This is a genomic window from Halomonas citrativorans (assembly GCF_900163645.1).
In the GTDB taxonomy this organism is placed as follows: domain Bacteria; phylum Pseudomonadota; class Gammaproteobacteria; order Pseudomonadales; family Halomonadaceae; genus Vreelandella; species Vreelandella citrativorans.
This window is the reverse complement of the sequence record NZ_FUKM01000057.1, coordinates 115344-576716: the sequence shown is the minus strand read 5'-3', so window position 1 is coordinate 576716 and position 461373 is coordinate 115344. Positions and strand designations below refer to the sequence as shown.

426 protein-coding genes, 1 tRNA gene, 7 pseudogenes and 2 riboswitches (2 of these 436 running past the window's edge) are annotated in these 461373 nt (G+C 54.7%); of the genes and pseudogenes, 224 read left to right on the top strand and 210 right to left on the bottom strand.

Features of this window, described 5'->3' with window-relative positions:
• The 6 genes and pseudogenes from CZ787_RS16550 to CZ787_RS16530 all read right to left on the bottom strand — a co-directional run.
• A protein-coding gene (locus CZ787_RS16550; RefSeq protein ID WP_087111219.1) for an amino acid ABC transporter substrate-binding protein crosses the window boundary here: on the bottom strand, positions 1-762 show its 5' portion. 15 nt of this gene lie to the left of the window's left edge; the window shows 762 of its 777 coding nt (coding positions 1-762); it begins with the start codon at positions 760-762; its stop codon lies off the left edge, out of view.
• Between the two features lie 247 nt (positions 763-1009).
• Positions 1010-1699: a hypothetical protein gene (locus CZ787_RS16545; protein WP_087111217.1), complete on the bottom strand. Its 690-nt coding sequence runs from the start codon at positions 1697-1699 to the stop codon at positions 1010-1012.
• Between the two features lie 405 nt (positions 1700-2104).
• On the bottom strand, positions 2105-2266 hold the full coding sequence (locus CZ787_RS18905) for a hypothetical protein (RefSeq protein WP_176372239.1): 162 nt from the start codon (positions 2264-2266) through the stop codon (positions 2105-2107).
• 84 nt (positions 2267-2350) lie between these two features.
• A pseudogene (locus CZ787_RS16540) lies at positions 2351-3419 on the bottom strand (IS3 family transposase).
• Between the two features lie 215 nt (positions 3420-3634).
• Complete coding sequence (locus tag CZ787_RS16535; protein WP_176372238.1) at positions 3635-8188, bottom strand: FkbM family methyltransferase; 4554 nt, start codon at positions 8186-8188, stop codon at positions 3635-3637.
• A 116-nt stretch (positions 8189-8304) separates the two neighbouring features.
• A complete protein-coding gene (locus CZ787_RS16530; RefSeq protein WP_087111212.1) occupies positions 8305-9192 on the bottom strand; it encodes a flagellin in 888 nt (295 codons plus the stop codon).
• Between the two features lie 224 nt (positions 9193-9416).
• Here CZ787_RS16530 and CZ787_RS16525 point away from each other — a divergent pair, with 224 nt between their 5' ends.
• Positions 9417-10208 (top strand): hypothetical protein, encoded by a 792-nt coding sequence (locus tag CZ787_RS16525; protein WP_087111210.1) that lies wholly within the window; start codon positions 9417-9419, stop codon positions 10206-10208.
• 219 nt (positions 10209-10427) lie between these two features.
• Here the strand turns inward: CZ787_RS16525 and fliD are convergent, their stop codons facing one another.
• The 4 genes from fliD to CZ787_RS16505 all read right to left on the bottom strand — a co-directional run bounded on the left by fliD (position 10428) and on the right by CZ787_RS16505 (position 14930).
• The gene (fliD, locus tag CZ787_RS16520; protein ID WP_087111208.1) at positions 10428-11819 is read right to left on the bottom strand and encodes a flagellar filament capping protein FliD; all 1392 of its coding nucleotides are present in this window, start codon (positions 11817-11819) and stop codon (positions 10428-10430) included.
• 151 nt (positions 11820-11970) lie between these two features.
• Complete coding sequence (locus CZ787_RS16515) at positions 11971-12264, bottom strand: hypothetical protein (protein ID WP_140399001.1); 294 nt, start codon at positions 12262-12264, stop codon at positions 11971-11973.
• Between the two features lie 1134 nt (positions 12265-13398).
• Complete coding sequence (locus CZ787_RS16510) at positions 13399-14637, bottom strand: type II toxin-antitoxin system HipA family toxin (RefSeq protein ID WP_087111204.1); 1239 nt, start codon at positions 14635-14637, stop codon at positions 13399-13401.
• Positions 14634-14930, bottom strand: coding sequence for a helix-turn-helix domain-containing protein (locus CZ787_RS16505; protein WP_087111202.1), 297 nt, complete (start codon positions 14928-14930; stop codon positions 14634-14636). Before CZ787_RS16505 ends, CZ787_RS16510 begins: the two co-directional genes overlap by 4 nt.
• A gap of 204 nt (positions 14931-15134) precedes the next feature.
• Between CZ787_RS16505 and CZ787_RS16500 the strand changes: the two genes are divergently transcribed.
• Positions 15135-16145 carry a serine hydrolase domain-containing protein gene (locus CZ787_RS16500; RefSeq protein ID WP_087111200.1) on the top strand — a complete coding sequence of 337 codons (1011 nt, stop codon included), beginning with the start codon at positions 15135-15137 and terminating at the stop codon, positions 16143-16145.
• A gap of 17 nt (positions 16146-16162) precedes the next feature.
• On the opposite strand, the gene CZ787_RS16495 is transcribed toward CZ787_RS16500, so the two are convergent.
• The 20 genes from CZ787_RS16495 to CZ787_RS16400 form a co-directional block, all read right to left on the bottom strand.
• The gene (locus CZ787_RS16495) at positions 16163-16666 is read right to left on the bottom strand and encodes a TerB family tellurite resistance protein (RefSeq protein ID WP_087111198.1); all 504 of its coding nucleotides are present in this window, start codon (positions 16664-16666) and stop codon (positions 16163-16165) included.
• Positions 16667-16702: 36 nt separating this feature from the next.
• On the bottom strand, positions 16703-17707 hold the full coding sequence (gene yejK / locus CZ787_RS16490) for a nucleoid-associated protein YejK (RefSeq protein ID WP_087111196.1): 1005 nt from the start codon (positions 17705-17707) through the stop codon (positions 16703-16705).
• Positions 17708-17767: 60 nt separating this feature from the next.
• Positions 17768-18529, bottom strand: a complete 762-nt coding sequence (locus tag CZ787_RS16485) for an ABC transporter permease (protein ID WP_087111194.1) — start codon at positions 18527-18529, stop codon at positions 17768-17770.
• The gene (locus tag CZ787_RS16480) at positions 18526-19461 is read right to left on the bottom strand and encodes an ABC transporter ATP-binding protein (RefSeq protein WP_087111192.1); all 936 of its coding nucleotides are present in this window, start codon (positions 19459-19461) and stop codon (positions 18526-18528) included. Before CZ787_RS16480 ends, CZ787_RS16485 begins: the two co-directional genes overlap by 4 nt.
• Before the next feature lie 183 nt (positions 19462-19644).
• Positions 19645-19923 (bottom strand): peptidylprolyl isomerase, encoded by a 279-nt coding sequence (locus tag CZ787_RS16475; protein ID WP_087111190.1) that lies wholly within the window; start codon positions 19921-19923, stop codon positions 19645-19647.
• Positions 19924-20009: 86 nt separating this feature from the next.
• A complete protein-coding gene (locus CZ787_RS16470; RefSeq protein ID WP_328514792.1) occupies positions 20010-21152 on the bottom strand; it encodes a serine hydrolase in 1143 nt (380 codons plus the stop codon).
• Positions 21153-21163: 11 nt separating this feature from the next.
• Positions 21164-22270, bottom strand: coding sequence for an acyltransferase family protein (locus tag CZ787_RS16465; protein ID WP_087111297.1), 1107 nt, complete (start codon positions 22268-22270; stop codon positions 21164-21166).
• 172 nt (positions 22271-22442) lie between these two features.
• A complete protein-coding gene (locus tag CZ787_RS16460; protein WP_087111185.1) occupies positions 22443-22736 on the bottom strand; it encodes a hypothetical protein in 294 nt (97 codons plus the stop codon).
• Between the two features lie 388 nt (positions 22737-23124).
• Entirely contained in the window at positions 23125-24282 is a 1158-nt protein-coding gene (locus CZ787_RS16455; protein ID WP_087111183.1) for a carbohydrate porin, read from the bottom strand.
• A gap of 330 nt (positions 24283-24612) precedes the next feature.
• Positions 24613-25650 (bottom strand): arabinan endo-1,5-alpha-L-arabinosidase, encoded by a 1038-nt coding sequence (locus tag CZ787_RS16450; protein WP_217883894.1) that lies wholly within the window; start codon positions 25648-25650, stop codon positions 24613-24615.
• A 47-nt stretch (positions 25651-25697) separates the two neighbouring features.
• Entirely contained in the window at positions 25698-26597 is a 900-nt protein-coding gene (locus tag CZ787_RS16445) for a carbohydrate ABC transporter permease (protein WP_217883893.1), read from the bottom strand.
• The gene (locus tag CZ787_RS16440) at positions 26594-27472 is read right to left on the bottom strand and encodes a carbohydrate ABC transporter permease (RefSeq protein ID WP_087111179.1); all 879 of its coding nucleotides are present in this window, start codon (positions 27470-27472) and stop codon (positions 26594-26596) included. The genes CZ787_RS16445 and CZ787_RS16440 overlap by 4 nt, the downstream gene beginning before the upstream one ends.
• A gap of 100 nt (positions 27473-27572) precedes the next feature.
• Positions 27573-28850: an extracellular solute-binding protein gene (locus CZ787_RS16435; RefSeq protein ID WP_087111177.1), complete on the bottom strand. Its 1278-nt coding sequence runs from the start codon at positions 28848-28850 to the stop codon at positions 27573-27575.
• Between the two features lie 116 nt (positions 28851-28966).
• Positions 28967-30046 carry an ABC transporter ATP-binding protein gene (locus tag CZ787_RS16430; RefSeq protein ID WP_087111175.1) on the bottom strand — a complete coding sequence of 360 codons (1080 nt, stop codon included), beginning with the start codon at positions 30044-30046 and terminating at the stop codon, positions 28967-28969.
• Positions 30043-31569, bottom strand: a complete 1527-nt coding sequence (locus tag CZ787_RS16425; protein WP_087111173.1) for an alpha-N-arabinofuranosidase — start codon at positions 31567-31569, stop codon at positions 30043-30045. Before CZ787_RS16425 ends, CZ787_RS16430 begins: the two co-directional genes overlap by 4 nt.
• Positions 31570-31635: 66 nt before the next feature.
• On the bottom strand, positions 31636-33381 hold the full coding sequence (locus tag CZ787_RS16420; RefSeq protein ID WP_087111171.1) for an IlvD/Edd family dehydratase: 1746 nt from the start codon (positions 33379-33381) through the stop codon (positions 31636-31638).
• Between the two features lie 56 nt (positions 33382-33437).
• Positions 33438-34448: an L-arabinose ABC transporter permease AraH gene (gene araH, locus CZ787_RS16415; RefSeq protein ID WP_087111170.1), complete on the bottom strand. Its 1011-nt coding sequence runs from the start codon at positions 34446-34448 to the stop codon at positions 33438-33440.
• Between the two features lie 37 nt (positions 34449-34485).
• Positions 34486-35979, bottom strand: a complete 1494-nt coding sequence (gene araG / locus CZ787_RS16410) for an L-arabinose ABC transporter ATP-binding protein AraG (protein WP_087111168.1) — start codon at positions 35977-35979, stop codon at positions 34486-34488.
• Between the two features lie 41 nt (positions 35980-36020).
• Positions 36021-37013, bottom strand: coding sequence for an arabinose ABC transporter substrate-binding protein (locus tag CZ787_RS16405; protein WP_087111166.1), 993 nt, complete (start codon positions 37011-37013; stop codon positions 36021-36023).
• Between the two features lie 75 nt (positions 37014-37088).
• Complete coding sequence (locus CZ787_RS16400) at positions 37089-38309, bottom strand: aldose epimerase family protein (protein WP_087111164.1); 1221 nt, start codon at positions 38307-38309, stop codon at positions 37089-37091.
• A 180-nt stretch (positions 38310-38489) separates the two neighbouring features.
• Between CZ787_RS16400 and CZ787_RS16395 the strand changes: the two genes are divergently transcribed.
• From CZ787_RS16395 to CZ787_RS16385, 3 genes are all read left to right on the top strand, one after another.
• A complete protein-coding gene (locus CZ787_RS16395) occupies positions 38490-39458 on the top strand; it encodes a LysR substrate-binding domain-containing protein (RefSeq protein WP_087111162.1) in 969 nt (322 codons plus the stop codon).
• 522 nt (positions 39459-39980) lie between these two features.
• Positions 39981-41381, top strand: coding sequence for an MFS transporter (locus tag CZ787_RS16390; RefSeq protein ID WP_087111160.1), 1401 nt, complete (start codon positions 39981-39983; stop codon positions 41379-41381).
• Between the two features lie 11 nt (positions 41382-41392).
• The gene (locus CZ787_RS16385) at positions 41393-42340 is read left to right on the top strand and encodes a family 43 glycosylhydrolase (protein WP_087111159.1); all 948 of its coding nucleotides are present in this window, start codon (positions 41393-41395) and stop codon (positions 42338-42340) included.
• 117 nt (positions 42341-42457) lie between these two features.
• Here the strand turns inward: CZ787_RS16385 and CZ787_RS16380 are convergent, their stop codons facing one another.
• Complete coding sequence (locus CZ787_RS16380; protein ID WP_087111156.1) at positions 42458-43384, bottom strand: Gfo/Idh/MocA family protein; 927 nt, start codon at positions 43382-43384, stop codon at positions 42458-42460.
• A 39-nt stretch (positions 43385-43423) separates the two neighbouring features.
• Positions 43424-44197, bottom strand: a complete 774-nt coding sequence (locus CZ787_RS16375; protein WP_087111154.1) for a FadR/GntR family transcriptional regulator — start codon at positions 44195-44197, stop codon at positions 43424-43426.
• Positions 44198-44624: 427 nt separating this feature from the next.
• Between CZ787_RS16375 and araD1 (CZ787_RS16370) the strand changes: the two genes are divergently transcribed.
• Positions 44625-45623 carry an AraD1 family protein gene (gene araD1, locus CZ787_RS16370; protein ID WP_087111152.1) on the top strand — a complete coding sequence of 333 codons (999 nt, stop codon included), beginning with the start codon at positions 44625-44627 and terminating at the stop codon, positions 45621-45623.
• Positions 45624-45634: 11 nt separating this feature from the next.
• The gene (locus tag CZ787_RS16365) at positions 45635-47212 is read left to right on the top strand and encodes an aldehyde dehydrogenase (NADP(+)) (RefSeq protein ID WP_087111150.1); all 1578 of its coding nucleotides are present in this window, start codon (positions 45635-45637) and stop codon (positions 47210-47212) included.
• 304 nt (positions 47213-47516) lie between these two features.
• Here the strand turns inward: CZ787_RS16365 and CZ787_RS16360 are convergent, their stop codons facing one another.
• Complete coding sequence (locus CZ787_RS16360; protein WP_087111148.1) at positions 47517-48266, bottom strand: FadR/GntR family transcriptional regulator; 750 nt, start codon at positions 48264-48266, stop codon at positions 47517-47519.
• A 206-nt stretch (positions 48267-48472) separates the two neighbouring features.
• On the opposite strand from CZ787_RS16360, the gene CZ787_RS16355 reads away from it, so the two are divergent.
• The 15 genes from CZ787_RS16355 (at position 48473) to CZ787_RS16285 (ending at position 64321) form a co-directional block, all read left to right on the top strand.
• A complete protein-coding gene (locus tag CZ787_RS16355) occupies positions 48473-49453 on the top strand; it encodes a TRAP transporter substrate-binding protein (RefSeq protein ID WP_087111146.1) in 981 nt (326 codons plus the stop codon).
• Between the two features lie 61 nt (positions 49454-49514).
• On the top strand, positions 49515-50069 hold the full coding sequence (locus tag CZ787_RS16350) for a TRAP transporter small permease (protein WP_087111144.1): 555 nt from the start codon (positions 49515-49517) through the stop codon (positions 50067-50069).
• Positions 50066-51346, top strand: a complete 1281-nt coding sequence (locus CZ787_RS16345) for a TRAP transporter large permease (RefSeq protein ID WP_087111141.1) — start codon at positions 50066-50068, stop codon at positions 51344-51346. Before CZ787_RS16350 ends, CZ787_RS16345 begins: the two co-directional genes overlap by 4 nt.
• Positions 51347-51368: 22 nt before the next feature.
• A complete protein-coding gene (locus CZ787_RS16340) occupies positions 51369-52394 on the top strand; it encodes a 4-hydroxythreonine-4-phosphate dehydrogenase PdxA (protein ID WP_087111138.1) in 1026 nt (341 codons plus the stop codon).
• 27 nt (positions 52395-52421) lie between these two features.
• The gene (locus CZ787_RS16335) at positions 52422-53594 is read left to right on the top strand and encodes an L-rhamnonate dehydratase (RefSeq protein ID WP_087111136.1); all 1173 of its coding nucleotides are present in this window, start codon (positions 52422-52424) and stop codon (positions 53592-53594) included.
• A gap of 11 nt (positions 53595-53605) precedes the next feature.
• The gene (araD1, locus tag CZ787_RS16330; RefSeq protein WP_087111134.1) at positions 53606-54604 is read left to right on the top strand and encodes an AraD1 family protein; all 999 of its coding nucleotides are present in this window, start codon (positions 53606-53608) and stop codon (positions 54602-54604) included.
• Positions 54605-54634: 30 nt separating this feature from the next.
• Complete coding sequence (locus CZ787_RS16325; protein WP_087111132.1) at positions 54635-55639, top strand: TRAP transporter substrate-binding protein; 1005 nt, start codon at positions 54635-54637, stop codon at positions 55637-55639.
• A gap of 45 nt (positions 55640-55684) precedes the next feature.
• Positions 55685-56695 (top strand): amidohydrolase family protein, encoded by a 1011-nt coding sequence (locus CZ787_RS16320; RefSeq protein ID WP_087111130.1) that lies wholly within the window; start codon positions 55685-55687, stop codon positions 56693-56695.
• Positions 56696-56705: 10 nt separating this feature from the next.
• On the top strand, positions 56706-57707 hold the full coding sequence (locus CZ787_RS16315; protein ID WP_087111128.1) for a TRAP transporter substrate-binding protein: 1002 nt from the start codon (positions 56706-56708) through the stop codon (positions 57705-57707).
• Between the two features lie 83 nt (positions 57708-57790).
• Positions 57791-58366: a TRAP transporter small permease gene (locus CZ787_RS16310; protein ID WP_217883892.1), complete on the top strand. Its 576-nt coding sequence runs from the start codon at positions 57791-57793 to the stop codon at positions 58364-58366.
• A 1-nt stretch (position 58367) separates the two neighbouring features.
• Positions 58368-59648, top strand: coding sequence for a TRAP transporter large permease subunit (locus tag CZ787_RS16305; RefSeq protein ID WP_087111125.1), 1281 nt, complete (start codon positions 58368-58370; stop codon positions 59646-59648).
• A gap of 104 nt (positions 59649-59752) precedes the next feature.
• The gene (locus CZ787_RS16300; protein ID WP_087111123.1) at positions 59753-60730 is read left to right on the top strand and encodes a DctP family TRAP transporter solute-binding subunit; all 978 of its coding nucleotides are present in this window, start codon (positions 59753-59755) and stop codon (positions 60728-60730) included.
• Positions 60731-60808: 78 nt separating this feature from the next.
• Entirely contained in the window at positions 60809-61741 is a 933-nt protein-coding gene (locus CZ787_RS16295; protein ID WP_087111121.1) for a YncE family protein, read from the top strand.
• A gap of 45 nt (positions 61742-61786) precedes the next feature.
• Positions 61787-62707 carry an amidohydrolase family protein gene (locus CZ787_RS16290; RefSeq protein WP_087111119.1) on the top strand — a complete coding sequence of 307 codons (921 nt, stop codon included), beginning with the start codon at positions 61787-61789 and terminating at the stop codon, positions 62705-62707.
• 36 nt (positions 62708-62743) lie between these two features.
• Positions 62744-64321 carry an aldehyde dehydrogenase (NADP(+)) gene (locus tag CZ787_RS16285; RefSeq protein WP_087111117.1) on the top strand — a complete coding sequence of 526 codons (1578 nt, stop codon included), beginning with the start codon at positions 62744-62746 and terminating at the stop codon, positions 64319-64321.
• A gap of 57 nt (positions 64322-64378) precedes the next feature.
• Here the strand turns inward: CZ787_RS16285 and CZ787_RS16280 are convergent, their stop codons facing one another.
• The 4 genes from CZ787_RS16280 to CZ787_RS16265 all read right to left on the bottom strand — a co-directional run bounded on the left by CZ787_RS16280 (position 64379) and on the right by CZ787_RS16265 (position 68457).
• Positions 64379-65674, bottom strand: a complete 1296-nt coding sequence (locus CZ787_RS16280) for a TRAP transporter large permease (protein ID WP_087111115.1) — start codon at positions 65672-65674, stop codon at positions 64379-64381.
• A complete protein-coding gene (locus tag CZ787_RS16275; protein WP_087111113.1) occupies positions 65671-66210 on the bottom strand; it encodes a TRAP transporter small permease in 540 nt (179 codons plus the stop codon). The genes CZ787_RS16280 and CZ787_RS16275 overlap by 4 nt, the downstream gene beginning before the upstream one ends.
• A 57-nt stretch (positions 66211-66267) precedes the next feature.
• Entirely contained in the window at positions 66268-67254 is a 987-nt protein-coding gene (locus CZ787_RS16270; RefSeq protein WP_087111111.1) for a TRAP transporter substrate-binding protein, read from the bottom strand.
• A gap of 300 nt (positions 67255-67554) precedes the next feature.
• The gene (locus CZ787_RS16265) at positions 67555-68457 is read right to left on the bottom strand and encodes a LysR family transcriptional regulator (protein ID WP_087111109.1); all 903 of its coding nucleotides are present in this window, start codon (positions 68455-68457) and stop codon (positions 67555-67557) included.
• A 150-nt stretch (positions 68458-68607) separates the two neighbouring features.
• On the opposite strand from CZ787_RS16265, the gene CZ787_RS16260 reads away from it, so the two are divergent.
• The 7 genes from CZ787_RS16260 to recQ all read left to right on the top strand — a co-directional run bounded on the left by CZ787_RS16260 (position 68608) and on the right by recQ (position 77061).
• Complete coding sequence (locus CZ787_RS16260; protein WP_087111107.1) at positions 68608-69813, top strand: CaiB/BaiF CoA transferase family protein; 1206 nt, start codon at positions 68608-68610, stop codon at positions 69811-69813.
• A 10-nt stretch (positions 69814-69823) separates the two neighbouring features.
• Positions 69824-70768, top strand: a complete 945-nt coding sequence (locus CZ787_RS16255; RefSeq protein ID WP_087111104.1) for a hydroxymethylglutaryl-CoA lyase — start codon at positions 69824-69826, stop codon at positions 70766-70768.
• Positions 70769-70933: 165 nt separating this feature from the next.
• Positions 70934-72061 (top strand): ABC transporter ATP-binding protein, encoded by a 1128-nt coding sequence (locus CZ787_RS16250; RefSeq protein ID WP_087111102.1) that lies wholly within the window; start codon positions 70934-70936, stop codon positions 72059-72061.
• A gap of 17 nt (positions 72062-72078) precedes the next feature.
• Positions 72079-73359 carry an ABC transporter substrate-binding protein gene (locus CZ787_RS16245; protein ID WP_087111100.1) on the top strand — a complete coding sequence of 427 codons (1281 nt, stop codon included), beginning with the start codon at positions 72079-72081 and terminating at the stop codon, positions 73357-73359.
• A gap of 60 nt (positions 73360-73419) precedes the next feature.
• A complete protein-coding gene (locus CZ787_RS16240; protein WP_087111098.1) occupies positions 73420-74304 on the top strand; it encodes a carbohydrate ABC transporter permease in 885 nt (294 codons plus the stop codon).
• On the top strand, positions 74301-75161 hold the full coding sequence (locus CZ787_RS16235) for a carbohydrate ABC transporter permease (protein WP_087111096.1): 861 nt from the start codon (positions 74301-74303) through the stop codon (positions 75159-75161). Before CZ787_RS16240 ends, CZ787_RS16235 begins: the two co-directional genes overlap by 4 nt.
• A 79-nt stretch (positions 75162-75240) precedes the next feature.
• Positions 75241-77061: a DNA helicase RecQ gene (gene recQ, locus CZ787_RS16230; RefSeq protein ID WP_087111094.1), complete on the top strand. Its 1821-nt coding sequence runs from the start codon at positions 75241-75243 to the stop codon at positions 77059-77061.
• A 12-nt stretch (positions 77062-77073) separates the two neighbouring features.
• Here the strand turns inward: recQ and mtnA are convergent, their stop codons facing one another.
• Positions 77074-78090: an S-methyl-5-thioribose-1-phosphate isomerase gene (gene mtnA, locus CZ787_RS16225; protein ID WP_087111091.1), complete on the bottom strand. Its 1017-nt coding sequence runs from the start codon at positions 78088-78090 to the stop codon at positions 77074-77076.
• Between the two features lie 126 nt (positions 78091-78216).
• On the opposite strand from mtnA, the gene mtnB reads away from it, so the two are divergent.
• The 6 genes from mtnB (at position 78217) to CZ787_RS16195 (ending at position 83973) form a co-directional block, all read left to right on the top strand.
• Positions 78217-78804, top strand: coding sequence for a methylthioribulose 1-phosphate dehydratase (mtnB, locus tag CZ787_RS16220; RefSeq protein WP_087111089.1), 588 nt, complete (start codon positions 78217-78219; stop codon positions 78802-78804).
• On the top strand, positions 78801-79520 hold the full coding sequence (gene mtnC, locus CZ787_RS16215; protein WP_087111087.1) for an acireductone synthase: 720 nt from the start codon (positions 78801-78803) through the stop codon (positions 79518-79520). Before mtnB ends, mtnC begins: the two co-directional genes overlap by 4 nt.
• Positions 79521-79568: 48 nt before the next feature.
• The gene (locus CZ787_RS16210; protein ID WP_087111085.1) at positions 79569-80117 is read left to right on the top strand and encodes a 1,2-dihydroxy-3-keto-5-methylthiopentene dioxygenase; all 549 of its coding nucleotides are present in this window, start codon (positions 79569-79571) and stop codon (positions 80115-80117) included.
• Positions 80118-80285: 168 nt separating this feature from the next.
• Entirely contained in the window at positions 80286-81779 is a 1494-nt protein-coding gene (locus CZ787_RS16205) for a sugar ABC transporter ATP-binding protein (protein ID WP_087111083.1), read from the top strand.
• Positions 81715-82803 (top strand): ABC transporter permease, encoded by a 1089-nt coding sequence (locus tag CZ787_RS16200; RefSeq protein WP_217883891.1) that lies wholly within the window; start codon positions 81715-81717, stop codon positions 82801-82803. Before CZ787_RS16205 ends, CZ787_RS16200 begins: the two co-directional genes overlap by 65 nt.
• 42 nt (positions 82804-82845) lie before the next feature.
• Positions 82846-83973 carry a substrate-binding domain-containing protein gene (locus CZ787_RS16195; protein WP_254908636.1) on the top strand — a complete coding sequence of 376 codons (1128 nt, stop codon included), beginning with the start codon at positions 82846-82848 and terminating at the stop codon, positions 83971-83973.
• A 122-nt stretch (positions 83974-84095) separates the two neighbouring features.
• Here the strand turns inward: CZ787_RS16195 and CZ787_RS16190 are convergent, their stop codons facing one another.
• The gene (locus CZ787_RS16190) at positions 84096-85259 is read right to left on the bottom strand and encodes an S-(hydroxymethyl)glutathione dehydrogenase/class III alcohol dehydrogenase (RefSeq protein WP_087111081.1); all 1164 of its coding nucleotides are present in this window, start codon (positions 85257-85259) and stop codon (positions 84096-84098) included.
• 122 nt (positions 85260-85381) lie between these two features.
• Between CZ787_RS16190 and CZ787_RS16185 the strand changes: the two genes are divergently transcribed.
• On the top strand, positions 85382-86422 hold the full coding sequence (locus CZ787_RS16185; protein WP_087111079.1) for a GlxA family transcriptional regulator: 1041 nt from the start codon (positions 85382-85384) through the stop codon (positions 86420-86422).
• Positions 86423-86436: 14 nt separating this feature from the next.
• Here CZ787_RS16185 and folE2 read toward each other — a convergent pair whose 3' ends face one another.
• The 6 genes from folE2 to CZ787_RS16155 all read right to left on the bottom strand — a co-directional run bounded on the left by folE2 (position 86437) and on the right by CZ787_RS16155 (position 92087).
• Entirely contained in the window at positions 86437-87327 is an 891-nt protein-coding gene (gene folE2, locus CZ787_RS16180; RefSeq protein WP_087111077.1) for a GTP cyclohydrolase FolE2, read from the bottom strand.
• Positions 87327-88412: a CobW family GTP-binding protein gene (locus CZ787_RS16175; RefSeq protein ID WP_087111075.1), complete on the bottom strand. Its 1086-nt coding sequence runs from the start codon at positions 88410-88412 to the stop codon at positions 87327-87329. Before CZ787_RS16175 ends, folE2 begins: the two co-directional genes overlap by 1 nt.
• A gap of 6 nt (positions 88413-88418) precedes the next feature.
• Positions 88419-88883, bottom strand: a complete 465-nt coding sequence (gene dksA / locus CZ787_RS16170) for an RNA polymerase-binding protein DksA (RefSeq protein ID WP_419866538.1) — start codon at positions 88881-88883, stop codon at positions 88419-88421.
• A 139-nt stretch (positions 88884-89022) separates the two neighbouring features.
• Positions 89023-89583, bottom strand: a complete 561-nt coding sequence (locus CZ787_RS16165; RefSeq protein WP_087111073.1) for a carbonate dehydratase — start codon at positions 89581-89583, stop codon at positions 89023-89025.
• Positions 89584-89926: 343 nt separating this feature from the next.
• Positions 89927-91204 carry an S-methyl-5-thioribose kinase gene (mtnK, locus tag CZ787_RS16160; RefSeq protein WP_176372237.1) on the bottom strand — a complete coding sequence of 426 codons (1278 nt, stop codon included), beginning with the start codon at positions 91202-91204 and terminating at the stop codon, positions 89927-89929.
• 127 nt (positions 91205-91331) lie between these two features.
• The gene (locus CZ787_RS16155) at positions 91332-92087 is read right to left on the bottom strand and encodes a DeoR/GlpR family DNA-binding transcription regulator (RefSeq protein WP_087111070.1); all 756 of its coding nucleotides are present in this window, start codon (positions 92085-92087) and stop codon (positions 91332-91334) included.
• A 145-nt stretch (positions 92088-92232) separates the two neighbouring features.
• Between CZ787_RS16155 and CZ787_RS16150 the strand changes: the two genes are divergently transcribed.
• The 8 genes from CZ787_RS16150 to CZ787_RS16115 all read left to right on the top strand — a co-directional run bounded on the left by CZ787_RS16150 (position 92233) and on the right by CZ787_RS16115 (position 100585).
• A complete protein-coding gene (locus CZ787_RS16150; RefSeq protein WP_087111067.1) occupies positions 92233-93225 on the top strand; it encodes an ABC transporter substrate-binding protein in 993 nt (330 codons plus the stop codon).
• Between the two features lie 2 nt (positions 93226-93227).
• The gene (locus CZ787_RS16145) at positions 93228-94928 is read left to right on the top strand and encodes an ABC transporter permease (protein WP_087111065.1); all 1701 of its coding nucleotides are present in this window, start codon (positions 93228-93230) and stop codon (positions 94926-94928) included.
• On the top strand, positions 94916-95962 hold the full coding sequence (locus tag CZ787_RS16140) for an ABC transporter ATP-binding protein (RefSeq protein WP_087111063.1): 1047 nt from the start codon (positions 94916-94918) through the stop codon (positions 95960-95962). The genes CZ787_RS16145 and CZ787_RS16140 overlap by 13 nt, the downstream gene beginning before the upstream one ends.
• The gene (locus CZ787_RS16135; RefSeq protein ID WP_087111061.1) at positions 95959-97032 is read left to right on the top strand and encodes an MBL fold metallo-hydrolase; all 1074 of its coding nucleotides are present in this window, start codon (positions 95959-95961) and stop codon (positions 97030-97032) included. The genes CZ787_RS16140 and CZ787_RS16135 overlap by 4 nt, the downstream gene beginning before the upstream one ends.
• Positions 97029-97478 carry a polynucleotide kinase gene (locus CZ787_RS16130; RefSeq protein ID WP_087111059.1) on the top strand — a complete coding sequence of 150 codons (450 nt, stop codon included), beginning with the start codon at positions 97029-97031 and terminating at the stop codon, positions 97476-97478. The genes CZ787_RS16135 and CZ787_RS16130 overlap by 4 nt, the downstream gene beginning before the upstream one ends.
• Before the next feature lie 253 nt (positions 97479-97731).
• Positions 97732-98760 (top strand): ABC transporter substrate-binding protein, encoded by a 1029-nt coding sequence (locus tag CZ787_RS16125; protein WP_087111056.1) that lies wholly within the window; start codon positions 97732-97734, stop codon positions 98758-98760.
• Positions 98757-99824 carry a FecCD family ABC transporter permease gene (locus CZ787_RS16120; protein ID WP_087111054.1) on the top strand — a complete coding sequence of 356 codons (1068 nt, stop codon included), beginning with the start codon at positions 98757-98759 and terminating at the stop codon, positions 99822-99824. Before CZ787_RS16125 ends, CZ787_RS16120 begins: the two co-directional genes overlap by 4 nt.
• Positions 99821-100585 (top strand): ABC transporter ATP-binding protein, encoded by a 765-nt coding sequence (locus tag CZ787_RS16115; RefSeq protein ID WP_087111052.1) that lies wholly within the window; start codon positions 99821-99823, stop codon positions 100583-100585. Before CZ787_RS16120 ends, CZ787_RS16115 begins: the two co-directional genes overlap by 4 nt.
• Before the next feature lie 6 nt (positions 100586-100591).
• On the opposite strand, the gene CZ787_RS16110 is transcribed toward CZ787_RS16115, so the two are convergent.
• The 5 genes from CZ787_RS16110 to CZ787_RS16090 all read right to left on the bottom strand — a co-directional run bounded on the left by CZ787_RS16110 (position 100592) and on the right by CZ787_RS16090 (position 104142).
• The gene (locus CZ787_RS16110; RefSeq protein ID WP_087111050.1) at positions 100592-100765 is read right to left on the bottom strand and encodes a DUF1289 domain-containing protein; all 174 of its coding nucleotides are present in this window, start codon (positions 100763-100765) and stop codon (positions 100592-100594) included.
• Entirely contained in the window at positions 100765-101130 is a 366-nt protein-coding gene (locus CZ787_RS16105) for a hypothetical protein (RefSeq protein ID WP_087111048.1), read from the bottom strand. The genes CZ787_RS16110 and CZ787_RS16105 overlap by 1 nt, the downstream gene beginning before the upstream one ends.
• 49 nt (positions 101131-101179) lie before the next feature.
• On the bottom strand, positions 101180-102346 hold the full coding sequence (locus CZ787_RS16100; RefSeq protein ID WP_087111046.1) for an MFS transporter: 1167 nt from the start codon (positions 102344-102346) through the stop codon (positions 101180-101182).
• Entirely contained in the window at positions 102337-103371 is a 1035-nt protein-coding gene (locus CZ787_RS16095) for a GlxA family transcriptional regulator (RefSeq protein ID WP_087111044.1), read from the bottom strand. Before CZ787_RS16095 ends, CZ787_RS16100 begins: the two co-directional genes overlap by 10 nt.
• Positions 103372-103458: 87 nt before the next feature.
• Positions 103459-104142 (bottom strand): GntR family transcriptional regulator, encoded by a 684-nt coding sequence (locus CZ787_RS16090; RefSeq protein WP_087111042.1) that lies wholly within the window; start codon positions 104140-104142, stop codon positions 103459-103461.
• A gap of 155 nt (positions 104143-104297) precedes the next feature.
• Here CZ787_RS16090 and dctP (CZ787_RS16085) point away from each other — a divergent pair, with 155 nt between their 5' ends.
• The 5 genes from dctP (CZ787_RS16085) to CZ787_RS16065 all read left to right on the top strand — a co-directional run bounded on the left by dctP (CZ787_RS16085) (position 104298) and on the right by CZ787_RS16065 (position 110125).
• A complete protein-coding gene (gene dctP / locus CZ787_RS16085; RefSeq protein ID WP_087111040.1) occupies positions 104298-105293 on the top strand; it encodes a TRAP transporter substrate-binding protein DctP in 996 nt (331 codons plus the stop codon).
• An 89-nt stretch (positions 105294-105382) separates the two neighbouring features.
• Positions 105383-105904, top strand: a complete 522-nt coding sequence (locus CZ787_RS16080) for a TRAP transporter small permease subunit (protein ID WP_087111039.1) — start codon at positions 105383-105385, stop codon at positions 105902-105904.
• A 2-nt stretch (positions 105905-105906) separates the two neighbouring features.
• Positions 105907-107241 (top strand): TRAP transporter large permease, encoded by a 1335-nt coding sequence (locus tag CZ787_RS16075; protein WP_087111037.1) that lies wholly within the window; start codon positions 105907-105909, stop codon positions 107239-107241.
• 11 nt (positions 107242-107252) lie between these two features.
• Entirely contained in the window at positions 107253-108605 is a 1353-nt protein-coding gene (locus tag CZ787_RS16070; RefSeq protein ID WP_087111035.1) for a malonyl-CoA decarboxylase, read from the top strand.
• Positions 108602-110125 (top strand): malonate--CoA ligase, encoded by a 1524-nt coding sequence (locus CZ787_RS16065; protein WP_087111033.1) that lies wholly within the window; start codon positions 108602-108604, stop codon positions 110123-110125. The genes CZ787_RS16070 and CZ787_RS16065 overlap by 4 nt, the downstream gene beginning before the upstream one ends.
• A 31-nt stretch (positions 110126-110156) precedes the next feature.
• Here CZ787_RS16065 and CZ787_RS16060 read toward each other — a convergent pair whose 3' ends face one another.
• The gene (locus CZ787_RS16060) at positions 110157-110384 is read right to left on the bottom strand and encodes a hypothetical protein (RefSeq protein ID WP_087111031.1); all 228 of its coding nucleotides are present in this window, start codon (positions 110382-110384) and stop codon (positions 110157-110159) included.
• Between the two features lie 214 nt (positions 110385-110598).
• Between CZ787_RS16060 and CZ787_RS16055 the strand changes: the two genes are divergently transcribed.
• From CZ787_RS16055 to CZ787_RS16030, 6 genes are all read left to right on the top strand, one after another.
• Positions 110599-111054, top strand: a complete 456-nt coding sequence (locus CZ787_RS16055; protein WP_087111029.1) for a DUF2170 family protein — start codon at positions 110599-110601, stop codon at positions 111052-111054.
• A gap of 22 nt (positions 111055-111076) precedes the next feature.
• Positions 111077-111772, top strand: a complete 696-nt coding sequence (locus tag CZ787_RS16050; protein WP_087111027.1) for a PspA/IM30 family protein — start codon at positions 111077-111079, stop codon at positions 111770-111772.
• Between the two features lie 105 nt (positions 111773-111877).
• Positions 111878-112603 carry a DUF2491 family protein gene (locus CZ787_RS16045; RefSeq protein ID WP_087111024.1) on the top strand — a complete coding sequence of 242 codons (726 nt, stop codon included), beginning with the start codon at positions 111878-111880 and terminating at the stop codon, positions 112601-112603.
• Between the two features lie 65 nt (positions 112604-112668).
• Positions 112669-113079 carry a DUF350 domain-containing protein gene (locus CZ787_RS16040; protein ID WP_087111022.1) on the top strand — a complete coding sequence of 137 codons (411 nt, stop codon included), beginning with the start codon at positions 112669-112671 and terminating at the stop codon, positions 113077-113079.
• Positions 113080-113090: 11 nt separating this feature from the next.
• Positions 113091-113702, top strand: coding sequence for a DUF1190 domain-containing protein (locus CZ787_RS16035; protein ID WP_087111020.1), 612 nt, complete (start codon positions 113091-113093; stop codon positions 113700-113702).
• 18 nt (positions 113703-113720) lie between these two features.
• Positions 113721-114887: a glutathionylspermidine synthase family protein gene (locus CZ787_RS16030; protein ID WP_087111018.1), complete on the top strand. Its 1167-nt coding sequence runs from the start codon at positions 113721-113723 to the stop codon at positions 114885-114887.
• Between the two features lie 21 nt (positions 114888-114908).
• Here CZ787_RS16030 and glp (CZ787_RS16025) read toward each other — a convergent pair whose 3' ends face one another.
• From glp (CZ787_RS16025) to CZ787_RS16015, 3 genes are read right to left on the bottom strand one after another with little or no spacing between them, the layout of a single operon-like run.
• Positions 114909-116114, bottom strand: coding sequence for a gephyrin-like molybdotransferase Glp (glp, locus tag CZ787_RS16025; protein WP_087111016.1), 1206 nt, complete (start codon positions 116112-116114; stop codon positions 114909-114911).
• Complete coding sequence (gene moaB, locus CZ787_RS16020) at positions 116107-116625, bottom strand: molybdenum cofactor biosynthesis protein B (RefSeq protein ID WP_087111014.1); 519 nt, start codon at positions 116623-116625, stop codon at positions 116107-116109. The genes glp (CZ787_RS16025) and moaB overlap by 8 nt, the downstream gene beginning before the upstream one ends.
• A gap of 4 nt (positions 116626-116629) precedes the next feature.
• Positions 116630-116956 (bottom strand): DUF1244 domain-containing protein, encoded by a 327-nt coding sequence (locus CZ787_RS16015; RefSeq protein WP_087111012.1) that lies wholly within the window; start codon positions 116954-116956, stop codon positions 116630-116632.
• A 268-nt stretch (positions 116957-117224) separates the two neighbouring features.
• Here CZ787_RS16015 and mobA point away from each other — a divergent pair, with 268 nt between their 5' ends.
• Genes mobA through CZ787_RS15995 form a run of 4 tightly spaced genes read left to right on the top strand, consistent with a single transcriptional unit; the run spans position 117225 to position 121095 of the window.
• A complete protein-coding gene (gene mobA / locus CZ787_RS16010) occupies positions 117225-117827 on the top strand; it encodes a molybdenum cofactor guanylyltransferase MobA (RefSeq protein ID WP_087111010.1) in 603 nt (200 codons plus the stop codon).
• Positions 117824-119071 carry a gephyrin-like molybdotransferase Glp gene (glp, locus tag CZ787_RS16005; protein WP_087111008.1) on the top strand — a complete coding sequence of 416 codons (1248 nt, stop codon included), beginning with the start codon at positions 117824-117826 and terminating at the stop codon, positions 119069-119071. Before mobA ends, glp (CZ787_RS16005) begins: the two co-directional genes overlap by 4 nt.
• The gene (moaA, locus tag CZ787_RS16000) at positions 119068-120060 is read left to right on the top strand and encodes a GTP 3',8-cyclase MoaA (RefSeq protein WP_087111006.1); all 993 of its coding nucleotides are present in this window, start codon (positions 119068-119070) and stop codon (positions 120058-120060) included. The genes glp (CZ787_RS16005) and moaA overlap by 4 nt, the downstream gene beginning before the upstream one ends.
• A 3-nt stretch (positions 120061-120063) precedes the next feature.
• Complete coding sequence (locus tag CZ787_RS15995; protein ID WP_087111004.1) at positions 120064-121095, top strand: CobW family GTP-binding protein; 1032 nt, start codon at positions 120064-120066, stop codon at positions 121093-121095.
• Positions 121096-121097: 2 nt separating this feature from the next.
• On the opposite strand, the gene CZ787_RS15990 is transcribed toward CZ787_RS15995, so the two are convergent.
• Positions 121098-124190, bottom strand: coding sequence for an EAL domain-containing protein (locus tag CZ787_RS15990; RefSeq protein WP_087111002.1), 3093 nt, complete (start codon positions 124188-124190; stop codon positions 121098-121100).
• Positions 124191-124641: 451 nt separating this feature from the next.
• On the opposite strand from CZ787_RS15990, the gene CZ787_RS15985 reads away from it, so the two are divergent.
• The 4 genes from CZ787_RS15985 to CZ787_RS15970 all read left to right on the top strand — a co-directional run bounded on the left by CZ787_RS15985 (position 124642) and on the right by CZ787_RS15970 (position 127031).
• The gene (locus CZ787_RS15985) at positions 124642-124830 is read left to right on the top strand and encodes a YqaE/Pmp3 family membrane protein (protein WP_087111000.1); all 189 of its coding nucleotides are present in this window, start codon (positions 124642-124644) and stop codon (positions 124828-124830) included.
• A 228-nt stretch (positions 124831-125058) separates the two neighbouring features.
• Positions 125059-125907, top strand: a complete 849-nt coding sequence (locus CZ787_RS15980; protein WP_087110997.1) for an ABC transporter substrate-binding protein — start codon at positions 125059-125061, stop codon at positions 125905-125907.
• Between the two features lie 115 nt (positions 125908-126022).
• Positions 126023-126178 (top strand): hypothetical protein, encoded by a 156-nt coding sequence (locus CZ787_RS15975; protein ID WP_254908635.1) that lies wholly within the window; start codon positions 126023-126025, stop codon positions 126176-126178.
• Positions 126179-126257: 79 nt separating this feature from the next.
• A riboswitch (FMN riboswitch) is annotated at positions 126258-126423 on the top strand.
• 110 nt (positions 126424-126533) lie between these two features.
• Positions 126534-127031 (top strand): 6,7-dimethyl-8-ribityllumazine synthase, encoded by a 498-nt coding sequence (locus CZ787_RS15970; RefSeq protein ID WP_087110995.1) that lies wholly within the window; start codon positions 126534-126536, stop codon positions 127029-127031.
• A gap of 75 nt (positions 127032-127106) precedes the next feature.
• On the opposite strand, the gene CZ787_RS15965 is transcribed toward CZ787_RS15970, so the two are convergent.
• Positions 127107-127565 carry a GNAT family N-acetyltransferase gene (locus tag CZ787_RS15965; RefSeq protein ID WP_087110993.1) on the bottom strand — a complete coding sequence of 153 codons (459 nt, stop codon included), beginning with the start codon at positions 127563-127565 and terminating at the stop codon, positions 127107-127109.
• A gap of 93 nt (positions 127566-127658) precedes the next feature.
• On the opposite strand from CZ787_RS15965, the gene CZ787_RS15960 reads away from it, so the two are divergent.
• The 5 genes from CZ787_RS15960 (at position 127659) to CZ787_RS15940 (ending at position 131857) form a co-directional block, all read left to right on the top strand.
• On the top strand, positions 127659-129137 hold the full coding sequence (locus CZ787_RS15960) for a PLP-dependent aminotransferase family protein (protein ID WP_087110991.1): 1479 nt from the start codon (positions 127659-127661) through the stop codon (positions 129135-129137).
• Between the two features lie 37 nt (positions 129138-129174).
• The gene (locus CZ787_RS15955; RefSeq protein ID WP_087110989.1) at positions 129175-129783 is read left to right on the top strand and encodes a DNA-3-methyladenine glycosylase I; all 609 of its coding nucleotides are present in this window, start codon (positions 129175-129177) and stop codon (positions 129781-129783) included.
• Positions 129784-129940: 157 nt separating this feature from the next.
• The gene (gene pcsA, locus CZ787_RS15950; protein ID WP_087110987.1) at positions 129941-130690 is read left to right on the top strand and encodes a phosphatidylcholine synthase; all 750 of its coding nucleotides are present in this window, start codon (positions 129941-129943) and stop codon (positions 130688-130690) included.
• A gap of 31 nt (positions 130691-130721) precedes the next feature.
• Complete coding sequence (locus tag CZ787_RS15945; RefSeq protein WP_087110985.1) at positions 130722-131414, top strand: uracil-DNA glycosylase family protein; 693 nt, start codon at positions 130722-130724, stop codon at positions 131412-131414.
• A 38-nt stretch (positions 131415-131452) separates the two neighbouring features.
• Complete coding sequence (locus CZ787_RS15940; protein ID WP_087110983.1) at positions 131453-131857, top strand: VOC family protein; 405 nt, start codon at positions 131453-131455, stop codon at positions 131855-131857.
• Positions 131858-131966: 109 nt separating this feature from the next.
• Here the strand turns inward: CZ787_RS15940 and CZ787_RS15935 are convergent, their stop codons facing one another.
• The 3 genes from CZ787_RS15935 to CZ787_RS15925 are packed head-to-tail and all read right to left on the bottom strand — an operon-like array spanning position 131967 to position 134051.
• The gene (locus CZ787_RS15935) at positions 131967-133154 is read right to left on the bottom strand and encodes an amidohydrolase (protein WP_087110981.1); all 1188 of its coding nucleotides are present in this window, start codon (positions 133152-133154) and stop codon (positions 131967-131969) included.
• A gap of 49 nt (positions 133155-133203) precedes the next feature.
• Complete coding sequence (locus CZ787_RS15930; RefSeq protein WP_087110979.1) at positions 133204-133422, bottom strand: hypothetical protein; 219 nt, start codon at positions 133420-133422, stop codon at positions 133204-133206.
• Complete coding sequence (locus CZ787_RS15925) at positions 133419-134051, bottom strand: ankyrin repeat domain-containing protein (protein ID WP_087111286.1); 633 nt, start codon at positions 134049-134051, stop codon at positions 133419-133421. Before CZ787_RS15925 ends, CZ787_RS15930 begins: the two co-directional genes overlap by 4 nt.
• Positions 134052-134186: 135 nt before the next feature.
• Between CZ787_RS15925 and CZ787_RS15920 the strand changes: the two genes are divergently transcribed.
• Positions 134187-135047, top strand: a complete 861-nt coding sequence (locus CZ787_RS15920; protein ID WP_087110977.1) for a LysR family transcriptional regulator — start codon at positions 134187-134189, stop codon at positions 135045-135047.
• Between the two features lie 89 nt (positions 135048-135136).
• Here the strand turns inward: CZ787_RS15920 and CZ787_RS15915 are convergent.
• Positions 135137-135379 (bottom strand): annotated as a pseudogene (locus CZ787_RS15915) (IS3 family transposase); the annotation flags it as partial.
• A 108-nt stretch (positions 135380-135487) separates the two neighbouring features.
• On the bottom strand, positions 135488-135712 hold the full coding sequence (locus tag CZ787_RS15910) for a DUF6290 family protein (RefSeq protein ID WP_087110975.1): 225 nt from the start codon (positions 135710-135712) through the stop codon (positions 135488-135490).
• An 882-nt stretch (positions 135713-136594) separates the two neighbouring features.
• On the opposite strand from CZ787_RS15910, the gene CZ787_RS19245 reads away from it, so the two are divergent.
• Positions 136595-136777, top strand: coding sequence for a DUF1127 domain-containing protein (locus tag CZ787_RS19245; RefSeq protein ID WP_087110970.1), 183 nt, complete (start codon positions 136595-136597; stop codon positions 136775-136777).
• Positions 136774-137631 (top strand): PhzF family phenazine biosynthesis protein, encoded by an 858-nt coding sequence (locus CZ787_RS15895; RefSeq protein ID WP_087110968.1) that lies wholly within the window; start codon positions 136774-136776, stop codon positions 137629-137631. Before CZ787_RS19245 ends, CZ787_RS15895 begins: the two co-directional genes overlap by 4 nt.
• 61 nt (positions 137632-137692) lie before the next feature.
• Here the strand turns inward: CZ787_RS15895 and CZ787_RS15890 are convergent, their stop codons facing one another.
• Positions 137693-138628, bottom strand: a complete 936-nt coding sequence (locus CZ787_RS15890; RefSeq protein ID WP_087110966.1) for a hypothetical protein — start codon at positions 138626-138628, stop codon at positions 137693-137695.
• Positions 138629-138754: 126 nt separating this feature from the next.
• On the opposite strand from CZ787_RS15890, the gene CZ787_RS15885 reads away from it, so the two are divergent.
• Entirely contained in the window at positions 138755-139174 is a 420-nt protein-coding gene (locus CZ787_RS15885) for an Lrp/AsnC family transcriptional regulator (protein WP_254908634.1), read from the top strand.
• Positions 139175-139194: 20 nt separating this feature from the next.
• Here CZ787_RS15885 and CZ787_RS15880 read toward each other — a convergent pair whose 3' ends face one another.
• The 8 genes from CZ787_RS15880 to frdA form a co-directional block, all read right to left on the bottom strand.
• The gene (locus tag CZ787_RS15880; protein WP_087110964.1) at positions 139195-140415 is read right to left on the bottom strand and encodes an MFS transporter; all 1221 of its coding nucleotides are present in this window, start codon (positions 140413-140415) and stop codon (positions 139195-139197) included.
• Positions 140416-140508: 93 nt separating this feature from the next.
• Positions 140509-141912 (bottom strand): AMP-binding protein, encoded by a 1404-nt coding sequence (locus CZ787_RS15875; protein WP_176372236.1) that lies wholly within the window; start codon positions 141910-141912, stop codon positions 140509-140511.
• Between the two features lie 18 nt (positions 141913-141930).
• On the bottom strand, positions 141931-142905 hold the full coding sequence (menC, locus tag CZ787_RS15870; protein ID WP_087110960.1) for an o-succinylbenzoate synthase: 975 nt from the start codon (positions 142903-142905) through the stop codon (positions 141931-141933).
• Positions 142905-143765, bottom strand: a complete 861-nt coding sequence (gene menB / locus CZ787_RS15865; protein WP_087110957.1) for a 1,4-dihydroxy-2-naphthoyl-CoA synthase — start codon at positions 143763-143765, stop codon at positions 142905-142907. Before menB ends, menC begins: the two co-directional genes overlap by 1 nt.
• A 41-nt stretch (positions 143766-143806) precedes the next feature.
• On the bottom strand, positions 143807-144226 hold the full coding sequence (gene frdD / locus CZ787_RS15860) for a fumarate reductase subunit FrdD (RefSeq protein ID WP_087110955.1): 420 nt from the start codon (positions 144224-144226) through the stop codon (positions 143807-143809).
• Complete coding sequence (locus tag CZ787_RS15855; protein ID WP_087110953.1) at positions 144223-144624, bottom strand: fumarate reductase subunit C; 402 nt, start codon at positions 144622-144624, stop codon at positions 144223-144225. The genes frdD and CZ787_RS15855 overlap by 4 nt, the downstream gene beginning before the upstream one ends.
• A gap of 10 nt (positions 144625-144634) precedes the next feature.
• Positions 144635-145387 carry a succinate dehydrogenase/fumarate reductase iron-sulfur subunit gene (locus CZ787_RS15850; protein ID WP_087110951.1) on the bottom strand — a complete coding sequence of 251 codons (753 nt, stop codon included), beginning with the start codon at positions 145385-145387 and terminating at the stop codon, positions 144635-144637.
• Positions 145384-147171: a fumarate reductase (quinol) flavoprotein subunit gene (gene frdA / locus CZ787_RS15845; RefSeq protein WP_087110949.1), complete on the bottom strand. Its 1788-nt coding sequence runs from the start codon at positions 147169-147171 to the stop codon at positions 145384-145386. Before frdA ends, CZ787_RS15850 begins: the two co-directional genes overlap by 4 nt.
• Before the next feature lie 272 nt (positions 147172-147443).
• Here frdA and CZ787_RS15840 point away from each other — a divergent pair, with 272 nt between their 5' ends.
• Entirely contained in the window at positions 147444-148985 is a 1542-nt protein-coding gene (locus tag CZ787_RS15840; RefSeq protein ID WP_303393868.1) for an anion permease, read from the top strand.
• A 19-nt stretch (positions 148986-149004) separates the two neighbouring features.
• On the opposite strand, the gene menH is transcribed toward CZ787_RS15840, so the two are convergent.
• From menH to CZ787_RS15820, 4 genes are read right to left on the bottom strand one after another with little or no spacing between them, the layout of a single operon-like run.
• Positions 149005-149772: a 2-succinyl-6-hydroxy-2,4-cyclohexadiene-1-carboxylate synthase gene (gene menH, locus CZ787_RS15835; RefSeq protein ID WP_087110946.1), complete on the bottom strand. Its 768-nt coding sequence runs from the start codon at positions 149770-149772 to the stop codon at positions 149005-149007.
• Positions 149762-151534: a 2-succinyl-5-enolpyruvyl-6-hydroxy-3-cyclohexene-1-carboxylic-acid synthase gene (menD, locus tag CZ787_RS15830; RefSeq protein WP_087110944.1), complete on the bottom strand. Its 1773-nt coding sequence runs from the start codon at positions 151532-151534 to the stop codon at positions 149762-149764. Before menD ends, menH begins: the two co-directional genes overlap by 11 nt.
• 5 nt (positions 151535-151539) lie before the next feature.
• Positions 151540-152934: an isochorismate synthase gene (locus tag CZ787_RS15825; RefSeq protein WP_254908633.1), complete on the bottom strand. Its 1395-nt coding sequence runs from the start codon at positions 152932-152934 to the stop codon at positions 151540-151542.
• Between the two features lie 16 nt (positions 152935-152950).
• On the bottom strand, positions 152951-153451 hold the full coding sequence (locus tag CZ787_RS15820) for a DoxX family protein (protein ID WP_087110942.1): 501 nt from the start codon (positions 153449-153451) through the stop codon (positions 152951-152953).
• A gap of 152 nt (positions 153452-153603) precedes the next feature.
• Here CZ787_RS15820 and CZ787_RS15815 point away from each other — a divergent pair, with 152 nt between their 5' ends.
• Entirely contained in the window at positions 153604-154530 is a 927-nt protein-coding gene (locus tag CZ787_RS15815; protein ID WP_087110940.1) for a 1,4-dihydroxy-2-naphthoate polyprenyltransferase, read from the top strand.
• 25 nt (positions 154531-154555) lie between these two features.
• Here the strand turns inward: CZ787_RS15815 and CZ787_RS15810 are convergent, their stop codons facing one another.
• The 4 genes from CZ787_RS15810 to CZ787_RS15795 all read right to left on the bottom strand — a co-directional run bounded on the left by CZ787_RS15810 (position 154556) and on the right by CZ787_RS15795 (position 159374).
• Entirely contained in the window at positions 154556-154858 is a 303-nt protein-coding gene (locus CZ787_RS15810; RefSeq protein WP_087110938.1) for an antibiotic biosynthesis monooxygenase family protein, read from the bottom strand.
• Between the two features lie 310 nt (positions 154859-155168).
• Positions 155169-156440 carry a 4-aminobutyrate--2-oxoglutarate transaminase gene (gabT, locus tag CZ787_RS15805; RefSeq protein WP_087110936.1) on the bottom strand — a complete coding sequence of 424 codons (1272 nt, stop codon included), beginning with the start codon at positions 156438-156440 and terminating at the stop codon, positions 155169-155171.
• 11 nt (positions 156441-156451) lie between these two features.
• The gene (locus CZ787_RS15800) at positions 156452-157903 is read right to left on the bottom strand and encodes an NAD-dependent succinate-semialdehyde dehydrogenase (RefSeq protein ID WP_087110934.1); all 1452 of its coding nucleotides are present in this window, start codon (positions 157901-157903) and stop codon (positions 156452-156454) included.
• Between the two features lie 55 nt (positions 157904-157958).
• Positions 157959-159374, bottom strand: coding sequence for an APC family permease (locus CZ787_RS15795; RefSeq protein ID WP_087110932.1), 1416 nt, complete (start codon positions 159372-159374; stop codon positions 157959-157961).
• 236 nt (positions 159375-159610) lie between these two features.
• On the opposite strand from CZ787_RS15795, the gene CZ787_RS15790 reads away from it, so the two are divergent.
• The 6 genes from CZ787_RS15790 to CZ787_RS15765 all read left to right on the top strand — a co-directional run bounded on the left by CZ787_RS15790 (position 159611) and on the right by CZ787_RS15765 (position 165166).
• Entirely contained in the window at positions 159611-161029 is a 1419-nt protein-coding gene (locus CZ787_RS15790; RefSeq protein ID WP_087110930.1) for a PLP-dependent aminotransferase family protein, read from the top strand.
• A gap of 72 nt (positions 161030-161101) precedes the next feature.
• On the top strand, positions 161102-161782 hold the full coding sequence (locus tag CZ787_RS15785) for a lysozyme-like domain containing protein (protein ID WP_176372235.1): 681 nt from the start codon (positions 161102-161104) through the stop codon (positions 161780-161782).
• Between the two features lie 11 nt (positions 161783-161793).
• A complete protein-coding gene (locus CZ787_RS15780) occupies positions 161794-162534 on the top strand; it encodes a TSUP family transporter (RefSeq protein WP_087110928.1) in 741 nt (246 codons plus the stop codon).
• 144 nt (positions 162535-162678) lie between these two features.
• Positions 162679-163050 carry a hypothetical protein gene (locus CZ787_RS15775; protein ID WP_087110926.1) on the top strand — a complete coding sequence of 124 codons (372 nt, stop codon included), beginning with the start codon at positions 162679-162681 and terminating at the stop codon, positions 163048-163050.
• Positions 163051-163279: 229 nt separating this feature from the next.
• On the top strand, positions 163280-164398 hold the full coding sequence (locus CZ787_RS15770) for an alkene reductase (protein WP_087110924.1): 1119 nt from the start codon (positions 163280-163282) through the stop codon (positions 164396-164398).
• 162 nt (positions 164399-164560) lie between these two features.
• On the top strand, positions 164561-165166 hold the full coding sequence (locus CZ787_RS15765) for a cell division protein ZipA C-terminal FtsZ-binding domain-containing protein (protein WP_087110922.1): 606 nt from the start codon (positions 164561-164563) through the stop codon (positions 165164-165166).
• 42 nt (positions 165167-165208) lie between these two features.
• Here CZ787_RS15765 and CZ787_RS15760 read toward each other — a convergent pair whose 3' ends face one another.
• Positions 165209-166798, bottom strand: coding sequence for an ABC-F family ATPase (locus tag CZ787_RS15760; protein ID WP_087110920.1), 1590 nt, complete (start codon positions 166796-166798; stop codon positions 165209-165211).
• Between the two features lie 83 nt (positions 166799-166881).
• Entirely contained in the window at positions 166882-167745 is an 864-nt protein-coding gene (locus tag CZ787_RS15755; RefSeq protein WP_087110918.1) for a sirohydrochlorin chelatase, read from the bottom strand.
• Between the two features lie 84 nt (positions 167746-167829).
• Here CZ787_RS15755 and CZ787_RS15750 point away from each other — a divergent pair, with 84 nt between their 5' ends.
• Entirely contained in the window at positions 167830-168423 is a 594-nt protein-coding gene (locus CZ787_RS15750) for a gamma-glutamylcyclotransferase (RefSeq protein ID WP_087111277.1), read from the top strand.
• A 23-nt stretch (positions 168424-168446) separates the two neighbouring features.
• On the opposite strand, the gene CZ787_RS15745 is transcribed toward CZ787_RS15750, so the two are convergent.
• Together CZ787_RS15745 and CZ787_RS15740 are read right to left on the bottom strand one after the other, a co-directional pair.
• Positions 168447-168974 carry an HPP family protein gene (locus tag CZ787_RS15745; protein WP_087110917.1) on the bottom strand — a complete coding sequence of 176 codons (528 nt, stop codon included), beginning with the start codon at positions 168972-168974 and terminating at the stop codon, positions 168447-168449.
• Between the two features lie 175 nt (positions 168975-169149).
• Positions 169150-169443, bottom strand: coding sequence for a hypothetical protein (locus tag CZ787_RS15740; protein ID WP_087110915.1), 294 nt, complete (start codon positions 169441-169443; stop codon positions 169150-169152).
• Positions 169444-169688: 245 nt separating this feature from the next.
• Here CZ787_RS15740 and CZ787_RS15735 point away from each other — a divergent pair, with 245 nt between their 5' ends.
• The 5 genes from CZ787_RS15735 to madM all read left to right on the top strand — a co-directional run bounded on the left by CZ787_RS15735 (position 169689) and on the right by madM (position 175012).
• Positions 169689-170450, top strand: coding sequence for an SDR family NAD(P)-dependent oxidoreductase (locus tag CZ787_RS15735; RefSeq protein WP_087110913.1), 762 nt, complete (start codon positions 169689-169691; stop codon positions 170448-170450).
• A gap of 316 nt (positions 170451-170766) precedes the next feature.
• A complete protein-coding gene (locus CZ787_RS15730) occupies positions 170767-172104 on the top strand; it encodes a malonyl-CoA decarboxylase (protein ID WP_087110910.1) in 1338 nt (445 codons plus the stop codon).
• 35 nt (positions 172105-172139) lie between these two features.
• On the top strand, positions 172140-173675 hold the full coding sequence (locus CZ787_RS15725; protein ID WP_087110908.1) for a malonate--CoA ligase: 1536 nt from the start codon (positions 172140-172142) through the stop codon (positions 173673-173675).
• 89 nt (positions 173676-173764) lie between these two features.
• A complete protein-coding gene (madL, locus tag CZ787_RS15720) occupies positions 173765-174235 on the top strand; it encodes a malonate transporter subunit MadL (RefSeq protein WP_087110906.1) in 471 nt (156 codons plus the stop codon).
• Positions 174236-174250: 15 nt separating this feature from the next.
• Complete coding sequence (gene madM, locus CZ787_RS15715; RefSeq protein ID WP_087110904.1) at positions 174251-175012, top strand: malonate transporter subunit MadM; 762 nt, start codon at positions 174251-174253, stop codon at positions 175010-175012.
• Between the two features lie 8 nt (positions 175013-175020).
• On the opposite strand, the gene CZ787_RS15710 is transcribed toward madM, so the two are convergent.
• The 4 genes from CZ787_RS15710 to CZ787_RS15695 all read right to left on the bottom strand — a co-directional run bounded on the left by CZ787_RS15710 (position 175021) and on the right by CZ787_RS15695 (position 179784).
• The gene (locus CZ787_RS15710; protein WP_087110902.1) at positions 175021-176718 is read right to left on the bottom strand and encodes an ABC transporter permease; all 1698 of its coding nucleotides are present in this window, start codon (positions 176716-176718) and stop codon (positions 175021-175023) included.
• On the bottom strand, positions 176718-177701 hold the full coding sequence (locus CZ787_RS15705; RefSeq protein ID WP_176372234.1) for an ABC transporter substrate-binding protein: 984 nt from the start codon (positions 177699-177701) through the stop codon (positions 176718-176720). Before CZ787_RS15705 ends, CZ787_RS15710 begins: the two co-directional genes overlap by 1 nt.
• A 29-nt stretch (positions 177702-177730) precedes the next feature.
• Positions 177731-178822, bottom strand: a complete 1092-nt coding sequence (locus CZ787_RS15700) for an ABC transporter ATP-binding protein (RefSeq protein WP_087110900.1) — start codon at positions 178820-178822, stop codon at positions 177731-177733.
• A 71-nt stretch (positions 178823-178893) separates the two neighbouring features.
• Positions 178894-179784 (bottom strand): LysR family transcriptional regulator ArgP, encoded by an 891-nt coding sequence (locus CZ787_RS15695; RefSeq protein WP_087110898.1) that lies wholly within the window; start codon positions 179782-179784, stop codon positions 178894-178896.
• Positions 179785-179902: 118 nt separating this feature from the next.
• Here CZ787_RS15695 and CZ787_RS15690 point away from each other — a divergent pair, with 118 nt between their 5' ends.
• Both CZ787_RS15690 and CZ787_RS15685 read left to right on the top strand, forming a co-directional pair.
• A complete protein-coding gene (locus CZ787_RS15690) occupies positions 179903-180505 on the top strand; it encodes a LysE/ArgO family amino acid transporter (RefSeq protein ID WP_087110896.1) in 603 nt (200 codons plus the stop codon).
• Positions 180506-180699: 194 nt separating this feature from the next.
• Positions 180700-181128: a YbaN family protein gene (locus CZ787_RS15685; RefSeq protein WP_087110894.1), complete on the top strand. Its 429-nt coding sequence runs from the start codon at positions 180700-180702 to the stop codon at positions 181126-181128.
• Between the two features lie 99 nt (positions 181129-181227).
• On the opposite strand, the gene CZ787_RS15680 is transcribed toward CZ787_RS15685, so the two are convergent.
• The 9 genes from CZ787_RS15680 to CZ787_RS15640 all read right to left on the bottom strand — a co-directional run bounded on the left by CZ787_RS15680 (position 181228) and on the right by CZ787_RS15640 (position 192675).
• The gene (locus CZ787_RS15680; protein ID WP_087110892.1) at positions 181228-182349 is read right to left on the bottom strand and encodes a Gfo/Idh/MocA family protein; all 1122 of its coding nucleotides are present in this window, start codon (positions 182347-182349) and stop codon (positions 181228-181230) included.
• A gap of 80 nt (positions 182350-182429) precedes the next feature.
• Positions 182430-183932, bottom strand: coding sequence for a CoA-acylating methylmalonate-semialdehyde dehydrogenase (locus tag CZ787_RS15675; RefSeq protein WP_087110890.1), 1503 nt, complete (start codon positions 183930-183932; stop codon positions 182430-182432).
• 35 nt (positions 183933-183967) lie between these two features.
• Entirely contained in the window at positions 183968-184879 is a 912-nt protein-coding gene (gene iolE, locus CZ787_RS15670) for a myo-inosose-2 dehydratase (protein WP_087110888.1), read from the bottom strand.
• Between the two features lie 38 nt (positions 184880-184917).
• Positions 184918-186765 (bottom strand): 3D-(3,5/4)-trihydroxycyclohexane-1,2-dione acylhydrolase (decyclizing), encoded by a 1848-nt coding sequence (iolD, locus tag CZ787_RS15665; protein WP_087110886.1) that lies wholly within the window; start codon positions 186763-186765, stop codon positions 184918-184920.
• Position 186766: 1 nt separating this feature from the next.
• Entirely contained in the window at positions 186767-188725 is a 1959-nt protein-coding gene (locus tag CZ787_RS15660; RefSeq protein ID WP_087110884.1) for a bifunctional 5-dehydro-2-deoxygluconokinase/5-dehydro-2-deoxyphosphogluconate aldolase, read from the bottom strand.
• 117 nt (positions 188726-188842) lie between these two features.
• Positions 188843-189640, bottom strand: coding sequence for a TIM barrel protein (locus CZ787_RS15655; RefSeq protein ID WP_087110882.1), 798 nt, complete (start codon positions 189638-189640; stop codon positions 188843-188845).
• 9 nt (positions 189641-189649) lie between these two features.
• The gene (locus CZ787_RS15650; RefSeq protein ID WP_254908632.1) at positions 189650-190546 is read right to left on the bottom strand and encodes an ATP-binding cassette domain-containing protein; all 897 of its coding nucleotides are present in this window, start codon (positions 190544-190546) and stop codon (positions 189650-189652) included.
• Between the two features lies 1 nt (position 190547).
• Positions 190548-191678, bottom strand: coding sequence for an ABC transporter permease (locus CZ787_RS15645; protein WP_087110880.1), 1131 nt, complete (start codon positions 191676-191678; stop codon positions 190548-190550).
• 52 nt (positions 191679-191730) lie between these two features.
• Positions 191731-192675 carry a sugar ABC transporter substrate-binding protein gene (locus tag CZ787_RS15640; RefSeq protein ID WP_087110878.1) on the bottom strand — a complete coding sequence of 315 codons (945 nt, stop codon included), beginning with the start codon at positions 192673-192675 and terminating at the stop codon, positions 191731-191733.
• A 214-nt stretch (positions 192676-192889) separates the two neighbouring features.
• Here CZ787_RS15640 and CZ787_RS15635 point away from each other — a divergent pair, with 214 nt between their 5' ends.
• The 4 genes from CZ787_RS15635 to CZ787_RS15620 all read left to right on the top strand — a co-directional run bounded on the left by CZ787_RS15635 (position 192890) and on the right by CZ787_RS15620 (position 196574).
• Positions 192890-193744 (top strand): MurR/RpiR family transcriptional regulator, encoded by an 855-nt coding sequence (locus CZ787_RS15635; RefSeq protein WP_087110876.1) that lies wholly within the window; start codon positions 192890-192892, stop codon positions 193742-193744.
• Positions 193745-193829: 85 nt separating this feature from the next.
• The gene (gene iolG / locus CZ787_RS15630) at positions 193830-194825 is read left to right on the top strand and encodes an inositol 2-dehydrogenase (protein ID WP_087110874.1); all 996 of its coding nucleotides are present in this window, start codon (positions 193830-193832) and stop codon (positions 194823-194825) included.
• Between the two features lie 88 nt (positions 194826-194913).
• The gene (iolB, locus tag CZ787_RS15625) at positions 194914-195717 is read left to right on the top strand and encodes a 5-deoxy-glucuronate isomerase (protein ID WP_087110872.1); all 804 of its coding nucleotides are present in this window, start codon (positions 194914-194916) and stop codon (positions 195715-195717) included.
• A gap of 110 nt (positions 195718-195827) precedes the next feature.
• Entirely contained in the window at positions 195828-196574 is a 747-nt protein-coding gene (locus CZ787_RS15620; RefSeq protein WP_087110870.1) for a sulfite exporter TauE/SafE family protein, read from the top strand.
• A gap of 65 nt (positions 196575-196639) precedes the next feature.
• Here CZ787_RS15620 and CZ787_RS15615 read toward each other — a convergent pair whose 3' ends face one another.
• A complete protein-coding gene (locus CZ787_RS15615; RefSeq protein ID WP_087110869.1) occupies positions 196640-197311 on the bottom strand; it encodes an HAD family hydrolase in 672 nt (223 codons plus the stop codon).
• A gap of 217 nt (positions 197312-197528) precedes the next feature.
• Here CZ787_RS15615 and CZ787_RS15610 point away from each other — a divergent pair, with 217 nt between their 5' ends.
• Positions 197529-198620, top strand: coding sequence for an HDOD domain-containing protein (locus CZ787_RS15610; RefSeq protein WP_087110868.1), 1092 nt, complete (start codon positions 197529-197531; stop codon positions 198618-198620).
• 52 nt (positions 198621-198672) lie between these two features.
• Here CZ787_RS15610 and CZ787_RS15605 read toward each other — a convergent pair whose 3' ends face one another.
• From CZ787_RS15605 to CZ787_RS15590, 4 genes are all read right to left on the bottom strand, one after another.
• Positions 198673-199977, bottom strand: a complete 1305-nt coding sequence (locus CZ787_RS15605; protein WP_087110866.1) for a TRAP transporter large permease — start codon at positions 199975-199977, stop codon at positions 198673-198675.
• Positions 199978-200022: 45 nt separating this feature from the next.
• Positions 200023-200586, bottom strand: coding sequence for a TRAP transporter small permease (locus tag CZ787_RS15600; protein ID WP_087110864.1), 564 nt, complete (start codon positions 200584-200586; stop codon positions 200023-200025).
• A 71-nt stretch (positions 200587-200657) separates the two neighbouring features.
• Positions 200658-201647, bottom strand: a complete 990-nt coding sequence (locus CZ787_RS15595; protein WP_087110862.1) for a TRAP transporter substrate-binding protein — start codon at positions 201645-201647, stop codon at positions 200658-200660.
• A gap of 17 nt (positions 201648-201664) precedes the next feature.
• Entirely contained in the window at positions 201665-202654 is a 990-nt protein-coding gene (locus CZ787_RS15590) for a LysR family transcriptional regulator (RefSeq protein ID WP_087110860.1), read from the bottom strand.
• 452 nt (positions 202655-203106) lie between these two features.
• Here CZ787_RS15590 and CZ787_RS15585 point away from each other — a divergent pair, with 452 nt between their 5' ends.
• Genes CZ787_RS15585 through CZ787_RS15575 form a run of 3 tightly spaced genes read left to right on the top strand, consistent with a single transcriptional unit; the run spans position 203107 to position 205486 of the window.
• A complete protein-coding gene (locus tag CZ787_RS15585) occupies positions 203107-203859 on the top strand; it encodes a 5-oxoprolinase subunit PxpA (RefSeq protein ID WP_087110858.1) in 753 nt (250 codons plus the stop codon).
• On the top strand, positions 203856-204560 hold the full coding sequence (gene pxpB / locus CZ787_RS15580) for a 5-oxoprolinase subunit PxpB (protein WP_087110856.1): 705 nt from the start codon (positions 203856-203858) through the stop codon (positions 204558-204560). The genes CZ787_RS15585 and pxpB overlap by 4 nt, the downstream gene beginning before the upstream one ends.
• Positions 204557-205486: a biotin-dependent carboxyltransferase family protein gene (locus CZ787_RS15575; protein WP_087110854.1), complete on the top strand. Its 930-nt coding sequence runs from the start codon at positions 204557-204559 to the stop codon at positions 205484-205486. Before pxpB ends, CZ787_RS15575 begins: the two co-directional genes overlap by 4 nt.
• 29 nt (positions 205487-205515) lie before the next feature.
• Here the strand turns inward: CZ787_RS15575 and CZ787_RS15570 are convergent, their stop codons facing one another.
• From CZ787_RS15570 to CZ787_RS15510, 13 genes are all read right to left on the bottom strand, one after another.
• The gene (locus CZ787_RS15570) at positions 205516-207012 is read right to left on the bottom strand and encodes a sodium:solute symporter family protein (protein WP_087110852.1); all 1497 of its coding nucleotides are present in this window, start codon (positions 207010-207012) and stop codon (positions 205516-205518) included.
• Complete coding sequence (locus CZ787_RS15565) at positions 207005-207193, bottom strand: hypothetical protein (RefSeq protein ID WP_087110851.1); 189 nt, start codon at positions 207191-207193, stop codon at positions 207005-207007. The genes CZ787_RS15570 and CZ787_RS15565 overlap by 8 nt, the downstream gene beginning before the upstream one ends.
• Positions 207194-207442: 249 nt before the next feature.
• Positions 207443-209593 carry a catalase/peroxidase HPI gene (katG, locus tag CZ787_RS15560; protein ID WP_087110849.1) on the bottom strand — a complete coding sequence of 717 codons (2151 nt, stop codon included), beginning with the start codon at positions 209591-209593 and terminating at the stop codon, positions 207443-207445.
• A 299-nt stretch (positions 209594-209892) separates the two neighbouring features.
• Positions 209893-211335, bottom strand: coding sequence for an NAD(P)(+) transhydrogenase (Re/Si-specific) subunit beta (locus CZ787_RS15555; protein ID WP_087110847.1), 1443 nt, complete (start codon positions 211333-211335; stop codon positions 209893-209895).
• A gap of 16 nt (positions 211336-211351) precedes the next feature.
• Positions 211352-212941, bottom strand: coding sequence for a Re/Si-specific NAD(P)(+) transhydrogenase subunit alpha (locus tag CZ787_RS15550; protein WP_087110845.1), 1590 nt, complete (start codon positions 212939-212941; stop codon positions 211352-211354).
• Positions 212942-213419: 478 nt separating this feature from the next.
• On the bottom strand, positions 213420-214463 hold the full coding sequence (locus CZ787_RS15545; protein ID WP_217883889.1) for a YeiH family protein: 1044 nt from the start codon (positions 214461-214463) through the stop codon (positions 213420-213422).
• A gap of 426 nt (positions 214464-214889) precedes the next feature.
• Complete coding sequence (locus tag CZ787_RS15540; protein WP_087110843.1) at positions 214890-215894, bottom strand: Ldh family oxidoreductase; 1005 nt, start codon at positions 215892-215894, stop codon at positions 214890-214892.
• On the bottom strand, positions 215891-216829 hold the full coding sequence (locus tag CZ787_RS15535; RefSeq protein WP_087110841.1) for a hydroxyacid dehydrogenase: 939 nt from the start codon (positions 216827-216829) through the stop codon (positions 215891-215893). Before CZ787_RS15535 ends, CZ787_RS15540 begins: the two co-directional genes overlap by 4 nt.
• Positions 216830-216898: 69 nt before the next feature.
• Positions 216899-217381, bottom strand: coding sequence for a tripartite tricarboxylate transporter TctB family protein (locus CZ787_RS15530; protein WP_087110839.1), 483 nt, complete (start codon positions 217379-217381; stop codon positions 216899-216901).
• Entirely contained in the window at positions 217378-218910 is a 1533-nt protein-coding gene (locus tag CZ787_RS15525) for a tripartite tricarboxylate transporter permease (protein WP_087110836.1), read from the bottom strand. Before CZ787_RS15525 ends, CZ787_RS15530 begins: the two co-directional genes overlap by 4 nt.
• A gap of 19 nt (positions 218911-218929) precedes the next feature.
• The gene (locus CZ787_RS15520) at positions 218930-219895 is read right to left on the bottom strand and encodes a tripartite tricarboxylate transporter substrate binding protein (RefSeq protein ID WP_087110834.1); all 966 of its coding nucleotides are present in this window, start codon (positions 219893-219895) and stop codon (positions 218930-218932) included.
• Between the two features lie 183 nt (positions 219896-220078).
• Positions 220079-221248 (bottom strand): UxaA family hydrolase, encoded by a 1170-nt coding sequence (locus CZ787_RS15515; RefSeq protein ID WP_087110832.1) that lies wholly within the window; start codon positions 221246-221248, stop codon positions 220079-220081.
• A 2-nt stretch (positions 221249-221250) separates the two neighbouring features.
• Complete coding sequence (locus CZ787_RS15510) at positions 221251-221535, bottom strand: UxaA family hydrolase (protein WP_087110830.1); 285 nt, start codon at positions 221533-221535, stop codon at positions 221251-221253.
• 278 nt (positions 221536-221813) lie between these two features.
• On the opposite strand from CZ787_RS15510, the gene CZ787_RS15505 reads away from it, so the two are divergent.
• Positions 221814-222539, top strand: a complete 726-nt coding sequence (locus CZ787_RS15505; RefSeq protein ID WP_087110828.1) for a GntR family transcriptional regulator — start codon at positions 221814-221816, stop codon at positions 222537-222539.
• Between the two features lie 236 nt (positions 222540-222775).
• Here the strand turns inward: CZ787_RS15505 and CZ787_RS15500 are convergent, their stop codons facing one another.
• Positions 222776-223048, bottom strand: coding sequence for a DUF2798 domain-containing protein (locus tag CZ787_RS15500; protein ID WP_087110826.1), 273 nt, complete (start codon positions 223046-223048; stop codon positions 222776-222778).
• Positions 223049-223219: 171 nt separating this feature from the next.
• Here CZ787_RS15500 and CZ787_RS15495 point away from each other — a divergent pair, with 171 nt between their 5' ends.
• On the top strand, positions 223220-223591 hold the full coding sequence (locus tag CZ787_RS15495; RefSeq protein WP_328514791.1) for a LysR substrate-binding domain-containing protein: 372 nt from the start codon (positions 223220-223222) through the stop codon (positions 223589-223591).
• Here the strand turns inward: CZ787_RS15495 and CZ787_RS15490 are convergent.
• On the bottom strand, positions 223588-224238 hold the full coding sequence (locus CZ787_RS15490; protein WP_087110824.1) for a TetR/AcrR family transcriptional regulator: 651 nt from the start codon (positions 224236-224238) through the stop codon (positions 223588-223590). The genes CZ787_RS15495 and CZ787_RS15490 overlap by 4 nt on opposite strands.
• A gap of 128 nt (positions 224239-224366) precedes the next feature.
• Between CZ787_RS15490 and fabF the strand changes: the two genes are divergently transcribed.
• Together fabF and mapR are read left to right on the top strand one after the other, a co-directional pair.
• Complete coding sequence (gene fabF, locus CZ787_RS15485; RefSeq protein ID WP_087110822.1) at positions 224367-225632, top strand: beta-ketoacyl-ACP synthase II; 1266 nt, start codon at positions 224367-224369, stop codon at positions 225630-225632.
• Positions 225633-225699: 67 nt separating this feature from the next.
• Positions 225700-227121 carry a GntR family transcriptional regulator MpaR gene (mapR, locus tag CZ787_RS15480; RefSeq protein ID WP_087110820.1) on the top strand — a complete coding sequence of 474 codons (1422 nt, stop codon included), beginning with the start codon at positions 225700-225702 and terminating at the stop codon, positions 227119-227121.
• A 45-nt stretch (positions 227122-227166) separates the two neighbouring features.
• On the opposite strand, the gene CZ787_RS15475 is transcribed toward mapR, so the two are convergent.
• Positions 227167-227817 carry a hypothetical protein gene (locus CZ787_RS15475; RefSeq protein WP_087110818.1) on the bottom strand — a complete coding sequence of 217 codons (651 nt, stop codon included), beginning with the start codon at positions 227815-227817 and terminating at the stop codon, positions 227167-227169.
• 356 nt (positions 227818-228173) lie between these two features.
• Between CZ787_RS15475 and CZ787_RS15470 the strand changes: the two genes are divergently transcribed.
• Positions 228174-229493: an NRAMP family divalent metal transporter gene (locus CZ787_RS15470; RefSeq protein ID WP_087110816.1), complete on the top strand. Its 1320-nt coding sequence runs from the start codon at positions 228174-228176 to the stop codon at positions 229491-229493.
• 87 nt (positions 229494-229580) lie between these two features.
• On the opposite strand, the gene CZ787_RS15465 is transcribed toward CZ787_RS15470, so the two are convergent.
• The gene (locus tag CZ787_RS15465) at positions 229581-230510 is read right to left on the bottom strand and encodes a LysR family transcriptional regulator (RefSeq protein ID WP_087110814.1); all 930 of its coding nucleotides are present in this window, start codon (positions 230508-230510) and stop codon (positions 229581-229583) included.
• 131 nt (positions 230511-230641) lie between these two features.
• Here CZ787_RS15465 and speB point away from each other — a divergent pair, with 131 nt between their 5' ends.
• From speB to CZ787_RS15440, 6 genes are all read left to right on the top strand, one after another.
• Positions 230642-231544, top strand: a complete 903-nt coding sequence (gene speB, locus CZ787_RS15460) for an agmatinase (protein WP_087110812.1) — start codon at positions 230642-230644, stop codon at positions 231542-231544.
• Positions 231545-231926: 382 nt separating this feature from the next.
• Positions 231927-232820, top strand: a complete 894-nt coding sequence (dapA, locus tag CZ787_RS15455) for a 4-hydroxy-tetrahydrodipicolinate synthase (protein ID WP_087110810.1) — start codon at positions 231927-231929, stop codon at positions 232818-232820.
• Entirely contained in the window at positions 232807-234048 is a 1242-nt protein-coding gene (locus CZ787_RS18995; RefSeq protein ID WP_217883888.1) for a four-carbon acid sugar kinase family protein, read from the top strand. The genes dapA and CZ787_RS18995 overlap by 14 nt, the downstream gene beginning before the upstream one ends.
• Positions 234049-234072: 24 nt before the next feature.
• Positions 234073-235080, top strand: a complete 1008-nt coding sequence (pdxA, locus tag CZ787_RS18990; RefSeq protein WP_217883887.1) for a 4-hydroxythreonine-4-phosphate dehydrogenase PdxA — start codon at positions 234073-234075, stop codon at positions 235078-235080.
• 106 nt (positions 235081-235186) lie between these two features.
• Positions 235187-236083, top strand: a complete 897-nt coding sequence (locus CZ787_RS15445) for an NAD(P)-dependent oxidoreductase (RefSeq protein WP_087110808.1) — start codon at positions 235187-235189, stop codon at positions 236081-236083.
• Between the two features lie 9 nt (positions 236084-236092).
• Complete coding sequence (locus CZ787_RS15440) at positions 236093-237091, top strand: phosphoglycerate dehydrogenase (RefSeq protein ID WP_087110806.1); 999 nt, start codon at positions 236093-236095, stop codon at positions 237089-237091.
• Positions 237092-237122: 31 nt separating this feature from the next.
• On the opposite strand, the pseudogene CZ787_RS19150 reads toward CZ787_RS15440, so the two are convergent.
• The 4 genes and pseudogenes from CZ787_RS19150 to CZ787_RS15410 form a co-directional block, all read right to left on the bottom strand.
• A pseudogene (locus tag CZ787_RS19150) lies at positions 237123-237810 on the bottom strand (IS3 family transposase); the annotation flags it as partial.
• A 174-nt stretch (positions 237811-237984) separates the two neighbouring features.
• Positions 237985-239472: a tripartite tricarboxylate transporter permease gene (locus CZ787_RS15420; protein ID WP_087110799.1), complete on the bottom strand. Its 1488-nt coding sequence runs from the start codon at positions 239470-239472 to the stop codon at positions 237985-237987.
• Positions 239473-239544: 72 nt separating this feature from the next.
• The gene (locus CZ787_RS15415) at positions 239545-240513 is read right to left on the bottom strand and encodes a Bug family tripartite tricarboxylate transporter substrate binding protein (protein WP_087110797.1); all 969 of its coding nucleotides are present in this window, start codon (positions 240511-240513) and stop codon (positions 239545-239547) included.
• Positions 240514-240586: 73 nt separating this feature from the next.
• Positions 240587-241045, bottom strand: coding sequence for a tripartite tricarboxylate transporter TctB family protein (locus CZ787_RS15410; RefSeq protein ID WP_087110794.1), 459 nt, complete (start codon positions 241043-241045; stop codon positions 240587-240589).
• A gap of 339 nt (positions 241046-241384) precedes the next feature.
• Here CZ787_RS15410 and CZ787_RS15405 point away from each other — a divergent pair, with 339 nt between their 5' ends.
• On the top strand, positions 241385-242140 hold the full coding sequence (locus CZ787_RS15405; RefSeq protein ID WP_087110792.1) for a DeoR/GlpR family DNA-binding transcription regulator: 756 nt from the start codon (positions 241385-241387) through the stop codon (positions 242138-242140).
• 129 nt (positions 242141-242269) lie between these two features.
• On the opposite strand, the gene CZ787_RS15400 is transcribed toward CZ787_RS15405, so the two are convergent.
• Complete coding sequence (locus CZ787_RS15400; protein ID WP_087110790.1) at positions 242270-243094, bottom strand: cytochrome c oxidase assembly protein; 825 nt, start codon at positions 243092-243094, stop codon at positions 242270-242272.
• Positions 243095-243096: 2 nt separating this feature from the next.
• Complete coding sequence (locus CZ787_RS15395; RefSeq protein ID WP_087110788.1) at positions 243097-243561, bottom strand: DUF2243 domain-containing protein; 465 nt, start codon at positions 243559-243561, stop codon at positions 243097-243099.
• A gap of 112 nt (positions 243562-243673) precedes the next feature.
• Positions 243674-243867: riboswitch (cobalamin riboswitch) on the top strand.
• A 72-nt stretch (positions 243868-243939) separates the two neighbouring features.
• On the opposite strand from CZ787_RS15395, the gene CZ787_RS15390 reads away from it, so the two are divergent.
• The 7 genes from CZ787_RS15390 to CZ787_RS15360 all read left to right on the top strand — a co-directional run bounded on the left by CZ787_RS15390 (position 243940) and on the right by CZ787_RS15360 (position 252540).
• Positions 243940-244953 carry an ABC transporter substrate-binding protein gene (locus CZ787_RS15390; protein ID WP_087110786.1) on the top strand — a complete coding sequence of 338 codons (1014 nt, stop codon included), beginning with the start codon at positions 243940-243942 and terminating at the stop codon, positions 244951-244953.
• 72 nt (positions 244954-245025) lie between these two features.
• On the top strand, positions 245026-245460 hold the full coding sequence (locus CZ787_RS15385) for a pseudoazurin (protein ID WP_087111266.1): 435 nt from the start codon (positions 245026-245028) through the stop codon (positions 245458-245460).
• A gap of 569 nt (positions 245461-246029) precedes the next feature.
• The gene (locus CZ787_RS15380) at positions 246030-247979 is read left to right on the top strand and encodes a methyl-accepting chemotaxis protein (protein WP_087110784.1); all 1950 of its coding nucleotides are present in this window, start codon (positions 246030-246032) and stop codon (positions 247977-247979) included.
• Between the two features lie 369 nt (positions 247980-248348).
• Positions 248349-248825 carry an NYN domain-containing protein gene (locus CZ787_RS15375; RefSeq protein ID WP_087110782.1) on the top strand — a complete coding sequence of 159 codons (477 nt, stop codon included), beginning with the start codon at positions 248349-248351 and terminating at the stop codon, positions 248823-248825.
• A 233-nt stretch (positions 248826-249058) separates the two neighbouring features.
• Entirely contained in the window at positions 249059-249583 is a 525-nt protein-coding gene (locus CZ787_RS15370; RefSeq protein ID WP_217883886.1) for a TonB-dependent receptor domain-containing protein, read from the top strand.
• A gap of 250 nt (positions 249584-249833) precedes the next feature.
• Positions 249834-250988: a M20 metallopeptidase family protein gene (locus CZ787_RS15365; protein WP_087110780.1), complete on the top strand. Its 1155-nt coding sequence runs from the start codon at positions 249834-249836 to the stop codon at positions 250986-250988.
• Between the two features lie 46 nt (positions 250989-251034).
• The gene (locus tag CZ787_RS15360; protein WP_087110778.1) at positions 251035-252540 is read left to right on the top strand and encodes an AbgT family transporter; all 1506 of its coding nucleotides are present in this window, start codon (positions 251035-251037) and stop codon (positions 252538-252540) included.
• Here CZ787_RS15360 and CZ787_RS15355 read toward each other — a convergent pair whose 3' ends face one another.
• Together CZ787_RS15355 and CZ787_RS15350 are read right to left on the bottom strand one after the other, a co-directional pair.
• A complete protein-coding gene (locus CZ787_RS15355) occupies positions 252541-253437 on the bottom strand; it encodes a LysR family transcriptional regulator (RefSeq protein WP_087110776.1) in 897 nt (298 codons plus the stop codon).
• A 68-nt stretch (positions 253438-253505) separates the two neighbouring features.
• The gene (locus CZ787_RS15350) at positions 253506-254450 is read right to left on the bottom strand and encodes an AraC family transcriptional regulator (RefSeq protein ID WP_087110774.1); all 945 of its coding nucleotides are present in this window, start codon (positions 254448-254450) and stop codon (positions 253506-253508) included.
• Positions 254451-254674: 224 nt separating this feature from the next.
• On the opposite strand from CZ787_RS15350, the gene CZ787_RS15345 reads away from it, so the two are divergent.
• Complete coding sequence (locus tag CZ787_RS15345) at positions 254675-255415, top strand: SDR family oxidoreductase (RefSeq protein WP_087110772.1); 741 nt, start codon at positions 254675-254677, stop codon at positions 255413-255415.
• A gap of 114 nt (positions 255416-255529) precedes the next feature.
• Here CZ787_RS15345 and CZ787_RS15340 read toward each other — a convergent pair whose 3' ends face one another.
• The 5 genes and pseudogenes from CZ787_RS15340 to CZ787_RS15320 all read right to left on the bottom strand — a co-directional run bounded on the left by CZ787_RS15340 (position 255530) and on the right by CZ787_RS15320 (position 260484).
• Entirely contained in the window at positions 255530-256651 is a 1122-nt protein-coding gene (locus CZ787_RS15340) for an endonuclease NucS domain-containing protein (protein ID WP_087110770.1), read from the bottom strand.
• A gap of 122 nt (positions 256652-256773) precedes the next feature.
• Positions 256774-257040, bottom strand: coding sequence for a hypothetical protein (locus tag CZ787_RS15335; RefSeq protein WP_176372233.1), 267 nt, complete (start codon positions 257038-257040; stop codon positions 256774-256776).
• 55 nt (positions 257041-257095) lie between these two features.
• Positions 257096-257523, bottom strand: a pseudogene (locus CZ787_RS15330) (alanine dehydrogenase); the annotation flags it as partial.
• A gap of 77 nt (positions 257524-257600) precedes the next feature.
• Positions 257601-259091: a CoA-acylating methylmalonate-semialdehyde dehydrogenase gene (locus CZ787_RS15325; RefSeq protein ID WP_087110768.1), complete on the bottom strand. Its 1491-nt coding sequence runs from the start codon at positions 259089-259091 to the stop codon at positions 257601-257603.
• Between the two features lie 49 nt (positions 259092-259140).
• On the bottom strand, positions 259141-260484 hold the full coding sequence (locus CZ787_RS15320; protein ID WP_087110766.1) for an aspartate aminotransferase family protein: 1344 nt from the start codon (positions 260482-260484) through the stop codon (positions 259141-259143).
• Between the two features lie 184 nt (positions 260485-260668).
• On the opposite strand from CZ787_RS15320, the gene CZ787_RS15315 reads away from it, so the two are divergent.
• The 4 genes from CZ787_RS15315 to CZ787_RS15300 all read left to right on the top strand — a co-directional run bounded on the left by CZ787_RS15315 (position 260669) and on the right by CZ787_RS15300 (position 264975).
• A complete protein-coding gene (locus tag CZ787_RS15315) occupies positions 260669-261607 on the top strand; it encodes a LysR family transcriptional regulator (RefSeq protein WP_087110764.1) in 939 nt (312 codons plus the stop codon).
• Positions 261608-261984: 377 nt separating this feature from the next.
• On the top strand, positions 261985-263007 hold the full coding sequence (gene dctP / locus CZ787_RS15310; RefSeq protein ID WP_087110762.1) for a TRAP transporter substrate-binding protein DctP: 1023 nt from the start codon (positions 261985-261987) through the stop codon (positions 263005-263007).
• Between the two features lie 46 nt (positions 263008-263053).
• Complete coding sequence (locus CZ787_RS15305) at positions 263054-263677, top strand: TRAP transporter small permease (protein ID WP_087110760.1); 624 nt, start codon at positions 263054-263056, stop codon at positions 263675-263677.
• Entirely contained in the window at positions 263671-264975 is a 1305-nt protein-coding gene (locus CZ787_RS15300; RefSeq protein ID WP_087110758.1) for a TRAP transporter large permease, read from the top strand. Before CZ787_RS15305 ends, CZ787_RS15300 begins: the two co-directional genes overlap by 7 nt.
• Positions 264976-265254: 279 nt before the next feature.
• Here CZ787_RS15300 and CZ787_RS15295 read toward each other — a convergent pair.
• Positions 265255-265331: transfer RNA gene (locus CZ787_RS15295), tRNA-Arg, on the bottom strand.
• Between the two features lie 141 nt (positions 265332-265472).
• On the opposite strand from CZ787_RS15295, the gene CZ787_RS15290 reads away from it, so the two are divergent.
• Positions 265473-266471: a TRAP transporter substrate-binding protein gene (locus CZ787_RS15290; protein WP_087110756.1), complete on the top strand. Its 999-nt coding sequence runs from the start codon at positions 265473-265475 to the stop codon at positions 266469-266471.
• Between the two features lie 87 nt (positions 266472-266558).
• Here the strand turns inward: CZ787_RS15290 and CZ787_RS15285 are convergent, their stop codons facing one another.
• The gene (locus CZ787_RS15285; RefSeq protein ID WP_087110754.1) at positions 266559-267944 is read right to left on the bottom strand and encodes an FAD-binding oxidoreductase; all 1386 of its coding nucleotides are present in this window, start codon (positions 267942-267944) and stop codon (positions 266559-266561) included.
• A 271-nt stretch (positions 267945-268215) separates the two neighbouring features.
• On the opposite strand from CZ787_RS15285, the gene CZ787_RS18900 reads away from it, so the two are divergent.
• Genes CZ787_RS18900 through CZ787_RS15275 form a run of 3 tightly spaced genes read left to right on the top strand, consistent with a single transcriptional unit; the run spans position 268216 to position 270177 of the window.
• Positions 268216-268389 carry a hypothetical protein gene (locus CZ787_RS18900; RefSeq protein WP_176372232.1) on the top strand — a complete coding sequence of 58 codons (174 nt, stop codon included), beginning with the start codon at positions 268216-268218 and terminating at the stop codon, positions 268387-268389.
• Between the two features lies 1 nt (position 268390).
• On the top strand, positions 268391-268918 hold the full coding sequence (locus CZ787_RS15280) for a TRAP transporter small permease (protein WP_087110751.1): 528 nt from the start codon (positions 268391-268393) through the stop codon (positions 268916-268918).
• Positions 268915-270177, top strand: coding sequence for a TRAP transporter large permease (locus CZ787_RS15275; protein ID WP_087110749.1), 1263 nt, complete (start codon positions 268915-268917; stop codon positions 270175-270177). The genes CZ787_RS15280 and CZ787_RS15275 overlap by 4 nt, the downstream gene beginning before the upstream one ends.
• Positions 270178-270263: 86 nt before the next feature.
• Here the strand turns inward: CZ787_RS15275 and CZ787_RS15270 are convergent, their stop codons facing one another.
• Positions 270264-271316, bottom strand: a complete 1053-nt coding sequence (locus tag CZ787_RS15270; RefSeq protein ID WP_087110747.1) for a GlxA family transcriptional regulator — start codon at positions 271314-271316, stop codon at positions 270264-270266.
• Positions 271317-271548: 232 nt separating this feature from the next.
• Here CZ787_RS15270 and CZ787_RS18755 point away from each other — a divergent pair.
• Positions 271549-271683 (top strand): annotated as a pseudogene (locus CZ787_RS18755) (TRAP transporter large permease subunit); the annotation flags it as partial.
• A gap of 150 nt (positions 271684-271833) precedes the next feature.
• Here the strand turns inward: CZ787_RS18755 and CZ787_RS15265 are convergent.
• Complete coding sequence (locus CZ787_RS15265; protein ID WP_087111264.1) at positions 271834-272901, bottom strand: substrate-binding domain-containing protein; 1068 nt, start codon at positions 272899-272901, stop codon at positions 271834-271836.
• A gap of 156 nt (positions 272902-273057) precedes the next feature.
• Between CZ787_RS15265 and CZ787_RS15260 the strand changes: the two genes are divergently transcribed.
• The 5 genes from CZ787_RS15260 to CZ787_RS15240 are packed head-to-tail and all read left to right on the top strand — an operon-like array spanning position 273058 to position 279097.
• The gene (locus CZ787_RS15260) at positions 273058-273552 is read left to right on the top strand and encodes a formate dehydrogenase subunit gamma (protein WP_087110744.1); all 495 of its coding nucleotides are present in this window, start codon (positions 273058-273060) and stop codon (positions 273550-273552) included.
• A complete protein-coding gene (locus CZ787_RS15255) occupies positions 273549-275105 on the top strand; it encodes a formate dehydrogenase beta subunit (protein WP_087110742.1) in 1557 nt (518 codons plus the stop codon). The genes CZ787_RS15260 and CZ787_RS15255 overlap by 4 nt, the downstream gene beginning before the upstream one ends.
• Entirely contained in the window at positions 275102-277984 is a 2883-nt protein-coding gene (gene fdhF, locus CZ787_RS15250) for a formate dehydrogenase subunit alpha (protein ID WP_087110740.1), read from the top strand. The genes CZ787_RS15255 and fdhF overlap by 4 nt, the downstream gene beginning before the upstream one ends.
• Positions 277981-278820, top strand: a complete 840-nt coding sequence (gene fdhD, locus CZ787_RS15245; protein ID WP_087110738.1) for a formate dehydrogenase accessory sulfurtransferase FdhD — start codon at positions 277981-277983, stop codon at positions 278818-278820. The genes fdhF and fdhD overlap by 4 nt, the downstream gene beginning before the upstream one ends.
• 28 nt (positions 278821-278848) lie before the next feature.
• A complete protein-coding gene (locus CZ787_RS15240) occupies positions 278849-279097 on the top strand; it encodes a formate dehydrogenase subunit delta (protein ID WP_087110736.1) in 249 nt (82 codons plus the stop codon).
• A gap of 416 nt (positions 279098-279513) precedes the next feature.
• On the opposite strand, the gene ureG is transcribed toward CZ787_RS15240, so the two are convergent.
• The 6 genes and pseudogenes from ureG to CZ787_RS15210 all read right to left on the bottom strand — a co-directional run.
• Positions 279514-280146, bottom strand: a complete 633-nt coding sequence (gene ureG / locus CZ787_RS15235; protein WP_087110734.1) for an urease accessory protein UreG — start codon at positions 280144-280146, stop codon at positions 279514-279516.
• A gap of 12 nt (positions 280147-280158) precedes the next feature.
• Positions 280159-280869 carry an urease accessory protein UreF gene (locus CZ787_RS15230; RefSeq protein WP_087110732.1) on the bottom strand — a complete coding sequence of 237 codons (711 nt, stop codon included), beginning with the start codon at positions 280867-280869 and terminating at the stop codon, positions 280159-280161.
• Positions 280859-281395 carry an urease accessory protein UreE gene (gene ureE, locus CZ787_RS15225; RefSeq protein WP_087110730.1) on the bottom strand — a complete coding sequence of 179 codons (537 nt, stop codon included), beginning with the start codon at positions 281393-281395 and terminating at the stop codon, positions 280859-280861. The genes CZ787_RS15230 and ureE overlap by 11 nt, the downstream gene beginning before the upstream one ends.
• Before the next feature lie 401 nt (positions 281396-281796).
• Positions 281797-283509 (bottom strand): urease subunit alpha, encoded by a 1713-nt coding sequence (ureC, locus tag CZ787_RS15220; RefSeq protein ID WP_087110729.1) that lies wholly within the window; start codon positions 283507-283509, stop codon positions 281797-281799.
• Entirely contained in the window at positions 283506-283826 is a 321-nt protein-coding gene (locus tag CZ787_RS15215) for an urease subunit beta (RefSeq protein WP_087110727.1), read from the bottom strand. The genes ureC and CZ787_RS15215 overlap by 4 nt, the downstream gene beginning before the upstream one ends.
• Before the next feature lie 80 nt (positions 283827-283906).
• Positions 283907-284125, bottom strand: a pseudogene (locus CZ787_RS15210) (urease subunit gamma); the annotation flags it as partial.
• 62 nt (positions 284126-284187) lie between these two features.
• On the opposite strand from CZ787_RS15210, the gene CZ787_RS15205 reads away from it, so the two are divergent.
• Positions 284188-285041 (top strand): IS5 family transposase gene (locus CZ787_RS15205; protein ID WP_087110723.1). Its coding sequence is split into 2 segments (ribosomal slippage): positions 284188-284541 and positions 284544-285041, totalling 852 coding nucleotides; the frame shifts between segments, so codons are not numbered across the junction.
• Here the strand turns inward: CZ787_RS15205 and CZ787_RS15200 are convergent.
• The 3 genes and pseudogenes from CZ787_RS15200 to CZ787_RS19145 form a co-directional block, all read right to left on the bottom strand.
• Positions 285040-285129 (bottom strand): annotated as a pseudogene (locus CZ787_RS15200) (urease subunit gamma); the annotation flags it as partial. The gene CZ787_RS15205 and the pseudogene CZ787_RS15200 sit on opposite strands and share 2 nt — an antisense overlap.
• A 22-nt stretch (positions 285130-285151) precedes the next feature.
• The gene (locus CZ787_RS15195; protein WP_087110721.1) at positions 285152-286036 is read right to left on the bottom strand and encodes an urease accessory protein UreD; all 885 of its coding nucleotides are present in this window, start codon (positions 286034-286036) and stop codon (positions 285152-285154) included.
• Positions 286037-286439: 403 nt separating this feature from the next.
• Positions 286440-286646: a hypothetical protein gene (locus tag CZ787_RS19145; protein WP_225733841.1), complete on the bottom strand. Its 207-nt coding sequence runs from the start codon at positions 286644-286646 to the stop codon at positions 286440-286442.
• Between the two features lie 213 nt (positions 286647-286859).
• Here CZ787_RS19145 and CZ787_RS15185 point away from each other — a divergent pair, with 213 nt between their 5' ends.
• The 6 genes from CZ787_RS15185 to CZ787_RS15160 all read left to right on the top strand — a co-directional run bounded on the left by CZ787_RS15185 (position 286860) and on the right by CZ787_RS15160 (position 294670).
• Positions 286860-289031 (top strand): TonB-dependent receptor domain-containing protein, encoded by a 2172-nt coding sequence (locus tag CZ787_RS15185; protein WP_087110717.1) that lies wholly within the window; start codon positions 286860-286862, stop codon positions 289029-289031.
• Positions 289032-289116: 85 nt separating this feature from the next.
• The gene (locus tag CZ787_RS15180) at positions 289117-290487 is read left to right on the top strand and encodes a PepSY-associated TM helix domain-containing protein (RefSeq protein ID WP_087110715.1); all 1371 of its coding nucleotides are present in this window, start codon (positions 289117-289119) and stop codon (positions 290485-290487) included.
• Positions 290488-290885: 398 nt separating this feature from the next.
• Complete coding sequence (locus CZ787_RS15175) at positions 290886-291860, top strand: metal ABC transporter solute-binding protein, Zn/Mn family (RefSeq protein WP_087110713.1); 975 nt, start codon at positions 290886-290888, stop codon at positions 291858-291860.
• 15 nt (positions 291861-291875) lie between these two features.
• Positions 291876-292658: a metal ABC transporter ATP-binding protein gene (locus CZ787_RS15170; RefSeq protein ID WP_087110711.1), complete on the top strand. Its 783-nt coding sequence runs from the start codon at positions 291876-291878 to the stop codon at positions 292656-292658.
• A 3-nt stretch (positions 292659-292661) separates the two neighbouring features.
• On the top strand, positions 292662-293753 hold the full coding sequence (locus CZ787_RS15165) for a metal ABC transporter permease (RefSeq protein ID WP_087110709.1): 1092 nt from the start codon (positions 292662-292664) through the stop codon (positions 293751-293753).
• Positions 293750-294670, top strand: a complete 921-nt coding sequence (locus CZ787_RS15160; RefSeq protein ID WP_087110707.1) for a metal ABC transporter permease — start codon at positions 293750-293752, stop codon at positions 294668-294670. Before CZ787_RS15165 ends, CZ787_RS15160 begins: the two co-directional genes overlap by 4 nt.
• A gap of 63 nt (positions 294671-294733) precedes the next feature.
• Here the strand turns inward: CZ787_RS15160 and CZ787_RS15155 are convergent, their stop codons facing one another.
• Positions 294734-295351, bottom strand: a complete 618-nt coding sequence (locus tag CZ787_RS15155) for a TetR/AcrR family transcriptional regulator (protein WP_087110705.1) — start codon at positions 295349-295351, stop codon at positions 294734-294736.
• 201 nt (positions 295352-295552) lie between these two features.
• Here CZ787_RS15155 and CZ787_RS15150 point away from each other — a divergent pair, with 201 nt between their 5' ends.
• The 7 genes from CZ787_RS15150 to CZ787_RS15120 all read left to right on the top strand — a co-directional run bounded on the left by CZ787_RS15150 (position 295553) and on the right by CZ787_RS15120 (position 305098).
• Positions 295553-297355, top strand: a complete 1803-nt coding sequence (locus CZ787_RS15150; RefSeq protein WP_087110703.1) for an ABC transporter ATP-binding protein — start codon at positions 295553-295555, stop codon at positions 297353-297355.
• 2 nt (positions 297356-297357) lie between these two features.
• Positions 297358-299118 carry an ABC transporter ATP-binding protein gene (locus tag CZ787_RS15145; RefSeq protein WP_225733845.1) on the top strand — a complete coding sequence of 587 codons (1761 nt, stop codon included), beginning with the start codon at positions 297358-297360 and terminating at the stop codon, positions 299116-299118.
• Entirely contained in the window at positions 299118-300059 is a 942-nt protein-coding gene (locus CZ787_RS15140; protein WP_087110699.1) for an ABC transporter permease, read from the top strand. The genes CZ787_RS15145 and CZ787_RS15140 overlap by 1 nt, the downstream gene beginning before the upstream one ends.
• Positions 300059-301006 (top strand): iron chelate uptake ABC transporter family permease subunit, encoded by a 948-nt coding sequence (locus tag CZ787_RS15135; RefSeq protein WP_087110697.1) that lies wholly within the window; start codon positions 300059-300061, stop codon positions 301004-301006. Before CZ787_RS15140 ends, CZ787_RS15135 begins: the two co-directional genes overlap by 1 nt.
• The gene (locus CZ787_RS15130; protein WP_087110694.1) at positions 301003-301779 is read left to right on the top strand and encodes an ABC transporter ATP-binding protein; all 777 of its coding nucleotides are present in this window, start codon (positions 301003-301005) and stop codon (positions 301777-301779) included. Before CZ787_RS15135 ends, CZ787_RS15130 begins: the two co-directional genes overlap by 4 nt.
• A complete protein-coding gene (locus CZ787_RS15125; protein ID WP_087110692.1) occupies positions 301776-302747 on the top strand; it encodes a siderophore ABC transporter substrate-binding protein in 972 nt (323 codons plus the stop codon). The genes CZ787_RS15130 and CZ787_RS15125 overlap by 4 nt, the downstream gene beginning before the upstream one ends.
• Positions 302748-302995: 248 nt before the next feature.
• On the top strand, positions 302996-305098 hold the full coding sequence (locus tag CZ787_RS15120) for a TonB-dependent receptor (RefSeq protein ID WP_303393867.1): 2103 nt from the start codon (positions 302996-302998) through the stop codon (positions 305096-305098).
• A 107-nt stretch (positions 305099-305205) separates the two neighbouring features.
• Here CZ787_RS15120 and urtE read toward each other — a convergent pair whose 3' ends face one another.
• From urtE to urtA, 5 genes are all read right to left on the bottom strand, one after another.
• Positions 305206-305913: an urea ABC transporter ATP-binding subunit UrtE gene (gene urtE, locus CZ787_RS15115; protein ID WP_087110689.1), complete on the bottom strand. Its 708-nt coding sequence runs from the start codon at positions 305911-305913 to the stop codon at positions 305206-305208.
• The gene (urtD, locus tag CZ787_RS15110; RefSeq protein ID WP_087110687.1) at positions 305913-306749 is read right to left on the bottom strand and encodes an urea ABC transporter ATP-binding protein UrtD; all 837 of its coding nucleotides are present in this window, start codon (positions 306747-306749) and stop codon (positions 305913-305915) included. Before urtD ends, urtE begins: the two co-directional genes overlap by 1 nt.
• Positions 306746-307894: an urea ABC transporter permease subunit UrtC gene (gene urtC / locus CZ787_RS15105; protein WP_087110685.1), complete on the bottom strand. Its 1149-nt coding sequence runs from the start codon at positions 307892-307894 to the stop codon at positions 306746-306748. Before urtC ends, urtD begins: the two co-directional genes overlap by 4 nt.
• A gap of 3 nt (positions 307895-307897) precedes the next feature.
• The gene (urtB, locus tag CZ787_RS15100; RefSeq protein WP_087110683.1) at positions 307898-309508 is read right to left on the bottom strand and encodes an urea ABC transporter permease subunit UrtB; all 1611 of its coding nucleotides are present in this window, start codon (positions 309506-309508) and stop codon (positions 307898-307900) included.
• 84 nt (positions 309509-309592) lie between these two features.
• Positions 309593-310912 (bottom strand): urea ABC transporter substrate-binding protein, encoded by a 1320-nt coding sequence (gene urtA / locus CZ787_RS15095; RefSeq protein WP_140398999.1) that lies wholly within the window; start codon positions 310910-310912, stop codon positions 309593-309595.
• Between the two features lie 371 nt (positions 310913-311283).
• Here urtA and atzF point away from each other — a divergent pair, with 371 nt between their 5' ends.
• From atzF to CZ787_RS15080, 3 genes are all read left to right on the top strand, one after another.
• On the top strand, positions 311284-313125 hold the full coding sequence (gene atzF, locus CZ787_RS15090) for an allophanate hydrolase (protein ID WP_087110679.1): 1842 nt from the start codon (positions 311284-311286) through the stop codon (positions 313123-313125).
• Between the two features lie 14 nt (positions 313126-313139).
• Positions 313140-316772, top strand: coding sequence for an urea carboxylase (gene uca, locus CZ787_RS15085; RefSeq protein ID WP_087110677.1), 3633 nt, complete (start codon positions 313140-313142; stop codon positions 316770-316772).
• 67 nt (positions 316773-316839) lie between these two features.
• Positions 316840-317535 (top strand): GntR family transcriptional regulator, encoded by a 696-nt coding sequence (locus CZ787_RS15080; protein ID WP_087110675.1) that lies wholly within the window; start codon positions 316840-316842, stop codon positions 317533-317535.
• A 65-nt stretch (positions 317536-317600) separates the two neighbouring features.
• On the opposite strand, the gene CZ787_RS15075 is transcribed toward CZ787_RS15080, so the two are convergent.
• The 5 genes from CZ787_RS15075 to CZ787_RS15055 form a co-directional block, all read right to left on the bottom strand.
• Positions 317601-319094 carry a tripartite tricarboxylate transporter permease gene (locus CZ787_RS15075; protein ID WP_087110673.1) on the bottom strand — a complete coding sequence of 498 codons (1494 nt, stop codon included), beginning with the start codon at positions 319092-319094 and terminating at the stop codon, positions 317601-317603.
• An 84-nt stretch (positions 319095-319178) separates the two neighbouring features.
• Positions 319179-319661 carry a tripartite tricarboxylate transporter TctB family protein gene (locus CZ787_RS15070; protein ID WP_087110671.1) on the bottom strand — a complete coding sequence of 161 codons (483 nt, stop codon included), beginning with the start codon at positions 319659-319661 and terminating at the stop codon, positions 319179-319181.
• Positions 319662-319761: 100 nt separating this feature from the next.
• On the bottom strand, positions 319762-320760 hold the full coding sequence (locus tag CZ787_RS15065) for a Bug family tripartite tricarboxylate transporter substrate binding protein (RefSeq protein WP_087110669.1): 999 nt from the start codon (positions 320758-320760) through the stop codon (positions 319762-319764).
• Positions 320761-320933: 173 nt separating this feature from the next.
• Complete coding sequence (locus tag CZ787_RS15060; protein WP_087110667.1) at positions 320934-321665, bottom strand: response regulator; 732 nt, start codon at positions 321663-321665, stop codon at positions 320934-320936.
• Between the two features lie 26 nt (positions 321666-321691).
• On the bottom strand, positions 321692-323383 hold the full coding sequence (locus tag CZ787_RS15055) for an ATP-binding protein (RefSeq protein WP_087110665.1): 1692 nt from the start codon (positions 323381-323383) through the stop codon (positions 321692-321694).
• Positions 323384-323516: 133 nt separating this feature from the next.
• On the opposite strand from CZ787_RS15055, the gene CZ787_RS15050 reads away from it, so the two are divergent.
• The 3 genes from CZ787_RS15050 to CZ787_RS15040 all read left to right on the top strand — a co-directional run bounded on the left by CZ787_RS15050 (position 323517) and on the right by CZ787_RS15040 (position 327073).
• Positions 323517-324251, top strand: coding sequence for a DUF481 domain-containing protein (locus tag CZ787_RS15050; RefSeq protein ID WP_087111262.1), 735 nt, complete (start codon positions 323517-323519; stop codon positions 324249-324251).
• A 259-nt stretch (positions 324252-324510) separates the two neighbouring features.
• The gene (locus tag CZ787_RS15045; RefSeq protein ID WP_087110663.1) at positions 324511-326064 is read left to right on the top strand and encodes a BCCT family transporter; all 1554 of its coding nucleotides are present in this window, start codon (positions 324511-324513) and stop codon (positions 326062-326064) included.
• Between the two features lie 91 nt (positions 326065-326155).
• Positions 326156-327073 (top strand): LysR substrate-binding domain-containing protein, encoded by a 918-nt coding sequence (locus tag CZ787_RS15040; RefSeq protein WP_087110661.1) that lies wholly within the window; start codon positions 326156-326158, stop codon positions 327071-327073.
• Positions 327074-327107: 34 nt separating this feature from the next.
• Here the strand turns inward: CZ787_RS15040 and CZ787_RS15035 are convergent, their stop codons facing one another.
• Positions 327108-327410: a 2-oxoadipate dioxygenase/decarboxylase family protein gene (locus tag CZ787_RS15035; RefSeq protein WP_328514790.1), complete on the bottom strand. Its 303-nt coding sequence runs from the start codon at positions 327408-327410 to the stop codon at positions 327108-327110.
• A gap of 269 nt (positions 327411-327679) precedes the next feature.
• Here CZ787_RS15035 and CZ787_RS15030 point away from each other — a divergent pair, with 269 nt between their 5' ends.
• From CZ787_RS15030 to CZ787_RS15000, 7 genes are all read left to right on the top strand, one after another.
• Positions 327680-328174, top strand: coding sequence for a TRAP transporter small permease (locus CZ787_RS15030; RefSeq protein ID WP_087110657.1), 495 nt, complete (start codon positions 327680-327682; stop codon positions 328172-328174).
• A complete protein-coding gene (locus CZ787_RS15025) occupies positions 328171-329484 on the top strand; it encodes a TRAP transporter large permease (RefSeq protein WP_254908631.1) in 1314 nt (437 codons plus the stop codon). The genes CZ787_RS15030 and CZ787_RS15025 overlap by 4 nt, the downstream gene beginning before the upstream one ends.
• 39 nt (positions 329485-329523) lie before the next feature.
• Positions 329524-330519, top strand: coding sequence for a DctP family TRAP transporter solute-binding subunit (locus tag CZ787_RS15020; protein ID WP_087110653.1), 996 nt, complete (start codon positions 329524-329526; stop codon positions 330517-330519).
• Entirely contained in the window at positions 330491-331387 is an 897-nt protein-coding gene (locus CZ787_RS15015; RefSeq protein WP_217883885.1) for a carbon-nitrogen hydrolase family protein, read from the top strand. Before CZ787_RS15020 ends, CZ787_RS15015 begins: the two co-directional genes overlap by 29 nt.
• A 2-nt stretch (positions 331388-331389) precedes the next feature.
• Positions 331390-332187, top strand: coding sequence for an HpcH/HpaI aldolase family protein (locus CZ787_RS15010; protein WP_087110649.1), 798 nt, complete (start codon positions 331390-331392; stop codon positions 332185-332187).
• Complete coding sequence (locus CZ787_RS15005) at positions 332180-332869, top strand: RraA family protein (protein WP_087110647.1); 690 nt, start codon at positions 332180-332182, stop codon at positions 332867-332869. Before CZ787_RS15010 ends, CZ787_RS15005 begins: the two co-directional genes overlap by 8 nt.
• Positions 332870-332957: 88 nt before the next feature.
• Positions 332958-333659, top strand: a complete 702-nt coding sequence (locus tag CZ787_RS15000) for a FadR/GntR family transcriptional regulator (RefSeq protein ID WP_087110645.1) — start codon at positions 332958-332960, stop codon at positions 333657-333659.
• A gap of 200 nt (positions 333660-333859) precedes the next feature.
• On the opposite strand, the gene CZ787_RS14995 is transcribed toward CZ787_RS15000, so the two are convergent.
• The 3 genes from CZ787_RS14995 to folK form a co-directional block, all read right to left on the bottom strand.
• Positions 333860-335224 (bottom strand): VOC family protein, encoded by a 1365-nt coding sequence (locus tag CZ787_RS14995; RefSeq protein WP_087110643.1) that lies wholly within the window; start codon positions 335222-335224, stop codon positions 333860-333862.
• Between the two features lie 259 nt (positions 335225-335483).
• Positions 335484-336302, bottom strand: coding sequence for a flagellin (locus tag CZ787_RS14990; protein ID WP_087110641.1), 819 nt, complete (start codon positions 336300-336302; stop codon positions 335484-335486).
• A gap of 104 nt (positions 336303-336406) precedes the next feature.
• Complete coding sequence (gene folK / locus CZ787_RS14985) at positions 336407-336853, bottom strand: 2-amino-4-hydroxy-6-hydroxymethyldihydropteridine diphosphokinase (protein WP_087110639.1); 447 nt, start codon at positions 336851-336853, stop codon at positions 336407-336409.
• Between the two features lie 160 nt (positions 336854-337013).
• On the opposite strand from folK, the gene CZ787_RS14980 reads away from it, so the two are divergent.
• Positions 337014-337760, top strand: a complete 747-nt coding sequence (locus CZ787_RS14980; protein WP_087110637.1) for an SDR family oxidoreductase — start codon at positions 337014-337016, stop codon at positions 337758-337760.
• Between the two features lie 107 nt (positions 337761-337867).
• Here CZ787_RS14980 and ybiO read toward each other — a convergent pair whose 3' ends face one another.
• The 4 genes from ybiO to CZ787_RS14960 all read right to left on the bottom strand — a co-directional run bounded on the left by ybiO (position 337868) and on the right by CZ787_RS14960 (position 342837).
• Positions 337868-340213, bottom strand: coding sequence for a mechanosensitive channel protein (gene ybiO, locus CZ787_RS14975; RefSeq protein WP_419866540.1), 2346 nt, complete (start codon positions 340211-340213; stop codon positions 337868-337870).
• Between the two features lie 216 nt (positions 340214-340429).
• Positions 340430-340864: a YqaA family protein gene (locus CZ787_RS14970; RefSeq protein WP_087110633.1), complete on the bottom strand. Its 435-nt coding sequence runs from the start codon at positions 340862-340864 to the stop codon at positions 340430-340432.
• An 18-nt stretch (positions 340865-340882) separates the two neighbouring features.
• Positions 340883-341704 carry an IclR family transcriptional regulator gene (locus CZ787_RS14965; protein ID WP_087110632.1) on the bottom strand — a complete coding sequence of 274 codons (822 nt, stop codon included), beginning with the start codon at positions 341702-341704 and terminating at the stop codon, positions 340883-340885.
• A gap of 173 nt (positions 341705-341877) precedes the next feature.
• Complete coding sequence (locus tag CZ787_RS14960) at positions 341878-342837, bottom strand: rhodanese-related sulfurtransferase (protein ID WP_087110631.1); 960 nt, start codon at positions 342835-342837, stop codon at positions 341878-341880.
• 240 nt (positions 342838-343077) lie between these two features.
• On the opposite strand from CZ787_RS14960, the gene CZ787_RS14955 reads away from it, so the two are divergent.
• The gene (locus CZ787_RS14955) at positions 343078-343767 is read left to right on the top strand and encodes a pirin family protein (protein ID WP_087110629.1); all 690 of its coding nucleotides are present in this window, start codon (positions 343078-343080) and stop codon (positions 343765-343767) included.
• Positions 343768-343897: 130 nt separating this feature from the next.
• Here CZ787_RS14955 and serA read toward each other — a convergent pair whose 3' ends face one another.
• Positions 343898-345142: a phosphoglycerate dehydrogenase gene (gene serA / locus CZ787_RS14950; RefSeq protein WP_087110627.1), complete on the bottom strand. Its 1245-nt coding sequence runs from the start codon at positions 345140-345142 to the stop codon at positions 343898-343900.
• A gap of 263 nt (positions 345143-345405) precedes the next feature.
• On the opposite strand from serA, the gene CZ787_RS14945 reads away from it, so the two are divergent.
• Genes CZ787_RS14945 through dxs form a run of 3 tightly spaced genes read left to right on the top strand, consistent with a single transcriptional unit; the run spans position 345406 to position 348500 of the window.
• Complete coding sequence (locus tag CZ787_RS14945; RefSeq protein WP_087110625.1) at positions 345406-345693, top strand: exodeoxyribonuclease VII small subunit; 288 nt, start codon at positions 345406-345408, stop codon at positions 345691-345693.
• On the top strand, positions 345687-346577 hold the full coding sequence (gene ispA / locus CZ787_RS14940; RefSeq protein ID WP_087110623.1) for a (2E,6E)-farnesyl diphosphate synthase: 891 nt from the start codon (positions 345687-345689) through the stop codon (positions 346575-346577). The genes CZ787_RS14945 and ispA overlap by 7 nt, the downstream gene beginning before the upstream one ends.
• Positions 346578-348500: a 1-deoxy-D-xylulose-5-phosphate synthase gene (gene dxs, locus CZ787_RS14935; RefSeq protein WP_087110621.1), complete on the top strand. Its 1923-nt coding sequence runs from the start codon at positions 346578-346580 to the stop codon at positions 348498-348500.
• A 125-nt stretch (positions 348501-348625) separates the two neighbouring features.
• Here dxs and cheZ read toward each other — a convergent pair whose 3' ends face one another.
• Complete coding sequence (gene cheZ / locus CZ787_RS14930) at positions 348626-349309, bottom strand: protein phosphatase CheZ (RefSeq protein WP_087110619.1); 684 nt, start codon at positions 349307-349309, stop codon at positions 348626-348628.
• Positions 349310-349941: 632 nt separating this feature from the next.
• Between cheZ and djlA the strand changes: the two genes are divergently transcribed.
• Both djlA and CZ787_RS14920 read left to right on the top strand, forming a co-directional pair.
• Positions 349942-350709, top strand: coding sequence for a co-chaperone DjlA (djlA, locus tag CZ787_RS14925; protein ID WP_087110617.1), 768 nt, complete (start codon positions 349942-349944; stop codon positions 350707-350709).
• A 150-nt stretch (positions 350710-350859) separates the two neighbouring features.
• Complete coding sequence (locus CZ787_RS14920) at positions 350860-351480, top strand: glutathione S-transferase family protein (protein WP_087110615.1); 621 nt, start codon at positions 350860-350862, stop codon at positions 351478-351480.
• A gap of 14 nt (positions 351481-351494) precedes the next feature.
• On the opposite strand, the gene trhA is transcribed toward CZ787_RS14920, so the two are convergent.
• The 3 genes from trhA to ribA all read right to left on the bottom strand — a co-directional run bounded on the left by trhA (position 351495) and on the right by ribA (position 353480).
• A complete protein-coding gene (trhA, locus tag CZ787_RS14915) occupies positions 351495-352166 on the bottom strand; it encodes a PAQR family membrane homeostasis protein TrhA (RefSeq protein WP_087110613.1) in 672 nt (223 codons plus the stop codon).
• Positions 352167-352356: 190 nt separating this feature from the next.
• Positions 352357-352620, bottom strand: coding sequence for a hypothetical protein (locus tag CZ787_RS19140; RefSeq protein ID WP_328514789.1), 264 nt, complete (start codon positions 352618-352620; stop codon positions 352357-352359).
• 224 nt (positions 352621-352844) lie between these two features.
• Positions 352845-353480: a GTP cyclohydrolase II gene (gene ribA, locus CZ787_RS14905; protein ID WP_087110611.1), complete on the bottom strand. Its 636-nt coding sequence runs from the start codon at positions 353478-353480 to the stop codon at positions 352845-352847.
• Positions 353481-353825: 345 nt separating this feature from the next.
• Between ribA and CZ787_RS14900 the strand changes: the two genes are divergently transcribed.
• The 19 genes from CZ787_RS14900 (at position 353826) to CZ787_RS14820 (ending at position 372267) form a co-directional block, all read left to right on the top strand.
• Positions 353826-356732, top strand: coding sequence for a monovalent cation/H+ antiporter subunit A (locus CZ787_RS14900; protein WP_087110609.1), 2907 nt, complete (start codon positions 353826-353828; stop codon positions 356730-356732).
• Positions 356732-357073: a Na+/H+ antiporter subunit C gene (locus CZ787_RS14895; protein WP_087110607.1), complete on the top strand. Its 342-nt coding sequence runs from the start codon at positions 356732-356734 to the stop codon at positions 357071-357073. Before CZ787_RS14900 ends, CZ787_RS14895 begins: the two co-directional genes overlap by 1 nt.
• Complete coding sequence (locus CZ787_RS14890; RefSeq protein WP_176372230.1) at positions 357073-358692, top strand: monovalent cation/H+ antiporter subunit D; 1620 nt, start codon at positions 357073-357075, stop codon at positions 358690-358692. Before CZ787_RS14895 ends, CZ787_RS14890 begins: the two co-directional genes overlap by 1 nt.
• On the top strand, positions 358689-359186 hold the full coding sequence (locus CZ787_RS14885) for a Na+/H+ antiporter subunit E (RefSeq protein ID WP_087110603.1): 498 nt from the start codon (positions 358689-358691) through the stop codon (positions 359184-359186). Before CZ787_RS14890 ends, CZ787_RS14885 begins: the two co-directional genes overlap by 4 nt.
• 12 nt (positions 359187-359198) lie before the next feature.
• Positions 359199-359477 (top strand): K+/H+ antiporter subunit F, encoded by a 279-nt coding sequence (locus CZ787_RS14880; protein WP_087110601.1) that lies wholly within the window; start codon positions 359199-359201, stop codon positions 359475-359477.
• The gene (gene mnhG / locus CZ787_RS14875) at positions 359474-359875 is read left to right on the top strand and encodes a monovalent cation/H(+) antiporter subunit G (RefSeq protein WP_087110599.1); all 402 of its coding nucleotides are present in this window, start codon (positions 359474-359476) and stop codon (positions 359873-359875) included. The genes CZ787_RS14880 and mnhG overlap by 4 nt, the downstream gene beginning before the upstream one ends.
• 219 nt (positions 359876-360094) lie before the next feature.
• Positions 360095-361207 carry a uroporphyrinogen decarboxylase gene (gene hemE, locus CZ787_RS14870; protein WP_087110597.1) on the top strand — a complete coding sequence of 371 codons (1113 nt, stop codon included), beginning with the start codon at positions 360095-360097 and terminating at the stop codon, positions 361205-361207.
• Positions 361207-362067: a polyamine aminopropyltransferase gene (speE, locus tag CZ787_RS14865; RefSeq protein ID WP_087110595.1), complete on the top strand. Its 861-nt coding sequence runs from the start codon at positions 361207-361209 to the stop codon at positions 362065-362067. Before hemE ends, speE begins: the two co-directional genes overlap by 1 nt.
• Before the next feature lie 83 nt (positions 362068-362150).
• Complete coding sequence (locus CZ787_RS14860) at positions 362151-363161, top strand: amino acid ABC transporter substrate-binding protein (RefSeq protein WP_087110593.1); 1011 nt, start codon at positions 362151-362153, stop codon at positions 363159-363161.
• Between the two features lie 263 nt (positions 363162-363424).
• Positions 363425-363832, top strand: coding sequence for a hypothetical protein (locus CZ787_RS18985; RefSeq protein WP_217883884.1), 408 nt, complete (start codon positions 363425-363427; stop codon positions 363830-363832).
• Entirely contained in the window at positions 363819-364193 is a 375-nt protein-coding gene (locus CZ787_RS18980) for a hypothetical protein (protein ID WP_217883883.1), read from the top strand. Before CZ787_RS18985 ends, CZ787_RS18980 begins: the two co-directional genes overlap by 14 nt.
• Positions 364194-364402: 209 nt before the next feature.
• Positions 364403-365116 carry a hypothetical protein gene (locus tag CZ787_RS14850; protein WP_087110591.1) on the top strand — a complete coding sequence of 238 codons (714 nt, stop codon included), beginning with the start codon at positions 364403-364405 and terminating at the stop codon, positions 365114-365116.
• Entirely contained in the window at positions 365109-365276 is a 168-nt protein-coding gene (locus tag CZ787_RS18895) for a hypothetical protein (RefSeq protein ID WP_176372229.1), read from the top strand. The genes CZ787_RS14850 and CZ787_RS18895 overlap by 8 nt, the downstream gene beginning before the upstream one ends.
• A gap of 56 nt (positions 365277-365332) precedes the next feature.
• Complete coding sequence (locus tag CZ787_RS14845; RefSeq protein ID WP_087110589.1) at positions 365333-366250, top strand: hypothetical protein; 918 nt, start codon at positions 365333-365335, stop codon at positions 366248-366250.
• Between the two features lie 534 nt (positions 366251-366784).
• Positions 366785-367783 (top strand): hypothetical protein, encoded by a 999-nt coding sequence (locus tag CZ787_RS14840; RefSeq protein WP_087110586.1) that lies wholly within the window; start codon positions 366785-366787, stop codon positions 367781-367783.
• 234 nt (positions 367784-368017) lie between these two features.
• A complete protein-coding gene (locus CZ787_RS14835; protein WP_087110584.1) occupies positions 368018-369043 on the top strand; it encodes an amino acid ABC transporter substrate-binding protein in 1026 nt (341 codons plus the stop codon).
• A gap of 88 nt (positions 369044-369131) precedes the next feature.
• Positions 369132-370322, top strand: coding sequence for an amino acid ABC transporter permease (locus tag CZ787_RS14830; RefSeq protein WP_087110582.1), 1191 nt, complete (start codon positions 369132-369134; stop codon positions 370320-370322).
• Positions 370323-370342: 20 nt separating this feature from the next.
• On the top strand, positions 370343-371443 hold the full coding sequence (locus CZ787_RS14825; RefSeq protein ID WP_087110580.1) for an amino acid ABC transporter permease: 1101 nt from the start codon (positions 370343-370345) through the stop codon (positions 371441-371443).
• Positions 371444-371538: 95 nt separating this feature from the next.
• Complete coding sequence (locus CZ787_RS14820; RefSeq protein WP_087111260.1) at positions 371539-372267, top strand: amino acid ABC transporter ATP-binding protein; 729 nt, start codon at positions 371539-371541, stop codon at positions 372265-372267.
• A 16-nt stretch (positions 372268-372283) separates the two neighbouring features.
• Here CZ787_RS14820 and CZ787_RS14815 read toward each other — a convergent pair whose 3' ends face one another.
• Positions 372284-372880, bottom strand: a complete 597-nt coding sequence (locus CZ787_RS14815; RefSeq protein WP_087110578.1) for a histidine phosphatase family protein — start codon at positions 372878-372880, stop codon at positions 372284-372286.
• Between the two features lie 182 nt (positions 372881-373062).
• Here CZ787_RS14815 and phnD point away from each other — a divergent pair, with 182 nt between their 5' ends.
• From phnD to CZ787_RS14775, 8 genes are all read left to right on the top strand, one after another.
• Positions 373063-374055 carry a phosphate/phosphite/phosphonate ABC transporter substrate-binding protein gene (gene phnD / locus CZ787_RS14810; RefSeq protein WP_087110576.1) on the top strand — a complete coding sequence of 331 codons (993 nt, stop codon included), beginning with the start codon at positions 373063-373065 and terminating at the stop codon, positions 374053-374055.
• A 53-nt stretch (positions 374056-374108) separates the two neighbouring features.
• Positions 374109-374906, top strand: a complete 798-nt coding sequence (gene phnC, locus CZ787_RS14805) for a phosphonate ABC transporter ATP-binding protein (RefSeq protein ID WP_087110574.1) — start codon at positions 374109-374111, stop codon at positions 374904-374906.
• Positions 374893-375705 (top strand): phosphonate ABC transporter, permease protein PhnE, encoded by an 813-nt coding sequence (gene phnE, locus CZ787_RS14800; RefSeq protein WP_087110573.1) that lies wholly within the window; start codon positions 374893-374895, stop codon positions 375703-375705. Before phnC ends, phnE (CZ787_RS14800) begins: the two co-directional genes overlap by 14 nt.
• A complete protein-coding gene (gene phnE, locus CZ787_RS14795; RefSeq protein WP_087110571.1) occupies positions 375699-376508 on the top strand; it encodes a phosphonate ABC transporter, permease protein PhnE in 810 nt (269 codons plus the stop codon). Before phnE (CZ787_RS14800) ends, phnE (CZ787_RS14795) begins: the two co-directional genes overlap by 7 nt.
• A 65-nt stretch (positions 376509-376573) precedes the next feature.
• Positions 376574-377005 (top strand): host attachment protein, encoded by a 432-nt coding sequence (locus CZ787_RS14790; protein WP_087110569.1) that lies wholly within the window; start codon positions 376574-376576, stop codon positions 377003-377005.
• 122 nt (positions 377006-377127) lie between these two features.
• Positions 377128-378999, top strand: coding sequence for a methyl-accepting chemotaxis protein (locus CZ787_RS14785; protein WP_087110567.1), 1872 nt, complete (start codon positions 377128-377130; stop codon positions 378997-378999).
• Positions 379000-379064: 65 nt separating this feature from the next.
• Positions 379065-381176 carry a methyl-accepting chemotaxis protein gene (locus CZ787_RS14780; protein WP_087110564.1) on the top strand — a complete coding sequence of 704 codons (2112 nt, stop codon included), beginning with the start codon at positions 379065-379067 and terminating at the stop codon, positions 381174-381176.
• Positions 381177-381328: 152 nt separating this feature from the next.
• Entirely contained in the window at positions 381329-383185 is a 1857-nt protein-coding gene (locus CZ787_RS14775) for a methyl-accepting chemotaxis protein (RefSeq protein WP_087110562.1), read from the top strand.
• Between the two features lie 4 nt (positions 383186-383189).
• Here CZ787_RS14775 and CZ787_RS14770 read toward each other — a convergent pair whose 3' ends face one another.
• Positions 383190-384116 carry a LysR family transcriptional regulator gene (locus CZ787_RS14770; protein ID WP_087110560.1) on the bottom strand — a complete coding sequence of 309 codons (927 nt, stop codon included), beginning with the start codon at positions 384114-384116 and terminating at the stop codon, positions 383190-383192.
• 165 nt (positions 384117-384281) lie between these two features.
• On the opposite strand from CZ787_RS14770, the gene CZ787_RS14765 reads away from it, so the two are divergent.
• Positions 384282-385058 (top strand): ferredoxin--NADP reductase, encoded by a 777-nt coding sequence (locus CZ787_RS14765; RefSeq protein WP_087110558.1) that lies wholly within the window; start codon positions 384282-384284, stop codon positions 385056-385058.
• Positions 385059-385221: 163 nt separating this feature from the next.
• Here the strand turns inward: CZ787_RS14765 and glnK are convergent, their stop codons facing one another.
• The 3 genes from glnK to CZ787_RS14750 all read right to left on the bottom strand — a co-directional run bounded on the left by glnK (position 385222) and on the right by CZ787_RS14750 (position 387356).
• Positions 385222-385560: a P-II family nitrogen regulator gene (gene glnK, locus CZ787_RS14760; protein WP_027337179.1), complete on the bottom strand. Its 339-nt coding sequence runs from the start codon at positions 385558-385560 to the stop codon at positions 385222-385224.
• Between the two features lie 163 nt (positions 385561-385723).
• Positions 385724-386971 carry an ammonium transporter gene (locus CZ787_RS14755; RefSeq protein ID WP_087110556.1) on the bottom strand — a complete coding sequence of 416 codons (1248 nt, stop codon included), beginning with the start codon at positions 386969-386971 and terminating at the stop codon, positions 385724-385726.
• 46 nt (positions 386972-387017) lie between these two features.
• Positions 387018-387356, bottom strand: coding sequence for a P-II family nitrogen regulator (locus CZ787_RS14750; protein ID WP_018916845.1), 339 nt, complete (start codon positions 387354-387356; stop codon positions 387018-387020).
• Between the two features lie 352 nt (positions 387357-387708).
• On the opposite strand from CZ787_RS14750, the gene CZ787_RS19135 reads away from it, so the two are divergent.
• The 7 genes from CZ787_RS19135 to CZ787_RS14715 all read left to right on the top strand — a co-directional run bounded on the left by CZ787_RS19135 (position 387709) and on the right by CZ787_RS14715 (position 395842).
• Positions 387709-388089, top strand: a complete 381-nt coding sequence (locus CZ787_RS19135) for an accessory factor UbiK family protein (protein WP_087110553.1) — start codon at positions 387709-387711, stop codon at positions 388087-388089.
• 199 nt (positions 388090-388288) lie between these two features.
• Positions 388289-389212, top strand: a complete 924-nt coding sequence (locus CZ787_RS14740) for a helix-turn-helix transcriptional regulator (RefSeq protein WP_087110549.1) — start codon at positions 388289-388291, stop codon at positions 389210-389212.
• A 111-nt stretch (positions 389213-389323) separates the two neighbouring features.
• On the top strand, positions 389324-391441 hold the full coding sequence (locus tag CZ787_RS14735; RefSeq protein ID WP_087110547.1) for a TonB-dependent siderophore receptor: 2118 nt from the start codon (positions 389324-389326) through the stop codon (positions 391439-391441).
• A gap of 116 nt (positions 391442-391557) precedes the next feature.
• Positions 391558-392085 carry a TetR/AcrR family transcriptional regulator gene (locus CZ787_RS14730; protein ID WP_087110545.1) on the top strand — a complete coding sequence of 176 codons (528 nt, stop codon included), beginning with the start codon at positions 391558-391560 and terminating at the stop codon, positions 392083-392085.
• Positions 392082-393245: an MFS transporter gene (locus CZ787_RS14725; RefSeq protein ID WP_087110543.1), complete on the top strand. Its 1164-nt coding sequence runs from the start codon at positions 392082-392084 to the stop codon at positions 393243-393245. The genes CZ787_RS14730 and CZ787_RS14725 overlap by 4 nt, the downstream gene beginning before the upstream one ends.
• A gap of 69 nt (positions 393246-393314) precedes the next feature.
• Entirely contained in the window at positions 393315-394196 is an 882-nt protein-coding gene (locus tag CZ787_RS14720) for an ABC transporter substrate-binding protein (protein ID WP_087110541.1), read from the top strand.
• A gap of 137 nt (positions 394197-394333) precedes the next feature.
• Positions 394334-395842, top strand: a complete 1509-nt coding sequence (locus CZ787_RS14715; RefSeq protein WP_087110539.1) for a YifB family Mg chelatase-like AAA ATPase — start codon at positions 394334-394336, stop codon at positions 395840-395842.
• Between the two features lie 24 nt (positions 395843-395866).
• On the opposite strand, the gene CZ787_RS14710 is transcribed toward CZ787_RS14715, so the two are convergent.
• From CZ787_RS14710 to CZ787_RS14700, 3 genes are all read right to left on the bottom strand, one after another.
• Complete coding sequence (locus CZ787_RS14710; RefSeq protein ID WP_087110538.1) at positions 395867-396697, bottom strand: sulfurtransferase; 831 nt, start codon at positions 396695-396697, stop codon at positions 395867-395869.
• 78 nt (positions 396698-396775) lie between these two features.
• Positions 396776-397354: an NADPH-dependent FMN reductase gene (locus CZ787_RS14705; protein WP_087110536.1), complete on the bottom strand. Its 579-nt coding sequence runs from the start codon at positions 397352-397354 to the stop codon at positions 396776-396778.
• 28 nt (positions 397355-397382) lie between these two features.
• The gene (locus CZ787_RS14700) at positions 397383-398378 is read right to left on the bottom strand and encodes an alpha/beta hydrolase (RefSeq protein WP_087110534.1); all 996 of its coding nucleotides are present in this window, start codon (positions 398376-398378) and stop codon (positions 397383-397385) included.
• A gap of 182 nt (positions 398379-398560) precedes the next feature.
• On the opposite strand from CZ787_RS14700, the gene CZ787_RS14695 reads away from it, so the two are divergent.
• Together CZ787_RS14695 and CZ787_RS14690 are read left to right on the top strand one after the other, a co-directional pair.
• Positions 398561-400735: a malate synthase G gene (locus CZ787_RS14695; RefSeq protein WP_087110532.1), complete on the top strand. Its 2175-nt coding sequence runs from the start codon at positions 398561-398563 to the stop codon at positions 400733-400735.
• 68 nt (positions 400736-400803) lie between these two features.
• Entirely contained in the window at positions 400804-401217 is a 414-nt protein-coding gene (locus CZ787_RS14690; protein ID WP_087110530.1) for a PaaI family thioesterase, read from the top strand.
• A 109-nt stretch (positions 401218-401326) separates the two neighbouring features.
• On the opposite strand, the gene CZ787_RS14685 is transcribed toward CZ787_RS14690, so the two are convergent.
• From CZ787_RS14685 to CZ787_RS14665, 5 genes are all read right to left on the bottom strand, one after another.
• Positions 401327-402295, bottom strand: a complete 969-nt coding sequence (locus tag CZ787_RS14685; RefSeq protein WP_087110528.1) for a substrate-binding domain-containing protein — start codon at positions 402293-402295, stop codon at positions 401327-401329.
• Positions 402296-402416: 121 nt separating this feature from the next.
• On the bottom strand, positions 402417-403409 hold the full coding sequence (locus CZ787_RS14680; protein ID WP_087110526.1) for an ABC transporter permease: 993 nt from the start codon (positions 403407-403409) through the stop codon (positions 402417-402419).
• Positions 403393-404934 (bottom strand): sugar ABC transporter ATP-binding protein, encoded by a 1542-nt coding sequence (locus CZ787_RS14675; protein WP_087110524.1) that lies wholly within the window; start codon positions 404932-404934, stop codon positions 403393-403395. Before CZ787_RS14675 ends, CZ787_RS14680 begins: the two co-directional genes overlap by 17 nt.
• Positions 404931-406109: a Gfo/Idh/MocA family protein gene (locus tag CZ787_RS14670; protein WP_087110522.1), complete on the bottom strand. Its 1179-nt coding sequence runs from the start codon at positions 406107-406109 to the stop codon at positions 404931-404933. Before CZ787_RS14670 ends, CZ787_RS14675 begins: the two co-directional genes overlap by 4 nt.
• A gap of 21 nt (positions 406110-406130) precedes the next feature.
• Positions 406131-407186 carry a sugar phosphate isomerase/epimerase family protein gene (locus CZ787_RS14665; protein WP_087110519.1) on the bottom strand — a complete coding sequence of 352 codons (1056 nt, stop codon included), beginning with the start codon at positions 407184-407186 and terminating at the stop codon, positions 406131-406133.
• A 325-nt stretch (positions 407187-407511) separates the two neighbouring features.
• Between CZ787_RS14665 and CZ787_RS14660 the strand changes: the two genes are divergently transcribed.
• Complete coding sequence (locus CZ787_RS14660; RefSeq protein ID WP_217883882.1) at positions 407512-408612, top strand: LacI family DNA-binding transcriptional regulator; 1101 nt, start codon at positions 407512-407514, stop codon at positions 408610-408612.
• 69 nt (positions 408613-408681) lie between these two features.
• Here CZ787_RS14660 and CZ787_RS14655 read toward each other — a convergent pair whose 3' ends face one another.
• The gene (locus CZ787_RS14655) at positions 408682-409059 is read right to left on the bottom strand and encodes a DUF423 domain-containing protein (protein WP_087110517.1); all 378 of its coding nucleotides are present in this window, start codon (positions 409057-409059) and stop codon (positions 408682-408684) included.
• A gap of 161 nt (positions 409060-409220) precedes the next feature.
• Between CZ787_RS14655 and thiS the strand changes: the two genes are divergently transcribed.
• From thiS to trmB, 3 genes are all read left to right on the top strand, one after another.
• Positions 409221-409421 carry a sulfur carrier protein ThiS gene (gene thiS, locus CZ787_RS14650; protein WP_087110515.1) on the top strand — a complete coding sequence of 67 codons (201 nt, stop codon included), beginning with the start codon at positions 409221-409223 and terminating at the stop codon, positions 409419-409421.
• 65 nt (positions 409422-409486) lie between these two features.
• Entirely contained in the window at positions 409487-410278 is a 792-nt protein-coding gene (locus CZ787_RS14645) for a thiazole synthase (protein ID WP_087110513.1), read from the top strand.
• Between the two features lie 8 nt (positions 410279-410286).
• A complete protein-coding gene (gene trmB / locus CZ787_RS14640; RefSeq protein ID WP_087110511.1) occupies positions 410287-411030 on the top strand; it encodes a tRNA (guanosine(46)-N7)-methyltransferase TrmB in 744 nt (247 codons plus the stop codon).
• Between the two features lie 132 nt (positions 411031-411162).
• Here the strand turns inward: trmB and CZ787_RS14635 are convergent, their stop codons facing one another.
• Positions 411163-412089, bottom strand: coding sequence for a LysR family transcriptional regulator (locus CZ787_RS14635; RefSeq protein ID WP_087110509.1), 927 nt, complete (start codon positions 412087-412089; stop codon positions 411163-411165).
• 224 nt (positions 412090-412313) lie between these two features.
• Here CZ787_RS14635 and CZ787_RS14630 point away from each other — a divergent pair, with 224 nt between their 5' ends.
• Genes CZ787_RS14630 through argE form a run of 4 tightly spaced genes read left to right on the top strand, consistent with a single transcriptional unit; the run spans position 412314 to position 416558 of the window.
• Positions 412314-413279 carry a Bug family tripartite tricarboxylate transporter substrate binding protein gene (locus CZ787_RS14630; RefSeq protein ID WP_087110507.1) on the top strand — a complete coding sequence of 322 codons (966 nt, stop codon included), beginning with the start codon at positions 412314-412316 and terminating at the stop codon, positions 413277-413279.
• A gap of 56 nt (positions 413280-413335) precedes the next feature.
• Positions 413336-413839, top strand: coding sequence for a tripartite tricarboxylate transporter TctB family protein (locus CZ787_RS14625; protein ID WP_087110505.1), 504 nt, complete (start codon positions 413336-413338; stop codon positions 413837-413839).
• Positions 413840-413863: 24 nt separating this feature from the next.
• Positions 413864-415336, top strand: a complete 1473-nt coding sequence (locus CZ787_RS14620) for a tripartite tricarboxylate transporter permease (RefSeq protein WP_087110503.1) — start codon at positions 413864-413866, stop codon at positions 415334-415336.
• Positions 415337-415370: 34 nt separating this feature from the next.
• On the top strand, positions 415371-416558 hold the full coding sequence (argE, locus tag CZ787_RS14615) for an acetylornithine deacetylase (protein ID WP_087110501.1): 1188 nt from the start codon (positions 415371-415373) through the stop codon (positions 416556-416558).
• 355 nt (positions 416559-416913) lie between these two features.
• Here argE and CZ787_RS14610 read toward each other — a convergent pair whose 3' ends face one another.
• Positions 416914-417828, bottom strand: a complete 915-nt coding sequence (locus CZ787_RS14610; RefSeq protein ID WP_087110498.1) for an AEC family transporter — start codon at positions 417826-417828, stop codon at positions 416914-416916.
• 105 nt (positions 417829-417933) lie between these two features.
• On the opposite strand from CZ787_RS14610, the gene CZ787_RS14605 reads away from it, so the two are divergent.
• Positions 417934-418440 carry a hypothetical protein gene (locus CZ787_RS14605; RefSeq protein ID WP_140398997.1) on the top strand — a complete coding sequence of 169 codons (507 nt, stop codon included), beginning with the start codon at positions 417934-417936 and terminating at the stop codon, positions 418438-418440.
• A gap of 10 nt (positions 418441-418450) precedes the next feature.
• On the opposite strand, the gene CZ787_RS14600 is transcribed toward CZ787_RS14605, so the two are convergent.
• The 7 genes from CZ787_RS14600 to CZ787_RS14570 form a co-directional block, all read right to left on the bottom strand.
• Positions 418451-419536, bottom strand: a complete 1086-nt coding sequence (locus tag CZ787_RS14600) for a PHB depolymerase family esterase (RefSeq protein WP_087110496.1) — start codon at positions 419534-419536, stop codon at positions 418451-418453.
• A 3-nt stretch (positions 419537-419539) separates the two neighbouring features.
• Positions 419540-420220: an FKBP-type peptidyl-prolyl cis-trans isomerase gene (locus tag CZ787_RS14595; protein ID WP_087110494.1), complete on the bottom strand. Its 681-nt coding sequence runs from the start codon at positions 420218-420220 to the stop codon at positions 419540-419542.
• Between the two features lie 209 nt (positions 420221-420429).
• Complete coding sequence (locus CZ787_RS14590; protein WP_087110492.1) at positions 420430-420873, bottom strand: universal stress protein; 444 nt, start codon at positions 420871-420873, stop codon at positions 420430-420432.
• A 21-nt stretch (positions 420874-420894) separates the two neighbouring features.
• Entirely contained in the window at positions 420895-422178 is a 1284-nt protein-coding gene (locus CZ787_RS14585; RefSeq protein WP_087110490.1) for a TRAP transporter large permease, read from the bottom strand.
• Between the two features lie 30 nt (positions 422179-422208).
• Positions 422209-422787: a TRAP transporter small permease gene (locus tag CZ787_RS14580; RefSeq protein WP_087110487.1), complete on the bottom strand. Its 579-nt coding sequence runs from the start codon at positions 422785-422787 to the stop codon at positions 422209-422211.
• A gap of 283 nt (positions 422788-423070) precedes the next feature.
• Positions 423071-424084 carry a TRAP transporter substrate-binding protein DctP gene (gene dctP / locus CZ787_RS14575; protein ID WP_087111257.1) on the bottom strand — a complete coding sequence of 338 codons (1014 nt, stop codon included), beginning with the start codon at positions 424082-424084 and terminating at the stop codon, positions 423071-423073.
• Between the two features lie 168 nt (positions 424085-424252).
• Positions 424253-424825: a TIGR02444 family protein gene (locus CZ787_RS14570; RefSeq protein ID WP_087110485.1), complete on the bottom strand. Its 573-nt coding sequence runs from the start codon at positions 424823-424825 to the stop codon at positions 424253-424255.
• A gap of 30 nt (positions 424826-424855) precedes the next feature.
• On the opposite strand from CZ787_RS14570, the gene CZ787_RS14565 reads away from it, so the two are divergent.
• A complete protein-coding gene (locus CZ787_RS14565; protein WP_087110483.1) occupies positions 424856-426814 on the top strand; it encodes an ATP-binding cassette domain-containing protein in 1959 nt (652 codons plus the stop codon).
• 34 nt (positions 426815-426848) lie between these two features.
• On the opposite strand, the gene dtd is transcribed toward CZ787_RS14565, so the two are convergent.
• The 8 genes from dtd to CZ787_RS14525 form a co-directional block, all read right to left on the bottom strand.
• Positions 426849-427286 (bottom strand): D-aminoacyl-tRNA deacylase, encoded by a 438-nt coding sequence (gene dtd / locus CZ787_RS14560; protein ID WP_087110481.1) that lies wholly within the window; start codon positions 427284-427286, stop codon positions 426849-426851.
• Positions 427287-427331: 45 nt separating this feature from the next.
• A complete protein-coding gene (locus CZ787_RS14555; RefSeq protein ID WP_087110478.1) occupies positions 427332-428177 on the bottom strand; it encodes a universal stress protein in 846 nt (281 codons plus the stop codon).
• A 111-nt stretch (positions 428178-428288) separates the two neighbouring features.
• On the bottom strand, positions 428289-429110 hold the full coding sequence (gene thiD / locus CZ787_RS14550) for a bifunctional hydroxymethylpyrimidine kinase/phosphomethylpyrimidine kinase (RefSeq protein WP_087110476.1): 822 nt from the start codon (positions 429108-429110) through the stop codon (positions 428289-428291).
• A gap of 8 nt (positions 429111-429118) precedes the next feature.
• On the bottom strand, positions 429119-430534 hold the full coding sequence (locus CZ787_RS14545; RefSeq protein WP_087110474.1) for a TRAP transporter large permease: 1416 nt from the start codon (positions 430532-430534) through the stop codon (positions 429119-429121).
• Positions 430534-431082 (bottom strand): TRAP transporter small permease subunit, encoded by a 549-nt coding sequence (locus CZ787_RS14540; RefSeq protein WP_087110472.1) that lies wholly within the window; start codon positions 431080-431082, stop codon positions 430534-430536. The genes CZ787_RS14545 and CZ787_RS14540 overlap by 1 nt, the downstream gene beginning before the upstream one ends.
• A 135-nt stretch (positions 431083-431217) precedes the next feature.
• The gene (locus CZ787_RS14535; RefSeq protein WP_087110470.1) at positions 431218-432042 is read right to left on the bottom strand and encodes an endonuclease/exonuclease/phosphatase family protein; all 825 of its coding nucleotides are present in this window, start codon (positions 432040-432042) and stop codon (positions 431218-431220) included.
• A gap of 27 nt (positions 432043-432069) precedes the next feature.
• Positions 432070-432702 (bottom strand): thiol:disulfide interchange protein DsbA/DsbL, encoded by a 633-nt coding sequence (locus CZ787_RS14530; RefSeq protein WP_087110468.1) that lies wholly within the window; start codon positions 432700-432702, stop codon positions 432070-432072.
• Positions 432703-432799: 97 nt separating this feature from the next.
• Positions 432800-433429, bottom strand: a complete 630-nt coding sequence (locus tag CZ787_RS14525) for a c-type cytochrome (protein WP_407647901.1) — start codon at positions 433427-433429, stop codon at positions 432800-432802.
• Positions 433430-433767: 338 nt separating this feature from the next.
• On the opposite strand from CZ787_RS14525, the gene yihA reads away from it, so the two are divergent.
• Positions 433768-434421, top strand: a complete 654-nt coding sequence (yihA, locus tag CZ787_RS14520) for a ribosome biogenesis GTP-binding protein YihA/YsxC (protein WP_087110463.1) — start codon at positions 433768-433770, stop codon at positions 434419-434421.
• On the opposite strand, the gene CZ787_RS14515 is transcribed toward yihA, so the two are convergent.
• From CZ787_RS14515 to argH, 7 genes are read right to left on the bottom strand one after another with little or no spacing between them, the layout of a single operon-like run.
• The gene (locus tag CZ787_RS14515) at positions 434410-435150 is read right to left on the bottom strand and encodes an HAD family hydrolase (protein ID WP_087110461.1); all 741 of its coding nucleotides are present in this window, start codon (positions 435148-435150) and stop codon (positions 434410-434412) included. The two genes, yihA and CZ787_RS14515, sit on opposite strands and share 12 nt — an antisense overlap.
• Positions 435147-436058, bottom strand: a complete 912-nt coding sequence (locus CZ787_RS14510) for a tyrosine recombinase XerC (RefSeq protein ID WP_087110458.1) — start codon at positions 436056-436058, stop codon at positions 435147-435149. Before CZ787_RS14510 ends, CZ787_RS14515 begins: the two co-directional genes overlap by 4 nt.
• A complete protein-coding gene (locus CZ787_RS14505) occupies positions 436051-436761 on the bottom strand; it encodes a DUF484 family protein (RefSeq protein WP_087110456.1) in 711 nt (236 codons plus the stop codon). The genes CZ787_RS14510 and CZ787_RS14505 overlap by 8 nt, the downstream gene beginning before the upstream one ends.
• A gap of 33 nt (positions 436762-436794) precedes the next feature.
• Positions 436795-437628 carry a diaminopimelate epimerase gene (gene dapF, locus CZ787_RS14500; protein ID WP_087110454.1) on the bottom strand — a complete coding sequence of 278 codons (834 nt, stop codon included), beginning with the start codon at positions 437626-437628 and terminating at the stop codon, positions 436795-436797.
• A complete protein-coding gene (gene lysA / locus CZ787_RS14495; RefSeq protein WP_087110452.1) occupies positions 437628-438899 on the bottom strand; it encodes a diaminopimelate decarboxylase in 1272 nt (423 codons plus the stop codon). Before lysA ends, dapF begins: the two co-directional genes overlap by 1 nt.
• A gap of 23 nt (positions 438900-438922) precedes the next feature.
• Positions 438923-439045, bottom strand: a complete 123-nt coding sequence (lptM, locus tag CZ787_RS14490; RefSeq protein WP_087110450.1) for an LPS translocon maturation chaperone LptM — start codon at positions 439043-439045, stop codon at positions 438923-438925.
• Entirely contained in the window at positions 439042-440445 is a 1404-nt protein-coding gene (gene argH / locus CZ787_RS14485; protein ID WP_087110448.1) for an argininosuccinate lyase, read from the bottom strand. Before argH ends, lptM begins: the two co-directional genes overlap by 4 nt.
• Positions 440446-440739: 294 nt before the next feature.
• Here argH and hemC point away from each other — a divergent pair, with 294 nt between their 5' ends.
• From hemC to CZ787_RS14465, 4 genes are read left to right on the top strand one after another with little or no spacing between them, the layout of a single operon-like run.
• The gene (gene hemC / locus CZ787_RS14480; RefSeq protein ID WP_087110446.1) at positions 440740-441684 is read left to right on the top strand and encodes a hydroxymethylbilane synthase; all 945 of its coding nucleotides are present in this window, start codon (positions 440740-440742) and stop codon (positions 441682-441684) included.
• Positions 441681-442502: a uroporphyrinogen-III synthase gene (locus CZ787_RS14475; RefSeq protein WP_087110444.1), complete on the top strand. Its 822-nt coding sequence runs from the start codon at positions 441681-441683 to the stop codon at positions 442500-442502. The genes hemC and CZ787_RS14475 overlap by 4 nt, the downstream gene beginning before the upstream one ends.
• Positions 442503-442519: 17 nt before the next feature.
• Complete coding sequence (locus CZ787_RS14470; RefSeq protein WP_087110442.1) at positions 442520-443974, top strand: uroporphyrinogen-III C-methyltransferase; 1455 nt, start codon at positions 442520-442522, stop codon at positions 443972-443974.
• On the top strand, positions 443971-445233 hold the full coding sequence (locus CZ787_RS14465; RefSeq protein WP_087110440.1) for a heme biosynthesis HemY N-terminal domain-containing protein: 1263 nt from the start codon (positions 443971-443973) through the stop codon (positions 445231-445233). Before CZ787_RS14470 ends, CZ787_RS14465 begins: the two co-directional genes overlap by 4 nt.
• Before the next feature lie 77 nt (positions 445234-445310).
• Here the strand turns inward: CZ787_RS14465 and mscL are convergent, their stop codons facing one another.
• Positions 445311-445826: a large-conductance mechanosensitive channel protein MscL gene (gene mscL / locus CZ787_RS14460; protein WP_087110438.1), complete on the bottom strand. Its 516-nt coding sequence runs from the start codon at positions 445824-445826 to the stop codon at positions 445311-445313.
• A 343-nt stretch (positions 445827-446169) separates the two neighbouring features.
• Between mscL and CZ787_RS14455 the strand changes: the two genes are divergently transcribed.
• The 7 genes from CZ787_RS14455 to CZ787_RS14425 all read left to right on the top strand — a co-directional run bounded on the left by CZ787_RS14455 (position 446170) and on the right by CZ787_RS14425 (position 455388).
• The gene (locus CZ787_RS14455) at positions 446170-447306 is read left to right on the top strand and encodes a GlxA family transcriptional regulator (RefSeq protein ID WP_217883881.1); all 1137 of its coding nucleotides are present in this window, start codon (positions 446170-446172) and stop codon (positions 447304-447306) included.
• Between the two features lie 196 nt (positions 447307-447502).
• Positions 447503-448480, top strand: a complete 978-nt coding sequence (locus tag CZ787_RS14450) for a dipeptidase (RefSeq protein ID WP_087110436.1) — start codon at positions 447503-447505, stop codon at positions 448478-448480.
• A gap of 96 nt (positions 448481-448576) precedes the next feature.
• Positions 448577-449110: a 4-vinyl reductase gene (locus tag CZ787_RS14445; protein WP_087110434.1), complete on the top strand. Its 534-nt coding sequence runs from the start codon at positions 448577-448579 to the stop codon at positions 449108-449110.
• Positions 449111-449121: 11 nt separating this feature from the next.
• Positions 449122-451194: a dimethylglycine demethylation protein DgcA gene (dgcA, locus tag CZ787_RS14440; protein WP_087110432.1), complete on the top strand. Its 2073-nt coding sequence runs from the start codon at positions 449122-449124 to the stop codon at positions 451192-451194.
• An 84-nt stretch (positions 451195-451278) separates the two neighbouring features.
• The gene (locus CZ787_RS14435) at positions 451279-453300 is read left to right on the top strand and encodes a (Fe-S)-binding protein (protein ID WP_087110430.1); all 2022 of its coding nucleotides are present in this window, start codon (positions 451279-451281) and stop codon (positions 453298-453300) included.
• Complete coding sequence (locus CZ787_RS14430; RefSeq protein WP_087110428.1) at positions 453297-454574, top strand: electron transfer flavoprotein subunit alpha/FixB family protein; 1278 nt, start codon at positions 453297-453299, stop codon at positions 454572-454574. The genes CZ787_RS14435 and CZ787_RS14430 overlap by 4 nt, the downstream gene beginning before the upstream one ends.
• Positions 454564-455388: an electron transfer flavoprotein subunit beta gene (locus CZ787_RS14425; RefSeq protein WP_087110425.1), complete on the top strand. Its 825-nt coding sequence runs from the start codon at positions 454564-454566 to the stop codon at positions 455386-455388. The genes CZ787_RS14430 and CZ787_RS14425 overlap by 11 nt, the downstream gene beginning before the upstream one ends.
• 81 nt (positions 455389-455469) lie before the next feature.
• Here the strand turns inward: CZ787_RS14425 and CZ787_RS14420 are convergent, their stop codons facing one another.
• The 3 genes from CZ787_RS14420 to CZ787_RS14410 form a co-directional block, all read right to left on the bottom strand.
• On the bottom strand, positions 455470-456357 hold the full coding sequence (locus CZ787_RS14420; protein ID WP_087110423.1) for a DMT family transporter: 888 nt from the start codon (positions 456355-456357) through the stop codon (positions 455470-455472).
• Positions 456358-456453: 96 nt separating this feature from the next.
• On the bottom strand, positions 456454-458205 hold the full coding sequence (locus CZ787_RS14415; RefSeq protein WP_087110421.1) for a sodium:solute symporter family protein: 1752 nt from the start codon (positions 458203-458205) through the stop codon (positions 456454-456456).
• 177 nt (positions 458206-458382) lie between these two features.
• Positions 458383-459960 (bottom strand): BCCT family transporter, encoded by a 1578-nt coding sequence (locus tag CZ787_RS14410; protein ID WP_087110419.1) that lies wholly within the window; start codon positions 459958-459960, stop codon positions 458383-458385.
• A gap of 200 nt (positions 459961-460160) precedes the next feature.
• Between CZ787_RS14410 and CZ787_RS14405 the strand changes: the two genes are divergently transcribed.
• Entirely contained in the window at positions 460161-460394 is a 234-nt protein-coding gene (locus CZ787_RS14405) for a hypothetical protein (protein WP_087110417.1), read from the top strand.
• Between the two features lie 98 nt (positions 460395-460492).
• On the opposite strand, the gene CZ787_RS14400 is transcribed toward CZ787_RS14405, so the two are convergent.
• A protein-coding gene (locus CZ787_RS14400; RefSeq protein ID WP_087110415.1) for an aromatic ring-hydroxylating oxygenase subunit alpha crosses the window boundary here: on the bottom strand, positions 460493-461373 show its 3' portion. It continues 406 nt past the right edge of the window; 881 of the gene's 1287 nt are visible here — the last part of the coding sequence; the start codon falls outside the window, past its right edge — the gene reads right to left on this strand; the stop codon is at positions 460493-460495.

Sequence of the window (461373 nt, the reverse complement as noted above, 5' to 3'; positions counted from 1 at the left end):
CGTGATATCGGTATCAAACCATTTTTCGGAAATTTCACGCAGCGTGCCGTTATCGCGAAGCTCAGTTAGCGCTTCATCCACACGGTCGCGCTGGGCATTGCCTGCCTCGTTGTCACGAAACGGCAGCGCATTCTCGATAACCGTGAAGGGTTGGCCTGCCAGTTCCAGCGGCAAACCGCGCTCCTTAATCACCTGAGTCGCACTAACGCGGTCCATAATAAAGGCATTGGTGCGCCCCAATGCTACGTCCTGCTCTACGTTGGATTCGTAGGTGCGGATATCAATTTCGTCGGCGTTCGGCAGCTCGCGCAACAACTGCTCGTAGTTGGAGCCCAGATTAACCGCAACCGATTTACCGGAAAGATCCTCAACACCGTTAATAGAATCATTACCCGCCCGGACAACGACCTGCGCACCGTCATACACATAGGGCGCCGTAAATACATACTTGGCTTCACGCTCCGGCGTAATCGTAATCTGGTTGGCAATAGTGTCGATACGCCCGGAATCCAGCATGCCCGCTAGCCCCGAAAAACTCGCCGTGACAAACTCGACATCATCACCGGTAATCTCCCCCACCGCGTTCATGACATCGACCTCAAAGCCCTTGAGTTCGTTACGCTCCACAAAGGTAAACGGGAAATAGCCGCCCGACATGCCCACTCGCAGAGTATCTGCTTGGGCCTGAACCGCAGCAAAACCACCTGCCACACTGAAGGTAAGCGCGGCGACTAACGTGTTTAAACGACGTGATCGAGTCATCAGAAGCATCCTCATCGGCAAAGATCGTTTGCCTTTTGCAGAGTATAGGCGTGGCAGGCGCAAAGACAGCGTAGCCGTTATACGCACATCATAAACACAAAAAAGAATATTAAAAATAGTTTTTATGCATTGAGGTTATTAGAGTTCGGCCAGCGAAACCGACCTACGCTATGTGTTTGATAGCGGGCGCTAACAGAAAGGTAGCTACAAATTACCACCACGCTTAATAGCGCAGCCATAACGGGCATTAACCGCCAGTAATATCCCTGAAGGTTTTACGCGAGGCTGGCTGGCGCTCTTCATCAAGCAAGGCCCCACCTAACGCGGCTAGTTCTTCACTCAATTCCACCATTTTGCCCAATTGTACCTTGTCAAAGCCACGTTTGCGCTTGGGCTTATTGAGGATAATGCTGACCCCGCCCAGCAGGTGGTCCTCTTGTTGGAACACCTCTTCTGTAGGCATCAAGCCAGGCGGATACGCATTGGCAATACGTAAGGGGTTTTGTGGGGTAACGCCCAATGCCACATAAATTTTCAACTCTGCATCGAAGTAAGCGTCCCATTTATCCAGGACTAATTGCACCTTCTGATTAAGCTCAATGCTCGGCTGTTGGAACATTACGTAAAATACATGCGTAGGTACCTCTTCAGGCTTGCCAATGGGCTCCTCCAGGAACTGCTCTTCTTGCTCAGGCAAGTCCATGGGCACACGTTCTTCTATAGGCTTTTGGCCAGACGGTGAGCGTGGGGGAATCGCAGAGGGAACCGCTGATGTTTTATCACGTTTACCCGCAACCGTTAGCCAAAAGCTATTCCGCTCTCCCAGCCCCAGCGCCTCCCTTTTACACACAAAGCAATAGCCTACGATCACCAACGTATTAAAGCTTAACCACCCAGCCCCAATGGCGCAGGTCAGCGCCAGCGTATGCGCATTCATTTCTAATATCCCACTTTTTTTTGTAAGAGGGTAAGTATCGACCAATAATAGGGAAAAGCAATTTTTGCGGGCTAGGCAATTAGTGGCATGATGGGGACAAGAGAAGGAGAGCAAGGCAAAACATCCGTTGCATGTGTGGAAAATTAACCGCTAGCTGCCATCTTTTAGCATCGCTAACGTGTGGTCGCACTGTTGTTTGATCGCTTTATTGAGGATATCGAGAAGGTGGGCATAATCATCGGGCATGGTTGTATCCAGCCCGTGGGTTTCGGCCTGGCGAATCGTGGCTTGGGTTTCACAGATGAGAGTTTCCAGCTCAAGTACAACGCGTTCATGTTAATCGGGGAGCATAACCACTCTCTTGGCTTGTACGCTGCAAGGCGCTTAATCCGCCTTCTGATGAACTTACACTCGCCGATAAAGCTGAGCAGCATTTTCAATCGCCACTGCCTCAAACGCGTCAAGCGTTAATAGCTGGTCACGACGTCTATCTTCTACCACGGCATTCAGCTCTTGCTGGTAGCGCTTTAACAAGTGCTCCAGGTTCATACGAAATAGTCTGCGCATTCGTTTTCACAAGCTCTCCTACAAAACTGGCCCCATTGACATTTCCCCTAGATTAGCACCACTGGCTCAGTGAGATTCTCCACATCATGCCGCCCTTTGAGCATATTCAGCGGGTGGCACATAATTGAGTGAGCTGTGAGGGCGAACGTAATTGCAATGGTCTCGCCACGCCTCTATTTCTGCTCTTGCCTCATCCAATGTTCTAAACCAGTAGCGATTTAGACTTTCGTTTCGGAACTTACCGTTTAAGCTCTCCACAAAGGCGTTCTGAGTAGGCTTACCAGGCTGCATAAAGCCCAGCGACACCGTATCCAGAAGAACATCGCCTTGCTTGTAAACTCGGTACCATTGTCGCAAATAATCTTGTGAGGCTTGCCTCTTGCTTCGCACAGCTGCTCTAAAAACCGAGCCACCTGACGTCCGCTAATCGATACGGAGACCATCTGACCCACCATTTCTCGTGAAAAGTCGTCCATCACATTCAGCACTCGGAAACGCCGACCATTCGTGAGCTGATCGGAGACGAAGTCCATCGACCAACGCTCATTGGCTCTTGTTGGCACGTTCAAAGGTTGTCGTGGCCGATGGAGTTTCTTGCGCCGCTTAGTGCGTATCTGCTGGCCTTCTTCGGTATAAATCCGATACGTTCACTTTCGGTTAATGACCAAGCCTTCCGCTTTTAACAACGCATGTAATAGCAGATAGCCATAGGCAGATTGCTGAGTGGCAAGTTCTTGAAGACGCGCTCTTAAGGCATCGTCTTGTTTATCCAGCGCTTGATACCGATACTCTGTTCGAGAAATGCCTACAAGTTGGCAGGCGGAACGCTCGCTGACCTGGTAGCAATCAACCAGATGCCGAGCAGCCGCTTTTCGGGTTGTAGGCGTTACCACTTTTTTGACAGAGCATCTTTCATGGCCTCGACTTCCAAGAGCTTGTCAGCCAAAAGCTTTTTCAGCTTATTGTTTTCCTTTTCAAGCTCTCGCAAGCGCTTCGCTTCATTTACTTCAAGCCCGGCGTACTTACTACGCCAGTTGTAGAAGGTGCCGCTGGAAATGCCCAACTTTCGGCACAGATCGTCCACCTTGGCACCTGCCTCATGTTCTTTGATAGCGCCAATGATTTGCTCTTCGGTATAGGGTGTCTTTTTCATAGTGAGATCTCCGTTAACCAAGATTAGCTGGAAATCTCATCGAGTTCATGGTTTTGGTTTTGGTTTTGGTTTTGGTTTTGGTTTTGGTTTTGGTTTTGGTTTTGGGGGAAAGGTCACTATGGAGAGGGGCACTTCAAGCTCAGTCACGTCAACATCTCACCATTAAGCCCCAGAGCTGCATATTAACTATGAAGCTCTAGGAACAAACCAGCAACTTATAAACCAAAACAATTTTCGTTCCTGTAAAAAACAGCCGTTGACCATGCGTAGAGGTTGACCGGGCCCATGCCGAAGAAATCCAGTCTTTTAAAACCATTCTTCAATAAATACTCGGCCCCTTCATCATAATATGACCTTTCAGCATTATCGAGAATCACCACGCCATCTTTTTTTAGCGCAGAAAGGCTGTTTTTTAAGCATCGGACACGATCCCGACCATCCACCAATACAATATCGAAGGAGTCCTGATATTTCTCACGAGCGATTTCTTGGCTATAACTTCCACCGTACTCCAGCTTTATGTAATGGTACTCAACATCTCGTGGCAATCGATCTTTCATTGCAGCATACCAAGTGGAGTCATGTTCTATGGACACCATGCGGCTCACGTGTTCGCTCAGCCATAGAGTTGAATTTCCACTTCCATACTCGAACACTTTGAAGTGTTTCTTCAGGCGCGGTTTTAAAAAATGCAAAAAGGGGTAGGTAATCCATGGCACGGGGGTTTTCCCGGCTACGCTTTTCTTGCTCAACGCGGAGCTGCTCCATCCCATATTTTGCAAATAGCTGTTTTTGTGCGTCAGTAAATACTTCGACAGTTGCTCTATAGCAGACAGTGGGCTTCCTACGCTGCGCTGTGTAAACAGATGCTCCACGCTCTTATTCTGCTCTAATGCAGTTTGGTATTGATCGGCATCTTTGCTCTTGTTGATTTCGTCTACCCTGAGCAACAACTTTAATACTAGATCATAAGATTGATAGGCGTGATGGAGTATTGATGCCAGCTTTTTGAGTGAACTGATGTCAAGCTGTTCCATTTTCTCAAAGTTTGGTATATATACAGCATCCGCAGTTGTCAGTTGATTAATTCCTTGATGAATACCGCCGTTAATTTTCATAGGCGCATAAAGGCGCCTTCTCTCTTCTAGAAGAGTGTGCAGCATGAAACCATGCGCACGCATCCATTGGTCAATTTCAGCGAACAGGGGTTGATTTTCATAAAGCTGTATGAAATTGACTTCAGTTTGAATAACCAATGCATTTTTTAGCTTATTTTCAGCATTTTTGAAAACATTTAATTCGCCGCCTTGAATATCAATCTTTAACCAATCGATATTTTGAATTTGAGCGACATCATCCAGCCGGACAGTATCGATTTCTTCGATCGATTTAACTTTCCCCCAAATCGGATAGCCCTGAAAGTGATCAAGCACCTGACTATTAGGTTTAAGTGTTGAAGTCATGCCTGAAGCTTGGCAGATATAAAGTTTAGTCCGCTCGCCGGTGCCAACCGCATGTGGTAGGTACGTTTCATTGGGGCCTTTCATCTCCAGCAGCTTTTGCAAGGCCTCTTTCTGTGGCTCAAAACCAACCAGTCTCACCAGACCACGCTTAAGCAGCCCGGCATAAGGCGGGGTTCCATCAATAGGGTTTGCGCCAACATCAACTACATGGATTGGCTCATTAAGCTCCCACAAGTTTGTAGATTTTTTATTTGCTTGCAGGCTATTGGACGTTGAGACAGGTTTAACATCATCGCCAACAGCCTTATGAACATTGTTTTGTGGCAACCCAATATAGCTATTTAAGGGTGTATCTATGTCTTGAGAAATATTATCAGCAATGAGCTTCTCTCGGCTTGCCGAGGAATCAACCATTTCAGGAGCAGTCTTGTCCAAGTTATTGCTATCAGGCTCATCAGCCTTGACCTCCAGCAAACTCTCTGCAAACAAATATTGTTCAGCCTTCTCCGCATCAGCTCTAAACAAGACTTGATACGCCATATCCTTGACGCCATATACGGTATGCAGCAAAAATGCGAGCTTGGTTTGCTGTTGGTCAGAGAGCGTACTCATCTTCTCAGAACTTGGTAAAAACAGTGCATTTGCGGATTGTAGCTCGGTTGCTTGGCGAAGAGCCGAAGGAACTGAGTCAGGTAGATAGTTCATATGGTGTGAGTTATTAAAGCAGTAGAAGCGAAAGTCATGCCGAGCCATCCAATGCTGTAACTCCGCTAAATTTGGCTGCCGCTCGTGCGTTGGCTGAAAGGCTACTTTCACCTGAATCAGAAGCGTATTTTTTAAAGTTTGCCCACCATTCTCTAGTATCTTCATTGCATCATGTAGATCATGAAGTACTAACATATCGACGCTTGATAGACCTTCTATACTATCCAAAGCAACTGTATTTATAGGTAACTCAGCAAGTACTTTAAATTTCTCACGCTGGTATTCAGGTAATTGACCTGCAGGTAATGGTTTTAGCGTGCTGCCTTTTTCAGCATCCAGCGTGGCGTAGAGCGTTGCAGGCTGTCCATCCCCCAAAAGCGCATGTGGATAGTGATGAAGCTCACCGAAATCTTTTAGTTCTTCTATCTTTTTATTGAGCAAGCTAGCTGGATCGAAGCTAATCACGGCCAAATGGCCACTTGCCATCCATTTAGGATAGTCAGGGTGTCGCGGTATTACGGCGGCGTTATCTACAATGATAATTGGCTCATCGAACGACCATTCAAACGTAGTATTTTCACTCTCTTCTTCGCTTACAACGTCGGGCAGTTCAACCAGCTTATCCTCACCGGCAAACCACATTTCGCCTTCTTTGTTGAAGGTTAACGCTTCTGGCGCTTTATCTTCACAGTAACGCACCCAAATGGCACGTAGTGCGTTATTGAAGTGATTAGCAAAACGCGGTGCATCGCATACTGGGGAGTAGTGCAAAATTGTACGCAGGCCTGCGCGAATAACAGCCAGGTTAGGCAGGTCATCAGCTAGTTCAATTACACGCTGGCGATATTCATCCCAGCTATTGGTGACTAGCTCTGGCAATCCAGCATTAATCAAGTGAGTGGCACTATGGCGGCCTGCGAACGTAGGGCCAGGTAAGGTGACTACCGGCACTCCCATTAGCATGGCCTCACAGGTGGTTAACCCGCCCGAGTAGGGCCATGTATCTAATGCAATGTCAATGCGCTGGTAGGTCTTCAAGAACTCTTGATGGTTGGCTGGGCCTTCGAGCAAAATACGCTCTTTCTCTATACCATGCTCAGCCATTTCATCCCATATACGTTGGCAAAAATCCTGACTTTCATACTGAGCGCCTCGCAGAAGTAAGCGGCTCTGCGGCAGTTGATGCATTAACACGGCCCACTCAGCCAAAAGCTGAGTGCTAATTTTTGCAGCGTTATTTAAGCAGCCCAGCGTGATGTAGTGATTTTTAATCGCAGGTAGTGAGGTTGTGCTTGGTGCATAGGAGCAGGGTACGTAGCAAATATAATCATCCGGCAAGCGAATCAACTTTTCGGTATATTGATCATCAACTCCTTCTGGCGTTTCAATGCTATCAGATAATAAATAGTCAATGGATTCAAGACCCATGGTATTAACCAGACCGCCTACCCACTTGACACATAAGGGTGCAGGTCGCATGGAAATCGCTTGTAAACAGCTACCATCGCCATGACCTGAAAGGTCAATCAAAATATCTATTTGATCATTTCGGATCAACTCAGCTGTTGCTTCTTGGCTTAAATGGCGTACTTGCTGCCACTGCTTACATGCATTACGGATTTTTTTTGTAATATGATCATCAACATCATTGGTCGAATAGGCGTAAAAGTGGATATCAGACCTACTATTTTCCAACGCAGTGGCTATCATTTGACCAACTGGGTGAACCCTAAACCCAGAGGATATCAAGCCCACACGCAACGGTTTTTCCCTAGTATTGTTGACAGATAGACTTGGTATTGCAGGCAATGCAAAGCGTTTTTCCCATCCTTTGGCAAAGTCAATAATTTCAGACTGGGTGGTTACAGGATTATAGTGCTTTGCAAAGAAAATATTCGAGTATGCCATAGCAAACTCTGGATTCTTTTTCAGAGCTTTTTGATAGTAAAACTCGGCCTTTTCATACTCACCAATATCTTTATATAGATTACCTAAATTATTTAATACTGTTGGGTTATTCGAAAACTTACTTTCCAAAAGATGGAAGTTTTTAAAAGCCCCGCTGAAGTATTTAGTCTGATACTGTAAGGCACCGACCATTAGTCGTGAGCTTAGCTCATCGTAGCCAAGCTCCAAGGCCTTTTTTGCATGTTCTAGTGCTTTAAAATGCTTACCGGCGCTTTGTAACATCTCGGCTAAACGATATTGTGCAGGCCCATAGTCAGGCTGAAGATCAACCGCTTGCGATTGGTAACCAATCGCCTTCAGCTCACTCCCTAGCCGGTAATACGCTGCGGCCAGGCTTGTGAGTGTTAACACATCTTGTTCATCCAATTTATATGATCTGAGCAGCGGTTCCAACGCTGCCGATACCTCGCCTGCTTCTAAAAAAGCTGTACCTAATGCTTTCCACGCAAAAGCACTCTCAGGGTAGCGATTTACTAGAAGCTGTGCCGCCTGCTGAGCTTGCGGTAGTTTCTTGACCTTATAAAGCGTCATAAAGGCGTCGACTGCTTCCTGGGGCACCCCTAAATCAGCGCCATGACGTGTATTATGTTGGGCAACCGTTGATTTCTGCTTGCGTACTTTTTTCTTAGCCATGGGTCTCTGCTTCATGCCGATCTATAAAGGGTATTCACTACTATATCGATTAAACGCATCATACAAACGACAAAAAACCCGGGCCTTGGCCCGGGTTCTTTAGGTTTAAAACAGGCTTACTGAAGCAGAGAAAGAACGCTCTGCGGAGTCTGGTTCGCCTGGGCCAGCATGGAGGTACCCGCCTGCTGGAGAATGTTGGCACGCGTCATATTTGATACTTCTACAGCGTAGTCGGCATCTTCGATACGTGAACGAGCTGATTGAAGGTTAGTAGAAGTTGTTGAAATATTATCAAGTGCCGTTTCAAAGCGATTCTGCATAGCACCAAGGTTACTACGTGATTTATCTACGTTACTCAATTGATTATCAAGGATTGAAAGAGCGTCATCTTGCAGAACGTCAAAGCCAGATGAGACTTCCTGACGATCAACACCACCAACAGAGTCAACACTCAGCGAACTACCAGTGTCAAGCATATTCCAGCCACCGCCAGTTGTTGCGCCATCACTATCAGATACACCAATTGAAATAGTGATATTCTGATTATCTTTGGCCCCTACTTGGATAGAGAAGCTAGATCCAGTATCACCACCAAAGATAGTACGACCGTTGAACTCGGCCTGAGTAGTAACACGGTTGATCTCTTCTAAGCGCTCGTTAACTTCTTCCTGGATGGAATCGATATCCTGAGCGGTATTGGTATCGTTCTGTGCTTGAACGGTCAGCTCACGAATACGCTGTAAGTTGTCATTGATTTGGTCCAGTGCACCTTCCGCAGTCTGGGCCAAGGAAATACCGTCGTTAGCGTTACGTGCCGCCTGGTTCAGGCCCGTTACGGTGCTGGTCATACGGTTGGCAATGGCTTGGCCAGCAGCGTCGTCTTTGGCGCTGTTGATACGCATACCAGAAGACAGACGCTCTTGTGCTTGTTGCAGCGAGCTTTGTGCGCCTTTCAGGTTGTTTTGGCCGATCAGCGCTGTGATGTTGCTATTGATAACAGACATGTAAATCTCCTACGTATAGTTACTGGCCAGATGGCCTGCCTTACGGCTCACTGCCGTTGTATTAATTAACGGCACGCCGATGATTTTCTTTAGGAGAATTCTTATTTTTTTTTGTAACTGAGCGTATCAACCGAAACCACAGCGCGCTTTTTGTTTTGTAAAACCATAGAATATTGCTTTTCCTCACTATAAATAGACAGTTTACCTTTGGGAAGGGCCTTTTTATGGCGGTCATCAACACCAACCTTATGGCGACAAAAATCCAAAATAATCGCCTAAAAACAACGATTAATACTGACACTCAGATAGAGCGTTTGTCCTCAGGATTGCGGGTGAACAGTGCAAAAGATGATGCTGCTGGACAAGCCATCGCCAACCGCATGGAAAGCAATCTACGCGCCAATCAAAAAACCATGCAGGGGCTCAGCAATGGCATTAGCCTGATGCAAACGGCAGAAGGCGGCCTTAACACCATTAATTCTCTGCTACACAGGGCTAATGAATTAGCCGTACAAGCTGCAAGTGAAACACTTTCAGAAAGTGACCGAGCCGCCGTGAACGGGGAATATTTGCAGCTACGCAGTGAGATCGACCGCATTGCATTAAGCACCGAAGCGTTCGGTAAAACACCGTTGGCCCCCGCCTCGCCTGCGCCCAGCCCGGCAACACTAGGTAATACAGAACACATTGCTATTAAGCTTGATAATGCCTCGCGCAGCTTTACCTCGGGAATCGTCCCTGTTGCTTATATTCCTACCGGGGCGACCAACGTGCGCATCGAAATGGACTCACTCAGCGCTGACGACGATATGCAGCTTTTCACTCTGGATGGAAAGCACTTGGTAGGTACTCCCGTCATCGACACCACTGACAGCCCCACCGATCATGTCTGGGCATCACGAGGCATTAGCGATGCTGCGACAGCCAATAATTTTCTAACCGAAGGGAACGGTTTTCAGCCGGGTGCTAGCTATGATGCTTCGGTCTTTATAGATGCCACGGAAAGTATGATGTAGCGGTGCCTCCGGTTGACTTTGGGTACGCGGGAATGCAGATCACCTACAGCGGTGATCGCGACCGCGCGTTTGATCCAAATATAGAAAACACTAGCTTTAACTATGGCAGCCTGGGTGGGGTTGGTTCTGCAGAGAGGGTATAAAGCAATGGTCAGCTAAACGTAACCTCAATCTAATCATACCTGCAGAAGAGGTTACGCTTACTTGACGTCATATTATTTATTTGGACATTTGTGAATTGATCATATCGAACTGTTGGGTTAGATAATCACTCATGCTGTTCATTTGTGACATCATCACGTCCAACTGCGAAAACTGCATTCGATAACGCTCAATAGTGCGATCAATAGAGGCTTCGGTTCGCTTAAAGCGAACGTCCAAGGCCTCAATACTGGCTTTCGCGCTACGATTGGCACTACCCAAGGCACCGTTATCACTTAGCAGTCTATCCAATACGTCGCCTACCTGCCCACCCATGCCTACTTCTTCGCTATCGCTTGCAAAAAATGCGGCCACCGCATCCTGGTTTTCCGCTACGGCTTTACTCATTTTGCTTGAGTCCAGCTCAAGCTTACCTTCTTTATTCAGCTCAATACCCATATCGGCAAGGCGAGTAATGTCACCGCCAGGCACGCTGCTTACCAATGCTGAGCGCAACTGGGATTCAATAGTGCGCACAGCGCGGTCACCAATCAAATCACCGGCTGCATCGCCACCACCATTAAACGCGGTTAGCTCACCAATTTTCGTTTTAAGGTCGTTGTAACCTTTTACGAAGCCTTCAATGGCTTCACGTACGGCCAACGTGTCACGCGCGACTACTACCGTGTTAGGGCTTCCTGCTTCAGTCACCTTTTCAAGCTGTAGGGTTACGCCAGCAATCGCACCTTCTACGCGATTGGAAGCGCTCGTAATGCCAATTCCATTCACGGTCAATTCAGCATCACGGCCCTCATGAGCTATTGCTACATCGGTATTTAGCACAGTATCAGCTGTAAGCCCGGAAAAGGACATTTCATTGATAGAGGCTTCTTTGCCGGTATCCGTAGAGTTGAGCGCTAGCCGATACCCCGAGCCATCATTCACGATAGAGGCACTTACTTTGGGCCCATCTCCAAAATCAAACTCATTAATTTGGTCGCGGATCTCTTCAAGGGTGCTGCCCGCAGCCAGAGTGATATTATGAGCAGCAGAACCATCACTGCCGAATGTCAGCGCAAGATTCGCCCCTTCTACCGTAAGCTCTTTGGTAAGCGCATCATCACCCGTGATGCTGGTGGTAGCCAGGCTGCCTGCACGGGCCAACTGGGTTATTTCAACATCATAGCGGCCTGCCGTCGCTTCCTCAGTCGCGGTAGCTTTAACTGCGCTGCCCCCGCGAATCTCAGTCGAAAGGCTTTGATAAAGCTTGGGATCATTAAGCTTATTGACCGATGTCTGAAATTGCTCCAATGCGTTCGTTAGTTGGCCATAACCTGAAATCTTGGCAGTCTGAGTGTCCTTTTGTTGCGCAATAGGCACTAGTTTCTGATTTTCAGCCTCACGCAAATCGGTTAACAATTGGTTTACATCAAGCCCTGACCCAATACCAGGAGAAGAAATAGCAGCCATTAGCGAAATCCTTAAAGAAGCTGTAAATAATCGTTACTAGTACTATCGGCCGAAAGTGGGCCAGCTTTAGCCCCTGTGCGCTCATATTTGATAAGTCATGGCCGAACTACTGAATAGCGCCTGTCCCCTCCCAAACCACACGCTTGTGCTCTCAAACCTCACGGCACATTATATATTGCTTATACAAGTATTGGCTGGCTGCCATCATTTGTATTTCTAGCCTTTCTAGTTGCGATAACTGGGAACTCGAGAGAGCTTGATGACACTGCCCTTCTGATACGTCCTTTACCTCTTCTGAAAAGGCTTTACTGGAAAAAACCATTCTTTCACCCTCTTTGTGCATGCGGAAAAGAGTATTCCTTGTGTTTGTTTCACTTTTTGTACTCGTTAGCGTTTTTTTAGATGCTTCAGGTTCGTTTGCAACGTTTAAAGACATTTTATTCATATCCAGTACGCCACCCCTCTTTATCGCTACACCATTCACTATTTTGCGGCTATCAACGGTACCGCACAGCTATTACTGCTTTTTTATCGGTTAAAATCAATCATCCCTCTGTGGCGGCAGCCTGCTACTAACCACCTTTAAAGCAAACGTTTGAACCATTAAAACGCTGCCACTTAAAACGATCCTCGATAAAAAACATGAGCTTAACCGATTAATATCAGACATTTTCCGCGTTAAATTTTTATTTAATAAAAATTAACGACATGCCTATTTGCGACAAAATATCTTATATAGCAGCGATATACTGCATTGCTTACTTATCGCCATGGCGCGTTATAAAAAACACTATCCATTTGATTTTTAATATAAAAACATAATACTGGATAATTATACAACGTCTTACCGTCAGCCAAAAAACATGTCTACACCATACTTTGGCTTTTAGTATGCCTGCTTAATCCGTCGCGTTTGTGAAGTTTTGTTTTTTTCTGCAACATTATTAATCGGCCTCTTCGGCCTCAGCCTTGGGCTAACGGTAGTTGCAATGCTCCAAAATGGGTATCTTCAGCGCTCAACCTGGCCTTTGCTACTGCTGCTCTAAGCAATAGAACTCGCCTTGCGATACCGGTGACGGCTTTGCGCACATTCCGCTGGCCCCGCACTTTTTTACTGAGCGATAACTGCTGTTCGAGGCAGACCCAGCTACGTTTAATATCTATAGCCACTGGGTTATGGCAGTGATGCAGCGATGGTCGCTACATGAAATGTTTGTTTGAAGAGTGAGGTTAATAACGCTTATGTCGTGCTTACCGCGTCACTTTTGTCACTAGATTGCTTAGGCGGGTGCGTAAAAAAGCCCGCAGGGGAAATCTGCGGGCGTGCTGGCAGTCGCTAATGTTAGCGCAGGCCGAGCAGTGAAAGGATAAACAGTACAACGACGATTAGGCCTACGATATAGATAATATTACGCATGTTGGCACTCCTTGCTGGTTTGCGTTTTGGGTGAAATCAAAGGGTTGCTTACGCCCAGTAACGATTAAAGCCTAGCAGGCTTTTCAACTTTTTGCGTAATGCCCTGCCTTTCCCTACCAGAAGGCAGAAGGTGGCTGGGTTTGCGTGGCCGCATGGCTAGCGTTATCCGAGACGCTGGCGGTTCTCGTCGAATGCTCGCTGAATCACTTTCTGCTGCTGGGTATCGATTTCTAATTCATAGCAAAGGGACGACCATTCGGATAGAGCATCAAGGGCTTGTTCAATATAGAGATCCGGGGTTAAGTACCTGAAGGGAGCACAAACCTGTTTGAGCTTTTTACGCGTAGCCAAACCTGCCCCACTGAAAGATGTTGTATGCTCGTCTGCATAGCTCCGAACAGGGGCGTAAGTCAGGTCGTATGCAGGGGCCAGTGTCCATCGCCCTTGATCATGCAAAAAAGCGAAGTTCTTGGCATGGTCATCGTGATTGTGGGTCAGAGCGTTGAACACCATCAACCTTGCCATGCGCTCAACGTCTTCTGCGTGGCGGGTAAACGTGCTGGTTGCTTTGAGCAGATCTAAATAGTCCAGCGATGGAGCACTGTGATCGGCATATAGAATGCCGCTAGCGGTCATCATGTGAATTTTGCGATTACCGTTGCGATCAAAGCGCTGAGTAGAAAAGAAACGCTCGGTTCCCGTTGAGGAGCTGACCTCAATTAGCTTGCTCGAGGCCATTTTCACACCCGCATGCTTAGCCAACACCGAATAGGCGTACTCAATGGCGCCCGTATCCCTATGCTCGGCAGGGGCACGGAATTTCACTAGCCAATGCTGATAGCCTGCAGGAAGCTCTTGGAAAGATGTACTGCACTGCTTACCATCAGAAGATAACGCAACGACCACCTTGGGCCGGGCACCTGCCGGGGAACCACCGGCTAGTCGCAAGGCATCCAGAGTAGTCGTGGTTTCACCTTCGTAGACAGCATTAGCTGCCTGATAGAGCTGGGCCAGGTCAATATCATTTTCATCCGCGGCATGCTCGATAACGGGACGGTACTCCAACGCCCCCATTCCCTTGTCGGCCATATAAGCCAGCCGATCAAGCGGGGAAATATCTCTCCGGTCTTTTCCATGTTCGGCGAGGAAATACCGATCCATGAGCAGCATTCCCCAACCATCTGGCAGTGAGTCAGCAAATGCGCCTGGTAGACCAGCAAAAAGGAGGGAATCGGGCGCCTTCTGTGGCTGGGCAGTAAAATCCATGTTCAGAGGCGATAAATTAAAGCCCTCCGCCACCCACTGAGGGTCATAAGCAAAGTAGGTGCCCTGTCGGCTAGCGACCAGCTCCCCCACACGGTTATCTGCTAACAGCACCTCTACGGTGTTGATACGCTTCATTTTCGCCCCCGAACACGCCCTGCCTGCTTGATCTCTTCAAGTGATATGGGATGCTCATATGTGAATAGCTCGGCAATTTGGCGTGTGGCGCCCAGCGCCGTGGCAATGAGCACCAAGATATCGAGGGTTATTTGCCCACTGGATTCGAACCGTTTAATGGTGGACTCGGAAACACCCGTCATCTGCGCCAAGGTTTTACGGGAAAGGTTCTTCGCCAATCGTGCTTCTCGTGCATTGGCACCGACCTGCTGAGACAGTTCGCCAGGAGCAAGCAAGGAGTGAGTAAGGGCCATAAAAGAACCTCCAAATAACGGGCTATTTATAACCCATTATAGACCAAAAATGACTTTAAAAGGTCAAATATAACCTTTAATAGTTATTCGACTAGCTTTATATCTAGAGAGTGCTATCGCACTTTAATTTTAGCGTCTGTGTATGGTGGAACCTCTCTCACTTCTAAACCTCGAACCTTTGCCACTTATACCGAAGGTGTTGTGATGCGCGCCACTGCTTTGCTTGTTTCATTAGCTGTTACTTCATTGTTACCCACCGCCTATGCAGCCGCTAATGAACCTTCTACGCATGCACTCCAGACGCTGGATCAGCAAACCCGCCAATTAAACCGCCTTCACAGCATTGTGGTCGCTTACGACGGCGAGATTATCCACGAACTTCACCAGTGTGGCCCCGGCGTTGCGCAGCCTGCCAATATCAAATCACTTTCCAAAACGGTGCTGGCGGCCATAACAGGCGCAGCCATTGAAGAGGGCATTATTGAATCCACCGAGCAGCGATTGGTGACGCTCCTGGGTGAGCCATTGCCCGCCGGGCTGGACCCGCGCGTGGAAGACATTACCGTAGGGCATTTGTTGGCTCAGCAGGCGGGGCTTGAGCGTACATCCGGCGCTAACTACAGTGCTTGGGTGGCAAGCTCAAACTGGGTTAACGATGCCCTTACTCGCCCATTTGTCGATGAACCCGGCGGGCGGATGCTGTACTCCACCGGCACTAGCCACCTGCTTTCCGCAGCGCTTACCCAGGCAAGCGGTGAAACCACGCATGTGCTAGCACAACGCCTGTTGGGGGAGCCGCTTACTATTTCGATTCCCGCATGGCCGCGTGACCCGCAAGGCATTTATTTTGGCGGCAACAATATGCAACTTTCGCCACGCGCGTTGATTGAGGTGGGCGAGCTTTATCGTAACGACGGCGTGATGGAGGGCGTGCGGCTATTGCCAGAGGGGTGGGTGGAGGCTTCATGGACACCCCGTGGTATCTCTGCCTGGACGGGTGATGGCTATGGGTATGGCTGGTTTATTACCGAACTCGCGGGGGAAGCGGTGTACTACGGGCGTGGCTATGGCGGGCAAGCGCTGTACGTGGTCCCTGAGCGCGATATGACCATCGTGATCACCGCCGACCCCACGCCGCCCTCCCCAGGCGGCCAGTTTCAGCAACAGCTGCATCACCTGGTCGAGGGCCTGCTCAGCGCACCTGAAGAACAGTAACGTAAGAAGCTAATACGTTAGTGAGATACGCCGCCTCGTTCAGGCCCACCTTGCGCTGTTCGGCGCTCTTCAACCTGTACTTCAACCTGTAGCTTGGTGCGAATAAAATCACTGTGACTAACATGAAGTAAATCGGCCAGCCGTCGAATGCGATGCTCTTCAAGCGGGTCTACGTGACCGTCTGCCCACGCCAGCTGCCACATCAGCGCCACCAGCTCACAGCGCTGATCGTAGTTATAGTGCTCTTTGATTAGGCTCACAAACTGGTAATGATCGACGGCCTCATCCACTTCTGCTTGTGCCAACGTCATCAGCTCTTCCACATCGCTTGTGCTGAGCTGGTAGCGCTCGGTAAGCATAAGGCGCAGCGCAGCAAGCTCTTCATCGGTGGTGTAGTAATCGGCGCGGACGATTTCACACAGCAGTGCTGCGGTGGCCAGTTCCAGGGTGAGCGTTTGATTTTCGCGCTGCTCGGGTTGCGCAAGCGTGCGCTGGAAGAAATCACTAATAGCGTTCAGCATAAGGGGCTCCTGGGTTGCTACAGCATCGTCCTTACCTCAATCTTTCTTGGTAAGCTGCTCTCTTAACTGCTTGGGCACTTGCTTGATAATCAGGCGATCTTGAGTGGCGTCGTACTCGATGCTTGAGCCCAGCAGATGGGAGTCAAAACTAATCGAGACACCGCCCGCTCGGCCGGTAAAGCGGCGGAACTGGCTTAAGGTACGCTTATCGGGGGGAATCTCCGGCGAAAGCCCGTAATCGGCGTTGCGAATATGGTCATAAAAGGCTTTCGGCTGCTGTTCGTCCACCAGCCCAGAAAGCTCTTCCAAGGTCATTGGCTCGCCACGGCGAAGCTGTTCATTGGCGTAGTCCACCAGCGTGTCGGTTTTTTCTCGACTCACCTCGTCGTCGAAATCCTCTTTTTCCACATAGTCGCTGAAGGCTTTGAGCAGCGTGCGGGTTTCAGCGGGCGCATCAATCCCTTCTTCCATGCCCAACAGGGCTACCATGCCTTCGGCAAGCTTTTTACCACCACGATCTTTCAAGAAAGAGACGTACTGCGCGCCAGGCGACTCGCTCTGCCACTGGGTTAAATTGACCCGTGCCGCCAAGGTAAGCTGGCTGGTATTCAGCTGCGCGGCAGGCACGGCCTGGTGAGCCTGGTTAATGCCAATACCTTCACGCTGATGTACCAACGCGATAAATAGCGTTTCGGTGTCCCCTTGGCGTATGTGCGCAAGCAGCAAATAGCCGCTGACGGATAGCTGCTCTTGTAGCTCACGCGCCAGGCGCTCAGCAATTGCGGTCGAAAGCTGGGTAAAGTCCTGGGCACCCGCCATATAATCGCGCAGCCAGGCAAGTAGTGGGCCAGCCTGCTCGCCCTCTTCAGCAAAGCGCCCCCAACCTTTAGCCTTGGTGTTATACGTGTCGTTAAGCGTATTCACCAGGCTTGTCATGGCCGGGTCATCACTTTGGGCAAGCGATGGCGCGGCGGTTAGCGTTAAGCGTTCACCGTCAAGCGAAGGGTCCAGGCGGTGAACAATGCTTTGCAGTAGTGGCATAAGGGGCCTTGGCTCCTGGCGTAGATAAAAAGAGGCGCTGTACCAAAGACATAGTGCGCGTTAGGGTTTCAGGCGATAGCCGGTACGAAATATCCACGCGATAGTGGCCAGGCTCGCTAGTAAAAACAGGCTGATCATGGCCACACTGGCCACCACACTGACATCGCTAATCCCGTAGAAGCTCCACCGAAAGCCGCTGACCAGATACACCACGGGGTTGGCAAGCGTGACGGTCTGCCAGAAAGGGGGCAACATATCTATCGAGTAGAAACTGCCGCCCAGAAAGGTCAGCGGCGTAATGATCAGCAAGGGCACAAGCTGCAGCTTGTCGAAGCCATCCGCCCAAATGCCGATAATGAACCCCAGCAAACTAAACGTGACGGCGGTTAGCACTAGAAACGTCAGCATCCAGAAGGGGTGTGCAATTTCCAGCGGCACAAAAAAACTCGATGTCCCAAGAATGATCAGCCCCAATAGAATCGACTTCGAGGCTGCCGCTCCTACGTAGCCAATCACTATTTCAAGATAGGAAATGGGCGCCGATAAAATTTCATAGATACTGCCCGAAAACTTGGGAAAGAAAATCCCGAAGGAGGCGTTGGACACGCTTTGGGTCAGCAGCATGAGCATAATCAGCCCAGGCACGATAAAGGCGCCGTAACTGACCCCATCAATCTCACTGATACGCGAACCGATGGCCGCGCCGAACACCACAAAGTAGAGCGAGGTTGAAATAACCGGCGACACAATGCTTTGCAATAACGTGCGCCGCGTACGCGCCATTTCTGCCATATAAATGGCGCGAACAGGATACAGGTTCATGCACGCTCCTTAACCAAGTCGACGAAAATATCCTCAAGCGAACTCTGCCGTGTATGCAGGTCCCTAAAGGCGATGCCTTCACGCTCAAGATTAGCTAACAGCGCTGATATTTTGTGGCCCTCTTGATCCTGACGGCCATCATAGGTGTACACCAACTCATGCCCATCGGCGGTCAGGCTTAACGCCGTTTGCTGTAAGGCGGCTGGTAGCGCCTTTAACGGCGTTTGCAGTTGAAGGATTAACTGCTTGCTACCCAACTTTTGCATCAAGGCCGCTTTCTCTTCCACCAGCACGATTTCACCTCGATTAATCACCCCGATGCGGTCGGCCATCTCTTCGGCTTCTTCAATATAGTGGGTGGTGAGAATAATCGTGACGCCACTTTCGCGCAGCCCGCGAACCACTTCCCACATATCCCGGCGCAGCTCAACATCGACACCCGCTGTTGGCTCATCCAAAAACAGAATGCGCGGCTCGTGAGAAAGCGCTTTAGCAATCAACACACGGCGCTTCATTCCGCCGGAAAGGGTCATTAAGCGGTTATGACGTTTATCCCATAACGCCAAGGACTTAAGCACTTTTTCAATATGGACAGGGGCAGGCGCTTTACCGAACAGGCCGCGGCTAAAACTAACCGTATTCCACACCGTTTCAAAGGCTTCGTTAGTCAATTCCTGAGGCACCAGGCCGATACGCTCACGCGCCTGGCGGTACTGGCTAACGCTATTAAAGCCGTCAATCACCACCTCACCCTGGGTCGGGTTTACCAGCCCACACACCACGCTGATCAGCGTGGTTTTGCCTGCCCCATTGGGGCCAAGCAGCGCAAAAATCTCACCACGCTGAATGGTGAGGTCCACCCGCGAGAGCGCTTGAAAGCCGCCTTCGTAGGTTTTATTCAGGCCGTTAATTGAAATAATAGGGTCGTTCATGGCTTTCTCCTCACACCGCAACGTAAACGCCACGACGCTGGAGGCGATTTAACGCGTGATTAAACATGCGATTCTGTCTGAAAAGTGACCGAGCATAAGCGCTTTTCAGGCAGGACCGAATGCCAAAGCGACAATAGCCGTGCAGACGTCTTATCGTATTGCACGGCTATAGAGACGCAACGTTTAGGTGCGGTCAGTGATTTCGAGCAGGTGATAACCAAACTGAGTTTTCACCGGGCCGTGTACCTGACCCAGCTCACCGCTGAACACCACCTTGTCGAACTCAGGCACCATTTGGCCGGGGCCGAAGCTACCCAAGTCGCCGCCCTGGCGGCCAGAAGGGCAGCTAGAGTGCTGCTTGGCGACATCGGCAAAATCACGGCCGTTTTCGATTTCCTGTTTAAGCGCTAAACACTGCTCTTCACTGCTAACCAAAATATGACGGGCGCTGGCGTTTGCCATAACAACCTCCTGCATGTATCAATGAAATGAAGCCGCTAGTTTATCACGCTCGCCTTGGCAGCGTGTGTACCTGCGACACAGCATACTCAAGGCTTCCCGAGCGCACCGCTATAGCGTAACGCATCGCCTACTCGCGCCAGCGCACGTTCATGGTCATTCACCGCTACCGGCCCCCGGCTGCAAGCAACGATCACCCAAGGGCCATTAGCTTCTTCATGCATAGCAATGCCCGCATCGCAACTGCGCCGATGCTGAGTACCGGTTTTATGCGCAAAACGGGTGGTGTCGCTCATCCCGGCCGTCAATCGATTGTCGCCCGATGTTGTTCGCTGCATTACCTCCAGAAGTGCCTGGCTCGCCTGGGCACCTAAACCACCGCTCGCTGCCTCTTTATACACACTTGCCAACAGGTCGCCGTAGGCACGCAGCGTGCCGACGTTTTCACCGGTCGCCTCATAGGCATCAAACGCGTGATCATAGTCAGGTTGCTTGAGCGTGGATGGGTCAATATCCAGCCGCCGAGCCAGCGCAGCCGCACGTTGGCCTAACCGGTGCTGGCGCAAGGCGATAAAATCCATGCCGCCCAGCGTTCGCGCGTCAGGGTGTAACTGCCCATAAACGCCCTGACGAACGCCGACCAGCTTGGTAATCGGACCGATATCGTCAGGGTTGCCTCCACTATCCGCAATCATTGTTCTCGCCCGAGCATTGACGTCAGCAAGGCCCACGCGGTCAATCAACATATCGGATGCCGTGTTATCACTGACGGTAATCATCTGTTCAAGCAAGTAGCGAATCGAGATCGGCGTCCCCGGGTCGTGCCAGATCACGGGGCCCGCGCCATCCACAAAGTCACTGCGAGAAAGCGTTAAGCGCTCATCCAGTGACAGCGTGCCTGCTTGACGTTCAGCAAGCACTTGGGCGGCAATAGGCACTTTTACCAACGAGGCCAAATACCAGGGCCTGTCCGCGTGCCACGAGTAGGCCTCTCCGGTGGCCAGGTTTTGTACATACACCCCTAACGTGCCTTCAAAGATGCCCTCAATAGCGGCGACTCGGGCATTCAAGTCAGCCTGCCATGTACTCTGTTTATCGACCTCGTAGTACCAGTTCGTCTCAAAAGCCTGTGTTTCAAGTTCCTGTGTTTGAGCACCGTCGGCATAGGCTGGCAGTGCCATTAAACACACTATGGCTAGCAGCCAGCGTTGCCATTGTTGCTGTCGTTGCAAACCATGTCCTCTTAGCGGTGAGCTGCGATCCAACGTGTCACCCAAATCCACACGGCGGCGCCCAGTATCAACACGCCGCTAATCGCCAGCGCCTGTGGGTAGGTATACATGCCCTCGCCTTGCAGCAAAAAGCGCAGCACGAGAAAGATCATCACAATATGAAAAATAAACGCTTTTAGCGCATCGCTGCCGACCACGGTGAGCGGCAAAAGTGCCTTGGCGGCAGCTGCTCCACCGGCCAGTGCCAATGCGAGCAAAATAAGCGCGCCACCTACACTAAACAGCATGAATTCCAGGCCAGGCGGATGTTTGCCTGCGTTATTGGCAACGGCCATCATGGCGGCATAAACACGGCCATCCGCCAACGCGAGACCATAAAATGCCATTACCATTAACGCGCCTACCGCCAGCAGTATTAACACCAAGCGGCGGCGCAAGTGAGCCGTAAAGTAACAGCGCAATAGCGCTTCGCCTACCAACAATCCCGCCAGGATAAGGGGCGCCCGGCTAATCTGCCCCCAGGCGTAGTGGTCGGGGTGGTCGACCAGTAAGGCTTTCAGGATATCGTTACCGCCAAAGCTCAGCCCTTGTAACCAGGCAGAAAGTGCGGTTAAGCCAACCAGTGTGGCAATCCGGCTCCAAAGAGGCGCCCGTGCCCATAGCGGTAGAATAAGCGGCACCCAAAGCAGGGCAATGGCATAAAAGCCTAAAATCTCGACCCAGATTCCAAAGCGCCCATAAAGCAGCGTATCGACAATATCGCCAGGGCTACTAAACGGCAGCATCTCGATAATAATGAGCGCCTTGTACCAGAACCACACTTCAATCGCGCGTAGCCATAGCTTAAGGCGTCGTTTAGGCCAATCATCGCTTTGGGTGTGAGAAAGAAAGGCCACTGCCAGGGCAATGCCGAATACCAAAATAAACAGTGATGAGGAAAATTTGGTCAATAGATGAATAGGCACCATGCCCCAGTCAGGCACATTACGTATGCCTATCAGCCCGCTAACCGTGTGGCTGACAATCATTAAGCCAATCGCAATGCCTCGCGCCAAATCGATAGCCGCGATTCGCCCTTCCGCTTTAGGAAGCTGCGGCGCCTCTTTCCAGTTCACCACGATACAGGCTTCCTTATAGTCATAACGGGCCAAGGGGTACGTAATGTTAACAATAGACGATAAGGCAACAACTTTTTCTTTGGGCTTTAAACGCAAAAATGCCCCGCAGGCGGCGGGGCATTTTGTGGCTCATCCGTAAGCCAGAGCAAGCGTTATTCCATTAGCGGGTTAATTACCACTGGGTGTCGTCATCGCCATCAGTGGTTTCGTACTCCTGCTCCTCTTCCTCTTCCTCTTCTTCATAGGTGAATTCTTGCTCTTCCTCTTCATACTCAGTGGTTACATCTTGATCTTGCTGTTCAGTGTCATACGAATTAAAGCTGCCTTGCTCGTCCTGCGTCGGCTCTTCTTGCGGCACTGGCTCTTGCTCAGCGCCACTTTCCATTTCAGCAAACGCAAGAGGGCTTGCGATCAGACCAAACGATACGCCTAAAATACCTAGTTTTTTCAGAGCTTCCATTTTCATGTCGTGCCTCCTAAGTAATCTGCTTTCTGTTGCTTCGTAAAAATAAATCAAACAAGGAACATCTAGCCAAGAACCAACCATCATCCTGATGCTGCGTTCTTGTCCTGGTTACTGCACGCGTCGTACCAGGTTTTTCTAAAAAACAAAAAACATATATAAAGTCAAAAACTTAAGCTCAACAATAGCATGCCAACCTATTGATTTTATGAAATATATTTAATAATTTACTGTTTAACTGTGGCACATGAGCCCGCTTTGGTCATGCCAGGTGCGGTTAATGCTACAACCGTTAGCTGCGCTGATAACTAAAAAAGCGCCCAGGATCACTAGGCGCAAAGGATCAAATCAGCAAAAGCAACCACCCCCTCCTTGGGGCAGGCTATCGTTATCAGAAGAAGTACTTGAGGCGTATCCGAGCACCATAGCGGTTGGTGTCGTCGCTATTAGCATCACTCTCATGATCAACGTAGCTATAGTAAGCCCCAATATAAGTATCAAAATCCTTCAATCCCAGCGTATCGGCAAAGCGATACGATGTGTAAACCGTGTTCGACTCATTACGCCCTTCAGGGGTCATAAAATCCATTTCAGCGGCTGGATTGATCTCGTCAATTTGGTTACGAGCATAAATATACCCCAGCCCGATATTATTCCAGATGGTGTTAACACCCGCTGAGCTATTAGTCTCTTTATGGGCGTCCAAATGGGCCAAACTGAAATTAAGAATCAGGTCGTTTCCGTTATAAGAGGCTGTAGCACCGTACCCCGTACGATCACCAATGTCTTCTCCCCGTATATCTACCACCGAGTCTTTTACGACATTGGTTTCCATGCCTAACGCAAATGACCAGTCGCCGGGTTGCCAAGCAATAACCGGGCGAACGATCGCAGCGCTTTTGGTATCGTCGGCAATACGATAGCCATGATAGGTATCACCATCAAAAAGGCCTGAGCGATTACCCAGCAGTGTGGCTACTTCAGCGTAGAAGCCATTATCAAAGCGGTGGCTCAGCGCAATTTGCCCTGAATCGCCACGCCCTCGACCTTCTCTGGTTTGATAAACATAGCTCTGACCATCGCTGTATAGTTCGTCCGAGGTTGTTCCACTATACTGAATAAAAATATCGTGTCCTAGCGGAAACAGGTCATAGGCTTCGAAGCGACCGACCTTGATTTCGGTTCCTTGCTCACTACCAATCGCCAACCAGGCATCGTCTAACCCCGCATTACCGCTGGTTCCCCAAAGCGGCTGTAACTTGAACCTGGCATAGTTATCGCCATGATGGCGTTCACCGCTAATATCCAACAGGATACGGCCATCTTGATTAAAGCGGTCATCGCGATTAAGTGGCTCATTGGTTTGGCCTCGGAATAGCGAAACACCACCTTCATGCTCGTTATAAGCATTGATATCTAACTCTACATCACCACCAAAACTTATTGATCCCCTCTCATCTTCATAAGTCACAGCAGCCATTGCTGATGTCGTGGTTCCCAAAGAGATAGCGACTACCAAAGGTAGTTTTTTATATCGAGAAAACAGCATATTTATTTATCCTTATTGATTGTTTTAGTTAGTTCAAACAGGAGCGAAGCGCCCTTACTCCCACACTCTTATTAGAAGTGTTTTATGGACAGGTTTAACCACCCACTCTTACCAGCAGTAATTATTTCATCAGTATCAGCCGCCCTAATCTTACAAATGGGCAAAACGTCCCCTGTAGAGTGCTATAAGCACTCCACACCCAAGCAAGTCAGATAACGTCTGATACTCTTTAAGCCATTAACAACATTATTTAAATGACTATTAATGGAAGGCTATAACGATAAGATTGTTACATAGGCTTCTCCTCTCTTGGACAGTTTACCCACGGTGCTATTCAACCGGCTGGAGCTGACTTTGATACTCCTCAAGCACGGCTGTTTTCACTTCTGGCCACCCATCAGGCCATTCAACCTGTGCAATCTTTAGTTTTTGCAGACCTTCATCGGCCGCTTCGTAGGCGTGGAAAATCAGATAATCCTGATCATCGAATGTGTAGATACTGTTATGGCCAACGCCATACCACTGATCGTTGCCTTCAAGGATGACGGAGCCCCCTCCAACTGCCATATCGATACCGTCTTTATCCAGGTACGGTCCTTGCACATCCGCCGAACGGCCAACAGCCAGATGGTAAGTGCTCTCTTCACCACGGCAACACTTACCATAGGAAACGAACAGGTAATAATAATCACCACGTTGGAAGATGAACGGTGCCTCAATTTCAGCGGGGCCTGCCTGGCTATCAAGTACAAAAGCCGGGCGTTCGAGCTTGGCCAAGGTGTACCATTCTTCAGGCTGCGCCACTTCTATCAGGTTGTCGGCAAGACGTACCAGCTTGATGCCTCCCCAGAAAGAACCAAAGCTCATCCAGGCATCGCCGTCTGCATCGATGACGATATTGGGATCAATGGCATTCCATAGGTCACGATTAGGCAACGACTGCACTACGACGCCCTGATCAACCCAATGATAATCAGGGCTATCAGGATCCAGCGTCTGGTTGATCGTCACGCCAATCGCCGACGTATTGAGACCAAAGGCAGACACCGAATAGAACAAGTAGTACTGTCCATCGCGCTCAATAATATCGGGCGCCCAGAGATGGCCTGCAAACTCCGGCACTACCTCACGCGCCCACGTGGGTTCGGGCTCAAAAACCGGTCCTTCATGCTTCCATGTCTGCATATCCTGAGAGCTATAGAAGGTAATTCCAGGCCCGGTAGAAAACAGATAATAAGTTCCATCTTCCCGAGCCATCACGGGGTCGTGAATACTCACTTGAGTATCCGCAGCTGCCACCATGCTGACCGGCACGGCGCCCAGCAGTGCGCACAAGGATACGTGTAACGCTTTTGTTAGCTTGGTCAAACGCCGCCTGCTTGGCATTGTTGGGCGTGCCTTATCGTGAGCAGCTATCATCCCTTAACCCCCGAGGAAATCATTACCGCTTCCGTTACTTTCTTCTGGAAGATTAGGTAGGCAATCGCTACGGGAGCTGCTCCTAATAGCGCCACCGCCATCACCCGTGCGTAATTAACGCCGAAAGTATCCCGCACTTGGGTGATCCCGACGGGGATCGTCATCATGTTTTCTGATGTAATGACCAGGAAAGGCCAGAAGAATTGGTTCCACGCCATAATGAAGGTAATAATCGCAAGCGCCGTGGTGATTCCCCAATTGAGCGGCAAGTACACTTTAAACAGCAGCGTATATTCTCCACCTCCATCCAGTAACACGGCCTCGCGCATCTCCTGAGGTACCGCATCAAAAAACTGCTTGTAGACAATAATCACTACAGGGACGATGAGTTGCGGCAGAATAATCCCCGCCCAGGTATTCACCAGTCCAAGGTCGCTCATCAGTACGAATTGAGTGACCACTAGCGCCTGAGTGGGAATCATAAAACTGGCCAGCACAACGGCATACAGCACTCTTCGGCCCGGAAAGCGCATTTGCGATAACGCATAAGCGCACATCATGCCGGTTATCAGCACCAGCACAGTGATAATGACCGAGGTTCCAATGGAGTTGACATACCACGTCAGCAAATTGGAGTTGAACAGTGCATCATGATAGGCGGCCATACTGAACATATCGGGCAGCAGCCCTGCCGCCTCGCTAACTACGTGACCCTCACTGCGGATTGAGGTAACAAAGGCCCAGTAAAGCGGAAATATCCAGATAGCGGCAGCCGTCAGGGTAATGACCAGCAGCACGGTATTCTCTACTTTTCGGGTGCCGATTTTCGTCCCTCGCGGTTTGGCAGCGTGTGAAGCGGCTTTCCAACGCGGATTGGAAACTCTTTGAACTCTCACTTGCGTCCTCCGATTCTCAGCAGTTGGAATTGCAGTACCGAGACGACCATGATCAGAACAAATAGCACCAGTGCTACTGCTGAGGCATAGCCGCCATGGTTAAGCTGGAAAGCCTCACGGTAAACCATCATCAACAGTACGTAAGAGGAGTTGAAAGGGCCGCCTCCGCTCAGTAGGTACACCTGGTCGAACAGTTTAAGTTGGAGAATAAGCTGCAGCGTCAACACAAGCGCAGTAACCGGCCATAACAATGGCCACGTAATCTTCATAAACAGCTGACGCCGAGAGGCACCGTCCAACGCTGCCGCTTCATACAAGTCAGTGGAAATATTGCGCAGCCCCGCAATAAACAGCAGAACATTGAACCCGTTCGTCCACCAGATGGTAATAGCGGCAACCGTCGGCATGACCCAATAAGGATTATTAAAGACGGCGACTGGCTTTCCGGTTACCCATTCAAGTAGCGGCTGGAGTATGCCGAACTGGAAATCGAGCATCCAGGCCCAAATCTGAGTGACCACCGAGACAGGCAGAATATAGGGCAGAAAAAAGATCGCCAGGACCAACGCCTGCATGCGTCCTGAAAGACGATTAACCGCCAGCGCAATGGCCAGAGCAATCACCGTGGTCGGCACAACCGTCAGCAGTACAAAATAGCCGTTATTTTTGAGCGAGGTATAAAACAGGTTATCGCTTAGCAGGCGTCGATAGTTATCCAGCCCTACCCACTCCCCCGAGCCAATGAGTGGCGCGTTGGTAAAGCTCATTCCTATCATTTGCACCGTCGGGTAGAGAAATACCAGTGCAAAGATAAACACGAAGGGCGCAATCAATGTCATCGCCACCACAACATGCTTACGCCGATTTGTGATCATAGCCAATGGCGGAACTCCCTTAAGTACTGCACTGCAGATGCGCCCATCTTTCGTGTATCAGCAGTGCGAGCAACCATAGTGTTTTTAGCCCTTTAGGCGCTTAATTAATGAGCGCCTGCAGCTCTTGACGCATTTGCTCCGCAGCCTGCTCTGGCTCCAGAAAACCATGGATGGCGGGTGCAATCACATTCAGCGCTGCATCGTAGACAGGAGAGGCGACACCCGCGATGGTTGAACGCGCGTCATATACGGCGTTATCGGCAAGCGATGCATAGGTCGCGTTGGGTTCCATTTGCGCGAACTCTTCGCTTTCGGCGGTAGGAAGATAGGCGGGAATATGACCGGCAGCTGCCCAGTCAATAGAGTGATTTTGCATCCAGCCAATAACGGTCATTACCGCTTCACGCTTTTCGTCCGACATTTCGTCATCTCCCTGGACCGGGATGGCGAACGCGTGGCTATCGGCCCAGATAGCGTCTTCTTCTAGCAAGGTCGGCACCTTGACCGCACCCCATTCAAAACCGAGTGTGCCCGCCTCTTGCATATCGACCAGCGTTGGAACCTCCCACACACCGTTGATGAAGAAAGCCGAACGACCCGAGGTGAACAGGGCAACCGATGCTTCGTATTCGGCATGCTCGGGTTGATAGTCGTTATCGCCCCACTCTTGCATGATCGAGATGGCCCGTACGGCCTTGTCGAAGTTGTCGCCAGGCAACACTTCGCCATCTTCGATCAGCGTTCCACCTTGCTGACTAAGCAACGTATGGAAGATGCGCCAGATACCACCGGGGCCGCCCGTTTGATAGGAGAGTGGTGTTTGGGAGCCATTTTCCTGAGCAAGCGCTAGCGCGGCATTAAGATCATCCAGACTCTCAATACCGACCAAATTGCCTTCTTCATCAAGATACTCGCTACCCTCTAAATAGCTTTTGTTGTAATAAAGAATGATCGAATGGATATCAAAGGGCACCGCATATAGCGTCCCTTCATCATCAGAAGCGGCTTCTATTGAGCGCTCGTAAAAGTCAGTACGAGCAAGACCTGCATTCTCCAAGTCACTTTCACTAATGGGCAGTAATATGCCTTCTGATAGCGCCAGCGGCACTCGGGACAGGTGGTAGCTAACCATATCGGGACCTTGGCCTACCGCAGCAGCCGTGCGCACCCGCGTGTAGAACGGCACACCCCACTCTGACGAAGTGGCATCGATATTAATATCCGGGTGTTCGTCGTTAAACTGGCTAATCAACGCCTTCATGCGCTGCCCATCACCGCCCACAAAGAAGTCCCACCAGACGACGTCGGTCTGGGCCATTGCTGAAGTTGCGGTGGCGCAGGTTGCGGTGGCCAGTACAATTGATTTTAGTAATTTCATTATTATTGTCTCCTAAAGACGAATGCTTATCTGGCGAGCCAGAATTTGCGCTAATGGCTCGCTCTTGTTTTAGCTTTCAGCGCTATTTTCAAACTCTGCATGCTAATGCCCCTGCGCTAGCGCAAACGCTGGCCATCCTGGTCAAAGACCAACACATGCTTGGCATCAGCCCAAGTGGAAATACGCTCGGACTGATATGACTGACGTTCGCCACGGCGCTCAATCACGACTTTTTGCCCATCTGCCAAGCGGGCGTGTAGGTAGGCAACGCCGCCAAGATTTTCGGTCATCTCAACCGTGGAGCTAAACCCTTCCTCGCGAATATGCAAATGCTCCGGACGTATGCCCAACACCACGGTTTGGCCTATTTCAAGAGCACTGTTTTGCAGTTGGGCTTCTATTGTCTGACCCTCACTGCCTTCGATGATGGCTGCCAAGCCGTCGGGAGTGACAGCGCTAACCGTTGCCGTCAGAAAGTTCATTGCAGGCGAACCAATAAATCCGGCGACAAACTGATTGGCGGGATTGTCATACAGTTCCAATGGCGTGCCGGATTGCTGAACGACGCCCCCGCGCAGGACAAATATCTTGTCGGCTAGCGTCATTGCCTCGACCTGATCGTGCGTCACATAAATCATGGTTGAGCCAAGCTGCCGGTGTAACTGAGAAAGCTCAAGGCGCATTTGGACGCGCAACTCGGCATCCAGGTTGGAAAGCGGCTCATCAAACAGGAACACCTTGGGCTGACGCACAATGGCCCGTCCAATCGCCACTCGCTGGCGCTGCCCGCCCGAAAGTTTGGAGGGTTTTTTGTCCAGTTGCTCCTCGATTTTGAGGATGCGCGCTGCCTCATTGACCTGGGCCGTAATCTGCTGCTTGGGGGTCTTGGCCAGCCGCAAACTGAACGCCATGTTGTCAAACACACTCAAGTGCGGATACAAGGCATAGGATTGGAAAACCATCGCTACTTCTCGCTGAGCAGGCTCAACCTGAGTAACATCTCGGCCTTCGATTTCGACAGTGCCTGCGCTGGTTTCCTCAAGCCCCGCTATCATACGTAGCAGCGTCGACTTACCGCAGCCCGAAGGGCCGACAAAAACCGCAAACTCGCCCTTGGCAATCTCCATCGACACATTGTCGATAATGTTGGTCGAGCCAAAGACTTTATCGACAGATGATAGCGTAACCCCTGTCATGCGCTGGCTCCCGTTGACACATCAAGGCGGATGACGTGATAAGAGAGCGCTGCCAATTTACCCTTAACACGGCTATTTTCGACACCTATTCCGGAGCCCTTACACGGTGCTACGGCATCCGGGTTATTCGCCCCATTGGTATCACGTAGGCCAAACCCTGCCATGACGTTGTGCTCAACCAAACGTGCATTAGCAAACCCGGTTAGCGTCATATCAAGGTCAACGTCTTCCTCAAGATGACGGTTAACCAGAAACAGCGTCACCATGCCGGCCTTTTCATCATGCACCGCTGCGGCATCCAGGTAGTTCACATCGCTGGCCACGTTGCAGTCGTAGGTAGGGCCATCGACCGCTACGTTAAGCGCCGTGCCACGGCCATAAAGTGATGCAAACTGGTAGGGGTAATAGATGGTTTGACGCCAGGCGGGGCCACCTTTTTCGGCCCGAATAGGAGCGATGACATTCACCAGTTGGGCAATACAGGCAATTCGCACGCGGTCACTGCGCCGGATAAATTCGTTGATCAACCCTGCAACGAACAGTGCATCCTCAAAGTTATAATCTTCCTCAAGTAGCTCGGGGGCTTCCGGCCAGTTCCATTCACGCCAACGCTTGGAATCCTCTTCACGGCGGTGATACCAGACATTCCACTCATCAAAGCAGATATAGACATCGTTTTTGGCGCGCTTCTTGGCTTTCACAAAATCGATCACGCCACCGATGGCCTGGATATACCGACCGGTTTCCTCAATTTTGGCAAAGTAATTCAGCGTATCGCGGCTCGAATTACCGAAGTATTTATGTAGCGAGATATAGTCGACATTCTCGTAACACTCTTCGAGAACTTCACGCTCCCAGTCAGGATAGGTTGGCATTTGATCATTGGAGGAGCCGCATACGATCGCCTCGATATTACCATCGAGTGCCTTGAGCGCTTTGGCCGTTTGATTCGCCAGTTGACCATACTCCTTGGCCTCCTTCTGGCCTATTTGCCAAGGGCCGTCCATCTCGTTACCCAGGCACCACATCTTGACGTTATAGGGTTCCTGAACACCATGGCTACGGCGAAGGTCTGACCAGTAGGTGCCCTCGGGATGAATCGCGTATTCGGCAAAATTGCGCGCATCTTCAAGGCTGCGTGAACCAAGATTGACGGCAAGCATCATTTCAATGCCGGCCATCTCGGCCCACTGGGCAAACTCATTAATGCCCACCTGATTGGTCTCTTTTGAGCGCCAGGCGAGATCCAGCCTTACAGGACGCTGTTCCTTGGGGCCAATGCCATCTTCCCAGTTATAGGCGGACACAAAGTTGCCGCCAGGGTAGCGAATAGCAGGAATGTTAAGGTCACGTACCAGTGCCAGTACATCCTTGCGGAAGCCATTAAGGTCCGCTTGCGGATGCCCTGGCTCATAGATCCCGGAGTAGATCGCTCGCCCCATATGCTCAATGAACGCCGAATAGAGACGATCATCAATCTGGCTAATGATGAAATCGCGGTGTAACGATGCACGTACGCGCATAAACACATTTCTCCTGTTGTTTTTTTTGATGGAGTTGATTATTTATTAATCAGCTCAGGGGCTGGGCTAGTGCGAATGACGCGGCACGTCAGAGCCTCGACAGCCGATCAGGAAGTCAAAGTCACAGCCTTCATCGGCTTGCAGCACTCGCTCAATATAGAGCTGGCGATAGCCGCCTTGGCTTGCGATGAGGGTCGAGGCCGCCGTGGCATCAAACGCGGCGAGGCGTGCCTGAATCTCCTCTTCACTGACGTCCAGGTGCAGCCGGCCGCTGGCGCAGTCCAATTCAATCCAGTCGCCGTTACGCACCGCGGCCAAGGGGCCACCCGCAGCAGCTTCGGGTGCCACGTGCAGCACCACGGTGCCGTAAGCGGTCCCGCTCATGCGCGCATCAGAGATACGCACCATATCGGTGACGCCCTGAGCAAGGACCTTGGGCGGCAGCCCCATATTGCCAACTTCCGCCATGCCGTGATAACCGCGAGGCCCGCAGTGTTTCATCACCAGGATATCGTTGGCTTCAACGTCCAGGTCCGGGTCATTGATGCGCGCTTTATAATCGTCGAAGTCTTCAAACACGACGGCACGACCACGGTGTTGCATCAGTTCGGCGGTCGCTGCCGAGGGTTTTAACACCGCGCCATTGGGTGCAAGATTGCCGCGCAGCACACAGATACCGCCATCCGCTGTCAGCGGGTTATCCAGCGGACGAATAACATCGTCGTTATACAGCGGGGCATCCTTGACGTTCTCCCACAGGGTTTTACCGTTAACGGTGAGTGCGTCTTTAAAGGGCAGGCGGTCGGCGTCCCCCAAGCGCTTTAGCACGGCGGGCAGGCCGCCAGCGTAGTAGAACTCTTCCATCAAATAACGCCCGGAGGGCTGTAAATCTACCACCGTGGGCGTACCGCGCCCCACCCGGCTCCAGTCGTCCAGCTTAAGGTCTACCCCCATGCGCCCGGCAATCGCTTTCAGGTGGATCACCGCGTTGGTGGAGCCGCCAATCGCTGCGTTGGTACGAATGGCATTCTCAAACGCTTCTTTCGTGAGAATTTTGGAGAGTTTGAGGTCTTCGTTAACCATCTCGACAATGCGATTACCGGAAAGGTGTGCGAGCACATAACGACGCGAATCCACCGCAGGAATTGCCGCATTGTGGGGTAACGAGGTGCCCAATGACTCCGCCATGCAGGCCATGGTGGACGCGGTGCCCATGGTGTTACAGGTGCCCGCTGAGCGCGACATGCCCGCTTCAGCGGCCATAAAGTCGTGCAGTGAAATCTCGCCCGCTTTGACCTGCTCAGAAAGCTGCCAGACCACGGTACCCGAACCGATGTCCTTGCCCTTGTGCTTGCCGTTAAGCATGGGCCCGCCGGTCACGACGATGGTGGGAATATCACAACTCGCCGCGCCCATTAACAGCGCCGGGGTCGTTTTATCGCAACCTACCAGCAGCACCACCGCATCAATCGGGTTGCCGCGAATCGCCTCTTCAACATCCATGCTGGCAAGGTTACGAGTAAACATTGCGGTCGGGCGGAGGTTGGATTCACCGCTGGAGAAGACCGGGAATTCCACCGGGTAGCCGCCCGCTTCCAGTATGCCTTGCTTTACGTGCTCCGCCAGCTTGCGAAAGTGAGCGTTGCAAGGCGTTAGTTCCGACCAGGTGTTACAGATCCCGATAATCGGCTTGCCCTGGAATTCATGGTCGGGAATGCCCTGATTTTTCATCCAGCTGCGGTACATAAAGCCGTTTTTATCGGCGGTTCCAAACCACTGGGCAGAGCGTAGGGGCGGCTTTCGTTCAGACATGGACGTCTCTCCGTACAATTCGGTAAAAGATAGAAACAAAACAGGAAAAAGTGTCGTTAGGCGCGCTGGCGTCGCGTCTGTTTCCAGCGGTCAAACATTACCGCCAGCAGCAGAATTGCCCCACGTACCAGGTACTGGTAGAACGTTGGTACGTTGAGTAGCCCCATGGCGTTCTGCACACAGCCCATGATCAGCACGCCGACAACTACGCCGGTAATAGTGGCAACGCCGCCCGATAGCGCCACCCCACCCAGTACACAGGCAGAAATCACCGCAAGCTCTAGCCCCATGGAGGTATTGGGGTCGCCCAAGCCCATCCGTGAGGCCAGTAACACGCCCACGACGCCCGCAACAACGCCTTGTAAACCAAAGACAATAATCTTGAGGCGGCGGACATTGACCCCCGCGAGCGACGCGGCCTCCGAGTTACCACCCGTGGCAAGGACATTGCGTCCGAAGGCGGTCATATTGAGCACCACACCGAAGATGACAAAGCAGGCCAACATGGTCCACACCGGCAGCGTCAGGCCTAGAAATGAAGCGCTACCCAGATCAAAGAAACCCGGCACGGTAATCATCACCGCGTCGCCACCCGACGTGATATAAGCCAGCCCGCGTACAAACTCCATCGCCGCCAGCGTGGCAATCAGCGAGTTAATACCAAACCTGGCAATCACAAACCCGTTAAAGGCCCCCACCGCGCCCCCGGCAACAATGCCACCTATAACGCCGATAAAAACGCTACCGGAGCTAGAGGTCACAACAGCTGCCACTACCCCCGCAAACGCCACGATTGAGGCCACCGAAAGATCCACCTCACCCAGCGCCAACACCAGCATCATCGTGGTCGCCAGACTGCCTATCAGGGTGATCGAAAGCAGCAGCCCCACCATGTTTCGCCCGGTAAGAAAGTCGGGGATAAACACCGCCAGGGCGATAAAGAGCAGCATAAAAACGGCGATCAGCCCAGAGGTGTCCAACAGCGTGCGCAGTGGTTTAATGAGCCCTTGGCGCCCCGCAGGGCGCGTTGGCTCAACACCTTCCTGGGTTAATTTGTTCGATGTCATCACAGGTGTCCTGAACGTGTTCGATAATGGGTACCGCTTAGGCGGGTAGTGCCAGGCCTAATAGTCGTTCGGGCGTGGCGGCGTCTCTTGGCACCACGTCGACCAGCTCACCGTCGCGCATCACTGCGATGCGGTCACAGATGGAGCTAACTTCGGCAAGGTCGCTGGAAATCACGACAATGCTTTTCCCCTGCTCGGCCAAGTCGTAAAGCAGGCTATAAATGTCTCTACGCGCGCCCACATCAATCCCGCGCGTGGGCTCGTCCATCACGAAAAGGTCGATCTCTTCCGCGAGCCAGCGGGCCAAAATTACCTTTTGCTGATTGCCCCCGGATAGCTTGCCTATCGGTGCCCGATAGCTAGGGGTTTTAACGCTAAGCTGCTGAATATAGGCTTCAGCATTGCGTCGTTCGCGGCCAGGGTGACGGAAAACGCCCCAGCGCTTAAAAAACCGCCGGCAGCTGATATTGAGATTGTCGGCAACGCTCGCTACTGGGAAAATCCCTTGAGATTTACGATCCTCTGGGCACATGGCGATACCGGCGCGAATCGCCTCTGCGGGGCTTTTAAAGCGTCGCGATTCGCCCTGGAACGTCACGCTACCCGCTTTAGGCGCTTCCACCCCGCATACCAGCCGCAATAGCTCACTGCGACCGGCGCCTACCAGGCCAAACAAGCCGAATACCTCGCCACGCTTCACGGAGAAGCTAACCGGCGCATTCAGGCCGCGCCCTTGAATCTCGTCAACAGACAGCACCACATCGCCGTGCTCGCGGGCGCGATAGCCGTATACGTCATCGATGTCCCGCCCTACCATCTCGCTAACCAATAGATCATGCGTCAGCTGCGACATATCTTCGTGGGTACGAATATGCTGGCCGTCGCGAAAGATAGTGACCGCATCGCACATCTCAAACACTTCTTCCATGCGATGGGTCACGTAGAGCACCACCCGCCCCTCGTCACGCAGGCGTTTGACGATGCGTTTAAGCTGACGGATTTCCTGAATGGAAAGGCTACTGGTAGGTTCATCGAAAGCGATAACGCGGGCATCACGCAGCAATGCACGGCCAATCTCAATCATCTGCTGCTGGCCGATAGAGAGATCACGCACCTTGGTCGAGGGATGAATGTCACCCTCGCCAAGGTCAGCCAGAATCGCCAGCGCCCTTTCCCGCATCTTTCGCCGGTTCACAAACCCCTGACGCGTAGGCAGCTGGCCCAGCAGCAGGTTTTCAGCGACCGACATATTGGGCGAGAGCGTTAGCTCCTGGTAGATAATGGCGATCCCTTCGCGCAATGCTTCACGGGCGTTGCTGAACACGTGGCGCTGCCCATCGATCCAGAGAGCCCCCTCTGCAGCGCGGTTCACCCCGCTAAGCACTTTCAGCAGCGTCGACTTACCCGCGCCGTTTTCGCCCATCAGCGCATGCACCTGACCGGTATGAGCAGAAAAACTCACCCCATCCAGCGCGCGCACCCCAGGGAATACAACACTGATATTGTCAAAGCGAAGATATGGATCAGACATACGTGAGCACTCCACCAAATAGCCCGTCACAAAAAAGTCAGTTACAGACCGAGCGCATCGCGCACTTCTTCCCAGTTATCACGCGTCATTAACGTACCAGACGTTTCTGTAATCGCCTGAGGCTCCTGGTCTTCGCTGATCCAGCGGTAAAGGTCTTCAGCCGTTTGTCGACCGTGCATGGTAGAACTCACCGCAACGGTGCCGTGGAAGCCAGTGGGATTGTCGCGGGAAAACTCAGCAAATGCCGCGCCTGAACCATTGATGCCCACTCCAATGACATCCTCAGCAGCCAAGCCGTACTGTTCGGTCGCCCTAACGCCACCCAGCACACTCTCTTCATTCAGCGCGTAGATTACCCAGTGCTCATAATCACCGCGCTGAGACAGCACCGGTGACGCAGCGGAAAATGCGCCGCTCGTATCCGTACTTTGTTGAGGCGCATCGAAGATGTTCTCTTCGGGGAAGCCAGAAGCAAGCAGCGCTTGGGTCGCTCCATCCGTACGCTCAACGGCAGTCGGTAGCTCGTTATTGGTAATACGCAACGCACCTACGTTCTCAACATCCCAGCCACGGGCTTCCATTTCGGCGGCAATTGCCTCACCGACCTGCTGACCAATTTTGGTGCCGGACATACCTAGATGCGGTACGCCTTCCATAGGCTCACCACTGGCGTTAACAAACTGGTCATCGACGGTAACCACTTTCATGCCGTACTGTTCGGCGCGATTCATGATCGCAGGCCCAAGACGTACATCTGGCGGGCAAATGACAAACCCTTGAGCGCCTTGTGAGTAAAGGTTATCAATCGCGCTAAGCACCTCTTGACCATCTTCACCGCCCAGACGAACAACCTGGAATCCGAGTTCCTCGCCCGCCTCTGTAGCGGCGCGCTGTTCGTTAATAAACCAGGCTTGTTCCGGCTTTTTGACGATAAAGCCAATCTTCACGTCGTCCTGTGCCTGCACAGAACCTAGCGAGGCCAGCATGACGGCGCTACCCAGCGCCAGGCGCGTAAACGTGGTTACGATGCTCATTGTTGTGCTCCTGATATTCCAATTATTATTGATGTTATTGCTGCAATCACCGTCTGCTGCTCGTCAGGCACATGGCTAGACGCCCATATCGTCCTGGGCAGAGAAGCGGAAGATGGTGCGTGAACGGTAGGTCTCTCCTGGCTGTAGAACCGTGCTGGGAAAGGCGTCCTGATTAGGCGAATCGGGAAAGTGCTGCGTTTCCAGTGCAAAGCCAGAGCGCTGTGGATAGGCATTGCCACTTTTGCCCGTTAAATCACCGGCCAAAAAATTCCCCGAATAAAATTGAATACCAGGCTCAGTGGTTTTAATTTCCAGCAGCCGTCCACTTTGTGGCTCCCACACCCTGGCGGCCATCACCAGATCGCCTTGCTCGGCGTTATCTCGGTTAAGCACAAAGTTATGGTCGTAGCCCTGCCCAAAGCGCAGTTGATCGTTGTCTTGCTCAATACGCTCGCCAATCGACGTGGCCTGGGTGAAATCGAACGGCGTGCCTTCAACAGGCTGCAGCTCACCCGTCGGAATCAATGATTCACTCACCGGGGTAAAAGCATCGGCATTGAGCATAAGCTGATGATCAAGGATGGAGTCGTTCCCCTCACCCTTAAGGTTGAAGTAACTGTGCTGGGTAAGATTGACGGGCGTTGCCTTGTCGGTCTCGGCCTGGTAATCGACAATCAGTTCATTTTGATCGGTAAGGGTGTACGTCACTTCAACCGTCAGTTCTCCAGGATAGCCCTCTTCGCCATCCTCACTGACATAGCTCAGCACCAGCCCCGTCCCTTTATCATTTTCAAAAGGCTCGGCCTGCCAGAGCACACGATCAAACCCTTGCTCGCCGCCGTGCAGGTGGTTATCACCATCATTGGTGGCTAACGAGTAGGTTTCACCCTCCAGCGCAAACTGACCTTCGGCGATACGGTTGCCGTAGCGGCCGATGAGTGCACCAAAGTAGGGATTAGCTTGCTGGTAAGTGTCAGACAGATAACCATCCAGCGATTCAAAACCCAGCGCAATATCGTCAATGTTTCCGTCTACGTCAGGTACTTTCAGGGATACGATTGTGCCCCCGTAATTAATGACCTGAAGCTCAACGCCATTGGCGTTCGTTAGCCGGTAGCTTTGCACCTCACGGCCGTCCGGCAACTGGCCGAACGTCGATTGTTCGACGGCGCTCTCTGATTTACTGTTCGCCATGGGTTCCTTATCACTTTGGGCCTGGGCTACATTTGTCATCAGCGCGATGACGCCTGCGCTCAGTAACAATCTTGAGCCAACGCTACCTGTATGAGAGGGCATGGTGTTCCTCCTGTTAACATCGTTATTGTTATTCGTGCGGTATGCGGTTCACTACCAGGTTCACTACTAGGTTCTCCACTACACGCCCTACACTAGACAGCTCTTAGATAACTAACCAATATAGGAACACGTTAATTCCGATACACTTATTGCTATCAAAAGCACTGAAAGGCTTATTCCATGAGCGTTCTTGACAGTAACTGGTTTCTCAACGCTCGACTAAAGTTGCGTCATTTTCAGCTATTTTTGGCGCTTGACGAACACCGCAACCTGCATCGTGCCGCTGCCCAACTCAACATGAGCCAGCCCGCAGCCTCAAAACTGCTCAGCGACCTGGAAGCCAACCTGGGTATACGTCTGTTTGATCGCCAGTCGCGTGGGCTAACCCCTAACTGGTATGGGGAGGTCATGATTCGTCATGCGCATAGTGTGCTGTCGACACTACGCCACACCGCTGAAGAGCTGACCGCGCTGCGCAACGGCAATGCGGGCACCGTGGCTATCGGCACCGTTATGGCACCCGCCGTTACGCTTCTAACCAGCGCTATTGAACGGGTCCACAGAGACCGCCCGGAGCTTAAAATCAGCGTGGATGTGGATGTCAGCAAAGCGCTGGTGCCACGTTTGCTGGAAGGTGAGCTGGATTTTGCGATTACACGCCTCCCGCCTGGAAGCGATCTTGAGCGCTTTGTCTTTGAAGAAATTGGCGAGGAGGAGTTGTGCTTTGTGTGTCGTGAAGGGCATCCGCTGGTAGGCAAAACTTCGTTAAAACTGGCGGACATGGCCGTCTATCCGTGGTCACTGCAGCCACCCGGCGCACTCATGCGACAGCTTGTTGACAGCCTGTTTCTGCATCATCAGGTCGCGCCACCTCGACAAGTCGTCGATACTGCTGACTTACTGGTGTCACTAGCGCTGGTCGATAAATCTGACACCATCACCGTGACCACGCGCGAAACTGCCGATCTACTCTGTACCCCCCAACGCTTCCACCAGTTGCCCTTCGTCGAAGCGCTTAGCGTGCAGCCCTACGGCCTGGTCAGCTTACGCCACCAACGACTTTCACCGGGGGCTGCGCTATTAATGAGCACCCTCCGCGAGATTATCGCTCAGAACGCGCAACGCGAAGATGGGCGCAGTGAAACGTAACGAGGCAGCCGCACAACAAGCATGGCCAGCCCGATAGCAGCAGGCCTTTCACTGCTGCTATCTCACAGAAACATCCTCACAGCAACCTCCTCACAGCACCCTTGCCAACATCAATACCACGCTCCTTGTCGAAAGATGCGTGGCGGCTGTCCTATGAACACAGCCGGCAGGTCAGACATTGCCAAGCGGTCGGCATCGTCGCTCGCCTTGGCTTGGTTTGACCTGCTCAGTGCTTGAGAAAAACTTCCCTCTAAAGCCTCTGAAATAAGCTACCAGACTAAAGTCCATGTTGAACATTTCCTCCATATGTTCAACATATAGAGGATCCTAATAAAGAATAATCGACTGGAGTCCCTATGACGAACATCGCCGTATTTCTACGTGTAACGCTACATCGCATGCCGTGTTTCAGGGCCTATCGAAAGTGAATTGCCATGTACGCCTGGTGATTTGCTCGTTTGGTTTCTATAGAGGCGGTCACTAATTTCTTAGTCGTCATGTCTATCATTTAAGGCCCTACCCATGAAAACTCCAAAGCTAACGTATCTGGAAAAGGTCGGATTCGGCAGCGGCGATATGGCGATTAATGTCGTTATATCTTCGATGTTTCTGATTATCTCTTACTTCTATACCGATATTTTTGGCCTAAAACCCAGCCATATGGGGATTCTATTTCTGGTAGCGCGGTTAATGGATGCCATCACTGATCCGCTTATGGGTATCATCACGGATAAATTCAATACCCGTTATGGCCGTTACCGCCCTTACTTCTTAATATTCTCAGTGCCTTTTGGAATCTCGGTACTGCTGCTTTTTACTACACCCGACTGGAGCTATAACGCAAAACTGGTGTGGGCATACTCAACTTATCTGTTTGTCACGCTCATGTTCACGGCGGTGACCATTCCCTATATTTCCTTGATCGGAGTATTATCACCAGACCCGAAAGACCGGCTATCCGCCAATGGGTACCGTTTGTTCTTTGCCAAGATTGCCGCCTTTCTGGTGACGATCATAGTGCCGATACTTGCCGAATTTGTGGGTGGAGATAACCTTGCCTTGGGATACCAGGTATCCATGGGCTTAATGGGAGGGCTCGCTACCTTATTGTTTCTGTTCTGTTATTTTACGACCACCGAGCGCGTCCAGCACACCATTGATACAAAACCGCTGAAAGAGCAGTTTCGCCTATTAATTAAAAACGATCAGTGGATAGTACTGTGTGCGGTCTGCTTTACAGGCACGCTGGGTTATGTGATTCGTAGCTCGGTGGCGGCCTATTATGCCAAATATTATCTCGGCGCTAACGCGACAATGCTGTCAGCATTCTTAACCGTGGGCGTTAGCGCAGCCATCTTGGCCATGGTGGCTTCAACCTGGATCACCAAACGCTACTGTAAACTCAACCTCTTCCGCTGGAGCCAACTCGCCGTCGGGGTGCTGAGCGTTATCATGTTCTTTGCCGTTTCTCCAGGCGATATCGTGTTGGCCTTTATTCTGTATTTCCTTATTTCCTTTGCCGTTGACCTGCATGCTCCGGTTTTCTGGTCGGCTATCGCCGAGTCAGTGGATTACGGAGAAGCCAAGACTGGGCGGCGTGTCTCAGGACTGGCGTTCGGTGGCATTTCATTTTTTCAAAAAGCAGGCATGGGGGCAGCCGGTTTCCTGGTAGGCATCTTGTTAACCTATTTTAACTATGAGCCTAATACTGAACAGAGTGCGTTTACGCTAACCGGTATCGCGTTGATGCTTTCTATCATTCCTGGCGTCTTTCATACGCTGATGGGGAGTTTAATGTTCAAGTATCATATTACCGATCGCTACTATGAAGAGATGAAAGAAAACCTTTCCAATGGCTTCCCGCTGCCAGAAACGCTAAAAAAGCAGCCACAGCCGCCCATCTATCGTGCAACAAACCTATAAGAAGTGAGGCCATGATGACGATAAAGCCCTTGATAGAGCAACGCGCAGACCCGTTTATTCATAAGCATACCGACGGCTTTTACTACTTCACTGCCTCCGTGCCTGAATATGACCGTTTAGAGTTACGCCGTGCGTCAAGTATCGAAACACTAGCCGATGCCAGTGCCGTCAGCGTATGGCACAAACCAGATACAGGCCCTTTGAGCGAACTGATTTGGGCACCGGAACTGCACTTTCATGCAGGGCGTTGGACTATCTATTTTGCGGCTGCTCCCAGCCGAGAGATTAAAGACGGTTTATTCCAGCACCGCATGTACGCGATTAGTACTGATGCGGCTAACCCCTTGATCGGCACATGGAGCGCGCCCGTTCAGATAGAGACAGGCATTGATAGCTTCTGCCTCGACGCTACGATGTTCTCTCATCATGAAAAGCTCTATTACCTATGGGCGCAGAAGTCGCCTGACATCCCCGGCAATTCCAATCTCTATATTGCGCCCATGGAGACGCCCGACACGCTATCAGGGCCGCCGGTTCGTTTGAGTATTCCTGAGTTCGAGTGGGAGACGCGTGGCTTCAGTGTCAATGAAGGGCCCGCGGTCCTGTGCCGACATGGCCGAGTGTTTCTAACCTACTCGGCAAGCGCTACCGATGAAAACTATTGCATGGGCTTGCTGTGGGCCAATACCGACGACGACTTGCTTGACCCTTCCAGCTGGACGAAGCTGCCAAACCCTGTCTTCCAGAGCGACTCGCCCAATAAGCTCTTCGGGCCAGGGCACAATAGCTTTACCGTTTCCGATGACGGCCAAACGGATCTACTGGTGTATCACGCGCGCACGTATACCGAGATTGAGGGTGACCCCCTTTGGGATCCGAACCGGCATACGTACGTCAAACGCATCCAATGGGACACAGAGGGATTCCCTCTTTTCGGAAAACCCTCATCACCTGATTAATGGTTTATTTTCATGCGAATGCTTTAACGTTCCGCGTTAACCCGCCACCAACGACTCCATATACCCTTTCGTTTAGCTTGAGTCGTTGATGGCATCCCTCTATAGCGTGAACGGCCATCACTCGATAAACGCATCCGTTACGTCACGATGACCGTACATGAAAGCGTCTGCCACCTGCCGCAGTGGCGCGACATCTACTTCGCTACGCCCCGCTGCGATAAGCTCGGCGAAGTAAGTATAAAGACCTTCATACTCCTTCTCTTCAGCGTCGACTACCTGCTGACCTTCAATCGTTAAGCGGCAGCCACCGTCGGTCAGGCTTATGCGTCCGCCATCAGTATCAATGTGAATATCCCAGGTTTGCGGGCCGGTCTGACGAAAATCAAACACCGCTTCAATAGCCGTATCCAAGTGATCAGTAAACGAGAGCTCAGCGGCAATCGGTGTCTGGCAATTCTCTGGCACCTGCAGCCGCGCCTGACGCAGGAAAAACGGTTGAGGCAGGATGGCCGTGACAATGGAAAGCGCGTTAATACCCGGGTCGAATACGCCCATTCCACCGGGTTGCCAGATCCACGCTTGGCCTGGATGCCATACCCTTACATCCTCCTTCCACTCAATACTAACTCGCTGAACACTGCGCTCTGCTAACCACCGTTTGGCATGGGCAACGCCCGGTGCAAAGCGTGAATGCCAGGCAGCAAACAGGCTAACGCCTTGCTGGTCAGCCACCGCGATTAAGTCCTCTACTTCACTTAACGTGGCTCCTGGCGGCTTTTCCAGAAGCACATGCTTGCCACGCATTAACGCAAGGCGCGCTTGAGAGTAGCGCAGGTGAGTAGGCGTGCAAATGGCCACGGCGGTTATCTCAGGGTGAGCATCCAACATAGCCTCTAGCGAGGCATAGCCAGGAGTGCCCGGCAGGGCTGCATTAGGATCAGCTGTGGCGACAAACTGGCAGTTAGTGACCGCTGCCATTGCAGGAATATGCTGATCGCGGGCAATTTTACCCACCCCGACCAGGCCAATCATTACGTGAGACATACGTTTGCCTTGTTAGCAAAAGTGGGATCAATGTAAGGCTCAGCGGCGCTCGATGTTAAGTCCCAAAGAGCTGGGCTCCAGGGTGCTGGCACTGTTCTCAAGCCCCAGCGCCTTTGCGGTACCCGCCAACACGGCCTGAGCCGCCAAAAACGCCTCCCGAGGGCGGCGCAGGCGAATACTTTCCATTAGCTGGCGATGCTGCTCCAAACTCTCATCAGGGTCCGGGGCGCTCTCATTGGACATTGACACCAACATGTAAATGGAAGGACGCAAGATATGGGAAAGCTGTGCCCAAACGATGTTGTGAGTCGCCTTGAAGATCGCTTCATGAAAAGCAACATCGCATTCACTATGCAGACGCCGCTCTTCAAGACAGGTGGCATTACGCAGGTTCTGGCCCAACCCTTCAAATGCTTCTTCGATAGCCACCAAATCGTGCGCCGTGGCACGCTTGGCAGCGGTCATCGCCACATAAGGTTCCACATCCAAACGAAAAGCCAGTATTTCACGCTGGATATCAGGGTTTGGCGCAGCATACCGCGTTAACCAATGGGTCACCTGGGGATCAAGGATATGCCACTCAGAATACTCACGAACCTTGGAGCCATGTCCTGAAATACGCTCAATAATACCCGCATCCACCAACTGGCGAAGGTCGCTACGTACCGCCGAGCGATTAATAGCAAAGCGTTCGCACAGATCCAGCTCCCGAGGCACAAAATCGCCGGGCTGATAACGCCCTGCGAAGATAGCTTCGGCGAGATGTTCGGCAATACTGGGCCGAGCAACAGGCTTACTGAGAGATGACGTCACTATGATTCAACCCTATTACAATTCTTCTCAATCATAACGTAATCAACCTCTCCAAGCATGGGCGTAATACAAGCGGATGGTACTGATGATTTCCCCTTGATTAATGCTCATGGCGACATCGTGATATTGGCAACTCCCTTTAAATCCAGGGAGTCGCTATGACGTTACGCTTTCTTTGTGATAACGTCGACACATACAAAAGTATATGTTGAACATACTGGCAATAAGCTCAACAGTTCGTCTACGATGAATAGCACTTTCCAAATAATGGCGTCAGCCACCTCTAACAAGCAGCGCTAGCATTCTCCCGGATAGCCCGCTTGGGGTGACATGACACCGCCTCATGCCATTCAAGACACCATTGGGTTGCCTGCTGTTTGCCATGCAAATGAGCAAGCGCTTGATGTATTAACAAGGACATGTCGCTATGCGGTTGATTCAGTACACCGAACAAGAAACACTAAAAGTCGCATTGGTAGAGAGCGCTGAGAAAGTTCGCCCCATCGCCATAGAGGGCGGCACTTACGCGCTAGCCAACGCCGCTATTGCCGCTGGGGAGTCGCTTGAACAAGCCATTAAATCACGGCTTGGCGACACGCAGGTTGATTACCAAACGTTAATCGACGAGCAGCGCCTGCTACCGCCGCTCACGCATCCCGACCCCGCCCACTGCCTGGTGACCGGCACCGGCCTCACCCACTTGGGCAGCGCCGATACCCGGTCCGCCATGCATGCCAAAACTCAAGTGGCCGAGGAGGAACTGACCGACTCCATGCGCATGTTCAAACTCGGCGTTGAAGGCGGAAAGCCTTCCGATAACGCCGAAGGGTCGCAGCCGGAATGGTTCTATAAAGGCGATGGCGACTGCATCGTCGCGCCGGAAGCAGACATGCCTTCTCCCGCGTTTGCCCAGGATGCTGGTGAAGAACCAGAGCTTGCGGGGCTCTATATTATTGCTGACGATGGCACTCCATGCCGGATTGGCTACGCTGTGGGTAACGAATTTTCCGACCATGTTACTGAGCGCTTTAACTACCTATGGCTGGCGCACTCTAAATTGCGCGCCTGTAGCGTTGGCCCAGAGCTGTTGATCGGAGAGTTACCTGCCCACCTTGAAGGCACCAGCCGCATTGTGCGCGATGGCCAAACGTTGTGGGAAAAGCCGTTTTTAACCGGTGAGTCCAATATGGCCCACAGCCTCGCCAATCTTGAGCACCACCACTTCAAATACGCAGGCTTTCGCCGCCCGGGCGATGTCCACGTCCACTTCTTCGGCACAGCTACTCTTAGCTTTGCTGACCAGATTCAAACCCGCGATGGTGATCGTTTCGAGATCACGCTTAACGATTTTGGCCGCTCACTACGCAACACGCTACGCATGCCAACGAATCACAAGCACGAAACAACCATCGTCAACGCGCTTTAACAGGAGGCTACATGACACTGCAAGGTACACTGCTTATCGGTCAACAGGCCGTCACCGGTACTCAAGCCGATATTGTTGCCGTTAACCCGGCCACCGGCGAAACTCTGGAGCCGCGCTATCCCGGTGGTAGCCGCGCCGAGGTTGAAAAAGCCTGCCAGCTTGCCGAAGCAGCGTTTGATCAATACCGCGAAACCTCACTTGAAACGCGCGCTCACTTCCTGGAAACCATTGCCGAAGAAATTGAGGCCATTGGTGCTGATTTGACTCAACGCGGCGTGGCCGAAACCGGCCTTCCTGAAGCGCGCCTTGAAGGCGAACGGGGCCGGACCTGCGGTCAGCTGCGGCTGTTCGCCTCGGTAGTACGTGCGGGCGAATGGCTGGATTTACGCCACGACCCGGCCCAGCCTGATCGCCAACCCATGCCGCGCGCCGACTTACGTCAGCGCCATATTCCGCTTGGCCCCGTGGCCGTGTTCGGTGCCAGCAACTTTCCGCTGGCCTTCAGCGTAGCAGGGGGCGATACCGCCTCGGCGCTGGCAGCAGGCTGCCCGGTGGTGGTCAAGGGCCACTCTGCCCACCCCGGCACTTCTGAGCTGGTAGGCCGCGCTATTCAACGCGCTGCGGCCAAGTGCAACATGCCGGAAGGGGTGTTTTCGCTGCTGTTCGGCTCAGGTCGCGATATTGGCCAAGCGCTGGTCTCAGACCCGCGTATTAAAGCGGTTGGTTTTACCGGCTCACGCAGCGGCGGCATGGCCTTGATGGCGACTGCCCAGGCGCGTCCCGAGCCGATTCCCGTTTATGCCGAGATGAGCAGCATCAACCCGGTATTTCTGTTCCCCGAGGCACTGCAAGCGCGCGGCAACAAGATTGCCGAAGGTTTTGTCGCTTCGCTGAACATGGGTGCGGGTCAGTTCTGCACCAACCCTGGTCTGGTCATTGGCCTTAAAGGCGCTGACCTGGATGCGTTTATCACTACCGCAGAGGAAGCCGTTAAAGCCAGCGGCGCCCAAACGATGCTGACGCCCGGCATCCATGAGGCGTATCAAAGCGGTGTCTCCGCCCTTTCGGGCCAATCCAGCGTCAAGGAAGTAGCGCGCGGCAAAGCCGGCGACGGACCGCATAGCTGCCAGACAGGGCTATTTGTAGCCAGCGCTCAGAATTTCCTTAACAATGACGCGCTTCAGGGCGAAATCTTCGGCGCTGCCTCGCTGGTCATTGAGTGCGCTGACGCGCAGGAGATGCAGCGTGTTGCCGACCAGCTCGAAGGTCAGCTGACGATTACTCTGCAAATGGACGATGGCGACCTGGAGGCCGCACAATCACTTCTGCCCACGCTTGAGCAGCGCGCCGGTCGACTCCTGGCCAATGGCTGGCCGACCGGGGTCGAAGTGGGCCACGCGATGGTGCATGGAGGACCGTTCCCGGCAACGTCCGACAGCCGCACTACGTCTGTCGGCAGCGCCGCGATTTATCGCTTCCTGCGCCCGGTTTGCTATCAGGACTTGCCTGCTGGTTTACTGCCAGAAGCATTGCGCGACGATAATCCTTTTAAGGTTTCGCGACTGGTGGATGGTAAGCGGGAATATTAAACAAGACGGTAAATAGCAACTCATCAGGACATATACTGCCTGAGACCTTTTATTAACATGCTAAAGACCTCGCCGCACCAAGCCCCCGACAGGGGGCTATATCCCATGTTAAACGTGGAATATTTTAGCGAAAAAACGAATTATTTTATGGAACGGAGCGCGGTACGACGGTCACCACTTAAACGTTAATTCATCCCAGGCATTAACCTCCTATAGCCTACTGAGGACAGCCCTGTCCAAGACGAATTTTGACTAGCGGCGCCTGTTATTCAACCGTAAACATCCTGCACATATGCCCGAAATGCTAATTTACGGATTTATCTATTTCACAGGCTGATTTCTCTTTCGTCGTGCGATAAACACTATCCAAGTGAGCAAGCATCGCTCGCTCGGCCGCATCGGGATCACCGCGTTTCAAAGCATCAACAATGCGAGCATGCTCCCCATAACTCCGCTCAATCGCACCGTCCTCAACCATTACTTGGCGGCGTATACTAAGCCCATACCCGTAGAGTTCTTGAGCATAACGCAACAACAAGGAATTATTAGCATACTCAGAGATAAGTTTATGAAAGCTCTGATCAGATAGCTGAAAATAGACAGGCGAATCGAATAGCTTGCTCTGTGCGTCAAGCAATCGCTCCAGCTTTTGAATGCCTTCCATATCTATTCTAATAGCAGCTCGCCTAGCAATAGCAGCTTCGACAATAATCCGGCTCTCGAAAACACAGTCCAAATCGAAGCTCTCCATCTCGCTTACCCGGCAAGCCTCTTGGGTATCTGTAAAACGTGATAGAGCATGCTCATCTGCACTTATACGTGTTTTACTGCCTTGAGAAACGCTTATCAAATCATAGGCAGCCATTTGAGCAAGAGCACCTCGTACTGTCTCTCTACTAACTTCAAAAAGCTGTGCCAACTCGCGCTCGCTAGGCAATAAATCTCCCTCTCTTAGCAGTCCTGTTTTAAGCATATCAATTAGTTTTTCAACCAGTACTTCCTTTTTAGTTTTATTTTTGAGAGCTTTTTCAAAAGCAAATGCTGAATTAGACATAAAATTTTCCCATCTCAACTGGTCTATATACTAGACCAAAAACGACCATGATTTCCACATATGATCACCCTTTAGACAAAGGTATATATTTACCGACCCCCTATTGACTAACAAGGCCATAGGAATCTAAATTGCCTACCGACTGGTCCGGTAATCCAACCAGCATACCAGACAAACACAATAAGCCTAAAAAGAAGGGGCTCGTCATGTTCAAACTCTCTCTCAGCGCTACGGCTTTAGCTTTGGTCTTGTGTTCTTCGCAAGCCCAAGCTAACCAAGAAAAAATTGTATTCGCTATTGGTGGATCATCCCAAAGCTTGCAAGGCCAAACCGCATTGGAGTTTAAACGCCAACTCCAAGAGAGATTAGGCGACGATATCCAAATTGAATATTACGATAGTGGCCAGTTGGGAGATGAGCGCCAACTTATCCAACGCCTACGCATGGGCACCGTCGACTTAGCTGCAATTTCATCGATCATGTCATCTGTAGCGCCAAATTTTGCTCTTTTCGATCTTCCTTACTTGGTCAGCGATCGTGACCATTTAAAGAAAATAGATGATGAAATTGTTATGCAGGATCTTGCTGAAGGAGCAGAGGAGCAAGGCTTAAAAATTATCTCTACATGGGAAAACGGTTTTCGTCAAATTACCAACAGTCGCCGAGCTATCACTACTCCCACTGATCTAGAAGGACTAAGAATTCGCACTCCTCAAAGTGACTGGCGAACCCGTATGTTCTCAACGTGGGGCGCCAACCCTACTCCCATGGCTTTTTCAGAAGTATTTGTTGGGCTCCAAACAGGTGTAATCGACGGACAAGAAAACCCTCTCAGTAATATTTACGGCGCTCGGCTTCACGAAGTTCAAGAATATTTATCGCTAACGAACCATGTTTATACACCTATATGGCTAACCGCCGGTTTAGGCAAGTGGGATCAATTCTCAGATGAGGTTCGTGATGCAATTAGCGAGGCGGCTGCTGAAACTCAATTATGGGCTTTTGCAAGAGGCGCTGAATTGGATCAAGAGCTGCTAGATACGATGCGAGATTCCGGCGTTGAAATTAACGAAGTGGACCGAGAAGCATTTATCAGTGCCAGTGTTCCTGTATATGAGGCGTTTGCTGAGCAAGTTGAAAATGGTCAAGCATTAATAGATCGCGCCATGAGCCTAGCCAACGATTAAAAAGTATTTACCTTTTGGGCGTCATTACAGACGCCCATGCGTCCAGCAACGGGTATAAAAAATGGCACTAATTGAAAAGCTGCGGTTTCTAATCGAAAAGTTATTAGAAATCTTTACCGTTACTTTGCTACTTGCTCTTACTTTCATAGTACTTGCAGCTGTGGCATTTAGAACCTTTGGAAGCTCTATTACCTGGTACGATGAGGTAGCATCTATAGGACTTGCCTGGTTAACTTTTTACGGTGCCAACCTGGCAGCCATTAAACGTGCGCATATGGGATTTCCAGGGCTTGTAAGCAATGCTCCCTCAGCTGTCAGAGCTAGCTTATTTGTTTTAAGCGAAGCTATTGTGATTGGTTTCTTCTTGATAATTGCTTATTACGGCTACCGAGTCTTGGACATACTGGCATGGGATCGCTTGGTTTCTCTTCCTAGTATTAGCCTTACGATTACCCAATCGGCAGTCCCTATTAGCGCGGCATTGTTTATTCTTTGTGAACTGTTATCTCTACCTGGCGCTTGGAAAAAGATGAAAAATGGCGTCGACAGCGAGCATGAAGCTATCGAAGAAGCAATTCGTTTAGCCGAGGAAGATTTAAGGGAGAGTCGGCCATGATTTTACTAGTAGTTATCGCAGCCTTATTTTCTTTGGTGCTTATCAATGTACCTATTGCAGTCGCAATTGGAGCTGTAGGTGTTATTGGTGTTTTTATAAACATGGGGCCTCAGCATCTTCTTAATGTTCCCTTAACACTTTTTAATGGTGCTACTAACTTTCCGTTAATTGCTATTCCGTTATTCATCTTTGCTGGCGCACTGATGAACACCTCTGGCATTTCTACCCGACTGATCAATTTAGTGACAGCTATGGTGGGATTTGTAAGAGGAGGCCTGGCGATGGTTAATGTTGGTGTATCAATGTTTTTTGCTGAAATTTCTGGCTCCGCTGTTGCAGACGTAGCAGCGACAGGCTCTATTTTAATTCCAGAAATGAAACGTAAAAACTACAACCCCGAGTTTTCTGCAGCTATCACGTCTTCGTCTGCATCCTTGGCTGTCATTATCCCTCCTTCTTTATCAATGATTCTTTACGGAGCGATCGCCGAGGTTTCTATTGTTCAGTTATTCGTAGCAGGCATTATCCCAGGGATTCTTGGCGGCATCGGCCTTGCATGTTTCTGTTACTACTATGCAGTTAAGTATAACTTGCCTCGCGAAGAAGCCTTTTCTCTTCGCCGCTTAGGTAAAGCTTTCAAGGAAGCTGCCTGGGCCTTATTACTACCAATTATAATTCTAGGTGGCATATTTGGTGGCTTGGTTACTGCAACTGAAGGAGCGGGCATAGCCGTACTGGCTGCCTTAATTATTGGCGGACTTATATATAGAGAACTTAACTTAAAAGTTCTTTATCGTGCGGTAACAGATGGCGTTATACAAACGGCCGTTGTTATGTTACTAGTCGCAACATCAGCAGTACTAGGGCTATTTCTTACAGAAATGCAACTCCCGCAACAACTGGCGCAACAAATCACTACTTTAACTGAGAATCCTATTGCGGTATTAGCACTACTCAATATTTTACTACTTTTATTAGGTATGTTCCTGCATGGGGCAGCAGCAATCATTCTAGTAGTGCCAATAGTAATGCCGCTAGTCACTCAAATCGGCATTGATCCAATTCACTTTGGCTTAATCCTGACGCTTAACTTAGCCATTGGCCAGCAAACGCCTCCTGTCGCGTCTGTACTTGCCACCGCCTGTTCAATTGCTAAAACCGATATGTGGAATACTACCCGGGTTAACCTCCCTATGATCGGTGTATTGTTTATCGTATTACTATTAGTAACCTATATTCCTGAAGTTTCTCTCTATTTAGTTGATCTGTTTTATTAAAATCGTTTAACAGGAGTTCTATATGAAAGATTCAAAACCTGTAATCGCGGTAATCCTAGGTGACCCTGCTGGTGTTGGCCCAGAGCTAATCGCTAAGCTATTCAATGAAGCCGACCTTTTTAAAGATGTACATACCGTATTGCTGGGTGATCGCTGGCTGTGGCAAGAAGGACAACGTGTTGCAGGCATTCACCATAATTTGGTTGAAATAAGCGAATTTAGCCAAGCACGTTTACACTCCACCCCAGTATTTTTACCAACAGAGAGTGTTGCTGAAAGTGACATTAGCTATGCACAAGAAACAGCTGCTGGCGGTGCTTCCGTACTCGCATTGTTAAAACGCTGTATGAGTGCAGCGCTAGACAATGAGGTAGATGCGATTTGCTTTGCGCCTTTAAATAAATACTCCATGAAAAAAGGCGGGCTTGAGTATGAAGACGAGTTACATTTCTTCGCTAACTATTTAAATGTTAAGAACTATTTTTGTGAGTTTAATACTTTGGGCAATCTGTGGACGGCCCGAATTTCCTCGCATATTCCACTTAAAGATGCGGCCGAATATATCACTGAAGAGCGTATTGTCGCGGCTAGCCGATTGATGTACGACGCACTGCAACTGGCAGGCAATCCAGAGCCACGCGTTGTAGTAGCAGCCTTTAATCCTCATGCAGGGGAAGGCGGCACTTGTGGACGCGAAGAAATCGAGATCATTACGCCTGCGGTTGAGGCGTGCAGAGCCCAAGGCTATCCAATTAGTGGCCCCCTCCCCGCCGACACCCTATTTATTAAGGCTCGTGATGGCGAGTTTGATGCAGTGGTCACCATGTACCACGACCAAGGCCAAATTGCGATCAAACTAATGGGCTTTATGGAGGGCGTAACTGTACAAGGAGGCCTTCCCATCCCCATTACTACTCCTGCCCATGGCACGGCATTTGATATCGCTGGCCAAGGAAAAGCTAATGTTAGTCCAACTCGTAACGCCTTCATCATCGCTTGTCGGATGGGCAAGAACCTTCGTCAACAGCGACTGAACACCAATATTTAACCAAATACTCACTTAAGGAAAACCTTAATGAAAATCACTAATGTCCGCACCCGCGTATTTGAATGGAAAGGCCATACTGTAACGCCGACCCCTCACTTTTGCTCCAACGCAATGGATGAGCTTTGGGATAAAGGAGATTCCATGGGCACCTTCCGCTTCCATGGATGGACGGTGGTTGAAATTGAAACCGACAACGGCATTGTAGGGCTTGGCAATGTGGCGTTAGCACCACGTATCGCTAAAGCAATTATCGATCAGTATCTTGCCCCGCTAGTAATTGGCCAAGATCCTTTTGACTACGAATATCTCTGGCAACGGATGTATCGCTCCACGCATGCATGGGGTCGTAAAGGCATCGGTATGGCGGCAATATCTGGAGTCGATATTGCTATTTGGGACATCATGGGTAAAGCCGTAAACAAGCCTGTTTTTAAATTATTAGGAGGTCGCACAAAAGAGAAAATTCCTTGCTACGCATCCAAACTTTATCGCACTGATCTAAAAGGCATGCAGGAAGAAGCACAGTCTTATCTTGATCAAGGTTTCCAAGCGATGAAGATGCGCTTTGGCTATGGTCCCAAAGACGGCCCTTCGGGCATGCGCGAAAACCTGAATAGCGTTGCGGCAGTGCGTGAAGTAATCGGCGATGATATCGACTTAATGCTTGAATGCTATATGGGCTGGAACCTCGAGTATGCCAAACGCATGTTACCTCGATTGGAACGCTTTCAGCCACGATGGCTTGAAGAGCCAGTGATTGCTGATGATATTGATGGCTACGCAGAGCTCAACCAACTTACCAGTATCCCTATTTCAGGCGGCGAGCACGAGTTCACTTCTTATGGCTTCCGCCAACTGCTTGAAAAACGTGCAGTTTCTGTTATCCAATACGATACTAATCGGGTTGGCGGCATTACCGCCGCGCATAAGATCAATGCTCTTGCTGAATCGTTTAGCGTACCTGTCATCCCTCATGCAGGTCAGATGCATAACTATCATTTAACAATGTCTACGCTTGCATCTCCTATGTCCGAATTCTTCCCAGTACACGATGTAGAGATTGGTAACGAGCTGTTTTATTACCTGTTTGAAGGTGATCCTGAGCCAGTCAATGGGTTTATCGATCTTGACGATAATACGCCCGGCCTCGGCTTAAAGCTCAACGAACGTTATTTTGATCAGTTCCATATCATCGAATAAGAGTCTTACTAATGCGAATCGTACAAGTGAAAACTTCTCGCGGCATTCGTGCCGCGGTGGTTGAAAGTTCAATTCAGCTTCGTGTGATTGATTACCCCGGAGGGACCTATGCGTTAGCAAAGGCCGCTCTCGACGAGGGCACCTCTCTTACTGCATTCATTGAATCTCATCGTAGCCATGATTTGTTGGATTACAATCAGGCAATAGATTTAGGTTTACTGCTGCCTCCGCTTACACATCCTGACCCAGCCCACTGCTTTGTTACCGGCACTGGTTTAACCCATCTGGGCAGCGCCGATACCCGCTCTGCAATGCATGCAAGTGTACAAGCTAACAATGAGGAACTTACTGATTCCATGCGTATGTTCAAGCTTGGAGTTGAGGGAGGTAAACCTCTTGCAGGCACAATGGGAGCTCAACCCGAATGGTTCTATAAAGGTGATGGCAGCATCGTCGTTCCCCCAGAAAGCCCATTTACGGTGCCATTTTTCGCCGAAGATGCGGGTGAAGAGCCTGAGTTAGTTGGCCTTTACATAAATGCTACTGACGGTACTCCATATAGGGTGGGCTATGCCGTTGGGAACGAATTCTCCGACCATATCACTGAGCGTGCTAATTACTTATGGTTGGCGCACTCTAAACTACGCGCTTGCAGCTTTGGCCCTGAATTATTCCTGGGTGAGCTCCCTGATTATTTAGAGGGCACTAGCCGAATTGTTCGCGAGGACAAAATTCTATGGGAAAAAACCTTTCTTACCGGAGAGGCAAATATGGCGCATAGCCTAGCCAATCTAGAATACCACCATTTCAAGTACGCCCAGTTTCGACGCCCAGGCGATGTACATGTGCATTACTTTGGCACTGCAACGCTCAGTTTTGCTGACAATATTTCTGTGCGTGACGGTGACCGTTTTGAGATTGACCTACCTCTTCTTGGCCGCAAGTTATGTAATCCAGTCAAATTCATGCCAGAAGAGAATCCTGCAATGAAAAAAGTGCAATCTATCTAGAATTACCGCGCTAACTTCGAGGCCACCATAATGATAACCAAGTTCTATTTATTAAAAAAAGTTATAGCTACAACGTTATCGGTGGCTCTCTTTGCTCCATTTGCCTACACCCAAGCGGCTACAACATTAACACTGGCCCATGCACACCCAGTAGATGACTCTCAACATTTGGCCGCGTTACGCTTCGCCGAGAGAGTAAAAGAACGTAGCGGCGACGAAATTAATATTCGTATTTTTCCAAATGGCCAACTCGGAAATGATCAAGCCATGATCACTGGTGTCCGTAGTGGAACAATTGATATCGAATTATCTGGCAATCCTTATTTTAGTGGATTAGCTAGCCAACTTAGCTTGCTTGATCTGCCATTTCTTTTTGATAACTACGATCAAGCATATCGAGTGCTAGATGGAGAGATCGGACTGAACTTACTTACAAGCATGCGAGAGAAAAACCTTGAAGGCCTCGCATTCTGGGAAATTGGATTTCGTAATTTAATCAACTCGCGCCGTGCAATCGAGTCAGCTAATGATATCAAAGGGCTGAAATTAAGAACGACACCTAATCCAGTGCATATCGCTGCATTTGAGGCATTGGGTGCCAATCCAGTCCCCATGCCTTTCGCAGAGCTTTTCACTGCATTAGAAACCAGAACAGTAGACGGTCAAGAAAATCCCGTTAGCTTAATTCGCTCGGCGAGCTTATATGATGTTCAAAAACATCTTTCACTAACGGCACATGCCTATACCGCAGCGCCATTGGTTATGAATAAAAATCGCTTTAGTGAGCTATCGGAAGAGCAACAGCTCATATTGCGTGATGAAGCACAAAGCGCTGCTCAATACCAGCGCCAAATTAATCAAGAGAGGATATCTAGCGACTTGGAATTTCTTAAGAACAAGGGGATGCAAGTCGCAGAACAGCCTGATCGTGCATCTATGCATGGCAGGGTAGCTGAATTAGTTCGTAACGAATTTACTGCTCAGCACGGTAGCGAATTACTTGATGCAGTTGAGCGTACGAAGTACACGAATTAATCCGTGAATCGTCACATTGCGGTTTATCGATGAGGCTATAAGAGCATGCAGATAAATGAACATCGACAACGTTACCTTGATAGTGGAGAAGATCAAGATCTTCCCATTATAGATGCACATCTTCATTTCTGGGATCCTCAATCTAATTACCATCCATGGCTGTGTGATGAGCCAATGATCCCTTTTCGATATGGAGACTATAGCAGTATTCGCATACCTTTTTTTCCACAGGACTATCAGCAGCAGTGTGGACATCACAACGTACTTGGATGCGTTTACATGGAAGCTGAATGGCAGCATGGGGATGCGCTAAAAGAGGCTCGCTGGATAGATGCCCTTAACGGTAGAACCTGCTGGCCAAATGCCATGATTGCTCAGGCTTGGTTAGATGCGGATAACATTGATGCTCAACTAGAAAAGCTATCGGCTTGGCCGCTAGTTCGCGGAGTCCGGCATAAACCAACCACCATGCCTCGCGATAAGTACAAAGCCAATCACAGCATGCCCGGCTCTCTCAAATGCCCTCGATTTCAACGCGGCTATGCGCTACTGGCTCAGTATAAATTCATCTTCGAGCTACAAGTTCCATGGTGGCATCTAAACGAATTAGTTTATTTATTAGAGCGTTACCCAGATGTACCAGTAGTCATAAATCATGCTGGCGTTCCCAATGATCGCACACATGAAACACTAGCAGGATGGAAAGAGGCATTAGAACAAGTTGCCGCTTATCCACACGTCATGCTTAAACTTTCTGGTATAGGCCTAAAAGATCAGCCTTGGCGGCTAAAGGACAATACTTGGCTAATTCATACTGCTTTAGAAACTTTTGGAGCAGAACGTTGTATGTTTGCCAGCAACTTTCCTGTTGACGGTTTAGTAACCGATCTTGAAGCATTATGGGGCCACTTCAAACAACTTAGCTCAAAACTTACTCGTAGTGAAAAATTATCCGTATTTTGTGACAACGCATTACGAAGTTATTTACTAGCACCGCCCGCCCAGGAACCCCTTGGCCATAACTCCACAAGAGCTATAAAACCATTAATAAACTAAGGACTTCATTATGACACGCCATAATCATATTTTCTCCATTGCCGTTTTGGTTGCAGGTCTTAGCTGTATTTCACCACAAATCTTTGCGGCAGATATTAGTGCCCGTCTCGGGACCAGCCTTCCGGATTCACATCCTCAAACCTTAGGAGCTCATCATTTTGCCGAGCTAGTCGAGCAGAAAACCAATGGCGATGTTGATGTACAAGTATTCAGTAACGGGATTCTTGGTAGTGATGTCAATATGACATCAATGGTTCAGGCTGGAACGCTGGATCTCACTGTTCCTTCAACAGCCACCCTGTCAAGCCTAAACCCAGACTTTAGTATTATCAGTTTACCATTCCAATTCGATGACGAAGCGCATGCAGATGCGGTATTGGATAGCCCTGTCGGGGCAGCTCTTCTTGCCAGCCTTAACGATAAAGGATTAGTAGGGCTTGGCTTTTGGGAGAACGGCTTTAGGCATATTACTAACTCAAAGCGCCCTATCGAGAACCTGGAAGATTTAAGCGGCCTAAAAATTCGCACAATGCAAAATGCTTTATATATAGACCTTTTTAATGGACTCGACGCTAATGCTGTCCCAATGCCGGTTAACGAACTATTTACCGCACTTGAAACTAATACCGTTGATGGTCAGGAAAACCCTTACACTGTCATAGATACCAAACGCTTTTATGAAGTTCAAGATTACTTATCTCAGACATCGCATGCGTATGATGCACTGGTTTTACTTACATCAGATCGGTTTATGAATAAACTAAGTGATACCCAGAGGGAAGCTATTAAAGAAGCTGCACGAGAAGCAACTCTTTACCAGCGCAGCATTAGTAGAGAATTAAATCAAGAATTATTGTCAGAATTGAGTAAAAAAATGCAAATTAATGAAGTACCTCTCGTCGAACGTCAACACATGCATCAGCAACTTAATAGCATGCTTGAACAACATCGTGAAGTACTAAGCCCAGAGTTCGTAGCTGATTTCGATAACGCAATTAGCAACAGTCGTTAGCATTATCGGATTTTCGAGAATGATTCTGATCATTACGATAGTAAAGAGGCATGTTTTTACATGTCTCTTGGGGGCAATCGCTCATGTATAAACACGATAGAACCACTGTTCCTTCCTCAGAGGGACCAGTACATAAAAAAGCACTTGGTATTGCTATACAAGTTGCATTTTTGGCTAAAGGAGTGGAGCGTTTGCTCAACTTTCTAATGGTCTTGGCACTGATCAGCATGATCACCCTTGTATTTACCAACGTGGTATTGCGCTATGGTTTTAATAGTGGCATTTCAGTCAGTGTTGAGTTGTCTCGATTTCTCTTTGTCTGGATAACTTTTCTGGGTGCCGTTACGGCTTTACTGCGTCACGAACATTTACGCGTTACAACGCTGTCAGAACGTTTTCCTGTGCTTGTGCAGGCTGTACTTAATCGACTGGTAACACTTGTCATGCTGGGATGCTGTTTGATGTTATTAAACGGAAGTTATTATCAGACACTGCTAAATTGGGACAACATTTCTCCAATTAGCGGCATTCCAGTGGGTGTTTTTTACTTGGCAGGCTTAATAGCTGGGCTACTAATGTCAATTATACTTTTTTATCGACTTATCATGCCATCAACCTTTCAGGGCACCCACAAGCTAGATAAAGAAAAGGATATTTAGCATGACAATTACGCTTTTTCTTGGCTCTTTACTTGCATCTATAGGCTTGAGCATCCCGATTGCTTTCGCATTGCTAGTAAGTGCTGTCGTATTAATGTTACACCTTGATCTTTTTAACTCTCAAATATTGGCTCAAAATTTGGTCAATGGAGCAGATAGTTACACGTTATTAGCAATCCCCTTCTTTCTGGTTGCCGGAGAGGTAATGTCACGAGGCGGCCTGTCAAAGCGCATAGTTGCGTTAGCGATGACATTAGTGGGCCATCGTAAAGGCGGCCTAGGCTTTGTAGCCATTTTTGCAGCTATTATCATGGCTAGCTTATCTGGTTCTGCGGTAGCAGATACTGCCGCATTGGCCAGTATGCTTCTACCGATGATGCGTCAAGCAGGTTATCCGCTTGGTCGTTCCTCCGGATTAATGGCAGCAGGTGGTATTATTGCTCCCATTATCCCTCCGTCTATTCCTCTTATTATTATTGGTGTGGCAGGCGGCATTTCCATTAGTAAACTTTTTTTGGCAGGTATCGTACCTGGACTCATTATGGGAGCCACATTAGTGCTAATGTGGCTATTTATGACTCGTAAAGAGGATTTGGTTGTTGCAAAAAAGGCAACCCGTGCAGAACGGTGGGAAGCTTTAAAAAAGAGCTTTTGGGCTATACTACTACCAGTCATTATTATCGGTGGTATTAAAACAGGGATTTTTACCCCAACGGAAGCTGGCGTAGTAGCTGCTGTATATGCAATCTTTGTTGCTACTGTTATTTATAGAGAATTAAATATAGCTGAACTTTACAGCGTTTTAACGCAAGCCGCACGTAGCACTGCTATTGTAATGTTTCTGGTAGCAGCTGCCATGGTAGCTTCATGGCTCATTAGTATTGCTCAATTACCGATGATGGTTGCTGATCTACTTTCCCCGTTAGTTGATAATCCGCGATTATTAATGCTAGCAATTATGGGGATAGTGCTAATCGTTGGTATGGTCATGGATCTGACGCCCACTATTCTGGTGCTCACGCCTATACTAATGCCAATCGTTAAGCTTGCAGGCATTGACCCAGTCTACTTTGGCATTATGTTTGTTCTTAACTGTGCTATTGGTTTAATCACTCCGCCGGTCGGCAATGTTCTTAATGTAATCACTAGTATTGGCAATCTAAAATTCGAAAAAGCAGTTTCAGGTGTTATGCCATTTGCCTTGGCATATATGGTTATTCTTTTGCTGTTCGTCGCCTTCCCACAAATCATTACCGTACCCCTTTATTGGCTAGCTGGATAATTCTTTAATCAATGTAAAACATGTCTGCTTTGCAGGCTTAAATCATGTTCACATACATAAAACCAATGTGAATGAGAATTAAAATCAATAACAAGCGAGACACTATGAAACCTCTAATTAAAGTATCGGCATCTGCTCTAATAATCGCTGGATCATTAACTCAGGTACAGGCGAGCACAGTCTTAAAGCTGGCACATGCGGCACCTGATAGCGACACCCAACAAGCCGCTGCGGAACGCTTTGCTGAGCTGGTTGATGAACGCACCAACGGCGACATTACCATTAATATTTTCGGTAATGGCTTGCTAGGAGGTGATCAGCAAATGATTGCGGCTGTACGCAACGGACTGATCGACATTGAACTATCGGGAAATCCAAATTTTACTGGCCTTGAACCGGCCCTTGGTGCTTTCGATTTGCCTTATATATTCGCTAATCGAGAAGAGGCTTATCAAGTGCTTGACGGTGATATTGGCCAGCGAGCACTGAATCTTTTGACAGATAAAAACCTGAAAGGACTAGCGTTTTGGGAAGTTGGCTTTCGTGCGATGACAAACTCCAAACGTCCCATTAAAACTCCCGAGGATGTTCGGGGGCTTGTCATGCGAACCAACTCTAATGAATCACTTATTGAGGCATTTTCATTACTTGGTGCGAATCCCGTTCCAATGCCAATAGGTGAACTTTATACAGCACTTGAGACCGGTACTGTTGACGCACAAGACCACCCAGTCGGGATTGTTTGGTCGGCTGGTTTTCATGAGGTTCAAGACTATCTTTCATTAACTAACCAGGCCTATACATCACTCATAATGGTAATGAATCAAGAAAAATTCGACAGCCTATCACCTGAACATCAGGAAATCCTGCTAACTTCCGCACGTGATGCAGGGAATTACCAGCGCGAATTAAACATTGAGAGCGAGCAAGAAATTCTCAATGAAATGCGTGCTAACGGCGTGCAAATTGAAGAGGAGGTCGACACTTCCGCCTTTCAAACCATTGTTCTCCCTACTTGGGATAGTTATATAAATAATAACGGTAGCGAGTGGACGGATGCTATTCAAGAGGTACTTCAGTAATCTTTAAATTTATAATTTAATTAATACCATAGGCATCCGACTTAACTGGATGCCTATTTAACATTTGGAGATGTATAGATGGCTAGTGAACACTTGCTTCTTAATCAAAAATGCGCCCACACTTTAAGCCTTTATGACGTTCAAAGCGGAAAAGAACTCAAAAGTATTCGGCTTCCTGACTATCCTCATGAGTTTGTTGTCGATTCTCAAGGCAAGCATGCCTATGTTGGTCATTATGGTATTTTAGGAGCTGACTGCATTGGTGACCAAGGAGGATGTTCTGTATTTGTAATTGACCTTAATACCTTTGAGCTCGTCAACACCCTCAGTACGTGGCCTTATTATCGTATTCATGGGCTAGGTATAGACGATCAAGATCGGCTTTACGCTATGAGTGAGGGGCACAATACTTTATTAATGTTCAATAATCCTCTCACTGCTACAGCTCCAAATCTTGCCGTATCTTCAGGTGGTTATAAGACCCACTTGTTTGCTCTTACCCGTAAAGGCGATTGGGCTTATGGAGTTAATCTTCTCAGCAACACTATCACCAAATTTAAGCCCCATGACGCTACATTCATGCCTATCGCAATGATTCCAGGGCGTAGGCCAGAAGGCAATGCTTTATCCGTTGATGAAGGCAAGCTTTTCATTAGCAACCGTGATGATGACACTATCGTTGCCATTAATACTGAGTCGATGACTATAGAAAACAGCGCAACGACAGGCCGCGATCCCAATCGCATCTACTCTGATCCATTTAACCGTTTAATTACTACAAATTATGGAGAGAGTTCACTGTCAGTTTTTGACCAGGAACTCAATTCTCTTGGGCTTATTGAGTTAGACAGCATCCCTATTGCCATGAGCTTTCATCCCGATGGACAGCATGCTTTTGTTTCCATGAAAGGCGACCGGGTTGATATTTTGAACTTGGAATCTGGGCATGTAGTAAATAGCTTCAATTGCCGCTCTGAACCTGATGTATCTCAACTTCTCGTGCGTAATTAAGGACTGGCCATTGTATACACAGACTTCTAGAGAGGAGATGCCGCAATGGATGCCAAACAGCTACTCATAGATGCTCATCATCATCTCTGGGCTCTTGATGGCAGTGTTAGTTATCCTTGGCTTGAAGAGAAACCAGTAAGAGGCTTCTTTCTAGGCGACTATACATCAATAAAGCGACCCTTCCTGGTTGAGGATTTGAAGCACCATATTCCTAAGGGCTATCACTTGGCAGGCAGCGTACATTGCGAAGCCGAAGCACATCGCTCTCAACCTCTAAAAGAAACGGAATGGATTAACTCAGTCTATACAGACCATAAGCTCCCCACAGCTCATGTTGGCTGGGCTGAATTCGGAACCCCAAAATGTTCTGAGCAACTTGATGCCCAGATGAATTCGCCACTTTTCCGGGGCGTAAGAGCCAAGCCTGTCACAGCCGTAACATCAGCACAAATCAATCAAGTTAAAGGCAATGCCGGGAGCCTACAAGATCGCCAGTGGTGTGACGGATTAATCATGCTAGAAGAGCGCAATCTTTCCTGGGATCTGCGTGTTCCCGCTTGGCACTTGAGTGACGCGGCAAAAACGCTGGAAGCGCGCCCTAAACTACGAGTTATCCTCAATCACACAGGGCTGCCTTGGGATCGAACTTCTCTTGGGATCGGCACTTGGCGTACGGGGATGCGCGCGCTAGCGGATAATCCCAATGTTGCAGTCAAGCTATCAGAGCTAGGTAGCCCTTGGCATGAATGGGACTATAAAGCCAACCTTGAGCTTCTCTGCGAAACCATCGATCTATTCGGGCCAAATCGCTGCCTCTTTGCTAGTAACTTTCCTGTTTCTAGCCTCGCAATAAGCTATGCAGACTGGCTAGGACTGGTCGAAGCTGCCATTTCCTTTTCCGCCCCCGATTATCGTCAAAACATACTTCACGATAACGCTTTGCATTGGTATCGGTTAACTAACTGAATACAGATGTATGAATATATCCACACAGGAGGTTTTATGACACTGCAAGGTACACTGCTTATCGGTCAACAGGCCGTCACCGGTACTCAAGCCGATATTGTTGCCGTTAACCCGGCCACCGGCGAGACACTGGAGCCGCGCTACCCCGGTGGTAGCCGCGCCGAGGTTGAAAAAGCCTGCCAGCTTGCCGAAGCGGCATTTGATCAATACCGCGAAACGTCACTTGAAGCGCGCGCTCACTTCCTGGAAACCATTGCCGAAGAAATTGAGGCCATTGGTGCTGACCTGACCCAGCGCGGCGTGGCCGAAACGGGCCTGCCTGAAGCGCGCCTTGAAGGCGAGCGAGGCCGGACCTGCGGCCAGCTGCGGCTGTTCGCCTCGGTAGTACGTGCGGGCGAATGGCTGGATTTACGCCACGACCCGGCCCAGCCTGATCGCCAACCCATGCCTCGCGCCGACTTACGTCAGCGCCATATTCCGCTTGGCCCCGTGGCCGTGTGCGGCGCCAGCATCTTTCCGCTGGCCTTCAGCGTAGCAGGGGGCGATACCGCCTCGGCGCTGGCAGCAGGCTGCCCGGTGGTGGTCAAGGGCCACTCTGCCCACCCCGGCACTTCTGAGCTGGTAGGCCGCGCTATTCAACGCGCTGCGGCCAAGTGCAACATGCCGGAAGGGGTGTTTTCGCTGCTGTTCGGCTCAGGTCGCGATATTGGCCAAGCGCTGGTCTCAGACCCGCGTATTAAAGCGGTTGGTTTTACCGGCTCACGCAGCGGCGGCATGGCCTTGATGGCGACTGCCCAGGCGCGTCCCGAGCCGATTCCCGTTTATGCCGAGATGAGCAGCATCAACCCGGTATTTCTGTTCCCCGAGGCACTGCAAGCGCGCGGCAACAAGATTGCCGAAGGTTTTGTCGCTTCGCTGAACATGGGTGCGGGTCAGTTCTGCACCAACCCTGGTCTGGTCATTGGCCTTAAAGGCGCTGACCTGGATGCGTTTATCACTACCGCAGAGGAAGCCGTTAAAGCCAGCGGCGCCCAAACGATGCTGACGCCCGGCATCCATGAGGCGTATCAAAGCGGTGTCTCCGCCCTTTCGGGCCAATCCAGCGTCAAGGAAGTAGCGCGCGGCAAAGCCGGCGACGGACCGCATAGCTGCCAGACAGGGCTATTTGTAGCCAGCGCTCAGAATTTCCTTAACAATGACGCGCTTCAGGGCGAAATCTTCGGCGCTGCCTCGCTGGTCATTGAGTGCGCTGACGCGCAGGAGATGCAGCGTGTTGCCGACCAGCTCGAAGGTCAGCTGACCATTACCCTGCAAATGGACGATGGCGACCTGGAGGCCGCAAAATCACTTCTACCCACGCTTGAGCAGCGCGCCGGTCGACTCCTGGCCAATGGCTGGCCGACCGGGGTCGAAGTGGGTCACGCGATGGTGCATGGCGGACCGTTCCCGGCAACGTCCGACAGCCGCACCACGTCTGTCGGCAGCGCTGCGATTTATCGCTTCCTGCGCCCGGTTTGCTATCAGGACTTGCCTGCTGGTTTACTGCCAGAAGTATTGCGCGACGATAATCCTTTTAAGGTTTCGCGACTGGTGGATGGTAAGCGCGAGGGCTAACAGCCTGCCTGTTCATACCATTGCCTCGCTGGTTAAACCAGCGAGGCAATTCTTATATCAATAGCCCATCACCCTAGGCAGCCAAGTGGCCAATCCTGGTACAGCAATCAACAACAGAATGGTCGCTATAATAGGCAGCAAAAACGGCAGTACCGCCTTGACCACCTGGCCGTAACGCAGTCGTGTAATGCCTACCATCATGAACAGCACCGTACCGAACGGCGGCGTAATCACCCCAACCGATAGGGTAATTACCATCACGATACCGAAATGCACCGGGTCCAAACCGGCACTCAACGCCGCCGGTACCACAATGGGTGTAAAGATCAGGATGCTTTCTATCACCGACATAAAGCAGCCGATCAGCAAGAAGAACAGCGCAAAGCAAATCAACAGCGCAATAGTGGGCATATCGACACTGGCCACTTGACCGGCCAGCGCCTGGGGAATACCCATACGCACCAGAATCCAGCCATAAAAGCTTGATACCGCAATGATCAGCAGGATGACCGCGCTGAACATCAGCGTGCGCCGAAACGCGTCGTACAGGCTCTTCAAACTCAAGTCACGATAGATCACCCCACCCAGTATCACCGCATACAGCGAGGCAATCGCGCCGGCTTCTGTCGGTGTGAAAAAGCCGCCCCAAATACCGCCAACGATGATCGCAGGCATCATCAAGGGTAAAATGGCCCGCTTGCCGGTTCGTACGACTTCGCCTGCATCAAAAGGCACGGGAGCGGGCATCACGACTTTTCCCGTAGCGCCGAGTAAAACGGTCATGCCCATCAGCAGCAGCGCCATTAAAATACCCGGCACAAGCCCCGCCATAAAGAGCCCACCGATGCTTACATTGGCGAGCCAGCCGTAAACCACCAGCGCGATACTAGGCGGTAAAATCGGGCCGACTACACTCGAAGCTGCGGTAATTCCAGTCGTATAGTCCAAGGCATAGCCGCGCTCTTTCATCGCCTTGATTTCGATACTGCCAAGCCCCGCGGCATCGGCCACCGCCGTGCCGGACATGGTGGCAAAGATAGAACTCGCCACTACGTTGGCGTGACCCAGCCCGCCTTTGGTAAAGCCCACCAAAGCCGTCGCAAAATCAAATATCCGGGTGGTGGTCGACCCCAAGTTCATGATGTTGGCCGCCAGGATAAACAGCGGAATCGCCATCAAGGTGAAATTATTAAGCGTTTGCACCATGCGCAGAGAAAGCAGCTCAACCGGCAAACCGCCGGCCCCGGTTACCGCCAGCGCAATAAACGAGGTAACCCCAATCGACACCACCACGGGCAGGCCAATCATCATTAACAGCAGCAACCCGCCGACGAATATCGCAAGTTCCATCATGGCGTTATCTCCTCGTGGGCAGGTTTATTCAACCACGTGACGGGGCCACGTAAGGTTTGCCAAGTGGCGATCAGCGCCATGGCCACAAAACTGAATAACAAGCCGTAATAGAGATAGGAGAAGCTGATACTCAACGAGACCGTTTTATTGTTAGCGCTCATATCGGACATGATCCAGGCGCCCCAGCTCGCCAGCACGAAAAAACCGACGGAGATAATGGCCGTCAGCCGATACTGCACCTGATGACCCAGCGCACTCAGCCGGTGACTAAACAGGTCCACGACCAGATGGTCGCTGCGCACCCAAGCGGAGATCGAGCCAAAACCAATGGCGTAAATAGCCAGCAGCGAGACGACTTCCTCGCTCCAGGGCATGCCCCAGTTGAGCAAATCGCGGGCAACCACGGCGGCCACGATCAAGCCTAAAATGCCGACTAATAGCGCTACACCCACGGCATCGCATAGGCGGGTGACATAGCGCAGGGTATAAAAAGCCAAACGATCGGCTCCGTTTGCGGGTGGCAGTGCTCCATCCACAAGATAACTCCTTACCTAAGACGGTGGCGGCATCATCATGCCGCCACCTGGTGATGATCAGTCGCTTGCTTGGCTCGCGCTGATAGCGTCGTCGCGTACACCGTCGGCCATTTCTGACAGCACACGATCAATGGCGGGCATGGCCGCTTCACGGAAGGCTTCAGTATCCGGCTGGACAACCGTCATACCCTCTTCCTGAAGGGCATCCAGATAAAAATCATCCAGTTCGAGCTCCTGCTCGGTGCCGTAGGCACGAGCGACATCAACCGCCTCAGAAATCAGCGCCTGATCCTCTTCCTCCAAGCCGTCCCACCAACGCGCGCTGGCAACCCAGCTCCAGGGGAACTGCACGTGGCTGGTGGTAATGAGATAGTCCTGCACTTCCCACAAGCGCCGCGTGTAGGGCGAAGAGAGGGAGTTTTCGTGGCCATCAACCTGGCGGGTCTGCATGGCGAGATAGATTTCCGGCGCGGGCACGTTCACTACCTGCGCGCCCAGTTCCTCCCAGACCTCTAGCCAGATCGGTAATGACGGCAGGCGTAGCCGGAAGCCTTGCAAATCTTCTGGCGTATGGATTTCTTTATTGGCGGTCATATGACGCGGGCCACGGTGCTGAACACCCAGAAACTTGAGACCGCCCTGCTGTTCTGCCTGTTCGATCAGCGTCTGGCCCGATGGGCTATCGATATAGCTGTCTACCTCATCCCAGGTCGTGAACAGGAAGGGCACGGTAATGGCGTCGTACTCCGGCGCATATTGCTGGCGCCAGTTGCCACCGGTGAGTGAAAGCTGGGTCTGGCCCAGGTTGAGCAGCTCCAGTACGGAATCTTCACCGCCCAAGGAGCCCGCGAGGAAAGGCCGTACGTTGAAGCGCCCCGGCGCCTGCTCTTCCAGATACTCCGCAAAGCGTTCAACCGCTGCACTTTCAGAGCCGCCTTCACTCATGGTGTTGTTAACTTGAATTTCAATCGGGTTGGCCAGCGCGAAGGGAGCAACCGCTAAAATGCCTAACGCGGTGAGCGTGGCAAACAGTGATTTTTGCATGAGATGTACTCTCTCAATTTGTCGTTATAGGCAGAATGGTGCGATGTTGTTCTATCGATCTTGAAACAAGCCGCCGGTACGCTCAAATCGACGTTCAAGAAGGCTGACTTCGCAAAATACGATGGCTGGAGACCCCATGGCAGCGGGCGTTTGAGGGCTCTCGTAAAACAGCATACGACTAAAGATGGAGAGGCGTTGGCAGTCGTTAGCCATGTTTATTCAGGGGCCAGCCTATAAGGGAGGGCTCAGAATGCTAATGAGCTTTCTCCAAACGCGAACCCGAAGGGGGATGCGTGGCATTTAAGAAGACGTCGTTTCAGCCTTAATCAGATGATCCACTAAATGACGGGCAGTGGCCGGCAGGGTGGCGTAACGGCGCATACCGATCACCAGTTCGCGCTGCGCCCAAGGGTCGCTAAGCGGAATGCTTTTCAACTCCAGATCCCCCAATTCACGATAGATGGTCTTTTCAGGCAGTATGCCCACGCCCATCCCATGATGAATCATGCGGCAAATGGCATCGAAGCTACGCACCTGAATGCGCATCCGTAACGCCTTGCCAGCAATATTGGCTTGTTCATGCAGTAGTGCTTGCAGCGAGGCATCCTGCTGGAGGCCGATAAAATCGAAGTCGAGCGCCTCATTGAAGGCAATACTTTCACGCGCCGCCAGCGGGTGATTGCCAGGCGTTACCAATACCAGCCGGTCATTCCGGTACGAAAGTTGTTGAAGGTCAGGTGCCGCGACATGCCCCGCGAAGATGCCGATATCGGTCAATCCATCGCGCACGGCGGCCACAATTTCACTACTCACCCGCTCCTGCAGGTCGATTTTAATATCGGGGTAGTGGTGAGAGAAAGTGCTGAGATCCTGGGGAAGAAACGCAATAATGGCCGAGGTGTTGGAGTGGATGCGCACATGGCCGCGCACCCCTTCGCCATATTCACTTAGCTCCGCTTCCAGGCGCTCGATATTATCCATAATGCGCCGGGCGTGGTGCAGAAACGCCTGGCCTGCGGGGGTTAGCTCAACGCCTCTAGGGCGGCGATACAGCAGCGTGGTCCCTACCAGCGCCTCAAGGTCGCTAATCCGCTTACTCACCGCAGCGAGCGCTAAATGCTCGCGTTCGGCCGCTGCCGTCAGGCGTCCTTCATCTGCCACAGAAATAAACAGTTTAAGGGTGACAAAGTCGAAGCGGCGCATGGTGATATCTCTTAACTAACAGTCTGCCCATGCTAGCGCATACCTTCGCCAGCCACGAACCCTTTGTTACCCATTGCCTAATTGTCGACCCTAAACGGCTGCCCCATGCTGGCGATCACCGCGAATAACGACAAGTAGAGGAGAGCCTTAATGAACGCTCCTGAAGCGCGCAAGCTTCCCTTACAGGACCTAAAAGTACTTGAGCTAGGCCAGCTGATTGCAGGCCCCTTCGCCACCAAACTGCTGGGTGAGTTTGGCGCTGACGTGATCAAGATTGAGCCGCCCGGCACCGGCGACCCGCTTCGCAAATGGCGAATGATTGAAGACGGCACCTCGCTTTGGTGGCACGTGCAGACCCGCAATAAGCGCTCAGTGGCGCTGGACTTACGCAGCGAAGAGGGCCAGGCCCTGGTGCGCCAGCTTGCCGCCGAGGCAGACGTGGTCGTGGAGAACTTTCGCCCCGGCACGCTTGAAAGTTGGGGGCTAGGTTGGGAAGCGTTATCAGCCCTCAACCCACGGCTGATCATGGTGCATATTTCGGGTTACGGGCAGACCGGCCCCTACCGCGACAAGCCCGGTTTTGGCGTAATTGGCGAAGCAATGGGTGGGCTGCGCTACCTTACCGGCCAGCCGGACGAACCCTCCGTGCGGGTGGGCGTGAGCATCGGCGACTCGCTTTCCGCCCTTTACGCGGTGATCGGCACCTTGTTGGCTCTTCAAGAGCGCGACCGCAGCGGCCTGGGCCAGGAAATTGATGTAGCGCTGTATGAATCAGTGTTTGCCATGATGGAAAGCCTGCTGCCGGAGTTTGATGCAAGCGGCCAGATCCGCGAGCCCAGCGGCAGCGCCCTTCCCGGCATTACGCCTTCAAACGCCTACCGCTGCCTGAACGGCGACTACGTGCTCATCGCCGGCAATGGCGACAGCATTTTTAAGCGCTTGATGGGCGTGATTGGCCGCGAGGATTTAGGAAGCGACCCAGCGCTTGCCCATAACGATGGGCGCAGCCGGCAAGCCACCATGATTGACGCAGCCATTGAAGCCTGGACGCTAGAACGCCCGCGCGATGTCATTCTACAAGCCCTGGACGATGCCCGGGTGCCCGCCGGCTACCCCTATACCGCTGAAGATATCGCCTTTGATCCCCATTACCTAGCGCGGGAGATGATTCAAACCTTTACCCGCCCCAATGGCCAACCACTCAAAGTGCCCGGCGTACTGCCCAAGCTAAGCGCCACGCCTGGGCGTTTGGGCAATGGCGGCCCGAGCCTCGGTCAGCATACCGACGCCGTACTGGACGAGCTTGGTATCGATCAGGAAACCCGCACCAAACTGCGCCAAGCAGGCATCATTTAAGGAGTTTGTTATGAGCCAGTTATCACCCTGCCCTTTGAGAATCGAAATCAATGAAGTCGCCCCCCGTGACGGCCTGCAAATTGAAGCGCGTTTTGTACCCACACAGGACAAAATTCGCTGGATTGACGCACTCTCCACGACAGGCCTCAAGCGCATCGAAGCGACGTCGTTTACTTCCCCCAAGGCGATTCCCAACCTGCGCGATGCCGCCGACGTTGTTACCGGCATTCAGCGCCGTGGAGCCGTGGACATCACCGCGCTGGTGCCCAACATAAAAGGTGCCGAACGCGCGCTTGCCTGCAACGTCGATGAGATCAACCTGGTGATGTCAGCAAGCGACAGCCACGGCCTGGCCAACCTGCGCATGACGCCCGAGCAATCCCTTGAACAATTTGCGGCTATTTTGGACGTGACTCAGGGCAGCGGCGTGTTTATCAACGCCTCGCTCTCCACCACGTTTGGCTGCCCCTTTGAAGGCGAAGTGCCCGAAGCGCGGGTACTGGAACTGGTTGAAAGGCTGATTGCGCTGGGTATTCAAGGAGTAACGCTGTGCGACACCACCGGCATGGCCAACCCGACCCAAGTCAAACGCCTGTGTGAAGCGGTGCTTGAACGCTGGCCCGAAACGCCGTTTACCCTACATGTTCACAACACCCGCGGCATGGGCCTGGCCAATGCCCTGGCAGCCTGGCAGGCAGGGATTACCCGCTTCGACTCAGCACTTGGCGGCCTGGGCGGCTGCCCCTTTGCCCCCGGCGCCACCGGCAACGTATGCACCGAGGATCTAGTGCATATGTTTGAAGCCATGGGTGTGGACACCGGCGTTGACCTGGACGCCCTGCTTAACGTCGCCGCTACTCTCCCAGAGCTTATCAGCCATGAGGTACCGGGGCAGGTGGTGAAAGCGGGTAAATCGACCCGGCGTTATCCGATGCCAGTATCAGCTATTCAATAATGAACGGTACTATTCTCGGGCTACATTGAGATCTTTAGCTAAAAGAGCTATATAACTATTACCTGACACAACTTCGCCATACAAACGTCACACAACAGCAACATTTTCACCGCAAGCTGGCCAACAATAATCAACCGCTGGTGGTGAAGACATGAGCCTGTGTGTATGAGCCAATCGCGTATCCGCCTGGAGCGCGTTACTAAACGCTGGGGCGCGACGGCCGCTGTCGATGAAATTTCTTTTGAGGTAACGCCCGGCCAGTTTGTCATTCTGCTGGGCCCCTCAGGTTGTGGAAAATCGACCACGCTGCGCATGATTGCGGGCCTGGAAGAGGCAAGTAGCGGGCAGATCCATATCGGTGAGCGCGATGTTACACGCTTGCCGCCGGGCGACCGTGGCTTAAGCATGGTGTTTCAATCCTATGCGCTATTCCCGCATTTAAGCGTTGCCGACAATATCGTATTTGGCCTGCGCAGCCGCAAGGTGCCCAAAGCTGAACAGCGCGAGCGGCTGGCCAAGGTGGCTGAGCTTGTCGACCTTACTGATTACCTGAACCGTAAACCTGCCCAGCTCTCTGGCGGCCAACGCCAGCGGGTGGCGCTTGCCCGCTCGATTATTTCTGAACACCCGATCTGTTTGATGGATGAGCCGCTCTCCAACCTAGATGCGCGGCTGCGCAGCGATATGCGCCGGGAAATCAAGGCGCTACAAAGCCGCCTGAACATGACGGTGATTTACGTGACCCACGATCAGGTCGAGGCCATGAGCATGGGGGACCGCGTGATTCTGATGCAGCATGGCCGCATCGTTCAGGACGGGTCGCCTGACGAGCTTTATAACCAGCCTGCCAGCGCCTTTGCCGCTAGCTTTATAGGGAGTCCTGCCATGAACTTGCTGCCACTTGTTAAAGGCGACCAGGGTGCTGTTATCGACGGCGAACCGACCACCACGGTAGCGCCGCTGGAAGCCGTTGGCGGTCAGCTAGGTATTCGTCCGGAGGATATTGAGCTGCGCCCGGCGTCGAAGCCAGGCGTGCTGGCCACCGTACTTAGCGAGGAGTATTTAGGCGCCGACACGATTGTCCATGTGGCGGTGGGTGCACACAGCCTGCGCGTACGCATCAACGGCAAACCCGCACTGACTGACGGCACTTGTCGGCTCTATTGGGCACCAGAAAACGCCCACTTGTTTGCGAATAACGGGTTACGTCTGGATAGCGTTTTGCCAAGTGCGTTACCAGGCTCGCCTCGCGTCGTTTCTCGTCCACCGGCGGTGGGCTCTTTCCAACACTGATGTTCGTGGAGTCTTTTATGCGTTTGCGTATCCCCTTCGCTACCACCGCGCTTGTAGCTGGCATGTTAAGCGCCACCCAGGCCAACGCTAATACCGTTGACCTGACCATGTACTACCCGGTTTCAGTGGGCGGCGCGCTGACTAATGTCATTGATGACTTAGTGGCCGAGTTTGAGAGTGAGCATCCCGATATCTCGGTGGAAGCCATCTACGCCGGCAACTACGACGATACCCGCGTGCGTACCATGTCGGCAATTGAGTCAGGCGATACACCGCAGCTATCGGTCATGTTCTCGATTGATCTTTACGAACTGGTTGAGCAGGACGCCATCGTGGCGTTCGATGATCTGGTCGAAACCGATGAAGAGCGCGAATGGCTCGACAGTTTCTACCCAGGATTGATGGAAAACGGCCAACTGGATGGCAACACCTACGGCATTCCTTTCCAGCGCTCCACCATTGTGCTGTTTTGGAACAAGGACGCTTTTGAAGCGGCCGGTTTAGACCCTGAAACCCCGCCAGAAAACTGGCAGGAAATGGCCGAGATGGCGGCAACGATTCGCGAAGCCTCCAACGGTGAGCAGTGGGGGGTGATGGTGCCTTCTACCGGGTACCCTTACTGGATGTTCCAGGCGTTCGCATTTCAGAACGGCCACCGCCTGATGAGCGAAGATGGCACCGAGGTCTATTTTAATGATCCCGCCGCCGTTGAAGCGCTTGAGTACTGGGTGTCGCTAACAACCGAACATGACGCCATGCCGGATGGCACCATCGAATGGGGCACGCTGCGCCAGAACTTCCTTGAACAATCTACCGCCATGATGTGGCACACCACCGGCAACCTGACCGCTGTGCTCAATGAAGCCGATTTTGATTTTGGCGTCGCCATGCTGCCCATGAACACCCAGCGCGGCAGCCCCACTGGCGGCGGCAACTTCTACGTCTTTAAAGATGCCTCTGAAGAAGAGCAGCGCGCTGCGATGACGTTTATCCGCTGGATGACCGCACCCGAGCGCGCCGCCGACTGGTCGATTGAGACAGGCTACATGGGCGTTAGCCCCGCCGCGTATGAAACCGATGCGCTGCGCGAGTACGTGGAGAGTTTCCCGCCCGCTGCCGTTGCCCGCGACCAGTTGGAATATGGTACTGCCGAGCTTTCCACCTACCAGGGCGGCCGCATTCGTCGCACGCTGGATAACGCCGTTCAGGCAGCGTTAACCGGCCAGATGGAACCGGAAGCCGCGCTTAACCAGGCCCAGCAGGAAGCGGACGCCATACTGCGGCGTTACGCACGTTAAGCCCTTTCTTACCCATTCGCCGGGGTTCGCCCCGGCGTTTCCTATAAGTGGCCGCTCCCCATGGCATTAACCGCCCACCACAAAATGCAGATGTATGGCGCGCTGCTGTTACTACCCGCCGCCGTGCTGTTAGCCACTTTTGCGTACCTACCCACGATTACGACCGTGATTCAAAGCCTGTTTCTGCCCGGCTTTCGCGGTGCCCCGCCGGAATTTGTCGGGCTTGAGAATTATCGTTTTTTGTTCGATGACGCCAAGTTCTGGAAGGTGGCGCGCAATAACTTGATCTACGCGTTGGGCACAATCCCCGCCTCCATCGCCCTGGCGCTCGGCATGGCACTATTCGTTAACGGCAAACTGCCGGGGCGTGGCCTTGTGCGTATGGCCTACTTCACACCGACTATTTTGCCCATGATTGCCGCGGCCAATATCTGGATGTTTTTCTATGCCCCGCAAATTGGCCTGTTTAACAAGCTGCTCGGGGCACTGGGGTTTTCCGGGGTGAATTGGCTGGGCGACCCAAGCGTCGCGCTCGGCTCGGTGATGGTGATGTCGGTTTGGAAAGAGGCCGGCTTTTTTATGATTTTCTATCTTGCGGCGCTTCAAGGCATTCCACCTGAGCTAAAAGAAGCCTCCGACCTTGAGGGTACCAGCCGCTGGAGCTTCTTCTGGCGAGTGACGTTTCCGCTATTGATGCCGACCACCCTGTTTGTGCTGATCAACGCATTAATCAATGCGGTACGCGTGGTTGATCACCTGTTTATTCTGACCAAGGGCGGCCCCAATAACGCGACCAACCTGTTGCTGTATTACGTCTACGAAAATGCCTTCTCGTTTTTTGATCGCACTACGGCGGCCACCATTACGGTGGTGATTCTGCTGGTACTCGCGGTCGTCGCTACGCTGAAGTTCACGGTTCTGGACCGCAGGACGCACTACCAATGAGTTCAACCACAACATACTCAAGCGCCAAAAAATCTGCGCCTCGATCTCGCCGACTATCCATCCCATCGCTTGAAACTCTGGCGGCGTGGCTATTGGCAGTGATTTGGATTTTTCCGCTGCTGTACGCTTTTTGGGCTGCCTTCCACCCCAGCGAATTTATGGTGCGCTTTGATCTGTTCGCCCCGCTGACGCTGGATAACTTCGTTAACGCCTGGTCCCAGGCGCCCTTCGCCCGCTATTACTTCAACACCTTTGCTCTGGTTACCGGCGTGGTATTGGGCCAATTTGTGGTGTGTACGCTGGCCGCTTTTGCCTTTGCACGATTTCCCATTCCGGGTAAAAACCTGCTGTTTATGCTGGTGCTGATTCAGCTGTTTGTCTTTCCCGAAGTGCTGATCGTGGAGAACTACCGTATCGCCAGCGAGCTGGGGTTAATCAATACCATCACCGGTATTGGCCTGCCTTATGTGGCCAGCGCCTTTGGGATTTTCCTGCTGCGCCAAACGTTCAAGACCATTCCGCGCGAGCTTGAAGATGCCGCACGCATAGAAGGTTGCAGTTGGCTGGAAATTCTCTGGAAGGTCTACGTACCGTTGGCCAAGCCTACCTACCTGGCCTATGGACTGGTTTCCATCAGCCACCACTGGAACAACTTTTTATGGCCGCTGGTGGTCACCAACTCGGTGGAAAGCCGCACATTAACCGTTGGTTTGGGCGTATTTTCCGCTCCGGAAACCGGCGTTAACTGGGCAACGGTCAGCGCGGCCACGTTAATCAGTATCGCGCCGCTGTTAGTCGCGTTTCTGCTTTTTCAGCGCCAGTTTGTGCAGTCATTTTTGCGCGCGGGGATTCGCTAGGCTTTTTACGAAAATCCTAAGCAAACGCGTAAGAGGCTTTTCGTGCGACAATCCCCGCTCGGCAAAAAGGAGAGCGAGGATGCACGGCGAACCCAACCCGGCGGCCCTCAAGGTGCTGCAGGAAGTCTTTGGCTACGACAGTTTTCGCGGCCCGCAGCAGGCAATTATTGATCATGTGGTTGCCGGTGGCGATGCGCTGGTACTGATGCCCACTGGCGGCGGTAAATCGCTGTGCTACCAGATCCCCGCGTTGTTACGCGAAGGCACCGCCATCGTGGTTTCCCCGCTGATCGCGCTGATGCAGGATCAGGTGGCGGCACTCGTTCAGAACGGCGTACGCGCCGCCTATCTCAACTCCAGCCTCGACTATCATGAGGCGGTCGAGGTGGAGAATCGCCTGCGCTCAGGCGAGCTGGATCTTTTATACGTTGCGCCCGAGCGGCTCGCCATGCCGCGTATGCAGGCGCTTCTTGAGCAGGCCCGGATTGCCCTGTTCGCCATTGACGAGGCCCACTGTGTTTCCCAGTGGGGCCATGACTTTCGCCCCGAGTACCGCCAGCTCTCCCAACTGCATCAGCGCTTTCCCCAGGTGCCGCGCATTGCGCTGACTGCCACCGCCGATGTGCCCACTCGGGGCGATATCGTTGAGCATCTGCAGCTTCAAGATGCGGCGCTTTATAACAGCGGCTTTGATCGTCCCAACATCCGCTACCATATCGCTGAAAATCAGGGCAACGCCCGTGATCAGCTGCTGCGCTTTATCCGCGACAACCACGACGGCGAAGCCGGGATCATTTACTGCCTATCCCGACGCAAGGTGGACGACACCGCCGCCTGGCTTGAGCGCCAGGGGCTGACAGCACTGCCCTATCATGCGGGGCTTCCCCCCGAGCAGCGCCAGCATCACCAGACGCGTTTTCTACGCGAAGATGGCGTGGTGGTAGTGGCCACCATCGCCTTTGGCATGGGCATCGACAAGCCGGACGTGCGCTTTGTCGCGCATCTCAATCTGCCCAAGAGCATTGAAGCCTACTATCAGGAAACCGGCCGCGCCGGGCGCGATGGCCTGCCTGCCGATGCGTGGATGTCCTACGGCTTGCAGGATGTCATCACGCTGCGCCAAATGCAGCAGGACTCCAGCGCTCATGATCACCAAAAGCGCATTGAGCAGCAAAAGCTTGATGCCATGCTGGGGCTTTGCGAGATCATCAGCTGCCGCCGTCAGGCGCTTTTGCACTACTTCGGCGACCACCTGGATGCGCCTTGCGGTAACTGCGACAACTGCCTGACCCCGCCCGAGACTTGGGACGCCATGGTGGCGGCGCAAAAGGCGCTGTCGTGTGTCTATCGCACCGAGCAGCGCTTCGGCGTCACCTATCTGGTGGACGTGCTGCTGGGAAAAAACAACGAGCGCATCACCCGCTTTGGTCACGACAAGATCAGCACCTTTGGCATCGGCAAGGACCTCTCGGCCAACGAATGGAAGGCGCTGTTTCGCCAATTGATCGCCAGCGGCTTTCTAAGCGTGGATATGGAAGGTCATGGCGGGATTCACTTAACAGCAAACGCCAAGCCGGTGCTGCGCGGCGAGCAGCCGCTAACCCTGCGCAAGCCCAGCAAAGCCAAGGCCGCCCGACGCGGAAACAAGGGCGCCTCGGCAGCGCCGGGCCACGGCGCGCTGTGGGAATCCCTACGCCAGCACCGAAAGGCGCTTGCCGAAGCCCAGGGCGTGCCTGCTTACGTCATCTTCCACGATGCCACGCTTGCCGAAATGGTCGAGCAGAAGCCGCAGAATTTGCAGGCGCTTGGCGATATCTCCGGCATTGGCGCACGCAAACTTGAGGATTACGGCGAAGGTTTTCTGGCGGTGATTCAAACCCACGGCGATGCCACGCTTTAAGTACAGAGGCCGTTACCGGCAGTGTTCACCACGGACGATAGCGGCTTGGTCAAACACGCCGGTATCCAGCACCCAGCCGGTGACTAGCGCGGCGGGCGTAACATCAAAAGACGGGTTCCACACCGGCGCATTTTCCGGCGCCCAAACGACATCCCCGAATGCCCCGGTGGCGCCGCGTATTTCTGCGGCGTCGCGCTGCTCAATCGGAATGTCATCGCCGGTGGCGCAGGCCTTGTCTACCGTGGTGTAGGGCGCCACTACGTAGAACGGCACCTTATGGTAGTTGGCGACCACTGCCAGCATGTAAGTGCCCACTTTATTGGCGAAGTCTCCGTTGGCGCAGATGCGGTCGGCACCGACCATCACTTTATCCACTTTGCCTGCGGCCATTAGGCTTGCGGCCATGCTGTCCGCAATTAGCTGATACGGAATATCCAGGTCGGCCATTTCCCAAGCGGTCAGCCGCCCACCCTGAAGCAGCGGGCGGGTTTCGTTGACGTAGACATGCAGCGCTACACCACGCTTTTTGGCCACCGCCAGCGCGCCAATCGCCGTGCCGACCCCGGCCGTGGCCAGGGCGCCGGTATTGCAGTGAGTAAGCACTCGCTCGCCGTCATTCAGTAAGTCCGCGCCGCGCTCGGCCATCTGCAAACACAGCTCGCGGTCCTCTTCAAACAGCGCGGCGGCGCGCTCAGAAAGCGCAGCCGGTCCTTGAGCAAAGCAGGCCTCCATGACGTCCAGGCAATACATCAAATTAACCGCCGTGGGGCGCGTGGCACGTAAGCGGTCACTTACCCACTGCCACTCGTTTTCTTGACCGGGATGTTGCGCCGCATACTGCGCCAGCACAAAGGCCGCACTCAGGCCAATCAGCGGCGCGCCGCGAATCGCCAGACTTTTCACCGCCACCTGCCAATCTTCCGGGCTTGCACAGCGCACCCACGTTTCGGCCTGCGGCAGGCGAGTCTGATCCAGATACTCAAGCGAGTCGGTATACACCCGTAAACTGCGTGACTGAAGATGAGGCATCAGGGGCTCCTTGAGTACTGCGATAAAGAACGTATGGAAAGAACGAATACGGCGCGTGGCTTATCAGCCGCGGAGCATATCATATAGAATGAAGGCCTTTGAAAGCGACGCGATACTGACCCTACGATGATATTACAAGACGAACTGCTAGCAGCGATCTCTTGGGCGGCCCAGCAAGGCTGGACGCCCGCCACGGGCGGTAATTTTTCTGCCCGTGTGCCGCAAGGTTATCTGGTCACCGCCTCGGGCCGTGATAAAACACGCATTCAAGCCGATGACTTATTGCTTTGCGACCTTGAAGGGCGCGTACTTGAAGGCAACGGCAAACCCAGTGCGGAAAGTGACCTTCACGCGGCACTTTATCGGATGGACGAACAGATTGGCTGCGTACTGCACACCCACACCGTGGCAAGCACCGTCCTTTCGCGTCGTTTTCCTGAAGGCATTGCGCTAAGCGGCTTTGAAATGCAAAAGGCGCTACAGGGTAATAGCACGCATGACGCCACCATTCACTTGCCGGTGGTACCCAACTCCCAGGATATGAGCGAGCTGGCCGACCACGTACGGGCAGGTTGGCCGATGCCTTGGGGCTTTCTAGTCGCGGGCCACGGTATTTATGCCGTGGGCAGCAGCATTGCCGAGTGTCGCCGCCATTTGGAAGCCATTGAGTTTTTACTTGCCTGTGTCCTTGAAGAGAGCCGGTGGTCCAAATGATCAATCATCCAGATGTTAATAAGCCAGATCTTGATAACACCAGCATTCGCGCCGTGGTCACCGATATCGAAGGCACCACCACCGATATCAGCTTTGTGCATAAGGTGCTGTTCCCCTACGCTCATGATCAGTTGCCCGAGTACGTGTACACCCACTCGGCCCAACCTGATGTGGAAGAGCAGATAGCCGCAGTGCGCGATGAGCTCAAGGAGCCGGACGCCTCGCTGGATAAAGTGATCGAAACGCTGCTCTACTGGATCGAAACTGACCAAAAAGTCACACCGCTCAAAGCGCTTCAGGGCATGATGTGGGCTGATGGCTACCAGCGTGGCGCCTTTAAAGGGCATCTGTATGGCGATGTTGCCCCGCGTCTTCGTCAGTGGGCAGAAGCCGGCAAGCAGCTTTACGTCTACTCGTCAGGCTCCGTGCAGGCGCAAAAGCTGCTGTTTGGCTACAGCACAGAGGGCGATTTAACGCCGCTGTTCAGCGGCTATTTCGATACGCATATCGGTCATAAGCGCGAAGCCTTGGCGTATCAGCACATCGTCAGCAAGCTACAGCTTCCCGCCGACGAAATCCTGTTCCTATCCGATGTGGTAGAAGAGCTTGATGCCGCCAAGCAGGCGGGAATGCAAACGCTACAACTGGTGCGTGAAGGTACTCAGGCTGGTACGCAGCACGCTTGCGTGACAAGCTTCGATGAGATCAATCTCTAACAACTTAGCCTTTAACAGTTCAAGTATTAGCTAGCGGAGAGCGCCTCAATGTCACAACTTAAAGTATTTGCCGATCAAGACCCGAACAACGCGCTGGTCGATATTACCGACGGAGAGCAGATCAAGGCCGAACTCAACCGTGTAGGCGTGCTATTTGAGCGCTGGGCAACGCCGGGCGAGATCGCCGACGACGCTACCCAGGACGATATTCTGGCGCTCTACCAGGACGACATCGAACGCTTGAAAACCCAAGGCGGCTACCAGACGGTGGATGTGCTGCACATGGTGCCTACGCATCCTGAAAAGGGTGCCATGCGCCAAAAGTTTTTAAACGAGCACCGCCACTTTGAGGACGAAGTGCGCTTTTTCGTGAAAGGCCAAGGGCTTTTCTGCCTGCATATCGACGACAAGGTGTACCAGGTGCTGTGCACCCGCAACGACCTGATCAGCGTACCCGCCAATACACCGCACTGGTTCGATATGGGCCCGGCACCTGAATTTACCGCGCTGCGTTTCTTCGACAACGTGGAAGGCTGGGTACCCCACTGGACCGAGAGCAATATCGCCGGCAAGTTTGACCGGATTGATCAGCTGTAAATATCGGCAGTAACAAAAAGGACGCGGGTTCAATTCCCGCGTCCTTTTTGGCGCTGGCCTCAGGCTTTTTGTGCTTACCACATCCCCTGCCACGGCGATTGACTTTCCAACCCCCTTTACCGATGATCTTGCGCCCTTCACAGCGTATGCCTACCAAGGAGAAACGTCTTGCAAGCGAGCGTGCTTGATATCCAGGGGATTCATAAATCCTTTGGCAACAATCAGGTCTTGCGTGGCATTGATATGCGTATCAGTGCTGGCGAAGTCGTCGTATTGATGGGCGCCAATGGGGCGGGCAAGTCAACTCTGGTCAAGGTGCTTAGCGGCTACCACGCGGCCGACCACGGCCAGATGCGGCTTGCCGATGCGCCCTACTGCCCACGCGATGCGCGTGAGGCGATCCACCAGGGCGTGGTGACCGTACATCAATCCATCGATGACGGCGTCATCCCCGACCTGGACGTAGCCAACAACCTGATGCTGGATAGACTAGCCTCCGGTGCGCACGGCTTATGGGTCAGCGCTAAAAAGCTCCGCCAGCAGGCAAGCGAAGTCGCCGATGCCATGGGTCTTGACATCGATCTGAACGCTCGCGTTGCCGACCTTTCGGTGGCCGACCGGCAGATGATCAGCATCGCCAGAGCCATGGCCCACGCCCCCAGACTTTTGATTCTGGATGAGCCGACCTCGTCACTCTCCGCTACCGAAGCCGAGCGCTTGTTTACGGTGATCGACCGTTTGCGCGCCCAGGGCGTGGCGATTGTGTATATATCGCACCGCATGTCCGATATCAGGCGCTTGGCGGATCGCATCATCTGCTTGCGCGATGGGCAGATATCCGGCGTATTTGATCAAGCGCCGCTGGATCTCACCGCCGCCGTGCATGCCATGCTGGGTCAGGCGATCAATAATGCCGATATTGAGCCGGCAACACCGGGCGCGCCTATCCTGACGCTACAAAATGTCGAACTGACTCAAGGCGCGGCGCCGGTCAGTTTGAACGTGGGTGATGGCGAAGTTGTCGCGTTTACCGGCCTGCTGGGCAGCGGGATGTCGGCGCTTGTCGAGACCCTGTTTGGGCTGAGCTCTTTAAGCAGCGGCACCATGCAGGTCGATGGTCAGCCCTATGCGCCCGCCAATGTACGCGAAGCACTTGCCCAGGGCGTGTTCATGTCGGTAAAAGACAGAGCGACCAACGGCGTGATTGGGGATTTCAATATCGCCGACAATATGACGCTGCCGTTTTTAAAAGCCTTTACCCGTGGGGCGTTTCTGAGTGCCCGCCAGCAGCGCGCCAGCACAGAGCAAATGATTGCCCAGTTGGGGATTGTCTGCCAATCCCACGCAGATGCGATTGGCACGCTTTCCGGAGGCAATCAGCAAAAGGTCATGATCGGGCGCTGGCTTCAATCTCCCAGCCGCGTGTTACTGCTGGATGAGCCCTTTCAAGGCGTGGATATCGGGGCACGGCAGGATATAGGCCGCCATATCCGGGCAACCGCCAAAGGTCGCGCAACGCTGGTGTTTGTTTCTGAACTAGACGAGGCGATTGAAATCGCTGACCGAATTATTGTGTTACATGAAGGAGCCATTGCTGGTGAGCAATCCAACCGAGATATCGACCTCAACGTCCTCGTCGCCCAGGCCTCCGGAAAAGCCTAATGCTAGCGCCGCGAAAGCTCGCTGCCTGGAGCTAGCCATTCGCTACGGTTTCTTGCTTCTGCTGGTAGCGCTGGTGGTTTACTTCAGCCTGGCGGCCTCTGGCTTTGCGAACCCGCGTTCGGCGGTATTTGTACTTCAGTCTGTGGCGATTACCGGTATTCTGGCGCTGGGCGTGACCACCACGCTAGTGGTGGGCGGGTTTGATCTATCCATTGGTGCCGTGGCCACCACGTCGTTGATGCTGGCCGCGTACTGTATGGTCGTCCTCGAACAGCCCGCCTATGTGGCCGTGGCTGTGTGTCTTTTGATGGGGGCTTTCATCGGGCTTATTAACGGTCTTCTGATCGTCAAGTTCCGCATCCCTGACCTGCTGGCCACCCTGGGCATGATGTTTTTGCTGATTGGCCTTCAGCGCATTCCTACCCAGGGCAACTCTATCGCCACCGGTATGTCGCTGGCCGATGGTTCCACCGCAGAAGGCACGTTCTCGGCGGCGTTTCTGTGGCTAGGCAGGCACCGGTTTGACCTTATTCTGGAGCGTTTGATTCCGGTGCCGGTGGTGGTGTTTGTTCTGATTGCGGTCGCTATTTGGCTGTTTCTGGGCTTTACCCGTCACGGCAGGCTGATGTATGCCATTGGCTCCAATGAGCGTGCGACCGCTCTGGTGGGCGCGCCGGTGGAGCGTTACAAGATCACGGCGTACATGATTTCTGGTGTTACCGCCTCGATTGGCGGTATTTTGCTGGCAGCCCGTTTAGGCCGGGGCGATATTGCCAGCGGCAATAACCTGCTGCTGGATAGCGTGGCCGCTGCGCTGATTGGCTTTGCCGTACTGGGTGCTGCACGCCCCAACGCGTTTGGCACCGCCATGGGCGCGCTTTTTGTGGGGATTCTTCTTCAAGGCATGACGATGATGAATGCGCCCTACTACACGCAGGATTTTGTTAAAGGCGCGGTACTGGTGGTGGCACTCATGTTCACCTTTTACCTCTCCTCACGGCGTGGCCAATCAGGCCGTCATTAATAACGCTTCAACGCTAAAAATGTTAACAACCGGGACACCGCTATGCTTAAGCACCTTGCACTTAAACACCTTGTACTTAAACACCTTGTACTTAAAAACCTTGCACTTAAAAACTTTGCACTTAAACACCGTATGCTCAAACGTTTTGCTGTCAGTTTTACCGCCGCCATGGCGCTACTGGGAACGAGCCTTGCAATGGCCGAAGAGCGCCCGGCACCCTTCGATGCGCCGGAAGATGTCACCATCGCGCTTATCCGCTATATCTCCACGGGCGACTTCTTCCAAGCCTATCTGTCGGGTGTAGAGGCGCAAGCCGCTGCGCTGGGCGTGAACCTGCGCGTGCTGGATAGCCGCCAAGATGCGGCCCTGCAGGCAGATATGGTGGACCAGGCTATCGCGCTCGGCGTAGATGGCATCATCATTCAGCACGGGCTGCCGGAGTCCATGAAAGATGCCGCTCAGCGCGCCGTAGAGGCGGGCATTGATGTCGTCGCATTCGATGTGGAAGTGGATAACCCCGCCATCCCGCAAGTCGAGCAGTCCGATTATCTACTGGGCGAGTTGGTGCTTAACCAAGCGCTACAGGATAACGGTGACAGCTTTACCGCAGGCTATGTTTACGTGCCTGGTATCGCGCCGCTTGATCGCCGCAACGCCGCTTGGGAAGATTTTAAAGAAGCTCACCCAGGTGTGACCGAAGCCGCCGTATTCGGCACGCTGGATAACCCCATCGCCAACTCGGTTGCCAATCAGGCCCGCGCGGTGATTCAGGCCAATCCGATGATTGATGTGTTCTTCGCGCCCTACAATGAGTTTGCAGCGGGCGTGAAAATAGCCGTGGATGAAATGGGCCTGGGTGAGGATATCGCTATTTATTCCGCCGATATCTCCACCTCCGACATTGCCGCCATGCGTGAACCCGGCTCGCCCTGGGCCGCAACGGTTGCCACCAACCCAACCGTGGTGGGCGAAGTCTCGGTACGTACGCTAGCGCTATTAATGGCCGGTGAAGAGCCCAGCCAGCAGGTTATCGTGCCGCCCACGCTGATTACCCAAGACTTCCTGAACGATAACGCCATCACCAACATGGAGACGCTGGGTGAAAATATGCCGCAGTTCTCCCATGCTGAGGTAGTACTGGCTGATTGGCTGACCCTGCCTGAGCGTTAATCCTGGACAGTGGCAAACCAGCCATTCAAAAGCTATGCAACGTTGGAACTGGTAGCGGGCTTTTTTATGGTTACACGGAGGCGGGTTCAATCAGAACCCGCCTACCTTCTAAGCGTACATGTTCAGCTTGAAACAATCTTGCCTGCCAGTCCTTCCGGTTGCATCGTCTCCTTGGGCTGGAAATGGATGACCGAACGGATCGATTTGCCCGCGTGCAGCAAGTCGAAGGCGGTGTTGATCTGATCGTGCGTCATATTGTGGGTAATGTAGGGGTCGACATCGAAGTCGCCGCGTAACCATTCATCTACCATCCCCGGCAGCTGACTGCGCCCTAGCACACCGCCAAATGCAGAGCCACGCCATACACGCCCGGTCACCAGTTGAAAGGGTCGCGTAGAAATTTCTTCTCCCGCGCCCGCCACGCCGATCACCGTACACTCACCCCATCCTTTGTGGCAGCACTCCAGTGCCGCACGCATTACGTTGACATTGCCAATGCATTCAAAGGAGTAATCTGCGCCGCCATTGGTCATTTCGACGATGACTTCCTGGATGGGCTGCCTGAAGTCGGCGGGATTAACGCACTCCGTTACGCCCATGTCCCGTGCCAGCGGGAACTTGTTGGGGTTGGTATCGATACCGATAATACGGCCAGCGCCGACCATTTTGGCGCCTTGAATTACCGCCATGCCCACCGCGCCTAAGCCAAAAACCACGACGGTCGCTCCAGGTGTGACCCTAGCAGTATTGCGCACCGCCCCCATCCCGGTCGGCACCGCGCAGCCCATAACACTTGCCTTGGCAAGTGGCGCCTCTTTAGCAATTTTTGCGACCGCAATTTCAGGCAGTACCGTGTATTCGCTGAAAGTGCTGGTCCCCATATAGTGATGGATCATCTTCCCTTTGTAAGAGAACCGCGAGGTGCCGTCAGGCATCACGCCGCGCCCTTGTGTCTCGCGAATCGTCTGGCAAAGATTGGTTTTACCCGACTTGATATAGGGGCAGTTGGGGTCTTCGGGCGTGTAGAGAGGAATCACATGATCCCCGGGCTTAACCGATGCAACGCCACGGCCCACTTCCTCGACGACCCCTACGCCTTCGTGACCGAGCACGGCAGGGAATAGCCCTTCGGGGTCGCGCCCTGAAAGCGTGAACATATCCGTATGGCAGAGGCTGGTGGTAACAATGCGGACCAGCACTTCACCGTCTTTGGGGCCTTCCAGGTCGATTTCTTCAATTTCCAGTGGGCGGTTCGGCTCCCATGCAATCGCGGCGCGCGTTTTCATTTTCTCTCCTTTTACTTGAGCTAAAATGATACGTTATAACGTTTTGTTAAATTACCCCAGCGAGTACTCCGGTCAAATCAAGACAGAGTTCACGGTAATCAGGCCTCGAAAGAGTAATACCCATGAAAAATGACAAAGCCAATAACATCCCAGGGATCACAGCAGCCGAAAACAGCGACCGTGTACATCTCATCATTTATCCAGGGTTTAAAATCATGGAGACCATCGGACCGCTCAGCGTATTCACCCACGCCAACAAACGCTTGGCCGAGCGAGGCGATCCGCGACGTTACAAGGTGACACTGGCCGCCCCACAGCCTGGAGTGATTGCGTCGGAGACGATGGTGCCACTTCAAGCACAGAGCGGGCTGCCTGAAAATGGCCCGCTTTCAACCGTAATGGTGGCAGGCGCTGCCGATATCGAAAAAGCACTCACCAGCCAACCCGCACTTATCGATTGGTGTCGCCGTCGGGCAGATGATGTTCAGCGCTTCGCCGCGCTATGCACCGGGTCATTTTTTCTCGCTGAAGCGGGGCTTCTTAACCGCCGTCGTGCGGCAACGCACTGGCACTATGCGGCCCTGCTACAGCAGCGTTTTCCCGCGTTGCAGGTAGATGCCGATGCGATTTTTGTGCAGGACGGTCGTTTCTGGACTTCCGCCGGGGTGACGGCCGCGATTGATCTGACACTGGCATTTGTCGAGCAGGATTTTGGACGCGATCTGGCGCTGGGCGTAGCGCGCGATCTGGTGGTTTATCTCAAACGCCCGGGTGGCCAGTCGCAATTTAGCGCCGCACTCACCAGCCAAATGACGGGTTCGCCCAGTATGCGCGAGTTACAGAGTTGGCTTATCACTCATCTTGATAAGCCTTTAAAACTGGCGGATATGGCCGCCAAGGCGGGTATAAGCCCCCGCCATTTCAGCCGCACGTTTCTTGACGAGTTTGGCATGACGCCATCGGCCTGGCTTGAAAACGCCCGTTGTGAACGCGCCAAGTCGCTGTTGCTCGACACGACGCTGCCCATGAAAAGCATTGCCTGGCGCGTAGGATTCAGCTCCGACGAACAGATGCGCAAGGTATTTTCTCGTCGTTACGCACTGACGCCTACCGCCTATCGGGCACGCTTTCAAACCGCCCGCACGCCCCTATCGCTTCATTGATTACGATCATCGCATCACCACTGCCATTCGCTGCGTGCGACGGCGTTGTGAGCATGCAGGCTCTCTGCATGCACGACCTTGAGTTGAAATCCCGCGACCCAAGGCATTTTGCGCAGCGTGCTATCCACACGCTTGGCGGCATCTTCACAAAACATCAGGTTTTGGCCATTGGCGAGGGCGAAGGCCTGTTCATCGATACGCTTCACCGCCGTCTGCAGCGCGGTGCCCAGGGCGTTCTCGACCCGGTCGATGGTAGCTTCCAGCGGCAGTGTGTCGCCACTTTCTGGTGACAGACGCAACGAGCAGGTGACGTCACTTCGCTGACTATGGGGAGTTGCCAGTATGCCCTCTTCACTACCGAGCCAAGCCAATACCGCTGACCTGGTCAGTGGTATTTCTTCGAAGTCTTCTTCAAAAGCTTGCTGAATGAGCTGTCGGGCTAACGCCGCCGAGCAGGGGCAAGTCGATGAGTAGCCTATTTTAATATCCAACTGCGCTTGGAAACCCGCGGGGGTCAACTGGCAATGTAACGAGAACGGGTAGTTTTTCCATCCTGCGAGCGGGCTAATTAACGCGCTGCGCTTAAGAGGCATATTGCCCTCAACACTGAGATACGCATGCTGGGACAGTCCGCCCTGGCCCTTTACAAATGCGTTCAATACCGTGTGAACGACAGGCAGTGTCAATGTCTCATTCTCTAGAGCATCCAGCGCTAGATATAAGCGCGACATATGGATCCCCCGGGCGCCCGGCTCATCAAGGCTGACGCCCGCATTTACCGTCACGTTAAGCGTCATATCGTTTAAGCGAATGGGCAGCGCGATACCCTCCATCCCTACCCATGATAAAGCGCCTGATAGCGTCGGCCTTTGGCGTGCAATATCGGGTAACGTCACAGCGGTCATTAGGCACTCTCTTTAGAGGTTTGAAAAAAGCGGTACATCTCAGCCACGCTCTCCGGCGACACATTCTGCGTGATGAAAACAAATCGGGAAACTCGGTCACTCACGCTGCCTGCGGGCAGCTCTGCAGGCGGGTGAAAAATATGTTGTACGCCGTGTAACGCCAGCGGTGTATCCCTGTCGGTAAGATGCACTACCGCTTTGATACGCAACATTTTATCGCCCATCAGCGACATCAAGATATCCAGCCAGCTCTCTAACGTGTCGGGGTGGATTGGCTCTTCAACGCTAAAGCAAAAGGCATTGATACTGTCGCCGTGCGATGTGCTGTCGGGCTGGGTCGCGTTCAACAATGAATGCTTACTCAGCGAAAAAGTAGCGCCGGCGTGTTGATCGGCGGGCTGGACCGTATAGCTGCCCGCCTTTAGCCACTGGTCAACCTGATAACCTGCATGTTCACTTCGATAAAGCCCTGCGCCGACCAGGAGGCTGGCGGAAAGCTCGCCGTTAATTACCTGCCACTGCTCGGCCGTAGGGTTAATTCTCGCGAGCTGGTTGGCCAGGGTAGATACCACGTTTTGCTCGGCCAAGTCAGTTTTGGTGAGTAACAGCTTATCGGCGATGGCTACTTGCTGCTGCGACTCGCTATGGGCTGTAAGCGTTGCTGCGCCATTGACTGCATCAACACAGCACACCACGCTATCAAGTTTAAAACGATGCGCTAGCCAGTGATCGGTCATCAGCAGCTGCAGTATGGAAGTGGGCGCTGCCAGGCCCGTGGTTTCGATCACCACGCGTGAGGGAAAAGGCTTATCTTGTGCCTGAATATCTTCCAACGCTTGCTGTAGCGTACGACTAAGATCGCCGCGCAGCGTACAGCATAGGCAGCCGCTGCTCATTTCGATAACGGCTTGCTCATCGCTATGGGTGATGAGCAGGTGGTCCAGCCCAATATCACCAAACTCATTGATAACCACCAATGTATTACGCATTGACAATTGGTGTACCCAACGATTGAGCAGCGTGGTTTTGCCGCTTCCGAAAAAACCGGTAAGCACGTTAATGGGAATGAGCGAGGGTGTCGTCATAACGGGTTACTCCCACCTTGCTTTGCGGTAATGATTTTCCTGGCTTTCCTGACGCTCTTTCGCCTCAATACATAGCCGCGCAGTGGGTCGGAACAGCAAGCGGGCAATACCAATAGGCTCGCCAGTCTCGTCACAATAGCCATAGTCGCCGTTATCGATCCGTCGTAAAGCCGCATCGATATTGTTCACCAGGCGGCTTTCCCGGTCGGCCTGACGTAGTGATAGACGTAGCTCCTCTTCAAACGAGGCCTGATCGGCTTCATCGCTGTCACGTTCGTGAGAAGCGATTGCCTCTTTCATTTCCTTTAAATGCGCTTGAATTTCTAAGCGCTCATCCAGCAACCGCTGGCGAAAAAAAGCCAGCTGCTCGTCATTCATATAGTCACAGGCTGGCATGTCCCGGACATTGGCCTCTCGCGCCTTATCCGGCAACTCGCGATGCGTTGATACCGTGGTAGTCGGCTTATTCATACATATACCTTGCGCCATAAATTACGTTATAACATAACAAATAAAGGCAAAAAATTTAACGTTAATAGCGACCTGACTCACCAGCTAAGCGTAACAGCGTGCCCTTAATCGTTTTATACGAGCGTAAAATCGCTACTGCCTAAAACTCATTATGGATAGCCTTATAACCCTGCACCAAATCATTGTTGGTACGAGCGACATCCTCGGAAAACGCACTGGCTTCGCTAGGCACCTGCTTTAAAAGCGCCACATCCGTATCGGGGCCAATTCGCTCAGTAGAAGGAACATAAAAGTTCGCGGGCAGTTGGCAACCATCGACCACCGCGTTGTAGCGCACTACGCAGCCATCGCCAATCTGGCAATTGAAAAGTACGCTGTTAAAACCGATAAATACGCCGCTACCCACTGTGCAAGGGCCATGCACAATAGCGCGATGGGCAATCGAGGTGCGCTCGCCTATCGTCACGCTGGCGCCCGACTTGGAATGGATCACGACGCCATCCTGAATATTGGAGTGTGCGCCGATTACAATCGGGTCGATATGACCGTGTACATCCATTTCATCGGCTCTGATCACGGCGTAGGGTCCGATGAATACATTCTCTTCCACGATGACCAATCCACAAATGATAGCCGTGGGATCAATAAAAGCACTGGGATGAATCGTTGGCAGGTCACCACGTGGATTTTTCCTAATCATTGGTCACTTATCCTTATTTATCATAAAGCAGGGGAAGTGTTGAGGCAGACCAGATGGGGCTTACGGACTACAGCAAGGGGACTCAAATATGCTGAAACCAATCTCAGCCAAAACGCTTATTGTTATAGTATAACATACCAGATAAATATAACGAATGCTCTCAATCGTAACGTTACCGGGACAGGGATATGTACTGGGCAGGCTGCGCAATCAGCAACTTGAACGTCTCGTCGTACGCCTTCCTTATAAAAACACCCCCTGTGTTAGAGGGTTGTCCAACGCTAGGGGGCAGCTCATCGGGCGATTGCGGCTTTTTTAAAGCATGTCTTTTATAGAATGCCGTTTATAGAACATCCTGACGGTTATAGGCCTGAGCCAGTTCAATAAGCGCAGGTACCTCACGAGCCGCGTCAGGGTTCATTATAAGCGCCTGGCCCATCAACACATTACGGGCTTCTAGCCGGGCGCGCAGGGCAGTATCTTCGATCTCTTCGAAGTCGGCGTTATGGGCCAGTGACAGCACCCGGCGGTGCATCTCGATACCGCAGTAGGCCAGCGCATCCAGGCGAATCTCATCCAACAGCGCATCGCAGGCGTCGTCCGCACTGTTGCCCTGCTCTTCAAACAGCGCCCTGGGGAACAGAATGCCGGTGCGCTCGGTTTGCCATAAGCGGCAGAACTCGGTATCAAAGCTTGTGAAGCATGCCTCGATGACGTCGAGAATCCACGCCTGATAAGCGTCCAGGTCGTCATCCTGGCGATGGGCGGGCTGACTAAAGTACGCCATCAGGAAGTTGGCCACGGCCATTCCCAGATCAAACGCCATCGGCCCGTATTGAGAAAACTCAGGGTCGATCACACGCACGTCGGTATCGGTCGCCATGATCGAGCCCGAGTGCAAATCACCGTGGAGCATGGTTTCAGTGTTGGCAGTGAACTTCATCAATAGCCGCTGAACCTTGGCTTTTAAGCGCACATTGCGGCGCAGCTCGTCCACCACTGGCGAAAGTTCCGGCGTGTGGTGGTTCATCTCGGCGCCGTAATAAGGGTCGGTGAACACCAATGATTCGGTAATCGCAGGAATCGCCACGTTACCCGAAAACAGCCCCACATCCTGCTTCTTCTCTGGGCTTGGCAGAGAAAGCTCCGAGCCACGAAACGCCGTGCGTGCGCAGAACTGGCCGATGGTTTCCCCCAAGCGAGCCACGCGTTCACCTTTAATCAGCTTACGGCGCAAGATCGTGTGCGGGTAAAGATACTCCATCACAAACAGGGCCTGGGGCTTATCGAAATAAAACACCTCCGGCGCAATGCTTGGGGCACGCTTGGCCTGGCGCACCAGGGCGTAATACTCAAAATGGGCGCGGTAAAGCGGCAGCGGCCAGCTTTCGCCCACCATACGAACGTAGGGCAGCGCCTGCTTGACCACCACGCTACCTGCTGTGCCCGTCACGATAAACACCAGGTTCAGGTTGCCATCGCCCACCTCACGAATTTCCCAGCTCTCGGGCTCGCCGCCTACCCGGCTGGCTACTTCGTGTACATCACCCAGCCGCGTTGCCAGCGTATCTACGGATAACGCTTCATAACGCAAGGCCGCTTCTGATTGACCGTTTTCCACAGCGTGCTCCTCAAGCAAATTTTTTGGGTATTTGTCATCACCTGAGAGCCAATGTCAAATAGATACCAGCGCCTATCGGCTGCGGCTACCTCGCCGACCACCTTAATACCTGCTCATATCAAACTGTTCATATCAAAAACCTAACGCCCTGTGCGGCAAGAGGGCTGCGCAATCGGTCGGGGAGCGCCACGTCGGTAATCACCGCGTCATAATCGGCTAGTTGCCCCGCCGCACAGCGCAGCGGTAAATCAAACTTGGTGCTATCCAGCACCAGAACGCGAAAGGCTGCATTAGCCAACAGCGCTTCACGGGCCATAACCTCATCGTCGTTGTAATCGAAAAGGTTGCCGTGAGCATCCATGCCGCCTACCGAGACAATGCCTACATCCGCCCGGTAGCGTTGAAAAAAGCGCCACGCGTCGCCACCAATTACGTCCTGGTCCCGGCGACGTACCCGGCCACCCGCCACTACCATCTCACACTCCATAGCGGATAGTTTGATAAGCGCATGAAGGTTATTGGTCATGATATGCAGGCCCTTTTTATCGTGCAGCGCGTCGGCGAGCTGCTCAACGGTGGTGCCGGTACCTAGAAAAAGCGACTGATGGTGCTGAATCAGCGAAGCGGCCTGGCGCGCAATATGGCGTTTTCCGGTTTCGTTAACGATCTGGCGCTGGTCGTAGCCGATATTTTCACGGTCGGGAAACGGCAGCACCTCGCCGTGGCGACGCAGCACCATCCCCTTCTCGGCAAGAAAGCGAATATCGCCGCGCAGCGTTTGTACTGACACCCCAAACTGACCGGCCAGCGCCTCCAGCGAATGGCGCCCCTCCTGGCGCACCCGATCAAGCAGCGCTTGGCGACGCTCGTTTAAGCCTTTCATTCCGCACTCATCTCCCTCTTTTTTATTAACGAAAGGCTTTCCGGTGTTTACGAAAGCTTTCCCCCTTCAAACGAAAGGGTACTGTCACGATGTTGTAAGGTGATGACAGTAGTGTGAGCAGGGTCAACTCACTGGAGACTTTCTGATGCTTAAGCGCTCACTCTGCACCGCCATTGCTCTTACCACCACGATGGCAAGTTTGGCTCTTTCGGCAAACGCCGTTGCCGACGACAAGCTCGTGCTCTACACCAGCCAGCCCAACAGCGATGCCCAGCAAACGGTCGATGCCTTCCAGGCAGCCTATCCGGATATCGAAGTGGAGTGGGTACGCGACGGCACCACGCGGTTGATGACCCGCCTGCGCTCCGAGCTTTCCGCCGGGGTCAGTAACCCGGATGTGCTGCTGATCGCCGACAGCATGACCATGGAGTCGTTAAAGCAGGAAGACCAGCTTCAGGCGTATTTGAGCCCTCATCGTGAAGCCTTTGATGCCGAGCTTTTTGACCCCGAAGGCTTCTACTACGGCACCAAGCTGATCACCACCGGTATCGTGTATAACACCGGCGCTGACGAGCAGCCGCAAAGCTGGCAAGACCTACTCAAGCCCGAATATGAAGGCTTAGTGACCATGCCAAGCCCGCTTTACTCGGGCGCGGCACTGATCCACATGGCGGCGATTAGTGAAAACCCTGACTTGGGTGAAAGCTATTACGATGCACTACATGACAACCGCACCGAGGCACAGGGTGGCAACGGCGGTGTGTTCAACGCAGTGGCGGCGGGCACTAAGCCTTACGGCATCGTGGTGGATTTCCTACCCATCCGCGAAGCGGCCAAAGGCTCGCCGGTCGAGTTTGTCTTCCCTGAAGAGGGTGTAAGCGCGGTCACCGAGCCCGTCGCTATTATGGCAGGCGCCAAGAACGTTGATGCGGCACAGAAGTTTGTCGACTTCGTACTCTCGGAAGAGGGCCAGCAGTTGGTCAGCGAGCAGGGGTATCTGCCTGCCCACCCCGGTGTTACGCCGCCAGAAGGCTTCCCCGCCCGCGACACCATCGAGCTGATGCCTGTTGATATCGCCCAAGCGCTTGAGCAGGAAGAAGCCCTGAAGCAGCGTTTTAGCGACCTGTTCGGCGGCTGATCATGTCACCGAGTCTTACCCAAGGCAGCCAGCACCGCTGGCTGCTTACCCTTTTGACGCTTACCGTCGTCCTGCTGAGTCTGGCGCCTAGCCTACGTCTTTTAGTAGAAGCGTTAAGCGATCTGACTCAAGGGGGCGATGCGCCACTATGGCGTGTGCTCCAATCAACGAGTACCTGGCGAGCGCTGTGGCACAGCCTGTATACCTCGGGGCTAGGCATGCTGATCGCCCTTGCACTAGGCAGCCTGTTTGCGTTCGTGATCACCCTCACCGACATTCGCGGCAAGGCGTGGCTGGTGTTCTGCTTTATGCTGCCGATGATGATTCCACCCCAAGTCACGGCACTTAGCTGGCTTCAGCTATTTGGCCCGGCAAGCCCGTTACTCAAAAGCATCGGCATGGCGCCGCCGTTGGGCAGCCCGCAGCCGCTCTACTCGGCGGAAGGCATCGCGCTGCTGTTAGGTATTCAAAGTGCCCCGCTGGTGTTTCTAGCGCTGCGCACCTCGCTACTTTCTCTGCCCCGCGAGCTGGTCGAAGCCGCCCGCATCAGTGGCGCCCGGCAAAACCAGGTATGGCGGCATATCGTGCTGCCCGTGACGAGAAGCGGCCTAGTCGCAGGTGCCGCCATGGCGTTTATCTCCAGCCTGGGTAACTTTGGCATCCCGGCCATGCTGGGCATTCCTGCGGGCTACTATGTACTGCCTACGCTGATCTATCAGCGCATGGCCAGTTTTGGCACCGGCGTACTGGCTGAGATGGCGGCCCTTTCGCTGCTGATTGGCGTGCTGGCGCTGGTGGGTGTGGCGCTTCAACAACATTGGATGGGCCGCAGCCGTTTCGGGCTGGTAGGGCATAGCGGGCGCGCCCATGATTTCTCACTCGGCCGCTTTCGTGCGCTGGTCACGGTGCTGCTGGTCATCGTGTTGCTGGTCATTCTTGTCGCTCCGCTGGTGGCGCTGGTAGTCAGCTCGCTGGTGCCAGCCATGGGCGTACCGCTTAATGCCGATACCGCCACTCTAAACGCCTACCATGAAGTGATTGGCCGCCAGGGCGCTACGTGGCGCGCCATGCGCAATAGCTTTTGGCTTGCCGGTGGCGCAGCCGTGGTGCTCATGCTGTGCAGCCTGCCGCTGGCCTACCGCCTCCAGCGGCTTCCAGCGCGCCTGCAAAACCTGACGCTGAGTATTATCGAACTGCCTTACGCCCTGCCCGGCGTGGTACTCGCAATTGCCTGCATTCTGCTGTTCGTGCGGCCATTGCCTATTATCAACGTCGCACTATACGGCACGCTGGGGCTGATCTTCGTGGCTTATCTGGCGCGTTTTCTGGTGGTGTGCCTAAAGCCGGTCAGCGCCAGCCTCGCCCAGCTTGACCCTTCGCTTGAAGAAGCCGCTCAGCTCGCCGGTGCCGGCCCTTGGCGCCGCCTTGCCACTATCGTAATGCCGCTGATTGCGCCCGCGCTGTTTGCCGGTGGACTGTTGGTATTTCTGCTGGCCGTCAACGAGCTGACCGTCTCGGCGCTTCTATGGAGTGCGGGCAACGAAACCCTGGGCGTGCTGATTTTCAACCTCGATGAAGGTGGCGAAAGCGTTCTGGCCTCGGCGGTGTCCGTGCTGGTCGTACTGATGGTCGCCTCACTCATGCTCTCGCTTAGCCTTCTGGCCCCGCGTTTACCCAAAGGAGTCGTGCCATGGCAGGGCTAACCCTCAAGCAAGTCACCAAGCAGTTTGGCGAACACAACGCCGTGGATGGGCTTTCATTAACGGTTGAGCCGGGTGAGTTCGTCGCCCTGCTCGGCCCCAGCGGCTGCGGAAAAACCACCATGCTGCGTATGCTGGCCGGGTTCGAGCAGGTCAGCGGCGGTGAAATCCATCTGGGCAACCAGCTTCTAGCGAGCGAGCAGCACCACGTGCTCCCCGAGCAGCGCAATATGGCCATGGTGTTCCAATCCTACGCGCTGTGGCCGCATATGAGCGTGGCCGATAACGTCGGCTACCCGCTCAAAGTGCGCGGCGTGCGCGGGGCGGATTATCAACGCCGCGTTGAGCAGGCGCTTGCCCTAGTGGCGCTTGAGCCCTACGCCCAGCGCACGCCGCAGGATTTAAGCGGCGGCCAGCGCCAGCGCGTGGCACTCGCCCGCTGCCTGGTCACCGACCCGTCAGTAGTGCTTTTGGATGAGCCCCTAGCGAACCTGGACCGTCACCTGCGCGCATCCATGGAGCATAGCTTTGCAGATTTTCACCGCCGCACCGAGGCCACCATGGTCTACGTCACGCATGATCAAAGCGAAGCCATGGCGCTGGCCGACCGTATCGCGGTGATGCAGGCGGGCAAGCTGGTGCAGTGGGCCACGCCCGAAACGCTCTACCGCGAGCCGCGTACGTCCTGGGTGGCAAGCTTTATCGGCCAGGGCAGCCAATTGATGATAAGCACCGGCGCACCGGGCAGGCGCCTTGGTGGCAATGAGCTGATGCAGGGGCTGGCGTCTCCCGCTGCCCAGCGCCATCAGGCGGTGCTGGTGCGCCCGGAACATATTCAGGTGCATACTGAGGCGCCCAGCCAGCAGGACTTAACCGCCCGCGTTGAGCGCCAGACCTTTCGTGGCGAACGCTATGAGATTCACCTGCGCATGAGGGATGGCGCAACGCTGCTCGCCTATCATCCTCACGCGCTGAAAGAGGGCCAGCAGGTGGCGCTAACGCTCCTGGAAGGCTGGTGTCTGGAGCCCGACCAATGAACGCCAGCATCAACATATTAAGCGGCCTGGGCGATAAAGGCCCTGCAGCCATTGTGGTGGAGGCCAACGGCAAGCGGCTTCTGCTGGATGCTGGCGGCGCGCTGCACCCAGGCGAGCCAATTACCTGGGCACGCGGGCTTGATGTCGATGCGGTGATTATCAGTCACGACCATATCGATCATATTGGCGGCGTCAGCGAGCTGCCCGCTACGCTGCCGCTTTACTGCACGCCGCTGGTTGCTCAGGCACTTCCCAACGGACGCGCCTGGCAGCCGTTGCCCGAGCGCGGCACCTGCCAAATTGCCGGTATTACGGTGACCACCGGGCAGGCGGGCCATTCGTTGGGCGGGGTATGGATTCATCTGGATGTCGAGGGCGGCATTTTCTACAGCGGCGACGCCTGCTTTGAGTCCCGGCTATTTCCGTTTGATACGCCGCCACCGGCGCGTATAGCACTGCTTGATGCGTCCTACGGCACCTACGATCAGCCCCAGCAGGCATGTGTGGACGCCATCAGCGAACACTTGTGCCGCCCGCTGGTTTTCCCGGTCCCTGAATCGGGCCGGGCGCTTGAGATGGCGCTCTGGCTAGCCGAAGAGGCGGATGCTCGCGGGCTTTCGCTCGCCATTGATCCGATTATTCGCACCAATCTGCAAACCCTGCTGGCACTCCCCGCGACGCTTCGCCGCTCAAACGCGGATAACAGGATTCAAACACTTCTGGCGCGCCCCGATGCTTCCCAGCCAAGCCTCAACCTGATCAGCGACCGGGGTGATACAGCGGCCATGTGGCCAGGTTTTCACCTGCTGCACACCGGTTATCTGACGCCTTCGCGCTGCGCCGAGCTTACCGCTGGCGACATCCTCTGGCAGCGCTGGAATGTGCACCTACGCGCCTCGCACCTGGTTGCGCTTGCCGATCAAGTAAACGCCGAACGTGTGGTGCCGCTGTTTACCCACTTATCCGAACCGACTCTTAGCGCCTGGCGCGCGTTACTCGGTGCGCGCCTCGCCACGCAAAAGATGCTGTTTTTAAATACTTACGTCTTGAATAACAGGAGCCTTGCATGACCCACGCCGTGATTGTCGATGTTGACGGTACGTTAGCTGAATTTCACCCCACGAAAGTACACGAATGGGTGTTAGGCCCTGCCAAGCAGTGGGACCCCTTCTTTGCGTTTATGGCCGAAGCGCCAGTGATCGAACCGGTCGCCCGGCTGGTGAAACTATTGAAAGCCCAGGGCCAGCAGATCATCATTTGCAGCGGCCGCCCGGACACTCACCGCGAACATACCCACGAATGGCTGACGCGCAACGCCATCCCGTTTGACGCCATGTACCTGCGCCCGGATGGCCATGACCACGTGGACGATGAAGCCGTCAAAGAAGCCCTGCTCAGCATCATGCGTGAAGACGGTTTCGATCCCTGGCTGGTGCTGGACGACCGCGATGCGGTAGTCGCCCAGTGGCGCGCTTTGGGGCTTACCTGCCTGCAATGCGCCCCGGGTGATTTTTAACCAGGCGCGCTAAGCCTGCAGCTACATTACTAAAACGCCTCTGCTGCTTTATCCTGATCGTTTAATATCCCAATCTGACTCCTTCTGCTTTCTCCGCTACCCAGCACTTGGCTCTGGGTAGCGGCACGGGCGTTGCTTTTCAAGCATCTAAATATGTTATAACATAACAATAAAGAAAAACGCCGTCTCTTTTCCCTCCCATTTGGCTAAAGGCGACGTTTACGTTGGTGGAACAACTTATTTGGGAATTTTCATGAACCTCATTCGCTCAATGCTGGTGGCGGTATCCGGCCTGTCAGCCGGCTATGCCATTGCTGACACGACAGCTGATACGACGGGCTATCCGCTAACGCTGGATAACTGCGGCAAGCAGATTAGCTTCTCAGCGGCGCCCAACGGTACGGTCACCATTGGTCAGGCGGCGGCCGAAATTCTGTATGCCATGGGGATGGGCGATCAAGTGTTGGCCACGTCCGTATGGTTTACGCCGGTGTTGCCTCCGTTTAGCGAGCTGAACGCCTCCGTTGAACGCATCGCCGATAACGACCCGAGTTTTGAGTCAGTGGTCAATAAGCGCCCCGAGCTTGTCGCTGTTCAGTACGAATGGCATGTCGGTGCCACGGGCAGCGTGGGAACACGTGAGCAGTTCGACGATCTGGGGATCGCCACATACATTATGCCCGCCGACTGCGATACCAAAGACAACACTACCGGAGGCGACGGCATGCGTACCGCGGCCTTTTCGCCTGATCACGTCTACAAGGGCATTGCCGAGCTTGCCGAAATCTTCGATGTGCAACCGGCTGGGGAAGCGCTGATTGAAAGCCTTGAAACCCGTGAAGCCGACGCGGTGGCCACCGCCGCCCAGCTTGATCTACCGGACGATCTTTCCGCCGTGTTCTGGTTCTCCTCGCCGGATACCGGCGTTGCTCCCTTTGTCGCAGGTCAGCTGGGCGCACCCGGCTATATGATGAAGACGCTGGGAATACGCAACGTCATCCAGTCGGATGAGGAGTGGCCCACCGTCGATTGGGAAACCATTGCCCGCGCCAACCCGGACGTGATCGTCATTGCGCACATGGACCGGCGCCGCTATCCCTCTGATGATGTCGTCGCCAAGCGTGCATTTCTTCGAAGCGACCCCGTGACGCGTGAAATGCAGGCGGTTCAAAACGGCCATATCATCGAGATGGATGCCCACGCCATGAGCGCAACGATGCGCACCATTTTCGGTCTCGAAACGTTAGCGGATGCCCTGTCGGGAATGTCCTTCGAACGATGAGTACGGCATCTGCGCTAACCATACGGCCACGCTTTCAGGTTCGTGGCCACTGGTTCTGGCTGGCACCACTGATTCTTTTCTCGGCGCTAATCGCCGGAACCGCGATTGGCGAGACGTCGATACCTGTGGAAACGGTGCTCAAGGTGCTCGCTAACCGGCTGTTGGGGGCAAGCTATCCTGTCGACCGAATCGATGCCGGAATTATCTGGAGCTACCGGCTTAGCCGCGCGGTCGTCGCCGCGTGCTGTGGTGCCGGGTTGGCGCTGTCCGGGGTCGTGCTTCAGGCGCTGCTGCGCAATCCGCTGGCCGACCCTTACCTGATGGGGATTTCCGCAGGTGCGTCGACCGGCGCTGTCTTGGTTGCCGTTGCCGGGTTTGGTTCTGGCGTCGTTACTCTCTCGGCAGGGGCCATGGTCGGGGCCATCGCGGCGTTTGGGATGGTGGTTATACTCGCCTACGCAGCGTCGGATAGCCGGGGCAGCGGAACACAGGCATCCAGCGCAATCATTCTGGCCGGTATTGCCGGGTCGAGCCTGTTTAATGCGTTGACGGCGTTTATCATCGCCAAATCAGCCAGCGCCGAGCAGGCACGTGGCATCATGTTCTGGCTGATGGGGAATCTTTCCGGCGTTCGCTGGGACAACGCCCTTCTTGCCGTACCCACCGCGCTTGTCGGCCTGCTGATCTGCCTCTGGTATCGACGAACCCTGGACGCCTTTACCTTCGGCACCGACAGCGCGGCGTCCATGGGCATTCCCGTGCGCCGTGTGCGGGGCATTCTGATCGCCACCGTCGCGCTGATGACCGCCGTGATGGTTTCCATGGTAGGTGCCATCGGCTTTGTGGGGCTGGTCATTCCTCATGCCATGCGTTTTCTAACGGGGAGCCGCCATACCCGCTTGGTGCCCGCATCTGCCTTGGCGGGCGCGGTATTTTTGATCGGCGCTGATGTGGTGTCCCGCGTGCTGGTTGCCGGGCAGGTACTGCCCATTGGGGTCGTCACGGCACTGGTCGGCGCACCGGTTTTCGCTTTGATACTAATTCGCGGGGCAAGATCACGATGAAACTCGCTGCCGAACATGTGAGCTGGAAAGTTCAGGGGCGTACGTTGCTGGAGGATGTCAGCTTTGAAATTGCCGCTGGTGAAACCTTTGGGCTAATCGGGCCGAACGGTTCAGGAAAAACGACGCTGTTACGCCTGTTTGCCGGTCTTCAAAAACCCAAAGCAGGACGTATCCGGGTCGGCGAGCAGGATATGGGCCGTATGCGCCAGCGCGACATCGCACGCTCGGTGGCCCTGGTCGAGCAACAGGCCAACACAGCCGAGCGCATCAGTGTTCATCAGGCCGTATCGCTCGGCCGGACGCCCTTTCTTTCGTCGTTTCATCCGTGGTCCGAGGAGGATGAGGCGATCGTCTCACACGCGCTGGCGGATGTGGGTATGCAGTCAATGGCTGAGCGTCTCTGGCATACGCTTTCCGGCGGTGAGCGCCAGCGCGCCCACATCGCCAGAGCCCTGGCCCAGCAGCCTAGCGTATTACTCCTGGATGAGCCCACCAACCATCTGGATATCCGTCACCAGCTCTCGATTCTTCAACTGGTCAGGCAGCTCCCCATCACGGTGGTGATTGCTCTGCACGACCTCAATCAAGCCATGGACTGCGACCGTATTGGAGTGATCGAAGGCGGGCGACTGGTCGATCTGGGGTCACCTCGGCAAGTGCTAACGTGTCGTCGGCTACGCCAAACCTTCGGCGTGCATGCCGACATTTTTGAAGACCCCATGGGGCAGGGGCAAATCATGCGCTTTCGCCAAGCCGTTTAAAGCACGCTATTTGCTGAGCTTCTTGCACCGCTGCTCGGCCCGTTTAATGGTGGCGATTTTTTCGGGCCGCTTCATGGATTTCCAGTGGCGGATCTCCTCTATGCTTCGCCCACAGCCGGTGCACATGCCGCCCTTCAACTGACAGGCGGATATGCAGGGGCTATCGATTTTCTTGGCCATCAGTGCCTCACACTTCGCGCGCGCAGACGGCGCTGCCAGTCACCACCATGGGCGCGCTGGCACGCCTGTTCACTATCGAAGTCGATGTGCGGCGTGATGCTATCCAGCACCACACCCGCCTCGGCCAAAGCGCTAGCCGTGAAATCATGCAGGCGCTGTTTGGCATCGCCCTTTAGCGCTGAGGCTAAATGGGCATCGGTATCAAATACCCAGATAACCACCAGGCTTTCGGGGAAGTGCTGGTAGTCCACGCAGTGAGTTAACCAGACGAACCCAACCACCTCGACCTTGGCCTGCTCACAGACTTCAGTCAGCGAAGCAACAAGCTGGCGCTCCAGCTTGCCGCGTTCCCGTTTAGCAATCATTCAACCACCTGACGTAACAAATAGAATAATATAACTATGTTATAACATTTTAAGAAAGAAGAGGCGCGTTTGGCCGCCGCTGCCATGCCAGCAGCACCATAGGCAGTAACGAAACAGGAATCAGCAGCGCATTGAGCGTTGCCCAGCCCAGGGTGTTAACCAACGGCCCCGCCAGTAGCGCCGTCAAGGCCGCCGTACCGAATACCAGAAACTCGTTGGCCGCCTGAGTGCGTGCCTTATCTGCCGGTTGATAGCTTTGCGTCAACAACCCGGTGGCGGGCAGGAAGGTGAAATTCCAGCCAAGCCCCAGCAGGATCAACGCAGCGTTAAAGCCCGCTAGCCCGGCATCAAACTGTGCGGCAATTGCGCTTGCCACCAGCAGTAAGCAGCCAGCGCTAATCATGCGTGGGGCACCAAAACGAGCCGTCAAATGGCCGGTAAAAAATGAGGGCAAGAACATGGCAACCACATGCCACTGAATAGTAGTGGCGACATGGTTAAAGTTGTGCCCGGCCCCTTCCATCGCCAGCGGTGTTGCGGTCATGGCCAGATTCATCACGCCGTAGCCAATGGCTGCCGCGCTAACGGCCAATAGAAAACCGGGCTGGCGCAGGATAGCCGACAAGGGCTTTTTCTCCCCCTCTACTGCCTGCACAAAAGCGACCGGCAACCGCGTACAAAGCAATATGCCAAGTGCCAACACGTAGAGCACGCCCAGCCCGACAAAGCTGCCCAAAAACGGCGTCTCGCTCAGCTCGCGGCTAAAGCGGGCAAGCCAAGGGCCTGCAAATGCCGCCAACACCCCACCGCCCATCACTAAACCAAGCGCTTTATCACGCAGTGCCGTGGGGGCTGCCTCAAGGGCCGCAAAGCGGTAGAGCTGCCCAAAGCCAATGCCGATGCCAATCAGCCACGTCGCCAGCAGGAACAGCCCAAAGCTTTGCTGGCGTAGCGCTGCAATGGCCACGGCTGTACCTATCAAGCCGATAAGATTGCCCAGCACAAACCCACGTTTACGCCCCAGCCGCCCCATGATCAGCGAGGCGGGAATGGTGGCGCACATCAGCCCCAGCCACTGGCTGGCCACCGGCACAGTGGCCCAGTTGGCGGTAGGTGCCAGCGAGGCGCCAATGAGGGGCGACACGGCGATCAGCAGGATATTACCGCTGACCAACAGCGCCTGACACAGCGATAACAACGTAACGGTTAATGGCATGGCGATGGCTCCAAAGGCGTAGGCACAAGAGTAGGCGTGAGGGTAGAGGTAGACTTAGCAGCCGCGCCGAAGCGCTGACGATACACAGAAGGGGAAACACCGTAGTACCGTTGAAACTGGCGGCGCAACTGCTCGGCGCCGCCCAAGCGCCAGCGCTCGGCTAATCGCTCAAGCGATACCGTTTGATGCTCATCCAGCAGCGCCAGACGCGCCTGCTCCAGGCGTAGCCGGGTCAAGTAAGTAACCGGCGTCGTGGTTAAGTGACGCTTGAATAGGCGAGTAAGATGACGTGGTGATACGGCCATTAAGGCCGCCATACTTTCCAGCGAATGTGCTCCGCCAGGGTCGGCATGCAGATGATCCAGCAAGCGACGCAACGGGCCAGCATCTTGCTGGCAGCGTAGAAGTTCGCTGAACTGCGACTGCCCGCCGGGGCGATGCAAAAACATCACCAGTTCTCGTGCTACCTGCCCGGCAAGGGCAGCGCCGTGGTCGGCTTCTACCAGCGAAAGCGCTAGATCGATACCGGCCGTTATCCCGGCGCTGGTGTAGCGATCACCGCTTTGGATATACAGCGCATCAGGCTCAACATTAAGCGCGGGGTACTCCTCGGCAAGCTGGTCGGCGTGGCGCCAATGGGTAGTGACGCGCTGGCCATCTAAAAGCCCGGCGGCAGCAAGCAAGAAAGCCCCTGAGCAGATAGAGCCTAACCGGCGCACTTGAGGCGCCATCTCACGTAAAAGAGCTAGCACGTGCGGGTCTTGGCGTAACGCCATCACACCGCTGCCGCCTGCAATGAGTAACGTATCCAAAGGCAGCCGTTGGGGAAGTTCGGCATAGGTGTGGCTGGCGTACACTGCCAGGCCGCCGTTGGTCATTACCGGCCCAGGTGCATCGGCGACCAAGGTTAAGCGGTACAAGGGTTCCGGGCTTAGCGCGTTGGCGCTGGCAAACACCTGCCAGGGGCCGCTGACATCCAGCAATTGGCAATCGGGGTAAGCCAATAAGGCAATATGGCGCGTCACGTTCTCTCTCCAGATCGTTAATAGGGAGAGTTTCCGCCGCGCGCGACGTGTCGGCAAGGACCATTACCCCACCGATACGGACATTACCTACCCCGGCTGGCTGACCGGCGCTTCCATACGGCGCACGCTGGCCACAAAGTCGCTGAATCGCTCGCCCTGAATCAGCACGTGGTCGCATAGCGCCTGCTCAGCCAGTACGGCATCGCCTTGGGTAATGGCATCGACAATGGTCTGGTGCTCGCTCAAGGAGTTATGCATGCGCTGGCGAACCTGCAATTGCAGGCGACGATAGGGCTTTAAGCGCTGTTTTAACTGACGAGCTTCGCTGGCTAGAAACGTATTGTGGCTCGCCGCATAGATGCAGTCATGAAACGCTTCGTTTTCGTAGTAGTACTCATCAGTATCGCCCGCGTGTGCCGCTGCTTCACAGCGTTTATGGGCCGCCTGAAGCTCTGCCAGCTCCGGGTCACTAATGCGTCGGGCCGCCAGGCGCCCGCACATGCCCTCAAGCTCGGCCATGACTTCAAACATCTCGATTAACTGGTCGATGCCGACCTTGGCCACAAACGTGCCTTTTTTCGGTGATACGGTGACCAAACCGCTAGCCACCAGTTGCTGGAAAGCTTCACGCACGGGCGTGCGAGAAACATTAAACGTTCGCCCTAGCTCGTCCGGGTCGAGCCGTTCACCTGGCACCCGCCGCCCATTAATAATGTCATCTTCCAACGAGTCCCTAAGCCGTTGAGCGTTGGAACGTTTGCTCTCAGCCATCTGTTCCCCCTTAAATAAGCAGCGTACTTACCGATTTTTATTGTGATGTTCAATTGACATTAGCACAATTAACGGTTATTGAAATATATATCAGATATTCTGATGAACACCTAACGATCTTCCAAACACACAACAACAAATGTTGGAGACGTAATATGAAACGCTATGTATTTTCTACCCTGACCGCATTGAGCCTCGCAATTCCCGCAAGCTATGCAAGCGCCGATACCGTGCTGCGTGCCTCTCACCAATTCCCGGGTGGGCAGGGCGATGTTCGCGATGAAATGGTGCAAATGATGGCTCGCCACGTGGCTGAGGCGGATGTCGGACTGACCATCGAAGTCTACCCCGGCCAGTCGCTTTTCAAAGCCCGTGAACAGTGGGGCGCGCTTACCCGTGGGCGCTTGGACATTACCTCGCTGCCGCTTGATTACGCGAGCGGCCGCCACCCTGAATTTTCCGCTACCCTGATGCCCGGCCTGGTGCGTACCCAGGCGCACGCCCAGCGGCTTAACGACTCGGAATACATGGAATTAATTGAAGCTGTCATTCTGGATGGGGGTGCCCGCGTTCTGTCCCATGCTTGGCTTTCGGGCGGTTTCGCGTCCAGCGAGCAGTGTATTACCTCCCCCGACAGCGTATCCGGCCAGAACATTCGCGCCGCGGGCCCGGCATTTGAAGAGATGCTGGAAGCCGCTGGCGCCTCCATTGCCTCCATGCCCTCCTCTGAAATTTACACCGCCATGCAGACCGGTGTACTCGACGCCGCCAATACCTCTTCCATGTCGTTTATCTCGTTTCGGCTTTACGAGCAGGTTGATTGCATAACCCAGCCAGGCGACTTCGCACTGTGGTTCATGTACGAGCCGATCCTGATTTCCGAGCAGGTGTGGCAAGGCCTGAATGAAGAGCAGCAAACAGCTCTGATGGAAGCGGGCAAAGCGGCCGAGCAGTTCTTTGCCGAAGAAGCGGCAGCCATTGATCAGGAGATGGTCAATGTTTACGAAGAGAACGGCGTAGAAGTGGTCAGTATGAGCGAGGAGGACTACAACGCGTGGCTCGCTATCGCCCGTGAAACCTCTTACAAGAATTTTGCCAATAACGTCCCTAATGGCCAGGCCATCATCGATGCGGCGCTAGCCGTCGAGTAAGCACTTACCTTCAGCAATCTGTGGCCATTTGCCTGTATTGGGCGAATGGTCCGGTTCGATTGACGCCTGCTTAGCTTGATGAGGGAACTATGGCAACTTCAACCACGCATCCCCCTGCCGCTCGCGGTGGGGCTCTCGGCAGCTACATACGGCTGATGGACAGGCTGTCACGCCTGTTTGCCTATCTGGCCTGCGCCCTGTTTGTTGCGGGCGTACTGGTGATTTGCCAGATGGTCTTTATTCGCTACGTACTGGGCATGAGCACCAGTTGGCAAACCGAGTTCACCGTATTCTCAGTGACCGGCGCCATGCTGATGGGCAGCCCCTACGTACTCATGACCGGCGGCCATGTCGCCATCACTATTGTCCCCGATGCGCTGGGCGGTATCGCCCAGAAAGCCATGCGCCTGGTGGCCTCGCTTTTTGGCCTGGCCTTTTGTGCAGCGCTTGCCTACGCCTCCTGGGTGTATGTACTGGAAGCCATACATGGCAACTGGACCACCGGCTCGGTCTGGAACCCGCCGCTCTGGCCGGCGCTTATGCCCATGGCATTAGGCGCTTCGCTATTGGTATTGCAATACGTGGCTGAAATTCTGCGCGGGGAGCACTGAGCATGGACCCAATTACCTTAGGCATTATTGTAGCCATCGCGCTGATTGCGCTCATGGCCATTGGCACCCCTATCGCCTTTGCACTGGGCGGTGTGTCGCTGCTGGCGCTGCTTTATGATCGCGGGCTTTCCGAAATCACCTACTTTGGCGAAACGTTTTTTGACCGTATTGCGGAGTTTGGCTTTGTGGCGATTCCGATGTTCATTTTGATGGGCGCGGCTGTCGCCTCATCACCGACCGGACGCGACCTTTATCGCTCGCTCGACTTATGGATGGGCCGCTTACCCGGTGGTCTGGCGGTCTCCAACATTGGTGCCTGTTCCATCTTTGCCGCCCTTTCGGGCTCGTCTCCGGCCACCTGTGCGGCAATTGGTAAAATGGGCATTCCTGAGATGCGCGTGCGCGGCTATCCGGATGGCGTAGCGGCAGGATGTATTGCCGCGGGCGGCACTCTGGGCATTCTGATTCCGCCATCGGTCACCATGATTATCTACGGTATCTCCACCGAGACCTCTATCGGTCGGCTGTTTATCGCTGGTGTAGTGCCAGGCTTTATGCTCGCGGGGCTGTTCATGATCTGGACAATAATCGCCTGCAAAATGGCCGGCGGCTATAGCAACCCATTGGCGGAGTCTGCCGAGCGCCTGAAGCAGACGGTTAAACACAACGTCGATAGCAACTTGAAGGCGTTAGTGCGTGTTCTGCCTTTTCTAGGCGTGGTGGCGGGTATTTTATTCGCGCTGTATGGCGGGGTAGCGACCCCCTCGGAAGCGGCGGGCGTAGGTGCCTTCTTATGCTTGGCGCTGGCCATTTTAATCTATCGCATGTGGCAGCTGGGCCCGATCAAACTGATCATGCGCGACTCGCTGCGCGAAAGCGTGATGATCATGCTGGTGATCGCCACCGCCGAAGTCTTCGCCTACGCACTTTCCTCAATGTTTATTACCCAAACCGTGGCCGCCGCCATTGCCGACATGGAAGTCAACCGATGGGTGTTGATGGGGATAATCAATCTGTTCCTGCTGGTGGCCGGTTTCTTCTTGCCGCCCGTAGCCGTGATCGTGATGACTGCGCCGATTCTGCTGCCGATTATCATTGCTGCCGATTTTGACCCCTACTGGTTCGCAGTAATCCTGACCATCAACCTGGAAATTGGCCTGATCACCCCACCCGTAGGGTTGAACCTGTTCATCATCAAAGGTATCGCGCCGGATATCTCGTTGCGTGACATTCTAATGGGCAGCCTGCCCTACGCGCTATGCATGGTGTTGGGCATCTTGCTGCTGTGTCTCTTCCCAGGCATCGCGCTGTGGTTACCTAACTTGATAATGGGTTAAGGAGTTGAACCATGAACATGATGTTTTTGCAGGAGCTTTTCAACAATATCACCCAGCGTGATGCGCTATTAAGGCGCCGTAACCCAGAAGCGCTTACCCCGGATCATGGTCATCTGGTGAGCGCCTGCCAGGCACTTTTAGCAAGCGACGGGGAGGCCTCCAGCATTGCCTTGGCAAGCCGGGCATTAGCTATCTACCAACGCTTATCATCCGCTGAAAAAGCCAGCTTTTTTGCGCGCCTGGCAAGCGACTTTGCCGCCGACGCCGCGCAAATCGACGAAGCCTACGCGGCCTATGCTGAAGCACGCGACAATGATACGTTACAGACTCTGTTTAACGCCTGCGAGCCACGCCGCCAAGAGCTTTTTCGGCGCTTAAACCTGGCCCGCGACGGCACCTATGAGCTGGTCAAGATGCGTGAAGACTTGCTGGAATTGCTGCGCGAGCAGCCCGAGCTGGGGCCTATCGACGACGACTTTGTGCACCTTTTTAGCTCCTGGTTTAACCGCGGTTTTCTGATGCTTAAGCGGATTGACTGGAATACCCCGGCCTCCGTGCTAGAGAAGATCATTCGCTATGAAGCGGTGCATGAGATACAGGACTGGAACGATCTACGCCGACGGCTGGATGCCCGCGACCGGCGCTGCTTTGCATTCTTTCACCCGGCGATTGGCGACGAGCCACTGATCTTTGTCGAAGTGGCCCTGCATAAAGGGCTGCCGAGCCGTATTCAGCCTATTTTGGTGGGCGAAGAAAGCGGCGATGACCCCGAAGACGACGATACAGCCGCTTTCTTTGGGATCAGCAACTGTCAAACCGGCCTGCGCGGCATTTCGTTTGGTAACTTTCTAATCAAGCAGGTGGTACAGGAGCTTTCGCAGGAACTCCCTCAGCTCAAATACTTCGTAACGCTGTCACCGGTCCCTGGGTTTGCCCAGTGGCTTACCGAACAGCGCAAGGATGAGCAGTGGCCGGAAACCCTGCGTAATACGCTCGGTGAACTTGAAACGCCCGACTGGCACCACGATGCGGTACGCGAAGAGCGCTTGAAGGCCGGTATTCGCCCCTTGGCCGCCCGTTATCTGGTCGAAGCCAAAAATGCTAAAGGCTTGCCTCTCAATCCCGTCGCCCGCTTTCACTTGGGTAACGGCGCTGAGCTGCATCGCATTAACTGGCTGGGTGATATCTCGTCCAAAGGCGTTAAGCAAGCGGCGGGGCTAATGGTCAACTATCTGTATGTGCTTGATGACATTGAACGCAATCACGAAAACTATACCGCCAAAGGCACCGTTGCCTGCTCAAATGAAGTGCGTGACCTTGCGCGTCGCGCTCGTAAGCTGGCCAAGGGAGAGACCGCCAAATGAACCACAACCTGTTTGAAACCTTTGCCACCAAGATGCGCGAGCGCGCCGACGCTGACTTTATTACCACTCGCGAAGGCCGCCACTATAGTTATACCGATGCGCTGAACATTAGCGCTCAGCTCGCCGGTGCCTTGATCGAGCTGGGCGTGATACAAGGCGACCGCGTTGCCGTCCAGGTAGATAAAAGCCCTGAGGCAATATTGCTGTACTTGGCCTGCCTGCGTATTGGCGGCGTATATCTGCCATTGAACACCGGCTATACCGGCGATGAAATTCGCTACTTTTTAAACGACGCCGAACCCGCGCTATTTGTTTGCCGCCCCAAGCTCGAAGATGAGGCGCGAGTGCTTGCCGCTGAAACCGGCTGCCCAGCCGTGGCAACGCTGGGCAGTGCCGCCGACGGCAGCCTGATGGAAACATCCCGTCGCGCGATGCCTTGTGAGGAGATCGTCACGTTGGGCGAAAACGATCTGGCGGCAATTTTATATACTTCCGGCACCACCGGGCGCTCTAAAGGCGCCATGCTGACCCACCGCAACCTCGCATCCAATGCTGAAACCCTGGTAAAAACCTGGCACTTCAGCGCCAATGATCGGCTGATTCATGCGCTGCCTATTTTTCATACGCACGGGCTGTTTGTGGCATGTAATGTCGTCTTGATGGCTGGCGCCAGCATGCTATTTCTGCCCAAGTTTGATGCCGACATTATCTTTGAAGAGTTACCCCACGGCAGCGTAATGATGGGCGTGCCCACGTTCTATACCCGGCTGGTTCAGGACGCACGCTTAACGCCAAAGGCGGCGGAAAACATGCGCCTATTTATTTCAGGCTCGGCACCGCTGACCTCTGAAACCCACGAAGCGTTTGAAGCCAAAACCGGCCATGCGATCCTTGAGCGCTACGGCATGACCGAGACCAACATGAATATCTCCAACCCCTATCAGGGGGAGCGCCGTGCGGGCACCGTGGGAGTACCACTGCCCGGTGTGGATATTCGCATTATTGATCGTGAGTCAGGCGCAGAAGTCGCCGAAGGCGACATCGGCATTCTTCAAGTTCGCGGGCCCAACGTGTTTATCGGCTACTGGCGCATGCCCGAGAAAACCCGTGAAGAATTACTCGATGACGGCTTTTTTATCACCGGCGATTTGGCCATGCGTGATGCCCAGGGCTATGTGCATATAGTGGGCCGTGATAAAGATCTGGTGATTTCCGGGGGCTACAATGTTTATCCCAAAGAGGTGGAGCAGCTTATCGATGAGCTGGAGCAGGTGGTTGAGTCGGCGGTGATTGGTTTGCCGCACCCAGACTTTGGTGAAGGGGTAACGGCGGTTGTGGTTTGCCAAGCGGGCGCCTCGCTCGATGAAACCACCATTTTTGACCACTTGGCAGGACGCTTGGCCAAATATAAGCAGCCCAAGCGGGTCTTTTTTGTCGAGGAGCTGCCGCGCAATACCATGGGTAAGGTGCAGAAAAACGAGCTGCGCAAGCGCTTTGCGGATGCATATCAAGCGCCTTAAGCATACTCTTTAACAAGCAGCGCGCGGGCATTTAAGCCGCGCCCTTCACCTTGTCAATTAACGCGGCCCGCGCTTCACTGGTCTGATGCTGCTGGCTTATATGCAGCCCTTTTAATATTAACGCCAGCCCTAGGCTCGCCACGACGGTGGCGGCGGCGCCACAACACCCTGGCATAGGGTTGTGAGCAAGCGCATCCCGAAAGTGGCTCAAGCGCTGCTGCCATATCGCGGTGTTGGGCGGTTGACTATCCTTATCCATGTTCTCAACTCTTTTTATCGTACGCTTAACGGAGAACTCCTCTCCTGCCTGTGGGTCTTAAATGGGTTCTCTCAAGAAGCGCTGTTGATAGTGAAACATCCAGGCGCGCAGCGTGTTAGCGTAGCCTTTTATTCAAACGCGATAGTGCGTTATTAGAAGATGATGAATTGTCAGTGCTAACATAACCTTCATTTTGCATAAGGAGCTTGCTGCTTTGATTACTCACAATGAAACGGGCGCTTTCTCGGCAGCCGAACTCTATCGCGTTATTAACGATGCCTCCGCTCAGGAAGAAGCCGCTGAACTGGAGTGGCCAGCCGCCAATGTTAGTTTAGATGAAGCCAACCAAACGTTGATTTGGGAGCTTCACGATTACGGCAATTTAACGTTAACGCTTTCGCGCAGTGACAATGAGTGGATTGCCATGACCGCCATTGCCCCACTGGACAGCGTTTCCAATCCGGCTGAACTTAACGACGTGTTACTGCGCCAAGGCCTTGCGCTTCCGCTTGCCTCTATCGGTATCGTTTCAATTGATGAGCGCGACTTTTACGTGGCTTACGGGCAGCTGTTTGGCGATTCAAAGCTGGTGTCTATTTGTGCTGAATTACATGCCACAGCCAGCGCTGCCATGGAAGTCGCCGATTTAATTCAAGATCACTTTTCTTAATACGCGTTTAGGAGCAACCCTTATGTTAAGCAAAATCATGACGGCGTTACGTGGCAAAGCGAATGAGACCGGCCAGACCGTCGTAGACTCTCAAGCGCTACGTATTTTGGACCAGGAAATTCGTGATTCTGAAAATCACCTGAAACAGTCCAAAACCGAACTTGCGCGCTTAATGGGTCAACGCCAGTTGAACAGTAACAAGGCAGATACCCTAGAAGGCAAAATTACCGAGCTTGAGCAAAGTGCTGAAGCCGCGCTGGACAAAGGCGAAGAAGCGTTGGCGGTCGAAGTTGCCGAGCGTATGGTCAGTATGCAAGATGACTTGGACGCCGAGCGCAGCATCGTTAGCGAGTACGACGCTAGCATTGAAAGCCTGCGTGGGGCCATTCGCAATACGGAAAACCAGCTGCGCCAGCTAAAACAGCAGGTGAGCGTGGTAAAAGCGACAGAATCTGCACAGAAGGCTCAGTCTGCAGTAGCAGCGCGCCATTCCGGCCAAAATAGCGCCATGGGCAGTGCAATGGAGTCTCTTGAGCGCATCCGTGAGCGCCAGCAGCTTAACTCTGCCCAGATGGAGGCAGCTGATCAAATGGCTGCCGAAGAGAGCGGTTCATCACTGGATGCTCGTTTGAAAGCGGCGGGTATTGGTGCCAATGAGCGCAAAGCCGAAGATGTACTGGCACGCCTAAAAGCCAAGAAAAACACCCCGCAAGCATAATGTGACACAGCGCCCGCCCACCGGCGGGCCTGCACGTCACTGGGCCACTATTTATTCAGCACCCATCTGTCCGCTCTACTTGCTTGCCCTTTGGAGACCTCTCGAATGTTTAAGACACTAAAGGCCCTGTTCGGCACTTCCAATGTGGCGGCGAACCCTTCGGCAGAAAGTCCATCTACCTTTACCGCGGGCCTGCCCACCGGCATGTCGCAAGAAGATTTCGCAGGGCTGCGCCTGGACGGACGCGTCAACATTCAGCTGGCTGAGCTCAGCGCCTATTCCGACGCACTCTTTGGGTGGGACAGCGCGCCCTATCATCATGTTGCGGCTGTCGGGCATGTCGACCTTGGCCAAGGCGCCCACCTGGTACGCTTTTATCTGGATAACGATACGTGGCTGCAAGCCAACGTCGAAAACCAGCGCGTGGTTGAGTACAAGCTGTTTGATTTTTACCGTGTGACGCATTTGTCGGATACCGAGTTCGATGCACTGATCAACGCAATCGATAAAAAGGCAGGCCAGCTGGGCGCACAAACGATGACTGTCGAGTCAACCGATGCTTCCGAGCGCACCTGCCTGTTTCAACGCGTGTGGGGCGATGAAGCGAGCCTTTGGTCACCGCCCGTCGTACTTGAAGAGCAGGTAATGACCACCGAAAGCGTCATGACGCGCAGCGTTACCCATCATGCCATGCTGTACGAGCGTCCTATCGAAGACTCCGAGCGTATGGAGTACGTATTGCTCAATGCGGAAGATGACGGCGAGGGTGGGTTTATGCTGGTACAAAATCTCGGTGTTGATGTTACATCGGTCGATATTGATGCTATTTAAACGCGGCTAGCCCCAACACTCTCCATCATCACAACGTTGACTCTCAACCAAGGAAAATCCTACACATGCAGTATTTACAAGGCTTACCCCACTTTTTGGGCTATCTGATCGGCGCACTCGTGCTTCTCGTTGCGTTTATGTACTGTTATAGCCGTATCACGCCCCACCACGAGTGGACGTTAATTCGTGAGGGTAATGCAGCGGCGGCCACGGCCTATGCGGGTTCTATCGTCGGCTTTACGCTGCCGCTCTACAGCGCTATGGCCAACTCCATCAGTTTCATCGATTTCATCTTATGGGGCATCATCGCGTTTGGTGTTCAGTTGGCGACTTTCTTTGGCCTGAAGATGGTGCTGAAAAATCAGGGAGAAAGCTTGTCACTGCATATCACTGAAGGTCATATGGCCTACGGTATTCTGGTGGGTAGTGTCTCCATTGCAGTCGGCCTGATTAATGCCGCCTCGATGACGTGGTAAGGAGTTTAACGATGGCACATAACGATCAGACCCCACACTTGCCGCGACGCAAACGCAGCGCCCGTCTCTCACTTGCGATGATGGGTGCCAGCGCATTCGGGCTTACGGCGTGTGGTCAGCCAGAGCAAACGACCGATGTAAGCTTTGATAGCCCACGCAGCTACCAGAGTGTTGATGAGTGCGTGGCCGCCGATGTGTATACCCGCAGCGCCTGTGAAGATGCCTACGAGGCGTCCGTTCAGGAAGTCCCCCGCTTCAATACGCTTGAAGAGTGTGAGGCTGAACACGGCGAAGGAGCCTGCACGGCCCCCACCGAACAGCAGTCGCAGGCGGCCACCGGCAGCAGCGGCGGTGGCTGGTTTATGCCAGCCATGATGGGTTACATGGTGGGCAACATGATGTCGCGCACCAGCCACGGTGCGACCAACCGGGGAGTGTATCAAGAACCGGTTTACCGCAATCGTCAGAACCAGGGCAACTGGAACACCGCCACCAACCAGGCAACCCAGCGTGTCAATCAGCGTCACCAGGCCCTGCGTACCACGGCGACCCAGAACCGCCAGGCCACGCAACGTCGCGGCTTCGGTTCTCGCTCATCCGCCCGCGGCGGCTGGGGCTCGTGATGTACCTCGGAAATCCCTATGCTTAGAGTTGATGTTGCAGAACGCGCCAACTGGAAAACCCTGGCCCACGAGCTGGGGTTTCATTTTCATACCATCGGCGGCGAACCCTACTGGAAAGAGAGCGCCTACTACCAGTTCTCGCTGGATCAAATAGAGCGGGATATTGAGACGCCTACCGAAGAGCTGCATGAAATGTGCATGGAGCTTGTTGACCGTGTCTGTCACTCCAATGCGCTGATGCAACGCCTGGCGCTGCCGGAGTTCATGTGGGACACCATTCACGACTCCTGGGTGTCTGGCCAGCCACACCTTTATGGGCGAATGGACTTTGCTTATTCAGGCCAAGGCCACGCCAAGCTGCTTGAGCTTAACTACGACACCCCCACCTCGCTTTATGAAGCGGGCTTCTTTCAGTGGGTATGGCTGGAGCAGGCCATCCAACAAGGCATCATTCCGCGCCACGCCGATCAATATAACTCCATTCAGGAGCGGCTGATCAACGCGATAGCGCATATTGGCGACCGGCTAGGCAGCGCTGAGATGTACTTTTCATGTATCAAGGATAATGACGAAGAGCGCGCGACCGTACACTACCTGCAGGATGTAGCCGTTCAGGCCGGTTTAAAGGCGCCCTTCATTTATACCGAAGATATAGGCTACCAGCGCGACGGCGACTACTTTGTTGACTTGGATAATCAGCCCATTCAGGCACTGTTTAAACTCTACCCTTGGGAAGAGTTGGCCGACGATGCGTTTGGCGAAAAGATTCCCCAGTTGCACACCCACTGGTTTGAACCACCGTGGAAGGCGATTCTTTCTAACAAGGGCATTCTGCCCCTGCTGTGGGAACACTTTAAGGGCCACCCTAATCTGCTACCTGCCTATTTTGAAGAGCGCTCGCCTTCACCGCTGCCGCCCGGCTGGGTACGCAAGCCCTTCTTTTCACGCGAAGGCAGCAATATTGAGCTGTTAACGCCAGAGGGTCAGCGTGAGGCAGTGGATGGCCCCTATACGGACAGCCCCTGGATTCGCCAGGCCTACCACCCCATGCCGCGCTTTGGCGAACATCACGCGTTAATCGGCAGCTGGGTGGTGGGTGATCGTGCTTGCGGGATCGGCGTGCGGGAAGACGTAGGGCGAATTACCAAGGACTCATCCTGCTTTGTGCCCCACGCCATTGTTTAACGGTCAGGAGAACGCGCCTGCTTACTCCACCAGCCATAAGCAGCTAACAGTATCGCCGGGCGTTACCTGATAATGGGGAGGAATAACCGCCAAGGCATCGGCCTCAATACACGACGACAATACGCCGGAATTCTGGTCAGCAAAGGCCTGGGCCGTTATACCGGAAGGTGAAAAATTAAGCGTTACGCGCATATAGTGCTGGCGCGGCCCGGTCGAGGTCCCAAAACTCGCCGTTGCTGTTAACGTTGGTAATGCTTTCAGTGCTGGGCAGGCCAACAACGCCCCCATGAGCGGGCGCAAAAATAGCCAGGCCCCCACAAACCCCGAAACCGGATTACCCGGCAGACCCACAAACCTTGCCTCACTGCCGTCAGCGCGAGGCAAGCGGCCTAGCGCCAAGGGCTTGCCTGGGCGTATGGCCAAGCGCCATAAATCCAGCTCGCCCAAAGCATCAAGCGCGGCCTTAACGTGGTCTTCTTCCCCAACACTGACACCGCCAGTGCTTACCACGACATCGGCGTCAGCGGCGGCCTGGGTTAATAGCGCCACCGTTTGAGCGTAGTCATCCGGCACACTAACGACCTGCACCACATCAGCGCCAAAGCGCTCAAGCAGGCGCTTTAACATGGGTCGGTTGGAATTATAAATTTGCCCCGGTGTCAGCGGCGTGCCGGGGTCGACGATTTCATCGCCGGTCGAGAGCAGGGCAACCTTAGGACGGCGGCGTACGCTCACCTGGGTAATGCCCTGCCCCGCTAAATGCCCCAGCGCGGCCGCTTCTAAGCGCAGCCCTTTGTTGAGCAAACAGTCGCCCAAACGCACATCCCGCCCTTGGCGGCGCACGTTGTCGTCAGGCGGAATATTGTCCGGTATCAAGGCCTTGCCTGCCTCAACGCTAACGCGCTCCTGCATGACGACGCAGTCCGCGCCTGCTGGCAACTCGCCACCGGTAAAGATGCGTGCACAGCTACCGGGTGCCAGCGGCGCTACCTGTGTTCCCGCCGCAATGCGCTGGCTGATGGGCAGCCACCGGCCCGCATCGCTTGTGCGCAACGCATAGCCATCCATCGCACTGTTATCAAAGGGCGGGACGTTCAGCGCTGCCATCACGTTGTCAGCCAGCACCCGCCCGCCAGCGGCGTCCAAGGCGGCTTCTTCCGCACTGACGGGACTCACGCCAGCCAGCAGCGCTTCAAGCGCGGCGCTTACTGGTTGCAAATCAGCCATGCTGACCTCGCCCGGGGATCACCAGGTTGGCAAAGTTGCACGGTTTGTGACGGCTATCGAGCTGCTCTTTCAAAATGCCTTCCCAGCCCGTACGGCAAGCGCCGGTTGAGCCTGGCAGGCAGAAGATGACCGTGGCATTCGCCAAGCCACCCAGGCAGCGGCTTTGAATGGTGGAACTGCCAATCTCCTCGCCACTTAGCTGACGAAAACGCTCGCCAAATCCTTCGATGTGCTTATCCAGCAGCACCGAAATGGCTTCCGGTGTGGAATCACGGCCGGTAAAGCCGGTGCCGCCGGTAGTAATAATCACCTGCACCCCGGCGTCGGCAATCCATTGGGCCACGATAGCGCGAATCTGGTAGATATCGTCAGCCACAATACGCTTATCGGCGAGCCGATGGCCGGCGGCGTTCAAACTCTCGACCAATTGCTGACCAGAGCGATCACTCTCTTCGGTACGCGTATCTGAAATCGTCAGTATGGCTATATTGAGGGCAACCATCGGCTCCATAATGCTACTCCTGATTGTTTTTCTTGGCTTGGCGAGCGTCCAACGCCGCCAACTGTTCAGGCGTTGCAGTGCCCTGATAGTGCGCTTTCCACTCGCTGTAGGGCATTTTGTAGACGTACTCGCGCGCGGCTTCGTAATCAAGCCGCTCACCTCGCTCTTCGGCTGCGCTCACCAGCCATTTGGAAAGGCAGTTACGGCAAAAGTCCGCCAGGATCATTAGGTCGATATTCTGTACGTCCTTGTTATCGTCCAGGTGGCTCAGCAAACGCCGAAAGGCAGCTGCCTCAAGCTCAGTGCGAGTAGCCTGATCAAACTCGTTAAAATCTGACATTAGCGTTTCCCTCATAAAAAGTGACTGTCGTGCAGCATACCAAAAGACACCGTCTATCGGTGCTGTTCACCCAGATAACGTAGGCAGGCGAACCCACTGATTGATATGGGTCATAGTGCTTATCATCAAGCACCTAACGTATAGACAAGCGCATAGACAAGCATGGCCCCTGGCCGCCATCATAGTGATAAGGGATCTACACTTGAAAATGGCAAGGCTGGTCGGCCAGGCTTGTTACTGCTCGCCCGTTGCTACAGGAGACATGCCTATGATCACGACCCAAGCATTAACCGGCATGGTGCTCGCTGGTGGTGAAGGCCGCCGCATGGGCGGGCGCGATAAGGGGCTGGAGCCCTTTGCTGGGCTACCTCTGTTTGCCCACACAGCGGCCAAGCTTGAAGGGCAGATTGCTGAACTGCTGATTAGCGCTAACCGTAACCTTGACGCCTACCGCCTGTTTGGGCGTGTGATCAGTGATGTGGAATCAGGCTTCCAAGGTCCTTTAATGGGCATTTATAGTGGGCTGCGCGCATCAAACACGCCGTGGCTATTGATAGCTCCTTGCGATACGCCGCATCTCCCGGATAACCTGGTCGCACAAATGCTGGCAGGCATACAAAGCGCCGATATCGCCGTGGCGTTTGATGGTCAGCATCTGCATCCTACGGTGGCCTTGATACGCACCGCACTGGCGGATGATCTTCAGGCGGCCTTGAAAAGCGGCGAGCGTAAAATTCAGCGCTGGTACGCACGTCATAATATGCGCCGTGTGGATATGTCCGACTGTCCCGACGCCTTCACCAATCTCAATACCGCCGAAGAGAAAAGCCGCTTGGAAGCGCAATGCCTATCCGCCAGGGAAGTACCATGACGCTCTCCTGCTTTGAGCTTGGCGACCAGATGCTGAGCGTGGAAGAAGCCCGCCAGGCGCTGACAACGCTTATTGAAAGACCGCTGGCCCATGAAGTAATCGATCTGCATCGCGCCCATGGCCGCCGCCTGGCGCACGATATTATGGCGCCGATCAACGTACCGCCCAGCACCAACGCCGCGATGGACGGAATTGCTCTCGCCTGGCCAGACACACAGTCATCCCAATGGCCGCTTATCGGTCATGCATTGGCAGGGCATGGTTTTCATGGCGCCGTGCCGCCAGACGCTTGCGTGCGGATTACCACGGGTGCCCCGCTACCGGAGGGCACCGATACGGTCATTATGCAGGAGCAGTTAACAACGCACGGCGAGCACCTCCACATCGCAAACCCTGAGCGCGTTAAGCGTGGCCAGAACGTACGCCTGGCCGGGGAAGATATTCTCAAGGGCAACCTGGCGCTTTCAAAAGGAACGCGTTTGGATGCCGCTAGTATGGGGCTACTTGCATCGCTCGGCGTGGCACAGGTTTGCGTGGCCCGGCCACCGACGGTTGCACTGTTTTCCACCGGCGATGAAGTGACAGCGCCTGGCGAGCCGCTGGAGAATGCCCGCATTTATGATGCCAACCGGTTTACCTTGATGGGTTTATTAACCGAACACGGCGCTGAGGTGATTGATCTGGGTATTCTTCCCGATGATCAGCAGGCGATACGTAAGGCGTTATCCCACGCTGCCCAAGTGAGCGACCTGGTGCTCACCAGCGGCGGTGTATCGGCGGGGCAAGCTGACTTTACACGGCCTGCCCTTGAACAACTGGGCCAACTAACGTTTTGGCGCGTTGCGTTACGCCCAGGGCGGCCACTGGCCTGCGGCTGGCTGGGAGAGTCGCGTACGCCCTTTGTGGGCTTGCCCGGCAACCCTGTCGCTGTCATGGTAACCTTTTCACAGTTTGTCGTGCCGTTGCTCCATCACTTGCAGGCATTCGCCATGACTCCGCCACCCAGGCTTTACGCTGTCGCGGATGAAGTGCTTAACAGCCGCTATCAGCGTACCGACTTTTTGCGCGGCATTTACCATAGCGATACGCAAGGTGTGCTCCACGTACGTACGACCGGTGCTCAAGGGTCTGGCATGTTAAGTTCGATGGTCGCGGCTAACTGTCTGATCGAGCTACCCGAAGACCAGGACGGTGCACAAGCTGGCGAGGTAGTCTGCATTCAACCACTTGTGAGATGGCCATGACTAAGCAACTAATAGATGACTTTGGTCGCCGAGTTAGCTATGTCCGCATCTCGGTGACCGACCGCTGTGACTTCCGCTGTGTGTACTGCATGAGCGAGGAAATGACGTTTCTTCCGCGTGCCCAAGTGCTGACCCTTGAAGAGATCAGCATGGTCGCCCAGGCCTTTACCGAACTGGGTGTTGAAAAAATTCGCCTGACCGGTGGTGAGCCCCTGGTGCGCCGGGACATAGAACAGCTGGTAGATGACATTGGCCAGTTGCCCGGGCTTAGCGATTTCACCATGACCACCAATGGCGCCAGCCTGCGTAAACATGCCCAAAGGCTTTATGCAGGTGGCCTGCGCCGTCTCAATATCAGCCTGGATTCACTGGACCCGGAGCGCTTTAAAAAGCTCACCCGCACCGGCGATTTAACACGCGTTATTGACGGCATCCATGCTGCAAAAGAGGCCGGATTTACCCGCATCAAGTTAAATGCGGTCATTTTAAAAGGTCGTAATGATGATGAGGTGCTGGACCTTGTCGACTTTGCGCGTGACGAAGGGCTGGATATCAGCTTTATTGAAGAGATGCCTCTGGGCGATGTGTCCGATCACTCACGCGCAGAAACCTTCTACTCAAGTGATGATGTACAGGCCCTGATTGAAAAGCGCTATACGCTAACCCCGACCACCGAAACCACGCCAGGCCCGTCGCGCTACTTTAGAATGGCCGACAGTGAAAGCCGGGTTGGCTTTATATCGCCGCACAGCCACAACTTCTGCGACACCTGTAATCGCGTGCGGGTCACGGTAGAAGGCCGTTTATTGCTCTGTTTGGGTAACGAACATTCGGTCGACTTGCGCGCCGTGCTGCGCCGCTATCCCGGTGATATGCCGCGCCTTAAAGAGGCGATTGTGAATGCACTACCGCTCAAACCAGAGCGGCACCATTTCACGACCGACGGCGACATTCAGGTTGTTCGCTTTATGAATATGACAGGGGGTTAACTCGTGGCAGCGTTGGCAAAAGTGCCGGTTCATATCATCACCGGCTTTTTGGGAAGTGGTAAAACCACCCTCATTCACCGTCTGATTGAACAAAAGCCTGCGCATGAAACGTGGGCCATTTTAGTGAATGAGTTCGGTCAAATTGGTATCGACCAGGCGATGTTTGAGCAACGTGACGATATCGTTATTAAAGGCTTGCCTGGCGGCTGTTTGTGCTGCCAGCTCGCCTTTGTGATGCAGGCAGCGCTTATTAACCTGCTGGCACGCAGTAAGCCAGACCGCGTGATTATTGAACCCTCTGGACTTGGCCACCCCGCCGGTTTACTGGACCTGCTGCGCGGCGAGGCCTTTCACGATGTCGTTGATGTACGCGATATTATTGCCACGCTGGACCCACGCCGTCTGGATGATCCGCGTGCGCTCAATCATGAAACGTTTCAGGATCAGTTGGCGATCGCCGATGCGGTAGCCATCACCTTATGGGACCAGGCCACCGATCAACAGCAGCAGGCAGCGCAGCAATTTGCCAATGCCTTATGGCCGCCGCGTAAATGGGTCGAGCCGGTTACCAATGGCGAACTGGCACTTGAACGATTAACGCACAGTGGCCAAAGCCCTGCCCACGACCTGGCCGTTCCGGAAGCACACCGCACATTAACCGCGCCCCCTGGTTTGGAGGGCGGATTTTTTGACTTTCCGCCAGCCAAAGGCGCACCACAGCAGGAAACCGGTGTGGCACTGGGCTACGTGAGCCTAGGATTACGCTGGCACCCTGACGAGCACTTTGACCTGGACAGCCTGGCGCAATGTTTAGGTGAATTACCCCGTGATGCCCGTATTAAAGGCGTGTTTCATACTACCAGCGGCTGGCAGCAGCTTAACCGCGCTGATGGTGCGCTAAACGTAGAAAGTAGCGCCTGGCGACAGGACTCACGGCTGGAAATCATTATCCCTGAAGCGCTGGCGAGTACGGTGCCGGATATAACGGCACTTGCGTCAATGCTCTCCCCCGCGCCATTTCATCAAAACGGCTGACCTCAAGAAACATCAAGCTCCGCTTCCAACGCGCCGATGGTGACCGGACGCCCAAACAGATAACCTTGATAGGCGTGGCAGCCATGGGCGAATAACCACGCCTGCTGCGCCTGCGTTTCGACTCCCTCGGCAATCACCTCCAGGTTCAGGCTTTTTGCCAGCGCAATGGTACTCTCGACAATCGCCGCATTCGCGCTACTGGTCAGCACCTGGCGCACAAAACTCTGGTCTATTTTCAGCTGGTCCAAGGGTAGCTGGGCCAGGTAGGCAAGGGATGAATAACCGGTACCAAAATCATCCAGTGAGAGGCGAACACCCAGCGCTTTTAGGAACAACATTTTATCGCGTGCGCTGTCGTGAGCATCCACAAACAGCGACTCTGTCACTTCAAGCTTTAAGCGGTCAAGCGGTGCTTGGGTACGTTCAAAGATAGCCGTGATACGCGGTATAAACTCAGCATCGTGAAACTGCAGGGGGCTAATATTTACCGACATCGTCAAGTGGCAGAACCGGTCATGCTGTGCCCAGCTCGCCAACTGGTAGCAGGCTTTCTCCAGCACCCATGCACCTACTTCAATAATCAGGCCGGTACTCTCTAACAGCGGTATAAAGTCCCCGGGAGATACAAGACCCCGCTCGGGATGCTGCCAGCGCAAAAGCGCCTCGACCCCGGTCGTCTTTCCATTTACTTCCACCTGGGGCTGGTAATAAAGCTGCCACTGGTCAAGCGCCTGTGCCTGCCGCAAATCACGTTCCAGATGCGTTGAGGCTAACAGCGTTGCCTGCATATCGGGGTCAAAAAAGCACAGCGTGTCACGGCCTCTCGCCTTGGCTTGAAATAGCGCCATATCCGCCTGCTGAAGATACTCATTTTGCTCGTCGGTCGAATAGTTCAGGAGGGTGATACCGATGCTGGCCGTCACGCTGACCGAGTGCTCAATGAGTGAACTGGTACGGCGTATGGCAACCATCAACTTATGGGCGATGAGTTCAGCCAACTGAGCCGCTTTAGTCGCATCGGTATCCAACGACTGAATGAGTATAGCGAACTCATCACCGCCTAAACGTGCCAAGGTATCGCTTTCCCGCAGCTGTTGATGAAGCAGACGCGCAACGCCCTGAAGCAAGCGGTCACCAATAGGGTGCCCAAACACATCGTTAACCTGTTTGAAATGATCGATATCGATCAGCAGAAGCGCACCATAAGAGCGATGTCGGCGCGCCTCTTTAAGCGCTGCGCCCAAGCGGTCCATAAAGAGACGGCGATTCGCCAGCCCCGTCACCGAATCATAAAACGCCAGTTGGTGGATTTCCTGTTCAGCGGCTTTGCGTTCGCTAATATCGACAACGGTGGCCACGTAATGGGTTAGCTGCTGGTCAGCATTACGGATTGAGCTAATAACGACCCACTCGGGAAAGATATCGCCGTTCTTGCGCTGGTTCCAAACTTCGCCTTCCCAGCGGCCCTGCTGTTTGACGCTGCGCCATAAACGGCGATAGAAACCAGGATCGTGGCGGTTCGAATTAAACATCTTTGCGTCACGGCCAATCACTTCGGCTTCGCTATAGCCGGTAATCTGAGTAAACATGGGATTGGCTTTCAGTATTTTCCCTTCGGCATCCGCGATGATGATGCCCAGGTGTGCCTGAAAAGCGGCGGCCGCGATATTAAGCTCCGCTTCACTCTGTTTGGCTTCGGTAATATCGCGCGCGACCAGTAACGTGCCGGAAAAGCGGCCATCAGGATGCACCAGGGGGCTTGCTACGGTCTGAAAAAAGTGTTCTCCCCTGGGCACCCTCAACTGATATTCAAGCGTAACTGCTTGGCGATGCTGCCTTACCTGCTCAAAGACAGTATCAAAGCGCTTGGATAAACCAGGGGGCATTACCTCGTTATAATGTTTACCTAACAGACTATCTTTGCCTTTCAGCAACATTCCTTCATCCAGGGCATGCATATAGGTCATTTGATTGTTTTGGTCGAAAACGATGATCAAATCCTGGATAGAGTTAATAAGCGTTCTGAGCTGGGCTTCTCCTGTCTGGGCCTGGGTACGCGCCTGATCAAGCTCTTTAAGGCGATGTTGTAATAACTGGGCTAACCTTATCCGCTTAAGGTAATGACGAACTCCCCATGCGCCCAACAAAACAATAGCGATAAAGATACCGATGGTAATCCCGGCGCGCTGACGCCACCCCGCTAACACCTCATCCAAATCCATACCGACAGCCACCCATATCGGATAGTTTTCGATGCGCTGTACCCAAAAAATTCGCTCACGTTGATCCAGAGAAGACCACATCACGTCCGACCACGGGGTCTGGCCGCTGTCCAGAACGCGTTGTACGGTCACTCCCTCCACTTGTCCCCCGGTTTGCGTGCGCTCGTCACCAGGATTGCGGGCGATTAATTTAAGCGTGGCGTCTACCAGGGCGATGCTTTCACCCTGGCGAATCTGCATTTGGTTAACCATGTCGGCAAATGCTTGTGATGCCACACGTGCTGATGCCATGCCCGCAAAGGCACCTGATGAATCTGTCAGACGTAACGCGTGTATCAGAGAGTAGGTTTGTTCCTCACTGGACCAGTAAAGCGGCGTAACGATGTCCTCCATGGGATAGTCAGGGTCGCTCAAGACTTTATAAAAATCCTGGTCACTAAAATCCGCTCCCTGATAGTGGTTATCTCCACTACTGGCAATCATGATTCCTTGGCTATCCAACAGAACCACTCGTTGAACCAAGGGGGCATAGCGATGACGATCGCTTAACATCCGAGACATTTGCGTGGCGCTGACCACATCAGGCATGTTCTGAAGGTCAGCGACACTGACCAGCACGTGGTACGTTTGAGAGAAGATGCTTTCTACCCACTCCCCAATCAGGCTGGCACGCGCATCGCTCTGCGCCTCAGCAGAGGCTATCTCCTGTTCACGCTGCTCCTTTAAAAACCAGCCGAACAGGCTGAACAGCAGCAGTAAAGCAATAACGTATAACGCGTAGACATTGCGACGTTGGTGGCGAAAGGCGTTATCGGCATGCTTTTCGCTCTCTTTGTTCTGATCCTTTCTCATCAATATATCTACAACAGGCATAGCGCATCGTCCTTGGCCAGAAAATAAAAGAGAACGCATAAATTGATGTGACGATGTACTACGTAAACGTCGTCAGCATTACTCTTTATCCTGCCAACAGTTAGATAGAATAACGGTAAACAATTTATTCATTCCATCAATTTAGAATGCCTTAGTAGCGCGATTTATCGTATTACAAACATAAACCGCTTTTCACTGGTGCATGGAGTCAGCAGATAAAAATATTACGCTCAATTTCACACAACTATTCTCACGATTACCTGGCTTTATTACCGCTGTGTGCCAAGGGAAAACGGCATTTCCAGGCTTTGTACGAAAACTGCTTCAATCAATCAGCGGCAGGTTAATGCTGGCAACGGTGATGTAATGAATATGCGTAGCGTCAGCCAATCTGCAATAATACGCCATCGGTTACCTAACCTTTCGCTGTTTGGATCAAGGAGAGAATGACATGCGTCTGTTACTCGCCCTACTACTGCCGTGGCTTCAGTTCTTTACGATCGGCCGTCCGTTTGCCGGGCTTATCTGCCTGATACTCCAGATTACTATCATTGGCTGGATACCCGCAGCGATCTGGTCTGTCTATGCTTTGAGCCAATATCAAACCGATAAGAAGATTCGTAACGCTTCCGGCAGATAGTCGTCCTGCCAAGCACCTTAACTACCCCGCCCAGAAGGCGGGGTAGTTCTTTATGGCACCCACACACGCGCTACCCTTTCTCTCCTGACAATTCCAAACCTCGAAAGTCCCCCTCAAAACGAAAAAATGCAACGTCCTGTTCCATAACGGGGTAACGACAGCGCATCATTTTTTTGCCAATATGAGAAGAAATCTCATATAAAACTTTTTCTCATAAAAGGAATACCCATGAAGCCCACGATTCTCGTCACGACACTGCTTGTCACAGCGGTTAGCTCCGTTGCTCATGCCCAGGAACGTATTGCCACCTTTGATTTAGGCAGCCTGGACACACTGGATGCGCTGGGTGTTAGTGACCAAATCGTGGGTATTCCCAAACAGATTCTGCCCGACTACCTGTCAACCTATAACGATGACGCTTATACCGACCTTGGCGGGTTACGCTCTCCTGACCTTGAAGCCATCGCCGAAAGCGAGCCCAGCCTTATCCTTTACACCGGCCGTCAAGGTGAGTGGGAATCTGAGTTCGAAGAGATCGCCCCGGTGCTCAATACCAGCCTACAAGGCGATGATTACCTGGTAGTCTTTGACGACAACGTGCGACAGCTAGCCAGTCATGTCGGTGTTGAAGAGCGTGCTGAAGAGGCACTAAAAGAGCTGCATGCCGATATTGAAAGCCACCGCCAAGCGCTGGATGAAGCGTTGCGCGTACTGGTAGTTACCTCCAACGACGGCAACCTGGGGTTGAACACCCATCCGGTCGTACACGACGTACTGGGTATCAAAACGTTAGAAATGCCGGATAGCGTTACCAGCATAACGCGCGGTAGCCGCACCTTTACGCCGCTGACGATGGACGCCATTGGTGAGATCCAACCCGACGTATTGCTGGTGGTTGACCGCAGCGCCGCCATTGGTAACGACGCCGCTGATACCAATGCGCTAGAGCGAGCGCTAGCAGACGCGGGCACGCCGGATACACGCCTGGTCGTACTTACCCCGGCCCTTTGGTACTTATCAGGCGGTGGCCTGCAGAGTCTGAAACTGCAAATTGATGAGGTAGTTGAAGCACTGTAAGCGTCTACCACGATGCTTGACCAAGCCCCCGTGTCGCTATCGACCGGGGGTTTTTCATTTGGTGTCAACGCCTAATGTATAAAATGGAGTTCACCAGTCACCCGATAGGCGGCGTATGTCCGTTGGTTTGGCGACCAACGTGCCCGTTTATTGTGATGAGTCGCTTTTGGCGTATAACGAAGTACTGCCCGCCGCAGGCTCCTCCAATAGTGCCGTGCGCCTTTGTCCCAAACGGCTCGCCGAACTGTTAAATGCTGACTGGGTCGATTAAGCAGCGCTCTCGATAAGGTTTTACTTGGCCTCTAGCTGCGCATTCACAATCGGCGTAAGATAGGTAGGCTGCTATGCAGCAATGTTCTCAGGGCGGGGTGAAAGTCCCCACCGGCGGTGATGGTACCTTTCCTAACGAAAGCGGCCTAAGCCCGCGAGCGCTCTCACTGGTCTGCCCGTGAGAGGTCAGCAGATTCGGTGAGAAACCGAAGCCGACGGTGATAGTCCGGATGAAAGAGAACGGTATCCACTCAACGGCGTTATTCCACGGTGAAAGCCCCTTGGAGGCGTACGTTATGCCTATTGGCGGATGCCGAATGCCCTGATTCTGGTAACACTTATCCAAGAGAATGACCATGAATCAGACCTTTCCTTTAACACTCTCCTCACATACCACGTCCCAGCGCATTGCGTTTATCCAGGGCCATTGGCACAACGATATCGTCGGCCAGGCCTACCAGGCATTTATTGAGGAAGTGGAGCGCAACGGTTTATCTGCAGACCAGGTGGATACATTTACCGTTTCAGGCGCCTATGAAATTCCGCTGCAAGCCAAGGTACTGGCCGAAAGCGGCCGCTATGGCGCGATTGTCGGTGCTGGCTTTGTGGTAGATGGCGGCATCTATCGCCACGACTTCGTCGCCCATGCGGTGATCGACGGCATGATGCGCGTTCAGCTTGATACCCAAGTGCCGGTGATTTCGGTGGTGCTCACGCCGCACCATTTCCACGAGCACAGCACTCATCACGACTTCTACTTCCAGCACTTCCTGGCCAAAGGTAAGGAAGCCGCCAGTGCGTGTCTGAACACCATGGAAAACCTGCACCGCGCACGCAAACTTAGCGACGCGTGATCGTTATCCTGGCCCGGCGAATGCCGGGCCAGGAGCCCCATCAGCGAACATGATTCTCTGCTTGATTCTCCTACTCTACTCACGCTGGTTCACATCCAGCAGATAGCTATAAAACGCCGTATTGCGCTGCCAGCCAAGTGCTTCATACAGACGCTGCGCGCGCTTGTTCTCCACCTGCGTCATCAATACCAGCCTTGTAACACCGTGGTCTTGGGCCAAATCGGCGGCAGCGCTCATTAGCGCCCGGCCTACGCCTTGGCTGCGATACTCAGGCAGCACGTAAAGATCGTTCAACGTCCACCGTGCACTCATGCCTACCGTAGATAAACCGGGAAAAAGCTGCACAAACCCGCTGATTTTTCCCTGCGCCTCTTCACTCACTAGAATGAACGAGTCGCCCAACCCAAAGCGTTGGCTTAAAAAGTAGCGAGCGCCCTTTAGGTCGCTTTGTTGCTGATAAAACTGGCGATAGTCATCCAGCAGTACGCTAAGCGCGTCCAAGTCATCAAGTACGGCAGCCCGAACGTTATTCACAGTGGCGCTCCTTAAAAAGAGGTGGGAATAGGCAAGTCTCTCGTTATAGTGGCTCTTGGTGAAGAACCAGTTTATTAAATAGCGAGGGAACCAGTGAAGCAGCGAACGCCGTCGAGTGAATGGCTTATTGATGCCTTGGCGCTACAGATGGGTACCCAAGGAACAACTACGCTGGTACATCAGCTTTACAGCGCGTTGCGCCGCTGGATTCAACACGGCGAACTGGCCGCCGGGAGTCATTTGCCCTCTTCACGGCACCTGGCTCACGGCTTGGGTATCAGCCGTAATACCGTGCTGGCGGCGATGGATCGGCTGTTAGCCGAGGGGTTGATCATCTCTCGGCGAGGCGCAGGGATGTACGTGGCCAACCTGCCTAATCTACCGGCTCCACCCAAGCCACTTTTGGAAGCGGCGTTTAGCTACTCAACACGCGGGCAGGCGCTGATTGGCCGCTGCGGTACGCTAAGCCAACACTATCAAGCGTTTGCGCCGGGCGTGCCGGGGCTGGATCTGTTCCCCCATGCTCAGTGGCAGCGCCTGTTAAGGCGCCACTATCGCCAGGCCGATACGGCATGGCTTTCCTATCAAACGCATGGCGGCTTGCCCGCGCTTAAAGAGGCATTGGGTGATTACCTGACGCTTTCCCGCGCAGTGCGTTGTCGCCCTGAGCAGATTGTGATCACGCAAGGCGCGCAGCAGGCGTTCGAACTGGTGGCCCAGTTGCTGACCGATAGCGGCGACTCAGTGTGGATGGAAGAGCCCGGCTACGGCGGCGCACAAACCTGCTTTTTGGCAGCGGGACTGAACATTATCCCTGTGCCGGTCGATGAGGACGGGCTGAACCCGGTGTGTTGTCCGGCTAATACGCCTTCGCCGCGCTTGATCTACGTGACGCCCTCCCATCAATACCCGAGTGGCGTTACCATGCCGGTTCCACGACGTTTGGCCTTACTGGAATACGCAGCCAGGCACGGCGCCTGGGTCATTGAGGATGACTACGACAGCGAGTTTCGCTACGACACACCGCCCACGCCGTCGCTTCAAGGTTTATCGGAACAGGCATCCGTCATCTATATCGGCACGTTCAGCAAGGTGCTCTACCCGGGCCTTAGGCTGGGTTATATCGTGCTGCCCGAGGCGTTGACCGATACGTTCCGGTTGGCTCACGCCCGCCTGCACCGCGAAGGCAACTATCCCATTCAGTCGGCGCTTGCTGAGTTCATTGCCAAAGGTGACTTTTCACGCCATATCGCCCGAATGCGCATTGGCTATCGTCAGCGTCAAGCCTGCCTGCGCCGTGCGCTGGCTCCTGCTACCGAAGCTGGTTTAAAGCTCTCCTCCGGCCATGCAGGGATGCATCTGGTCGCCGAGTTGGATACTTTAAATCAGGAAGCGCGCTTGGTTGAACTGGCCCAACAGGCACACATTACGCTCTCCCCGCTATCTCGGTACTATCTGGGGCAGCCCCAGCGCGCAGGCCTTGTGCTGGGCTATGCGGGTGCGACGGAGGATGAGCTACTACGTGCGGGCCGCTGGCTCAGCCACGCATGGCTAAATCTAACATCGTTATAAATCCTGACATTTTTATAACTAAAACAGGGGAATCACTATGGCGAACGAATTTATCGCCCCCGATGGCCAATCGCGCTGCTACTGGTGCGGCGGTGCACCGGAGTTTCTGCCCTACCACGATAATGAGTGGGGCTTTCCCGTTGATAACGATCAGCGCCTGTTTGAAAAGCTCTGCCTGGAAAGCTTTCAGTCGGGCTTAAGCTGGCGGACGATTCTCAACAAGCGCGAGAACTTTCGCGCGGCCTTTCACCACTTCGATTTTCATCAGGTCGCGTGTTTTGATGAGCGTGATGTGCAGCGCTTACTGCAAGACGCGGGCATTATTCGCCATCGCGGCAAAATTGAGGCGGCGGTCAACAACGCGCAACGGGCACAGGAATTAGTTGTACAGGAAGGTTCGCTGGCAGCGTTTTTCTGGCGCTTCGAGCCTACGCATGATGCGTTAAAAGCGCCGCAAACCCAGACCGTGTCGCCTGAATCCATCGCTCTCTCCAAAGCATTAAAGAAGCGCGGCTGGACGTTTATTGGCCCCACAACGGCCTTTGCGTTGATGCAGGCGATGGGGCTAATCAATGATCACTCGCTGACCTGCGTAACACGTGAGCGCGCAGAGCAGGCGCGCTTTCAGTTCCAGCGGCCCGTTTAAGGCTTCTACATACGTTAGGACTCCGACAATCGCCTGGCGGACGGCGCCAGAAACGGCCATGCTTAGAGCAGTTCAACGGCCTGCGTATTCTCGGTGTGCCTTCTTGTAGTAGTGTATTGACTGACACGCTTATCTATACACCAAACAGCAGCAGAACATGACGTTCTCAACGGGGTTTAATGTGGTTCAACCGCTCTCTTCGCAAGCAGATTCCCACGCATCGCGATGCAAAGCATGGAGCGTACATGCACTTACTGCTAGCGGCGTACTGCTGGGCGTCATGGCGCTATTGGCCCTGATCGACGATAACCCGGTGGCTTGTCTGCTCTGGCTGGGGGCGGCGATGATGGTAGATGGCTTCGACGGCACGTTGGCGCGTAAGTATGAAGTGAAGACCATCCTGCCGCACTTCGATGGCTCAACGCTGGATATGGTCATTGATTATCTCACTTGGGCGTTTATTCCCGCCCTGTTTATCTACTACTTTATCGATTTGCCGACCGGTTTTTCACTGCTGGCGGTGTTTATTATCCTGCTTTCGTCGATGTTCTGTTTCTGCAACACCAATATGAAAAGCCAGGATAACTATTTTGTTGGCTTTCCGGCCGCCTGGAATATCGCTGCAGCCTATTTCTATATTCTCGACTTCCCGCCTTGGCTTACCTTTGCCGCCATCATCGTCCTGGCCATTCTCACCGTCACTCGCATGAAGTTCCTGCACCCCTTCCGGGTGCGCAAATTTATGCCGCTTAATATCGCCGTTACGTTGTTGTGGTGCCTCTGTGCAACGCTTCTTATCCTCCCAAGCACTGAGCATGCTGTTTGGGCACTATGGGGATGGGGCGTCGCCTCGGTCTACTTTTTTGGCATGTGCTTATGGCGGACAGCCCAAGAGTGGTTCGTCTGAACCCGACATTGGTTAACAAAGAGGTAGAACGATGTCACTAACGCCAACTCAGGAGAAGAAATTCAGAGCCTTGGCGGCAGACATCGAAGGGATTGATGTCGAGGTCTACGAACGTTTTGAACGCGATCCATTGGCGCCGATCATCGGCCTTGGCAAGCCGAACCTGCGCATCGGCTTTTTTGGCCGCGACCCAGGCCGCGACGAGGTGCGTCACGGCGAGCCGTTTATCGGTGCTGGTGGCCAGTTGGTCAGAAAAGCGCTTTATGAGCAGCTTTACGGCGAGACGATGCCGGACTTTACAGCATCAAAAGCCGTGGGCGAGCACTTTTTCTGGATCAATACCGTGCCCTACAAGCCCGTAGGCAACAAGGCGTGGTCGATGAAGGTTAAACGTCACTTTCACGGTTTAATGAACGAAGTGCTGATATCGCGCTGGGAAGGACGAACGCTGATTACGCTGGGGCGTGAAGCTTTCCTGTGGTTCGGTATTGGCCGTTCAAAAGAGGAACGCGACAGGCTGGAAGCCTTCTGGAAGCAAGAGGACCGCTTTGAAAGTAGCATCGAGGTGACACTAGAAGATGACAAGGGCGCAGCGCAAACCTTTACACTCTACCCGCTGCCGCACCCCTCCCCGCTCAATCAGACCTGGTATGCACGCTTTCCAGGGCTATTGAAACAGCGTCTGGAGCAGTTAGAGGTACGTAAGGACAATCTGACCCTGTGACAGCGGCCTATTTAAAACAACGTCTAAAGGGCACCGCTATGAAACCCAAGATCAGCCTGATTACCCTCGGCGTGCATGACCTGAAGCGCGCCATCCAGTTCTATCGGGACGGCCTGGAGTTGCCAGAACATGAGACAGACAGCGATGAGGTGGCCTTTTTCAAAATGGAAGGCGCTTGGCTATCGCTGTTTCCCAGAGCATCATTGGCTAACGACATTGGCATTGCCGATGACTCAAAAGGTGGTTTCAGCGGTATCACGCTGGCCCACAACGTCGCCAGCCAAGAGGCCGTTGATCAAGTGCTTCAACAAGCAGTTGTCGCAGGCGCCGAGCTAATCAAACCAGCAGAAGAGGTATTCTGGGGCGGTTATTCCGGTTATTTTCGCGACCAGGAAGGCCACTACTGGGAAGTCGCCTACAACCCCTTTATGGATCTGACGTAAGTCACTAGCCAAGAGGTTCATCCCCGCGCCTGCGGGGAGTGGATAAAAGATAAATTCAACATTATTGTCCTTATCTTGAGTTTTCGCACGGGCAAACTCGTGTGCCATTTCAAAGCAATCGCGAGCGAATCGACGGGCGAGTTGGTTGAACAATTTTGCCGTGTTGGACCAGCAGTCGCTCCGAGGGCGGTGATGCTACAGCGGCTGCAGCATTGAGTGCGTCCACAATCACGAAACTCGCCTCGTCACCGATCGCGAATCCCGGTAGCGCACGACCAATCGCCCTTGCGGAGTCCACCGAGATCATGTCAAGAGCGACACCCAGTTGTTCGTCGGTATAAAGACCGGAGCGGTAGCCGATCAGCATCGCGCGTTCAAGCAAATCACCATTGCCGTAAGGCCACCACGCATCGCGAATATTATCATTGCCCGCGAATACATGAACGCCTTCCGCGCGTAGTACATCAATCGGTGGGAAGGGATGATCTCCCGGCGCATTGGTTAGTATAGACACGCCCGCTTCGGCGAGGATCGCCGACACACGACGTGCCTCATCACGGCTCACATCGCCAAGTGCGTAAGCATGGCTAATGGTAACGAGGCCCGACATACCGGCTGCTGCCGCTCGTGCGGCAATACGCTCAATCTGCTTGATACCGCCTGCGCCGTGCTCATGCAAGTGGATGTCGATTTTCGCACCGTGGCGCTCGGCCGTGCCAAACACCACATCAAGATGCGCATCTGCATCACCGTCAAACTCGGTAGGATCAAGCCCGCCTACCACTGTCGCGCCTTCACGCATGGCGGCATCGAGCAGATCCGCTGTACCGGGACTAGACACAATGCCAGCCTGCGGAAAAGCAACGAGTTCTACGTCGACCCGGCCCTTCCACATCTCGCAGGCAGCAACGACGGCATTCAGATTATCGAGTCCGAGCACTGGGTCGATATCAACGTGACTGCGCATTGCTACCGTGCCAAAAGAGTGAGCCTGCGCGAGCAGTGCCTCAGCGCGTTCAACAACCGGCAATGCGCTGGATAGAAGGCGCTTTTCAACGTCAAGCCGCTCACGAAGGGAGCCAACCGGACGATGAGGAAACCAACCGTCGCCAACAAAGCTCTTATCTAGATGAATATGGCCCTCCACAAAAACGGGAAGGACAGTCAGTCCATCAAGATCGATTTTTTTGGCGTCGGTTGAGACAGTATCGATAGGAACGAAGCACCCATCGCGCGTGGCGAGATCACTTTTGTTGCCATCAGGGGTCAAAGCGTTGGCGTAAATGCATTCATTCATATCAGTGTGTTTCCAATTCTGGTTTTGGAGTCATACGACTAAGCTCTGCTCAGGAGGAACTGCTCGTGCCTCCGATAGAATCAGGACAGTGCCATTTTCCTCGAAGAGGTAAATCAACGATCCAATCGATAAAATGCCAAGTGGCTGCGACAGCTCGGCTGATCACTTTGCCATCCGTGACCAGCACGGCACCGAATGGACGCCCTCCATTGGCAACATTCTTGTGGGCAAGATTGATCGCCTCGTCCAGATACGCCTTGTCATTCATTTCGCACCCGCCTGTTCTAGCAAACCAGCGATGTCAGCATATCCGCGTTGTCGCGCATGTTTCAGCGGCGTGATCCCTTCCCTATCAGCCAGGTTCACGTCCGCGTTGGCGTCGACCAGCAGCCCCACAATCTCTCCGTATCGCGGTCCGCCATCGCCGAGGATGATAGCCTCCAGCAACGCCGTCCAGCCGAGGTTGTTGACATGATCAATATCCGTGCCGGCCTCTATTAGGGTTCGAACAGTCTCCACATGCCCCCGTTCCGCCGCAGGAATCAGCGCCGTACCTCCATAGCGGTTGACACTCGCCAAATCAGCGCCATGGGATAGCGTCATCTGCAGTATTTCCAGATGTCCGCGCGCGCCCGCATAGAGGTAGGGGCTATCTTCGATGTCGTCTTTAGCGTTCACATCAGCCCCGGCGCTAATAAGTAGACGAGCGGTCTCAACTCGGTTCGCATGGGTTGCAGCGAGTAATGCTGTCCGCCCACGACTATCCCGCGCGTCGAGCGGTATATCGCTGGCGATCATTTCTCGAACACCAGCGATATCATCGTTTTCAGCAGCGGAGATCAGCAAAGGATTAGCCTGAGCGACAGGGACTCCGCCAAAAGCAACGGAATCAATCATGGTTATACATCCTACGAGGAGAGTGAAGGCGAAAGTGGCCTGTAAGCGGCTGCGCATAAAAGTCCCTTCTTGCTGATAAAAATCATAGACAAAAATATAGTGGACAAAAAAGTCATTTGGAAATTAAATATCTGAATGAAAACCAGTGACAAATCGAATAAGCCGTTCAACTCCGACCTGTTGCGCAGTTTCGTGGCGGTGGTCGACACGCGCAGCTTTACAGCCGCAGCACGGCAATTGAACTCGACTCAATCAACGGTCAGCCAGAAGATAATGAGGCTGGAAGAGGTGGCAGGCGGGCTTTTGATTGATCGCGGACGCAATAGCATCACACCCACCGAGGCGGGCGAGCGACTGCTGGGTTATGCACGTCGTATCCTGGCACTGAACGCGGAAGCTGCCGCCGTCGTGTCTGGAGTAGCGCGTCATATTACCCTTCGGCTCGGTCTGCCCGAGGATTTCGCTTCGGGCCGGGTGACACAAGTACTTGCGGCGCTTGTCCGGCAGCATCCGAACTTGAAGCTGGAAGTTACCAGTGGTCTGAGCCGCAATCTATACGGTGCCTATAATCGAGGGGAGCTGGATCTAGTTCTGGTCAAACAGCATCGCGGCGAGGCCCGCGGAGTAATGCATTGGCCCGAGCCGCTGTCCTGGTATCAAAGCAAAAATCATGCGCTGGCCGATTGCGACCCGCTGCCGCTTGTTGCCTTTCCTTCGGATGGATTGTATCGCGCCCAAATGATTACTGCCCTCGATAACGTCAGGCGCGGATGGCATCTTGTTTACACGAGTTCCAGCCTCGCCGGCCTGCTGAGCGCGGTCAATGCCGGTCTCGGGATTAGTCTTCTTCCAAGGCGCGTGGTCAATTCTGGCATGCAAGAAGTTCCGACCTTGCCTGCTGTTGACGCCATGGAAATCGCAATCCACCAAGCGGACCAGGACAGTCCTTTCGTATCCGAGATCATTCAGATACTTGCGGATGAGGTTGAGCGATAGGCCTCTTAGGGATGGTGGTGCCATCGGACGTCGACAATATAGAAGACTCATTCATCTGAACTGACCCCAAAAACCTGGACAGTAAAACACTAAGCGGATAAGGCCTGAATTCGGTACTGCACCGGGCTCAGGCCTTTTAGTTTGGACTTGATGCGCTCGTGGTTATAGTAATGGATGTAGTGTCGGATGCCCGCCTATAATTGCTCAATCGTGTCAAAGCGGTTCAGGTAAAAATATTCTGACTTCAGCGTTCCAAAGAAGCTCTCCATCGCGGCATTATCTAAACAATTCCCCTTGCGTGACATGCTCTGGGTCACGCCCTGCTCGGCGAGCTGTCGCGAATCCTCAAGCGGCTGTACTCGCTCGCGCAGGTAGTCACGGATGCGCTTGGCCTCAACATGACCCAACTTCTTCAACTGCTTGTGGGCGGCCCCGTCAGCTCAATTTTCCAGCCCAAGATCACGCTCCACGTCATCCAGGGAGTGCGTGGTTTCCTCGCCACGACGCAGACGCTCCAGGGTCTGCTCGGCTAGGTAAACGTCCTCGAGGTCATCGAGGTGCTTGAGAATAGCTTCACGGGCGTAATAGGTCTTGGTGCGGCCGGAGGCCTTGGCCAAGGCCTCCAGGCGCGCTTCGATGTCGCTGGGCAGTCGTATTGCCAACATGATGGTCTCTCCTGGAGATTTGATATACACGTATAGCATACGCCGCGATCAGCGTTTCAATCAGCATCAAAACCCATCATTTTCAGTGATTTCCGTCTTATCTTGAGTTTGGTTCATCCCCACGCCAGTGAGGAACGTATCTCCATGAGCCATTAGGACGTCCAGGACTTGAGTTCATCCCCGCGCCTGCGGGGAACGGTATGTCGCCATTAAAATCAGTTGTTTTATCGACGGTTCATCCCCGCGCCTGCGGGGAACGGATCAACATTCGCCGCCTCAGCCGCTGCAATCGCGGTTCATCCCCGCGCCTGCGGGGAACGGCATCAATTCGCCGTTGCCTTGATGATATTTAACGGTTCATCCCCGCGCCTGTGGGGAACGGCTTGCGGCAAGGTGAAAGGCAAGGCCCCCAACCGGTTCATCCCCACGCCTGTGGGGAACGGCGAATCATCCGCGACCCCGCAGGCGACATAGTGCGGTTCATCCCCACGCCTGTGGGGAACGGCGGCAGCATGTAGTTTCCGAAGCGTCGCCAGCCGGTTCATCCCCACGCCTGTGGGGAACGGATCATTGGCTGCCAAGCCCTCGCCAGACAGCACGGTTCATCCCCACGCCTGTGGGGAACGGTCTAATTGTAGATGACTGTTCTGCAAGATAAAAATAGGCAGTAGAAAATCCACCAGCGATTTAGGTCAATTTTTGATCAGAAAGATATTCTTAAAGAACAGTAAAATCAGAACGTTGCAGGAATCTATAAAAATCGCACCAAGCCTCGGTCAAAGGTATAAGTATGCATCGTTTTTATGAAGAGCGACCTCTCTTATGGCATATACATTCACCAACGGCGGGTTACTCGTGAAGGGCGCTCGTTAGTAGTGCGTATTGGCTGATTCATTGGCTCAGCTACGCTCTCAAATATGCGCCCACCGCGAGCGTCGCCGCAGCCGCCGCCAGTTGCTGATACTTGATGACCGGCTGCTAAGAGATATTGGCATCACCCGTGCCCAGGCACAAAAGGAGGGCCGTAAATCCTTTTGGAAACACAACCTGAAGAGACCAGTATGAAAATCGCTGAATATTACTTACTCGATGTATTTACTCATCAGCCTTTCGCGGGCAATCAGCTGGCGGTATTTTTAAACACCGACGGGCTGACAACAGCCACCATGCAGGCAATCGCCAATGAGCTTAATCTTGCCGAAACGGTGTTCTTAAGTGCGCCCATTGAGCCAAACCACTACCCGATGCGGATCTTTACGCCCACCCAAGAGCTACCATTTGCCGGCCACCCGACCGTCGGCACCGCGCAGCTTCTAGCCGAGCTTGGCTTGATTAGCCGTACGCAAACGCTGGTGCTTCACCCACCTGTAGGAGAGCTAACCGTTCGCTACTCAGGTGATAAAGCCGTGTTTACGACCGCAAGGCCCGCCAGCATTACGCCAAGCACGCTGGACCAGCAATCGGCGGCGGCACTGCTCGGCTTGCAACCCCATCAGGTTATCGGCACGCCGGTTATCTCATCCTGCGGGCTGGCGTTTCATCTGATCGAGCTGAGCGACCCCGCAGCCCTAAAAAACATACACATTTCAGCAACCATATGGGCAGAGACCGTTGCCCCGAGCGGTGCGGAGCAAATATATCTTTACGCAACAGAAGCGGCTGACTGCTCAAAAGCTACGCTTCGGAGCCGCATGTTCTCCAGAGAACATGGCCTTTGCGAAGACCCCGCAACCGGCAGTGCCGCAGCGGCATTAACCGGGTATTTGGCAACCCTTAACGAAACGACGCACTGGACACTCTATCAAGGCGTTGAAATGGGCCGCGCCAGCGTTATTGAAACCACCCTGTATAACGGCCTGGTTCAGGTAGGCGGCAGTGCTGTGCTGGTGGGCAAGGGGGAGCTTTATCTAAGAGATTAAAAAAGCGGCTTAAACACTCTCTAACAACCAGCGCTTTTACCTTGAAGCACCATGACTCTGCCTAGCCGCTTTTCGGCCAGCGAGCAATAATCGCCGTCACCATAATGGCAAAGAGCAGCCGCGCCCATAAAATACCGACGATATCGGCACCCAGCATTAAGATCAGCAGCGTATCCTCTATAACGCTATGGCAGAGGCCCAAAAAGCACAGCGCAAGCGTGCTATCACGTCTGTTAAGCACGCCGTTTTGTACATCACGGATCAGCAACCCTGCGCCATAGCTTAACCCTAACGTGAAGCCAATGACCGTCACATTAGCGGCAGAACGGCCAATACCCAGCAAGCTGAGTAGCGGTAACAGCCCAAGATGCAGCCAGCGCTCCAGGCCAAGCACGTGCAAAAGTTTCAGCAACACAATTAGCGCTAAAATAATCACAAAAATCAGCGCCAATGTTTCAAGCTGTGCAACGGCCCAACCGCTTGGCGTCGATACTGATTCAAGACTGGGCTGCCATATCCACTCCGCCGGTGCCTGTAGTAACCCAAAAAATGAGTAAAATCGGTGTAATAGCCAGGCAAACAGCACAGCCCCGCCTACCCTCAGCAATAACGTAGCCCACCAAGGCACACCTGCTCGCTTGGCCACCGCACCTTCAACCGGCAACGAGTGCCCTACCAGCATCAATGCGCCCAGCACCGTTACTTGCTCAACACTCAAGTGCGTATCACCCGCTACCTGAAAAAATACCGCCATGCCGGTGTACAAGTTGGTAGAAAGCGCTGCCGCCCATACAACCCCCATTTGCTCGGGCAACCCCAGCATATTCATTAACGGGGCTAGCACCACTCCAAGCCAGCCGACAAACCCGAGTAGCTCCAACCCTTTAACGATGAGCAATGCCGGAATAAGAATTTTGAGCAGCGTTATGTAAACCCGCAGCGCATCTTTGATAACGCTACCTAAACCATCAATCAGGTAGTGAGTAATTACATGCATCCAGCCCTCCATTGCTAACGCTTTAACAGGCGTTATGATAAGAGGGATAACGCAGAATCTTCTTTTCTATTGAGCATCTACAAGCACTATTCATTCTTTATAACCACAGAAAGAGCATTTTATTTCATGGATGCCATCGACCAACGAATTCTTGAACAGCTTCAACGGGACGCTAGCCTAACCAACCAGGCATTAGCAGATACGATAGGGCTTTCACCCTCTGCCTGTTTAAAACGAGTGAATCGGTTACACAACGCAGGGATTATTGAGCGGGAAGTAGCGCTACTTAACCCTGACGCACTCGCCCAATGCCTGCATATGGTGGTGGAAGTGACGATGGAGCGAGATAACAAATCGCTTTATCAGCGGTTCTTGCAATCAGCGCTGAGCGCACCGGAGGTGAAGCAGTGTTACCAAGTGACCGGCGAGTGTGATTTTGTATTGATTGTGACCGTGGCAGATTTAGATGCGTATGACCGCTTCTGCGATCAGGTGCTTTATGCCGATGACAATATGCGCAAGTTCCGCACGTTGCTAGCGGCATAAGTTTGATACGTCGGTACCGCTCATCGGCCAGCGTCGCGAGTAGCTCCACGGCCAAGACGGTGTGGCTTCAATAGCAGCACCAACGCCACGCAGCACAGCAGCGCTACGATGAGATCAAACGTTAGCGCGGTGATTTGTTGGCCGGCTACTATCCCCAGTAGGCCGATACCGACGACGGGCAGCGAGATCGCCACATAGGCAACAACGAAAAAAGACGATACCGTTGCCGCTTTGTGCTGAGGGGAGCTGGCCGCCGATATCGCGCCCATGCCCGCCCGGAAGGTAATGCCCTGACCAATGCCCGCAACAATGGCGCCCAGTATGAAACCCAGCAGTTGCTCGTAAGCAATCCCCCACGCAATGATGAGCACACCGACAAGCAGCACAGCACACCCAATCGGCAATCTTCCAGGCTCAGGCAGCCGCCCCTGACACATTTGCCCAACGGTCGAGGCGATAAACGGCAGCCCTGCCACACACCCTATCAGTGCATGATTGGTGTAGCCCATTTGCTGGCCCAGGAAGGCGGGGGTTGCTGCGGTATAAAAACCGAACACCATAAAACCAGCAAACGCTGCGATAGCCGCGGGTATAAAAACGCTGCGCACCTCAGAAGGGATTTTAGGTGTTTGAACGCGAAGCTTGATATTCGTTGGGCGCGTAACCGTTTCAGGCGCTCGCCAGATACACACCACCGCTAACAGCGCTAACGCGAAGTGAATAGCAAACGGCAGCACCAACGGTGCCGCAAACAGCACGGCCAGCGCCCCCGCAAGTATCGGCCCGACACCTAACCCGACCATATTGGCGGCGGTAGCAACCAACGTGCTGGAGCGCCCCCAGGAACGTGGTGCCAGCTCCATGACAGCCACGGTGGCAGTACCCGTAAAGATACCCGCCGAAAGCCCCGAAAGTACGCGGCCGGTAAGCAACATGCCTAACCCATCGGCTTGCCAAAATACGATATCGCTTACCGCTGACAGGAAAAGCCCGGCAAGCAGCAGCGGCTTACGCCCTAGCTGATCAGACCATTGCCCGGTAATCAATAACGCTGAAATGACCCCCACCGCATACGCCGCAAAGATGACAGTAATCATCAGATCCGAAAAACCAAATTCATGCTGATAGATCGGATAAAGTGGCGTGGGCAGCGTGGTGCCCACCATGGTGATCATGAAAGCAAGCGCCGCCCCTAAAAATACGCCTGCGCGCCGCGTATCCGACGCTTGAGAAGAGCTCATAAATGTCCTTATCAAAAATAAAGAGATCCACCTTCTCAGAAGGCGAGTCGAGAATGGAAACTCACATAGCCAATGAACGTTAATGGATGCGTTTTATATCACCGCCAACTGCTCTTGGGCCAGTTTGGCAAAGTGCGTGCGTGAGGGCTTTAGCCCTTTCACCGAGGGCCACGCCAACCATGCATCGGGCACCATAAAGCCCGGCAGCGCCTCGCGCACCCAGCGGGCCAGGGCCTGATCTTCGCCGCTTTGCGCCTGCCAATCAATAAAGGCAACGGGGCGCTCACCCCACTCGGGGTGTGGCACAGCAACCACCAGCGCTTGGGCGACGCTAGGGTGGTCCACCAACCGCTGTTCGATGCTTTCCGGCTGAATGTTCTCACCGCCGGAGATAAAGCCGTTATCCAGCCGCCCTTCAACCACCAGTTCCCCCGCAGAATTGAAATACCCCTTGTCCCGCGTGGCAAACCAACCCTCATCATTTAGGGTTGGGTCCAGCGCACCGTTATTTAAATAGCCGCTAAACAGGGTATCGCCCCGCACCTGTATTTCATTGTTGATGATCCGAACATCGCGCCCCGGAAGTGGCTTGCCGACAACACCTGGTGCCGAGGGAGTGCCGGTACAGACCTGGCTTGCCATTTCAGATAGCCCATAACTAACTTTTGGCGCCAGCCCCAGCGAGGTCATGTGTGCCACCAGCGGTGCGGGGATTGCCGCGCCGCCCAACAGCAGTTCGCGCAGCTGTGTTCTGGCGGGGTCAAAGCCCGCTTGTAACAAGCGCCAGAGCTGAGTGGGTACCAGTGAAAGGTGCGTAATAGGCTGTTGTTCCAGGCGTGCAGCCAGCGGCGCATCACCATCATCCAGAATGACCCGGCCACCTTCGAGAAATACGCGAAAGGGAATCGCGTAGCCGCCAATATGAAACAGCGGTAGCGACAAGAGCCAGCCGCTCTGTTGGTCAACAGGAATTAAGGCTGCCGAACCATTAGCCGAGGCCAGATGATTCCCCAGCCGGTGCAGTACCGCTTTAGGCATGCCGCTGGAACCCGAGGTAAAAATCGTGTTACAGCGCTGATCGGTATTCAGTTGCACCGCTTGTTCGGTAATTAGTTCTTCGGAAAAATCGAGGGTAATCGGCGCTGGAGCAGATGACGTTACCTGCGCGTCGCCCTGCTCACCTTCCGTATAACAAATGCGGCTGGCCTGCAGGCGCTGGGCAAGCGCGTGCTGCTGGGCGCTTGGAAAGGCCGGGTTTAGCGGACAGAAAACCACCCCGACACGCAGACAAGCCCAGGCCAATAATAACGAGGCCAATGCGCCTTTGGCCGGGGCCATTAATGTGTCCCCAGGCTGAAACCCCTTTTGCGCCAGCTGTCGCGACAGCGCGGCGATACGCCTGTCGAGCATTCGATAAGTAAGCGTCACTGAGCCACTGTGTAGCGCAATATGCTGCGGAGTTTCGGTGGCCCAATAGTTAATGGGGCAAGGCTGCATCACTCGGCACGCTCCTGGTTATTCCTGCATAGCTTGATAGAGACACGTCGCTTGATAGAGGCACGTTAAGCGCCCGGCAACGACATCACCTGCCGTGGTGGTTACCCGTTCAGCCAGCCAGTTTCCGGTATCCAGCCCCGGTGGTTCTTCGGGCGCCCATTGGCAGGCCAGCCGAGCCAGCAAGCCCAGGCCAAGGTCAGACTCGAAACTTGAGGAAATAACCACCCGCAGATTATCTGCCCGCGCCCGCTGTACAAGTGCCTCGCAGGCGCTTAATGCGCCTATCAATGTAGGCTTAATCACCAGGGCGGCAATATGAGGATGGGAATACCAGGGCGCGTTACGTGACAACGTTTCATCCAGCGCAATCTTCACGCCCGCTGCATCGGCCACGGCAATGGCGTCAGCAAACGTGGAGCAAGGCTCTTCCAGGTAGTCGATCTGTTCACGCGGTAGCTGTCGACAAAATCGCGTGGCCTCCTCACGTGTCCAGCCGCCGTTGGCATCCAGAATCAGTTGGGTAGCGGGCAGCTTTTCAGCCAGATTGGCGATCAGCGCTAGCTCGTCGCTCATTGCGTAACGCGCTACCTTGAGTTTGAGGCGCGAAGGTGGCGGCTGCCCGCCCTTGCGTATGTTGTCTAACGCGCTATCCAGCATCGCGATCAGCGATACGGGTTCGCCTTGTAATAGTGGGTAAGGCGCTAACGCGGCGGGACAGTGTTGGGGCCAAACGTGCTGTGCACAGCCGAACCCGAACTGTACCGAAGGGAGCGTGGGCACTGCTTTTTCACCGCGCGTCAAGGCGGTTAGGCAGGCCCTGCTTTCAGTCTCGGCATCGGTTAAGGTTTCAACTGAAAAGCCGGGCAGTGGCGCAATGTCACCCCACTGCCCGTTAACCGACACCAACAGCCCTTCACGCTGCGTGATCCACTGGCCGTTAAGCAGCAGCGGCTGGCGAAGTGGCAGCGCGTAGCGGTAAAGCGCTAATGGCATTAAGGGTTACGCGGATAGCGTGAGAAATCCGGGGGCCGCTTCTCATTAAACGCGTTACGCCCCTCTTGGCCTTCATCGGTCATGTAATAGAGCATAGTGGCGTTACCCGCTAGCTCCTGCAGCCCGGCCTGGCCATCGCAGTCGGCATTCAGTGCCGCTTTCAAGCAGCGTAACGCCATGGGGCTGTGCTGCAGCATCTCCCGGCACCAGCGCACGCTCTCTTTTTCAAGCTCATCCAGCGGCACCACGTGGTTGACCAAGCCCATCTCCAGCGCTTGTGCAGCGCTGTACTGACGGCACAAAAACCAGATTTCGCGAGCTTTCTTCTGGCCCACAATGCGCGCCATATACGAGGCACCGTAGCCGCCGTCGAAAGAGCCTACCTTGGGGCCGGTCTGGCCAAAAACCGCATTATCCGCCGCAATGGTCAGATCGCACATAAGATGCAACACATGCCCACCACCAATCGCGTAGCCTGCCACCATGGCAACAACCGGCTTGGGACAGGTACGAATATCGCGCTGAAAATCCAGCACGTTCAGGTGATGAGTGCCCTGCTCATCCTGGTAGCCGCCATAGTCACCGCGAATGCGCTGATCACCGCCGGAGCAGAACGCTTTATCGCCTTCGCCGGTGAGCAAAATCGCGCCGACGCTACTATCGTGACGTGCGCGACCAAGCGCCTGAATCATTTCGCTAACCGTTAAGGGGCGAAAGGCGTTACGCACCTCTGGGCGGTTGATGGTAATGCGCGCAATGCCCTCTTTGGAGATATGATACCGAATATCCTGGTAGTCGCCGGAGTGGTCCTGCCACTCAACCGGTTGATAGAGTTCCGCTTCTGTAAGTCCGTGGATCATTCAAAGTTCCCTGATTCATTAGGTATTGGCGTCTTTCGGGCTTAGCGAAACATACCTGCCACGACCAGCCCTAGTGCCAGAAGGCTTAACAGCGCCGCAGCGCCATACATCAGCTTTTTATTGGTAGTGTCGCGGCCCAAAATAAGGTCAAACATTCCGTGGCGCAGGCGATGGGCGGCATGAAACAGCGGCAAACAGACCGCCGCGCCCACAAACAGAAAGCCTGGCACGCTGAATAGCAGTCGCGATGCCCGCTCATGGCTGAGTGCGTCGGCAGGTAGCCAGCCCAAGGGAAGCAGCACGGCAAAAAACAGGATGGCAGAGGGCAGCAGCACAGCAAAACAGACGCCGCCTGCACTGAATAGCCCCCACCACAGCGACTCATCGTAGGCCTGGTGGTGGGGAGGCTGGTTCGTACGCTGACTGTCCGTGCTTGGCGTATTCATGGTTGGTTTAGTCATACGGACGCCCTCCCAAACAGCCAGATGAACAGCAGCAGTACGGCCAGCACGCCCGCCCACTGTCCCGCCACAATCGCCTTATCCGGTAGTTGGTAGTTACCGATGCGCAGCGGCATAACGCGAGGAAACAGCACAAAAAAGGTCGCCGCGTGAAACAGGCTGGCGGCTAGCGCCAAAAGGTTGAGCAGCAAAACGATGGGAGATCCCATAAAGGCGATCCATCGTTGCCAACTCTCTGGGCCCTGGAGCAGCGCGACCATGCCCGCCAGTATGCAGAGCAGGAAAAAAACCAGCGGTAACACCGTCGCTTCACGCAGCATATAGAGTTTAAAAAAGCGGAGTTTCAGCCACCAGTTACGTTTTAACGGCACAAAGCGTTGAGATGTCGACTTATCCATACCCTTTCTCCTAGCCCTTAAACAGCGCAATTAGCGTGTGCTTAGCGGACGCCACTTTGCTCTGATTGATAGCCGCCGCTGGGTCAACGTGCTTGGGACACACCTTTGAGCAAAAGCCCACAAAGGTGCAGCTCCACACACCTTCATGGCGGTTCAATTCGGCCATTCGCTGCGTGCTGCCATGGTCCCGGCTGTCCAGGTTATAGCGGTGCCCCAGTGCAATGGCTCCTGGGCCAATAAACTCAGGATTAAGCCCAAACTGCGGGCAAGCGGAGTAGCAAAGCCCACAGTTGATACAGTTAGCGAACTGCTTGTAACGGGCAAGCTGTCTGGGCGACTGTCGATAGGTTTCTGGCGCCTTCGGATCAAAGGGCTTTACCGGATTGTCGTCTATCAGATAGGGCTTAACGGCGGCCAGGTGATCGAGGAATATCTCCATATCAACCACCAGGTCGCGCTGCACGGGAAAGTGCGCCAATGGTTCAATGCGGATCTCATCGTCGAAGTCGCGCAGGAAGGTCTTACAGCCAAGCTTGGGGACGCCATTCACCATAACGCCACAGGAGCCACAGATCGCCATGCGACACGACCAGCGGTAGCTCAGAGTGCTGTCGAGCTGCTCTTTGATGTGATTCAGCGCATCCAGCAATGAGGTGCTGTCGTCGACTGGCAGCTCATACTCCTGCCAATAGGGCTCGGTAGAATTGTCGGGTAAATAGCGTTTGACGCTGATGCGCCGGGTGGATACCTGCTGAGCACTCATGCCTTGCCTCCCTTGGACGCATCCCCATAGGTACGTTCTGCGGGCGCGGAAAAACGCACGTCAACTTCCTGCCATGCCAACCGAGCGTGTGCATCGCCCTGATAAAACACCTGGCTGTGCTTGAGGTAGTTAACGTCATCGCGCTTTTGCATGCCTTCATCCAAGCGCTGGTGAGCGCCGCGGGACTCACGCCGTTCCAGTGCACCAAGGCAAGATGCCTCGGCAATATCCAGCCCATAGCCAAGTTCAATGCACTCAAGCAACTCTGTGTTGAATATTTTGCTGGTGTCGTTGACACGAATCTTCTGGTAGCGCGCCCGCAGTTCACGAATCGTCTCCAACGACTGCCGCATACCCTCTTCGGTACGATAAATACCGCAGCCACTCTCCATGGCCTGCACCATGGCATGCTTAAGCGTCACCCAAGTCTCGCCGCTGCCCTCACCATCACAAAGATGCGCTAGCTTTGCCTGCTGATGGGCAGCCTGGGTTTCCAAAAGGTTCATGTCTGCCCACTCGGTTTGCGCCGCGCGCTGGCTTGCCTGCTCCCCCGCTAAACGACCAAACACCAGTAGTTCGGTGAGCGAATTTGAGCCTAAGCGATTAGCACCATGTAAACCAACAGAGGCGCATTCGCCCGCCGCATAAAGCCCGGCAACCGACGTTTCACAGTGGGGATTGGTTTTGATACCGCCCATGGTGTAGTGCACCGCTGGGCGAATAGGGATCGGCTCTTTGACCGGGTCAACGTTAATGTAGGATTTGGCCAGCTCGCAGATAAAGGGCAGGCGCTCCAGAAGGTAGGCTTCGCCCAAGTGGCGCAGGTCTAGATAGACCACATCGCTATCGCCAAAGGTGCCGGTGCGGCCCGCCTGCTGCTCCTGCCAAAAGGCCTGTGAGAGCTTATCGCGAGGGCCCAGCTCCATGTACTTGTTTTCAGGCTTGCCCAGTGGGGTTTCCGGGCCCAGCCCGTAATCCTGAAGGTAGCGATAGCCATCTTTGTTAAGCAAGATACCGCCTTCACCACGACACGCTTCGGTAATTAAAATGCCGGAGCCGGGAAGGCCCGTGGGGTGATACTGAACAAACTCCATGTCCCTGAGCGCCACGCCGTGGCGATAGGCTATCGCCATCCCGTCGCCGGTCACGATCCCTGCGTTGGTATTAAAGCGAAACAGGCGCCCGGCACCTCCTGTTGCCAATACCACGGCTTTGGCGCGCAGCAGAATAAGCTCACCGGTGGCCACTTGAAGAGCAATGACGCCAATGACAGCCCCTTCGTGCACGGCAAGATCAAGGACGAAATACTCATCGAAGCGCTCAATCTGGGAGTATTTGAGCGAGGTTTGAAACAAGGTATGCAGCATGTGAAAGCCGGTTTTATCGGCGGCAAACCAGGTACGTGCGGTTTTCATGCCGCCAAAGCGGCGTACCTGCACATTACCATCCTCCTTGCGGCTCCAGGGGCAGCCCCAGCGCTCCATCTGCACCAGCTCCTGGTAGGCATGATGCACAAAATAATCCACCACGCCTTGCTCAACCAGCCAGTCGCCACCCGACACAGTGTCGTCAAAATGTGCCTGATGCGTATCCTCCTCGCTGGTTACCGCCGCCGCACCACCCTCAGCAGCAACGGTATGGGAGCGCATAGGATAGACCTTGGAAATCAGTGCGATGCTTTGAGAAATGCCCTGTGCCTTGGCGCTTTCTGCCGCGGCGATAGCGGCACGCAAGCCTGCGCCGCCTCCACCCACAATCACGATATCGAAATCTCGATGCTGCATGATGCTCCCTTTCTGTAGCCAGGCCAAAGGCGGTAGTGACGACACGCTTCGATGCGGTGTCTTTGAACTTATCACACTCCAGGTACGTGCTATCCCCGCATGCCAGGCTCTATTGACGCATATCAAGAAATGCACCTTTAAGACAGGCGATGCTTTAACAAGAGTAGTTAAGTTTAATTTCTCATTTATTAATTTTAATAAAGAATTCCAACTACAATTTTTAACTATTAGTCGCTATCGCCATTCTCTGCAATGTATGTAACCGCAAGCAGATGAAAATCAACAGCGTTAGCAGTGAAGAGATTCGGCTGCTTTCGCAGCCAATAAGAGGGGGGCAGCTGGATATGAACAGTAGCGTGCAATCGGCATTTGACTGGAAGTTGTTGGCGCCGCTTGTAGTGGCCATTATCGTTGCGTTGATACCCACGCCTGAGGGGGTTGCCCCTCACGCTTGGTACTTCTTCGCTATTTTCCTGGGCTGTGTGGTTGGGCTGATTTTTGAACCCTTGCCAGGCGCGGTCATTGGGTTAATCGGCGTGACTCTGGTTGCACTGCTCTCCCGCTGGGTGCTGTTTTCACCCGAACAGCTAGCGACCGAAGGCTTTAATGCTGCCAACCAGGCCTTTTCATGGGCAGTTTCGGGGTTCACCAACTCGACTGTATGGCTAATTTTTGGCGCGTTTATGTTCGCGCTGGGGTATGAAAAAACCGGCCTTGGCAGGCGCATATCACTTTGGCTGGTCAAAGCCATGGGCAAGCGCACATTAACGCTGGGCTACGCGGTAATGATCGCCGATGCGGTGCTGGCGCCTTTTACACCTTCCAACACGGCACGTAGCGGGGGCACCATTTATCCAGTCATTCGCAATCTACCACCACTTTACGACTCCCAGCCCAATGACCCCAGCATGAAACGCATGGGCAGTTTTCTGATGTGGACAGCGATCACCTCTACTTGTGTGACCAGCTCACTGTTTCTAACCGCGCTTGCCCCCAACCTGTTGGCCATTGCTCTGACAGAAAGCGCTACCGGTATCCATATTAACTGGGGGCAATGGTTTATCGCCGTAGCGCCCGCTGGCATTCTGCTGCTGTTGCTGGTCCCACTGCTCTGTTACTGGCTATGCGCGCCAGAAGTGAAAGCCGGTGAAGAAGTGTCCAACTGGGCGCGGGATGAGCTGAACAAACTGGGTGCGCTTACTCGCAACGAGATACTGTTGGTCATCATGGTTGTCACTGCGCTACTGCTGTGGATTTTTGCGGGCGATGTTGTGTCCGCATCCCTGGTAGGCCTGGTGGTGATTTGCTGCATGCTGCTGACCGGCATCGTGAGCTGGAACGATATCCTCGACAATCGAGCTGCCTGGAATACCTTTGTGTGGTTTGCAACACTGGTGGCGCTGGCAGGCGGGCTAAGCCAGGTCGGGTTCGTCAATTGGTTTGGTGGCATGGTGGGTGAACAAATCAGTCACTTTAACCCCGTAATGGCGATGGTGGCGCTCACGGTGATTTTCTATCTCCTGCACTACCTGTTTGCCAGCGTCACGGCCCACGTTACCGCCCTATTGCCGGTGATGCTGGCGGCGGCTTCCGGTATTGCAGGGTTGGATATGCAGATGTTTATCCTCCTGCTGCTCCCCACACTGGGCTTTATGGGCATTATTACCCCCTACGGCACCGGCCCAAGCCCGGTTTACTATGGCAGCGGTTATCTGCCAAGCGCCCTTTATTGGCGGCTAGGGGCTATTTTTGGTCTGCTGTTCTTAGTGGCCTGGCTGGCTATCGGTTTGCCGTGGCTGCTGTTGATTAACTGAATCCAGGTGAGCGAGCCGTTTAGCCGAGGCGTTGATACCATCGGCTAATCGGTTCGGCGATGCTTTTCGCTTGCTCTGTATGCAGGTTATGCCCACCTTCCAGCGCTATAAGGTGCACACGAGGGGCTACGTTAGCCAAGCGGTCGGCAAGTGCATGAAATTTAGTATCCTGCCGACCTGAAAAGTAACCAATGGGAAGTGACGTTTCAGCCAGCCACGGCCACTGAGATGACTGCCTGCCGAGCGACGTGCTTCGCAGCATTGTCGCCACGGACGGGCCATGATTGGCCAGCCGTCGTTCAATCTGCCGCGCTCGCTGCGTATGCGTAAGGTCAGCAAAGACGGATTGCCGATACCAGTCGGTAAGCACGCGTTCAAGAGGTTCCAGTGCAAAACGTTGTGCCCAGCGTGCATCATGAGTAATACGCTCATCGCGCTCGCTTTCCGGCAAGCCTGGATGAGCGCTCTCCAGCCAAAGCGCCTCAAGCCCCGCAGGTTGGCGGCTGGCGTGATCAAGCGCCAAACGCCCTCCCAGCGAGTAGCCCAGCAAGCAATAGCGGTGAATATCCTGCGCGGCCAACGTATCGGTTAGCCAGTGATGAAAAGCGGAGAAAGAGTTGACCGCCACCTGGTGATTTTGGCCGTGGCCCGGTAAATCCAACGCCAGGCACGGCACATCTTTCAACGCGGCGATGACCTCCGCCCAATCGTAGCGATCACCTAACAAGCCGTGCAGCATAACCAGCGTTGGGAGTGGCTGGGCGTGCTCTTCATGTTCAGTCTTCATGGTTATCGAGCCTACCCAGCGTTGCCGCCAGCGCCACAAGATCGTCTGCAACTTGCTGATGCGGCACGTTAATCTCAATCAGTGTAACGCCACTTTCCAAGGCTCGGGCATAGGCCGCATCGAAACTTTCCAGCGAGCCAGGTGCAGCGTAGGCAAGCCCAAACATTTGCGCCACGTACTCAAAGTTCAAACCGTGTGGCTGACGGAAATAATGCTCAAGTAGCTCACCTTCATTAGGCACTGGCAGCATATGAAAGATGCTGCCGCCGTCATTGTTGAGGATGATCACCACCAGCGGTTGAACGGCCTGTTTCAGCAGCGCCAAGCTATTAAGATCATGCAGCGCGCTGATATCACCCACGATCAGTGTGGTGGGCTGGTCACTGGTAGCACTGGCGCCGTAGGCCGTGGCGATCAGCCCATCGATACCGGAAGCCCCGCGGTTGGTAAATACCCGCAAAGGCGCTGTGCGGTACGTGCCCAGCATGTTCATCAGCCTTGCGGGCATACTGTTACCGACAAACAGCTGCCCGGCTGCCTGCTGCAACAGCCGATGACAAATGCCCAGCTCTGAAAAGGTGTTACAGCGTTGATTCACGATATCGCTGATGCGCTGTTGGCACTGGTTAAGCCGGTGCCAAGGCGTGCGCTCAGCACCTGTCCCAGTCTCACGCTCATGTTTATTTTCAGGTTCAAGCGCGGCCACCACGGCCTCGGGCGGGCAAACGAAGCGGCGCTTAACGCTGTAATCAGGGTCGAGCCGCTGGGGGCGCGAGTCCACCAGCCAAACATCCTGCCAGGGATGACGAGCAATAAACTGCGTCAGGCGCTTGGAGATAAGACGCCCGCCAAATTGCAGCAACACATCGGCCCGCTCCAACTCCTCGACAAAATGAGGATCGTGCAGCGCCAGGTCAAAATGGATCACGTTTTGACGGTCAAAACGTACCTGGCTTTGTAGATCCGCCAACAGTGGCCAGCCTAATCGACGTGATAACGTCACCACCTGCTGCGCCTGGTGCGGGTCATCTATACATCCCGCCACGATAACGCCTCTCTGACACGAAAAATCTGCCCACTCGGTAGAAAACACGGGCGCTTGCGTACTGGGTACCCACTGGCTCCACGGCACTGAAGAGGCCAACCAGCTTCCGAGAGGCGCCAGATAATCCGAGGCATCCTCTCTCTGGTGGCCGGGGTAAAGAGGCTCGCGGTAGCGGCAGTTAAAATGCACAGGGCCTGGCGTACGCTGCTGTTGATCAATGGACTGATCAATAGTGCTGAGTAGAAACGCGGCGCTCAGTTCAGGGCCTGGGGGCGGAAGGTCGTGATGCACCACGGTATGACGAGCAAAGATATCGCGCTGGTCGATAGCCTGATTACTGCCGTTATCCAGTAATTCAATAGGACGGTCGGCTGAGAGCACTACCAGCGGCACACCCATTAGCTTAGCTTCCACAACGGCAGGATACAGATTGGCAACCGCCGTGCCCGAGGTGGTGATAACCGCTACCGGGCGGCCGCTTCCGCGCGCAAGACCCAGTGCCATAAAGGCCAGGCCACGCTCGTCAAAATGGCAGTGGCAGCGAAGTCCCGCATGCTCGCTGGCCGCCATGGTGAGCGGCGACGAGCGCGAGCCAGGCGCCAGCACAATGTCGCGCATGCCCAAGCGGTAAAGCTCCTCAAGCAGCAGCGCGGCCCACACATGGTTAAAGGTAGCGTGCTGAAGCGGAAAGCCACGCGGCATGGCGTTCGCGGTCATTGGTATTACCCCATGTTGAGCAGCGACATAATGTCGGCAATTTTGTTATCCAGCTCGCGCCACTCTGCATCAGGCTGAGAGCCCGCGACAATGCCCGCACCGGCATAAAGGCGAATTTCATTAGCGCCGATATGAGCACACCGGATCGCCACCGCAAGCTCCGTACTGGCCAGGCTCACCCGGCCAAACACACCGGCGTACCAGCCCCGCTGGTGGCGTTCGTGCTGTCGAATAAACGCCAGCGCCAATGCGCGAGGAACACCGCCTACCGCTGGAGTAGGCGGCAAACTGGCAAGCAGCGCCTGGTCCGTCACCGTGTGGTGCAACTCAGCATGAATAAGGCGGCGGATATGCTGCACAGAGTGCAGCTTGAGAACATGGGCCTCCCCGGTTTGAACAACGTGAGACAAGGGCTCAAGCCGGGCAAGAATATCCTCATAAACGCACTGGTTCTCCAGGCTATTTTTCGTATCTGCCAGCAGTGCCTCGGCAAGGTATTGGTCCTGCTGTGCATCAGCGCCACGATGAGTGGTACCTGCTAGCGCCTCGGTTACCAGCTGCGTACCTTCTCGCTGATAAAGGCGCTCCGGTGGGCAACCGATAAAGGCGGTCTCTGAATTCCACTGAATGCCCAGTTGAAAGCACGCCGCCGCCTCTGCCTGCCAGCGGCCCAGCAGTGCCCAGGGCGAGGGTGTTTTCGATGCGTCGTCCGCGATGACCAAGCGTGTCTCTCGTGATAACACCACTTTGGGCGTATGGCACAGCTGATCAGCGTGGGTCACCTGGGACACCCATGCTGACCACGCCTGCTGGGCAGGGGCGTCATAACGTAAATAGGCATGCGGACGCAGAGGGGGTAGCGGTTGTTCTTGCTGGAGACTGGCTAAAAAGGCGCGGGCTTCGGCTATTTCGTGATCGCCGCAGCGGTCGTCAAAACGCAGATTGAGCGTCAATAGCGTCCCCTGTTGTGAGCGCTTGAGCTCAACACGCGGCAATATAAAACAGCAGTTTTTGAAATGCGCCCAGCCGGGTGATGTAGCATCAAACGCCATACCGCCGAAATAGTCCGGCTGCTCACCTGGCAAGGTCGCGAGTTTGGCAAGGTCGGCCTGCAGCATCTCAAGCGAGTCGGCCGCGCTGACCACACCTAACGTAGCGTACTCAGGTGCACCGGCGTCACGCGCTTTCCAGTAGCCGCGCGGAAAAACCGTTTGCGCTTCCAACCATCCCATCAGGCTATCAACGCGGTAAGGCACGCTCAGACGTATAACACCCTGAAGGGACGACACAGACAATGCATCAAGCCGGTCCATAAGCTCAGCGACAGCGCTTTGGCTGTTCATATGCGCCAACCCGTAAGCGACGCTGCTGCCTGTTACCCAGCGCATATGTTCAGACAATCAGTGGCCCCGCGTCTCAGGTAAACCGGATGCGGCGCGCAATGCCCAGCCTCTGCTTGATATAGGGCAGAACCCAACGGTCCCCCCCAAAATGGCCAGCGTTCGCGCCCGCTACCAGTAAGAAAAAGGTTAACGCAATCATCCATGGGTTGGTGGAGACCGTACCCGCCATCAGAAACGACATATTCATTACAATAGCGAAGAAGCCTGCAAAGGAGGTCAGCACCCCCACGATCAAGCCCAACCCCACGAGTATTTCGCCCAGTGGGATCACCACATTAAACATACCCGCATAGGGCAGCGCAAAATGCTCCAAAAAAGCAACGTAGTTGGGATACACCATGCTCCCTTCCCGCATCACAGGATTCGCCACCGCGTTACTCAGGAACCCTTGCGCATCAAAACCGCCCGTCAGTTTGCCGATTCCCAAACTGAGCCAAGTAATCCCAAGATAAAGCCGGAAGGCTAGCCAAACAAGCGCTGCATATTTGCTTTGTCTAAATAAGTCGCCGATCATCAAATTAACTCCTGTTAAGAGGGATTAACAATAGTTTGCGATAAGACACCGCTGCTTCTTTTGACGCAGGTCTGCTTTTTAGCACTTAATAATACAGTGACACGCACGCCCTTTTAGTCATTTAACGTCATCACGACTAGGACACCGAAGCAATGGATCAACCCGACAAGCACCGCCCGTTCCAGGTTTGGTTATTAGCGGCCCGGCCTCGTACGCTTCCCTTGGCATGCGCCTCTATCCTACTTGGTTCAGGCCTTGCGGCGCACGCACAGGGGTTTAATCCGAGCGTGCTACTACTTGCCCTGCTAACGGCGATTGCCCTGCAAGTGCTTTCAAACCTGGCGAATGATTACGGCGACGCGGCGACGGGAGCGGATGATCACCAGCGCATAGGCCCTGTTCGCGCTGTCTCGTCAGGATTACTGAGCCCTCGCGCTATGCGCGGTGGAATGGTGGTGATGGCAGTCGTTGCCGCCCTGTGTGGGCTGTTGCTACTGCTGACGGCTTTTGGCAATCAGTGGACGTCCATTCTCATCTTTATTCTTCTGGGTGCTGCCGCGCTGCTGGCCGCGGTCACGTATACCGTAGGGCTGGGCGGTACGCCGTATGGCTATCGTGGACTGGGAGATATTGCGGTCTTTATCTTCTTCGGCTTGTTAGGGGTACTCGGCACGTACTACCTGCATGCACAACAACTGGACGGGCTTACACTACTGCCCGCGGCCGCTTGCGGGTTACTGGCAACCGCTGTATTGAACGTGAATAACGTGCGCGATATCGAAAGCGACGCGCGCAACGGCAAGATCACCCTGGCGGTGCGCTTGGGCCGCGCTAACGCCATTACCTACCACTGGATATTGCTGGCAATGGCGCTGCTGCTCACCGTGATTTATCTGGTCGCACTGCCCGCCCCCTGGCTTAGCTGGAGCTGCCTACTGGTTGCCAAACCGTTAGCAGACGCTGCCAGAACGCTACACCACACCACCGACGGTGAAACGCTTACCGGCATGCTGAAAAAAACCGCGCTATCGACGCTGATTTACAGTGTACTGCTATCACTCGGTCTGGCGCTCTATTAAAGAGGCCAAGCCGCTGGCCCCGTGCTTAAAGCACGACCTCATACCCTTCAAATTTGGGCGGGCCCAGATAGATACCTTCCGGTGACTTGGCGCCCGCATGGGCCTTACGAAACGCCTCTGACTGGGTCCAGGCGCGGAAAGCCGCTTCCGACTCCCATACGCTATGGGAAATAAACACGGTGTGCTCGTCCTGGCTTGCGCCCTGCAACATCTTGAACTGCTTGAAGCCGGGTACCTCATTCAAGTGCGAATCACGCTTACGCCACACCTCTAGAAAATCCTCTTCGCGGCCTGGGGCAATCTGAAAACGGTTCATTGCGATATACATGACAACTCTCCTGCTGGGTTGATCCTGCCAAGTTAGTTACGCGGCGACAACTTGATGGTAACGTCACCATCAAGTAACGAACAGCTTAGGCTTTTGAAGAAAGCTGCTTGCGCTGCTGATAGTGCCCACGCTCTATTATCTGCCAACACCAGCAGATGCCAACAAGCCTGAAGTGCTGGATTAACCTTCTCGTTGCCTGATCGTCAGGCGGCAGCCAGTGGTTTGGCTGTCGCTTGTTGATGCCCTAGCCCGTCCCCCAGCAAGCGAATGCTGTTGGCGGGGGCAGGCTATAGATACCTAACGCGGCGTATTAGCTAAGCGCTTCCAGCGACTGCTCGATAATGCTTAAGCCTTCTTCCAGCACCTCGGACGACACGGTCAACGGCACCAGAATACGGATGCTGTTGCCATAGAAGCCGCAGGAAAGCAGGATCAGGCCTTTCTCGCGTGCTTTCGCGCAAACTTGTTGAGTCATGGCAGTGTCGGGCTTGCCGTTACTATCTAGAAGCTCGAATGCTGCCATGGCGCCCAGCTGGCGGCCATGAGCAACCGAGGGGAAGCGCTCTTCCCATACGCCAAAACGTTCCGCCAACAGGCGGCCCATCTGCGCGCTGCGCTCAAGGATATTTTCTTCCTCGATCACGTCAATGACCGCCAGCGCCGCCGCGCAGGAAAGCGGGTTGCCGCTGTAGGTGCCGCCCAGTGAGTTGGGGCCGGAGGCATCCATTACCGCGGCCGAACCCACGACAGCAGACAGCGGCATGCCGTTGGCCAAGCTCTTGGCGGTCGTCAGAATATCCGCCTCGATGCCGCTGTATTCCAGCGCAAACAGCTTGCCGGTACGCGCAAAGCCGGACTGCACTTCGTCAGCAATCAGCAGAATACCGTGCTCGTCGCACAGCGCGCGCAGCGCTTTCAGGTAATCCGGTGAGGCGATATAGAAGCCGCCTTCGCCCTGTACCGGCTCGATCACAATCGCCGCTGTGCGGTGCGGGGCGATGTCGGTCTTGAACAGCGTACGAATGGCATCGAGCGAAGCTTCTTCGCTGATACCATGCAGCGGATTGGGGAACGGTGCGCGGAAGACATCGCCCGGCATGGGGCCGAAGTCGTTCTTGTAGGGCAGCACCTTGCCGGTCATGGCCAACGTCATCATCGTGCGGCCGTGAAAGGCACCGTCAAAGGTGATAATGCCGGTGCGGCCGGTGGCGGCACGGGCAATCTTCACGGCGTTTTCCAGCGCCTCGGCACCGGTATTAACCAGCATCGCCTTGCGCTCGGGGCCGCGTACCGGGGTCAGTTCACACAGTTTCTGACACAACTGAACATAAGGCGCGTAGGAGATTACCGCGGCGCTGGTATGCATGACCTTGTGTAGCTGCGCTTCTACCGCTGCAACGATTTTCGGGTGGCGATGGCCCAGGTTGAGCACACCGATACCGCCCGCGAAATCGATCCAACGGTTGCCATCGGCATCCCACAACTCGGCGTTCTCAGCGCGCTCGGCAAAGGCCGTATTTGGAGTCGCTGCACCGTTGGCTACATAACGGTTTTTCAGTTCGTTCAATTCGTGATTGGTCATGTTCATTCCCCTTATAAGCCGCCGACGCAGACGTATTTCAATTCAGTAAATTCATCGAGACCGTGGTGAGAGCCTTCGCGGCCCAAGCCGGACTCTTTTACACCGCCAAACGGCGCAAGCTCAGTCGAGATCAGCCCTTCATTGACGCCGACCATGCCGTATTCAAGCGCTTCCATGGTGCGCCAGATACGGCGGTAATCCGTGGCGTAGAAGTAGGCCGCCAAGCCGAACGGCGTATCGTTAACCATCTGGATGGCCTCTTCATCGCGCGTAAACCGGAACACCGGCGCGACGGGGCCAAACGTTTCTTCATCAGCCACGGCCATGGCGGTCGTCACATCGGCGAGTACCGTAGGCGTAAAGAAGCGAGCACCGGCTGCGTGGTGCTCGCCGCCGCACATCAGGCGCGCACCTTGGTTCATGGCGTCGTCCACGTGGCGCTGCACTTTATCGACTGCGGCCTGATTAATCAGCGGGCCAATGACGCTGCCGTCTGCCAGGCCATCACCTACTTTCAGCGCTTTTACCCGTTCGGTGAGCTTGCTGACGAACGTATCGTAAATGCCATCCTGGACCAGAAAGCGGTTGGTGCAAACGCAGGTCTGCCCGGCGTTACGAAATTTGGAGGCGATCGCACCATCGACAGCGGCATCTACATCAGCGTCGTCAAACACGATAAACGGCGCGTTGCCGCCTAGCTCCATGGCGGTTTTCTTGACGGTGCTGGCGCACTGGGCCAGCAGGCGCTTGCCCACCGGCGTGGAGCCAGTGAACGAGACCTTGCGTACCCGCGGGTCGGTGGTCAGCACTTCGCCTACCGCTGCCGGTTTTGAGGCGGTTACCACGTTGATAGTGCCCGTAGGCAGGCCCGCTTCCAGCGCCAGATAGGCCGCGGCCAGCGCTGTTAAAGGCGTGGCTTCAGCAGGTTTGATCACCACGGTGCAGCCGGCCGCAAGTGCCGGGGCGCACTTGCGGGTAATCATTGCCAGCGGGAAGTTCCACGGGGTAATCGCGGCGACCACGCCTACCGGCTCGCGCAGAACTAACAGGCGCTTGTCAGCGCCGTGGCTGGGCAGGGTTTCGCCCGCCATGCGCTTGGCTTCTTCAGCGAAAAACTCGATAAACGAGGCGCCGTAAGTCACTTCGCCCCCGGCTTCCACCAGCGGCTTGCCTTGCTCAAGCGTCATCAACCGCGCAAGATCGTCCGCGTGTTCGATGATTAGTTCAAACCAGCGGCGCAGCAGCGCTGAGCGCTGTTTGACCGGGGTAGCGCGCCAGGCGGCACCGGTTTCATAAGCGGCAGCGACGGCATCACGGGTATCTTCCGCGCCAAGCTCTGCGACACGGGCAATCGTCTCACCGGTGGCGGGGTTATCCACGGCAAAGGCTTCTTTTCCGGTGCGCCATTCGCTACCGATCAGAGCGGGAACGGCGTCGTGCAACCACTGTTCGATAAAACTCATACAATGCTCCTCTATCTCAGGTTCATGGGCTCAGGTTCATAGCCTCGTAGGGCGCTTATAGATCCGCCATCATGTGCTGGTCGCTATAGGCGCGGCCGTAGGTGAACAGCGCGTGGATATACAGCGCGATGCCCAGTACCGACCAGCCGGCAAAAATGCTCCACTCAGCAGCGCTCAGCGCCGCTGGGCTGCCGGGCAAGTAGAGGCAGGCCATGCCAAAGGAAAGAACGATAGCCAGGGTGCCGCATAGTTTGCCGTGGCGGATGCGGAACGGGCGCGGCATATCCGGCTCGCGCACACGCAATACCACAAAGGAGATCGCCACAAACAGATAGGCGATCACGATACCCAGGCCGCCAGCGTTAACGATCCACACCAGCGCCGGGCGGCCAAAGAACGGCGCGATGCAGGAAAGAAAGCCCATCAGGAAGATAGCGTTGGTAGGCGTTTTATAGCGCGGGTGCAGCTTGCCAAAGGGGGCCGGCAGCATGCCGGCTTTAGCCAGGGCATAGATGGCCCGCGAGCCGCCAATGTAGAACGCGTTCCAACTGGTAATGATGCCCGCGATACCGGCCATGACCATCAGATTACTGGCCCAGGGAGCGTTAAACAGCGCGCCCATGGCGTCCGGTACACTTAAGGAGCTTGCGGCAAGCTCAGAACTGTCAAGCGCAAGACTGGTCGCCAGAATGATCAGCGCATACCACACGACCGCCAGAATGACCGAGAGCATCAGCACCTTGCCGATGGCCTTATAAGGCAGATTGATCTCTTCTGCGGCCTGGGGAATCACGTCAAAACCCACAAACAGAAAGGGCACCATGACCAGCACTGCAATGATTCCGGCTACGGTACCGTTATCGCCATGGGCAAAAAGCGGCAGCATGTTGATGGTTTCGCCTTCAAACAAGGCACCGGTCACAAACATCACGCCTGCCAGGAGAATCATGCCGGTAACGACTTTCTGTACCAGCGAGGCGGTAGTAACGCCAAAGTAGTTGATCAGCATCATGGCAAGCGAGCCACCCACACCTACGGCCACCCAGGTGGCTTTTACTTCCCAGCCGGCAATCGTCCACAGGTGCCCGACGGCGTAGTTAGGCGCTAAGTGTTCGATAACCGTGGGCAGTGCGACGGCTTCAAACGCCACCACGCTTAAGTAGCCAAGAATGATCGCCCAGGTGCATAAAAAGGAGGGCAAATGACCCAGAGCGCGATAGCTATAAACGTGCTCGCCGCCCACTTTGGGCATGGCGGAGGCGAGTTCGGCGTAGGTCAGGCCCACGAGTACAATGGCTAAACCGCCCACGATAAAGGCTAGAATAGCGCCCAAGCTGCCAGCCGATTGAATCGCCGTGCCGGTAAGAACGATCCAGCCCCAGCCAATCATGGCTCCAAAGGCGAGTGCCAATACATCGCCACGGGCGAGTACCCGTACGAGCTTATCCTGTTCAGAAGAGGGAGTGTTCATGGCAAGATTCCTGCAGGTTATTGGATGTTGTCGTTGGCGCTCTATGGCGCAGTATCCTGATGCCGTTTCAACGGTATCTAAACACGCTAGCAGGCTGGACGCAGAACGCGTACACACCACTTTCGTGTTTGACTAGACCACTTTTCACGCGCACCAGCTTGGTGCGCAATTGACTCGCGTTAATCGTTTGAAAGCTTGCGCTATTAGGGCTTTTGGAGGAGGTAAAGGAGCTTTTCATGGAGCGTGAACAGGTCGTGCACCAACTTGTGCATCTTTATGCACTCCAGCCCGAACGGCTAAGCAAGCAGGTGCGTATCGAACAGACACTGCGCTATGCGATTACCCAGGAGTGGCCTGCGGGGATGCGCTTACCGGCTCACCGCAAGCTAGCGGAAGGCCTAGGTGTCGCCCGTCAGACACTGGCATTAGCGATCAATACGCTACTTAACGAAGCCTTGCTTAAAACGGCCCACGGCCAAGGCACCTGGTCCCGCAAACCAGCAACCAAACCTGCTGTTTTTACTCAGGAGCGTCCACTTTCCCAACGCGCACAGAAAGTGCTCCAAGGCCCAGGGGCCAGCCTTATCCAAAGCGGGGCTTTTGTGCCCGGCATCCCGGATATCGCCCAGTTCCCCATGCGTAAGTGGCGCCAGCTGTATGCCAGCGTGACCGTGCCGCAAAACGCTTTGCTGCTCTCCTACTCGACCGGCGGCTATGGGCCGTTAAAGCGTGCGATACGTGATTTTCTGGAACGCTGGCGCAATATTCGCTGCGACATTGATCAAATTATTATTACCGATGGTACGCACAACGGTATTGAACTGTGCGCCATGGCCTTGGCGGATGTTGGGGATACCGTGGTAATGGAATCGCCCTGCTACTGGGGGGCACGCAACGTATTTACCGCCGCGGGTTTAAACATTGAAATGTTGCCGTGGCAGCCCGGCCAAGGCCATAGCCTGCCCGCAACGTCTGGCCCTGTGCAGCTTACTTATCTCACCGGCTCCCACCACTATCCGCTCAGTGTGCCTACCAGTGCCCACGACAAGCAGCGCCTATGCGATGCGTTAGCGCCTGCGTACATCATTGAAGATGACTACGAGTTCAGCCGCGACGACCATACCAATCTGCTGTTTGATCCACAGTCTGAGCGTCACTTTTTGGTTGGCTCTTTTTCCAAAATGATGTTCCCCGGACTACGGCTGGGCTATTTGGTAGTACCGCGTCAACTATCCGAACCCATGAATCGTCTGCGTAGCGAGCTGTTTCGTGAGGGGCGCATGCTGGACCAGGCGGTGCTTGCCCAGTTTATCTTCGATGGTGATCTTGACGCTTGGTGCCGCCGTATTCAGCGCGACTACCTAGGCCGCCAACAGGTGATGCATGATCAACTGCGTACCTTGCCGCAAGTGAAGCGTATTTCACCGCCCAGTAGTGCCATCAGCCTGTGTGTAGAATTTGAACCGCCTATTGATGACGTACAGCTTGCCCAAGCGCTGCTTAAGGAGCATTTGATCGTGCGTCCTTTAAGTCCGGTATGCGCCGCGAATGATTCACGCGCTGGCTTGGTAATGGGAGTGGGTATGCTTTCAGGTGAAACGCTGGCCCGCGAGGCGCAGCGGCTGCGCCGCTGTCTGGAAAACCTGTTACCCTAGCCGCTTATAAAAGCCTGATATTAATAATCATAAAAAGTCAGTGACGACAATATTATCCACAAGGAACTCATCATGCTGCGCCCTGTTGATAGTTTTTCCGCTGCGACTTTATCTTGGTGCATAATATTACGCACCTGGGGACTGGTAGGCATCGTTCTGCTGCTCTCTGGGTGTGCGACCTTTGCCCCCAACCCACCACAAGACCAGAGCAATATTTGCGAAATTTTCCGCGAACAGCCCACTTGGTACGACTACGCACGCGACTCTCAGGAGAAGTGGGGAACGTCCATTGCGACGCAAATGGCGTTTATTCAGCAGGAGTCTTCCTTTAAAAGCCACATTCGTCCTGACCGCAAGTATTACCTGGGCTTTATCCCCGGCCCCCGCCCCTCTTCGGCAAAAGGTTATGCCCAAGCGCAAGACCCGGTATGGGGAGAGTACCGGGAGCAGGCAGGTAGCTTGTTTGCGCGGCGCACCAGCATGAAGCACGCCACTGACTTCATCGGCTGGTACAACCGCCGATCTCAGCAGCAAGCAGGCATTTCATTAACCAATCCTGAGCATCTCTATTACGCCTACCACGAGGGCGCAGGCGGGTATCGACGTGGCACGTACCGAAATAAGCCTCAGGTTATCAACGCAGCACGGCAAATCGTCACTCGCACAAACCGTTATCAATCCCAGCTCAATGCCTGTGAAGCCGAGTTTCAATGCCGCCGCTTTTATCAAGTCTGGCCCTTTTGCCGTAGCTAAGAAGTTTTATTATGTCCCTACTCATCGGTTCGTTCTTTGTTTTTGTAGTTTTTTTTACCTCGATGTTATCGGGTATCTTCGGCATGGCGGGCGGGCTGGTACTGATGTGGTTTCTGCTGCTCGCGTTCCCAGCGGCCAGTGCCATGGCCGTGCATGGGGCCATTCAACTGACCGCTAACGGGTCGCGGGCATGGTTATCGCGGCGGTTTATTGTCTGGCGAACGGTCGCGTTTATGACGCTAGGCGTAATAAGCGCCGCCGGGCTACTGATGCTGCTCGGCTATAGCGCTAATGCCGCCACGGTGTCACTGTTAATTGGCTTGATGCCCATTCTGGTGTGGATGCCCAAACGTTGGTTCCATCTCAACGCCAACCGAACGAGCCACGCACTGCTTTGCGGCATGGCATCGGGTGGGTTAACCATTGCCGCTGGGGTGTCCGGACCACTGATCGATATCTTCTTTGTACGCTCTCGAATGGACCGTCGTGAAGTGGTGGCCACTAAAGCAATGATTCAGGTGGTCGCGCATAGTATTAAAATTCTCTTCTACCTGAGTGCTGCGTTGGCACTGGGCGCTGGGGATTGGGGCATGGTATTGCTGGCTGCGCCGTTGGCTATCCTGGGCACTCAAGTAGGTACACATGTGTTACATCGCCTTACCGATGCCAACTTCCGTACATGGACACGCTGGATTGTGACCGGTATTGGCATTTTCTATTTTTCCCAAGGGGCGTATTTGCTGAGTCAGTAAATTGACCGTTCCGGGGTGAGTACATTAAGGCGCATACCATTTATTGACACCTCCATTAACTGGCGCTATCGTCTCGATAGATGAAAATGAGAAACACTCTCTTTCTCTTATCGACGACTTGTTGACGAAGTGCAGGCAAATGACATGACCAGTGAGCAGCGACAGCTTCGCCAAACTCTTGGGTTCTTACGAACCTCGTTCGAGGCGATTCAACACTCAATTGCAGGCCGCCTAAACGACCCGCTGCCCTGCTGGCTGGATACTGGAATGCTTTCGATGCTGTCCGGAGAACTTAACCGCTGCTGCAAAGAGGCCAAACCGCTATTTGCCCCTCAGGTAGTTGAGCAAATTTTTCTCGCCGCCCAACAGTGCGAGCTACTGCTGAAACAGTGCCCCGGTGTACTCAATAGCGCTATCTGTCACCGGCAGTTAGCCGCGATTATGCTCCCGCTCAACAATGCCCTTCAGCTAATCGTCATGCCTCCTAAACGGCGCTGGCCTTGGCAACGAGATTGAGTACACCGTACTCAGGTACATCGCTACTCAGACACGTCATTAATCCGCTACGCTGTTAATCGACGGCGCCATCAATGAGTCATTCAAACCCCATCTTTATCAAGGTGGGGTTTTGTTTTATGCCTGTCGGCCTCATAACCAACCACATGGAAGAGTGGTTGGCGCTTACTAGTAAACTGGTCTATTGTGTCATCACTTTAAAGCAGTGCACGCAACAGGAGTTAGCTGAATGGCATTTGAAACGCTTTTTACCCCGACCCAACTCGGTAGTCTGTCGATTCCTAACCGCGTCATCATGGCACCGCTCACACGCGCACGCACACCGGATAGCGTGCCAGGCAAACTGCAGCAAGCCTATTATGGGCAGCGGGCTGGTTCAGGCCTGATTATTAGTGAAGCAACCAATATCTCTCCCACTGCCCGTGGTTACGTCTACACCCCAGGCATTTGGACCGATGAGCAGGAAGCGGGCTGGAAGGAGGTCGTCAACACGGTGCATGCCAAAGGTGGCCGAATTGCTCTGCAACTTTGGCACGTTGGGCGTGTTTCCCACGAGATGGTGCAACCCAATGGCGAACAGCCGGTCGCGCCCAGTGCGCTTAAAGGTGAAGGCGCCCAGTGTTTTGTTGAGTTTGAAGACGGTAGCGCAGGCCAGCACCCCACCAGCACACCGCGCGCGCTGGAAACCGACGAGATCCCCGGCATTGTGGATGACTACCGCCAAGCGGCGGTGCGTGCCAAGCGTGCGGGTTTCGACATGGTCGAAGTGCACGCGGCCAATGCGTATTTGCTGAATCAGTTCCTGGCCACCGGCACTAACCAGCGTACCGACCAATACGGTGGCTCGCTGGAAAACCGTGCGCGCTTCCCGCTGGAAGTGGTCGATGCCGTTGTTGGCGTATTTGGCGCTGACCGAGTTGGCATTCGTATGACGCCGTTTATCGAGCTGTTTGGATTAACCGACGACGAGCCTGAAGCGATGGCGCTCTATATGGCGGATCAGCTTTCCAAGCGTGGCCTTGCCTATTTGCATCTTAACGAGCCTAACTGGGCCGGTGGCGACATTCAGTTCCCTGACGGTTTTCGCGAGCAGATGCGTGAGCGCTTTAGCGGCAGCCTGATCTACTGCGGTAACTATAACGCCGAACGTGCCGAGGCCCTGCTCGATTCAGGCAATGCTGAGGCCGCTGCCTTTGGCCGTCCGTATATCGCCAATCCCGACCTGGCTGAGCGTTTTTATAAGAACGCACCATTGAATGAGCCTGATCACGCCACCTTCTACGGTGGCGACGAGAAAGGCTATACCGATTACCCATTTATGGATAACGGTTATGATCGTATTGGTTAATATGCCGACGTAAATTGCGTGTTCATAACAGCAAAAAGCACCACTTGTGTGGTGCTTTTTGCATATATCTTAGTGCTAGAACGCTGTTAATATACAAATTCTGGTTACCAGTTCACTTAAACGTCATAACTACCGCTGCTTTTTAAACAGGTTTGAATGCCGATGGATAATAATAACACCACTGTATTACTACTTTCTGTGGCCTCATTGCTACTGGCTGGCATTGCTACCGCTATTTTTATCTACATTGTGGTGCCTTGGCATAAGCGTCGGCGCGCCCGCGCTATCGCACGCAAAATAGCGGCTAAAGCCGCCGCAACCCCGCCAACGCCTGAACCTGTCGTTGAGCCAGAAGCAGCGGCCAAGCCCGCCCAAACGTTTAAACAGCATTCGCTGTTTATTCTTTTTGATCAGCCGGGAGAGAGCACTGACCAGCGTTTGGCCGAGTGGCTGAAAAGTCATGATGCCCAGTACGATTCGCTCAAGCACGTGTTTTTGATTAGTGGCCAACAGCCTGCCAACCCCATCACCGTCACGAATGCTTTTTTGCCTGGTGAGCTGCCCGACTTGTACCGGGATGAGCAAGGCACTGAAGCGGTGCGGGGTATCAGCTTGATCGTTAAACCACCGCTGCACAAACGCCGTAATCAGCAGATGCACGTGTATGTGGAGCTTGCCAAAGAAGTAGGCAGCCTTTTAAACGCGGATGTATTGGATATCCACCACCAGCCGGTAACGGAAGCGACCTACGCCACCATTATCGGCTGATGAGTTCACGCTCAATGCCTTAGCCGTTGATGATTGCGCTGTTTACACCACGCCTTGGCTGCGCAGATAATCGTCATAGCTGCCGCTGAAGTCGACAATGCCGTCTGGCTGCATATCGATAATACGTGTGGCGAGCGACGACACGAACTCGCGGTCGTGGCTGACAAACATCAGCGTACCAGGATAGTTTTCCAGCGCCAGGTTTAGCGCCTCAATGGACTCCATATCCAGGTGGTTGGTCGGCTCATCCATCAGCAGTACATTGGGGTTGGTCAGGGTTAACTTGCCAAACAGCATGCGCCCCTGCTCACCGCCGGAAATGACCTTGATGGACTTTCCAATATCGTCGCTTGAGAACAGCATGCGCCCCAGCGCACCGCGTACGACCTGCTCGCCACCCTGGGTCCACTGTCCCATCCACTCGAAGAGTGTCATATCGACGGCAAAGTCGTCGGCATGATCCTGGGCAAAGACGCCTACTTCGGCCGCATCGGTCCACTTCACTTCGCCTTTATCGGGGCGCAGATCACCTGCCAGGGTTTTCAGCAGGGTCGTTTTGCCGATACCGTTGGGGCCGATGATCGCAATACGCTCACCGGCTTCGACGGTCATGGAGAAGCGCTCAAACAGCGGCGTACCGTCATCGTAACCTTTGGTGATCGCATCCACGTTGACCGCATTACGGTGAATTTTCTTGTTCTGGTCAAAGCGAATAAAAGGGCTGACGCGACTCGAGGGCTTGATGTCCTCAAGCTTGATCTTGTCGATCTGGCGCGCCCGCGAGGTGGCCTGCTTGGCTTTTGAGGCGTTCGCCGAAAAGCGGCTAACAAACTGCTGAAGCTCAGCAATCTGGGCTTTTTTCTTGGCGTTATCCGAATGTTGACGCTCACGCGCAGCGGTTGCCGCGGTCATGTAGTCGTCATAATTACCCGGGAACAGGGTAATCTCACCGTAATCCAGGTCCGCCATGTGCGTACATACGCTGTTCAGGAAGTGGCGGTCGTGAGAAATGATGACCATGGTGCTGTTACGCGCTGTCAGAATATCTTCCAGCCAACGGATCGTGTTGATATCCAGATGGTTGGTAGGCTCGTCGAGCAGCAGTACATCAGGGTCAGAAAAGAGCGCTTGGGCAAGCAGCACGCGCAGCTTCCAGCCGGGAGCCACTTCACTCATTGGGCCGGTATGCTGCTCAATGGAAATTCCCAGGCCCAGAAGCAGTTCACCGGCGCGGGATTCGGCAGTGTAGCCATCCAGCTCAGCGAAGCGTACTTCCAGGTCGGCTACGGCCATACCGTCTTCTTCGCTCATTTCCGGCAGGCTGTAAATGCGTTCGCGTTCCGCTGCAACCTTCCAAAGCTCGGTATTGCCCATGATCACGGTGTCGATGACCCGCTCATTCTCATAGGCGAACTGGTCCTGGCGCAGCTTGCCCAGCCGCGTGCTGTTATCCAGCATGACCTGACCAGAGGATGGCTCAAGCTCGCCACCCAGAATTTTCATAAAGGTCGACTTGCCGCAACCGTTGGCGCCAATCAGACCGTAGCGATTGCCGTTGTTGAATTTGACGGAGACGTTCTCGAACAGAGGCTTGGCCCCGAACTGCATGGTGATATTGGCGGTTGCGATCAAGATGGTGACCCTGGTTAGCGGAGTAATTGCGCGTACAAAGGCTCGCGATTCTACGCGCTCTTGGGCAACGTTACACCCTTCGCCTAACGCAGCGTGTTATCGGGCGCGGGTAGTTCCAGCAGAAAGCGTTGCCCATCAAGCGCTTGGCATAGCCGAGAGTGCAAAATTTCGACAATACCGGAATGTTCACCGACCAGCCTTGTGGTCGCAACACTAAGCGTAGGGTGACGCTGCTGAGCGTCCTGGCAAATCTCGGCAATATCACCTTCTTCCCCAGCATGCCTGCCCGGCGAGAGAAACAGCATCGCCAGAACGACCGGCCTATCGTGAAAACCGGGGTTATCCAGCAGGTTTTCCAACAACGGCTCGTTAAAGCGATACGCCTCACCCTCACGCCGTTCCATGGACGCCGCGGCCACGCAGGCAACCTCATCCGCTAACAGCACACTCAACTGCCCAGCCAGCCGATTGCGCACGGCGGTCACTTCAGGAATAGGGCTGCCGTGGTCGACAAGCGCAACCCGGGGGCGCGTACCGTTAAGATGCTCGCGTACGTTGTCAGCCAACAGCCTGGCCAGCCGCAAGTCGTTATCACCCTGCTCGTCCACCAAAGGCTGGGCAACTCGCACACTCACGTTAGGAAAGCGCGCTTGTAGGGTCGCCATACGTTCGGGTAGATAGCCGGTCAAGGCCTTGCTTGGCCCAAAAAAGAACGGCAAAACGATGATCTCGGTAGCCCCTTGCTCCGCGCTGCGCTCGGCGGCTGGCCCAAGGGTAAGTGCGGGAGTACCCTCCAGCTCATTCGCCGGGATTTTATGGGAGTGGAGCAGTGACGCGGCGTGCACCGTCTCGCCTGTTTGTTGGCTGAGCAAGGCCGCTATACGGCGTAAATTGCGGGTGGCGGCCGGGCGTAATGAGCCATTATCGACCAGAAAAATAGCGCGCATGATTACTCCAGAGGAGAGTGCCCGGTCATGTTACCATGGCATTTTAAACGACATTTTTATAACCATGTAGAGTTTGTTGGGCCCATGTTGATCGATACCACTGCCATCAACCAGCAGCGCCACCGCTTCGATGAAGATGCGGAAATCTGGATTTTCGGGTACGGATCGCTGATCTGGAAAGCGGATTTTCCCTTCCTGGAAAAACGCAGTGCTTATATTACCGGTTGGGAGCGCCGCTTCTGGCAGGGTTCGCATGATCACCGTGGCACGCTGGAAGCGCCTGGTCGCGTTGTCACCCTCACGCCTGTCCCAGGGGCTATTTGCCACGGCATGGCCTACCGCATTACTCCCGAGACATTAGCACCGTTGGATCATCGTGAGAAAAATGGCTACTTGCGCGAGTTAACGCCCCTGTTTTTTACGGACAATTTTACAGATGACGATTCAAGCACTAACGAGGGTGATCAAACGCAAGGGCTGGTGTATTTGGCAACCGACGATAATCCCGCCTTTCTAGGCCCAGCGCCGCTTGATGATATGGCCCGCCAGATTGCTCACGCGTCTGGCCCTAGCGGCCCCAACCGTGACTACCTGGTTAACCTGGCCCAGGCACTGCGGCATTTAAACGTCGATGATGCGCATATTTTCGCGTTGGAGCAGCAGTTAAACCGCCTTTAGTTACACTATCAATCGTACGGACACTACCAATAGCGCGGATAGCGGCGATGGCGTGCCAGGTTATTAACCAAAATTGCGATCGCCAGCATCACCACGCTGCCCATACCAATAGGGAGCAGCGGGTACCACCAGCCCAGATTATGCACACTGGCACCGCCACCTACCGCAATAAGCGCCGCCGCAGCGCCGGGCGGATGCACCGTATGGGTTAATTGCATAATCAGAATGGAAAGCGATACCGAAAGCGCCATGGAAAGAGGCGTTGCGCCCAAGAGCTGGTAACAGCCCACGCCAATACACGCTGACAGGACACTGCCAAACAGCACATGGCTGGGCTGCGCAAACGGGCTTTCCGGTGCGGCATAGATCAGTACCGACGTTGCCCCAAACGAACCCACAATCAGCAGTTGCTGGGAAAGCCATGCCGAGCTTAACCAGCAAATCACCGCCATACCGGTAAATGCGCCCACCCATGACCATACAGCATCCTGCCAACCTACCCGATTGCGCTGAATACGTTCGCCCCGCATTTTGCCAAGATACGTTTTCATCTCGCTCTCATTGCACTAAAGAAGTGCGAAATGATGGCAAATTGCACCAAATAGGCAAATGATAAATGGTCATAGCGTTATGAATGCGTTTCAAAACATTATCGGGCGGACTGATTAACGCCATCAATACAGATACTTAGCAAGCTTACTTGCATCATCGTTATGATGACGCTAATCACATAATGAGCCAAGAAAGAATAAATAGCGCCAGTAAAATCCGTACAATGGCGCCAAACAGCGATCCGCGTAACAGCGCTCGCACACCACCCCACAATAGATAAAGCCCTATGATTAACACCAGAAGGCTAAAAAATGACGCGTTGATCCCCAGCGAACGACTGAGCCCATCGACAAACTCTTCAAGGGCACCGAAGAAGTTGGTAAAAATAGCCAATAGGAACTCAACCACTGTACGAATTACATCGCCGATGGTTTCCCCCACCCTGTCAAAAAAACCGTTTGCCTGCATGCAATATCCCCAAACGTAACCATCGTGTTGGTTGGCATTGTCAGCTAAAACCCTGCAACGGGCAAAATAATGCGCTCGGCACGTGCACATGCCAACGACGTTGAGCCGCTGACAGCGCTCTTATCTGACGCGAAGATACAAAGCAAAATAGCCATCAGGCCACCATTAAGCCTTCAAGAAGCCAAGCAAAACAGGCTACATTAGGGCTGAATCTATTGTGTCCGCCCAATAAAGGAGTCTTCGCAATGCCCAGCGTTTTAATTACCGGTGCAACGTCCGGCTTTGGTAAGGCCGCCGCCCAGCGTTTTGCAAAAGCAGGCTGGTCATTGATTTTGACTGGCCGCCGGGAAGAGCGCTTGAAAGCGCTTGAGAGCGAGCTTTCACAACAGGTGCCGGTATTAACCCTGACACTTGATGTACGCGATAGCGACGCGGTCACCAACGCTATCAGCAATTTACCCGAGCGTTTTTTGCCGCTCACCTGCTTGATCAATAATGCAGGCCTGGCACTGGCGCCCGAGCCTGCGCAGAAGGTCGACCTCAACGACTGGCATACCATGATTGATACCAACATCACGGGGCTGGTCAACGTCACTCACGCCGCGATGCCACTGCTACTGGCGCATGGTAAAGGCGCCAGCATCTTGAATCTTGGTTCTGTAGCAGGCCAGTGGCCTTACCCTGGCGGCCATGTATACGGCGCCTCCAAAGCGTTTGTTCAGCAGTTTAGCTACAACCTGCGCTGCGATTTATTAGGCACTGGCGTACGGGTTACCGACCTTGCCCCGGGCCTGGCGGAAACCGAATTCACCCTGGTGCGCACGAAAGGCAATCAGGAAGCCTCCGATGCACTGTATCGCGGTACTACGCCGCTTCAGGCCGAAGACATTGCCGAGCAGCTCTACTATCTCGCCACGCTGCCCGCGCATATTAATATTAACCGCCTGGAAATCATGCCCGTGCGCCAGGCATGGTCGCCGCTTAATGTTGACCGCGACCCTGTATAACATCGCAATCCACTAACACGCGTCTGCTTTTTATGCTGCTGCACGGGTGATACAACGCTTCTCCTTCACCAGTATTCACTCGTACAGCAGCCCTTTATTAGGCTTCTCTGCCTGTCCTTTTTTGCTGGCTAACCCGCTATTCTCACGCGCTTTTCTCCAAGCCTTCACCTTATGTCTACCCCTGCCATGCTTGACCTAAATATTTTAAACCTCTATTTGTTATATATAACAAGGCGCCTAATAAATTTCTCTACGCCGTCAAGCGTGCCCTGCCAAGGGACCGCCCATCCAGAGGTCGATGTGCATGAATGTGAACATGACGTTTCTTCAAGGGCTACTCTCCAATATCAGTACGCGTACACGTCTCTTGGGTAACGCGTCTAACACCGCACAAAGCAGTGGTGCGCACTTGCAAGCTCTCTCATCAGCCTGTGCAACGCTGATGGAGCGTGGCGGTGAAGCCTCCCAGATAATGACCGCCCAGCGTGCGCTCACTCATTATCAGCAGTTGGCGCCTGAAGAGAGACTGGCGTTCTTTTCGCTACTGGCCAGCGACTATGCCGCTGAGCCTAGCGCCATCCATAGCGCCTATAAAGCGTACTGTGCGTCGGAGGATAACGCCGCGCTGGAACAACTGTTTAACGCTTGTGAACCGCGTCGTCAGGATTTATTGCGCCGTTTGAACCTTTGCCCAGGCGGCACCTTCGAGCTGGTCAAGATGCGTGCCGACCTGCTCAAGCAATTGCGTCATACCCCAGAGCTTGCCGCGCTCAACAGCGACTTCTCGCATCTGTTTAATTCCTGGTTTAACCGGGGGTTTCTGGTGCTGGAAAGCATCGACTGGAATACGCCCGCCGCCGTGTTGGAAAAGCTCATTCAATACGAGGCGGTGCATGCCATCAGCGACTGGCGCGACCTACGCCGCCGCCTTGATCCAGATGACCGTCGCTGTTACGCCTTTTTCCACCCGGCCACCGGCGACGAGCCGCTTATTTTTGTGGAAGTGGCGCTTTGTAAAGGTATCCCCGACAACGTTCAGCGTATTTTGGAACATGGCGAAGAAGTGCCGCTGGAGGTAGCCGACACTGCGGTGTTCTACAGCATCAGCAACTGTCAGGCAGGACTTAAAGGGGTGTCGTTCGGCAACTTTTTGATCAAGCAAGTCGTACAGGAGCTTAGCCGCGAGCTGCCGCAGTTGAAGAACTTTGTCACGCTTTCGCCGGTACCCGGTTTCGCCGACTGGCTCGCCGAGCAGCGTGCCTCGCAGTCACTGGTACTGTCAGAGACGCTAAGCACCTTTTTACAGGACCATGAAGCAACCGAGCTGCCCGCCGCCGCGCATAAAGAGTTCATGCGCCTGGCCGCCTATTACTTAACCGAGGCCAAGCACCGGAGTGGCCAACCGCTCAATCCGGTCGCGCGTTTTCATTTAGGCAATGGCGCCAGCCTTCATCGGCTGAATTGGCTGGGTGACACCTCATCCAAAGGGCTGCAACAGGCCCACGGTCTGATGGTTAACTACCTCTATCAGTTGGAGCGTATTGAGCAAAACCACGAAGCCTATACCCGCAACCATAGCGTGGTATGTGCCAATGACATTCGCCGTTTAGCCAATCAGGCAGGCCAGTATTTCAACAGTGAAGCGAGCGCCTAACGGCGAGCGCTTTGGATAATAAAAAGGACCCTTTCATGAACCACAATCTTTATCTCAAGTTCTATCCGCATTTTGAACGTCAGCCCAATAAGGTGCTGATGGATACGCTCAACGGCAAGCGCTACCGGTACAGCGATGTTCTCGCTACCAGTCGAAAAATGGCCAGCACCCTGCTTGAACTGGGCGTTTCACCGGGCGACCGAGTGGCCGTACAGGTCGACAAAAGCCCTGAGATCGTGATGCTGTATCTTGCCTGCCTTCAGGTTGGCGCGGTGTATTTGCCACTGAATACCGCCTATACCGACAGCGAAATCGCCTACTTTCTGGAAGATGCCGAGCCACACGTTTATGTTTGCCGCCCAGAGGTGCTGCAACATGCCCGCGCTATCGCCAGCGGCGTTGCCCATGTAGAAAGCCTGGGCACCAACGCCGACGGCAGCCTGATGGAGAAGGTCGACAAGGCCTCCGAAACCGAGCAGGTGTGCGAGGTATCGGCCGACGACCTGGCGGCCATCCTGTACACCTCGGGGACCACCGGGCGCTCCAAGGGCGCCATGCTAAGCCACCAGAACCTGGCCTCCAACAGCCAGGCGTTGAGCGAGGCGTGGCACTATTCCGAACACGATCATCTGATCCATGCCCTACCGATTTTCCATACCCATGGGCTTTTTGTAGCGTGCAACATTACGCTAATCAACGGCGCGTCAATGACGTTCCTACCCAAGCTGGACGTGGATGAGCTGCTTGATCTGATGCCCCATGCCAGCGTGCTAATGGGCGTACCCACTTTCTATACCCGCCTGCTCGCTTCGCCGCGTTTAAACCGCGATATCGTTGCCAATATGCGCCTGTTTATTTCGGGCTCGGCGCCGCTGCTGGCGGAAACCCATGAAGCGTTTGCAGCACGTACCGGCCACGCCATTCTTGAGCGTTACGGCATGACCGAAACCAACATGAACACCTCCAACCCCTACAATGGGAAGCGTCGGCCAGGCACCGTGGGCAAGCCCTTGCCGGGCGTAGAAGTACGGATTGCCGACCGCGAAAGTGGCGCCGCACTTGCCCAAGGGGAAACCGGCATGGTCGAGCTACGCGGGCCTAACGTTTTTCAGGGCTATTGGCGCATGCCCGAAAAGACCAAGGCGGAGTTTCGTGATGACGGCTTTTTCATTACCGGCGATTTAGGCCTGATGGATGACCAGGGCTACCTGAATATCGTGGGCCGCGATAAGGACCTGGTGATCTCCGGCGGCTACAACGTCTACCCGAAAGAGATTGAGCAGTTAATTGATGACCTGCCCGGCGTAATGGAGTCGGCCGTTATTGGTGTGCCTCATAGCGACCTTGGCGAAGGGGTCGTCGCCGTGGTGGTCCCCAGTGCTTCAGACGCCATTAGCGAAGCACTGGTACTGGCCGCGCTGAAGGACCAGGTAGCACGCTACAAACAGCCCAAGCGGGTTTTCTTTGCCGATGCGCTCCCTCGCAACGTTATGGGCAAAGTGCAGAAGAATCAGTTGCGTAACACCTACGCTGACACCTTTAAAAAGGAGCACACCGCCGCTAACGCTTGATGCTGGATCCCGCGCCGCAGGGGAAGGGCTAAGCCCTGACTGCGGTTAAAGAAAGCTTCATACAACAACGATAAAACAGGAAGATTGCCATGGTGATTTACGGAGTTGCCCTGCTCGCAGGGTGTATGTTGGTTGGTCTATGGGCTGGTGATGTGCTGGGTATGCTGCTTGGCGTCAATTCCAACGTAGGCGGCGTCGGTATTGCCATGCTGATGCTGATTTTTCTGGGCGGCTACCTGATGGACAAGGGAAAAATGCCCAGCGGTACCGAAAGCGGCATCACCTTCTGGAACGGCATGTATATCCCCATTGTGGTGGCCATGGCGGCGAGTCAAGATGTTGCCGCTGCCTTCGATGGTGGGATGATCGCGCTCCTGGCAAGCCTGGTGGCCGTTGCCGCAAGCTTTGCATTGGTGCCCTTTCTCACTCGTCTCGGTCATCCGAAATCCTCATCCACGACAGCGGTTGCGTCTGCTTCAAGCGCCAGTAAGGCCAGTAAGTCTCGGGTCAAAACCTCTTCATCTTCTCCGGCGTCTGCGCGCACGCGCACGGCCCGCTAACCTGAGGCTATCGTTATGATTGAATCGTTCGTCACTCAGCTCGAAAAACAGCATCTAATCGCCGCCTTTGCGCTGGTAGGCGGTGCGATGTATATCTCTTATCTGGTCAGCGACAAGCTGACCAAGGGCCGCGTTCACGGCTCAGCCATTGCGATTATGGTGGGCCTGGCACTCGCTTACTTTGGCGGCATTCATACCGGTGGTAGCCGTGGGCTTGCCGATATCAGCCTGTTTGCAGGGCTTGGGCTAATGGGTGGCGGCATGCTGCGCGACCTGGCCATCATCGCCACAGCTTACGGGGTGCGCTTTCAGGAAATTCGCGCAGCGGGAATCAGCGGTATCATCGCACTGTTTTTGGGCGTTATTGTGTCCTTCGTAGCGGGTGTTGCCGTGGCTTACGCATTTGGCTATCGGGACCCGGTCTCGCTCACCACCATTGGTGCCGGTACCGTCACCTACATTGTTGGCCCCATTGCCGGCGCCTCCATTGGCGCCTCTTCCGACATTATTGCGCTTTCGATTGCAGCAGGCCTTTTCAAATCGATTCTGGTTATGGTGCTGACCCCCATCGCAGCCCGCCATATCGGTCTGGACAACCCGCGCTCTGCGATGATCTTTGGTGGCTTGATGGGTACCACTAGTGGCGTAGCAGCGGGTTTAGCTGCCACCGACCCGAAACTGGTGCCTTACGGCGCGATGACGGCCACTTTCTATACCGGGCTAGGCGCACTGCTTGCCCCTTCGGTGCTGTACCTTGCTGTGCGCGCCGTTTTTTAAAGGCGTATCTAGCTGGCGATGGGCAACCGTTTGCGGCTGAAGGCCGTTAGCCCGACCAATAGCGCCGTGGTGGTAAAAATCGCCACGGCGCTCATCGCCATTCCCACTCCCGGTGAGCCCTGCTCGAATTGTCCAAATACGAATGTCGATACGGTGCTCATGCCTGCCGGCGCCACCATCAGTGATGCCACCAGCTCTCTGGAAGCGATGGCAAACACCAGCAGCATGGATACCAGAAGACTCGGCGCCAGCGCCGGCAGCAAGATACGCCGAAATGTCGTGACAAACCCGGCACCACACACTCTGGCAGCTGCTTCCAGGCTCTCCCCCATCTGCCGGAAAGCCGCACTGGCATAGCGCACAGGGTAAGGAAGCAGCAGGCACGCATACGCCAGCAGCAGCATCGCCCCGGTGTTGTACACCTGAATGGGCCAATGGCTCTGGTTCCACGCCAGAATCAAACCTACTGCGACAACGACCCCAGGCAGGGTGTTGGGCAGCAACGACAGTAAATCGAGCATCCCTTTGCCACGTACTTGAGCGCGCACCACCATATAGCCAACCAGGGCTCCCAATACACCTGTGAGCAAAGCGGCACCAACGGCCAGGCTCAAGCTCGTTCCCAATGCCTGCATGGCACCGCCACGATTGGCAAACAGCGCCTCGAAGTGGCGTAGCGACAGGTTATCCAGCGTAAGCCCGCCCGACAGCGTTCCCGTCAGCGCTGTCGCCAATACGGCCAGCAGGGGGACGGCAACCGAGATAAACGCCACGGCTGAAAAAAGCACTAAGGTCGGCCATTTCCATTTTCCAAGCTCGGCGCGCTCCCCCGTCGCTGGCTTGCCGGTCTGGCTGATAAACGAACGCCGCGTTACCAGCCAGTGCTGGACGTAGAAGGCGGCCATCGCCAGCATCACAAGCAACAGTGACAGCACGGCAGCGCCGGGGATATCGATTGGCCAGTCGGAAAAGCGCTGATGAATCCCGGTCACCAAAACGTGATAGCCCGCCTGAGCGCCCAGCGTGGCTGGCGTGCCGAACTCCTCAATCGTGAGTGCAAAAACCAGCAGTAGGCTGGCCGCAATACCGGGCGTCGAGAGTGGCAGCGTGACGCGCCAAAGCGCCTGCCACTTGCCTGCCCCACAAACGCGGGCGGCCGACGCGTAGCGCCCACCCACACTCATCATAGTGCGCGAAACGGCAAAATAGACCACGGGAAAGACGTTCAGAACCATCACGAACACAATGCCGTAGAAAGAGAATAGAAAATGGCTCGCTTCGATACCCATTAACTGCTGCGCATAGCCACGCGGCTGAAGCGTCAACATCCAGGAGAGCGCTGCGATATACGGTGGAATCATAAACGGAATCAGAAAAATCAGATCCCAAATAGCGCCGCCCGGCACACGGGTAAGCGCCCGCAGCGCGCCAAGCGGTATGGCCAGCACGGCACAGGCCAAGACCACGGCAAGGCCCAGCCGCAGCGTATTGCCCAGCAGTTTAAGCAGTGCAGGGTCGACAAGCGTTGGCACGAACAGTGTAAAAGCACCAGAGAGATCACCGCGCGACCATAGCGGAAAAATGGCCTGCAAAACGATATACAGTAGCGGCAAGCCCACCAATAAAAGCAGTATCAGCACCGTGAGCAACAGCACGATGCCTGCCCCGTCCAAACGGGGCAGGTTGAGGGCTTTGATCGACTTCATCACCCGCCCGTCAGCCCACGAAAGCGTTCCAGAATGACGTCACGCTGCTCGTTCATTGCTTCGCTATCGATATCAATCAGCGTCAGCTCATTCAGCGTCGGGCGCTGTGCTTCGATATCGTTACGTGCTGGCATCAGGTAGCTTTCAGCAACCCGCTGCTGGCCTTGATCAGAGAGCACAAAATCGATGAACTGCTCGGCCTCATGTTGCATAGCGCTGGACTCAAGAATCATCATCGGGCGCGGCGCGATAACCGTACCACTTTCGGGGAAAATGACTTCAATCGCCTCGCCGCTTTCCTGTTGGGTAAGCGCAATATAGTCGACGGCGCCAAACACAACAGACTTGGCGCCCTGCAATACGGGGTTAAGCGCGCGCGCATTAGGCCCGGGCACCACCATACCGTTGTCCATCAGTGCCTCCAGCAACGACCACGTTGCGTCTTCTCCCGTCGCCGTCAAAAGGCCGGCCACCAGCTCAAAAGCAGCTCCCGACTGAGCGGGATCAGGCATAGTTACCTGGTCGGCGTAAGCCGGGTCAGTCAGATCAGACCAGTCGCTGGGTGGCGGCGTATCACTATTTTGGTTCCAGACCAGCGACAGCGCCGAAACGCCTTGGGCGACGTAGTCATCCGCCTGCAGGAAATCAGGCACAGTGGCCGCATTAGAAGATCGATAAGCGTGCAAGAGACCATCTTCCGAAAGCGACGTAGCGCTATCCCAAGAGGCAGAAATGACGACATCTGCCAACGGATTGGCACGCTCGGCTTCCAACCGGGCCATTACCTGGCCTGTCGTACTTTGAAACACATTCACATCGATATTGGTTTGCTCGGTAAAATCGGCCGCCAGACGTTCAATCAGCGAGTTCGGCCCTGCCGAGTAGATCGTCAACGCCTGAGCATGAGCTTGACTACCCAGACTAAAAATTGCGGCGCCCGTAAGCGACACCAGCGCAGAGCGGGAAAGCAATCGAGAAAGCATGCGACATTCCTTATAGTGGGATAAATGTGTTAGCAAAGCTCCGCAGCATGCAGAGGGGAACAGGAAAGCGCCTCGCCAGTGGGTAGCCAGGCGCGTAGTGATGCGACGTCTACCGTCAGGCCAACGGATTCCGGTGGCACCAGCGTGCCATGTACGCGCAGTTTTATATGGGTATGTTGATTAAGCGACAGCGTTAGTGCGGTGTGGTCGCCCTGAAACAGCCGACCTTTTACCTTGGCAATCACGTCAGCCTGAGTTGGCGACGTCAGTGTAAGTGCCCGGCGAGGTAGCAGAAGGCGTGCCAGGCCGGTGTAATCACGGTGAGCCATGACACGTAACGTTTGGCCAGCAACATGAAAGCCATCTGCATCGAAGTGTCCATCAAGCACCGCACCGGCATCGATAAACGCGGCAATCGAGGGGGTAGCGGGCGCTTGATAAAGCGCTTCCGGGGAGGCTACCTGTTGCAAACGCCCCTCTTGCAACACTGCCACCTCATCGGCCAGGGCAAAGGCTTCGTGCTGATCGTGGGTGACGAAAACGGCCGTCAGGGCGAGTTCTTCAATCAGGGCTCGGATTTCCAACGCCAGATTGTCGCGAAGCCCTTTATCCAGATTGGAGAGCGGCTCATCCATTAGCAAAAGCTTGGGCTTGGCCACGATGGCGCGTGCCAGAGCAACGCGCTGCTGCTGCCCACCGGAGAGCGACCCCGGCTGGCGGTCGGCATAGTCGCCAAGGCCAATCAGCGACAGCGCCCAGGCCACCTGCTCTTTGCGCGTTTTGGGGTTAACACCTTGCATTTCCAGAGGAAACGCGACGTTTTGCGCCACGCTCATATGCGGCCAGAGCGCATAATCCTGAAAGACCATGCCGAGCTTTCGATCGTTGGGGCTCAAATGACGCTGAGGCTGAGCCACAAGCTGCCCATTCAGGGAAATATGCCCGCTATCGATGCCGGTTAGCCCAGCGATACAGCGCAGTAATGTCGTTTTACCACAGCCGGAGGGACCTAGTAGGGCCAGCACTTTGCCGCTCGATAGGTGAAGGTCGATACCATCCAGCGCTTTTTTATCACCAAACGATTTATGCAAACCTTCAATAGCAAGCGCAGGAATGGGCATAGGGTTAGCACCGTCATCAAAGGAAACTATCCTAACCAAAAATGATGACAGTCGTTTGACAGCGCTAGTGATTATAAAATCGGCACCAGCGCCTCTTTTGCTTCACGGTAAAGGTGGTGCGTTAACCCGGTTAGCAGGCGACCTCCACTGCGCCAATAGTGCCAATAAAGGGGAACCTTAATGGCGCGCCCCGGCATCAGTTCCACCAGTGTACCTTTGGTCAATTCATCACGTATCTGAAGCTCTGGCACCATCCCCCAGCCGAGCCCGCTCTCCATTAGCCGTACAAAGCCCTCTGAAGAGGGGCACAGGTGATAATCAAACCCTCCCGTTACGCCAAGTTCCGTCAAAAATCGATGCTGTAGCTGATCATCGGTTCCAAACACGATTGCCGGTGCGCGGGCCAACGCCTGGGCATTGATGCCTTCTGCCAAGTAGCGGTGGACAAAGGCCGGGCTTGCCACGGCAAGATAAGGCATGGCACCTAACGCTACGCTATTGGCACCCGCAACCGGGCGTTCGGCGGCACAGACACACCCCGCTACTTCACCAGCACGCATGCGCTTTAGTCCTACCTCTTGGTCCTCCACCACCAGTTCCAGCAGCACGTTTTGGTTAGCACAAAAATCCCCCACCGCTGATGCCCACCACGTCGCCAGGCTATCGGCATTAATCGCCAAGCGCAGGCGTTCCGGCGTAGCCTCGCTTAATATCGGCACCAGGCCCTTTAAGTCGCGTTCAAGTAAGCGTACCTGCTGCACATGGTTAAGCAGTTGGCGTCCTATCTCCGTTGGCGCAGGCGGCGTGGCGCGAACCAGCACGGGCTGACCAATACGAGCTTCAAGCAGTTTGATCCGCTGGGAAATAGCCGACTGCGATAACCCCAGCACCTGCGCGCCTCGCTCAAAACCACCCTGCTCTATTACGGCGGCCAGCGCCGCCAATAATTTGTAATCCAGCAATCAGTTTTCCTAATGAGATATCAGCATTATTCGTTTTTCTTATACAGGTAATCTCCGCACACTGGCCAGCGATATTCACTGCAATATTCATAACGATATTCATAACAGGAAAGAGAGCATGTGGCAGAGTTACAGCAACGGCCTGCTGGTCGGGATTGGATTAATCATGGCGATTGGCGCTCAAAATGCGTTTGTGCTTTCGCAAAGCCTGCGCCGCGAGCACCATATTCCGGCCGCCCTGCTATGCATTGTTTGCGATGCCGTGCTGGTGACTGCTGGCGTGTTTGGTTTGGCGAACCTGCTGGCTCAGAATCCCCTACTATTGACCATTGCTCGCTGGGGTGGGACTGCGTTTCTACTTTGGTACGCAAGCCAAGCACTACGCCGTGCCTGGCGCCCTAACGGACTTGAGGCAGGCGGTACATCGCCACGCTCTCTTACTGCGGTCATACTGGCGACACTCGCGGTAACGCTGCTCAACCCGCATGTTTATATTGATACCATATTGCTGATCGGCTCACTCGGTGCTCAGCAACCTATTCCCGGTGCCTATGCCATGGGGGCTGCCAGTGGTTCAGCACTCTGGTTTAGTGCCCTCGCGCTGGGTGCTGCTTGGCTGGCGCCTTGGCTCTCACGCCCCTTTACCTGGCGGCTAATCGATATCGGGGTTGCGATGATGATGTTTACGATTGCCTTCCAATTGATGATGGGTGGGTTGTAACCCATCCATAGTATGAGGGTCTTTTAGTTTTTAACGTGGGTTAATACTACTTTCTAAAATAAAACATTTCGCCACGCGCCGAGCGTTAACCCGTTCTTAATACGGCGTAGTATGCTTAGCGTATCCACCTATTAGTGGGTCATCGCCTGACCTGGCGCATCGCCAAGCCCTGTTATCCATGAGAAGCTGGATAAATGAACGAGAAACCACCCGTAAGCTCACCGCCAAAGCACCAATCAAAAGAGCCTCTAACGCTAGTACGCGCCTTATGGGTAGGCCTTGCTGCGCTGAGTTTTGGGGTTGGTGTTATCGGTATTTTCCTGCCCTTGCTGCCCACTACCGAGTTTATGCTAGGAGCCATTTATTGCGCTTCCAAAGGCTCACCGCGCTTTGAAGCGTGGATCCGTTCACGACGTTATGTTGGACCTCTGATTAAAAACTGGGAGCGTGAGCGCGCCATCTCCAGACGTGCTAAATACATCGCGGTAAGCAGTATTTTTGCCAGCGCAATGATCCTGCTCTGGCATTTAGGCGAAGGCTGGTTACGCTGGGCTATCGTTGCGCTGCTGGCGTGCATCGCCTGCTGGCTCGCGACGCGACCTGAACCGAGTACACGTGACTAAACCCGCAAGGCGTAATCCCTAAATGGGTACCTTATGGGTTGATACTGCTTCGCGAAGTCCCATAGTTTCTTGCCTTCCTGCTCCGTTACGACTGAACTTTTAAACTTCAACCCACTGGCCAGCCTGATGCGATGCTTCGATGGCATCGATCAAGCGGTTCACACGCACGGCTTCGCGAAAATCAGGATAAAGCGGGCGGTCGTTAATAATACCTTCCACCAGATCGCGCACCTCGATAATTTTCTGATCGTTATAGCCTAGGCCATGGCCGGGCGCAGGGCTGAAGGCGGCATAGTCAGGGTGTTCAGGGCCGGTCAGCAGTGTGGTAAACCCGCGTCGACCGCTATTCGATTCGTGGCGGTAGAGTTGCAGCTCACTCATACGCTCCTGATCAAAGACAATCGCCCCTTTGGTGCCCGTCAGCGTATAGGCAAGCCCCATCTTTCTTCCTGCCGCTACTCGTGAGGTTTCAATATTTCCGATCAAGCCACTGTTAAAGCGCAGCATTGCCTGGGCCTGGTCATCATTTTCAACATTTGCCATACCCGTACCATCCGCTGTGGGGCGCATGGCAATCACCGTTTGTAGCTGGCCACATACCGAGGTGATGTGTTGCCCGGTCAGGAACTCGGCCATATTGAGAATATGCGACCCTACATCACCCAAAGCGCCAGCACCTGCGGTGGCTCGCTGGGTATGCCAATCGTGAGGCTTTTGTGGATCAAGCAGGTAGTCCTCATTATGCCGCCCCCGAAAATGAATCAACTCGCCAATTTCGCCGCTTGCCACAATATCGCGCGCCAGCTGTGTGGCTGAATTGCGAATGTAGTTAAATCCGACCAGTGTTTTGACGCCTGCCTGTTCGGCAGCCATGGCCATCTCCTGCGCATCAGCCGTGCTGAGCGCCAACGGCTTTTCGGCATAAACATGCTTACCCGCCTCAATGGCTGCCAACGCCATTTCTTTATGCAAAAAATTGGGTGCGCAAATATCCACGACGTCGATGGCGCTATCCGCCACCAGTGCGCGCCAATCGTGAGTAGCGCGAGCAAACCCCCAGGCATTTGCCCGGCTTTGCGCTACTTCAAGATTCACATCCGCCAGCAGTTCACAAACAGGTTTTGCAGGCAAATCAAAGACACTGGGTGCTGCGTTAAACGCAATGGCATGGGCTTTGCCCATAAAGCCTGTTCCGATTAAACCAATAGTGAGCGTTTTCATTGTCATTATCCCTGTGAACAAGGCAGGTCTTAAGCAAACGCCGAGCAGCGCTCGGCGTTAGTTTTACCCTTCGTTAGCCATTACATAGTGGGCATTGAAAAGTGGTTGGTCTCTTCACGAATACCGCTCGGCCAGCGCTGGGTAATCGTCTTCATACGTGTATTGAAGCGCACGCCGTCGGGGCCATGCATATGCAAGGGACCAAACAGAGAACGCTTCCAGCCGCCAAAGCTGTGAAACGCCATCGGCACGGGAATAGGAACATTGACGCCCACCATGCCGACCTGGATCTGCTCACAGAATTGACGTGCGGCGTCACCATCGCGGGTAAAAATCGCCGTGCCATTGCCGTACTCATGCGCATTAATCATCGCCACGGCATCGTCAAAACTTGCAGCACGGGCAATGGATAGAACGGGCCCAAAGATCTCCTCAGCATGAATGCGCATGGCTGGCGTTACATGGTCGAAAAGCGTTCCCCCAATAAAATAGCCATTTCCCGCACTCTCGATAGCGGCCTGGCGGCCATCAATCACTAGCTCGGCCCCTTCATCAACGCCGACCTGGATATAGTCAGCGACCTTATCGCGATGCTCGCGGGAGATCAGTGGGCCCATATCGTTGTCGGGGCCATCGACCAGGCCCGGCCCGACGGTCAAATTAGCAAGTTCAGCGACCAGTTTCTCTCTTAGCCGGTTTGCCGTGTCTTCGCCAACTGGAACCGAGACGGAAATAGCCATGCAGCGCTCGCCAGCAGAACCATAGGCGGCTCCCATTAGCGCGCTAACCGCCTGATCAAGGTCCGCATCGGGCATAATCACCATATGGTTTTTAGCCCCACCCAGCGCCTGAACGCGTTTGCCATGGGCCGATGCGGTCGCGTAAATGTACTCGGCAATCGGCGTGGAGCCGACAAAACTGACCGCCTGGACACGTTCATCGGTGAGCAGCACATCAACCGACTCTTTGTCGCCATTGACGACGTTAAACACGCCATCGGGCAGGCCCGCTTCTGACAACAGTTCCGCCAAGCGCAGTGGCGTTGAAGGGTCCTTTTCAGAGGGCTTCATGACAAAGGTATTACCACAGGCCAACGCAATGGGGAACATCCACATGGGGACCATGGCGGGGAAGTTAAACGGCGAGATACCCGCACAGACGCCCAGCGGCTGCATCATCGAGTAGCTGTCCACCCCGGTGCCCACGTTCATGGAGTGCTCGCCCTTTTGCAGGTGCGGAATACCGCAGGCAAACTCGACCACCTCAAGCCCCCGGGTCACTTCGCCTTTGGCATCCGAAAACACCTTGCCGTGTTCGCTGGAAATCATCCGGGCCAGTTCATCGGTGTGCTCTTCAACCAACGCCTTGAACTTGAACAGAATGCGAGCACGCTTAAGCGGCGGTGTTTTTGACCATTCCGTGAAGGCTTCATCAGCGATGCGCACGGCTTCACGCGTTTCATCGGCGGTCGCCAACATGACCTGGGCACTCTGCTCTCCGGTCGCTGGGTTATACACCGGTGCATAGCGTTCGCTGCTACCAGATGTAAGCTGGCCGTTAAGATAATGGGATAACGTCTTCATGCAAGCTCCTGTTTAACGGATAGTCCTGGCACTGACTAATGAGTGGCATTGGCAACATCGAAGCCTGCCTGCTCGGCAAGATCGTGCAAATTACGGTAGCCCAAGCGGGCATACGTCAATGGGTGAGCAACTTCGGGGTCTTGCTCTGCCTCCACAACAAGCCAGCCCTGATAGCCCTGTTCACACAGGTGCGTTAACGCCGGTAAAAAATCCACATCGCCATCACCAGGCACGGTAAAAAGACCATCCAGCACGCCATTTAAAAAGCTTTTATCGCGGTTACGCACAGCCTCAAGTACAGCGAAGCGTAGGTCCTTGCAGTGCACATGATGAATACGTGTGCTGTAACGCTGGGCGATAATTAATGGGTCGCCCCCTGCGCCACGCAAATGTCCAAAATCAAGCAGTAACCCTACGCCTTCTCCGGTGCTATCCATCAAACGTTCAACGTCTGTCTGGCTTTCAATCACCGTGCCTAAATGGTGGTGATATACCAGCTGAATGCCTTGTGACTTAAGGTAATCTCCAACGATATCCAGACCGCTGCATAAACGCTGCCAATCGTTTTCAGAAAGATGTGGGCGCTGAGAAAGAGGGCGCTGTTGGTCACCGTGCACACACCGAGATACTTCACAGAACACCATTACGCTGGCCCCACACTGCTTGAGCAGGTTCAAATGATCCTGAACGGCCGCAATCTCTTCCTCAGGGCTCCTTTCCAACAGATGGGCGGAGTACCAGCCGGATACCAGAGCCAGTTCATGATCCTTTAACACCTTACCCAAGGCATCCGGTGTTCGCGGGAACTTGTTGCCTAGTTCGAACCCTGTAAAGCCCGCTTCGCGACCTTCCTGCAAACAGGTTTCCAATGGTGTCGAAGTACCCAAACTGGGTAAGTCATCGTTGGTCCAAGTGAGTGGATTGATCCCCAGCGTAACGGTTGGCATAGCATGTATCCTTATCGTTATTGGATGATTAAACAGGCTCAGCGCGCTTGATGCTGCTTGGCATCGCGGTAGCCTTGATAAGCGGATGTGACCCGCTCTCGGGAAGAGACCTCGGGCACGGCCACTTCCCACCAGGCGCCGCCTTCCTCGGTGCTGGGGATCGGGTCCGTGTCCAGGGTAATCACATAGGTAGTAGCCGCTTGACGGGCGCGCACTAGCGCTTGCTCCAGCTCGGCAATCCCCGTAACTGATTCAGCCTGACAACCCAGTGCTTTCGCATGGGCCGCAAAATCGGTTTTGGGTGCGCCCACCTCGACACTGCGGCAATCCTTAAGCAAGTTATTGAACCCTTCTCCTCCCGTTGCGTGCTGAAGCCTGTTAATGCATCCATAGCCGCGATTATCCAATACAACGACGATCAACTTATGACCCAACATTACCGAGGTGGCGAGCTCTGAGTTATGCATCAGGTAACTACCGTCACCAACCATGACGACCACTTCGCGCTCAGGCTTGGCCATTTTGACGCCCAAGCCGCCGGCAATCTCATACCCCATGCACGAGAAGCCGTACTCCACGTGATAGCTTCCAGGGCCCGAACACTGCCATAGCTTATGCAGTTCCCCCGGCAACCCGCCAGCCGCACACACCACGGTTACGTCGTCCCCTGCCTGGCGGTTAACAGCGCCGATTACCTGAGCATCGGTGGGTAATGGAAGGCCTTTATCTGCCGTCACCCGTTTAACCACGTCAGCCCATTCACGCTTTAGCGCTACTGCCTTCTCTCGCCAGCTATCCGATGCACGCCATTCACCCAGCTCACCGTCAAGCTGCTGTAAGCCAACGCGCGCATCGCTGATAAACGGTATCGCGTGATGTTTGAGGCTATCAAAACGACCAACGTTAAGGGCGATAAGCGTTTTTTCACGACGTTCAAACAGCGCCCGGGATCCAGTCGTAAAATCCTGCAAGCGAGTTCCAATTGCTAAAATAACATCCGCCTGTTCAGCCAAACGGTTGGCGGCGGCGCTACCGGTGACACCAATCGCTCCTACGGCGAGCGGATGGCTATCCGCTAACGCGCCTTTCCCCGCCTGTGACTCGGCGACAGGGATACCGTGCGCTTGTGCAAAGTTCGCCAGCATTTCGCAGGCATCGGCGTAATGCACCCCGCCCCCAGCAATGATTAGCGGCCGCTTTGCCTGCTTAAGTGCGGCAGCAGCTTGCTGTAACTCGTCAAGCGCAGGTGGCGAGCGGCGAATGCGGTGTACTTTGGGAGTAAAAAAAGCGTCTGGATAATCGTAGGCAAATGTTTGCACATCCTGCGGCAGGGCAAGCGTTGCCGGGCCACAGTGTTCAGGGTCAAGTAGTGTGGCAATTGCCTGAGGCAGGCTAGTGAGCAGCTGCTCAGGGCGGCTGATGCGATCAAAATAGCGTGACACGGGACGAAAACAGTCGTTAACACTAATCGTCGGGTCACCAAAATGCTCGACCTGCTGAAGCACCGGGTCAGGAGCACGCGTGGCAAACGTGTCGCCCGGTAATAACAAAACAGGAAGGCGATTGGCATGAGCAAGTGCTGCCGCCGTCACCATATTGGTCGCGCCTGGCCCAATGGAACTGGTCGCGGCCATCAGGCGTTTTCGCCCGTTCGCTTTGGCAAAGGCAATCGCCGCATGAGCCATGGTTTGCTCGTTATGGGCACGATACGTCGGCAGCGTTTCCTTGACGTGATAAAGCGCTTCGCCCAAACCGGCTACATTGCCATGGCCAAAAATCGCAAATACACCTTCAAACAACGGCACATCGATGCCATTTATATCAATACGCTGAGCTGCCAGATATTTGACTAACGCCTGGGCCATGGTGAGTCGGATCGTTCTCATCTCATGCCTCCTCCGTATAGGGCAGCGTTTGCGGCTGGCTATTTCGTAACTGCCGCCACGCGTGAATCAATTCGGCATAATTGCTGGCCACCTCCTGGACCAAACTGACGTTATCAAGGCGGCCTGCCAACCATTCGCGACTTGCATGCGCAAACAGCGTGCGTCCTACCGTAAAGCCCTTGCAGCAAGGGTGCCTGGCCGCTTCCATAAAACCCTGCTTCATTTCCGCCATAGGCGCGTCCAACCCCAGCAGGACAACACCACGACAGTAAGCGTCTTCACGGTTAATAATTTCGCCAACGGCTTTCCATGCAGCGCCAGACATCATGGGTAGCTTCCACCAGTCGGGGCGAATCCCTAGGTTGTAAAGCCGTTGCAGGCTACGCGGCAGCGTTGTGTCATCACAGGTCATATCGGCCGGCGGGATGACCTCAATCAACAGCTCCAGACCTTGTGAACAGGCTGATTGATAAAGCTGGCGAAGGCGTTCTTCCTGTTCCAAGCGCAGGGGTAAGGCATCGTCCGGGTGGTAGAAAACGAGGCACTTGATAATCTGCTCGCGGGGCCAATGGCGCAGGCATGAGCCCAAGTCATCGCCATGCTGAAAACGTAGCGGGCGTGAGCCGGGTAGCTCAACGGGGCGGCCAATCCACCAGCCCTGTCCACTTGCCTGATTGAGGGCATCCTGGCCAAGTACATCGTCGACCAGAATCGCTGGCGTGGCGAGGCCACCGCGTTTTGCGCCCTCCTCGGCGGCCGTTACCAGGAGTTTTTTAAGCTTGGGTAATTGGGTGACCTCCGCTTGCTCATCACGCGCCATATCAGTGAGCTGGCGACGATGATCAAAGGCCAAACCAAGCACTTCAGGCCATTGAGCAGGCACACGCGTTGTTACACGGTGCAGGTGATTTAAACGTTTATCTACATCCGGCCGAGGTACATCATCACGGCGTGCCAGATAATCAAACAGTTCATCCTCGGTTGGCATAGCGGGCGCGCATCCATGGCGAGACACCACCAGCGCACCGCACGCGTTGGCGTACTGAGCACTGGTTTGCCAAGGCTCATCACGCAGCCAGCCACGCAGCAGGCCGCTCATAAAGGCATCGCCCGCGCCCAGTACGTTGAGCACCTCTACCTGTACCCCTTCGATCAAAATGCCGTCTTCAATACGTGGCGGAATATCCCCTTCAAATACCACGCAACCTAATGGGCCCAGTTTGCACACCAACGTGGCCGCACTTACCTGGCGTACGTTGCGTAAGGCTTCCAGGGTATCCGTACTGCCGCCCGCAATGTGAAACTCCTCTTCCGTGCCGACAATCAGATCAAAATCAACCAGCCATTGCTGCAGGTCCGTGGTCACTTTGTCATCAGCAATAAAACGGGTTTCACCATCGCCGGGGTGGGTCAGCCCCCACAGTACGGGGCGATAGTCGATATCCAGCACACGCTTAACATTCGCGCGGGCCGCTGCGTCCAGTGCCTTTCGGCATGCTTTTCGGGTGGTTTCGGTTGAAAGGTGAGTACCGGTAATCGCAAGCGCCTTGGCCCTCGCAATAAAGTCAGGGTCAATGGCTGCAGCATCGATAGCCATATCTGCACAATCGCGACGGTAAAACAGCAGCGGAAAGCTTTCACGGTCTTTCAAGGCCAGCAGTACCAAGCCCGTATGGCGCTCAGGATCGGTTTGTAGCGCGGAAGTATCCACTCCTGCTCGCGAAAGCTCTTCACGCACAAAGTGGCCCATTTGCTCGTTGCCCACCCGTGAAAGCATGGCCGACTTCAGCCCCAAGCGGGCAGTCCCGTAGGCGACATTGCCGGAACTCCCGCCCAGGTACTTGGCAAAACTCGCCACATCCTCCAAGCGGCTACCAATTTGCTCGGCATAAAGATCAACGGCCACACGTCCCAAACAAATCAGATCAAGTGGCTGTTGTTGTCCATTATTATTCAGCATAAACGTCTCCCCACGTCACTCGTGGTGGTACTGAGTATCAAGTACTAGGTCCCGGGTTTATAGAAGTGCTTTGGGCAGTTGCCGATAGATACTTATCCAGAAGGCATACAGTGGCGTTTAAAGTGAAAAGACCGTTCGGAATCTTTCAAGCGCAAGCTCATCATCACCCGATGCCCAGCCCTCTAGCCCCACCGTGCCGCGGTAGCCTATGTCGTTCAGCGCGCTGGCTATGGCTGCGTAGTTAATCTCGCCAGTTCCCGGTTCACAGCGCCCCGGCACATCGGCTACCTGCACTTCTCCAATGTAGGGAGCACAGCGATGAATCAGCTCAATAAGGTTACCTTCGCCAATTTGGGCGTGATAAACGTCCAACATGATGCGCAGGCTGGGGCGATCAACACTTTCTACAAGCGCCAGCACATCCGCCAAACGGGCAAACGGCACGCCGGGGTGGTCAATGTCGGTATTGAGATTTTCCAGCACAAAAGTGACACCGTGCTGTTCACCTAAATCCGCCAGTCGGCTCAAGGTTTCCCGCGCTTTGAGCCACATGGCTCCGGTCAACTGGTAGCAAGGTGTTACGGGAAGGCCTTCAGCATTCAATCCAGTGCCGTGCAGGTTAAGGCGTGGAATACCAAGTCGCTTGGCTACCTCGACCGACGCAGCCGCCGTGTGCAGTAGCTCATCCGCGCCAGCATCATCTGCCAGAGTGCCAGAGACGTAACCGGTCATGGATGAGAACACTGCGCCACTATTGGCCAGCGCTTCAATGTCACGCCGAGTCCAGTCCCAAATTTCTACGTTGAAACCTAGCTCGTCGATGCGCTTAACGCGCTCAATCATTGGCTGATCGCAGAAGACCATTTCAGCGCAAACGGCCAGCGTAAATGGCGACGATGAAGTGGATATGCTCATCATGGCTCCTTAGTAGCCGCCTGCCAGATGTTCCTTGACGGGGTCATCAGCACTTCTTCCACCGGCTGTAGAGCCGGGCTGGCTTTGGGCATCACTACTAGCTTTCTTTTCGCGGTCACAGCGTTGAAACTCAGCGAGCTCAGCATCCAGGCTCTCAAGTTCAGCCCCACCGGCCATCATATTGAGCACTTCTTCGCGGGTAACGTCTTCTTTACGATAGGATCCCAGGCTGCCGCCACGTGATAACAAGGTAAACGCATCGGCTACGGGGTAAGCGTGATGGACGTTATGAGTGATAAAGATAACCGCCAGCCCATCCGCACGTGCCTTAGCGATATAACGCAAGACCACCGAGGCCTGTTTGACACCAAGCGCTGATGTGGGCTCATCCAGAATCAGCACTTTGGCCCCAAAATAAACCGCTCGAGCAATGGCGACACATTGGCGCTCGCCACCGGAAAGGGTACCGACGGGCTGGCTGGGGTCACGTACATCAATACCGATCTTTGACATCTCCTCTTTGGCGATCCGGTCGGCGTATTTCCAGTTAATGCGCTTTAACGGTCCCCAGCCTACGGTGGGTTCACGCCCCATAAAAAAGTTACGGGTAATCGACATCAGTGGCACCATCGCCAGATCCTGGAAAACCGTCGCAATACCGGCATCCAGCGCATAAGCAGGTGATTTAAAATGCACCGGCTCGCCCCCCAGCAGCATTTCACCCTGGGTAGGTTGATGAACACCGGAAAGCGTTTTGATCAGCGTGGATTTTCCGGCACCGTTGTCTCCGAGCAGGCACATTACCTCACCGGAATACACCTGCATGGAAATGTCACTTAAGGCGATGACACTGCCAAAGTGCTTACTGACACTGCGCATTTCGATCATTGGAGTACGTGTTGTCATATTACTTGGCCTCCATTGCTTTCTTGCGCATGTAATTGTTGAACAGCACAGCCACTAGCAGCATGACGCCAAGGAAAACCTGGAACCAGTCGGTGTTAACACCGGTGTAAAAGATGCCCATCTGCACCATGCCGAAGATCAGTGCACCCAGCGCCGCTCCAATGGCAGAGCCGTAGCCACCGGTCAGCAAAGCCCCACCAATCACCACGGCAATAATGGCCTCAAGCTCCTTCAACATGCCGCGAATAGTGTCCGCTGAGCCGGTATCCATCACCTGGATGCAGGCAAAAATAGTGGCGGAGAAGGCGGTAAACATGAACAGCGAGATTTTAACCCGGTGCACCGGCACGCCCGAGTTACGTGCCGCGTTAGCGTCACCGCCGCTGGCGAAGATCCAGTTACCGTAAGGAGTACACAACAGCACCCAGGTTGCCAAGGCAGTTAAGCCCAGCCACCAGACGATTGAGACGGGAATTCCCGAGACCACGGGGTTGCCCGCAAAGTTGGTCGCTATCCAACCATTAGTGGCCATCCAACTGAAGAGTCCGGTCGCGACTTCACCCGAAAAGAGCGCTGCAAACCAGTCGCCGGGGATATGTTCGTGCACCCCGCCCACTTGGGTCCGCCCGGTGAGTAAACGGCTGACACCGATCGCCAGGCCACGCAAAATAAACAGGAACCCCAGCGTTACAATGAAGGAAGGCAGCCCAGTGCGATTAACCAGGTTGCCGTTAATCCAACCGACCAGGCCCGCACAGCTAAACGCCAACAAGATAGCGGCCCACAGCGGCCAGCCATACTCCACTGCGGGGATAGCGATCAGAATGCCCGCCAACCCAATCATTGAGCCAATCGACAAGTCAAATTCGCCGCCAATCATTAGTAGCGCCGCAGCGGTGGCGATAATGCCGAGCTGAGCGGCTACTTCAAGAAAATTAATGATCCCCGCAGGCGTAAACATGCCGGTGCCACTTGAGACAACGATAAAGAAAGAGAGAACCAAAACAGCACCCGCCAAGGCTCCCAGTTCCGGCCGGTTTAGCGCTTTCTTCCAAAACGAGACTCTCTGGATACGTTCGTCCTGGGGAACATCCGCTGGCGTAGCAGGCTGTTTGACTTCATTGGAATTCATGGCGATCGACTCCCAAGGCTCGACACCGTCGAGCCTTTTGAATAGGTAATATTCAGCGAATACCCTGACTGCTCAGCTCAACGACCTGTGCGGCGTTTTCCTGGGTTACAAAACCGGGGCCGGTAGCTACGTCACCTGCCGGTAGCAGGCCGTTCTTAACGAACTGATCCAGGAACATGACGGGCAAGTAACCCTGCATGTATTGCTGTTGGTCGATCGCAAAATCCAGCTCGCCCGCTTCAAGGGCTTCCAGGATGCCGGGAGAAAGGTCAAAGGTGCCAAGCGTGAACATATCGGTTGCCTCTTGATCACGCATGGCGCGGATCATCGGTTCGGCGGAAAGCGGTCCAAGCGTTAGTACACCGCGAACATCTTCGTTCTGATTCAGGTAAGCGATGATGGCATTGCGAATACTGGTAGGGTCATACGTTGTCGCGAGCTGCTCGGCATTACCGTTAAAACCGTCAACAAAACCATCACAGCGCTGATCAAGTCCCTGGTTGCCCTGCTCATGGTTGATGCAGACGCCTTTTTCAACACCCATTTCCTGCATGCGCTCAGCCGCTTGCTTACCCGCCTCGTATTCACTTTGTCCTACATGAAGCCGGGCGCCATAATTGCGCGCCACGTCGCCACCCGAGTTGATCGTAATCACAGGGATGCCGTTATCAACCGCGCTTTGGACAACGCCGCCCAAGGCATTTTCGTCGGTGAAAGACAGAATCAAGCCATCTGGGTCAGAGGCTATCGCCGCTTGCACGAGTTGCTGCATCTGGGCCATATCAAACGTAGAAGGTGCTCGGTATTCAAGCGTTGCACCCACCGTTTCAGCCGCCGCTTCCGCGCCATTTTTTACAATGGACCAGAAGGGATCAGACGGGACACCGTGCGTTACCATGACAAAGCGACTGCTTTCTGCATACGCGGCAGAACTCATCAAACCAGCAGCGGCGGCAGCCGATAGCCATCGCGCTACACCACAAGATAGACGTGCCATAATTAATTCCTCTTAGCATTATCATTGTTGGTTGGGAAGTGGCATTAAATGCCTTGGCGCTATGAAATATAGATTCTGAAAACAAAAAGTAGCAAATTATTTATTCTAAACTTTGGTAGTAATGGAATATTTATTTCAATCAACTAGACTGCATTTTAGCTCGCCACTGGGCATGGTTGACCGGTGGCCTACGATTAAACGCTGAGGAACGTTCATGCAGCAGCCACCACAAAGTTATCGTGAGCTGGAAGTGCTACTCACTGCCGAGTATGGATCGCTAAGCAAACGACTCCAGCAAACTGCACGCTTCATGCTTGATCATCCTCAAGAGGTGGCGCTAGCCACTGTGGCTAAAATTGCCGAACAGGCGGACGTCACGCCCTCTACGCTGATTCGCCTGGCCAACAGTTTAGGTTTTAAGGGCTTTTCCGAAATGCAGCAGCTGTTTCGTAGCCGCTTAGTGAATGAGCTACCCAATTACACTGAACGTATTCGTGCAGTGCGTAGCGCGACGGGAGAAACGCCGAATAGCACACAGTTGCTATGGGAATTTTCGGATGCCAATCGCGACGTCCTAGAGCAGCTACCGAGCCGTATTGACCCTGCAAGCCTCGAAGAAGCACTGGATATCTTTGAAAAAGCACATGCGATTCACGTTATGGGTGCCAGGCGTAGCTTTGTGGTTGCAAGCTATATGACCTATGCCTTGGCCCATGTGGATAAACCCGCCTTACTGGTGGGTGGCTTGGGAGGCATGTACCGGGAGCAGCTGCGTGCCATGAGCCAGCACGACGCCCTGCTAACGATTAGCTTTGCGCCCTATGCTGAGGAGGCCCAGCAAGCGTGCGAATACGCTAAGCAGCGTAACCTGCCCATTATCGTGATTACCGACTCAAGCTTAAGCCCACTCGCCCGTTTGGCGGACGTTGTCTTTGTGGTGCAGGAGGCAGAAGTGAAGAGTTTTCGCGGTTTGACCGCCTCACTATGTTTGACCCAAGCCTTGGCGATTTCTTTGGGTGTACGCCAGGACAAGGCACGCGAAAAGAGCGCTACAGCAGCACCGATATAGATATAAAAGACATAGACATAGAAAAAGACACGTCATACCCAGCAATCCAACACACCTGAATGCCAAGAATAAAACAGGAGGGATTATGAAACTCGCACTCATCGGCGCTGGGCGCATCGGTAAGGTGCATGCCCAAGCTATCGACTTACACCCCGACATTACCCTCGCCGCAGTGGCCGATTTCCATCCGCCCGCTGCCGAAGCGCTGGCCACGCAGTACGGTAGCCTCGCCGTTGATGTCGATGCAATTTTTGCAGACGCTACCATTGATGCCGTTTTGATCGCCTCAAGCACCCCAACGCACGCGGAGTACCTGGAGCGGGCGGCACGCTCAGGTAAAGCGATTCTCTGCGAGAAGCCCATCGCGCTTGACCTGGCGCGCACTCGGGACGCGCTACAAGTGCTTAGTGAACATCCGGTTACCTGCGCGCTCGGCTTTAACCGCCGTCACGACCCTCAATTTGCAGCGCTTAAAGAAGCGATTGCTCAGGGGCGTATTGGCGCGTTGGAAACCTTGACGATCATCAGCCGTGACCCTTCACCGCCACCTGCTGAGTACGTGGGTGACTCGGGCGGGCTATTTCGCGACATGATGATTCATGATCTGGATATGGCGCGCTGGCTCCTTGATGAGCCGATCGAAAGCATCTTTGCTGTAGGCAGCTGCTTGATCGACCCCGCCATTGGCGAAGCAGGCGATATCGACACTGCCATGGTCACGCTCACCACTGCGAGCGGAAAGCTCTGCCAAATCAGCAACTCCCGACGCGCCTGCTATGGTTATGATCAGCGTATTGAGGCCTTTGGAAGCGAAGGCATGCTGCAGGCGCAAAACGAGAGCGACACACGGCTGCGCTTTACAGGCGCTTCTGGCCAAGTGGAAGAAAAGCCTAAGTGGTTTTTCCTGGAGCGCTATGCGCTAGCCTACCGGTTAGAGATCGGTGATTTTGTGGATGCTTGGAAAGAGCAGCGCGCACCGCTAGCAGGTGCTCAGGACGGCTTGGAAGCCCTGCGTTTAGCTGATGCGGCGGAGCGTTCACTGCGAGAGGGGCGCAAAATACTGCTGGAGGCAGCAGTTTAAACATCCGCTCAATTTTTTCTTGCTCACCTCTTACCTACTCAAAACGTCTAGCAGCGCTCAAAGCGCTAGCTTTTAGAAGGAGCGATATATGGCTTCACTACTGGTACGCCCCACCGCCCCTGATGAACAGGGCACTATCATCAACGTGACTCCCACCTCAGCGGGCTGGGAACACGTTGGCTTTCGGGTCCACACGCTTGCCAAGGGGGCACGAATTGAAGCCAGCACGGGCGACCAGGAGGTCTGCCTGGTATTGCTAACCGGGCGTGCCAATGTCGTCAGCGGCGAGCACCGCTTTGACGATATCGGCGAACGGATGGATATCTTTGAACAGATTCCACCCTACGCCGTTTATTTGCCCAATGGCGCAAGCTATCAGGTAGAAGCCACCACCGACCTGGAACTTGCGGTATGTGCAGCGCCCGGGCGGGGCAACCATGCACCGCGCTTGATCGCTCCGGATAGCATCAAAAAAAGCACCCGTGGGCAGGGCAGTAACGTTCGTCATGTGCACGATATTTTGCCGGAAAACGAACCCGCCGATAGCCTACTGGTGGTGGAGGTGTTTACGCCTGAGGGTAACTGGTCGAGCTATCCGCCACACAAACACGATGTGGATAACTTGCCTCACGAGTCATTATTGGAAGAGACTTACTATCACCGCATCAATCCCTCCCAGGGCTTTGCCTTTCAGCGTGTGTATACCGACGACCGCTCGCTTGATGAAACCATGGCCGTGGAAAACGGCTGCTGTGTGCTGGTACCCAAAGGCTATCATCCAGTGGGCGCGCCTCATGGCTACTCGCTCTACTATTTGAACGTGATGGCAGGGCCTAAACGCGCCTGGCAATTTCACAATGACCCCGACCATGAGTGGTTGATTAACCGCTAAATCGGCCTGCTCTGTGCCTGGCAACGTTCACCAGATGCTATCCTTCCATGCCCCGCCTGCGCGGGGTTTTCGCGTTAAGCGTTTCGACTTCAGGCTTTTAAGGGATTGCCATGCTGCCGGACTACTCCATTATCGCTTGGCTATTGATCGGATTTTCGGTGTATCTGACGGGCGTCTCAAAAGGCGGCTTTGCTGGTGGTTTTGGCACGCTTTCGGTGCCGCTGATGGCACTGGTGATTAGCCCCACGCAGGCCGCAGGCCTATTGCTGCCGCTACTGCTGGTAATGGACGTATTGGCAGTGAAAGCATGGTGGGGCAAGCATGACATGGCCGAAGTATGGCGATTTTTGCCAGGGCTCTTCGTCGGTGTTGCGGTGGGCACGCTGCTCTTTGGCAGCCTGAGCGAACAGGGCGTTCGCCTGGTGCTGGGGGGTATCTCGGTAGTGTTTGCTGCGTATATGCTGTTAAAGCCATTGGCCGCCAAGCCTATCTCAACGCGTTGGGCGCTGCCTGCCGCCAGCGTGTGTGGCTTCACAAGCTTTATTGCCCATGCAGGCGCCCCACCACTCAATCTTTACCTACTGCCACGAAAACTGCCTAAAGAGACCTTTATCGCCACCTGCGTTGTCACCTTTACCGCGGTTAACGTGATTAAACTAGGCCCGTACTTGTGGCTTGGTGAAATCAATATGACCAGTGCTTGGGCATCGCTACTCTTGGTGCCGGTCGCTTGGGTAGGCGTGCGCAGCGGCCTTTGGCTACAGAGCCGGGTTAATGAGCAGTTGTTTTATCGCCTGGTAATACTGGCCATGTTCCTGGTAGGTATTAATTTGATTTGGCAGGCGTTGGCGCCTTAAGAGATGAACGCCTCCCAATACAATGTTTGCGTAGGGTGTCTTTACAACGGAAAACCTGGTAGCGGCTAGGTTCGCCAGTCCAGTCTCTGCCACCCTTCAAGACTCGCGACCTCAGCCAGTACAGGGTCGGGATTAACCACCACGGGGCAATCGACATATTGCAGAAGCGGTAAATCGTTGCGGGAGTCCGAGTAGAACATGGTGTGGCTGGGGGTAATCTGATGCTCCATTAGCCACTGCTGTAAGCGCAGCACTTTACCGCCGCGGTAAGAGAAAATGCCCTCACTCTCACCGGTATAACGCGCTTCTTCTGCCTCTTTATCAATACTTAGATCCACCGCCAGCACGTGGGCAATTCCCAGCATCTTGGCAATAGGCGCGACCAAGTGGCGCGACGAGGCAGAAATCAACACTAACGTATCGCCCGCCTGACGATGATCAGCCAGGCAGGCCAAGGCTTGAGCAAATATACGCGGCTGGATATGCGTCGCAACAAAACGCTCTACCTCTTTTTCTACCTCAGTAACGAGCCTGTTCTTAAGCGGCGCCAGCGTCATCGCCAGATACTCTTCCAACTTTAATTGACCCGCATGATAAGCCTGCTGCATCTGCTCAGCCCGGGCGAGAAAGGCTTCGGCACCGCTGATCCAACCCTGCTCGAACATCCATAAATTCCAACGGTCGCTGCAATCTCCATCCAAGAGAGTATCATCAAGGTCAAACAAGGCCAGCCGCATAAAGCACTCCTATCGTCGCGGATTGACGGCGCGTAGGGTATGCCACGAATCATGGCAAAAAGATGACAACCGCAAGCCATTCGTTGTTACTCACCCACCGTACAAGCGCGTTTCATTGCATCAGCATGGAAGACGTCGACGCCTACGGGGTATATGATTGACGAAAGTACTGACAGCCGCTGCCCGCTACGCTGACAACACACAAGGAGATTATCCCATGACGGGCCCTTTAGTATCAGTCGATACGCTCTACATAACACTGACTGATGAACTGCCAGCGTTTTTGAGCCAATCACTTTTACAGTGCAAGAGCCTACCAACGCTACCGTCTGTAGCGCTTAAAGTGCTTGATATAGCCCGTTCATCAAGTTCAACCTTGAGCGATTACGCCAAAGCGATTGAACACGATCCGGCGTTAACACTGCGCCTCATTGCGCTCGCGAATAGCGCCTATTACACGCGCTCAGCGCCACCTGTTCAAACCTGTATTGAAGCCATGCAGCGTCTTGGTATAAACGCAACGCTGCCCGTTATATTAGGGTTTAGTTTGTTTCAAGAAGCGCCTAATCGTCATCAGGCTTGGCAACGCACCATCACTGCGGCCCTGGTGGCCCGCTATTTGGCTGAGCAGCTATGCCCTGACAAAAGTGGCAGCATATTTACACAGGCGCTACTACAGGATATTGGCATATTAGCGTTACAGGCAGCCTACCCTGAAGAAGCCGACAAACTCTATACCGATACTTCCTTATCGCATACTGAGATAACGCAAGCAGAGCAACGCTGCTTTGGCTGCGACCATACACTGGTTGGCGCTTGGCTAGCCTCTAAATGGGGAATGTCCAATCACGCGGCGATGGCTATACGCCAAAGCCATGAAAGCTTTTTAGTCAGTGATAAAGCACTCCTCTGCCTTCGCTTGTCAGGGCCCATTGCCGATGCCTGGCTATCCAATAACCCAGCATCTCAACTGGCAGCTTTGTTATATCAACTCAAGACCGTTAGCTATGCCGACACGCTGCAGCTAGACGAAGTGCTTTATAATGTTCAACATCAGACTAACCTGATTGCCAATGTGATGAACATGAACGCGCCCATAGAAGTCGATAGCACGGCCCTGTTGGCGGAAGCTCAGCAGCTACTCTTTCAACACACCTTGGCACTGGGCACTCAGCTGGATAACCAGAAACAGGCTTTGACCTCGCTACGTTATCCTGATGCCTTACAAAAGAAAGAGCAGAGTCTGCGCGATGCGGCCGTAGCCATTCGCCATTCAGGGTTAACACGCAGGAATAAAAAAACGGATTAAGCAGTGCACAGGTTAACGCTAAAAACAGGCCGCGCGATCGCAGCCTGTCAGGTTAACTATTCATCGCATAAGGCAGATAAAGCGCTATCACGGGGAAAACATGCATCAAGGCAATCGCCAGCAGCATCAGTAGGAAGAAAGGCAGCGTCGCGCGGGTGATAGTTAAAATATCCTTGCCGGTCAGCCCCTGAATGACAAACAGGTTAAAGCCTACCGGCGGGGTGATTTGCGACATTTCCACCACGACCACCAGATAAATACCAAACCAGATAAGGTCGAACCCAGCAGCGCTGACCACCGGCATGATAATCGCGGTTACCAGTAGAATCAGCGAGATACCGTCTAAAAAGCAGCCCATGATCAGCAAGAGTGCTGTCAGAGCAATAAGCAGCATGGTGGGTGATAACCCCATCTCGCTAATCGCGCGCGCCAACTGCATGGGGACTTGGGTAAAGCCCATCGCCGAGGTAAGAAACGAGGCGCCGGCAATAATAAACGCGATCATGCACGCCGTACGAATGGCCGCGAATAGAGAGCTTTTAAATATCTGAATGGTGAAGTGGCCGTTCCAGCGGGCAATGGCCATGGATAGTACCACTCCTACCGCTGCGGCTTCCGTAGGTGACGCCAGCCCGCCGTAGATCGAGGTGATGATACCGCCAATCAACAGCAGAATTGGCATTAATGCCCAGGTATTACGTAGCTTCTCAGCGAAGCTCATGTCTGACTCATCTTCGCCGGTAAGGCCTTCCCGATTACCTTTAATAAGTGCCCAAAGTATGAGGTAGACCATAAACATCGCCAGAATCATTAGGCCTGGGCCGACGCCTGCCATGAATAGCCGTGAAATGGATTGCTCGGTCACCACACCGTAAACAATCAGCATGATGGAGGGTGGAATTAACAAACCTAGCGTTGAGGCACTAGCCAACGTACCGATAGCCATATTGCTGTCATAGCCGCGGCGTTCAAGCTCCGGCAGAGTCATTTTACCCACGGTGGCGCAGGTAGCGGCTGATGAACCACACACCGCTGCAAACATACCGCTGCCGATAATATTGGTATGCAGCAAACGCCCAGGTAGGCGGTTGAGCCAGGGCGAAAGACCGCGAAACATATTGTCCGCAAGCCCAGAGCGGAACAGGATCTCGCCCATCCAGATAAACATCGGCAGCGCCGTTAAATCCCATCCATAGCTCGCTCCCCAAAAATCAGAGGCAAGAATCGGCCCTGGGTCAAACGGGCTAAAGAATGCCAATACCACCCACGCGGTACCGATTAGGGCAAAAGCGATCCATACGCCCCCGCCCAGCAAAAGCAATAATGTAAAAATCGTTGCCAAACTGAGTGTTAACACGAGGTCTTCTCCAACATAACGAGGCCAAGCAGCGCTGGCAGAGAGTTAGTGCATTTCGCTGTCATCAGTGGATGTCGCTTCGCGAAAACTGGACGGGTCACGCTTTGCTATCCGCAGTGCGATAATCAGCGCCTCAATCAAGGCAAGGCTGAGTAGCCCTACGCTGATGACCAGGACGCTTTGGGGTATCCACAGCGGTATGGATAAAAACCCCGATGACACATCGTTGTATTGAAGGCTTTCTCTTGCCAACCCAATCAGGCCATAACCGAGTATCAAGCTAATCGCTAAAGCAATCAGCAGGCCGACCACTTCAAACCACACTCGAATGGCCGAAGGTAGTCGTGAAATCAACAGCGTCACGCGAATATGGGCGTGATGCACGAAGGTATACGCCAAGCCAAGGAAGGTGGCGCCCACCAGTAAATAGGCCGCCATCTCGGAAACACCTGTGATACTGATGCCCAGGCGGTTGAGCCCCACCAGTATCAACAGCGCATCGATGGCACGAAAAGCCACCTGCAGTGCAATGAGTGCACAAATCGCGATCATACACACCGCGGCACCCCAAGCACCTAAACGGTAGAGTCTGTCGAATTTAAACGTCATGTTCGTTATCTCACCGAGCGCGTGGGTGAAAAGAGGCGGCCAGTGCCGCCTCCAGAAAGGTCTTATGCCGTTTAGTTGCCTTGCTGCTCCCGGTAACCTTCCAAGGCAGCTTCCGCTTCGTCATCAGCACGGCTTAGCCAGTCCTGAAAGAGCTTATCGCCCGCTTCCTGAAGGGCCGCGGCGACCTCTTCATTCGGAGTCGATACAGTGATGCCGTTTTCTTCAAGCGCGGCGAGGCTCGCGTCGTTATCGTCACGGCTCATCTGCCAGCCACGCTCTTCAGCGCGTTCAGCCGCTTCCATCAAGGCCTCCTGAGTCGCCTCATCCAGGCGGTCAAAACTGCGCTGGCTGATAAACACGATGTTTTTCGGAAGCCATAAGTTGGCATCGGTGTAATAGGACACGTAGTCCCATGCCGTCATGGAGTTACCGGTAGAGCTTGAAGTAATCATGGCGTCTACACGGCCGGTACTGAACGCGGTGGGGATGTCCGACTCTTCAGTTTCGGTGGGGCTACCGCCGAGGTTATCCACAAACCGCTGGGTATTGATATTCGGGGCTCGCACCCGTAAACCTTCAAACTGCGCAGGATCTGTCAGCTCATTGGCGGTATAAATCCCCTGCGCCGGCCACGCGACGGCGTAAAGCGGAATCAAGCCTTCATCGGCAAATAGTTCAGTAATCATGGGCTTGGTGGCTTGCCATAACGCGTACGCATCATCGTAGCTACCGGCCACGCCGGGCAGCGTATCCACTTCAAAAATCGGGTCATCGTTGGATAGCACCGACATGAACACTTCACCAGCATCAATCGTGCCGCGGCGTACCGACGGTTTGATTTCGCCGTGGGAGACGAGCGAGCCACCGCTATGCACGGTGATGGTCAGTTCACCATCAGTCGCTTCAGCAACATCTTCAGCAAACTGCTTGGTATTTTTGGTGTGGAAGCTAGCGTCACCGTAAGGTGTCGCCATATTCCATTCAGCCGCTTGGACAGAGGCTGTCGCTGCCAGGCCATAGGCTGTGGCAAACAGTAGGGGGGTCGCAATGCGCATACGCATGGGGTAAGTCCTCTTATTCATATTAGTGGAGGTGTTGCGCTAAGGGTGGTAACGAGGGGGCCTGGTTGAACCCAGTGCCCTGGAAATAACGCATTGGTCATCTCGACACGGCGTTCCTGCGCGTAGGCACAGGCCGTTTTTTGGGCTAAACGGCCAACGCCTCTACAAAAGCGGGGATGATTGGCGTGACGCCATATCACATCATAGTTCATCGCCGGTAGCGGTACCGGTAATGCCAAGCGAAAGAGCTCGCCACGCCGCCATTCATCAAGCACCGTGGCAACCGGCAGCGCACCGATACCCAAACCTTCCATCGTCATGCGCACAATCGTCATCAGGGTGCTAACGCTATGGATACGCGGGCTGGTAACGCCCTGCTCGGCCAGGTACTGAACCAGCTCTTCATAAGGGCGGGCCAGTTTGCCAAACGAAATAAACGGCAGCTTCTTACACCAGGCTTCGTCGCTTTCATTGAGCATCCCTGCATGCTGGGGAGATACGAACATGCCCATTTCATACGGGCTTAACGCTTCATATTCGATCTGCTTAGGCGGCAGGTAGCCATTCATGGCCAGTAAGATATCCAGCTCGTTACTCATCAGCCGCTCGTTGAGCGCCGGCGAGTAATCCACCACGAGCTCAATGGTTAAACGCGGGTAACGTTCGGTGAGTTGGCGCATGAATTCGGGGAACCAGCTGTGAGCAATGGTTTCGATAGTGCCCAGCCTGAGAGGTGCCGAGTAGTCCTCTTCGCTGTCGAAGAGTTTCATGGCTTCATCGCGCTGGCTGAGCATACGTTCAGCATGCAAGAAAAACTCACGCCCACGCATCGTGGGCTGCACCGGGCGGGCCGAGCGCTCCAGCAGCAGCTCGCCTACCGTCGCTTCTAAGCGCGAAATGCGTTCTGAGACTGATGGCTGGGTCAAATGCAGGCGTACGGCCGCCTTGCGAAAGGACCCCAACTTGACGGCCCAAACAAAGGCTTCAAGTTCTTTGAAATCGAGCATAATGTTGCCTAATCCACGCGTGGAATGACCAAAAGGTATCGGCGCTGCCTATCGAAGCGCGTCGACTCACAGAGCAGCGGTTTGGCCCACAGAGCAAGCGATCACTGCAATGTAATTTCAAGTCCAACGGTGGCAATAAAACGCCCCGTTGATGATGCGTGGCTGGCAAGTACATGATTCACTCCGGAAAACGCTTTTTTATCGACCCATTTATTGTGAGTAGCTTGAGTCAAATACGCGTTTTTCTTTATTTTTTATCGAGTGCTTTATTTAGTTGATAATCGTATTACTTCCTATCGTCAACTATTTTTATAAGAAATAACAATACGATAGAAGCTGCCGATATTAAGTATCGTGAAAAACGATTGGTAAATGAAAGAGCCTCTCCCCTATATTAGTTTGGGTTTAATAACGCATCCCAAATAACCTCTGTAATAATAATTGGAGTCGTTATGGTCATTCCCCTACTCAACTGCGACATGGGCGAAAGCTTTGGTAACTGGACACTTGGGCTGGATGCTGAGGTCATGCCTTTTGTTGACTGCGCCAATATCGCCTGTGGCTACCACGCCTCCGACCCCCACGTAATGCGTCGTACTGTGGCATTGGCTATTCAGCATGGGGTGCGGATCGGCGCGCACCCAGGCTATCCGGATTTAATCGGCTTTGGGCGGCGCTCCATGGCCTGCTCGGCGGCAGAAGTTGAAGATATGATGCTCTACCAGGTCGGTGCACTGGCCGGTATTTGCCGCGCGGAAGGCGCTGAGCTTTCCTACATCAAGCCCCACGGGGCGATGTATAACGACATAGCCGCCAACCCTGAATTGCTGGAAGGTGCAATGCGCGCCGTTCGGGCCTTTGATGCCCGCCTGCCGCTAGTGGTCATGGCAACGGCCGCGCCCGAGCCGTTTTGTGAACTGGCCGCCAGTATGGGCGTGACGCTGTGGTTTGAGACATTTGCCGACCGCGCCTATGAGCCCAGCGGCCACCTGACATCGCGGCGTCTGCCGGGTGCCGTTCACCACGACCAATCGACTATCGTGGCCCAGGCCGTTGCACTGGCCAAGGGCGAAGCCCTGACCGCCCGTGACGGCTCAGCGCTGCGGCTTCCTTGCGACACGCTCTGTGTTCATGGTGACAACCCCGAGTCGATTGCCGCCGTACGTGCGATCCGTGAAGCCTTCAAGGTGTTGGGGTCCGCGTGAAACTGCGTCTTGAAACCGCTGCCATGGACGCCCTCACGGTACGTCTTTTTGATGAGATTGATGAGCGCAATATGGGCTGGATCATGGCCGCAGACACTGCCCTGCGCCACGCCTTTAACGATGCGCTGATTGATCTTATTCCCTCTTATACGACCCTGCTCGTTCACTACGACTGCCAACGCATGACCTTCGTTGAGGCAACGTCACGGGTCCGTGAAGCTCTCAAGGGCCTTCAGCCTGCCGATACACAGCAGGGCCAGCTACATGAGATCCCGGTGTGGTATGACGCAAGCGTGGGGCCTGAACTACCGGCAGTGGCCCAAGGCGCCGGGTTAAGTATTGAGCAGTTGATTGCGCGCCATTGCGGTCACGACTACTGCGTTTTTGCGCTTGGTTTTGCGCCGGGTTATGGCTTTATGGGGCTGGTGGATGAAGACCTGGCCACACCTCGCCTGAAAACCCCGCGACGCCGGGTGGCGGCCGGAAGCGTAGGCATCGCCGAGCGCCAAACGGCGATTTACCCTCTGCTTTCGCCTGGTGGCTGGAATATTCTCGGCCGCACGGCGGTGCCGCTTTTTGAGTACGCAAAACGTGGCGAACCGCTGTTGCGACCCGGCGATAAGGTACGCTTCAAGGCCATCTCTCAAGCCGAATTTGAAGCTGCCGGTGGTGATACGACCCCGCTGGAGGAGCGCGTATGAGGCAAGCCAGCATAACCGTAAAGCAGGCAGGCCCCCTTGCGCTTATTCAGGATGCAGGGCGCTTCGGCGTCGGCCACCTGGGCGTTACCCAAAGCGGCGCCGCGGACTGGATCTCGTTTCGCTGGGCCAACTGGCTGCTGGGCAATCCGCTTGAGAGCGCCGCGCTAGAGATTGTGATGGGCGGCAACCTGACATTGGAAACCGACGCAACCGTGTATTTGGCACTGGCCGGGGCCGACCTTGACGCGCGCCTTGATGATAAGCCGCTGGCGGTTAACGCGCCCTTCACCTTACGCCCGGGGCAAGCACTCACTTTTCGCCAGCCACGTGCCGGGCTACGTGCCTACCTCGCCTTCCCCGGTGGGCTTGAGGCGCCAGTGGTATTGGGTAGCCGCGCCTGCACGACCCGTGAGCAGCTTGGCGGGCTTTATGAGAATGGCAAACCCTTACAGCTCAACGACCGCCTGTACTGGCAGGGCGCGTCAGTGACGCCACGCCGGCTTCCAGCAAGCGCTCAACTGCCTATCCCTAACGGTCGCTGTCTGCTGCCAATGGTATTAGGTGCCCAGGCGGCCCACTTTGCGGGCCGCAGCCTCTATCAATTATTTAATCAACCCTGGCGCGTTGATCAGCGCGCTGACCGGATGGGCATTCGACTTACTGGGCAAGCGCTTGAAAGTAAAGTAAGCGGGGTGATCTCAGAAGGCATCCCGCTGGGAGCTGTACAGGTACCGCCCGATGGCCAGCCGATCATTTTGATGAATGATCGCCAGACCATTGGTGGCTACCCACGCATGGGCGCGATTACCCCCAGCGCCTGTGCCCTGCTCTCACAATGCTTGCCCGGCACCGAGGTGTGGCTACAGCCGGTTAGCGCTACTCAGGCTCAGGTGAGCCATCGCCTGCAGTTGGCAGAATGGCGTTAATTACCGGGCTCACACCTGGGCAGGTACTTTCAAGCCGAGGATGCGTCAATCTTCACACGCTTATTGCGCTCCAGCACTTCTGTGATTGCCGCCAAAAAAGCATCCCTTGAAGCGGCATGAGGTGTGGTGGTGAGGCTTACGCTAACAAAAAGCGCCGCCGCTACCACGATGCCCCAAATACCGGCCGGCAAACCCAGCAGCGAATTACCGGTGGCATACATCACCAGCACGAACACACTGGTCCCCACGATACTTGCCAACGACCCCGCCGCGGTGCCTCGCTTCCAGTAAAAAGCACCGATAATCGCGGGCACCATGGCGACCAACCCTGACGAAGCTGCCACGGAAAGCACAGCAATTAAATCCAGCTGCAGCTCAGCAAATCCAAGCGCCAGCAGGGCAATAACCGGCACAACGATCTTACCCACCAGCAGTTGGCGCTTTTCATTTACGCCTGGCTTGGCGTTGGCGTAGACATCCCGAGAGAACATGGCGGCCAGAGTTAACATGATTGAATCAATCGTTGAGACCGCTGCCGCCATAATACCCACCATCACGATCACTCCCAGCACGGGGGGTACAAAGCCAGAGGCCAGCAGTGTGGGTGTAGCGAGATCAGCCCGCGCAAGATCGGGAAACGCTGCCAATGCCGAGAACCCCCACAGCACGGACACCAGCGTATAGATAAAGCCAAACACCAAAAAGCCAATCAGCATTTGGCGCATGGCGCGCAACGACGCAGGCATAAACAGACGTTGGCTGACCTGTGGGTTGGAAAGGCTAAAAAAGAACCAGGGAATACTCAGCCCCAAAAAGGTCACCAGGCTAAAAAGCCCCGTGCCAGGAACGGTGAGGGCCGCAGGATGCTCCGCCTCAAGCGTACCAAACAGGCCGCTGAAACCGCCCAGCCCCTGGATCACCAGCAATGCGACCAGCGTTGAGGCAACAATCATCATTAGCGCCTGTAACGAGTCGGTCCACATCACCGAACGAATACCGGCAATATAGGAAAAGAAAACGGCGATTAACGTCGCCATTACCACCCCGGTGGTAAACGTGATGGCGCCATCTGTCATGCCTTCCAGCAGATAGCCCACTCCGGCCAGCTGCACAGCAGAGTAAGGGATCAGAAAGATACAGCTGGTGATAGCAACGGCCATGGCGACAGGCTTACTGTTATAACGATGCCCCAGCATCTCGCTGGGAGTAACAAAGCCAAATTTTTTGCCGACAGCCCAAAAACGCGGACCGAAAACAGCCACCAAAGAGACACCCGCAAAATAGATAATTTCAAAGCCCAGCGCACCGACGCCGCCAGCATAGGTAAGCCCGGCCAGACCCACCATCATAAAAGCACTATAGGTGGTTGCGCTATAGCTCAACGCCGAGACAAACCCATTCATCTGCCGGTTACCCAGAAAATAGCCCGACATACTGTTCGCAGCCCCCTGCCGCGAGAGAACCGCAATCCCGACCGCTACCAGTAGGTAAAGGGCAATGGCCCCCCAGATCATCGCCTCAGTCACGATCGTGTTCCTTAAAATCCTGGGTAATAAAGATATTAAGTGCAATCACCACGAGTCCAGCGCAAGTCCAGAAAAGAAAGCTGCCGTACCAAGCGGCGGTATTTGTCAGAAGGGTGTAAGGCACTACGCAGCTGAGCAGCACCACTAGCCAAACGGCCACTATCCACTTGCCTCGTTTCACGGTTCACCTTGGGTTGTCAAAGCTGGGAGAAGGCGTATGCAGTGCCACTATGGTTTCTAAACCACACCAACGCGCTGCCCGGGTTTGCCAGAGTAGCGATTTGCCTGCGTCTTGTGTACGTCTACTGAAGATTAATTGCATCGTTAATGCTTTCTCAGGCAATAAAAAAGCCCGCATCTTTTGATGCGGGCAAGACTGGATACACCCATAATAGTTACTGCTCACGCGCCCCTTATGGGGCGCGTGGCGTTACGCTAAATCAAACCGATCAGCGTTCATCACTTTTGTCCAAGCGGCAATAAAGTCGCTGACAAACTTCTCGACGTGATCATCCTGAGCGTAGATTTCGGCATAGGCGCGCAGAATCGAGTTGGAGCCAAACACCAGATCAACGCGGCTGGCTGTCCACTTCACTTGACCCGTTTGGCGATCACGAATCTCATAATGGTCGCCCGCCGGATGCCAGGTATTGGCCATATCCACCAGGTTCACGAAGAAATCGTTAGTCAATGCGCCTTCGCGCTCGGTGAACACGCCATGTTGGGTGCCTGCGTGGTTGGTGCCTAATACGCGCATGCCGCCGATCAGTACGGTCATTTCCGCTGCGGTCAGGCCAAGCAGTTGGGTGCGGTCCAGCAGCATCTCTTCGGGGCTGACCACGTAGGCGTCTTTCTGCCAGTTGCGGAAGCCATCCGCCAAGGGCTCAAGCACCTCGAACGACTCGGCATCGGTCATTTCATCCGTTGCATCACCACGGCCGGGGGCAAAGGGCACCGTGGCGCTTAAGCCAGCGGCTTTTATTGCCTGTTCGATACCTACGTTACCCGCCAGCACGATGGCATCGGCAAGGCTTGCGCCTCTTTCTTCAGCAATCGGCGTAAGCACTGCCAGCACGCGGGCCAAGCGCTCGGGCTCATTACCTTCCCATTGATTCTGGGGCGCCAGACGAATGCGTGCGCCGTTGGCGCCACCGCGCATGTCAGAGCCACGATAAGTGCGTGCGCTGTCCCAGGCGGTGTTAACCATGTCGCTGATACTCAAACCGCTAGCGGCGATACGCGCTTTCAGAGCGTCAACGTCGTAATCGGCCGGCCCTGCGGGCACTGGGTCTTGCCAGATCAGGTCTTCCTGAGGCACATCTGGGCCTGCGTAGCGCACTTTCGGGCCCATGTCGCGGTGGGTCAGCTTGAACCAGGCGCGGGCGAAGACATCATCAAAGTACGCCGGGTCTGCCATAAAGCGCTGGCAGATGGCGTTGTAAATTGGGTCGACCTTCATGGCCATATCGGCATCGGTCATGATCGGCATGCAGCGGATGGAAGGGTCTTCCACGTCCACCGGCATGTTCTCTTCCTTAATGTCGACAGGTTCCCACTGCCAAGCGCCGGCAGGGGATTTCTTCAATTCCCATTCGTGGCCAAACAGCATCTCGAAGTAGCCCATGTCCCACTGCGTCGGGTTCTTGGTCCAGGCGCCTTCAATACCGCTTACCAGGGTGTCACGGCCAATACCACGACCCTTGGTTTTCATCCAGCCAAGGCCTTGAAGCTCGGGGCCAGCCGCTTCGGGTTCCGGGCTTAGATCGCTGGGTGTGCCGTTACCATGGCACTTGCCGATAGTGTGGCCACCCGCCGTCAGGGCAACCGTCTCTTCATCGTTCATCGCCATGCGTTTGAAGGTTTCACGCACCTGGGCGGCGGTCTTGAGCGGGTCAGGCTGGCCATTCACGCCTTCCGGGTTCACGTAGATCAGGCCCATCTGCACGGCGGCCAGCGGGTTATGCATAGTGTCGGGCTTTGCCACGTCGCCGTAACGGCCGTCGGAAGGTGCCAGCCACTCTTTTTCAGCGCCCCAGTAGGTGTCCTTTTCCGGGTGCCAGATATCCTCGCGACCGAACGCGAAGCCGAAGGTTTTCAAACCCGCGACTTCATAGGCCATGGTACCGGAGAGAATCATCAAATCGGCCCAGGAAATCTTGTTGCCGTACTTCTTCTTGATCGGCCACAGCAGGCGGCGGCCTTTATCGGTATTGGCGTTATCCGGCCAGGAATTCAGTGGTGCAAAACGCTGGTTGCCGGTACCACCGCCGCCACGGCCATCCGCCAGGCGATAAGAACCTGCTGCATGCCAGGCAACCCGGGCAAACATGCCTACGTAGCTGCCCCAGTCCGCTGGCCACCATTCCTGGCTCTGGGTAATCAGTTCGCGAAGGTCCGCTTTCAGTGCCTCTACATCCAACGTTTCAAGCGCTTTGCGATAGTTAAAATCTTCACCCAGCGGGTTCGTTTTTGTATCGTGCTGGTGCAGGATGTCCAGGTTCAGGGCGTTAGGCCACCAGTCGGTGTTGGACTTGCTGGCGGCTGTGTTACCGCCGTGCATTACCGGGCATTTACCACTCATGTGTTCATCTCCCTTTATTGCTCTTACCCCCTGGCGTAACCAGAGGAACACCCAATGACGTCTCTCAGCATGATGCCTTCAAAACGCGCGAGCGGGTGACTCATTGACATGAGACTGTTTTAAAGCACATTAGCTATAGCTACAATTCGCATTTATCGAATAACTTGATAGTAATTTTTAATTCACAAGCAACAAGGTTGTTTCCCGGTAACCATGACAGTGAGCGAGACGTGCCGATTAAACGCGAACAGGGCGCCCTTGGGCGCCCTGTTCGTTGGGTTGCACTGCGTTGTGGAGCGTTAATCGACCAGTGGCAGCAATGCGTTCAGGCTATCGCGGGCATCACCGTAGAACATCCGGCTGTTCTCCTTGAAGAACAGCGGGTTTTCGATACCCGAGTAGCCAGTGCCTTGGCCGCGCTTGGAGATAAACACTTGCTTGGCCTCCCAGACCCTCAGCACTGGCATACCGGCGATGGGGCTGTTGGGGTCTTCTTCGGCGGCCGGGTTGACGATGTCATTGGAGCCAATCACGATCACCACGTCGGTGCTGGCGAAATCGTCATTGATTTCATCCATCTCCAACACGATATCGTAAGGCACCTTGGCCTCGGCCAGCAGCACGTTCATATGACCCGGCAAACGCCCCGCCACGGGGTGAATACCAAAGCGGACGGTCTTGCCTGCCGCACGCAGCTTGCGCACCAAATCGCTGACGGCGCTTTGAGCTTGCGCTACCGCCATGCCGTAACCGGGCACGATGATCACGCTATCAGCATCGTTCAAGGCACTGGCCACACCGCCGGCATCAATCGCCACCTGCTCGCCTTCGATCTCCGCTGCGGGCCCAGTACTTCCGCCAAAGCCCCCCAGAATCACGTTAACGAAGTTGCGGTTCATCGCTTTACACATGATGTAGGAGAGAATCGCACCGGAGGAGCCCACCAGCGCCCCGGTCACGATCAACAGATCGTTGGAGAGCGTGAAGCCGATAGCCGCCGCCGCCCAGCCCGAATAGCTGTTGAGCATCGACACCACCACCGGCATATCGGCGCCGCCAATCCCCATAATCAAGTGGTAGCCGATAAAGAACGACAGGGCCGCCAATACAATCAACGTCCAGAAGCCAGCGCCGTTAAGGTACAAAATCGCTAATAGCAGTGACAGCACCGCCGCGCCGGCGTTAAGTATATGCCCACCGGGCAGTTGGCGAGGTTTGCCGTCCACTTTACCAGCCAGCTTACCGAACGCTACCACCGAACCGGTGAAAGTCACTGCACCGATAAAGATAGCGAACACCACTTCAATCTGCAGAAAAGTGAGTTCGTCAGGCGCCTTGGTGGCTACCAGCGCGGCAAAGGCAGAAAACTCCTGCATAACGCCATCGGCCGCTTGTGCCGCCAGTACTCGGCGGCGCTCTAAATCCGCGCTCCAGGCGACAAACACCGCGGCCAAGCCGACAAAACTGTGCAACGCTGCCACTAGTTGCGGCATTTCGGTCATCTCGACCTTGCCCGCCACATAGACACCGATGCCAGCACCAATCACCATCATCGGAATTAACCACCAGTAGCCGCCAATCCCCGGCCCTAGGGCGGTAAAAAACACTGCCAACCCCATACCCACGATGCCGTACCACACGGCTCGCTTGGCTTTTTCTTGGTTACTCAAGCCGCCTAGCGACAGAATAAACAGTACGCTTGCCGCGATCGCCGCGGCAGATACGAATCCTTGACCTAACATATCGTCTCTCCGCCGCTTAGGATTTCTGGAACATGGCCAGCATCCGGCGTGTCACCAGGAAGCCACCCACGATATTGATGGTTGCGATGAGTACCGAGATCGCCGCCAACACGCCCACTACGGCGCTGCCGGAGCCAATCTGCAGAATCGCCCCCAAAATAATGATGCCCGAGATCGCGTTGGTCACCGCCATCAGCGGTGTATGCAGCGAGTGACTTACGTTCCAGATCACTTGGAAGCCGATAAAACACGCCAACACGAAGACAATAAAGTGCTGCATAAAGGACGCGGGCGCAATCTGGCCGAGCAGCAGCATCAGCGCTCCGCCGATGGCCAATATGCCGACCTGGCGCTTGGTCTGGGCCTTAAACGCTGATGCTTCTGCAGCTTTTTTCTCCTCGGGCGTCGGCTGTTTTTCTTTCTTCTTCGGTTTGGCCGCAGCAATCGCTTTTACTTTGGGCGGGGGCGGCGGAAAGGTCACTTCGCTCTGGTAAGTCACTGTCGCGCCACGAATCACGTCATCATCCATATTGTGATTGATCACGCCATCTTTCTCAGGCGTTAAATCGGTCAGCATATGGCGAATATTGGTGGCATACAGCAAGGATGACTGGGTTGCCATGCGTGAGGGGAAGTCGGTATAGCCGACCACAATCACGCCGTTATCGGAGACGATACGCTCATCGGGCTGGGTTAAATCGCAGTTACCGCCTTTTTCAGCCGCCAGATCAACAATCACCGAGCCGGGTTTCATGGCCGCGACCATATCCTCAAGCCACAGCTTGGGCGCCGGGCGCCCGGGGATCAGCGCAGTGGTAATAACGATGTCCACATCGGGCGCCTGTTCGCGGAAACAAGCCAGCTGCTTTTCGCGAAACTCGGGGCTTGAGGGCGAGGCATAGCCGCCGCTTGCCGAGCCATCCTGACTATCTTCGCTGTCTTCGCTGTTTTCAAAATCCAGGAACAGGAACTCAGCGCCCATCGACTCGATCTGCTCGGAGACTTCCGGACGCACATCAAAGGCACGCACCACAGCACCCAGACTGGTGGCGGTACCAATGGCCGCAAGCCCGGCAACGCCTGCGCCAATTACCAGCACCTTAGCCGGAGGCACTTTGCCCGCAGCAGTTACCTGGCCGGTAAAGAAGCGGCCAAAATTATTGCCTGCCTCTATTACCGCGCGGTAACCGGCGATATTGGCCATGGAGGAGAGCGCGTCCATCTTCTGGGCACGGGAAATGCGCGGCACCATATCCATCGCAATCACGGTGGCGCCTTGTGCACGGCACTTCTCAAGCAGCGCTTCGTTTTGAGCGGGCCAGAAAAACGCAATCAGCGTTTGTCCTTCTCGTAGTCGTGCCGCTTCTTCATCAGAAGGCTCACGGACTTTAATGACCACCTCAGCGCCCTGCCAAAGAGCGTCAGCACTATCCACTACGGTAACGCCAGCATCACGATAAGCGTTGTCATTAAAGCCCGCCGCAAGACCAGCGCCTGTTTCAATCAGACACTCGTGGCCCAGCTTTTGGATCTGCTTTGCGCTTTCAGGGGTAAGCGCCACACGTGCTTCTCCCCGACTCGTTTCCTTAGGTGCGCCTATTCTCACACGGGTACTCCCTACGGTTTGAAAGCCGACAATAAGCTGTCATGGTTTGTTTTGATGCCAAGTACAGCCCGCTTGACGGCGGTTGATTTCGACCACCACATCTTTATAAAACGTTACAGGTTCTCATGTTGCGTTTTAATAAAGCCATTCAACCTTTGATGCATGCATGGCATGAGCTTTTCCAAACATCGTCACTGGCAGGAGCAGTATGCGCAAAAATCAAGTGGCATAATTACCTCAATGCGACCTGATCGTAAGCTGTACAAGACCGGCAACCAGTGGCCTGCCACTTACATGCCCGCTGCTATCCTGCTTGTCAGCTACCAATGCTTGCCCTAAGGGCAATGCATCAATCAACACCGGTGCTACTTTAGGCATGATCGCTGGCTATTCTGAAGGCACTCGGTAATTCATAAGCGCCCACTGCTCGATAGTTTTTTTGTGTAAAAAAACGTCAACATCGTGTTTATTAGAAACTTTAAATATTTTCGCCAGCGAACAACACCATTCCAAGCACAATAATAAGCAATAACAGTGTTTCCAATACCATTAATATCACTGGCTTCCATCCTACGACTGCAAGTTTCTGGAAAGAGGTTTTAATACCCAACGCTGCAATGGCTATAACAAGGCACCAGCGTGACATCGTTGACATTCCGTCATTAACTATCTCTGGAATTAAGCCCAGGCTATTAATTATCACAAGAACGACAAAGCCCACTAGAAAACCTGGTAGCATTGGAATCCTTGTAGCCCCCCCTTCGCCCTGACGTGACGAGCGAAACATCCACATAAAAATCACAACAGTGGGTACCAACATGGCAACACGTACTAGCTTCACGAGTGTTGAGGTATCTCCGGTTTCCTCCGATATCATATAACCAGCACCAACCACTTGGGCAACATCATGGATAGTCCCTCCCAAGAAAATTCCTGCCTGTGTGTTAGCAAGGTTCAGAACCCCTGCAATCAATGGATAAATCACCATAGCAACGGTTGAAAGCGTGGTTACCCCAACTACTGTAAGAATAGTATTACGCTCACTATTTTCATGACGCGGCATGACTGCCGAAAGCGCTAATGCTGCCGATGCGCCACAAATAGCAACAGAGCCCCCCGTTAACAGGCCAAGATCTTTCGGCAGCCCGAGCACCCTGGCTAAAATTGCTCCCATAATAATAACGATAGCAACAGACCCGATAACAGTAAGCACAGGCACTATGCCAAGCTCACCTACTTGCTCAAATGTCATTCTTGCTCCCAACAATGCGACCCCCACCCTAAGAACAGTACGAGACGCGAACTCAACTCCTTGGCGACAACGCTCTTCATCACTCAGAAAGTGCAGTGACATACCAAAAAGGAGCGCATAAAGAAGCGTTGGCCCACCATAATGATCAGCAATAAAAGTTGTCGCTAATGCTATCGTTACACATACTAATAGCCCCCGACCAATATTTCGGAAACTACTTATCCAACGCATTAAGCGAGTAAAACTATTTTCTTCAGACGGCACGAACATAGGCAATCTCATCCACCTGTTCTCCTAATACACATATGTCTATTCAAGGCATATAACTGATGTAAGCTGCGCATTTAAAACATCACAAAATAGCCTCGCAAGAAACTCTATTATCTTTCTGATCTTAATAACTTCTTAAAGCTACGATATAACGCACTAAAATTGAAAACAATCACTTATACCAACCAAGGTCATAAGCAACCTCATCTCAAAACATTAGCCAAATATACTTATTCGCAAAAAGCATTCAGCACACAACATATACTCGAGAACAAAGAAGGCATCCAACTAACTATAACCATCTTTACTTTAGCTAAGATACTTTCTCATAGAGTTACTCGTAAATTCCGAGCAAAGTATTTTATTAGAACCATGCCAAACATTATGCTCTTAAGAATCGAACCATTGGCACAAGAACACTGGTTATTAATTTGCCTGTGCATGGTTTTCAAGATCGTGTAATAAAGAAGTGGCTATCGTTATATTTTCACCTCTTTCGCGTCGTTGCTGAAAGCGACGTTCGCCGGGGACTCGGACACCGGGCTGGTCTAGCATAGCGGCAAATAACGTTTCAGCATGTTCAACGAACCCCGGCGAGAAACGCTGAGGGTCTATCAGTAGAATCAGTTGGGCAATGCCGGGTGGTTTACCTTCTGCATCAAAAAAGGAGCTTGCCTGAAAACCAAAGTTACTTCCCGTAAGACCAGCGGTGAGTAATTCAACCATCAGTGCCAAGGCCGCTCCTTTAGCATCACCAGCAGGCGTCATACTGCCTGCAATTGCTTTATCGGGATCAGTTGTTGGTTGTCCATCGGTATCCAATGCCCAGCCTTCCGGGATCGGCTCCCCCTTTATCTTTGCCAACATCACTTTTCCACGTGCTACTTTTGATAACGATAAATCAATCAAAAGCGGATCACCGGCACGACGAGGGCACGCGAATGCGATGGGATTAGTGCCAAATAAGGGTTGTTTGCCACCCCAGGGCGCCATTGCAGAAGGGGCATTACTGAAAGCCAAGGCCAAGTAACCTCGCCGTGCTGCAGCTTCTACCGGCACACCGGCTACGCCGAAATGATGAGAGCGAGCGATGGATACTGCCGCAATGCCTGATTTCGTAACACATGTATAGCCAGCTTCCAGACCACGCTCCACAGCAGGAAACGCCAGTCCGTATTTAGCGTCAACAAGTACCACGGCGCCATTGACCTCGACAGCAGGTGTTGCTGATGCATCAACTTTGCCACTTGCGGCTTGGTCCAGATAGAAAGGTAACCGCGAAAGGCCATGTGATGGTAAACCATCGTGCTCAGCAGCCAGCAAGGCCGTCACTGTAGCAGTAGCCTCAACCTCACCAAAGCCGCGCCCCCGCATAGCAGCCATAGCTAATTCACGGACCTGCGCCACGTTTAGCTCAATGTTATCACTCATACATTCACGCCCTCTTTGTCCAAGACTGTACGAACATTGTCTGCTGTCATCTGGCTAATACGAGCATTGGACTCATCAGTAACACCAGCGATATGAGGAGTCACGATCAGATTAGGAATATCTTCAAGCACCGAACCTTGCATCAATGGCTCCTGCTCAAACACATCAAGAAGAGCGCCGGCCAACCGGCCTTCACGCAATGCTGTTGCTAATGCGCCTTCATCAACGATGCCGCCTCGTGCCGCGTTGATCAAAATGGCGCTGTTTTTCATTCGCTGAAGAGCAGCAGCATCAATAAGGTGTCGAGTATTCTCGGTCAGGGGGACATGAAGACTGACTGCGTCAGCTGCCTCCAGTAGGGAGGAGAGACTTTCATAGCGTTCAATACCGGTCCACTCCGATGCATCAGCTGCCAAGTGGGGGTCGAAAGCAATGACTCGCATGTCCAAAGCAAGTGCTCGTTTTGCCGTTTCCCGGGCAATGGCGCCAAAACCGACCAACCCCAGCGTGCAGCCGCTCGCTTCACGACCAATCAATGCTTGGCGAGGCCACTCTCCTGCCAGCATTTCGCGGTTCGAAAAATAAGCCTGGCGGCGTAATAGCAAAATACCCGTCAGCACATATTCGGCGACTGAGCTTCCATTGCCTCCGTGCGCCGGTTTGACTACGACGTCTTGCGACTCGCATGCTTTTAGATCGATGTTGTCAAGCCCCACGCCTAAACGCCCCACCACCTTAAGTTTCGGAGCTGCTGCTAATAATTCGGCATCAACCTGAGTGCGGTTTCGCACAATAATAGCGTCAGCATCGGTGACTGCTTTAAGCAAGGCACGACGGTCTTCAACCAGCTCTGTATCAAAGACCACCTCAAATAATTCTCTAAGGTGCGCGACCACCTTTTCATCCATGAATTCAGAAATCACTATCTTAAACATAGATACTCCAGTTTTATTACCGGGCTAAACCCAGCATGAATTGTTGTATATCACCACAAAGCCGCTCTGCTACACCCACCACCGCCCTAGTGGTAACGGCACATTGAGCAATAAAGCAAAAAGCGCGTAGAAAAATGCAACCAGTACGACACCTGTAAGTAGATGCCCCATTAAACGCCTTGGCGTCCATGCCTCGTACTGAGCAATCATCATCAAGCTGACAAAACTTGCCAGTCCCGTCAGCAGAAAACCCGCCCACGGCATCACTAATGCCCAGGCTGTCATCACGACCACTAGCAGCGCCCGCCTAGGGGTAGACCCCTTGTCACGTTCTGTATTGCTTAACACCCCGCGCACTACTAACTGAGCAAGCCGCAGTAACCCCGCGATGATAACCACGATAGCAATGGTGACGGGAAAGATAGCCCCCAGCTGGCTCATGTCCTGGCTTTGCCATAGGAAAACACCGCCAATGCCGATGAACAGCAGCGGCATCAGCAATTCTGAGCGTGCTGAGCACGATGCCTGGAGCTTGGGAAGTGCTTTGCTCATGATGAAACCTCCTGGCGGGAATCATCCGCATCGTTCGTGTGACGCCGCTGGGCTCGACGCGCTTTGATCACTGGGTAGAAGACACTGAGGATCGATAAGGCGATGATCGTCAACGAAATCGGCCCACCAAAGAACGTCACTGCGTAGGAGCCGCTTGCACGCCCCATTAAGAAGCCCTGAACAAACCCCTGCTCGGCAATGGGCCCTAAAATCAATCCCAATACGATAGGTGAGGGCTTAAAGCCGTAGCGGTTGAGCACCCAGCCGATTATCCCAAGTGTCAACATGATGATGACGTCGCTAACACTATTACGTATCGCATAGGTCCCAATCACCGTCATAAAAGCGATGGTGGGCACCAACAATGCCTTCGGAATGCTAATAATTGATTTAAATGCGTAGCGACCGATGAGTAAGCCAAGAGGCAGTAATAAGCATGTAGCGATAAACAGGCCCCCAACAAAGGTGTACGTTATGTTGGCATTGGTCGTAAAAAGCTCTGGGCCAGTACGAAAGCCCTGCACCAAAAGAGCACCCAGGATTACAGCGTCCGGTGGCGTACCCGGAATCCCCAGTACTAATGTTGGGATAAATCCTCCGCCCACCGTAGCGTTATTGGCCGCTTCGGTCGCCAGCACTCCTTGAGGGTTACCCTTACCAAAAGAACTAGAGTCTTTTGCAGCACGCCTGGCTTCCGAATAAGACACCAAACTTGCAATTGAGCCCCCAGCGCCAGGCAAAATGGCAACCCCTGTGCCAATAGTGGCTGAACGTAATAGATTAAACTTACCGATCCATGCATGCATAAGGCCTTCACGCAAACGGATTCCACGCTGTTTTTCATCAACTTTAAGATGGGATTCAGGGGAAGCCACAAGATCAATAAGCACCGGAATGCAGTACAAACCTATTAACGCCGACACTATCTCGATTCCACCCAGCAGCACTTGAGAGCCAAAGGTGTAGCGGATATCGCCTCCTACGACGGCGATGCCTATAGTCGATAACAACAGACCGAAACCTGCCCCCATAAACCCTTTCAGGGTAGAGCCTTCAGAAAGAGCAGAAATCAGTGTCAGCCCAAAAATGGCTAGCCAAAAGTACTCAACGGGACCGAAACTCAGCGCTACCTGAGCTAAAAGGGGGGCCACCGTCAACAAGGCAAATACACCAACCAATCCACCTACCACCGAGGCCAAGGTGGAGAGGGTAACCGCGAGATCGCCATCGCCACGTTTGGCCATCGGGAAACCATCAAAGGTCGTCGCTATCGCTGATGGCGTTCCAGGTGTATTGACCAAGATGGCGGAATAAGACCCCCCATAAATGGCACCCGTATAAATAGCGCCCAGCATGATGAGCGCTGACTCCGGCGTCATCCCAAAGGTCACCGGGACGAGCACCGCTACAGCCATCGTGGCTGAAAGCCCCGGCAGTGCCCCGATGATAATCCCCGAGGCAACACCAAGCAGCGCCAGCCCTAGGTTCAGGGGTGACAGGGCGCCTAATGCATGACTGAGAATATCCATACGACTTCTCCCTTAGAGGTCAGTCGATTAAGCCGAGTTCACGTGCAGAAGCCTCGTAAACATCCATTTGATCGCTCATGAATGTATCCATTTCTCCCATCGGCACATCTATCAATACAAAGCCAAGGTCCTGCATTTCCTGCTGGAACTGCGGATTTTGATTAATCTGCTGGAAGATATCGGAGAGTTTCTGCTGAATTTCTTGGGGAGTTCCCTCAGGCACGGCCATACCACGATAGGCACCACCTACCATGTCATAGCCTAACTCCTGGAAAGTAGGTACATCGGGGAACATGGGATGACGCTCTTCAGAGGCTACCGCCAACATGCGAACCTTATCGTTATGGTTAGCTGCGATCGTGGTATACCCCCACTCCGCCTCTACCACTCCGCCAAGTAACGCCGTAACAGCCGCTCCAGACCCACCAAAGGGAATATACGTTGTGGTTACATCCGCCAACTGTTGAAAACGCGTGTTGGCGACATCATTCGCGCTGTAGGTGCCACTGCCAGAAAAAGTGACAGCGCCCGGGGCTTCCTGAGCAGCCTGAATTAGATCATCAAGTGTCTGATAGGGGCTTTCGTTGCGGACCAGGATCGCATCGGGGGAATAGTGAAAATAAAAGAAATTATTAATGTCTTCAGTTTGAAAACCAACATCCTGCCCCATGGGTTTGAGGATAATATGAGGCAAATTGGATCCCATAATCGCATAACCATCGGTCGGCATATCGGACAGTTGAGACCAGCCAACAGCGCCACCTCCACCAGGCATGTATTGCACAATCAGCTGCTTACCGGTTATTTCTTCAAAGTATTTCTGCTGAAGACGAGCACTAATATCAGATTCACCGCCTGGGCCAAAAGGCATAACGTACTGAATGTTCTTCGCAGGAAAGTCGTCCGCTATAGCGACTGTCGTAAACGCACTGGCGAGGGATAAACCGAGGCCGGCGGCTAAACCGATGGATAGAGAGATTCGCATAATTTTTCTCCAAGTATCTTCGTTGTCATTGTTAACTTGCGAGCAAGTGCACCGGAGTTACGATAAATTACGGCGCGTTTTTAGAAGGCGCGACTCTTACAATCTTTACTTTATTACCAGGTAACTACTCCTGAAAAAGTCCCAAGACGACGCCCTAACAAACGTCAGGGCGCCACAATTTCGTTAAGCACTTTCGTAGAGACGAGTCATTACAAATTCACGATGACCTAACGCCTCAGCAGCTGTATGGCGGCCATTGGCAGTACGTAGAGTCATTTCCAGCAATGCATCCCCCGCCTGATCCATATCCATCTCACGCCTAAGGATGTGGGTTACATCAACATCAATATGTTCGCTCATGGTACGCATGGTGCGTGGATTAGCGCAGACCTTAATAACCGGTAAGATGGGGTTGCCAATCACATTGCCTTGGCCTGTCGGAAAGTAATGCACAACATAACCAGCAGCTGCGCATAGCGTCACCATCTCGGCGGCTGCTGATGAGGAATCCATAAACCAAAGCCCTGCGCCAGTAGGTGCTTCGGCCTTGTCGAGCACGCCATCTACCTGGCAGCGCTTACCAATCTTCTGGATATTACCTAGCGCTTTTTCTTCAATGGTGGTTAGGCCCCCTTCGATATTGCCTTTGGTCGGCTGGGATTCAGATAAGTCACTGGTCTTGTAGCGATCAATCATATCGCTGTAGCGATCGAACATTGCCTGAAACTGTTCACGCACTTTAGGTGTAGCGCATCGCTCGGCAACGAGATGCTCACCACCCGTCAATTCGGAAGTTTCACCGAATACCAGCGTACAGCCCGCATCGTAGAGCTTATCAAAGGCGTTACCTGTTGTTGGGCAAGAAGCCAAACCTGAAGTGGTATCAGACTCACCGCACTTGGTAGAAACCCATAGCTCATTAATATCGCACTCTTCACGCTGCAGTTCACTGGCGTGCTGTACGAACTCCTTGGCCTTCTTGGAAGCCGCGCAAATAGTGTTGTGGTCACCATTTTGCTCAATCCAGAAGCCTTCCACCGGCTTACCTGTCGCCTTAATGCCATCAACCACTTTATTGGTCCAACCTGGCTCGATACCAATTACGATGACAGCGGCAACGTTCGGGTTAGAACCGATACCGATCAGAGTACGGAAGTGTAGATCCAGGTCAGCGCCAAACTGCAACCGGCCGTAGGCATGCGGCAACGCCATAGTGCCTTTGATGTTATTAGCAACTGCCTCGGCGGCGGCGTTAGAAATGTCATCAACCGGTAGAACGATAACGTGATTGCGGACACCAACACGCCCATTTTCGCGGCGATAGCCCAGAAACTTGCGACCTTTGATTTCCATTTTTACCACCTCTTGGTTTTAACGTTGTGAACGTGCAGATGTTCGCCCTTCTCGATCGGTTTGATGGCGCGACCGATATCGACGCTGTATTTCATGACAGCGTCATCTTCCGCCAGATCACGAATTGCCAACTTGTGCCCAATAGGAATGGAGTCGCTTACTGTAAAAGTGATAGTTCGGTCACCTTGCATGACCCATCCAGTCAGCTCTTGGCCAGCCTGGATGCCTTCGACCACCGCGACGCCGACACTATCGTCGGCATCATGTACTACGAAGTCGATGCTCATGATGTCTTCTCTCTACTAGGTTGTTGATATTGTTTCTGTTATTAAATCAAGGATGCTAGGTGGAACCGGCTTAACTAAATCGCATCCTGTATCATATATATGATATATAATATAAGAGATCAAGTCATCTATATCTTTTTTTGATATTATTATCTTGAATAAGAGCGGCTATGACTGAAAATAGCTAACATCAGGGCTTTTGTGTTCGCTGTTATCTGCATTGAAGCACTAACGTCCTCTAGCGAATGGCGTACAAGCAACACGTCAAGGAACCGGATATGAACGACCACCCAGCACCTTCTTATCGCCCTCTATATCAGCAAATAAAAGAAGCGCTATTGTCACACATCGTTTCGAGTATTTGGCCGCCAGGAACCTTCATTCCTAGCGAGTCGGCTCTTTCTCAAGAGTACGGGGTTAGTGTTGGGACTATACGCAAGGCGGTGGATGCACTGGCTAAGGACCACGTGGTCATTCGCTATCAAGGCAAAGGCACCGTCGTCGCAACGCATGACAGCGATCGCTCATTGTTTCAATTTTTTAACTTCATGCGTTTGGATGGCACTCGATCACTGCCTGTGTCTCGTGTTCTGCTACGCGAACGCCGACGCGCCAGCACTGAAGAGTCGAGAGTGCTAGGACTTGAAAGAAAAGCCATGGTAGTGCATATCCAGCGAGTCAGAGTTCTGGATGAGGTCCCAGCGTTACTAGAAGACCTGATAGTCGATGCAACGCGCTTTCCGAAGCTCGAAAGCATTCCTGAAACATTGCCAAATACGCTGTATCAGCTCTACCAGCAGCAATTTAAGCAAAGTGTTTCAAAAGCAGAAGAGCAGTTGTTCGCTGTTGCGGCAGGCACCCAAGAACAAAAACATTTGGGTGTAGAATTAGGTTCTCCACTTATCGAAGTTCGCAGAGTTGCCAGAGGGCTTCAAGATGAAGCTATTGAATATCGTGTTTCGCGATGTGTTACGCAACAACATTGCTACTGGAATATTCTTTGAAAGCCTTAAAACAATATGTCGAAGGCTTTTAGGTGTTTAATTAGTTTTACTGACCACGTTCTGTTGCCAAGCTTTCCAGCACATTCTGAAAGGCTTGGCATATAAAATTCTTTTTAAATTCTTTCTCTCCATACATGCATCGCCTCGATAACACCTCGGATGTATGCATGGCATGACTTTCCAAACATCGTCACCGGCAGGAGCAGTATGCGCAAAAATCAAGCGGCATAATTACCTCAATGCGACCTGATCGTAAGCTGTACAAGACGGGCAACCAGTGGCCGTACTACCAAAATGCACACAAAGGCGCTGGGCATGGCTACCCGATAGGCGTGCCAGACTTGGCTGAAATAGTGGTCACTCACCCCCGCACTAACCGCGGTAATAACCAGGGTCATTAAGAATGCCATAATCGTCGACATGTATAATGCAAATATGATCGGCGTAAAACGTGGGTGCAGCTTGCGCGCTGCAAGCAGGCGCTGTCCTGGGTAGCGGCGGATTGTCATGGGTTAATTACCTTATCTATCAAACGTGTTTGTGCACTCTACAGTGGCTTGGAAAAATTCAGAAGCACGCTCACGATAAGTACAGCCGTAAGTTAATGTTACGAATATCGCTAAAGATTAAGGTATGGCTTATGGTTGCGTTACGTGGCATCGAGAGCTTTGTGAAAGGAGTTGGAGCACGGCTGCCTGATATTTCGGTTTCCTTTGGATGGGCGCTATCTCGGCTGGGGCGCAATACGCAACGGCATACGTTTCGATGCGCCGGTGAAGGCACGTATGATCAGCGACGACATTGATGCACTGGCCCAGATGGCTATTGAAGGTGGCGGCATCACACGGTTAGCGGCGTTTATTGCAGAACCGTTAATGGCGCAGGGCAAGCTTGTTGCACTGTTTACGCCGCCGTTTGCGGCTGATGAGCCCCTAGAGGTTGACCCACTGGAGTTTTATCTTTGTGTCCGGCATCGGCGTGAATTAACGCCCAAGGTTCTGGCGTTTCAGCAGTTTCTAACCGAGACTCTCCCTGCCCACTGGCAAGCCTAGGCCGACATAACGCTTTGCAGCATCCCTTCTGCTTCCGTTTCGCTCACCCCCAGCATTAACAAAATCTGGCGCTGGGTCGCCAATAACACATGCTGACGTTCTTCCTCACCGGGTAGGCTTTTGGCAATGGCCACTGCCCCCACCAACGCTGCCAAAATAACCCGCGACTTATCGGCAATCACCTCTCGGTCGTGGGCAAAGGGGATCTTTTTAAGCTTACTCAAGGCAAGCAAGCGCATTTCAAGCATCTTCTTCATCCGCAGGTAAGACGCCTCAAACATGGTACGAATCTCGGCTTTCTCGCTGCCTATTTCATTAAACAGCACCGCTTCCGGCCCTGGCTGTTGCTTACGCTCAAGCTCCTGGAGATTCCAGTAGTTAGAGACCAGTTCCGTTAGGTGCTGTAAGGAGAGCGGCCCTTTTACCAAGCGTGCGGCACGGCTGCCATCCAGCGTTTTACGCACCGAAGCGTCATACAACGCCTCTTTGGAGGCGAAGTGGGAATAAAAAGCCCCGTGGGTCATTCTGGCAAGCTTCATGACCTGACCGATGGAGACTTTATTAAAGCCGTATCGGCTGAACAGTTCAGTGGCTGATGCCAGGATACGCTCTCGGGTTTTCGCCTTATGGCTTTTGGGATAAGGCATGTTGACCTCGTTTTGCACTACTAAATCGTTCGGCTAAATTGTTTGGCTAAATAATCCTGCTAAATATTATCTTGATCATATAATGCGTACTGCTAGCGTAGCCGTATTTAAAGCACTGAGGAGCCGCTATGCACTCACCTATTGTTATCACCGGCACGGGTATGGTCAGCCCGCTGGGATGCAACGTCAAGACAAGTTGGGACGCTCTACTGCAAGGCCGCTCAGGGATTCGCCAGATTACCCGCTTTGATACCGCTCAAACGCCTATCAAGATTGCCGGCGCGGTTGCCCATTCAACCGATGACCCGCAGGCGGGGCTTTGCCTGGATGATATCGCGGATGCCAAAGAGCGTCGCAAGCTGGGCCTGTTCAGCCTTTACGCCATGGCGGCGGCAAAAGAAGCTCTTGAGCAGGCTGGCTGGCAACCAACGGACGAAGCACAACGCCGAGCCACGGCGACCATTATCGGTTCCGGTATTGGCGGGTTCCCAACGATTACCGAGGCCCAACAAACGCTACAACAAAAAGGTTACCGTCGGGTGTCGCCATTTACCGTACCCGCGTTTCTGGCCAATATGGCGGCGGGCAATCTGTCGATTCGCTACGGATTTCAGGGCCCGCTGGGCTGCCCGGTGACAGCGTGTGCGGCGGGTCTGCAGGCGATTGGCGATGGCATGCGTTTGATTCGCAGCGGTGAAGCTGACGTAGCGTTAGTGGGCGGCGCCGAGGCGTGCATTGATCCGCTATCATTAGCAAGCTTCAACGCACTCAAAGCACTTTCCACCGAGCACGAGCAGCCTGAAAGCGCATCCCGCCCCTTCGACAGTACCCGTAACGGTTTCATCATGGGCGAAGGTGCGGGCCTGCTGGTGATTGAAACACTGGCGCATGCACAAGCCCGTGGCGCCACGCCGCTGGCCGTCATTAGCGGCTATGGCACCAGTGCCGACGCTCACCATATTACCGCCGGGCCAGAGGATGGTAACGGCGCCGCCGCCGCCATTCATTCGGCGCTGAAAATGGCGGGGCTTAATGCGGATGAGATTGGCTATATCAATGCCCACGCCACCTCAACCCCAGTGGGCGACCGGGCAGAAATTGCCGCCTTACGGCGCGTGTTTGGTAGCACTCTGCCACACATTCCGATCTCTTCCACCAAGTCGGCAACGGGCCATTTGCTGGGTGCGGCGGGTGGCGTTGAGAGCATTTTTTCAGCGCTTTCTGCCACTACGGGCCAGCTGCCGCCCACGCTTAATCTGACGCACTGCGATGAAGATATGCGGGACCTGGACTTCATCCCGTTAACAACGCGCACCCAGCCCACTCAACATGTGCTATGCAACGGGTTTGGGTTTGGCGGCGTCAACGCGGCGCTGATTATCAGTCAGATGTAGCGCCTGGCCGTCGGCTTTTAACCGCCGTTCGCGTATCCTCTTGGCCTGCTTTTAGCGGTGGAAGAACATGAAACGCTACGAACGCTTTGCCGAGGAAATATCCGAACTGATCCGCAGTGGTGTGCTGGCGCCAGGGGAGCGTGTACCCTCAGTTCGCCAGGCCAGCCGCCACTACGCCATTAGCCCATCGACGGTGTTTCAGGCGTACTACCTGATGGAGAAGCAGGGGCTAATCGTGTCGCGGCCACGCTCGGGCTACTTTGTCCGCGAACAGGCGCAGCAGTTTCTCAACGAGCCCGAAATGACCCAAGGCCACCCTGAAACGGCCGACATTGCGGTAAGTGAACTGGTTTTTTCGGTGCTGGGGTCGCTTCAAAATGTCGATACGGTGCCTTTTGGCTCGGCCTTTCCAAGCCCTGAGCTGTTTCCGCTTCCCCGCTTGGCGCGCAGCATGGCCAAAGGGCTACGCGAGCTTTCTCCCAACGCCATCATCACAGATATGACCGCAGGCGATACGGCACTGCGCCGCCAGATCGCTCTGCGTTACCGGTTGGCTGGCGTGCACCTACCGCCCCAGGAACTGGTGATTACCAATGGCGCCATGGAAGCCCTGAACCTGGGATTTCAGTGCGTGACCGAACCTGGTGATCTTGTCGCCATCGAGTCACCGGCCTTTTACGCAAGCCTTCAGGTATTGGAGCGTTTGAAGTTAAGGGCAGTCGAGATTCCTGTTCATCCGCGGGAAGGAATCGACCTGGACAAGCTGGCAGACAGCCTTGCCAAGTACCCGATTAAAGCCTGTTGGCTGATGAGCCATTTGCAAAACCCGCTTGGGGCGAGCTTGAGTACGGCCAAAAAGCAGGCGCTGTATGGGCTGTTGAAGCAGCATCAGGTGCCGCTGATCGAAGATGATGTGTATGCCGAGCTCTATTTTGGCTCCAAGCCCCCCGTACCCGTTAAGCACTTTGATGATGAAGGATTGGTGATTCACTGCGGGTCGTTTTCAAAGTGCCTGGCGCCCGGTTATCGGGTCGGCTGGGTAGCCGGAGGGCGCTACGCCGAAAGCATTTCCCGGCTGAAACTGATGACGACAATTTCACCCTCGGTGCCCGCTCAGGTAGCCATTGCAGATTACCTTCAGCACGGCGGCTACGACCGCCATTTGCGCAAACTGCGCCTGGCACTGGAATTTCAGCAAACCCGTATGCTCTCGGCGGCGGCACGCTACTTTCCCAAGGATACCCGCGCAACACGCCCGGCTGGCGGATACTTTCTGTGGTTTGAATTTCCCAAGCCGGTGGACTCGCTGCGCCTGTTTCAAATAGCCCTGGCGCAAGGGATCAGCATTGCACCTGGGCCTATCTTCTCTGCCACGCAGGGGTATCAAAACTGCGCCCGCTTAAGCTATGGCCACCCATGGACACCGCGCAGCGAAGAGGCCATGGCGTTTTTGGGCGAGCAGCTAAGAGCAATGCTGGCATCTTGTTAAGCGCTGCTTTTCAGGTGTTCATTTTCAGGCGCTCGTTTTAGCGACTTACGCCTTTTGGCTATGCAGATGACGGTTGTCTGCCGATGTTAACCGGGCAAGCTTTCCAATTTGATACAGGTCGTGCAGATACATATCAAGCCGGAAAATGCCGTGAGAGATGGCGATCAACACGAAGGTTAATAGCATCAGCACCGGGGGTTCATTCAGCCAGGTAAAGGCGGCCGATGAAAAGGGGTATAGCAGCGTATAGATGCTCATTCCACCCAGGAACTGCGCCAGCATGCTGTTCACAATCACCAGTGAAATCATCAGCACGCGGGCATCCCATGTTGGCAGCCGGGTTTTACAGAATGACAAATGCCGCACGCGCAATTCGCCGCTGACATCAAGCTGCCCCCTGCGGCGTAGAAGAGGAATGGCATAGGTGCCCGCTTTTTCCTCAGTAAACGCCAGGAGCGCCATATGAGGATTCATCTGAGGCCCAAATGTGTGGGCGACCGCTTGGTCAAAATCGGCTGACCCGCCTGTTTGCTTCGCCAACAATGCTTTATGCGAAAGCTCGCTTAAGCGCTCTTTATCGGCATTTGAGAGCTTCAAGTCATTGGCAAAATTAATATTATAATTAACCTCATACACCTGATATAAAGCGGCGGTGACACCCACAAAAATCATAAAATAAATGAAAACAGTTAGCATAGTAGCGCGCCTCTTAAACGTTTTATTACCCTAACAGCCTGACGTCTGGTTAACGAATGCCCTGCTCGCCATCTGTGCATTTTTGAATTCTGCCTTGCACTGCCGTTTTAGTACAGACTCAGAACGTTACGATAAATACATATCAGCTTAAAGGCTGACCCAGCGCAAGCAAACCCGGCTAGCGTGACACCTTCGCCATTTAGCCAGCCTTAATGATTTTGCTATACGTGAGTAACGTCATACAGCGCATAGCGCATGAAAGCCATCAAAGACTGAGCTAACATAGCGGCCCGCGATCAGAATCGCTTAAAACAACAATGAAACTTCAATAAAACCTCGCTCACAAGGAACCCACCATGCCCCCTCAAGAATCCAGCACGCTGGCGGCTTCTCCCTCGGCCAAGTCCATGTATGCCAAATACCTGGCCGCGCTTGGTCCTGGGTTTTTATTTGCGGGTGCAGCCATTGGCACGTCTCACGTTGTTCAATCAACACGTGCTGGGGCGGAGTATGGCATCGGCTTGCTGGGCTTTATTTTACTTGCCGTACTGCTTAAGTATCCGTCTTTCTTCTTCGGACCATTTTATGTCAGTGTCACAGGCAAGTCGCTGGTTGAAGGCTACCGCCAGACCTTTGGTAAATCCGTGGTGGCGCTGTTTGCGCTGGTCCAAATACCTGTCTCGGCGATTATTATTGCCGCCATTGCGATTACCACGGCAGGTCTTGCCGGCAGTATCGTGCCTATGACGTTAAGCCCACCAACCATCGCCGTGATACTGATTGCCCTGTGCTGCGTGCTGACATTCGCAGGCGGTTACAAGCTGCTTGATTGGGTCAATAAAGTCTTTATTGTCATCTTAAGCGTCACCACCCTGTTGGCTGCTCTGGTTGCCGTGCCCCTGGTCGACTGGACCTTCTACCCCGCGACAGCTGTCTCTCCTCTTTTTAGTACAGCCACCTTTATTACCCTGGTAGCGGTGCTTGGCTTGATGCCGTCTGATATTACGCTCGCGGTGATGAACTCACTGTGGTCAGAGGCGCGTAATAAAAATCAGGGAGTGCGCAGCGGCACTGCCGCCGAAAAAATCGACTTCAATATCGGCTATATCGGCGCGGCCGTTCTGGCGGCCTGTTTTGTCGTAATGGGCGCTGGCGTGATGCACAGCCAGGCAATAACGCCCGCCGATGGCGCCGTCGCTTTTGCAAGCCAAGTGATTGGCCTTTATACCAACACCTTGGGCGAGTGGAGCGGCGTGGTCGTGGGTATTTCCGCGTTTACCGTCATGCTCACCACATTGCTGACCGTGCTGGATGGCTTTCCGCGCATGATCACGGCCTCTTACTATACGTTTACACGCCCGGAAGGTGCCACGGAAGAGAGCCGTACGATTGAGGGCAGCCGCGCGTTTTTTATATGCATGGTGGGCTTATCACTACTGGCCGTGGTGATTCTGTATACCTTGATGGGCAGCTTCCGGCTGTTTATGGACTTTGTCATGGTCGTGGCGTTTTTGATAAGCCCGGTGCTGGCTACCCTCAACCACCTGACGGCAAACGGCTCAACCGTGCCGGTGTCCCAGCGCCCTTCACGTCTGATTAATGCCTGGAGCTGGCTAGCGATCGCTACCCTGGCGCTTCTGTCACTGGGCTATATTTACGTACGCTTTATCTACTAACCAGTAAGTACTCGCTAGTCAGTACTCTCTAATCAGTGCTCGCCAGTACGTTATTCAAAACACGCGCGTTTACGGAGCGAAACTCTTTTAGGTTTGGTGACTAAACGCGTTAGCAAAGGTAATGAGCTGTTGATGCAACCACACTGTTGACGGCTCATTGGCATACAGCCCATGCTGAATGAGCGTCATATTAAGCGCAGGAAGCTCATTGGGTGGCTCCACCATACGTACCGGCAGCATGGCACTAAAGTGCTCAGCCATCTGCCGGGGCAGCGTCATAATCGCCTCGGTCAGCGCGACCACTCTGGCCGCAGCAATATAATTAAGATTTTTTGAAATCACCCGCCGGGTCAAGCGATGCTGCGCTAGGCAATTATCAATATTGCTCGGCCCCAGCCCGTTGATATCGGCAAGCTCGACATGCAACGCCTCCGCAAACTGTGCAATCGTCAGCGCATCGCCAATCTGCGTGTTGCTCGCTGCCACCAGGCACACCAACTCCTCCTGCATCCAGGGCGTTTTCAACACACCGCCGGGCAGTTCGACCTGGCTGTCCAGCCCCACCACCATATCGATATGACGCTGCTCCAGCCCTTCTCCCAGAGCCTCAGGCGTAATTAGCTCGATAGAGAAGCTGATGCCAGGCGCACGGGTTAATAGCTGGCTGAGAAACGCCGGATACATGACCTCTTCAAAATAGTCCGTTGTGGCCAGTGTAAAGCGCCGCGAGCTGCTTTCAGGCAAAAAAGCTGCCGGAGGCGCCAGGCCCTCTTGCAGTATGGCTAATGCCTGCTGAACCACCGGCAACAAGGCAAGCGCTCTCGGTGTGGGCTGCATGCCCCGGTCTGTGCGCACCAGTAACGGGTCACTCAGCGCCTCGCGAAGCCGCTTCAGTGCATGACTAAGTGCTGGCTGGCTTAAGTGAAGCTTTTCGGCCGCGCGGGTAACGTGGCGCTCATGCATTAACGTCACAAACACCAGCAAAAGGTTGAGGTCAAACTGGCGAAGCAGGCGCATAGCAGCTCACTATTCACAGGGCGAATGGTTTTATTCTAAACATTCATTATATTCATCGCCTAAAACATTTTATTGTCGCCGCCTTTCCTACTCCCTATTGGAGACAAACGCCGGTGACCCACCCACAAACGATGCCCAGCCTGTTTGGTGACGTTATTTCGACCTTTATGGGTGTGCCCAAAGCGACCGACCCCAAGACAACCGATGCCGAAGTGGTGGTCAGCGGCGTACCGTTCGACCTTGCATGCTCCGGCCGCGCGGGCACTCGCATGGGTCCGAATGCTATCCGCCAAAGCACCGCCAACCTGATCTGGGAAGGCAAGCGTTGGCCCTGGGATTTTTCCCTGGAAGAGCGTTTACGCGTGTGCGATGCAGGTAACCTGGACTATGCCTATGGCGAACCAGAAAGCCTGGTCGACAACCTCGAAAACCATGCCAACCGCTGGCTCAGCGCGGGTAAAAAGATGCTGACGCTGGGCGGTGACCACTACATCAGTCTACCGCTTTTACGCGCCCATGCCCGCGAGCATGGGCCGCTTGCATTGATCCATTTTGATGCCCATACCGATACCTACGAGCAAGGCACACGCTTTGATCACGGCACCATTTTTCATCACGCTCTAAAAGAAGGATTGGTCGTGCCCAAGCTCTCGCTGCAAATCGGCATCCGCACCAGCTATGACCGTCATAACCATCCTTATGCAGTGCTGGATGCCGATTGGGTAAATGATAATGGCCCTAAAGCAGTACTCGAAAAAATCCGTGCTCGCGTGGGCCACCACCCCGCCTACGTCAGCCTGGATATTGATGGGCTCGACCCTGCGTTTGCACCTGGCACCGGCACACCGGTATGTGGAGGCATGTCGACCAATTTACTGCTAAAGGTTGTTCGTGGCTTGGTGGGTATGAATTTAGTAGGCATGGATGTCGTAGAGGTCAACCCGGCTTACGATCACGGTGATATTACCTCGCTTGCCGCAGCGACCCTGGGGCTTGAGTTTTTGTATGTGCTGGCGGCGTCCAAGCGCATTTAACATCACGGCACTTACCGAAAAACTCATCGAACGCGGCTTATGCGGCGTTCGGCTTTTTAAATAGCCCCTCACGCCACCAAGCAATAGATGGAAATAGATAGTCACACGCGACTTGTGGCACGTAGCACCCTCTCATGCACATTCATTTTTTGAAGGCTTCGTTTTTCCTTTCGTAAACTCTTTGCAAAAAATGACCAAAGCAATCAACTAGGACTTTCCACCTAGTAACTATGTTTTTCAGTCACATAGATCAACATTCAGCCTATAAACGATCTCATTCCTAGCCGACTAGACGATGGTATAGCTTGCCAAATATGAACGTTTCGATCATTTTAGCCCTAAGAACTATCGAATCAGTCACACATATATTTCTGGAGACATCATGAGCATTTTTGAGTTTCGCGGCATCGTCCCCGCTTTGATCACTCCCATGGATGAACACGAGGAAGTCGATGAGAAGGGGCTTCGAGAACTGACTGAAACATTGATTAAAAAGGGTGTTCATGGCCTCTTCGCACTGGGTACCAACGGAGAGTTCTTCTCACTGTCGGACGACGAAAAAGTGCGCGTGGCAACCATCGTCAAGGACCAAGCGGCGGGCCGCGTTCCCGTATATGCCGGTACCGGTGGCTACACCACGCGCGGCGTTATCGAGCTGAACCGCCGCATGGAAGAGGTCGGCGTCGACGGTCTTTCGATCATCACCCCCTACTTCAACGGTGCAACTCAAGCGGAACTCATCCTGCATTACCAACGCATCGCCGAAGCTACACCGCTTCCGATTCTGCTCTACACCATTCCCGCTAAGGCTGGCGTAACCCTAACTGTCGAAAGCATCGCGAAGCTCTCCGAGATTCCCAACATTCGTGCGATCAAGGACAGCGGCGGTGATTTTGACCGCCTGGTCCAGTTGATCCGTCTGCGCCGTGACGACTTCGCCGTCTTCACCGGCACCGACTCAATGATCCTGTGGACGCTAATGGCCGGCGGTGACGGAGCCGTGGCCGCGACCACCAACGCTGTGCCTGACGTGGTTATGACCATCTGGAACGCTTGGCAGGCCGGCGACTTCGAAACCGCCCGCGAAGCTCAGGAAAAACTGCGTCCGCTGCGCAGCGCCTTTGCCCTCGGCACCATGCCTAGCGTACTGAAAACCGCCGCGACCCTTCTTGGTATGCCCGCAGGCCCAGCGCGTTCGCCGGTACAGGCACTTACCCCTGAAGCACTGGAAAAACTCAAGCAGGCGCTCAAGGTCTACGACCGTGTCGAGCGCTGATTCGAGCCGCGTCCAGTTATTGATCGTGGCCGATGACCTGACCGGCACGGCCGACTCAGCGATAGGTTGTGCCCGCGCGGGGCTCACCACCGCCGTAGTGCTTGGCGCGGATCACATCGAATGCGCCGACGCAGTGGCCATTGATCTGGACTCACGTGGAGAGAGCGCCGCCGAGGCAGCTCGTCGCCATCGCCAAGCGCTTTTCACCTGGCAGGGGCGCTTTCACTTTCTCTACAAAAAGGTCGATTCGACCCTGAGGGGCAACGCTGCTGCCGAGGTCGCAAGCCTTGTCGCGATTGGCGGCATGGCGATCGTCGCCCCAGCCTACCCCGCCACCGGTCGCACCACGCATGGTGGTCGGCAGTATCTCGACGGCATACCCATCGAGGAGACGGAGGTCTGGACTAATGAAGGCATTCAGGGCCGAGCGGACCTAGTCGAGATGTTTAACGCCGCAGCGCTCAAGACCGCAACCTTCAATCTCGCTGCACTTGGTCAAGACGATGACAATGTCGTTGCCGCACTGATTGCGCACCGCGAATCCGGTGTCCAAACGCTGGTGTGCGACGCCGAAAGCGACGCCGACCTGGCTCGACTAGCAGCGCTGAGCACACGCCTCGACGGCGTTTTCTGGGTAGGCTCGGCGGGTCTCGGTGACCATCTTCCTGCTGCGCTCGGTCTGGTAGGCACCCGAGAACCCATCCCCACGCTGGCAGCTGCACCTCACACCCTGATCGTCATCGGCAGTATGAGCGCCATCTCCCATCAGCAAGCCGACCGGCTTCTGGAAAGCATAGAGGCGCTCACGCTCATTGAAATAGACGCCATCGATCTGCGTGCAGATGCCCATGAAAGCGCCTTTCAAACACTCGAGATGCGCATCGACGAGGCGCTCGAACAAAAGCGCGACGTCATGGTACGCCTTCGCCAAGGCAATGATCGTAACGCCGCCGAAGGTCCAGCGCTCAGCCTAGCGCTGGCGCGCCTCCTCTCGCCACGCCTTGAGCGCGTTGAACGTCTTATCGCCACTGGCGGGGCTACGGCGCGAGCGCTTCTGGTCGGCGCGGACGTTACTCAGTTGACACTACTTGATGCTCCCGATACGGGCATGGCACGGCTACTTGCCGAAACGAGCACAGGCAGGTTGGAAGTCATTACCAAAGCCGGAGGGTTCGGCGATAGCAGCGCCTTTGAACGTATTTGGCACGGCCAGACACGTAACCACTGATTTTTTTATTCAGAAGGAATTTTCATGAGCGATCGTCCCGTTATCGGTATTACCATGGGCGATGCCGCTGGCATCGGTCCTGAAGTCATCGTCCGGGCACTGGCCCACGACGATGTTCACGATATTTGTCGCCCGCTGGTCATCGGCGATGCAGGGCGCCTACGCAAAGCGATGGACGTGGTCGGCTCTACCCTTGAAATGCATGTCGTTGAGACTCCCGCTGAGGCGCGTTTTCAGCGCGGCGTGGTCGAGTGCATCGATCTAGGCCTGATTCCCGATGACCTACCCTGGGGCCAGGTTTCGAGCGTGGCGGGCGACGCTGCCTATCGCTATATTGCCAAGACAGTGGAACTGATCGAAGCCGGTGAGCTCGACGCCATCTGTACCGCGCCCTTGAACAAGGAAGCACTGCACGCCGGTGGTCACGTATTCCCCGGCCACACGGAGCTTTTGGCGCATCTGACCGGCACCGAAGAGGTCTCGATGATGCTGGTGACTCCGAAGATGAAGGTCATCCACGTCACCACCCACCTGGGGATCATCGACGCCATCGCGCGAATTAACCCGGGGCTAGTGACACGCACCATCGAGCGCGCCCACGAAACGCTCGCCCGCGCCGGTAACAACAACCCGCGCATCGCCGTTTGCGGCATCAACCCACATGCTGGCGAAAACGGCTTGTTTGGCTACGGCGAAGAGGAAGAGAAGATCGTTCCGGCCATTGAGGCGCTGCGTGCACGGGGCTGGGACGTTGAAGGCCCACTCCCGGCGGATACTCTGTTCTTCCGCGCAGGTCGGGGCGATTTCGACTGCGTTGTTGCCATGTACCACGATCAGGGTCACGGCCCGGTAAAGGTGATGGGGCTTGAGGCGGGCGTCAACGTCACCGTCGGGCTACCCGTAGTACGCACCTCCGTCGACCACGGCACAGCCTTTGACATCGCAGGCAAGGGCATCGCCGACGAGCGCAGCCTCATTGAGGCGCTCAGTCAAGCTGTCGAGCTTGCCAGTCGGCATATCCAAGCGGCCTGATCCTGCGGGAAAGCACACGACACTCAAATAAAGCAATCTTCTAGACACTATTTGGCGGACAGGCGCTTAACAAGCCTGCCCGCCACAGCCACTTAAGGAGAGCGTCATGGAACGTATCGGTTTTATCGGACTCGGGCTGATGGGAGGATATATGGCCTCCAACATTCTTTCAGCAGGCTACTCACTCAAGGTGTTCGATCCCAAGCAGTCAGCGGTAGATGCCCTCGTCGCCAAGGGTGCGGATAGTGCCCAGAGCGCCGCAGACATGGGCGGAAGCTGCAGCATTGTATTCGTCTGCGTGCCCACGTCCGAGCATGTTGAAGAGGTGATCAATGCCGCCAACGGTCTACGCGCAGGCGCCAAGACGGCCGACAACAGACTGATCATCGTTGACTGTTCCACTTCTCAGCCTACCGTAACTCGCCGTTTGGCCGAGTCTTTGAAAGAAGACAGCATCACCCTGGTAGATGCAGCGCTCGGCGGTACACCCACCCAAGCTGAATCCGGCCAGCTACAAGCCATCGTGGGCAGCGACGACGAGACGCTTGCGCGCATTCGTCCAGTACTTGAAGCCTGGGCTGGCAAAATTTTGCACTGTGGCGGCGTGGGTACCGGCCACACCATGAAACTGCTCAACCAATTTCTGGCCATGAGCTACGGCGCGGTCTTTTCCGAGGCGCTGACCATTGGCGCGAAGGCTGGCATTTCACCTCAGGTATTCGATAGCGTGATTCGCGGTTCGCGTATGGATAGCGGCTTCTATCAAACCTTCTTCCAATACGTGCTTGAGCGTGACCGTAACGCGCATCGATTCACCTTGGCCAATGCTGGCAAAGACATCCGTTACGTTGCGGCGCTTGCCGATGACCTGGAAGTAAAGGCCGAAGTTGCTCATGCGGTAAGCGATCTATACGCCAGCGCGCTGGCACAGGGCGAGGGCGAAAAATTCGTTCCCGAGCTTTCCGACATTGTTGCCAACCGCCATCAGCTCAGCTTGTTTTAAGGAGCCTTCGTGAAAATTGTTTGCACCTCCCCGTCCTTCGCCAAGTACTCCAAGCGCCCCTATGAGTTACTCGAGGCGGCGGGCGTAACATTCGAGAGTCTACCCGCTGACATCAGTGAGGCAGACTTTATCGCCCGCGCCGCCGATGCCGACGCTGCCATTGTGGCTTTCAACCCAATGACGGCGGCTGTCTTTAGCGCACTGCCTAACCTTAAGGTCGTTACCAAGCACGGCGTGGGCGTCGACAATATTGACGTAGCTGCCGCTGAGCGCCAAGGCGTACGCGTAACCAATGTGCCCGCTGCTAACCGCCACGCGGTAGCCGACTTTACCTTCGCACTGCTGCTGTCGCTTGCCCGCGATCTCCCGCGCGTGGATGCAGCCACCCGTGCTGGTGAGTGGCCGCGCTGCTTTGGTCGCGACGTGCACGGAATGACGCTGGGCATCGTTGGTATAGGCAGTATCGGCCAAGCGGTTGCCAAACGCGCCGCTGGGTTTGAAATGCGCGTTATAGCTTTTGACCCCTTCGCAAATCCTGATGCGGTTGCAGCGCTAGGCGTGGAGCTTGTCGACTTAAATACACTCTGTCAGGAAGCGGATTTCCTCACCTTGCACGTCGGGCTATCGGAGCAAACACGCCACCTGATCAATGCTGAACGCTTGGCAATGATGAAGCCCACGGCCATGGTAATCAACGCCGCCCGCGGTGGCATTATTGATGAGAAGGCACTTTTTGAGGCACTTGATCAGAAGCGCTTGGCAGGAGCTGCAATAGACGCCTTCGAACAAGAACCTCTGACTCAAAGCCCTCTCTACTCGCTGAACAATGTGATCGTCAGCGCCCACATCGCCGGCTACACCGAAAATTCCCTGACCACACTAAGCACCACCTGCGTAGAGGACGTACTCGCCGTGCTGCAAGGCCAAGCGCCCAAGCACCCGATCACCCGATCACCGTCTAATGTTTCTTTATTTAAAGACCGACGCGAAAGCCCCGTCAGCGATTGAACAGCCGCCAATAGTTGGACGGCTGGTTTCTCTAACCGGCGGCCATGGCCTGAGTCCTGTATTGTACGGGGCTCAGGCCTTTTGGTTTTTGCTTGCGCTGGTGATTATAGTAGTGGATATAGCTTTAACCCGGTTCAGGTGGAAGTAATCCGCTTTCAGTGTGCCGAGAAGCTCTCCATGGCGGCATTGTCCAGACAATTTCCTTTCCTGGACATGCTGCGCAGTATCCTTTTCTCCACCACCATGCGGCGGTAACCAGGGTAGCTATAATGCCACCCTCGATCCGAGTACAGCAGAGGTCGGTCGCCTGGCTTTAGACGCTCGAAGGCACTCTTTAGCATGCGCTTGACTAGACCGAATACCGGTCGTGTAGCGGTCTGAAAGGCGATGATTTCACCGTTATACAGATCCATGACCGGTGACAGGTAAAGCTTCTGGTCATTGATCCTGAATTCGGTAACGTCTGTCACCTATCGCTGATTAGACTCTGAGGCCTGAAACCGACGTTGTAGCGTATTGAGGGCAGCGTAACCTACGGCCCCACGATAGGCTCGATATCGTCTGGGGCGAACAAGCGGCTTCAGGCCCAGTCGCTGCATTAGCCGTTGGACGGCCTTGTGATTGATCACCTCGCCTGCTTGTCGCAATACAGCGGTGATACGACGATAGCCATAACGCCCTTTATGGTGATCGCAGATCGTCTGGATCCGCGCCTTCAGTTACGCAGATGGATCGCGTAAATACTGACGCACAATCAGCAGATTGAAATCCTCGTCGTATTGCTTGCTCATAAAAACACCCCGAAGGTTGGATGGGATGTCCAACTTTCGGGGTGCAGTTCAGATGCTGGCGGGGGCTCTTTTTGGCGATGCGATGTGCCTTTGCTCTAACGCCTACTCTGCTAATTTTGCCACTTGACGTTGCTGGCGCCAGTTACGCAGTAGCGGTAGCAAGAGCGACATCGCGGCCAATCCTAGGAATAGCAGCGTAATCGGCCCTGACAGGAAGACACCAAGATCATCACGGGCACTCATAAGGCCAAGACGCAGGTTGGACTCGGCCATCGGCCCAAGGATCAAAGCGATACATAGCGCCGCTTGGGAAAAGCCGTACTTCTGCATGAAGAACCCCAGAACACCGAAACCGACCATGGTATAGAGATCAACAACGTTGAGGTTGATGGCCCAAGAACCGACAAAGCAGAACACCACGATTGAAAGCGTCAGGACACGCCGCGGCACGCGTAATATCTGGGTAAAGAAGCGAATGCCCAAAAGCCCAAACACAAGCATGAAAATCGTGGCAACGAACACCCCGGTAAAAATACCGGTCACCACCTCCGGGCTCTGCTGGAATAACATTGGTCCCGGCGCGAGGCCCTGTATCATCAGCCCCCCCATCAACACCGCTGTCACTACATCACCAGGAATTCCCAGCGCCAGTAGTGGAATCAACGCAGCCGCACAGACCGCATTGTTGGCACTTTCCGTTGCAGCAACGCCAGGAATATGGCCGGTGCCGAACTTCTCTGGGGTTTTGGATGTGCGCCGCGCCTCGTTATAGCTGATCCAAGCGGCCGTACCCGACCCCGTGCCCGGTATAATACCGATAAAGGTGCCAATTAATGAACCGCGCAGCATGGGCATACCGCTCTCTTTCACCTCTTGGCGGTTTGGCCAGATACCTCCGACTTTCATCCGCTCGATACGATCACTCAATATTTTTTCGATCTGAACGAACACCTCTGATAGTGCAAACAAACCGATCAGAGCAGGCGTAAAGGAAAAACCCGATGCGAAGCCCGATGCGCCAAAGGTGTAGCGCGAGATGCCGCTGATCGGATCGGCACCGACGCAACCGATCAACACGCCTAACAGACCCGCGATCGCGCCCTTGAGGATATCCCCGGAAAGGCTGGCGATAATCGTCAGGCCAAATACCGCCAAAGCGAAATACTCTGCTGGGCCAAACTTTAACGCTAGCGTCGCCAACTGGGGGGCGAGTGCAGCCAGCACTACCGCTGCGATGATCCCCCCAACAAAGGAGGCGATAGTCGCCATACCTAACGCCTTGCCAGCCTCACCCTTTTGAGCAAGCGGGTAACCATCGAGTACCGTAGCTGCCGAAGAAGGCGTTCCCGGCGTGCGCAGCAAAATAGCGGAAATACATCCTCCGTAGATACCGCCGATATAAATGCCGATGAGCATATTCAGACCCATGACGGGTGCCATCCCAAAGGTCAAGGGTATGAGTAAGGCTACCCCCATCGTGGCTGTTAGCCCCGGGAGAGCGCCAATAACCATTCCCCCCAGCGTACCTAGTGCGATGACCCAGAGAATACTGGGATCAAAGACGGCCAACACATACGATGAAATTTCCATAGCGACCTGCTCAAGCAAAAACAGTCAAAAAACACTTCCCCTCGCCATGGCGAGGGGAAGCCTTTTACGGGATTATTGGTTAACGCCGTACATGTTCAGTTGGCGGATAATCTCTTCAGCAGTGGCGGAATCGCTTTCAGCCAGCTCGCGGAACTCATCAGCCGAGCGGTAGTCGACAAACTCCCCCATTTCCTCCATACGCGCCAGGAACTCTTCATCCTGGAACGTTTCACGCAGTGCCTCGGAAAGAGTTTCTTTTACATCATCCGGAAGACCTTTGGGCGCAATCACGCCCTTCCAAGCAGACCATGTAAAATCCACACCCAGCTCTTCAGGCACCGGTGTATCAGGTAGTGCATCAATACGCTCCTCCTCCATTACCAGAAGCGCCGGGATACTTCCGGATTCGATGTGCGGTAACACTTCAGCAGGATGAGCAATGACGGCATCAATATGACCACCCACGCAGGCCGTTACTGCCGCCGAAGCACCGCCAAAGGGCATGCTGTTAAACTCGATACCGGCAGCACTGCCGAACCCTTCGATCGCGATATGGTTAGCACCACCCGCACCCGAGTTGCCTACGCGAACTTCACCGGGATGCTCCCGTGCGTAGTCGATGAAGCTTTCAGCATCCTCGAAGGGCGCGCCTTGGCATCCCGCTACCACCATCAGATTGCGTCCCATCAGGGCAAGAAATTCGACATCATCAAGACTGTAGCCCACACCACCGTAATGAGGCAGCATCGCCAAAGGCCCTTGAGCTCCCATACCCAAGGTGTAGCCATCAGTACGAGCATGGAGCGCTGCACTGGTACCTATGGAGCCGCCGCCGCCGGGCTGGTTACGTACCACGAGCGACTTACCCAGATATTTTTTCATAGTATCGGCCATAATACGTGCCGAGAGATCGGTACCGCCGCCCGCCGAGTAAGGAACGATAACTTGAACCGGGCGAACAGGGTAGTCGGCGGCATTTGCGCTAACCGCGGTCAAGAGTACACCGCAGCTTAAAGTGGCAAGAGTTGGGAGCAGTTTCATGTGCGTTCTCCAATGGTTTTAGTGTTTATTGTCAGTTTGGGCGGGTTGGGGTCTCTATTTGAAGAAGTCTCCCCTAGGGCAAGTAAACATCAAGCAGATGCGTAAAGCCGAAATAGACGCAGGCAACGATCACCGCGGGTACGAGCAGAAATTGAAGAGGCCGCCGCTCACGTAAAAGCAACATGCCAATAACGAATGTCGCCAACGTGCTGGGCAAATAACCAATTCGCTCAAATGAGATGGCGTAAGCGGTCATCAGGATGATAAATAACACCAGTACTACCGTTGCGTAGGATATCTTCGAGCTTTCAGCCGAGGACTTCTCGGAGACCTGTACGGGTGTGCGGACTCCTCGAATGAGCAAACCTACAGAAAGCAGCGCAATACCGATAATTGCAATCCAAGGGAGGAAGTCAGGTCCAGCTTGACTACCCGCCCCCGAGGAAGGCACCAACGTCGTCCGCCACGCTGCAAAAGCGCAGAAAGCCAACAGTAAAATCGCCAATCCGCAATCGGTTTTCTTAAGTGCCATGTTGCCCTACCCTTTAATTCGCTCTGCCTATATCGATACACCCTAGCTCCACCAAGGCGACCAAACCAATCAAAAACTTCACACCCTGCCGACAAAATGATCTTTTCGATCCTTTTTAGCAACCTGTCTATATTTATACATCAAGAAATAAAAACCAAAAAACAAAATCAAGTTACTGAAAATAATGCATTTTAATAAAACATCCACAAGATAGGCGCTATACTAATGTCTAAAGCAAACATGATCATAACAATCACAAATAGCGACTTTAGCCGTGGTGCAAGTAGCTCTCTTGGCTGGCATACTCACTGCCAATAAAATTAGCCGAGCTAACTTGCCATGAAAGTAGTTAAACGCCGTAAGGCCATGCTTGAAGCCGTGCGTTCGGGCATATGCAGTATCGAAGCACTATGTCACTACTTCAGTATTTCCGAAGCAACCGTGCGGCGTGATTTGGGTGCGCTATCGCGTGATGGTTTGCTTGTGCGGACTTATGGCGGTGCCGCTACGTCAATTGGCCAACGTGAGCCTGAGCTGACTCTTGAGCAGCGCCGCACACGGCAAGGCAATATCAAGATGCGCCTTGCAGAGTGCGCTTTAGACTGCATCGAAGATGGGGACACCCTGCTTCTAGATGGTGGCACAACCACTGCTGCTCTTGCCGCTCGTTTACATGAGCGCAAAGGTTTGCATGTTGTCACCAATAACATGGCGGCACTTCCGCTGCTCACCCATCTCCCCGAAGGACGTACAACAGTGCTAGGTGGCGACTTGCGTACGCCAAGCATGACGGTCTACGGCCCGCTTGCATTCGAGACACTGTCACGACTCACGGTCGACCGCCTCTTTCTCAGTGCTGACGGCGTCACCGAGCAGGGGTTATGCGAGGCAAGCCCTGACCAAGCTTGGCTAAAGGAAGCGATGATCGCACGCGCCGCCGAGGTATATGTTATGGCCGACGCCACCAAAATTGGTCGCGCCAGTCAGCAGCACTGGACCCCCTTGCCAGCACGCTGGACTTTGATCACCGATGGAGATGAGGATTTAACATCCATTTTCGCTCAGAGAAGACCAACTATTCTGCGACCGCGTTGAAAATCTCAATAATGGTGACTTGTAATATAAAAGAAAATCGGCACTGCGCAGGAAGCCAATGCTTGCATTAAGATGTAGTTAACACAGCGGGCGTTAAAAAAGCACTACTGCAAACATCAGCTATAGCTCTTAAACGCTCGTCTTGGGCTTAGCGCTAGCGCTCTCCAACACCCCCTCACGCCGCTCAACGGGCGTGCGCAACCAAAGCGTTAACAACACCACGGCCAGCAGCACTTCCGCCAGGTCGCCGCCGTAATACATCCATTGGGCGGCGGCCTGTACTTCCTCAAGCGAATGGCCAGTACCACGAGGCCAACCGTAGCCGTACATCAGCTTGCCCAACAGGCTATGAGTGGCAATAGACGCAAACAGTACGCCCATCCGAAAAAGCAGGCTCAGCCGATGGGGCGACACATCAGGCTCGGCCAGAATCGTCCAGCAGAACAGGTACCCGGCCAAAAGAAAGTGCAGGTGTATGACAACATGCACTATCGGGTGATGGAGAGATAGCGCATAAAGCGGCGTTAAATAGAGCACGTACATACCGCCGATATTGAGCACAAGTGCGCTAACCGGGTGTGAAACAAAGCGCACAAACCGGCTGTGTAGCAAAGCGACGACTCGTCTTCCGCCCGCCTGAGGCAAGGCGCGTAGCAGTAACGTAACAGGGGCCGCCAGTACCCAAGCGAGCGGTGCAAACATACCAATTAATAGATGCAAAACCATGTGGCCCACTAGATCATGGTGCGCCCAAGCCATTAAAGGGGGCGCCACGGCGATAGCTATCAGCAGACTACCCAGGCTAAAAAAGATACTTCGCCAAACGCTCCATCCGGCTGTTTGTTGCCGCTGGGCATAAGCGGCCAGAAGATACGCCAGCGTAAGTAGAACGATCAGTGCCACGGGCAGCCAATCAAGCATCGACCCATGAGCGGCGTGATCGTGAGCCTGCATGCTTAACGACGCGCCAAATGCTTGGCGCGAAAAAGCAGCCAGACGCCTACCAACAATAATCCTATCGCCGCGCCATTCCACACCACGTCATACATCAGCGGATCAACCCCATAGCGAATCTGGTGCAGGCGTAAAATCTTGTGGTTAATAACACCATCGAAAAGCTGAAACCCGCCCATCCCCAGAAAGAAGCCCGCTTGAGCCCATGGGATCGACAACCGTTTGCGCTGGGAAAGATCAAGCAGCATAAACACCCCAACCACGATGGCAAGGAGTTCAAAGGCATGCAGCAAACCGTCCGAGAGGATCCCAAACGCAGGTGTGGAGAAATCGAAAAAATGGTGCCATTGAAGCAGTTGGTGGAAGACGATTTCATCGACAGCGGCCATGACACCAATTCCCATCAGAATGGCTGCCCACAGCGAGCGTTGGGTATCAAATACTGATGAGGCGGGGTAGCTAGCCATGGCATCCTTGCTCCTGGAAGTTTCCCCTCAAGTTAGGTACGCCACGCGCTTATCGCAACCAGAAAGAGGTGATCCCAGGCTAATTTTAACCATGTTAAGCCTCATCGTTACCCCCTAGAATAGCCACGTCGGTGTTCTTTCGAGAACCTAATAGAGAATCCGCCGTGGCCTGGCCGCGAAACGGAACTGCCCCCGCAACTGTAGGCGGCGAGCGATGCTCGACAATGCCACTGGACGCTATGTCTGGGAAGGTGAGCTAGCGACGACCCGTCAGTCAGGAGACCTGCCGACACCCTAACCTTCATCGAGCGGGTCGGCTCGGCTGGCTACTTAGCCAGCTACACGCCAGCGGCCTGCTCATCATGCACGGGAGTGTACATGATGTTGAGATTAACCACGGCGGCTGTCGCCAGCCTTTGGCTTGGGCAAACCGCCAATGCCGCCACCGATTACCCCTTGACGCTTGAAAGCTGCGGGCACGAGATCACACTAGAATCGCCCCCTGAGCGGGTAGTGAGTATCGGCCAAGCGCCCACCGAGATCCTTTACATGCTGGGCCTTGAAGATACGGTTGCTGGCACCGCACTCTGGATTAACCCGGTACTGGAGGAGTTTGCTGACATTGACGCTAATGTCGAACGGTTGGCGGATGATGCACCAAGCTACGAAAGCGTGGTGGCTACCAAGCCCGACCTGGTGATATCTGCCTATGAGTGGATGATTGGACCCGCAGGCGTGGTCGGTACGCCTGAGATGTTTGCCGATGTGGGCATTCCCAGCTGGACCATGCCCACGGAGTGTATTGGCAAAAGCAACCACCAGAGCATGGACGGCGCCCGCACAACGCTGTTTGATACCGAACTGCTTTACAACAGCATCGCGACGCTTGCGCAGATGTTTGATGTTGCCGAACGCGGTGACGAGCTGATAACCGAACTGAAGGCGCGTGAAGCTGCGGCCATCGAAAAAGCGGCGGCTCTTGATTTACCGGACGATACTACCGGCGTGTTTTGGTACTCCTCCGCCGACCTGGGCATCGACCCTTACGTGGCAGGTGTTAATAGCGTGCCCGGCTGGATGATGTCGAAGCTGGGCATCGCTAACGTCGTGACATCAGAAGAGGAGTGGCCCACCGTCGGTTGGGAAACCATTGTTAGAAGTGATCCCACGTTTATTGCTGCCGCCAGAATGGATCGCCGTCGGTTCCCAGCCGACGACATTGCCGCCAAGCGGGCGTATCTTGCGTCAGACCCTGTCACCAGCATGACCGAAGCCGTGCAACAAGGCCGCATTATTGAGATTGATGCCCATGCGATGGACCCCTCGGTTCGAGCGATCTTTGCGCTGGAAGCACTCGCCAACCAGTTAGCGGAATTTGACCTATCACCGTGAGGCATTGCGCCGCCACATTGAGCGTGCCCCAAGGGCGCGCTTCTTACTCATTAATGTATGGGCTTACTCACTATGAAAATGATGCAACGACTTATTGTTCTGCTTGGTCTGCTACCGCTGGCGGCTCTAGCCAACACACATACCGTTGAGATGCTGAACCGCAATGATACCGGGCCAATGCCTTTCGCACCGGACTATCTTATTGTTCAACCTGGCGATACGGTGAAATTTCTAGCCACCGCCCCGGGGCATAATGCGGCCACCATTGACGGCATGATCCCCGAAGGCGGCGAGGCATTTGTAGGCAATATTAACGAAGAGATTGAGGTAACACTGAATGCCGAGGGCATTTGGGGCATTAAGTGCTCGCCACATTACACCATGGGCATGGTGATGCTGATTCAAGTCGGCGATACCACCGCGACGGAAGAGGATCTGCCCGACAACCTGCCTGCACCGGCACGCCAGCGTTTTGTTGAAATCCTGTCACGGCAGGCAAACAATTAACTATATTACTTTATCTATTAGGGCGGCTTGCCACATCAAACCGCCTTTCAAGATCAGCATTTATTTATCACCTCGCGAGTTTTGGTCACTTTTGATATGAAGAAGCTCTCTGGGTGAACTATCTAACATGTAATGTTGATCTTCTTTGCTCTCTATCCACTCAGATAACCAAGTGAGCAGACATTAAACATACGACGTTAACACCCACCAACATGCCACTTAGATCGCACATCGCCCCACCATCTCCTTTACGACACCTTGCTATCTAACAGCGACGCCACCATTAAAAAAAGAAACAACTGATAAGAAAAAATAAAAATCACTTTAAACACATCAACTATAGACTTCAAAAAAGTCATAAAAACTTACCGTCAAGATAGACAAGTCTGATTTTTAACTAAATTTGACTTAGATCAAGCCTAAAATCATCTTCTCCCCTCATGGCTTCAGCTATAACGCTCATTGCCGATAAAAGTAAGCAAGCCATTAATGCACAGGCACACGCGCAGGTTATGGTCAGCTTTTCAACGTCGTTGTCATAAATTATCCTTTTCATGTGAGAAAACATAATGCTGAAGGTATTACACCGTATTACTATAGGCCGTAAGTTTATTCTGGTTCTCGCCTTGCCATTGCTAGCCATGACCTGGCTAGCAGTGTCAGGTATTTTAGAACGTAAAGCGATTGTGTCTGAAATGAATCATCTTCAGGAGATGACGGTACTGAGCCAGTATGCCGGTGACCTGGTTCATGAACTTCAGCGCGAGCGTGGTATGACAGCCGCCTTTTTAGGCAGCCGCGGGCAAAACTTTCGCACTGAGCTGCCTAGCCAGCGCAAGGTGACCGATGGACAGATTGAGAAGTTCAATCTTTATACCGAAAATCTTATCTTTTCTGAAGATGACACAAGCGTTCAAGAGCAGGTAGTTCAAGCTAAACAAATTTTGCATGAGATAAACACAATCCGTTTGCGCGCCGACAGGCTGGAAATACCAGGCGATCAATCCAACCGTTATTATACGGACATTAATGATTTTTTAATCAACATTGTCAGCCAACTTACCTTTAGCGTTGAGCGCGGAGAAATTGTTCGACAGCTCAATGCTTATTACAATTTGTTAAACATAAAAGAACTAGCGGGTATTGAGCGGGCCATGTTAACAACCGCTTTTAGTGCAGACGCCATGTCTTCTACCGCGTTCGCCAATTTGCTGTCGATCACAGGCCGATCAGAAGCATACCTTAAAACGTTTAATCAGCTTTCCAATGCCAGCCTGCAGAGCGAGCTGGCAGCTATACTGGAAAGTGATCTTGCTAAAACGCTTGCTGACATGCGACGTACCGCGGTGGAGCAAGGCACGGCTGGAGATTTCAATATCAATCACCAGCAGTGGTTTGACCAACAAACCATGCTGATTGACAGCCAGGCGGAAGTAGGACGAGAAGCGGCCGATCTTCTGCTTGAAACAGCCCAGAGCTTGCGTGACAACGCGGTCAGCGAGCTGGCGTATTATCTGGCGTGCTCCTTAGCGGCGGCTCTGTTAGCGGTTCTGCTTTCTGTGCTCATTGTCCGCAGTATTGTACGCCCGCTAAAAATAGCGCTTGAAAACATCCAGACACGTGGAGGAGATCTGACTCAGCGCTTGGCGATTCCAGGAAGCGATGAGTTGTCACAGCTTTATCAGGCGTTCAACGAATCAACGGCTAAAACGGAAGAGCTGGTGGCCAGCATCAAGCAGGGTGCTCAGTCTGTCGAAGTTGCCAGCAAGGAGATTGCCAAGGGGAATGCAGACCTTGCCCAGCGCACCGAAGAGCAATCTGCGTCGCTTGTGGAAACGGCATCCAGCATGGAGCAGATTACGGCCACCGTGAAGCAAAGTGCAGATACGGCTCAGGAAGCACGTCGTTCTACACAGGACATGGCAAGCCAGGCAAATTCCGCTAACGATATAGCCGAACGGGCGCGTATGGCGATGGAGCAGATCCATGAAGCCAATCAGCAAGTCACCGCGATAGTGGAAGCCATTGATAACATCGCTTTCCAGACCAATATCCTAGCCTTGAATGCCTCCGTAGAAGCCGCAAGAGCCGGGGAGCAAGGGCGTGGATTTGCAGTGGTAGCCTCAGAGGTACGTAACCTGGCAAGCCGAAGTGCAGAAGAAGCCAAGCAGATTCGAAAGCTGATCGACAATAACGTTAAAAGTATAGAAGACGGGGAAGAGCTTGTTACCTCAACAAGCGATACGCTAAAAAACATTGCAGAACGCGCTCAGCATACGGCTGCTTTGGTGTCAGAAATATCCGCAGCAACCACCGAACAGTCATCAGGCATTGAGCAAATTAATCAGGCGTTAACCCAGTTGGAAGAAGTCACTCAGCAGAATGCTGCGCTGGTCGAGCAGGTCGCCACAGCGAGCCGCTCACTGGACGACCAAGCAGGCGACATGGCCAGCATGGTAGGTCGCTTTAAGGTCACCGAGGAAAGTAATACATTCGCATTAGCGCATCACAGCTACTGAGACCCTTTCATGAAACGCCCGCCGACGAAACATGGCGGGGCGTTTCATGAATGACGTGCCAATAATGAATGGCCTATCCAGCGCTCATTTGCCTGCAAGATCAGCTCAGAGTGAGTCATGTGCAAATATCTCCCTGAGCCTGCTAACAGGCATGCCTGCCCTCATGGTATTCGGTGCGCTCGCACTGGTGCACTTCATTGTTCATCTGCGCTTTTTTCCTACATATTGGCTAGGCTAAATCGCACCGGGACGCTCTAAAGCGTATCCTCTTCACCACACTGATCGTGCTTATCATCGTGGCCGGTACGATCTGGATGCTATGGGACCAACATGCCCGCATGATGGGATAGTTCGCAACGAGCCATACTTATGACCAACGTCGCCATCTTTATTGATACACAAAACGTCTACTACACCACGCGGGATGCATATCGGAGAAACTTTGATTACAACCGGTTTTGGGCGCAAGCCACCGCCAACAGAGACGTGGTGGGTGCGTTTTGCTATGCCATTGATAAAGGCGATAAGAAACAGCGCGAGTTTCAAAATATACTCAGAGCCATTGGTTTTGAGGTGAAGCTAAAGCCCTTTATTCAACGCGCCGATGGTTCTGCCAAGGGCGATTGGGATGTGGGTATTGCGCTGGATGCCATCGAGTACGCAGAGCACGCCGACGTTATCGTACTGGTAACGGGTGATGGCGATTTTGACCTGCTGGTGAATAAAATTCGCGTCAAGTATGGGAAAAAAGTAGAGGTATATGGCGTCCCCCAGCTCACCGCTGCGTCACTAATGAACGAAGCGAGCGCGTTTATTCCCATTAAGGAAGACCTGCTGCTGCGCTAATTCTTACGCTTGCCCCGCTCATCTCAAGCCCTATCCCCGCGCCGAAGCCACACGCATCAAGAGGCGCTTTCCCTTGACGTGTCAGCACAGGCGGGTAGCGCCATTACAACACGTAGCCCGCCACCGGTTCGGTTTTTGAGCGCCAATCTGCCGCGATGCGCCATGACGATACTGCGCACAAGTGATCACTCAAGTCAGCACGAAAACGGCGTGGTAACCCCTACGCGGGCGTGGTGTATGACCTCACGGACAATCACTCGCTATATGCAAGCTACACCAGCACATTCACGCCGCAAACCCGTGAAACCACCAGCGGCGCCACGGTTAAACCCATCGTGGGCGACAGCTATGAAACCGATGGCATCGACCTGGAGATCGCCGGCTCTTTGACGCCCAACTGGAATGTTTACGGTGGCTACACTTACCTGCACTTCCGCCGTGTGGACTCGGATGGCAGCAGCGACCCATCGCATCTGTTCAAGCTTTCCACTACGTATGAACCGTCCGGTTTCTTGAACCGCATGACCTTCGGCGGCGGTGTGTACGCGCAAAGCAACACCCATGCGATATCAGGCCCGGCAGGCCAACCTACAAACGGCGTCAGCACAGGTTCCACTGCCGTCAACTGGCCCGGCTACGCCATCGTTAACGCCATGGCAAAATACGATATCAACGATGAAACCAGCGTAACGCTTAACGTCGACAACCTGCTCGACCAACGCTACTACAACCGCTACGGCTTACGGCGCCCCACGTAGTGCCTCGCTTACGTTGAGGACTGAGTTTTAAGGGGTTTAGAGTAAATGAGGCAGCCGCGCGATTGCGCGGCTTTTTATTGAGCTACATAACTTCTAAATCTTGCACTAAAACCATGGATCTAATTTAAATGTTGCTCAAAAAGCAACAAAGATAACGTTCCTGCTTCTCCTTTCCACCCGTGAAGTCACTTAGGGTTAGTCTTCCTAATAACGTTGCCAATAGGCACATCAATAACGGCAAGGACAGGCAATGTTTACCGATAAGCAAATACAAGATGCAATCGTTCTGCGACAAACTCTCCACAAGCAGCCTGAGCTTAAATACCAAGAAACCCAAACCGCCAAGCTAGCCGCCGAACGATTACGCGCGCTTGGCTACAAGGTAACTGAGGGTATTGCGACAACAGGGATCCTGGCGGAACTGGATACCGGCCGCGAAGGTCCTGTGATCGCGTTTCGTGCTGATATGGACGCGCTTCCTATTCACGAAGCCAATACGTTTGGCCATCGTTCGCAGAATGAAGGTCTTATGCACGCCTGCGGACATGACGGACACACCGCCACGCTACTACTCGCCGCCGAAGTCATCATGGAAAAGCGTGATGAACTGTGTGGGCATCTCAAGTTGCTTTTTCAACCAGCGGAAGAAGGCGGCAACGGTGCGGATGCGATGGTCAAGGCTGGGGTGCTTGAAAACCCTAGAGTGGAAGCCGTATTTGGCTACCACAATCGCCCCGGCTTTCCTGAAGGCCAACTGTTCGTAAAGCCCGGTCCGGCTATGGGTGGCAACGACACGTTCAAAGTCATCATCGAGGGCGTCTCTGGCCATGCGGCCATGCCTCACTTGGCCATTGATCCGATCTACGTTGGCGCCTCGCTAGTACAACAATTGCAAGGGTTGGTGGCCCGTCACAAATCACCCTTGGAATCCGGTGTGATTACCGTAGCGTCCTTTCATGCAGGCGATGCAGCCAACGTAATCCCCGGCGCCGCAGAGCTCGTGGTGAATATTAGAAGTGACCGCCCCTCATCCCGCGATGCGCTGGCTGGCAAGCTTGAGCAGGTCACTAAAGGCGTGTGTGATGCCCATGGCGCCAGCTTCAAACTTGAACACATTCACCAGATTCCACCACTATCCAATGATCCCGAATGGTCTGAACGGGTGTTAGCACTCGCCTCCAAATATGTAGTCAGTAACGACATTCAGCAGTTGGATTACATGCCCACCATGGGTGCCGAAGACTTTGCGTTCTACCTACAGGAAGTGCCTGGCTGCTTTTTCTTCGTCGGTAACGGCGACAGCGCTTATCTTCACAACGAACACTACGACTTTAACGACAACATATTACAGGTAGCAGGTGGCATGTTTGTTGCTTTAGCAAAAGGGCTACTGTTACGCAGCTGACAACCTTTTTACAACCAAAAAATTTCTAAAAACAAGGGTTAACACTATGCAGTCTGTACTCGCTTCTATTGAACGCGTAGGTAACAAACTTCCTCATCCGTTCATCCTATTTACCATCCTCGCCGTAGTGGTTGTAGTTATCTCAGCCATGCTCGCCACGTTTGGCGTCTCGGCGATCAACCCACAAACCGGCGACACCGTCTATGTCCAAAGCCTGCTATCAGGCGATGGTTTAGAATTCATGCTGACCAGTGTGGTCAGTAACTTCGTCAATTTCCCACCGCTTGGGCTTATTTTGGTGGTGATGTTCGGTATTGGCTTGGCCGATAAGGTCGGCCTGATGTCGACGCTGATGCAGGTAAGCGTCGCCAAAGCCCCGCCCTCACTGCTAACCTTCTGCGTATTTTTGGCGGGCATCTGCGGCAGTATTGCTTCTGATGCCAACTACCTGATTTTGATACCGCTGGCCGCCATGCTGTATCACTCGGTGGGCCGTCACCCTATTGCGGGCGCTGCCGCAGCCTACGCCGCCGCCGGTGCAGGTTTTGATGCCAGCCTGTTTATTACTGTCGGGGACGCGCTGTTTGCCGGCATCACTACCGAAGCAGCACGGTTGGTCGATCCTGATGCCTATATTTCGCCAGTTGATAACTACTATTTTGTGGCCTGCTCAGTATTCGTGCTTGCCATTGCGGGTACGCTGATTATCGATAAGGTGGTTGAACCGCGGCTCACGCGCACGCTGCCGATGAGCAAGGATTTTAAGACGGATATCGTCAAGCCGGAGTTAACACCGGAAGAGAAGTTAGGCCTTAAGCGGGTCGGCTTCGCCACCTTGATCTATCTGGCGCTGATCCTGATTGCCGTTATTCCTGAAGCATCCCCGCTGCGTAACGAAGAGGGCGGGCTAATTCCGTCACCTTTCCTACGCTCGCTGGTGCCACTCATGTTTGGCTATTTCGTGACCATCGGCCTAGTGTACGGCATTACCACCGGCAAGATAACGACCAGCCGCGACGTCCCCCAGCGCATGGCCGAATCAGCAAGCGACTTGGCGCCCACGCTGGTGCTGTTCTTCGCCATTGCACAGTTCATCGCCTACTTCCGCTGGTCGGAGCTTGGTCAGTACATTGCCATCGAGGGTTCGAACATTCTGCAGAGCACCGGCTTTACCGGCCTGCCGCTGGTGGGGGCATTCATTGCCATGAGTGCGGTACTCAACGTGTTCATGACCAGCGGCTCGGCCCAGTGGGCGCTGATGGCCCCAGTATTCGTGCCGATGCTGATGATGATCGATTTCGACCCCGCTTTCGTACTGGCCATGTTCCGCATCGGTGATTCCAGCACCAATATCATTTCCCCCATGAGCCCGTACTTCTCGGTTGCCCTGGTGTACATGCAGCGCTACAAGCCGGACATGGGGCTGGGCACGCTGATAGCCACCATGCTGCCGCTAGCGGTTACCTTCCTGCTCGCCTGGTCCGCCTTTTTGATGTTCTGGCTAGCCATGGGGTGGCCGATCGGCCCCGGCGTTTACATGATGGCGAACTGATTACTGCATCGTCAGCATCAGCTTCCATAAATAGTCGGCAGCGGGTGAAAGCCTTCTGCCGACTCTTCTTACCAGATTGCCCTGACTGCTGGCTGCCAGTGGGTGCGCCACGGGAATTGCTCTGAGCTGCCCTTCGTCCACCTCATTGCGTGCAGCCGCCGCGGTCATGAACGACACCCCAATACCGGCACTCGCCATGCGCCGTGAAACAGAATGCAGGTTGCAACGGTAGGCGGGCGTGGCGGGTTGCCCGGCGGCGCTAAACAACGCATTTACAAACTGCTGCGACCCCGATACATCGGGCAGAAAAATAAGCTTGTGCTGCAAAAGCTCTGCTACCGTAACACTCTCCTGCCGGGCCAGCGGATGAAAAGGTGCCACCAGGGCACATAGCGGGCCGCGCTCAAAGGAGTGTACCACCAGCCTCGGATCCGAGATTGGCCCATAGGTAATCGCAATATCCACCTCGTCGTTGGCCACCATCTCGTGGGGCTCACGGGGGTAGTAGATGCCCGTTTTGATCTCGATCAGCACGTCCGGGTAATGTTCGGAGACGCGCTTCATCACGTAGTTGATAAAGCTATCCACAAACCCATCGCCCACCGAAACCACGACCTTCCCCGCCTGTAGATTGCGCAACCGGGAAAGCGTATCCCCCAGCTCCGAGTTGAGCCGCCGCTGGGCAAGAAAGCTATCCACCACCAGCAGCCCCGCCTCGGTTAACATCATATGGCGCCCCTGCCGCTCTAATAGCGCCATTCCCAGCTCTCGCTCAAGGCTGCGAACCTGCCGACTCACCACGGAGGGGTTAATATGCAAATGCTCAGCCGCCGCGCGAATACCGCCGCAACTGCTTACTTCCAGCAGGTAGAAGGCGCGTTTATCGAGTATGTTCATTGGTAACTCGTATAGGCTGAGAGATTATAAAATGTGCTAATGAGTTAGCATCTGGCATCGTATCGTTCTCAATGCAACGAAGCGATATCGGTGATAGGAGCAGGCGGTGATAACGCCAGACTCAATTTCATAGCGCGCACCTCCTCTGCAGGTGGCTGACCAAATAGCCGCTTGAACTCCCTGCTGAACTGGGAAGGGCTTTCATAGCCTACCCGGCTCGCCGCAGCAGCGGCGGTCAATCCATCACGAATCATCAACAGCCGCGCATGGTGCAAGCGCGTCGATTTGATGTACTGGATAGGCGAGGTTTGAGTGACGGATTTGAAGTGCGCATGAAACGCCGGAGCGCTCATTCCCACCTCATGGGCGAGCGTGCCCACTTCCAGCGGAGCGGCGTAATGTACATGGATGCGGCGTAGCGCCTTGGCTATCTTCCCGAACTGCCCATAGTGGGATAACGCCGAGCGAACGCTTCCGCCCTGCTCGCCGGTCAGTACCCGGTAGCAAATCTCTCTCACGATGGACGGTGCTAGAATGCGTGCATCCGCAGGCGTTGCCAGCGCATCCAGCAAGCGTAGCGTTGCACCGGCAAGCGATTGATCAAGCGGTGTGGAAAGCATGCCGCGGGGTGGGGTTGGCTGAACATCGACCGTTTCATCCAGCTGGGTGACAAGCTCTGCAATGACCGCTGTATCAAGGCGGATCGCAATCCCCAGCATCGGTACGTCAGGGCTCGCCTCTGTCTCTGAAATAAACGGCAGAGGTACCGCTAGCACCAGATAGTGATGCGCATCATAAAGATACACTTCGCTGCCCAGATAGCCCCGCTTACGCCCCTGGCAGATGATGACGATGCTCGGCTCATATAGCACCGGGGTGTTTTTGAGCGTCCGGTTTGAGCGCATCAGGCGCACCTCATCCACCAGCGACTGGGTATATCCCTCGCGCGGGGCGAGTTGATATAACCGTTCGATTATCCGGCGCTGCACTACCGCATCGCTACTCGCTACCATGAGCAACCTCGTTCAATGCTCTCACTATTCGCCCTCGTTGATCGCCACTGAGACTGCCAGTGTCTGAGCCAACATAAGAGTAATAGTATAGGCTGTTGGGTCAGTTTCCTGCCTCCAGCCCGCCAATTAATAGCTTTAGGCAAGCATGCAAGAGGATCGTCTATATTGCCGTTCGTGGGCATCCCCTACGCTTTCCCTGTACTTTCCCACAACAGGAAAAACGCATGACCAGCCTATCGAACGTCCCCTCTAAAGTTGTTTTATTGACCGGCGCCAGCAGCGGTATTGGTGAAGCCACGGCCCGCGAACTGGCCAAGCAAGGCCATCGCCTAATTATTGGTGCGCGACGTACCGACCGACTGGAAGCACTGGCGCGCGAATTGTGTGCCAACGGCAGCACAGTTGATTACCAGGCCCTGGATGTCACTAGCCGTGAAGATATGCAGGCGTTTGCCGAGTTTGCGATCACCACCCATGGCCGCATCGATGTCATCATCAATAATGCAGGCGTTATGCCACTTTCCCCGCTGGCAGCGCTCAAGGTAGATGAGTGGAACCGCATGATCGATGTGAACATTCGTGGCGTACTAAACGGAATCGCGGCGGTTCTTCCCACCATGCAGGCGCAACAGGCGGGGCAGGTTATCAACATCTCCTCCATCGGCGGGCTGAGTGTCGTGCCCACCGCCGCCGTGTACTGCGCGACCAAATACGCCGTGCGCGCCATTTCTGACGGCCTGCGCCAGGAAACCAACTGCCTGCGCGTCACCTGCGTTTATCCCGGCGTTGTGGAGTCGGAGTTGGCCAACACCATCACCGACAAGGAAGCCGCCGAGGCCATGGAAGCTTACCGCCAGATTGCCCTTAAACCCGAGGCCATTGCTGCCGCCATCGCCCATGCTATCAACCAGCCTGACGACGTCGACACCAGCGATATTGTGGTGCGGCCTACTGCTAGTCAGTAGTTTTTTAGTGGTGAAACGTGCCTGGGTATCGGGCTGAGGTGGTAATCAGGCACGTCCTTGGTGAGCGTTAAGGCACTTTCCGAGGGTGTAATTACTGTATCTAGAGAATTAGCATCAAGCTGGAGAACGAACATCTAACGGCCACATCTGCTTAAGCCGATTAACCGTATGCGACCACTTAGGCGCGGTAGGCTTGCACACCGTATTTTGATTACCAAACAGCCCCACTTCGCTGAACGCCTGCGCACGCTCGACGGTATAGAGCCAGCGCACCGGCACCAGGTACTCAGCGTTGTCTTCCTCGTCATTAAGCTCTTGATACAAGTGCGGGTAATCATCTGGACGCACTATATCGAGTAACGTTTTGGGGCCGTTTTCCGTTTCAAACGGGTATTCCGTGGCCTGGCTGCGCTCGCCGATAACCTCTCCAACGCCCACGTAACCTGTTTTAGGGATATTGACCCACACCCGGTCGCCTTCTGAAAGCATTGCCAGCGTTTTGGAATACCACGTAGCACCGCCACCGGCGATAAAACCCAAGCGCCGAGCAAGCTCCCACGGCCGGTCGTCACCAAATGAGGCGTAGAACTCGCCGTTCCACGGTTCTTTATTGGCTTTACGTGCTACCGGCTTAGGCGGCTCATCAGGGTCAATCATCCAGGCGCGGCTGAGATAGCGATTGCCGTTATCTTCAAACGCGGAGAAGAACATGGCATTGATGGACAGCTGGGCGTGTTCGTTCAGGTAGTTGATAATGCGCTCGCTGCTGGCATCCAACTGCGTAGCGACCACGACCAGTTGATGGCTCTCGTTGAGTGTCACACTATCCAGCGCCATACCAAACTTGGCCTCAAAGGCTTCGCCCAAAGTGACAAGCGTACGCCCATAGCACTCGGCAAACTGCTGGTAAATATCAATCAACTGGTAATCGGCAAGTGTCACCACCCAAGAGGCGTAGTCGATAGCCTGAGCGACGACATCACGCGGGGTTTTATCGCGCTTTAGCTCTATCACAATTACCGTGCCGTTGGCGTCTACGGCCAGTAGATCGATCAGCTTACCAAAGCCGGTACGCACCTGACGGCCGATCAGCAGCCAGTCCCGATTCAGAATTGAGACATCCTGCATAATCTGCTCTTCCAGCAGGCTTTCATCCGCCAGCCCCGTTGGTAGCAGCTTTTGTGGAAGCGCGCCAGGAGTGTTCGCGAGCTTCCAGATTCCTTGCTCAATGGCCATAGTAATTTGCCACCCTACAGGTGTTAAAAAGTGTTGCCTTTCGAAACGTGGGCGCCTAGTATTTACGCCAACACGGCCCCTATCGGTGAAACTGCCACGCAGTAGCATTGCTTAGGGGTTTTTTATTGCCTTGCTTCCCATTCCCACTGCTCCCAGCCTTCTATAATTCCCATGCCTTTTAGATTTAGCCCTGCTTCGCGCAAATCTGGGAAACTGCTTAACAACTCTGATAAGCGGGCCCACCAAGTGCTCGTCGGGTTAACCGTCATCAATAGGTACTGAACAATACAGAACAGTAGGAAAGGACGCGCCTGAACATGGGAGTTTTGCCAGCCCAGGGAAAATAGAGAGGCCTCACTATGGGCGGGCTTACGCGGCTGGTCCGTCATATTGCGATTCCACAACCGACTATGATGGGCACATACATTGCGTAAATAATTCAAGCTGCGCAGCCATGCGTCCGGCAACCGTACTCATCGGAGCCAACAAAGGTAGGCCGCCCTGACGGTCGGTGATGGTCTCGTAGGCGATGCAGGTGGCACAACTTTCGATAAGGCCCCGGGTCAAGGCTTCCTCGGCGGCCAAGAGGAGGTAAGTGAACAGCGTTTGGCCCCCCTTGAGGCGTTTGATTTCTTCGGACTGCGGCTCCTTAACCTTGAGTATAAGCTCAGCACTGCCCCACACCTTAGCCACATCAGCCTCGGTGCGGACGCCTGCGGCTTCATAGGTAGCACCCGCGAAACCAACGCCCTCTCCTGCCCCGGCCTGCACGGTGACGGTGTGACCACGGCTGACCAGCTCGCGGGCGCCGGCGAGGGTCAAGGCGACACGATATTCGTGGTTTTGATTTCCTTGGAAATAGCAATCTGCATGATCATTATCTCTTTTTGTTAGGAGGCCGAGCGCATGACCCTCCGGTCATGCGCTGATATTGGTAGACCCGGCTCGATCAGGAGGGGAAAGAGAACTGTGCGCCCTCACGAACCCCGGCCGACGGCCAGCGCTGGGTGATCGTCTTGCGCCGCGTGTAGAAACGTACCGCATCGGGGCCATAGGCGGAAAGGTCGCCAAACAACGAACGCTTCCAACCGCCGAAGCTGTGGTAGGAGACCGGCACCGGTAGCGGCACGTTGATGCCCACCATGCCAACCTGAATACGGTCGCTAAAATAACGTGCCGCTTCCCCATCGCGGGTATAGATGCAAGTGCCGTTGCCATACTCGTGATCGTCGATCAGTTTCATCGCCTCATCCATGGAACCGGCGCGCACCACCAGTAGTACCGGGCCGAATATCTCCTCTTGGTAACAGGTCATCTCGGGTGTCACCCGATCGATCAGGGTGCCGCCCACGTAAAAGCCATTATCGTGCCCCGGCACCTGAACACCGCGCCCATCGACCACGATGGTGGCGCCCTGCTGTTCGGCACTGTCGATATAGCCGCAGACCTTCTCCTGGTGCGCCTTAGTGATCACCGGGCCGAAATCGTTGCTCTTGTCGGAGAAGGGGCCGACCTTGAGCGACTTCATCTGCTCCTGCATCTTGGCGATCAGCGTATCGGCGGCTTCGTCGCCCACGGCCACCGCAACGGAAAGCGCCATGCAGCGCTCGCCCGACGAACCGAAGGCCGCCCCGTTCAAGGAGTTGACCACGTTGTCCATGTCGGCGTCGGGCATGACGATGGCGTGGTTCTTGGCGCCGCCCAAGGCCTGGCAACGCTTGCCGCTAGCGCTTGCCCGGGAGTAGATGTATTCAGCGATCGGAGTGGAGCCGACGAAGCTGACGGCCTGCACGCGCGGGTCGTCGAGCAGAGTGTCGACGGCTTCTTTGTCACCGTTGACCACATTGATCACGCCGGCGGGCAGCCCCGCCTCTTGGGCCAGCTCGGCAATGTAGAGTGCCGAGCTGGGGTCACGCTCGGAGGGCTTGAGAACAAAAGTGTTGCCGCAGGCGATGGCCATGGGATACATCCACAGCGGCACCATCGCCGGGAAGTTGAACGGCGTGATGCCAGCCACCACGCCCAAGGGTTGGAACTCGCTCCAGGAGTCGATGCTGGGGCCGGTATTCTTGCTGTGCTCGCCCTTGAGCAGCTCCGGGGCGTAGCAGGCGTACTCCACATTCTCGATACCCCGGGCGAGTTCGCCCCGCGCATCATGCACTATCTTGCCGTGCTCTTGGCCGACCAGGCGGACGATTTCGTCGGCATGCTCTTCCAGCAGTTGCTTGAAGCGGAACATGATCCGGGCGCGCTTGGCGGCCGGGGTGTCACGCCAGGCCGGATAGGCGGCCTCGGCAGCGGCAATGGCCTCCTCGACGGTAGCTTTGCTCGCCAAGCTCACCTGGCCGGCAACCTCGCCGACGGAGGGGTTGAAGATATCCTGGGTACGCTCTTCGCGGTCGACACGCACACCGTTGATCAGATGGCCGAGTGTTGTCATGAGTTGCCTCTTGTTGGGTCTGTCGGTTTAGTCTGCAGAAGTAAGAGCTTCAGTTCAGTTCGCTGATGGCATCGCCTATCACATTGACGACGCGGTCGATCTCCTCACGCTCGACGATAAAGGGCAAGCCGAGCTGAATGGTGTCACCGCCGTAGCGCACGTAGAAGCCTTTTTCCCAGCACTTCATAGCGATCTCGTAGGGTCGGCGGGCCGGCTCACCAGGGTAGGGTTCGATCTGCAAGGCGCCAGCGAGTCCATAGTTACGGATATCGCTGATATAACGCGTGCCCTTAAGCCCGTGAAGCGCTTCTTCGAAGACTGGGCTCATCTCGCGCACGCGGTCGATCAGGCATTCCTGCTCGAGCACGTCCAGAGCCGATAGGGCTGCGGCACAGGCCACCGGGTGCCCGGAATAGGTGTAGCCATGGGGCAGCTCAAGCATGTAGTCGGCACCACCCTGCTCCATGAAGGTGTGATAAATCTCACTTTGAACGATCACGCCGCCCATGGGGACCGCACCGTTGGTCAGTTGCTTGGCGAAATTCATTATATCGGGAGTGACGCCGAACTCCTCGGCACCGGTCATAGATCCCATGCGCCCAAAGGCGGTGATCACCTCGTCGAAGATCAGCAGGATATCGTGTTGGTCGCAGATCTCGCGCAGCCGCTGCAAGTACCCCTTCGGCGGCGGGATTACCCCTGCGGAACCAGCCAGTGGCTCGACGATCACCGCGGCGATATTGGAAGCGTCGTGCAGCGCGATCAACTCAAGCAGCTCGTCGGCCTTCTCGGCACCGCGATCGGGCATGCCACGGGTGAAGGCGTTCTCAGCAATCAGGGTGTGGGGCAGGTGGTCAGCATCGACGCCCTGCCCATAAAGCGCCCGATTGGCACCAATACCGCCCACACTGAAACCACCGAAATTGACGCCGTGATAGCCCTTGGCACGCCCGATCAGCTTGGTCTTGGTGGGTTTTCCTTTCTTACGCCAGTAGGCGCGGGCAATCTTCAAGGACGTATCGGCGCTCTCGGAACCCGAGCCGGTGAAAAAGGTGTAATCCAGACCTTTAGGTGTCAGCTCACGCAGACGATGAGCAAGTTCAAACGCCTTGGGATGCCCGAACTGGAAAGCAGGTGCATAGTCCAGCTCGCGCAACTGCTTGCTTACCGCGTCGGCGATTTCTGGGCGAGAGTGCCCAGCGCCACACGTCCACAATCCGGAGAGGCCGTCAAAAACCTGGCGACCCTGGGCATCGGTGAGATAACTGCCCTTGGCACCGGTGATGATACGCGGGTCGCGTTTGAACTGACGGTTGCCGGTGTAAGGCATCCAGTATGCGTCGAGTTGCTCGACGCTGAGCCCGGCAGTAGGGGAAAACTCTTGAGCTGACATATCTATTACCCTCTATAGAGTCTTGTCATTAATGGGGTTTAGAAAACCAGCCTAGAACGCCTCTTTGATAAGTTAAATAAACAACTAGTTTATTTCAAATAACTACTTACTTAACTTTTAAGCACGATGACGCTACGATGGGGGTTACATAAATCTCACTGTGTAGGTAAGGAGCAAGAAAAATATGGCACTTCGGAAAGTAGCGCCAATGGGGCAACCAAGCGACTCTGACCTTCGGCTCCTCAGAATTTATCGAAAAGTCGTGGAATGCGGGGGTTTCTCAGCGGCTGAAGTCGAATTAAGCATTAGCCGTGCTGCCATTAGCATGGCAATGAATGACTTGGAAACACGACTTGGCCTCCGCCTTTGTCAACGTGGCCGTAGTGGCTTTGCCCTAACGAATGAAGGCTCTGAAGTTTACCAATTGTCTCTACAGCTTTTAGCGGCAGTTGAGGGATTTCGCACTCAAGTCAACGGCTTGCATGCCCAGCTCAAAGGTGAGCTCAACATTGGTATTACCGATAACCTAGTAACCATGCCCGAAATGCATATAACTCATGCGCTTAATGCACTCAAAGAGAAAGGCCCCGATGTTCGTATCAACATTCGCATGATTCCGCCTAGTGATATTGAGCTAGCCGTTCTTGATGGACGCTTACATACCGGCGTTATTCCTAATCTCAAAACTCTACCAGGGCTTGACTACCTGACACTGTACGAAGAAACCTCAAGACTTTACTGCTCGACTGAACACCCACTATTTCACGCGAACAATATTACGGAAGAAGACTTACCACATTACGACGCTGTTGTACCCGCTTATGCCCAAACACCAGAAATAAAGGCAATGCATGAACCGCTTAAAGCATCAGCGTCAGCGACCGACCGCGAGGGCGTTGCTTTTCTTATACTGTCTGGGAGCTATATCGGATACCTACCCACTCATTATGCTGAGCGATGGGTACGCGACGGGCAGATGAAAGCACTGCCACCCAATAAATGGCATTACTTCACAGGTTACAGCGCCATCACCCGTAAAGGAGGGTTTTCTAATTTAGTTTTGGAAACATATTTTGATGAGTTGAATAAACTGATCAGCACCTCTCCAAACACTAATACTTAAGCATAATAGAGACGGGGTAATTACGTGCCAAAAACCAACTATGTTAAACAAAACCTTACGTTAGATTAATCAAATACTTATTTAAAATAAAAATTATTTACCCTAGCCTGAACTTCGCAATGTCAAGTTATTTGAAGAGCTTGATATAAATCAAAAAAACCTATTAGTGACAGGAGGGGTAAATCTATTTTTGATTAACTAGAAGTTGATCAAAGGTGGCTTTAATCTTTATCTAGATCTAGAAAACATAAACAGCAATAGCGGATAATTTTCAAGAACTAAAAACCATGCACTAAAGCTCAACACCCAGTCTATTAAGCTAATATATACTATAAAACTCTTCTTAATAAACAAAGTACAAGAAAGGAGTAGTAGAGATGCCGAAAAGATTACCGCTTACGAAGATTCGCACAAGCGTAGCGATTGCAGCCGTTGCTATGGCGAGCGTGGGCATTACGTCCCAAGCGCAAGCTAATGAGCGCTTCATATTGGCACATGCCATGCCAAGCGATCATATCTTCCACGCTATTTCTGAGCGTTTTATCGACGAGATTCAGGAAAGTGAGGAGTTTCAGATTGCCTACCACCAAGGTGGTGATTTAGGAGACTGGACGTCTCTATTTGAGCAATCCATGCAAGGCGTTGTGCCGATGACGCTGACTTGGGGTGCCTCGGAATTTGACGAACGCCTCGACCTCTCATGGCTTGGTTATGTTGTTTCGAACTGGGAAGACGCTCGGGATGTCTATGGGCCTAATGGCGAAATGCTAGAAGTCTATAACAGCATATTTCATGATCTCGACCTGCATACTATCGGCATTATCCCTACCGATTTTGGCTCCCTTGTTATCCGCAAAGGCGTAGGAGAAGTCCCTGTCAACTTCCCCGAAGATGGCAACAATATTAAGGTCCGTGTACCACCTGTCCCTATCGCCATTGACCGCTTCCGTAACCTTGGCTTCGCATCAGTACCTATTCCACTCTCAGAGGTCTATACCGCCCTACAGCTAGGTACAGTCGATGCCCGAGCCTTTTCGACTGCAGTAGAAACTTACCAGCAGCGAGATGTTCTGGAAACGAACATTCTTACCAATGACTACTTTGAAACTGCTTTCTGGCTAGTGAATAAAGACTGGTGGGAAGGACTTTCTGAGGAGAACCGCGACTTACTACAGAGCGCTGCCGACGACACTGTGCTGTGGTCTTGGGATGAGGCTCAGAGCTTGAGTGAAGAATTCCTGGATAAAGTGCGAGATTCAGGCATTGATGTCGTCGAACTCAGTGATGAGCAGATTGCCACTGCTGCACAAATTGTTCATGAAACAGAATGGCCTGAAATGGAGAAGCTGGTCGGCTCCGAAATTATGGCAAAACTGAGACAAGCCGCTGGTATTGAGTAAGACCCAAGGCCCGCGTTTAGTGGGCCTTTCTCTTTGGAGTAAAGTGATGCCAATACAAGAAAAGGAAAAAGACTTTTCCCCTGCGGATGAAAGCCATCAGGTAAGCCAGGTGGCAGAAGTGACTGCCGTGCCAAACTTTCCTGTTAGCCCACTCTATTCAGTTTTTTTAAAGTGTGAAGCCGCTTATGCAATGCTTCTCAAAAGTTCGCTGGCAATATTTAGCATTCTTTTGGGTGGCTTGATGTTTGGTCAAGTGCTAATGCGCTACGTCTTTAACTCCCCATTTCTAGGCATTGAAGAGATTGCGCTGCTGCTAGGAGCATGGATTTATTTTCCGGCTATTGCCTATACCACTAGAGAGGGCGAGCATATACGCGGCGGCATATTAGATCTTATTGTTAAATCTCGTAGCAAGACCCAAATCATCAATCTCTGCATGTCCCTACTGAGCATAGCTGTCTGCGTGGTGTTTGGTTACTTTGCCATTAAGTACGCCATGTTTGATTTCGATCGAGGTCGCTTGAGCTCCTATATGCGCTGGCCTAGGTGGTTGTGGTCTGCCTCATTAGTAGTGGGCTTTTTAGGCACTATATTAGCGTTGCTCATGCAAACGATTAACCAGTTCCTTGACCTTCGTCGCATACAAAAAGAAGAGAGGCAACGATGCTGATTTTTTCCCTAGCTCTCGGGATTATTGTAGCTTTATTACTCTTGGGAATGCCGATAGCCTTCGCCTTTGGTCTTGGTGCTCTTGTCTATTTGCTCAGCACTGGTGCTGATATCTCATTCCTTATTCCTTATGCATTTCAAACGACAACCAGTTTTGCGTTATTAGCGCTACCTCTTTTCGTATTAGCGGGCGTGGTAATGGCCCAAGCGGGGATATCCACACACTTACTCAACTTCATCAATGCCTTCGTAGGAAGAGTTAAGGGCGGCCTGGGAGCTGTTACCGTTATAACGTGTGCTCTTTTTGGAGCCATTTCTGGCTCATCTTCTGCCGCCATCGCAGCGATTGGCCAGATTATGATTCCGCGAATGGTTCGAGAGGGCTATCCTGTTGGCCATGCAACCGCCTTGGTAGCATGCTCTTCGGTACTTGCACTGCTCATCCCACCTTCGGTACCGATGATCGTCTTCGCGATAACGGGTGGGCTTTCCGTTAGCGCTGCCTTTCTTTCCACCGTCATTCCCGGCGTATTACTGATGATTATCTACGTCGGGTTGAATTTCTTTTTCCTGCGCAACAACCCCAACATACAAGTTGATGAAAAACTGCCTGTACGACAGGCTGGCATTAAGATCCTGAAAAGCGGTAAAAGCGCAATTTGGGCACTTCTAATGCCTATCATCATCCTGGGCACCATTTATGGAGGCATAGCGACGCCTACTGAGGCAGCAGCCATAGCCTTCGTATACGCCACCTTTGCTGGATTTGTGCTCTACCGCACTCTTAGCGTCAAGGCATTCTGGAATGGCTTGATTCAAGCCACATTGACGATTGGGTCAATCATTGCCGTGCTTTTCTTTCTCTTCATGATGAGCCGCGCCATGATCCTTCAACAGGTGCCGAGCCAAGTGACAGGCTTTCTACTGGGACTATCAGACAGCCCACTCGTCATTCTATTGCTTATAAATCTCGTTCTGCTTTTAATCGGCATGATTGTCGATGACATTTCCGGCAGCATCTTAGCTGCAGTTGTGCTGCTGCCATTAGCCACTGCTATTGGCGTACATCCTATTCATTTTGCCGCTATTGTTGGCGTCAATTTAGGGTTAGGTAATGTCTCACCACCATGCGCACCTATGCTTTATATGGCTGCAGGCGTTAGTAAAATATCTCTCGATAAGTACTTTGGGGTCACAATGAAGTTTTTGCTCTTTGGCCACCTTCCAATGGTACTGATAGTGACCTTCATACCTGAGTTATCACTGGCCCTACCTAGGTTTATTTTGGGCATTACCTAACAGGTATGCCCTATCGAGTGAGATAAGACGTAAGCTTACTTTTAGTAAAATATGATTCACCGAAACTAAACGTTACCGACCCGGGTCGGGGCAGATCAACAAGATGAAAAGTGGTCTTGTTTCGATCCAGTGCCAAATAGGCTGCAAGAAAAGAGCTAATCACTGCCAAGAAGGTTGTCCCAATTGTTGTGCCAGACTATGCCAAAACCGACGCGCGTTTACAAATGGTCATAGACAAAACAAAAGGGCTTACGAATAAACGTAAGCCCTTGATATGTCTGGCGCGCCCGGCAGGATTTGAACCTGCGACCCTCGGCTTCGGAGGCCGATACTCTATCCAACTGAGCTACGGGCGCATTGGGTGCGTATCGTACCTGTGCGGGCGTGCTGTGTCTAGCCGCGCGGCGGCTTTACTGTTCGCTTAATTGACCGTTTTGCTTCGTGTGATGCATGCTTTGCAGGCACTTTCCTTTATTACACATCCGGAACCTATAAAAATGAAAACATTCGCACAACATGCGCTGGCACTCTCTGTTTCCTTGGCGCTTTGCAGCTCAGCCTACGCGGCTAATTTTGACGATATGGACCCCGTGACTCTGCGCTTGGCGCACGTGGTCAACGAGCAGGATGGCTTTCATATCGCTGCTACCAAGTTTGAGGAGTTGGTGGAAGAGCGCACCGACGGCAAGGTGATCATTGATATCTACCCCAATGCTTCATTAGGCGATGAGCGTACGTTGTTGGAAGGCATGCAGATTGGCACCGTGGATATGGGATTGATTACCAATGGTCCGGTGGCCAACTTTGTCGAAGAGATGGCAGTGTTTGAGCTGCCCTTCCTGTTCCCGTCCCCTGAGGCGGCTTATGGGGTTTTGGACGGCGAAATCGGCCAGGAGCTTTTAGATAAGCTTTCCGACGTTAACCTGAAAGGCCTGGCCTACGCCGAACGCGGCTTTCGCAACCTGACCAATAGCGAGCGCGCAGTGAACACGCCGGCCGATATGGACGGCCTGCGCATTCGTGTGATGGAAAACCCCGTTTACACCGATACCTTCCGCGAGCTGGGCGCCAACGCCATTCCGATGGCCTGGACCGAAGCACTCACGGCGATGCAGCAGGGCACCATCGACGGTCAGGAAAACCCGGTAAACGTGGTCTACTCCTTTAAGCTGGGCGAAACGCAGAACTACATGACGCTCTCGCGCCATACCTATGCCCCGGCTATTTTTGTGATGGGCATGTCGGCCTGGAACCAACTGCCGGAAGAAGCACAGGCCGTTTTGGAAGAGGCTGCCCAGGAAGCCGCCGAGTATGAGCGTCAGGTTAATGCCGATATGGAAGCCGAACAGCTAGCCGCTCTGCAGGAAGCCGGTATGGAGATTAATGACTCGCCTGATATTGAGGCCTTCCAAGCTGCGGTGGTGCCGGTGTACGAGAAGTACGGCCAGCAGTTTGGCGACTATCTGCCACGCATCCAAGAAGCACTGGCGGAGTAAGCCACGCCTCACCAGTTGATTGATTGATGCACCCAACAGGCTACCTCACGGCGGCCTGTTGGCTGAATGCGATGACTAACCAAGTGCTCAGGCCAGAATTTTTCCGGGGTTAAGCAGCCCTTTAGGATCCATTGCCTGTTTCAGGCGCATCATCAGGGCGATCTCTTCTGGTGAGCGTGAAAGTGTCAGGTAGTCGCGCTTTTCCAGGCCCACCCCGTGTTCAGCGGAGATCGAGCCGTTGTATTTCACCAGCGAGCCGTACACCAACTCTTCGACCTGACGCCGGGCGTCCTGGCTGGCGTCACGCACCGTGACGATGATGTGCAGGTTGCCATCGCCCAGATGGCCAAACACTACCAGCTCGCAGGTTTCTGGCCATTGCACCTTCAGCTTGCCTTCTAGCGCCGTTACGTACTCATCCATGTGGGTGATCGGCAGGCTAACGTCGTAGGAGAACATCGGGTCAAGCGCGTGCACCAGGGTTTCGATATCCTCGCGCACGGCCCAGATACCTTCGCGCTGGCTGCTGGAGCTGGCCAGCACGGCATCCGTGATCAGCTCTGCTTCGAGGGCTTTTTCCAGTACACTCGCAAACGCTTCGGCATCTTTCTCATCGTCCGAGCCAAGCGTTTCAATAATGGCGTAGAACGGCGAGTCGTTGGCCAGCAATGCGGTATGTTTGGTCGTTGCGGAAGTCATCAACGCGTAGTGGTTGTTCCATAGCGCTTCGAAGGCACTCAGGCTGTTGGCAAGCTCTTTGGAGGCCATGTTTAACAGCGATGTCAGCGCGTCGAATGAGGGCACCGCGACGAACGCGGTCTGCTCGCTGGGCATATTCGGATGCAGGCGCAGCACGGCCCGGGTAACAATTCCCAGGGTGCCTTCGCTACCCATAAACATCTGCTTTAAATCGTAACCGGCGTTGTTTTTCAGCATGGTGTTCATGGAACTGACCACGGTGCCATCGCTGAGAACCACTTCCAGCCCTAACACCTGTTGGCGCATCATGCCGTAGCGAATCACCCGAATGCCGCCCGCGTTAGTGGCGATGTTACCGCCAATGGTGCAGGAACCGCGCGCGCCCAGGTCCAGCGCAAACTGCATGTCGATCTCTTGAGCGGCTTCCTGAACGTGCTGAAGCGTCACGCCCGCCTGTACCTGCATCGTGGAACCCACGGCATCGATATGCTCGATCTGGTTCATTAGCTCCAGCGACACCACGAGTTCGTCAGGGCTGGCAACGGCGCCATGCACGACGCCGGTTAATCCACCGTGGGTGACCACCGGCTGATTGGCCTCATAACAAAGCGTCATGACCTGGCTGAGCTGTTCAGTGGATTGCGGTCGAATAATTGCTTTTGCCTGACAAGACGCTTTGGTGAACCAGTCGACACTGCGCTGGGCAACATCATCACCCAGCAGTACGCCTGTTTTTCCTACGATGTCGGTAAGACTATTAATCAGCGTGTCCATTCTCTGTTCCTGTCAGGGCCGGTCGGTGCGGCGTGAAGCCTGGCTATGTATTTATACGTAGGTAGAGAGGCTATCGCCAACCGTGTATTTGCTCAAGGTTACGATCTAAAACGTTTTTTATTGCCAGCGTGGTTTCCCGGCAGGCTCTACGACGAATGGCGGGATTACAATCAATTATTTGTTCGCTAAAACCAATATGGTATAGATGACGCGCTGATTAAGCCCCTCCCCCTCTACACTATAAAAAAACAGATCATTCCAAGGAGATAACGTGGATAACGTCCCCTCTTCCCACATGCCCCGCCATTTACTTAAACGCGCCACACGGGCGATTGCCTGCATAATGAATAGCGATGACAGCGCCCCAAGTGCGGCGGCATACCAAGAGCTACTTGGCGAACAGTTCAGTAACCGCCTTCCTCGCATCCAGGAGGCACTGCTGTAACGTGGCCACTTTCTCTCAACCTTTATTGGCACTATTAAGAGGCATAGAGCGCGGTCTAGATACGGTTCTCCAGCCAGTGGTCTTTGCGGGCATGGCGGCCTTGATCGGCGTGATTACGCTGCAAATTGTCTCTCGAGTGTTTTTCACCGCCTTTGGCTGGACCGAAGAGGTCGCCCGTTTTCTGCTCATCTGGATTACCTTTCTAGCCGGCACGCTGGCTTTTCAGCGCGGCCATCATATCGCCGTTACCTTTGCCGTCGACGCGCTTCCCGCTCGTTTACGCCAAATAGCGCGAATACTGGCGGTGATGGTGGTTATCGCTTTTATGATCACGCTGGTAGTGATCGGCTATCGCTACATGCAGGTACAGAGCTTTCAGAAATCCGCCTCGCTGCGCGTGCCGATGTCGTACGTGTATGCCGTAATGCCGATCAGTGCAGCCATCATGGCCTGGTATGCGTTGGTCGATCTGCTTGAACTGGTGCTTGAAGGCAAACCCTCGCAACCCACTGGAGAACAGACACCATGACCATGCTGCTATTTGGCCTGTTCTTCCTGTTTATGCTAATGGGCGTACCAATTGCCTTTGCGATTGGCGCAAGCACTCTGTTTGCCCTGTATCAGTCGGGCGTGCCGCTGATGGTGGTGACCCAGCAGATGTTCCAGGGCATCAACTCCTTCGCGCTGGTGGCGATTCCCATGTTCATTCTTGCCGGTGACTTAATGGCCCAGGGCAAGGTGAGCGAGCGGTTGGTGAGTTTTGCCGATTCGCTGGTGGGCTTTATGCGTGGCGGGCTTTCGGTCGTATCGGTCATGGCGGGCATGTTCTTTGCCGCTATTTCGGGTTCGGGGGCAGCCACCACGGCGGCGGTCGGTTCAAGCCTGGTGCCGGAGCTTAAGCGAAAGGGCTACGACCCCGCATCGGCGGCCAGCCTGATTGCCGCCAGTGGCACGATTGGCGTGGTCATTCCGCCCTCGGTGCCCATGATTATCTATGCGGTGATTGCCCAGCAGTCGGTATCCAAGCTGTTTTTGAGCGGTTTTTTACCTGGTTTGGCAATGGGTTTGGGATTAATGGCGATTGCTATTACCCAAGCCTATAAACGCCAGTACCCCAAGGGGACACCGCTGTCCATCACCACCATCTTGCGCACGTTCAAGGCGGCAAGCTGGGGCTTGATGACGCCGGTGATTATTCTGGGCGGTATCTTCACGGGGATCTTTACGCCCTCTGAAGCGGCGGTGGTAGCCGTCAACTATGCGCTACTGGTATCGCTATTCATCTATCGTGATTTAACCCTGCCCCAGGTGTATCGGCTGCTGATCCGCTCAGCCATCACCACTGCAGTGATCATGCTAGTGATTGCCATGTCGGCGGTGCTGAGTTGGACGCTATCTAGCTGGCAGGTGCCTGGTGCTATCGCGCAATCGGTGTTGTCGCTCTCCACCAACCCGCTGATTATCATGCTGCTGGTGGTCGCCGTCATCCTGCTGACCGGTGTGTTTATCGAAACGGCAAGCGCGCTGATTATCTTAACGCCGGTGCTGCTACCGCTGGTGCTGCAGCTGGGTATCGATCCGATCCACTTCGGTCTGATTATCGTGGTAGGGCTCTCGATAGGCATGATCACGCCGCCAGTGGCGATCAACCTGTACGTTGCATCTTCAGTGACACAGCTACCGCTTGAGCGTATTACACGCGCCATCGTGCCTTATCTGCTGGGGCTAATCGGCGTGCTGCTGCTAGTGGTCTATGTCCCCATATTCATGGGGTGGTCGGGAACTTAATATCGTCCAGATATGCTCTTCAAGGGAGCCTGCCCGGCTCCCTTTGAACCCCGTATTTATCAGTACGCCGCCATTCATGCACAAGGTCACAGGAAACGGCTACCCTTTTGAAACGACTTTCTAAACTGGCCAGGGGACACGCCAAACAGTTGATAAAAGCAGTTTCTAAAGTGCGAAATACTCACAAACCCTGTTGCTACGGTCACCTCTGCTATCGGTTTATTTGTTTGCTGCAATAGCTGCCGCGCCCGTGTTAAACGCAACTCCATGTAATACCGAGAAGGGCTAGCGACAATATAGTGACAGAACAATCGCTCTAGCTGGCGCCGTGAAATACCCACCCAATTGGCTATTTCAACAATAGATAACGGCTCTTCAATATTGTTTTTCATCAACTGAAGGGCTGTTTTAAGTGTTTCTGGTAACGTATGGTTTTGATCAACGTTAATCGTTGAAATGTCTGGCAGTTCTATTTCCTTGTCACAGCCGAGCATTTCCTCAACCGCACTGGCTACCTGGTCACCACAATCAGCTCTCACCACTTCTAGCATGAGACTTAGGGAGCTGCTCGCGCCCGCGCAGCTTAATCTCTTTCTATCCACAACGTAGCTTCGAGCAGAGATAGTAACGTCTTGAAACTCCTCAGCCATCATGGCGCGTCCGTCGGGATGGTACGCGCACTGATAGCCACTCAACAGGCCTGCGTCTGCAAGAAAGTAGGCGCCATTCCATAAACCACCCAATACAACGCCGTGACTGTCTGCCTTTCTTAGCTTATTACGCACAAGCGCTGAGGATTGCGCTTTAACTCTCAAGCCACCACACACTATCAATACATCTACTTTTTCGTTGAAAAGATCAAAATCCGCGAGAGATGCATCCGCGTTAATTTCAATCCCCAAGTCTGATAGCACAGCGGCGCTGCCATGACCGACAACCCTTATGTTGTATGTGGTCGTTGAGTTCATCAAATTCGTTGTTACCAGCGCATCGACAGCACCTGTAAATGCCATCATGGAAAAATTTTCCATCAACAAAAAAACGACTGTTTTCACTTTTGCAGGCACTGCCAGCGTTTGTTCTGGTGGTAAATAGGCCATATTTTTATTTTTCAACAAGCTACAAAACTTATCTTTCATATATTCCCTCAACCTGACCACGACGACGGTGCAAAAGGGGGCGTTTTCAAGATACCAACATAACCTGAAAGGTAATCAATTGGCATCGCATCACTGCTGGCCAGGATAAGTGTGCAAGGAATTGTTAGCTATCCTATGGTCGCCCATCGCCATTCATGAATATAAAACTGTGCATGAAGCGTCAATAAGGGTGCTTTAAACATGCTTCTATCATGTTTGCCGCGATTGGCAGCTGATGATTGTTATCATTTATATCGTACCGGGTTGCTTCTTTGATGGCATAACACTACTGCTAATGACGCTGCCTATTACGTTTCCCATGATCACAAGCCTGGGGTTTGATCCCATCTGGTTTGGCATCATTTTATGGATTACCAGCTACTAAACGTTCCTCCATCCAACGCTCCAGGGTGAGCAAACGGCCCGCTCTTGCGTTGAGGGCGGGCCGTTGATTGGGTTATTGATCGCTGGATAAGCGAAGTTCTGCTTTTCTGTCTCCTGGTGTTTAACAGAGCACTCATTTCTTTGCCGTGAGTACATCCTCGGGCCGCATCACCTCACCACACTGGCTTGGGCTATAACCCGGCAAGCGCTTGACCGCTTCCTGAAAGGGCTCACCCTGCAATGCCTTCAGAAAGGCACATAGCCGTGGTTCTTCTAACGAACGGTGATGGCAGGCCAAAAGATAGTCTTCGATAGCCAGCGGTAAAAAATCAAGCCCAAACTTTTGAGCGGCAGCCTCGACACCAAAGCCGCAATCAGCCATGCCAGCGGCGACGTAAGCAGCTACCGCAGAGTGGGTAAACTCCTCTATTTCAAACCCACGAATCTTTTTGCTGGAAACCGCCGCCTCTTTTAACAGGCAGTCCAGCAGCGAGCGCGTGCCTGACGAAGCCTGGCGGTTGACGAACCGCACGGACTTATCAGCCAGCGATGCGACCCCCGTGATACCAAGCGGATTACCCGGCGCCACCATCAGCCCCTGAGTCCTAGCGATAAAGCCAATCACTCGGTGCTGACGCGGCTTTAAAAGCCCTTGGTAAGTATCGCGTACGCGCTCACCGACCTTGCCACGCGGCAGATGAAAACCCGCCACATCGCAACTGCCCCGATGAAGGGCCGGCAGCGACTCTTGCGGGCTGCAGTACTGTAAGTCCAGGGGTATTTCGTGCAGGTATTTGGGAAGTAGCTCGACAGCAAAACCATGGCTGGCGTGCAGCCGCAACACCGATAGCGCCCCTTGCTGCTGCTGTTGAATCGCCAGGTTCAGTTCAGACCCCAGGCTTTCCAGCTGCGGCCCCAGGCGGGCAATCGCACGCTGCTCGGCCCACAACAACTTTTCACCTAGCAGTGAAAGCCGTGCGCCGCGCCCACGCTGCATCTCTACCAGCGGTACGCCAAAGAACTCCCCACTCTGGCGCAAAAGGTTCCAAGCATGGCGATACGAGATGCCGACATCGCTTGCGGCGAGCGTGAGTTTTCCCCGCCGATAAACCGCTTCAAGCAAGCGAAGTAGATGTATATCAAGCTGATTACCCTCCTCATCGCGAAAGCACCAAGAGGGGATAACGCTGATTTTTTGCATGGCTTTTTTCATAGGCATAATCTTTCATATTTTGTACTTATAGCGTTGATGCTAGCGTTGCACTGACCGTGGTGCACGCTCTTTTTAACACATCGCTTAAAATAGGCAGAGCTGTGCATGTTTACTAAATAATAAATCAGCACCAGGAGAGACATGATGAATGAGTCTCGAGAATGGTCGTCGCAGTCGATTCAGGCCGAGATCAATGCGCTACGCCACAAACCAGGCGCGTTGCTGCCGATTCTTCATGCCCTCCAGGACCGCTTCGGCTTTATTCCTCCGGATGCCGTGCCTCTCATCGCCGAGTCATTACAGCTGACCAGCGCTGAAGTACACGGGGTCATTAGCTTTTATCACCACTTTCGGACCGCACCGCCGGGTCGCCACGTGGTGCAGATCTGTCGCGCCGAGGCATGCCAGGCCGTCGGCGCGCGCCAGCTTGAGGCTCACGCCAAAGCGCGCCTGGGCATCGATTACCACCAGACCACCAGCGACCGCGACATCACCCTTGAGGCCGTTTACTGTCTGGGCAACTGCGCCTGTGGCCCCTCCGTTCGCGTGGATAATGGCGTGCGCGGTCGGGTAACGCCTGAAGCTTTCGATGCATTATTGGATGAGCTGCAAACCAGGCCGCTGGAGGTAATCGCATGAGCATTCGTGTTTTCGTACCCCGAGATACCACCGCGCTGGCGCTGGGCGCCGATGCCATCGCCAACCGGCTGGCACGAGAAGCCGCTGCCCGTGGTGAATCCATTACGCTGGTGCGCAACGGCTCACGCGGGCTGGCCTGGCTTGAGCCGCTGGTTGAGGTGGAAACACCCACCGGCCGCTTTGCCTATGGCCCGGTGGCACTTGCCGATATCCCCGCGCTGCTGGACAGCGGCATGCTGCAGGGCAGCGTCACCCATTCATTGGCCCTGGGGCCAACCGAAGAGATCGATTACCTCGCTCGCCAGCAGCGCCTGACGTTCGCCCGCATTGGTATTACCGACCCACTCTCGATTGAAGATTACCGGGCGCATAGTGGGTTTCGCGGCCTGGAGGCAGCGCTGCAAAGCGCGCCACCGGACATTGTTGAGGAAGTAAAAGCCTCAGGGCTGCGCGGGCGCGGTGGGGCGGCGTTTCCTACTGGCATCAAGTGGCAGACGGTGCTGGACACACCGGCCGATCAAAAGTATATCGTCTGCAACGCTGATGAAGGCGACTCCGGTACCTTCGCCGACCGGTTGGTGATGGAGTGCGACCCCTACCTGCTGATTGAGGGCATGACGATTGCCGGGCTTGCGGTAGGCGCAACCCAAGGATACATCTACCTACGCTCAGAATACCCGCTGGCCAAGGAGATTCTTGACGAGGCCATCGCCCATGCCGAACAGGCCGGTTATCTGGGTGAGAATCTGTGTGGCAGTGGCCGCGTTTTTCATTTGGAAGTGCGCTTGGGCGCTGGGGCATACATTTGTGGTGAAGAAACCTCGCTGCTCGAAAGCCTGGAAGGCAAGCGCGGCCTGGTACGCTTCAAGCCGCCGCTGCCCGCTATTGAAGGACTATTCGGCCTTCCTACCGTGGTTAACAACGTGCTTTCGTTGGCAGCAGTGCCGTTTATTCTTGCCGAAGGCGCCGAGGCCTACGCCACCCACGGCATGGGCCGCTCCCGGGGCACTCTGGCGCTTCAACTGGCGGGCAACGTCAAACGTGGCGGGCTAGTAGAGCTAGCCTTCGGTACCACGCTGCGCACCCTGATGGAGGAGTTCGGTGGCGGCACGTTAAGTGACAAACCGCTGCGTGCTGTGCAGGTGGGAGGCCCGCTGGGCGCCTACCTGCCGGAATCCCAATGGGACTTACCGCTGGACTACGAAGCCTTTGCCGCCGAGAGCGCGGTGCTAGGTCACGGCGGTGTGGTGATGTTTGATGAGAGCGTGGATATGGCCGAACAAGCGCGCTTCTCGATGGAATTCTGCAAGGTGGAGTCCTGCGGCAAGTGTACGCCATGCCGTATCGGCTCAACCCGTGGCGTGGAAGTGATTGATCGTATCCGCGCCGACCAAAACCGCGAGGCCAACCTCGCCCTGCTCCATGACCTCTGCGAAACGATGGTGGATGGTTCGCTCTGTGCCATGGGGGGCATGACCCCCTTCCCAGTGCAAAGCGCCCTGAACCACTTCCCTGACGATTTTCAGCGGGCCGCGAACGGAGACAGATCATGATCGGACACTTTGACCCCAAACAGTACGCCAGAAGCGCCGCCCACGATAAAGACCTGGGCACGCCTTTCCCAACGGGTACGGCGCTGGTGAACCTGGAAATTGATGGTATTACCATCACGGTGCCGGAAGGCACTTCGGTACTGCGTGCAGCGGCGCTGGCCGATATTAATATTCCCAAATTATGTGCCACCGACAGCCTGGAGCCGTTCGGCTCTTGCCGGTTATGCGCCGTACAGGTAGAGGGCCGCCGTGGGCTGCCAGCCTCCTGCACCACCCCCGTGGTGGAAGGCATGCAGGTGACCACCCAGAACGAGCGACTCGCCAAACTGCGCCGCAACGTGATGGAGCTGTACATCTCCGACCATCCGCTGGACTGTTTGACCTGCCCGGCCAATGGCGACTGCGAGCTACAAGACATGGCGGGCAGCGTTGGTCTTCGCGAAGTACGCTATGGGTTTGACGGTGAGAACCATCTTCAGGCCACCAAAGATACCTCCAACCCCTACTTCAGCTTCGACCCCAGCAAGTGCATCGTCTGCTCCCGCTGCGTGCGCGCCTGCGAGGAAGTGCAGGGCACCTTCGCCTTGACCATCGACGGTCGCGGGTTTGATTCCAAAGTGGCCGCGGGGCAAGACGAAGCGTTTATGGATTCAGACTGCGTTTCGTGTGGCGCCTGTGTACAGGCCTGCCCGACCGCCACGCTGATGGAAAACAGCGTCATTGATCACGGCGTGCCGGACCGCAGCGTAGTCACGACCTGCGCCTATTGTGGTGTGGGCTGCTCGTTTGAAGCGCAAATGAAAGGTGACAAGCTGGTGCGCATGGTGCCCTACAAGGGCGGCGACGCTAACCACGGCCACTCGTGTGTGAAGGGGCGCTTTGCGTTCGGCTACTCCTCTCACCCCGACCGCCTGACCACGCCGATGATCCGCGACAGCATCGACCAGCCCTGGCGCGAGGCCAGCTGGGAAGAAGCCATTGGGTTTGCCGCTAATCGCCTAAAAGCGATTCAGGCCGAGCATGGCCGCGAGAGCATTGGTGGTATCACCTCATCGCGCTGCACCAACGAAGAGACCTACCTGGTGCAGAAGCTGATTCGCGCAGCGTTTGGCAATAATAATACCGACACCTGTGCACGGGTCTGCCACTCGCCCACCGGCTACGGCCTGAAAACCACGCTGGGCGAATCTGCCGGCACCCAGACCTTTGACTCGGTAATGAAAGCCGACGCGATTATCGTGATTGGCGCCAACCCCACCGATGCCCACCCGGTATTTGGCTCGTTGATGCGCAAGCGCCTGCGACAGGGCGCGAAGCTAATCGTCGCTGACCCACGCTCTATCGATCTGCTCAAAACGCCTCACCTGAGCGACGCCCAGCATTTGCCGCTGCGCCCTGGTACCAACGTCGCGCTGATCAACGCGCTTGGGCATGTGGTGGTCACTGAAGGTCTTGAAGACAAGGCGTTCGTGGCTAGCCGCTGCGACACCGAAGCGTACCAAAGCTGGCGCACGTTTATCGCCGACCCGCGCCACTCTCCGGAAGCCAGCGAAGCGATTACCAGCGTGCCCGCCGAGGCTGTGCGACAGGCAGCGCGCACTTACGCCACTGCTGGCAACGGCGCCATTTACTACGGCTTGGGCGTGACCGAGCACAGCCAAGGCTCCACTATGGTGATGGGAATTGCCAACCTGGCCCTGGCCACCGGCAATATTGGCCGTGAAGGCGTGGGCGTGAACCCGCTGCGCGGCCAGAATAACGTGCAAGGCTCCTGCGATATGGGCTCCTTCCCGCATGAGCTGCCGGGCTACCAGCACGTGGCCGACCCGATTGCCCGTGGCCGCTTTGAAAGCGTCTGGGGCGTCAAGCTCGACGATGAACCGGGGCTGCGCATTCCCAACATGTTCGATGCCGCCATCGAAGGAACTTTCAAGGCGCTTTACGTGCAGGGCGAAGATATCGCCCAGTCTGACCCCAACACGCAGCACGTTGAGGCTGCGCTGCGTTCGCTGGACTGCCTGATTGTTCAGGATATCTTCTTGAACGAGACGGCCAAATTCGCCCATGTACTTCTACCGGGTTCCAGCTTTTTGGAGAAGAACGGCACCTTCACCAACGCCGAACGACGTATCAACCGAGTACGCAAGGTCATGCCACCGCTAGCCGGTAAGCAGGATTGGGAAATCACCCAGGACCTGGCCAACGCGCTGGGCTACCCGATGCGCTACGCGCATCCTTCTGAAATCATGGACGAGATCGCTCAACTAACGCCGAGCTTTGCCGGGGTGAGCTACGAAAAGCTGGAAGTCTATGGCAGCCTACAGTGGCCGTGTAATGCCGAGTATCCTGAGGGAATGCCGACCATGCACGAAATCAACTTCCCCATTGGCCTCGGGCGCTTTGCGATTACCGAATACGTGCCCACCGAGGAGCGCGCCACCCGCCGCTTCCCACTGCTGCTCACCACCGGGCGGATTCTTAGCCAATACAACGTGGGTGCCCAAACCCGTCGCACCGACAACCAACACTGGCACGATGAGGACATATTAGAGTTGCACCCAAGCGACGCCGAGCTACGTGGCGTGCGCGACGGCGACTGGCTCGGCATTACCAGCCGATCAGGCCATACGGTGCTCCGTGCGCGGCTGAGCGAGCGAATGCAGCCGGGGGTGGTCTACACTACGTTCCATCATCCCGGTAGTGGCGCCAACGTGATTACTACCGATAATTCGGACTGGGCCACCAACTGCCCCGAATACAAGGTTACCGCCGTGCAAGTAGAAAAAGTCAGCCAGCCCTCCGCTTGGCAGCAGCGTTTCTCCTCCTTTGACAAGGCCCAGCGTGGCCACTTGGCCAAGGCGCAGCAGGAGGCGTCATGAGTGCAGTGCGTGAACGCGACGCACCCGCGCAACCGGCTGACGCCTTGGCGCGCCAGTCGGTTGAAGTCCACAGTAGCGCGGCCAATTGGCGCGCTACTGTGCAGGAGGACGCGCTAGCGCTAGAAGTGCCGGTAGCGATGGTCTACAACGGCATTTCCCATGCGGTCATGATGGCAAGTCCTTCGCATCTTGAAGATCTGGCCCTGGGGTTCAGTCTTTCTGAAGGCATCCTGGCCCACTCTCACGAGTGCTACGACCTTGAGCTTCATGAAGAGGCTCAAGGCCTGGCGGTTCACCTAAGCATTGCCAGCCAGCGGCTGGCCGAGCTTAAACAACGCCGCCGTAGCACAACCGGGCGTACCGGCTGTGGGCTGTGCGGTACAGAAGCCCTGGAGCAGGCCATTCGGCCCATCCCTACGGTGAGTGCACCACACCTTGACGACACAGCCATTCAGCATGCGCTTTGTACGCTAGATGACCATCAGCCTCTAAAGGAAGCAACAGGCGCCGTGCATGGCGCGGCCTGGTGTGATCTGCAGGGGCGTATACAAAGAGTGCGTGAAGACGTGGGTCGTCACAACGCACTGGATAAACTGATCGGTTCGCTGGCACGCGATGACGTACCACTCCAGGAGGGCTTTGTACTAGTTTCCAGCCGAGCCAGCTATGAAATGGTACACAAGTGCGCAAGCGTGGGGATCGGCGCGCTGGTTGCCGTCTCGGCAGCTACCGCCCTGGCCGTTGAACAGGCGCAGGCAGCAGGTCTTCTGTTAGCCGGTTTTGCACGCCCAGGCCGTCATGTAATTTATCACCGCCCTGTCACTGCCAAGGGCTGAGCCCTTTACCGCGTTGAGGAGAGACCCTATGTCAAACAACAACGATGCCAATTTGGTCCGTATGACTAACCAGATCGCCACCAACCTGGGCAGCGGTCGTGATGAAGAGGCAGCAGCAGCGGCTATCTGCCGTCACCTGGAAACCTTTTGGGCACGCTCAATGAAGCAGCGCCTTGTTGCCAGCCTGGCACTTGAGAGCGTGGAGTTTTCCCCCTTGGCACGCCGCGCTGCAACACTGCTGGCTACCCGGCTATCAGAACAGCAAGTCTCTCGTTAGCACATCACAATAAAAGCTCAATAACATTAGCTTTTAGTCTTGCCACAGCGACTTACACGAGAAGCTCAATGGTTTTAGCAAAAGTTAATAAAAATCATTATTTCCGTTAAAAATCGGACATTTCGAGTCTACTAGTTGCTATTTTAGAATATAAACCTGTTTCCATAACCCAAGTTAAGGTGTTTACCGAGCATAAGGTGCACTGTGTGGATGTGGTGGCCAAGGATGGCCCGTTTTTGGCAAAGATGCCGACCTACAGTTTAGCTGCCATGACCTTGTACCGCCTGGTCATGGCAGCTTTTTATTGCACTGCATTTTACTTTTTAACGTCACGTTACTTTGGCAGCCATGTCTCAATAGCGGCTGTCCCGCAGCGGATTTTCAACAGCGAACGTTCAAAGACAGCGTTTCAACCACTACGCCAGCGCTGCCTGAGGGCGCCGCTCATCCAGCATTCCTTTATCAAGAATAAAGCGAACAATCTCTTCAAGCCCTACGCCATCGTAAAGGTTGGTAAATACAAAGGGCCGCTCGCCGCGCATTTTCTTTGAATCACGCTCCATTACCTCTAACGACGCGTGCACCTGCTCGGCGATATCGATCTTGTTGATAATTAGTAGATCCGACTTGGTAATCCCCGGCCCACCCTTACGCGGAATTTTGTCTCCCGCCGAGACATCAATCACATAAAGCGTGAGGTCAGAAAGCTCGGGACTAAACGTCGCAGAAAGGTTATCTCCCCCAGACTCTACCAATACCAGCTCAAGCTTAGGATGGCGCGCCTGTAATTCATCGATAGCCGCCAGGTTCATCGAGGCGTCTTCACGAATCGCCGTATGCGGACACCCCCCGGTTTCGACGCCCAGAATGCGATCAGCGGCCAAGGCGTCATGCTTAAGCAGAAAGTCAGCGTCTTCGCGGGTATAAATATCGTTCGTCACCACCGCGATATCGTAATAGTCGCGCAGCGCCAGACAGAGCTGCTTGAGTAGCGCCGTTTTACCCGAACCAACGGGGCCGCCCACACCAATACGTAAACAGTGAGTCATGGTAAGTATCTCCTAACTTCTAAATAGGCGTGAATATTGAGTTTCGTGTAGGGCACTGGCTAGCGCCAGCCCCGGCAATATGGGGCCAAGGTCGTGATCGTCGAGCGTTAATGCTTCATCTACCGCGCTAACCAGCGGCGATCGCAGCTGTTCGATAATCCGCTGAGCGGCCGTATGCCCAAGAGGTAGCGCTTTACAGGCCACCGCCAGCTGGTTTTCAAGCCATGCCCAGGCAAACCCGATCAGCGCCTGACGAATGCTTACGCCTCGCGCATGGGCGGTAAACGCAAACAGCGTGACATAGCCCGGCTGAACCGGTAACAAGGACGGTAGTAAGCCCTCACTGGGTAGCAGGCCAAGGCTACCCAACAGCCGCTTGAGAGAGGCTCCCAAGCGACTGTCTTCAGCGGCAAGCTCGGCGGTTTCCCGCGTGGCACTCAGCCAACCATCCCACTGGGCAATCGCCGCGCTGTCGTGCTGCGTAAACGCCGTATATAAGCGGACAATTACCGGTAGTTCACAGCGGGTCAGGCCATCTTCCAGCACGCCGGAAAGCCACTCGGCCAACGTCTGCTCATCGTGAACCCAGCCAAGTTCAAAGGCACTTTCCAGCCCTTGAGAAAACGCAAAGGCCCCGATGGGCAGTGCCGGGCTGACTAGCTGCATCAGCCCGAGCAGGGCTAGATCAGGCTGGCTGCCCAACGCTGCGGATTCAGTGGGCATGGTGATGGCTGTGGTCGTGGTCGTGGTCGTGGTCGTGGTCGTGGTCGTGAGCATGCGAGTGCCTGTGTGAATGACCATGTCCACCCACCTGGTTATAGGCGCCCGGCTCTGGATCAAACGTGGCCGCGTGACGTTCAAGCGTTGCGCCCAGCAGTTCAGCCAGCTCCTCCAGCACGTGATCGGGCGGAAAGCGTACCCAGCCGCCGCGCTCGTCTTCGCCCAGCGCCAACTGCACATGACGGTTGCCCAAGTGGTAGGCCAACCGCGCCAGGGGTAAGCCAGCACTTACTCGTGCGGTCACTACCGGTTCAATGGCGGCGCATACGCGAATGACCTCGCCGCTTTCCGCTTTTAACCCTTCACCACTGCGCAGTACGGGGCCACGGTCTAAAAATAGCCCCAGCGCCTGGCCATTGTCGCTTTCGGCTTTTAGGCGCCCACGGATGCGCAGTTCAAAGGGAAGTGTGAGCGTATCGCTGGCTGCGCTTTCATCCACCGGGCCTAAACGTTCTATCAGTTTCAGCATCATTAACCTCTTAATCGCCCAATACATTGAACCTTTCCAATCAGCCTACGCCCTGCAGGAGCAGCTCCAGCTAGCGATGCAGTGCGCAGCGCTGCCGGGTTGGTGGCTAACACCATGTACCGCGCCATGCCAACCAAGGGCGGCTGCGCCGCCATCGCCGAGTGAACTCAGCTCCTACCGGTTAAAGTGCATGCATCCCCTGTAGGAGTAGCTTCAGCTAGCGATGCAGTGCGCAGCGCTGCCAAGGCTGGTGGCTAACACCATGCACCGCGCCCCGTCACCCAAGGGCGGCTGCGCCGCCATCGCCGAGTGGAACTCAGCTCCTACCGGTTAAAGTGCATGCCCCCCTGTAGGAGTAGCTTCAGCTAGCGATGCAGTGCGCAGCGCTGCCGGGGTTGCATCTAGAACAAATGATAACGCTGAGCCAACGGCAGCTCTGTGGCGGGCTCGCAGGTTAACAGCTCGCCATCGCAGCGCACTTCATAAGTCTGCGGATCCACGGTCAGCTCGGGGCAGGCATCGTTGAGCTTCATATCCTTCTTACGCACCCCGCGTACGTTCTTGCACGCGGCAAGCGTGCTCTGAAGCCCCAAGCGCTCCTTGAGGCCTGCATCAATCGCCGCCTGGCTGACAAAATTGAGCCGGGTCTGGCTGGCCGCGCGGCCAAAAGCGCCGAACATGCGTCGATAATGAACCGGCTGGGGCGTGGGGATTGAAGCGTTAGGGTCGCCCATGGGTGCTGCCGCGATCATGCCGCCTTTTAAAATCAGCGACGGCTTAACGCCGAAGAAAGCCGGTTTCCAGAGCACCAGATCGGCAAGCTTGCCTACCTCAATAGAGCCCACCTCGTGAGCGATACCGTGGGTGATCGCCGGGTTGATGGTGTACTTGGCGATATAGCGCTTGGCACGCAGATTATCGGCACCAAGCGCTTCATCTTCAGGCAGCAAGCCACGCTGTACTTTCATTTTGTGCGCGGTTTGCCATGTGCGGCAGACCACCTCGCCTACCCGCCCCATGGCTTGAGAGTCGGAGGCGATCATTGAGATCACGCCCAAATCGTGCAGGATATCTTCGGCAGCAATGGTTTCACGGCGAATGCGTGAGTCGGCAAACGCCACGTCTTCGGGAATGTTGGGGTCCAGGTGGTGGCAAACCATGAGCATATCCAGATGCTCATCAATGGTGTTCACCGTGTAGGGCCGCGTGGGGTTAGTCGATGACGGCAGTACGTACTCTTTGGAACACGCAGTGAGGATATCCGGCGCGTGTCCGCCGCCCGCGCCTTCAGTGTGGTAGGTGTGAATGCCACGCTCTTTAAACGCCGCCAAAGTATCTTCCACAAAGCCCGATTCGTTAAGCGTATCGGTGTGAATGGCGATCTGCACGTCATAGCGCTCGGCCACGCTCAGGCAGGTATCAATTGATGCGGGCGTTGTGCCCCAGTCTTCGTGAAGCTTGAGGCCCATGGCGCCCGCTTCCAGCTGGGCCTCCAAGGCTTCCGGCAGGCTGGCATTACCTTTAAGCAGGCCGATATTCATGGGCAGGTCATCCACCGCCTGAAGCATTTTGCCAATGTGCCACGCGCCCGGCGTACAGGTGGTGGCATTCGACCCGGTGGCCGGGCCGGTGCCGCCGCCCAGCATGGTAGTGACACCGCTCATCAGCGCTTCGTCTACCTGCTGGGGGCAGATAAAGTGGATATGCGCGTCGATGCCGCCCGCGGTCAGGATCTTGCCTTCGCCCGAGATAATTTCCGTACCGGGGCCAATCACGATATCCACATCGGGCTGCACGTCTGGGTTGCCCGCTTTGCCAATCGCAGCAATACGTCCGTTCTGTAGCCCCACATCGGCTTTGACGATGCCCCACCAATCGAGAATCAGCGCGTTAGTGATGACGGTGTCCATGACGGTTTCATCGTTACGTTGGCTCTGACCCATGCCATCGCGGATCACCTTGCCGCCGCCGAATTTGACCTCGTCGCCATAGTGGGTGGCGTCTTTTTCGACCTCAATCCACAGCTCGGTATCGCCCAGGCGCACCCGGTCGCCTACCGTGGGGCCGTACATATCGGCGTAGGCCTGCCGACTAATCTTGTTACCCGGTTTCATTGTTTATCTCCGTCCAGCGGTCCCATCACCTCGCCACGAAAGCCGTAGATCTCTCGCTTACCCACAAACGGAATCAGCGTGACTTCACGGGTCTGGCCAGGTTCAAAGCGGATTGCTGTGCCTGCGGCCACATCGAGGCGAAAACCGCGGGTCTTGTCGCGATCAAACACCAGCGCGGGATTGGCCTCAGCAAAGTGGTAGTGGGAGCCGAGCTGAATCGGCCGGTCACCGGTGTTCGCCACGTCCACCGTGATGCGCTCACGCCCCACGCATAGCTCAATATCATCTTCTTTTAACTGATACTCACCGGGAATCATCTACTTACTCCTTGTTTTGTTGTGAGGAGTAAGATGTGAGGAGTAATACCGCTTACCCCTAACCATTCACTCCTCACCCCTCACACAATAGGCGTGTGAACCGTCACGAGCTTGGTACCATCCGGAAAAGTGGCTTCGACCTGGACTTCGTCGACCATCTCGGCCACGCCTTCCATCACGTCATCACGGCTCAGAATCTCGCGCCCGTAGCTCATCAAATCCGCCACACTGCGACCGTCCCGAGCACCTTCGATAATCTCGAAACTGATCAGCGCGACCGCTTCGGGATAGTTAGGTTTTGTACGAAAAGTGATATCTGCTAAGTTTTCCCATGCAATAGAAGCATAGGGGGAAATGAATTATGGTTGGCCGGTACGAGATATCCAATGAGAACTGGGCGCAGATTACAGATATTGTGTCGCCAACTCAGGTGATGGGCAGGCCCCGGCGGGATGACCGGCAGGTCCTCAATGGTATTTTCTGGGTGCTCTGTTCTGGTGCCAAATGGCGAGATCTACCCGAGCGGTATGGTCCCTGGTCAACTGCCTATGAGCGCTTTCGAAAATGGCGGGATGATGGCACGTTTGAAGCTATCCTTTCTCGCTTACAGCTCAGGCTGCGTGAAGATGGACTGATGGATCTGGATACGTGGATGATTGATTCGACCTCGATACGTGCCACCCGCGCTGCCGCAGGAGGCGGCAAAAAGGGGGCTCAGAAGAACCGGTAGATCACGCATTGGGGCGTAGTCGTGGTGGTTTAACGACAAAAATCCACCTGGTATGTGATTCCCATGGTTGGCCGCTGGCATTTACCCTGTCTCCAGGACAGCAGGCTGATTCTCGACATTTCATCTCGACGCTGGAGAGTGTTTATCTACCAGGCCGTGTTGGAAGGCCTCGCAAACGTAGCCGCTACGTGGTCGCTGATAAAGGATATGACAGTGATGAACTGCGCCGTTACTGTGACAGGCACGGTATAAAACCCGTTATTGCGCAACGTCAAATGCATCGCAAGACACGCCCTGGTTTGCCGAGGCGTTTTGATCAGCACAGATACCGCCAGAGAAACGCGGTAGAACGCTGCTTTGGATGGCTTAAAGAGTTACGTCGATTTGCAACGCGCTACGAAAAATTAGCGAGCAGTTTCAGAGCGATGGTATGCGTAGCCTGCATAGAGCGTTGCTTGCGAGCCAACTTTTCGTACAAAGCCTAAGCTTCAACCCTCGCGCTTTGCGCCGCTCGGCAAGCTGGGCGGCGGAAAACAGCAGCAGCTTGTCTTTATCTCTTGGGGTTAATTCCATAGGGCGCCTCCATCAGAATCGATTAAGTTAACCAAATACGTGGAATATGGGCCTCGCGCTCAATCCAGCGCGGGCGCAGCAATTGCCAGGCCTGTTCGCACAGCGCCCAGGCTTCATTTCGTGAGTCACCCAGATAGCGCAGCAATAAAACGTCCTGGCGCACCGTTACCGCCCAGCGTGGGTTATCCGGCAGGGCATTACGCAGCTCCTCAATCGCCGCTGGCGCATCACTCATTCCCACCGCCCAAAGCGTGGCCTGCACCGTAGCGCCGCCCTGCCCCCAGCGCCCCATAAAGCGCGGGTGTAACGGGTCTAACGGCTGGCGTTCTAGCCACAGCGGCTTGCCATCCAGCGTCAAACGAAAATACTGCTCAATGCGTCCTGATAAGTATGGCAACTCGCTCGCCGGGCGGCCCAAGGCCATGACTTCCCAGCCTAAACAGCGAGCACTGCCGTGAAGATCAATATGGGTACGCTGTTCGCCTTTAGAGCCATCAAAGGCAATGGTTTCCTGAGGTAGCCACTCAAGCGTTGCGCCATCGGCGACCTCAAGTTCAGTGCGCTGGCTCCAGGCCACGCCTTGGCTATCGGCCTTATAAAGCTTATTCGCCGCCGGGGTGGTCAACAGGGCATGTGCGCCCTGCTCGACGTGAGCCTTGATGGTGAGCGCGTCGCCGCTGACCAATCCGCCGGGTGGGTGCAGTACGTAGATATGGCACGCCTCCTGGCTGCCTTCAGGATAAAACGGCCGCTGGACCCGAAGTGGCCCTTGGTGGCGTGCCTGGATTAACCGCGTGGCGCCATCGCGCTTGGCAAAACGCAGCGCCAGTGAGGCCGCCCAGTGGCGTTCCTGGTCAAAGCGGTGGCCGGAGCCCGCAAGCGGTGGGGCGAGTTCGCGCAAGGTCATGGAAGACAGTCGCATCCTTTTGAATAGGTCATAGCCTTTCAAATGCAAGGAATGCGCCAAAATGGGGAAAAGTGGACTTTTACTATCGCTGCAAAGTTTTAGCCGTCATAACCCATCAGCACTAACGGCTTTTTGCACCAAAAAAGATCATTAAAAGGGTCGGCCGCACCAAAAATAACAAGTAGTTAACCGCCCCTTGTGTGGCAAAAGACCACACGCCCAACACTTCTTATTTGGGAACTTTCCGATACTATTGGGCCATCCTCCGTCAACAGCTTGTCTGTTGCCCACCAAGGTAGATGGCTTCGTGCAGTTACAATGCTCAGCAAACAAGCTCTGGTATCGCATTGCGCTTTGTATGGCGTTTGTGGCGATGCAGCTGCTGTTAGTTGGGCCGCTGATTTCACAGTATCAGTCCGATGGGCAACATCACGCGCATCACGAAGCTAGTCATCACTCTAGCCATCAAGGCGGCGGTCATCATCAACATACTGCCCCTCAAGCAAGCCACCATCATCATGCGGGCCATGCTGAAGAAGTAGAACCGATATTCAACTGGTTCCACCAATGTGGTTACTGTGCCATCTGGCAACAGTTTCCAACGGCGCATACCTCTCTCCCTCCGATCAGCTTGCAAGCGTTTATTACGCATGACCAGCTGCTGACGCAACCGACACAGGCTATAAAGTCCTGTGATAACTACCCCCACGCGCTAACGCGCGCCCCGCCCTTTTTTCGGATCGTATAACGCCACATCGTCAGCCTTTTTAGCCTGAAGTTTGCTTCTGGCTGGCGGCTGTCTACACCAAAAAAAGGGATCATCATGCCGCATCTAACTATTGGGCATGGCGTCGTTACGCCTGCCCGCTTAAAAAACCGTTTTCAACGACACGTACTGACATTAAGCGTCGCTGCCGCATCGAGCGTTGTTGCTCAAGGCGTATGGGCACAGGCGCCTGCCGCTCACCACGAGCATCATCATGCGTTAAACACGATGGTCGTGACCGCTGTACCGCTAAGCTCACCGCTCACGGTGGAAACCGACCCGCGTATACCGCGGCAACCGGCCCCTGCCAGCGACGGCGCCGACTACCTTCAGACCATCCCCGGGTTCTCTGCCATTCGTAACGGTGGCACCAACGGTGATCCGGTGTTCCGTGGCATGTTTGGCTCACGTCTTCGCGTGCTGACCAATGGCAGCCAAATGCTAGGCGCCTGCCCGGCAAGAATGGATGCGCCTACGTCTTATATCTCACCTGAAAATTACGACAGCCTCACCGTCACCAAAGGGCCGCAGTCCGTTCTGTGGGGCCCCGGCGCTTCAGCGGCAACGGTGCGCTTTGACCGCGGCCCGGAGGAGTTCGATGAAGCCGGTGTGCGAGTGGATGGCAGCGTCATGCTGGGTACCTATGGGCGCTTTGATCGCCGCATTGATGCCGCTTTAGGCAATAAAGACGGCTACCTGCGCATTACCGGCAATCAATCCGAAGCTAATGACTATCAGGATGGCGATGGCAACGCCGTGCCCTCGTTATGGGATAAGTGGAACGGTGACATAGCGCTTGGATGGACACCCGACAACGATACCTGGCTTGAAGTCACCGCAGGCCGAGGAAACGGCGAAGCGCGCTATGCCGGGCGAGGTATGGATGGCAGCAAATTTCTGCGCGAAACCGTGGGCATCCGTTTTCAGCGCGAGAATTTAGGTGAACACTGGAAACGTCTGGAAATGCAGGCCAACTATGCCTATGCCGACCATATTATGGATAACTTCACGCTGCGCTCACCGGGCAGCATGGACATGGGTGGTGGCATGGACATGGGCAGCGGCATGGACATGGGTGGTGGCATGGACATGGGCGGCGGCATGGACATGGGCAGCGGCATGGATATGGATGGCGGTATGGACATGAGTGACGGCATGGCCATGCGGCTAGACCGTCGCACCCGCAGCGCGCGCGTCGCATCAACGTGGGAGTGGGAAAACACCACGTGGACGGCCGGTGTCGATGTCGAGCATCAGGTACATCGCAATCTGGATGGCGAACACTGGCAGCCCGACTACGAGCAGACCCAGTTTGGCGCCTTCAGCGAAGTCACCCGTTTTATCGATGAACGTGACCGTCTTATTGGCGGCGCCCGCGTAGACCGCTACCGCGTCAGTGACGAAAGCCTGGACACAGCTACCACAGGCCTCACCCGCCGCGACACTCTGCCCAGCGCTTTTATCCGCTATGAGCAGGATTTAGCCTCAGCACCGGTCACCTGGTATGCCGGGGTCGGGCATGTGGAGCGCTTTCCCGATTACTGGGAATTGAGCTCTAGTCAGGCAGGCCCGGCCGGTAGTTTGAATGCCTTTGACGGTGTTCAACCCGAAAAAACCACCCAGTTGGATATAGGCGCGCAGTATAACGACCAGCGCTTAAGCGCATGGGTGTCCGGGTATGCAGGATACGTTAACGATTTCATCTTGTTTGATTACAACACCGCGGGCATGGGCGGTACTCAGATCGATAACATTGATGCTCAGATTGCGGGTGCCGAAGTGGGCGCTAGCTATCAACTAACCGACAACTGGGTAAGCAATGCCTCGCTGGCCTATGCCTGGGGGCGAAATGCCAACGACGATGAGGCATTACCACAGATCCCACCGCTGGAAGCCAAGGTCGGCCTGACCTATGCACACGATGACTACTCTGTGGGTGGCCTATGGCGTGGTGTTGCGGCACAAAACCGTATTGCGCTCGAAAAAGGCAATGTCGTCGGCCAGGATCTGGAATCGTCGTCAGGCTTCGGGGTGTTCTCGCTTAACGGTGCCTATCAAGCAAGCAACCACCTAACGCTAAGTGTGGGGGTGGATAACGTTTTCGATACCACCTACACCGAACACTTGAATCTGGCGGGTAATGCAGCCTTTGGCTATCCCGCTGATTTGGATCGCGGCATTAATGAGCCTGGCCGCATGGTGTGGGCACGGGCCGACTTCAGCTTCTGATTCATTCAGGTGCTCAGTAGAGCACCTGTTTACCCTTACCGCTTAAAACCACCAGGCTAGATGCCTGGTGGTCTGGAGAGACTTCATGTCGACCACGTCACCCCCACAAGAAGGTAAACGCAAGACCTTCGACCTGTATCGCGCCGTTTGGCGCTGGCACTTTTACGCCGGCCTTTTGGTTCTGCCGTTCATGATCACCCTGGCAATTACTGGGGGCCTTTATCTTTTCAAGGACGAACTGGATGCACTCATACACGCTGATGTGAAGCGCGTAGCCGTTCAAGAGGCGACGCTCCCTCCCTCTACGCTGGTAAGCGCAGCCCTTACGGCTCACCCTGGCACTGCCGTAAAATTCACCGACCCCGCCACGCCGAAAAGCTCGGCGGAGATCACAGTGAATACTGCCTCGGGCGAGCGGTTAGCCGTTTACGTCAATCCGTATACTGCCAATGTGCTGGGGGCGCTGGATGACCGCGGCACGGTGATGTGGACCGTTCGCTATCTGCACAGTTTGAAATACTTTGGACCTACAGCGCGCAAACTGATTGAAATAGCCGGCGGCTGGGCAACCCTGCTAGTGCTCACCGGCATTTACCTCTGGTGGCCACGGCGTAAAGGCAAAGGCGGCGTGATTAGCGTGCGCGGCAAGCCAAAAAGCCGCGTGTTCTGGCGTGATCTGCATGCCGTGCTGGGTATTTTTGTCGGTGGGTTTATCGTCTTTCTGGCGATCACCGGAATGCCTTGGTCGGGCGTGTGGGGCGCGCAGGTTAATCAGTGGGCTAACGGTAACAATTTCGGCTACCCCTCTGGTGTGCGCGTTGAAGTGCCCATGTCGGAAGCGCGTTTAAACGCGCAAAGCCCGACAAACTGGTCACTCGAACAGGCACAAATTCCAGAATCCACACAGGGACCAGGCCAGGCAACGAGCATTGGCCTTGACGGCGCTGTCGCCATCTTCGATGAGCTGGGATTGCATCATGGCTATGCGGTCAGCCTGCCCACCACAGAGACCGGCGTGTACACCGGATCAGTCTATCCTAATGACCTTAGCCAACAGCGCGTGGTGCATCTTGATCAGTACAGCGGCGAGCGCTTGATCGACATGAGCTACTCCGATTACGGGCCCCTGGGTCGCTGGTTGGAATTTGGTATCAACGTGCATATGGGCCAGCAGTTTGGTCTGGCCAACCAACTGCTCTTTTTGACCGTGTGCGTGGCGATTATCCTGCTGGCGGTATCGGCCGCAGTAATGTGGTGGAAGCGCCGCCCCTCACGCGCAATGGGCGTACCGCCACTACCGGCAGACAAACGCGTTTTCCGGGGTCTGATTGCCATTCTGGCGATAGGCGGATTGATTTTCCCGCTGGTAGGCGCGTCGTTGATCGTCATGCTGCTGCTTGATTGGCTGATTGTGCGCCCGCTCCAGGAGCGGAGGCTGGTTAACCAGCCAAGGTAACACCTCAGTTTCTATCACTCCCTCTTTCTGGCCCCCTTGGGGCCAGAAGCTCAGGTTTATCTAAATCTCAATTTACGCCTCTCGCTCTATCTTTCCCGCTACTCACACGCGCCACAGAATAGCCACTATCGGTATGCCTTCAAGTATCGAACGATGCCAGCGCAAGACCCGTTGATGCCTTGGCCAACTAAAGCGATACATTAATAGCGCATTTGCGCTTATTGCCTCATAAACTCATGCCTATTTCAGTCTACCTCAGCACGTTTATCCGCTTGACATTAAATTATTTGCGCCACAAACTTAGCCGAGGCTATACTTGTTTCCACAGCGCAAAATGATTACACGGAGTAACACTGCTTCGTCTACTATCTACCTCATGTCGAGTCTGGAGCTTAATAATGGCAACAAAACATGCTGTGATTCTATTGGGAATGCTGCCTTTCAGTACCTTGGCAGCGGCTGATGAAACGCCCCTCAACGTGGTGGCAACCATTGGCATGATTGCCGATGTGGCACAGGAGGTAGGCGGCGAATGCGTTAGCGTCCAGGCCATGATGGGCCCCGGGATCGACCCGCATCTTTTCCAGGCCAGCGCCAGCGATGTTTCGCTGTTGCGCGGCGCCGAACAGATTCTTTACTCGGGCTACGCCCTGGAAGGCCAGCTGGGTTCGGTGCTGGAAAATTTCTCTTCGCGCACCCCGACGCTTGCTGTCGCGCCCTCTTCGATCGACCCTTCATCGCTGATTACCGCGCAGGATATCTACGGCATCGATCCGCACCTGTGGATGGATGTTTCGCTTTGGGCGCAAACGCTGCCGACGCTAAGCGATACCTTTATTGAAGCGCGCCCCGACTGCGCGGATACTATTGAGGCCAACACCGAACGATACCAGACCGAACTGTTGGCGCTCCACAAGTGGGTCAAGGAGAGTATCGCGACCATTCCCGAGAGTCAGCGCGTGCTGGTGACCGCCCACGATGCGTTTAGCTACTATGGGCGCGCCTACGATATCGACGTTGAAGGTATTCAAGGCATCAGCACCGAAACCGAAACCGGCATTGCCGATATCCGCAACATGGCGACGAGTGTGGTAGAGCGCGACGTACCGGCGGTGTTCGTTGAAAGCACCATCAATCCGCGCACCGTCCAGGCGGTGATCGACGCGGCCAAGCAGCGTGGCCATGACGTTGTGGTTGGCGGCGAGCTTTATTCCGACGCCATGGGCGATGACGGTACCGTCGACGGCACCTATATGGGTATGATCTACCGTAATACCCAGCATATCGTTAACGCACTCGGCGGCACACTTTCCCCACTGCCCGATGAGCTCAACGACTGGGCAAGCGAGTGGCAGCTCGACCAACAGGGATAAAAGGGCATACTCTCGATGGTAACATCTGCAAGTGCCGAGCCCGCTCTCAGCATCAACAATTTGACCGTGAGCTATCACAACCAGCCCGTGCTTTGGGATATCAATCTCGATATCCCGGCGGGCGTGATGGCGGGAATTGTCGGCCCCAACGGCGCAGGCAAAAGCACGCTGATCAAAAGCCTTTTAGGGCTGGTGCCATCGCTTTCCGGCGAGGTGCTGGTGCACGGCAAGCCTTATGCCGCCCAGCGCAAGCGAGTGGGCTACGTGCCCCAGCGCTCGAGCGTGGATTGGGACTTTCCCACCACCGCGCTCGATGTGGTGACCATGGGCCTTTACGGGCGCCTTGGCTGGTTCAAGCGCCCCGGGCGCCGAGAACGTAAAGAGGCGATGGACGCGCTCGACATGGTCAGCATGAGCGAGCTTGCCCACCGCCAGATCAGCCAGCTTTCCGGCGGCCAGCAACAACGCGTGTTTCTGGCCCGCGCACTGGTGCAACAGGCCGACGTTTACTTTCTGGACGAACCCATGGCCGGGGTCGATGCCACCACCGAACGGGCGATCATCGATATACTGCGCCGCCTGCGTGATGCGGGAAAGACGCTTATCGTCGTCCACCACGATCTGCAAACTGTCGGTACCTACTTCGACTGGCTATTGCTACTGAACGTGCGCGTGATTGCCAGTGGCGACGCCAAAGACGTTTTCAAGATCGACAACCTCCGCCAGGCCTACGGCGGCCAGATCGCGCTGCTGGGTGACCACGAGTCATTAACGTTTCCCGCCTCAAAAGTGACCTGACCCATGCAGTGGCTCGAACTTCTATCGGATTATACCTTTCAAAACGTGGTGATCGGCGCCTCGCTTCTGGGCCTGATCAGCGGCCCCTTGGGCTGCTTTGCGGTGCTGCGCCGTCAAAGCCTGCTGGGCGACGCCATCTCCCACGCGGCTCTTCCGGGAATATGCCTGAGCTTCATCATTACCGGCAGCCGCGATATTGGCGGCATCATGATCGGCTCGCTTGCTACCGGCTCTCTTGCCGCGCTGATCATGCTGCTGCTCACCCGCAAAAGCCGCCTGAAAACCGATGCGGGGCTAGGCGTTTGCCTGAGCCTCTTCTTTGCCGTTGGTATCGTGCTGCTCACCTACATTCAAGGCACCAGCAACGCCGCCCAGGGCGGGCTTGAGGCCTTTTTATTCGGCCAGGCCGCCGCCACGCTGCGCTCGGATCTGTGGGTGATGGGTGGCGTGACGCTGGTAACGCTTTCGCTGCTCGCCGCCTTCTGGAAGCAGGCCAAGCTGGTCACGTTCGACGCCGAGTACGCCCGAACGCTTGGCATGCCCGCCACGGCCATCGAGGCGACACTGACCGCCATGGTCGCACTGGCGGTGGTGGTCGGCTTGCAGATGGTCGGCGTCATTTTGATGGCGGCGATGATCGTTGCCCCGGCGGCGGCCGCGCGCCAGTGGAGCCGCCACCTGGGCACCATGCTTGCCATCGCGGCGGGCGTGGGTATCGTCAGCGGAGTCTCCGGCGCGACGATCAGCACGCTGTCGCGCGGGCTTGCTACCGGCCCGCTGATCGTACTAACCGCCACGGCCATCGTGCTGCTGTCGCTGGCGCTGGCGCCAGGGCGCGGGCTTTTATGGGGCATCATGAAACACTACCTCCAGAAAGCCGAGCTTCAAAAACGCCAGCTTCTCTACACGCTATATAAACACCCGGCCCGGCCTGCATCACGGCGTTTATCGCTGAGCGCACGGCTCACCCTTGCCCTGTTAAAACGCCAAGGCTACCTGACCCGCTCACAAGGTGAAGCGGACTGGGGGCTGACGACAACAGGGCAGGCAAAAGCGCGCCAGGTGGTCGCCACGTTCGAGGAGGTCGCGCCATGATCGCAGAGCTTCTCAACAGTACCGCGCTTCCCATCATTCTGGTCGGCGCCATGGTGGGTATCGCCTCATCAGCGGTGGGCACGTTTTTGGTGCTGCGCGGCAACAGCATGCTGTCGGATGCCATCAGCCATTCGATCGTGTTCGGCATCGTGATCGTCTGGATACTGACCAAGCAGCAGAGCGGGCCGGTGCAGCTCATCGGCGCCGCGCTGACCGGGCTTTTGACAGTATTTCTCACCGAGGCGCTGGCCAATACCAAGCGGGTGAAGCAGGACGCCGCCATCGGACTGGTGTTCCCAGCACTCTTCTCCATTGGCGTGTTACTACTCAATATCTACGCCCACGACGTGCATATCGACACCCACACCGTGCTGTTGGGTGAAATCGGGTTTGTCTGGCTGGATACCGTCGAGCTTTTCGGCCTGCCGATTCCCCAGGCGCTGGTCTCGATGAGCGTAATGACGCTGCTCAACTACGCGTTTATCGGGCTCTTCTATAAAGAGCTGAAGCTCGCCACCTTCGATCCCGCGCTGGCCAAAACCTTTGGCTTCATGCCGACGATCCTGTTCTATGTACTTTTGATGCTGACCAGCTCCACCGCCGTGGCGGCCTTCGACGCCGTGGGGGCGGTGCTGTTCATCGCCTTTGCCATTGTTCCCGCCTCCGCCGCCTATTTGCTGACTGACCGCCTGTGGATGATGTTCATTTTCGGCGCGCTGATCTCGATCGCCTCGAGCATTTCCGGCTATTTCCTCGCGGTGCATTTCAACGTCTCCATCGGTGGCATGATGGCGGTAATGACCGGCGTATTTCTGATACTGGCCTTTTTGGGCGGGCCGCGCTACGGGCTGATTACCCAAATGCTGAAGCGCCGCCGGGCGCGGCAGGCGCCGATGGAGCCGCCTTCATTGTTTTGAAAGGCTAAACGCCAGACCAGGGCGCCACTTGCAACGACGAAGACGCACGCTTTTATAAAGGCCCTATCCACGTGAGCGCTCGTTCAGTATTACTAGCGCACCAGTAATAAGCGCTCGCATACCTTCCTCTAATTCCGCCTCCATTTCGGCCTCCTCCAGGCCGCGGCTCGCCCCCTCGACAGGCTCTTTCCCCACTACCGAATAAATCGTATCGGCGACGGAAAAGCATTGAAAAGCTATAGTCGCCAGAAGCCAGCGAGCTTGCTCCTGGGAGATATCATAAACCTCAGCAATATGGTTTTGATGTGCACGAATTTTTTCAATCATGGGCTGAGTGGCAGCCAAGCGACGGATCACATAGGGCGTTAATCCTGGGTGAGCTTTGACAAACTCGCTTATCGATGCGGCAAAAGTGGATAGATACTCTTTCAATTCCCCGGGCGCATCATTGGAAGCTCGTGGAATATTCCAACGTTGAAATATTTCTTCGGCCACTAAGCATTTCAGCGCCTTTAAATTGGGCACATGCTTATAAAGCGCCATATGGCTGATGCCTAGCGCGCTGGCCACCCCGACAAAGGTGATGTTGGGTAGGCCGATTTCGATACCCGCATTCGCAATACGCTCAAGCGTGATGGTAGGCGGCCGCCCGCGTGCTTTAACTGGCTGTTGCGTGGTCATATTGCATCCTTAATCGCTGACGTTCCTTATCTAGCCACTCACTCACTTTAGGGTCAATTAGTTGATTGGCATGCAATTATATTAATTAGTTTATTGCCATGAAACTAATTATCTATTAGCCTATTTAAACGCGACTAATTCTCGTTACAAACTACTGCTATGCAGGTTCGATAATCCCCTATGGCCGAGTCATAACGCTTCATGAGCACGCACGATACATCGAGATCCCAAGGTAAGAGCCCCATCAGCCAAGTGTTGGCCCCTATACGCACACGGCTTTTTGCCGCGGCAATGCTGGCGGGCATCGGCACGATATTAACGATGGTGCCGCTTGCCGGTATGGCACATATCGCCAAGATTCTTGTGTCTGATCCAGGCGCCGCCTGGGAGTTATCAACCGCCAGCATGCGTGAAATCGGCTGGGTGGTAGCAGCCAGCATCGTGAGCCTCTTTGTCGGCATGGGGTGCATGTTTCTCGGCGAGCTGGTAGCGCACCTGGCGGATAACAAACTCACCTACCAGCTACGCTTGGCTGTTATGCGACGCTTGTCCCAAGCACCGCTTGGCTGGTTTACCAGCCGCGCATCCGGCGACGTAAAACAGGCGATGCAAGACGATATTGCGACGCTGCACAGCCTGACCGCGCACTTTTACACGGCGGTAGGACGCGCGTTTGGCGCCTTACTGATCTCGGTGGTCTACCTGATCATGCTGGATTGGAAAATCGCCGTTATTACGTTACTGCCTCTTCCCGGTTTCTTTCTTTTCCTGCGCCGACTCATGCAAGCCAGCAAAGCCAATATGGGTGAGTTTATTGCCCAGCTTGAGCGCATGAATAACGCCATTAATGAATTTGTCTGCGGCATTCCCGTCGTCAAGGCCTTCGGTACGACCGGACAAGCCTATCGTGGCTACCAAGCAGCAGTGGATAGCTTTGCCCATGCATTTGAGCAATTTACCCGCCCTCTGGTCGCTTCTATGGCACATGTTCATGCGATGGTGACAACGGTGACGATATTGGGACTGGCGCTCACGGTTGGCATATTTTGCGTCGCCAACGGCTGGTCAGAACCGGTCGATCTGTTGCCATTCATTCTAGTAGCCCCCGGTATCTGTGCTCCGTTACTGCTGCTGCATACCTTGCTGCACGACTTAGGCAGTGCCGTTGGCGCCGCCCAACGCGTCATGGCACTGCTTGAAACGCCGGTATTGCCATCAATCCCCTCCAGTGAGTGCCAGCTCCCCAACGATCATGAAGTTCGCTTTGAAAATGTCAGTTACGTCTATAACAATGCCCAAAACGGGCTATCGAACCTGCACTTTACTCTTGCACCTGGCAGCGTTACGGCGATTGTTGGCCCTTCGGGGGCAGGCAAATCCACCCTGGCACGCCTGATGCTGCGCTTTTTTGACCCCACCCATGGGCGCATTACGTTAGGCGGGGTGGATCTGCGCCATCTTGAGATGTCAACGCTCTACCAGCGGATTGGTTTTGTTCTGCAGGACGTGCGTCTGATCCATGCCAGCATTCGAGACAACATTGCGTTGGGCCGCCCTTCGGCCAGCCAACAGGAAATCGAGGATGCCGCTCGCGCGGCGAATATTCACGAACGTATCGCCGCACTCCCTAACGGCTATCGATCGATGGTTGGCGAGGATATTCAACTGTCAGGTGGCGAGCAACAGCGCGTCAGTATTGCCCGCGCCATGTTACTTGATCCGCCTCTATTGGTGCTGGACGAGCCGACAGCAGCGGTTGACGCCAGCAATGAGCTGGCCATCCAGCAGGCTCTGTCGCGTTTAACCCGGGGGCGGACGCTTGTGATTATTTCGCATCACCTAAAGTCGATCATCCACGCCGACCATATTCTGGTACTCGATGGCGGCACGGTTGCTGAGCAAGGCAATCACGACCAGCTACTGGCCAGCAATGACCTTTATGCTCGCCTTTGGGCACTGGAAGAGAAAACAAACTCACTGGAATCGAAGGTGGCAGCGTGCTGAAAATGCTCAATCAACTGCTTGGCGAAGACACCGCGCTCTTGCGTCGCTATCTCGGTCTGGTCACTGTCTATGGTGTGCTAAGCGGTCTGACCATCTTGGCCCTTATCCCTCTTCTCTATTACCTCCTGATTGGCCAACTCAGTGTGGCCACCACATGGCTAGTAGTGCTGCTTTTCGGCATCCTAATCTGTTGGGGAGTGCGATGGCACGTGGAGCAGGCAGGCGTCCGTGTCGGCGTCGCCATCTTGCAGTCGGGCCGCCATCGCCTTGGCGAACACGTGATCCATCTGCCGGTTGGCTGGTTTACCGCGACAAATACCGCGCGCCTTAGCCATGTAACCACGCAGGGTATGATGGCGGTGGCCCAGCTTCCTGCTCACGTCTTTACACCGGTGATCAGCGGGCTTGTCACGCCTATCGTTCTCCTTGCCGCGCTATTGGTGTTGCATGCACCGCTGGGCATTGCGGCGCTGGTCGCGCTGCCGCTACTTTTGGGGGTTTTATTACTCACCGCCAAGCTTGCCCAGCATGCCGACAGGGCCTTCCAGCAACACTTTTCTGATACCAGTCAGCGCATGGTCGAGTTCGCCAGTGCCCAGACAGTCTTACGCGCCTTTAGTGGGAACAACCACAGCACACGCTTCTTAGAACAGGCCATGGAACAACAGCACCGCTCGGGAACAAGGCTGGCTTGCCTATCGGCACTTTCGGCGCTGCTCAATGCCTGGGCAGTGCAGACAGTCTTTGCCGTGCTGCTGATCGTCACAACCCTGTGGATCAATACGCTTTTGGAAGGATCACTGACGGCAGCGAGCATTATAAGCGTCATCATTGCGCTGGTACTGGTAAGCCGGTTCGTCGAACCGCTGCTGGACATCGCTCAACACAGCGACATTTTGCGTAGTGCAAGGGGGCAACTCGAAGAGATCCAGGCGATTTTCGACGCTGCCCCCCTAACCGAGCCAACGGTCCCTCAGCCACCGCGCGATGCCTCCATCGAATTGAGAGCCGTCCGCTTTCGCTATGCGCCGCATGAGCCCGACGTGCTCAACGGGGTTAGCCTATCTATCACGCCCGGTAGCATGACCGCATTGATCGGTGAGTCAGGTTCAGGCAAGACCACTCTGGCGCGCCTGGTCGCGAGATTTTTCGATGCAGATCACGGTAGTGTGCTCGTCGGCGGCGTGGACGTCCGCGATATGTCTAGTACCCAGCTGGCGGATCACGTCAGCCAGATCTTCCAGGAGAGCTACCTGTTTGCCGGCAGCATTGCTGACAATATTCGCTTTGGCCATCCCGACGCCAGCGATGCCGACCTGATGGACGCCGTGCGTCTGGCCGGTGTCATCGAGATCGTCGAACGCCTGCCCCAAGGATTGGACACACCAGTGGGCGAGGGAGGCGCCCGCCTTTCCGGCGGCGAACGGCAGCGTATCGCCATCGCCCGAGCACTCATTAAGAATGCGCCCATTCTGCTGGTGGATGAAGCGACTGCCGCACTGGATGCGGAAAATCAAGCCATCATTACCCAGGCGCTGGTGCGACTGAGAGGCCAACGTACGCTATTGGTGATCGCCCACCAACTCTCTACGGTGAGCATGGCTGATCAGATCATCGTGCTAGATGACGGACGCATCATTGAGCAAGGCGCGCCCGATGAACTGCTCGCTCAGCAGGGGCGATACGCCACGTTTCTTGACCAACGCCAAACCACCAAAGGGTGGCGCATCACCCCGGATAAAACGGGAGAAACCTCACAGTGATGCGCGTGTATCTGCCTCTCCTGTTTGTATTGCTGTGCGGGATGTCATTACTGACAGGCGCGCGGCAGATAAGCGGGTACCAACTTATCACCCTGTCAGATGATGCTTGGTTGACGTTGACGGCCAGCCGACTGCCGCGCCTGATCACGGTGTCCTTGACCGGAGTGGGCCTCGCGATTTGCGGTGTGATTTTGCAGCATATCGTGCGCAATAAGTTCGTGGAGCCCGCCACCTCGGGTGGGCTTGATGCCGCCAAACTGGGCATTCTCGTATCGCTGTCTCTAATGCCTACGGCTGGCGCTGGATCACGAATGCTTGCAGCCCTGCTCTTCTGCTTCGCTGCGAATGTTGTCTTTATCGCTATCGTTCGCCGCATCAAGTTCACCAACACGGTACTGGTTCCCGTCATCGGTTTGATGTACGGCGGCGTGCTAAGCGCCCTAGCCGAGTTCTACGCCTACCGCCATAACATCCTGCAAAGCATGCAGGGCTGGCTGCTGGGAGATTTTTCAAAGATCGTCCAGGGCCATTACGAAATCATCTACCTAATCCTGCCGGTCGTTGTGCTCGCCTACGTCTACGCTCATCGCTTCACGGTGCTGGGCATGGGCGAAGACATGGCGACGAGTTTAGGCGTGAACTATCTCGTCACCTCCGCCATTGGGCTGATGCTGGTGGCCATTACTGTCTCGGTCACGGTCATCGCGGTGGGCGCCATCCCCTTTGTCGGATTAGTGGTTCCCAATCTGGTAGCGCTCTACTACGGCGATAACCTGGCTCGCACCCTACCCGCCGTAGCACTGTCGGGGGCAACACTGCTGCTGGTCTGCGACATTGCGGGACGCCTGCTGATCTATCCCTTTGAAGTGCCCATCGGCTTAACGTCGGCTTGTGTCGGAGGCGTGCTGTTTCTGATCCTGATTGTCAGGAGGGCACAGTGATGACTATCAAAGCTCGCCACACCGTTTGGGCGGCCGTGATCGCTCTTGCGCTCGCTTTTGTCTTTGTACGCTCCGGTTTCGACTTCGAGTATGTGATACCGAAACGACTTGAGCGCTTGGCCACCATGGTGATCGGTGGCATTTGTGTCGCCTGGTCCGCCATTACGTTTCAGAGCCTTACCGGTAACCGGATATTAACGCCTGCCATCATGGGCTATGAGGCCGTCTATCTGCTGTTTCAGGCCCTGTTGATGCTGGTGCTGGGCACCCACAGTCTGATGGTGCTCGGCGAGCATGGCAACGCCGCACTCTCGGTCCTGCTGATGCTTGGCTACTCCTGGACGCTGCATCGATGGCTGTTTAGAGACGGCAGAGACAATGTCTATTTCCTGCTGCTGGTAGGACTGGTACTGACAATGGTCATTACCACTTTCACACAGTTCGTTCAGCTCAAAATGAGTCCAGGCGAGTTTTCCATTCTGATGGGTTACAGCCAAGCCGCTTTCGGTAACGCCAGCACCACACAACTGCTATACGCCACACTGATCGTGGCCGCGATTTGTCTGGTGGGACTGAAAAGCCTCCCAATGCTAGATGTGCTCTTGCTGGGCAGAGAGCAGGCCATGTCACTTGGCATCGATTATCGACGCTGCGTGCAACACCAGCTCTTTCTGATCGCCTCGCTGGTGGCTGTATCGACCAGCCTGCTTGGCCCCACGGCGTTCATGGGCATTTTCGTGGCCAATACGGCCTATGCGCTTGCAGGCACTTACCGTCATCGGGTCACGCTACCGGTGGGTTGTGCCCTCGCCATCGCCCTTTTCATCCTCGCCCAACTGCTGGTCGAACATCTCTTCAACTACACAACCACCGTCGGCATCCTCGTCAACCTCGTATGTGGGGCTTACTTCCTGTCGCTGATGGTGCGTACGCGAGGCGCAGCATGATCACGGTTCAAGACCTTCATAAAACCTACGGCGACCGTTCGGTGCTATCGGCGATCAATCTCTGCTTTCCATCAGGTCAGTTGACGTCCCTGGTGGGCCCCAACGGCGCGGGTAAGACGACGCTTCTGATGATGCTCGCGAGACTACTTAAGCCCTCTCGGGGGGATATTCGACTCGACGGCTCCCAGGTAACGCGCATTCCCATCAGCGAGTATGCCAGGCAGGTGGCCACGCTACGCCAGACGCCTGAGTTCAACCTACGCCTGACCGTCGAGGAGTTGGTCGCCTTTGGCCGCTTTCCCTATAGCCGTGGCACACTCACTCGGCACGACCATCGTGTGATTGACGACGCCCTGTCGTTTCTATCGCTGACGGCACTACGCGGTGCTTATCTGAACGAGCTCAGCGGCGGCCAACGCCAGATGGCGTTCCTGGCCATGACCATTGCACAGCAAACCGATTACCTGCTGCTCGACGAGCCACTGAATAACCTCGATATCAAACATGCCGTTCAGATCATGCAGGCTCTTCGCCGTCTCTGCGACGAGCATGGACGAACGGTCATCCTGGTCGTTCATGACATCAACTTTGCCGCCAACTACTCCGATTACATCGTCGCCATGAAGGATGGGGAAGTGCACTGCGATGGCAACGTCACCGACGTCATCACCGAACGGCGCTTGAGTGAGCTTTACGGACTGAAGTTCGACATCGCCCATAACGAACGCGGTTATCTATGTAATTACTTCAAGCCCTCAGGAAACCTGGAATGAAACGATCTCTAAACAACCGCTTGGCACGCCTTCTCCCACTCGCCTTGGTGGCGTTGCTACAAGGGTGCGATCAGCCCTCAGCCAACAATATGTCCGCACAGGAGGCCATAACACCGATCACGATTCACCACGCGCTGGGAAGCACCGTGATCGATCACCGTCCACACCGGGTAGCGGCATTAGACATGAATGAAGTCGATTTTCTGGATCAGTTGGACGTTCCGGTGGTGGGCATGCCAAAGGACTTTATTCCCCATTTTCTGGAGAAGTATCGAGACGACCCGACGATTGAAGATCTGGGCGCTATCGTACGCCCTAACCTTGAGCGAGTGCATCGCGCTAACCCTGACCTCATTCTTATGACGTCGTTACAGGCCAACGACTATAACGAGCTGACTCAGATCGCACCCACGCTGCACTTTGACGTGGATTACCGCAACAGTCAGACCAACCACATTGACTTTGTCATGGATCATCTCATGGATCTTGGGCAGATCTTTGGCAAACAGAAATTGGCCCGTCAGCGGGCAGCCGAGCTGGTTCATACCGTCGAGGAGGTCCGGCGTGTTACCCAAGGCCGCCCTGAGAAAGCCCTTATCCTGCTGCATAATAATGGGGCCTTCCACTCCTTTGGCGTGCAGTCACGCTACGGCTTCATCTTCACTGAATTCGGCGTTGCCCCCGCCGCTCCCGACATCGATACCGGCCTGCACGGCCAGCCGGTTTCTAGCGAATTCATCCAGCAGGCCGACCCCGACATCATCTATGTCGTGGATCGTACTGCCGTAATGGAGCACCGGCCCACCATGAGTACCGACAGCCTGGCCAACCCCCTATTACGCCAAACTAACGCCTGGCGAAATGACCGGGTGGTCTTTGTCGACCCCGAAGCCTGGTATGTCACCGCCGCCAGCGTCAGCGCTCTGGCGATCATCGCGGATGACATTATCGACGGCTACCGGCACTAGCAGACCATAGCACTAAAGCACTAAAGCACCTAAAAAAACGCTTTCATCGACTGCTTCAATGCGCCTTTTAACAGGCGCTCAATTGAAGCGGTGTAGTTCCTCTGTGTTTAAAAATGGAGATCGACATGCCCTTACATTGCCACCACCGTCCCCTACAGCCGACGAGAGCACTACATTGCGCCTCTTGCTCAAACCCTTTATCGCTCGTCAGGAGCGCATTTCTGCTCGCTCTGAGCGCGAGTGCTGTCATGCTGCTGTCTTCACAAGCTCTCGCACAGGCCCAGGAGACCGAGACCCGCAGTACTACTGCCCTAGCACCCATCACCGTACACGGAGAAGCGACATCCGTTAACGATACGTATGCCGGCGGCCAAGTCACCTACAGCAACCGGGCGGGCTTCCTGGGGAAAAGAGACTTCATGGAGACGCCTTTCAATGCCATCAGCTATACGGATCGCTTTATCCAGGATCAACAAGCTCAGAGTATTACCGATGTAATTGCAGCGACGGATCCGAGTGTCTTCAGCAACGGCGTCACCAGTGCCTGGAGCGAAACCTATTCGATCCGTGGTTTTGACGCCAGCACACGTGACGTCACGTTCGGTGGTCTGGCCGGGATGGCCCCCTACTACCGTACGTCTCCAGAAATGTTCGAGCGTATCGAGGTGCTCAAGGGGCCTTCGGCACTACTCAACGGGATGCCGCCAGGTGGCTCCGTTGGCGGTGCCATTAACCTGGTTCCCAAACGGGCTGGCGATGAACCGTTGACGCGTTTCACCACCACGTATATGTCCGACGCCCAGATTGGCGGGCACCTTGATGTCGGCCGACGCCTGGGTGACGACCAGCAGTTTGGCGTTCGCGTTAACGGCGTATACCGCGACGGCGAGGGGGCTGTGGATAACCAGACACCAAAGGTTCAAATGGGCTCTCTGGGGTTGGACTGGCGCGGTGATCACGCTCGACTATCAGCCGACTTGTACAGTGCGGACGACCATATTGATGGACCCGCTCGAGGTATCAACCTGGCCCCCGGCCTGGCAGTTCCGACGCCTCCCGCCCCCGATACACTGATCAACCCGGACTGGGCCTTTGCCGACACGCGCGACAAGGGGGCCATATTGCGTGGCGAATTCGACTTTACCGACGAGATCATGGGGTACGCGTCAATAGGTCAAAGCGAAACCAATTACACCTACAACGGTGCCATGTCAGCCCAGGTGCTTGATGATCAAGGCAACTATCGCACAAGCGTTGGTCAGCTTGCCTTCGATGTCGAAAAAACATCGGCGGAAGTCGGGGTTCGCGGTCACTTCCAGACCGGCGCTGTCAGTCACGACATCAGCGTCAATGCCACCCATTATGAGCACGAGCAGCACGATTACGGGCGCAGAAGCGTTCCCGATGCGGACTGGATCACCAACCTATACAATCCGCAATGGGGCCCCGCCGCTGATTTCATTACACCGCACATCATGCATACAGAGCTACGCTTGAACAGCTACGGTTTGGCAGACACGCTCTCGTTTGCCGATGATCGCATACAGCTGACGCTCGGCGCCCGACGCCAGGAAGTGGTGAGCGACACCTACAGCGTGATGACCGGCACACGTATCTCCCGCTATGATGAAAGCGCGGTCACACCCGCCGCAGCACTACTTTTCAAAGCGACCGACCAGGTATCGCTCTACGCCAACTATATCGAGGGGCTCAGCCAGGGGGCCACGGCACCTATGACTGCCGCCAACGCTGGTGAGGTGTTCGAGCCTTACAAGACCAAACAGAGCGAGGTTGGCGTGAAACTTGATCTGGGTGATTTTTCACACACGCTTAGCCTGTATGAAATAAAGCGGCCCAGCAGCTACACCGACCTGGCAACCAATATCTTCTCGGTTGGGGGCGAGCAGCGGAACCGAGGAGTGGAGTGGAGTTTCTTCGGCAGTCCTCTCAGCAACCTGCGCCTGATGGGGGGCATCGCTTATGTAAACCCAGAAATCACGCGCGCCGCGAGCGATGAAGAACAAGGCAATCAGGCAACCGGCGTACCAGACCTGCAAGCCAAGCTAGGCACTGAATGGGATCTATCCGTAGCACCAGGGCTGACACTGACCGCTAATGCCACCGCGATGTCAGAGCAGTACATTAATAGTGACAACTCCCTATCAGTACCCGGACACACTATTTATGACGTTGGAGCACGCTACGCCTCTAACCTTTCCGGCTATCCACTCACACTGCGTGCCACTGTTAACAATGTGACCGATAAAACGTACTGGGCAATGCCACAACTCTCAAGCCTCGCATTAGGCGCCCCCCGCACCTTTATGTTTTCGGCCTCACTGGACTTCTAGACGACTGTAACAAGCGGTGCTAATGCCATAACACCGAATATTTTTCACTACTAACTCCGTAAAACCTCCCCACCTACGCTCGCCGAGCGGGCGTAGGTGTGGATAACTTAAACCGTTAGGTGCTGCTTGATCAGCTCGTTGGAAAGCTCGCTGATATCACCTTTGGCCACCGGGCGGCCGCGGTCCATTATCACAAAGCGGTCGGCGTATTTGCGCGCAAAGGGCAGCTTCTGCTCGACCAGCAGCACCGTTAGGGCGTCTTCGGCAATCAGCTGGCGAATCACCTGGCCAATTTGCGCGACGATATTGGGCTGAATGCCCTCCCCCGGCTCATCCAGAATCAAGAGTTTGGGCTCGATTACCAGCGCTCGGCCAATGGCAAGCTGCTGCTGTTGCCCGCCGGATAAGTCACCGCCGCGGCGGTGCTTCATCTCCTTGAGCACTGGAAACAGTTCATAGATACGCTCGGGGATTTTTTTCAGCTTGTCACTGCGTGCAGCAAGGCCGGTACGCAGATTCTCTTCTACGGTGAGTAGCGGGAAAATCTGCCGCCCTTGCGGTACAAAGCCAATGCCCAGCCGTGAACGTGCTTCCACGGCTTTTTGGGTTAACTCAACCGCTTCGCTGCTCGACTGGTAGCGCAACTGGCCACTTTTTACCGCCACTTCACCCATGATGGCTTTCATCAGCGTGGTTTTACCCACTCCGTTGCGGCCCATCACGCAGGTGCACTGGCCAGCGGGTACGTCCAGGTCCAGATCCCAAAGTGTATGGCTTTCCCCATAAAACTGGTTGAGCTTTTCAATTGCCAGCATCAGGCAGCCTCCTCATCGTCAGCACCCAGGTACACTTCGACTACGTTGGGGTCGCTTGAGACCTGATCCATGCTGCCTTCGGCCAACACACTGCCTTGGTGAAGCACGGTCACTTTGCGGGCAATTGAGCGCACAAAGCCCATATCGTGTTCCACGACGACCACCGACTGCTTACCCGCCAAACCGGTCAGCAGTTCGGCTGTACGCTCCATTTCCTGCTCGGTCATACCGGCGACCGGCTCATCCACCAGCAGTAACCGTGGGCGCTGCATTAACAGCATGCCGATTTCCAACCACTGTTTCTGACCATGAGAGAGAATGCCCGCAGGCTGAAAGCGCAACTGAGTCAAACCAATGGTCTCCAGCACTTCGTCGATGCGGTCTTTGATCTCACCGGTCATACGCGCAGTCAGGGTGGGAAAGATCCGTTTGTCGGCGGCCATGGCCAGCTCCAGGTTTTCGAACACGCTCAGTACTTCAAACACCGTGGGCTTTTGAAACTTGCGCCCGATCCCGAGGCTGGCAATTTCCGGCTCGTTCATATTGAGCAGGTTATGACGGCTGCCAAACCATACGCTGCCCTCAGTGGGCCGCGTCTTGCCGGTGATAATATCCATCATGGTGGTCTTTCCCGCCCCGTTGGGGCCAATAATGCAACGCAGCTCGCCGTCGTCGATGGTCAAATTCAGCTTGTTGATCGCTTTAAAGCCATCAAAGCTCACCGTGACGTCTTCCATATACAGAATCGGGCCGTGGCGTACGTCCACCGGGGAGGCGGCTGGCGCTATAAAGTCAAATACCCGGTCGCGGGTTTTGAATGACTGCAGCAAGCTCATGCAATAGCCTCCTTGGTGCCTGCGTTATCGGATTCAACAGCGCGACGGCGCTTGCGCAACAGCCCCGCCACGCCCTTGGGCAGCAGTACCGTGACGAGTACAAACATTGCGCCCAAAGCAAACAGCCACGCATCAGGCATGACACCGGTGAAAATAGTTTTGGCATAGTTGACTAGAATTGCGCCGATCACCGCGCCGTACAGCGTGGCCCGACCACCCAGCGCCACCCATAGCACGATCTCAATCGAGAACAGCGGCGAGAATTCGCTAGGGTTGATGATGCCCACCTGAGGTACGTAAAGCGCGCCTGCCAGGCCCGCGAGCATCGCGGACACCACAAACACGAAGAGTTGAAAGCGCTCTACCCGGTAGCCGATAAAGCGCGTGCGCGCCTCGGCGTCGCGAGTGGCCACGCACACACGCCCCAGCTTGCTGGTCACGATCGCCCGACAGAGGATATAACCCAGCGCCAGCGCCACGCCGGTGGCCAGAAAAAGTCCCAGACGAGTATCGTTGCTGCGCAGGTTGAAGCCCAAAAGTTCGCGGAAGTCGGTCAGCCCGTTATTGCCGCCAAAGCCCATCTCATTGCGGAAAAATGCCAGCATCAGCGCAAAGGTCAACGCCTGGGTAATGATCGAGAGATAAACCCCCGTCACCCGCGAGCGAAACGCCAAAAAGCCGAACACCAGCGCCAGCATACCCGGCGCCAGCAGCACCATGGCAAAGGCGAACCAAGCCATATCAAAGCCCTGCCAGTACCAGGGCAGACTTTCCCAGTTTAGGAACACCATGAAGTCCGGCAGCACCGGGTGGCCGTAAGTGCCCCGGTCACCAATCTGGCGCATCAGGTACATGCCCATGGCGTAACCGCCAATCGCAAAAAACGCCCCGTGGCCCAGGCTAAGAATGCCGAGATATCCCCACACCAGATCAACCGCCACGGCCAGCAGCGCGTAGCTTAGGTACTTGCCAAACAGGTTCACCGTGTAGGCGTTCACATGCAGCGGGCTGCCTTGAGGCAGTGCCACGTGGAGTACCGTCACGACCAGCAGCGCGGTGAACAGTACTCCTAAAAAGACCTGTGTGGCACGCTCACCAAACGGGCGGGTTAGCCAAAACTGGCTTGAAGGTAGTTGTGACATCATGGGTTAGCCCTCCGCAGCCCGGCCCTTCTGCGGGAAGAGTCCACGCGGGCGTTTTTGAATAAACAGAATGATAAAGACCAGCACGATAATCTTGGCGAGTACCGCGCCCGCCCAGGGTTCCAGCACCTGATTGATCACCCCCAATGACAGCCCGGCCACGAGCGTCCCCCAGAGATTGCCCACACCGCCGAACACCACCACCATGAACGAGTCGATGATGTAGTTCTGGCCGAGGTTCGGGCCGACATTGGTAAGCTGGGAAAGCGCCACGCCGGCAAGGCCGGCTACACCAGAGCCGAGTGCAAAGGTCAGGATATCCACACGGGTCGCGCGAATTCCCATGGAGCGTGCCATAGCGCGGTTCTGGGTCACGGCACGTACTTCAAGGCCCAGGCGGGTGCGGCGCATGATCAGCATCAAACCGGCAAACACCACCAGCGCAAAACCCAGTACCACCATGCGGTTTATGGTCAGCGACAGCGCGTCATTGATAATGAGCGACCCGCTCATCCACTCCGGAGTAATTACCGTGCGGTTGAGCGGCGAGATCACCGTACGCACCAGCTGCTGCAGGATCAGACTGATACCGAAGGTGGCGAGGAGCGTCTCCAGCGGGCGGCCTTTCAAAAACTGAATCACGCTGCGCTCAATGGCAACCCCCACCAATGCGGCGACCAGAAAACCTGCCGGAATAGAGAGAATCAACGCCAGCCCCGGCTGGCCGGGCAACAGCTGTTGCATCATCCAGGTAGTGTAGGCGCCCAGCATCATCAGCTCACCGTGGGCCATGTTGATGACGCCCATCACGCCAAAGGTAATCGCAAGACCAATGGCGGCCAGTACCAGCACTGACCCCAGGCTCAAGCCAAAGTAGAGCGTTTCAACCCCACGGTTGATTTTCAGGTTCTGTTCCACGCTGGCAAGCGCGGCGCGGGCGGCATCCGCAGCTACGGTGTCGTCGCCATTGGCCGCACGACTTAGCGCAACTCTAGCGCGTGGATGAAGGCTTCCGGTTAGCGCTTCGATACCCGCCATTTCACCCTGCTCAGCACGGTAAATGGCGACCGCTTGGCTCAGCCGATAACGTACCTGGCTATCCTTTTCTTCCAGAATGAGCGCATTGATGGGTTCAAGCAGCTCACCATCGACTTCACCCAGCAAACGTTCGGCAGAGATACGGCGGCGATCCAGATTGGGCGAGTAAAGGTCCACCACAGCAATCGCGCTGCGCAGCTGGTTTCGCAGGGCGTTATTGATGCCCACGCGGTCCAGGTCGCGGCGTGACATCTCACCCAGCGGTTCATTCGTCAAGGCGTCGGCCACCGGCCACTCTCGGCCACTGTTATCGAGTACGACAACAAACTGACCATCGTCGGCACGCTGCAAGCGGCCATCCAGCAGAGCCTGCAGCCAATCACGGGCGCGCTCGTCGTCGCTTTGCAATATGGCGGTAATCGCCTCGCCTTTATCGCGGTAGGAATCGACATCCAGCGCCTCAAGAAGCTCAAGCGCGGCGTCATTATCAGAAGTATCGGGGCCTGTCTGTGCCTGTACGTTGAGTGTTATGCCCAACAACACAGCGCACAAAAACCCCCAGGAAAGGAAACGCCTCATGGGGTTGTTCCTTTGGTGGTCAAGGTGGAGAGTTAGCGTGCTCCCTTGCCGCCCGATCAGGCGGGCGGCAAGGGGTGGCCAGTATTATTCGGCGAGCGCCGCTTCGGCTTCTTCAGTAGCGGTGCTGCCACCGCATGAGCCGTTCACAACGTTGAAGTTGCCGCACTCCATGGGCTTGCGCCAATCGGCAATCAGGTCGCGCGAGCCGGGCAAGTAGTCGGACCAGGCATCGCCGGCAACGGTTGAGGGCGTTTGCCAGACGATATCGAACTGGCCATTGTCCTGCACTTCGCCAATCAGTACCGGCTTAGTGATGTGGTGGTTGGGCATCATCGCCGCATAGCCACCCGAGAGATTGGGCACACTCACGCCGATAATGGCATCCTTCACCGCGCCTACATCGGTGGTACCCGCTTTACGCACCGCCTCGGCCCACATGTTGAAACCGATGTAATGGGCTTCCATTGGGTCGTTGGTGACCGCTTCTTCATTACCGGTGTGCTCAATCCAGGCGTCGATAAAGTCGTAGTTGTCATCGGTATCCACGCTCATGAAGTAGTTCCAGGCAGCCAGATGGCCAACGAGCGGCGCAGTGTCGATACCGGAAAGCTCCTGCTCACCTACCGAAAACGCAATCACTGGAATATCAGCGGCATCAATACCCTGGTTGGCAAGCTCGCGGTAGAACGGCACGTTGGCGTCGCCGTTGATGGTCGAGATCACCGCGGTAGACTTGCCCTCTTCACCGAAGCGACGAATCTCGGAGACGATGTTCTGCCAGTCGGAGTGGCCGAAGGGCGTGTAGTTGACCATGATGTCGTCGCCTGCCACGCCGTGCTCATCTTTCAGAAACGCTTCGAGAATGCGGTTGGTGGTGCGCGGATAGACATAGTCGGTACCCACCAGAGCAAAGCGCTCAATGCCGACTTCGTTAATCAAATACTCGACAGCGGGAATCGCCTGTTGGTTGGGCGCGGCACCGGTATAGAAGACGTTTGCAGACGACTCTTCTCCCTCGTACTGCACCGGGTAGAACAACAGACCATTGAGTTCTTCAAACACCGGCAGCACCGCTTTACGTGATACCGATGTCCAGTTGCCGAACACCACGTCTACCTCATACTGGGCCAGCAGCTCGCGGGCGCGTTCGGCAAACAGCGGCCAGTTGGAGGCCGGGTCCACTACCACGGCTTCCAGCTGACGACCCAGCAGACCACCGGCTTCGTTCTGCTGCTGGATCAGCATTTCAACAGTGTCTTTTAACGTCGACTCACTGATAGCCATGGTGCCAGAAAGGGAGTGAAGGATACCCACTTTGATAGGGTCATCATTGGCTGACGCATGAAACGATACCGAAAGGGCCAGTGCAGAAAGACCCAGCAGTGCCTGTTTTTTCAAGTTCATGTTTCGCATCCCCAAGCTGCAAGCGGGCAGCTAGATATTTGTCATTAATCAGGTGTACTCAATTGCCTGAAAGCGCCTGTAACTCGTCCTGCACATTGCACGATGCGTTCCACACTTTAAAAAAACATAAAAAATTCAACCATATAAAAAGTATACAAGTTGTTTTACAGGAGTTTTCCATCTTTGATTCAGGGTCTTAAAGCACTTCATTGGTGCTAAAGCGGTCTGATTCGCACGATAAAAGTGCATAAAAACTGTCCATTTTTATCCTTTTATCGCCAAGCTTCTGTTTTTAAAACATTTAGCATTTTCTTGGCCTGTGGTTTGCAAAATGACTTGTATACAAGACCATGGATAACCAAGGGCCAAACATGATGACCACACGCGGCTGGACACTCGAACAATGGCGGCAGGCATATAACGAGGGCGCAACCCCGGGAGCCTTACTCGGTGAATTGATCACGCAACTGGCCAAACTTGATAGTGCCGACAATACCTGGATTTCACTTCTCGACCAGGAGGGGCTGGCTCATGCCCTGGCAGCACTTCAAACACGTCTGGACGAGGCAGACGGCAAGATAGACAAGTTGCCGCTTTACGGCATTCCGTTTGCGGCGAAAGACAACATTGATGCCACCGGGTTTGCCACCACGGCGGGCTGCCCGGCCTACGCCTATCAACCCACCCGTGACGCTGCTCTGATTGACAAGCTGCGCGCCGCGGGCGCAGTACTCATCGGCAAGACCAATCTGGATCAGTTTGCCACCGGCCTGGTGGGTACCCGCTCGCCGTTTGGTGCCGTGGCCAATAGCTTCAATCCTGAAGTGGTGAGCGGCGGCTCGAGTTCTGGGTCGGCGTCCGTGGTGGCACGCGGGCTAGTGCCATTCTCACTGGGTACCGACACGGCAGGCTCCGGTCGCGTGCCCGCTGGCTTAAATAACCTGGTCGGGCTTAAACCCACCAAAGGCCTGTTCAGCATTGATGGTGTAGTACCGGCGTGCCGCTCGCTGGACTGCGTCTCCATCTTCTCGTTGACTGTCAATGATGCCGGGCAGATCGCCGAGCTAATGGCCGGCTTCGAGCCTGCCGACGCTTTCTCACGCAAGGCGCCAAGCGCCCTCCCCCTGGATGCCCCGGCCATACGCCGTCCTGGCCCGCTAGCCAGGCTTGCCATTCCCCAGTCGCCCCAGTTCTTCGGCGACGTGGTGGCTGAAAAGGCATGGCAAACGGCCGTGGAAAAATGGCAAAAGCTTGAAGGGGTAACGCTCGTCGAACTTGATTTTGCCCCCATGCTTGAACTGGCCGCCCTGCTTTATGAAGGGCCGTGGGTAGCAGAGCGCCACGCCGCCGTGGAAACCTTCATGGCCGAACATGCCCAGAACATGAATGACGTGGTGCGCGGCATTATTAGTAACGCGGGTAAATACAGCGCCACCGATACGTTCAAGGCGCAATACCGCAAGGAAGAGCTGGTTAGGGTGATCGATAATCTTTTGGATGATATCGATGGCCTGTTAGTCCCCACCGCCCCTACCGCGCCCACTATCGAAGCGGTTAATGCTGACCCGTTAACGCTCAATAGCCAGCTCGGCACCTATACCAACTTCGTTAACCTGGCCGATTTTTGCGCATTGGCGGTACCCGCCGGGTTCCGCGACGATGGACTGCCTTTTGGCGTTACCCTGGTGAGCGGCGCCTGGAAGGATCGGGAACTGCAGACCCTGGCCAGCCGCTGGCTAAATGCCCACCCGACGCCGCTGGGTGCCACTGACCAGGCACGCCCGCCGGAAACCGTTCATACCACCCTTGCCGTCCCCACCGTTCAGGTCGCTGTGGTAGGCGCTCATCTTTCCGGCATGCCGCTGAATACCCAACTGACCGAGCGCCATGCCTGGCGCGTGGCGTCCACGACAACGTCCGCCAATTACCGCTTGTTTGCCCTGCCCAACACCGTACCGCCCAAGCCCGGCCTGCAGCGCGTTCACGAAAACGGTGCCGCCATCATTGTTGAAGTATGGGAAATGGCCGCGTCGGAATTTGGCTCGTTTGTCGACCTGATCCCCGCGCCGCTGGGTATCGGCAGTGTCGAGCTTGCCGACGGCCGCTGGATCAACGGCTTTATCTGCGAAGGGCATGGAATCACAGATGCTCAGGATGTCACCGAGTTTGGTGGCTGGCGTGCCTACATCAAGGCGCAAACCTCCCACGCATAACGAGGCTACGACCCATGTTCAATAAAGTATTAGTTGCCAATCGCGGTGAAATCGCCGTACGTACCAACCGCACCTTAAAGGCGCTCAGTGTCGGCAGCGTTGCTGTCTATTCCCATGAAGACCGCCACAGCCTGCATGTGGAAAGCGCCAGCGAAGCCGTGACCCTTACAGGCAATGGCGCCAGCGAAACTTACCTGGATAAACGCCAGATTCTGGATGCCGCCCGAAAGACCGGTGCGCAGGCCATTATCCCCGGCTACGGCTTTCTGTCTGAAAATGCCGACTTCGCCGAAACCTGTGAGCGTGAGGGCATCGTCTTTATCGGCCCCACGCCCACACAGATGCGCGAGTTCGGGTTAAAGCACCGTGCCCGTGAGCTGGCCGAAGCAGCAGGCGTGCCGCTAGCCCCAGGCAGTGGGCTGCTCGACAGCGTGGAAGAGGCACTGACCACCGCTGAACGCCTGGGTTACCCGGTCATGCTCAAAAGCACCGCAGGCGGCGGCGGAATCGGACTGACCCGCTGCAATAGTGCCAAAGAGCTGCAAGACGCCTTTGAAACCGTTCAACGCCAGGGCAAAAATTTCTTTAACGACAGCGGCGTCTTTCTTGAGCGCTTTATCGCCCGTGCCCGCCACGTGGAAGTCCAGATTATCGGCGATGGCCACGGCAACGTAGTGGCATTAGGTGAGCGTGACTGCTCACTGCAACGCCGCAATCAGAAAGTCGTGGAAGAGACGCCGGCCCCCAGCCTGCCCACGGCCACCCGTCAAAGGATGCTGGATGCGGCCGTGGCGCTGGGTGAATCGGTCAACTACCGTTCAGCGGGTACCGTTGAGTACATCTACGACGCCGAGCGTGATGAGTTCTACTTTCTGGAGGTCAACACCCGACTGCAGGTAGAGCACCCAATCACCGAAGCCGTGACCGGCCTTGACCTGATCGAATGGATGCTCAAGATCGCCGCGGGCGACCACCTGGACCTGGCTAATTTTACGCTCAGCTTGAGCGGTGCGGCCATGGAAGTGCGCATCTATGCCGAAAACCCGTTAAAGGATTTTCAGCCCTCGCCCGGTGAATTAACCGACGTACACTGGCCCGGTGATGGCGTGCGTATCGACACCTGGGTCGAAAATGGCAGCCAGGTATCCGCTCACTACGACCCCATGATCGCCAAGCTGATCGTGCATGGTAACGACCGCGCGGATGCTCTGGCCAAGCTGCGTAAAGCACTGGATGAAACCCGCCTGATGGGTATTGCCACCAACCTTGACTACTTGCGTCAGGTGGTCGCCCAAGCGAGTTTTGCCGAAGGCAAGGTCTCGACCCGCGCTTTGGAAAGCTTTCACTTTCAACCCTGCGTTGCCGAGGTAGTCTATCCAGGTACTTACACCACGGTGCAAGACTTCCCGGGACGGGTCGGCTACTGGAACATCGGCGTGCCGCCCAGCGGCCCGATGGATGACTTCGCCTTTCGCATCGCCAACCGGATTGTCGGCAACCACCCAGAGGCTGCCGGGCTGGAAGCCACGCTGATAGGTCCAAGCCTTACGTTTCATCAGGCGACCGTCGTGGCGCTGACCGGCGCCGTCACCGACGCCACACTCGACGATACTCCGGTGGATTTCTGGACGCCTATCCACGTCACCGCCGGCCAAACGCTCGTGGTGGGCAAAGCCAACCGAGGGTGTCGCACTTACCTTGCTGTGCGTGGTGGATTTGATGTACCAGTGTATCTTGGCAGCCGCGCTACCTTTGCCCTTGGCCAGTTTGGCGGTCACGGCGGGCGACCGCTGCGCCCAGGCGATCTGCTCGGCATCAGCCAGCCGGGGTTACCTGCCTGCACCACGCCAGCGCCCACCCACGACCCTGCCCCCGTTGACCCGGCGCTCATCCCGAATTACCCGAGCCACTGGGAAATAGGCGTGCTCTACGGCCCGCACGGCGCGCCCGACTTCTTTACCGAAGACTCCATCGAGCACTTCTTTCAACAGGACTGGGAAGTCCATTACAACTCCAACCGGTTGGGCATTCGCCTGAATGGCCCTAAACCTGAATTCAGCCGGGCAGATGGCGGTGAAGCGGGGCTACACCCTTCAAATATTCATGACTGCGAATATGCGATCGGCTCGATTAACTTCACGGGTGATATGCCAGTTATTCTGACCCGAGATGGCCCCAGCTTGGGTGGGTTTGTCTGCCCGGTTACCATCGCCAAGGCCGAGCTGTGGAAAGTGGGTCAGGTCAAACCCGGCGATACTATCCGCTTTGTCGCCATCGACAACGCCACCGCCGTCAAGCTCGCAGAACGCCAGGAGCTGGCCGTCAAGTACCTGTCCGCGCCACCTGCCGTGACCCTAAACAGCGCCGACCTGGCGCCGTTCAACGGCCTCTCCGCCACTGTGTTGGCCCACCTTGAGGCGATGCAGGAGCGCCCGGAAGTTACCTACCGTCAGGCAGGCGATCAGTACATTTTGCTGGAATACGGTCCTAATGTGCTGGATTTAGGCGCGCGTATGCGCCTCCACGCACTGATGGAGGCGATTGCCGATATCCAGCCGCGTGGTCTGCTTGAGCTTTCCCCCGGCGTGCGTTCGCTTCAACTGCGCTACGACCCGCTGACGCTGACCCAGCAGGCATTGATGACCTACCTGCTCGACCTGGAAGCCACCCTGCCACCGACCGACGAGCTGAAGGTGCGCAGCCGGGTGATTCATCTTCCCATGGCGTTTGAAGATAGCGCGACGCTGGAAGCGGTGGAAAAGTATCGTCAATCGGTGCGCGACACCGCCCCTTGGCTGCCTAACAACGTCGATTTCATGCAGCGCATCAATGGCCTCGCCAACCGTGACGAGGTCAAGGATGTGCTCTATTCGGCGCGTTATTTAGTGTTGGGGCTAGGCGATGTGTATTTGGGAGCGCCCTGCGCCGTGCCCTTGGACCCTCGACATCGGCTGCTGACCTCCAAATACAACCCGGCGCGCACCTATACTGCCGAAGGCACCGTCGGCATCGGCGGCATTTATATGTGTATTTACGGCATGGACTCGCCCGGTGGCTATCAGCTGGTGGGGCGCACTCTGCCCATCTGGAACAAGCATCTAAAAAACAAACAGTTTTCAGAAGGCGCTCCCTGGCTACTGCGCTTTTTCGATCAAGTGTGCTACTACCCGGTCAGCGAGGATGAACTGGATAACCTGCGCGATCAGTTTAGGGCGGGTAAGCTAGCTATCGAGATCGAGGAAGATACGTTTGACCTGAAATCACACCAGGCATTTTTAGATGTCAACCAGCAGGCCATCGCCGAATTTCGCGCCCTTCAACAGGATGCCTACGCGAAAGAGGTGGCGCTATGGCGTGAAAGCGAAGAGAAGGCTCTGGACCGTTTGGCCAAAGCACCGCCCCCCGCAGAGGCGGATGACCTGGCTGGCTATGGCGAGCTGATCAGTGCCGAGATTGCGGGCAATATCTGGAAGTGCCTTGTGCAACCCGGCGATAACGTCATCAAAGGCGATCCGTTAGTGATTGTTGAAGCCATGAAGATGGAATTTGAAGTCATGGCGACACACTCTGGCACAATAAGCGCTATGCACGTCACCACGGGCCGAGCGGTAACGCCAGGGGAGCCGCTGCTGAGTATTGAAGTTTAAGGCATTCACATTGCTGCTGGCGTGCCGCCGCATCATGCGGCGGCCTCTCTCAATAAGGCCTATTGCCATGGCGTTGCGTAAATCATCCATCGCTGACCGTGTCTACGATGCGTTGAAAGACGATATTTTCGAGTTTCGCCTTCTTCCCGGCGATAAATTTAGCGAAGGCGATATCGGTGACCGGCTGGAGGCAAGCCGAACCCCGGTGCGCCAAGCGCTTTTTCAGCTCCAGCGAGAGGGGTATGTCGATGTGCTCTTTCGCAGCGGCTGGCAGGTGAAGCCGCTGGACTTCCAGAAGATCGCTGAACTCTACGACCTACGCATTACTCTGGAACAGGCGGCCGTTCACAAGCTTTGTGCCCTGCCTGAAAAGCCGCTGGTGCTGCGAACTTTACGCGATATCTGGAATCCCGCCAGCCACGCTGATCGGGCGGTGGGCAGTACGGTTCGTGCACTGGATGAAAGTTTCCATGGCGATTTAGTGGTGGCCGCTGGCAATCAGGAGATGAGCCGTATTCATCGTGAAATTACCGAGCGCCTGCGCGTCATTCGACGCTTGGACTTCACCCGCGATGACCGGGTTGATGCCACCTATCGCGAACACGCCGCCATTCTGACGGCTCTTGACGAAAACGATGCTCAGCTCGCCGCCCAACGCCTGGGGTCGCATATCCGAAGCAGCCATGGCGCCGTTCAGGAAATCACCATGGAGCGCCTTCGTGAAGCTGCCGAAGAGCAGCGCCAACGCAGCGCTAGCGCTTAAAAAAAGCGCCCTAGGTTAACCCAGGGCGCTTATCAGCCACGCGTCCAATGTTGAGACGATACCGTCTACTCGGCAATAGCGCGCTTGCGACGCTTCTTCAGCAGCGGCAGACCCAGCGACAGCAGGGCAATCAGCAGCAGAGAGAGCGAGATTGGCTTATCAATAAACGTCATCCAGTCACCGCCAGAGATCTGCAGCGCACGGCGCATGGATTCTTCCATGATATTGCCCAGAATCAACGCCAGGATCAGCGGCGCCGCCGGGAAGCCAAACAGACGCATGCCCAAGCCCAACAGGCCAAAGCCCAACAGCAGCAACAGATCAAACACGCTAAAGCTCATGCCATACACGCCGATCATGCAGAAAATCAGAATCAGTGAGAGCAGCAGCGGCTTGGGCAGGTCGAGGATTTTGGCAATCAGCGGGATCAGCGGCAGGTTCAAGACCAGCAGGAAGATGTTGCCGATATACATACTGGCTACCACACCCCAGAACACATCCGGGCGTTGCTCAAGCATCATCGGGCCTGGTGTAACGCCCATCACCAGTAGCGCACCCAGCAGTACCGCCGTGGTGCCCGAGCCCGGTACACCCAAGGTTAAAAGCGGTACAAACGAGCCGGTACACGCCGCGTTGTTGGCTGCTTCCGGCGCCGCAACGCCTTTAATATTACCCTTACCGAAGGTGTCACCGTCTTTGGCAAGACGCTTTTCCATGCTGTAGCCCAGAAACGAGCCAATCGTCGCCCCCGCGCCCGGCAGTACGCCAGTAAAGAACCCAAGTACAGAGCTACGGCTGACAGGGCCTGCAATCTCTTTTACTTCACTTCGAGTGAGTTTTAACGAACCAATGGCATTACGCGGGGCTTCTTTACCGCCACCGCCGCGCAGCAGCATGTAGAACACTTCGGCTAACGCAAAGATACCCAATGCCACGACCAGGAAGTCGATGCCATCCAGCAGTTGAATAGAGCCAAAGGTAAAGCGCTCGGTACCGGTTTGCAGGTCGATGCCCACAATCGAGATGATCACCCCGACCACAGCGGCGATGAGGCCTTTGATCAGCGACTTATCCGACAATGAGACCACGGCGGTTAAGCCCAGCACCATTAATGCAAAGTACTCAGCAGGGCCAAAGCTGACCGCTACCTTGGAGAGCAAGGGCGCGACCAGCATCAAGAAGATAACCGAGATGGTCCCCCCCACAAACGAGGAGTAGGCGGCAATGGCCAGCGCTTTACCCGCCATGCCTTTTTTGGCCATTGGGTAGCCATCAAAAGACGTGGCGACCGTACCTGCAACGCCCGGGGCATTGAGCAGGATAGAGGAGGTGGAACCACCGAAAATGGCGCCATAGTACACCCCTGCCATTAGGATCAAGCCGGATGAAGGCTCCATGGCAAAGGTGATAGGAATCATTAAAGCCAGCGCGCTGATCGGCCCAAGGCCGGGCAGCATGCCGATAATCGTACCGGCAAACACACCGGCAAATACGTAAGCGATATTGATAGGCTCAAGCGCGATGCCGAAGCCGTACATCAAATTATTTAAGGCATCCATGGGATCTACTCTCTTAAAAACTAGCTTAAAAACCAGCTTAAAAACCAGCCCAGAAACGGCGCAGGAGGCATTAGCAAGTCGGCGTTAGAAAGGGATAACACCGGTCGGCAAGTAAACGTCCATCACCTGTGTCATCGTCAGATACAGCGCCAGCACCACCCCTAGCGATGTCACCAGATTGACCACATGACGACGATAGCCGTAGTAAGCCGTTAACCCCGTGCACAAAAGCGTTGAGGCCAGTACAAACCCCAATGGCACCAGCAGTAGCGCATACGCGGCAATGGCCAGTGACGTAACAATCACGCGTCCCCATGGCGTCATCAGCAGCGGGCCTTGTTGCGCGTCGTGATCAATCTCATCGGCACCGGCAAGCGGTGAGGGTTTCTCGAAAAACAGAAACACGGAGAGAATCAGCAGCGAAAAGCCGAGCACTTTAGGGAACAGGTCAGAGTCGACCGGCCGCGGCAAGGGAAAGGTAGGGATTTGCCATGCCATGGCGATATACGCAGCCGCCACTAATGCCAACACCAGCGCTAACCACTGATTGGTATTTAATTTCGTCATTGGAGTTTCTCCGAGGAGCACGTACCTAATCGTCACGAACAGGCATTCCCGGCGGCACAACGAGGCCACCGGGATAACACGCTATAGCACTATAGGTTATTTATTGACGCAGTAGGCCCAATTCGCTTAACACGCCGCTGAACTGCGCTTGCTGCTCATCAAGGAAGACACCGGACTCTTCACTGTTCTGGTAGGCATCGATCCAGCCCAACTGGTCGCGAGCTTCCTGCCAACCATCAGTTTCGAGCATTTCGGCAAACAGGTCCTGATAGTAGGTCACTGCTTCTTCCGGCATATCCGGGGTGCCCATTATGCCGCGCCAAATATCGAAAGTGTAATCCACACCCTGCTCTTGATAAGTCGGCACTTCGGCCAGACCGCCACCCAGGCGCTCCGGTGAAGAGACACCTAGCGCACGGATCTGGCTGCCTTCACCCAGCTGCCCCACCGACTCACCGGCACCGGTAATCACCGCTTCAATATGACCGCCCATCAGGTTGGTCATGGCATCGCCGCCGCCGGAGAACGGAATGTAGTTGACACTTGAAGCCTCAAGGCCCGCTGCGGATGCCAGACCCGCAATAGAGATATGGTCCATGGAGCCAGGCGCACTGCCGCCGCCTACACTTAAGCCAGGATTTTCCTTGAGTGCATCAAACAGGTCGTTGATCGTCTCGTACTCAGAGTCTGCCGACACCAGTACAATGGAGTAGTCAGTAATCAGGCGAGCAACCGGCGTGAAATCAGTGTGGTCATAGCGTGAGGCACCGGCCAGAGGCACCAGAATGATCGGCGGGCTGGTGGCAAACAGCTTGTGCGGATTGCCGCTATCACGAGCGATTTGCGCCCAAGCCACGGCACCGCCGCCGCCTGGTACGTTGATAGCAGCATAGTTCTCGTCAGCAAGCCCTTCTTGCTGAATAACGCGCGATACAGTGCGTACCAGCGTATCCCAGCCGCCACCCGGATTGGCGGGTGCCACGAACTCAACCGATTTGCTCGGTGTCCACTCTTGTGCCTGAACAGAGGTCGTCATGCCTGCCAGGGCAGCCATCGGTAGAGCGATCACGGCTAAGCGCTTCAAGGAAAGTACGGTCATTTGGCGTTCTCCACATATAAATGTTGTTGTGTGGTCCACTGTTATTATGTCGTGGTTACGCCGCGAACGTTAGAAGCGCCGGGCCTTTACGACAAGCTTGTGAACATAAAAAACAAAATGTTCTTTGTGGGCATTTTGTTCATTTTGTTCACAGAGCACGCCAACCAGCTAACCTAAAGCGACTTGAGCCAGCTATGGGCTGCCTCAAGCAGTTGATAGCGCCGCTCTGGCCGCCCCACATCGCCGTAGCCAAGTTCAGCACTGACTCTTTGTTCAGCCACCAAAAACTCCAGGTAACGTCGAGCGGTTGAGCGGCTAGCACCCATAATGCGGGCAACCTGCATGGCGGTTAGCGGCGCCGCCTCGGCGGCCATGGCCTCCCCCACTCGGCGCAGCGTTAGCCGGTCGATGCCTTTGGGCAGCGCGCTGGACGTCGGGCGCGGCGCCTCGCCTGGCTGCAGTCTTTTAAACACGTGATCCAGCTCGTCCTGGTTCATCTCATTACGCCCTGAAAGCGCCTCGCGCTCACGACGAAAACGCGCCAGCATCTGCCCCATGCGGGCAGCTTCAATCGGTTTGATCAGATAATCAAATACGCCCCCACGCAGCGCCTCGCTGATGGTTTCTACCTCACGGGCAGCGGTGACCATCACAATATCCACATGGGTATAGTCACGCCTGATCGCCCATAGAAGCTCCAGCCCTTCCACATCAGGCAGATAGGCGTCCAGCAATACCAGGTGGATAGCGGCAGCCTGTTCCGCCATTAACGCCTTGGCTTCGCTACCGTTACGGGCAACGCCTGCGATATAAAAGCCTTCGTCCTGTTCAACAAACGCTTTATGAATATCGGCAATGCGAAAATCATCTTCGACAATCAGAATGCCGTATTGAGCTGCAGGCATGCTCACTCCTCTTACGGTCGTCATTATTATGGTGAGTCGTGCGTATCAGGTTCAGCGCATAGCGAGCGGTCCAGCACCGCAATAAAGCAGGCTCCGCCCAGTTCGCTCTCCTCAAGCGTGATGGCTCCGCCATGCTGGCGACACAACCTTGCCACCAGCGCCAGGCCGATACCGCTGTGCTTGCCCGTTTTGGTAGAAAAGCCTTCCTCGAATATCGATTCAGCATGTTCAGGGAGCACGCCTGGGCCATTATCCTCTACTTCGAGCAGCAATTGCTCCCCCAGGTCGGTGAAAAACAGCCGCACGCTGGGCATACTGCTATTGGGGCCATTAAGCGCGGCATGGCAGGCATTATCCAGTAGATTACCGACCACGCTCATCATGACTTCTTGTCCAGTGGGCGTTAGTGGGCAGGAGAGCGAGCTCTGCTCGTCGATCTCAAGCGTTACGCCCAGCTCGCGCGCCCTGGTAAGCTTACCCAGCAACGTGCCGCTGAGCACTGTGTCGGCAACATGGCGCATCAAAAAACTCATTTGCGCCTGAGTCCGCTCGGTTTCCTGATGAATCAGCGCCAGCGCTTCATCGATGCGCTCAAGCTGGAGAAGCCCTGAAATGGTATAGAGCTTATTGGAGAACTCATGCGCCTGGGCGCGCAGCATATCCACATCGCGGCTTGCCTGGGTAAGCGCTTGGGAAAGGTCGACAATTTCGCGGCGGCTACGAAACGTGGCCACTGCTCCTTCAATTTCACCCTCATGCAGAATGGGCACCCGATTGACGATGGCCGGGTGATCGCCCAGCCACATCTGCTGGTCAAACTCCTGCTCACCGTGCTTCAGCACTTCCAGTAAACGGGTGTTAGGCACCACGTCCTGAATCGGCAGCCCCAGTATGACGTGCTCATCGGGCAGGTTAAGAAAGCGTTTGGCCTGCTGGTTGACCAGCGTGATGTGGCCATCCCGATTAACCGCCAGAATACCCTCGTGAATGGACTGCAGAATCGCTTCTTTTTCCATCGCCAAGCGGGCGATTTCATAAGGCTCCAGCCCCAAAATGACCTTTTTAAGGTGCTGGGAAAGCCAGTATGCCCCGGCAAACCCCAGCACAATCATCAGCCCGACCAGTGCCCAACCAAAGCTTGTGTAACGGGCAACATCCATCTCGACCCGATCCATCATAAAGCCGACGGAAACGAGCCCGATAATATTGCCCTCTTCATCCCAAACGGGCGTTTTTCCGCGCATGGCGGTGCCTAACGTGCCGGTCGCCTCGGACACGTAGGACTGCCCATAAATCAGCGCCTGGTCGTTATCGCCGCCCACCATCGCCTCGCCAAGGCGCTCAGGCACGGGGTGTGAATAGCGGATCGACTGCGCATTACCCACGACCACATAGCGCGCTCCGGTTTCTATACGCACCCGTTCTGCCAGTGGCTGAATAATCATCGCCGGCTCGGGAGTCGCGAAGGCGCTAACGATTTGGGGCATACCGGCCACTGTTTTCGCCACCGCCAACGCCCGCTCACCCATTTGATGGTTGATGATATCGGCCTTACGATGATTGAGATATGCCCCCTGAGCCAGTAGCATGCCGGCCAGCAGCAACCCCACCAACAACATCACTTGCAAACGGAAACTGCGTTTATACCAACGCCGTTTAGTACGCGTACGGCGCCAGCGCTGTAATTCAGCTAAGGTACGGGGGCGGGAATTAGTCATGGTGGAACTCAAAGTGCGTGACAGCGTCATTATGACATGCGCGGTAAGGGGGCGTTAATCGCCATCTTTTATGTCATTAGGGAGGCGCTGGGTGTTCAGCATATTTAAACGCGTTATTTCGTCGAGCAGTTACCTGTTTGCCAGTACTGCTTTTTTAAGCGTTGTGCTTGTCAGCCCCGCGGTCGCTAACCCTTTTTATGCACCTCCGCCGCCTACCGACGACGCGCCGGTTTTTAGTGGCGATGCTGAACTTGGCTTTACGCACCTTTCCGGCAACACCAATAGCCAGACGCTAATTGGCAAAACCCGCCTGACCTGGCTAACCGGCAATTTTATTCACTCGCTGCGCGGCGAGGTGCGCAACGTGAGCAAGGATGGCGAAACCAGCGCCGAACAATATTTGCTCGCTGCCCGCGAGCGCTACGATTTTAAAGGCCCGCACTATGTCTTTGGATTCGCCCGCTGGGAGAAAGATCGCTTTGCGGGCTACGACCAACAGCTTTCCGTGATTGGCGGGTATGGGCGTCAGCTGTTAGAAGGCTCGCGCCATTCACTCTCGCTTGAGGCCGGTCCTGGTTACCGTAATGACCGCTTGCGGGAAGCTGAGAATGAACAGCTCGCGGTTGCCTATACCGCTCTGGTCTATCACTGGGGGTTTTCGGATTACGCCGATATTGATCAGGAAATGTCGGTGGAATATACCGATAAAAACACCACAGGCAGATCGCTAACCGCGCTCACCGCACGGCTCAACTCTCGCATGTCGTTACGCTTGTCGCATGAGGTTAAGCACAACTCTCAACCGCCGGATGATGCCAGCGAACGTACCGATAACACCACCAGCGCCTCGTTGCTGTACCACTGGTAGCAAAAGCGGCGATGGGTGCGAATGGCCCGCCAGTAGAAGCACTGTCGCTGTTTTCGCAGTGCTTCAATAGGGAGCATTGGCCTGTTTTCCAGCCTTCATTTTAAGCCTCCCCTTTAATCGCGTTCGACTTTGGTCTAGTGGCACGATATACTAGCGCCAGTTTCCTGTCCTCGCGCCATTCAATGAATGGCGCTTTTTTTTTGCTGCGCTTTCCGCATTTGCGCTGTTTCCTCATGTTCCACCCAAGGTGTTCTTATTGATGAACCAACCAACCTCCGGTGCTGAAAGCCCTAAGCACCCATCGCTTGGCGATCCCATCGTACTCACGCTAAGCATCGGATTTATCGTGCTTTTTCTATCACTTTCCTTTTACGACCTGGACCTTGTCGCCGACTCGATCAGCCAGGGTTTTGCCTGGAGCGCGCTGACCTTCGGCACCTACTTCCAGTTTCTGATGCTGTTGACGTTCTTTATCGCCATCGGACTTGTGCTGACCCCAGCCGGCAACGCCAAGATCGGCAACCTGGATAAACCGGAGCTGAGTACCTTCAAGTGGCTTTCGATTATCCTGTGTACGCTACTGGGCGGTGGGGGCGTCTTTTTCGCCGCCGGTGAGCCGATCTATCACTTCGTGAACGTACCGCCTACCTTCGACACCGACCCGGGCGTGGCCGCCGCGGTGCCCGGGGCACTGGCGCAGTCGTTCACTCACTGGGGCTTCGTCGGCTGGGCGATACTGGGTTCGCTCACCGCGATTGTGCTGGCCCACGCCCACTACGTGAAAGGCCAGCCACTGCAACCGCGCACCCTGCTCTACCCGTTATTCGGCGAGCGCGTGATGCGTGGTCCGTTGGGTGGCGTGGTGGATACCTGCTGCGTACTGGCGGTAGTAGCGGGCACCGTCGGGCCGGTCGGTTTTCTGGCTACCCAGGTCAGCCATGGCCTCGAGGTGCTGTTTGGGCTGCCCAACACCTTCGTTACCCGGCTTTTGGTTCTGGCGACCCTGGGCATGGTGTACGTGCTTTCCGCGGTCAGCGGTGTGCACAAGGGCATGCAGCTCTTGAGCCGCTTCAATGTCATGCTGGCGCTGGGCATCGGCGCGGTCATCTTTTTGTTCGGGCCGACACTGTTTCTGTTCAACAGCTACTTTGCCGGCATGGGCACGTATCTGGACGACTTCTTCAAGATGGTCACCACCACCGCGGAAACCGCACCGGCGGATTGGATGCAGTGGTGGATCGTGTTCTTCTACGCCTGGTTCATCGCCTTTGCGCCCTTGATGGCGATCTTCGTGGCGCGTATCTCCCGCGGGCGCACCATTCGCGAGATGATTCTGGCCGTGGCGGTCATCGCCCCCATCGCCACCACGGTCTGGTTCACGCTGCTGGGCGGCTCGGGTATTTACTACCAATTGACCGGCGCGATAGATCTGACCGATGCGCTGACGAACTTTCAGTTCGACATCGCCACGCTTACCTTGGCCCAGGCGTTGCCCGGCGGCACTTGGATGGCGCTGGCTATCCTGCTGCTGACGACCATCTTCGTGGCCACCACCGGCGACTCCATGAGTTACTCCATTGCCATGGTCGGTGCCGGCCACGACGAGCCCAGCCCCTTTCTACGCGCCTTCTGGGGCGTGATCATGACGATCATGGCTGCGGTGCTGCTGGCCATGCGTGAAGGACAGATCGCCGCGCTGCAGCAATTCATCGTGATTACCGCCGTGCCGGTATCTTTGATTCTGCTGCCCTCCCTTTGGGATGGCCCGAAAGCAGCGTTTGCCATGGCGCGTGAGCAGGGGATTATTGACTAACCGTTAGCCCAGCACCTGCTGCGTATGAGGCGAATCTGCTTGCCTCATACGCTATGATCACCATGATGAACAGGTGATCAGGAGCATCCCCTTGGCCTCACGCAACCTTCCTTCAACCGCCGCCATGCAGTGCTTTGAGGCGGCAGCACGTCATATGAGCTTTACCCGGGCGGCCGATGAGCTGAGCCTGACCCAAAGTGCTGTCAGCAAGCAGGTCGCCCACCTTGAATCAGCATTGCAACATAAGCTGTTTCGCCGCGTAAGACGCACGCTTGTGCTCACGCCGGAGGGCGCCATCTTTTTAAGTGATGTACGTAAGGTACTCACCCAGATTGAGATGTCGACCCACGCCATCATGACCTATAGCGGCAACAGTGAAGTACTTAAAGTAGCCACCCTGCCAAGCTTTGGCAGCCGCTGGCTAGCGGACAAGCTTCCCCCCTTTTTAGCCGCCAATCCGGGCATTAGTCTGGAATTTCACGATCGGGTGGAAGACTTTGATCTTGAGCAGCAGGATATTGATATTGCGTTGTTTTACGGTCACGGTAGTTGGCCTAACCTTGCCTGCCATAAGCTGGTGAATGAGGAGATGGTCGCGGTTGCCGCCCCATCGCTTCTGGCTCGGTACCCCATCCATACTGCGAGCGACTTGGCCCAGTTGCCACTACTTCACCTGTCTACCCGCCCGGATGCCTGGCACCACTGGTTTGCAGGTCAAGAGATCGCCACTGATCGCAGCTACCACGGCACCCGCTTTGAAACCTTTCCCATGCTGGTACGCACCGCCATGGCCGGCGGCGGCGTTGCCTTAGTGCCTCACTTTACCGTGGATGAAGAGTTGGCCGCCGGGCAGTTAATCCTCGCTTGGCCGCACCGGCTACGCAGCGACAGCGCGTATTATCTTGTCTACCCTGAGCACCTGGGTGAGCTGGGTAAAGTACGCCGGTTTGTGGAGCATATAACGGCGAGTGCCGAATGCTGTGTATCAACCACTCAGACCACCGATTAGGCAGCCTGAGCATCACCGCATACTGAAAAGCGGATTAAATCGTTAATGACGCCAACACGCGCTGTTTGGAAGCCTGTTCCCGCTCGGCATAAAGCGCCAGTTCATCAGTCACAGGCGCGCCTAACGCCTCTTCAAACGCGTCACGATTGGCATTGCCAGCATAGGCTGCGTTTTCGCCGCCACCCAGGTTTGACTGAAAAATGCCCGCCGCACTGACCGGCAAGAAGTCTTCATAGGTAATCGGCTGTGCTTCCACCAGACCTTTGGCAATTAGGGCGTCTATATCGGTGCGGGCCTCCCTAGCATCGCCTACAAAGCGGATCGATTCCTCTAACACCTGAAAGCTTGTCTTGCATAGCAAACCGGGAGGTTCATGGCACGGAGGTCCTCCGATTACCGCCGAATAATCCGTACCGATAATTGGCGTGCGGCTCTGCATTTCGTCGACATCTAATACGTATCAATTTAACCAGCTGATATTATTGATTTTTATAAAAATAATACTTAAGTCTAAGTTGTCAGTCATCATATGAGTTGTTAGTCTCTTCAAAGTACACAGCATCAAGCCGGAATTTATTTAAAAACAATATTCAAAGGCTACTTAAAATGAACTCACTATTAAATATTGGCCTAAAGACCATGCGCTATTTCTTAGTAGCCTGCATGGCTTTGATAACACTTCTTGTATTTTCAAATGTTGTAATGAGATACATATTTAGCAGTAGTATCTACATTGCAGAAGGATTCTCCTCATTATTATTTGTATGGCTAACGTTTGTCGGGGCCGCACTAGTTTTATATGAAAGAGGACTAATTGCTGTTGACATTCTGACACGAAGACTTTCTAGCTTTAATAGAGCCATCCTCGATATTCTCGTTGACTGTCTTATGCTCGCTGTTGCAATACTATTTCTCAAGGGAAGTTGGCATCAAACAATTTTAAACATGAACGTTATATCTAGTTCGACATTACTTCCATCATCTCTTCTCTATGCAGCTGGCATATTCTTCTCCATAGCAAGTGGAGCATTCCTTACTTTACAAATAATTAAAACGCTAATTTCTATTGTTGGAAGTAAGTCCTCCGCATTGAAATATTGACAACCAAAAAAACAAATGGGGTTGATATGACTGTCTTTTACTTTGGCGCATCGTTACTTGCATTTCTTGCACTAGGAACACCTATTGCGTATGCGTTAATTATTAGCGGCATTGTTTTAATGTGGCAAATAGGGCTGTTTGATGGGCAAATAATTGCTCAAAATATGCTTAATGCTGCTAATAGTTTTCCGATGTTAGCCATCCCTCTATTTATTTTAGCTGGCGAAGCTATGAATGCAGGCGGCCTGTCTAAGCGCATCATTCATTTAGCTCAGACATTAGTAGGACATAGAAAAGGAGGGCTAGGTTATGTCGTTATTTTTGCAGGAGTTCTTTTATCAAGTCTTTCTGGCTCTGCTTTAGCCGATGCAGCATCTTTATCAGCCTTACTGCTTCCAATGATGATAAACTCTGGATATAACAAACCTACATCCGGCGGATTGATTGCTTCGGCATCAATTATTGGTCCAATCATTCCTCCAAGTATCGGCTTTATCGTATTTGGTGTCTCAACAAACCTTTCTATAAGTAAGCTTTTTTTAGCTGGTATAGTTCCGGGTATATTAATTGCAATCTCCCTGTGTATTGCCTGGAATATCATTGCACGCAACAATGATCTCGAGGTGCAAGAACCAGCCTCTTGGGCCGAAAGGGGGAAAGCATTAATTGATAGCTTTTGGGCTTTAATGCTACCTATAATTATATTAGTCGGGCTCCGTTTTGGCATTATGACGCCGACCGAGGCAGCAGCTGTAGCGGCCGTATACTCAATTATCATTTCCTGCTTAGTGTACCGAGAGCTATCTCTTCCACAATTATCAGATATTGCCTTTAGTGCTGCAAAGACATCCGCAGGCGTTATGTTTCTTGTGGCTGCAGCGGCTATTCCAGCTTGGATGATTTCGATTGCGGATATTCCTGGACAGATTATAAGTCTGATTGAACCAGTGATGGATCATCCAAAACTCCTAGTTGCTGCTGTTATCATTGTTATTTTGGTAATTGGTACTGCTATGGATCTTACGCCGACGATTCTACTTCTCGGCCCTATCTTAGTTCCTATTGTTACACATGCAGGTGTAGATCCTATCTACTTTGGTGTCATTTTTATGATCACTGGGGCTATAGGGTTAATAACACCTCCGGTGGGCACTGTTTTAAATGTAGTTTGCGCGGTTGGGAAGCTTGAGTTCGGCGCCCTAGCGCGAGGCGTAATGCCATTCTTAATCGCCGAACTCATCGTACTTGCATTAATGGTAATAATACCGGAAATCGTACTAATACCTGCAGCATGGTTCTCTGGTTCATAACGAATCAATCGCAATTCAATTATAAAGAAAAGGTGATTTATGAAAAAGTTATTAATCGGCCTGTTAATTGCTGGCGCAATGACAAGTGCTCATGCACAAGAGTATCGCAGCCATACGATAAAATTTGCCGCTACCGGACAAGAAGGAACGCCCCCAGTCCAAGGGATGCACATCTTTGCAGAGAAATTAAGGGAACGGAGTGATGGAGCACTTAACGCTCGAGTTTTTGCAAACGGCACCCTAGGTGGAGATGTACAAGTACTATCTTCACTTAAAGGTGGTGTTATCGAAATGATGGTATGGAATGCTGGAAATATGATCAACGAAGTCCAGGACTTTGGAATTCTGGACTTGCCTTTTATTTATCAAGATCCGGAAATAATGGATCAGCTTTTAGATGGCGATGTTGGTAACCAACTATTAGATCAGTTACCCGAGCATAATGTAATTGGACTAGCTTTCTGGGAACAAGGGTTTCGTTTACTGACAAACAATAAGCGTGAAGTTGAAAGCCTGGAAGATATTAAAGGCCTTAAAATTCGCGTTCAGCAAAACCCATTACTTGTAGATATGTGGGAGGCGTTAGGAGCTAATGCGACGCCGATGCCTGTCACCGAGCTCTACACTGCTATGGAGACAGGGGCTGTTGATGGTCAAGAAACCACCGCCCCCTTTATATTAGGATCTAAGTACTTTGAAGTACAAAAATATGTGACGTTAACTCGTCATAATTACAATCCCCAAATTGTTCTGATTGGCAAGCCATTCTGGGATCGTCTTAACGAAGATGAACAGTCATTAATTATTGAAGTTGCACAAGAAACAGCACTGGAACAACGAGAAATTTCGCGTATAGCACAGTCTGAAGCACTCGACCAAATTCGCGAAGCGGGTAATACTGTAACCGACATTACAGATGAGCAGCGTCAGCTAATGCTAGATGCAGAGTCTGATGTAATTCATCAATACGTACAAACATTTGACCCTGATCTCGTGAAAGAAGTTTTTGAAGCAGTCGGCTATCAACTCGATTAATAAATATTTATCACTTATCACTTATCAAAATGAGTTTTATATTATGTTACTTTCGTTTGCACAGTTTTGTCCTAAGCATGGCAACACAGCAGAAACAATTACACTCGTTTCTGAAAAGGCGCGCGAGGCTGCAAATAATAATGCAAAGCTAATTGCATTTCCTGAGTGTTTTTTAACAGGTGGATCTTTCGAGTCTCGAAAGGCCCTTGAAGCATCAGCAGTAGATATTGATCGAGGAGATCTAGATCCCATTCTTCATACTGCTAAAGAATTTTCGATCTATATCGTTGTTGGTTTTTACCAAAAAAAAGAAAATCAAGTATTCAATACAGCAGCTTTAATTGGTCCAGAGGGAATTATTGGCTTGCATCATAAGATGCATCTTCCTTTTATGATTGGCGACCGTTTCACCGATATTCCCGGCACTTATCAACCCTCTGTATTCGACACTGCCATTGGAAAGATAGGTCTTGCTATTTGCTATGAGATTCGCTTTCCAGAAGTTTTCCGCACACTGGCGTTAGCTGGAGCCGAGTTGATTATTTTGCCTGCCGCATGGCCGGAAGCAGCTCGACTCTTACCGGATATTTTCAGCAAAGTGCGCGCTGCAGAAAACTTTACTTATTTTCTGTCATCGAATCGCAACGATCTTGATGATGGGATGCAATTCATGGGAGAAAGCCATTTGATTGGGCCCAATGGCGCGGAGCTTATCAACGCGGGTATGCAGGATGGCATTTTCTACTATGATGCAGACCTTACTTTAGCTAAAAATAAATCCATTATTCGGGATCCAGGTATATACGAAGTACACCCCTTTCAAGACCGTCGTCCACAAGACTACGGTTCATTAGCAGAGGCAAAATAAGTATGTATCTCGATAAATTGTTGAATCTCGATCATGATGTATTCGGTATCAACGTTTACTCCGCGTCACCGGCGATCATTGAAATTGCTGCCAACTGGGGGCTCGACTTCGTATTTATCGATACAGAACATAGTGTCACGGGTATTGATTCAACAGCCGAAAAATTAATATTGGCAGCGCGGGCTGCCAATATATCGCCACTTGTTCGCGTCCCGAGCAGTAATAGCGTTGAGCTTCGCAAAACAGTAGAAATGGGCGCTGACGGTGTAATTGTACCTCAGATAAGCTCTGCATCGCAGGTCGCTAAAATTATTGATGCCGTAAAGTTCCCTCCTCTTGGCAAACGAGGAGGTGATAGCTCTGTCAGAAGTGCAATCTATGGCAGTCATAATTTTAACTGGGCCGACTACACTCAAAAAGAAAACCAGCGTTGCAAAGTCATACCAATGGCAGAAAATATCGCGTTTTTTGATAATATCGATGATATTTTTGCCATTAAAGGAATTGATGCTATTCATTTTGGTCCTGCAGATTTTGCACTATCTATCGGGTGCGAAGTTGATTATTCCATGAAAGTTCCTGAGATTCGTGAAGCTGTGGAACTTTTGGCAGCAAAATGTAAAGAATATAATGTTCGAATCATGCTGGGCTGTTCGCCTGTCAGCTATTTTCAACTAGAAGAACTTAAGCTATTAGGCGCAACTATGTTTTTAGTGGGAAATGACATGGCTTTTATTAATCAAGGATGCTCCAGGTCTCATGAACTTATACAAAGGCTAAAGGAGAAAAACGATGGATAGTTATTTCCCGATGAAATCAGAAGGTAAGACAGCAGCTCTACTAGAGGCACTTTCTAAGGTTCAGCCTTCATCTTTAGGCCATTATCTTGAAGCCGCGCTCCCCAGCGATATAAAGGCTTTAACTCCCTTTTCTCACTGCTTAGGTACAGCAATCACCGTATATCAGCCCACTTCTGATTCCACACCTGTACATTTGGCACTAGAGCTCATTAGCCCTGGCGATGTACTCCTTATTGATCGAGGGGGAGATAGCAGAATAGCATGTGTCGGCGAAATGGTCGCTACAGCAGCTCAGCAAAGAGGCGCGAAAGCCATTATTGTGAATGGTGCAGTGACTGATATAGAAGAAATTTCGGCACTCGGCATGCCTATATATGCAAAAGGAACGAGTGTCATTACAACTCGCCCCTTATATTCGCCAGGAGCACGACTGTGTTCCGAAATAGTTTTGGACGATATTGTTATTAGAACTGGTGACATAATTTTTGGTAACATCAATGGCCTATTGTCTATCGACCCGTGTGACAAAAATATTTGGAATATAATTGAGAAAGCAATTGTTGATGAAGAAAAAGAGATCAAGTGGAAACGACAGCTAGAACAAGGAATTTCTTTAGCATCATTAAACAAGGTTGATAAAGAAATGTTCCAACAATATGTCTGCCGCATTCCACAGATATAGAGACTGCCTTCAAAACAGGGTAAGATTAAAGCCGACAACATTAAAACTTACGATTAAACTAAATGTAAATAAGGCGCATAGTAAGGTCATGAGGAAACGCAGCAGTAATTTATCGTCTTTAGTCGCTCTTGGTATCACTGAAAAGATATCATCAGGGGAGTATTCGGTAGGAGATCAAATTCCTGTCGAATCAAAATTAATGGAGTCTTATAACGTAAGTCGTAGCATTGTCAGAGAAGCCATTGCACTTTTACGCTCGGAAGGACTGTTACTGTCTAGGCAAGGAAAAGGTGTTTTCGTCGCTAGTAAAGAGCGATCTGTTCTCAAGATAAGTGCTGATAAGCTAGGAGAGCTTTCTGAGATATTAGATATTTTAGAACTACGTTTAGGTGTAGAAGTAGAGGCGGCTGGGCTGGCAGCCGCCCGACAAGATTCCTCTGCAATAGCTAATCTTTTCAATACATTGGAAGAGGCCGAGGACATTGATAATTTCATGCGTAATCCCCGTCAACTTGACTTCGATTTCCATATGGCGATTGCAATAGCGAGTGGAAATAGCTATATGCCAAAATTTCTAGACTTCATAGGCGCGGTTATCATACCACCTAGCCAACTGATTCATGATTGGCAGCCGAAACTATCGAGAGACTACCTTAAGAAAATGTACAATGAGCATAAAGAAATAGCTAATGCAATAAAAAGAAAAGATATTGAAGCGAGCAAAACCGCCATGAGACTGCATCTTACTGAAAGTATCGAGCGATATAGAGCTATTATACCAAGGGCTTAAAAAATCAACGTTTCAAGACATGCAAACTAGAAAATTGATGATTAATTAATCATATCCAGTTTCATTCAATTAACTCACAGCAGTAACTCTATATCCAAGGGTGTCTTCTGTTTTCTTTACATACTGATTAATATTTATGCTTGGAAGCCAGAAGAACACCCTACTACATTAGTTTTTAACTTTGCTACTGATATAAAAACCTATTTGTTTATTAGCAGATTCAATATCGCATATTTTGAATTCTCCTCCCGCTCGGCATAAAGCGCCAGTTCATCAGTCACAGGCGCGCCTAACGCCTCTTCAAACGCGTCACGATTGGCATTGCCCGCATAGGCTTCGTTTTCGCCGCCGCCCAGGTTTGACTGAAAAATGCCCGCCGCACTGACCGGTAAGAAATCTTCATAGGTAATCGGCTGTGCTTCCACCAGACCTTTGGCAATTAGGGCGTCTATATCGGTACTGGCATCACCTGTAGCAGCTTTTCCGGCTTCTGTGAGGTGATAGTGGAAGTAGGCCAGACCTTCGCGGCGCATTGCCTCATCGCTGTCCGGCATGGTGGTAAAGACCTTATCCATAACGGCTTGGTGAGCGTTGTTATCCAGCCCGATGGCTTGCTTGCGGCCTTCGTTAAGCAGCTGATCATAAAGCGCGCGCCCTTTCGGCGTTAATGCCATACCGCGCTGCTCAATTTCACCAAAGCGGGCGGTATGTGTACCTTGGGTATCGCCTGCAAAGCGGATCGACTCCTCTAACGCTTTAAAGCTTGTCTGACGCAGCAAAATGGGCGCTTCACGGCGCGGCGGGCCTTCGATGACGGCCTTCGGGTTCATACCGACGCTTGGCATGCGGCGCTGCACTTCATCGATATCCAACGTGCGCGGCGTTAAATGGTTGATATGCGGTCCACGAAAACACACCACATCGGCGATCAGGCGGTGTTCATCGCTCAGCGCTTGATAAGTATCCAGATCGACCGTGGCATCCTGGTGCCAACGAAACGTTTCCAAGGCCTCGGTAACAAACTGATCTGCTTCCTCTGAGGTTAACCCGCCTTGTGACTCAAAGCGTTCAATCAGCTCACGCACTTTGGGGGTAAAAATATTTCGTTGAGCGAGGATTTCCTCAGCACGCTGGCGCAGCAGCTCACTATCGATAAGTTCCAGGCGCAGCAGCGAGGTAAAAATACGAAACGGGTTACAGGCCAGCGCATCATCCTCAATAGGGCGAAACGCGGTGGAGTGAACCGGTACCCCTGCTTCAGAAAGATCGTAATAGCCCACCGGATACATGCCCATCACGGCAAATAAGCGGCGCAGCATGGATAGCTCTTCAGCTGAACCCACGCGAATCGCTCCGTGGCGTTCTACGCTCAGGCGCGCAAGCTCGCCCTGGGCCTCCAGGCGGCGACGTAACTCTGGCTGCTGGCTAAGCGTCTCCTGATTCACCTGCTCAACCAACGTTAGTAGCGTGCCGTATTGGGGGACTTCCGTTTGGTACATGGTCGACATGGCGCTGGAGAAGCGGTCACGGATAACATTGGTAGCTAAAAGCGAGGTCTGAGTCATTTGACGGCTCTCTGTGGCATCCGATTCAGTGTAGAACCCATGGCCGACAAGGGAAGATCCATTGCCGTGTTTTTCCTGCCATTCAGGGTGGAATAGACACTATCAAAGCAAATTACCAGACAAGACTACAAACGAAAAAAAACGCTTAACGCATGCCAAATTGGAATGTATAAGCAGAGAAGCATGCACTCTAAAAAGTAATATCGAAAGGCAGGTCAAAAAAAGGAATGGATAACGTTTATAAAATGGCAGAGCAACGCTACAAGCTTTCTAGCAAACGCAGGATCATCTGCGGCTGCTGGTTGGCCTGAGCGAGAATCGCCATGCCCGCCTGCTGGAGAATTTGTGCGCGGATCAAGTTGGAAACTTCCCGAGCGTAATCCGCATCCTGAATGCGCGACTGGGCCGCTGATAGATTGACGATATTGTTGTTGAGCCCGTCGATGACGCTTTCAAAGCGGTTTTGCACCGCGCCAAAGTAGCTACGCTGACGATCCACCCGCTTAATGGCGTCGTCCATCGCCTCCATCGGGTTGGGCGTTGCGGTGTCATCCGAAAGCACGCTGAAGTCACTCAGCCCCAAGGCATTACGGCCCATGCCTTCCATACGAATGCTGATGGTATTGCCTGAATTAGCCCCCACCTGGATAGTGAGATCGCGCTTCTCGAACAGATCAATACCGTTGAAGTTACTTTGCCCGGCGACACGGTCAATTTCGTCCAGGAGTCCGTCGATCTCGCCTTGAATGGAAACGAGATCATCATTGCTATTAGTGCCGTTAGCGGCCTGCACGCTCAGCTCACGAATGCGCTGCAAATTATCATTGATCTGATTCAGCGCGCCTTCGGCCGTTTGCACCAGCGAAATTCCGTCATTGGTATTACGAATGGCCTGATTCATGCCGCGGATTTGCGCGTTCATACGATTGGCAATCGCCTGCCCGGCCGGATCGTCCTTGGCGCTATTAATACGCAAGCCCGACGATAGCCGCTGCATAGAGGTCTGAATCGCTTGCTGGCTACTGCGCAAATTGCTCTGCACCCGTAGCGAGGTCACATTGGTATTTAGTCTGAACAATTCAGGCCCTCATTAAGTGCAACGCGCAATACGCAGGTCTGGCTTGCCAATAACAACGACAGTGACGTATTTATCGGCCTGAACGGGTAAAGCATTAATTATTTTTACCACTCATGCTTTATTGTTAATGAGCGCCCACTAGCGGCCAACACTTCATCAATAGGGAGCCTAACGTAATCATACTCAAGGTATCCCTGATCCATTAACTCGCCATTCCACGCCACAATATCCAGATCCATTGTTCGTGGGCCTGATTTATTCAGACCACGCACGCGACCCAAGCGGTTCTCGACCGCTTTTAAATACAGCCGAAACGCTTCATAGGTAAGCGGCGTGCGCACCAATAGCGCGGCATTGAGAAAATCGGCCTGCGGTAAAAAGCCAACAGGGGAGGTACGGATTGGCTGAGAGTGCGTGACCAGGTCGCATTCGCTGTTTAAAAGAGACAATGCTCGCGTGACATTCATCTCAGGATCAATATTCGAGCCTATCGAGATTAGGCATTCATGAAGCCGTGTATCTTGCCCTGCTCGTAACGCCGTTGTTGACATAACGATCACTCAACTAGAGAGAAGCCGAAATATTATTAAACACTGTAATGATCATACCTCAGACTAGCGCTATGCTCTAAGTGTGCAAGCAACCAGACAGTTAATAACAAACGCAAGATAAACGAAGCACGCCATATAATTATTAAAGATAGGGATAACAATGACGACTAAAGCAGCATTAGTGACCGGGGGCGCTACCCGTTTGGGACGGCATTTTTCAGAAGCGTTAGCAGAAGCGGGATACGATATTGCGCTCCACGTTAATAGCTCACGAGATGAAGCTGAAGAGGTAGCACGCACTATCCGCAGTAAAGGGCGCGAGTGCGAAATACTACCCTGTGATTTTTTGCACGATCCGCTGGATACACTGATTGAAGCCGCCATACGGCGCTTTCCGCATTTAGATGTGCTGGTTAATAGCGCCTCCACTTACCAAGCCGCACCCATTGCTCAAACGGACATGGCACTCCTGGAGACGCAGTTTCGCGTCAACCTATTTACCCCGCTGTTGTTAATTCAACATTTTGCTAACGCGGTGTCTAACGGCTGTGTGGTGAATATCATTGACAATAAAGTGGCCTATCATCAATACCCTTATGCGGCGTATTTGTTGTCTAAAAAGGGGTTGAAAGAGATGACCCAAATGGCCGCACTCGAATTCGCACCGCGTATCCGGGTCAATGGTATTTCTCCCGGCGTAGTACTGCCCACTTCCCAGCGTAGCCACGACTATATTGCATGGCGTCTGGAAGGCATCCCCCTTAACCGGCAGGGAACGCCCGCCCACTTAACAAAGGCGCTGTACTACCTGCTGGAAAACGATTTTGTTACCGGCCAAGTGTTATGTGTCGATGGAGGTGAGTCGATCTACCTGGAAGGCAGGCATTCGGAGAACTATCTAGAGTAACAACCAAATTAACAGCCGTTCCAAGAACATTTCTAACAACGTAGAACGCAGTGGGGCCGCCCAAAGGCGGCCCCAAAACGCAAAGTAGGTGTGCTAACGCCTAAGCATTAGACATCGTCACCCGTGGGTAGATTTTGCTCAGTCGTCTCACTAGACTTATCTTTCCGGCGAGGTGAAAAACGGTCATCTACCTCACTTTCACCTGCCTTTGGCTGCCCAGCAGGACTACCATCGATAGTGAAATCCTGTTGCATAATACGCAGGTTGGCAGGCGGCGCTGAACCGGACTTGTCCTGACCGAAGTACATCGTGGTATGCGGGAACGGTATCTCAATGCCCGCCTGATCAAAGCGCAGCTTGACCAGACGATTATACGCCCGACCAACACCCCACTGATCGCCCGGCGTGGTTTTGATAACCACACGAATATTGACGGCGCTGTCGCCCAGGCTTATAACACCGGCGACCGTCAGATCAGCAAGGATCTTGTAGCCATACTCTTCACTGGTTTTCAGGTCATTAAAGGCAAGCTGGAGCTGCTCAATCGCATCATCAATGCTCTCACGATAAGCAATGCCGTACTCACCGACATGGTTACCGTAGTCGCGCATATAGTTGGAAACGGTGTCAACGCTTGAGAAGGGAATGATGTGATAGGTGCCCGAAAGGTCCCGAATGCCTACCGAACGAATGCTTAATCGCTCCGCAGTCCCGGTGATGCCACCCAGCGTTACCACATCGCCTGTATTCATGGCATTCTCGATCTGAATGAAAACGCCCGTAATAACGTCCTGTACCAGCTTCTGCGCACCGAAACCAATAGCCAAACCCAGTACCCCGGCACCGGCAATCAGCGGGCCGATATTAATGCCAATTTCGGACAGCAGGATCATCCCGGTAATCGTGAGCATGGCGATAGCCAGCGCGTTGCGGAACAGGCTCAGTAGCGTTTTGGCTCGAGGAGAGGGCTCACCACCGCCGGTTTCCGGGTTGAGCTTATGCTCAATCAGGCTCGCAAGCCCTAACCACATGCCCAGCGCAACAATCAGAATCAAGGCAATGCTGACCAGTCGCCCTACCAGCATCGTTCCGCGTTCAGAAGCGTACCAATTGGCTAAATTGAACGCACCCCAGGCATCCAGCACCACCATGATAACGACGATCATGATGATGGTGCGTAGCACACGCAGCGCGTTGGGAACGTAGCTGTTAAGACGCGGCTCAAGCAGCGGCAGCTTACGACGCAAATCGTCCGACAAGCGAATGCGATGCCCAATCGTTTGGGTCAGGAAGGTCGATACCAGAAGCCCTACAACCACCGCAGCCAATGTTTTTAATGTTGCAAAAAGCACGAAAGGCAGTGCATCGCCAGGACGCGTCAGTGTCAAAACGAAGACCATTAAGAAGTAGATCAGCGCAAAAAAGTGCCAGGTACGTGCAAAGAGCTGAAGCGATACACGGCTTGCCACCATCGACGTATTGGCAGCTGCGCCATTCAGATGCCCTCGGATACGAATACGGTTCTTGAGCACCACACTGACCGCATAAACAAAGGCCACAATCATAATTAATGTGCCAACCGCTTGGCCTACGCTGGCAGCCAGGTAGAAATTGATCAGCGGCACGGCAACCATTAGTCCGTAACCGACCATGCCGATAAGACGTGCTATCCAACGGTTCCAGTAGGAGGCTTCACCGGCTGAAATTGGCAACAATCGCAGGCCTTCGTAGTGTGAGGAAAACAGCATCCGTATCACTGCTTTCATCAACTCAATGACCAGAAAGGCATTGAGAAACAGCGAAGCCCTCGTGGAAAGCTCGCCCGTTTCACCAATCGCGAACGTGGCCACCAGGTTACCGCCCACGTACGCAAGCCCCACCAATATAAAGTCAATAAGTGCCGCAATAATGACGCAGCAAATCAAGCGCAGCACTGGCGTCATTCCGGCGCCATTGAGCGACCATTTGCTCACCCGCGTAAAGGCAGACCTGGCTATCCGACGTAGTGCGAAGAAAATCACGAAGGTCGCAACGATCACGAGGCCCAGATTAATCGCGGCCTGGACGAAAGCTGACGAATCAAAAGCACTCGCGCCTTGCCCGGTAAACAGGTTACCCATGATGGAAAAAGCTTGCTCAATCTGCAGGCCAATATTACTGACAACATCGCTTGTCAGCTCCGCCAACTGGCGCGGCAATGAGACATCCTCTGGAGCCAAATCGCTTCCTTGAGCGGCGGCCTCAGGGGATAACTCAGCCTCTAAACCGGCGGGCAACGCGGATGCCTGTTGACGTAATACATCAATTAGCTCTTGGCGCGACTGCTCATTTTCGAGGAGATCAGCAAGTGCTTCATAAGAAGCGGGCACTTCCGCTGGAGGCGATGCACGATCACTTTCGACCGTCGTCGTTTGGGCTAATACTGGCGTGGCAAAAAACACAAGCAGTGTCATTAGCCAAATACCTAGCCAGGGAAATATACGTATTGACGTCACGCCTGTACCTCCATTAGAGAAATGCTTTCTTAAATTTAATTGCTAGCCTGCTTTATGCAACTACAAATGCACGCACCAAGCAGGCTGATAACGTATAAAGCGTACAGCGTAACATGGGAACATAATAAGGTCTGGCCGCTAACTTGACGCAACTAACCCGTGATCGCGTGACGTTTAATTCTGACAAAGCGGTAACAGCCACTGATTTGCAAGGCCCAGCACCACGCCATAGCGTACGCCCTTGGCAACCACAATCCACAAAAAAGCACGCCACCAGGGAAGCCGAAACAATCCGGCCAGTACCGTCAGTGGGTCGCCCACCACCGGCAGCCAGGAAAGCAGTAGGCTGGCCTCGCCAAGCTTGTGATACCAGCGCTCGGCCTGGGCAAGGCGTTTAGGCGATGCAGGGAACCACCGGCGATCCTGAAACTGACGTGCATAGCGGCCCATCGCCACATTGACCAGACTGCCCAGCGTATTACCAGTGGTCGCTACCACCCAGAGTAAAATAGCTGGCTCACCCAGACACCAAAGCCTGGCAAGCCATACTTCAGAGCCGCCAGGCAGCAGAGTCGCACTAACAAACGCAACAAGGAAAAGACTCAGCATGTAACGGGTAGCCGAACGTTAATGCGGCACCTGGCCCCCCAGTTGAGCGGTAATTTCATCGGCTACCTGGCGCACCAGCTTACCCAGCGCCAGCAGGCGCGCTTCAGGGATACGCGCCATGGGGCCTGAAACAGAAATAGCCGCTAGCGGCGTGGCGTGCTCGTCGAAGATACAGGCCGCGACGCAATGCAGGCCAATGGCGTGCTCCTCGCGGTCGCAGGCAAAGCCTTGATCACACACCTGGTGCATTTCGGCGGTCAGTGCGTCTGGACTGCACAGCGTATTGTCGGTAACGCGGGCGAGTTCACGGTTATCCAACAAGCGAGCGCGTTCGTCAGTGGGCATCCATGCCAACAGCGCTTTACCCACGCCAGAGGCATGCAGCGGGGCGCGTGAGCCCAAGCGGGTAATCATGCGCATCATTTGAGGCGATTCGTGCTGGGCCAGAAAAACGGCTGTGTCGCCATCGCGGATCCCCAAATTGGCGGTCTCGCCGGTTTCAGCGGTTAAGCGGCGTAGAAAGGGGCGGCTTGATGCCACCACATCGCGAGCTTCTAAAAAGCTGTTACCGATACGGAAGGTTTTGACGTCAATACGCCATAACCCCTGCTCGTTCTCTTGGCGAACAAACCCCTGGCTTTGCAGAGCCTGGAGCAAGCGGTGGGTGGTAGAAGGGGCTAACTCGGCTTTTTCAGCCACGTCTGACAGCGCAAGCCCCAGTGGGCTTGCCGCTAAAAACTCCAATAACGTTAAGCCGCGTACCAGCGACTGGCTATGCCCGCCACTCGCTTTAGCGGCATTTGCCGGACGCCCGACCGTCCTACGCTTGGCTTCACTCACCCTGCTCTCTCCTAAAGACGCAAAGAGCAACAGGATAACGTGCCGCAAAGGCCGCTGTCGCGTTTACGGAAACGAATTCCACTAATATAGGAAGCCGACGGATGGCTGAACACCGCTAGACAAGGCGGCCACGGGCGTGGCCGCCAGCATTACGCTAGTCTTGGGCGTCGATATCAGGCCTTCTCGCGGTGGTTATAACCCAGCGGATGGGGCTGGCCACGCTCTTTGGCAAGATCAATTTGGCGCTGACGCTCACGGGCAGCGGCGCGAGTTTTCTCGGGCAGTGAGTCAATGCAGTGTGGGCAGCTAATCCCAGGCTCGTAGGCCGACGACTGCATGTCGTCTTCGGAAATCGGCATACGACAGGCGTGGCACTGCTCGAACAGGCCTTCACTCAGGTCGTGACGCACGGTGACGCGGTTATCGAACACAAAGCACTCGCCACGCCATAACGACTGCTCTTCCGGGACTTTCTCCAGGTAGTTCAAAACACCGCCCTTGAGGTGGTAGACCTCGTCAAACCCCTCTTTGAGCATAAAGCTGGAGGCTTTCTCACAGCGAATACCGCCGGTGCAGAACATGGCGACTTTTTTGTGCTTCTCCGGGTCGTAATGCTCGCGCACGTAGTCGGGGAACTCACGGAACGTGGTGGTTTTTGGGTCAACCGCGCCTTCGAAGCTACCAATCGACACTTCGTAATCATTGCGAGTGTCGATCACCAGCACTTCGGGGTCTGAAATCACGTCGTTCCAGTTTTCAGGCTCAACGTAGGTACCAACGGTGTCGTTAGGATCAATGCCCGGTACGCCGAGGGTCACGATCTCTTTTTTGAGCTTAACCTTGGTGCGATAGAACGGGGTTTCGTCGCAGTAAGACTCTTTATGGTCGATATCGGTCAAGCGCGGATCAGCGGTCAGCCAGCCAAGCAGTGCATCAATACCTTCGCGAGTCCCCGCGACGGTGCCATTGATACCCTCTTTAGCGAGCAGCAGCGTGCCTTTAACATCATGGTCGACCATGGTTTGGCGCAGCGGCTCACGCAGCGCTTCAAAGTCATTTAACGTAACGAATTTATACAACGCCGCCACGACAATACGCGGCGTATCGCCAGTTTCAGAAACAGGTGCAGACATAACAAGCTCCAGTAGTCACCCTCGTAAAGGGCGGACCGGGTTAATAAACGCGCATAGTCTAGCGTAAACAGCGCTGCGCTTGAATCCTGCCAGATTGACGCAGGTCACTCGCGGTTTAAAAATTCGTCAATTTAATCGACGTTATCATGCAGAAACCTTCACCCCACGCCGTGCGATTTCAGGCGTATATTGAACGCATTCCTTCAACAGTTATTCCTTCAACACAGCGGGGAGCACAACATGAAAATTCGTCGCGCGGATGAGCGGGGCTATGCAGACCACGGCTGGCTGCGTTCTTACCATACGTTCTCGTTTGCCAATTACCATGATCCCAAGCATATGGGCTTTCGCGCCCTACGGGTGATCAACGAAGACCGCGTTGCCGGTGGTCATGGTTTTGGTGCCCACCCGCACCGCGATATGGAGATTATCTCCTACGTGCTGGAAGGCGAAATGGAGCACAAGGACAACATGGGCAATGGCGAGGTCATGCGCCCGGGCGATGTACAGCGCATGTCAGCTGGCACCGGCGTTGTGCACAGCGAATTCAACCACTCCAAGGAGAACGGGCTGCACTTCCTGCAGATCTGGATTGAGCCCAAAGCGCTTGGCATTAAGCCCAGCTACGAGCAGAAAGCATTTCCAGTCGCAGACCGCCAAAGCCAGTGGCGCCTGGTAGCATCACAGGAAGGCCGTGAAGGCTCAGTGAGCCTGAACCAGGACGTTAATCTTTATGCAGGCTCGTTTGATGCAGGCGACAGCGTGGAGACGCCGGCTACCCGCTATGCCTGGCTGCACGTGGTAAAGGGCGCGGTCGAGGTCAATGGCGAACAACTCAGCACCGGCGATGCCGCTGCATTCCAGCCAGGCGACGCCATTAGCGTGACCGGCAAGGATGCAAGTGACGTGCTGCTGTTTGACCTTGCTTAGCCCTCTTGCTTAGGCTCTTTTGCTTAGAGCCATCTGCCTTAACAACCAAAACGGCCCCCTTTCGGGAGCCGTTTTTTTACGCCATCAGCCAAGCATTTTGCGTTGTCACCAAGCCTCGCTGCTGCCCAACCTAGCTATTGTGCGCTGAGTAAAGCGCACGGATTTTCAGCGTGTGCTCTACCTGCCTCAATGCTTCCAGCGCTTGCGGGCCGTAGGCTTTGTCTACATCAATAACCACATAGCCGACCTTATCGTTGGTCTGCAGGTACTGGCCCGAGATGTTAATGCCGTTTTCGGACAGCACGCGGTTAATTTCCGACAGCACGCCCGGCACGTTGTCATGAATATGCAGCAAGCGGTGCTTATCGGGGTGGGCAGGCAGCGCCACTTCGGGGAAGTTGACCGAGGTGATCGTGGTGCCGTTATCCGAGTAGGTCGTCAGCTTTTCGGCAACTTCAATACCGATATTTTCCTGGGCTTCGAGCGTAGAACCACCCACATGCGGGGTCAGGATCACATTTTCCAAACCACGTAACGGGCTTTCAAACTCTTCATCGTTACCCTTGGGCTCCACCGGGAACACATCCACCGCAGCGCCGTTGAGATGGCCTGCTTTGATGGCATCCGCCAAGGGTTCAATTTCCACGACACTGCCGCGTGAGGCATTGATGAAGATGGCGCCTGGTTTCATCGCAGCAATCTCTTTCGCGCCCATCATCCAGCGGGTAGAGGGCAAGTCCGGTACGTGCAAGCTCACCACATCCGAGCGGTTTAACAGCTCTTCAAGGCTGGCGACCTGGCTTGCATTACCCATGCCGAGTTTGGTGATGATATCGTAGTAGATAACGTTAAAGCCCAGCGACTCGGCAAGCACAGAAAGCTGCGCGCCGATGCTGCCGTAGCCAACAATACCCAGCGTTTTACCACGTGCTTCGTGCGAGTTTTTGGCTGATTTCAGCCAGCCACCCTGATGAGCACGGGCATTTTTTTCAGGGATACCACGCAACAGCATGATAGCTTCTGCCAATACCAGCTCAGCGACCGAACGGGTGTTGGAGTACGGCGCGTTGAACACGGCAATACCACGTTTTAGCGCCGCATTCAGGTCCACCTGGTTGGTTCCGATACAGAAGCAGCCAACGCCGACCAGCTTCTCTGCCGCTGCAAATACTCGCTCATTAAGCTGGGTACGCGAGCGAATACCGATGAAATGTACATCACGGATCTTTTCGATCAACGATGCTTCATCTAGCGATGTCGGCAGATGCTCGATATTTTCATATCCGGCATTTTGAAAATTGTCCACCGCACTTTGGTGGACGCCCTCGAGTAGCAGGATCTTGATCTTGCTCTTTTCCAGGGACGTTTTAGCCATGGCTGAATCAACCTCTATGGTCGGCGGCGTGCGCCGTGTATCGGTTCACGGAAAGGCCGTATAGTAGCACACTGCACACTCATCAGGCCGATTCGAACTGATGAAATGTGTGCGTTATCAAGATGAAAACAGTGCAAGTCATACGCACAAAGCGGCCTGGGGCAGACGCCACCCCCTGGCCTCGGTGTATACTGTGCATTTGTCATGGCAGGCACACGCGCAGCCTTTTTGATGGGGCGCCAGAAAACAGTAGGCATTGACCAATGAGCGATACCACACCTTCACCGCAGGATTTTGCGACCACGGTTGACCAGCTGGAAACCATCGTAGAACGTCTGGAGTCAGGCGAGCTCTCATTGGAAGATGCGCTGGGCGCCTTTGAGCAGGGCGTACGGTTGACGCGCGATGCCCAGCAACGCCTGGATACCGCCGAGCTAAAAGTCCGCGCGCTGAGCGAAGATAGCGAAGGCCGTTTAAACGTCACGCCGTTTGCTGATATTGAATCGCCCAAGGATGACACTGACGAGGGTAAGGAGACGCCCCCATGGTAGCGACCAACGCCCCCTCATTGACCGCCTTACGTCAGGCCAGCAATGCCCGGGTAGATGCCACCCTAAACGCGCTTTTTGACGAACGCGCCGTGGTACCGCGGCTTGATAACGCCATGCGACACGGTCTTTTAGTGGGCGGCAAGCGCTTGCGCCCGCTGCTTGTTTATCTTGCTGGGCAGGCGCTGGGGGCACGCAATAAAGACCTCGACGCCCCGGCCGCTGCCATTGAACTCATCCACGCCTACTCATTGATTCATGACGACTTGCCCGCCATGGATGACGACGATCTGCGCCGCGGCCAGCCCACCGTGCATATCGCCTATGACGAAGCGACCGCGATTCTGGCAGGCGACGCGCTACAAACGCTGGCCTTTGACGTGCTGGCACGCACCGCTCACCCGCGGCTTGGCAGCCTGATCACTACGCTTGCCACGGCGTCTGGCCGAGAGGGCATGGTGGCAGGCCAAGCACTGGATCTGGCCGCTATCGGCGGCCACCCTGACGTGGATGCCCTAGCGTACATGCACGCTCATAAAACCGGTGCGCTGATTGTGGCGGCAGTGCGCATGGGCGGGCTGATTGCCGTTGACGAGAGCGACCCGCGTTTAAACGCCCTGACTCGCTACGCGCGCGCCATTGGTCTAGCCTTCCAGATTCATGATGATGTCCTTGATGTGACGGGTGACACCGTGACACTCGGCAAAACATCCGGCGCTGACGCTGCACGCGCCAAGCCGACGTATCCCAGCCTGTTGGGGTTGGAAGGCGCGCAACAAAAAGCGCGCACCCTGATTGACGAGGCCATTGCCGCTCTCGCCCCATTAGGCGAGCAAGCCGCCCCCTTGGCCGAATTAGCCCACTATATGATCGAGCGCGACCACTAGATGCCCATGAAGCTGTTCGACGAGATTCCCCGCGAGCGTCCGGCAACGCCGCTGCTCGACTCTTTTGATCACCCCGCTGCGCTGCGGGCCATGAATACCCAGCAGCTTGCCCAACTGGCTGACGAGCTGCGTGCCTACCTGCTTTATAGCGTGGGCGTTTCCGGCGGCCACTTTGGCGCAGGCTTGGGGGTAGTAGAGCTGAGCGTGGCCCTGCACCACGCCTTTCATACGCCCAAGGACCGCCTGGTGTGGGACGTGGGCCATCAGGCCTATCCGCACAAAATTCTTACCGGCCGCCGTGAAGCGATGCTCAGCATTCGCCAGCACGGCGGCCTGGCGGCATTTCCGCGCCGCGCTGAATCCGAATACGACACCTTTGGCGTGGGCCACTCCAGCACCTCTATTTCCGCGGCACTCGGCATGGCACTGGCCGCCCAGGCCAAAGGCGACAACCGCCGCGTCTGCGCGATTATTGGTGATGGCGCACTCACGGCGGGCATGGCCTTTGAAGCATTGGCCCACGCGGGCCACGTCAACGCTAATATGCTGGTCGTGCTCAACGACAACGAGATGTCGATCTCGGAAAATGTCGGTGGCCTGGCAACGTACCTCGCCCGGATGATGGCAAGCAAGCCCTACCTGAAAATGCGCGAAGAGGGCAAAAAAGTGCTCTCTCATCTGCCCGGCGCATTGGAAATTGCCAAGCGCACAGAAGAGCACATGAAAGGCATGGTCAGCCCCGCCACGCTGTTCGAAGAAATGGGCTTTCACTACATCGGCCCGATTGACGGGCACGACCTTGAGACGCTGACCGAAACACTGCGTAACCTGCGCGAACTGGATGGCCCGCAGTTTCTGCATATCAAAACCTGCAAAGGCAAAGGCTTTTTACCCGCCGAGGCGGATCAGATTGGCTACCACGCCATCACTAAACTTGAAAAAGCCAGCGTGGCACCCACGCCGCCGCCCAAAGTGCCGTCCGCCCCCAAGAGAAAATACTGCAACGTATTCGGCGACTGGCTGTGTGATATGGCCGCAAGCGATTCACGCCTGATAGGGATTACCCCCGCCATGCGCGAAGGCTCCGACCTGATTCGTTTCTCCAAGGAGTACCCGACGCGCTACTTTGACGTGGCGATTGCCGAACAGCACGCTGTGACGCTCGCGGCGGGCATGGCCTGTGAAGGCATGAAGCCGGTGGTGGCGATCTACTCAACATTTTTGCAGCGCGGCTATGACCAGCTAATTCATGACGTAGCGGTGCAGAACCTGGACGTTACCTTTGCCATCGACCGGGCGGGCCTTGTGGGTGAAGACGGCCCCACTCACCACGGCAGCATGGATTTGTCCTTTTTACGCTGCGTGCCCGGCATGGTCATCCTGGCACCTGCCGATGAAGCCGAGTGTCGCGCCATGTTGAGTGCGGCCTATCATCATCCCGGCCCTGCGGCAGTGCGTTACCCGCGCGGCACCGGCCCCGGCGTGGAAATTCCTGAGCACCTGGAATCGCTTTCGATTGGCAAGGCGGAGGTACGCCGTCAGTCACAAAGCGATGGCATGCGCATTGCGCTACTCGCGTTTGGCAGCCTGAACACCGCCGCCGCTGAAGTTGCCGAAAAGCTCAACACCACGCATATCAATATGCGCTCTATCAAGCCGCTGGACCGCGACGCGGTCCTCCACGCGGCCGACGAGCATGAGCTTCTAATAACGCTTGAAGAGAACGTCGTTGCGGGTGGCGCGGGAAGCGCTGTTAACGAACTACTCAACGCTGAAGGTGTGCAGGTAGAAGTGCTCAATCTCGGCTTGCCCGACGCATTTGTAGAGCACGGCACGCCGGATGAATTGCTGCGGGACTGTGGTCTGGATGCGGAGGGCATAGAAGCTGCCATTCGCCAGCGGCTGCCTTCACTTTCAAGTTAAAAGCAACATCGTGACTGATCGACAAGCACCCTCAATAACGAGATAAGCGCCGCCCTATTACGGGCGGCCATCGCAAAGCAAGTGCCAGACAATGGGCGCCAGGTCACCGGGAAAGAGATGCTGGTTTAAAAGCCGAGTTCATCCAGCAAATCATCTACCTGGTCTTGCCCTGACACGGCATCCATCTTGCCTTCACTTACCTGCGGGCCATTGCGCAGTTTGGCATGCTCATCGCGATTATCATCAATGTTCACCCCATCGGTGACGTTAGGAACATTGTCGACCAACACTTGAACAAGCTGCTCTTCAATTAGCTGGATGACCTCCATCATCTTCTTGATCACCTGACCGGTGAGATCCTGGAAGTCCTGGGCCATCATGATTTCAAGCAGCTCTTTTTGCGTGGACCCGGTGGCGGTCGGGAGCGAATCACTCAAATAGAGCTGCGTGTCCTTGATAAGCGATGGGTCGCTTTCTACAACGGCTAGTGCCGCCGCTGCCTGCCAGCGCGTATTAAGCGCGGCGCCCTCCTCCTCAAGCTTGTCTTGCACGGGTTGCGCGCGTTCAACGGCATTCAATGCCCGCTCAGCCGCCTGTTCCGTCATTGAGGCCACATAGTTAAGCCGGTCATTGGCATCGGGTATCGCCCGCGCCGCTTGGCTAATCTGTTGATCCAAGCCCAGCTCTTTCATGCTGTCCCGCAGCAGGCGGGTCAAGTGGCCTATACGATGCACCATCTCATCATTACTGTCTTTTTTACCCAGCACCGACGGCATGGTCGTGTCGTGGGCGTTGTTAACAGTGCTCATGACAATCCTCTTGTGGAAAAATCTTGTTGAATGCCGCTGTTGATGATCCGGTCGCCATCAATATACGTATCCGCTATGGTTTTCAGACAGACAAGCGTTAAAGCCCGTTAACTATCTTCGGCGTACCCTCCTAAAACTTGAGCGTTTGCTTTATTTGAAAGTCCCTGTCTGGCGCTTTTAGACCTATTCAACGGATGAGATCACTCACGCAGTACCAGCACGCGCCACCCAGCTTGGGAAGAAGTACCGTTATGCAGCATCTCAAGCGGCTTTTACCCCGTTCTCGCAGAACTCAAACGAGGAGTCATATTCAGGGTCGCCCTATGTGCATCCGGGGCAATCGAACCCATCGGGCTGGTTGAGTTTAAACAGTGAACGGGCGTTGGCCGCCTGCCGAGTTGTGATACTCAAAAACCCTGAGATCGTGTACCGTAGAGCTTTTTGGGGCACTCGGGTGAAACGAGGGCATTGCGCTTCTCCAAACAAACGGACAGAAAGCCTGGCAACAAAAGTTAGCACGCTTTCTTTTACCGCCTTACGTTCAGCGAAAAACACCGTTTGGTCAAGCGACAATAGCTGAAAATGCCCGTCCCCAGCTGCAAACCCACGACTTCTGACGCTTAGAGAGAGCCATGTTACTTCTGATTATATTTTTTGCCCTGGTGGGTTATGCCATCGGCGGCGCCACTGGCCTGTTAATTGGCGGTGTGCTGGGCTGGTGGCTGGCACGACGCCTCGCCAAGCGGTTAAGAGAGGCGCGCATGCGCCTTCAGGAAGGCTTTTTAGAGTCGATTTTTTCCGTTATGGGCTGCCTTTGCCAGGCCGATGGCAAAGTGACCGAAGGCGAGCTTAGCGTTGCCGAAAAGCTGTTTGACCAGATGCATTTGCAGGGGGCGCAGCGGGCCAAGGCACGCGCTGCCTTTGAGCGAGGCCGTGCGGATAACTTTGATCTGGACGCTGAGCTTGCCAACGTCGGGCGCCTAACCCGCCATCAACCGGTTATGCGCCAGGTATTTTTACAGGTTCAGCTGTCGGCTATCGCCGCTGACGGTGTCTTGCATCCTGAAGAGCATGAAATGATCGTGCGGGTAGCGCGTGGCATTGGCTGTAGTGAAGCGGAAGTACAGCAGATTGAAGCCATGCTGCATGGCGCAGCCGCCAACTCCCAAGGAGCCAGTGAAGAGGCGCTTAAGGACGCCTACCGCGTGTTGGGTGTGGGTGAAGAGGCAAGCGATGCCGAGATCAAAAAAGCCTACCGTCGCTTAATGAGCCAAAACCATCCGGATAAGCTGGCCGGTAAAGGCTTGCCTGAAAGCATGCGTGAAGTGGCCCAGGCGCGCACCAGTGAAATCGGCAATGCCTACGAGCGCATTCGCAAGGCGCGCGATAACCAAGCGTAAGCTGCTTATAAGAAGGGGTCAGGCCGAACACGCGGCCCCGCAAAGGCCGCGTCCATCACCCTGCCAATATCGACATCCTGACACCAGGCCGCTAAATTGGAAGTGTCTTCTTTTCGCCAGCCTCGGCTGGCACCTTGTCAGGAGCGCGCCATGATCACGCTATACACTTATCCTCGCTCACGCTCGCTACGTGCCGCCTGGACGCTTGAAGAGCTGGGCCTTGAATACCAGTGTCAGCATGTTGCGCTGGATAAAGGGGAAGGCCAAACCTCGGCGTATCTGGCACATCATCCGGCTGGCAAAGTACCGGTACTGGAGGATGGCGAACTTACCCTGTTTGAATCGTCGGCCATTTGCCGCTACCTGGCCGAGCACTACGGTAACGGCAAACTGCTGCCGACTAACGCCGCCGAGCGTGCCCTGGTCGACCAGTGGTTAAGCTTTATCGTGACCGAAGTCGAACAGCCGCTCTGGACCCAAGCCAAGCACACCTTTGCGCTACCTGAAGACAAACGCGTACCGGCCGTGATTCCTACCGCAGAGTGGGAGTTTCAGCGCGCATTGGGCGCTCTTGAACGCCGTTTTCAGGGCCAGGAAACGCTACTTGGCGGCGACTTCACCTTGGCCGACCTGTTTCTCACCCATACGCTTTCCTGGGCCATCGGCATGAAGCATCGCCTGCCCGAGCCGTTCTTGATCTACCACAAACGCCATACGCAGCGTCCGGGCTTGGCAAAAGCCGGTGAGCGCGAGCAAGCCGCCGCTCAGTAAGCCAGCACCGCGTTTTACACCGTATGAGGCAGTACCGTTGCCACTACTGCAAAGTAGTGGCAGATGCTTCCTCCCACCACAAAGAGGTGCCAAATAGCGTGATTGTAGGGAATCGCACGCACGGCATAGAAGATTACGCCCACCGTATACGTAATGCCGCCCGCGGCCAGTAAGGCGATGCCGGTCACCGAGAGCTTCGCCGCCATTTCTTCTGATGCCAGCAGTATCATCCACCCCATCAGCAAATAAATAACCACGCGAAAAATCGACAGCCGCTGCGGCCACAGCAGCTTGCAGGTAATGCCTATCAGCGCCAGCGACCACACGGCGGCAAACAGTGCCCAGCCCGTTGGGCCGCGCATATTCACCAGTAAGAAAGGCGTATAGGTGCCTGCAATCAGCAAGTAAATCGCGCAGTGGTCCAACAGTTGAAAGCGCTGCTTCCAAAGCCGATGCGGGATACCGTGATAAAGCGTAGAGGCGGTATATAGCAATACCAGCGTCATGCCGTACAAGCCAAGGCTTGTCAGTTTCCATGGGTCTACCTGAGCGGCAATACTCGCCATGACCAGCAGTACCACTGCCCCAACAACGCTTAACAATGCGCCCACCCCATGGCTGATGCTATGTAAGCGCTCTTCTAATGCACTGAACTCTTCAGACTTGACGCTGGCTGTGTGGCTCATATCCCCTCCACCGTGTGTTAACGGTCATGAGTAGCAGCGAACGACGCGGCTAACCTGGATAATAGAGTTCTGGATAATAGAGCCATCACCATAGCGCTGAAACATGACAAAACCCAAACACGGAAGATACAGCGCTTGGGTTTTGTTTGGATGTTGATGAGCGCCGTGAATAGGCGGTTAAATGGGTGGATTAAATAGGTGGATAGGGCAGCGCGTTTTCTATTCCAAGGGGCGCTTCAAATCCTGCGGCGGCTGTAATCCGGCGTGATACCCGCCTGTAGGCGTGCCGCTTGGTTAAAGCTTGAGCCCAGCAGATATCCACGGCGGTCATCATGCCGGGCATAATGTGATCGTAAAGATGAAGGTAGGAGCCGCAGATGGCACAACTGCTTACGTTGATAATCGCATCACGGGGATGCTCTATTTCGGGATCGGGAACCGTATCGTAGCGCACGTCGTTTTTGCCGTGCCAGCAACGTGCTTTCGTGGTTGCTCCTCCTTACTCTTTTGCAGATAATTAGCATCCTGCTATGTATCAGTGTCGGCCTGTATCAACGATGGTCTGCATCAACTTTGTTCTGTATCGACACCGGCCTTTATCAACATAGCTCAGACGTTAGGCAAAAAAGTTTAAGGAAAAGCAATTTTTCGAGGTTTTAGCAGCAATAAAGCGTTATTTCAGCCCTTTCGCTCAATATCGACATCGCTTGCCTGAGTAAAATCTCCCAGCGCCATCATATGGCCAAGCTTGCCCGCCTTGGTGGCAAGGTACTGTTCATTGTGCGGATTTAAACCGGTGGTGATGGGTAGCCGTTCGACCACATTAACGCCATCCCGAGTCAGCGCATCAACTTTACGGGGATTGTTGGTCATCAGCTTAAGCGCGGTAACGCCTAGATGATTGAGCATTGGCACGCATAGGTCATAACGGCGCATATCGGCGCCAAACCCGAGCTGTTCGTTGGCTTCTACCGTATCCGCCCCTTGGTCTTGCAGGTGATAGGCGCGAATCTTGTTTAGAAGCCCGATGCCGCGGCCTTCCTGGCGCAGGTAAAGCAGTACGCCGCGGCCCTCTTCCGCAATACGCTTAAGCGCTTCCTGCAGTTGATAGCCACAGTCGCAACGCATGGAGAACAGCGCATCGCCGGTCAGGCATTCGGAATGAACGCGCCCCAGTACCGGCGCGTCACCCGTGAGGTCGCCCAGCGTCAGGGCGATATGATCCTTACCGGTCGCGTTGTCTTCGAAACCGTGCATGGTGAACGTGGCCCAGGGAGTGGGCAGTCGGGAAGCAGCAATGAAGCGAATGGTCACAGGTTACCTCGCAGATTAACCAAACCAGTTAACCACAACAGTATGGGCAAAGTGGGCGGGTAGTTTATCAGGAAGCGAGCCATGCCTCACGGCTGTTACTCGCTAAAATTAAAGCAGAGAAGAGTGAGCGTGGTTCACCCTGTTCTAGCATATACATTTACCGTGCGTGGATTAAGATAATGCAACGCCCTCATGCACGCAGGTTTTACGACGTAAAACCATATAGGGTTGCAATAATGCAACAACGCGGGTGCTTCACAAGCTCGCTTAATTAACAGTCAGACCATTTACCCGCAGCGTGATAACCGCTGAGACAACCGAATTTTCACCATCTGACGGAACATTATGCTGCTACTTATACTTATCACAGCGCCTTTTATCGCCAGTATGATGGCCGCATTAATGCCCGCCAATGCCCGTAATCGGGAAGCATGGCTGGCGGGCGGCGTAACGCTTTTGGGGCTGCTGATTACCGGTTTTCTCTATACCCAGGTAGGCGCCGGGGAGATTGTTCGGAGTGAATTTGGCTGGCTTCCCAGTGCCGGTCTAAACGTCGTATTACGTATGGATGGCCTGGCCTGGTTATTTGCCATGCTCATTCAGGGCATCGGCCTACTGGTCATTATTTATGCCCGCTACTACATGTCGCCTGCTGATCCCGTGCCTCGCTTTTTTTCGTTTCTGCTCGCGTTTATGGGTTCAATGCTGGGGGTGGTGTTATCAGGCAACCTCATACAGCTGGTGCTGTTCTGGGAGTTAACCAGCATTACCTCGTTTTTGTTGATTGGCTATTGGCATCATCGCGCCGACGCCCGCCGCGGCGCACGCATGGCGTTCACCGTGACAGCAACCGGGGGGCTTTGTCTGCTGGTCGGTGTCTTGATGCTTGGCCATATGGTAGGCAGCTACTCGCTTGATGTTGTGTTGGCCTCGGGTGATCTCATCCGTAATCACGCGCTTTATCGCCCCATGCTGGTATTGGTGGCGTTAGGGGCGCTGACCAAAAGCGCGCAGTTCCCTTTTCACTTTTGGTTGCCGCATGCTATGGCAGCGCCGACACCGGTATCGGCTTTTTTGCACTCCGCCACCATGGTCAAGGCGGGCCTTTTTTTGCTCATGCGGCTTTGGCCGTCGCTGTCGGGAACGCCTGAGTGGAGCTGGATCATCATGGGGGCGGGGGTATGCACCATGTTGATTGGTGCCTTCACCGCTATTTTCCAGCACGATTTAAAAGGCCTGCTGGCCTACTCAACCATCAGCCACCTGGGATTGATTACGGTACTGCTGGGCATTGGCACCCCCTTGGCCCTGGTGGCCGCGATTTTCCATACCGTTAACCATGCCACGTTTAAAGCCTCGCTTTTCATGGCCGCAGGCATTATTGACCATGAGACGGGTACCCGGGATATGCGCCACCTGCGCGGCCTTTATAAAGCGCTACCCTATACGTCCACGCTGGCGATTGTCGCCAGTGCGGCGATGGCCGGCGTCCCGTTTCTTAACGGGTTTATTTCCAAGGAGATGTTCTTTGCCGAAGCGCTGAGCGTTGGCTCCGCGCAAAACTGGGGGATGTCCATTGCGGCCGTGTTGATGGGGGTCTTTGGCGTTACGTATTCGCTTCGCTTTACCTACGTTTTTTTCGGCAAGCTGCCCGATGACTTGCCTCGCCAACCGCATGAGCCACCGCGCTGGATGCGCTTCCCTGTCGAGTTTTTGGTGCTTTGCTGCCTGGTGGTGGGCATTATTCCAGGCCTGAGTATCGGCCCCTTCCTGCACGCTGCCGTCACCTCTGTATTGGGCGAGGCAACGCCCTACTACAGCCTTGCCGTTTGGCACGGCTTCAATCTGCCCTTGGCAATGAGTTTCGTCGCGTTAATCGGCGGTGTGGCGTTCTATATTTGGCTACGTGTCCGCTATGGGCTAATCCAAGCCACCCATGTTCCGTTGTTAGGACGCTTTAACGGCAAGCAAGCCTACGAAAACACCATGCTGCGGATCTCATCCATCGCCTCTTTGCTGGAAAAAATACTCAGCACACGGCGCCTACAGCCTCAGCTCTTGCTCATGGTGGTGATGCTCCTGGCGGCGCCCATTTTGCTGATACGCCCCATCTCGCTGCTTGCTCTGCCTGCCAATGGGGAATTTTCCTGGCTCTTTGCCGGGCTATGGCTGATGGGGGCGATTTGCGCCGTCGCGGCGGCCTGGCAGGCAAAATATCATCGCTTGGCAGCGCTTAGCCTGGTAGGCGGCGTAGGCATTATTACCAGTCTGTCGTTTTTGTGGCTATCGGCGCCCGACCTGGCCCTTACCCAACTAATGGTGGAAACCATTACCACGGTGCTGATCCTGTTGGGTCTACGCTGGCTTCCCCCGCGTATCGCGCCGCGGGAATTGAACATTACCACCACCCACCGCGCACTATTTCGTCGCTCACGCGATATCGTCATTGCGGTGTGTGCGGGGCTGGCAATGGCGTTGGTCAGCTATACGGCACTGCTACGCACACCTTCAGAAGGTGGTATTTCTGACTTTTTCCTTACCCATGCCTTAAGTGAAGGCGGGGGAAGTAACGTGGTCAATGTGCTACTGGTCGATTTCCGTAATTTCGATACGTTGGGCGAGATTGCGGTGCTGGCCATAGTGGCCTTGACCGTTTACGCACTGCTGCGGCGCTTTCGCCCCGCGCCTGAAAGCCTGCCCATTCCCGCTCAGCAGACCAACAGCGTTGACCCGGCGGCAGGGCAAACACCTGTCCAGCAAGTGGCAACAGGCTATCTCAGGATCCCCAGCGTTTATTTACGCTTGCTGCTGCCCGTTATGGGAGTGATGGCGGCCTACTTCTTTATTCGAGGCCATAACCTGCCCGGCGGCGGTTTCGTTGCTGGTTTGATCTTTGCGGTTGCGATTATTGTTCAATACATGCTGGCAGGCACGCAGTGGGTTGAAACGCATCTACGGCTTCGTCCTCATCGCTGGATTGCGTTTGGCTTACTGACGGCCTGCGCAACGGGTTTGGGCGCTTGGCTATTGGGTTATCCTTTCCTGACCACTCATACCGCACACTTCACGCTTCCTGTGCTTGGCGAGGTGCACTTGCCGAGTGCGTTTATATTTGATTTAGGTGTGTTTGGCGTGGTCGTTGGCTCCTCGATACTCATTCTTGTGGCGCTGGCACACCAATCCGTACGCAGCCACCGCCTACCCGCTACCACGGCGCCAGCGCCTCTCAACCCTCAACAGGAGACCCACTAATGGAAGCTGTTATGGCCATTGCAATGGGCGTCATGTTCGGCTCCGGGGTGTGGCTGCTGCTGCGTCCACGTACCTTTCAGGTCATTACTGGCTTATTGCTTATTTCGTATGCCGTTAATCTGTTCATCTTCATCATGGGGCGTCTCACCATCAATCAGCCCCCCCTAACGCTTGCCGAGGGCACTATTGACCCTGCCCTATACGCCGACCCCATGCCCCAGGCGCTGGTCTTAACGGCTATCGTGATCGGCTTTGCCACAACAGCCCTTTATCTGGTGGTGATGATTGGCGCTCGCGGCCTTACAGGCACCGACCACGTTGATGGCAAGGAGCCCCATTGATGAGTCTTCCCTGGCTGCACCATTTAATGCTGGCTCCTGTTTTGCTGCCCTTGATATTCGGGGCGGGGCTGATATTGGTGAATGAGCGCCATCACCAAAAAAAGTTTTTTATTAACCTGGCCAGTACGCTGGCGATGCTGGCGACTTCGGTAGCACTGCTTTTGCTGGCAGACAATGAATACTGGCCCGATGGCATTGGCCTCTACCTTTCTGCTAACTGGACAGCTCCCTTTGGCATTGTCTTGTTGGTTGACCGGCTAACAGCAGTGATGCTGCTGCTTGCATCAATATTGGCAAGCGCTTCTCTGATCTTTGCCATGATCCGTTGGAGCCGCATTGGCGTGCACTTTCACTCGTTATTCCAGTTTTTGCTAATGGGCATTAACGGGGCCTTTCTTACCAATGACTTGTTCAATCTGTTTGTGTTCTTCGAGGTCATGTTGGCGGCCTCGTATGGCTTGATACTGCACGGCTATAACAGCGTGCGCATCCGAGCAGGCATGCAGTACATTGTGGTGAATTTGTTAGCGTCGTTTTTCTTCCTGATTGGCGTGGCCCTTATTTACGCGACAACCGGCACGCTTAACATGACCGACCTGGCGATGCGCTTGAGCATGCTATCGCCGGAAGACCTCATGTTGTTAAAAATTGGCGTGGTTATTCTGGCGTTAGCCTTTCTCACCAAGAGCGCCATGTGGCCACTGGGGTTCTGGCTGCCCACGACGTACTCAGCGGCCTCGCCGCCGGTGGCTGCCATGATGGTGCTGATGACCAAAGTTGGCGTGTACGTGCTGATTCGGCTGTGGTTACTGCTGTTCTCGGAAGGTCCTGCCGCCGGTTTCGGCTTTGACCTGCTGCTCTGGGGAGGGCTTGTTACGCTTGCTTTCGGCACCATCGGGATCCTTGCAAGCCAGGAACCTGGCCGCATGGCAGGCTATGCAGCGGTCATCTCATCAGGCACGCTGCTGGCCGCCGTTGGTTACGGCCAACCGGCGCTTATCAACGTGGCGCTGTTTTACTTGATCAGCTCGACACTGGCAGTTGCCGCGTTTTTGCTGCTGATAGAGTTAATTGAGCGTATCCGCACACCGGGAGCCGCGATGCTGGCATTAACCATGGAGGCTTTCGCGGTGGAGGATAAGCCCGAGGAGCCCGTCGGCAAGGCGATTCCTGGCGCGCTGGCCTTTTTGGGGCTGGCCTTCGCCTGCTGCGCCCTGATTATTACCGGGTTGCCGCCGCTGTCAGGGTTTATCGCCAAATTCAGTCTTTTTCATATGCTGTTGAATCCTACCGACATGCTGATCGAGAGAGGGATAGTCACTTGGGTCGTCATTGCGCTGGTCGTGCTTTCCGGGTTGGCAGGCATTATTTCGTTAATGCGTTTTGGGGTACGGACCTTCTGGGCCGTCCAGAATCCGGTCGCGCCTCATCTGCAGCGTTCCGAAGTCATGCCTGTCATCACCCTGCTACTGGCCTGCCTGCTGCTCACCGTTCAAGCAGGCCCGACGATGGCGTATCTGGAGCGCAGCACAGAAGCACTCAACCAGCCTGATGTCTATTTGAACCGTCTGGGCTCAACCGCTGCGGTGGGCGGTACGTTCGGGGAGTCGGCCCAATGACACTACGCTGGCTTCCCTCTCCTGCCTTATCGGGCGCCTTGTTAATCATGTGGCTACTGCTGAATCAAAGCATTGCGCCTGCTCAGATGTTACTGGGCAGTGTCTTGGCCATTGCCGCACCGCTGCTCGCCAGGCCACTGCGCCCACTCGCCCCGGCACCACTGCGTAAACCGCTGGTGCTGGCACGCCTGCTGTTTATGTCGATGATAGAAATCGTGCGCTCTTGCTTTAACGTCAGCCGCATCATCTTGTTCAATGCCAAGGGCGTGCAATCGCAGTTCATCCAAGTGCCGCTGGATCTTAAAGACCCGTACGGCTTGGCGTTGCTTTCGTGCCTGATCAATTCAACTCCCGGCACCGTGTGGGTAGAACAGCTGCCAGACTCCAATGATTTGGCGCTGCATGTGTTTGACCTTCACGATGAACAGTGGTGGATCGACACGATTAAAACGCGCTACGAACAGCCATTAATTGAGATCTTTGAACATGAATAAAGAGCGTTCTGTATGACCACACTGCTCTCTCTGGCAATTAATATCACGCTACTTAGCGTCCTATTAGCCATGCTGCTGTGTACGGTGCGCTTACTGCGTGGGCCAACCGCACAAGACCGTGTACTGGCACTCGATACGCTATGGATGTGCGCCATGTTGTTTGCCCTAGCGCTGGGCATCCGGTTTGGCAGCGTGATCTATTTTGAAGCAGCGATGCTGATTGCGCTCACGGGCTTTGTATCGACCATCGCGCTTACCAAATTTCTGATGCGTGGCGAGGTGATTGAATGAACCCACAGCTGGAGTCACTGCCACTATGGGCCAGCCTGCCCATTACCCTGTTATTGCTACTTGGAAGCGCGATTGTACTGATCGGTGCATTGGGCCTTGTTAGGCTGCCTCACTTCTTCCAGCGCATTCACGGCCCCGCCATTACCATTACGCTAGGCACCGGCTCTATTCTGATTGCCTCCATGATCTACTTCTCGGCACTACAGTCACGGCTGGTCATTCATGAGCTATTGATCACTGTTTTTGTGATGCTCACCGCACCGGTGGTGGCCATGCTGCTGATGCGCACCGCTGTTTATCGTGACCTGCGTGCTCGTGACCGCCGCCCAATCGTTAGCGCGAACAAGAGCAAGACAACGACCGAGGTTTATCCCTTTTCATCAAAGGAAGAGCCGTAGCTTCGTGACGCTCTGGCCTGTTCGTAGAAGATGGCTGGGGCACGTTTTGACGTCGGCATGCCGCTTACGGGGGCGTTCTCAAGTACACTCTCACCTCTGCCTTAAGGTTTAGAGACCTGAGCCAAGCGCCTTCTCAATCATGTTTCAAGTAAAGTGTCAGCACTGGTTTGTATACCGTTTAAAATACACTACAGGTAAATTTCCCAAGGGCACGTGTTTATGACTTCCACACCGTTGCAAAATGATCGTTTTCTCCGCGCCCTGGCGCGCCAGCCCGTTGACCGCACGCCGGTATGGATGATGCGTCAAGCAGGCCGCTATCTGCCTGAGTATCGTGAGCGCCGCGCCGATGCGGGCAGTTTTATGGACCTGTGCCGCAACCATGACTTGGCCTGCGAAGTAACGCTCCAGCCGCTGGAACGTTACCCGCTGGATGCGGCGATTCTGTTTTCAGATATTTTGACGATCCCTGATGCCATGGGCCTGGGGCTCTATTTTGAAACCGGCGAAGGCCCCAAGTTTCGTAAGACCGTGCGCACTCCAGAAGAAGTAGCCGCGCTAAGCGTGCCCAACGCCGAGCGCGACCTGGACTACGTCATGCGTGCGGTATCGACCATTCGCCGTGAGCTGAACGGGCGCATGCCGCTGATCGGCTTTTCAGGCAGCCCCTGGACGCTGGCGACCTACATGGTGGAGGGCGGCTCCAGCAAAGACTTCCGCCACCTGAAAACCATGCTTTACGATACGCCGGACACCATGCACCAACTGCTGGATACCCTAGCGCAGTCGGTGACCGATTACCTGAACGCGCAGATTCGCGCAGGCGCCCAAGCGGTGCAGATCTTCGACACCTGGGGCGGCGCGCTTTCCACCCCCGCGTACCTGGAGTTCTCGCTGCGCTATATGGAGCAGATCGTCTCCGGGCTGATCCGCGAGCACGACGGGCGCCGCGTACCAGTGATTCTGTTCACCAAAAACGGCGGCCAGTGGCTTGAACATATCGCCTGCGCCGGTGCTGATGCACTCGGTATCGACTGGTCGACCGAGCTTTCCAACGCCCGCGCTCGTGTAGGCCATAAAGTTGCGCTTCAGGGCAACCTCGACCCCAACGTGCTGTTTGCTCGCCCGTCTGCGATTCGTGCCGAAGTCGCCCGCGTGCTGGAAAGCTACGGCCACGGCCCAGGGCATGTTTTCAACCTGGGCCACGGCATTAGCCAGTTTACCAATCCGGATAACGTCACCGCCTTTATGGAAGCGCTGCACGAACTAAGCCCGCAATATCACCGGGGTATTCCGGCCCAATCCAACCCATCACAACCAGGAGCCAATTGATGAGCGAATTACGCGACGACCAGTGGTTTACCGAAGTGTTTGATAGCCACGGCAGCGCCTTCTCGCTGAAGATCTCTGAAAAGCTGTTGGATGTGCAGAGTGAGTACCAGCACCTGGAAGTGTACGCCACCGAGACCTACGGCAACCTAATGGTGCTGGACGGCTGCGTGATGCTCACAGACCGTGACAACTTCCTGTATCACGAAATGATCGCTCACCCGGCGCTGTTTACTCACCCGGCGCCCAAGCGTGTGGTGATTATCGGCGGCGGCGACTGCGGCACACTGAAAGAAGTGCTGCGTCACCCGGGCGTTGAAAAAGTCACCCAGATCGATATCGATGAAGAAGTCACCAAGGCCGCAGAGCGCTTCTTCCCGGCACTGGTGGAAGCCAACGACGACCCGCGTGCCGAGCTTTTGTTTGCTGATGGTGTCAAGTGGGTGGATGACGCTGCCGATGAAAGCATCGACGTGCTGATTATCGACTCTACCGACCCGGTCGGCCCCGCCGAAGGGTTGTTCAAGACTGACTTCCTTAAGCGCTGCCACCGCATTTTGAAAGCCGATGGCGTGATGGTACAGCAGAGTGAATCACCGCTTTATCACAGTGGCTCGATTATTCGTGAGCTGCGCCATGACATGCGCGAAGCGGGCTTTGCCAGTGTCGCCACGCTGCCCTTCCCCCAGCCGGTTTATCCTTCCGGCTGGTGGAGCGTGACACTGGCCGGTAAAGGCACCAACGTGGAAAGCTTCCGCGAAGAGGCTGCCGCTAGCCACGAAATGCCGCTACAGTACTACACAGTGGATGCCCACCGGGGCGCCCTGGCGCTGCCACCGTTCATGCGTAAAGCGTTCAGTTGACGTTTATTTGAATAGCGCGCCAGCAAGCGATGAGGCCGGGCACTGCTCGGCCTTTTTTGTGTCACCACGTTAAGGAACCAACAATGAAAACCCTTAAATGGATAAGCATTGGCGCGTGCGCCCTGGCCCCGACGGTTGCCTTGGGCACCACATTAGAAACCGTTCAATCCCGCGATAGCGTACGCTGCGGGGTGAATGCCGCCCAGCCCGGCTTCTCCTCACTGGACGATAACGATACGTATCGCGGCCTGGACACCGATGTCTGCCGCGCGATTGCCGCAGCGGCATTGGGCGATGCCAGCAAGGTTGATTTCGTACCGCTCGACTCGGTGGAGCGCTTTACCGCCCTGCAGTCCGGCGAAGTGGATCTGCTCTCGCGCACGACGACCTGGACCTCTAGCCGCGATACCACCCAAGGTATGCACTTTACTGGGGTGAGCTATTACGATGGCCAAGCATTCATGGTGGCAAGCGACCTGGGCGTGCAAAGTGCCGAAGACCTGGACGGCGCGGCGGTGTGCACGCAATCAGGCACGACCAGCGAGCTGAACCTTTCAGACTATTTCCGTGTTAACGACATGCACTATGACGCAGTGGTGTTTGATTCTCCCGAACAGTCGATTGCCGGTTTTGAAGCCGGGCGCTGCGACGTCCTAAGCTCCGATGCTTCTCAGTTGTATGCCCAACGCATGCAGCTTGCCAACCCCGACATGGCGGTAGTGCTGCCAGAGATTATTTCCAAGGAACCGCTTGGTCCCGCCGTACGCCAAGGCGATGACCAGTGGTTCAATATCGTTAAATGGTCGCTGTTTGCCATGCTCAATGCTGAAGAACTGGGTGTCTCAAGCACCAATATTGATGAACACGCTGATTCCGACAACCCGGACGTTGCCCGCCTGCTGGGCCAGGACGGCAATTTTGGTGAAGGCATGGGACTCAATGACGACTGGGCTTATCAGATCGTCAAGCAGGTGGGCAACTACGCCGAAATGTATGATCGCAACGTGGGCATAGACTCTAACTTCAATATTACCCGTGGCTTAAATGCCCTATGGCGCGATGGCGGCATTCAGTACGCCCCGCCCATTCGCTGACATCTTCTGGCATTGGCCACCCCAAGGGCGGCCAATGCCATTTAGCAATGTGAAAGGTGCTGGCCATCGTGGTCTGAGAACTACTCTTGAACTTCGTTAGAAAGGGAGGATTACCCAAGAAGCCGAAAAAAACAAAATATAATTAATGATTTGATTCCTACCGCCGATTATTATTCTAAGCATCAAACAATAGTAAGCATCCAAGACACTACCATCGGCCACATATTGATGGCAGCTAAACAAAGCGGCAAGGAGGTCTCGCAATGACAATGGGTATCGGGCCATCTACTCCGGTGGTTTCTCAAACAACGTCTGATAGCCGTACTCAAGGCGTGTCAGCGACTAAAGCCGTGCAGGGGCAGAACACAGCACCTTCTTCTAGCTCATCAAAGCCATCAAGCCAACTTTCCACGTTGGCCCAGCAGTTAAGTGACAGCGCCCTGCGTGCGGAAGAGCGTGATGCCAGCCTGGATCGTAAAGCGTTAGGGCAAAAAGCCGATGCACTGCTCAGCCAATCGTTCGGGACTTTCATCTTCACCGGGCAAAATATGATGCTGAAGTACCTGACACCGATGATCCCGAACTACTGGAAAGAGCAAAACAAGCCACCTCATTTGTCAGCGGCAGAGGTAGCAACCCCTTTAGCGGCCACTAGCATTGGTTATTTATGATGATAGCGGCACATTTACGGCCAATGAGCGACGGGCGGCTTGGCTAGAGGGACGTGCACAAGAAACCGCATGGAAACAGGCGGTTGTTGCTCGAGGCCAGCTGGAGTACAGCCAAACTGGCAAGATGACCGAATTTTTCAAAGAAGTGCTGGGGAATTACAACGAGCTGCCCCCTATCATGCAGGCACAATACCCCGATTTCTATGCCCCACGCCTTGAACACCTGATCGAGATGGATTTCAACTTTATGACCCACCGCGCCGAAGGCAAAGGGGCTCCTGAAGATATTTTTGAAATATTAATGTCCAGTGAAGACTTCGCTAACCTTGGTAAACGCTTTGCAAACTCAACGATTAGTTGAAAAGAGATAATAGTAAATGCGAGGCAAGCCACACGAGCCTTCATGCCCATGCCTACCGGTAAATATAGATATCGGATTGAAGATAATACAGTGCGAAATTGGTCTATGACTGGGAGTATTCCTACTATTAGCTTTTTTCCTATCCGATGAGCCTTAAGTTATTAATGAAAAGCACCAAACAGATATACTGTTAACCTAGGAAAACAACCATGATCTCAAATACATCGGCTGTTGCCTCAATGCTCAGCAATTTGAATGCGAGCATGAGTCGTGGAACGTTGCTTGACCCTGCAAGATATGAAAACTTCACCATCAAGGTAGGTGAAAAAACAGGGGATGAAGGTTTACTGGGCGGCGTGCTTAGCCAAAAAGATTATGACACTTTCATGGGTATCGTGAAGGATCTCAACGTCAAGGATGCCAGTATTAGCGAGATGTCGACCATGAGTCGTCGCTTGCGTGAGGCTGGCTTAGAGACTCCACAGGGAGTGATTGGTACAAGCCTTGGGCCAGCGGAGTTCTCCTCTCCAATCGGAGGCAATGAAATCAACCGCGACGTTAAGTACAACCAACTTGAGTATCAGCGGCAAACACTACCCAAATATGCTGATTTACCTGCAACGCGGCATATCGCGATTGGCGCAATGAAGCTGGTGGCAGCTATCGCTAATGCTTCCCCCATCACCGGCGAAACTGTCTCTTCCCAAGTCTTTGCACAACAGGATTTGGATAGGGCCGTTGCAAAGGGGGATAGCCAAAGCTTTCATGTCGAACTTTCTGAACTTGCCAAGCAACTGTCAGGGCGGGAAGAGAAAGAGATTGAGTTGCCCGAAGAGCTGAAACTGGCCCTTCTTCTTCAAGAATTGGAAGATGCTGAAAAAGCCAAGCGGATTAGTGATAACGGCGAGATAGACAATGCTTGAAGAAGCTAACCCGCCAAATTCATCTGGAACAATTAATAACTTCAATAACCGGCGATTTGGCAATGGTGCTAAAGTAACTATTTCTCATCAAGTTAATGGTGGAAGAAATGTTATACAACCTGCAGACAAAATTATAGCCAGCTTCCATTATGCTTATTAAGAACTCATACCAGTCTCCCCGAATACGGAGAGGTTGCATGCCAGAGAGATTGAACGATGAAAGTCGAAGTCTCGATTTCTACATACAATCAAGGAGCTAAGCAAGTATCCAACACCCAGGATGGTATCGGTGTCGTTAACAGTAGCAAGCGTACCAATGACGTTAGGATGCCCCAGCCTAGCGAAAGCACTAGCGTCTCCCTAAGTGGAAAAGCCTTATTATTGTCACGGCTTTTTCTTACTGAAGACATCACTAGTGAACCACCTGTGCTGCCGGGCTCTAAGGGTATGAATGAGTTCGGCATGATGCTCCCTCATAATTTCCTGACTCAGGATGATCGAAATCTACTGGCAGACATGTATGAGTTTTCTCAGGAGCAAGGGGCAGACCTAAAACACGTGGACAGGCTAGCAATGGACCTTGGGCAGTACCGGAAACGTAATGATGGCGCAGCGGTAACAAACTTTAATAACGGTAGTAGTTATGATCTAGAAGGTCGAGTAAGAACCGCCAGCTTTACCGATGAAGATGCGGCTACTGTAGAACGCATTCAAAGCAGCGGCGATATTAGCTCTACAAGGTTAGACAAAGGTTTTCTGAATTACATTCTTGATCCAGGCTATGGCTTTACTCACAGCAGCGATTTTGAGTTTCTTGAGCAAATGGTTTCTAGATTTTCAACCAAGGGCAACGACACCATCCCACTCGACCCGAAGTTCTCCACCTTTGCTTATAACGAAAACAACTACATCATGCATACAGCGGATGAGGTGACGCTCAATATTCCCCGAGACACTTCCAATGCGGTGAAAGATACGTCACGCGAAGCACTCGTAGCCGATGCCAAAGCACTCCCTCAGCAGCTTAATCAAAGTCTGCTTGAGGCTTTTATTGGCAAGAACGATGAAAAACCCACTGAACGCAGCCTTATAATGAAATTATTTGATTGGCTGAAACCTCCAGCGACTAAATAGCTGTAACTACTAACTCTTAAATAGCTTATGAAGGAAACGGTTGAGAAAGAATGGAAGGCAACGGAGATATTGCAGAAGCGCGTTTTAAAACCAGGCCTGCCATCGATTACAGTAAATGAGCGAGCAGCAGCTACCTATGTGAAACGTTCACAGGCGCTAATATTGGATGCGGGAAATTAAAATAAAATTAGCGGTAGCCAATAAAAAATTGCAATATTTACTTAATTTTATAGCTTGCCTGCCGATACTTTATGTAGGCATCAAGAAATAGTCGACGTCTTGATCGCTCAACGAGCCGTTTAGTATTGGTGAAAGAAAAATACTTTGGAAAACCAGCGCAACGTGTTTTACCGCGCTAAAGTAGCTCCAATAGAGTGGGAGGCGGCTCTAGTTGCACAGATAGACTGAGTAGGGAAACATGGTCTGAGCCTTACCAATATAACGCAACGTTTACGGTCTACTGATAACCGACTGCCCTCGGCTTAGTAAAGCCGAGGGCACTATTCGTCGTTAATTTTTAAGCGAAAACAAATTATGAAAACACTCTCTTATACCTATGCCAGCAGCCTTTTGAATACCAATAACCATTACAACGAAAAAGTGCTAGGGCGCGGCATCATGAGCGCCAGCCACATCAATTCACCAAGTTATTATGGATTACAGGCTGGCGATTCTCCTTTGGTACAAGGTTCATCCAGGATTAGCAACAGCCTTTCTCTGACCAAGGGTGAAGAAAAAAGCGCCGTGGTCAATCTTTCCTCCCTGGCGACGGAGATGTCCAGGCTCCTTTCAAAGGAGAATGCAGCAACCGTCTCGCCCGCCGAATTTGACGCTTTCCTGGAAGAAATACATGGGCAACTTCAGGAAATGGTCGAGCAGGAAGCGGGCAATATAGCGGAGATACTGTTGGAGCGCCCGAACAGCGTCGACACAACTCGGCGTTCTATCGCCGAGCAGGCGGCAAACCACTTGATGTCGAAATTTTATAATAGCGAAGAGCCGTACCCGCAAGCATCTTCCGAAAACCCTTTTGCCACACTGGATAGACACTCGCTCTCCACAATCGCCTTTGATGACTCGGGCGATTTTACGTCGGCAGAGCGCTATCTGGCGTTTTTACAGATGACGGAAAACGATACTGATTTCAGAAACCAGGCGTTTGAATTGCGTGACAACGCCTATGTAGCGGAAGATAGCCACGCTGGCGCCGACCCTAGTCACATGGCCAAGCGAGTAGATGCCAAATTGGTTTCTGGCATGACAGAGGCGGAGAGAGCCTGGCGCGGCGTATCGGCTGCTTACGAAGAGGCTACGCTTGCCCAAGCAGCTAATGGGAATCTTGCTGAATTACCGGCCTATACGAATGGCGTTAAAACATCGCCGGACAGTGTTTTCGTCGTCATGGGCGATGAGGACGGGGGCGTGTTGCGCAGTATCGATATCCAAACGCTGATTAAAAACGAAGAAGAAGGCATGAGCCTGTTAAAGATGGCGCTGCGTAATCTTGAGCAGAAAGACTCGCAAGAGCGTTAGTAAGATAAAGCAGCCACCATCTATAAAAAAGAAAACAAATAACATGGCGCGCACCAAAACAGCGCAGGCGGCAACCGTTTCTATTTTTTTGCACCTAAACTTTCGTAGAAGCTGGGCCACTTTGCGTTGAAAAGCGCTGAATTTGGCGTTGTACCCATGTTGGCATCTTCCTTGCTAGCTTTATATGTCATGCCTTCGCATGCATAACAATATTAATCGAGGAAGGGAATTACCATGTTGAATAAGAAACACTGGGTATTACTGGCCTCTGCAGGCGCCATCACACTGACAGGCGCCACTAACGCTAACGCAGCAACACTTGAAGAAACCATTGAGCGTGGAGCCGTGCAGTGTGGCGTCAGCGACGGTTTGCCAGGCTTTTCGGCACCCGATGGTGATGGCAACTGGCAAGGGCTGGATGTCGATGTTTGCCGTGCGGTCGCCGCTGCCGTGCTGGGTGATGCGGATGCCGTCAACTACATCTCTCTCAACGCCGTTGAGCGTTTCACTGCGCTGCAGTCTGGCGAAGTCGATTTGCTTTCTCGTAACACGACCTGGACCACCACGCGCGATACCACGCTGGGTCTGAACTTCGCAGGCGTCAACTTCTACGACGGTATCGGCTTTATGGTTAGCCGTGACCTGGGCATCAGCGGCGCTGATGAGCTGGACGGCGCGGCGATCTGTATCCAAACGGGCACTACCACCGAACTTAACGTGGCCGATTACTTCCGGGCCAACGATATGGAATTTGATCCTATCGTGTTTGATACCTCAGAGCAGACCGTGGGCGGCTTCCAGGCTGGCCGCTGTGACGTTCTAACCTCGGATACTTCTCAACTGGCGGCGCTGCGCATTCAGTTAGATGACCCGGATGGCGCCGTCATCCTGCCCGATATCATTTCCAAGGAGCCGCTGGGCCCGGTGGTTCGCCAAGGCGATGACACCTGGTTCAATATCGTGAAATGGTCACTGTTTTCCATGCTGAATGCTGAAGAGTACGGCGTGACCAGCGAAAATGTGGACGAAATGGTGAACTCTGAAAATCCTGACATCGCCCGCCTGCTTGGCCAGGACGGTAACTACGGTGAAGGTATGGGGCTTGACGCTGACTGGGCTTACAACATTATTAGCCAGGTCGGTAACTACTCCGAAAGCTTTGAGCGCAACGTTGGCATGGACTCACCGCTTGAGATTGAACGCGGTGCCAACGCGTTATGGAACCAGGGTGGTTTCCAATACGCACCGCCGATTCGCTAAGCGTCTCGCTTGACCCGGCCCGTCGCGCTTATCAGATGAGTGCAGGCGGGCCATTTGATTGACCTTCCGTGTAGCGGAGACGCCACCCATGTCCATAAGACCAAACACTCGCCCCGCTGGCCACAAGCCACCGTTTTGGCGAGACCGTGCCAAGCGCGCACTTGTTTTTCAGCTGCTTTTAACGGCAGCCGTTGTCGTATTTTTGCTGTATATCGTCGGCAATACTCAGGACAACCTATCCGCCCGGGGTATCACCACCGGTTTTGGCTTTTTAAATAACACCGCAGGCTTTGGTATCGTACAAAGCCTGATTGATTACTCCTCTCAGGATACTTACGGCCGCACCTTTTTGGTGGGCTTGCTCAATACGCTATTGGTAGGCGCTTTTGGAGTGGTGGCCGCGACGCTGATTGGCTTTATTGTCGGTATTTCACGCCTGTCGCCCAACTGGCTACTGGCACGCCTGGCCACCGCCTATATCGAAACTTTCCGCAATATCCCGTTACTGCTACAGATTTTTTTCTGGTACTTCGCCGTGCTGCGCACGCTACCCAGTGCAAGGGACAGCCTCTCGTTTGGCGAGGTTATTTTTCTTAACGTGCGCGGTCTGTATCTGCCTGAGCCGCTTTTTGAGTCAGGCTTTGGGATGATTCCAGCGACCTTTATCGTCGCGATTATCGCCAGTATTGCGCTGTGTGTCTGGAACAAGCGCCGCCAAGAGGCAACCGGTAAACGAGTCCCTGCCGGGTGGATATCGCTGGTACTGATTCTGGGTCTGCCACTGCTGATTACGGTCGCCACCGGCGTACCGATCACCTGGGATATTCCGGAACTGCGCGGCTTCAACTTCCGCGGTGGCTTTACCGTGATCCCGGAATTTCTGGCTTTGTGGCTGGCGCTCTCCATCTATACCGCCGCGTTCATTGCTGAAATTGTTCGTTCGGGCATTCAGGCCATTTCCCACGGCCAGACTGAAGCCGCCCAAGCGCTGAGCCTGCCGCGTAACCTGGTGTTGCGCCTGGTAGTCATTCCACAGGCACTGCGGGTCATTATCCCACCACTCACCAGCCAGTACCTGAACCTGATCAAGAACTCTTCGCTTGCCACGGCCATCGGCTACCCCGACCTGGTATCCGTATTTGCGGGCACCACGCTTAATCAAACGGGACAGGCCATTGAGGTGATCGCCATGACCATGGCGGTGTATCTGACGATCAGCCTGCTGGTTTCCATGTTCATGAACTGGTTCAACGCCCGCGTAGCGTTGGTTGAGCGCTAGGCGCCGGTGAGGATAGCTTTATGATTCATAACCAAACAATGATTGACCAGCGGCCTGCCCCCAGCAATACATTGGGGCCCGTGGCCTGGCTGCGCACCAACCTGTTCAGCAGCCCACTCAATACGCTGTTTACGCTGGTGGGGCTGTACGTTCTGTATCTGCTCTTGGTACCGACCATTCAGTGGGCGTTCATCAACGCCGACTGGGTAGGCACCACCCGTGACGACTGCTCACGAGAGGGCGCCTGTTGGGTGTTCGTTAATGCGCGCTTTACGCAGTTCATCTATGGACTTTACCCGCGAGAGGAAATCTGGCGCGCCAATATTGTGTTTGGCGGCTTTTTTACCCTGATCGCCTGGCTTGCCATTCCGCGCCTGCCGCTCAAGCGCTGGGTAGCCGTGTTTGCCTTGGTGGGCTTTCCCATCGCGGCCTACGTACTGCTTCACGGCGGCTACTTTGACCTGCCACGCGTGCCCACCCACCGCTGGGGCGGCTTGATGCTGACCCTGCTACTGGCGTCGGTGGGCATGATCGGGGCGCTGCCGATTGGCATCGTACTGGCTCTAGGGCGGCGCTCTAACATGCCCATCGTGAAGAGCTTCTGCGTCATCTTCATCGAGTTCTGGCGCGGTGTACCGTTGATTACCGTGCTATTCATGGCCTCGGTGATGCTGCCGCTGTTTCTTCCCTCTGGTATTAGCGTTGACCGCCTGGTGCGGGCGCTGATTGGCCTAACGCTGTTTCAAAGTGCCTACATGGCCGAGGTCATCCGCGGCGGGCTTCAGGCAATCCCCAAGGGCCAGGAGGAGGCCGCCGCCGCACTGGGCATGACCTACTGGAAGCGCATGGGCCTGATCGTTTTGCCCCAGGCGCTGAAGATGATGATTCCAGGCATAGTGAATACGTTTATCTCGCTATTTAAAGACACCACGCTGGTCATGATCATTGGGCTGTTTGACCTGCTGGGAATCGTGCAGGCGGCGCTTTCCGACTCCAACTGGCTGGGCTTTTCGCTGGAAGGCTATGTGTTTGCCGCGTTTGTGTTCTGGATTTTCTGTTTCAGCATGTCGCGCTATAGCCAGTATCTGGAACGCAAGTTGAACACCGGCCACAAGCGCTAACGCCGCTTTTTCAAGAATTTGAGCAGGATTTAATCATGACACAAGCAGCCACCAACCCCTCTGGCAACAGCATGTCTAAAAGTACGTCTGACCTGATGGTCGAAATGCGCGGCGTTAACAAGTGGTACGGCGACTTTCACGTACTGCGCGATATTGATTTCGAAGTAAAACGCGGCGAGCGGATCGTTATCTGCGGCCCGTCCGGCTCGGGTAAATCAACGCTGATTCGCTGCATTAATCACCTGGAAGAGCACCAGCAGGGCGATATCGTGGTCGGCGGGGTGCCGCTGACCCAAGACGTAAAACGCATCGAGCAGATACGCCGCAGCGTGGGCATGGTGTTTCAGCACTTCAACCTGTTCCCCCACCTGACAGTGCTGGAGAACTGCTGCATCGCGCCCATGTGGGTGCAGAAGAAGCCACGCCGGGAAGCCGAAGAGCAGGCCATGCGTTATCTCGAACGCGTGCGTATCGCCGAGCAGGCGAAAAAGTACCCCGGCCAGCTATCCGGCGGCCAGCAGCAACGCGTGGCGATTGCCCGCTCGCTGTGCATGCACCCGGATGTAATGCTGTTTGACGAGCCTACTTCAGCGCTTGATCCGGAAATGATCAAGGAAGTGCTGGACGTCATGGTCGAACTTGCCGAAGAGGGCATGACCATGCTGTGCGTAACGCACGAGATGGGCTTTGCCAAAACCGTCGCCGACCGGGTGATCTTCATGGACCAGGGGCAGATCATTGAAGAAAATGCGCCAGAGCCGTTCTTCAACAACCCGCAGTCGGAGCGTACCCAGCTGTTCTTAAGCCAGATTCTGGGCCACTAAAAGCGCACGGGCGCGTCTAAGGTGTTCCCACTTGGGTAATACTGGCGGGTAACAGAGCGGGCTGCTCACGGTGTTGGCTGAGCGGCCTGCCTTGCAAGGCAGTCAGCAGTATCTGCAGCGGGTCGCCGTGGCTAACCACTAATATGGTTTCGCCTTCGCTCTGCTCCTCCAAATCCTCAAGCACCGCCATCATTCGCGCGGCCACCGCGCTCACTGCCTCCACTTGGAGTGAAGTGTGGTCGGCATTCTTGGCATCCAGCGCCCACACATCCGGATAACGTTCATCCGAGTGGCCTTCCCACTCACCGAAGGAGCGCTCTCTAAGGCGCTTGTCGGGCATCATCGTAAGTTTAAAGGCCTCGGCCACGTGGGTAGCCGTTTGGGTGGTGCGCAAAAAATCAGAATGCACCACCTGCGTTGGCACGGGCCAAGCCCACGCATTCACGATGCTCGCCAGCTGTTGCTCGCCGGTTTCTGATAACCCAAATGCCTCAATGCCCCGCTCGGGGCTGCTGATAATCAACGCGTGCTGGTTTGCCTGGCTATGACCATGACGCATCAACAGGTAGCGGTTTCGCCAATGGTAGGAGGCGGCAAGGAAAGTGTTTGACATAACTTTGTAACAAACCCTAGATTGAGAGTGTGGATTTTCGAAAAATAAATATTTTGTCGGCTAAATGTGCGCTTTCGAACGCTTACTGCCCTCACATACGGGGGATAAGGCATAGAAAAGAACACCATTAGCATAGCGACCCATTGCAAGACCATAAAAATAATCTACTGATGAGGCTTTCCATGACTCCCATACGGCTTTCCAAGCGCCCGCTAGCTCTGTTAACCGCGGCTGCGATCTTACCCTTTGCACTACTCTCAACACATGCCTACGCCGAATGCGAACGCGGCGATCTTGATGCGCTTTACTGTGACGAAAATTCCGATATGGTCGCGGACCGTCCCGCCGATGAGGCGCAATGGCTAAATCCCGACACGCTTATCTTTGCCTATACCCCGGTGGAAGATCCAGCCATCTATTCCGATATATGGCAGCCCTTTATCGACCATCTGTCAGAGGTGACCGGCCGCGATGTGCGCTTCTTCGCCGTCCAGTCCAACGCGGCTCAGGTGGAGGCAATGCGCAGCGGGCGACTGCATATCGCGGGCTTTTCTACCGGTCCCACACCCTTTGCAGTCAACCTGGCAGGTGCAGTTCCCTTTGCATTAATGGGCTCAGATAGCGGCCAGTTTGGCTATACCCTACAGCTTTTCACCCATGCAGACTCCGACATCCATGAACTGGAAGACCTGAAAGGTAAGCGGGTTGCCCATACATCACCCACTTCTAATTCAGGCAATCTGGCACCTCGGGCACTACTGCCCGAACTGGGTATAACACCTGACGAAGATTACGAAGTGGTCTACTCTGGCAGCCACGACCAATCCATGCTGGGCGTCGTGGCGCGCGATTACGACGCCGCCCCGGTGGCCTCGGAAGTGGTTGATCGGATGGCCGCGCGCGGGCTTTACGATACCGACGACGTCCGCATGATTTTTGAATCCGACCGCTTCCCCACCACCTCCTACAACTACGCCTACAATCTGCATCCGGACCTGGTCGAGAAGATCGAAGAGGCCTTCTTCAGCTTCGATTTTAAAGGCACAGAGCTTGGCGAAGAGTTTGAGGGTGTCGAGAAGTTCATTCCCATCAATTACAAGGATAACTGGCAGGTAATTCGCACCATCCAGGCTGCCAATGGCGTGAGCTATACGCCTGACAATCTGGAAGAGTAAAACGTACCGCGCCCGTGTGGCGCGGTTTGTTAGCTACCGATGGAAGCGAAAACATGCTGGAAATCAAGAATCTGGTCAAACGGTATGGCCGCGACAAAGCCGTGCTAGAAGGTCTCGACCTGAAGGTTGAGGGCAATAGCGTGATATCGATTGTGGGCGCCTCCGGCGCCGGTAAAAGCACCATGCTGCGGTGTATCAATCGCCTAGTGGAGCCGACTTCCGGCTCCATTACCCTCAACGGTACCGAGCTTGTGCATCTCAAGGGCGCTGACCTGCGCCGTGCGCGTCGCAAGATCGGCATGGTGTTTCAGGGCTTCAACCTGCTGGACCGCCTGACGGTAATGGAGAATGTGCTGGCCGGACGGCTGGGCTACGTGAATCTCTATCAGGCAATTACCCGCCGCTACCCGCAGGCGGATATTGAGCGCGCCTTTATGCTGATGGAGCGTGTGGGCATTGCCCACTACGCCAACAAACGCGCCGATGAGCTTTCCGGTGGCGAGCGCCAGCGGGTAGGCGTGGTACGGGCGCTGATGCAAGAGCCCGAAGTACTGCTGGCCGACGAACCCACCGCTTCGCTTGACCCGCGCACCTCCGAGCAGATCATGATGCTGCTGCAAAGCCTTGCAAGCGAGCTTTCGCTGCCGGTGCTGATCAACATTCACAACGTGGCCCAGGCCAAAACCTACACCGAGCGCATTGTGGGTTTGCGCCACGGCAAGATGATTTTTGATGGCGTGCCAAGTGATTTCAATAAAGACGCGCTGGACGCCATTTACGGCGGCATCGAAGCGCCGGACGATGCGATAAGCGACGCCCCATCAGAGGAGCGCGCCCATGACCCCGCCTGAGGCTTTATCCAGCACGCCGCGCACCTGGAAGAAACCGCCGTTCATTGCCAATCCTCTACTTCGTTACGGGCTGATCATCGTCGCGGCGGTGTATCTGGTGTGGGCATTTGGTTCGCTACCGTTCAACTGGGCGCGCATCTCTGAAGGATTGCCCCGCGCCGCGCGTATCTTCAGCGGCGGCTTTCCGCCCAACCTTGAGCGCTACGAACTTCTCCTGACCGGCTTCAAGGAGAGTTTTCAGATCGCCATTCTGGCCACCCTGCTGGGCGTCTTCCTGTCGATCCCTTTTGCCGTGATGGCAGCGCGCAATATTGCGCCCATGCCGATCTATCTGATTGGCCGTGCAGTCATCATTATCTCGCGTAGCTTTCACCCGGTGATCGTGGCGATTCTGTTCGTTGCCGCCGTAGGATTTGGGCCGCTGGCAGGCATCTTGACGCTCACGCTCTACTCCATCGGCTTTGTCGGTAAGCTTCTGGCCGAGGAGATCGAGGAGATCGACTGGGGCCAAGTAGAGGCCATGCGCGCCGCCGGGGCCGGGTATCTAGCCACGCTCTTCTACGCCGTGTTCCCGCAGATTCTACCGCGCCAGGTAGGGCTTTCCATGTACCAGTTGGACAGCAACCTGCGGGCGTCTGCCGTGGTGGGCATCGTGGGCGCCGGCGGCATTGGCGGCACGCTGATGAACGCCTTCGGGCGCTATGACTATGACTTCGCCTTTGCGATCCTGCTGGTCATCATCGCGGTCATTTTACTCAGTGAAGGCATCAGCGGCTGGGTGAGGAAAAAAATATGGTAGATCACGCACAGAAACTCGCCGACCACGTCTGGCAGCGCTACGACACCAAGGAACGTCTTATTCGCTTTGCCGTGCTGCTCATCACTCTGGTGGTGGTGGTATGGGCGGTTCGCGATATCGATATCTTCTGGCCTTGGGTGTGGGATGCGCCCAACCAGATTTCCGGGCTGGGCGCGCGCATGTGGCCCCCCAGCGCCACCGGGCTTGGCAATATCGTGAATGCCCTGATCGAAACGGTGCACATCGCCACGCTTGCCACCTTCCTGACCATCTTTCTGGCATTGCCGGTGGCCTATATCGCCGCGCAGAACACCACGCCCAACCGGGCCTGCCTGTGGCTGGGCCGGTTCATTCTGGTGTCCAGCCGCTCGGTGAACACCATCATCTGGGCGCTCTTGTTCGTGGCGATCTTCGGCCCCGGCGTGCTGGCAGGCATTCTCGCCATTATGTTTCGCTCTATCGGGTTTATCGGCAAGTTGATGGGCGAAGCAATCGAAGAAATCGATAAGCGACCGGTCGAAGCCATGGAAGCCACCGGCGCCTCCAAGGCCAAGGTGATTGTCTATGCCATCGTGCCACAAGTGATGCCGGCGTTTTTCGCCATCGTAATCCTGCGCTGGGATATCAACATTCGCGAATCTACCGTGCTAGGACTGGTGGGCGCAGGCGGTATCGGGATGATTCTACAAGGCGCGATTGATACCTTTGCCTGGCCTACCGTGGCGACCATCCTGATCGCGATTATTGTGCTAGTGCTGATTGGTGAGGCAATAACCAGTCTCTTACGACGTAAAGTGCTCTAGTTTGACCGAATGCCAAACGCTTGCCATGGTTAATACATCCCTAACGGCATGAAGGACGTTGACTGATGACAACCTATATCGTGGTAGCAGATGCCGCTCGAGCACGCATTTTCACTCGTGACTTTCTTCATCTGAAGGAGAAAGAGAGCCTGGTTCATGCCGAAGGGCGCCTGCATGAGGGGGATCTGATTACAGACAGTGCAGGTGCGGATGTACATGAGTCCATGTCATCAAGTTCACGTTCGTCTGCCGAAGGGGGGGCAGCGTTAAAGCATGAGAACGAACTGTTTGCCAAAGAAGTTACCAAGTGTCTGTATAACGCCCGCGTCAATAATAGTATGGAAAAGCTGATTATCGTCGCACCACCCAAATTCCTGGGCCTACTGCGCGAAAAGCTTGATGCGCCAACCCAGAAACTGGTAACGCATACGCTGTCGAAAGATCTTAGCAAAGCGTCACTTAACGACATCCAGGAAGCCGTTAGCGACATGCGGTAAATAATTTCTGGCAATGATGGGGTTTCTACTAAAGTAGTGGTCGCTTTTGCCGATATGCTAATAATTCTTAATCTGTATGCAGCAGCGCAGCATACATTAGCTTATCGATAAAGAGAGCGACCATGTTTTCCTCCCTTCGTGTACGTATTCTTCTGGCCGCTCTTGCAGCGATCACCCTTGGCTTGATAATCAATGGCGTGGTCAACTACGCAACGGTAAAACATCACAACGATGAACAGATAGCACGTAACCTTAAAGCGGTGGTCAGCGGCAATGCCAAAGCCTTGAACGAGTGGTTTAACGCTCGACTGGATATGCTGGAAAGCATGGAAGCAGCGGCCACCAGTAATGCCCCCGGCCCGGCACTTCGTCAGTTCCTTACCTCAGGTGGGTTTATTTCCACCTATATTGGCTACCCTGGCGCGGGGGAGATTACCTATGACAACGACTTTCAGCCCCCAAGTGGCTACGACGCACGAGAACGCCCTTGGTACAAAGCGGCAGTCAGCGCACAAGAAGCGATTATTACCGCGCCCTATATTGACGCTCAAACTCACGAGCTGGTGGTCACGTTCGCTCGCCCGTTCTACCTTAATGGTGAACTGACTGCCGTGGTAGGTGCTGATATTCCTATCAGCAACATCGTCGAGACAGTGACAGGCATTTCACCGACCCTTTCAAGCTTTGGCTTTCTCACCACCCACGATGGCACGCTGGTCGCCCACCCCGATGCTGACTTGATACTGACGCCAGTGTCAGCCATTAACGAACAGCTTACGGCAGGCTCCATCAATCAATTAATGAGCGCTACCACGCCCCTGCCTCTCGCCCTGCAAGGCGACAACAAGCTATTGCTAGGCCACGTGATTGGCGGTGAAAACGGCTGGCGCCTTATTGTCGCGTTGGACGAGTACGAAGCCACCGCAGGATTACGCGCCATTGCTACCTCTTCCCTTATTATCCTGGTGGTGGTCGCGGTTATAACGGCCCTCGCCTTTGGCCTACTGCTGTCGCTACTGCTGCGCCGCCTGTTGGGTGTGCGTAACGCCATGGACAATATTGCCTCTGGTGAGGGGGACCTGACCCAACGCCTGCCTGAAGAAGGCAATGATGAAGTCACCCAAATCGCCCACTCTTTCAATCGGTTCGTCGCCAGAATGGATGAGGTGATGCTGACCATTCGCGACAGTAGTCAGTCGGTACAGACTGCCGCCAATGAAATTTCCATGGGCGGACAGGACCTATCTCGCCGCACCGATAATGCCGCATCCAGCCTGCAACAAAGCTCGGCATCTATTGAAGAAATCACCAGCACCATTGAACACACGGCAGAGGCTGCACAACAGGCCAACCAGCTTTCAATGAATGCCTCTGAAGTAGCCAACAAAGGCGGTCAAGTAGTTGATCAGGTAGTGATCACCATGGGCGACATCTCGGCAGCGTCGCATAAAATCAGTGATATTGTGTCACTGATGGACGGCATTGCTTTCCAGACCAACTTGCTAGCCCTGAATGCCTCCGTTGAAGCAGCCCGTGCCGGTGAGCATGGCCGGGGCTTTGCGGTCGTGGCGGATGAGGTTCGTAAGCTTGCACAGCGCAGCAGCGATGCTTCCAGCGATATCAAAACGCTGATTGATACCTCGCACCAAACGGTCACCAACGGCACCGAACTTGTTCAAAGCGCCGGTGCCACCATGCGTGACATTGTGGAGAGTATTACCCGTGTCACCGATGTGTTGGGTGAGATTGGTGCCGCCACACGCGAGCAGAGCGACGGCATCCATCAGGTCAATATCGCGGTGGCTGAGCTTGATCGCATGACCCAACAAAACGCCGCGATGGTGGAAGAGTCCACTACCGCTGCCGAGCATCTAAAAGAGCAGTCACTCCGCCTTTCCGATGTCGTTGGCGGTTTCACCCTGTCAAACGGTTCAGCATCCCAACATGGTCGGCTTATACCGCCCTCTCCCACCCTCGCGTCACGCCATAGTTAATCACGCCATAGCTAATCACGGCATGGCTAGTCACGGCATAACCAAGTACTGAGAGCAATAAAAACATGAACTTCAAGTCAGTCCGTACGTTAATTACCCTCCTGGTAGGCGGCTGTATCCTGCTGGTGGTGGCGGCATTGGTGGTCTATTCGCTGGTTGCCAATGAGCGCTCTCAGGCGCTGGTAGAAGACCAGACCAAAGAGCTGCTTGAGCACAATATCGAAGCACGCTTAACGGCGGTTGCCTCAGCGCAGGCTGAGCTTATCCAGGGTCAGTTTGAAAAAACCCTCAAGATTGCCGAAAACCTGGCCGCCACCAATGCCATGCTGGGACAGTTGGATAACAACGGCCGACCGGCACTGAACCTCAGCCGCCGCGAAATTTCGCTGCTGGTACGCCAAACGGTGATCACCAACCCCGAAATATTGGATGCCTATATCGGCTGGGAACCAAACGCCTTTGGCCTGGATGCGCGGTTTGCCGGGCGTGAAGGACTTGGTTACGGGGACGATGGGCGCTTTCGCCCTTGGTGGCATCGCACCGGTAACGGTGATTTAGCCGCGCTTCCGCTAAGCGACGCGATGGAGAGTGAGGCAATCCAGGCAAGCGGCGTGCGTAGCGGCGAGTACTATTTATGCCCACGTGAAACGCTAGCCCCCTGCGTCGTTGACCCGGCGCAGTTCGATTACGACGGCAAGCTCACGCTGGTCACCTCGTTCAATGCCCCTATTGTTGTTGATGGAGAGTTTCGTGGCGTTGCAGGCGTTGATTATACGGTCGACTTTATTCAGTCGATACTTAACGATGCCAACCAAACGCTATACAGCGGCGCGGGCGAAATAGCGCTTATCGCCTCGCAGGGAGGCATCACGGCCTACACCAGCGATGCCTCCCTGGTTGGAAAATCTGTAAACGAAGCCTTTGACTCCTCTCTACAGACGCATATTCGCCGTGCTCAACAGGGCGACGTAGTCCGTAACGTTGACCAAGGGCAGGGGATGATCGAACTCTATTGGCCTTTTACCATCGGAGGCACTGAAGCGCCTTGGGTATTGATGCTTCGCTTACCCGAGCAAGCCGTGTTTGCTGGCTTAAACAACATGCAGGAGCAGATGCAAGAGCAACGCACGGCCTCCATGTTGAGCATGCTGGGCATGGGGCTCGTCATCGCGTTTCTGGGCTTGTTGGCCAGTTGGGTGCTGGGTAGCAGCATTTCTCGCCCGCTGCGAAACCTCGCCGAGCGTATGCGCGCCATCGCCTCGGGCGATGGCGACTTAACCCAGCGCCTGCCGGTGCGTGGGCGCAATGAAAGCGCCGAACTTGCCATCCAGTTCAACGCCTTTGCGGTCAAAATCCACGATGTACTGGTGGATGTACGCGCCAGCAGTGAATCCGTTCATCATGCGGCCAATGAGATTACCCAGGGCGGCCAGGATCTTTCTCGGCGCACCGACCAGACCGCGGCCAGCTTGCAACAAACGTCCTCGGCCATGGAGCAGATCAGCAGCACCGTCGGCCATACCTCCAGTGCCTCCCAGGAAGCCAGCGGGCTTTCTCAAACAGCCTCACAGCTGGCCTCGCGGACCAATTCGGCATTTGAGCAGGTGGTGGTCACAATGGATGACATTCGCACTACCTCGGCTGAAATTCAGGAAATTGTGACCGTGATTGACGGCATCGCCTTCCAGACCAACCTGCTGGCCTTGAACGCGTCGGTAGAAGCGGCGCGTGCGGGTGAACATGGCCGTGGGTTTGCGGTGGTCGCCGATGAAGTCCGCAAACTGGCGTCTCGCAGTAGCGACGCCGCCGCAGATATCCGCCAGCGCATTGATGCCTCAACGGGCAAGGTGGAAAGTGGCACCCAACTGGTCCGGGGCGCTGAAACGGCCATGCATGAGCTGGCGGACAGTGTCACACGCGTCACCCAAATGCTGGCCGAGATAAGCACCGCGGCAAGCGAGCAGAGCGACGGCATCAGCCAGGTCAGCATCGCCGTGACCGACCTGGACCAGATGACTCAGCAAAACGCGGCGCTGGTAGAAGAGTCCACTACTGCTGCCGAGCAGCTCAAGGATCAGTCTGAACGGCTCTCGACATTAGTCGGTGGCTTTACGCTTGAAGCCAGCAACACTTCTTCTCGCCATCAGTTGCCGCCTCCACCCTCTTCGTCCTACTAACCCATCAGTGGCGGCGATAGGTTGCTATATCGCCGCCGTATTGGGTGGATACCGGTTATATCCGCGCCATTGAACATCCAAAGCCGACGAGCGAAGATATTACACTCACGAAGGCCTTACCCCTTGCTTTCCTTATTAATGAGGCTCTACTCATGCTGTCGTCCCTACGCTTGCGCATTCTGGTAATCACGTTGGTTGTGATCACTCTGGCGTTAACCATCAACGCTTTTGTCAGCTATTCGACCCTACAAACTCATAACGACGAGCAGGTCGCCCAGCAGCTCGAATCCATCGCACAGGGTAACGCGCTAGCCATTGAGGAGTGGGTGGCCGCCCGTGCAGCCATACTGGAAGCAGCGCGCACGCCGGTGATTGATAACGACCCGCTCGCACCGCTGGTGCAGCTAGCGGAATCTGGCGGGTTTCTGGCGGCGTTTTTTGGCCAGCCTGATGGCAGCCATCTCTCGTCCGATGGCTGGATACCCGGTGATGATTATGACCCGCGCCAGCGCGACTGGTACCAGGCGGCGGTGGCCCAGGATGGCACTATCGTTTCGCTACCCTACGTGGATGCCAACAGCAATCAATTGGTCGTTACGTTCGCAACACCGGTCAAACGCGATGGCCGTCTTTACGGCGTCATCGGCGGTGATGTGGTGATTGATAATCTAGTTAGTCAGGTCAACGCTATTCAACCCACCCCATCAAGCTTCGCTTTCCTGAGTAGCGGTGGCGAGACGGTGATTGCGCACCCTGATGCGGCGCTAACGCTTGCGCCGCTAAGCCAAATCAGCAACGCCTTAACGCCTAGCGCCCTTCAACGACTGAGTGCCACCCAGGGCGCTTGGGAGCCTATTGACGTGAGCGGCCAGACCAAACGTTTGTCTGCGACGTCTATTGCCGGTACCGACTGGGAGCTAGGTGTCGCGCTTGATGAGTATGAAGCGACGTCTGGCCTGCGCGCTATTCTGAGCTCTTCGCTGATCACTCTGCTAGCAATCATCGCCGTGACGGTGCTGCTGCTAAGCCTGTGGCTCAAACGTGCTTTTTCTGGCCTTGAACGAGCGCGGGACGCGCTGGACGATATTGCCAGCGGCGAAGGAGATCTGACTCGTCGACTTCCCGAGCATGGGCGTGACGAAGTCGCTCAGATAAGTGGTGCCTTCAACCGTTTTGTCGGCAAAATGGAAGCTGTGTTGATAGATGTACGCACCAGCAGCGTATCGGTGCATCACGCAGCGAATGAAATCGCCATGGGTGGTCAGGATTTATCCCGCCGCACCGACAACACCGCGGCCAGCCTGCAGCAAACGTCGGCGTCTATTGAAGAGATCACCAGCACCGTACAGCACACCGCTGCCTCGGCTCAGGAAGCCAACAAGCTCTCGCAGACCGCCTCAGAAGTCGCCAATGAAGGCGGCCAAGTGGTCGCGAATGTTGTCACCACCATGGAAGACATTACCCGCGCGTCCGATAAAATCGGTGACATCGTTACCTTGATGAACAGTATTTCGTTTCAGACCAACCTTCTGGCACTCAACGCCTCGGTGGAAGCCGCCCGCGCAGGCGAACATGGGCGTGGTTTTGCAGTGGTCGCCGATGAGGTACGCAAGCTGGCCAGACGCAGCAGCGAAGCGGCCAACGATATCCAAAAGCTGATCGAAGATTCACAAAGCAAGGTCAATAACGGCACCACGCTTGTTCGTAATGCGGGGACCACCATGAAGGATATTGTGGCCCACATCACGCGCGTCTCGGACGTACTAGAAGAGATAAGAGCGGCCACCAGCGAGCAAAGCGACGGTATCAACCAGGTCAACATTGCAGTTGCCGAACTGGACCGCATGACCCAAGAGAACGCCGCCATGGTGGAGGAGTCCACCACCGCCGCCGAGCAGTTAAAAGAGCAGGCCGATCATTTGGCCACCACCATTGGTAGCTTTAAGTTATCGCAGCACGCATCAGCACCCCTGGCATTGCACTCGCCCAACGCTGTGACCGCGCATTGAATGCTTAAGGCACCGGCGGCAGCTCAATATCGTCACTGCGTTTAGCGCCTGCGGTCATTTCGCGGCACAAGCGCAGGAACTCACGCACGCCCGTGGTGAGGTATTTATGGCGGTGCCAGATAAAGGTGAACTGACGCTTTAGATCCAACTCCGGCGTGGGAAGCGGTACCAGGCTTCCTCGCCGGAAGGCATCACGTAGCGCCAGCCGTGAGACACAACCGATGCCAAGCCCCGACTCTACCGCCCGCTTAATCCCTTCCGTATGTTCAAGCTCCAACAACGTATTAAACCGGCTGCGCCGGTGGCGTGCGGCGTGCTCTAGTGTCATGCGGGTGCCTGACCCCTCTTCGCGCATGATCCAGTCTTCGCGCAGCAGTTGCTCAAGCTCAAGGTGCTCTTTTCCCGCCAGCGGGTGGCGCGGCGAGCAGAAAACACACAGCTCATCCTCAACCCAAGGCTGGCTGATGATCATTTCGTCATCGCACTGGCCTTCAATCAGGCCCAGATCCAGTGAATGCTGGCGCACGCCCTCAATAATGTGGCGCGTATTGCGTACCGAAAGGCGCACCCGGCTGCCTGGGTAACGCTGCATAAAATCACTGATCAACAGCGTGGCCAGGTAGTTGCCAATGGTTAATGTGGCCCCCACATCCAGCGCTCCAACGCCTTGCTGGCCGCGAAGAAGCTCTTCGATCTCCTCGCCGCGGTCAAGCAGTGCTACCGCCTTGGGCAGCAGTTGAAAGCCCAGCGCATTTAATTTTAACCGCTTTCCCATGCGGTCAAGCAGTTGGCAGTCGAACTGACGCTCAAGCTCGGCAAGCGCCGTGCTGGTGGCCGATTGAGACATGGCCAGCGCACGCGCCGCTTGCGAGACGCTCTCGTGCTGAGCGACCGCGACAAAGACTTCCAATTGCCGGAGGGTATAGTGCATACAGGACCTATATCGATTTTAAAGATAAGTGTTATCAATATAATTCGCTTAACAGATATATCACCTTTACTTAGAATTGATGACAACATATTTTATGATTTTTATTCTTTTAAAGAATATAGATGCTGTGATTTCCGGCCAGCATCGCTATAGGGAGACATTGGTATGAGTAAGTTTGCTCTGGAAGAAGTTCTCAGCGTTCACCACTGGAACGATACCCTGTTTAGCTTCCGCACTACGCGCGAGCGCAGCCTGCGTTTTAAAACCGGCCAGTTTGTCATGATCGGTCTGGAAGTGAACGGCAAACCGCTGATGCGTGCTTACTCCATCGCCAGCCCGAACTATGAAGATCACCTTGAGTTTTTCAGCATCAAGGTGCCCGATGGCCCGCTGACCTCTCGCTTACAGCATCTGAAAGTAGGCGATCAAATCATGGTCAGCCGTAAGCCGACCGGTACGCTGGTGTGCGACGACCTACTGCCGGGCCGCAACCTGTATATGCTCTCGACCGGAACGGGCCTTGCACCGTTTATGAGCCTGATTCAGGACCCAGAAGTGTATGAGCGCTATGAGAAAGTCGTGCTGGTACACGGTGTGCGTGAAGTTTCTGAGCTGGCCTACGCTGATTTTATTACCAAAGAGCTGCCTGCCCACGAGTATCTGGGTGAAGATATTACCAATAAGCTGGTCTATTACCCCACGGTAACGCGTGAAGAGTTCCATACCATGGGCCGCTTAACCGACCATATCCGCAGCGGTAAAATCTTCGAGGATACCGGCCTTCCGCCGATCGACCCGCGCCAGGACCGTGCCATGATTTGTGGCAGCCCCGCGATGTTGGATGACACCAGCGCGCTGCTGGATGAGCTGGGGTTGAATATCTCACCGCGCATGGGGGAGCCGGGTGATTATGTGATCGAGCGTGCGTTTGTTGAAAAGTGATTGCTGGTGAGTCGTGAAGAGTGAGGTGTGAATATAGTCGAACCTGATCACTGCCCCCTCATTCGTCACTCGCTGATAAAAAGCCCTGCGGAGATACTCCGCAGGGCTTTGATTCATGACTTACTACTTACCCCTCACCCTTCACTACTCACCATTCACCCGCTTAAACCGCGTCTTTACCCGTTTCGCCGGTACGAATACGAATGACCTGCTCAAGCGGCATCACGAAGATTTTACCATCGCCGATTTTACCCGTGTTGGCGACTTGGGTAATCGCATCAATTACCTGCTCAACCATATCGTCATCGACAGCGACTTCCAGTTTCACTTTGGGTAGGAAATCCACCACGTACTCAGCACCACGATAAAGCTCCGTGTGGCCCTTTTGACGACCAAACCCTTTTACTTCTGTGACAGTAATGCCCTGCACGCCGATATCGGAGAGCGATTCGCGTACGTCATCAAGCTTGAACGGCTTGATAATGGCTGAGATCAATTTCATTGCGACATCCTCTAGCTTGGTGGCCATTGTATTGTCTATTGGGTGCGGCGAAAGCCAGCCACCTCTGGTGCTAAGCATACACCGCTACAGGCGGAGAATAAAAAGGCCTTCCTCGAAAGGAAGGCCATCACGCGCATGTCAGCTCACTGGGTGTGCATTATGCTTATTTCTTAACGCTAAACTCAGGGTAGGCTTCAAGACCGCATTCCGCGATATCCACACCTTCATACTCTTCTTCTTCACTAACCCGGATGCCCATGATGGCTTTCAGCACCAGCCAAACCACCAGGCTTGCCAGGAACACCCAACCGAAGATACCTGCAATACCCATCATTTGAGCACTAAAGGACGCGCCATCGTTAGTGATAGGCACCGCCAACACGCCCCAGATACCCGCCACGCCGTGAACGGAAATAGCACCGACCGGATCATCCAGTTTGAGCTTATCAAGCGACACTATCGCTACTACCACGATGAAACCGCCAATAGCCCCGATAATGGTGGCACCTAATGCCGTTGGTGAGAGCGGGTCAGCGGTAATCGCCACCAGGCCTGCCAGCGCACCGTTAAGCGCCATGGTAAGGTCCGCTTTACGGAACCACAGTTTGGCCAGGACCAGCGCGGCGATCACACCGCCAGCAGCGGCCGCATTGGTATTGGCAAACACTTGGGCGACGTTGTTGGCCGACTCGATATCCGAGACTTTTAGCTCAGAGCCTCCGTTGAAGCCGAACCAACCCATCCACAAAATAAACGTACCCAGCGTTGCCAGCGGCATGTTGGCACCTGGAATGGCATGGATAGCGCCATCTTTACCGTACTTGTCCTTACGCGGGCCAAGAATCAGCACGCCTGCCAGAGCAGCGGCAGCGCCGGCCATGTGGACGATACCCGAACCGGCATAATCCGAGTAACCCACGCTGCTCAGCCATCCGCCACCCCAGGTCCAGTAGCCAGAAACCGGATAGATAAAGGCGGTCATGACCACAGCGAAGGCCAAAAATGCCCATAGCTTCATGCGCTCAGCGACCGCACCGGAGACAATCGACATAGCAGTAGCCACAAAGACAACCTGGAAGAAGTAATCAGCGCGCATGGAGTAGTAGGGCGCATCCTCGCCACCCGCCAGCACCGAATCTACGCTGTTCTCAGTGCCCAGCAGAAAGCCCAGGCTTGGCAAGAAGCCGCCTTCGCCGCTGGAGTACATGAGGTGGTACCCCACCAGCAGATACATGGTGCAGGCAATCGCAAACAGCGCGATGTTTTTAGTCAGGATTTCGGCAGTATTTTTAGCGCGCACCATGCCCGCTTCAAGCATGGAGAAGCCCGCGGCCATCCACATGACCAATACACCGCAAATCAAGAAGTAAAACGTGTCGAGCGCGTAGCTCAGATCAGCCAGTTCGTTCATTTGTTAGTTCCCCGTTGAACTACGAAGTATCCCGGTAAGCCCCTGTTTAAACGGCATCAGCGCCGCGTTCACCGGTACGAATTCGGATGACATCTTCGAGCGGCGTGACGAATACTTTGCCATCGCCGATTTTTCCGCTGTTGGCGGCATTGCAAATGGCATCAATCACGCTTTCCAGCCGCGCATCGTCAACCGCCACTTCTACTTTTACCTTGGGCAGAAAATCGACCACGTACTCAGCACCACGGTAGAGCTCGGTATGCCCTTTCTGACGCCCAAAACCTTTTACCTCTGTCACGGTAATGCCCTGCACGCCGTTGTCGGCCAGTGCTTCGCGAACGTCGTCAAGTTTGAATGGCTTGATGATGGCGGTAATGAGTTTCATCCCGTATCTCCCCTGCTGGATAAGTCCTGCTGAATGGGTAGCGGCGTTGCCGCTGAAAATGGCGATGCTCTACTAATGCGCATACCGTGCCACTAGCTAATTTTTTATTAATTTTTAGCGACTTAATAAAAAACAAGGCGCTTTTACACAAACGTTGAGATCAGGAAAGGCGTAGGGCCCAACCGATTGCACCAAAAAAGAACCGGCGCGAACGATTAACGCACTATTACTGGGCGACGAGATAAACAGATAAATGCGCCAATGCCACATGCAATACATGCGTACTGGCGGCGGGTTGCGTATCCTTAAAATAGTGCCCACTTTTAAAGCATCACTATTTAAGGAGAGAACCATGACGCCCCAGGACCGTATTAGCCGTTTGGCACAACAGATTGGCGACCGCTTACAAAATGCGTCACAAGCGCCCGAAGATATTCAGAAAGGCGTTCAACAGGTGGTTCGTGGTGCCTTTGATCGCTTGGAGCTCGTATCGCGGGAAGACTTCGATATCCTGATGGATGTTCTGCAGCGCACGCGCTCGCGGGTAGAAGCCCTGGAGAGGCAAGTAGCGCAGCTGGAAGCCACGATGGAAGCGAGTCAGCCTGAGAAGCACCTGCCAGTCGCCACTAAGGCCGCTGAAAGTGCTCATTCCCACGCCGATATGGATGCTCCCGCAGCCCCAAAACCGGCTACCAGCAGCACACTGAATGACGATAAGAAAAGCGATACGTAAGCACAGCACTGGTAACGCCTGCCGCCACCACAATGAGAACATCTATCATTGCGTTTTAATCTAACGATGATAGGATCACGATGATTCACGCGTTCTCTGGATAACCCACGAACCGCACCTCGTTTCAAGCGTCGCTCTTTTGGGCGGCGTTTTCTCGCTGGGTTGATCACTGGATGACCAAGCAGCAGGGTCCCTATTGATGCCAACCTTTACGTCGTTAACACCATCGACACTTAGCCAACTGGGCCAAACGTTCGGCATTGACTACCTGTATGCCGGGGAGGGAATTGACGACCCGATTGCCCAGGGCAGCGTAAGTGATTTACCGCTCTCTTCTGCGCTGCATCTCACCCTGTCCGACCTTGATGTTCATCAACGCTATGTCTCCCGCTCTACGCAGACAGTGCCCTGGTTTCTAAGTGTTGTTTTGGAAGGCTGGATTGACATCGCCCAAGGCCAGAAGCGGCTGACCATAGGCGCGGGGCAGGGGTTCTGCGCGCACTTTACCCCGCAGGCGCCGTTGATCGTTGAACAACCGGCACAGCCACGGCTGCGTACCCTCAATATTGCGGTACTGGCCACTATTCCCAATGCGTTACCTAGCGCTCAAGCGCCTCAGCTGCATGCTTGGGCGCCACCTTCCACACTCTTTGCTCAGCTACGCGCTAGCTGCGAAGCGCCACTGGATGACTGGCGGCATTCATTAGTTTGGCAGGGGCTTGCCCTCCAGCTTCTTGGGCACGGCTTACCCACGCCGCCTACCAGGGAGAGTAAATCTACACGGGGCATCAAGGCCCGCGAACGCGAGCAGCTTGCTCAATTGCATGCCGAGCTGCGCAATAACCCAATGACCGATTACTGCCTGAGCGGTCTGGCTCGTCGTGCGGCGATGAGTCCCAGCAGCTTGCGGCAGAAATTTAGTACACTTTACGGCTGCTCAATTTTTGATCACTTACGCCACTGTCGGCTTCAACAAGCCTATAGCCACTTGGAAAAAGGCTATAGTGTTCAACAGACAGCGCATGCCTGTGGCTATCGCCATGCCACCAATTTTACGACGGCCTTCAAACGCCGCTTCGGTATTGCACCAACAGAAGTGATCAGCAGGGCCAGAACACAATAAGCGCATCATTAATACTGACATTACGCATAGCTGATTTGGCATATTGCATAGCTCAACACCCCATTAAAAAGCAATAATTCTCATTACTATAAACGGTAGAGAATTATTGTCATGCTTATGCTCCCGCACCGCTTGTCCTATCGCCACCTTGCGCTATCCATTGCCTTGGCAGGCGGCTCGGTATCTGTCGCCTATGCCCAAACATCACCGGATGTAGCTCGTCAGCTAACGACGGTCACGGTCACTGCTCAGCAGGCTGCCACCAAGGTAGAAACGCCATTTATCGAGACGCCGCAAAGTGTGTCAACCATTACCCAGGAGCAGATGGAAGAGCGTGGCGTAACGACCGTCCAGCGCGCAACCAACTACACGCCAGGCGTTTACTCCAATCAGGTGGGCGCTTCAAACCGCTTCGACTATTTAGTGTTGCGCGGTTTTTCCGATGGCAGCTTAAGCAACACGTTTCTGGATGGCCTGAAAGTGATGGGCGATGCCAACTCCCACAGTTCGATGCGTATCGACCCTTGGTTTTTGGAAAGCATCGAAGTCGTTCGCGGGCCTGCCTCCGTGCTCTATGGCCGCGCCTCTCCGGGTGGCATGGTAGCGCTGAACAGCAAGCGTCCTGAGTTTGAGCAAGGCGGCGAGCTGCGCTTGCAAGTGGGCAACAATAACCAGCGTAGCGCCGCGTTCGACCTAACCGGGCCGATTGACGAGCAGCAGCGCATAGCATTTCGCTTAACGGGTATCGCCAGCGGTGCAGACACCCAGTTCGGGCCCGCCGAAGAGCAGCGCTTTGCCATTGCCCCACGCCTGACATGGGACATGACCGACGACACCAGCCTGACGGTTGAAGCCTACCTGCAGGATGAACCGAAAGGCGGTTATCACTCCGGCGTACCTTATGAAGGTGCCGTAATACCCCGCAACGGGCGTAAAATCAGCAATAATTTCTTTGACGGCGAAGAAGATTACGACGCCTACGAGCGCACCCAGCGTATGTTCGGCTACTCGCTTGAGCACCGCTTTAATGACCGGGTCACTGGCCGTCAGATGCTGCGTTACCTGAATTCGGACGTAGTACTTAATCAGGTATATGGCTTTGGCTGGACATCGCCCGCTTCCAATGAATTAACCCGCTATTACTCCGGCAGCGACGAGTCCCTTGAAGCATGGACCATCGATAATCAGCTTGAAGCTCGATTTGATAACGGTGCTATGGCGCATACACTGCTCTTTGGCGTGGACTATCAGCAGCGCGAAAACAACGTGTCATGGCCTTCCGGTGCCTTCCAGCCCATTAACGCCTTTGAGCCGGTTTATGGCAGTGATCCCGTCGCATTTTATGCCCCTACTCGGGAACAACATAACATTGAACAGACCGGTGTTTATCTACAGGATCAAATTGCGCTCAACAACTGGCGCTTCACGCTGGGCGGACGCTATGACTGGGTAAGCATTGATAACACGAACAAGGATACCGACGATTCAAGCTCGCTAAACGATACTCAACTTAGCGGCCGTGCGGGCGTGGTGTATCTATTCGATAACGGCGTAGCGCCTTACTTGAGTTACTCCACCGCGTTTACTCCCACAAGCTTTGTGGATGAAAGCGGCGATTTGCTCTCGCCCATGGAAGGCGAGCAGTGGGAAACCGGGGTGAAGTATCAACCCAGCGGTAGCGCCAACCAGTACAGCGCGGCCATTTTCCATATCAGCCAGGAAAACGTAGCCACCAAAGAGCAGCCCTCTGACCCTTACCGCGCCGTGGGCGAAATTGAATCCCAAGGACTTGAGTTGGAGGCCCAGACCCAGCTGACCGAAACGCTCTCGCTTCAAGCAGGCTATAGCTTTACCGATATTACCTACGCTAAAAGTGACGACGGAAACCAGGGCAACAATGCGATTTACTCGCCTCGGCACCAGCTACAGGCATGGGGACATTATGAAGCGAACAGCGGCTGGCTAAATGGCGTGGATGTAGGCGTTGGTGTGAGGCATTACGCGGATATCGCCGCAGACCGCGCAAACACTGAAACCGTACCCGACTACACGCTGGTCGATGCCACCATCGGCTACGACCTTAGCCATGTGGGCGTTAACGGCGTTGAAACCCGCCTTAACGTCAACAACGTACTGGATAAATCCTACGTAGCGTCATGCAACTCGCTGGATTACTGCTACTTTGGCGCTGAGCGCGGGATTACAGCAAGCGTTCACTACCGTTTCTAAACACGTTTTATGAAAGCCGCTGAGCCCCGGTGCCCTGTTCAGCCAACACGGCGCCGGGGTTCAGCAAAGTAGATTCTTTTTTTGACAATGTAAAATGATCGTTTTACATTGAATGCATGGACATTAAAACGAAGCTTATCTCCGCCGCAGAATCCCTTTTCGACCGGCACGGTTTTACCGCCACCGGGATGGACCGGCTTACTCAGGCTGCTGGCATGTCGAGCAGAACGCTCTATAAACACGCGGGCAGTAAGCATTCACTCATCGCCAAGGTGCTTTCGGAGCGAGACAAGCGGTTCTTACGGCGATTGGATGTGAGCAGTGTTGATGCACTGTTCAAAGCGCTGGAAGACTGGGTGCGGGTAGAAGGTTGCCGAGGATGCCTGTTTCTACGCGCTTATGGAGAAACTGGTGGCGATGTGCCAGAAATCGCCGAGGCCATAGCCGTTCACAAGGCCAGGGCCTGGAATAAAATTCAAGAAATCATCGCGCTCGAAACCAACGGGCGTGGCGATGAGCAGCTAGCCGAGCAAATTCTGATTCTATTCGAAGGCGCAACGGCGACCGCCATCTATCGCGGCGCGGACGCCGTTGCCACCGCCCGTCATTGTGCAGTTCGTCTTGTTAAACAGGCGCCATCATGAGCCCTAGCATAACGCTCGGCGCCGTGGGATTTGGGCTCATTGCCATCTGCTACGGCTTTGCCCGCTTTGCTTTTGGGCTGTTTCTTCCTCAAATCGATGCAGATCTCTCTTTATCCTCAACCATGAGCGGGGTGATATCGGGCGGCTCTTTTCTAGGCTATTGCGCGGCGATCATTGTCTCTGCCCACCTGACCGAACGGCTGGGACCCCGCGCAGTGGCAACCGGCGCAGCGCTGGTGGCGGCAATCGGCATGGTAGGTATTGCAGCGGCGCCCTCATCGCTATGGCTGGCAGGCGCTGTGATGCTGGCAGGCTCCAGCACAGGCCTTGCTTCGCCGCCCATGGCCGCCGCAGTGGCTGCGGCGGTCAAGCCGGCCCGGCAGAGTGCCACCAACACGCTCATCAACGCCGGAACCGGCGCAGGTGTAGTGCTTTCAGGGCCAGCGGCGTTGTTGATGGGTGGCCAGTGGCGAATCGCTTTTTTGATCTTTGCCGCGACTGCGCTGTGCATGGCGATAGCGGTAATCATCAGCGTACCGGGTAATACTCAGGCAGCAGGAAGCCGCGTAAAAGGTTTACCGCCGTTCAACAAGACCCTTAAACGATTGATTATCGCGTCTTTTCTGATGGGCGCCTCAAGCACTGCCCTGTGGTCTTTTGGCAGCCAGCTGGTCACGCTACGCTTGGATTGGGGCCATACTGGCGCAGGCCTTCTATGGATTGCCATTGGCGCGGCAGGCATGGCAGGCGCAGGGGCCGGGGCACTCGTTACCCGGTTTGGAATTAACCGGACACACTGGCTGTTTCTAGGTGCGCTGGCAAGCGGCATTTTACTGGTGGGTTTTGAAGGTACCACTCCCGCGCTGACGCTACTCGGTGGTGCGCTGTTCGGCATGGCCTACATCATGCTTACCGGTGTCTATCTGGTGTGGGGCGTCTCGGCACTGCCTAGCCGCCCCGCGACGGGCCTGACAATAGGCTTTTTAACCATCGCTATCGGCCAAACCGCAGGCGCGCCCCTTTTCGGAATGATCATGGGCCAATTGACGCCCACTTACGCCGTCACTGCCTTCGCCTGCCTTGCCTTTACCGCCGGATTGGCGAGAGCAGGCAACGCAGCGAATACAAAATCTACGGCTTCTGCCCTTCCAAATGCTTGAACGTATGGCGTTGCAAGCAAGAAGGATTATCGTTTAAATACAGCTCTTCTTTCAAAATGGCTCTTCCTCATGCGCCGTACTGTGACGCTTTTTTTCGCCCGAGCCGCGCTTCTGCTCACCAGCCTGCTAGCGTTTACCAGCGCCCATGCCCAGTTTGCCACGGTGGACTGGACCATTGCCGAGACCTTGGTGGCTATCGACGCGCCGATCAGCGGCGTTGCCCAACAGAAGGACTACTACGACTGGGTCGGCGAGCCGCGACTTCCAGAAGGTGTAACCGACCTTGGGCTGCGCACCCAGCCCAATTTTGAATTGTTGGCCCAGCTGGCTCCCGAGCAGATATTGATCTCGCCGATGTTTGCTGCACTCACGCCTCGCTTGGAGCGCATCGCACCGGTAACCTCCATTCCGCTTTACTCCCCCGGTGCCGATACCTGGCAGGAAATCCAGGCATTAACGCGCCAACTGGGTGAGCTCACCGAGCGACAACCCCAGGCAGAACAATTAATTGCCGACACACAGACGCTAATGGCATCACTACGTGAAGCGCAACCTGACACCGCACCGCTATTGATGGTGCAGTTTATGGATGCACGCCATGTGCGGATCTTCGGGGATAACAGCCTTTACAATGCGGTGCTTGAGCAGCTTGGCCTGGACAATGCCTGGGACCAACCCACCAACGCTTGGGGGTTCGCCTTAGCAGGTATCGAAGTGCTTGCCCGCTATTCAGAAGCGACGCTGGTAATTGTTGACCCGGTGCCCATGGGCGTAGAAGAAGAGCTGGCAGAAAGTGGCCTGTGGCAACAGCTGCCCATTGTGCAAAACGGCAACTTTTTGCGCCTGCCCCCCGTATGGAGCTTTGGAGCGCTACCTTCCGCCCAACGCTTTGCCCGTGTGTTGTCTACCGCTTTGGAGGACTTTTCCCGCCACAACCAGCCCACCCGTTAGAAGTGGTGTCCGCACATCGCACCATCTCCCCGCTATGCACATCACGCCTAAAGCCCTGTCTGCTATCAAAGTTTTCTTAGTTACGGTAAGTTAACTATTTTGATCAAGTAGAATTAGGAAATAAGCGAGGAAGTGGAATGACCTTAGCCATTGTGGCCACGCGTGCGGGCGTGGGCCTGGATGCACCAGCCGTCCATGTAGAAGTACATCTTGCCAACGGCTTACCGGGGCTTACGCTGGTAGGGTTACCCGAAACGGCGGTCAAGGAAAGCCGTGAACGTGTACGCAGCGCATTGGTTAATGCCGGGTTTGATTTCCCTAACACCCGGCGCATTACGCTCAACCTGGCGCCTGCGGACCTTCCCAAGGAGGGCGGCCGGTTCGATTTGCCCATCGCACTCGGCATTCTTGCGGCCTCAGGTCAGATTCCAGTAGACGCGCTAGAAGGCATGGAGTGCGCGGGCGAATTAGCGCTGGACGGCAAGCTGCGCGCCGTACCCGGCATGCTTCCTTTCGCGCTGGCAGCGCGCCGGGCCGGGAACGCCCTGATTATCCCTCGCGCCTGCGCCGACGAGGCCGCACTAGCCGGTGACTTACCGGTATTGCCAGCGGATACGCTTTGGCAGGTCGTTGCTCACCTACTCGGGCAGGAGAAAATCCCGCCCCACCGCCTGCCCGCATCAATAAAAACCACCACGCCAATGGCCGATTTAGCCGATGTACGCGGCCAGCAACAGGCGCGTCGCGCGCTGGAAGTGGCCGCTGCGGGAGGCCACAATTTACTGTTCGCAGGCCCGCCTGGCACGGGTAAAACCATGCTGGCCAGCCGCCTGCCGGGCATTCTACCGCCGCTTTCAGAAGAAGACGCCTTGGCGGTCGCCGCCGTGCGCTCGGTATGTGGGCTGTCGCTGGATGCCGACTGGGGCAAGCGCCCATTTCGCCAACCGCATCATAGCGCCAGCGCCGCCGCGCTGGTGGGCGGTGGATCAAAACCCAAACCAGGAGAAATCTCGCTTGCCCATCACGGTGTGCTGTTTTTAGACGAACTGCCGGAGTTTTCCCGCAACGTGTTAGAAGTTCTGCGCCAGCCACTGGAAACGGGCGAAATACATCTGGCCCGGGCCAGCCACGAACGCCGATACCCGGCTCAGTTTCAATTGGTAGCCGCTATGAATCCTTGCCCTTGTGGGCATTTGGGCGACCCTCGCCAGCGCTGTCAATGCACCGCCAGCCAGATTCAGCGCTACCAGGCGCGGCTTTCCGGCCCGCTGTTGGATCGCATTGATCTACAGGTAGAAGTTCCTGCGCTTCCGCCCGAACAGTTGACCGCTCAAACTCAGGGCGAATCATCAGAAGCAGTGCGCGAGCGCGTTATGGCCGCAAGAGAGCGTCAAATGGCGCGCGGCGCACTCAATAGCCAGTTAAGCGGTAAAGCCCTGGAAGCCGCCTGCGCACTTGACGATGAAGAGCGCGCCTGGCTTGCCAGCGTGCTGGAAAAACTCAAACTTTCTGCTCGCGCCTATCACCGCGTGCTGCGCGTAGCGCTGACGCTGGCTGATTTACAGGGCGAGCCCAAGCCCTCCCAGGCACATCTGATCGAGGCCATCGGCTATCGGCAGCTGGATCGGATGCTAGGGAAAGGCTGAAGGCGCATGAAGAAAGGCCTGCCATCAACTCTCGTGGCGGCCGCTCATCACCCACGCCGTCCATGACCCATCGAACAGCGCAAGGTGCTCGTACCCGGCCAACTCCGCGGCCACCCATACAATGCAGGCCGTGATGCCAGAGCCACAGCTGAAGGTCAGATGGTCCGAAGGGTAAAGCTCTTTGCTGCGCATGAGCTCTGAAATCTCCTCCCGGCTCTTGAAGTGTCCGTTTTCCAAGAGCTCGGTAAACGGCAGATTAAAAGAAAACGGGATATGCCCACTGGGAAATTCCGGACGGGGCTCGGGGCCCGCCCCGGAAAAGCGCTCGGCACTTCGGGCATCCACCAGCTTAAAGCGCTGCTGCGGAATATTGTCGTAGACCTCGCCCACACTGACCACGCTCTCGTTGGCCTGGAGCGCAGGGCGGGAGGACAGCGGCGCTGCCACGGAATAACCATGCTGCACCGGCAGCGATAGCGAATGCCAGTGCGGCAGCCCCCCATCCAGCAGTTTTACATGCTTGAAGCCCGCTTGAGTGAGCAGCCAATAGCCGCGCGGGGAGGAGTAAACACCCCGATTATCATAAATCACGATCTCATCATCAGGGGCCAAGCCGAGGCCTTGGCACGCCGCTTCCAGTGCCTCTTTCGAGGGCAGCGTATGCGGAAACACTGCCTTCCGGTCGGAAAAGACCTGCTCGATATCAAACTCGATTGAACCGGGTATTTTTCGATCATCTTCCGGCACATGAGCCGCAATGGGGCTATTGGGCAGCGACGCATCCAGCACCTTGGGTGGAACGTCACTCGCCAAGCGGTCCAACAGGTCATTGGCACTAATCAGAATATCTGACATGCGTAAAACTTCCTTGAGACAGTTGGGTAGGCTATTGAAGGGTGCTTAGTTGAAAAGGCTTATTTAAGCTAAAAAAACCTAATCGCTCGTACACGCCAGAATATCCACCAGCCGCTGACAAAGGGCATCGAGCTTTTTACTATGGGTTTCTTCGATAAACGCGCCCGTTTCATCAAAAGCTGTGTGCGCTTTGGAGAGCGACATCGGCTGCGGCAGTACGATCAAGCCTAGATTGGCGAGCAACTGTTGGGCCAGCGGCATCGCACGAATGCCACCTAACCCACCAGGCGAGGCCGACACCAGCGCAGCCCACTTGCCTGAATAAAGTGCCAGGCCCGGCGTGTCTTCATAAGGGCGAGACAGCCAGTCCAGCGTGTTCTTCAAAAGCGGGGTGATAAAGCCGTTATATTCCGGTGAGGCGATAAACAGCGCTTGGTGATCAGCAAGCAGTTCGCGCAGTTTCAGCACGTTCTCCGGAACGCCTTGGGTTTCAATATCTTCATCAAACAGAGGGCACGGGTACTCTTTCAAATCCACAAACGTGGCCACTCCGCCCAATGCCTCAAGGCGCTTGGCAACCAGCCGCGCCAACTGTTTATTGTGTGAATCCTGGCGACTGCTTCCAGCAAATACTAATACCTTGGGTACTGCGCTCATTCGATTGGGCTCCTTAATAACAGGCTATTTAGGGTTCGACAGGCTCATGCGGCCCGTCAGGCATCTGGTCAATAAACGTGTTGATAGCGCTAAACAAGGTCTCGCGAATCGGCTCTGCTTCGTTAACTAAATGGTGACGTGCTTCCGGATGGTAGTGAATCTCGGCGGCGGTAAATTTTTGTGCTAGAACGGCCAGGTTCCACTGCCAATCAACCGTTAAATCCTGCTCACCCTGCAAAATCAACGTTGGCACGTCGACAGGCTCAAGCGCGAGCAGACGTGGCATCCAGCGCCGCATGGCGCTTACCCACGCCACACTTAAGCGTTCGGGCTGCAGTGGGTCCTGATCACGCAGAAATTCGGTAAACGCTTCGTCGGTTGAGTTGGGCCGAAATTTGCGCGGAATATCCTTCAAGAACGGACTGGCGATAAGGTGCATCCAACTCGCCTGAGTCCACCGCCAAGGGCGTACCAACGGCGCGAGCAGCACCAGGCCATCCCAACCGGCCTCTTCGCGGCGGGTGAGTGCGTCGGTTGCGAGAATCGCACCTCCGGTACTCTGCCCAACACCCAACCACGGCCTGGGGGCTATGCCTAACGTTATCAGGGTGTTTTGCATGTAGGTGAGACAGTGCTGGTAGTCGTCAAAATCTTCAATTTCTGCGCGCGGGCCGCTCGAAAGCCCATGACCCGGCAGGTCCCATAGCACTACCCGCCAGCCCTTGGCCAACAAGTGCGTTAACAGGTGACGATAAAGGCCTAAATGGTCAAAGTAGCCGTGCACCACAAAGGCTGTGCCCAATGGATTGGGTGGGCTCCATACCTGGCACCACAAGGCAAAGCGGCCGGTATCGATAAAGCCTGCATGCACCTCATCGGTGCTTTCAAAGAGTGCTTCCAGACCATAATGCAGAAAATAGCCCTTCACGACGTCCCACAGCGCTTCACCCGGCACTAATCGGGAAAAGGCTGATTCGCCTGCCGTTTGCCGAAACAAACCTTCCAGCTGTTGGAAATCCTGCATCCAAACCTCTCTATGAGCGCCCTGCTTTCTTATCATTTGGTCGAGCATTGTGCCGCTTTAACGTCTACGCTGTTTACATGCCCACACAGTTGTGGAAGTATTTTCCATAAATGTGTTTTGCTCTTATTTTACACTGGCCGTGGCCATCCATCACCCACGGGCACCTTCACAGGAGAAACCCCATGAGCGAGCGTATCACGCGCCACCGTTTGCAGGTGGCCGCCGAGCTGGACCGCTTTATTAACGAGCAGGCACTACCTGGCACGGGTGTTGATGAAAGCGCCTTCTGGGCCGGTGTCGATGCCCTGTTCCATGATCTGACCCCAAAAAATAAACAATTGCTAGCAGAGCGTGATGCGCTGCAAGAAAAAATTGATGCATGGCATCGTGAGAACCCCGGCCCCGTTAGCGACATGCCAGCCTACCGGGCCTTTTTGAAAGAGATCGGCTACCTGGCCGACCTTCCTTCCAACGTAAAGGCGACCACCGCCAATGTCGACCGCGAAGTTGCCATACAGGCAGGTCCACAGTTGGTGGTGCCGGTAAGTAACGCCCGCTACGCCCTGAATGCGGCGAATGCGCGCTGGGGCAGTCTTTATGACGCGCTCTATGGCACCGACGCTATTTCCGAGGAAGACGGCGCGGAAAAAGGCACAAGCTTTAACCCCAAGCGCGGCGCTAAAGTCATTGCCTATGCGCGAGGCGTTCTGGACCGTGCGGCGCCCTTGGCCACCGGCTCTCACCGCGACGCGGTTAACTACACAATTCGTGACGGCCATTTGGTCGTTACGCTGGAAGGCGGCCGGGAAACTGGGCTAAAAGATTCCGGCAAGCTAATTGGCTTTACTGGCGAAACGTCCGCTCCTGAGACGATTCTGCTAGCCAATAATGGCCTGCACCTGGAAATCCAGATCGATGCCAGCCACGCCATTGGCAAAACCGACCCAGCGGGCGTAAAAGATGTGGTCGTTGAAGCCGCACTCACCACCATTATGGATTGCGAAGACTCCGTGGCCGCCGTGGATGCCGAAGACAAGGTAGGCGTTTATAGCAACTGGCTCGGCCTGATGAAGGGCGATCTGGAAGAGAACATCGACAAGGGCGGTAAAACCTTCACCCGTAAGCTGCACGCTGACCGCACCTGGAACACCACCGAAGGCGGCAAGGTGACCCTACCCGGCCGTTCGCTGATGTTTGTGCGTAACGTGGGCCACTTGATGACCACGCCAGCGATTCTGGATGAGGAGGGCAACGAGCTTCCAGAAGGTATTCTTGATGCTGTGGTGACCTCATTGCTGGCACTGCACGATCTTAAAAAAGATGCCGACCAGCCACGCAACTCGCGTACCGGCTCGGTGTATATCGTCAAGCCGAAGATGCACGGCCCTGCAGAGGCTGCGTTTGCCAACGAGCTGTTTGGCCGCGTAGAAGATATCCTTGGCATGAGCCGCGACACTCTAAAGATGGGCATCATGGACGAAGAGCGCCGCACCACGGTCAACCTCAAGGCGTGTATTGCCGAGGCCTCTTCACGCGTGGCGTTCATCAACACCGGCTTCCTGGACCGCACCGGCGATGAGATGCACACCGCCATGGAAGCAGGCCCCATGGTCCGCAAGGGCGACATGAAGTCCGCCGCATGGATTACCGCCTACGAGAAGAGCAACGTGCAGGTAGGCCTTGCCTGCGGTCTACGCGGTCGCGCCCAGATCGGTAAAGGCATGTGGGCCATGCCCGATTTAATGCACAACATGCTGGAACAGAAAATCGGCCATCCAAAAGCCGGCGCCAACACCGCTTGGGTACCTTCACCCACGGCCGCTACCCTACATGCGTTGCACTATCACCAGGTGAATGTCACCGACGTTCAGCGCGAGTTTGAAGCGCTGGGCGAGCCCGACTTCCTGGATGATTTGCTCAGCGTCCCGGTGGCGGAAAACCCTAACTGGTCAGATAACGAGATTCAGCAGGAGCTGGATAACAACTGCCAAGGCATTTTGGGTTACGTGGTACGCTGGGTAGAGCACGGCGTGGGCTGCTCCAAAGTGCCGGATATTCACGATGTAGGCCTGATGGAAGACCGCGCCACGCTGCGTATTTCTAGCCAGCACATCGCCAACTGGCTGCATCACGGCATTGTGGACTCACCTCGGGTTGAAGAAACCCTCAAGCGCATGGCCAAAGTGGTCGATGAGCAAAACGCAGGCGACCCCACTTACACCGCCATGAGCAGTCACTTTGAGGACTCCACCGCGTTCAAGGCCGCCTCTGACCTGATCTTCAAAGGCCGCGTACAGCCGTCGGGCTACACCGAGCCGCTGCTTCACGAGTGGCGCCAGGTGCATAAATCGAAGTAAATTCGTTTTATGGTACAACTAGCCCTAAGGCATATGCCTTGGGGCTTTTTTTATGAAGGACAACAACAATGACCATCATGACTGTCGAACAGATCGAGCACTTTTTAGATGAAGTGTTCCCCCAGCGAATGGGCAGAATTGAGAGCGTGGGCGAGATGTGTGCCACGATGCGCTTAACGGTAGGTTATGAGCATCTACGCCCTGGCCCCCGAGTAAGCGGCCCTACGATGATGGGCTTTGCCGATGTGGCGCTGTACGTGGCGATTCTGGCCCAAATCGGCCCTGAACCCATGGCAGTCACCAGTGATTTCAACTGCCATTTCCTGCGCGCCGCTTCAGGCGAGCATGACATTATCGCTCACGCCAGGCTGATCAAGCTGGGCCGCCGTTTAGCGGTGGGTGAAGTGCAGATATTCTCCGCGGCCGATGAACGTCGCCCAGTTGTGCACGCCACCGCAAGCTATGCCTTGCCCGCTACGTAGCAGCCGACAAACGGGGTAAGCAGTGATCGTAGAGAATGGCTTGCAAAAAAACGCCCCGGGCCCTGGCTATCAAGTAGCCTGGGGCCGGGGCGTTTAGCGGCCAGGTAGCTTAGTAAGCGGCTTCTGGCTCGTAGTACTCTTCTACATTGTCGAGGGTGATCAGGTCAGCGTTAAGGATGAGCCTTGAAGGCACGCCGTGGTACATATCGCCCAGATGCTCGCCTTTAACGCCGTGTACCGCTAGCGCCATGGCAGAAGCAATCATGTTCGGCGGATAGGTAACGGTGCCTTTAACCATCGGGTGCTCATCACGGATCATTTCGATCACGCGTTGAGAGCCGCCACCGCCCACAATCAGCTGGATATCGTCGCGGTTGTTTTCATCCACCGCCTGAAGGGCCGAGATCAATACGTCATCGTCACCCGCCCAAATGGCATCCACTTCCGGGTTACTGCCCAGCAGGTCTTCCGTTACGCTAAGTGCCTGCTGTGGGTTCCAGTTGGTCGTTTGGGAGGCCAGGATATTGATATCGGGATAGTTTTCCATCACCCGATTAAAGGCATCGACACGCTGACTGTTGATGGGAATAGGCGGGCCTTCCAGCACCAAAATATTGCCCTCGCCGCCCAACTCTTCAGCGATATAACGCGCGGCGTGCTCGCCTAAGCCTGGGTTATCGCCCGCAATAAAGACGTTTTGCGCAGGCGTTTCAAGCTCGCGGTCCACCACAACGGTATAGATGCCTTCATCGTAAGCTTCGGAAATAACTGCCTGAAGCGTTGCCGGGTCGTGTGGAAGAATGACTAACGCATCCAGGTTGCGGATCATCAGATCTTCCACGTTAGAGACCTGGGCCGTGCCGGAATTGGCGGAAAGCACGGTAAAGCTCACATCCGGATACTGCTCACTCAGGTCGTCGGCAGCTTGCTGTGCCCACCATAAAAGGCCTGCGGTCCAGCCATGGTCAGCGGACGGCACGGTGACGCCAATATGGTAGTCGTCGGCCAGCGCCAGGCTGGACGTACTCGCTATGGCCGTTGCCAGCGCGGCAGTCTTGAAAAGGCGTGATAGTGTCATTGTTATTGCTCCCTTTCTAACGTACATCGTGGATGGACGAGCCAACCCCGTCCAGTGTGATCGTCGGCCCTGTTTGGGCATAGCGACCGAAAAGACTGTTTTTAACGTCCGTTTTTACAAGTCAGGTACGCTTGTACTGCAGCAGCACCGCCAGCAAAATGACGCCGCCCTTGACCAGTCCCTGTAAATAAGGGGAAACGCCCGTCAGGTTAAGCATGTTGTTGATAATGCCCAGAATCAGCGCGCCGATGACCGTGCCCCATATCGAGCCGCGCCCACCGGAAAGCGCCGTGCCTCCTATGACGACGGCGGCAATAGCATCCAACTCATAAAAGTAGCCCGCATCACTCGGGCTTACCGAGTTGAGCCGCGAGGTCAGCATGATGGCTGAAAGCCCCACGCAAATGCCCGCAATCACAAAGGTGGAGAGCACAATGCGCTCAACCCGAATGCCCGAATAGCGTGCTACCTGAGGATTAGCGCCCACCGCGCACACATGCCGCCCGTAAGGGGTATGAAACAGCAGCACATGCGCGATGATCGCCAGGCCAAAGAACACGATCACCGGCACCGGAATGCCCAGCAAAAAGCCGCCGCCCACGCTTGAGAATAGCGGATTGGGGGTAGAAACCACCGCCGCATCGGTGAAGTAGAGCGCCAGCGAGCGAAAAATCGACATACTGGCAAGCGTTACCACAAAGGCCGCTATGCGCCCTCGGGTGACTAACAAACCGTTGAATAGCCCTAACAGCCCGCCCACTGCGATAGCGGCCAACAGGCCAAGAAGCACCGCCTGAATAGGGTCACTAATGCTATTGACGATATACAGGATAACCACACCCACCAGCGCCACCATCGACCCCACCGACAGATCGATCCCGCCGGCGATAATCACAAAGGTCATGCCGATAGCGATAATGCCGGTATAGGAGACCTGGCGCATTACGTTGGAAATATTGCGCGTATTAAGAAAATATTCGCTGGCAATCGATGACACCACGAACAGCAAAATCAGCGCCACCAGCGGGGCTAGAATCGTCGCGTTAAGGGGCAACCTGCGCAGGCCTTGGCGTGCAACGCTCCCCATTGACTTGGTATTAGGCGATTGAGCCATCGTAATTCCCCACTGGTTCAAGGTTGGCGTGCTGTCGTGCGCCAGCGGCATACAGCATTATTTGTTCTTCGTTGATATCGTCACCGCTAAGCTCAACGGCTATTTTCCCCTCTCGAATCACTAACACCCGATCCGCAATACCAATGACCTCTTCAAGCTCGGAGGAGATCACGATAACGGCTTTATTTTGTTCGGTAAGGTCGCGAATCAATCGATAAATCTGCTGTTTGGCGCTTATGTCGATGCCGCGGGTGGGCTCATCGAGAATCAGGATATCGGGCTCAATATCGAGTAATTTTGAGAAGTAAACCTTCTGCTGGTTGCCACCGCTCAACAGACTCACCGGCGCCGCCAGGTTGGATGCCTTGATGGCCAAGCGCTGCTGATAATGTTCGGCCTGACGTCGTTCAGCGCGGTGCTTGATAAACCCGCGAACATAGCGTTTCAGGCTAAGGGCGGTAATGTTCTGCATGACGTTAAACGAGAGAATCAGCCCCTTGCCCTGGCGGTCTTCCGACAGATACGCCAAGCCGTGGGCGTGGGCTTCGTTGGGCGATCGAAGATCTACAAGCTCGCCATCGATAAATATCTCGCCCTGCTCTTTGCGGTGCAACCCCATGATGGTTTCAGCAATTTCGGTGCGCCCCGCGCCCACCAGCCCGGCCAGCCCCAGCACTTCGCCACGGCGTACCTTTAGGTTGATGTCCTTGAGTTTGCCTTTAAGGCTTAAACCCCGCACCCGCAGCGCAGGCGGCGTGTTATCAGCACGTTGCGCGAGCTTCTCAGGGTAAATTTGTGACAGCTCACGCCCGACCATTTTGCGCGCCATGTCCTCTTCATTAAGCGTCGCGGTCTCGCACAGTTCTACTTGCTGGCCGTCGCGTAAAATCAGCAGCCGGTCACAAAGGTCTTTGACCTCTTTTAGCTTGTGAGAAATAAACAGAATCGTGACGCCCTTGGCGACCAGCGCGCGCACTACCCTGAACAACACCGCAACTTCACGGTCGGTCAGTACCGTAGTGGGCTCATCCAGAATCAGCAGTCGCGCGTCGTTAACCAGCACCCTGGCCACTTCAACCATCTGCTTTTGGGCAACGCTTAGCCGCTCGATGGAAAGTTCAGGGTCTAGGTCCACTTCAAGCGAGCTGAGCAGTTGCTGGGTGCGTTTACGCATGCCTGCGTGGTCAAGAAAACCATGACGGCGTACTTCCTGGCCCAAAAAGACATTTTCGTAAACGCGCAGCGTGGGGATTAAATTGAATTCCTGGGGAATCATCGCCACGCCGTGAGAACGCGCCGTAATCGGGTCCAATGCGCTGAATATCTGGCCATTCAGGTAAATCGCACCCACCGTTGGCGTGTAAATACCGCTGATGATCTTTAACAGCGTGGATTTTCCGGCGCCATTTTCCCCCAGAATACCCAGCACTTCGCCCGGCATAACGGAAAGGGAAATATCATTCAGTACTTGAACGGGGCCGAACGCTTTACCGATCCCTTCAAGCTTTAAAATAGGCTCACTCATGGGGCGCCCCCAGAAGCGCCTGACGCTTTACTCAGATGCAGCGGCGTCCAGCTACCCTCCGCCTCGTGTGAGGTAATCGCGGCGGCAATAAAGCGCATGCCATCCACACCGTCTTCAATGCCGGGCAACCAAGACGGATACTCGCCTGACGTGTGCCCATCGGCCAGCGCCTGATACAGGTTGGCAAAGGCTTCAATGTAGCCTTCCGGATGCCCGCCCGGCACGCGAACGCCCTGGCCAATGTCTGCACTTAGCCAATCATCGCGCCGTGTTAAGCGCTGGCTTGGCCCATTAAGCGGTTTCAGCCACAGCTCGTTGGGCTGCTCTTGGGCCCACTGCAAGCTGGCTTTCTCACCGATGATGCGAATGGTTAGCGCGTTTTCATAACCAGCGGCCGTCTGGCTTGCCCAGAGCATACCTCGTGCCCCGCCATTGAAGCGCAGCAACGCCTGAACGTTATCATCTAGCGCCCGCCCCGGCACCGCGGTCACCAACTCAGCGCTGACCTCGCTGACGCGCTGGCCACTAATAAACTGGGCCAACTGAAACGCATGCACGCCGATATCCCCCAGGCAGCCCGCCGCACCCGCCTGAGCGGGGTCCAACCGCCAGGCGGCCTGTCGGTTATCGGCTTCGGGGGGGTCGCTTAACCACTCTTGAATATACTCGACCTGCACATGGCGAAGCTGCCCCAGCGCGCCTTCGGCAATCAGTTCACGGGCATGCTGAACCAGTGGGTAACCCGCATAGTTGTGCATTAATACAAAGTGGCGAGCGCTTTTCTCAGCCGCCTGAGCCAGCTGTTCAGCTTCCTCAACGCTGAGCGTCATGGGTTTTTCGCACACCACGTGAAAGCCCGCTTCCAGGCTTGCCAGCGCCGCCGGGTAATGCAGGTGGTTAGGCGTCACGATTGCCACAACCTGCGCGCCATCTTCACGAGCGGCTTCGCCTGCCAACAGCGCTGCGTAGTCGGCATAGCAGCGCTGCTCATCAATACCTAACTCGTCGGCGGTCGCCAGGTTGCGCTCGGCCCGAGATGAAAAAGCCCCGGCCACCAGCTCAAAACGGTCATCCAGGCGCGCCGCCATGCGGTGTACACTGCCAATAAAAGCGCCTTGACCGCCGCCTACCATGGCGAGCCGAAGCCTTCGTGGCATGTTGTTGGTTGTTGTCATTATCTAACCCCTGAGCGTAGTTTAGCCTAGTCCCAGCAGCGTGCGATTGGCCTGGCGATCCGTTCCAGCATCGGCAAAATCATCAAACGCGCGGTCGGTCACCTGAATGATGTGCTCGTTCACGAACGTGACGCCTTCCGCCGCGCCCTGCTCAGGATGTTTGAGCGCGCACTCCCACTCGATGACTGCCCAGCCATCAAAATCGTACTGGGCCAGTTTCGAGAACACCGCTTTGAAATCCACCTGCCCGTCGCCCAGGGAGCGAAAGCGGCCTGCCCGCTCGACCCAGGAGGTGTAGCCGCCGTAAACGCCCTGCTGGGCGGTAGGATGAAACTCGGCATCCTTGACATGAAACATGCGGATATACGGGTGATAGCGGTCAAGAAAGGCAAGGTGATCAAGCTGTTGAAGCACCAAATGCGAAGGGTCATACAGCATGCAGCAGCGCGGGTGATGGTCCACAGCGGCTAAAAAACGCTCGAAGGTCGCGCCATCGTGCAGGTCTTCACCGGGATGAATCTCAAAACATAAGTCCACACCGGCGGCATCGAAAGCGTCCAGAATGGGCCGCCAGCGCTTGGCTAGCTCGGCAAACCCGTCTTCAACCAATCCAGCGGGGCGCTGCGGCCAGGGGTAAAGAAACGGCCAAAGCAGCGAGCCGGAGAACGTGGCGTGGGCCTTCAAACCCAGATTGGCGCTGGCCTGCGCAGCAAGCTTTAGCTGCTCGACGGCCCAGGCTTGCCGCGCGACCGGATCGCCGTGCAGTTCAGGCGGGGCGAAGCCATCAAACAGGCTGTCATAAACCGGATGCACGGCCACCAATTGGCCCTGCAAATGCGTCGAAAGCTCGCAAATTTCCAAGTCATATTGCGCTAAAGTCGCCTGCACTTCCTGGCAATACACCTGGCTTTCTGCCGCTCGTTCAAGATCAAAAAACCGCTTATCCAGCGTGGGCATTTGAATCGCTTTAAAGCCCAGTTCCGATGCCCAGCGAGCAATATTCTCCAGGCTATCAAAAGGCGGTTGATCACCAATGTACTGGGCTAGAAAGAGCGCGGGCCCTTTAAGGGTCTTCATCATCGACCTCATTTGTTTTGTTGTTTTAGCGTCAGCAACCAGTCTGAAAGACGCAATGTAATGGATTACATTTCAGCAGAGCAACGTACATCGGTCAAGCGCGTAAAAAAGGAAATATAAAATGGATAACGCACTGCTTCAAAAGGGCTTTAAATCTTAAACCTCTCGGTAAGCACTTATAATTTAGACTAAAGAATAAATAAAAAAAGGGAATAAATAGTCACATAATTAACGCGCTAATAGTAAAGGTGCGTTTAAATGTTGTGGTTAGCACTGCTAGAATTTGGATGTAAACATTTACATTTTAGCTAGTAGGGCGCCAAAATTGTCTTTAACCGCCCGCTTTCAGGCGCGTTTTTTTCAGGATTATCGTTCAATGCTTAACACCCCGGTAACGAGCAAACAGCCGCATAGCGTGCCGACGATTAAAGACGTGGCGAAAGCGGCGGGCTGTTCGACAGCCACCGTATCACGCGCCTTGGCAACGCCTGAAAAAGTCAGCGATGCCACCCGAAAGCGGGTGAACCAGGCAATTGCTCAGGTGGGTTATTCGCCCAACATTGCCGCACGCAACTTGCGCCGAGCGGAGTCCAAAACCATCGTGGCGCTCTTGCCGGATATTTCGAATCCGTTCTTCTCCGAAATTATTAGCGGCATGGAAGATGTTGCCCATCAGGCGGGCTACCAGATACTGATTGGTGACTGCGAACACGACCCGGCGCGCGCAGAGGCCTATTTTCGGCTACTTTCGACCAATCAGGCCGATGGTATCGTGCTGATGACCTCAGAGATCCCCAAAGCGCTGGTCAAGCAGGCGGATGGTCAGGCGAGCTTTCCGCTGGTCATGGCCTGTGAGTTTTTTAGCGATATCGACCTGCCGTTAATTGCCGTCGATAACCATCAGGCCAGCTGCCAGGCGATTGATTATCTGGTGTCGCTCGGCCATCGACGTATTGCCACACTTTCTGGCCCGGCGAACAACCCTATTTGCCAGGAACGAAACCGCGGCTATCGCGATACGCTTGCGGCCCATCAGTTGAGCAATGAAGCGCGTATTGCAGAGGGTAACTTTGGATTTCGCTCTGGGTATCAGCAGGGGCTAGCACTACTGGAGGGGAAAGCGCCCCGGCCTACCGCGATTTTTTGTCATAGTGACGAGATGGCGGTTGGCGTGCTGAAAGCCGCCCGCCAGTTGGGCATAAGGGTGCCCGACCAGCTGTCGGTCGTCGGCTTTGATAATATTGGCTTGAGCGAGTACTGCGACCCGGAGCTGACGACCATTAGCCAGCCGCGTAACGAAATCGGTCAGCAGGCCATGCAGCTTCTGCTTCACCTGCTGCGTGGCGAGCAGGCCATTCGGCATCAGACGCTAAGCAGCCACCTGATCGTGCGTAAAAGCACCGGGCGGCTAAAAGGTCAGCCGTAAAAAGGCCCGGTGTTAGTTGTCTGCAAATACCCAGCTCGACGAGCTCGCGGATCTACGGGGGCTTCTTGGTTAAGGGCTTCTGATCACCGCCACAGCCAGCATCAGCCACCCGGCAATCAGTAAAACGCCACCAATAGGCGTCACGATACCTGCATTCAAACCGGCCATTGCCATGGCATAAAGCGAGCCGGAGAAAGCCACCATGCCCAACCCCCACAGCGCAACTGGCCACTGCCAGCCCTTGAAACCAAGCACGCGCTGACCGACCAGTACCGCCATTACCGCTAGCGTGTGCCAAGCCTGGTAGCGCACGCCAGTTTCGGCCGCGTGCACCAACTCCGCCGAAACGCGCGCAGTCAGACCATGAGCAGCATACGCGCCCACCATGACCGTGATAGCTCCGGAGAGCGCTACCAGGCACCAAATGATTCGTTCGCTACGTTGCATTGCTGCTCCTTTCAAGATGTTAACGCGTCACGATAAGCAAGCATGCGACTCGGCATACCTTGCGCCGCAGGAAACCGCTACAATAGAGGCACTTTTTGGTATTTCGCTAGGGTTAGCCCTAACTCTTATAGACCCTATGCCTCGATAGACGAGACGCCCTTATGCACATTCAACTCAATGGCGAGCCTTACGCGCTGGAAGCGGGCCTGACGGCTGCGGATCTAATCGATCAATTGGCGCTTACGGGTCGGCGGGTCGCGGTAGAGATCAACGAAGAGATTGTGCCACGCAGCCAGCTAGCTATCACTCCCTTGGCCGAGGATGACCAGGTCGAAGTGGTGCACGCCATTGGCGGTGGCTAGCCCGCAGCTCGCATGCCTCTTTTACTGGCTACGCCCTATTTCATGCGCTTTATCCAGGATTCGCTATGACACTTCAAAACGATGCGCCGTTTACTATCGCCGGACGTAATTTTAGCTCTCGCCTGCTGGTGGGTACCGGCAAATATAAAGACTTCGACGAGACCGGCGCGGCGATTGCCGAAAGTGGCGCCGAGATTGTCACCTTTGCCGTACGTCGTACCAATCTGGGCCAGGAAGCCGGGCCCAACCTGCTCGACGTGATTTCGCCGTCGCGCTATACCCTGCTACCCAACACGGCAGGCTGCTATACCGCCAAAGACGCCGTACGCACCTGTCGCCTGGCCCGCGAACTGCTTGACGGACACAAGCTGGTCAAGCTGGAAGTGCTGGGCGATGAGACCACGCTCTACCCCAACGTCGTCGAAACTCTGAAAGCCGCTGAGACGCTGTTGGCCGATGGCTTTGACGTCATGGTGTACACCAGCGACGACCCCATTGTGGCACGCGAGCTTGAAGCCATGGGTTGCTGCGCCATCATGCCGCTGGGCTCGCTGATTGGTTCAGGCCACGGCATTCAGAACCCGCACAACGTACGCCTGATTGTGGAACAAAGCAGCGTACCGGTGCTGGTGGATGCCGGCATCGGCACGGCATCTGACGCGGCCATGGCTATGGAGCTGGGTTGCGATGGCGTGCTTTTGAATACCGCCATCGCCCACGCTCGTGAACCGCTGCGCATGGCGCGCGCCATGAAGAGCGCCGTAGAAGCCGGGCGCGATGCTTTCCTGGCCGGGCGCATGCCGCGCCGCCAAACGGCAGACCCTTCATCACCTTTTGCTGGTCGCATTAACGGTTAAGAGATTTTATGACTGATATTAAAAGTACCGATGAGTCCTCAACCGGGCCAGAAAGCGCTGAAGCGCCGCTGCATCGCCGCGGCATTAAAAGCTATGTAATCCGTGCTGGGCGCATGACTCAGGCCCAGAACCGAGGCCTTGAAGATGTATGGCCGCGCTTTGGCCTGACGATTGCCGATGGCCTGCAAGATCTGACCGCACTGTTTGGCCGGGAAGCGCCCCGCGTGGTTGAAATCGGTTTTGGTATGGGCAATTCGCTGATCGAGCAGGCAGAGACCCACCCAGACACCGATTTTATCGGTATCGAAGTGCATTCGCCGGGCGTCGGCAAGCTGCTGGATGAAGTGGACAAGCGTGGCCTCACCAACTTGCGCATCTACAAGGAAGACGCCCTGGCCGTACTGGAGAAGTGCCTGCCAGAAGGCTCATTGACCACCGTGCAGCTGTTCTTCCCCGACCCTTGGCCGAAGAAAAAGCACCACAAACGGCGCATTGTGCAGCCCGCGTTTGTCGAGCTGATTCGCACACGCCTGAAACCCGGCGGTACTTTCCATATGGCGACCGACTGGGAAGCCTATGCCGAGTGGATGGCCGAGGTAATGGAAGCCGCCCCCGGCTATGCCAACACGGCCGATACTGACACGGCGCCCTATGTGCCCCGCCCCGCCTTCCGCCCGCTGACCAAGTTCGAAGCCCGTGGCGAGAAGCTCGGCCATGGCGTGTGGGATCTGATTTATCGGCGTGAGGCGTAAGTTACTGCTTTCGGCCACCTTCGCCTGCCAGGCGTGACATTGGGCAAGTGATGCTTCCCATAAACGTCGGCAGGTGACCCGCCAGTTGCTTCTCTTTGCCCTATATTTCCCTTTACTGCTTTGTGTTTCCCTTTACTGTTTTATATTAAGGGACGTTAATATTTCCATTTTATGCAAGCTGTCGATTTCGGCGTATATCCCTTCGCAGAAGGATTCAGCCACGTTGCTTAACGGCTTGTGTTTAGATTTAAGCAAGGCAATTTCCCATTCGATGGTGGGCTCCATCGCCTTTGACACGACGGCAGTTCCCGGCAGCAGTAATTCTGCAACAGGATCGATGACGGCGACGCCAAGCCCTCGGTCAACCAGTGCACACACTCCCCGCATATGGCGCATTTCAGCCGCCATGTGCCTTTTAATATTTACTGTTTGCATCATGTAATCCACACGGGCACGCAGAGGGCTATCCGCCATCAGCTCGACAAATGCCTGATTCTGCAAGCTAGACAGCGATATAACGTCCTGCTTCGCGAGCGGATGCGTACGGTGCATGATGCAGCGCGCAGAACAACGCGCCAGACTTGTGACCTTTGCACCGTAAGTATCTGCTTCCAGGGTTATTCCCAGCGCCACATCACAAGTATTGTTGTCGATCATTTTAAGCAACTCTTGTAAACCTGCATCAATCAATCGCACGCCTACATTAGGGTGTTTTTGTTTAAAGCGCTTAATAACGTCGAGTAAAAAGGTATCGCAAAAGATTGGCTGAGCAGCGACAACGATACTGCCTAATTGATTATTGGAAATTGCATCTGCATCTTTCTGAGTATCTCGAATACTCGCCATAAGCCTTAAGACAGAGGCGTGGTATAAAAATGCTTCGGATGTTGGCGAAAGCTGATTACGCGTTCGTTTAAATAACGCAAAACCCAATGTTTCCTCAAGCCCGGCAAGCAGGCGGCTCACCATTGATTGACTAATCCCAAGCACCTCTGCGGCCGCCTTGGTGGTGCCGTGCTTCATAAATGCATCAAATGCTTCAATCTCTTTTATTTTCATTATCTTGAACTCACTCTAAAAATCTTCGCTAAATCATTAGCAGATTAAAACGAACTTTATAAACCATAAGCTTGCAATTTCGGCCCGCCACTAGAACATTAATGCATACTAAATAGAATCATTGAAACAAATTTCATACTTGTCTATGTTGAATAAGCTGGATACACAAATGCAGATGACAACGCCGTTTAACAATACATCCAACAACTGTTGCGGAGATAAGAATGAAACTCACCCTAAGCTTAACGGCGGCAACGCTTCTCGCTGCGTCCACCGCCTATGCGCAAAGCTATCCTTCCGAGCCCGTCACGCTCGTCGTTCCTTATGGCCCGGGCGGCGCTTCTGACCTTGCGGGCCGAGCCTTGGCGGAGTCTGCACGCGAATATCTAGGCCAGCCTGTTACGGTCGTCAACCAGGCTGGCGCCGGTGGAATGACCGGCGCTCGCGATGTGACACAGGCAGACGCCGATGGCTACACCCTGCTGTTGGCTCGCGTCGGCATGGCACTGTCACCGGCGGTCAATGAAAACAGCAGCGTTGACTGGGATGAGTACACGTTTATCAGCCCGCTTGAAGCCACTCCCATGATTCTGGCCGTGGCCGATGACTCCCCCTACGAAAACGTTGAGGATCTGCTGGAAGGCATCGAAAACGATCCAGGAGCAATGAGCTACGCTGCCTCTGGCGCTACCGCTATTGATGGCTTTACGGTGCAATCACTACTTGCTGATGCGGGAATGGACCCACTGACGGCGGCAACGTTGATTCCTTACCGGGGTGGCGGCGAGCTGGCAACGGCCCTGCTAGGTGGACACGTTGATTTTCTCGCCATCGCGGCAGCGTCACTGATGCCGCATATCGAGAGTGGCGATATGCGCCCGTTAATGGTGTTCTCACCCGAGCGTATGGAAGCGTTGCCGGAAGTGCCCACCGCTGAAGAGCTGGGCTATGAGCTGGCAGGCCAGGTCATTGGCTGGAGCGCATTGTACGGCCCACCTGACCTACCCGAAGAAGTGATGAATACCTGGAGCCAGGTAATGGATCAGGTTGCCGAAGATGAGACATGGCTCAGCCGTGCCGAAGACCGTGGCTCGATTTCCACCATCGGCAGTGTCGACATGGAGACGTATGCAGAGGAGCAATACGAGTTCTATCGCTCCTTGGCTGAGCAGTTTGGCTATCTGGAATAAATACACTCTAAACATCGCGTAACGACTGCATATATCATTTCATCGCTGGAGGGGTCATGGGTATAGCACGCGGCTTGGTTATTACAGCGCTGTTCGGGATCGTGCTTTTTTTACTGATCCCCGCCTATGTGCCCCGCCCGCGCTTTATTCCAGGGTTTGCACCACCGCCTGATATGTGGCCACGAACGGTTTCCATGCTGGGTATAGCGTTGGGCATGCTGCTTGTCGGGCTATCGTTTTCCCGTAAAACCGAAGCACTCGCTGACCCTGAAGATGCCAGCGCCCTTCGCGGCGGCACCCCCCTTCCCACGCTGCTCACTCGCTTCGGTTGGACGGTACTGGCCTTTGTGCTCTTTATCGGTGCAGTGACGCTATTAGGGTTCTTGTTATCGAGCATCCTGCTGTTAATGGCGATGCTGGTACTGACGGGTTATTGGCGCCACAAAATAGTGGCAACCATCGTAGCCATCGTGCTTCCACTGCTTCTCTACCTGTTTTTCTCCAGCGCACTCAATACGCGTTTCCCGGTTGGCAGCCTTTTCAGGGCTCTCGGAATTTAACTGTCGCGTACAGGACTGACCACTATGCTCAACGATCTGCTGGTTGCCTTTCAGGCGGTGGCCACCTTTGAGAATTTCCTGATCATGGCCGCCGGTATTTGGGGTGGAGTGATTATTGGTGCGATTCCCGGCATGACCGGCACCATGGCCGTTACGTTGGCGCTGCCCTTCACCTTTTACATGCAGCCTATCCCGAGTATTTTGCTGCTTGTCGCGCTTTATAAAGGCTCGACCTATGGCGGCTCGGTATCGGCAATATTGATCAAGACCCCAGGTACCGCTTCAGCCGCCTGCACCACCCTTGACGGTTACCCTCTGGCCCAACAGGGCAAGGCGGGCAAAGCCCTTAACATGGCACTCTACTCCTCATGTACCGGGGATTTTATTTCTAACCTTTCACTGATTTTTATCGCCGCGCCACTGGCACTTCTCGCGCTGCGTATCGGTCCCCCCGAATATTTCATGCTGATGATTTTTGCGCTCACTACCGTAGCGGGTGTGTCCGGGCGCTCGCTACTACTTGGGCTGGTTTCTGCATGCTTGGGGCTACTGTTGGCCACCGTAGGGGAAGATATGTACGGCTCGTTCCGCTTTGACCTGACGGTGGATATGCAGAGCGGCCTGGCCGTGGCACCCGTGCTGATTGGCCTGTTTGCAATTCCTGAGCTGCTTAAGATTATTGTGTTTCGTCACAACCAAAGCCATAAGCCCATGCAGTTGGGCGATAACCGGGTAACACGCGATGAGCTGCGCCGTTCCTTAAAGGCAATGCTCAAAGGCAGCATGATTGGGGTCGTGATGGGGGCCATCCCCGGTATTGGCCCTTCGGCGGCAGCTTTCTCCTCCTACGGCGAAGCACAGCGCAGTTCAAAGAACCGCGAAAACTTTGGTAAAGGCGAGCTGGAAGGCATCGCGGCATCTGAGTCTGCCAATAATGGCTGCTGTGGCTCCACCATGATTCCGTTGTTAGCCCTAGGCGTACCGGGTGACGTGATTACAGGCGTAATGCTGGGTGCCTTTATGATTCACGGCATGACCCCAGGCCCCATGCTGTTTGAGAACAATCTTCATGAAGTTTACATGCTATTTATTGGCATGCTGTTCTCATCCGTTCTGCTGTTTGGGGCCGGCAAGGCAACGATGCGCTTTTTCTCGCATATCTCACGTATTCCGCCTGGCTTGATGGCGCCGATTGTTCTCGCCCTGTGCGTATTCGGTATTTTTTCGATCTCCAACAGCATGTATGACGTCATCGTACTGCTGGCGATGGGCGTATTCGGCTTTTTCATGTTCCTGTTCGCTATTCCCGCCGCGCCCTTTTTAATCGCCTTCATTCTTGGCCCAATGCTGGAAGAAAATTTGCGTCGCGCCCTTGCTCTATCCCGCGGTGATCCCAGCATTCTGGTGTCATCACCAATCACCTGGTTATTCGCGTCTTTGGCGATATTTGTGGTGGTAGTAACGATTCGTCAGCAACTTAAAAAAGCCCAGGTTTGAGCCAACGATTCCCCTATTGCCGAGGATTAACAGCATGCAAGCTAGTGCCACTCCGAACGCTCACCCGCAGTTGGAAGCTTCAATATCACACCTTGCCGACCTGATCGCTTTCGACACGACGAGTGCGTACTCCAATCTCGAACTTATTGACTACATGGAGGAATTCTTTACCAATTTAGGCGCGGATGTGACGGTGTTACCGGATAAAAGCGGCGAGAAGGCCAATCTGGTCGCTCGTTTGGGCCCAGCCGACCTACCTGGCATTGTCCTCTCTGGCCATACGGACGTGGTTCCTGCCAACCCAAAGAGTTGGCAAAGCGACCCTTTCAAAATGGAGCAGCGCGGCAGCCGCTTGTTTGGTCGTGGCACCTGCGACATGAAAGGTTTTGCAGCGTGCGTCATGGCGGCAGCACCGGCGTTTGCCAACGCTGAACTACAGCGCCCCTTCTATTTCTGCTTCTCTCACGATGAAGAAGTGGGCTGCCTGGGGGCGCCCGCCATCGCACGCTATTTATCAGAACTGAAAGTACCACCGGCGTTGGCTATTATCGGCGAACCCAGCGAAATGAAGCTGATCAACGGCCAGAAAGGCAAGATCGCAATGCGGGTGACGGTGCTAGGAGAAGGCGGCCACTCATCGTTTTCTCCCCAGCACGTCAATGCGGTCGAGTATGCCTCACGTATCATCACCATGATCGCCGAACGATCACGACGATATGAGCAGGATGGCCCCTTCGATCACGACTTTACCGTTCCCCATGCCACCACCCTTACCACCATCATCGAAGGCGGTGTGGCAACCAACGTTACCCCTGATACGTGCAGCTTTATCTTTGAACTTCGCAGCATTGACCAGAATGCAGCTGCCGCAGACATCAAGGCGTTGATTCACGATATAGAAGCTACCTTACTACCAGAAATGCAACGCTTATCAGTAGACTCAGCTATTGAGTGGCAAGAACTATTTGCCTATCCCGCCATGGGAGATGCTACTGCCAACGAAATGTTCAAACAACTTGAGCCAATTCTTCCCGAGCGTGGAGGAAAAGTGTCTTATGGCTCTGAAGGTGGTGTATTCGAAGTTGATGGCGGTATACCTTCCGTAATACTTGGGCCTGGCTCCATCCGGCAAGCCCATAAGCCCGACGAATTTATAGAAATAGAGCAACTCAACCAATGTCTCGCTTTCTTCGATAAATTAAACGCTTGGATGAAATACTGAGGACTGAACAAGTAGTAGTGGTTATACATCCAAAACAGCCCTGAATCCGTTTAATTGATGGGCAAAGACTGCTGTAACAGGGATTGGTTTGACTTGGCGCAAATGGCGGCATTACTTTAATTCACCATCCTGCACTTATTACAAAAAATAATTTACGTAATGCACAAAAAAAGAAAGCCACTCCAAAGGAGTGGCAAAAGACCGTGACTAGCAATGAGAGGGAGAAACCATGACAACAAACTGGCGGCTCGCTGTCGTGGTCTGTAGCGACTCATTAAACGCTACAAGCACAATATAATCATTATCATTTAAACCGTCAATACAAATGCGAATACTTTTTATTTATTTTTACATCTTACCCTGCAAGCTGTAACCAGAGCGGAAGCGTGAGCATGGCGAGTAGCGTTTGACCGGTGATAATGGCCGCCATTAGCTCAGCGTCACCGCCTAACTGGCGGGCCAGAATATAGGCCGAGGTTGCCGTGGGAAGTGCCGCAAATAGCAGCGCCACGTCCCGGCTAACGGTATCCAGGCCTAGCGCCCACGCCAGCACCAATACCAGCGCAGGCATTAGTAACAATTTGACGCTGTTGGTCGCTAGCAGGCCACGGTCAATGCGTAACAACGCGGCCGGGCGTAGCGCCACCCCAACGGCAACCAGCCCTAGTGGTAGCGCGGCACGCCCTAGCAGTCCGACGGTGTCCTGGCTCCATCCTGGCAGGCCAATGCCGCTCAGGTTTAATCCTATGCCTGCCAGGCAGGCGAGGATCAGCGGGTTTTTCACCAGCGCCATGACGCTTTTACCCATGCTCGCACTGCCTAATGTGCCGGCAGCCACAAAACTTGCCACACACATGATGTTCACCACGGGCACCATCAGCGCTACGGCAACAGCCGCAGTGGTTGCACCTAACTCGCCATGCAATGCCGCGGCCCCCGCTACGCCCACATAGGTGTTAAAGCGCACCGCGCCTTGAAACACCGAGGTAAACGCTGCAGGTGTTAGCTGTAGCCAATGGCGAAACCACCAGATCAGCAGTCCAAAAAACGCAATGGCGCCTAATAGCACCAGGGCCAAGCGCCCTACCGGCACCTGGCTGACATCGGCGGTGGCCAGCGTTCCCACCAGCATGGCAGGGAAAAGCACAAAGTAAATTAGCCGCTCCATTTGCGGCCAAAAATCTGCACCGGGCCAGCGCCAGTAGCCTAAGCCCGCTCCTAATAAAATAAGTAGGAACAGGGGCCCTAGCGCAGCGGTAATACTCTCCATGAGCTTTCCTTAGTGGCTGCGACATCACAGCACAACGACATCGACACGTTTACTGTTACCATGAAACGACACTCCGCCTCACGGCCTGCGTAGCGGTATTCTGCCATGAAGATACTACCTAAAACTGCTGGTTTTTCAGGTTTACAGGGACTCAAGGTGCTGATTTTAGTCACCGGTTTAGCACTGGCGATGTCTACATGGTACGTATTTTTTCATCAATACCACGATAAAAGTCACGTTACCTGGTTCCCTTCCGCCGCCAGTTGCGATGTCCATGCTCACCCTTGTTCCGTCGCACTGGGCAGTGGACGCCAGTTGACCTTTCATATTGATGTTAACGGTCCTATAGAAGCGCTCGCCTCTTTACCGTTGAAAGTCGATATTCAAGGCATTCCCGCTCATCAGGTCAACGTGGATTTGGTCGACCGCTATCGAGACTCGAGAATTGAGCGCTTTGTGCTGGATGCCATCACGCCAGGCCGTTTTCGTGGCTACGGCCAGGTGGATAAAGAGGTGCAAACTGCTACGCCCTGGCGGGCACGCGTGATTCTTGAAACACCGGAGGGAGATATGGGGAGCTGGTTTGACTTTGAAGTGGTAAAGAAGAGCTAGCCAGGCAGAACTAGTCAGACATAACCGGCGCGGCTTCCAAACGGTCAAGCATACTCATGAGCGCGCTCGCTTGGACGCCTTCACGGGTATCGTGCAGCGGATTTTTCTGCCAAAGGCTTTCTGCATATCCCCACCAATCCCAGCACCCTTGCGGGTTCGACAAGCTGCTGTCAACTTGTGGGTAAAGCACTATCTGCTGGTGGCTGGCGGCCCAATGATTCAAACCGCTATGGCTAACAAAGGTATCACCAATAGCGTTAGTGCTCATTTGGCAGCCGTGCAGCGCAATAGTGACCGGGCATGCTCCCTCTTCACATGCCGCAGGGATAAATACATACCCCGTGTCCGCTAGCCCTTTAACCGCAAACTCCGACTGATCGAAAGCGACTAGCTCTCCCGTTGCGGAAGTAGTTGTGGAAGTAGCTGCGGACACAGTTGCGTCACGTTCGGGGTATAACCAGGCAAGCATTTCCTGGGCCACATCCTCATCACAGGCCAGCACATGGCTACCACCGCCCTGGCGGCAGTTGCCTAATTCCTGCGGGCCAACGGCTTCCTCCTCGCGTAGCTGGACTGGCCAGCCATGCCCCGCTGCCTGATTACGCACCAGCTGCAGCTGCTCAGGCGATGTCAGCCAGCCCAACCACTGCTTGACCAATAGCTCAGCCAGCTCGGGCTGTACGACATCGTCTGCATCGCCATACCAGATAAAGGCGCGTAGCTGGGCCAAGTCTTCATGATGACCAACCCGATCACGCCTTCCATAACCCGCCCAACGTGCTTCCAGCTCATCCAGGTCAGGTTGGCCTGCACGCGTTTGCATGCATTGATTAAGCGCCAGGTTCAGCGAGCCCTGCGAACAGCCCCAGGGCCCTGCCGCCAGCACGCCTACACCGCTAAAGCGCTCAGGCCAAGCAACCGCTAGCTGGGTTGCCATATAACCGCCTGATGAAACGCCGACGACGCTTGCCTGCTCTGATATGGCATTCAGCGCGGGCAAGCGCTCAGGCGTTTCAGCCATTGCACTGGCTGCCAGCGGGCCGCTTAGCAGCAGCAACGCACTTAGCGTGTGAGCAACCCGCAGGGCCATAGGCATGGGTTATTCAACGCCTAACAGTTCAACCCGGAAAGTGAGCATTTCATTGGGGCCAATCGGGCCTTGACCGTTTTCGCCGTAGGCCAGGTCAGCAGGGATATACAGCATCCAGCTATCGCCAACGCTCATCATCTGCAGGCCTTCCTGCCAGCCTTCAATGACTTGATTGACCTGGAAGCTAACCGACTCGCCGCGCTCAAACGAGCTGTCGAATATCGTGCCATCCAGCAGCATGCCTTCGTAATTCACCTCAACAGTGTCCTCAGCCCCGGGCGTTGCGCCATCGCCCGACTCAAGCACTTCGTACTGCAGGCCAGAATCCGTCACCTCTACGCCCTCACGCTCGGCGTTTTCTGCCAGGAACTCTTCGCCTTCCTCGAGGTTTGCCTGGGCGATCTCAGCGGTTTCCTGTTCACGCGCCTCCAACGAGCGCTCCTGGAAGGCCATGATAGCCTCAACCATTTGCTCTTCGTCGAGCGCCAACTCGTTGTCCTCGAACACATCGCGCATGCCGTCGTTAAACGCATCCAGGTCAAGGTCGCCGATATCCGCTTTCATGCTTTCACCCAGCGTAACCCCAAGGCTGTAGGCAAGGCGCTGATCGTCAGTTTCAGGGGCCGCAGCAACAAACGGTGCAACTAAAAGCAGACCTGTCAGAGCCGTTGAGGAGAGCAATGTTTTCATAAAAAAGTAACCTTATTCGACGGCGCAATACGCCAGATGTTAAGTGTTTCAAAGACTAACACCCGCTTCAGGGTGTATCCACCTGAAACGGGACACTGTTGTTACGACTGTTGTTACGACTGTAGCTACGACTGGTACGACCTCGCTTTTACCAAGAGGTTTAACCTTGTGAAACACGCTTACGTCAGCCGCAGTGTCTACAACGAAGCTTACACCACCAAGGTGGGGCAATGCGCCGCACCGGCCACCCGTTGAGATACACTCCCCAGCAGCATGCTCTTTTCGCCGTTAGTGCCTTGAGCACCAATCACGATCAAATCGCACTCTCGTTTCCAGGCGAAGCGTGCAATGGTGCGTGAAGGCCGACCACCTTTAACAAAAGCACGTACGCTAGTGCTGTCCGCGCCTTGCTCAATGGCATGGGTTTTCGCGTGTATAGCGATCTCGGTGGCGTACTCTTTTAACGCATCGTCAGGAATATCCAACTGGTTGGGGCGCACCATGGAAAGTGACGCCTCAAGCAGGCTGTGGTGCTTGAATACACACAAGAAATAGAGCTCAGCGCCCGTTAGTAGATGTAGTCCTACTGCTTTATCGAGCGCCTTAATAGCGCCTTTCGAGCCATCCACTGGGACTAAAATGCGGTTAAACATGCAGTTCTCCTTGATGGAAGGCTAGCGGAACGCCAAGTCGCGCAGAAACAGCGCAATCTGCGGGAACATGATGAGAAGCGCGGCCGCTAGGATGAGCATAAAGATAAACGGCGGCGTGCCTTTAATAACTTCCCAGTAAGGCCGCTTAAAGATCGCAATCGCGGTAAAGATGTCGCAGCCAAACGGTGGTGTGGCCGAGCCAATCGCCACCTGCAGGGTAATCAAGATGCCGACCAGTACCGGGTCGAGTCCTGTTGCGGCAATGGCAGGGGCAAAGATAGGCGTAAGCACGAGGATAACCACGATAGGGTCAACGAACATGCAGGCGATAAAGAAGGAGATACAAATCGCGATCAAGACGCCGGTCGGCCCTGCATCATTCACGCCTACGGCTTCCAGAATAGTTTGGGGAATTTGAGCAAAGGAAATAATCCAGGAGAAGCTATTACCCACTGCCACCAGGATAAACACCACAGCGGTAATCAAGCCGGTAGATTTGGCAATCGTGTAGATATCGACCATCTTGAGGGACCGAAACACCACAAATTCCAGCAGCACCGCATAAAGCACACACGCAGCGGCAGCCTCCGTAGGACTAAAAATACCGCCATAAATACCGCCGATAATAATGACCGGGAAACCCAGCGGCCAAAGCGCTTTTTTCACGGCAGTGCCACGCTCTCTCCAGTTGGCTTTCGCCTCAGTCGGTACATCCTTAACAATTGCGTAGGTAATACAGTAGGCCGAAAACATAAGCAGAATCAGAAGGCCGGGGCCAATACCGGCGATAAACAGCTCCCCAATGGATGTCCCAGATACAACGCCGTAGATAATCATGCCGATACTCGGCGGAATCAAAAACGCGATATCGCTGGCATTAATAATCAGCGCCAGGGTAAAGGAGTCGGAGTAGCCGGCTTTAAGCATTTTGGGCCGCAGCGGCGAACCCACCGCTACCACGGTTGCCTGGGTTGAGCCTGAAACGGCACCAAACAGAGTGCAGGACGCCGCCGTACTCACCGCAAGCCCGCCTTTAATATGGCCAATAAACGACATCACCATCGCGATCAAACGATTAGCCGACTGGCCGCGGGTCATAATATCAGCCGCTAAAATAAACATGGGTACTGCGATCAGCGAGGCTGGTCGTATACCTGCCATCATTTGCTGAATCAGCGTATCCATCTGGCCGAAGCCGTTAAACATCATGTAAAAACCGATGATCGCCGCTGCAATGAGCGGCACCATCATGGGAAAGCCCAGCAGTAGCAGGGCAATCATGGTGACTATCATTATTGTCGTCATAGCTCTTTCCTCAGGATGCGATGCCCTGCATCAAACTTCAGTTTCGGTATCTTTGTAACCATCGACCACACCCGTTGAGAGATACACATCCCGACTCGTGAGGTTTTTAATGGCGGTTAGCAGGTACTGAATACCAGTGATGAAAAAGCCCATCGGCACCCATAGGTAAATGATCCAGACCGGCAAACTTAACGAAGGCAGCACGCGTCCTTTGCTATACAGGTCGAGGATATAAACGATCGAGTAGTAAAATAGAAAGAACATAACTAAAGAGGTGATGAGCGAAATACAGATCATCAATGCTTTACGCCCACCCACCGGTAAGGCGTCATAAATTGCCGACATACGTATATGACGCCCGTGGCGCGCCGCATAGCCAATACCGGCAAAGGTAATCATGATGATCAAAATACGGTTTAACTCACCGGAGAACATGATGCTATTGCCAAATACAAAGCGGGCAATCACATTGGTGACCGTATTCAGCGCCATTAGCAAAACCCCTAGCGCCAGTATTACTGACTCGATTTTGCTAATTGCAGTGTCGATCACTCCCAGCACGCCGGGTAAACCAGAATGATAGCTCTTCTCGGATTCTTCATCGGTCATGGCCGGGCTCCTTTTTAACGGCATGTTTAACGGCATGACGATGGCTAGCAACGGCCAATAACATGCTAGTCATCAAGGTTATTCCACGCTCAACGTTGAAGGGAGAGAGAACAGTACCGGCAAACGTTTAGCGTAGGGGCTGCTTAAGCTTTTCGCCTTTTGTATGGGGTTACTATCCACCAACGTTTCTCCCCTTTAATAGTATCGATAAACAATAGAAAAGGGGCAGCCGTGGCTGCCCCTGATATGAGTCACCCTTTCTGCCTTAAACGGCAACTCAACATTACGGGTTTGTGGCTTCCAGGTCGGCTTTGAACTGCTCCAGCAGCTCGGCGCCACCGTCACCCGTCATTTCGAGGAAGGCTTCTTCCACTTGTGGCGCCCGTTCACGGAACGCCTGGATCTGCTCTTCGTTCAGACGCGTAACGGTCACATCGCTAGAAGCCGCCTGGATTTTCTCCAGCGCTTCGTCGGCCAGGCCTTGGATGTGCTCCATGGTTTGGTCATAAGCAGCTTCAGAGGCATCTTGAACCAGCTGCTGGTCTTCTCCAGAAAGATCTGAATAGAAGTCCTGATTCGCCATCATGGCGGTTGTGAACCAGCCATGGCCGGTAAACGTCAGGTGCGGAGAGACTTCATACAGACCGCCCGATTCGATCCAGAAGATCGGGTTTTCCTGACCGTCCAAAATCCCGGTTTGCAGACCACCGTACACTTCACCCCACGGCAGCGGCGTGGGTGTTGCGCCAAACGCGTTGTAGGTTTCTGACAACAGCGGGTTGGTCATGGTACGGATTTTCTTGTTCTGCAGATCCTCGGGCGAGCTGACCGGCTCATCGGTGGTAATCACCATTTCGCCTTCTGGGTACATCTTAAGAAGCTCAAGACCCTGCTCAGCGTAAAGCTCGGGGAACATCTCGTTAATCGCTTCGCTTTCGTCGAAGAACGTTAGAACCGTATCTTGATCGGTAGGCAGAAGGTAAGGAATAAAGAAAATTTGCGCTTCTGGAATCAGCGCGCCGGTAAAGCCCGGTGACTGGTTAACAAACTGGAGAATGCCGTTTTGAGTCTGCTCCATGATGTCGTCAGACTCGCCCAGTTCGCCAAAGCGATAAACCTGAACGGTGTGGTCGGAATTATCTTCGATATACTCTTTGAATGCGTAGGCGAACACATCCTGTACATCACCTTCGTACTCTTCGTGAGCGTAGCGCCAGTTGTCTGCCTGGGCAGCCGCGGTCATGCCCAGCAACAGTGCGCCAACGCTAGCCGTCGTTACTAACTTGCTTGCCTTCATGCGATGTTCCCCTTGCAGTGGTAAGCGCGCCGTACGAGTGCGCAAAAATTCTGCCTTTGTTTTTTTACATTCGCTTTTTAACATTCGCTGACACGCAAAAACGTTATCCATTGCTGTGGGTCAGCGGACGCATAACGAAAGATTATTCAAAAGCAGCTTATTTTCAGGCTAGCGCGGTGACTCGAAGTGGTCAAGCCGGGCTGCCAGGATTTGCCAAGCGTTAACCACGCTTTCGCGCGCGCTTGGCTCACCTTGGCAACCCTTGTCAAGTTCGGCAAAAAACAGCTTATCTTGCAGCCATTTCTCGCTATCGTTCGAAAACAACGTGCAGTTTGTTAATCGCTGGTCGCTGTCAGAATTTTCGATCGCCCACCTTTGCCAACGTTGAAGGTTTTCACGTTCGGCCTGCAGTTCAGCCTGCTGAATCGTTTTACGCAGAGCGGAAACAGAGGCGCTGTGCAGTGCCTGGGGCTTTAATCTGCGGCGCAAATGACGCAACACCTCAGTGGTCTCACGCTGCCATATCTGACGCTGCTCACGCTGTGGCGCCAGCGCTTCTGGGCGTGCTTCAAGCCCATGCACGAACAGCCAGCCGTGAAATAACAGTTCGCACACATCGACGCCTAATGTGTCCTGTAGCGTCAGGCAGGCGTCTTCAACGCCGGGGGCTTTGTAAAACGAGAGGGCAAAATCCCATAATGGCATCTGCTCCAGGCGGCGCAATCGGTTAGAATCAAGCATTGGTTTACCCACTTTTCTTTGGGAGAGAGCATGATCGCACTGCGCCAAGTCGCCCTGCAACGCGGCACGCAAACGCTACTCGAGAACGCCGACTTGACCCTGCACGACGGTATCAAGGCGGGTATTATCGGGGCAAACGGCGCTGGTAAATCGAGCCTTTTCAAGCTCCTGTTGGGTGAATTAGGCCCCGACCAGGGCGATGTTGAAATGAGCGGTGGGCAACGCATCGCGCATATGGCTCAGGAAGTTGAAGCGCTTGACCGGCCAATTATCGAATATGTGCTGGATGGCGATAAGGCCCTGCGCCAAGCTGAAGCCGAACTGCTCGCCGCCCAGGAGGCGGGCGAAGCGCACCGCGAAGCCGAGCTTCACGGGCTGATCGAAACCCTGGATGGCTACCGTGCGGAGTCTCGCGCCGCCCAGTTACTGGTTGGGCTTGGCTTTTTCCAGCCAGATCTTTCCCGTCCGCTTTCCGACTTTTCAGGCGGCTGGCGAATGCGCGTTAACCTGGCGCGTACGCTGTTTATGCCCTCTGACTTATTACTGCTGGATGAGCCCACCAACCACCTGGACCTCGACGCGCTGCTGTGGCTGGAGCAGTGGCTAAGCCGCTACCCGGGCACCCTGCTGCTGATTTCCCACGACCGCGATTTTCTGGATGCAGTATGTGACCACATAGTGCACATGCACCACCAGACGCTTGAGCTTTATCGGGGCAACTACTCCCTCTTTGAGCGAACGCGAGCCGAGAAGTTAGCCCTGCAGCAGGCCGAAGCGGCGAAACAGCAAGCCCGCCGGGAAGAGATTGAGCGCTTTATTGCCCGCTTCAAAGCTCAGGCAACCAAAGCGAAGCAGGCGCAAAGCCGGGTAAAAATGCTGGAGCGTATGGAAGATATTGCCATCGCCCACGTCGACTCTCCGTTTCACTTCACGCTACCGGCCGCCGATAAAACCTCGCACCCGCTGCTGGTACTTGATCAGGCCCAGCTGGGCTACCGGAGTAAAGAGCGTGACACCGTTCAGCTCGACAAGGTCAATATTACGCTGCTGCCGGGCAGCCGTATTGGCCTGCTGGGGCCTAACGGGGCGGGTAAATCAACGCTGATCAAATCCTTGACCGGCGAGCTTGAACTGCTAAACGGCAAGCGCATTCCCGGCGAGCATCTGGCGATTGGCTACTTTGCTCAGCACCAGCTGGAAGGGCTAGATGTCACCTCTACCCCTTTTGTGCATGTCCAGCGCCTTTCACCTAGAGTCAGCGACCAGGAGATTCGCAACTTTCTGGGCGGCTTTGGTTTTAAAGGCGATGACGCCTTTGGCAAAGTGGCCACTTTCTCAGGCGGTGAAAAAGCGCGCTTGGCACTGGCGCTGGTCGCTTGGCAAAAGCCCAATTTATTGCTGCTGGATGAGCCGACCAACCACCTGGACCTGGAAATGCGCGAAGCGCTTACCGAGGCGCTGGCCGGTTTTGAAGGCACGGTGATTCTGGTATCCCACGACCGCCACTTACTGCGTGCCACGGTCGACGAGTTTTGGTGTGTAGCGGATAATCGAGTTGAGCCGTTTGATGGCGACCTTGAGGATTATCGCACCTGGTTGAAGGCGCGCCTTGAGGAGAGCCGCCGCGATTCGCGCAGTGAAAAGGCCGAGCGTCAGAACCAGCAGTCCAGTGGTGATAGCCGCGAGGCGCGCAAGGCAGCCCGTAAGGCCGCTGCCGAGCTGCGTGAAAAATTGCGCCCGCTGAAAAAAGAGCGCGACCAGGCTGAAAAAGCCATGGAAAAAGCCCAGGCCGAGCTGGAAGACGTAGAGTCTGTGCTGGCCGACCCCGAGCTTTATACCAACAGCAGCCGTAAGGCCGAGCTTACCGATGCGCTGGCCCAGCAAGCCACCATCAAGGCCCGCCTGGACAGTTCCGAGCAGCAGTGGCTAGCAGCTGAAGAGTCGCTGGAAGTCATGGAGGCCGAACTGTTGGCCAGTGAAACCGCTTAGTACCAGGATGTTTGTACTCTGCGGGGCCAAACCGCTAGCTTTCCAGCATGAACGTCACCGGGCCATCGTTAACCAGTGCCACCTGCATATCGGCACCGAACTGGCCGGTGGCGACCTTCGGCCAAGCCGACTGGGCCTGGCTGACCAACGCATTAAACAGCCTTTCACCTTCGGCCGGGGGCGCGGCGCTGGAAAAGCCCGGGCGCAGGCCCTTATGGGTTTCAGCGGCCAGGGTAAACTGCGATACCAGCAGCAAGCCACCGTCTACCTGCTGAAGATTGAGATTCATTTTGCCCTCGGCGTCGCTAAAGACACGGTAGTGCAAAAGTCGGTGAAGTATTTTCTCAACGGCGGCGTCAGTGTCGCCCTTCTCAACACCCACCAGTGCCAATAATCCTTGTTCAATAGCACCCACCGTTTGCCCCTCGACACTGACGCTTGCCTGGCTCACACGCTGTATCAGTACTTTCACTTGCGCTTCTCCTGACGATATCAGCGCCTAGTGTACCTATTCACGTCACCAGGCGCGGCATAACATCAGGTCGCAGTGGGGTTCGCTGAGCAGCGCTTGCGTTAGCTGGCTGGAGTGGAAGGGCTGGCTACGGCTACTCATCACCGCCAAGTCAGGCGAATGGTACCTGATATAGTCCTGGGTCACCTCGCACGGCGTGCCGGGTTCAAGTACCAGCTCAATATCGGGGGCATCGTCGAGCTCGTGCACCAGGTCATTAATCTGGTGTTTTAACGCCTCCCGCAGGCGCGCCACTTCCTGCTCACGCCACTGAGCGAAATAGACCTCAGAACCCAGTGCTTCTTCACCGGGCAGTGTCCAGGCATGCAGCAGCGTTAGTTTTGCATCGGGAAAGTGGCTTAGCGTCTGTTTTAGCATTTGGCGAGCGCTCAAACAGGCATCAACGGGTATCACAATATGCTGCCAGGGCTGGGTGGGCGTGTACTGGGTAATCACCACAGGACATGGCGCATTGCGTACGACGCGCATTAGCGTGGTGCCCGCCAACAGCGCTTTCTGGCCACGTTTGCGATGCATCCCCAGCACAATCAGCCTAGCCTGCTGTTCATGGGCCTTGCGTGCAATTTCGACATGGGGTTCGCCGGTAACGGTTTGTACTACGGCCTTGGGGGCTTCCAGCGCGTAGTCTTCACGAATATCGGTCAAGGTGGCGCCAATATCTTCATTGATCGCATGCTCTACTGCTTGCAGTAGCCGATGCGGCAGATGGGGGTCCAGCACATGCAGAACATCCAGATGGGCGTTGTGCGTATAAGCAAGGCGCAATGCGCGCGCAAAGCCAGCGCGATTTTCAGCAGAGAGGTCAGTGGCAAACACAAACGTGCGGGTCATGGCATAACGCTCCTCAGACAAACATCCAGGCAGTCGTTTCACAGACACCCTTCAGCATGGTGGGCGAAGCCATATCCCGCAAGCTAACGATTCATTTTAGCGTGTAGCGCGTTACCACCAGGCATGAAAATGGTGCACCGGCCCGCGCCCTTTGCCAACGCTTAGTTGAACGCTGGCCTCAAGAGCAGCATGCAGCCACCGTTTAGCATCGCTAATAGCCGCAGCGGGGGCTTGGGCAGGCGCATCCATGGGCAGCTTTGCCAAGCAGGCCGCAATAGCGGATGACAGGGCGCAGCCAGTGCCGTGTAAATTCTCTGTTTGGATACGCGATGCCGGTAGCCACTCGTGACCATCCGGCGTTGCCAGCAAGTCAGGACATGTCTCACCACGAAGATGCCCACCCTTTAACACGACATAAGGCGCGCCCAGCTGGGCTAAGCCTGGCAGCATGGCTTCCATGGCGTCCAGGCTCGTAGGTGAGGCGGTATCCAGCAGCACGGCGGCTTCTGGCAGGTTAGGTGTGATCACATCGGCCAGCGGTACCAGAATGTCGCGTACCGCCCGAATCCCCACATCGTCTACCAAAATATCGCCACTTTTGGCGACCATCACCGGATCAAGCACGATCCAGCGTGGGCGGCGCTTGCGCAGTACATCAGCAATCACGTCAGCGACATCCTGGCTTGCGACCATGCCAATCTTGACGGCATCCAGCTCCACATCGTCCAACAGGGTTTCCAACTGCTCACGGATCGCCTGGGGGGATACCGGATAGACCGAGGAAACGCCGCAAGTATTTTGCGCAATCACCGCCGTAATCACATTGGTGCCATAGACGCCCAGCGCCGAGAACGTCTTTAAATCACCCTGCAGCCCTGCGCCACCGGAGGGATCAGAGCCTGCAATCGTCAGTACATTTACGTTTCGTGTCATGGGGTTTCCTAAATAACCGACGGTAGCCACGTGGCAAGCTCGGGGAACAGCGCCAGCGCCAATAGCATTCCCAGTTGCAAAAGAATAAACGGAATGACGCCTCGGTAGATGGCGGAGGTCGGCACACTTTGTGGCGTTACGCCCCGCAGGTAAAAGAGCGCAAACCCAAACGGCGGCGTTAAAAACGAGGTTTGCAGGTTAACGGCGATCATAATACCTAGCCAAATGGGGTCAACGCCCATGGCCAGCAGAACCGGGCCGACAATCGGCACCACAACAAAGGTAATTTCGATAAAGTCGAGGATAAACCCAAGCAGGAAGATCACCAGCATGACCACGATCGTGGCGCCTACAACGCCCCCCGGCATCGCTTCAAACAGGTGGGTCACCAGTTCTTCACCGCCGAAGGCACGGAAAACCAGCGAAAACAGCGCCGCCCCAATCAGGATTAAAAACACCATGCTGGTGACTTTAGCGGTGGAGTACACCACCTCGCGCAGCATGGGAACACTCAGTTGGCGATTAAAAGCGGCCAGCAGCAAGGCACCAAACGCGCCCACGGCGGATGCCTCGGTGGGCGTCGCAATGCCGCCCAAAATAGACCCCAGCACGGCAACGATCAGCAGTACCGGGGGTAAAAGCCCTTTTATGAGTAGCGGCCAGATACTGCCGGTATGCCCAAGCTCTTGCATCAACGCCTGACGATCAGCGGCAGGAGCGGCGCCCGGCTTAAGCCACGCCACCATCAGTAAGTAGATAATATATGCGACCACCAGTATCAGGCCGGGCACCAGTGCGCCAACAAACAGATCCCCTACGGAAAGCGTTTTCGGGCTCCAGGCGCCCATGGCAAGCTGGGCCTGTTGGTAGGCATTGTTGAGCACGTCGCCCAGTAACACCAGCGCAATGGACGGTGGAATAATCTGACCAAGCGTTCCGGTCGCACAAATAGTGCCGGTCGCAAGCGCTGGCGAGTAGCCACGCTTTAGCATCGTAGGTAGCGAGAGCAGGCCCATGGTGACCACAGTAGCCCCTACAATACCGGTAGACGCGGCCAGCAGCATACCGACCAAGACCACGGCAATGCCCAGCCCCCCACGTAGAGCGCCAAACGCCATGGTCATCGCGTCTAACAGTGTTTCAGCGACCTTGGACTTCTCAAGCAGCACACCCATCAGCACAAATAAAGGCACCGCCAGCAGGGTGCTATTGGTCATGATGCCGTAAATTCGGTTGGGCATGGAGTTCATCCAGCGCGCTTCAAACGGCACCGCAACGCCCATCGACTGAAGCAACCATCCCAACCCGGCAAATGCCAGCGCAGTGCCCGCCAGCGACAGCGCCACCGGATACCCCAGCATTAAAACAACGCAAACCGTGGCGAATAGTATCAGCGGCATACCTTCCAATAGAGTCGCCAGCACTAGATGATCTCCTCATGCTCAGAAATAGGCGCAGGCAGTTTGCCGCGAATGATCAATATTTTGCGGATTAACTGGGCTACCGCCTGGAGAAGCATCAGCGCCACCATCGCCAGGATCATTGACTTGAGTAGAAAGACGGCAGGAATACCGCCATTGGCGGAGCGTTCCATGATCGACCAGCTGCTGTAAACGTAGTGAAAGCTCGTGATCGCAATAAATAGCATCACCGGGATCAGTAAAAACAGCGTACCGAGAAGATCGATCCAGGCACGGCCGCGGTCGGACATGCGCCGATAAAAGATATCCACCCGCACATGGCCCTCGTGACGCAGCGTCCAGCCAGCGCACAGCATAAATACGGCGGCATGCATATACATTACCGACTCTTCCATCACAATACTGTTCATACCGAAGGCGTAACGCATGACAACGATGGCGAACTGAACCAGCATCATGATCACAACCAGCCAGGCAATGGCCCGGCCAACTCTCTCCGTCACGCAGTCGAGCCAGCGGAGCAACCGCGGCTCATGAGCATTGGCGTGCATGTTAAATGTCCTACACAAAGAAACGGCCTGGAATCATCGCTGATTCCAGGCCGAACGTCATCCCTAAACAGGCAATTATCTACCGGTTAAAGCGGCTTAAAACGCACATATTCGCCCGTTTGACGGCCTTAAGCGTTAGTTGGCGTTTTCAATCGCCAATAGACAGGCGTTAGGTAACGGTAGATCAACGGCAATAGGCAGGTGATCAGAGAACAGATGATCCATTACCCGCACCTCAGCGGCCTCCAGCGTTTGCGAGAGCAGAATATGGTCCAGCGCACGTCGTGGCTGCCACGAGGGATAGCTCAATAGCGGTTTAACCGGATGAAGCGGCAGCGAGGCACTAAACCGCTGATGGGCGTGCAACTGATCCGGCGTGCAGTTGAGATCGCCCATCACCACCACGTGATGTAGCGGCTCAATAATTTCACTCAAGTAGTCAAGCTGACGCCCACGCCCACGCTGGCTAAGCGCCAAGTGAGCAATAAAAATATGTAACGCATCCGGCCCGTTACCAAAACGTACGTGAATGGCCCCGCGACCAGGTAACGTACCGGGCAAACGGTGCTCTTCAATCTTCGTAGGTGTCAGACGCGAAAGCAGGCCGTTACTGTGCTGGGCGATACGCCCCAGATTACGGTTTAACTGTTTAAAGTGATGCGGAAACCCGGCCTGAGCGGCCAGGTACTCCACCTGATTGATACGACTGGAGCGAAAACTGCCGCCATCGGCCTCCTGAAGCCCCACCACATCAAACTGGCTCAACACATCGCCCATAATATCCAGACGTTTAACGCGCTGAGGGTTCGGCAAGAAGTGCTGCCAACTGCGGGTAAAGTAGTGATGATAAGCAGACGTTTGGATGCCCACCTGCAAATTAAACGTCAGCAAGCGAAGGTGCCCCGTTTCTAGCAGAGACGATAACTTGCCCGGCTGATTCACTGTTGTCAGATTGACCATCTGCTTATCACCCCATGCCCTTACACCTTACTGCGCGCGCTCAGTACGCACGCGCTCGATGAGTGCTTCTGCCACTTGCGGCATATTCTCAAGGCTGCCTGCGGTGCTGGGGGTAATAACGTAACGGCCATCAACCACCAGCGCGGGCACACCCATCAAGCGCATTTCACGAATACGACCGTGGGCGTTGTTAACTTCGCTGCGTACGCCAAACGAAGTTAAGGATTTTTTGGCATCTTCTTCACTGACACCATAATCGGCAAAAAAGTCGGCAATATCGTCCGCATCCGTTAACGCGCGGTCATCCTGGTGAATCGCCGTAAAGAAATCAGCATGCAAATCGTCTTCAATGCCTAGCGACTCGGCAGCATAAAAAGCCGTCGCGTGAACATTGGAGTTTCCGCCCATGACAGCGGGCATATGCACAATACTTACGTCATCATCTAGTGTTTCGTACCATTCAGTGATGGGTGCTTGAAGGCGGTTGCAGTGAGGGCAGCCGAACCAGAACACTTCGGTCACTTCGATGTGATCCTCATCGACCTGAGTCGCGACCGGTGAATCAAGCAGCGTATAGTCTTTACCTTCTACCAATTCCTGAGCGCTGACAGATGCTGAAAGGCCTAAACCGGTCAGGGCAACCAATAACGTTTTGAACATGCGACAATTCTCCAAGGGATAAGCGAAGATAGGACTATCTCTAACGCTATCAGGTTCCCTCACCGATAGGAAAGAGCATTCATTTTCAGGATACCACTTAGTGTAAACCAAAGAGGTAGTTAGCCACGGCCTGCATATCCTCCTCGCTTAGCCGAGTCGCAATATCGTGCATGCTACCGCTTGGGTCGTTCGTTCGTTCACCGCTAGCAAACGCGTGTAACGCCGTCATCGTATAGGCGGGGTACTGACCAGCAATCGCCGGGTAAACGGCGCTGCCAACACCGCCACCCGTGGGCGTATGGCATGCGCTGCAGGCAGGCACACCACGCGAGCGCACCCCTGCACGATAAATCTCTTCTCCGCGTGCCAATAGCGCCTCGTCTTCCGCATTGGCATGGCCCAGATTAGCCTCCTGGGCTGCATAATAGGCGGCAACGTTCCACGCATCCTGGTCAGAAAAGTCGTCAACCATGCCTGTCATTTGCACAACCACCCGCTCGCCATCACGAATATCTCTAATCTGTTTGGCCAGGTAAGAGGCTTGCTGCCCCGCTAAATGCGGAAATGCACTGGCCGGACTGATGCCCGTTTGCCCATGACAAGCCGCACACGTTTGCGCGCGCTGTTGACCGGCGGTGATATCCGTTGCTTGCGGGTCAGCAGGCTGCGCAGAAACGATAACGGGGGCACTTAAAGCAGCCGCCAAGCTTGCCAGCGCTGCTTTCACACAGATGTTCGTAAAGATTTTCGTAAAGACGTTCATAACGACGCTCATGATGACTCTAAGGACGGTTCTAATAACGACTCACTATGCGATTCAAGGGCTACGCTATTCATAACGGTGGGCGCTATCTGGCATGTCAAATAGGGTGCTCAACCTACCGATTAGTCGCTGTTGGCTTAAGCCCAGTGGTACACTAACGCCCCAGGTCACAGGTATCACCGCTTTTTAGCACAATGCTTGACCTGACTGACGGGGTAATTCGTCGCAGTGCGGCGTGCCATGTCATTATACGCGTGGTTAACGCAGACTGTTTTATAGGTTCGATTTTCAGGATTCATTCCATGTCCACCCCTCAAGATAGCCCCGTCGCTCGGTTGAACTACCCTACCGCCAAATTTGTTATCAGCGCCCCAACACTGGCTACCTGCCCTGACGATACGGGTGCGGAAGTGGCGTTTGCAGGACGCTCTAACGCGGGCAAATCGAGCGCTATCAACGCGCTCACGCAACAGAACGGCCTCGCCCGCACTTCGCGCACGCCAGGGCGCACGCAGCTGATCAACTTTTTCAGCGTCATGAACGACGAGGCGCGGCGTCTGGTTGACCTTCCAGGCTACGGTTATGCGAAAGTGCCAGAAGCCGTCAAAATCGAGTGGCAGCAGCATTTGTCTGACTACCTGCGGGGCCGGTTTAGCCTGCGCGGGCTGGTGCTGCTGATGGACGTTCGCCACCCGCTGAGCGAGTTTGACCAGATGATGCTGAGCTTCGCCGACCAGCGCAATATGCCGGTACATATCCTGCTAACCAAGGCCGACAAGCTGAAAAAAGGCCCGGCAAGTGCCTCGCTGCAAAAAGTCCGTTCTCGCTTAAAAGAGTGGGAAGACCTGGTGTCAGTTCAGCTTTTCTCATCGCTCAAGCGCCAGGGCGTCGATACACTTTCGCAAAAGCTTGACCAGTGGTTGCATACGCCACCGGAAGACACCTCAGGCCACTGAACCGTCCAGCTTATCCAATATACCCGGCAGCTCTTTAATATGTGCGATGCGGTGTACCCTGGGCGGCAGCGCCTGGCTCTGGTCGCTTGAGACCCACACCGCGTGCATGCCCAGTTGCTGAGCCGGTAAAATATCCTCTTCCCACGAGTCGCCGACGTGCATCGCGCACTCGGGCGTGACATTAAGCCTTGAAAGCGCCGTTAGAAAGGGCGTGTGTTCCGGCTTGGGCGCCAGAAGCTCGCCTGCAGCAATCGCCACCGGAAAATACGCCGCCAACGGCTGACGCTTTAAATGAATATTGCCGTTGGTAATGGCCGCCAGCTGGTAGCGCTCGCCTAACGCGGAAAGCAGGCCCGCCGCTTCCGGATGCGGAGAAACCTGGATACGCAGGCGATGAAACTCGTTCATGGCCGCTGCCGCCCACAAAATGGCCGCACTCCGGGGCAGGCCCTCGGCTTCCAACTGCGCCTCCAGAGCGCGCAGGCGTAGCCAGGTAAAGTCGCCGCGCCGCTCGGGCACATCTTTAGCGAACTGCTGGCGGCGCTGTAAATAGTCCTCCACGCCCGCCTCATAATCCAGCGACAGCGGCGCCTCTTGACGCGTTGCGCGCCAGATACTCAGCGCCTCAAGTAACCAGCCGTAATGCCCCTCCTCCGTGCGTAGCATCACGCCCTGGTTATCCCAAAGCGTATCGTCTAAATCAAACGTGATAGCTGCTAGTGCGGTCATGGTGTGTTTCCAGAAGGGCGGCGCTTGGCGCGTGGGTGGGCGGCGTCATAGCTGGTCGCCAAATGCTGCCAGTCGAGCCGAGTATATACTTGGGTGGTGGAGAGGTTTGCGTGGCCTAACAGCTCCTGAACCGCACGCAGATCCTGGCTTGATTCAAGCAAATGGCTGGCAAACGAGTGACGCAAGCGGTGAGGATGCAAGTGCTCGGGCAAGCCCCGGCTAACAGAGAGTTGGGCAAGACGTTTTTGAATGGCTCGATGCCCCAGCCGCGCCCCACGCTGGCCCACAAAAAGCGCCGTTTCACCCTCAGGTGCCATAGTTGCCCGGCAGGCAATCCACTCCGCCAGGGTGTGCTGGGCGCGCTGCCCGACAGGCACCTGGCGTGGTTTACTGCCTTTGCCTATCACACGTACGCGGCTGGTCTGCAGATCGTGAAGGTCCAGCGCGGCAAGTTCTGCCAGGCGCAAACCACTGGAGTAAAAAAGCTCCAACATGGCCTGGTCGCGTACGGCCAGGGGCGAACCATCATGCGGGCTATCCAGAAAATGGGCCAATGCATCCACATCGACCGGGCGCGGCAGGTGGCTGGGTTGCTTAGGCGTGCGCAGTAGCGCGACCGGGTTATCGGCAAGAATCCCCTGCTTGACCAGGTCATCGGCAAAGCGCGAAAGTGCCGCTCGGCGCCGTGCAAGGCTGCGTGCGCCAAGCCCGCGGCTGCGCTCTGTGCCTAGAAAAGTGCGCAGCAGCGCCGTATCCAGCAGCGCTGGGTCCTGTATTTCGCGCTGCTCGGCAAACCGGCACAGGGCGCTTAAATCCTGCTGATAGGCGGCGACGGTTGCCGGGCTTGCATGTTGGCCTAGCGCGCCGATATAGCGTGCCACCGCTGCGGCAAGAAGCGACTCAGCCATACGTTTCCAAGCGAATTAAAAGCCGTGCCACGATATCCCCAAGATACTCGGTAAACAGCGTATCCATGCTGGCGCGATAGCAGTCAGGGTTGGGGCTTGCCAGTAGCAGGTATCCCAGCGACTCGCCCGCCGAGAGGCGCGAGATAGCGCAGGAGCCCGCTTTACGTGGCGCTTTAGTATGCGGCAATAGGCACTTCCAATCGCTAACGCTTAACTTGGCACAGCGGCTGGTTTTACCGTCCAGTAACGCGGCCAAACGTGTACTGGCGTGCTGGTCCAGCACATGGCGCGGAGGCTGGGGCATGGTGGGTTCGCTATCGCTTAACGACGCCGGGCACCAAAGTGCCATCGCGGGCGTATCAAATCGCTCGTTAAGCTGAGTCGCCAGAGCTTGCGCTAAGGCGTCACGGCTATCCGCTTCGACCAGCGCCATCAGGGTTTCCCGTAGGCGCCGATACTGAGCTTCGTTGTGCCGAGCGGTTTCCAGTAAATGCTCCAGGCGATCTTCGGCCTTTTCCGCCCGCTGACGCAAGTCCAGCACCAGCCTCTCAAGCAGCGATACCGCACCATCAATATGCGGGTGCGGTACTTTAAGCTGCTGCAACAACCCTTCACGGCCTACAAAAAAATCGGGATGCCGGGCAAGCCAAAATGCTACCTGGTCTGGATCGAGCGTCTTGCGCGGTTCAGGGGCTTGAGACATCGCCGTTCTCCTTGTATCCGTTACGCGTCACTATCAATTAAGTGCTACGCGACCATCAAAAACGCGTGTAGCCGGGCCGACCATAATCAGGGACGCTTCCGGGTCGGGCCACTCTATCGTCAGCTCGCCGCCGGGCAGGTGAACGTTCACCGGGCTTTTCAGGACGCCCTGGCGGATTCCGCTAGCAACGGCGGCGCACGCACCGGTACCACAAGCAAGCGTTTCGCCACTGCCCCGCTCAAATACCCGTAGACGAATCTGGTTAGCCGAAAGAACCTGCATAAAGCCCACGTTAACACGCTTGGGGAAGCGAGGGTGCGCTTCCATCAACGGCCCAAAACGCTCAACCTGGGCGCGCTCCACGCTTTCCACCTGCAATACCGCGTGGGGATTACCCATGGATACCACACCGATGTGAAGCGTTTCACCGTCGACCTCAAGTTCGTGTAATGGTTGGTCGCCTGGGGCTTCAAAGGGCAGTGCCGCCGGGCTAAAGCGTGGTCGCCCCATATCGACACGAACAAGGCCATCGTGCTGTACGTGCAAAACCAGCGGGCCACCGGCTGTTTCTACGTGAATCTCATGCTTGTGGGTCAAGCGCTGGTCGCGCACAAAGCGCGCAAAGCAACGAGCACCATTGCCACAGTTCTCCACTTCACTTCCGTCGGCATTAAAAATACGGTAGCGGAAGTCCATCTCGGGGTTGCGGGGCGGCTCAACCACCAGCAGTTGATCAAAACCAATTCCAAAGCGACGATCGGCCAGCTGTTGGATATGCTCCTCACGCAGCCGGGCACGCTGGGTTACCAGATCAACGACCATAAAGTCGTTGCCCAGACCGTGCATTTTGGTGAAATGCAGAAGCATTAGCGCGCTCCTTCAGGCAGCAGCGCTTCGCCCGCCCAAAGGCTTTCGACCGTCTCCCGACGCCGAACCACGTGACACGTATCGCCATCGACCATTAGCTCGGCCGGACGCGGGCGGCTGTTGTAGTTGGACGCCATGACAAAGCCGTAAGCACCCGCTGAACGTACCGCCAGAAGATCGCCTTCAGCAATCACAAGCTCACGCTCTTTACCCAGGAAATCGCCGGTTTCGCACACTGGGCCGACCACGTCATACACCGCACTTGGGCGAGTTTCACGGGTGTCCACCGGCACGATAGCCTGCCACGCCTGATACAGCGCCGGGCGAATCAGGTCATTCATGGCCGCATCAACAATGGCGAAGTTCTTGGTTTCGCCGGGCTTCAGGAATTCAACCCGCGTCAGCATGACACCTGCATTGGCGGCAATAGAGCGGCCTGGTTCAAACAGCAGCGTCAGATTTTCGCCGCCTTTCCAGCGCGACAGGCGAGCTAACAGTTGGCTTGCGTAATCAAACGGCTGCGGGGGCGTTTCATCCCGGTAAGGCACGCCCAAACCGCCGCCCAGATCCAAATGATCAATCTCGATACCCCGTTCGCGCAGGCGCTCCATCAGCATCAATAGCCGATCCAGTGCGTCCAAAAACGGAGCGGTTTCAGTCAACTGCGAACCAATATGACAATCCAACCCCTTCACCTGAAGATTCGGCAGGCTGGCGGCCAGCTCGTAAACCTCAAGCGCGTCATCAACCGCGATGCCAAACTTGTTGTCTTTAAGCCCAGTGGAGATATACGGATGCGTGCCCGCATCCACGTCCGGATTCACGCGTAGCGAAACCGGGGCGATTTTACCCAACTCACCCGCCACGGCATTTAAGCGCTCAAGCTCGGGGCGCGACTCGACGTTAAAGCACTTGATGCCCACCTCAAGCGCGCGCGCCATTTCATGGGGCTGCTTGGCAACGCCTGAAAACACCACTTTTGCGGGGTCGCCACCGGCGGTTAATACACGCTCAAGTTCACCGACCGAGACAATATCAAACCCAGCGCCTAGCCTTGCAAGCAGGCCCAACACCGCCAGGTTAGAGTTGGCTTTAACGGCGTAGCAGATCAAATGCGGATGGCCGCCAAGCGCTTCGGTGTAAGCGCGAAAGTGGCGCTCAAACGTTGCCTTGGAATAAACGTAACAAGGCGTGCCGTGCTCTGCGGCGATCTGCGAAAGCGGCACATCTTCGGCGTAAAGCACGCCGTCGCGGTAGTTAAAATGATCCATAATGTCGTCTCTCCTGCAGCCGCTTACCCAGCCTGTTCGGCCACACCGTTATCGGGTGAGTTATCGTCGGGCAGGTAAAGCGGCCCCTTCTGACCGCAACCCGCGACGAATAAAGCGATGATCGCGATAAGCGCTAATGTTTTCATGCCTGACCCTGCAGTAACGAGAGCGCCTCGCGGGCGCGCTGTGCTGCGGCACGTACCTGATTGGGCGCCGTCCCGCCAATGTGATTACGCGCGGCCACCGAGCCTTCCAGCGTCAGTACGTCAAAAACATCCTGCTCGATGATAGAGGAGAACTGTTGAAGCTCTTCCAGGCTCATTTCCGAGAGATCTTTTTGGGTTTTTAGGCCGTAAGCAACTGACTGACCGACGATTTCATGGGCATCGCGGAAGGCAACGCCTTTACGGACCAGGTAGTCGGCAAGGTCGGTGGCGGTAGAGAACCCACGCCGCGCCGCTTCATACATGCTGTCTTTTTTCGGCTCAATGGCAGGCACCATATCCGCGAACGCTTTCAAGCAGTCGCGCACCGTATCCACCGCATCAAACAGCGGCTCTTTATCTTCCTGATTATCCTTGTTGTAGGCCAGCGGCTGCGACTTCATCAGCGTCAGAAGGCCCATCAAATGACCATATACGCGGCCTGTTTTACCGCGTACCAGCTCTGGCACGTCAGGGTTTTTCTTCTGCGGCATGATGGAAGAGCCGGTGCAGAAGCGGTCAGGCAGGTCGATAAAGTCAAACTGGGCGCTGGTCCACAGCACCAACTCTTCGCTCATGCGTGACAGGTGCATCATCAAGATGCTGGCAAAGCTGGTGAATTCAATCGCGAAGTCGCGATCCGACACGGCATCCAGCGAGTTCTCTGCCGGCCGGTCAAAGCCCAGCAGCTCCGCAGTAACGTGGCGATCAATCGGGTACGTAGTACCCGCCAGCGCAGCGGCGCCCAGCGGCAGTACGTTCACGCGTTTACGGCAATCCAGCAGGCGCTCATGGTCACGGGCGAGCATTTCCTGCCAGGCCAGCAGATGATGACCAAAGGTGACCGGCTGGGCGGTTTGCAGGTGGGTAAAGCCGGGCATGATGGTATCGGCTTCGCGGTCGGCAAGCTCGATCATGCCTTCGCGCAGGCGCTTTAATTCCACCTCAATGACGTCAATCTCGTCGCGCATAAACAGGCGGATGTCGGTCGCTACCTGATCATTACGCGAACGACCGGTGTGAAGCTTCTTGCCAGTGATACCGATCTTGTCGGTCAGGCGTGCTTCGATATTCATGTGGACGTCTTCAAGCGGCACCGACCAGTTAAATTCGCCGCGCTCGATTTCACCTTGAATTTCGGTCAAACCGTTAATAATCGCGTCGCGTTCTTCGTCGGTCAGCACGCCTACGCGGCTAAGCATGGTGGCGTGGGCAATAGAGCCCTGAATATCCTGGCGCGCAAGGCGCTGGTCAAAGGTGACAGACGCGGTAAAACGCGCCACAAAGGCATCGGTAGGCTCGCTGAAGCGACCGCCCCAGGACTGATTCGTAGCTTGGCTCATCGGAGGTATATCCTGCTGACAAAACAAAAGAGTCGATGGCGGAAAGTGTAACAGAGTCATTGCGCTTATGGCTTGAGTTCGGGCCGCCTACATTTGCAGAGTAATGGCGTTTGGCCCGCCGAGCACTTATCTTTAAGGCAATTCTTTAAGACTGCTCTTGGAGACAGCTTTTGAAGACAGTGGCTTAAAACAGCTTCTTAAAAACAGCCAGTTATTTTTACTGTGCGCCCGGGTGCTTTATGATGAGACACATCATAGCTTGACGCGCCGCGTCAGCGGCAAAGGGAGAATAACGTGTCATCCATCACCAAACTGCGTATTGCTACGCGGAAAAGTCAGTTGGCCATGTGGCAAGCCGAGCACGTCCGTGACCGCTTGATGGCTGCCCATGAGGGCCTTGAGGTTGAGCTGGTCGCGCTCTCTACTAAAGGCGACAAAATTCTCGACACCCCTCTGTCTAAAATTGGCGGCAAGGGGCTATTTGTTAAAGAGCTGGAAGACGCCATGCTGGATGGCCGCGCGGATATTGCCGTCCACTCGATGAAGGATGTCCCCATGCTTTTCCCCGAAGGCTTAGGGCTTTCGGTTATTTTAGAGGGCTCAGACCCTACCGATGCGTTTGTATCCAACCATTATAAAAGCATCGATGAATTGCCTGAAGGGGCCAAAATAGGCACCGCCAGCCTGCGTCGCGGGCTCCAACTTCGTGAAGCTCGCCCTGACCTGCAAATTCTCAGCCTGCGCGGCAACGTGCAAACCCGGCTGGCCAAACTAGACGATGGTGAATTCGATGCCATTATCCTGGCGACCTCTGGCTTAAAACGCTTGGGCCTTGAAGAGCGTATTGCCCAGGCACTGCCGCCAGAAGTGTGCCTGCCCGCCTGCGGCCAAGGCGCGCTGGGCATTGAGTGCCGCCTGCATGACCCGGAACTGATCGGCCTGCTGGCTCCGCTGGATGACCCGGACACCGCCACCCGCGTACGTGCAGAACGCGCCATGAATACGCGCCTGGAAGGCGGCTGCCAAGTACCGATTGCCGGTTTCGCGGTGCTCGACAAGGCCAATGAGACGCTGTGGCTGCGCGGGCTGGTGGGCAATCCTGAGGGCACCGAAGTATTGCGTGCTGAAGGCCGCGGCTCAATGTACGAGCCTGAAGCACTGGGCATTCGCATTGCCGAAGAGCTGCTTGACCAGGGTGCAGGCGATATTTTGGCCGAGGTCTACGGCAACCACGTATGACACAGCCAGTGCTGATCTGCCGACCTGGCAAGCGCGGTGAAGTGCTTGCCAATACGCTGCGCGCAACGGGCGCCTGGGTAGAGCCAATGGCGGTGATGAGCCTTCAAGCGCTACCAGAGGACCCGCTGATGCGCCGCGTCTGGCTGGATATTGACCAGTACGACAAGGTAATAGTGGTTAGCCCCTTCGCGGCCCTGTGTTTAGGTAACGCGCTGGATCGCTACTGGCCACAGCTACCCACTGGCATTGCTTATTATGGCGTGGGGAGCGCTACGGCAGAGGCACTGTTTGACCAGTTGGGCGTACGGGTACGCATCCCATCAGCAGCGGCTGACAGACCCGGTGCTGACCAACAAAAGGCTGGAAATGAGCGCGGCGATAACACCAGCGAGGCACTTTTAGCGCTCGCCTCACTGAAGAATGTCGCACATCAGCGGATATTACTGGTGGCGGGAGAAGGTGGCCGAACGCTACTGGCCGAGACGCTGACAGAACGCGGTGCTCAGATGACCCGGGTCGCTGTGTATCGGCGCATTTTTCATCCGCCTTCGGCCTCACTCCAGGCCCGCCTTGCTACGGGAGATTTTCGAGCACTCATCGTCACCAGCAGCGAACTGCTCGAACATCTGGCAAAATGGTGTGATCAAACAGCGTTGAACCAACCGCTAATCGTTTCCAGTCAGCGTTTAGCTACACTGGCCGGTACACTGGGTTTTTGTGACCTCAAGGTGGCGTCGGGAGCAACGCCAGCTGCCCTTGCAGCTGCGTTGGACAGGTCCTGTAACCCTATGGGTGCCGATGTCGATCAAGGAACTTAATTAAGGGCTAGCGACAGATGAGCAAACAACCAAACGACCAGGAAGACGTACAAAAAGCGTCCGCCGACGCGCCTCAAAAAAGCGCCAAGCCGGGCGAAACTGCCGCGTCTGCCTCAACTCCCTCGCCATCCAGCGCGGTTGACAGCAGCCCGCCCGCAAGCTCAGCTGCTCAGCCATCAAGCGACGCGCCGAAAAACGCTAGCTCTCGTCGGCGTGGTAAAAACAGCGGCAAGCCTGGTACGACATCTGCCACCGCATCCCCCTCCAGTACGACGCCTAACGGCGAGAAGCCGACAGCTAGCGTCACTGAACCTGCCACGGCTAAAAAAGAGCCCAGTGGCAGTACAACAACGCCCAATCGTCCCTCCGGTAACGGTGGAAAAGGCACAACGCCGCCTCCCCCAAGTGGAGGTGAGCAGCATAAAGGCGGCAAAGGCGGCCTGTTAGCCTTGGTGTTGGTACTAGTGCTGGGCGTGGCGCTTATTGTAGTGGCCTGGCAGGGCTGGCAACGCCTTGATAGCCAGCAACAGCGCATCAATGCGTTAAGCCAACAGACCGACAGCAGCGCGACTCAGCAATCCGTGAGCGACCTTGAGTCACGCATTGAAAGCAGCGAACGCGAACGTACCCAGGCCCTTGATGGCACGCTGGAAGAGTTACGCAGCGAGCTTGATAGCTACCGCAGCGACGTCAACAGCACGATGGATGATGTGCTGAACCAGCTTTCCCAGACGCAAGACACCGACGACCGCGATTGGCTGCATGCAGAAGCGGCCTACCTGCTGCGCCTGGCGAATCAGCGCCTCCAGCTTGAAGGCGATGTAGACGGTGCTGCTGCGCTGCTGCGTACCGCCGACGCCCGCTTGGCGGATGCTGACAACCCGGCGTTAACCGCCGTGCGTCGTGATATTGCTAACGAGCTTGCCGCACTGGATGGCGTGCCGCGGGTGGATCGTACGGGACTCTATCTAGCGCTTAATGCGCTGCAAGAGCGTGTTTCCAGCCTGCGTCTTTCGCAGGAAGTGGAAGAACGCGCCATAACCTCTGGCATTGAGCAGCCGCCTACCGGCAACTTCCAGCGTCAGCTGGCACGTTTTGGTGAAGAGCTTAAAGATCTGGTCGTGATTCGTCACCACGACGAACCGATGGAAATGCTGGTCACTCCCGAGCAAGAGTCATACCTGCGCCAAAGCCTGCGCTTGATTCTTGAGCAGGCCCAGCTTGCCCTGTTGAAAGAGGAGCAGCCACTGTATGAAGCCAGTATCGATAAAGCGCTGGAATTACTTAATGGCTACTACGACCTGGACAGCGACGCCACGCAAAGCGTGATCTCAAGCCTTCAGGAGCTTAAGCAAGCGGATATTGAGCCCGAACTGCCGGATATCAGTGCCTCCCAGCAGGCCATGACCCACTTTATTGAAAACCGCTTCAGGACGCGCCAGCAAAACGGCGAAGAGGGAGGTGATGCATGAGAAAACTTATTCTCCTGCTGGTCGCGGGTCTAGCCGTCGGTGCCCTGTTTGGGCACCTGATGATGTCAGTACCTGGCTACTGGTTAATTCGGGTAGGTGAAACCTCGGTCCAGACCTCGTTCTGGTTTGGCCTGATTCTGCTACTGGCCGCATTTATTGTGGTGCATTTTGCGCTGCGGCTGCTAACCGGCATTATCCGCCCTGTGGGCCGTTTCCGTACCTGGAACAGCCGTGCGCGTAATCGCCGTGCCATGAAGCGTACCGTGCGTGGTTTGGTCGCCTTGACGGAAGGCCGCTGGAAAAAAGCTGAAAAAACCCTGGTACATGCCGCCAATGACTCCAGCACGCCGCTGGTTAACTACCTGTCGGCCGCCCTGGCAGCACACTACCAGGGTAACCACACTAAATCTCAAGAGCACCTGAACCAAGCGCAGCTCACCACTGAGGGCGCCGGCACGGCTATTGGCTTGATGCAGGCGCAGTTGATGATTGATCGACAGCAGCCTGAAGAGGCGCTGGCAATTCTGAATCGTCTGGACAGAAAACTAAGCGACCACCCGCAGGTACTGAAACTGCTCAAGCAGGTACACCTGAGCGTCAACGACTGGGAAGGCCTGCGCTGGCTGCTGCCACGCTTGGCTGCCCAAAAGCTGATTGCCCAGCAGGAGCGCGAGCAGCTTGAGTTCAAGGCGTACCGTGAGCTGATTCTGTTTGAAGCTAAAAACCCCGGTAATATCGAGCGCGTTCGCGGCCTCTGGGCAGACATGCCCGAGTACCTGCGCGGCAATACCGAACTGATCGTGCTGTACACCGATGCGCTGGTCCAGTCTAACGAAGAGAGCATCGCCGAGCGTCTGCTGAACCACTCGCTGGATCATCACTGGGATGCCCGGTTGGTGAAGCGTTACGGCCTGCTGAACGTGCACGCGGCGCGCCAGTTGGCAAAAGCTGAAAAGTGGTTGCAAGAGCGCCCCAATGACCCCGAACTGCTGCTGACCTGTGGCCGCCTCTCACTGCGTACCGGCAAGTGGGAAAAAGCTCTGGAGTACTTTGAGGCCAGCCAGCGCCAGCGTCCCAATGGTGAGGTGTGCGCCGAGCTTGCGCGCCTCTACGCAAGCCTTGGCGAACACAATAAAAGCCAGCTTTACTACCGTCACAGCGTAGAAATGCTAGCGCAGTCACTGCCTTCGCTCCCCCAACCCAGCGATGCCAGCGACAGTCAAAAATCGGATACGAAAGCGACCAAAAAACGCGCTTAAGGTACGCTACGAAAAAGGGGCGCCCTGCGAGGCGCCCCTTTTTTATGCCGTTGACCCGTCCTGAATAGCGTTTGCCGTCACGCCTGCGGTGGAGACGTTGCCGCCTTTAGAGACTGCTCTTCAGCTTGCGTGGGCACAGCCAGCTCTGACGTACAGTGTCCGCAGCGGGTCGCCTTGATAGGTACCGTCATAAAGCAATACGGGCAGGGCTTTTCGACCGGGCTTTTGGGCGCCTCCACCTCTTCGCGCTTTAAGCGGTTGATGGTTCTCACCAGCATGAAGACCACAAAGGCAACAATCGTAAAACTGACGACCGCATTGATAAACAGACCAAGATTGAGCGTCACCGCACCGTCTGCCTGAGCCGCCGCAAGTGTGGGGTACGATGCTGACGTTGCTCCTTCTCGGAGCACGACAAACAGGTTAGAGAAATCGATACCGCCGACCAACAGGCCGATCACCGGATTCATGACATCCCTTACCAGGCTTTGCACAATCAGTGTAAACGCACCGCCGATAATGATGCCCACCGCCATATCTACCACATTGCCTTTAACGGCAAACTCGCGGAACTCCTTGAAAAACCTGGCCATTGATGCCTCCTTACGCATTCAGATTATGAGCTTATAGCGTTTTGTGTGCAAAGCCTTTGGGTTCAATGACTTATTAAAACGACACTGAGTGTTGAAAAACCGTTTCGCTAATCACTGACACCCGCTTAGCATCGGTATTTACCACTTTCAAAGCGACCTCAAGCGTTCTATTTGCGACACCCATTGAGTTACTTTTCAGATTGCTTTGTCAGTATAAGAGTCATTCGTGCCAATATGCAGGCAAGCAGCACGTATCTAACGCAGGGGCTCAAAACAAGACACCAGCGACATAGAACGATAATAAAAAGAAAATCAATGATGTTAGGTGATAGAGGTAAAGACCATGACCACCGATCAATCCAAAAAAACCATGCCAGTAGGTCACTCGCACATACCGCAAACGCTCGGCTTTCTGCTGCTGGACAACTTCACCCTCATTTCGCTGGCGTCAGCGATTGAACCACTGCGCATGGCAAACCAGCTGGCGGGGCGAGAGCTTTACCGCTGGTATACCTTGACTCAGGACGGTGCACCGGTGCGCGCCAGCGACGGCCTTAATGTGACGCCGGACGCCTCTATCCACGCACCGCTCTCACTTGACTGGGTGGTCGTATGTGGCGGGGTCGCTCCTCAGCACAGCGTTAGCCGCGAGCATATTCAATGGCTACAGGCTCAGTCGCGCCAACTGCGACGCTTGGGTGCTATCTGTACCGGTAGCTGGGCGTTGGGCCAAGCGGGCTTGCTGGACCATTATGAAATCAGCATTCACTGGGAGTGCCTGGCCTCCATTCAAGAGGCGTTTCCGAAAATCGCCCTGACGACGCGGCTGTTTTCCATTGACCGTGACCGTTTCACTGCCTCGGGCGGAACGGCGCCGCTGGATATGATGCTCAACCTGATCGCTCACGATCACGGCAAGGAGCTTTCCGCAGGTATTTCCGAAATGTTCGTCTATGAGCGTATGCGCAACGAGCAGGATCAGCAGCGCGTGCCGTTAAAACACGTGCTGGGTACGACGCAGCCCAAGCTGCTGGAAATCGTCGCGTTGATGGAATCCAACCTTGAAGAGCCGCTTGAGCTTGATGAGCTGGCAAACTATGTCGATGTTTCCCGCCGCCAGCTGGAGCGGCTGTTCCAACGTTACTTGCACTGCTCGCCCTCCAGGTACTACCTAAAGCTGCGCCTGGTCAGGGCGCGCCAATTGCTCAAGCAAACGCCTCTCTCAATCATTGAGATTGCCTCGGTATGCGGCTTTGTTTCTACCCCGCATTTTTCCAAGTGCTATCGGGAATGTTTTGGTATTCCGCCGCGCGATGAGCGCTTGGGCATCCATTCACGCCAAAAAACGCCGGAAAAAAACCCTCCGCTGCTGAAGCGCTGGGGGGTAGAACCTGTCAGCAACGAGCCGGCATCAAGCGCACTGCTGGCCTTGGCCTATGCCCAGGGCGAACCCACCTTTGCCAGCGTTCCTCTTGGCTGAACGGATGTGCCACCGCTGAACTAGAGCTGCCGCAAGGCGGCTCTTTTTTTGTACCGTGTTTTCTGCTTATTCACCAGGCTTCCTGCACCTGCATTTCTCATGATGACGCTTTTGGAATTTCCATCGTCGTTTCCAAGCGCAGATAGACACCACCTCAACGCTATGCTCCCTACATAAACAATTCAGGAGCCACGTTATGAACCCTGCCGAATTACACCAGGACGCCATCGTCATTGACGGCCTGATCATTGCAAAATGGAATCGCGAACTGCTGGAAGACATGCGCCGTGGCGGCCTGACGGCAGCCAACTGCACCGTCTCGGTTTGGGAGGGATTCAAGGCAACGGTGGACAATATTGTCGCCTCCAACAAACTGATGGAGGAGTGCAGCGACCTGGTTCGCCCGGTGCGTACCACCGCTGACATCATGCGCGCCAAGGAAGAAGGCAAGACCGGGATCATTTTCGGCTTCCAGAATGCCCATGCCTTTGAAGACCAGATCGGTTATGTCGAGATCTTCAAACAGCTCGGCGTGGGCATCGTGCAGATGTGCTACAACACCCAGAACCTGGTCGGCACCGGTTGCTACGAGCGTGACGGCGGACTGTCCGGCTTTGGCCGCGAGATCGTTGCCGAAATGAACCGTGTGGGTATGCTGTGCGACCTTTCCCACGTAGGCGCCAAGACCTCTGAAGAAGTCATTCTCGAATCCAAAAAGCCGGTGTGCTACTCGCACTGCCTGCCTTCCGGACTCAAGGAGCACCCGCGCAACAAGTCGGATGCTGAGCTCAAGTTCATCGCCGACCATGGCGGCTTTGTCGGCGTCACCATGTTCACCCCGTTCCTCAAGAAGGGCGTTGATTCGACCATCGACGACTACTGCGAAGCGATTGAGTACATCATGAACATCGTGGGTGAAGATGCCATCGGTATCGGCACCGACTTCACCCAAGGCCATGACCAGAACTTCTTTGAGTGGCTGACCCACGACAAGGGCTACGCCCGCCGCCTGACCAGTTTCGGCAAGATCATTAATCCCGAAGGTATCCGTACTATCGGCGAATTCCCCAACCTGACAGAGGCGCTTCTCAAGCGCGGCCTGAGCGAATCTCAGGCCAGAAAAATCATGGGCGAGAACTGGGTTAGAACCTTGAAGGATGTGTGGGGCGAATAAGTACATGCACAGCCTGTACTGCCGTTCGACGAGACTCTGGAAGCCGTTGAATAACTCAATGTCTTTTGAATAAATATAAGTGCAAGGAATACAACCGTGACCAAAACCGCCCCCGAACTCCCGATTGACGTCGACAGCGAAACCGGTATCTGGACAACCGACGCGCTGCCGATGCTGTATGTCCCGCGCCACTTCTTCGTCAACAACCACGTCGCCATTGAAGAGGCCCTGGGTGCTGAAAAATACGCCGACATCCTCTACCACGCGGGCTATAAAAGCGCTTGGCACTGGTGTGAAAAAGAGGCCGAACTCCACGGTATGGAAGGCGTGGACGTGTTCGAGCACTACATGAAACGCCTTTCGCAGCGCGGCTGGGGCATCTTCGTGACCGAAGAGATTGACCTGGATGCTGGCACGGCCCGCGTACGCCTTGAACACAGCGCCTTCGTGTATCAGATGGGCAAGGTGGACCGCAAAATCGAGTACATGTTCACCGGCTGGTTTGCCGGTGCCATGGACCAGATTATGAGTGCGCGTGGAAGCTCGCTGCGTACGGTTGCCGAACAGACCCAAAGCGGCGCCGAAAAGGGCTGTGAGTACGGCCTGTTTGTTGTCACGCCCAAGAACTGAGGAGCGTCGCCATGGCATTTGAGGCACTGTTCAAACCAATCCAGATCGGCAGCCAAACCATTCGTAACCGTGTGGTCAGTACGGCCCACGCCGAGGTCTACGCTACCGACGGCGGCATGACCACCGAGCGTTACGTCAAATACTACGAAGAGAAAGCCAAGGGCGGCTGTGGCCTGTGCATCTGCGGCGGCTCGTCGATTGTTTCTATCGACAGCCCCCAGGCATGGTGGAGCTCGGTCAACCTCTCCACCGACCGCATCATCCCGCACTTTCAGAATCTGGCGGACGCCGTGCACAAGCACGGTGGCAAGATCATGATTCAGATTACCCACATGGGCCGTCGTTCACGTTGGGACGGCTACGACTGGTCAACGCTGGTATCACCGTCGGGCATCCGCGAGCCCGTCCATCGCTCGACCTGTAAAACCATCGAAGTTGAAGAGATTCACCGCATCATTTATGACTTCACCCAAGCGGCACGCCGGGCGAAGGAGGGCGGGCTGGATGGCGTGGAGCTATCTGCGGTGCACCAGCATTTGATCGACCAATTCTGGAGCCCACGGGTCAACAAGCGTACCGATGAGTGGGGCGGCAGCTTTGAAAATCGCATGCGCTTTGGCATGGAAGTGCTCAAGGCAGTGCGTGCTGAAGTGGGCGACGACTTCGTGGTCGGCATGCGTATCACCGGTGATGAGTTCCACCCGGACGGCCTGACCCATGAGGACATGAAGCAGATCGCTGCCTATTACGATGCCACCGGCATGGTCGATTATTTCGGTGTGATAGGCTCAGGCTGCGATACCCACAATACCTTGGCCAACGTCATTCCGAACATGTCGTTTCCGCCCGAGCCCTTCCTGCACTTGGCCTCGGGCATCAAGGAAGTGGTCAATGTGCCGGTTATCCACGCCCAGAATATCAAGGACCCCAACCAGGCCCAACGTATTTTGGAAGGCGGCTACGTGGATCTAGTGGGTATGACCCGCGCCCACATTGCCGACCCTCATATCATTGCCAAAATTAAGATGGGCCAGATCGACCAGATCAAGCAGTGCGTGGGCGCCAACTACTGCATCGACCGCCAGTACCAGGGCTTGGACGTGCTGTGCATTCAGAACGCCGCAACCTCGCGCGAATATATGGGCTTGCCGCATATCGTCGAGAAGAGCGAAGGCCCCAAACGCAAGGTAGTCATCGTGGGCGGTGGCCCGGCGGGCATGGAAGCGGCACACGTATGCGCCAAGCGCGGTCATGATGTCACCCTGTTTGAAGCCCAGGATCAGATCGGTGGTCAGATCACCCTGGCCTCGAAAGCCCCCCAGCGCGATCAGATTGCTGGCATCACTCGCTGGTACCAGTTGGAGCTGGCACGCCTTGAGATCGACCTGCGCCTGAATACCCGTGCCGACGAAGCGACCATTGCTGATCTGCGCCCGGATATAGTGATTGTGGCCACCGGCGGGCAGCCGTTCCTCTCCCAGGTACCGGAGTGGGGCTACGACAGCGACCTGGGCAAGAGTTTGGTGGTCAGCACTTGGGACATTCTTAGCGGCAGCGTAGCGCCGGGCAAGAACGTACTGGTCTACGACACTATCTGCGAATTTTCCGGTGTATCGGCTGCTGATTACTTGGCCGACAAGGGATCAAAAGTTGAGATCGTTACCGACGATATCAAGCCAGGGGCCGCAGTAGGTGGCACGACCTTCCCCACCTACTACCGCAGCCTTTATGAGAAAGAGGTCATCATGACCTCGGATCTCGCCCTGCATAAGGTATATCGCGAAGGCGACTCACTGGTGGCGGTGCTTGAAAACGAGTACACCGGCGCGCTGGAAGAGCGGGTGGTGGATCAGGTGGTGGTGGAAAACGGCGTGCGCCCGGATGAAGCCCTCTATTACAGCCTCAAGGAGCAGTCGCGTAACAAGGGCCAGACCGATATCGAAGCGCTCTACGCGATCAAGCCTCAGCCCTGCCTGTCTGAAAGCGGCGATGGCTTCGTGCTGTTCCGTCTGGGTGACTGCACCGCGCCACGCAACACGCATGCGGCCATCTACGATGCGCTGCGGTTGTGCAAAGACTTCTGACACACTAACGCTGTAAGCTGAATGTCATGGGCCATCAGGCTCATGACATTTCGTACTTACGGTGTCTCTGAGAGGAGAGACGCCATGCTTGATACCCTCCTACCGATACTGCTGTTTTCTGCGCTGTTACTGGCCGCCATTGGTGCTGTGCGCCGTGTGCGTCTGTGGCGCCAGGGGCGGCCCTCTCCTGCACCGATTATCCGCGGCCTGATGCAGGTCCCCAGGCGCTACCTGGTGGATCTACACCACGTTGTCGAGCGAGACAAACTCATCTCTCATACCCACGTGGCCACTGCGGGTGGCTTTGTGCTGGCCGCGTTGCTGGCGATTATGGTGCATGGCTTTGGGCTTGATAACACTATCTTAGCCTGGGTGTTGCTGGCCGCCACGGTGAGCATGTTCCTGGGTAGTTTAGTGGTTGCCAAGCGACGCAGCCCGCCGCCATCGCGGCTTTCCAAAGGCCCTTGGATGCGCCTGCCCAAGAGCCTGATGGCATTCTCCATCGGTATGTTCGTGGTGACGCTACCCACCGCCGGCATTTTACCGGAAGGCGTTTTCCAAAGCGGAGCAGGCTGGCTGGCCGCACTGGTACTGGCCGGTGTCATCACCTGGGGGCTGGGTGAGATGTTCTTCGGTATGACCTGGGGCGGGCCGATGAAGCACGCCTTTGCAGGTGCCCTACATCTGGCCTTCCATCGTCGCCCGGAGCGCTTTTCAAACCGAGCCGGCGGCGAGCACCGCTCAACCGGCCTTAAACCGCTGGCACTGGATGACGAGCATACAAAGCTCGGCGTTGAGGTACCGGCTGACTTCACCTGGAACCAGCTTTTAGGCTTTGATGCCTGCGTTCAGTGTGGGCGCTGTGAAGCCGTCTGCCCCGCCTTTGCCGCCGGTCAGCCGCTCAATCCCAAGAAGCTGATTCAGGACATGGTAGTCGGCATGGCTGGCGGCACCGATGCGCACTATGCAGGCTCGCCCTACCCCGGCAAGCCGGTCGGCGAGCATGGCGGCAGCCCCCACGACCCGATTGTTGCCCGCACGGGTAGCGCACTGGTGGATGCCGAAACGTTATGGTCCTGCACGACCTGCCGCGCCTGCGTTGAAGAGTGCCCCATGATGATTGAGCACGTTGATGCCATTGTCGATATGCGTCGCTTTCTGACCCTGGAGCACGGCAATACGCCCAACAAGGGCGCCGAAGTGCTAGACAACCTGATTGCGACCGACAACCCCGGCGGCTTCGAGCCTGACTCGCGCCTGCACTGGGCGGCGGACCTCAATCTGCCGCTGATGGCCGACAAGCGCGAAGCCGAGGTGTTGCTGTGGCTGGGCGACGGCGTGTTTGACATGCGTAACCAGCGCACGCTGCGCGCGTTTATCAGTGTGCTGCGTGCTGCCGAGATCGACTTTGCCGTACTGGGTAATGAAGAGCGTGATAGCGGCGATGTCGCCCGCCGTCTGGGCGATGAGGCTACTTTCCAGAGTTTGGCGCGGCGCAATATTAAGACGTTGAGCCAGTACCGCTTCGCACGCATCGTCACCTGTGACCCGCACAGTTTCCACGTGCTGAAAAACGAGTACGCCGATCTCAGCACCGCCGACATGCCTGCCCGGTATGAGGTTTTGCATCACAGCACCTATATCAACCAGCTCGTCACCGACGGCAAGCTTACGTTCAAAGCCTGGAAAGGCGGCAACGTGACTTATCACGACCCCTGCTACCTGGGCCGTTATAACGGCGAATACGAAGCCCCACGCGCTGTGCTCAAGGCGCTAGGTATTGAGGTTAAGGAGATGGCCCGCTCTGGCTATCGCTCGCGCTGCTGCGGCGGCGGTGGCGGTGCACCGATCACCGATATTCCCGGCAAGCAGCGTATTCCCGATATGCGTATGGAAGATGTTCGCGAAACCGGTGCTGACCTGGTCGCAGTAGGCTGCCCGCAGTGCACGGCGATGCTTGAAGGCGTGGTAGAACCCCGCGCTGACATCAAGGATATCGCCGAACTGGTCGCCGATGCGTTGATCATCAAAACGCCTGACGAAAAGGCGGCCCAAAGTAAGCCCGCGCCCGCATCACCGCGCGCCACCCTGGAGGTAATGCCATGAGCGAGTTTGTTCGTCGTGACCCTCGTAAAGAGTGGATCGCCCGCAACCGCCTGCACCCGCAACATCTTGAGATGCTCGCCGAACTGGGTGGCGGCGCAGTAGCCAGTGAATGGATGGGGCCTAACGGCGTGATGCGCCGCAATCCCCATGCGGTCGGCTTCATCGGTCCCAACGGCATTCGGCGAATTGATCGTAGCGGCATCCAGCAGGCGGCACAGGCGCCAGGGCGCAGCATTGAGGCCAAAGATACGAGGAAGCCGGTCACTGTCGATACTCCCGCCTTTATGGTGGCGGTCGTACCGGATATGGCTGGTGGGCGCCTTTCATCCCACGACCGTGATCTGTTGGGGCTTGCCCGCCAGCTAGCCGATGCCGACCCGGCCCAGCCTGGTGCCGTACTGGCCGTGGTGTTTGGCGAGCATAAAGAAACCACCTTTGACGAGGCGGGTATTGACCGGCTAATACACTTGGAAGGCGAGCGTTTCTCGGGCTACCTGCCGGAGCTTAGCGTCGCCACCCTGCAGAGCGTAGACCGTGAAATGACGCCCCGCCACTGGCTGCTACCCGACTCAAGCGTTGGCGGTGAACTCGGCAGGCGCCTCGCCGCAAGGCTTGGCGAGCGCCCGGCCGCTCAGGTCTGGCAGGTCGAGGCAGATACTGAAAGCGCGACCGGTTGGCGCTGTACCGCACGTGGTGCTGCAGGTAGAAACGACATTACCCGCGCCCTGCCCCGTATCGTACTGGCCTTGGCCGAGTGTGCCGACCCGGTCAGCGAAACCCGCCACGCGGCTGAGCCAATCACTCTTTCTAACGGACTTCCCGATATACTCGGCCGCATTGAGGACATGGGCGAAGTCGCGGTGGACCCGGCCAGCGTATCGCTCGCGGAAGCAGAATTTATCCTTTCCGCTGGTAATGGCGTGAAAAACTGGGATAGCTATCATCACGCTGCCGAGGTGCTCGGTGCCACCAAAGGGGCCTCACGCGTGGCGGTGGATGACGGTTTTATGCCGCGCGACCGCCAGGTAGGTGCCACCGGCACTTGGGTCTCGGCTCGCGTTTACGTGGCGGTGGGGATTTCCGGCGCCATCCAACACCTTCAGGGCATCCAAAGCTGCGATAAGGTCGTCGCGGTTAACCTTGATGAAGGCTGCGACATGGTCAAACGTGCCGACCTTGCCGTGATCGGCGATGCCAGCCAGATACTCGCCGCCCTTGTGTCACGGGTTGAGCAGTACCGCGCTGAACAGCAGGAGAATCGCGATGCCGCATGATGTCAGTAACAAAAGTGCCAAGCAATCAACCGCCAACGCGCTGAACGTCGCTGTACTGGTGTCGGTAGGCCAACACCCACTGACCGCGCGCGCACGCCGCGCCGACCAGGACGCCCGAGCGGTAGAAATGGCCCTGTCGCTGGAAAACGCCTCAGTCAGCCTGCTACATGCAGGCCCGCAAGATAGCGATCATGAAGAGGCCATCCGCGGCTATCTCGGCATGGGTATCAACTCTGTCGGCTTGATCGAGCAGAAGCCCCAAGCCGATGTAATCCCCGCGCTGGCCAACGCGTTGCGCGCCAGCGCCCCGCAGCTGGTGCTGACCGGTACTCGCGCCGAAACCGGCGAGGCCTCGGGTGTAACGCCTTACCTACTGGCCGAGGCGCTTGGCTGGCCGATCATTACGGGTCTAGCGGCGGTGGAAAAGGTCGAACAGGGAGTGGTCACAGTGCTGCAAGCATTGCCGCGCGGCAAGCGGCGGCGCCTGCGCATTCGCCTACCGGCGCTTGCCACGGTGGACAGCAGCGCTCCCGCCGCCCGCCAAAGCGCCTTTGGTCCCGCCAGGCGCGGCGAGTTAGCCCATCAAAAAGCGGCCAGCGAGCTTGATGAAGCACTAAGCACTTGGCAGTTCCAGCCAGCGCGCAAGCGTCCCAAGCGGCTTAAGATCGTTAAGTCATCATCAGCGCGTGACCGTTTCAAAGCCGCCGCTGCCAAGGCCGACGGTGGCGGCGGGCAGACGCTTAACGACGTCACTCCGGAACAAGGTGCCGAAGCGATCTTCAAACTGCTCAAGGAGGAAGGAGTACTGAGTTAGGCGCACTTCTTCACGGTAACGATACTGTCAGCCCGCCTTCTCGGCGGGCTTTTTAGTCCAGGTTCACGAGCGGCAAACGTACTACTTCCCCATAAAGCCCGGATATAGCCGCAGGCGCTGCCTTTCCAAATGCAGGCCAATCCCCGCATGTACCATCAGTACGGTGATCACCACTGCCCCGCCCGCAAGCGTTGAGGCCGTGGGCTGCTCGCCCAACAACCACCATACCCAGAGCGTACCCAGCGCAGTTTCGACCAGATAGAACAACGCCACTTCCGTTGACGGCAGATAGCGGGTAGCACTGTTGATCAACACGGTGGCCAGCGGCATCTGAATAAGCCCCATCACCGCGAGGACACCATAGCGAGGGGCATCCAACGCAAACGGCGAAGCCAAAGGCAGCGCGATAGCCGCAGAAAGTAAGCCCCCGCCAGCAATCACTACGATGCGATCAATCCTCGGAAAGCGGCGCAGCACCGTCAAATTACCGCCAATCGCCGCTGCTGCCGCCAGCGCATAAAGATTGCCTACCAGCATGCCGTGGGCTCCCTCGCCCATAAAGACCAAACTCATGCCCAGCATGCAGACGGCGATCGCTACCAGCGTACGTAAAGCAACACGCTCTTTGAGAAACACCCGCGAAAACAGAGCGGCGAACAGTGGCGCAGTGCTAAGGATTACCACCACGTTGGCTACGTTGGCGTTCATCACCGCGAGTACGAAAAGCGCCGAAATCAGCCCCAGCAGTATTGCCGAAACCAGCGATGAAAAAGGGTTCACGCGTAGCGTGGCCAATCGGTTGCCTCGACAACACGCAAGCCCCAGCACACAGAACATCAAAAAGCCGCGCCAGAAGACGATGGTCCAACCCTCGGTATCGGCAAGGCGGATCAGCAGGCCGTCGAAGCTGAGAAACACCACACCCAGTACCACCATCAACAGACCGCGCTGATAACCACTTAACTGCATGATATTGACTCCCGGTTGGCAGAAAAAGATAACCGCTCGCCCAAGGGCAAGCGGTTAAGCGTAACAGTTGAGCGCAGGCTTACTGCCCAGGCAGTGTTAACGGCTATGTGACACGGCCACCGGCGCAGCTAAAGCCTTCTGCTGGCGAGGGCGAACCACCCAGAACCCCACTGCTCCCGCCATCAGCAACATGCTCCCGCAGCCTATCGCCAACATATAGCCGCCCTGCACAGCACTGCCAGGCACACTAAACTGCTCGGCGAACCCAGCCAGTGTGACCGCGTACTGTTGCCATAGAAAAAGCCCGATGGCGCCACCGGAAAGCATGGTGCACAGCGCAATCACACGGGTGCCTGTCACCCAGCCACTGACGGCCTGAGCATCAAATGTATGCAGAAACGTCTGGTACTCTTTCTCGGCCTGGCTGACATGGGTGAACCTGGAAGCCAGCGTAATCGCCACAAGCGCCATCAAGGTGCTTAGCAGTACCGGGTGCAAATATACCGGCAAGCTAAGCCACCCGGCCTGAATCATCATCGACAGCGCGACGTTGCCCACAAAGCCCACCGCTAAGCCCCAGCCAGCGCCTGCGGCAGTAATCCGCTTGCTCCAGATGCTCATCAAGGCAACCGGCCCCCAGGAGGAGGCAAATAGCGTGGCGGCAAACCATACGACTGACATAACCGCAGGCGGTTGAAACAGCGCAAGCAGCAGTGCTATCAGGCCCGCAGCGAGCACCGCAATACGGCTTTTACGCATCGCCGACGTCTCATCTTGCGAGGCTGAGAGGATATCGTTGGAGAGGCTAAAGCCGATGATCGACAGGAACGTCGAGCAAGACGATAGCCCCGCCGCAAAGACGCCCGTTAGAATGACCACGCCAAGCCAGGTTGGCAGCACGTTGAGCGCCACCCAAATCATGGAGCGCTCCGGATCCAGCCCAGCATCGTAAAGATTGATGGCCGCCCCGGTCATCATCATCAACGCGTAGAAGATGGCCAGCGCCACCGCCGTCAACATGGCCGAACGCATCACCACGTGCTCATTGCGTGCCATCAGGTAACGACTGGATTGCCAAGGGCTCGCCGCCAGCACCGCCGCCCACACGAGGCCGAGTGTCAGCCCCCAGGTAAGCGCCTCGCCAGGCGAAGAGAAGCTGGCCTCAGGCCCTTCCAGCACGCCGTGCCATAGCGCAATACCGGGCTTGTCGGTTTGGGTAAGCAGGCCTTCAACCACACCGTTCCACCCGCCCAAATCTTGAATCACATAGATCGAACCACCCAAGGCTGCCAGCGAGAAGATCACAAACATGATGGTGTCGGTGAGCATGACGCCGGGCGAGCCCGAATAGAGAATAAAACCCGTGTAAGTTGCCCACACCAATACCAACCCGACCCAGTACGGCATACCGGTCAGCTCAGAGAACATGATGCCCGCGCCCTGCATGACACCTAACAGATACGCGCCCAAGCCAACAATCGTGGTCAGCCCGGCAATCACCTGAACACGGCGTGAGGCAAAGCGCTTGCCAAAAAATTCCGGCACGGTACGTGCCCCGCTGCGCCGAAGATAACGCCCAAACACCAGCGCACCCAGCAGGCACCCCGAGGTGCTGACGGCCGCGAAGATCAGCATCACAAACGGATAGCCCTGATAGGCAAAACCCGTTTCACCGAGAAACGCGCTGGTGCTGAGATAGCTTGCTACCAGCGTGCCCAGGATAAAAAACGTGGGGGCATTGCGGCCAGCAACCAGATAATCATCCAGGCCTTTGACGCGCCGTCCGGCGAGATGCCCGATAACAAAGTAGCCCACCAGGCTGAGCAGTATTGCGATGGTGTAAATCATGAGAATAGCCGTCAGGTTATTAATATTGTTTAGTCATGGTGCAACGCTTTGGCTGTCTACTCTTTGCTATTAGCGGCAACGCATGCAGGAATCACGACACGATATCCGCTAACCAAAAGGGGCGCCATTGAAATGGCGCCTCTATTTGCAACAACAAAGTACAGCAACAAAACCTGACTATCGCGCTATTTTGGGCACCGCATTGAGCTCAAGCCACTCTTTGTGAAGCCCTTTGTAAAGGCTAAAACACATCAGCAGAAGCACCAGCGTAAAGGGTAGCCCTGTCGCCACCGCGCCTGCTTGCAGCGCGCTAAGCGCCGTGCTACCGCCACCGTAAAGCAACACACCAGCAATGACGCCCTCAAGTGCGGCCCAGAACACCCGCTGCCCCTTGGGCGCATCGGTTTTCCCGCCCGCGGTGATATTGTCGATGACGAGTGAGCCAGAATCCGCCGAGGTAATGAAAAAGACCAGCACCAGCACAATCGCCAGCGTCGAGGTGATGCCAGTGAACGGCAGTAGCTCCAGCATGTGGAACATGGCAAGCGAAACGTCGCTGATGCCGTTGGCTAATTCGCCCATGCTATTTTCGGCCTGAAACAGTGCCGCGCCGCCAAAGGCGCTCATCCACACCAGCGTGACCAGCGTCGGCACCAACAGCACCGCAATCAGGAACTCGCGTACCGTGCGTCCCCGGGATACGCGGGCAATAAACATGCCCACAAACGGCGACCAGGAGATCCACCACGCCCAGTAGAAGATGGTCCAGCCGTGATACCAGATGTCATCATCGCGGCCAATCCAGTTCGAAAGCGGTAGGATATGGCTGACATAGTCCACTGCTGTGGTGCCAATTCCCGTTATAATCATCAGCGTCGGTCCGGCGATGACCACAAACAGCAGCAGCACTGCCGCGACCACCATATTGATGTTCGAGAACAACTTGACGCCGCCGTCGATTCCCCGCCATACCGAAAACAGTGCAATCACCGTAACCACCAGGATAATTGCCATCTGCGTTCCAAGGGTATTGGGTATGTCGAAAAGATAGGCAAGCCCGCCAGCCGCTTGGGTAGCGCCAAAGCCAAGCGACGTTGCCAAGCCAAAGATGGTTGCCAATACGGCAAGAATATCAATGACATGGCCTGCCCAGCCGCGCGTTCGCTCACCCAGGATCGGGTAAAAAGCAGAGCGCAGGGTTAGCGGCAAGCCTTTATTGTAGGTAAAAAAAGCCAAGGATAGCGCGACAACGCCATAGATCGCCCATGGATGAAGCCCCCAATGAAACATGGTGGCGCCCATGGCGGCGCTAGCGCCCTCCGGTGTGCCCGCGGGAATATTCAAGGGCGTACCGTACCAATCGGTGTAGTAGGCCACTGGTTCAGCAACACTCCAAAACATCAGCCCGATACCCATGCCCGCCGCAAACAGCATGGCAAACCAGGAGGTGCGTGAGTATTCCGGCTTGGCATCACTTCCGCCCAAGCGTATCCGTCCAACCGGAAGACAGATAAGCGCCAGGCAGAACACTACAAAAATATTACCCGCAATCATGAACAGCCAGTCGAAATGCTCAATCGACCAGTTCTTGGCAAGGCCAAGCTGGGTATTCGCAGCATCGGGATAGATCAGTGCATAAAGAATAAACAGCAGAATGGCGAGTGCGGAGAGCGGAAAGACGGGGTTATGGAAATCCAGCCCCATCACCTGCTTGTTATCCTGACCGGGGGTCAAAACAGGATCATCATGGTCCATAGGTTATCCTCGTTGTTATTTTTTTCTGCACGCTAACCGCCGAGGTGGCGGATAGGGCTTTTAAATTTTTAGGCGATACTCACTTGCGCAGTTGTTCAAAACCGACCCCGACATAGCTATTGCCGCGTTGCCAGCGCTATTGCCAGCCGATTTATAGGTACACTGACAGACCAACAGCCAACACAAGAGAGGATGCCGTCATGATGATTGTCGAACTGATTGATGGTGATGATTTCCGGGCGCAGCTGACCACGCTGGGTATCGATATTCCAGAGAACGCCGACCCCGATACGTGTGCGCAAATCGCCGCTGAGGCCCATCGAAAGCAGGAGATCCCCGAGCTGCCAGCGTTGGCAGGCAAGCTTATGGATCAAAAGGACATTCTGCTGCCCTCGGTGCGCCACGCGATTGAGCGCTTTCTGCCCCTTGGGTAAGGGCGTGACCTGATTGATTAATGAGTTGATGAACGGATTGGCAATTGCTAAACGCAGGCTGGCCCGCTTTAGCGGGCCAGCCCATCATCAGCGTACTGTTAGCCCTGAGCCAACTGCAGCGATACGCTATCGCTTCCCAGATTGCTGAGCATGCGCTCGGAGTACCAATCAATGAAGTCGATGACGCCAAACTCGTAGGTTGGTGAATAGGGGCCAGGCTGGTAGGCCTTGGAGTTGATACCGCGCTGATTCTCTTCCGCCAGTTGGCGATCCTGATCGTTGGTGGCGTCCCACACGCGGCGCATGTTTTCCGGGTCGTAATCCACGCCCTCTACCGCGTCCTTGTGCACCAGCCACTTGGTCGTGACCATGGTTTTCTGCGGGCCAAGTGGCAATACGCGGAACACGACGGCATGGTCGCCCATGAAGTGGTTCCAGGAGTTCGGCAGGTGCAGAATGCGCAGCGAGCCCATGTCCGGACTGGTCAATCGACCCATCAGCTTGTTGCACGCTGGCTTGCCATCCATGGTCATGGACACCACGCCATCGAGTAGCGGTGTGCGCGTCAGGCGGTTACGCTTGTCAAAGCGCTTGAGCCGCCAAGGCACCTGCTCGCCGTTCCAATCGGCCTGCTTGCGGGTCACCAGGTCTTTATATTTGTCCGTCGCGCGCGGGTCTTCGGTATCGTCAAACTCGATTAGCGAGTTCAAAAGCTCTGGGTGCGCACCATTACAGTGATAACACTCGCGGTTATTCTCGATGACCAGCTTCCAGTTGGCCTGCTCAATAATACTCGACTCTACAGCGACCTTGACGTTGTCCATCTGGTACGGCTCAAGGTAGTGCTCAAGCGTCACCAGGAAATCGTCGATGGCGGGCGGGTTATCGCTCAGATTAATAAACACAAAGCCCCCCGCAGTGCACACGCTAACCGGCTTCAGCCCAAACTGGTTAAGGTCGAAGTCCGTACCCATGTCGC

Excerpts from the sequence above, each read along its gene's own strand:
- CZ787_RS15195 (WP_087110721.1), bottom strand. The coding sequence starts at position 286,036 with ATGACCTTGCGCGAACTCGCCCCACCGCTTGCGGGCTCCGGCCACCGC.
- CZ787_RS15075 (WP_087110673.1), bottom strand. The coding sequence starts at position 319,094 with ATGGATGCCTTAAATAATTTGATGTACGGCTTCGGCATCGCGCTTGAG.
- CZ787_RS16060 (WP_087111031.1), bottom strand. The coding sequence starts at position 110,384 with ATGGATAAGGATAGTCAACCGCCCAACACCGCGATATGGCAGCAGCGC.
- CZ787_RS16400 (WP_087111164.1), bottom strand. The coding sequence starts at position 38,309 with ATGCCCTCTCATACAGGTAGCGTTGGCTCAAGATTGTTACTGAGCGCA.
- CZ787_RS15065 (WP_087110669.1), bottom strand. The coding sequence starts at position 320,760 with ATGACCGTACTTTCCTTGAAGCGCTTAGCCGTGATCGCTCTACCGATG.
- CZ787_RS14740 (WP_087110549.1), top strand. The coding sequence starts at position 388,289 with ATGCCAACCTTTACGTCGTTAACACCATCGACACTTAGCCAACTGGGC.
- CZ787_RS16090 (WP_087111042.1), bottom strand. The coding sequence starts at position 104,142 with ATGGCTGAGAGCAAACGTTCCAACGCTCAACGGCTTAGGGACTCGTTG.
- glp (WP_087111008.1), top strand. The coding sequence starts at position 117,824 with ATGACGCTCTCCTGCTTTGAGCTTGGCGACCAGATGCTGAGCGTGGAA.
- madM (WP_087110904.1), top strand. The coding sequence starts at position 174,251 with ATGATTGAATCGTTCGTCACTCAGCTCGAAAAACAGCATCTAATCGCC.
- frdD (WP_087110955.1), bottom strand. The coding sequence starts at position 144,226 with ATGACTAAACCAACCATGAATACGCCAAGCACGGACAGTCAGCGTACG.
- CZ787_RS15285 (WP_087110754.1), bottom strand. The coding sequence starts at position 267,944 with ATGGACACGCTGATTAATAGTCTTACCGACATCGTAGGAAAAACAGGC.
- CZ787_RS14510 (WP_087110458.1), bottom strand. The coding sequence starts at position 436,058 with ATGGCTGAGTCGCTTCTTGCCGCAGCGGTGGCACGCTATATCGGCGCG.
- cheZ (WP_087110619.1), bottom strand. The coding sequence starts at position 349,309 with ATGAGCACTGTTAACAACGCCCACGACACGACCATGCCGTCGGTGCTG.
- CZ787_RS14425 (WP_087110425.1), top strand. The coding sequence starts at position 454,564 with ATGCCGCATGATGTCAGTAACAAAAGTGCCAAGCAATCAACCGCCAAC.
- CZ787_RS16110 (WP_087111050.1), bottom strand. The coding sequence starts at position 100,765 with ATGGCCAAGAAAATCGATAGCCCCTGCATATCCGCCTGTCAGTTGAAG.
- CZ787_RS15395 (WP_087110788.1), bottom strand. The coding sequence starts at position 243,561 with ATGGCTAGCTACCCCGCCTCATCAGTATTTGATACCCAACGCTCGCTG.
- CZ787_RS14605 (WP_140398997.1), top strand. The coding sequence starts at position 417,934 with ATGAAGATACTACCTAAAACTGCTGGTTTTTCAGGTTTACAGGGACTC.
- CZ787_RS15930 (WP_087110979.1), bottom strand. The coding sequence starts at position 133,422 with ATGAATGACAAGGCGTATCTGGACGAGGCGATCAATCTTGCCCACAAG.
- CZ787_RS16320 (WP_087111130.1), top strand. The coding sequence starts at position 55,685 with ATGCAGATAAATGAACATCGACAACGTTACCTTGATAGTGGAGAAGAT.
- CZ787_RS15595 (WP_087110862.1), bottom strand. The coding sequence starts at position 201,647 with ATGCGTATGCGCATTGCGACCCCCCTACTGTTTGCCACAGCCTATGGC.
- djlA (WP_087110617.1), top strand. The coding sequence starts at position 349,942 with ATGTTACTTCTGATTATATTTTTTGCCCTGGTGGGTTATGCCATCGGC.
- CZ787_RS15920 (WP_087110977.1), top strand. The coding sequence starts at position 134,187 with ATGAAAACCAGTGACAAATCGAATAAGCCGTTCAACTCCGACCTGTTG.
- CZ787_RS16300 (WP_087111123.1), top strand. The coding sequence starts at position 59,753 with ATGAAACCTCTAATTAAAGTATCGGCATCTGCTCTAATAATCGCTGGA.
- CZ787_RS15970 (WP_087110995.1), top strand. The coding sequence starts at position 126,534 with ATGAATCAGACCTTTCCTTTAACACTCTCCTCACATACCACGTCCCAG.
- CZ787_RS16510 (WP_087111204.1), bottom strand. The coding sequence starts at position 14,637 with ATGAAGCGTATCAACACCGTAGAGGTGCTGTTAGCAGATAACCGTGTG.
- CZ787_RS14420 (WP_087110423.1), bottom strand. The coding sequence starts at position 456,357 with ATGCAGTTAAGTGGTTATCAGCGCGGTCTGTTGATGGTGGTACTGGGT.
- CZ787_RS15145 (WP_225733845.1), top strand. The coding sequence starts at position 297,358 with ATGCTCAATCAACTGCTTGGCGAAGACACCGCGCTCTTGCGTCGCTAT.
- CZ787_RS14630 (WP_087110507.1), top strand. The coding sequence starts at position 412,314 with ATGAAACTCACCCTAAGCTTAACGGCGGCAACGCTTCTCGCTGCGTCC.
- frdA (WP_087110949.1), bottom strand. The coding sequence starts at position 147,171 with ATGCAGCATCGAGATTTCGATATCGTGATTGTGGGTGGAGGCGGCGCA.
- CZ787_RS14970 (WP_087110633.1), bottom strand. The coding sequence starts at position 340,864 with ATGCTGAGTCTTTTCCTTGTTGCGTTTGTTAGTGCGACTCTGCTGCCT.
- CZ787_RS16145 (WP_087111065.1), top strand. The coding sequence starts at position 93,228 with ATGTCACCGAGTCTTACCCAAGGCAGCCAGCACCGCTGGCTGCTTACC.
- CZ787_RS15355 (WP_087110776.1), bottom strand. The coding sequence starts at position 253,437 with ATGAACATACTCGATAAACGCGCCTTCTACCTGCTGGAAGTAAGCAGT.
- CZ787_RS14620 (WP_087110503.1), top strand. The coding sequence starts at position 413,864 with ATGCTCAACGATCTGCTGGTTGCCTTTCAGGCGGTGGCCACCTTTGAG.
- CZ787_RS16105 (WP_087111048.1), bottom strand. The coding sequence starts at position 101,130 with ATGATTGCTAAACGGGAACGCGGCAAGCTGGAGCGCCAGCTTGTTGCT.
- fliD (WP_087111208.1), bottom strand. The coding sequence starts at position 11,819 with ATGGCTGCTATTTCTTCTCCTGGTATTGGGTCAGGGCTTGATGTAAAC.
- araH (WP_087111170.1), bottom strand. The coding sequence starts at position 34,448 with ATGACATCGAACAAATTAACCCAGGAAGGTGTTGAGCCAACGCGCCCT.
- CZ787_RS15030 (WP_087110657.1), top strand. The coding sequence starts at position 327,680 with ATGAACTCACTATTAAATATTGGCCTAAAGACCATGCGCTATTTCTTA.
- CZ787_RS15465 (WP_087110814.1), bottom strand. The coding sequence starts at position 230,510 with ATGCGCCTGCTTCGCCAGTTTGACCTCAACCTTTTGCTGGTGTTTGTG.
- CZ787_RS14475 (WP_087110444.1), top strand. The coding sequence starts at position 441,681 with ATGACACAGCCAGTGCTGATCTGCCGACCTGGCAAGCGCGGTGAAGTG.
- CZ787_RS15475 (WP_087110818.1), bottom strand. The coding sequence starts at position 227,817 with ATGCTAACTGTTTTCATTTATTTTATGATTTTTGTGGGTGTCACCGCC.
- CZ787_RS16075 (WP_087111037.1), top strand. The coding sequence starts at position 105,907 with ATGGACCCAATTACCTTAGGCATTATTGTAGCCATCGCGCTGATTGCG.
- CZ787_RS16175 (WP_087111075.1), bottom strand. The coding sequence starts at position 88,412 with ATGACGACACCCTCGCTCATTCCCATTAACGTGCTTACCGGTTTTTTC.
- folK (WP_087110639.1), bottom strand. The coding sequence starts at position 336,853 with ATGTCAACAACGGCGTTACGAGCAGGGCAAGATACACGGCTTCATGAA.
- CZ787_RS15305 (WP_087110760.1), top strand. The coding sequence starts at position 263,054 with ATGCCAATACAAGAAAAGGAAAAAGACTTTTCCCCTGCGGATGAAAGC.
- CZ787_RS15855 (WP_087110953.1), bottom strand. The coding sequence starts at position 144,624 with ATGGATAAGTCGACATCTCAACGCTTTGTGCCGTTAAAACGTAACTGG.
- CZ787_RS16395 (WP_087111162.1), top strand. The coding sequence starts at position 38,490 with ATGAGCGTTCTTGACAGTAACTGGTTTCTCAACGCTCGACTAAAGTTG.
- dapA (WP_087110810.1), top strand. The coding sequence starts at position 231,927 with ATGAGCATTTTTGAGTTTCGCGGCATCGTCCCCGCTTTGATCACTCCC.
- CZ787_RS14755 (WP_087110556.1), bottom strand. The coding sequence starts at position 386,971 with ATGAACGAACTGGCTGATCTGAGCTACGCGCTCGACACGTTTTACTTC.
- CZ787_RS14625 (WP_087110505.1), top strand. The coding sequence starts at position 413,336 with ATGGGTATAGCACGCGGCTTGGTTATTACAGCGCTGTTCGGGATCGTG.
- CZ787_RS14960 (WP_087110631.1), bottom strand. The coding sequence starts at position 342,837 with ATGTCTGCACCTGTTTCTGAAACTGGCGATACGCCGCGTATTGTCGTG.
- glp (WP_087111016.1), bottom strand. The coding sequence starts at position 116,114 with ATGGCTGATTTGCAACCAGTAAGCGCCGCGCTTGAAGCGCTGCTGGCT.
- CZ787_RS16380 (WP_087111156.1), bottom strand. The coding sequence starts at position 43,384 with ATGTCTCACGTAATGATTGGCCTGGTCGGGGTGGGTAAAATTGCCCGC.
- CZ787_RS15680 (WP_087110892.1), bottom strand. The coding sequence starts at position 182,349 with ATGAAAACGCTCACTATTGGTTTAATCGGAACAGGCTTTATGGGCAAA.
- CZ787_RS16030 (WP_087111018.1), top strand. The coding sequence starts at position 113,721 with ATGCTTAGAGTTGATGTTGCAGAACGCGCCAACTGGAAAACCCTGGCC.
- moaB (WP_087111014.1), bottom strand. The coding sequence starts at position 116,625 with ATGGAGCCGATGGTTGCCCTCAATATAGCCATACTGACGATTTCAGAT.
- CZ787_RS14980 (WP_087110637.1), top strand. The coding sequence starts at position 337,014 with ATGACGACTAAAGCAGCATTAGTGACCGGGGGCGCTACCCGTTTGGGA.
- CZ787_RS16545 (WP_087111217.1), bottom strand. The coding sequence starts at position 1,699 with ATGAATGCGCATACGCTGGCGCTGACCTGCGCCATTGGGGCTGGGTGG.
- CZ787_RS15080 (WP_087110675.1), top strand. The coding sequence starts at position 316,840 with ATGGCGTTGCGTAAATCATCCATCGCTGACCGTGTCTACGATGCGTTG.
- uca (WP_087110677.1), top strand. The coding sequence starts at position 313,140 with ATGTTCAATAAAGTATTAGTTGCCAATCGCGGTGAAATCGCCGTACGT.
- CZ787_RS14570 (WP_087110485.1), bottom strand. The coding sequence starts at position 424,825 with ATGCTTGATTCTAACCGATTGCGCCGCCTGGAGCAGATGCCATTATGG.
- CZ787_RS14785 (WP_087110567.1), top strand. The coding sequence starts at position 377,128 with ATGTTTTCCTCCCTTCGTGTACGTATTCTTCTGGCCGCTCTTGCAGCG.
- CZ787_RS15445 (WP_087110808.1), top strand. The coding sequence starts at position 235,187 with ATGGAACGTATCGGTTTTATCGGACTCGGGCTGATGGGAGGATATATG.
- CZ787_RS15415 (WP_087110797.1), bottom strand. The coding sequence starts at position 240,513 with ATGAAACTGCTCCCAACTCTTGCCACTTTAAGCTGCGGTGTACTCTTG.
- CZ787_RS16045 (WP_087111024.1), top strand. The coding sequence starts at position 111,878 with ATGTTTAAGACACTAAAGGCCCTGTTCGGCACTTCCAATGTGGCGGCG.
- mscL (WP_087110438.1), bottom strand. The coding sequence starts at position 445,826 with ATGGCCAGGTTTTTCAAGGAGTTCCGCGAGTTTGCCGTTAAAGGCAAT.
- CZ787_RS15800 (WP_087110934.1), bottom strand. The coding sequence starts at position 157,903 with ATGAGTTTTATCGAACAGTGGTTGCACGACGCCGTTCCCGCTCTGATC.
- CZ787_RS16365 (WP_087111150.1), top strand. The coding sequence starts at position 45,635 with ATGACACTGCAAGGTACACTGCTTATCGGTCAACAGGCCGTCACCGGT.
- CZ787_RS15150 (WP_087110703.1), top strand. The coding sequence starts at position 295,553 with ATGAGCACGCACGATACATCGAGATCCCAAGGTAAGAGCCCCATCAGC.
- fdhF (WP_087110740.1), top strand. The coding sequence starts at position 275,102 with ATGATCGGACACTTTGACCCCAAACAGTACGCCAGAAGCGCCGCCCAC.
- CZ787_RS14750 (WP_018916845.1), bottom strand. The coding sequence starts at position 387,356 with ATGAAACTCATTACCGCCATCATCAAGCCATTCAAACTTGACGACGTT.
- CZ787_RS15340 (WP_087110770.1), bottom strand. The coding sequence starts at position 256,651 with ATGGCCATTGAGCAAGGAATCTGGAAGCTCGCGAACACTCCTGGCGCG.
- CZ787_RS16235 (WP_087111096.1), top strand. The coding sequence starts at position 74,301 with ATGAGTTCAACCACAACATACTCAAGCGCCAAAAAATCTGCGCCTCGA.
- CZ787_RS14455 (WP_217883881.1), top strand. The coding sequence starts at position 446,170 with ATGACCACCGATCAATCCAAAAAAACCATGCCAGTAGGTCACTCGCAC.
- CZ787_RS16515 (WP_140399001.1), bottom strand. The coding sequence starts at position 12,264 with ATGAATAAAATGTCTTTAAACGTTGCAAACGAACCTGAAGCATCTAAA.
- CZ787_RS16155 (WP_087111070.1), bottom strand. The coding sequence starts at position 92,087 with ATGAAAGGCTTAAACGAGCGTCGCCAAGCGCTGCTTGATCGGGTGCGC.
- CZ787_RS16505 (WP_087111202.1), bottom strand. The coding sequence starts at position 14,930 with ATGGCCCTTACTCACTCCTTGCTTGCTCCTGGCGAACTGTCTCAGCAG.
- CZ787_RS14665 (WP_087110519.1), bottom strand. The coding sequence starts at position 407,186 with ATGAAGACCCTTAAAGGGCCCGCGCTCTTTCTAGCCCAGTACATTGGT.
- CZ787_RS15010 (WP_087110649.1), top strand. The coding sequence starts at position 331,390 with ATGTATCTCGATAAATTGTTGAATCTCGATCATGATGTATTCGGTATC.
- CZ787_RS14580 (WP_087110487.1), bottom strand. The coding sequence starts at position 422,787 with ATGACCGATGAAGAATCCGAGAAGAGCTATCATTCTGGTTTACCCGGC.
- urtE (WP_087110689.1), bottom strand. The coding sequence starts at position 305,913 with ATGCTGGCAATTGAAAAGCTCAACCAGTTTTATGGGGAAAGCCATACA.
- CZ787_RS15955 (WP_087110989.1), top strand. The coding sequence starts at position 129,175 with ATGGCGAACGAATTTATCGCCCCCGATGGCCAATCGCGCTGCTACTGG.
- CZ787_RS16070 (WP_087111035.1), top strand. The coding sequence starts at position 107,253 with ATGAACATGATGTTTTTGCAGGAGCTTTTCAACAATATCACCCAGCGT.
- CZ787_RS14780 (WP_087110564.1), top strand. The coding sequence starts at position 379,065 with ATGAACTTCAAGTCAGTCCGTACGTTAATTACCCTCCTGGTAGGCGGC.
- CZ787_RS14685 (WP_087110528.1), bottom strand. The coding sequence starts at position 402,295 with ATGACACTATCACGCCTTTTCAAGACTGCCGCGCTGGCAACGGCCATA.
- CZ787_RS14540 (WP_087110472.1), bottom strand. The coding sequence starts at position 431,082 with ATGCACGCCAATGCTCATGAGCCGCGGTTGCTCCGCTGGCTCGACTGC.
- CZ787_RS14920 (WP_087110615.1), top strand. The coding sequence starts at position 350,860 with ATGATCACGCTATACACTTATCCTCGCTCACGCTCGCTACGTGCCGCC.
- CZ787_RS15700 (WP_087110900.1), bottom strand. The coding sequence starts at position 178,822 with ATGCCCATTCCTGCGCTTGCTATTGAAGGTTTGCATAAATCGTTTGGT.
- CZ787_RS15690 (WP_087110896.1), top strand. The coding sequence starts at position 179,903 with ATGTGGCAGAGTTACAGCAACGGCCTGCTGGTCGGGATTGGATTAATC.
- CZ787_RS14655 (WP_087110517.1), bottom strand. The coding sequence starts at position 409,059 with ATGCAACGTAGCGAACGAATCATTTGGTGCCTGGTAGCGCTCTCCGGA.
- CZ787_RS14880 (WP_087110601.1), top strand. The coding sequence starts at position 359,199 with ATGACCACACTGCTCTCTCTGGCAATTAATATCACGCTACTTAGCGTC.
- CZ787_RS15810 (WP_087110938.1), bottom strand. The coding sequence starts at position 154,858 with ATGTATATCGCAATGAACCGTTTTCAGATTGCCCCAGGCCGCGAAGAG.
- dctP (WP_087110762.1), top strand. The coding sequence starts at position 261,985 with ATGCCGAAAAGATTACCGCTTACGAAGATTCGCACAAGCGTAGCGATT.
- CZ787_RS15045 (WP_087110663.1), top strand. The coding sequence starts at position 324,511 with ATGAACCAACCAACCTCCGGTGCTGAAAGCCCTAAGCACCCATCGCTT.
- CZ787_RS14815 (WP_087110578.1), bottom strand. The coding sequence starts at position 372,880 with ATGTCAAACACTTTCCTTGCCGCCTCCTACCATTGGCGAAACCGCTAC.
- fabF (WP_087110822.1), top strand. The coding sequence starts at position 224,367 with ATGCACTCACCTATTGTTATCACCGGCACGGGTATGGTCAGCCCGCTG.
- CZ787_RS15640 (WP_087110878.1), bottom strand. The coding sequence starts at position 192,675 with ATGGCACGTCTATCTTGTGGTGTAGCGCGATGGCTATCGGCTGCCGCC.
- CZ787_RS15820 (WP_087110942.1), bottom strand. The coding sequence starts at position 153,451 with ATGATCGGCGACTTATTTAGACAAAGCAAATATGCAGCGCTTGTTTGG.
- CZ787_RS16240 (WP_087111098.1), top strand. The coding sequence starts at position 73,420 with ATGGCATTAACCGCCCACCACAAAATGCAGATGTATGGCGCGCTGCTG.
- CZ787_RS15840 (WP_303393868.1), top strand. The coding sequence starts at position 147,444 with ATGAAAATCAACAGCGTTAGCAGTGAAGAGATTCGGCTGCTTTCGCAG.
- CZ787_RS15320 (WP_087110766.1), bottom strand. The coding sequence starts at position 260,484 with ATGTCAGCTCAAGAGTTTTCCCCTACTGCCGGGCTCAGCGTCGAGCAA.
- CZ787_RS15600 (WP_087110864.1), bottom strand. The coding sequence starts at position 200,586 with ATGACGTTTAAATTCGACAGACTCTACCGTTTAGGTGCTTGGGGTGCC.
- CZ787_RS15420 (WP_087110799.1), bottom strand. The coding sequence starts at position 239,472 with ATGGAAATTTCATCGTATGTGTTGGCCGTCTTTGATCCCAGTATTCTC.
- CZ787_RS15990 (WP_087111002.1), bottom strand. The coding sequence starts at position 124,190 with ATGCCTGTTGTAGATATATTGATGAGAAAGGATCAGAACAAAGAGAGC.
- CZ787_RS15315 (WP_087110764.1), top strand. The coding sequence starts at position 260,669 with ATGGCACTTCGGAAAGTAGCGCCAATGGGGCAACCAAGCGACTCTGAC.
- CZ787_RS16385 (WP_087111159.1), top strand. The coding sequence starts at position 41,393 with ATGATGACGATAAAGCCCTTGATAGAGCAACGCGCAGACCCGTTTATT.
- araD1 (WP_087111134.1), top strand. The coding sequence starts at position 53,606 with ATGCGAATCGTACAAGTGAAAACTTCTCGCGGCATTCGTGCCGCGGTG.
- CZ787_RS14610 (WP_087110498.1), bottom strand. The coding sequence starts at position 417,828 with ATGGAGAGTATTACCGCTGCGCTAGGGCCCCTGTTCCTACTTATTTTA.
- araD1 (WP_087111152.1), top strand. The coding sequence starts at position 44,625 with ATGCGGTTGATTCAGTACACCGAACAAGAAACACTAAAAGTCGCATTG.
- CZ787_RS15985 (WP_087111000.1), top strand. The coding sequence starts at position 124,642 with ATGCGTCTGTTACTCGCCCTACTACTGCCGTGGCTTCAGTTCTTTACG.
- pdxA (WP_217883887.1), top strand. The coding sequence starts at position 234,073 with ATGAGCGATCGTCCCGTTATCGGTATTACCATGGGCGATGCCGCTGGC.
- urtC (WP_087110685.1), bottom strand. The coding sequence starts at position 307,894 with ATGATGTCACAACTACCTTCAAGCCAGTTTTGGCTAACCCGCCCGTTT.
- thiD (WP_087110476.1), bottom strand. The coding sequence starts at position 429,110 with ATGACACGAAACGTAAATGTACTGACGATTGCAGGCTCTGATCCCTCC.
- CZ787_RS15155 (WP_087110705.1), bottom strand. The coding sequence starts at position 295,351 with ATGACCACGCAACAGCCAGTTAAAGCACGCGGGCGGCCGCCTACCATC.
- CZ787_RS16265 (WP_087111109.1), bottom strand. The coding sequence starts at position 68,457 with ATGCGCCGCTTCGACTTTGTCACCCTTAAACTGTTTATTTCTGTGGCA.
- CZ787_RS14850 (WP_087110591.1), top strand. The coding sequence starts at position 364,403 with ATGATCTCAAATACATCGGCTGTTGCCTCAATGCTCAGCAATTTGAAT.
- CZ787_RS15000 (WP_087110645.1), top strand. The coding sequence starts at position 332,958 with ATGAGGAAACGCAGCAGTAATTTATCGTCTTTAGTCGCTCTTGGTATC.
- CZ787_RS16440 (WP_087111179.1), bottom strand. The coding sequence starts at position 27,472 with ATGATCACAAATCGGCGTAAGCATGTTGTGGTGGCGATGACATTGATT.
- CZ787_RS14775 (WP_087110562.1), top strand. The coding sequence starts at position 381,329 with ATGCTGTCGTCCCTACGCTTGCGCATTCTGGTAATCACGTTGGTTGTG.
- CZ787_RS14405 (WP_087110417.1), top strand. The coding sequence starts at position 460,161 with ATGATGATTGTCGAACTGATTGATGGTGATGATTTCCGGGCGCAGCTG.
- CZ787_RS16195 (WP_254908636.1), top strand. The coding sequence starts at position 82,846 with ATGCTTAAGCACCTTGCACTTAAACACCTTGTACTTAAACACCTTGTA.
- CZ787_RS16125 (WP_087111056.1), top strand. The coding sequence starts at position 97,732 with ATGAACCTCATTCGCTCAATGCTGGTGGCGGTATCCGGCCTGTCAGCC.
- atzF (WP_087110679.1), top strand. The coding sequence starts at position 311,284 with ATGATGACCACACGCGGCTGGACACTCGAACAATGGCGGCAGGCATAT.
- CZ787_RS16040 (WP_087111022.1), top strand. The coding sequence starts at position 112,669 with ATGCAGTATTTACAAGGCTTACCCCACTTTTTGGGCTATCTGATCGGC.
- CZ787_RS15535 (WP_087110841.1), bottom strand. The coding sequence starts at position 216,829 with ATGTTTAAGATAGTGATTTCTGAATTCATGGATGAAAAGGTGGTCGCG.
- CZ787_RS14585 (WP_087110490.1), bottom strand. The coding sequence starts at position 422,178 with ATGACGACAATAATGATAGTCACCATGATTGCCCTGCTACTGCTGGGC.
- phnD (WP_087110576.1), top strand. The coding sequence starts at position 373,063 with ATGACTCCCATACGGCTTTCCAAGCGCCCGCTAGCTCTGTTAACCGCG.
- CZ787_RS15610 (WP_087110868.1), top strand. The coding sequence starts at position 197,529 with ATGACGGGCCCTTTAGTATCAGTCGATACGCTCTACATAACACTGACT.
- CZ787_RS15135 (WP_087110697.1), top strand. The coding sequence starts at position 300,059 with ATGACTATCAAAGCTCGCCACACCGTTTGGGCGGCCGTGATCGCTCTT.
- argH (WP_087110448.1), bottom strand. The coding sequence starts at position 440,445 with ATGAGCCAAGCTACGAATCAGTCCTGGGGCGGTCGCTTCAGCGAGCCT.
- glnK (WP_027337179.1), bottom strand. The coding sequence starts at position 385,560 with ATGAAATTGATCTCAGCCATTATCAAGCCGTTCAAGCTTGATGACGTA.
- urtA (WP_140398999.1), bottom strand. The coding sequence starts at position 310,912 with ATGAACTTGAAAAAACAGGCACTGCTGGGTCTTTCTGCACTGGCCCTT.
- CZ787_RS15770 (WP_087110924.1), top strand. The coding sequence starts at position 163,280 with ATGGCATTTGAAACGCTTTTTACCCCGACCCAACTCGGTAGTCTGTCG.
- CZ787_RS16390 (WP_087111160.1), top strand. The coding sequence starts at position 39,981 with ATGAAAACTCCAAAGCTAACGTATCTGGAAAAGGTCGGATTCGGCAGC.
- CZ787_RS15710 (WP_087110902.1), bottom strand. The coding sequence starts at position 176,718 with ATGAAGTCGATCAAAGCCCTCAACCTGCCCCGTTTGGACGGGGCAGGC.
- CZ787_RS15730 (WP_087110910.1), top strand. The coding sequence starts at position 170,767 with ATGACGTTTCTTCAAGGGCTACTCTCCAATATCAGTACGCGTACACGT.
- CZ787_RS15515 (WP_087110832.1), bottom strand. The coding sequence starts at position 221,248 with ATGGAAATCAAAGGTCGCAAGTTTCTGGGCTATCGCCGCGAAAATGGG.
- CZ787_RS15620 (WP_087110870.1), top strand. The coding sequence starts at position 195,828 with ATGCTGCCGGACTACTCCATTATCGCTTGGCTATTGATCGGATTTTCG.
- CZ787_RS15260 (WP_087110744.1), top strand. The coding sequence starts at position 273,058 with ATGAATGAGTCTCGAGAATGGTCGTCGCAGTCGATTCAGGCCGAGATC.
- CZ787_RS16500 (WP_087111200.1), top strand. The coding sequence starts at position 15,135 with ATGCGCGCCACTGCTTTGCTTGTTTCATTAGCTGTTACTTCATTGTTA.
- CZ787_RS15795 (WP_087110932.1), bottom strand. The coding sequence starts at position 159,374 with ATGAACACTCCCTCTTCTGAACAGGATAAGCTCGTACGGGTACTCGCC.
- CZ787_RS16455 (WP_087111183.1), bottom strand. The coding sequence starts at position 24,282 with ATGCTGTTTTCTCGATATAAAAAACTACCTTTGGTAGTCGCTATCTCT.
- CZ787_RS15490 (WP_087110824.1), bottom strand. The coding sequence starts at position 224,238 with ATGCCTTATCCCAAAAGCCATAAGGCGAAAACCCGAGAGCGTATCCTG.
- lptM (WP_087110450.1), bottom strand. The coding sequence starts at position 439,045 with ATGAAAACATTAGCGCTTATCGCGATCATCGCTTTATTCGTCGCGGGT.
- CZ787_RS14705 (WP_087110536.1), bottom strand. The coding sequence starts at position 397,354 with ATGAGCGCAGTACCCAAGGTATTAGTATTTGCTGGAAGCAGTCGCCAG.
- CZ787_RS15785 (WP_176372235.1), top strand. The coding sequence starts at position 161,102 with ATGCTGCGCCCTGTTGATAGTTTTTCCGCTGCGACTTTATCTTGGTGC.
- CZ787_RS15705 (WP_176372234.1), bottom strand. The coding sequence starts at position 177,701 with ATGCTTTCTCGATTGCTTTCCCGCTCTGCGCTGGTGTCGCTTACGGGC.
- CZ787_RS14470 (WP_087110442.1), top strand. The coding sequence starts at position 442,520 with ATGAGCAAACAACCAAACGACCAGGAAGACGTACAAAAAGCGTCCGCC.
- CZ787_RS16255 (WP_087111104.1), top strand. The coding sequence starts at position 69,824 with ATGAGCCAGTTATCACCCTGCCCTTTGAGAATCGAAATCAATGAAGTC.
- CZ787_RS16285 (WP_087111117.1), top strand. The coding sequence starts at position 62,744 with ATGACACTGCAAGGTACACTGCTTATCGGTCAACAGGCCGTCACCGGT.
- CZ787_RS15160 (WP_087110707.1), top strand. The coding sequence starts at position 293,750 with ATGATCGCAGAGCTTCTCAACAGTACCGCGCTTCCCATCATTCTGGTC.
- CZ787_RS16425 (WP_087111173.1), bottom strand. The coding sequence starts at position 31,569 with ATGCGCGTACGTGCATCGTTACACCGCGATTTCATCATTAGCCAGATT.
- CZ787_RS16315 (WP_087111128.1), top strand. The coding sequence starts at position 56,706 with ATGACACGCCATAATCATATTTTCTCCATTGCCGTTTTGGTTGCAGGT.
- CZ787_RS15275 (WP_087110749.1), top strand. The coding sequence starts at position 268,915 with ATGACCATGCTGCTATTTGGCCTGTTCTTCCTGTTTATGCTAATGGGC.
- CZ787_RS16305 (WP_087111125.1), top strand. The coding sequence starts at position 58,368 with ATGACAATTACGCTTTTTCTTGGCTCTTTACTTGCATCTATAGGCTTG.
- iolB (WP_087110872.1), top strand. The coding sequence starts at position 194,914 with ATGGCTTCACTACTGGTACGCCCCACCGCCCCTGATGAACAGGGCACT.
- CZ787_RS15530 (WP_087110839.1), bottom strand. The coding sequence starts at position 217,381 with ATGAGCAAAGCACTTCCCAAGCTCCAGGCATCGTGCTCAGCACGCTCA.
- CZ787_RS15895 (WP_087110968.1), top strand. The coding sequence starts at position 136,774 with ATGAAAATCGCTGAATATTACTTACTCGATGTATTTACTCATCAGCCT.
- CZ787_RS15615 (WP_087110869.1), bottom strand. The coding sequence starts at position 197,311 with ATGCGGCTGGCCTTGTTTGACCTTGATGATACTCTCTTGGATGGAGAT.
- CZ787_RS14645 (WP_087110513.1), top strand. The coding sequence starts at position 409,487 with ATGACACTTCAAAACGATGCGCCGTTTACTATCGCCGGACGTAATTTT.
- moaA (WP_087111006.1), top strand. The coding sequence starts at position 119,068 with ATGACTAAGCAACTAATAGATGACTTTGGTCGCCGAGTTAGCTATGTC.
- CZ787_RS16355 (WP_087111146.1), top strand. The coding sequence starts at position 48,473 with ATGTTCAAACTCTCTCTCAGCGCTACGGCTTTAGCTTTGGTCTTGTGT.
- CZ787_RS14715 (WP_087110539.1), top strand. The coding sequence starts at position 394,334 with ATGACCTTAGCCATTGTGGCCACGCGTGCGGGCGTGGGCCTGGATGCA.
- CZ787_RS16530 (WP_087111212.1), bottom strand. The coding sequence starts at position 9,192 with ATGTCTGTTATCAATAGCAACATCACAGCGCTGATCGGCCAAAACAAC.
- CZ787_RS15230 (WP_087110732.1), bottom strand. The coding sequence starts at position 280,869 with ATGCCCACTGAATCCGCAGCGTTGGGCAGCCAGCCTGATCTAGCCCTG.
- mapR (WP_087110820.1), top strand. The coding sequence starts at position 225,700 with ATGAAACGCTACGAACGCTTTGCCGAGGAAATATCCGAACTGATCCGC.
- CZ787_RS14690 (WP_087110530.1), top strand. The coding sequence starts at position 400,804 with ATGACCATCATGACTGTCGAACAGATCGAGCACTTTTTAGATGAAGTG.
- CZ787_RS16340 (WP_087111138.1), top strand. The coding sequence starts at position 51,369 with ATGAAAGATTCAAAACCTGTAATCGCGGTAATCCTAGGTGACCCTGCT.
- CZ787_RS15060 (WP_087110667.1), bottom strand. The coding sequence starts at position 321,665 with ATGCCTGCAGCTCAATACGGCATTCTGATTGTCGAAGATGATTTTCGC.
- mnhG (WP_087110599.1), top strand. The coding sequence starts at position 359,474 with ATGAACCCACAGCTGGAGTCACTGCCACTATGGGCCAGCCTGCCCATT.
- CZ787_RS16480 (WP_087111192.1), bottom strand. The coding sequence starts at position 19,461 with ATGAACGACCCTATTATTTCAATTAACGGCCTGAATAAAACCTACGAA.
- speE (WP_087110595.1), top strand. The coding sequence starts at position 361,207 with ATGAGCGAATTACGCGACGACCAGTGGTTTACCGAAGTGTTTGATAGC.
- iolE (WP_087110888.1), bottom strand. The coding sequence starts at position 184,879 with ATGCCAACCGTTACGCTGGGGATCAATCCACTCACTTGGACCAACGAT.
- phnE (WP_087110573.1), top strand. The coding sequence starts at position 374,893 with ATGACCCCGCCTGAGGCTTTATCCAGCACGCCGCGCACCTGGAAGAAA.
- CZ787_RS16135 (WP_087111061.1), top strand. The coding sequence starts at position 95,959 with ATGAACGCCAGCATCAACATATTAAGCGGCCTGGGCGATAAAGGCCCT.
- CZ787_RS15885 (WP_254908634.1), top strand. The coding sequence starts at position 138,755 with ATGGATGCCATCGACCAACGAATTCTTGAACAGCTTCAACGGGACGCT.
- CZ787_RS15470 (WP_087110816.1), top strand. The coding sequence starts at position 228,174 with ATGCCCCCTCAAGAATCCAGCACGCTGGCGGCTTCTCCCTCGGCCAAG.
- CZ787_RS14410 (WP_087110419.1), bottom strand. The coding sequence starts at position 459,960 with ATGGACCATGATGATCCTGTTTTGACCCCCGGTCAGGATAACAAGCAG.
- araG (WP_087111168.1), bottom strand. The coding sequence starts at position 35,979 with ATGTCTGATCCATATCTTCGCTTTGACAATATCAGTGTTGTATTCCCT.
- CZ787_RS14670 (WP_087110522.1), bottom strand. The coding sequence starts at position 406,109 with ATGACAACAACCAACAACATGCCACGAAGGCTTCGGCTCGCCATGGTA.
- CZ787_RS15505 (WP_087110828.1), top strand. The coding sequence starts at position 221,814 with ATGAACGACCACCCAGCACCTTCTTATCGCCCTCTATATCAGCAAATA.
- CZ787_RS15975 (WP_254908635.1), top strand. The coding sequence starts at position 126,023 with ATGTCCGTTGGTTTGGCGACCAACGTGCCCGTTTATTGTGATGAGTCG.
- CZ787_RS15635 (WP_087110876.1), top strand. The coding sequence starts at position 192,890 with ATGCAGCAGCCACCACAAAGTTATCGTGAGCTGGAAGTGCTACTCACT.
- CZ787_RS15130 (WP_087110694.1), top strand. The coding sequence starts at position 301,003 with ATGATCACGGTTCAAGACCTTCATAAAACCTACGGCGACCGTTCGGTG.
- CZ787_RS14675 (WP_087110524.1), bottom strand. The coding sequence starts at position 404,934 with ATGAGTGAGCCTATTTTAAAGCTTGAAGGGATCGGTAAAGCGTTCGGC.
- mtnC (WP_087111087.1), top strand. The coding sequence starts at position 78,801 with ATGATCAATCATCCAGATGTTAATAAGCCAGATCTTGATAACACCAGC.
- speB (WP_087110812.1), top strand. The coding sequence starts at position 230,642 with ATGCCCAGCCTGTTTGGTGACGTTATTTCGACCTTTATGGGTGTGCCC.
- CZ787_RS16290 (WP_087111119.1), top strand. The coding sequence starts at position 61,787 with ATGGATGCCAAACAGCTACTCATAGATGCTCATCATCATCTCTGGGCT.
- CZ787_RS15850 (WP_087110951.1), bottom strand. The coding sequence starts at position 145,387 with ATGAGTGCTCAGCAGGTATCCACCCGGCGCATCAGCGTCAAACGCTAT.
- CZ787_RS16430 (WP_087111175.1), bottom strand. The coding sequence starts at position 30,046 with ATGACAGGGGTTACGCTATCATCTGTCGATAAAGTCTTTGGCTCGACC.
- CZ787_RS14860 (WP_087110593.1), top strand. The coding sequence starts at position 362,151 with ATGAAAACCCTTAAATGGATAAGCATTGGCGCGTGCGCCCTGGCCCCG.
- CZ787_RS16015 (WP_087111012.1), bottom strand. The coding sequence starts at position 116,956 with ATGTCAGATTTTAACGAGTTTGATCAGGCTACTCGCACTGAGCTTGAG.
- dctP (WP_087111257.1), bottom strand. The coding sequence starts at position 424,084 with ATGAAGGCAAGCAAGTTAGTAACGACGGCTAGCGTTGGCGCACTGTTG.
- CZ787_RS16485 (WP_087111194.1), bottom strand. The coding sequence starts at position 18,529 with ATGAACCTGTATCCTGTTCGCGCCATTTATATGGCAGAAATGGCGCGT.
- CZ787_RS14635 (WP_087110509.1), bottom strand. The coding sequence starts at position 412,089 with ATGAAAATAAAAGAGATTGAAGCATTTGATGCATTTATGAAGCACGGC.
- CZ787_RS15400 (WP_087110790.1), bottom strand. The coding sequence starts at position 243,094 with ATGCAGGCTCACGATCACGCCGCTCATGGGTCGATGCTTGATTGGCTG.
- CZ787_RS15750 (WP_087111277.1), top strand. The coding sequence starts at position 167,830 with ATGTTGATCGATACCACTGCCATCAACCAGCAGCGCCACCGCTTCGAT.
- CZ787_RS15055 (WP_087110665.1), bottom strand. The coding sequence starts at position 323,383 with ATGACTAATTCCCGCCCCCGTACCTTAGCTGAATTACAGCGCTGGCGC.
- CZ787_RS15660 (WP_087110884.1), bottom strand. The coding sequence starts at position 188,725 with ATGCTGAATAATAATGGACAACAACAGCCACTTGATCTGATTTGTTTG.
- CZ787_RS14955 (WP_087110629.1), top strand. The coding sequence starts at position 343,078 with ATGAAAATTCGTCGCGCGGATGAGCGGGGCTATGCAGACCACGGCTGG.
- CZ787_RS15350 (WP_087110774.1), bottom strand. The coding sequence starts at position 254,450 with ATGGTAGCGAGTAGCGATGCGGTAGTGCAGCGCCGGATAATCGAACGG.
- CZ787_RS15500 (WP_087110826.1), bottom strand. The coding sequence starts at position 223,048 with ATGACAATCCGCCGCTACCCAGGACAGCGCCTGCTTGCAGCGCGCAAG.
- CZ787_RS15765 (WP_087110922.1), top strand. The coding sequence starts at position 164,561 with ATGGATAATAATAACACCACTGTATTACTACTTTCTGTGGCCTCATTG.
- CZ787_RS14840 (WP_087110586.1), top strand. The coding sequence starts at position 366,785 with ATGAAAACACTCTCTTATACCTATGCCAGCAGCCTTTTGAATACCAAT.
- CZ787_RS15540 (WP_087110843.1), bottom strand. The coding sequence starts at position 215,894 with ATGAGTGATAACATTGAGCTAAACGTGGCGCAGGTCCGTGAATTAGCT.
- CZ787_RS14700 (WP_087110534.1), bottom strand. The coding sequence starts at position 398,378 with ATGCAGGATTTCCAACAGCTGGAAGGTTTGTTTCGGCAAACGGCAGGC.
- CZ787_RS15380 (WP_087110784.1), top strand. The coding sequence starts at position 246,030 with ATGCTGAAGGTATTACACCGTATTACTATAGGCCGTAAGTTTATTCTG.
- CZ787_RS16130 (WP_087111059.1), top strand. The coding sequence starts at position 97,029 with ATGACCCACGCCGTGATTGTCGATGTTGACGGTACGTTAGCTGAATTT.
- CZ787_RS16190 (WP_087111081.1), bottom strand. The coding sequence starts at position 85,259 with ATGAAAACGCGCGCCGCGATTGCATGGGAGCCGAACCGCCCACTGGAA.
- menB (WP_087110957.1), bottom strand. The coding sequence starts at position 143,765 with ATGATCCACGGACTTACAGAAGCGGAACTCTATCAACCGGTTGAGTGG.
- CZ787_RS15180 (WP_087110715.1), top strand. The coding sequence starts at position 289,117 with ATGTCGACCACGTCACCCCCACAAGAAGGTAAACGCAAGACCTTCGAC.
- CZ787_RS14730 (WP_087110545.1), top strand. The coding sequence starts at position 391,558 with ATGGACATTAAAACGAAGCTTATCTCCGCCGCAGAATCCCTTTTCGAC.
- CZ787_RS15345 (WP_087110772.1), top strand. The coding sequence starts at position 254,675 with ATGACCAGCCTATCGAACGTCCCCTCTAAAGTTGTTTTATTGACCGGC.
- CZ787_RS15645 (WP_087110880.1), bottom strand. The coding sequence starts at position 191,678 with ATGAATTCCAATGAAGTCAAACAGCCTGCTACGCCAGCGGATGTTCCC.
- CZ787_RS14435 (WP_087110430.1), top strand. The coding sequence starts at position 451,279 with ATGCTTGATACCCTCCTACCGATACTGCTGTTTTCTGCGCTGTTACTG.
- CZ787_RS16360 (WP_087111148.1), bottom strand. The coding sequence starts at position 48,266 with ATGTCTAATTCAGCATTTGCTTTTGAAAAAGCTCTCAAAAATAAAACT.
- CZ787_RS14505 (WP_087110456.1), bottom strand. The coding sequence starts at position 436,761 with ATGTCTCAAGCCCCTGAACCGCGCAAGACGCTCGATCCAGACCAGGTA.
- ureE (WP_087110730.1), bottom strand. The coding sequence starts at position 281,395 with ATGCTGAAACTGATAGAACGTTTAGGCCCGGTGGATGAAAGCGCAGCC.
- hemE (WP_087110597.1), top strand. The coding sequence starts at position 360,095 with ATGACTTCCACACCGTTGCAAAATGATCGTTTTCTCCGCGCCCTGGCG.
- CZ787_RS16245 (WP_087111100.1), top strand. The coding sequence starts at position 72,079 with ATGCGTTTGCGTATCCCCTTCGCTACCACCGCGCTTGTAGCTGGCATG.
- CZ787_RS15575 (WP_087110854.1), top strand. The coding sequence starts at position 204,557 with ATGAGGCAAGCCAGCATAACCGTAAAGCAGGCAGGCCCCCTTGCGCTT.
- mtnA (WP_087111091.1), bottom strand. The coding sequence starts at position 78,090 with ATGCCTCATCTTCAGTCACGCAGTTTACGGGTGTATACCGACTCGCTT.
- CZ787_RS16475 (WP_087111190.1), bottom strand. The coding sequence starts at position 19,923 with ATGGCAAACGCCAGCGCCCGTCATATTTTGGTTAGCAGTGAAGAGCAG.
- CZ787_RS15890 (WP_087110966.1), bottom strand. The coding sequence starts at position 138,628 with ATGCATGTAATTACTCACTACCTGATTGATGGTTTAGGTAGCGTTATC.
- CZ787_RS14725 (WP_087110543.1), top strand. The coding sequence starts at position 392,082 with ATGAGCCCTAGCATAACGCTCGGCGCCGTGGGATTTGGGCTCATTGCC.
- CZ787_RS14450 (WP_087110436.1), top strand. The coding sequence starts at position 447,503 with ATGAACCCTGCCGAATTACACCAGGACGCCATCGTCATTGACGGCCTG.
- CZ787_RS15385 (WP_087111266.1), top strand. The coding sequence starts at position 245,026 with ATGAAAATGATGCAACGACTTATTGTTCTGCTTGGTCTGCTACCGCTG.
- CZ787_RS15120 (WP_303393867.1), top strand. The coding sequence starts at position 302,996 with ATGCTGCTGTCTTCACAAGCTCTCGCACAGGCCCAGGAGACCGAGACC.
- CZ787_RS15780 (WP_087110928.1), top strand. The coding sequence starts at position 161,794 with ATGTCCCTACTCATCGGTTCGTTCTTTGTTTTTGTAGTTTTTTTTACC.
- katG (WP_087110849.1), bottom strand. The coding sequence starts at position 209,593 with ATGAGTGGTAAATGCCCGGTAATGCACGGCGGTAACACAGCCGCCAGC.
- CZ787_RS15290 (WP_087110756.1), top strand. The coding sequence starts at position 265,473 with ATGAAAACATTCGCACAACATGCGCTGGCACTCTCTGTTTCCTTGGCG.
- thiS (WP_087110515.1), top strand. The coding sequence starts at position 409,221 with ATGCACATTCAACTCAATGGCGAGCCTTACGCGCTGGAAGCGGGCCTG.
- CZ787_RS15655 (WP_087110882.1), bottom strand. The coding sequence starts at position 189,640 with ATGAGCATATCCACTTCATCGTCGCCATTTACGCTGGCCGTTTGCGCT.
- dapF (WP_087110454.1), bottom strand. The coding sequence starts at position 437,628 with ATGCTTCTGCATTTCACCAAAATGCACGGTCTGGGCAACGACTTTATG.
- CZ787_RS15585 (WP_087110858.1), top strand. The coding sequence starts at position 203,107 with ATGGTCATTCCCCTACTCAACTGCGACATGGGCGAAAGCTTTGGTAAC.
- CZ787_RS15255 (WP_087110742.1), top strand. The coding sequence starts at position 273,549 with ATGAGCATTCGTGTTTTCGTACCCCGAGATACCACCGCGCTGGCGCTG.
- CZ787_RS15335 (WP_176372233.1), bottom strand. The coding sequence starts at position 257,040 with ATGACGGACCAGCCGCGTAAGCCCGCCCATAGTGAGGCCTCTCTATTT.
- ureC (WP_087110729.1), bottom strand. The coding sequence starts at position 283,509 with ATGAAACCGGGTAACAAGATTAGTCGGCAGGCCTACGCCGATATGTAC.
- CZ787_RS15405 (WP_087110792.1), top strand. The coding sequence starts at position 241,385 with ATGAAAGTAGTTAAACGCCGTAAGGCCATGCTTGAAGCCGTGCGTTCG.
- CZ787_RS14590 (WP_087110492.1), bottom strand. The coding sequence starts at position 420,873 with ATGTTTAACCGCATTTTAGTCCCAGTGGATGGCTCGAAAGGCGCTATT.
- CZ787_RS15755 (WP_087110918.1), bottom strand. The coding sequence starts at position 167,745 with ATGCGCGCTATTTTTCTGGTCGATAATGGCTCATTACGCCCGGCCGCC.
- menD (WP_087110944.1), bottom strand. The coding sequence starts at position 151,534 with ATGACCGCGAACGCCATGCCGCGTGGCTTTCCGCTTCAGCACGCTACC.
- CZ787_RS14595 (WP_087110494.1), bottom strand. The coding sequence starts at position 420,220 with ATGAAAACATTGCTCTCCTCAACGGCTCTGACAGGTCTGCTTTTAGTT.
- CZ787_RS16435 (WP_087111177.1), bottom strand. The coding sequence starts at position 28,850 with ATGAAATTACTAAAATCAATTGTACTGGCCACCGCAACCTGCGCCACC.
- CZ787_RS19145 (WP_225733841.1), bottom strand. The coding sequence starts at position 286,646 with ATGCGCCGTTGGAAACTGTTGCCAGATGGCACAGTAACCACATTGGTG.
- CZ787_RS16345 (WP_087111141.1), top strand. The coding sequence starts at position 50,066 with ATGATTTTACTAGTAGTTATCGCAGCCTTATTTTCTTTGGTGCTTATC.
- menC (WP_087110960.1), bottom strand. The coding sequence starts at position 142,905 with ATGCCATTAGCGCTTTACCGCTACGCGCTGCCACTTCGCCAGCCGCTG.
- CZ787_RS14710 (WP_087110538.1), bottom strand. The coding sequence starts at position 396,697 with ATGTCAGATATTCTGATTAGTGCCAATGACCTGTTGGACCGCTTGGCG.
- CZ787_RS14415 (WP_087110421.1), bottom strand. The coding sequence starts at position 458,205 with ATGATTTACACCATCGCAATACTGCTCAGCCTGGTGGGCTACTTTGTT.
- CZ787_RS16335 (WP_087111136.1), top strand. The coding sequence starts at position 52,422 with ATGAAAATCACTAATGTCCGCACCCGCGTATTTGAATGGAAAGGCCAT.
- CZ787_RS15375 (WP_087110782.1), top strand. The coding sequence starts at position 248,349 with ATGACCAACGTCGCCATCTTTATTGATACACAAAACGTCTACTACACC.
- CZ787_RS14565 (WP_087110483.1), top strand. The coding sequence starts at position 424,856 with ATGATCGCACTGCGCCAAGTCGCCCTGCAACGCGGCACGCAAACGCTA.
- CZ787_RS16165 (WP_087111073.1), bottom strand. The coding sequence starts at position 89,583 with ATGATTAGGAAAAATCCACGTGGTGACCTGCCAACGATTCATCCCAGT.
- CZ787_RS16280 (WP_087111115.1), bottom strand. The coding sequence starts at position 65,674 with ATGATGGAACTTGCGATATTCGTCGGCGGGTTGCTGCTGTTAATGATG.
- CZ787_RS14790 (WP_087110569.1), top strand. The coding sequence starts at position 376,574 with ATGACAACCTATATCGTGGTAGCAGATGCCGCTCGAGCACGCATTTTC.
- CZ787_RS14835 (WP_087110584.1), top strand. The coding sequence starts at position 368,018 with ATGTTGAATAAGAAACACTGGGTATTACTGGCCTCTGCAGGCGCCATC.
- CZ787_RS15390 (WP_087110786.1), top strand. The coding sequence starts at position 243,940 with ATGATGTTGAGATTAACCACGGCGGCTGTCGCCAGCCTTTGGCTTGGG.
- trmB (WP_087110511.1), top strand. The coding sequence starts at position 410,287 with ATGACTGATATTAAAAGTACCGATGAGTCCTCAACCGGGCCAGAAAGC.
- CZ787_RS15240 (WP_087110736.1), top strand. The coding sequence starts at position 278,849 with ATGTCAAACAACAACGATGCCAATTTGGTCCGTATGACTAACCAGATC.
- dctP (WP_087111040.1), top strand. The coding sequence starts at position 104,298 with ATGAAACGCTATGTATTTTCTACCCTGACCGCATTGAGCCTCGCAATT.
- CZ787_RS15360 (WP_087110778.1), top strand. The coding sequence starts at position 251,035 with ATGCAGTCTGTACTCGCTTCTATTGAACGCGTAGGTAACAAACTTCCT.
- CZ787_RS16350 (WP_087111144.1), top strand. The coding sequence starts at position 49,515 with ATGGCACTAATTGAAAAGCTGCGGTTTCTAATCGAAAAGTTATTAGAA.
- CZ787_RS16035 (WP_087111020.1), top strand. The coding sequence starts at position 113,091 with ATGGCACATAACGATCAGACCCCACACTTGCCGCGACGCAAACGCAGC.
- CZ787_RS14820 (WP_087111260.1), top strand. The coding sequence starts at position 371,539 with ATGGTCGAAATGCGCGGCGTTAACAAGTGGTACGGCGACTTTCACGTA.
- CZ787_RS14600 (WP_087110496.1), bottom strand. The coding sequence starts at position 419,536 with ATGCCTATGGCCCTGCGGGTTGCTCACACGCTAAGTGCGTTGCTGCTG.
- CZ787_RS16050 (WP_087111027.1), top strand. The coding sequence starts at position 111,077 with ATGTTAAGCAAAATCATGACGGCGTTACGTGGCAAAGCGAATGAGACC.
- CZ787_RS15365 (WP_087110780.1), top strand. The coding sequence starts at position 249,834 with ATGTTTACCGATAAGCAAATACAAGATGCAATCGTTCTGCGACAAACT.
- yihA (WP_087110463.1), top strand. The coding sequence starts at position 433,768 with ATGTCCACCCCTCAAGATAGCCCCGTCGCTCGGTTGAACTACCCTACC.
- CZ787_RS16100 (WP_087111046.1), bottom strand. The coding sequence starts at position 102,346 with ATGCCATTAACCGTTACGTTGTTATCGCTGTGTCAGGCGCTGTTGGTC.
- CZ787_RS14770 (WP_087110560.1), bottom strand. The coding sequence starts at position 384,116 with ATGCACTATACCCTCCGGCAATTGGAAGTCTTTGTCGCGGTCGCTCAG.
- CZ787_RS16150 (WP_087111067.1), top strand. The coding sequence starts at position 92,233 with ATGCTTAAGCGCTCACTCTGCACCGCCATTGCTCTTACCACCACGATG.
- CZ787_RS15300 (WP_087110758.1), top strand. The coding sequence starts at position 263,671 with ATGCTGATTTTTTCCCTAGCTCTCGGGATTATTGTAGCTTTATTACTC.
- CZ787_RS16270 (WP_087111111.1), bottom strand. The coding sequence starts at position 67,254 with ATGCAAAAATCACTGTTTGCCACGCTCACCGCGTTAGGCATTTTAGCG.
- CZ787_RS15745 (WP_087110917.1), bottom strand. The coding sequence starts at position 168,974 with ATGAAAACGTATCTTGGCAAAATGCGGGGCGAACGTATTCAGCGCAAT.
- CZ787_RS15520 (WP_087110834.1), bottom strand. The coding sequence starts at position 219,895 with ATGCGAATCTCTCTATCCATCGGTTTAGCCGCCGGCCTCGGTTTATCC.
- CZ787_RS19135 (WP_087110553.1), top strand. The coding sequence starts at position 387,709 with ATGACGCCCCAGGACCGTATTAGCCGTTTGGCACAACAGATTGGCGAC.
- CZ787_RS14735 (WP_087110547.1), top strand. The coding sequence starts at position 389,324 with ATGCTTATGCTCCCGCACCGCTTGTCCTATCGCCACCTTGCGCTATCC.
- CZ787_RS15325 (WP_087110768.1), bottom strand. The coding sequence starts at position 259,091 with ATGACAACACTCGGCCATCTGATCAACGGTGTGCGTGTCGACCGCGAA.
- CZ787_RS15410 (WP_087110794.1), bottom strand. The coding sequence starts at position 241,045 with ATGGCACTTAAGAAAACCGATTGCGGATTGGCGATTTTACTGTTGGCT.
- CZ787_RS16525 (WP_087111210.1), top strand. The coding sequence starts at position 9,417 with ATGGCGGTCATCAACACCAACCTTATGGCGACAAAAATCCAAAATAAT.
- CZ787_RS15170 (WP_087110711.1), top strand. The coding sequence starts at position 291,876 with ATGGTAACATCTGCAAGTGCCGAGCCCGCTCTCAGCATCAACAATTTG.
- urtB (WP_087110683.1), bottom strand. The coding sequence starts at position 309,508 with ATGAGGCGTTTCCTTTCCTGGGGGTTTTTGTGCGCTGTGTTGTTGGGC.
- CZ787_RS18895 (WP_176372229.1), top strand. The coding sequence starts at position 365,109 with ATGCTTGAAGAAGCTAACCCGCCAAATTCATCTGGAACAATTAATAAC.
- CZ787_RS15165 (WP_087110709.1), top strand. The coding sequence starts at position 292,662 with ATGCAGTGGCTCGAACTTCTATCGGATTATACCTTTCAAAACGTGGTG.
- CZ787_RS16495 (WP_087111198.1), bottom strand. The coding sequence starts at position 16,666 with ATGCTGAACGCTATTAGTGATTTCTTCCAGCGCACGCTTGCGCAACCC.
- CZ787_RS15590 (WP_087110860.1), bottom strand. The coding sequence starts at position 202,654 with ATGCTCGATTTCAAAGAACTTGAAGCCTTTGTTTGGGCCGTCAAGTTG.
- CZ787_RS14890 (WP_176372230.1), top strand. The coding sequence starts at position 357,073 with ATGAGTCTTCCCTGGCTGCACCATTTAATGCTGGCTCCTGTTTTGCTG.
- gabT (WP_087110936.1), bottom strand. The coding sequence starts at position 156,440 with ATGACCAATCACGAATTGAACGAACTGAAAAACCGTTATGTAGCCAAC.
- CZ787_RS14995 (WP_087110643.1), bottom strand. The coding sequence starts at position 335,224 with ATGACTCAGACCTCGCTTTTAGCTACCAATGTTATCCGTGACCGCTTC.
- CZ787_RS14695 (WP_087110532.1), top strand. The coding sequence starts at position 398,561 with ATGAGCGAGCGTATCACGCGCCACCGTTTGCAGGTGGCCGCCGAGCTG.
- CZ787_RS16310 (WP_217883892.1), top strand. The coding sequence starts at position 57,791 with ATGTATAAACACGATAGAACCACTGTTCCTTCCTCAGAGGGACCAGTA.
- CZ787_RS14535 (WP_087110470.1), bottom strand. The coding sequence starts at position 432,042 with ATGGTCAATCTGACAACAGTGAATCAGCCGGGCAAGTTATCGTCTCTG.
- dxs (WP_087110621.1), top strand. The coding sequence starts at position 346,578 with ATGCCCATGAAGCTGTTCGACGAGATTCCCCGCGAGCGTCCGGCAACG.
- iolG (WP_087110874.1), top strand. The coding sequence starts at position 193,830 with ATGAAACTCGCACTCATCGGCGCTGGGCGCATCGGTAAGGTGCATGCC.
- CZ787_RS14885 (WP_087110603.1), top strand. The coding sequence starts at position 358,689 with ATGACACTACGCTGGCTTCCCTCTCCTGCCTTATCGGGCGCCTTGTTA.
- CZ787_RS15185 (WP_087110717.1), top strand. The coding sequence starts at position 286,860 with ATGCCGCATCTAACTATTGGGCATGGCGTCGTTACGCCTGCCCGCTTA.
- CZ787_RS15735 (WP_087110913.1), top strand. The coding sequence starts at position 169,689 with ATGCCCAGCGTTTTAATTACCGGTGCAACGTCCGGCTTTGGTAAGGCC.
- CZ787_RS15775 (WP_087110926.1), top strand. The coding sequence starts at position 162,679 with ATGACCAGTGAGCAGCGACAGCTTCGCCAAACTCTTGGGTTCTTACGA.
- CZ787_RS15510 (WP_087110830.1), bottom strand. The coding sequence starts at position 221,535 with ATGAGCATCGACTTCGTAGTACATGATGCCGACGATAGTGTCGGCGTC.
- CZ787_RS16080 (WP_087111039.1), top strand. The coding sequence starts at position 105,383 with ATGGCAACTTCAACCACGCATCCCCCTGCCGCTCGCGGTGGGGCTCTC.
- mobA (WP_087111010.1), top strand. The coding sequence starts at position 117,225 with ATGATCACGACCCAAGCATTAACCGGCATGGTGCTCGCTGGTGGTGAA.
- dgcA (WP_087110432.1), top strand. The coding sequence starts at position 449,122 with ATGGCATTTGAGGCACTGTTCAAACCAATCCAGATCGGCAGCCAAACC.
- phnE (WP_087110571.1), top strand. The coding sequence starts at position 375,699 with ATGGTAGATCACGCACAGAAACTCGCCGACCACGTCTGGCAGCGCTAC.
- trhA (WP_087110613.1), bottom strand. The coding sequence starts at position 352,166 with ATGAGCCACACAGCCAGCGTCAAGTCTGAAGAGTTCAGTGCATTAGAA.
- CZ787_RS15740 (WP_087110915.1), bottom strand. The coding sequence starts at position 169,443 with ATGCAGGCAAACGGTTTTTTTGACAGGGTGGGGGAAACCATCGGCGAT.
- recQ (WP_087111094.1), top strand. The coding sequence starts at position 75,241 with ATGCACGGCGAACCCAACCCGGCGGCCCTCAAGGTGCTGCAGGAAGTC.
- argE (WP_087110501.1), top strand. The coding sequence starts at position 415,371 with ATGCAAGCTAGTGCCACTCCGAACGCTCACCCGCAGTTGGAAGCTTCA.
- CZ787_RS16065 (WP_087111033.1), top strand. The coding sequence starts at position 108,602 with ATGAACCACAACCTGTTTGAAACCTTTGCCACCAAGATGCGCGAGCGC.
- CZ787_RS15545 (WP_217883889.1), bottom strand. The coding sequence starts at position 214,463 with ATGTTCGTGCCGTCTGAAGAAAATAGTTTTACTCGCTTAATGCGTTGG.
- CZ787_RS14680 (WP_087110526.1), bottom strand. The coding sequence starts at position 403,409 with ATGGCTCAATCGCCTAATACCAAGTCAATGGGGAGCGTTGCACGCCAA.
- CZ787_RS15005 (WP_087110647.1), top strand. The coding sequence starts at position 332,180 with ATGGATAGTTATTTCCCGATGAAATCAGAAGGTAAGACAGCAGCTCTA.
- CZ787_RS15140 (WP_087110699.1), top strand. The coding sequence starts at position 299,118 with ATGCGCGTGTATCTGCCTCTCCTGTTTGTATTGCTGTGCGGGATGTCA.
- CZ787_RS15020 (WP_087110653.1), top strand. The coding sequence starts at position 329,524 with ATGAAAAAGTTATTAATCGGCCTGTTAATTGCTGGCGCAATGACAAGT.
- CZ787_RS14465 (WP_087110440.1), top strand. The coding sequence starts at position 443,971 with ATGAGAAAACTTATTCTCCTGCTGGTCGCGGGTCTAGCCGTCGGTGCC.
- CZ787_RS14845 (WP_087110589.1), top strand. The coding sequence starts at position 365,333 with ATGAAAGTCGAAGTCTCGATTTCTACATACAATCAAGGAGCTAAGCAA.
- CZ787_RS16405 (WP_087111166.1), bottom strand. The coding sequence starts at position 37,013 with ATGAGCATCGTAACCACGTTTACGCGCCTGGCGCTGGGTAGCGCCGTC.
- CZ787_RS16115 (WP_087111052.1), top strand. The coding sequence starts at position 99,821 with ATGAAACTCGCTGCCGAACATGTGAGCTGGAAAGTTCAGGGGCGTACG.
- CZ787_RS14515 (WP_087110461.1), bottom strand. The coding sequence starts at position 435,150 with ATGACCGCACTAGCAGCTATCACGTTTGATTTAGACGATACGCTTTGG.
- CZ787_RS16185 (WP_087111079.1), top strand. The coding sequence starts at position 85,382 with ATGAAAAATGACAAAGCCAATAACATCCCAGGGATCACAGCAGCCGAA.
- mtnB (WP_087111089.1), top strand. The coding sequence starts at position 78,217 with ATGATATTACAAGACGAACTGCTAGCAGCGATCTCTTGGGCGGCCCAG.
- CZ787_RS14825 (WP_087110580.1), top strand. The coding sequence starts at position 370,343 with ATGATTCATAACCAAACAATGATTGACCAGCGGCCTGCCCCCAGCAAT.
- CZ787_RS15125 (WP_087110692.1), top strand. The coding sequence starts at position 301,776 with ATGAAACGATCTCTAAACAACCGCTTGGCACGCCTTCTCCCACTCGCC.
- CZ787_RS15525 (WP_087110836.1), bottom strand. The coding sequence starts at position 218,910 with ATGGATATTCTCAGTCATGCATTAGGCGCCCTGTCACCCCTGAACCTA.
- CZ787_RS15555 (WP_087110847.1), bottom strand. The coding sequence starts at position 211,335 with ATGTTAGGTCAAGGATTCGTATCTGCCGCGGCGATCGCGGCAAGCGTA.
- fdhD (WP_087110738.1), top strand. The coding sequence starts at position 277,981 with ATGAGTGCAGTGCGTGAACGCGACGCACCCGCGCAACCGGCTGACGCC.
- CZ787_RS15725 (WP_087110908.1), top strand. The coding sequence starts at position 172,140 with ATGAACCACAATCTTTATCTCAAGTTCTATCCGCATTTTGAACGTCAG.
- CZ787_RS16250 (WP_087111102.1), top strand. The coding sequence starts at position 70,934 with ATGAGCCAATCGCGTATCCGCCTGGAGCGCGTTACTAAACGCTGGGGC.
- CZ787_RS15175 (WP_087110713.1), top strand. The coding sequence starts at position 290,886 with ATGGCAACAAAACATGCTGTGATTCTATTGGGAATGCTGCCTTTCAGT.
- CZ787_RS15790 (WP_087110930.1), top strand. The coding sequence starts at position 159,611 with ATGGAGCGTGAACAGGTCGTGCACCAACTTGTGCATCTTTATGCACTC.
- CZ787_RS15935 (WP_087110981.1), bottom strand. The coding sequence starts at position 133,154 with ATGAATGAATGCATTTACGCCAACGCTTTGACCCCTGATGGCAACAAA.
- CZ787_RS16295 (WP_087111121.1), top strand. The coding sequence starts at position 60,809 with ATGGCTAGTGAACACTTGCTTCTTAATCAAAAATGCGCCCACACTTTA.
- CZ787_RS15650 (WP_254908632.1), bottom strand. The coding sequence starts at position 190,546 with ATGACAACACGTACTCCAATGATCGAAATGCGCAGTGTCAGTAAGCAC.
- CZ787_RS14900 (WP_087110609.1), top strand. The coding sequence starts at position 353,826 with ATGCTGCTACTTATACTTATCACAGCGCCTTTTATCGCCAGTATGATG.
- CZ787_RS16325 (WP_087111132.1), top strand. The coding sequence starts at position 54,635 with ATGATAACCAAGTTCTATTTATTAAAAAAAGTTATAGCTACAACGTTA.
- menH (WP_087110946.1), bottom strand. The coding sequence starts at position 149,772 with ATGAAGACTGAACATGAAGAGCACGCCCAGCCACTCCCAACGCTGGTT.
- ureG (WP_087110734.1), bottom strand. The coding sequence starts at position 280,146 with ATGACTCACTGTTTACGTATTGGTGTGGGCGGCCCCGTTGGTTCGGGT.
- ispA (WP_087110623.1), top strand. The coding sequence starts at position 345,687 with ATGGTAGCGACCAACGCCCCCTCATTGACCGCCTTACGTCAGGCCAGC.
- serA (WP_087110627.1), bottom strand. The coding sequence starts at position 345,142 with ATGGCTAAAACGTCCCTGGAAAAGAGCAAGATCAAGATCCTGCTACTC.
- CZ787_RS15215 (WP_087110727.1), bottom strand. The coding sequence starts at position 283,826 with ATGATTCCCGGTGAGTATCAGTTAAAAGAAGATGATATTGAGCTATGC.
- CZ787_RS14830 (WP_087110582.1), top strand. The coding sequence starts at position 369,132 with ATGTCCATAAGACCAAACACTCGCCCCGCTGGCCACAAGCCACCGTTT.
- CZ787_RS15265 (WP_087111264.1), bottom strand. The coding sequence starts at position 272,901 with ATGCAAAAAATCAGCGTTATCCCCTCTTGGTGCTTTCGCGATGAGGAG.
- CZ787_RS18985 (WP_217883884.1), top strand. The coding sequence starts at position 363,425 with ATGACAATGGGTATCGGGCCATCTACTCCGGTGGTTTCTCAAACAACG.
- CZ787_RS15675 (WP_087110890.1), bottom strand. The coding sequence starts at position 183,932 with ATGAAGACGTTATCCCATTATCTTAACGGCCAGCTTACATCTGGTAGC.
- CZ787_RS18905 (WP_176372239.1), bottom strand. The coding sequence starts at position 2,266 with ATGCGCAGACTATTTCGTATGAACCTGGAGCACTTGTTAAAGCGCTAC.
- urtD (WP_087110687.1), bottom strand. The coding sequence starts at position 306,749 with ATGAGCTTGCTGCAGTCATTCAAAACCCGCGACCGGGTATTTGACTTT.
- CZ787_RS14945 (WP_087110625.1), top strand. The coding sequence starts at position 345,406 with ATGAGCGATACCACACCTTCACCGCAGGATTTTGCGACCACGGTTGAC.
- lysA (WP_087110452.1), bottom strand. The coding sequence starts at position 438,899 with ATGGATCATTTTAACTACCGCGACGGCGTGCTTTACGCCGAAGATGTG.
- CZ787_RS16260 (WP_087111107.1), top strand. The coding sequence starts at position 68,608 with ATGAACGCTCCTGAAGCGCGCAAGCTTCCCTTACAGGACCTAAAAGTA.
- CZ787_RS16420 (WP_087111171.1), bottom strand. The coding sequence starts at position 33,381 with ATGTCTGAACGAAAGCCGCCCCTACGCTCTGCCCAGTGGTTTGGAACC.
- iolD (WP_087110886.1), bottom strand. The coding sequence starts at position 186,765 with ATGAGAACGATCCGACTCACCATGGCCCAGGCGTTAGTCAAATATCTG.
- phnC (WP_087110574.1), top strand. The coding sequence starts at position 374,109 with ATGCTGGAAATCAAGAATCTGGTCAAACGGTATGGCCGCGACAAAGCC.
- CZ787_RS16460 (WP_087111185.1), bottom strand. The coding sequence starts at position 22,736 with ATGAAAATGGAAGCTCTGAAAAAACTAGGTATTTTAGGCGTATCGTTT.
- yejK (WP_087111196.1), bottom strand. The coding sequence starts at position 17,707 with ATGCCACTACTGCAAAGCATTGTTCACCGCCTGGACCCTTCGCTTGAC.
- CZ787_RS16210 (WP_087111085.1), top strand. The coding sequence starts at position 79,569 with ATGTCACAACTTAAAGTATTTGCCGATCAAGACCCGAACAACGCGCTG.
- CZ787_RS15945 (WP_087110985.1), top strand. The coding sequence starts at position 130,722 with ATGTCACTAACGCCAACTCAGGAGAAGAAATTCAGAGCCTTGGCGGCA.
- CZ787_RS15815 (WP_087110940.1), top strand. The coding sequence starts at position 153,604 with ATGGATCAACCCGACAAGCACCGCCCGTTCCAGGTTTGGTTATTAGCG.
- CZ787_RS14720 (WP_087110541.1), top strand. The coding sequence starts at position 393,315 with ATGCGCCGTACTGTGACGCTTTTTTTCGCCCGAGCCGCGCTTCTGCTC.
- folE2 (WP_087111077.1), bottom strand. The coding sequence starts at position 87,327 with ATGACCGCTGTGACGTTACCCGATATTGCACGCCAAAGGCCGACGCTA.
- CZ787_RS15270 (WP_087110747.1), bottom strand. The coding sequence starts at position 271,316 with ATGAAAGATAAGTTTTGTAGCTTGTTGAAAAATAAAAATATGGCCTAT.
- CZ787_RS15980 (WP_087110997.1), top strand. The coding sequence starts at position 125,059 with ATGAAGCCCACGATTCTCGTCACGACACTGCTTGTCACAGCGGTTAGC.
- CZ787_RS14430 (WP_087110428.1), top strand. The coding sequence starts at position 453,297 with ATGAGCGAGTTTGTTCGTCGTGACCCTCGTAAAGAGTGGATCGCCCGC.
- CZ787_RS15685 (WP_087110894.1), top strand. The coding sequence starts at position 180,700 with ATGAACGAGAAACCACCCGTAAGCTCACCGCCAAAGCACCAATCAAAA.
- CZ787_RS15875 (WP_176372236.1), bottom strand. The coding sequence starts at position 141,912 with ATGCAGCCTTGCCCCATTAACTATTGGGCCACCGAAACTCCGCAGCAT.
- CZ787_RS15940 (WP_087110983.1), top strand. The coding sequence starts at position 131,453 with ATGAAACCCAAGATCAGCCTGATTACCCTCGGCGTGCATGACCTGAAG.
- pcsA (WP_087110987.1), top strand. The coding sequence starts at position 129,941 with ATGACGTTCTCAACGGGGTTTAATGTGGTTCAACCGCTCTCTTCGCAA.
- CZ787_RS14895 (WP_087110607.1), top strand. The coding sequence starts at position 356,732 with ATGGAAGCTGTTATGGCCATTGCAATGGGCGTCATGTTCGGCTCCGGG.
- CZ787_RS14765 (WP_087110558.1), top strand. The coding sequence starts at position 384,282 with ATGAGTAAGTTTGCTCTGGAAGAAGTTCTCAGCGTTCACCACTGGAAC.
- CZ787_RS16120 (WP_087111054.1), top strand. The coding sequence starts at position 98,757 with ATGAGTACGGCATCTGCGCTAACCATACGGCCACGCTTTCAGGTTCGT.
- CZ787_RS15925 (WP_087111286.1), bottom strand. The coding sequence starts at position 134,051 with ATGATTGATTCCGTTGCTTTTGGCGGAGTCCCTGTCGCTCAGGCTAAT.
- CZ787_RS16535 (WP_176372238.1), bottom strand. The coding sequence starts at position 8,188 with ATGGCTAAGAAAAAAGTACGCAAGCAGAAATCAACGGTTGCCCAACAT.
- CZ787_RS15910 (WP_087110975.1), bottom strand. The coding sequence starts at position 135,712 with ATGTTGGCAATACGACTGCCCAGCGACATCGAAGCGCGCCTGGAGGCC.
- CZ787_RS14555 (WP_087110478.1), bottom strand. The coding sequence starts at position 428,177 with ATGACCCGCACGTTTGTGTTTGCCACTGACCTCTCTGCTGAAAATCGC.
- dksA (WP_419866538.1), bottom strand. The coding sequence starts at position 88,883 with ATGAATAAGCCGACTACCACGGTATCAACGCATCGCGAGTTGCCGGAT.
- CZ787_RS15070 (WP_087110671.1), bottom strand. The coding sequence starts at position 319,661 with ATGACGAAATTAAATACCAATCAGTGGTTAGCGCTGGTGTTGGCATTA.
- CZ787_RS16140 (WP_087111063.1), top strand. The coding sequence starts at position 94,916 with ATGGCAGGGCTAACCCTCAAGCAAGTCACCAAGCAGTTTGGCGAACAC.
- CZ787_RS14530 (WP_087110468.1), bottom strand. The coding sequence starts at position 432,702 with ATGTTCAAAACGTTATTGGTTGCCCTGACCGGTTTAGGCCTTTCAGCA.
- madL (WP_087110906.1), top strand. The coding sequence starts at position 173,765 with ATGGTGATTTACGGAGTTGCCCTGCTCGCAGGGTGTATGTTGGTTGGT.
- CZ787_RS15880 (WP_087110964.1), bottom strand. The coding sequence starts at position 140,415 with ATGAGCTCTTCTCAAGCGTCGGATACGCGGCGCGCAGGCGTATTTTTA.
- ybiO (WP_419866540.1), bottom strand. The coding sequence starts at position 340,213 with ATGACACTGCTTGTGTTTTTTGCCACGCCAGTATTAGCCCAAACGACG.